The organism is Flavivirga algicola (assembly GCF_012910715.1).
Taxonomy (GTDB): domain Bacteria; phylum Bacteroidota; class Bacteroidia; order Flavobacteriales; family Flavobacteriaceae; genus Flavivirga; species Flavivirga algicola.
In genome coordinates this window covers 1-461,373 of sequence record NZ_JABBHF010000004.1, presented here as the reverse complement: position 1 = coordinate 461,373, position 461,373 = coordinate 1, and the positions used below count along the sequence as shown (strand labels likewise).

Sequence of the window (461,373 nt, the reverse complement as noted above, 5' to 3'; positions counted from 1 at the left end):
GGTTTTGGAAAACGGGCAATGGCAAGTTAAGCGAATTGTGAGCTATGAACATAAACCACCTGCAAAAGACTATGGCCCAAAATTCAATGCAGATTACGCATACAGACTGTTTGATAATGATAAAGACATAGAGAAATTACTAAAAAAACACAAAATCCCATCCATTTCAATAGGATTGATTAAAAATGGTAGCATTCAACAAATACGAACATTTGGAAATAAAAAGTCAGGTCAACCAATTTCTAATAACAGTATCTATAAAGTTGCTTCATTAACCAAACCAATTACTGCATTTGTTGTGCTAAAACTTATTGACGAAGGCAATTGGAGTTTGGATGAACCAGTTTCAAAATATTACATAGATGAAGATATAAAACATAGTAAATATTTAGACAAACTAACTACAAGACATCTTCTATCTCATCAATCAGGTTTTCCAAACTGGAGGTATTTAACAGACGACAAGAAGTTATCTTTTCAATTTGAACCAGGTACAAGATGGCAATATTCTGGAGAAGGCTTTGAATACTTGCGTAAAGCGATTGAAAAGAAATTTAAACGTCCATTTGAAGACATTGCAAAAGAAAAATTATTTAATCCACTTGGAATGAATAACACCTATTATTATTGGACGGATAAGATTGACGAAAAACAATATGCAGTTGAACACGATGAAAACGGAGAACCAATAAACTATACAAAATATACTGATGCAAATGCTTCAGCCAATTTACTTACGACAGCAGAAGATTACTCTAAATTTTTGGTATATATTTTAAATGGAGCTGGTTTATCAGAAAAAATATATAGCGAATTTTTAAAAGCTCAAGCACACGAGAAAAACGGAATTGATTGGAGTTTGGGAATGCAAATGCTATCTAACTTGCCGAATAATGAGACGGCATTTATGCATACTGGTGGAGATTATGGAACAAAAACTATTGTACTGATTTTAAACAATTCTAAACAAGGTTTAGTGCTTTTTTCAAATTCAGAAAACGGAATGGTTTTATGGCAAAAAATCATATCTGAATATTTCGGAGCGGTTGGAGAAGAAATCGTAAGAAGAAATTTGGAATAGATATAAAAGTACGGCACACAACAACGTATATAAAAAATAGCAGTTAAGAGCTAAACCTAAAGTTTGGTTCTTTTCAGCTATCTTTGTTTTTAACTGAAAAATAGTGGGTAAAAATCTGCTACTTTTCATATACAAAACCGTTAGGCACAAGCTGAAAAAAGCCAAGGATATTGAATAACGAATTGATAAGCATTCCTAAAGCCCTTTTGGCTACTCTACTCTATCTCATTGGAATTGAACTTATCGGTTCTTGGTCTCTGATAGCAGAAACAATTGGATTTGAGAGCTATTACAAATATTATCTCTTAATTCAAGGAACTTTACAATTAATCGGAGTCTTGATTTTTATTTATTTTATAAGAAAACAGACTTTCAAAAATCTGATTAAAAAAACTCATCGGAAATGGTATTTATTTGCTCTTATATTGGGAATTTCATTTGTATTTATACAAACACCTTTAAAATGGATTTACAACTTATTATTCGGAACTGAATACCATATTGCTTACAGATTCGATGGCTTGCCAAAACTCAAGAATATAAATATGATTTCTGCTATCCTAATGATTCCTATGGGAGAAGAATTGTTTTTTAGAGAATATGTCCAGAATAATTTACAGAAAAAAACGAATACGATAGTTTCGATTTTATTGTCTTCTCTATTGTTCGCTTCAATTCATTCACCTTATATGAATTTGATATTGGAATCATCAAAACAAGATTGGCATTTATTTTATTTGACAATATTTGGAGGAATAATCTCTGGAATTCTTTATTTTAAATCTAAATCCATTGGGCCATCAATTATCTTCCATATATTTTGGAATTTAATGGTAATAATAGTTTAACTTGAATAAAATTCTGTGACTAATAGCATTTAGGCTCTGACTGAAAAAACACATCTTCAATTTTTAAAAAAAGTCTTACATTTACGCTATGGACATAAAACTTACAGAAGAGAAAAAAATTAAAATCTTGAATTCCGATGACATATACGAAATTATGCATAAAGTCCTACTTCAAGAAAACAAAATTGACCAAAACAGAGAACATTTTTGGGTTATTGGATTGGCAAACAACAATCTACAAGGTTAGAAACTAATTTAGTGTAAACACATAAGCTTTAACTTGTGTAAACTATGTATCTTAACGAACAACACAACAATGGAAAATCTAATTAATTACATACAATCAAAAATTATTTTAACGCAAAGCGAAATTGAATTAATCAAAAGTCATTTCGTTTCAGAACAAGTTCCAGCTCAAACTAATCTTTTAGAAGCAGGAAAAGTTGAGCGATATATTTATTTTTTAGATACTGGAATTGTAAAAGGATATCAAAATGTTGACGGAAAGATTGTGGTACAGCATCTTATAGCTGAACAAGATTTTTTCACATCTTTAGATAGCTTTATGACAGAAACCCCATCCATAGATTATTATGAAACTATCACAGATTGTGATCTCATAAAAATATCAAAACCTGATTTTGATATTTTACAAAAAGAAACGAAGTTCTGGGCAATATTTGTCAAAGAAGTAACTAATGAACATTTGAATTGCAAACTAGAACGTGTTAAAGATTTTCAAATTTTAACAGCAAAAGAGCGTTATATAAAATTCGTAAATCAATATCCAAAATTAGCTTTGAATGTATCTATTGACAATATCGCCTCATTTTTAGGAATGGAACCACAATCTTTGAGTCGTATTCGAAAACAAATTGCTTTCTAACAAATGTTATTTCTAACCTTCTAAAAGGAATAGAAATTTGCTCAAACAAAATTTTAAAATTATGAGCAACGAAATTTCATTAGTAACAGGTGGCAACGGACATTTAGGAAACAACTTAATTAGATTATTACTTTCTGAAAATCAAAAAGTAAGAACAACTGTTAGAAATATAAACAACACAAAGCCATTTGAGGAATTAAACTGTGAAGTAGTACAAGCAGATATTACCGATAGAAAATCACTAAAAAAAGCATTTCAAGGAGTTAAAAACGTATATGCCGTAGCTGCAAATTTTAGTATGTGGGCTAAGAATCCTAAAACTGAAATTTATGATAACAATATGCAAGGAACTCAAAACGTTTTTGATATCGCAAAAGAATGTGGAGTTAAGAATATAGTTTATGTAAGTTCTGTAGCAAGTTTAGATTTTACAAAATTACCAGCTAATGTAGACAACGGATACAATAAAGACAGAAGGAATTGGTATTACAATTCTAAAAATGATTCTGACAAACTAGCACTTGAATTGGGGAAAAAATATGGCATTAGAACTGTCTTAGTTTTACCTTCAGCTATGATTGGCTCTAAAGCCTTTAAGTTAAGTTATTCTAATAATCTTGTTTTACAGGTTTTAAATGGAGAAATACCAGTAGATACCAATGTTACTTTAAACTGGGTAGACGTCAAAGATGTAGCTTTAGGAACTTATAACGCAATGTTAAAAGGAAGAAATGGAGAACGGTATATTCTCTCTACCGAAAAACATACAACCTTACAAGAAACTGTAAAAATAGCATCCGATTTATATCCTGAATTAAAACTAAAAATGCCTAAAAAAGTACCTAAATGCTTATTATACTCTGTTGCAGGTTTAATGGAATTTAGTAGTAAACTAACAGGAAAAGAACCTCTATTACAGAGACATTACCTGGATATGTTCTATGGATTAAAACAGAATTATGACATAAGTAAATCACAAGAAGAATTAGACTACAATCCTAAACATTCGAAAAAAGCTTTACAAGAAGCTTTGAAATATTTAAAAACTGATTGGAAAGAAAACGGTATGTAACAATTTATAAAAAACATAGGGCGGTTAGGTTTAATTTGAAATTCCGTGTTTCTTTACAAATTCGCCAAATATAAAATTTAGCGTTTACGAAAAATAATAAAAGCAAAATATTTATATTTGGCTTAGTACCAATCCGAAATGTATCACTTATTAGCTGCCCTACGTTTCTTATATTGACCGTCGTGTGTAATTAGGAAAGTTCGTGAACAGAAATTCAAGAGAGAAAACTTTAAATTTCTTTCCATTACAATTGAACTCTGAAACTAATGCCAGTAAAAAATGAAAATTAAGTAAATTCAAAACAATATAAACAACTAAATATTTAAATAATGAGAAACTTAAAAACAATTATCGGCCTGTGTATAATAGGACTACCTCTATTTTGTTTCAGTCAAAAAACAAAAAAAACTGATATTGACAAACTCAATATATCAGTAGAATTGGACGAAAATTGGAATATTAAAAATTCGAATACAAGTAAATATGTTTTTATTGAAAATAAAAATTTAAAAACAAGTTTGAAAATTCAAAGTTCTGACTTTAAAAAAGCTCATGATAAAATTTTTAAGAATAAAGACTCCAAATGTGCAGAAAATAATCTCAACAGTTTGTATAATTTTAAAGAAAATGAAAATTACGACATTCATGTAAGCTTTAGTATTAGCAATTCTGAAGTAAAAAAGGATGTAGAAATTATAACTTTAGACAAGATTCTTAATAAGAATGCATATTTAATTAAAGCTAATATTCCTAAAGGTTGTGAAAAATGTAAAGATGAATTTGAAATAATAGTTTCATCTATCAGAGAGATTTAAGAATATTAAACTATACATAACATTGCTATAAGTAATTGCTTGTTTTTACCTACTTCTGAAAAATCCGCGAGGATTTTCAGCTTGGTGTGTACTTGCAAAGTTAAGTGCTAATCCACACAACTACTCATAGCCGAGACCGTAAGGTAATATTAGAGAAATGACAAAAATCGAATTTCTTTTTCATTTACAAGGAGCAAGCTTTCAAGCCTTAAAGTTTGCGGAAAACTATGTGAAAACGGAATTGAAAACCAATTTTAAATATAATGTAATATTCGCGGAATCTACAAATGACACAAATTATGAAGAATTTGATATCTATGAAGAAGATTGCGGAAAAATGAAACTTGATTTAATTGATTCCGAAGTTGTAGATTTACTATATAGAAAAGGGAAAATTCCAATTTGGATTGATATAAATGTTCTAAAATCAAGCCGTGAAAGCACGACATTTAATTTACTTTGTGCTGGAAGATATTCTGATAATAAAGAAAAATTTTATTATAATCACAACGGTTCAAGGCCTTTTGGAGTTAAAAGCCCAAAATTACCAATGGGGTATGAAGAAGGAACAAAGTTTAAATTATAATAACATTGGATAACTTAGATATTAAAATACTTAATAGACTTTTCAAAGAGCTCTGGCTTCAATCTAACGATTGTAAAGAGCCAATTGAAAATATGTGGTTTTTAATATCTGAGATTTCGAAATCAACCGAAAAATCAAGAAATGAAGTTAGAAAATATCTTGAATTTCTGATTAAAAATAATATCCTAAAAATAGTATCAGACAATCCAATGCTATACTCTTTTACTGAAATCGGAAAAGAAATCAAAACGGAATCTGATATAGAAAAAATCAACATTACCTAACCTGATGTATAAAACATAGCTAATAAGTAATAAACAAAAGGTAAATGCTTATTTTCGAAGACCGTCAAATTTTTAATTTGGCTTTTAAAGTGAAAAAAATTAAAAACAAAATATAAAAATTCGGCTCTGTGTTAATCCGAAATGTTAGTGTCTTTTTGAGCGCTACGTTCCATACACAAGTCATTAACAATAAAATAAAAAATGAAGAACAGAGAAACAATTATTTATTTCTTATTAGGTATTGGATTATTTCTATTGATCATAGGAATTTTTTACAGAAAATGGAACCTATTCAAGATATTAAAACCAAGAAAAGCAATAGGGAGATTTATACGTGACATGTTAGGTGAACGAGGAAGTCAAATTTGGGTACTATTTGTAGCTTTTACTTTCTTTTTATTCCCTGGTTTATATTTATCGTATTTACATTACATAAAACCCCAATTACCACCTGAATATTCGCAAAAAACAGATAAAATAGCTTTAAGATATGTAATAGAACCTAAGAAAATAGATGACGGATGGACAACTTCAGCACCGATTGAATGGACAACTGTTGATATTATTAAAGGAAAGCTAAGTTATACTAACCTTGATTCCTATGACAGTATTAGCTTTAGAGATAATTACCTGAACAAATTGCCCGATTTTGTATGGAATATGAAAAACCTGAAATCTCTGAATTTAGAAAATAATAAAATATCCGTATTACCTATAAAAAAGGTTAAAAAATCTAATATTAATAAAATTTATATTATAGGTAATCCTATCACAAATGAGAACGTTAATCAAATTAAAGACTTAGGAATTACTATAATCAATGAAAAATAATTCTAGTGCTAACAATGGCTATAATATCACAGAAACAAATGAACAAAGTATTTTTACTGTCAGTACTCATATCAATTAATACAACTTTTTCTCAAACGAATTCGCATTCAAATAAATCATTTGTCACAGATTCTATTTTTCAATCATACTGTAATCCTAACGAGCCTGGAATGGCTATCGGGATTGTTCAAGATGGAAAAGTTATCTATAAAAACTCAAAAGGAATGGCAGACCTTTCAAATCGCCTTCCAATAACCAGTTCAACAGTATTTAATATTGCTTCTGTTTCCAAACAATTCACAGCACTTTTGGCTCTTATTGCAGAACAAGAAGGAAAATTTAAGCTAAACGACGACATTAGAGAGTATCTACCAGAATTAAAAAATATACCAAATAAAATCACAGTTAAGCAACTTGCCAATCATACTCATGGATTGCCAAATTATTCCGACTTGACTGCAATGATGGGGTTTGACTTGGCTACCCCAATTCGCAATGAGCAAGCAGTAGAAACAATCTTGGGTGCAAAACAAGTAAATTTTAAAGCAGGCACACAATATCAATATGGTAATTCGGGATTTATGCTTCTTGCCGAAATATTAAAGCGTGTTTACGAAAAACCATTTCCGATACTTTTAAAGGAAAAGATTTTTGAACCACTCAATATGACTCAAACCTCAGTAATTGATGCCCCTAATATTATTATAAATGACAAGGCAATTGCATATAGAAAGAATGGTGATTTCTATTCTGAACATATGAATAGGCAAATGGAGTGTGGTTCATCTAACATCCATACAACATTAGATGACTTCATAAAATGGAGTGTCAATTTTCAAATTCCAAAAGTAGGGAGTTCAAATCAAATTAATCATTTAACAACAAAGACAGTTTCTATATCTAAAGATGGTGATTTGGGGTATGGGTTAGGTTATTTTATCGAGACATACAAAGGACTTAAAACTGTTTTTCACGGTGGTGGAACTGCAGGATATCGTGCATACATTTTACACGTCCCAGACCATAACTTATCCATTGTCAGTTTGGGGAACAAAGAAGGTTTTGATGGATTACTTATAATTAAGGACTTATTAGAACTATATTTAAAAGATTTCTTAGCAAAACCAAACCCTGTAGAAGTATCATACTCCCCAAAAGAACTAAAGGAATTTGAAGGTGTTTATAAAACTCAACCTGGTCAATATTGGACTATTAAAGCGGATGATAAGAATATTTACTTTGGAGATGATAATACCCCATTACCTTTGATTAGCAATGACAAATTTGGATTTTATCTTCCAACTTCTTATCTAACTTTTCATCCAAATTCTATCGAATTTAGGATAGCCGACTTTAACTATCACTATGAAAAAGTAGAATTTAATCCACCTGTTTTAAGTAAAAAAGAGTTAGAAAAGTATGTTGGCATCTTTAAAAATGAGGAATTTAATACATTTTATGAACTTTTAGTAATCGAAGACAACCTGATAGCCAAACATCTAACAAATGGAGAGATTACTTTGAATCCATTATCAAAAAATAGTTTTTATGCTGAGTATCCCTTAGGAGAATTAAACTTCCAGTTAAATTCAAAAGGAAAAGTAAATGGATTTATTTTGTCTGGCACAAATCTTAACAACATAAAATTCATAAAGGTAAATTAATATTATTAACACGGTGTATAAGTAATAGCGGTTTAAATGATAAAGCTAAAGTATAAACATAAAACAAAGGTCAGTGCAAGACTGAAAAGTTAATGAGTAGAAATCCGCTACTAGTCATACACGATACCATTAGCCACAATTAAAATCTACTAATAACAAAAAGTCTAAAAGAACTTAAAACTGAGCCTGAAAAAACAACGTAATAGTTATAAGTAATTGCTTGTTCTCGCCTACTTCCGAAAATCATCTCTTTTTATTCTTTCTGGCTAATATCTTTAAATTTTAACATCTTTGATTAATAGCCGAACTTAAGCTATACGTACTAGCAACCGACCAAACGAACCAATAAGATTTAAAATCATTAATTACGATACTTGGAGATATCCAGTTTCTCTAAATCTCCATTATTAATTCTATACTTGACAGATAATTCATGAGCGAATTTATAGTTACTATAGGTAGGCCGAGTTTGAAACCAAGTGATGCTTGGTACAGGGCGAAACATCCAATATAGTGTGGTGAGCTCATGCATTTGAGAATTGTAAATATCAATATGTACTTTTTCGCCAGATAAAATAATAAGTAGAAAAGACATATATTCGACCAAATAAGGCAACTTCTCTTCTCGATAAAATCTTGTACTATCAATAGTCATTGTATTCATCTTAATATTAGATAACGCTATACAGGCTTCACTCCACCAGCCATTTGGATGTAATTTTGCTTCCTCTTTAAACCCCTGTGCTAATTGTTGCCTATAAATATGATGGGTAGCAACCAGACTCTTCATGGACTCATTTATGTGATCATGTGCCGAAAAAACACCTTCTATACTCTTTATAAATTGAGAGACATTAATATTTTGGTCAACATTTGCTCCTATAAAATCTATGATTTGTTTTGTTTCTTCTTCATTTTTCATTCCAAAATGAATGGATTCATCATGTAATATTGCAAATCTACCCGAACAAATGTTCTGGATATTCTTATCAAACATTTCGGGTCGGATATCAAATAATGTTGCGCCTTTGTTTAAAGATTGCGCTTTGATGTAATTTAAGTAACGCGCCTCTATTCTATTTTTAGATGTTTCTAGTTGACATGCTGCTTCTACAGCTGCCAGCATTTTTTCTTCATTACCAGACTCAATAAATTCACAGATCTTATGTAAATTATCCGCAGCTACGTTATAGTTATTTGTTCGTAACAACTCAATATTATATGCTGGAAACGAGATATTTGATGCAATAGATAACTTGCCATTTTTTATTGTCAACCGAAGTTGATCAACCTTTTGCTCCAGGGAGCTGTATAATATGGTTAAATCCTCCTTAGGAAATCTTTCGAGTTCTTTTTTCTCTCCATTCAATGTTAATTCACCATTAAAAATTAAGTTAACAGGTTTGTAGCTCCCTTCTCTATAGCTAACGTTACAATCTATTTCATATTTTTCCCCATAGTAAAAATTGTAATCGACCAAAATATCATTGATTATAGTTTTAATATCAACACATATTATTTCTATGGGCTTATCTTTTCTAAGGATAACTTTTACTTTGCTTTCAGATCCAATTTTGGGCACTACACACTGCAAAACAGCCAAAAACATAAGGTTTGATCGAACTAACATGTCCAAACCAGCATGCCTCACTTCCAATCGTTTACCTTTTTGATAAGCACCAAACGGATTAATATTAAAATTAGATAATCTATCTAGATAAAATGTAGCAATATAGTCGATACCTGCATCAAGGTACATATTAGCTTGTTGTTCTAAGAAAGCTTCTGGGTCATTAAATTCTTCTATCATCCCATAGTTGTCTCTAGAACTAGGGTAATTACCAAAAGCTTCAATATTTTCTCCAGAAACCTTAAATTGTAATACTTTAAGACCATGATGTCTTGCAAACAATTCTCGATACGCATTATGATTTATGGCTTTTAGAACCTTGCTTTTTTCGCCGTTTACAATCAAATACTTATTCGCTTTGATCTTTGTTCGACCTTTATTATTATCCGTACTACATCTCACTATAATTTCGACTTCGTCATAATCTTCGGAAGCCAATTCTGTTAAAATACTTTTTTTTGTGGCCTCAAAATATTTCGATACATCCGTCATATCATGTCGGTTTTCAAATAGAAAGTTTTACACGGGCAAATTACAAAAAAGAATAAGTCAATTTGGACAAAATACTTCATTCAGCAAAAAACCGTATTCTAATAATTAAATAAAGTCCAGAAAGAACATCAAACGGTTCAAGATTATATGGATAGCGACTGGATTTATATTCAAATCGTATTGCTTTATTTTTTGTAGATTACCTGCCAACAATGTAACTTACAAAAACACGTTATACCCATGCACAAACACATTAAAACACATATGGACAAAATACTACTTATAATATTAGTTTTAAGTTTCAATATTAGTTTTTCCCAAACTAAGGTTGAACAAATCGACTTATCTGCGTGTGCTTTGGATTTAACGAAGCAAAAAGTAACTTATGATCCAGGTTATTTTTCGATTGACTACCCTAATGGAGATGTTCCAAGCGACAAAGGCGTTTGTACAGATGTTATAATTCGTGCCTATCGTAAAATAGGAACTGACCTACAAAAAGAAGTGCACGAAGATATGAAAGCTAACTTTAGTGCTTATCCAAAAATCTGGGGACTTAAAACAACCGATAAAAATATTGACCATCGTAGAGTTCCGAATTTAATGACATTTTTTAAGCGTAAAGGTGCAGAGAAACCAATATCAAATAAAGCCAAAGATTATTTACCTGGAGATGTTGTTTGTTGGAATTTAGGCGGAGCCATAACCCATATAGGAATTGTAGTTGATAAAAAATCTAAAGATGGAAAACGGAATTTAATAGTTCACAACATTGGTAGCGGACAAGTCTTAGAAGATTGCCTTTTTGATTTTAAAATCATAGGACATTACAGATATAAAATATAAATAACAATCTTTACTCAACAGAAAAAGACACAAAAGCTTAAATGAAGAAAATCAATATAACTCAAAACTTAAAGAGGCTAAACCTTAAACTTCCTAACGTATCTACCCCAGGAGGAAACTATGTTTCGGTGAACATCCGAGGAAATATTGCCTACATCGCCATTCAGTTTCCAATCCTTAATGAAGAATTCCTATATCAAGGGAGATTAGGAAATGAAATGAGTACAGAACAAGGTTATAAAGCCATGGAATTATGTGCCCTGAATGTTTTGGCTCAGGTAGATAAAAAAGTTGGATTTGATAATATTATTGGACTTAATCATATTGATGCATATTTTCAATCTGGAAAGAATTGGGACGATTCGCCAATTGTTGCAAATGGAGCATCGGACTTATTTGTGAAAGTTTTAGGAGATAAGGGGCAACATTCAAGAGCTATATTTGGTGTTGAAAAATTACCAAGAAATTTTAGCGTAGGACTTACAGCTTCCTTTACAATCACGCCTAAATAAAACAATACACAAATGCAAAATATAAAAGTTAATAACCAAAACCAACTATACATATTAGTTTTAAAAATTCCTACTTTAATTTTCCAGATCCTTATATACTAAATGCTACACGATTAACTTACTTGGTCACCCTTCTTTATTATGAATAATATCCTATTTCACTGAATACAGTGTAATATATACAAATAGACACATCTATCTTTGCTAATGCTTATACATGTTGAATTTTAGCGACGAAAATTGAATGCTAAATTTAGAATGCTAACATTTATGGTATTTGCCTTTTCTGTTGTTCATATTACAACTGAAAAAACAAAGTTCATGATTAAATTTATTTAGGATTAAAAAAAACGTTCTTAAATGATTGAAAATCATTGACTATAATACTGTTGACAAGCATTAAAGAGCATTTGTAAAATAGATTAAAAAATGAAAAAAATAATTGGAGTCTTAATAAGTTTCATCTTTTTAACGTGTTGTAAAAATAGTGGTGACAATAAAAACGAAGCTCCTAATATTGAAAAGGATAGTAATAGGTCGGAAATCGATTCTGTTCTTAATCTCCCATTGAAAAACCGCCCAGATTCTATAAAAATTGAAAAAGCAATTAACATTGAAGAGGATACCAATTACGTAAAAACCGATTCTATAATTGAAATTAATTTAAAAAAATATCCTGACTCTGTAAAGATTAGAGAAAAATCGCTAAAAAAAATTCACCTTAATAAAGATATTATTGAGATTATTGATCGGCAAACCTACATTGCCCCATCATATGATTCAAATTATTCCTCTTTAAGCATCTTAATCAAAAAAAATGGTAAATATGTGAATGAGATTTGTCAAGACAAATCATGGACTTCGCTTGAAACCGTTGACATTCATAATATTGGATTTGAAGAATGGAGAGAAATAGAAAACGTAGAATGCATCCATCATGCCCAAAACAATAAAATGGTAGTAATAAAATTAGGCTATTACCCCTCTGCTCCTGGCGGTGAAACTTTTGCATTAATAAGTTTAAATAATGATGAGATTAAACCCTCAAAAACATATCACATAGATGGCTATCTTCAATGTCATAAAGACGACTCGTATTTTAATCATCAGACAGGCTATTTTACGTTTGATGTACCTTTAAAAATAAAACAGACTTCCAAATCTTTAAAAATTGAATTAAATCATTCTAAAATTGAAAAAAAGGGGAGGTATGCATTCTTAAAGATTAGCAAAAATGATCGTCTTAAATTTGCAAAAGAAAATAAAACAATTGAGCTGATTGAAGATATAAACTCGGAAACACCAACTTTTATTAAACTAGATATCAAAGAGGGTATGTCTATAGTATTGGATAAGGTTGCATTTCTTGATGCTACCCTGAAAAACCAAAAGCACCATAACAGTATATTTATTGATTATGAAAATTCATTATTTCAAGACGTTTGGAAAAATGGTATGTATTTGCTAAAAGTGAAAATAGGAGAAAAAGAAGGCTGGACAAGAAGCCAAAAACATTATAGGTTGATTGGTTGTGAACCAGTGGGATAAAGCCTTTACTAGCCAAACCACGTATCGAAATATAGCTTCTCAGATAAAAAAATTATGAATGGTTTAATAAATGGTTATGAACCAATATACAGAAAATATTGAAAGACATGAGATTTTTAAAAACTATATCTATTTTAACTATTTTCTTGATGGCTTCCTGTTTATTAGATAATAAAACAGCAAACATTTACAGCTATGAAATTAATTCTAGGGCTGAAAAAATAGAAACACTAAAAAAATATTTAATCAAGACCTCGGGTTTGGTCGATGCTGAATATCATATTTGGTTTCAGGATAATGGAACAGGAAGAATTCCTGGGCCTTCAGACTACAATATTAAACTTGCATTAAAAATAGATAAGGATTCCATCGATTCATGGATAAATCACCTTGAACCATCATCAAAAAAAATATCAATTGAAAACTGGAAGGGTTTAAAACTTAACAATGAGGTTTGGTTACTTAATTCAAAACCCGAATTGTATCACTCTAGCTCGAAAACAGAAATAAAATTGGTATTCCGAAAAGAGCATGTTATTCTAGGAATATATTCGACCACACCGTTAACTCTTGATGACATAGATGCATGAACAAGTATAAGTCGTGTAAATTACATAGCTAGTTAGCACATAAAAAAATCACACACAAAACCACTAATGAGAGTTTGTAAGACCATGCAGAAATAATCAGCCTTTTTTCAACTCCAGCTTTTCAGCAAAATAGTCGCAGAAATCTTTCATGGTAGCACTCATCTTATCATCTTGAGTTGCCCTGCGAAACGTATCGCTCATTGCCATTAAAGTTTGATGAAAAAACACTTTCATTTCGTCAACTGGCATATCTTTGGTCCATAAATCGATACGAAGTGTTTCCTGTTTTTTAGAATCCCAAACGGCAAGCATCATTGCTTTTGCCTCCTCATTCGTGATACCACCATCTTCCGCTGTCCAATGTAATTTCTCTGGTACTCTATTCGCATCAAGTTCAACATTTAATTCTATTTTAGAAGTTATTTTATCAGACATTATTTTCGTGGTTTAAACTTTGAATTATTAAAAATATCTTCGGCACTTGTTATTAACATATCTTTTAAGCCCACTTCATTTTGTGCCATGTAAGCTCTTACAATTTGCCAACCTATATACTGGCCTAAACGTCCTGGAGAATTCGTATCGATGCCTTCTAGATAAAACTTAGAAAACGGTGCAGGATTTATAAATCTAACCAGCAATTTAGAATCTGTACTAAACAACAATTCGTGCTCTACAAAATGACGCCAAATATAGCTTTCGTTTGCAATAGCCCAGTCCAATTGTTCTTGCGAATACCCAATACGTTCGGCATCCGTTTTAAAAGGAACCACAGCATCTTTAAAATAAAGCTGCTTTCCAAAATATATCATTTCGTCCAACAAGGTTTTGTTTTGACTTTGATATATGTATCTTTTAGCATATTCCTCTGCTAGATCGACCACTATGCGTTCTTTCATTAAATGCGCACTTATATACTTTGGAATGTTGACATAAAATTCATGCTCGCCCCCTAAATAGGCATCTAATGCCAGTATAGCAATAGTATCTGTAACAATAACTCTATTTCTATAATCTACATCGCTTGTGGTCGTTATAATTCTTGGTGGGTTAAATTCAGGAAAATAGTATTTTAAATGATTAAATAGCGATTCTATTTCCAACTCCGTTTCATCAAAATGATCAAATTTACTTTCTACAGCCTTGAACAATTGCACCTGTAAAGTATCTTTAATTTTGGCAATCCAAAATGAATCTTTGTATTTTTCTGAAAGCATAAAAGGGTATGCTTTCTTTAATTCCGGTAATTTTTTTGGAGTGATTTTGGAAAATAGCAAATCAAAACGATCCACCTTAATATCGGTATCTATTTTAGCTATTTCGGCTTCTAACCCATTCTCATCTTTACAAGAAATAGTAATCAACAATATAATTACGCACAATAATAAATACTTCATATAAAACTTAAACGACATAAATTTTTATTAATTGAGGTGATTCGTTTATTTTTGTTTGCAAAGGTACTATTCTTAGATTTAAATTCATTTAATATGCAAACAGAAAAAGTTGTAGACTATATTGTTAACTGGTTAAAAGATTATGCTACAAATGCTGGTGTTAATGGTTTTGTAGTTGGTATTTCTGGAGGTATTGACTCTGCAGTAACCTCAACTTTATGTGCAAAAACGGGTTTAAATGTACTCTGTATAGAAATGCCTATTCACCAAGCTGAAAGTCATGTAACAAGGGCACAAGAGCATATCACTCAACTAAGAAATCAATTTGATAATGTAAGTGATACACGTACCGATTTAACACCTGTTTTTGAAGAATTTAAAACCGAAGTGTTTTTTGATGGCGATCAAGCCACAATAGATATGGCCTTAGCAAATACACGAGCACGATTACGCATGACCACACTCTACTACTATGCTGGACTTTATAAACTTTTAGTTGCTGGAACAGGTAATAAAGTAGAGGATTTTGGTGTTGGTTTTTATACTAAATATGGCGATGGTGGTGTCGATTTGAGTCCAATTGCCGATTTGGTAAAATCGCAAGTCTACAAATTAGGTGCCTATCTACAAGTTCCAGAATCTATTATGCAAGCCGAACCAAGTGATGGGCTATTTGGTGATACCAGAAGTGACGAAGATCAAATAGGGGCTTCGTATCCCGAGCTTGAATGGGCTATGAAAATGGACGATGAAGGCAAAAACACCAGCGATTTTTCTGGTAGAGAATTGGAAATTTTTAAAATCTACAAACGCTTTAATACGGCTAACAAACATAAGATGATTCCTATACCTATCTGCAACATTCCCAACAATTTAATGTAGGATTTTGTAGGTTATTCAAAAAATCACTACATTTACCGCAAGCTTACTCTCTCAATTATAATACCAATCTCTAACTAAATATTATAAAAAGCTTAAATTATGATTAAATTATTGATAGCAGACAACCACCCGATTACGAGGAAGGGTCTAGAAGTTTTATTCTCAGCTTCACCCAACATTAAAATTGTAGGAAGTGTAGATGATGGCGAAGCCATTTTAGAATTTATTAAAAAAAACCCTGTAGACATTATTTTAACTGAAGCTGATTTCCCCAAACTAAATGGGTTGACAGTACTACGTTATTTAAAAAATGATTACCCAGACATTAAAACCATTATTTTTAGTGGCCAACCTGAGGAAGTTTATGCCATAAACGCCATTAAAGCTGGTGCAGCGGGGTACTTAAACAAATCTGTAAATGTTATTACTATTAACGAGGCCATATTAAAGGTACACGATGGAGGGATTCATTTAAGTAACGAATTAACTCAGCAATTAGCATTTGGAAATAGAGTTAATAAAAGTGGTACTTTTTACAAAAAACTCTCAACCAGAGAAGCCGAAGTTTTAAAACTGTTAACCGTTGGTAGAAAAAACAAAGAAATCTCTAAAGAACTCGATATTAACGAGAAAACAGTTAGCACTTACAAGGCAAGATTAATGAGAAAACTAAAAGTAACCAACTTAGTTGACTTAGTTAATCAAGCTAAACTTAGTGAACAATTATTATAGCACACGACTTAATTTTCTAGAGAGTAGCATTTTTAAGCCAGAATAGTCTTTGACTTCTTCAAGAACATTTCTATTGACATTATTTTTATTTTGTAATGTTTCTTGTTGAAATTCTTTCACTTTTTGGTCTATTAAAAAACATCGTAGGCTTAAAATCGTTTCACTAACCAACTGTGCGACACTATGTATTTTTTCTTTTGGAAAAATATTCATACGTTTCCAGTCATCTAGTGTATAGCGTTCATCTTCCATTAAAATAGAGGTGATTTCGCTGGACATTTGATTATCTATTGTGTTTATAAATGATTTTAGTTCAAAATCAGGATTCTGATTTAGTGCGTCTATAATACTATAATACAAAGTTTTAAACTGGGTATTAGAAAATTCCATTTCATCATCTTGAAGGTCTAGAAATATTTTTTCGAAGACCTTCGCTTGATGGATGACTGGCTCTAAAACCAGTTCACCTTTATCATTTTCCTTTAAAACCAAATCTTCAAAGTCTTCTACTTTGTTGCCATAAAGCAACAGAACCTCAATAATTTTGCGTTCTAAAACATACTGCACATCAACTTTTTTTACAGGTTGCTGATGCTTGATCACTTCAAAGGCTTTTTGATCTTTTTTGAATTGTTTATTTTCTTCTTGAAATTCTTTTTTATTTATTTGAGCCAATGTACTAAACAAAACTTCTTCACTTATGTCCATGATTCTGGCACATTCCTGAATATAAATTTCCTTTTTAATACGATCTGGGATTTTAGAAATGCTATTCACAATATCTCTAACCGTATCTGCTTTTTTTATAGGATCGTCCTTCGATTCTTCATATAAAACGGCTGCCTTAAATTGAATAAAATCCTTTGCATTTTTATTTAAATACGTTGTAAGTTCCTCAAGCGTATTTTGTTTAGCAAAACTATCTGGATCTTCGCCTTCCGGAAAAGTACAAACTTTCACATTCATACCTTGCTCCAATATGAGGTCAATACCTCTTAAAGAAGCACGCATACCTGCGGCATCTCCATCAAAAAGTACCGTGATGTTTTTTGTTAGCCTATTTATAAGTCGAATTTGCTCAGATGTTAAAGCAGTACCAGATGAAGACACAACATTTTTCACTCCTGTTTGATGAAATTGAATAACATCTGTATAGCCTTCAACTAAATAGCAATTATCTTCTTTAGCAATACCCTGTTTTGCATGATAAATGCCATACAACACATTACTTTTATGGTAAATATCACTTTCTGGTGAGTTTACATATTTAGCAGCCTTTTTATCATTGGTCAATATTCTGCCTCCAAATCCTAAAACACGACCACTCATACTTTTAATAGGAAACATGACACGTCCTTTAAATCGGTCAAAACGTTTATCTTCCTTTACAATAGTAAGTCCTGTTTTTTGTAAATAATCGATGTTGTAGCCTTGTTTTAAAGCTTCGTCTGTAAAGGCTTGCCACGCATCAAGCGAATACCCTAAATCAAATTTTTCAATGGTTTCCTGGGTAAATCCGCGCTCTTTAAAATAACTCAATCCAATCGATTTTCCCTGATCTGTTTTATGGAGTATTTTTTGAAAATAGCTATTGGCAAACTCACTAACCAAATATAAACTTTCCCGCTCGTTTGCCCGTTCTTTCTGCTCATTAGACTGTTCAGTTTCCTCTACTTCTATATTATACTTCTTAGCCAGGTACTTAATGGCTTCAGGATACGTAAAATGCTCATGCTCCATTAAAAACGATACAGCCGTCCCTCCTTTACCTGTTGAAAAATCTTTCCAAATCTGTTTTACAGGAGATACCATAAAACTCGGTGAACGCTCATCACTAAAAGGACTTAAACCCTTAAAATTGCTTCCTGCCTTTTTAAGATTTACAAAATCGCCAATAACCTCCTCTACACGAGTAGCTTCAAAGACCTGATCTATAGTTGCTGGTGATATCAAAGTGTCTAATTATCCGTATTTCATCTTCTCTTAAGACAAAGCACAATGGTGTTTTTTTAAATAATATATAATGAACTCCTGCTTATGCAGAAACGATGATGTAAAAATAATACAAACTATTGATATTAGAACCCTAAGGTTTTTTGAATTTAATTTTGTTTCAAGAAATATTAAATAATTCCCTTGAAGGCAACAAATATGTTATAACAATAAAATAAACGGTAAAGAACTCTTTTTGACACATCAGGTTTCCTTGTTAAAAACCTTCACAAACCAAACCGTATCAATCTTATTTCCACCGTTATAAGGGGTATGTCTTTCACTGTAATCAGGGATTTAAAAACACATAGCTGTCTCTATATTTGAAAAATAAAAACAGCTTACAACACAAAAATGAAAAAGTATCAAAAACTGATCCTTATTTGAGTTGTCAGTAATAAATTGAACAATCCCAATGCAAAGATTCATTATTATAATTTTACATTTAATCTCTTTAAATATTTACGGACAGAAATCTGAAATTGAGAACTTGATTAATCAAATAGCAATGAAAGAAGTCCCAGAAAATTTCGAAAATTATTTTTTAGTCCCCAAAAGTTTAGAACAGCCTAAAGTTTATGACTCGCTTCGAAATTATCAAATAAGAAAATTGAAAATGTCTTATAACGACTTGCCACTTGATCTAATTTATAAACAAAACAAAAAGAATACCGATTGGAAAAAATACAACTTAAAAAACGCAAAATACGTTCGTAATGAATACATTCACGATCAGTACATTTACCTAACATCTCCACCAACAGATAAAAATGTTCAATTTGTAAAATACAATATTGACCATAGCGAATACAACCGTTTAATTAAAAATAAAAAGCCCCATACATTAATTGTAAAGAAAAAATGGATTTGGAATAAAAAGAAGATTTGGGACAACAAGAAATTTTATAACGAACTTATTAAGGCTTGGAAGGTTGATGAAGAACAAAATCTAGAAGAAAAAGTTTATTTTCAATTTTCACGACCTGTTTTTTCTAAAGACGGAAAATATGCGAAAGTTTCAATTTTTAAGAACAGCCGTTGTAAAGGAACTGGGTTTACAGCTCTATATAAAAATGAAAACGGAATTTGGAATAAATTAATTGAATATAATAAAGTTGTTTCAGAAGTTTCCATGTCTCACACAAAATGTGGGGATATTTCGATTTCATATAACGACTATAAGGATAATGGATTAAACGATTAGTGACATTAGAAGAAACAAGATCACTTCTATTATGATTAATGTGCAAATAAAACTGTATCTCTAATACAATAAAATCATGTGTTTTTTGTAGCAACCTGATTCAAAACGATTACATTAGAAAGTAAAATAAATATTTTTATATAATGAAAAATGAAATTAGCCTAGACCTATCATCCAATCAAGACATCTTAAATACCATAAACCACTTAATGCATAACTTTAATGAGATAGCTAAGGATTCATGGGACAATTCGGGAATAGAATTCCATAATAGTCTAAATGATACTTTAATAACATTGGAGGCGTCTATACATCCCAATATACCTGGATACAGTGAACTTGCTTTTTATTTGAAAGCTACTGAGAATAAAGATAATTTCAATAAAATAGCTGAATACATTCAACTAGTCATTGAAAAAAATAGTGTTAAACCAATTTGGATGAACGAAGAAATACCCATGGGTTTAAGTGCTGGGTTTTCTTTGGCGAATGCAGACAAGCGTTATATCATAAATTTTATTGATCTTTTAAGAACTCTTGATCTAAACCATGAGGTTTACGAAACCTTTTTTATAGAAATTTTGCTTGGTAAATGGAAGATTTGCGATGAAACCTTACTTTTATTAGCAGCACGATCTGGAAGTCTTTCTGGCCAATGGGGCATAGAAAATTATGAAATTCCTCCTTTAAATCCAGAACAAAAAAACACATACATAAAATATCTACTAGAAGACACTCTTAAATCTAAGGTAATTGATACCGGTCTCTTGATCGATGCATTAGAATTCCTGGATATTTCTATTGATAATGAGAAATTTAAAAGTCTTTTTAAAAATTACAAACCCATATTTAACGAAAGTAACATACCTATTCTAAACCATTTATAATAAGACAATTGCATGTAAGTTTAAAATAGTTTTAACCTGTAGGTTTACATCTTAAAATAACGTATAGACTGTACTTTTGGGTTTTTCTAAAAATAAAACCCAAAAGTCCCTGTAATACCAAATTTTCTGGCATCTGGATTTAAAGTTTCATCTAAATAATTCCCTCTAAAGTTGAAATCTATCCTAAAGACTTTAAAAATATTACCAACCCCTAAACTGTATTCATAATACATTTTATCAGATGGAGCCACTAAAGGAATTTCATTAGGGTTCCCTGTTGTATTCAATAGGATATTCTCATCGGAAATCTCACCCCATACACCACGGATACTAACAATCTCACGAAGGTTGAATTTCCTTAAAAACGGAATCCTTGAAAACAAGCGTCCGTTAAAATTATGTTCTAAATGCAGTGAGGTATATGTATCGGATACAAATTCATAAAAATCCAATTGAGAAAAGGTATTGTAGATCGAGAAATAAGATTGATTCCCTGGTATCACGCTTAGCAACCCAAGCGGCACTTCCCCAAAGGTTTTCCCTGCCTCAATGGTGGTAGTCAATCTACCAAAACCACCAACTTGCCATGGTTGTATATAAGATAATTGTAATTTAGTGTAATCAAAATCACTATCAAGTATGCTCTTATCTCCCCGACTTATTTGGGCAAAAATACGAGCAAAACCATCATTAGCTTCTCGACGCTCCACGCCAAAACCAGTCATTTTTCGTTTTGGAAAAACAGATACAGATAAGGAAGTTTCAAACTGATTAATTATGGATTCCACCCCAGTAGACGTATTATAATCTAAGCTAAAAGTGGGCGATGCCGACTCTAAAGTCCTATAATTGGCTCCTAATCTAAAAATAATATTACGCCAGGGCTCTGCTTCAATCGCCAAACTGGTTAAGTTTATAGACGTTAATTTGTCATTCGTACTGGTTCCAACCACAGAAGAAGATGCCAAACTACGCCCTAAAACGTCTGTAGATGTTGTTAAACTAGCTCCTATTTGCTCGACATCACGCCGATTTCCTCCAGATATAATAAGCCTGTTCTTTTTATCCAACAACCATTTTCCGGAAATACCGTATTTAAATTTATCGTCCCTAAAACCATAAGCCATAAACCCTTCTAATCGCCAAAGGTCATTTCTTCCAAAATAGGTACGCCCCCCTGCCCGTAAACGCAAACCTTCTACATCGTTAAATCCAAAGGTTGAAAATATAGGACCATAATCTAATGGTAGTCTATTAAATTCGATATAACCCGATGCCAGAATACTTCCTAGATTATAAAGTTGTTTAAACTTTTTAACTGTTTTTAAAGTATCTAGCATTTTATAAATTCCCTTTTCATCTTTATTTAAGGACTCTAAGCGATTTTCTGCCCAAAAAGCATCATCTCTATCGTAAACATCTTTGTCGTAGTTATAAACTTCTTGGTCATAGAATTTTTTATCCAATTCTTTATCAAACTCGTAGTTATCGTATAATGTGGTACGCTTGCCATATACGCCACGTGATTTTTCCTTTTTGTTCAAAGCAAAATCAGACATCATATAATCACGTTTTACTAGGAATAAAGAATCGTTTAATACTTCAAACTCCTGTTCTATATAAATTTCTTTTACCCAGTTTATGTTAGCACTCTTCGATGCTTGCAGATTAATTTCCTTGATGGCATATGTGCTATCGGCGACCCAGAAATCGCCTTTAAAAGTCAGCTCGTTTTTACGCCTTGGGTAATATATAATGTTATAGCACCATTTATTATCTATAAAAGCACTATCCGATAATACATAATTGTAGGTATTAATTCCCGTTTTAGATAGTGGACTTACAAAACTTTTGTCAAAAAACTTTAAGTAATTATCATATACATTATAATCGGAATACAAATCATCAACAAAATCAATGATCACCTGGTTATCACTAAACCCAGAGTTTTTATTCCCTTCTAATACTTCCTTTTGCTTATTAAGGATATTATCACCATAAACTCTGGAAACGGCCTCGTTAATAAACATAGGCAAATAGGTTTTACCTGTTACTCGCGATGTATCTACTTCATTAAAAACAAACTCCATACCCCTAAAAAGCTTACTTTTTATAAGGGCACTGTCTATGGTATTAATATCGAATTCTACTTTCTCATACTTATCATATTCGTACTGCTTGTGTAGGTTCAAACCATTTTTACGTTTATGCTCCCAAATTTTCCTAAGAAGGTCAATTGCTGGGTTATTCTTTTTTGATTGTTTTCCTGTCGTTATAACAACTTGGTCTAATTCTGCATTTTCTTCTTTTAAAACAAACTTCAAATTATAATTTACCTTTTTATCTAAAGGCACATTTAAAAGTTCATAACCAATAAAAGAAATTGTTAATGCATCCCAATTTTCGTCAGATTCTAAATAAAATCTCCCATTTTCATTTGTTATGGTTCCTATGGTAGACCCTTTAAAAATAACGTTTGCAAACGCTACAGGTTCGTTAAACTCATCAAATACATAACCGCTGGCTTTGGTTTGCGCTATTGCAAAAAATACATTTAGTAGGTAAAGAGCAAAAAGTAATTTTATTTTCATCAAAAAAATTTAATTATTTTCTATAAAGACAAATATAATTTGTCCTTGGTTGCATGAAATTGAAAAAATATGGTTTGAATCTATTTCATAATACAAAAAAACTTCATCAACAATCGTGCTAATGAAGTTTATATAACGTAAAAAATATTAATTTATTTGTACAATACTTTTTTTACTGCTTTAATAACATCGTTACTGTTTGGTAACCATTCTGCTAATAAAACAGGGGAATACGGAGCAGGCGTATCTGCTGTATTAATTTTTACAATAGGAGCATCTAAATAATCAAATGCTTCACTTTGTACTAAATAAGTAATTTCGGTAGCCACATTTCCAAAAGGCCATGCTTCTTCTAAAACGACTAATCTGTTGGTTTTTTTAACCGATTCTACAATCGCTTTTCTATCCATAGGACGAACGGTACGCAAATCAATAATTTCGCAAGAAATATTTTCTTTAGCTAATTCGTCTGCTGCTTTATAAGCTTCTTTAATAATTTTCCCAAAAGAAACAATCGTTACATCGGTTCCTTCTCGTTTGATATCTGCAACACCTAAAGGCAATATATACTCCCCTTCTGGCACTTCGCCTTTATCTCCGTACATTTGTTCGCTTTCCATAAAAATAACTGGATCATCATCGCGAATTGCTGCTTTTAATAGACCTTTAGCATCATAAGGGTTAGATGGCACCACAACTTTTAAACCTGGTGTGTTAGCAAACCAATTTTCAAATGCCTGAGAGTGGGTGGCTCCTAATTGTCCAGCAGAAGCAGTAGGACCACGGAAAACAATTGGACATTTAAATTGCCCACCAGACATCTGTCTGATTTTCGCAGCATTATTTATAATTTGATCAATTCCAACTAAAGAGAAGTTAAACGTCATATACTCAACAATCGGTCTATTACCTGTCATTGTAGAACCAATAGCAATCCCAGCAAAACCAAGTTCTGCAATAGGTGTATCAATAACACGTTTATCACCAAATTCATCCAGCATGCCTTTCGATGCTTTATAAGCACCATTATATTCTGCTACTTCTTCACCCATTAAATAAATGCTTTCATCTCTACGCATTTCTTCACTCATGGCTTCGCAAATAGCTTCTCTAAATTGAATTGTCTTCATTAACTTATTTTTTATTCGAATTGCAAAAATAGGAATTATTGATTATAATTTGATATAAAAAACAACAGTAAAATTATCCGCAAAAAAAAATTATTAATTTTACAGAAATCGTATACGAATAATGAAGATTTGTTACTTTAAATTCGCTCTAATTCTTTTTATTTATTCCTCAGTTAACCAATCAAAGGTTTATAAATTCTTAAAGAAATATTAATAATTATGCATTTTTTGATAATTATTCCGAATATTTACTATGCATGCATAGTAAATATTCGGAATAAAATAATTAACTTCGTAGCCTCAAAAAACTAAACTCAATTAATATAATAATATTATGAAAATATTAGTGTGCATTAGTCATGTTCCTGATACGACATCTAAAATTAATTTTAGTGAAGGTGACACAAAATTCGACACCAATGGTGTACAATTTGTAATTAATCCAAATGACGAATTTGGTTTAACCCGTGCTATGTGGTTTAAAGAAAAACAAGGTGCTCATGTTACTGTTATAAATGTTGGTGGTGCAGAAACAGAACCAACACTTCGTAAAGCTTTGGCTATTGGTGCCGATGCAGCTATTAGGGTTAACGCTATGGCATCAGATGGTTTTTCGGTAGCCAAACAATTAGCCAACGTTATTAAAGACGATACTTACGATTTAGTTATAGCTGGCCGTGAATCTATAGATTATAATGGTGGTATGGTTCCTGGCATGATTGCTGGGTTAACCAATGCTAACTTTGTAAATAATTGCATTGGTTTAGAAGTAGATGGTACTTCTGCTAAAGTAATAAGAGAAATCGATGGTGGAAAAGAAACTGTTTCTACAACACTTCCATTGGTTATTGGTGGTCAAAAAGGATTGGTTGAAGAAAGTGATCTTAAAATACCAAATATGAGGGGTATCATGATGGCACGCCAGAAACCTTTAACAGTTGTTGAGCCTATTGAGGCTGGCGCAGAGACAACCTCGATTAAATTTGAAAAACCTGCTCCTAAAGGAGCCGTAAAATTAGTTTCGGCAGACAATTTGGATGAATTAGTAAGCTTACTTCATAACGAGGCTAAAGTTATTTAATGCGGTATTCCTGCGAAAGCTGGAATCTTTTAAATTGAAACTAAATTATTATAAAATAACAACTCCTGTTACAGTTAATTATAAAAATGAATACCCAAGACAGGAAATTAGGAAAATAAAATATTAATCATACCCTGAAACGAGTCCAGGGTGACGAAAAATAAAATTTTATGTCAGTTTTAGTATATACAGAATCAGAGCAAGGCACGTTTAAAAAAGCCGCTTTAGAAGTTGCTTCTTATGCCAAAGCAGTAGCAAATCAATTAGGTACAACAGTTACAGCCATTACTATAAATGTTGATGATGCATCTGAATTAGGAAATTATGGTGTCGATAAAGTTTTAAATGTAACAAATACACAATTACAATCTTTTAATGCCAATGGTTATGCTGAAGCCATCAAACAAGCAGCAGAAAAAGAAGCCTCAAAGGTTATTGTGGTAAGCTCTAGTGCAGATAGTAAATACTTAGCCCCGCTTTTGGCTGTTGGTTTAAATGCGGGATATGCTTCTAATGTTATTGAAACTCCAGCTAGTACATCGCCATTTACAGTTAAGCGTACGGCATTTACCAATAAAGCTTTCGAAATATCTCAAATTAATACCGAAATAAAAATCATAGGGGTTTCTAATAATTCATTTGGGTTGGTAGAAAATAGTGGAAACCTTTCCACGGAAGACTTCTCGCCTTCAATTTCGGATTCAGGAATTAAAGTAGAATCTGTTGATAAAGCAACAGATAAAGTTACCATTGCAGATGCCGAGATTGTTGTATCTGCTGGTCGTGGATTAAAAGGACCTGAAAATTGGGGTATGGTAGAAGAACTAGCAGATGTATTAGGGGCAGCAACAGCATGCTCTAAGCCTGTTTCGGATTTAGGATGGAGACCTCACAGTGAACATGTTGGGCAAACTGGTAAACCTGTAGCATCAAACTTATATATAGCTATTGGTATTTCTGGAGCTATTCAACATTTAGCTGGAATTAATGCTTCTAAAGTAAAAGTGGTCATCAATACGGATGCTGAAGCGCCTTTCTTTAAAGCTGCAGACTATGGTGTTGTTGGAGATGCTTTTGAAGTTGTACCACAACTTACAGAAAAATTAAAGACTTTTAAAGCGCAACAATAAATAATTTTTTATAAATTGTATAGTCGTATAGAACTGCTTAAATTAGCACTAAATACTTAATTCTGTCTTAGTCAGTTGGTAAAGTCCTAATTTAAACAGTTCTTTGCGTTTTTATAAATTATGAGTTTAGTAAGATTAAATATAAAAGGCATATCCTATAGCCAAACCCAAAACGGCGCTTACGCATTGATTTTAAATGAATTAGATGGCGATCGTAAACTTCCAATCGTTATTGGTGCTTTTGAAGCACAATCTATTGCCATAGCTTTGGAGAAAGAAATTAGACCTCCCAGACCATTAACGCACGATTTATTTAAAAATTTCGCTGATCGTTTCGATGTGGTTGTAAAACAAGTAATCATCCATAAATTAGTCGATGGCGTTTTTTATTCTAGTTTAATATGCGAACGTGATAAGATTGAAGAAATTATTGATGCTAGAACCAGTGATGCTATTGCTTTAGCACTTCGTTTTGATGCACCTATTTTTACTTACAAAAACATTCTTGACAAAGCTGGAATATATTTAAAAGTGAATCCGAAGGAAGAAGGTGAAAATGAGGACAGTATTTTGGTAGACGACATGATTTCTAGTGAATTAGAACCTGAAACACCTCGCGAAAATCTTAAAGGAAAAACACTTGAAGAATTAAATAGCTTATTAGAAGAAGCTGTTTCTAATGAAGATTATGAAAGAGCAGCGCATATTCGCGATGAAATCTCAAAACGAGAATAATATTTACTTCTAAATATGAAACAGTTTTCTTTGCTTATTGCCGTTGTTTTTTTCTTATTGACGTCATCCATTATAGCGCAAGAGGCAAATGAAACTATAAAGTTGGATTCCGTTCAAAATGAAACGACCATTCAACAAACAGCAACTGCAAATAATTTTGCCGATACTCTAAACATCAATAGCACTAACCTTAAAACTGAAAATGTATCGACCGAAAATAGTACGAATATTTCAGTAAGTACCATTATTCCAAGTCAGGGATTTTCATTTAATAGTCTATGGAGAGGAGCTTTAGGCATGCTTTCTTTAATCTTTCTAGCCTTTCTTTTCAGTAGTAATAGAAAAGCTATTAATTGGAAAATTGTAGGGATTGGTCTAGCTTTTCAATTACTAATTGCTATTGGGGTTTTGAAAGTTGAATTCATTAAAGGCATTTTCGAATTTATTGGAGGCCTTTTTGTTGAAGTGTTAGAATTTACAAGAGCAGGCAGTAAATTCTTGTTTGAAGGTTTAGTTGTAGACATGGATACCTTTGGCTTTATATTTGCTTTTCAAGTATTGCCAACCATCATATTTTTTTCTGCATTGACCTCTGTCTTATTTTATTTAGGCATCATTCAAAAAGTAGTAAAAGCCATGGCTTGGTTGCTTTCTAAAGCCTTAAAAATTTCTGGGGCGGAAAGCTTGAGCGTTGCAGGCAACATCTTTTTAGGCCAAACAGAAGCACCTCTTTTAATAAAGGCTTATTTGGAAAAGATGAATAAATCTGAAATGCTTTTAGTCATGATTGGAGGTATGGCAACCGTAGCTGGTGCCGTATTGGCAGCGTATATAGGTTTTTTAGGAGGCAATGATCCAGAACTCAGATTGTTTTATGCAAAGCACCTTTTAGCTGCATCTGTTATGGCTGCTCCTGGAGCTATAGTTATTTCCAAAATCCTGTATCCACAAACAGAAGATATTAATACAGACGTAAAAGTTTCTCAAGAAAAAATTGGAGCTAATTTTTTAGATGCTATCGCCAATGGTACTACCGAAGGCTTAAAACTTGCTGTTAATGTTGGCGCTATGCTCCTTGTGTTTGTTGCTTTTATTGCCATGTTTAATGGCATTCTGGGATGGATTGGTGATGTGTCTTCAATAAATACATGGGTGGTTAACAATACGCCATATGAAAGCTTATCTCTTGAACTAATTTTAGGCTATGTGTTTGCACCTCTTATGTGGCTTATCGGCGTCGCTAAAGAAGATATGGCTTTAATGGGACAACTATTGGGCATTAAATTAGCAGCTAGTGAATTTATAGGCTATATACAACTAAGAGACTTAAAAGAAGCTACAAATATAGTTCATCTTAACTACCAAAAGTCTATAATTATGGCAACTTATATGCTTTGTGGTTTTGCCAATTTTGCTTCTATAGGTATTCAAATTGGGGGTATAGGCTCTCTGGCTCCTGGTCAGCGTAAAACCTTATCTAAGTTTGGTATGAAGGCCTTAATTGGAGGCACTATCGCTTCTTTAATTTCTGCTACTATTGCGGGCATGATTATTGGGTAAGCTACATATTGTTTGCATAAATAAGGGACGATCGTAATTATCTTTTTGTAAATTAACTTACTCTAGTATTTTGTAAAAAAGCAAAACTCGCAATAGCGTAGAATGGTTAATAACTTTATAATATCATTAAGATATGAAATAAATAAGCTAAGTAGTTTTTTTTATTTTTAAACCTAGAAAATTTAAGTTCAATTTAAAGAGATTCCCACCTCCGTGGGGAATGTTATGCAACAATATCACGACCTAGTAAAACACGTTTTAGAAAACGGAAATGAAAAAGGAGATCGTACCGGAACTGGTACCAAAAGTGTTTTCGGATACCAAATGCGATTTGATTTAAGTGAAGGGTTTCCAATGGTTACCACTAAGAAACTACACCTAAAATCTATTATTTACGAATTACTTTGGTTTTTAAAAGGGGATACCAATATAAAATATCTCACAGAAAATGGTGTACGTATTTGGAATGAATGGGCTGATGCCAATGGTGATCTTGGACCTGTTTATGGACACCAGTGGCGCAACTGGAATAGCGATGAGATTGATCAAATTAAAGAAGTTATTCATACTTTAAAAAACAATCCTAATAGCCGACGTATGCTTGTTTCTGCATGGAACCCATCTGTACTACCAGACACTTCAAAATCGTTTGATGAAAATGTAGCTAATGGTAAAGCAGCATTGCCTCCTTGCCATGCTTTTTTTCAATTTTATGTAGCCAATGGAAAACTTTCGTGTCAACTATACCAACGAAGTGCAGATATTTTTCTAGGAGTTCCTTTTAATATTGCCTCCTATGCTTTATTCACCATGATGATGGCACAAGTTTGCGGTTATGAAGCTGGTGAGTTTATCCATACATTTGGAGATGCTCATATTTACAGTAATCATTATGATCAATTGGAGCTACAATTATCCAGAGCGCCAAAACCGCTCCCAAAAATGATTCTAAATCCAGAAATAAAAGATATTTTTGACTTTACTTTTAATGATTTCACGTTGGTAGATTACGATCCGCATCCGCACATAAAAGGTGCCGTAGCCATATAAAAAGGCTAAAAACATCCAGAAGCTTATTCGAGAACAGTCGAGATTATAAAGTTCTTGACTGCACTCGATATAACATTTTATTTTTAAAAGCTTTTTTTTAAGACGGTATTTAACTAAACGTTTAATACACCGTTTTCGGCATCTGCATAAGCATTCCAAGTATACGCATCTGCTTGTTCGTCATTAACATAAGTACCATCAACAACATATCTAAACTCATACGAGTTATTCTTTTCTAAATCTACAGTCCCTTTAAAAGTACCATTTTTAAGTTTTTTAAGTGTTGTTGATTTGGTATCCCATTCGTTGAAAGTCCCAACTACAGTTACCTCATTCGCTTCTTTAGCAGGTACCGAAAAAGTAACCTTACAAACTGGTTTACTTTTTAAATATTGTTTTGTAATCGCCATAATACTAGTTTTTTTGTGTTGTTTATACAGTAAATTTATAAAACAATTTCTCATTTATTTATATAAAATCTGACATACTAAAAAGAATTATCAATTTGATAAGTATTACTTTACAATAATTTAAACTATATAAAATACCTATACCATATTTATCAGATTGCCAAATGCCTGTTTTTCTTTTATCCCTGGTTTTCAGTGGTTTTAAAACAAAAACGAATTCACCTTAAACCATAAAAAATTCAACAAAATATTATAACTTTACATCTCTTATTAGATACTTATGTTTGGAAAAAAGAAAGAAAGTCCTCAAATAGATAAAGAACAATTAGAGCTGATTCAAAATGCTCAAAAGCGTATAAAACAAAAAAAACGTTTATATGCGCACTTTGTTCTTTTCCTAATTGGTTCTGTATTTATAATTCTTGCCAACACGGTTCTGGATATAGGTAAGGATTTCACGCTGTTTGGAAAAGAATGGTTTTTATTTGCCATTTTTATTTGGCTTTTCTTTTTAATTTACCACATATTTAATGTGTTCGTTACTCATAAGTTTATGGGAAAAGCTTGGGAGAAAAACCAATTGGACAAACTTGTAACTTTGCAGAAAATAAGAATAGAGAAGCTTAAAAATGAGCTTAAAAAAGAAGCACCAATTATTGCAGAAAGCGAACATTATAACGAAACTTTAAACAAAAAAGAAAAAACATCTGAACTTACTATCATAGTCGCTGCAGCCGAAAACAATGCGATTGGCAAAGACAATAAACTTATCTGGCATTTAAGTGACGATTTAAAACGCTTTAAAAGTCTTACCAATGGTCATTATATTATCATGGGGCGAAAAACATTTGAAAGTTTTCCGAAGCCATTACCAAACAGAACGCATGTTGTAATTACAAGACAAAGCGATTATCAAGTGCCTGAAGGCGTTATTGTTGTTAATAGTTTAGAAGACGCTATTAATGTCTCCAAAAATGACCCACAACCTTTTATTATTGGTGGTGGCGAAATATATAAACAGGCTTTACTTATAGCCGACAAAATTGAATTAACGCGTGTACACGAGAGTTTTGAAGGAGATGCTTTCTTCCCTGAGATAGACTCTTCTACTTGGAAAGAAACCGCCAATACCTTTCATACAAAAGATGAAAACCATAATTATGAATTTTCGTTTTTGACTTATGAGAGGAAATAAACCACATATCTAAGATGTATAAAACAATGCTAGATTATATGTTCAATTGAGAGTCCATCCTCTTTTGGCTACCCTCATTTTCCTGCAAAAAGCCATAGGACTCCACGCTTTAACATGAACGCTGTACGCAAGTAAAAAAGATGACCCAAATTGACATTTTTTTGAACCCATTATAAAAGTCAAATAAACCTCTAACGAATATTTTCGTTTAAATAAGTAAATGATCCTCGACTATAAATCCATAGAATTATTTGGCAAAATGCTTTTTGAGACAATCACTCTCAAACCGCCTTTCAAAAAGCCACACCCCATGCCAAATGCAGCTTGCTTCTTATACATCATAAAAGGTGAGTATGAATCCATATCAGAAACTGAAAAATTAAGAATAGAAGCTGAAGAATCTTTATTAATGAAGTGCGGTAACTACACTAGCAAAATGTTAAGGTCTAAATCTTCAGATACATATCAGGCTTTAGCGGTTCATTTTTATCCAGAAATTTTATTAAAAATCTATGAAAATAAACTCCCAGGCTTCCTAAAAGAAAAAGTTGATTCGAAAATCGGAATGTCAAAATTACACAGTGATATTTTAATACGAAAATATATCGAAGGCATCTTATTCTATTTTGAGAATCCCAGCTTGGTTAACGAAGAAATATTGATTTTGAAGTTAAAAGAAATCATACTGCTTTTAAATCAAACAAATAATGCGCCTGCAATTCGAACTATTCTGTCCAACCTATTCAATCCAAGTTCTTATACTTTTCGCGAAATTATTGAAGCTCATTATTATTCCAATATTACGCTTGAAGAACTGGCTACGCTAAACAACCAAAGTCTATCAACCTTTAAAAGAGAATTCAAGAGGGTATACAAAAAGTCCCCTGCTACCTTTTTAAGAGAGAAAAAATTAGAAAAATCTATAGAACTGCTAAGCTCAACAAACCTAAGAGCCACAGATATTGCTTATGATTGCGGTTTTACAGATGTCTCTCACTTTTCTAAGACTTTTAAGCTTAAATATGGCGTTTCCCCTACTAAATACAAGATGACCCATCTTGGCAAATCATTGAACCAATCGTAAAACACCTTCCTTTTGCTTCTTTTAACCTTTGTATTATCAATTAATACAAACGTTTATAAAGATGAAAAAAGCAATTATTACAGGTTCAAGCAGTGGTTTTGGGTATTTGTCCACACTTACCTTGGCTCGAAACGGATATAAGGTTTGGGCCACAATGAGAGATTCCAATGGAAAAAACAGTAATAAGAAAAAGGAATTTGAGGAGCTCGCAATAAAAGAAAACCTGAGCATTACTGTTGCAGAATTGGATATTACGAACGATGTTTCTGTTAAGGAGCTATCTGAAAGAATTATTAAAGAAGAAGGAAATCTTGATATTCTTATTAACAATGCAGGTATTATGTATGTCGGTATCACAGAAGCATACAGCCTGGAACAGGTACAAGAACAATTCGATACCAATTTCTTTGGTGTGATCCGAACTTCCAAGACATTTCTTCCCTTGCTAAAAAAGTCAAAAGATGCTACTATTATCAACATATCCTCATTAGCTGGACGATTGGTATTCCCTTATTTTGGAGTTTATTGTGCCAGCAAGTTCGCTTTAGAAGCCTACTCTGAAGCATTAAGCTACGAATTAAAACCCCTTGGAGTAGACGTAAGTATCATTGAACCAGGCCCTTTTCCAACAAGGTTGTTACACAGCGGCCCAAAGGAAGAGGATACATTGACATTAGATACTTATGGAGATATGAAAACGGTTCCGTCTGCAATGCTTCAAAACTTTGGAGAATTTTTTAAAAGCGAAGATGCACCAAACCCTCAAGATATTGCAGATTCGATTTTAGAAATTCTCCATATGGAAAAGGGACAAAGACCAATTCGAAAAGTAACGGGAATAGATTATGGAACAAACGAATTAAACAAAAACATAAGCCCAATTCAGGAAAATCACATTAAGAATAACCTTCAAATGGGCCATTTAATTTAAGCCACAAAAATGAAATATTTAAAAACACTTACGAAGGTCGTCTTGGGAGCATCTCTATTATTCTCCTGCAATTCAAAGGCACAAAAATCAAACATTAACACAAAAAATACTGACAAAATGGAAACGAAAAATGAGGAAATAGTAAATGTAGCTTTAATGTACATAAACGATGGTGAAGAAGAACGCTTTGAAGAATATAAAAGGAAGGGCGGAGCTATACTTAAACAATACGGAGGGAAAATAGAACGAATAATTAAACCTAATATGCTGGCAGAAGGTGAAATGGAATTGCCAGACGAAATCCATTTTGCCACTTACCCAAACATAGAAGTCTTTAATAAATTTAATGAGGACGAAGCGTTTATAAAAATTAGAAATGAATATGCGCTCCCAGCTCTAAAAGACATATCCATTTTTACAAGTCGAAATACAGATTTCGAATTCAAAAAAGAAACAGGGGACACTACTAAAACCTATGGCGTAGCTTTAATTTATTTTAATGAAGGTGAAAAATATGTGCAGCAATTTACAGAATATCATGATGAAGTTTGTGAAATTATGCCTGAATTCGGCACACACTTCGAACGTTTTATCGCGCCTTTTCAATCAAAAGGAAGTGTAGAAAAGCCTGATGAGATACATCGTTTTTATTTTGACTCTATGGAAGGGCTACAACAAATGGGGACAGATAAAAGAATGAAAGCTTTATTTCCAAAAAGAGATGCTTCGTTAAAAAAATTATATTTCTTTATTGGAGAAGCCAAATTATAAATAATTTATTGATCGCAAGCACTAACTTCTAAAGTTGGTGCTTTTTAATTTCCCTATGATGAAATACTTTAATCAAGAGACACTGGATTTTATTCAAGAGCCTAAGCATCTACAAGCACCATCGTTTTTTTAAAACGTTTAACAAATTCTCTGGCCTCTGTTTCATTATAACATGAAAACCCCATTCTTATAGCATTATGCTTTATATTCGCTACATCATAACGCTGCCATTCTGAAATAATTAGCTTTTGCTGTTTTGCTATTTCTGTAACCGTATCCCACGAATAATTTTTATTTAAGGTTACCCAAAGCGCCATACCTCCCATGGGGATTTCAAAAGATAAATACTCACTTAATTCTTCCTTGAGAAGCTTGCAAAACAAATCTCGACGCGCTTTATATATTCTAACTACTTTATTAATATGCCTGTCCAAGCTTCCATCTTTGATAAAATTAGAAAAAGTCAATTCTAAAATAGCATCACCTTGCCTATCGATAAAGCGTCTCAACTTTGCACATTCATCTACAAAAGCCTTCGAAGCGATTAAGTAACCCACTCTAAAAACAGGTGCAACCGTTTTGCAAATGGAGCCTATATAAATAACGTTCCCACAGGTATCATGACTTGCCAGAGGCAAAATGGGGGCATGATTATAATGGAAATCATAATCGTAATCATCTTCAAGAATGGCAAAATGGTACGTTTTGGCCAAATTTAAAAGATGGATTCTCCTTTTAGCACAAAGCGTCACTGTTGTGGGATGGTGGTGATGTGGCGTCGTATAAACAGCTTTAACAGCATACTTTTTGCATAATTTTTCTATGTCGTTCGTATTCAATCCGTTTTCATCTACCCTAACTCTTAGCAATTTACCTTTAGCAAATTCAAAGGTGGTGTCTACAGAGCTATAATTGGTCTCCCCTACTATTATATAATCTTGATTATCAACTAATAATTGAGCTGTTAAGAACATTCCCATCTGGCTCCCTCTAGTTATAAGAATATTATCTTTGGTAATATTTAACCCTCTGGTTTCATTCAAATAACATACTAAGGTTTCTCTTAATTCCGTATTGCCATAAGTTGTTCCATACTTCATATATTTAAGCATATGTTTCTTATTCGCTATTTTTCTGTAAATGATAGATAATTCTTTAATTGGCGCCAATCGTTCATCAGAAACACCATCATTCACATACATGTAATCCTCTGTATAATCTTGTGGAAATTTTCGATTCAAAATAGGATTTTTATTAAATGAGAAGCCTGTCTTATCATCAGTCCTATCAATCACTTTTTCAGTCCATTCCTGCTGCTGTAACAAAGGAATATCCTTATGAACAAAAGTTCCTTTTTTAGGAATGCTCTCTATCCACCCTTGTAAAATAAGCTCTTCATAACAAGCTATCACTGTTTTTCTGTGTAACCCTATTAAATCTGACAATGTTCTGGTTCCAGGTAATTTTGCCTGTGGCGGCAGGGTACGCTCCTTAATTAAATTGATAAACTGATTGGTAAGCTGAATATAAATGGGCTGCTTACTAGCCCTATCTATTTTGAGAATGGTTTTATAAGGAATCATAACTGGACTATTTAAAAAATGATTTCTGGACGAATGAAACAATCCATAAATCTACTAATTTTGTTTTAAACAACAAGCATCAATCAAATCGAACAGTTATGTCAACTTATACAATTTCAGAATTAAACCAAGTAAAACGAGGTCCTAAAAGAGCTACTTATAACGTAGAACAAATAAACGATATACTAGACGCAGGATTTGTTGGGTATGTAAGCTACAATTATAATGGAAAAGCTATTTGCTTGCCTATGGCATATGGAAGAATAGATAATAAGCTATATTTACACGGTTCTTTAAAAAACAGGATGTTATTAGCGCTTATCGAGGCCAAAGAAGCCTCCATGACTATTATGCATTTAGACGCCCTTGTACTAGCACGTTCTGGATTTCATCATTCTGTAAATTACAGATCGGCCACACTATTCACCAGCATAACTGTAGTTGAAAACAAAGAAAAAAAAGAAGCTGCCTTAAAATGCGTGGTAGACCATATGATTCCTGGCAGGTGGGATACACTTAGACCTATGAATCTTAAAGAATTTAATAGCACACTCGTTATAGAAATGGAAATACAGACCGCATCTGCCAAAGTTAGAGATGAAGGTGTTCTTGATGAAAAAAATGATTTAGAACTCCCTATTTGGGCAGGTATTATACCATTAAAACAAGTAGCAAAACTTCCTGTTAGAGACTCCTTACTGCCAAAACAACTAAGGACTCCGAAACATGTCGTTCAATATTATAAAAAGAATAAAACCTAAAATAATGAAAAAATCCGATTTAAAATTTATTCCAAACTTTTATGACAGATATATAAAACTCGTTGATGATATAGAGTTAATAGATGGTTTAAAGAAGAGTGAAACTATTTTTGAAGGTTTTACAGAAAAGTTAACTACCTATCAAGAATACAGATACGAATCAGGCAAATGGACGCCTAAAGAATTGCTTCAGCATGTTATAGATACCGAAAGAATACTTGCCTACAGAGCTTTATGCATCTCCAGATTAGAACCAAAGGCTCTTTTGGGCTTTGATGAAAACACGTATGCCAAAAACGCTTATGCAAACAATAGAAGCATCAAAGATTTACTAAACGAATTTAAAATAGTAAGGCAATCTACTATGGTATTGTTCAAGAGTTTTAATGAAGACATGCTTCATCGAGTTGGTATTTCTTTTGAAACAAAGATTAGCACACTGGCTCTTGGTTTTACTATTATTGGACACGCCAAACACCATTTGAATATTTTAGAGGAACGTTATTTTGTATCCTGATTTTGATCAACAAATATTTTTTAATCAGCAATTATAAATAGCTTAACTAAATGGCTCTTTTAATCATAAAGCTCATTTTAAAAATCTTCTCTTATTTTTAAGTAGTTTTGCGTTATGGTAAAAGAGATTCAACTTCGTGTTTCACTTAAAGACGAAGCACGCAGTGATATTTTAATAATAAAATCGGCACATGTTTTAGACATTGACAAAGAAGACATCACAGGTATCAAAATACTTCGTAAGTCTATTGATGCTCGAAAACCAAAAATTTTTTTCAACTATAAAGTTGCTGTTTATATTAGAGAAGCGCTACCTAAAACTTCTGAATATACTTTTGATTATCAAGATGTTTCGAAAGCAAAACCTGTCCATATTATCGGTTTTGGCCCCGCTGGAATGTATGCAGCTTTGCGTTGTATCGAGTTAGGCTATAAACCTGTCGTATTAGAACGTGGCAAAAACGTTCAGGACAGACGACGCGACCTTAAAGCCATCAATCAGGATCATGATGTTAATGAAGATTCCAACTATTGCTTTGGAGAAGGCGGCGCAGGTACTTATAGCGATGGAAAATTATATACACGAAGCTTAAAACGGGGGGATGTGCGTCGGATTTTTGAAAATCTGGTGTTCCACGGGGCTACAGATCAAATTCTAGTGGATGCCCACCCGCATATTGGGACTAATAAATTGCCTAAAGTGGTTCAAAATATACGGGAAACTATTTTAAATTATGGTGGAGAAATTCATTTTGAAACCAAAGTGACCGACTTTATTATAAAAACCAACAAAATACAAGCCCTACAAGTTCACAATGGAGACGAAATAACTGTGAACAGAGTTATTTTAGCCACTGGACATTCGGCTCGGGATATTTTTTATTTATTGCATAAAAAGAAAATTGCCTTAGAAGCTAAATCGTTTGCCATGGGAGTACGCGTAGAACATCCGCAGCATATTATAGATGCTATACAATACCATTGTAATGGTGAACGGCATGAACTGCTTCCAGCTGCATCTTATAGTTTGGTGAACCAGGTAAATAACCGTGGGGTCTACTCTTTCTGTATGTGCCCTGGTGGATTTATAGTACCAGCAGCTACAGCAAATGGCGAAGTTGTGGTAAATGGCATGTCACCTTCTAAAAGAAACAACCTGTATGCTAATTCGGGGATCGTTGTTGAAATAAATGCCGATATCGATTTACACAAATATGAGAAATTTGGCGTTTTAAAGGGTCTGGAATATCAGAAAAACTTAGAGAAGCTAGCCTTTACGGCTGGTGGCAGAAGTCAGACAGCACCAGCTCAAAAACTTACCGATTTTGTAGAAGGCAAACTGTCGGATAATTTGAATCCGACCTCGTATCAACCAGGATTAAAATCGGCACCTTTACATTCCCTATTACCCAAATTAATAGGAAGCAGACTTAGAAAAGGATTTCAAGCTTTCGGGCAAAAAATGAAAGGTTATTATACTTCCGAAGCCAATATTGTTGGTGTAGAATCCAGAACCTCATCACCAGTATGTATTCCGAGAAATGAACAATTAGCACATCCAGAAGTTTCTAATTTATTTCCTTGTGGCGAAGGTGGTGGCTATGCTGGAGGTATTGTATCTGCTGCTATGGATGGTGAACGTTGCGCCGAAGCGGCAGCCATTGGTTTGTAATTTTAAGAAAAAAGGCCGCTTCGCTTCGCTTTCAGAAATGAGAATATAAAAGCCTTATTCATGAGATCTAATATTTCTAATCGTTCTAAAATTAAGTCTTGCTTCTGTTTTCTAACAGTTCTAAGTCTTCAAAACGATCTTATCCCTTCTTAAAGATTTTATTTATACTTTTGCAGCACTAAAAACAAACCAACAGAAAAAATAAACATATGTCACACTAGTAATAGACTGTGACCTCTTAAAAACTTATAATTACTTTACACATGAAAGCATATATATTTCCAGGTCAAGGCGCTCAATTTTCAGGAATGGGCTTAGACTTATATGAAAAATCTCCTTCGGCTCAAGAATTATTTGAACAAGCAAATGATATTCTTGGCTTCAATATTACGGACATCATGTTTGAAGGTTCTGCCAATGACCTTAAAGAAACTAAGGTAACACAACCCGCCATATTTTTGCATTCGGTTATTTTGGCAAAAACCTTAGGAGATGCTTTTAAACCAGAAATGGTTGCTGGACATTCTCTAGGTGAATTTTCTGCACTAGTGGCTAATGGTGCTTTAAATTTTGAAGATGGATTAAAGTTGGTATCCCAACGTGCTTTAGCCATGCAAAAAGCTTGTGAATTACAGCCAAGCACCATGGCTGCCGTTTTAGGCTTAGATGATAATATTGTTGAAAAAGTATGTGCTGTTACAGATGGCATTGTTGTTGCTGCAAATTATAACTGTCCTGGGCAATTAGTCATTTCAGGAGAGGTTGAGGCCATTAATAAAGCATGTGATTCTTTAAAAGACGCTGGGGCACGCCGTGCACTATTATTACCTGTTGGCGGGGCTTTTCATTCTCCATTAATGGAACCAGCTCGTGAAGAATTGGCTGCCGCCATAGAAAATACTACTTTTAGCAAACCCGACTGTCCTATTTATCAAAACGTAACAGCCAATGCCGTTACTGATGAAGCTGCTATAAAAACTAATTTAATTTCTCAATTAACAGCTCCAGTACGTTGGACACAATCGGTACAACAAATGATTGCAGATGGCGCTACTTTATTTACCGAAGTTGGTCCTGGTAAAGTTTTACAAGGCTTAGTAAAGAAAATTAATAGAGAAGCCCAAACAGCTTCAGCCACTTTTGAAACTAACTAAATGAAATTATCAAAGCGCTCCATTTATATTATTCTGGTTATTGTTTTAACGATTGCTGTCGATCAAATTTCCAAAGCCCTTGTTAGAACGAATGTAGATGCTCGGACAGAGATTCATCCTGGAGAACGTATTTCTTTAATAGGCGATGCTTTTTTAATGATGAATGTCGAAAATGCCGGTGCTTTTTTAGGTATGGGCAGCGATTTAAATCCCACCCTTAGAATTATCCTATTACTTATTTTACCTATTGTAGTACTTGGCTTTGTGGTGCGTTATATTTTTAGAGACAAAAGCTTAGATAACTTATCGCTTTTTGCTTTTGCAAGTATTATTGGTGGTGGCTTTGCGAATGTTTATGATCGTGTAGTATATGGGTCTGTTACCGATTTCTTATTTATCGACTTAGGCGGAGTTTTTAAGACAGGCATATTTAATATGGCCGACTTATCGGTAACTACAGGTATTATAATTTTAGCTATTTCTAGTTTTAAGAAGAAGAAAACTTCTGAGTCATAATTAGCTTATAAAATTAAAAGTGCTTGCGTCGTGTCAATAATAATTGACATAACAATCGCAGCAAGAAGTGAATAGTTGAATAATTTAAACCGGGAAACTAAATTCCCGGTCCAAATTAATAGTTAAGTTAGTTTAGTTAATTATTTATTTGAAATGTTATTTCTTCTCCAAAACCATGATCGCCATCTCCAGTAACCAGTACATTACCGTTGTTGGAAATGGTATACGGACCGCCTCCATCTCCAAAGACATCACCCATTAAAATTTTATATGTCCCATTTTCTAAACAAAATGTTCTGCTAAATTCTGTTTGGTCTGGATATGGGCCGCCTTCAAACAACAAGACATCATTAGAATCGTACAGCTCCCAAAATTGCTCATCAGCAAAGTCATCAAATATAATGTCCAATTGGGTTTCAGGATAAGGACAAATTTGTTTAATATTAAGTGTTATAGGGTCGCCAATAAGCAAACCTGCCTCATTGGCAAAGGAAAGCACTAATGTTTCACCATCTGGCCCTATATTTAAGTCTGATATATTTACTGTAAAAGTCCCCTCATTAGTATTCGCTGGCACAGCAACAGATGCAGGAACCGTATAAGATGCAGGATCTGCTGTAGACATGTCTGTTTCAATATTAATATTAAATACTCTTTCTACATTCGAAATTAGAGTTGTGTAAACTTTAATATCGTTAGAATTACTACTTTGCAGATCGACTCCAAAATTATAAGATGTTGCTTCGAAAGCTATATAATTAATTGTGATTTGATCATTATCATCACTATCGTCACAGTTATAAAAAACCAATAGTGATATTGCTAATAATAAACAGATTGTTTTTTTCATAATTATGCTTATTTATTATTGATTTAAACTTTCATCCATATTAGGGTTAGCATCTATTTCCGATTGTGGAATATTTAAATAAAATAATTCACTATCGGCAGGCACATTAACAACCACTCTGTGTATAGCATCTCTATTAATAGGCATTCTTAATCTTTTGGCATCAAACCATTCTACACCTATTTCACCGTAAAGTTCTTTTCGTCTCTCTAACAAAATTTCATTCATAAGTGCATTTCCAGAATTCGTAGATAATGTAGCATTGGGATCTCTATCTTTCTGCAAAGCAAAAAGTAAGTTTCTGGCTTCTGGCTCGTTGCCTAAATTATATTGTGCTTCGGCATCGATGAGCACCATTTCAGACTTTCGCATTAAAGGCACATCGGATGAAAATGTAAATGCAAACTTTGTAGTTACAAATTCCCTGTAAGGGGTTGAAGAACTATAAATATCCTGAAATAGCTTTCTAACATCGGTATCTGAAAATGCATCCCTAAAATTTGTATTTATATAGGTAGCTTGGAATGACAATGATAAATGATCTGCAAAAACATGAGGTGCCATCCAGAAGAAATTAGTTTCGTTTGTACCATTTTGAAAATGTCCCCAAAGCCAGTCTTGATCGGTTAAATCACTAAAACCATTGCCCCAATTTGTAGAAACCACAGCCGAGGTAGCGGTACCTCCATAGGCTGCTCTTGCTGCCGAAGAAGCCAAGCCCCAATCATCTTGAGTCACTAATAAAACACGTGCTAAAATTCCGTTGGCTACCGATTTGTTAATGTAACTTTTACCAAGCCTTTCTTCTGGTAAATCCAGGATAGCTTCTTTTAAGTCCGATAATATTAAATCGTATATAGCTGTTAACGAACTTGGAGCATTTCCTTCTGAGGCTCCTGTAGCTGGCTCTAAATAAATAGGAATTCTAGTGCTACTGGGATCACTATTGTAATTAGGTGCAAATTCCAGAGCTATTTGAAAATAATGAAAGGCTCTTATAGCCTTCCCTACTGCTATAAACTCTTTTTTAGTCGTTTCGTCCAAATCTGGGCTTTCCGTAACACCTTTAATTAATACGTTTGCATAGTTGATTATTTCAAAATTGAAAGACCATGTAAAACTTGTTCGTCTAAAAGACGGTCCTCTATTTTCATGGGCATAATCGAACAAAAACCATGATGGTGCTTGAATTAAATCATTTCCTTTAATCGTTCTTGCAAAATACATGGCATATAATCCGCCTGTATCTGGATCGGAATCATTTACACCGTCTGCTAAATCATCATCCCATTGTCCTTTATATCTATCATATATTCCCGTAATAAAGGATTGTACAATCTCTTTATCTGAAAAAACTACAGGTTCTGGAAGACCCGCTGTATTTTGTGGCTCGTCTAAAAACTCTTTTGAGCAACCAGACAAAAAAGCAACGACTAAGACTAGTAGAAACTTTATGCTTAATTTATTATGTAATTTCATGTGTCTATATTTTATTTATTTTTAATTGTCAGATGTAACCTTTGACGATTAAAACAATTATTTTATTGAATGCTTAACAATGATTTTAACCCTGTTGGTTTCATTTTCTTCAATTTTTTGGTTTTAAAATTCTAAAAGAACCCCTGAGGTAATAGTTTTTGATAATGGCGATCTATTTGTAGTAATACCATTAAATGCCTGCTCTGGATCAATTCCTTTATGGGATTGCCAGGTAAAAATATTATCTGCTTGTAAAAACAGCCTTAACTTGCTCAGCCCTATTCTTTCAATTAATGACTCTGGAAGATTATAACCAAGCGTTAAACTTTTCAATCTTATGTAATCATTTTTAAATAAGAAGCGGGTTGAACGCGATGCATGATCGTTATTACTAGCTAACAATAATGGAAAATTGGTAAGGTCTCCAGGGTTTTGCCAAGCTTTAAAATTATCGGGATGCGCACTTCCTCCAGGGTTTTCGAAAGGATTTATAAGTGTCGAATAATCTGAATCTAACAAATAAGCTCCAAAGCTAAAATTGAACAACACATTTAAATCAAACTGTTTATATCTAATAAAAGAAGTAAATCCACCTTCTATATCTGGTAGCGATGATTTTCCTTGTTCGTATCTCGTTGCATCATCATAGCTTTTCGTTGTCACTTTATCAATAACATCACCATTGCCATCCAATACGTCCATAAACCACATTCCGCGTCCATCAGCAGGATCTACGCCTGCCCACTCTCGAATAAAGAAATCAAAAATGGAACCACCAACCCTATAACGTTTGGAACCACTTAAAATCTCATCTTGTGGTAACTTAGTCCATTCGTTCTTATTTAATGCAAAATTAATTCCTGTTGTCCATGTAAAATCATCTGTACTAAAATTAACCGATCTTAGAGAAGCTTCCCATCCAAAGTTCTTAATGGAACCTATATTTGTAACAATTTTATTAACGCCTAAAGACCGTGGCAATGGCTTATCTAAAATTAGGTCTACAGACTCTTTATTATAATATTCTAAAGTACCCGATATCTTTCCATTAAATAATTCAAAATCTGCCCCAATATTTAAGGACTCTACTTTTTCCCATCTTAAATTGATATCAGATACACCTTCTAATAATATTCCCGAATTACCTTCATTAACAAAACCCGTTTGAAATACAGATTGAAAAGGGAAACGACTTGTGGTTCTATTATTACCTAATTCGCCATAAGACCCTCTAAGTTTTAAAAATGTAAGCGTATTATTATCTCTTAAAAAATTCTCTTTAGAGACAATCCAACTCATACCTCCTGCCAAGAAATTACCCCATCTGGTATCTTCATTAAAACGTGTCGAACCATCTCTTCTTATTGAAAACTCGCCATAATATTTTTCATTAAAATTATAATTTACCCTGCCTAGGTAGCTATTAATCCTAGATGTAATTATGTTGCCTCCAACTGTTTCTGGTGTTGTACTCCCGTTTAAGTTTTCTATCCCTGGTAAGAAACCAGTTCCTTGAGACAGTAAATCGTCTTGGGTATTTGTATAAGCTTCTGTTATCGCATCAATAGAGATATTATGAGCGCCAAAACTATTTTTATAATTTAAAGACTGAATGGCATTAAGAGTCGTTGTTAGATCTCTATCTTGCGATACACGCCCTTGCACATTAGATGCCGCACCAATCTTATCATCATCAAAACTAAAAGAATCAAATAAATAATTTTCGTAGCTCAACCGTGTTCTAAATGTTAAACCTTTAGTAAGGTTGATCTCTGCAAAAGCATTTGCTAAATAATTGGTTCGTACTCGCCTTTCTTTTCCTAAGGTTAAACTAGCTAAAAGGTTTTCACCATTAAAGACTGGTCTCGTACTATTTACCGCTTGGCCAGTAACAAGCCCGTTTCCTAAATCGAAAATACGGTCTCCTGCTGCGTCTCTAATTAAAGCACCATTAGCATCTCGGGCGTATATAGGATAAATACTGGACAATCCATAGATCCAAGAAATTGCCTGAGTTGTGCTTCCACTCGTTTGATCCGGATTATTAGAAGTGGAACGGGAGAAACTGGTATTAAGTCCTACTTTAAACCAATCGTTTATTTGAGTTTCTAAATTTAATCTAGTCGCAACTCTTTCAAAATCGGAAGGAACAACTGGTCCTTCTTCATCTAAATAATCAAAAGACATAAAATATCTTGTTTTATCGCCACCACCAGAGATACTCAGGTTATGATTTACTCTAAGATAATCTTCTCTAATGACTTCTTCTTCCCAATTGGAGTTCCACAATAAGTTAGCACCAGCCACCAAATTACCATTGGTATCTATTGGATTTGCAACGCTATATGGGTTATATCCTAAATAATCTACTAATCCGTTGGTTGCATTTTGGGCAGCTAATGTTGCTGTTTCACCGTTTTCGTATTGATTAGTATTCCTTAAAGCTTGCCAAGTTAATTTTAAATAATCTTCTGGTGCAGCTAAATTGTGAATCCCAATAGTTGGATTAGAGATTCCTATTTGAGACCTTAAGGTTACTTTTGGTGCTGCACCTATATGGCCTCTTTTGGTCGTAATTAATATAACACCTCCAGATGCTCTTGATCCGTACAAAGCTGACGAAGACGCATCTTTTAATACAGAAACAGATTCGATCTGGTCTTGACTTATTGTACTAAGGTTACCATTAAACGGTGCACCATCCACAACAATTAGAGGTCCTCTTGCTAAACTTTCACTAGATATCCCTCTAATCCTTATAATAGGATTATTTCCTGGTTGACCACCAGCAGTCAATAAACTCAACCCTGGAACGGCTCCTTGTAATGCTCTTAACGGAGATGTTACTTGTTGTGTCTCAATTGTAGCACTCGACACAACACCAACAGCTCCTACAATGGACTCTCTTGTTTGCGATCCATACGCTACAACAATAACCTCTTCAAGAGTTGTGGTATCTTCCTGTAAGGTAACATTAATGGTATTTAATGTACCAACAGTAACTTCTTGATTTTCATAACCAACAAAGCTGAATACTAAAGTTTCTCCTTGATTTACTTTAATAGAATAAACTCCATCAAAATCTGTAGAAGTCCCCTGTGTAGAATTCTTAACCCGAATTGTAGCTCCAGGCAATGGTAAATTGTCTTGGTCAACAGCTTTACCAGTAATAGTTCTTTCTTGTGCAAATGTTGATATAATACCAAACACAAAACACACTAGTACTAGATAGTAGTTTTTTACTCTCATAAATATGTTTATTTGAATTAGTCAGTGCAGATTGAAAATAAGGAAGGCAGTAAAGATTTTTTTTAAGTGACTAATTCAAAAAAATTATACTCTACATAATGAATTTAAAGCTTAGAAGAATCTAATATATTTTAAGTAAAGCTCTGTTACCACCTTACCTTATTACAATTGCAACAATAAAAGAAGGAATAAAGCTTAGATTTGAAGGTAATTCTTATAATACCTTACCTTACCGAAGATAGTTTACCTTATTTTTACTCGTATATATTCTTTTTAAGCTGCGAGTCTATAAACTCTGAAGGGGTTAAGGAGGTTTCCTTTTTAAAGGCTTTGTTAAATGTTACTTTATTATTGTAACCAACCTCGTAAGCTATATCAATAATATTAAGACTTCCGTGAACATCTTCTTTAAGAATGTTAATAGCTTCTTTAATCCTAAATTTATTTATAAGCTCAAAAAAGTTTATATTAAAATGTTCATTTATTATTTGGGACGTATTATGTCGTGTCGTGTTTAACCTTTGAGATAGTATTTCAAGATTTATATTGTTTTCTTTATAAATTTTATCTTCAACAAACAGCTTAATCAAGTTTTCTTTAAGCTCTTGAGACAAGGCATTCGTGAGTCCTGACTTTTGATATTTCTCCAAAAGTCCTTCATGATTTTGCAAAGTATTTTCATGCTCAAATATACCAGGCCTTACATATGCCATAAATGCAATATAAATGATCATAATCGCCATTGCTCCAATTTGAATATGATAAATAAAACTGGAAAGATTACCAAATGCTCCAAATGCCGATATTCCATAGATTATATATGAAATAATATACGCTATGTGAATTCTATAAATAGTTCTTTTCCATTTATCTTTTTTCTGGGTATTAACAACTTTAGCTTTATCACTATTTTGTTTACTAAACCTGAGAAGCCTACCAATGAGAAATGCATAAACAACTAACGATATTATTTTAGAAATAAAAATTATTGTACCATGACTTTTATAAGGTGTATATATAGATAATATCATCTTAACCTTTTCCTGCGAAGACAAAGAATAAACAGGAATTATGAAAGCAAGCAGAAATAAAGTTGGCACGAAATGAAGTAGATCAATCTTTTTAAATTTATAATGCTGTGTAATGCTTTTGAAATAAAAATACAACAACGGCCCATATAATAATGAAAAGGCAGATGACATTCTATAGGTATGCGGAAATTCATATTGTATGTTGGACATGTACAAAACAAATTCAAGAATAAATAAAGAATGTATTCCGACGAAACTACCTATAAATATTTTAGCATTCCTATTAGCTCCCTTAGTGAAGTTTATTAGCACCATAAAGAAAAAGCCTATTAAAGCCGCATAAAAATATACAAACACCAAGGGCGTTACCTTAAATAAATACCTCTTATTAAGATATCCATATTCTTTTGTATCACTAATTACTTCATAAGCACGATCATTTAAAATTGAAAAATCTAATGAATTCTCAATATATTTTTCGGTAAAAAGCAATGCATCTTCTGGTTGACCAAGGTCTGCATTTAATATGGCCAAGTTCTTGAATATTTTAATCGAATCGGGGTGTTTTTCGGCAATAGCATCGTGATAAAGTATCAATAGTTCTAACTGGGTCATATCATTACTGATATTTTTCTGCTTTATTAGACTATCAATTTGCGTTAAGGGTAAAGTACGAGCTATATTTAATTTTGGAGCAGCAACCAATTTGTTGGATATAACAAATAAGTATAAAACAAAAAACAATATTTTTGAGTTATAAGGCATAAAATGGATTGATTGGAATAGCTAACGCAATGCTTATTAAGCAACATACTATGAAATATATAAATAAAGGGGTTTAAACTTCTTAAAAAAACCTTAAAAAAGTAACTCCCGATAATAATATACCTCTAAAAAAGCTAATTTGTAGCCTATTATTTACAAATAAATCATAAAACCGTAGCACAGGCTATTTATATTTTTTTGGTTCGTCCTGAAATAAGTTGACGAAAAATCGACTTATTATAAAAAACAAAGAAACACAGCATATAAAACAAATTCAAAAAGTCAATGCTCTCCAAAACAGAAACACTGCTTTGGTATGACCAAGAAAACATGTTACCTTAGATTGGAGCAAACCCAAGATGCACATAAATCAAAACATTTGAATATTAATTTTACACAACAAAAAACCAGAACAAATAAATGTTCTGGCTTAATTTATTAAGACTGTCAACCTGTTTTAGGGTAACTCCTTTAATGAAAAATAATTATTAGGCTTCCTCTTTTCTAACCTTTTGTTCCCATTGCCAAGCAGAACGCATGGCATCATCTAAACTCAATTCGGTTTTCCAACCTAATTCATCATTTGCTTTATTGGTATCTGCATAAGCCGAGATAATATCGCCTTCTCTTCTATCTACAATTTTATAATTTAGTTTTACTCCAGAAACGCGTTCAAAAGACTGAACAACCTCAAGTACCGAACTTCCTTTTCCTGTTCCTAAATTAAAAGTTTCATAATTAGATTTGTTCTTGTCTTGAAGTAAACGATCTAAAGCAACAACATGCGCTTTTGCCAAATCTACTACATGAATATAATCTCGAACACAGGTGCCATCTGGTGTTGGATAATCATCACCAAAAACCGATAATTCTTTACGAATGCCAATAGCTGTTTGTGTAATAAAAGGCACTAGGTTTTGCGGCACTCCAATTGGCAACTCTCCGATCATGGTTGATTCATGTGCTCCAACTGGATTAAAATAACGTAAAGCAATGGCTTTTAAATGATCTGTTACTTTACAGGTATCCCTAATTATTTCTTCTCCAATTTGCTTTGTGTTTCCGTAAGGAGATTCTGCTTGTTTTACTGGAGCGTTTTCTGTTATTGGCAACTCATCTGCTTGACCATATACAGTACAAGAAGAACTAAAGATAAAACTTGCTGATGGTAATTTTTGTAATTCCTTTAAAATATAAACTAAGGTTCCTAAATTGTTTTCGTAATACAATAAAGGTTCTTTTACACTTTCGCCTACCGCCTTACTAGCTGCAAAATGTATAACACCTTTTACATCATTATGTTTTTTAAAAAAAGCTTCTACACCAGCTTTATCTTTTAAATCCAGTTTTTCAAATAGTGGAGCTTTACCTGTTATTCCTTTAATTCCATCTAAAACTTTGATGCTAGAATTCGATAAATCATCAATTATTACAACTTCGTAACCCTTATTTTGTAATTCAACTACGGTGTGTGATCCTATAAATCCTAATCCCCCTGTAACTAATATTTTATCCATTTATAAATTTAATAATTGTTGATGTTATATATTCTATTTGTTCGTTATCTAACTCTGTATGCATGGGTAAAGAAATGACTTCTTTAACTAATTGATTTGTCACACTAAAATCTGCCTCATTATACCTTGCATCCTTATAAGCTTTTTGATTATGAAGCGGAATCGGGTAATATACACCACAAGGTATATTGTTGGCATTTAAATGTTTTACCAGTGCATCCCTGTCAATGCCTTTTATTCTAAGTGTGTATTGATGAAACACATGACAATCGCACGTATCGTCCTTATCTAAACACTCATTTAACACTTTTGGTGTTATGACATTCCCACACCCTTCAAATGCTTTATTGTATTTTTTTGCTGCGTTTTGACGTGCTTTGCTGTACGTATCCAAATGTGGTAATTTAGCATCCAAAACTGCTGCCTGAATACTATCCAAACGCGAATTTACCCCAACAACGTCATGATGATAGCGTTTATACATTCCATGATTAACTATTCCTCTAATGGTATGCGCCAGATCATCATCGTTAGTAAAGATGGCTCCACCATCTCCATAACAACCTAAATTTTTAGATGGGAAAAAGGAAGTAGAGGCAACATGCCCAATAGTTCCTGCTTTAGCCTTACTACCATCGTTATATGTATAAGAAGCTCCAATTGCCTGCGCATTATCCTCTATTACAAATAAATCATGTTCTTTAGCAATGTTCATAATTGCCTCCATATTAGCACACTGACCAAATAAATGCACGGGTACTATAGCTTTGGTTTTAGGCGTTATCGCTTTTTTAATGGCTTCGATATTTATATTGAAATCATCCTCATTAACATCTACTAGAACTGGTGTTAGTTGCAATAATGCTATGACCTCCACAGTTGCAGCGAAAGTAAAATCGGCAGTAATCACCTCATCGCCTGGTTTTAAACCTAGCCCCATCATAGCAATTTGCAAGGCATCTGTGCCATTGGCACAAGGAATAACATGTTTAACTCCTAAATATTGCTCTAAATTCTTTTGAAATTCATGAACCTTAGGTCCATTTATAAATGCGGTATTTTCTAAAACTTCTTGGATAGAAGGGTTAACAACATCTTTAATGTCGTTATACTGACCTTTAAGGTCAACCATTTGAATTTTCTTCATCTAAAAAAAATTGCAGTCTTTTTTATTATTTCAAACAAAACAGCAAAGACTTATTTTTATGAACACCCATATAGGGATTAGCTGCCTACAAAATTACAAAATTCATTTACGCTAACCAATGAATTTGTTTCAAAGAAATGTATTTTAGCAGCAAAGAAAAGCATTGAGTTTTATTTATAACATAGGTATTCATATAGCACGTTTTGGATTAAAATGTGCTTCCCTGTTTAATGAGAAGATTAAAAAGGGCGTCATTGGTCGTCAAAATACGTTTAAAGTTCTTGAAAACCGCTTGAATGCTAACGATAAAACTTTATGGTTTCATTGTGCTTCCTTAGGTGAATATGAACAAGGACTTCCAGTTTTTAAAGAACTGAGAAAACAATATAAGGCACATAAAATAGTACTTAGCTTCTTTTCGCCTTCTGGCTACGAAATTCGTAAAAATTCGCCTATTGCAGACGTTATTGTTTACTTACCCTTGGACAGCAATAGCCATGCAAAACGATTTGTTAATACTGTTAACCCAGAACTTACCATTTTTGTTAAATACGATATTTGGCCTAATTTTTTAAATGAATTAAAAAGAAGAAATTTACGTGCTATCCTAATTTCTGCTGCTTTTAGGGAAAATCAATCTTATTTTAAGTTTTATGGTGCAGAATTAAGACGGGCCTTATGCTCTTTTGAACACATTTTTACTCAAAATGAAGTTTCAAAAACGTTACTTCAATCCATAAACTACAATGAAGTGACTGTTAGTGGAGATACGCGCTTTGATCGTGTTTTTAGTCAACTGGAACTGGATAATAGCCTAAGTTTTATAGAAAATTTCAAAGGAAATAAATTATGTCTCGTCGCTGGCAGTACATGGCCTGAAGATGAAAACCTATTAATTAATTATATTAACTCCTGCGACCATAACAATGTAAAGTTTATTATAGCACCCCATAATATAAAAACATTACAAATAAATAACATTCAAGAAAAATTAAATACCAAATCTGTATTGTATTCTAAAAAAGATGAGACGCAGTTAAACAATGCCTCCGTTTTTATAATAGATACTATTGGAATTCTCTCAAAGGTTTATAGTTATGCAGACATTGCCTATGTAGGCGGCGCTATGGGATATACTGGCCTACACAACACTTTAGAACCTGCTGTTTTTGCTATACCTATCATTATTGGTCCTAATCATGAAAAATTCCCCGAAGCTAAAGCTATGATAGATATAAACGGTATGTTTTCTGTTTCCAATCAAAAAGATTTTAATACCATTTTAAACGAATTGATTCAAAATAAGGAAAAACGAATGTCTTCTGGAAAAAATAACGGCGATTATATTAGAAAAAATAAAGGAGCCGTCATCCAAATACTAGATTATCTGCGTATATAAGGTATTTTACCGATTAAATGTTAAAAAAATTAACATAAAACTCTTAGAATATACTAAAAGTTATTAAATTCGTCATACGTATTTTAATACTTGATTAGTAATCAGTATTTTAACACTTAAATAATTAACACTAAAAACAAAGAACAATGAAAAAATTATTATTAAGTACCGCTTTATTACTAGTACTAGGTTTATCTTTTACTTCTTGTAGAGATACTAAAAAAGCTGAGGAAGCTGCTGACGCTGCTGTAGAAGCTGCTGCTGATGCTACTGAAAATGCTGCCGATGCTGCTGGTGAAGCTGTTGATGCCGCTGCTGATGCTGTAGAAGAAGCTGCTGGTGAAGCTGTTGACGCTGCTGGCGAAGCCGTAGAAGGCGCTGCCGATGCTGCTGGTGAAGCCGTAGAAGGCGCTGCCGATGCTGCTGGTGAGGCTGTTGACAAAGCTGCTGATGCCGTAAAAAGCAAAGTTGACGAAGTAAAGAAAGAAGCTGGTCACTAATACCACGATATCTTTAAATAAAAAAGACTGTCTATAATTTGACAGTCTTTTTTTGTTGATACCCAATACTTAACCTTTGTTTCGTTTACATTTAAATAACACGCAACCTATTCTCTTCTTAATAACCTCATTTTTAGTCAAAATTAGTATTTTAACAATTTTAAATAACTATTATTTACACCTATCAATACAGCATTGTTTTCATTAACTGCATTACCTAGTTTAATAGGTTTTAATGCTTTTACATTTTCAGGCAAAAATATACCGCTATAATTCACTTGCCTTGGCTTAAATTCAAAATTATCTTGACCTTCCATAAACAAACCTAAAGATGCATCTGCTCGAGTGGTTTCTATTTCAACATTAAGTTTATTTCCCGCAAGCAGAATATCGTTCACACCATCTTTATTAAAATCATTTATTACGACACTCTGAACTGTGGAGTATTGTGCTTGACTTGGAAGTTTTTTAATTTTCAAAGTACCTTCATCATTAATTAAAAATATTGATTGAAACATATAGACTTCATGTTTTTGGGATGCAAGGGCTTTATCGTCTAAAATGGTTCCTATGTCTGCAGTTGCAAACGCATTATAGGTAGAGAATTTTTTAGATAGGCCAGGTAATTGCTCTGTTGAACATTCTTTGCCTCGCACTGGGACAATTTTATCCTTATAATCTTTAGCAAGAAAGACATCATTTGTTCCATTTTTATCGTAGTCTGAAGCAAAAACATAAAACGGTTTATCCTCATTAGCCTTAAATTTATAATTCTCACCAAGGTTTCCCAATACAAAGTCTACATCGCCATCAAGATCAATATCTTTTGCTTCAATAGTATTCCACCAACCATTTGTTTTATTAAATGCTGGTAGATTCGTCTTTTTAAAGACACCTTCTTTTATTTGAAACAAACTTATAGGCATCCATTCCCCAACCACTAATAATTCATTTTTAGAATCACCATCTATATCCTGCCAGGCCGCATCTGTTACCATACCCATAAACTCTAAATCTTTAGCAAATTGGGATGTAACATCTACAAAGACTCCCGAATTATTCTGTAACAAGTAGCTTTTAGGAGAAGCTGGATAACGATTTGGCACCAATCGTCCACCAACAAACAAATCAATGTCACCATCATTATCATAATCTAAAGGCAATACACAACCGCCACTGGATGCTATTCTTGGAATCGTATTCGACTTAGTAAAATGTCCTTTTCCATCATTTAAATATAATCTGTCCTGGTATTCGGAAGCATTTTCAGGAAACTCATTACCGCCACTAACCACATACAAATCTGTAAACCCATCGCCATTAGCATCAAAAAACACTGAAGCGACATCTTCTAATTTTTTATCTTTCAAAAAACTTGCCTGTTTGATTTCTTCGAAGGTTTCGTTCTTTTTTTGAAGAAACAATTTGCCGCTTTGATTCACCGCACCCCCAACATAAAAATCTTCAAATCCGTCATTATTAACATCTGAAACTGAAATACAAGGCCCTTCTGTTGACAGTTTATGAGGCAACAATATTTGGGCTTTAAAATCGTCATAATCATTTTCTTTATGAACAACAGGTTTTCTTAAAAAAACATGTCTGGTAACGTCTTTAAAAATAGGATTGTATTTAACTTCTTCTAACTTTGCAGTTGCGGCTTTCTTGTAATTTATTGTTACCATTCTATTAGCCTTTAAATTGGCCAGCAAATTCACCTTCTTATCTGGCCAGACAACTCTTATCGAATCAATAGTGGTTATTTTTCCTAAACCAAAATGCGCAATGGGATCTACCGATGACAAATAACCACGTACATTTTTCAATTCATGGTATTGAATGCTATCCTTATTATACACTGTAATTTTCGCACCCAACCCTAATGTATTATTTTTTGGGCCTTTTAACTTTACTTTCAAAAAGCTATTGCCCGATTTCTCCGATTTGTTCTCATAAACAAAAGCATGGTCATTAATATTATTTACAATTAAATCTAAATCACCATCATTATCCAAATCGCCTACAGCTGCTCCGTTAGAAAAGCTAATAGCCTCTAGCCCCCAATCCTTTACTTTATCAGAAAACTTTAGGTCGCCATCATTTTTATAAACATAATTATGGATTTTATTTTCGTTAAAAAGGTTTACTATATAATCTACGTTTTCGCTTTTAGACCGTTGTTTCTTTTCTTTGGATGCTATATATCTTGAAAATTTGTTAGTAGCGTCCTTATCAAAAATATCCCGTCTAAACCCATTCGAAACAAACAAATCCCGCAATCCATCATTATCAAAATCACTTCCTATACAAGACCAACTCCAATCGGTTTTATCGATACCTGCAAACTGACTTATTTCGCTAAAAAAGCCATTTCCGTTATTAATTTGGAGCATATTATGCATGTATTGGTGATGATTGCCTGCTTCTAAAATGCGATTATAACCATCTACATTCATTGTAGCCATAGTTGTTTTGGCGCGAACATGATCGGATGATGTCATATCCAGTTCTACAAGATCCTCATAACCATCATTATTAAAATCTACCACATCGACCCCCATACCATAAAAGGCCACATGATTGGTTATGGATTGAATGTTTTGCGAAAAAGTTTTATTGCCTTTATTTTCAAAAAAATAGTCACTCTCAAAATAATCGTTAGCGACATATACATCACTAAATCCATCATTATTTAAATCAGAAGTCGACAAACCCAACCCATAAGCATAGGTTTGATTTATTCCTGCTTTTTGACCAATTTCATTATAGACACCATTTACGTTTTCATAAAGTTTATCTCTATACAAAGGGCTTTGCGCTTCTTTACCTTTTTGAATATCATTATGGGAAAGAAAAAAACGCTTTGGACGGTTAATTAAATACATGTCTAAATCATTATCGTTGTCCATGTCAAAAAATGAAGCCATCATAGAAAACCCTGAGTCTGCAATATGATATTGTTTTGCTTGTTCTGAAAATGTATTGTCACCGTTATTAACGTAAAGAAGATTGGCCCGCTCTTCATCTGTACCTCGCCATCCCCCTTTACAAATGTATATATCTAAAAAGCTGTCGCCATTTATATCTACCATAACGACCCCGTTACTCCATCCTTTTCCTCCGCTAACACCTGCCGATTCCGTAATATCCTCAAATTGAAAATCTCCTTTGTTTAAGTACAATTTATTCTCTACTTGATTTCCTGTAAAGTAAATATCTGAAAGTCCATCGTTATTTATATCTCCAATAGCAACGCCACCTCCATTGTAAGCATAATTATAAACGATAAAGAAATTACCAGGATTTTCTTGTATGGTATTATTAAAATCTATTCCTGTCTTTTTTGAAGACAAGTTTTTAAACAATGTTTCCTTTTCGATAACAACAATCTCCTTAGCTTGTTCGTTTTTACATGTAAAGAGTAGACATAAACCAAGTATACAGAACCAATATTTTTTATAAAAAGTAGTAACAAACACCATTGTTTATAAGATTTTAATGAGATTTAACTTCGATGAATTTGAGGATATCGTTATTATTTGAAACGATTATCATCTGTTTCTCTCCCACCCTTATTAAGGCCAGATCTTTAACATCTTTGGGTGCATAAAACCCACTTTCCTGAATTGAATAAGGCGTAAATGCGCCCTGACCATTCCCTGTTAAAAATACACCTGTCCCTGCATCATTCCTAGGTGTTTCAATCTCAGACCCATACAAATTTCCTACTGTTACAAAATCTAGATTTCCGTCATTATTAAAGTCTTTTACCAATATCTGATTGCTACTAGATAATTGTACTTCGTTTGGTAATTTATGTAAAACGAATGTACCTCCTTTATTTTCAATATATAATGTCGCAAATGTATTCACCTGGTAGTGTAATGAAGCTTCTAATTCTTCTTCACCATACACGTCAACCAGTGTTGCCTCGGCAAACTCATTATAAGTTTTAAATTTTTCTTTAATTGCTTTAACCTGAGACGACGAACAAGAACGCCCTCTAACTGGGTATTTCTCTCCTTCGTTATAATAACTTAAAACAATATCTTTTTTATTATTGCCGTCAAAATCATTGAAATAAATATCGAAAGTTTCATCTTCAAAGGATTTATATTTATAATTAAGCCCCAGATTGCCAGCTACAAAATCAATATCACCATCATTATCAAAATCACCACTGGCAATACTAAACCACCATCCTGTGGTATCTGTCAACCCTAAATTCCCTGAAATTTCAGTAAAGTTCTTTCCTTTGTTATTTTTAAAGACACGTATCGGCATCCATTCACCTACTATGACAATATCATCCCAGCCATCTTTATCTATATCGTCAATGCTTGCAGACGTAGCTAGTCCTAATTTATCAAATTCTGGGACTAAAGTATCTGTAACATCTAAAAATTTAATGCCTTGGGACGTACTAACATTTTTAAGAATATATGTTTTGGCAGGTGACGGATAATTACCAGGCACCAATCGCCCACAAACAAGCAAATCCTGATCCCCATCTTTATCGTAGTCAAAATTATAAACGCGAGATCCACTGTCAACTATCTCTGGAAGCGCGTTTTTAGATATTGATAAATTCCCAGAGCCATCATTTATATAAAGCCTGTCCTGAAGCATTTGGGAATGAGACTCAAACTCATTTCCTCCACTAACAACATACAAATCTAAATCGTCATCATTATCGGCATCAAACATTAAAGATCCCATATCCTCATGAATCACATCATTATTAAAAGCAAATTCCTTTTTATCAAAAAGCCCCTGTTTATTTTGGTAAAACAATCCACCCATCTGGCCTGAAGCACCACTAACATAAAAGTCGTCTAACCCGTCCTTATTTAAATCTCCAACAGATATGTAAGGCCCAAAAGTAGATGTTTTATGAGGTAACAATATTTCTTTTGCGTAATCGTCATATTCATTTTCTATATGCACGAACAAAGAGTCTAATGCCTTATTTTCTGAATCAAAAAACGATTCTTTTTTCAACACGTCTTCTTCTTTACCCAAGGTGGCATTGGCATAATTCAACACCAATTTTTTATTAACCAAAACCTGCGTCAAGGTTTGCGTTTTGCCATCTTGCCATTCAACATTTAAAGTATCTATGAGCGTTTCTTTTCCAAGACCAAAATGAAGTAATGGAGCCATGGAAGAAATATAGCCATGCTCTAAACTTAGTTCTTGAAATTGTTTCTTGCCATCAGCTATAATTGTACATTTTGTTCCAATACCCTTAGAGTTCAAAGCTTTTCCCTTAAATTGGATTGTGATATAATTATTGTTTTCTCTATTATTATTCTCAAATATCACTGCTTTATCATCAATATTATTCAGAATAATTTCAAGATCTCCATCATTGTCTAAATCTGCATAAGCAACACCATTAGAAAAGCCTTTGAATTCCAATCCCCACGCCTTATTTATTTTCTCAAATGTTAAATCTTTGGAGTTTCTAAAAACAAAATTATCTGTTTTCTCCGATGGCATTTTTAATGAGTTTTCAAGACCATCAATCTTTTGTTTTTCTCCAAAAGCGCTTTTAGCTTTTTTAATGGCATTAAAAAAATCGGTATTATTAATTTCTCTTCTGGTTCCATTAGACACATACAAGTCTTTCCAACCATCATTATCTAAGTCCGCAAAAAGCGGTCCCCAACTCCAATCGGTACTTGAGATGTTCGAAATTCTTGAAATATTATTAAACCGAGGTGCTTTATCACTATCTAAAACACCTGCATTTAGCTGCAAACAATTATGCATATATTGATAATAAAGTCCAGATTTATAAGTATCCCAAAACACCTGTGGGTTCATGCTTGCCATATTGGCTTTAGATCGTTTATTGGTAGAGGCATCCATATCGGCTTGAAAAATATCCAAAAACCCATCATTATTGAAATCGGCTATATCTGCCCCCATACCATACAAAGCTGTATGTTTCACAGATTGTTCAATAGTATTTCTAAATGTACCGTTTCCATTATTTATATAGCAAAAATCTGCACTGGCAAAATCGTTGCTAACATAGATATCTTTATAGCCATCGTTATTTAAATCACTTACACTTGCACTTAAAGTTAAACTATACGACAAAACCCCTGCCTCTTTTGTAACATCTGTAAATACTCCGTTTCCATTATTCTTATATAAATGATTCGAATGTTTTGAAGAGGCATGTCTTATAAGTTGCCTAAAAGTATCTGGAGCTGTTTTAAAGGGTGTAATAGGATAATTGGCAACATACAAATCCAGGTCGCCATCATTATCGTAATCAAAAAAAGTACTTTGTGTACTATGTCCTTTATCTGCTATCCCATATTTTTCAGCCTCTTCTTTAAATGTTATATAGCCCTTATCATTTAACCCTTGATTTACCAATAATTTATTTGGACAATCCTCACTCTTGCCAGATACACTTAAATAAATATCTAACCAGCCATCGTTATTAATATCTACTGTTGTTGCCCCTAAAAACCAATCATTACTGGACAAACCTGCATTTGCTTTTTCAGTAATATCCTCAAAAGTCAAAGCATTTTTATTAAGATAAAGTCTGTTACTAACCATATTACCTGTAAAGTACAAGTCCTGTAAATTATCATTATTAAAATCGCCAACAGCAATACCACCTCCCATATATATATACGGGTAGTTGAAATAATTTAAAGTATCTGATTCTGTTAAAGAATTTTCAAAATCAATTCCCGACGCTTTAGAGCTTAATAATGTAAACTGTTTTTTGTCAATATCTTTTGAGCAGGAGATTATAATAATGGAAAGGAAAAGGCACTTAAGAAATCTCATAATGAAACTAATTTTGGAGGGATAAACAAATATAGAAAATCCTGCATAGCAAGTATACAGGATTTTCCGATAAATCAAATTAATAAAAAACTAAACTAATTAATCTTCTTATAAATTAGTGTTACCCTGTAATTCTATATTTGGTATTGGCAACAAGTATGTATCGTTATCAAACCGCTGCAAATCCAACCATCTGGATTGTTCACCTGCCAATTCTACCCATCGCTCATGTTTAATAGCATCTAAGATTGCGGCTGTTCCAGATACTGAAACATCTGGCAAAGAGACCGATGTTCTCGACCGAACTTCATTTAAAAAACCTAAAGCTACAGCTTCAGAACCACCAGAACGTATTTCCGCTTCTGCTTTCATTAGCAACACGTCTGCATAACGAAGCACTCTGGCATTGATACCACTATCTGCAGTCTCTGAACTTCTATCATCTAAATTTTGATATTTTCTCCATGCTGGATTATCGTCTGGTCCAATCGTACCTGCAGTAAATGTACTCTTACCATCATTATATATGTTGGTCATCGTTCCGTTATCATCTGCATCAATGGAGTAAAAATTATCCGCATAACGCGTATCACCATCTTCATATTCATCTAAAAGCGCCTGACTCGGCTTCACATTATACCATCCAGAGTATTCCATAGCCCTGAATGATGTCTCTGAATTTCCGAGACCATTCTGCTTCCAAGAATCACCACCTCCTGTAGACTCATCATAAATTACTTCAAATATAGATTCGTCATTATGTTCTCCTGCCACAGTAAAGTTATCTCTATAATTGTCTATTAAACTATATCCCGTTACATTTGCTAAGGCTGATTTTGCTCCAGATGCGTCTCCATTTTGCAATAATACTTTTCCTAAAAGTGCCCAAGCTGCTCCAGAAGTTGGCCTTCCTACTTCTTGCGTTCCTTTTGCAGGCAAATTAGCTGTCGCAAACTGTAAATCTGCAACAATAGCACTGTATATATCTGCTACTGATGATTTAGGCCGACCACCCCTAACAATTTCCAAATCCAGCACTAAGGGTATTTCACCATATTTATTTACCAAATTGAAGTAAAAAAGTGCTCTTAAAAATCTTGCTTCTCCTAATCTTGCTGCTATTTCGGCAGTAGGTATATTTTCAAAATTTTCTTCATTTACAATAACAAAATTGCAGCGCCCGATACCTTGGTAATTATGTTGCCAATATTGATTGTTTCCATTATTAGCTTCATCAACATCCCGATTGATCATTTGCACTTTATCTGCTTCTAAATTTCCCGCTGCATAATTTTCTCCTGCAACATTGTCGTTAATGTAAAATTGATATCTCGCATAATTACCCGTCTCTTGAAGATAAGTATACGCTGCTGTTACCGCCGCTTCTAGTTGTACACTTGATTTAAAAAATGTCTCTGGTGACGATTGATTTGGATTCGTTAGGTCTATATCCGATTCATTACAGGAAATTAGAATTCCAGTAATTACTACGATACCAGTAAAAAAGATCTTAATTTTTTTCATGTTTTTTTATATTATATTAAAATGCTAATTGAACCCCGAAAATAAATGATCTAGGTTGCGGGTACACCCCTCTATCAATACCAACCCCTGCAGCTGCAGATTGTTGTCTTGGAGTTACCGTAGAACTTCCTCCAATTTCTGGGTCGTAACCAGAATAGTTTGTTATTGTAAATAGGTTTTGTCCTGTAGCATACACTCTAAACTTAGAAAAAGCACCATTGGCCATAGTAGATAGTACTGACCCTGGCAAACTATATCCGATCGTTAAATTTCTAAGTTTAGCATAAGAACCATCCTCTATAAAACGGTCTGAACGATTCACATTATCAGAATGACTAGACACGAACCTTGGCACCGTTGTATTTGTATTGGTTGGCGTCCATCTGTGCAACACAGCGGTACCAGCATTAAACAAACGCGTCATCCCCTCAAGATCATATATAGTTGTATTATATATATCATTGCCACTTACACCGCTAAAAAATAAAGTGGCATCAAAGTTTTTATAATTAGCTGTTAGGTTTAAGCCATAGGTAAGTTCTGGAAATGGATTTCCTATTTTCACATTATCATCACCATCAATAGTTCCATCCCCATTTTGATCTACAAAACGAATATCTCCTGCTGCTGCATTTGGCTGGGCACTCGTATCGTCTCCTTCTTGAAACAGACCATCTGTTTGAAGTCCATAAAAGTAGAATAATGATTCTCCTTTTGTTATTCTGGATAAATTCTCACCTTCAAAAGCAGAGCTTTCAATAAATAACAGATCGTCACTAAGTTGAACAGCCTTGTTTTTAGATGTACCAAGATTCAAATTTGCCGACCAACTAAAATCTCCGCCTTTATTATGATTATAACCAATATTGAACTCTAGCCCTTTAGTATTCGTCGATGCACCATTACGCTGTGTAAAAAGAGCTCCCAAACCATCTGACGTTACATTGGGAATTGGTACAATAACATCTTCTATGTCATTATTATAATATTCCAAGGATAGTGTAAGCGCGTTACTAAAAAGCCCTAAATCCAAACCTATATTGGTCATAGTCGCTTCTTCCCATTTTAAATCTGGGTTTGGGCTACCAAAATTAGAGACTCCCACGTTTCTACTAAGACCTACATAATTATACGTATTTATTAAACCTGATTCAAAAACATAATCTACAGAACCATCATTACCCGTAACTCCCCAAGACCCTCTTAGCTTTAAGTTACTTATTGTATTGGAATCTTTCAAAAACTCTTCTTCACTTAACACCCAACCTAAAGACACGGCTGGAAAATTTGCCCATTTATTCCCTTTACCAAAACGAGAAGTTCCATCACGACGAACAGATGCCGATAACAGATATTTATTATCAAAATTATAATTCACCCTTCCGATATAGGAAATTAAAGCATATTCAAAAAGTTGGTTGGTAATCTGTCCATTTCCTTGAATTACAGGCACTGTATTTGTTATTGGGTTTGAAGCTTGAGATTGATTATTACGGGCTGTCGTTTCAAATTTTTCAGCAACTACCAACAAATCCAAATTATGAACCTCATTAAAAGCGGTAGAATAGGTCAACGAATTTGTATAAGTATTCGAGTTAAACGTATTGGCGTTTTGAATGAGTTGTGCTGCAGTACGCTCATTAATCCCTTCGTCAAAAGAAGGACGATGAATATTATTAGACACCGATGTTCTCTCAAAACCATATTGAAACTTATATTCCAAACCATCAATAAATTCGTAAGATGCATAGAGCGATCCTAGTATTTTAGTAATATCGGTTACATTACTGCTTATGGTTTGAAGTCTTACTGGGTTTTCTGCATCCGAACCGTTATCTAAAGTCGTATCGGTTCCACCAAAGCCTCCAGGATTATTTGGATTAAAAACCGGCGTATAAGGCAATGATTTAATCATGTGCTCTATTAATGTCCTATCTCCATTCTCCTCTTCGTTTTTCATTTCGGAATCTGCAATAGCCAAAGTTTCTCCTATTTTAAACTTATTACCTATTTTAAATTCACTGTTAGCCCTTAGAGACGATCTGTTAAAACCAGTATTGATAATAATTCCTTCTTGATCGATATAACCTGCAGAGATGTTAAATACAGCCGTATCATTTCCTCCCGACACACCCAAGTTGGTATTATGCACAAAGGCCGTTTGGAATACCTCATCCTGCCAGTCTGTATTAAGTCTTGTGGACGCCTCGTCTGTGGTATACCTATTAGGCAATCCATAAGTTTCACTTGCAAATTGTCTAAATTGATTGGTATCCAATAAATCTAATGTCTTTGGAACACTTTGAGAAGACAAATAAGAGTCCAAGGTCACTTTTGTTTTTCCAGATCGGCCCTTCTTTGTGGTAATAATTACAACACCATTAGAAGCTCTAGACCCATAAATAGCAGCCGTTGACGCATCTTTTAACACATCCATAGTTTCTATATCATTAGGATTAATCTCATTAATCCCCCCAGACACAATACCATCTATAACATATAATGGCTGACTATTGCCAAAGGTTCCTAAACCACGTATTTGAACTTGCGGCGATGTTCCTGGAGATCCTCCATTAATTACTGTTACACCAGGTGCTTGACCTTGTAAGGCTTGATCTGCAGACGTAACGGGTGTCCTATTAATATCCTCCGATTTTACCGAAGAAATAGCTCCCGTTACCAAACGTCTAGACGTTTTTCCGTAACCTACTACAACGACCTCATTTAAGGCGCTAGTATCTTCAACAAGAACTGCATTAACAACTGATTTCCCATCTACAGCTATTTCTAGTGTCTCATATCCGACATAGCTAAAAACTAATATAGCATTGGCATCTACATTAGAGAGACTATACTTTCCATCAAAATCTGCTCCAGCTCCATTGGAAGTTCCTTTTACTATGACATTAGCACCAGGCAAAGGACCACTAGAGTCAGAAATAGTACCAGTGATGTTCTGAGAATACATAGAAAAACTCAAAACAAAAACTGCTAAAAAAAGTAGTTTTTTAAATAATTTTTTTTTCATAAATCATTGTGAATTAGTTTATTAAAAAATAATTTTTAATAATTTCATTAAATAGAGTAGATTTGTAATGAACAAAAATTATAACCTATTATTATTTAATGAATAGTTAACATTTAGTTTGTGATACAAATTTAACATCAAAATATACATTCATATAATATGATTTTATCAAATAATAATATATATTTTTCACAATATCACAAAAAACACACCCAATGTTAGATAACATACACAGAGAAATAACCCAGCTAACACCTGAAGACAGTTTTTTAGTGTTTGATCGGGTAAAAGACGATTTCGATTTCCCTATTCACTTTCATCCTGAATATGAATTAAACTTTATACAGAACGGAAAAGGCGTTAGAAGAATAGCCGGAGACAGCATTGAAGAAATAGACGACATCGAACTTGTTTTTGTGGGCTCGAATTTAGTCCACGGCTGGGAACTACATAAATGCCAGAGCAAAAAGATTCACGAAATCACTATACACATCAATTACGATTTACTTGATGAAAAACTATTGGCAAGAAATATATTTAAACCCATAAAGGATATGTTTGAAAAAGCCGCTCATGGTATTTTATTTTCAAAAAAGGTTTCTTTGGATATGGCACCACGACTTATAAAACTGAGCAAAACAGACGGTATAGACTACTATTTAGAGTTTATATCTATACTGTATGATTTAGCAAACTCAAGAAATCAACGTATGCTGTCTAATTCTGCGACACAAAAAAAAGACTTTGAGAACAGTTCAAAAATAAAAAAGGTTTACGACTACATCCAAAATAATTTTGATAAAAAAATATCATTAGATGAAATATCATCTTTAGTAAACATGACACCTGTTTCTTTTAATCGATTTATAAAAAAACGGACGGGAAAAACCTTTGTTGTTTATGTAAATAGCACCCGCATAAGCCACGCTAGCAAATTGCTTCTAGAAACAGATTTAAGCATTGCAGAAATAAGCTTCAAGTGTGGATTTAACAACATCGCAAACTTCAATCGCATTTTCAAAAAAGAAAAAAATGCGACTCCCAGTGAATTTAGAGAAGACTTCAACGCATGTATTAAACGTGTTTTGTAAAACCACCACCCCACCATTTACTTATTTAAAAACCACTCAAGTGGTTTTCTTTTTTTTGAATAAAAAATAGTATCATTAATTGATCATAAAAGACAATTTAATACGTGTTAATACTTATATTTTTGTAATATATTTTCATAAAAAGAATTATTTCAGCTTTTATTAAAGAAGCAAAAAGACTTTAAATACAGTATATCAGGAACAAACACCAAATTCCATACGTTGTATCACAGAACACAGGAATTAAAATATATTATATTTAGATGTGATAAAATTTGTTTAGTATAAAGAAAAAATAGTACCATACAAATTTAAAATTAAGACATGTCTATTAATTTTCATAACACTTCTAAAAATATAAAAATCTGATTTTCAAAAATTTAAACAAAATAACATCTTTATTATGAATATAAAATTTAAACTTATTCAATATATAATAGTAACAATAATGTTTATGGCTTGCACCGATAATCACAATAACAACACTATAACTTATTCTAAGACAGATCCAATCAATAAAAAAGTAGACTCCCTTATTAAAATAATGACACTAAAAGAAAAAATTGGTCAGATGAACCAGTATAATGGCTTTTGGGATGTCACAGGCCCTGCCCCTGATAATGGTGATGCCGAAATAAAATATGAACATTTAAAAAACGGTCTTGTCGGCTCTATGCTTTCCGTAAGAGGAACTAAAGCCGTTAGAGCAGTACAAAAAATTGCCGTTGAAGAGTCCAGACTAGGAATTCCATTAATAATTGGCTTTGATGTTATCCACGGCTATAAAACACTAAGTCCCATACCATTAGCAGAAGCAGCAAGCTGGGATCTGGAAGCCATAGAAAAATCTGCTCAAGTAGCAGCGGCCGAGGCATCTGCAGCTGGCATAAATTGGACATTTGCCCCAATGGTGGATATATCTAGAGACCCGAGATGGGGACGTGTTATGGAAGGCGCGGGAGAGGATCCCTTTTTAGGAAGCAAAATTGCAGTAGCAAGGGTTAAGGGGTTTCAAGGAGATGATTTATCTGCCGTTAATACCATAGCCGCCTGTGCTAAACATTTTGCTGCTTATGGGTTTTCTGAAGCAGGAAAAGAGTACAACACAGTAGACATCGGAAACTCAACACTTCATAATACTGTACTGCCTCCATTTAAAGCTGCCGTAGAAGCTAATGTTAAAACTTTAATGAATGCATTTAACGAATACGATGGTGTTCCTGCTACAGGAAATGAATACTTACTGAGAAATATTCTAAAAGATAAATGGGGCTTTAAAGGTTTTGTAATTACCGATTGGGCATCAATAAAAGAAATGGTTATTTGGGGATATGCGAAAGACAAAAGGGATGCTGCTAAAATAGCAGCCTTAGCAGGCTCTGATATGGATATGGAATCGCATATCTACGTATCCGAATTAGAACAATTAGTAAAAGACGGTGTTATTGATGAAAAAATTATTGACGAGGCTGCTCGGAGAATTTTGACTGTAAAATTTGAATTGGGTTTATTCGACGACCCCTATAGATATTGCGATGAAACTAGAGAAAAAGAGGTTGTAAATAGTCCAAAACATTTAGACGTAGTTCTGGACATGGCAAAAAAATCTATTGTTTTACTTAAAAATGAAAATGATTTACTCCCGCTAAAAAAACAAGGACAAAACATTGCTCTAATTGGAGCCTTAGCAAATGAAAAAAATAGCCCACTTGGAAGCTGGAGAATTGCATCAAAAGATAATACAGGAGTCTCTGTACTGGAAGGTATGCAAAACTACAAAGACAATAACTTGATTTACAAAAAAGGCGCTGATATAACCGTTGGAGACACGCAATTTGTCAATGAACTCACAATAAACACTACGGACAAAAGTGAATTTAACGAGGCTATAGATGTTGCAAAAAAAGCAGATGTTGTTGTTATGGTTTTGGGAGAACATGGCTTTCAAAGTGGTGAGGCCAGAAGCAGGACAGATATTAACCTACCTGGCGTTCAACAAGAACTATTAGAAGCAATCTATAAAGTAAATAAAAACATTGTTTTAGTATTAAATAATGGCAGACCCTTGTCTATTACCTGGGCCGACAAACATATTCCAGCTATTCTTGAGACTTGGCAACTTGGCACACAGGCGGGACATGCTGTAGCACAAGTATTATACGGTGACTATAACCCTAGCGGCAAGCTACCTATGACTTTCCCTAGAAATGTTGGTCAAATCCCTATATATTATAACCATAAAAATACCGGGAGACCTGTTAGAGATGCCTTCAATCCCGAGTTGGTCTTTTGGTCTCATTATAGCGATGTAGAAAATACCCCACTTTACCATTTCGGACACGGCTTAAGCTATACCACTTTTAAATATGAGAATTTAGCTCTCGAAAAAACAGTATTTGGTATGGATGAAACTATCAATATTTCTGTCGGCATAACTAATACAGGAAAAGTGACTGGTAAAGAAGTTGCACAACTTTACATTAGAGATCTGGTTGCAAGCACAACAAGACCTGTAAAAGAACTAAAAGGTTTTGAATTAATTGAGTTACAAGCTGGTGAAACCAAGACCGTAAACTTTGTTTTAAATAAGGCCAGTTTGGGTTTTTACAACAATCAAGGGGATTTTATTATTGAACCAGGAACGTTTGAAATATTTATTGGAGGAAGTTCTCAAACAACTTTAAATACTCGTTTTGAATTAGAGTAGTCTTACCTTTATACAATTGCAAAAGAAAAGAGCTGCTTATACCAAAGTAGCTCTTTTCTTTTATAATGAACTATATATTATTCTACCTATTTGGACTATACCACGCATGTGACTTAGAATTATTATCATTTGAAATACAATAGTTCAAAACCATTTTTACAATCCCTATCGCGGTTTGTTTAAATCATAAAAAGCCATTTAAAACGATTAATAATTATTCCGATGCTCTTCTGGTATTTAGCTCTAAAGTTATTTCGTTTAATTTCTTTTGATTTAGCGGATAGAAAAACATAAAAACCGCTGCAATTAAAGATATTATTGCAGGAATCCAGCTCATCAACATCACTATACCAGGAATAGCACCACTAATAGCAACGGCATCTTGACCATCATAATTAAAGTTTGACAAAACAAAACCAATAATAGCACCTGCTATACCCCCTCCAAATTTTGTAGCAAATGACCCCGCTGAATATATAAGACCTGTGGCTCGTCGGCCATTTTTAAATTCAGAATAATCGGCTGCATCCCCTAACATGACAAAAAACAATGTTGGAAAAATTGCAGCTAAGAATTCTGAAACGATACCAATGGCAAAAATTGCCTCGACATCGTTAGGACCACAAAAAACAAGCAATGCGTTTACCAAACCTGACAAAATCAATGCATAAATGAATAGATTCCGTTTACCCAGTTTCTTTCCTAAAGGTGCCGTTATGATAGCACCTGCAATCGATGCCAACATGAGTCCTACTAAAAAGCTTGCTGCCAATAATTGGTTATTTAAATAATGCGTAAAATAGATAACAACGATACCTTGTTTTATTGAGTTATAGACATTAAACAACAAACCCACCATCAATAAAACCAACCATGGCCTATTGGATATCAAATCTCTTAAATCTTTCCCTAAATTACTTTTTTGATCTTTAGGCGGTGACACCCTTTCTTTCGTTGTATAAAATGTTATAAACATAAAAACAGCCAAGAACACCGAAAGCAAATAGATCGAGTTGCTATAGCCTTGTTTCTGGTCTATAATAGAGATTTTATCTGCATCAATATCAGCTTCTCCGCTCACAATAAATGTATAGGGTTTACCAGCTTCTACAGAAAAACTTTTTGCATGCGTAGGCATATTTTTTTCTGCACCAATAGCCTCATCATCCCAAGTAAACAAAGCGATACCTGCTTCTGTTTTTATATTAACATTAGACACATCAGATGGCGCAGACACCTCAACCCTAAATTTATCTTCATCCAGTTTATCTACTTTAACAGTAGGGTTAATATTTCCAAAATAGGCTACTAAAAAAAGTAAGACGCCTTGCACAAGCATACCTCCTCCAAAAGCTCCAACCATTCTAAAAGACCCGATACTTGTTCGCACTTTATCATCCCCAGTCATAACTGCCATTAAAGCCCCATAGGGTATATTATTAGCAGTATAAATAAGCGTAAATAAAATATATGTAATATAGGCGTATAAAACTTTTCCTGAATCACTTAAATCTGGACTTGTAAAAAGCAACGAAAGAATAGTCGCTAACGGAATAGCTGTCCACAAAATCCAAGGGCGGAATTTCCCATATTTAGATTTTGTTCTATCCCCTACTATCCCCATCAGCACATCACTAATACCATCACTAAATCGAGCTACCAAAAACAAGACTCCAACTGTTGCCGGGCTTAACCCAAAAACATCTGTATAAAAAATGAACAAAAATGTAGCAACCCCTCTCCAAGCTATATTTGCAGCACCATCCCCTAAAGCATATCCTATTTTTTCGGTTATCGAGACTCTATCCTTTATCATAAATATTGATTATATTTTTACATTATTAAAACTTAAAGAAGACTGATCAGCCCTTATTTTCAATCGATTAATTTCAGGTTAAATTAGCTATTCTATGGCTTGAATTTAAATACTTTTTCTATCAAATCCGATATTATTCTTTCATTTAGTTTACAACTGAATGTTTTACCATTCAGGGTTAGATGCAAACACCCTCTAATTCTAATATATTAAACTACACTTCATGATTTTTTTATAGATTAAATAATTATGTTAAATTCAGCACTTTAATTTAAATCCAGGTAACAAGAATGCCCCATTTATTATTAGAAATACTAAAGCATTACCATATTTTCGGACTGCTTAATTTATTTCTTTTATACATTCTACTCCTCTCTTATTCTGATAAAAAGCTAACACTCTGGTATAGTACATTTGTACTATCTATTGTTTTAGATTTATTTAACTATGTTGGCTTGTTTAATCTGTTTTTTTATTCTCCAAATTTTACGTTAGCCTATCTACCCTGGTCTGCATTCACCCCAATTGCCCTTTATAAACTAACTTTGATCTCTTACAATATAAAGGAGCCATTTCACAAGAGGGTATTTCAATTACTATTCCTGTCCTTTTGTGTTATGTTTTGCTATTTTTTCATAAAGTCGTATTACATTTTATTAGGAGATTTAACTTTAAGAAACCGCTATTTTATTACCGAAAACACCTTTGCGCTCATAGAATATTGGATTATAAAAATATTCATCGCTACCACTCAGTTTATAGGATTAGCATTAAGCTATTCCATTATAAAAAAGTCACCCATAAAGCTTAACAAAGATGTCTACTACCTATTTATCATACTGAGCATTATTACATTTTTGTCCGTAATCCAAATCGTTCAGGACCTATATGGACATCCTAATAATATATTATCTAGTCCAAACAATCTATACCTAACTATAATTACAACTGGGGGGTTAATAATTGCATATCGAAAAATTATTGGTATCGATGCTTCAAAAAGAAAAAACAGTCAAACAACTACGAACAACAAATCATATGAATTAGATTTTGAACGTCTTAAAAATATTGAGGAGAAAATACGTTCAGCAATGGAGGAAAAGCAATTATACAAAAACAGAAAATTACAGTTAAAAGACCTGAGCAAGGAAGTTTCAACTCCAGAAAATTACGTGTCAGAAGTTTTATCAAAACAGCTCCAAACAAACTATTATGATTTTATAAACAGCTATCGAGTTCATGAAGTAAAAAGGTTAATGCATTCTGAAAAATACAAAGATTACAAGTTAATGGCACTAGCTACAGAGGCTGGTTTTAACTCCAAAACTACTTTTAATGCTGCTTTTAAGAAAAGTACAGGCCAGACACCTTCTGAATATAAAAAAGGAATTTTCCCCAAAAAAAATATGTACGGCTAAGCCAAAACGAACGTTTAAATTACTAAACCATACCACTACCAACTATTTGATTCTCTAATTACACACCTCCCTTTATACTTTTGAGGCCAACCTAATTAGTAAATCATGTTTTTATCAAATCTAGATCTTATCGTATTATTTGTTTATTTATTTGGAGTCATAGGTTACGGGCTATGGATGTCTCGGGCTAAATACAAAAATGCTTCAGATTATTTTTTAGCCAGTAAATCTTTACCGTGGTGGATTGTTGGTGGCTCTTTAATTGCTTCTAATATTTCTGCCGAGCAAATTTTAGGAACAAACGGATCTGGCTATGCTATTGGTTTAGCCATTGGTGGTTATGAGCTCATGTCTGCTTTGACTTTAATTTTAGTCGCAAAATACCTTCTACCTGTTTTTCTTGAGAAAAAAATTTACTCGATACCTCAATTTCTAAAAAACAGATTTGATAATCGTGTACGCATATGTTTTAGTTTTATCTTAATCGTTCTCTATGTTTTTGTTAATATTTCTTCCATTTTTTATCTAGGCGGTTTAGCCATTGAAAATTTAACAGGTCTCCCTATTCTTATTGGTGTTCTTGGCTTAGTTATATATTCGGCCTCCTTTTCCATTTTTGGAGGTCTAAAAGCTGTTGTATGGACAGATGTCATACAAGCAGTTGTCTTATTAGTTGGCGGGCTGGTTGCTGCTGGAATGGCTCTTTATGCTCTTGGAGATGGCAATGTTTTTAATGGTGTTTCTAATTTATACAAATTTGCTCCTGAAAGGTTCGACATGATTTTAGATAAAGGACATAAATATTTTAATAGTGTTCCTGGTATTAGTGTTCTAGTTGGCGGTATGTGGATTACCAATTTATACTATTGGGGCGGCAACCAATTCATTATTCAAAGGGCACTGGCATCAAAAAATATAAAAGAAGCTCAAAAAGGTGTTGCTTCTGCCGCTCTATTAAAGATTTTAATGCCAGTAATAGCTGTCGTACCTGGAATGGCCGCTTATGCATTACAAGCCGATATAGGCAAGCCAGATGAAGCGTTCCCTTGGGTACTCAGCCAACTCGTCCCAATAGGGATAAAAGGGTTAGTTTTTGCTGCTTTAGTAGCTGCTATTGGTAGTTCTATTAGCTCGTTGGTTAATAGTGTATCGACCATAGCCACCCTCGATTTATACAAACCTATTTTTAAGAAAAATGCTTCCGAAAAACATCTGGTTAAAGTTGGAAAAATAACTGCCGCCGCTGCCCTATTAATTGGCATGTTGGTTGCCCCCCTTTTAAGCATGCTCGAACTGGATCAAGCATTTCAGTTCATTCAGGAATTCACAGGTTTTATAAGTCCTGGCGCCTTTGTTGCTATTATATTTGGGATGTTTTGGAAACGAACAAGTGCAAAAGCAGCGCTATGGGTTGCTTTATTATGTGTACCATTATCTATTGGGTTATTTATAATGACAGATATACCGTTTTTCTATCGCATGACTATTTCGTTCGTAGTATTATCCTCACTAATAGTGTGCTTATCTTATCTTGATAAACCTTATAGTGTAGATAAAAAGACAGATTCGAAATCTGCATTTGTAATCTTTGGAGCTATGCTACTTACATCCATACCATTTGTACTTAGAATCTTTGCAAGTGACATTTCCCTTCCTACTTGGCTTGGCGCCTTGTTCTTATTTATGAATGTTATTTGTTTATATTTCATTTTCACGAACAAAACCAATAATCAAAAGGCTATATCTCTTGGCTCTCAAATTTTTAAAACTGATAAATCCTTTAATAGGATAGCATTCATAATTATAATTATTCTCTCTTCTATCTACGGGTTTTTGTGGTAGAAAAAGACCTGAAAAACTTTATAATTTAATCTGCTAGGTTGAGTACTTTGACTTCAGTGTTAACTTTGTTAAAACCAATATTGAATATCGATTAGCCAAAACATTTGGACAGGCATGTCTTAAATAGGACCTAATAGGCTCTATAGAGCATTAAAATTACTTTTAAAACCGTTCCTTTATTCTCAATAAACAACGCTATTCTACCCATCATCTCATTGGGTATATTTTTCATATAAAATTATTTATAGGCATTTAAATCATACTTCCTAAACAACCGTTTCTTATGCCTGGAACATAAAGTTAAGCACAAGAACGAATTCTTCACAACCCAGCAAGCAACTTGGGATAGCCCAACCTCATTCAAAAAAATATATTATCCCTATTTATTTAACATTTAAGTTAAAATTTACACAACAAAATCCGCATTAGCGTATGAATTTATAAGCATTTGATACGCTATTATAAATTATATCTCTAGACAGAAAGTATTTTTACTGGGTATAAAAACATCCAAATTATCTCAGATAAAAAACTAGAATCAAATTAATTAACAATAACTAAATCTCGAACAAAACATGGAAAAATAAATTACCCTATTAGGAAGTATTATAAATTTTGTCCGTTGCTTTCTTAAGCAGAATTTAAAAACAGAACATAACCAAAAAGGCTGTATTTAGATTGACAAATTTAGCTAACATTAACTTAAAAATATTTAAATGAAAAAAACAAATTACCAAACTAAACATAGTTGTAGCATCATCCTGCTATTACTACTGTCTGTATTTTCCTTTCTGGGAAATGCTCAGACTATCACAGTAACAGGGACAATAACAGATGAGTCTGGCGTTCCTCTTCCAGGTGCTAATATTATTGAAAAAGGATCCTCTAATGGCGTTCAAGCAGATTTTGATGCTAGTTTTTCGATAACCGTATCCAGTAGCAATTCAATTTTAGAAATTTCCTATGTTGGATTTAAAACCACAGAAATACCTATCAATGGCCAATCAAACTTAAGTATTTCACTTAAAGAAGACACAACTGGTCTTGACGCTGTAGTTGTAGTTGGATATGGTACCCAAAGAAGAAAAGACTTAACAGGAGCTATTACCAGTATTAATGCTGAGGACATAGCACAAAGAGGCGTTACCAATGTTAGTGAAGCCTTAAGAGGGCGTATTGCTGGGCTTTCGACAACGGTTAGCAATTCACCTTCTGGAGGCACTAATTTTCTTGTCCGTGGGGATACCTCTTTATCTGGAGGCACCGCCCCTTTAATTGTTTTAGATGGTGTCATTTATTACGGGAGTCTTTCAGATATCAATGCCAATGATGTACAAAGTATAGATGTTCTTAAAGATGCCAGTTCGGCTGCTATTTTTGGGGCACGTTCATCTAACGGAGTTATTATCATAACTACCAAAAAAGGACGAGGCAAATCTGTTATCAATTTTAGCTCTTCGGTTGGTATTTCCAAGTTGGTGAATCATCCTAAATTTAGAGGCCCTCAAGAATTCCTGGATTTTAAAGTTGCTGCCTATGAAACCAACAACCCTGGCACTTCTGGACCAAATCCTCAATTTTACAGAAACCCAGTAGAATTAGACGGTATAGATATTAATACTTGGAGAAATTATGGCGCTGCAAATCCTGTTGACCCTAATATCCCCAATAACGAAATATGGTTCAACAGACTAGGTATGAGCGAAATAGAACTTGAGAATTACGAAGCTGGCAGAACTACTGATTGGTTTGATGAAGTAACCAGAATAGGTATTCGCAGAGAAAATTCGATAAGTATCTCAGGCGGTAACGAAAAAACTTCTCACTACTTTTCTTTAGGTAATGTAGAGAATGAGGGGTTTATTTTAAACGACGAATTCAAAAGTATCCGAGCCAGGGTTAACTTAGAAACTAAAGTCAGATCTTTTTTCAAAATTGGAGTTAATGCACAATTTTCAAGAGATAATGGTAGAGGGTCCGACAATACAACCACGGCCAACGGTGAGCTATCTCCCAGTTTTTCACGTGCTGTAGTACAAAGTCCTTATGGTGCCAAATTTAATGAAGATGGTTCCATACGATTAGAACCCTTTAATGATGCTGCTGCAATCAATCCTTTTTTCACCTCTAGCAATAGCACAAGAGATATAGAAGATGATAATTTAATCGCCAATCTTTTTGCAGAACTCGAATTACCTTACGGGATAAAATACCGTATCAATTGGGTAAATAGTTTTGGCTGGATACAAGACTCTTTCTTTAATAGAACAAGCCCTGATGCTCAAGGATCTGGTGGATCGAGAAGAACTGACAGACGATATACTTGGAATGTAGATAATATTTTTAGCTGGGAAAAGCAATTTGGGGAGAACCATAAATTAGATGCTACTGTTGTTCTTAATGCTGAAAAGCGCCAAAGTTCAGGGCACACCTCTCGTAATTCACAATTTGTACCTAGCGAGATTTTAGGTTATAGCAACCTAGGAATAGGTACTAACCCTTTGGTTAGCAGTTATGATACCGCATATAGTGCAGATGGGCTATTAGGAAGGTTAAATTACGGATATAAAGGCAAATATCTTTTAACAGGATCTGTTCGTCGAGATGGATATTCTGTTTTAGGAGCCAATAATAGAAGAGCTACTTTTTTAGCTGGTGCATTTGCATGGAATATTTCTGAAGAAACTTTTTTAGATAACGCATCATGGATAGACAACTTAAAACTAAGGGTCTCTTATGGTCAAAACGGAAATAGGAGTGATCTTGCATTGTATAGCTCATTAGCACTGCTTAGTCCAGTAAATTACATCTATAGTGATAATGGAGCAGATACCCCTGTAACTGGTCTTTCATCCACTAGATTGGGTGATGCTAATTTAAAATGGGAAAGTACGGAGTCTTTAAACATAGGGACAGATTTCTCTATATTTAATGGTAAAGTTTTTGGCTCTTTAGAATTTTACAAGGCCAAGACTACAGATCTTATAGTACGCAGAGCGTTACCCAGAATAACAGGATATAGCTCAATTTCTACCAATCTTGGGCGATTAGACAATACAGGGTTTGAAGCTTCCCTGAATGCCATTGTTGTAGATAAACCCGATTTTGCTTGGCATTCTTCATTAAATTATTCTACAAATAGAAATGAAATTGTAGAGTTATATGGAGATGTTGAAGACGTGTTAGACGATCAAGGAAATGTTATAGGACAGCGATTGGCCGATGACCGTGCTAACAACTGGTTTATTGGTGAGTCTAAAGATATAAATTACGGCTTCGAAATTAATGGTGTATATACCACAGATGAAGTCGATGAAGCTGCTATTTATGGTAGACAACCTGGTGATTTTAGAGTCGTAGACCAAAATGGAGATGGTGTTATAGAATCTATCGTAGATCAAAAGGTGTTAGGACAAAAGAAACCAAGACATCGTATTAATTGGACTAACGATTTTACACTATTTAAAAATTTCAACCTCTCAATCTCCCTAGACAGCCAATTAGGTCACGAAGACGCATACAATGGTCGTTTTGGAGGTGGTTTAGGCCCTAGCATTTCATGGCAATCACAACGTCTAAATGGTTATAGTTTCCCTTATTGGACTCCAGAAAACCAATTAAACGACTGGGCAAGATTAGGCTCCAGAGCGAATGGCGAACAATATTATGAAAGTAAATCTTTTGTAAGAATTCAAAATATAACACTAGGGTACACCTTCCCAAATAGTGTTACTGACTTACTTCACATAGATGCCTTAAAGCTTTCTGTTGATTTAAACAACGTGGCTATTTTTACCAACTGGGAATTTTACGATCCAGAAACATATCGTTCTGGAGGATATGGTCAACCATCTGCCAGACCTGTGCCTTTTATCGGAACAGCAAGATTACTAATAACATTATAAAAAAATGATTATGAAAAAATATAATAGTTTAATATGCTGCATCTTAATTCTCCTAATTGCTGCATCATGTTCGGAAGAATTTTTAGACGACACTGCGAATCCGCTTTCTGAGTTTTCGCCAAATAATGCTTATAGCACACCAGAAGGTTTAGATGCTGGATTAGTATCTGCGCGAAAATGGTTAAGAGATGGTGATTACAGTGCGATTCCTAAAATACGTACAGAGTATTTTTGGACCGATATTTCTTATTCCAGCTTACAAAATACGGGAACAGCCCGTGATGCTATCCTCACCTTAACTCCCTTTCGTAGTCCATCGCAAGGAGATACACGTTCTTATTTTCGCGGACCCTATGCTATTTTTAAGGATATAAATACCGTTATAAATCGTATTGATGACCCTGTATATGAAAGCGAAGCACAGAGAAATGAAATTTTAGGCCAAGCATATTTTCATAGAGCTTATTGGTACTATAGATTAGTACATCTTTTTGGAAATGTACCATGGACGGGGCAAGAACTTACCAAACCTAGGTTAGACTATGAAACTTTCACTGTTGATGCCATTTTAACCAAAATTAAGTCTGACATGGAGTTTGCCGTGCAGTGGCTTCCAGAAACGACTTTAAACGGGAAAGTAAATAAAGCAGCAGGAAACCATCTTTTAACTAAAATTTATCTGTCTTTAGGTGAATTTGATAACGCAATCACTTCTGCTAGTGCCATTATTAATGATGGAAAGTATGCATTAATGACAAATCGCTTTGGCAATGGTCCTTTTGCTAATGATCCCGATTATGATGTCTTATGGGATTTACACCAAAGAGAGAATATGGATATAAATGCGAATACCGAAGCCATATTGCTAGCCATCGATGAAGTTGATGTTCAAGGTTCATCATCGGTTGGTAGTGGATCAGACCGTTACTGGCAACCTTTATGGTGGTTAATTCCTGGCTGTGAATACAACCTAAGTAATGGTGAAGATGAATTTGAAGAAAAACTTGGTAGAGGGGTTAGTTGGGCAAGACCTAATAATCATTTTAATTACACTATGAAAAGTGAGGATCCGAATGATCGCAGATACAGTGACACCAACTGGTGGGGACTTGAGGATTTTTTCTACAACAAACCTACAGATGCTAGATTTGGACAACAAATTCAAATTGAAGATGTTGCTATAGACTCTATTAGTAGAATGTTTGAGTTTCCACGCTATAAAACACATACTCCAAGATCGCGCCCTGGAAACAATAGTGGTGGATTTAGACACTTTTATGTATACAGACTAGCCGAAACTTACTTATTAAGAGCCGAGGCGCATTGGTGGAAAGGTGACATGCAAAGTGCTGCCAACGATGTTAATGTAGTGCGCGCTAGAGCTGGAGCTAGCCAAAAAACGGCAGCAGATATGAGTATCGATTATATTATGGACGAGCGCGCTAGAGAGTTATACACCGAAGAGCCCAGAAAAACCGAATTAGCTCGTATCTCCTATATTTTTGCCAGTCAAAACAGAGATGGATATTCTTTGGAAACCATTAGCGAAAAAAATTACTATTATGACAAAATGCAAAGAACGGCACCAGAGTTGTTTAGTAATTTACAATATAAAGACCAGGTGTACCAAGTTGCTCCCTACCACATTTATTGGCCAATTCCTCAAGATGCCATTGATGCTAATTCTTTAGCCCGTATCAACCAAAATATAGGTTATGTTGGTGCTGATAAAAATGTGCCGCCAAGAACCGAAGTGACCGATGAGGATTAAAGCATTTTAAGTTTTTATAATATAGTTTAGTTTAGTCACTGTAAATTCCGTCACCTCTACCTTGTTCTGAGTACAAGGAACGAGGTGGCGGTTTTTTATTTTTCACAATAGACAGATTGTTATGGTTGTTCTTTACCTTATAACGAACAGGATACCTATTAGTTTTACAATTTAATTTACCTGTCATTCAAGGAAACGCCAGAGCACATGACTGCTTGTACTGAACGCAATCAAAATGTGAGAATATGTTTGTTTTGATAGGCTTTAAAATCAATCTACTTCCAATCCTCAAAACCTTTTAAAAAAAGTATTTATAACATCTCAAGTACAGATTATTAGTTTAGCTTTTATAAAATACAGTTATTTTTTTTATTGATGCGTATTTTTATATGCTTTAGGGCTACATCCAAAAGTCTCTTTAAAGCATCTAGAGAAATAGCTAGCCTCAGCAAATCCAGAAAGAAAAGCTACTTCTGTAATTTGGAATTTTTTATCATCTAAAAGCTGCGCAGCGTATTTTAAGCGTATTGATTTTATGAAGTTATTAGGGGTAAGACCTGTTAAAGCTTTTACTTTTCTAAATAACTGTGCTCTACTAATCCCAACTTCTGTTGCCAACATATCCAAAGTGAGTTCGGTATTTTGAATATGTTCTTCCACAAGCTCTTTTAGTTTAATAACAAGTTTTTCATCTATAGAGGTCACTGTAACCTTTGAAGGTTCTAATGTTTTCGAGTTCTGAAAGATTAAACGAAGTTTTTCCCTGTTTTTAATAAGATTATTTATTTTAGCTATTAAAATCTCTTTATTAAAAGGCTTGGTAATATAAGCATCTGCACCTAAATTAATACCTTCTATAATTTGGTTATCGAAAGCCTTGGCGGTTAATAAAATGACAGGAATATGACTTGTTTCAAAATTTTCTTTAATTCTTTTACACATTTCCGAGCCATCAATTTCAGGCATTACAATATCACTTATTATGAGATCTGGAGATTCTTCGACTATTAAATCCAAACCCTCTAAACCATTATTTGCTGTATATACATTATAATGATCTCCCAGAATCTTTTTTAGATACATTCGTAACTCATCATTGTCCTCAACAACAACTACAGTATAATTTTTTTCTGTTACTGGCAACAAGACTTCTTCTTCAACAAATACATTATTGTCCTCTTTTTTATTAACCACTTTTGAAACTACACTTTTATTTCTTAGGGTATTGCTATAGAGGTCATCATTTTTGGGCAAAACAATAACAAAGGAAGCCCCTTTACCTATTTTGCTTTTTATAAATATAGAACCAAAATGCATCTCTGTAAATTGTTTAACCATGTACAGACCTATTCCCGTTCCAGAATCAACACTATCACTTTGATAAAAGCGGGTAAAAATACGTTCTAAGTTTTTACTAGAAATGCCCACACCATTGTCTTTAACTTTGATGTAAATATGGTTTTCAAAACTTATATGGTTTTTTTCTCCAGAAATCTGCTTATAATTTCTTCGTTTGAAAGCTTTTTCTCCATTTTTAAATTCATTGACCAAAATAGATACACTACCACCACTGGCAACCGATTTAAATGCGTTAGACAACAAATTATATAATATTTTTTCAATGCTATCCGTATCAAAAAACATTTGTATGGATTGATCTGGCAAAACTATGTTATAATCAACATTTTTCAACTTGGAATGATGGATAAATGAGTTGCTTATTGTTGAAATGGTAGACACGATATCACCTTGAGCAATCTTCAACGAAAGTTTTCCATATTCGAACTTTCTAAAATCCATAATTTGATCAATAAGTTTCCTTAAACGGTTAACATTATTCTTAATAATATCGAATAAATCTTTATTCTTATTATAAAAATCTTTTTGAAGCATTAAGCTTTGAAACGGATCTAAAATAAGTGATAGCGGCGTTCTAAATTCATGAGATAAGTTTGTAAAAAAGACTAGTTTAGACTCATAAATCTCTTGAATTTTATCGCTTTCTAATTCTTTAATCTTTAAAGAGTTAACATTATCTCTATTTTTTAATAAAATCCAAACAAATGCTGTTATCACAAAAAAAGTGATAAAACACCATATTGATATCATCCACCAGGTCTTATACCATACAGGTAAAACCTCAAGCTCAAAATTTAATTCCTGAGGGGTCCAAGTCCTATCATTATTCGTCCCCATCAACTTAAAAACATATGTTCCTTCAGGAAGATTAGCATAATTAATAGATCTTTTATGCCCCAGAGAAATCCAGTCATCATCTATTCCCGTTAGTTTGCATTTATAAAGATTATTTGATGCATATGGCCAATGTAACGATGAAAATTCAAATCCAATATTGTTTTCTTCGGCAGTTAGTTTTATTTTTTTTGCATAAGCGATATTGACATCCAAACCTTTTGATGTATTGTCTATATTAGCTTCTTCTCCATTTATAATTAGTTTTGTTAATACTAATTGGGGGTTGAATTTATTTCTCTCTACTGGTTGTGTGGTTTTTAAAACATTTATCCCATTGGCGCCTCCAAAGAAAAATGTTTCATCAATATTTTTATGAATACTATTTCCATTAAATTCTAAAGACTGCAACCCATCCTCTAAGATATATTGTTTTTCTTGTTTCGTATTAAAATTATAAGAGAGCAATCCCCTATTGGAACTCATCCACAACATACTATTTATGTCATCGTAAAGTAATCCATATATATAATTAGATTCAAGGTTTAAACTACTAGATGATGGTGTCGAGTTAAAATATGGCATTAAGAGCCGTTGTTCAATATCAATTTTACACAGCCCGAAATTTGTTCCAACCATGATACCGTAATCATCTACTTCTTCCATTGAATACGTATAGTAGTTTGTATAAAACCTCTGTGATTTTGGAATAATATTAATTGGGTGAAAACGAATTGAATTTAAATTATTGAGAAGAGATAAATCTTTATTTTTATAATCTTCTGGGTTTACATATACAATTAATTCGTTTGAAGTCCCTAACCAAACCCGATTGAAACTATCCAGCATCATAGTGTATACTATTTTATTTTTTAGAAGAAAACCATTCGATAAATCACTTAATTTACTTAGGTGCTTATTCGCAGAGTACAAATACAAACCGCTAGCTGTGCTAATCCATTTATTGGAATCATTATCTTCTAAAATTTCATATACATACTCATTGGGCAAAAGGTCTGGGACACTATTTTCAAAGTGCTTTGCTACATGCTTTAAGCTTCCATTAAAATCTTTAATAATAAAAACACCCTTTTGTGTTCCAACCCAAATCTGTTTTTGTTTATCTTGAATGATGGCTTGAACATGATCTAATGCATTGTTCTTTGCATTGGTAATATGTATCTGCTCTTTTTTATTTTTAGAAATAATAAATATGCCTTTCCCCCGAGTGCCAATCCATAAATTTTTATTTTGGTCTTCTAAAATAGCATGCACATTTAAAATCTCCTCTTCTTCAACATTTGTCTTCACACTATTTATAAGTTCAAATCTCTTTTTTTGAGTGTTCAAAATATTAACACCCGCATAGGTTCCTATTACTATTACACCAGATTTATCCAGATAAAGTGACCTTATAAAATCATTTTTCAATGTGTTTTCATAATTTCTCTCATGCCTATAATTCTGCCAGTTTTCAATTTTTCTATTATATATAAAAAGCCCCTCTCCTTGGGTTCCAATAATTATATTTCCATTTCTGTCCTCCAAAAAATTATTTATTTTTTTTATAGAAGGCCAATTCGTATACAATTGAGTAAGCGGAAAAGCGACTTGTTTTAAATTTGTTTTTATCGGATTTTGCCCTAAATTCAGATAAAAAACGTGTTCATCTGAAGCTATGAGGAGGTATTTTGATTTAGTTACATAAACTGTATTAAAGCCACTAAGCTTATTATCATTATCTGTTGTTAGGACTATCCTTCTGGCTTTACTATCTTTTGTTCCTAAAAAAAACAAGCCTAAGGAAGTCCTTACAAGACACCCATCGTCTATTTGAAGTATTTGAAGTATTTCAATGGTTTCTGTTCTTTTATTGAAATTTTCAAAATCCACACTTCTAACATTAGAAACAATAGAATCTTTAACAGAAAAATTTAGAAGCCCATTTTTAGTTCCAACAAGGATATTATTATTGGAGTTTACATCAATACAAGTAATATTATCATTATAACTGGAATCATAATCCGAAGGAAAAAAATAAGCAAGCTTTTGGGTTTTAAGACTCAAAATATTTAACCCGTTTTTTGTTCCAACAATTAAATATTTTTTCAGCTTTTTCAAGTCTGTAACCCAAGGGTTACTTAATCCCGTTTCTTTATTAAACGTTGTTGTAAAGGTTTCAAAATCGTACCCGTTATATTTATAAAGCCCGTCCATTTTACCAAACCACAAAAATCCCATATCATCCGTTAAGATTGATGAAACAGTATTCTGTGTGATATCCGATTCGTTAGAAAGCGCGCTTATGTTGTAATCAGAACTTTGGGAAAGCGTAAACTTGAAAGCAAAAATTGCTATAAATAAGATAACAAAAGAACTCATTTTTCCATTTCCTTTTTCAAGAAATGAATTTTCGGAGTTTTCTCTAAATTTAAATGTCCTCATTAAATGTATATCACTTAAATATGAATATAGTTCTTTTGTTAAAAATATGCTTATAAAGTTAACATTAATAATACCTCTCTATCATTTTTTTAAACGCTCCTGCTTCAAATCTTTATCCAAATAAAAAAGGTAAGATTTTAGAAGTGCATTAAAAAAGCCAAATAACTAACTTAAAAAAACTATCGTTTTATACACCTAATGGGATACATGAAAATCGAGTATTTTGCCAACTATCACAAATCTATTGCCTATCAAAGATTATCTATGATGCTAGCGTATCAAATACTAGTAAAATAATATCAAAACCTCAGTTTTGAAGTCCACAAATCCTATTTGTTTAATTACGCGATATTGAAAGCCATATTAAAGAGAACAGTCATTGAATCGTTTTATCATTTAAAACAAGCTTTTCTCAATGTTGGTAACATCTTCCATTGGTGTTTTTTGTTTTACGCTTACAACGCGAACCAGATTTTGTTTTTCCAGTACATTGTGTTGCTTTCGATTCTTCTCTAACTGTGTTACGTTTTTTGTCGCTTATTAAAGAACGTTCACCTACCTTGTCTTTTTTTATAGTATTCTTTGTAGGCTTACAAACCAAGCAGGCCATGTAACCTAACGATTTTGCTTTTTCCAAGGTCATTCCTTTTTTGGAATATTTGAGATATCTACAATTTTTTTTATGATATTTAGCACCCGTTTTTGTAGTATAGACAGTTTGAGACGAAGCATTTAGAGTAAATACCAGAATGAATGAAAACAATAATGTTTTTAAAGCTTTCAATGTTTTATTTTCTTCTTTTTACTACTTCTCCATATCCAAGGTGCCACAGCATTCCTATCTGCCCATAAACCAACTCTATTTAATTTAGCCTTATCCTCTAGGCTTTGTAAAATACTATCTTTTGAATACTTTACATAATGCCAAGCCAAACCATGTCTTACCAATTCACAACTTAAGTTTAGGGAATCATCATAGATCACATTAGCAATATAACGCTGGTATCTATCTTTCTTTAAAACATAAATCGTAACCGTTTTACTAAATATAGCATCTACGACAAATTGTTTTGCTTTTTTAGAAAAGGGCTGCTTTTTCTCAGGACAATCAATATTGGCTAAACGCACTTTTATAAGTGTGGAATCTTTAGTTAGTAGCTTAAAGGTATCTCCATCGGTAATAGCCACTGCTTTACCTATAATTGAATCCTTTTTTGCATTACTATTGTTTGGATGAAACGATAGGGATATTAAAAATAGTAGGACCAAACAAAATTTATACATGAACCAAGTATTCTGCTTAAAGGTCTAAGTTAATAAAAAGTTTTACACTTAGTTCATATAAAAAGTAACTGTATTTAAAAGCTGTTCTTCAAACTTATAAATATCATCAATAGACTGGATCACTTCTCTTTGCTCGTTTTTATCTTTATCAATTAATCCAATATACTTTGTACCAGTATTTAAATGCAGCCTACATAAAGGTTTGCGGTTATTATCATCTAATAAGATTCCAAAATAAGATTGGGTGTCCCGATGAACGATTCTATGAGTTGGAAGTTTTCTTCTTAAAATCGCCACTACAATTCTAAATCCTTCCAGTTCTTCTTCTGTAGTGATTACTTTACTTTGTTCTGCTTCTACTTCAACAACATCTTCTTGCTGCTTTTCTGCTTCTTTATTAAGTGCAGCATTTAGGCGATTGTTAACTTTATCGCTAATGGTTTGATTAAACGCCTTATGGACCAAACCTGTAAATTCATCCATCATTTTTTCCGTAAGTCTTCCAGAATATACCTTATTGGCAAACAGCTTTACAAACTGTCTTGACGGTTCTGTTAATTCTTCTGAAATACTCTTCTTGATTTCTTTAGTATATTTTAATGAACTTGCGTTATTTACAATCTTAGCAACGTCAAAATTAGATTTATGAAATTTTGAAATCTCATGAATTTCGTTGTCTTTAATATTTGTAATATCAAACTCCAAAAAGGGTTTCTCGTCCATTTTATTGACCTGCTCCAAATCTGTATAAAAACGATAGTTAATACCGTTAGTGAGTAATGCAAAGCGCGTTTTGGTAGCGTGAAAATATCTGAAAAGTTGTGAATTATGATTATCTAAGTTTTCTATCCAATTCTTACATTCTACAATCAAGATAGGTGTATTATCTTGAAAGATGGCATAATCTACTTTCTCCCCTTTTTTCAATCCTAAATCTGCTGTAAACTCGGGAACAACTTCTGTTGGATTAAAAGTGTCGAATCCTAAAATATTAATGAACGGTAGTACAAAAGCATGCTTTGTAGATTCTTCGGTTTCTATTTTATCTTTTAACTTATTTATTTTTTCAGCTAAAGCTTTGAGTTGGTTTTGGAGTTCCATATTGTATCGTTATTTCTTTTTGTAAGCATATTTATTAGCAATCACACTCCGCCCTATCTACATAAGTTTTATTGTCATTGCTATTGTAGTAATAACAACCTCCTTTGGGACCTGTATATAATTTGTTTCCATTATGAGTGCCACATTCCCGCTCTTTTAATGGGTTTTCTGTAGAACTGCAAGAGATTAAGCTTAAAATGACTATTAATAATTTAAAAATTGTAGTGTTTTTTTTCATCTTTTTATTATTCAAAATGTATGACAATCCTTCGAGCAGTAGTAACATCCATTTACTAATGAGTAATGTTTTTTTGCTTCTTTTACTGCATCATGACAATTACCAAACTCCCCTAAATGTTTTCTGTTTTTATCATGAGGCAAAAAAAGACACTCTCCAGTATGCACTTCATGATCTCCGTTTAATTGTGCTCTTTTGTTGGCATAATAATTTGTCATGATTTTATTTTACGATTTAACACTTCAAACTTAAATCCATTGAAAAAGAAAACCTTACGGTATCCCGTAAGGCCTTAAATTAAATATCGTGAATAAATTATTTCAACATATATAAATCTGTATCGTTTTTCGTTTGTATAGTCCAGTAAGTATATTCTCTTTCCCCTGTATACCAACGATATCTAGCTTGACTAAATCGAAACATTTTTAATGCCTCTTTAACTTCGTTATGAAAATTCTTCTTATTCTTATTTCCTGCAAATATTCCCGCCGTGAAATTTATATTTATATTTCCTTTTCCACTAACTGTAACCTCTATATCATTTTCCCATAATAAGTTTGCTGCTGCTTTGACATATTCCTTACGAAGTCTAGGAAACTCCCTAGCTTGTATCTTTTTTACTTTTGATTTTAATTGAGATGTAAGTTTCTTAATTTCATTATCTGTGGATTCTTCATTTTCACTAATAATAGTAGCCCAACTTCCAAAAAGTATAAGCTCAATCTGAAGTGATTCGATCTTCCCTGAATAAGAAGAGAAATCTATACCTTTATGGATTGAATTTAATTCTCTTTTGAGCTGTTCAATAATTGCAGTCTTATTTTTTTCAAATTCTCTCTTAGCTTCCAGTTCTTTGGAAATCCTTTCTGTTTCTTTCTGAATATGATTTAAACTGTCCGCCAATAAAAGCATACGTTTAGCTTCAACATATTGAACGTCATCCTCACTAATTACTTCTAATTCTTTAACTGCTTTATCATATTCTTTATTTTTAATATAACTATCAGCAGAATACAAAACAGATTTAATGTTACCCTCATCATTAAATGCTAAAGAGTTTAAAATTCCAAAAAAAACAATTGTTATAACCCAGAAACCAAAAACTTTGAATCTAGTTGGTTTTTTATCCCAACGAATAACCAGCTCAGGTTTTATTAAACCCACGATTAATACTACAAATAGACAAAGTATAATAATATTCATAGCTTAAGGGTTTATTTTTTCTTTTTTGGAGCAGCTTGGGATAATGCACTCCCAGCTGCTTTTTTACTATCTTTTCCTGTTCTTTTATCTTTTAAAACTCTAGACGCTGCCGAAGCTGCTTTTTTACCGGTTTTTCTTTGTTTTGCCATTTTAAAAATTTTTAAGATTAATATTCGCACAAACCTAAAACACTTAAAAAGCTAAACCTTACGGTAAACCACAAACGCCTACAAAAACAAAAAGCACGTTTAAAAAACGTGCCAATTGTATACATTCCCCCTAATAATTATTAATAGCATTCCAAAACTAGCATTATTAGATCATTGTTTTATACGGAAACCCGTAACTATAAAAAACATGATAAATTATTTAGATCAAGCCCCTATCTATTGCAATGGCGACCAACTGTTCGGAGGTATTGGCATCAAAAAGTACTTTGAGCTTATTAATACGTTTTTCAATACTACTTAAGCTCCTTGCTGGAAAATCCTTTTCTTCAAAGTATAAGGCTATTTGATCTCTTTTTAATCCTTTTGCCAGTAATTGCAATAGTAATTCATCATATTTATCTGTTTGAGAAATATCATCTGTACTACGAAGTAATTGGGCCAGATAATGTGAATAATAGACTTCTCCATTTAACACGGCATGGATCGCTTTAATAATTTCTTTAGATTCCTCTCTTCCTTTCTCAACATAAGCGTTTACTTTAGATTCTTCTAGTAAACTTTTTATTTTGCCTATACGGTGTTCTACCGAGAATACGATAATATTTAATTCTGGTTGGATGGGTTTAATCGCTTTGATTAAGGCTTCTCCCGATGTTAATCTTCTATCTCGGTGGTCTTCCTTAAACGACAAATCCGTAATTAAGAGATCAAATGGGCTTCCCATATTTAAAGAGGCCTTTATTTTCAAAAGGGCATCGTCACAATATTGTACCGTAACTATTTCACTAACATTTAGTTCTTTAAGCGTATTTTCCAGCCCTTTATGAATTGAATTCTGATCTTCGGCAATTAAAACTTTTTGAAACATGTCGACATATTAACTATTAAACTTTAATATGGCCTTAAAGCCACTTCCTTTTGATGTCATGAAGTTAAAACTTCCTCCAATGCTATTAATACGGGATTCCACATTTTGCAATCCATTTAGTTTAATACCTACTATTGAAAAACCAATACCATCATCTGAATAGAGAATCTCTTTTTTACGGCGATCTTCCTTAAACACCACACTAACCACTTTGGCCTGACTGTGTTTTTTCATATTAACCAACAGTTCCTGAATGCTTCTAAAGACAGCCATTTTTTTATGATCTGGGACTTTAAGCCAATTTATAGTATCTATATTATTAGTAATAATCTTTGTGCCTTTACGATGGTGTTGCATTAAAAGATGCTTAAGGCTTATTGAAAAATGGACTAAATCGATACTTGCAGTTTCAGTCGATATATCCCGCGTACGGATGTAAAGGTCTTCTAAATTGTTCAATAATACTGTTTTCTTTTTTGCTGGCATTTCTAAATTATTTTCAACAAAATTCATAACATCAGACATGTCGTTCGCCAGTTCGTCATGTACTTTTTTAGACATCTGTGTTTCGGCCGTATAAACTTTCTTGATATTGTCTTTCCTATGTTTGGACTTTAGGATAAAGTACAAGAATATGGATAGTAGTGAAATAAAACTTGCTATTGATAAATAGAGAATCTTTAACCCTTTTTCTTTTTCTTTTGCCAGTTCTTGTTCTTTAGCAACTTTTTCTTTTTCAGTATAATCGTACTTCATTTTGGCATATTTATTCTCTTGCGTTTGTTTTGCCAATGAAATACTATCAACAATATTCACATACTCAACAATATCCTTATCTTTATTTAAATCTATAAGACGAAACAGAGCATCTTTTATAAACGAGGAACTATTTATCACCTTAGCTACCTCATAGCCTTTATGAGCATAATCTCTAGCATATTTCAAGTCATTTTCATCTTTATAAACCTCAACTAAATGTTTGTAGCTTGCATAGAGTCCAGGATTATCATTTATTGCCATTCTTAGCTCTAATGCTTCCTTTAATTTATTTAGCCCTTCGGGTTTATTTAGTTTCGATTGAACAAAGCCTAAATTGTCCAAAGCTCTTGCCTGTTGTTTTTTATCGTCCTGTAAAAGGCTATTCTCATAAACTTTTAAAAGGTTACTTTCGGCCAATTCATATTGTTGCATTTGAATATACACCAATGCTTTATTATTCTGAATAATATTGACATGACTTTTAAGTTTGGCAATTTTTAACCCCTCATCATAATACCTTATAGCACCTTCATAATCTAACAATTCCATATAAATTCGCCCTAGCTGATTGTACAAACCTATTTTATCCCCTACATTATTATAATCTTTTACAGATCCCAACAATTTTAATGCCTCTACAACAGATATCTCACTTCCAAAATAATCCCCTAACTCGTTCTGTATAATAGCTATTTGTCTTAAATAATAGATAGTAGATAACGCATTATTAGATTTAATACTTTCATTCTTTTTTTGTTTAAAATAAGCGTATGCTTTTATAAGACTTGAATCTGTTGTTGGGTTATTGGCTATTTTGTAATAATAGCTTAGACTATCAATCTGCTGACTATGGGTAATAGCTGAACTAAATTCATTTAGTCCAAAACAAAAAAAGAGGAATGATACCGTAAGATATTTCATTCCTCTAATGTAGTAACTAATTTTTATTTAACAATTAGTTGCCATCTGGCGGCGGCGGCGGTATATTTCCACCGTCTCCACAGCAGTCGGGTTCTTCTTCTGTTTGATAGGTACCTGTTTCAGATACATCTTGAGGTGTACACGATGTTAAATTCGCTCCAATAAAAAGATATATAAATACATATAAAATGGTTTTCATTATTTAAAAATTTTGTAAAGGGGTCCCTGTCCGAGTTTTTACTCAGATAATTTTGTTTACAGCAACCCCTTAGGGTTAGTAAATTTTCTTATTTTGGGAAGTGGAAAGTGTATCGTGACAACCCATGGCTACTTCCCAAGGCAACCATTTGTTTATCACTTTACGGTTTTCCGCACGAATCAGTTTTGTACATTTGTTATGTTAGCAAGGCATAACTGGAACTGATTCTGGAGCGAATTACGTGAGGTTTTGAAAAAATATTATTGACAGATCCATGTCAACTTTTTGTCAACTTTTTGACACGTGTGCCAAACTTCAACAAACCACTGACCTACAACACATTAAACTCTTTAAAACAAGACAGCTGTGGAAATAGGTAAAGAAGAATTAATTCGAGAATTATTAGAATTAGTATTTGTAAAAGCCATAAAGGCATCTAAAAAAACGAGTGCATATGGTATTTCAAAGTATCTTGAAGAAGTATTAGACTCAAAAATTGATAAAAGAACATTTAATAGATATTACAAAGGCTATTATTTAAATGAGAAAGAAGAGCAAAGAAATATCAGTGAATATCAGCTGAATATCTTGAGTGAATATTTGGGGTATGAGAATTACAAAAAATTCGAATTGAATAGAGAAGGTGAAATTGAGAAAAAAATACTAAGGGAAGAAATCATTGACATTAATAAGAAACTGAATAAAATAAAAAGAACAGGGCTATTATCCAGCCTGATTTTATTAATAATAGCGTTGTTATTTATTTCAAAATACTATAAGAAGAATTGTATGATATGGGTTGAAGACCATTATGAGAAGATAAGATGCTCTGGACTAGATAACGAGAAGAAATTAGACGAGGTTATATTAGTAGAGTTTAAGAAAGTATGTGTTTGTAAAGATTCCACTTTCTTTGAAGACGGGAAACCACTAATACACTATACAAGGCATGATAATAAAACTGAATTTTTTACAAGCGATGGAGAGCATCCCATTTTTGAAGATGTATATACAAACCCTATTACCAGAACGATCATAGAATCCAGAGTCAAGCCATGCGATTCTATGAAAATGAGCGCTAAAGAAGCATTGCAAAGTATTAAAAACTAAAAATCACCTCATATAGTCCATCTAAAGCTTTTAAAATATTGATCTTTAAGATATCTCAGTTAGGTTCAATGAGACAAAAATGTGCTTTTTGGGAACGCCCTTATTTATTTAAAGGTATAACCGCACTTACTAAACTAAATGCTACCAATATGATAGAAGCAGCAGCAGCGTCATATAAACCTGGAACTAATTTCATTCCCGTGGTTACGTAGGCCCAAATAACAAAGGCCAGGCTAGAAACTAATAGATGGTTTATTTTAGGCTTTCCTTTTTCGGCATGCCTATTCAAATATATGGGGGTTAAAACAAGACACATAAAAAATATAATCCAGATAATATACCCGCGAACCTTTGTATTTTCTATTAATGGTACAAATCCAAACATCGCCAAATAACCTGCAATAATTTCACTGGGAATTAGTCGGGAAATTTTTTCGAGGTAGCTATTTACTCTATTATCATCTTGTGAACCTTCAGTAGGATCTGACTCATCTGCAACTGTCTTTCGATCATCCTCTCCAAACACCTCTTCTTCTAACTCATCAATAGCTTTATCAGGCTTCTTGGAATAAGCATCTTGATCGGTCTTTTTTTGTTTTTCGTAAAATAATCTACTCATAATGATTTCTTTTTAAAAGTTATATACTAGGTTAGTTATATAAATAGTTGTCAGGGTTTAACTGAGCTATTTTTATAAATTCATCATCTGTAAGATTTCCTTGGGTTTGTACAAGCAGGTTCTTTTCAGCTTTATGATTCCTCACTACGTAAAAATCTGTTCCAAACAATACTTTTCGTCCCAGAACTGGATGGTTTATTGTCTGTCTAAGCAAATCGAAAATACCATCGTCATGTAGTATATAACTAATATCTGCGTAAACATTTTCATGTTGCAGCATCATACTACATATAATAGAATACCAGTCTACTTTTTTCCAACAATCTTCAAGTTTGGTCCAACTTATATCTTTTGTATTTTCATCTGTGTACAAAAATTCAATACCATGGTTTGGATTTTTAATAAGGGCATTACTATAATGATAACGATCTTTTTCCAAGTATTTTTCCCACTGATCTTCGCCTCCAAAATGCGCTAAACAAACCTTAAGGCGCGACAGGTCACGATCCATAGGAGTCTCTAAATCTTTATAACCGAATAGGTCCTGTATATCTTTACTACATGTACTGACTTTAATCCTGAGTAACTCTTCTTTTAAAAGTACCAAATAATTTAGTGGGTGTGTAAAATTAATTGAGAAGTCTTTATTTTTAGATTCTGGCAACAGTAATGTATCGTACTTGGGTTCTGTATTTCTGGCATATTCCTTAAATATAGGATGCTTATCCCAATCTGCTTTTTTACGTCCTCTATAAAAAATAGTTCCTTTAATACAATGTGTCATAATAGGAATTTTTCTATCTGCCGCATATTTCCATAGAGGCAATAGGGCTTCATCAAATGGATAATACCCCAATGCTGGATAAATTTTAAAGCCATTAAACTTATAATCTTCTATATAAGTTTTTATAAAGCAATCTTCAAGTTCGACTTGCCCTGTCTTGAATTTTGTTTTATCATAAACCAAATAATCATGTTCGTTGGGAATTCTTCTTGGCTCAACAAATACAAAAGGTAAAATAAGGTCTTTATTCACCCCATTGGCCTTGATATCTGCCAGCTCTTGCATCTGATGACGATAGGTACTTTTAGGCTTTAAATTTCCTGCATCCATATACTCCATATCCATGGGCAGTACAATAAACTTAGTATTAGGCGGATATTGGTCTCTTAATGCTCCAAATATTCTGCTCTGATTTTTATACAAAGCAAACCTCCCTAATAACAAATAACGGTCTATAAGGTCTTTAGTCATCTTGCCTGGTAAAATACCAGCCAACTTAAAAGCTTTTTTTGCAATAAAAATTATAAAATTACGACCACTTTTAATAAATAAACCGACTATTGCTACTAATAAAACTTTAATATAAGGGTTGGTTATAGTTAATAACAAATAGCTTTCTTTCATCCAGCCTTCCAGTTTCAATATATATTTTAGAACAAAGTATTGCGATGGATTTTCAACAAAAGAAGCTAGCCAATTAAATACAATAAACAAGGCATGTACCGTAATTACAATTTTAATAAGCTTAATACATAGCGATAATATTTTTCTATGCTGCAACCAAATATTTAATAATGTCCAGTAACGTTTTTTTTCACGTGCTTCTCCTGTATATTCTTCTTGCTTATTTTTAACACATATTTTATACAATTTAAGGATAAGCGGTGTGTATATTAAAAAGCTTAACCACCTGGGAACGAAAGTTTTTGCTAAGTAAGGGGGTACATGTTCCCCTTTAAAAATGTGAGTATGACAATTTACTACTGGTTTTTCACTTATTAATGGCATAAGGCTTTGTATATTAATTTTGTCAATTACAATTCTATTTCGATCCCATCTTTACCAGCTTCTGGATAAACGGCCTCATAATTATGAGTGCTTTTGAGGCTATTCACCCCCCATACTTCATTAATGGAAGACTTATAATTAAATATTAAGCGGGTACCTGCTCTCGAAGTTTTTATAATTCGCGAAATGGTATCGGCTTTAGGGTGCTTAAAGGTCGATCCATTAGTAGATATTATATAATTACTACAATTTATTTTTTCTAAAAGTTCTGGGCTGGTATTGTGAGAGCTTGCATGATGGGAAACCTTCATAAGGTCAATATCAATTTTATGATTGGGATCAATAATATTAAGTGCTTTAACAAGTTGAGATGGAAAAGCATCGCCGCAAAAAAGGATTGATTTAGATTTAAAAGTTGCTAAAAAAGCAATACTACTACCATTAGCTTCAGAATGATCTTCGTGGAAAGGTGTTTGTGCCAAGGCATCCACATCTGGGATTTCCTGGCCAAAAACCTCATCTTCGTCTTCCTCCTCCTCTTCTTCAACAGGCGATACACCTCCAGGAACCATATTAGCCTTAGTAACTTCTTTTACCCATTTAGGTTTTAGTTCTTCCAAAAGCTCTGGAGTTGGGGACAAGAGCGTTAATTCCATCCCTCCAGGAAGTGTTACTTTTGGGAGCACATCGGAGTCTACAACAACTGCTTTATGATTAAAATCACCATTCCATGAAATTCCATGTTTTAGAATAGCCTGAGTGAGATGCTCCCCTTGTTTCGCTCCAAAGTCTTCATCATCCTCATCAATAACCTCCTCTACTTTTGTTAAATGTTTAAATCCGTTATACCAAAAATCACGGACTTTAAAGCCCAGGTCATTTTCTTCTAAAAGTTTAAGAATACCAGCAATATGATCTTTATCAATATGGGTTACAACCATGAGTTCAAAATGCCTATCGTTTTCAGGCAAACCTTCAATCACAGCTCTAATATCGTGTCTGGTTCCAGCAGTTCCGCCATCAATCAATATTCGATTAACATCTTGTCCATCACCATACTCCATCCAAATACAGTCTCCAAATCTTGCAGGTAAAAATTTTAGTTTTATCATACACCTTAGTATTTATCTCCTTTTCTAAATTTTCTTATTTCGGCTCCTATATCTATATTAGAGGATTTAATATCTAGGTTTTCCAAATTTGTTTTAAACCGCCTTAATTGGTCGGTTGCTTTATAAAGAGTTTTATATTTTTCCCCCTCTTCAGATTCAAACAATCCTTCTTCTGCAACTTTAAACCTTAGTGATTCATTGGTATCTGTAGTCACTTCAATAATATCATTTTGGGTTAAGCCAGTCATATTCATCATGGCTTTTACTGGAACATCGTATATGTAAGCTAGATTATCTGTGTCTCGTGGCGCACCTTTCCGAGATTTTTTGCTTGGCCTTTTTGGGTGTTCTCCATTAAACATGGTTAATGTAGAATTCCAATTTGCTGCTTCTGTATAGGTACTTATCTTCAATAATGCATTTTTCACTTCCTCGTCTTCCCTATTGGTATAATTTAATAATTTAAGGCCTTCCAAAAGCAATTTTAAACCTTCGGTATAAATGGGAATCCCTCTATCTACTGCTTGTAAAAGCCTGGATCGAACTTCATTTAAGTTTACACTTCCAGATTTTCTACCTTCTTTTATTAATTGCCATGCCCAGATAACGGATCCGTCAGGCATCCACTCTTTCCAATTAGCAAGATTTCTTGCCCAATCATGAAGTCTGTCAAACTTCTCCAACCTTAGCAGGTAATAACCACCAATAGCAGCTGCACTTGGGTTTCTCATCTTACCATACAACATATCCTCGGCCGAAATTTCTTTTAAAGGTGTTTGTTCGTAGAGATCTTCTGCTTTCTCATTGGCATTATTTCCTAACAATGTAAGAATGGTTTCAGCTTCCCAGTTTTCTGTAGTTACTGTAACCTCAAGCGGATGTACAATTTTAGTAGGACCATCGTTTGGTTTTATTAAGCATTTCAGCTTTTCAGCTGGTGGTAAAGCAATAAAACGCCATGGGATTTTAGGTCCTCCTACTTGCAAAAATTGTAACTCTTGATTAACACGAAACGTATAACTTACCCCATCTTCATCCCATGAGGTAGAATCCATAATATCTAGTTTTTTTACCGTCCATTGATTATTACTCAAATGCCAAAGGCGAATCCAAGACCCTAGATACTTTGTATCATTTAAATTGACCTTGGATGGAGCTGTGACTCGTTTTGACATGTGTGCCCATTCATGATTTTCGTGAGGGCTTATTTTGGAAAGATCAAACTCGATATCATACTCGCCATGAGAATCAACTTTAACAACCTGTTCTATTTCTTTCCCTGAAGGCAGTACAAGTGCAATGACATACATGCCAGAATCTAATTCTATAGATTCTGAATCTCTATTTCTAAGCCAAAAAGAGGTAACTTCCTTAAAGTCTGAATCAAATACTTTTACTTTTTTAGGGATTTGCTTTGCCTCAAAACTATTAACGATGGTATGTATATTTAAACTGCTACTCATATTGGAAGGCATTTTAGTTCTTTATAATTATCTAGTGGTGTAATAACTTCATGTTTCCTACAGGACTGAAATTCTGAGTTTTGAAAATCAGCAGTCAATTCATGTATCCCAGATACGACATCTATTTTCCATGGCTCTACGCCATTAGGACTTCTGGTTTGCGTATTTTGGTTGCTAAGGTCTGTACAGCTTAAATCCGCCAAGGGAGTTGCATCATCTGGGTTACAGGTAATAGATAATTCTACTGGGGGGGGTGCGTCAAAACGAATTAAATCGACTGGCGTTTTAATAAAACTAGGACAACGGCCTACATGATCTTGTCCAGGCTTCACAATTCCCATAACTGTTTGAAAATGTATTGCTAAATCTCCCGTTGTTACCGACCAACCATTCCTTCCTTTATTGTCTGCTACCAAACCTTCCAGGCTTTTTAAAAGTGCCTGGGTAAAGTACGATGGTTTACGTTTTGGCCCATGGGCCACCTTGGTTTTTGCCGCTGCCTCGGTAGTTAGATCGTTTAAGCAAGGGGTTGTAAGCAAGTTGGGCGTATCTAAAGAATTCCCTACTATCACATTAGAGAGCATCTCACCAGTAATCTGTCGGCAAGCATCTACAAAGAAACATTGTGTATCTGCTTTACAGCTGTGAAAACCACTTCGGGTCATATCAAAGTTAATACTCTTTTGCCAAGGGTTATTCGGGTTATCTCCAAAATCTTCGGCTAAAAGAAAGTGATCCATTTTCTCGACACCATGCCCGCAAAAAAAGAATATAGCAACATTCTCCTTATGAGAATCACAACGGTTCTTCCAGGCATTATAAGCGTTAGAAATGTTATTAAAAGTAGCGGCTTCAAATTGCTCTCCAGGATTTCCTGGTTGCGGGTCATCTGGCGATGGTGATATCAACAGCTCAATACTCCCCAGGGATTTAGAGTGATGTATACTGGTATGATTTTCTATAGCTAAAAGTCCATCCCTAAAGGCTAACGCCGATTTGGGAGGTGATGTTAACTGTTTAAGGAGTCCTATATGCTCAATAGCCTGTTGTTGCTCATTGACACCTCCCAGTAAAAATGGATAACCTCCTACTCCAATTATAAATGCATGTGTTTGAGGCTCATCACTTATTTGATCGAATACTAATGCCATACTTGCAGTGATACTAAAAGTTCAAAAATATATCTATACAACCTAATACTTAAATCCCTTAAGCATACGAGCTGTAATTATTCAAAATGTCATTGCTATTATAATTCTAGGTGAGAGACTATACAGATATGTATCTGTAAGTTATAAATTTATAAAAATAATTTGGTTCTAGAAAATAACTTAAAGGAATTGAAGTTTGTAGTATCTATAATTTTCAAGGCAGGTTTACGAGTGTTTATCGCAAACAAGACCTGTTTAATGTTTACTTAATAAAGCGACCTATACTTTAGAAAAACGACCGTTGGAAACAATCCCTCATAGACCTCAAAAAACTTCAGTACGTCGGCTAACGTAAATTTTGTAATTTTCTGCTTATTAACTTTAGCTCTTTGCAAGGCCGTTTTTCAAAGTGTTGCTGTTCTATGCAAGCACGAGCGCAATCCTGGTTAGAATGTTTGCCATCAGTACATTGGCGACCACACTTTAGCGTGGATCCCGTTCAGAATAATTTCTTTGCCTAAAGCACATTCTCTTAGAGCTTTTTAAATCTAATGATATGGAAGAACAAATTAGTTTAGAGGTAGTCAATAAAAATGCTGCTGGTATTGATATTGGCAGTAGAAGTCACTGGGTAGCTGTAGGCCAGAGTGATGATTTGATTCGAGAATTTGGTGTCTACAATGAAGACCTTTATGAATTGGCCGATTGGCTTGCACAGCATAATATTGCCACTGTCTCCATGGAAAGCACAGGTAATTATTGGCAAAACTTGCACGCTGTTCTGATCTCTAAAGGTTTTGATGTCACCCTTTGTAATGGAAAGTTCACCAAGAACATTAAAGGAAAGAAAACAGATGTGAAAGACTGCCAATGGATACAAAAACTGCATAGTCTAGGATTGCTGTCTGGAAGCTTTTTACCCGATGGGGACACCGAGATTCTAAGAACATTTACACGACACAGGCACAATCTCATTAAGCAAGCCGCCTCTGCCACCAAAAAGATGCAAAAGTATCTTAGACTGATGAACATTCGCCTTGATGTTGTGGTCAAAGATGTGGTAGGGCTTACGGGACTTAAAATCATAAGGCCCATTGCCCTGGGAGAAATAGACCCTCAAAAATTAGCAAGCCTCAGACATTACAATTGCAAAAAAAGTGAAGAAGAAATTGCCAAGGCACTACATAGCAACGGACGTAAAGACTTCCTATATGCCCTCAAAGACGAGCTGGACACATACGAGTTCATACAAAAGAAAATCAGGGAATGTGACGACCAAATTGCTGAGAAACTAGACGATATCATTGGTAAAGACCCTGAAAAGCAAAAACACCATATCGATAAAAAAACCTATAAGCGCATCAATAAAAACACACCAAAAGACATCGATATCAATTTAAAGTCATATCAAATGTTAAAGGGCACAGACCTGCTTGCCATAGAAGGTATGAGTTACAATACAGTGCTTGCCATTATGAGTGAAGTCGGCTATGACGGTATCAAAAAATTTAAGACCGCAAAGCACTTTACATCATGGTTAAGACTTGCGCCAAACAATAAAGTCAGCGGTGGCAAAGTACTATCCAGTAAAATAGGAAAAGGAAGCAGTAGGCTCAAAATAGCCTTAAGGAATGCAGCCAATGCCATAGGTAATTTAAAAGATAGCACACCCCTCAGAGATTTTTTCCACAGGATCAATTTTAGAAAAGGACGGGTATCAGCAATAACAGCTACAGCTAGAAAACTAGCTGTTATCATTTGGAATATGGTTACAAAAGGAACAGTATACCAAAACCCTGAAGGCTATCTTTACCTTGACCAAAAAAGAAAACTAGGAATCGTAAAAAGAATTAGAAAACAAATTGATAAATTTGGACTGACTGATGATGATTTGCAAATAACTGTAAATCAGTGATATAATTTTACGTTAGTCAGAATTTATAAACATACAATGGCCTTCATAGTCCTACACAATAACCTGTTTTAGCAAAACTTAACTTAAAAGCTTATTTTTAAATCAATCTTTTCAATACAGTCCTTAAGGTGTTAAAGAACATTTTCTATTTTTGGACCGTCCAAATAACGCCGTCTTTCAATGCCTTGCCTTTTGAAAAAACGGCAATAATATTTTTCCCTTCAGATAATTCGACATTTTCAAACTTCATGATATTTACATCAGATTTCTGATTTTGGACAGCTACTTGTTTACCGTTAACATGTAACTCAATAGCTTCATTCAGATTTGTATAAACCTTTATTGTAGTCTGCAATTTTCTGTTTGCGTTTCTTCTTTCGGCTATGTACAGGACTGGTTCTTCAGACCAGTTTGCTTTGTAAAAATAAAAAGCATCTTTTTTAGTCTCTCTATCGAAAGTTACCAATCCCTTATGGTTTAGGGACGAGATCCCACCTCGATTCCATCCTGCTACCGAAAAATCAAACATATTCCAAATAAAAGAACCCCATACGTAAGGACGATCTTTTAAAATTTTCCATGTTAGCTCATGATAGTACGACTGCTCTTGTTCTGGAAAAAAATTACCATTAGGTTTTTCTAATTTTGATCTATCCTGATGGTAAATATTCCCCCCAATACCGTACTCGCTTATACCAATTTTTCTATCTGGATATTTTGTATGAAACTTGTCAAGCCACGTCGCCATATCTTCATACTTTCCATAGTACCATCCGAAATATTTATTCCAGGCCTGTAAATCTGAAATATTACCCATATTCGATGTCATACCCCTATCGCTAGCCGAAGTCGTTATTCGCGTTTTATCCAACTCATGCGCCAATGCATTTAATTCTTTGGTAAGAATAACACATGGTTCGTCTGGGCTATTGTATGCTCTTACTTCATTCCATAAACCCCAGACAAAAATGCTTGGATGGTTATAGTTTTGTGTAATTAACTCCGTAAGTTGTTGTTTGGCATTTTTACCTTCTCGTCCACTATAATCATGTACAAAAGGGATTTCTGCCCAGGTAAGAATCCCTTTTTTATCCGACAAATCGTATGTTGTATTAGAATGTTGATAATGTGAAAGACGTAAAGCCGTGGCCCCAATTTCATCAATCAATTCCATGTCTTTAATAAGGTTTTCATCAGAAACTGCTGGACCGAACTGTTTCCATTCCTGATGCTTACAAACACCATATAGACGGTAGGGTTCGTTATTTAAAATAAAACCTTTATTGGCATCTACGGAATAGGTCCTAATACCAAAGGTTTGAACTACTTTATCAACAAAATCTCCGTTAACAAGTTCGGCTTCTACTGTATAGAGATGGGGGTTTTTACGTCCGTTCCAAAGCACTGGTTTTTTAATTTCAAAAGTAGAGCTAACCATGTGATTCGGCTCAGATTGGTCTAGTGATTCTACAAATGACAATACCTTTTTACCTTTCGCGTCTTTGATGGTATATTTGAGCTGGGCCTTCTTTTGGTCTGAAGTATTTGAAACATGTGTGCGGATTTCAAGCTTGGCCGTTTTTTTATCAAGCCCTTTTAACTCCACAAACACTCCTGAGGAAGCTTGGTGTTGCGGAGATATATTATATTTTGGCGTACTAAAAATAGTCACGGGACGATAAATGCCTCCATAATGGTTGAATAAATTATCATCTACAGGTATTCTCTTAAAATTTGGAGAATTGTTAACCTTAACAGCAATTAGATTTTTCTGACCATGCTTAACAAGATCGGTAATCTCGAAACAAAATGCCGAATATCCTCCAACATGTTTCCCGATTCTTTTTTCATTTACAAATACCTGCGCTTCTTGTCCAACGCCTTCAAACCTAATGAAGATTCGTTCTTGAGCCATTGAAGCAGGTACTTCTACTAAAGTTCGATACCAAGCATCCCCTTTGTAATAACCAATATCTTCTATGGCATCCATAGAATATGTATGCGGAACTTTAACTTTTTCCCAATCATTTTCCATCACAGAAAATTTCTCTGCATAATTAAGTCTTCCTTTACGGAAAGACCATTCTGTAAGATTGATGTTTTCTCTATTTTGCAAAAAAGAAACCTGTGCGACACATAGGTTTTGAACGGACATGATAACAATAAAAAAAAGAACCTTTCTAAACATATAAATTATTTTTTCAACATTGGTTTTTATTATCACACTATATTTTCAGTGCTTTAATTTTAAGCCAAATGTATCATTTTTTTTTATATCAAATTATAAGAATTACAATACATAAAAATAATACCGTTTTTGGCATTATTTTTATATGTATAGGGCTTTCAACTTGAATGAAAATAAGCTTGGAACATCTCAAAAGAATGAGGTTCCCTGACTGCCATTAGGCAGGCGCCTCGTTTTTTATTCAGAACAGCATAGCTTCTTTACCAAAGCATACATGTATCTAATTGTCAATAAATCGTATAAAACTTCCTGTTAAAATAGAAAAGCCTGTTTTGAAGATATAATATTGTATTTGATGTCGAAATTAAATCTATCTAAATATTTTCAATTTCCATCTTTTTTTAGGGCTATTATCATTGTACCCATAGTTATAGCCATAATTATAATTATAACCGTATAACCTGCTAGGTATTAGCCCATTTATTAAATAGCTTACATTGACCAATTTATTAGTCTCTATAAGCTCATTAGAATAAGACAATAATTTTTTATCTGTAAAGCGGGATCGTACCACATATAAAGTTGTATTGGCATAAGGAGCAATTAGCATGGTGTCTGTAACTAAAATGGTTGGAGCTGTATCTACAACAATATAGTCGTATTCTCTTTTCAACTTATCCAATAACTTTTCGAAACGGCTATTTGATAATAACGCCGCTGGACTTGGTGGAACATTCCCAGATAATAAGATATCTAAACGAGTGTCCTTTACCTTTAAATTAATAACTAAATCTTCATAATTAAGTGTTTCCTCATTTAAATAATTGGACAAACCTGCATCGGTCCTTGATAAATTAAAACAATGATGGATTTGTGGGTTTCTAAAATCTGCACCTATTAGCAATACTTTTTTGTTCAGTCCTAAATAAGACAATGCCAAATTAGCGGCTGTAAACGTTTTTCCTTCTCCTTTTATTGTAGAAGTAATATAAACGACTTTTCCTAAACCGTCTTGCTCAACCAAACCATGGCCTTTTAACAGGTGGTCTATATTGGTTCTCAATACTCTATAGGCTTCAGATAATATAGATCTATCATAAGTTCCTTTTATAAGCTTAATTTCTTTTGAAAAAGGGATTTCTCCTGTAATTGGTATACTGCCATTTTTAGCCAGGATATCTTCTTTTGTGTGAACTTTTGAGTCTATAAAAAATATGATATAGAAAAAAATGAAGGGTATTATTAAACCTAAACTCAATGCAACAAAATAAGTATTACTTTTTTTGGGAGAAACGGGTTTGGGTTTTGTTATGGCATAATCTACTACTTTAATAGAAGGAGATGTAATCGCCAAATTAATGGCTGCTTCTTCTCTTTTTTCTAAAAGCAATATGTATAGTGTTTCTTTAATGGTTTGTTGACGTTCTATAGATCGGAGTATTTTTTCTTTTTGAGGAATCCCAGAAAACAGACCTTTTGTCTTATTATTCACTCTACGGGCTCTCTTGAGCGCTGTTCCTGTTTGTTTTTCATAGGCTATTACCGACTTTAAAATATTGGCTTTCAGCCTAGTCAATTTAGTTTCTAAACTTTGAATAATGGGATTGTTTATCCCTGCATTATGAATGACTTTATTGCGATAATTTGCCTCAACATTATAATCGTTAATCAATCCATTTATTCCAGCATTTTCGAGTCCTATGTTTGCTGGCAACAAACCAAATGTTTCTTGATCATTTAAGGTTTCTTTTAAAAGGGTGGCAATTTCCAACTGGGTTTCCAAGCGCAATACTTCATTAAAAGTATTGGTTTTATTCACGATAGTATATTCTGTGTCTAATCTTATATCGCTTAAACTGTTTTTTTGTTTAAAGCCTCTTTTACCGTTTTCAATAGAGTCTAATTCTTTGGTTAGGTAAGCAAAACGATCATCTACAAAATCAATTGTTCTTTGAGAAACCAGTTGCCTATCTAGAATGCCATCTAAATTAAATTGATTGATGACCTCATTTATAATCATTTCAGATTTTAAATTGGAATCTCCAATAATAGATAAGGATAAAATATCGCTGTTTTTACCTATTTGTGATACCTTAAGACTGGAAGACAGCCATATAGTCGCTTTCCTTATTGAACTAAATTTCACAGTATAAGTTTTGCCTAAATGCCTTTTAATTAATGACGGCGAAACACTTTTTATCAAAAAAGGCAAATCCCGATATGCACTATCAATATCATGTTCATTAAGCTGCCATGCTTTCGTTTCAGACTCTAAAATATTGTATCCATCTGAAACTATTTGTATGGTGTAATTTTTATTTTCTGGTAACTTATTTATAGAATCTATCGCAAATACCTTAAATGGTGTATTCCAGAGTTCTTTACTTTTAATGTTACCTTCTTCAAAATAGGTGACATTTAAATTCAAGCTTTTAGTCACTCTTTCTAGCAAGAGATGTGATTTAATAACTTCTATCTCGTTCTCCAGATTAACTTTAGAACTCTCGAACAAGGAGGAGATATCTCCAGGTAATTCTATCGCTTTAGAAGAATCGTCTAAAATTTTAACCTTGCCAACGGTTTCATAGTTAACCGTAGCATATTTTAGGTAGAAAAAAGCAATCAAAAGAAACAGGAAAATCGTAACAACAAACCATAACCAATTACGGGCATATTTCTTAAACTCTTCTTTAATATTGAAGGTATCTTTGTCGTTAGATAAGTAATAAGGTGTCTTTGCCATGCTTATAAATCATCTTGTTAATATCACTACGGTACTTAACAAAATTGAAGCTATTGTTAGAACTGTCCCTATATTTCCAATATACCCCGAGCTTTTAATTTTTGTGTTATTGGGGTTTACCACTATAACATCGTTTTGCTTAACAAAATAAAAGGGACTATCAAACCAATCGGTTTTAGTTAAATCAATATGCTTAATAAATTGAGTTCCATCAATATCCCTAATAACCAGAATATCTTTTCTATCGCCATTAATTTTTAAATCTCCGGCATAGCCTATGGCCTGCAATAAAGTCACATTTTGTTCTGTAATAGTATACGTTCCTGGGGTTATGACTTCACCTAAAATGGTTATTTTCGAATTTAAAATCCGCACACTAACAATAGCGCCTTTCAAATAATTACCAGATTCCAAAATGGATTTTATATGAGATTCCAGTTCAGTCGTCGATTTTCCTATAGCCTTTACAGAACCTATAATTGGCAAAACAATAAACCCTTCTTTGGACACTAGACTTCCTTGTAATTTTAACGTTTCAATAAAACTGGAGTTTGTCGATAAACTATTATCAAAATTATAAGGAATAGCCGTTTCTGGATAAAGCGAACTTATCTTAATTGTTAGGATGTCATTAACCTGTATCTTATTGTGAGCATAATTTATTTTTCTCCCTTCCTTTGTATCTATATCTTGAAGATAGAGTATATTTTTTTTAGAAGCACAGGAAGTGAATAGCAGACAAATAAAAGCAAGTAATATCGCTGATAAATTTGTCACTTTCAGTTTTAACATATTTGGTTGGATCAATTAATTAGTTATAAAGATATTAAAATAGTGTGTATTTTACTACGTGCTGAAATAAATTATTATTGAAATAAAAATGTTTAATACTGAATTGTATATTTTTTGAAACTGAAAAGCATACCTAGGCCTTTTATTTATAGATTGTGACTTATTACCTTTTTTACCCTTATTAGTTTGACGTATTTTTAAAAATAAATACGGTAAGACAGAAAAAAAACCACTAACTACTATTAGTGAGAAAATAGATCCATGTAAACCTATACCATCAAACCCATAGGTTATTCTTGCCATTATAAAAATAAAAGTCGAGGCAATTAATGAAATCTCCCAATGTTTAAAACCCAATGCTAAAAGATTATGGTGAATATGACTTTTATCTGCAGAAAAAGGACTTTTTCCATTTATTAATCTAATAATAAAAACCCTTAGTGTATCCATTAATGGAAAACTAAATATGGCTATTACCAATGCCGGGGGATTAGAAATTGCCGAAAACAATTCAACATTATGAGTTACCCGTAAAAAACTAACACCTTGATAAGCCAATAAAAAACCTATAATCATCGAGCCCGTATCACCCATAAATAATTTTTTAGCTTTAGAAAAATTAAACATTAAGAATGTTATCAAGGCCCCTATCAAACTAAGAGAAATAAAAAGCATAGAATCGTTTCCGTTATAGTAGAAAAAGATTCCGAAAAGCATACTAATTGTAATCCCAACGCATCCAGCCAATCCATCGACGCCATCAATCAAGTTATATGCATTGATTAACAAAATAAATACAAACAATGTAAAAATGACAGAGATAAAATACGGTAGCACATCGATTCCAAAAACTCCAAAAAAAGTGTGTATTCTTATATCTGAAATTAAAATAATACAAAGCGAAGCAATTATTTGACCAATTAATTTTTTTATTGGTGAAATTTCAATCAAGTCATCTTTTAACCCTGTAAAGAAAAGCAAGGTCACAGCTCCTATAAGGCACAGTAAATTATTATAGGACAGTATGCTTCCTACAAAAGTAAGCGCACTGATAACTCCCATAAAGATTCCTACTCCTCCTAAGTTTGGAGTTTTAATAGCATGAGAACTTCTGCTTTTAGGTTCTTGCATAAGCCCCTTTAATTTCGAAACTTTAATGATGACAGGATATGTACTATATGATACAAACGCCGATAAGCATAAAGCAATAAGCATCCATAATATGTGATTCTCTGAGGCTAATAAATCATCTATATAAACTTGCATAAATAAGTAGGTTTTAATTATTGTTAGTTTAAGTTTAATTTGGCTTTGCTTAAGCTAAAAAGGAATAGAGGTGTAGAAATAAAATTTCGCCTCCATAATCGTTTGGGTTCTTTAATCAATCTGGGAAGCCATTCTAATCCTAAATTAATCCAAAATGGGCTAGATCGTTTTACTGTACCTGCATAAAAATCAAAAACGGCTCCTATAGAAACTACAACTGTAGGATTTAATTCTTTTTTATTTGTTTCTACCCATTTTTCTTGTTTTGGAGCAGTCATCCCTACAAATAATATATCTGGGTTAAATTCATTAACCCTGTCAATCATGCGTTTAGTATCTTCCCCAGAAAACTCGGGTTTGTAAGGAGGCGAGTAACTAGACACCTGAATATTGGGGTATTCATTTTTTAATTTTTTGGTTATTAACCCTAACGTTTTTTCCGAAGCTCCTAAATAGAAGACTTTCTTGTTGTTTATATCAGCATGCTTCAATAAATGCGCATGAATATCGGCACCAGCGATTTTTTTTATCTTTTTTTTAAATAAAATTTTGGATGCCAAAACAATCCCTGAACCATCAGGCAATAAAACATCACTATTCATTAATGCTTTCTGGAACAGTGGGTCTTTTTTTGAAACACAATATGAATGTGGATTAATAGTGCTTATAATGCATCTTTTATTAAAATCTATTTCTGATAGATTTGAAGAAAAAATATGATTCCTAATAATATTTTTTAAGTCTAAGCCTTTTATATAAGTTATACTCCATGAGTTAATATTTTTATGGTTCTTATCTACTTGTTTTCGGTATAGTTGATGACCAATAACAAACAATAAGATATCTATTACAACTGTAAGAATAAAGAAGGCTATTATAACAAATACAGCGTCACTATAAGAATAAGAATAAACTTCATAATGTAGGTGCATAATGATTAGAATTTGGGATTCAAGTCGCTAAAATACAAAAATATCCGACAAAATACACATTTTCTAAAAAAAAACTTACTTTTATGATAAGTTAATACACTTAATTAAATAATAATAAAGCTACTATATGTGTAGTAAATACATATATATAATAACAAAAAAGATTACATATAATATAAGCTAAAGTCTACTATATTTATAGGTTATTATTTTTAATTAATAGAAAAAGGCAAAATTGACACCCTCCCTTATCCAAAGAAGAGGACATCCTTTTAAAAGATTTTTTGGACAAGGAATTGGTACTAATAGTCTTTTAGTATACTAAACCTCCATATCAATGCTATAGTAACGTATTATAGAATTGATTTATAAGCTAATTCTAATGACTTATAATAAGCATCTGCACTATACTTTTTCTTCATTTTTTTAAATCCGTTATTACCTAAAAACCTAAGTTTTTTTTCATCTTCCCAAACACTTAAAATCACCTTGGCAAGATCATCAGCACTTTTGGGTTCGAATAAAAGACCATTAAAACCTGCTTCTGCTATTTCTGGATAGCCTGCCATTTTTGGAGCAATTATAGGTAGCCTAAAAGCCATCGCTTCAGGAAATACCATAGGAAAGCCTTCATAACATATGCTGGTATGCAAATACAATCTTGCTTTAGAATAGAATACTTTCATTTCATCGGCATTTAGCATACCCCGTAGGGTGACATTGTCGGGGATCCTTAACATTTTTTCATAGCCTTCCCTCATGTGACCCGCTATTTGAAAATTAATATGGGGTAAGTTTTTAGCCGTTTCTAATAAAATTGGGATTCCCTTTTCTGGACTTATTCGACCAGCAAACGCAACGTAATTACGTTCATTAAAATTATATCTTATATCGGCTACAGAATTGTTATACATATTAGGAATAACAAAACATTTTTTCTCGTCGAACCGATTAGCAATAAGCTTATTTTTCTGAAAATCGGTTAGGCACAAATAGGCATCAACATGATCTATATAGTACTTTTTAGTTCTAGCCCACATATTTCTAAAGGCATATCCTGTACTTTTAAAAACCGAGCCTTCACAATTATTGATAATACAATTAAGTTCTTTACCAAAACCTGTGCATTTTTCGCATATATTTTCATTTGTAAAGAACAGTCCATTGGGACAAAGCAATCTATAATTATGAATGGTCATCGCTATAGGAATCCCCATCTTTTTAATTTCGGGCAGAATTGCTGGCGATATAATTGGGTATAGGTTATGAATGTGAACCAAGTCTGGTTTCTCAACGTTAATTAAATTTTTAATTTCTTTTATTACTTTAGAATTGTAAAACGCTGAAAAAAAAGCGTTTATTTTACCATTTGGCATACCTTCCAATTCCTCACTACTTCTAAAATAAGTAAAAACTTGATGTCCCTTAGATTCTAAAAGATTGATTTGAGCATCAACAACAGCTTCCTCTCCACTATATTTCCCATATTTGTTATGAATAATCAATACTTTCATCTAAGCAGATTTAAATAAATGGTATTTAATTTTTCGATATTCTCCTTCCATAAAAAATCTTTAGCCCTTCTTAAAGCTCCAATGGCCAGTTTCTTTCTTAAATTTTCATCGTTATAGAGCAGTTCTATAGCCTCTTTAAAATCATTTTGAATGTGCTTTAATCCACCCATTTTAATTTTTATGCCACAACTTTCGTTAACAACATAGGCAAAACCACAATGGTCTAAACAAATTATTGGTAAGCCTAATGAAATACCTTCAAGCGTAATTGTCGACGTTAAATCTTTTAAGCTGGTAATACACAATACATGACCGCTTTCCATAATATTTAAGGCATTATCTTTGGGGATCCATCCATGCCACTTACAATTTGAAGATATATTTAATTTATTAGCTAAGGACTTCCATGAATTGGTTTCCTTACCTACACCTAGAATATCTAATTGCCAGTTAATATGACTATCAAGAAGCGCTAAGCTTTTTAATAGAATATTTAAAGCTTTCCCTGAAGTGTGTTGCCCTGACCAAATTATTTTTAAAGGGGCTTCTTTTTCTCTATCATTCACTTGGATATTTAAACTGTCGTCTGTTCCTATTTCGGTTATAATTTCCGATGGTGCATTCCATAATCTTAATATATCTTTTTGAATATCTGGAGTTGCAGCGATTAATGCCGATGGTTGTTTTTTTGCCGCTAGACGGGGGCGACTTAAAAAATGTTTTTGAATGGTATTTACTATATTTCGTCCGCCATAAAACAATTTCCCATAAAAATTAAACACAGAAAACAAATGCCACGGCACATCTTGTGTCCCTCCTATTGGTCCCCAAACAAATGGCTTATTTATTTTCCAGAGGTAGCCTGGCTCTCTATAGCCAACCATATTTAACTGATGGATAAGATCAAAATCCTCTTTTTCGTCCAATTGTTGCACTAGGCGATATGCTTGTTTTTGCCAACCCTTATAAAACCAATAATAGGATGGCGGCCATATTTTGCGTAGTGTTCGATTTCTTTTTTTCTTAATAAAATAAAAATGGATGTTGGTTATTCTTTCTGCTTCAATAAACTGCTTGATCTCTTTTTCCCATTTTTCCTTTTCTGTAATAACATGTATATCGTGATGTTTGCTTAGTCCTAAAACAAAACGCCAACCCATACCAGGTTCAGAGCCCCTATACGGACTACAGGCATAGCATGACACTAATATTTTAAATCGTTTATTCACAAATATGGTTTAACACGTTCTCTTGAAATTGATAGGGTTCTTCTGCTTTCATTAACCTAATTATCTCTTTTACAAGAAACAAAGACACTATATATGAAACCTCTGGAATTTTCAACTTATTAAAAATATAACCTGAAAGCTCTTCAGGTTTTTTCTTTTTAAGTAGCCGCCCTACCTGGAAGTGGTATTTTATTAAATCGAAATATTCTATGCCGTTTTCGACAAAAAATTCAAAATCAAATGGTACTAAACCTTCATCTGTTTTTACGATATTCCAAGGTGCAAAATCACCATGCTCAAAAACTTCATAATAATATACCGTAGAACCTCTTACAATACTATCCATCTTTAACTTATATGATTTTAACCCTAATGCCTTAAGCTCTTTATACAGCTCCTTTACCCTTGGATGCTCTATAAGTTTAAACTTCTTCTCTTTTTTAAATCGTGATACTAAACTTACTACAGCCTCATCTGTTAAACTTTCAATCTGCCCCTTTAATTCTGACATAATAAAATAAGGTATATTATTATACTGATCTACTACAACACAGGGTTTGACTATTTTTTTTTCTGAAAGCAATCGAATCGCATTTTTTTCAATCTCGATGTTAGCTTGACCAATTGTATTTAATGGGAATTTTAAATAACCACATATCTGATTACCCGATTGTAATTGTAAAACGACTTTGTCCTTAACCGTAGCATGGTATATAGATACTGTGAGTCTGGTTTGTAATTTATTTTCCAGATAATTGATAAAATCGGATTTTTCAAGTGGTTTAACCTTTATTAAATTAAGCATCAAACCATTGAAGCTTACAAATAGAAAACGACTTATTTTTTTTAAAACTTTGGCTTTAAAGGAAAAGGGATTGTATAATTTGTGTGCATTTCGAGCTATTTCAGCATTACTAACAGCTAAAATCACTTTTGGATTTTTTGTACTCGGCAAGTACACATATCTATCTTCTGAAAAAAAACTAATATCTCTCATACATTTTTTTCATTAGAATCTTATACACTTTATTTACAATTTCATGAGGCGGTTTATTTGCATTTATATGATGGTATTGTTTCCCATCGACCAATGCCTTGTAATTTTCAATTTGGATTTGAAGTTCTTCACGTTCTACTTCTTGTTTTCTACCATAAATAGTATCGGCATCTGCTGTAAGAATAAAATAGAGTTTTGGTTTAGGAATGAAAATCCGTATAAGTTTTGCAATACTTTTATAGCCTCCATATCTATAACGCTTATGGTCTACAATTAAATCATCGTAGTATCTGTCAAATATCACCAAAGTTGACTTGACCTTTGCAGGCCATATGTTTTTCACCCAGCCTAAATTATATTGAAATATAAAGAACAACAGCTTAACATAAGATTTTAATTTAGAATATGGTGCATATTTGTGAGGGTCAGCAGTTGCCAAACTTGCACTATTACGATCGGTAATTATAGGTTTCAAATGAAAATAAGCTGTCTTCCTAAAAGGTAATGTCTTATTTTTTAAACCATTGATTATTGTTGATTTTCCAGAGCCGTCTGGTCCTAAAAAAGAAATGGCAACCCCTGTTGGTTTTACGATTCGTTTAAGAATTCTAATTTGGTTTCTAATTTTATCATCATAAGATAATTTAGTATTAACCTTGATATTTTTTTTAAGGGTTTCTATACTTTCCAATAATAGGTCTTTATTATTTGTTTCAAACGCTTCAACAACTACAGATGACCAATTTTTAAAGCATGTCTTAACAACTCTTTCACAAGGTATTGTTTCTTTTAAAAAAAGGGCCCTCAAATAATTAAAAGACACTTCTGTGATTTCATTTTTGTCTATTTTTTTCAACAAATAATGAAGAAATTCTTGGTGTGTTACCAGTGTACTGACGTTTTTATAGGACAAACAGTTTTTGAAAATTTCAGTTTCTGTAAAATATACTGTTTGTTTCCTATGAAGTTTTCCGTAGGTGTCTAAATTTAATAACTCGGTGGTTTTTGGATTAAAAATAAAAATGTTTTTTGCATACACTTCTTGATGATATATCTGAACTATTTTAAAACCTTCTAACTCACAAAAATCCTTTAAGACAGTTTCTATTTTAAGGAAATCTTGTTTTTTAAATAGAATATCAATATCCCCAATATCCGATGTTTCTTCAAATAATGCCTTATAACCGCTGATAATGGCATAATCTAAAGATTTATAATGTAAATATTTTAAGAGTTCATGAATCATTATGCGTTCCTCATCTTAATCACTTTGGCAGGCACCCCACCTATTATACAAAAATCTGGAAACGATTTTGTTACTACAGCACCAGACGCAATAATACAATGGTTTCCAATTTCTACACCTGGCATGATAATGGCCCTTGTGCCAATCCAAACATCATTTCCTATTTTTACTGGTTCTTCTTTTGCTGCCCCTTGTTGGTTTATAGGGATGTCAATTCTATCAAAGGCATGTGCCGTGGCCATAATTACAATGTCGGGCCCCATTAATATGTCATCACCTAAAATGATTTCACCTCCTAACTTCGCATTTTGCCCTAACTGTGTTCTATTTCCAATGGTTAAGCGTTCCCCATTTCCAAAATAGCAATGATCTTTTACAAAAACACTTTCGCCACATTTTTTTACAATTCGTTTTACTAAAAAACGCCTAATGCCATAAAACAGCTTATAACCAGGAAAAGGCTGCATGGGCAAATGCTGGGCTATCGCGTAATACAAAAACAAGTAAATCTTTCTCATTTTAATCAATATTAGTTAGGATATTATAAAATGTTTCTGCTTTATTTTCTATGGTGTATTTTGATACCGAATTCATAGCATGAAATGACATCTCTTTTAGATGCTTTATGGTATCTTTTATAGCATCAGTGAAATTTTCTTGAGGATGTACTACAAAACCATTATTCCCATTTTTTATAAATGAAGATACTCCGGCGTTAGCCGAACATATAACAGGTAGTCCAGAAGATAGAGCCTCAACTACAACATAGCCGAATGTGTCTCTATTAGATGGAAACACAAAAATATCGGAAGCTTTATAATATTTTTTTAACTGGCTACCCACTTGGCGGTTAATCAACTTTATTCTATGTGATGCATTATAATTTTCAATTTTTGCCTCAAACTCTGCTTTTAGTTCTCCTTCTCCAATTAGGAACAATTCACAATTAGGCATTAATACAACTTCATCAATAAGTTTTTCTAAATTTTTTAGCGGAATATAATTACTAACACTAAGTAATGTAACCTTACTTTCTGAAATGCCTAATTCATTTTTAAGTTCAAATTTATTTGGTAAACTATTTATGTCTTTTTTCCATTCAATAATATCGATGGTTTGTAACGATTTTTCAATAGTACTTTTTGGGAACCGTTCTTTTAAGTAAGCTACCGTTAAATCGGATCCAGCAATAAAAGCATTTGCTTTCTTGGATATTATTTTTCGAAATGCGTTTCTAGTAGCAGAATTGCTTTTTTCGGTTTGTTTAATAGCATCTGTTAAAATTACTAGCCTACATCTAATAATCTTTTTAAAAAACGCCATATATAAACTAGGAAACCAGAAAGCAACACTAATAACGATATCCGGTTTTTCTTTTTTTACTTTAAATAAAAAACTTGGATTCAATTGTGTACGATAAGAAACTGCGAAACGCTTTAAATTGGTTTTACCACTAATTACTTCTAATTTATAATTATTGCTTGCATCAATATAATTATCGACTTTCCATTGACTATGCAGGCCTGGTTGATTCCCAAAACTAAAAACTGTTAGATCTACATGTTTCCCTAGTTCATTAAAGAATTTATGATTGACCGGGTACAATGGCGGGTGTAAAACAACAACTTTCATAGATTAGTTTTGTAAATGTTTATAAAGTTTATTGTAATTTTCAACAAACCGTTTTACCGAAAATTCTACCTCGGCATACTGTTTTGCCTTTACAGCAAAGTCTTTAGCATAATTAGGATCTTCAATATATTTTATAATCGCATTTGCCCACTCTTGTGCTTTAAATGGATGTACCAAAAGCCCCGTTTTTTTATTGATAATGAGCTCGGGCAAGGCTCCTGCATTAGCTCCTACAATTGGTTTTTCTTCCAACATAGCTTCTGCAACAGCAATTCCAAAACCTTCAATATAACAAGGGTGAGCGAAAATATCTGTCTTTTTATATAAGTCGCCAATATTTTTTTGATAGCCTAAAAGTTTAAAATTTTTGCCTAATCCCTTATCTATAATTTGCCTTTCTATATCTAATCTCTCAGGTCCATCGCCTGCTATTAAAAATTGTACATGATTATATTTTCGTTCTAAAAGAACCTCCATACAGTCTATTAAAATCTGAACGTTTTTAATTTTTGATAATCCAGAAACACATAAAACAGTGATGTTTTTTTCTGTTTTTTCAACAACTTTACTCGTAGAAACGGGCTTAACTGTGCCATTATAAATAACAATTCCCTTAGCTTTTTTAAGTTTAGGATAAACCTTCGTTTTCTCTTTCTTGACATATTCTGAGATATAAACAAACATATCTACTTTACTGTATAGCAGGTTTAAAACCTGCTTTTTATACCCTTTGGGAGACATAGATCCTACAAAAGCAATAATTAGCCTTATTTTTGGTCTTAATATTTTTAAAATACCCGCAAGTAATTCTCCAAAAAAGAATTGGGATTGAACAATTTTTATATCGTGTTTATCAATAATCTTTAGTATACTACGAATATGCTTAACGATGTTTCTATTGTTACTTGAACCTTCTAAAATATGGGCTCCAGCTTCTACAAAATCGTGCTTAAACTCTTCAGCATAAGCATTGGTCCAAACGTACAAATAACATGTATTTGAGGAGTACTTTATTAAATCCATTGTTTTTTTGGGAGTCCCCCCAAACTTATTAAACGACGGTAATATGTAAAGAATTTTTGCTGACATTAAACCTTGTTTTCTAATTCTTCTTCATTACTTGTCAATAAAAAATGAAATGCTATAATACCTGGAACTATACCATGAGCAAATGTAAAAACCGACCATGTGTAATTTATAAACACATATTGCATCAAATAAATAGACATAGCTAAGGACAAAGGGTTTTTAAACGCCTTAAAAAAACCTTGACCGTAGTATCTAAAAAATATAATAATAATTATGGTTGTTCCTATATATCCAAATTTAATAAGCAAATCTACATATCCAGAATCTATCACAGTAAATCGTTCCATAAACCTATTGGCTCCTAAAATTTTGATATCTTTCATAAAGCTAGAAGACTGGTGTATAAAGCCATACCCTAATTCTTTCTTTTTATTAATGGCCTCCCATCTAAATTCGTTATAGATATCTCTAGAACTTAAAGCATTATCTTCTCCGCTAACAATAGCTTCAACATTAGTAGCTATTCTTTCGTATAAGCCGCTAACGGCAATTAAAGTTATTGAACCCCCTAAAAAGGCAACAAAAACGAAACGACTAACGATATATTTATTGATTTGTAATTTTTTGTCATATACATATTTATAAAGAATAAATCCAACAATGGTCATTATTGTCAAACTAAGATGCGACGCTAAAATAAGTCCTAAAAACAGAATTAAAATTATTATCCTATCCCTCATACTCCTAACACCATCGAACTTTATTCTAATAGCATAAATAAATATGGCTAAGCTTATATAAGTAGGGAAAAATGTGCGAACAAATGTTTCGTTATGATATAACGGAGGCACTAACTGTAATGAAATTTTTCCAACAATGTATATACAGCTCAAGTATATTCCCAAAAGCTTAATAATTTTCAAGAGTTGTTTATTATCGATCTCATACCTATATACCACAATATATAAAAAAAGAAAGTAGAACCATGTTTCCTTGCTTGCCATAAAAGAAAGAAACAAGGACGAATTATTATCTAAAAATGGTTTAACAATTCCATATATCAACATAAGTAGTATAAAATAAACAAACCATTGGTCTTTTCGAGGCATGATATACCATTTTTTGTGAAAAAACACACTAAAAATAGCAATCAGGTTAAGGCCAAAATAACCAACTTCAACACCACCTATAACGAAGGAAGCGGGATCGATAAACCCTAAAAATTTGGTAGTGGCCAAAATATAAAACAGTAAAAAATAATTCGGGTTCTTAACTGCCAAAATTAAAGAGATGGCATAAAAAAGTATTAAAGCTATAAGCATATTATAACAGTTTTTTTACGCTTATTAGCAATCATAAAACTTAATGCTATGGCTATGGCACTTATCACTAAACTTGTTCCGTAGGCATAAATAAATCTGTAAATTAGCTCTACATGGTTAAAAACAAAAAATAGTATAATGCCCATGATCGGGACAATCAATTTTAACAAAAAGGCGTTAATCAATTGATTGTTTCCCAGAAAATACCTATAAAAGATCTCGACCAAGGCCACGCTCCCCAACGAAATTATAAGCAAAAATGTAATATTATATAAAAGATCAAGATTATCAGGGTCAAGACTTAAGAATGTTAAAAAGTAATTACCCAAAAAGTAATATGCCACATTTATTATGATGTACATTGCCAATGATAAATAGAATATTTTATACGCCACATGTATCATTTTCTTTGAATTCACTTGAATTTCCTTAGAGAAAACAGCAAACATTGGTGTTGATAACGCCAGTATAAAGCTATTGGTTAGCATAGCTATTTTAAAAGACAGATCGAATATGGCATAAAGTCCAACATCTGCAGCAAGAAGCACAAAAACATAACGCATAGTTGGCATTACCAGACTATTAATGAGCCCAATATTTAAAAAAGCAAATGACTTTTTTAAAACATATTTAATATCACTTTTAGCAACTTTTACAATACGTATCGTTGTATTGTATTTTAAATACGTAATATTAAAAATAAACATTAAAAGCGTTAGAACTAAAGGTGTCAAAACATAAACAACAATTTGCTTTGTAAAAAAGCTAAGTACAAAAATGATAACGTAAAGTAATGGTGTATAGATCGCCAAACTTAAATTAACAATGTGAATTTTATATTTGGCTTCTAAAATCGTTCTGCACAAATTATTCAACAACATCAATATTAAGAGCAAAAATCCTGTATTAATGACTATAAACCTGTTGGTCTTATCTATGTTTATATCACTTCCGAGTAAATCGACAGAGAAGATTTGCAATAAAATAAAAACAACCGACAAAACCCCAATAATAAAAAGATTAATATATAACGCAGAAGAAACTATTCTGTTTTCTGAAGTTTTATTTTCTCCACTCAGGAGTATAACAGCCTTAGACAATCCTAAATCTATTAAGGAGGAAACACCACTGAATAGTAAAGTAAGACTAATGATACCATATAATTCTAACCCTAATCTTTTTATTATTAATGGCAGTAGCAATAAAGTAACTAACGATACTGTAAGCGTCTTACTTGTGGAAACTAAAAAGTTTTTTGTTAAATACTTAGTAATATTTTTCAATAAAAATTATTTTATAGAAACTTCTTTAATATTTTCAATATTATCACAATACCAATTATAAGTATCTTGTATTCCTTCCTTTAAATCTATTTGTGTCTGCCACCCTAATTTATTTATTCCAGATACATTTAGAAGTTTTCGAGGTGTTCCATCCGGTTTCGATGTATCCCATATTATACCTCCTTGATGTCCAGCCGTTTTTTGAATTAAATTCACTAGCTCTCTAATTAGAAGATCTTTACCCGAACCAATATTGTACAAATGATCGGGCAGCTTATTTTCAACAGCAAAAATGACTGCTTTCGCCATATCGTCTGCGTGCAATATAAAATTCCTGTGTTCAATATGAGGGTCTTGGTATAAGTGATCTATCCTATCGGTATTAAATTGTGAGGATCGTCTTTTGGTACCATGAACTATGTAGTTTTCCTTTAACAGAAACTCTCTCAAATATGCACCATCTTGCCCCGTTACACCTGCTATTAAGGCTACTTTTATTTTGTCCATTATAAATATTTAATATTTCCTACTATTGTAATACCAATCTGCATGTCTTCTTTCCTTACCTAAATAAAATTGAAGTCCAACCGTAAAATTCACAAACCCACCTTGAACTTTTCTTCTATTTATGTACAATAATTCTCCACTATACGAATATTGTTGTTGTGTATTAACAACATAAGCCATATCAAAAGTCAGTGCCATATCGTCCGATAACCTAATCTGTGGCGTTAATCCAAAAATGAGATTTCCAATTCTCTCATACCGTTTCGTATTATAAGGGGTTAACCCAAATGTGAACTCCCCTCCATTTTTAAATCGCTTGATTGCTCCAGGAAAAGCATAGGTTACACCAATTCCAGCATGAAAAAGGATATTAAAATTATTATTAAACAAATCTAACCTACTGCTTAAATTATATACGGCCTCAATTCCTAACCTGTGGTATCCATTGCCTATGTTTTTATCTTTTTTATCTCTAAATCTATCATTAGCATAACGCATTTTTAAACCAAAATATTCATCAAACATATATCTTACCCCTAGGTCTACGTGATTGGGGAGCAGGTAATCAGATGTTGAAATATCATCTTTAGGGCTAATCGGTATATTAAAACCATATCCTGCTTCTATTGATAACTTATTATATTTTCTTTGGGAAAACAGTGATTTGACCAAAAAAAACAAGAAAACTAAAAGGTATATTTTTTTCAAGTAAAAATATTATTAGTTAATTTTTTACAATTTAAATATTTTTGACTTAAAATTCTCTTATTTTAAAAATAAAAAACCTACAATTTTATTTACACAAAGTCAATTAGTTATGATTTCTTATTTGATTCAGCACAATGGGCATCATGATTATGGTACTAAAAAAGTCATGGTTCATAAAACCTTAGAGGACTTTCTTCTCTTCAAAGACACAAAAATGAGTTTCTTTATGTAAGTCATACTAAATCGTGAAGTTTGACTTAAGAGATTCAAGATGAGAAATTTAGATTACTGAATTTCAACTTTAAAAGGCACGAACGATTTCCCCTTCTTTTTTCATCAATTCCTCCCCTTAAATAAACAGAATTGTAAAGTAATTTTATTCTTTAATTAAAAACTAAACTTATTAAAAATGAAAAAAAAGACTACTCTAGCAATGGTATTTATGACCATTATTTTATTTTCGATGAAGAGCTTTGGTCAGGAAGCTCAAGTATGGAAAAAATACATTGGAACAATCTCTGATCCCAGTATACCAGTGCTCCCAAATTATAGCTATGCAGGCTATAAACAAGGACAAGAAGCAATTCCTGAAACGCACAGTCTTACAACTTTTGATATCACAAATTATGGAGCAGTTGCTAACGACAGCAACTCAGACCAAGCAGCCATTCAAGCAGCCATAGATGCAGCTGAAGCCAATGGTGGTGGAATCGTATTCTTCCCCCCTGGTGAATTTCTTATAAACACAAACGCCAACAGCACCAATAGCATTATAATTACCGAATCAAATATTATCCTCAAAGGGAGTGGCTCAACGCCTGGGGGTACGGTAATTAATATGGTAAACCATATGTTACTTCCACCTGGAGAAAATCCCTGGGGCACACCTCAAATGATACAGTTTATAGGAGGGTCAAGCAACACTGGTAGCACCAACATAACCCAAGATCAAAATCGCGGTGATTTCACAGTTAAGGTACAAAATGCGACTATCTTCCAAAACAAAAAGTATCTCAAACTGGAAATGAACAGCAATACCGCCGCAAACAACTACTTCCTTGATGGCAAGACACCACGGAGTATCTGGACTAAGGTTATCGATGATGGCGTTAAAGTATCGGAGTTTCATGAAATCGAGTCTGTTAATACTTCAAACAATACTATAACACTAAAAGATCCTATTCTTGACGATATGGACGCCTCTTTAGGATGGAAAGCTCACACGGTTGATCTAATTGAAAATTGTGGGTTTGAAGACATTCACTTCAAGGGTAATTTTAATGATCCTTTCCAACATCATAAGGATTACATCCACGACTATGCCTGGCATGCTATACTTATAAGACATGCAGCAAATTCATGGGTTCGACGTTCCAAATTCTCTAACGTTTCTCTGGCTACAAAGCTTCATGCTTCTTACGCATCAACTGTCATGAATATATTAGTTGATGGGAACGCAGGTCATGCCATATCTACTGCAGACGGTGGATCGACTGGCATACTTCAAGGTTTGATTTGGGACAATACAAATAATGGTCAATGGCATGGAACAGACATGTCTGGGCGCACTAGTGGATCGGTGGTTTGGAGAATAGACACAGCAGGAAGAGGTTGGGATCTCCATGCTGCCCAACCCCGTACTAATCTGATAGATTTGTACTTAAGTAGTGGTATATCTGGATCTGGAGGACACTATTCCAACAACCCAAATCATTTATCTGGCTTAACCATTTGGAATCAAGAGCGTACTGGAGGGAATGAAACGAATTATAATTTCTGGAATACTGGTTGTGGCGGCAACTATTGCGGTACAACAGTTGTCAATCCTATTATAGTTGGTTACCATGGGAGCGCCACTACAACTTTCGATCAATCCAATCTTAAATACGAAGAAAGTAATGGAACAAAGGTGAGTCCAGAATCTTTATACGAAGCACAGGTAGAGCATAGACTTGGAGCAAAACCTGCCTGGATTGATGCTGCTATTTCTAAATACGAATCGTTAAAAATCGCATGGTATGACGGACAAAGTGGAGGAAATGGTAGCGAAACATTTACCAATATGACATTGTCGGGTTGGGGCAGTGAAACGTATACAGGAGACAATGGAATCAGTTGGACTGTTAATGCAAAAGGCGTTACTGGATATATCAATGCATCTAAAGGTGTATATTTTCAGAAGAATACTACTGGTATTCAGTCAGGAACAATTTCTGGGGGAATAGGTTCATTTTCTGTGAGTTGTAAAGATTTATGGGAGGATGGTATAGAACGCACCCTACAATTACTTATCAACGGTAATGTTGTGGACACATTTAAGCATACTGGTACTTCTATATATACATATTCAGTGGACAATATTAATATTTCTGGAGATATAACTATAGCCATTAGAAATGCTTCCTTTGATGGAGGAGATCGAACTGTAGCATTCGATGATATTACTTGGACTGGATATACCGCAAACATCGATGTAACTGGCGTAAGTGTAAGTCCCGATACTGTAACTTTAACTTATGTAGGTGACACTTCTAACTTATCTGCTACTATATACCCATCTATAGCCACAAATCAAACAGTGACATGGGAATCGGATAACACATCAGTAGCAACAGTTGATCAAAATACCGGAGTAGTAACCGCCGTCTCTAATGGTAATGCAACAATTACTGCAACTACAGAAGACGGAGGTTTTACTGACACAAGCAGCATTACTGTAGATATATCTGGAGGAAATGGAGGCGGTAGTGAAACATTCTCCAATATGACATTGTCTGGTTGGGGTAGCGAAACGTATACTGGAGATAATGGAATTAGCTGGACTGTTGATGCAAAGGGGGTTGATGGCTATATCAATGCATCTAAATGCGTCTATTTTCAAAAGAATAAAATCGGTATACAATCAGGAACAATTTCTGGGGGAATAGGTTCATTTTCGGTTAGCTGTAAGGATTTGTGGGAAGGAGGTATAGAGCGCACCCTACAACTGTTGATCAATGGTAATATTGTCAATACATTTACTCATACAGGAGCTGATATATACACTTATACCGTGGACAACATTAACATTTCTGGAGATATAACCATCGCTATTAAGAATGCCTCCATTGATGGCGGAAACCGAACTATTGCATTTGATGACATCTCCTGGACTGGCTATGACAACTCATTGGGAGTAGACACATCAAACGACATTTTGAAAGAAGAAGTAATCTTATATCCAAACCCTGTTTCGTATGGGTATTTTAATATAAACCTCCAAGGATATGAACACAATACTTCAATTAAAATCTTTGATACCATGGGAAGGTTGGTGTATAAAACACTTGCTAATGAAAATATCCTGAGCATTAATTCGAATATATTCACAAGCAAAGGGCTCTATTTTTTAAATATCCGAAATAAAAACAAAGATCAGAAATTGAAACTAGTGGTTAACTAGGTTAAGATTGGTCAAATAAAAAACAAAAACACGTCTTCCTTTCAATGTTAAATTTAAAACAGAACTCGAAATATAAATCAGACTTATTCCTCCCTTTTGAAAAGGGAGGAATCAAAACACCAATATTAACCCGATAGTTTAAAAAAACACTAGTGTTAGTATTACAGTATAATAAAAAAAGTCTTTTTCTAAGATACTTTGTCACCAGATATTTTTGATACTACCAATCTTTAACCACTCATTTTTTTCTTTTTTAAATATATAAAAACTGGTAAATGTCTTAGCTGATATATGTTGCACTATTGCATATTTATGATTTAAACTATAATATGGTTTGTGAATTATATTTCCAAAAGACAGACTATTATCGTTAGAAAGATTGATACTATCATTTAATTTATCAGTATTCCATACCCATACTTCATTTTGTTGTAAAAAGTACTCTATATCCTTTTTGGTAAATATGCTATCTAATATTGCATATTTTAAAGACCAAAGATGTTCTCTCTTTTTTTGATTTACGCCGTCATCATAAATTAATGAATCTTTTTGCTCATCATAATCAATTACCTCTCTATATAAAGGCTTATTAAAATAATTAAAATTATAATATTTTTCTAATTTATCTTTATTTGAACTGACAGACTTTAATAATTTATAAATGCTATCAGATTCAGTTCTTGTTAATTCAATAACTTTATTTATTAACAAGTAATTATCTTCAATAGTTTGACTATTAATACTACCTGAAAACAAAATAAATAAATAAATTTTAATTACAAGTTTTACTGCTTTTTGCATCTGAATGGTTGAAATTTTCTTTAGCTAATAGAGTTTGAGCCTCATTTTGTTCAGTAGAAGTTAAACTATCTGTAAATACATCATTCCCTTTTAGCCCACCCCAAACTAATTTCTTTGCATAATTCATATCTATTCCAGATATATTATAAGCTGTAGCATATTCTACCAAACTTTCAGCTAATACATCTATAAAATCAACGTAAATATTATGCATTTCTTGCTCATATGCTTCTCCAAATATTAAATTTGTATCATCTGAATAGTAATTGTTCATAGCTGTATTAAGAGATGTATATACAGGGTAGACCGTTAATAATTGATCTTTATGATATAAATTTAAAATATGTGCATGGAGCAATTCATGATATAAAGTATTAACAAAACCTAAATCTGTTGCTTGGTCTAAATAATCGTTATTAAATTCAATAATTACTGTAGGTTCGCCTGTAGAGGCATCTGTTCCTAAATGAGGTTGAGTTCTAGCTCCTTCACCACTAAGTAGAGGAGGATCTCCTTCTCCTACAGCGATGTCTACAAAACTAATGTTAGGCTTATTTGTAGCTAAATAAGAATCCTTAATAAGATTTGTAAAGGTTGAATTAACTTTGAGAATAGACTTAAATAATATCAAAGCTTGACAATCTTTATCCATTCCATTAATTAATCTCACTAACACTTCAAATTCTAAATCTTCATCTTCCATTAGAGCATCTATAGCTTCATTAACAAACTCAACAGCCTCATCAGAAGTGTCATTTTCAAGAAAATCATAAATTTGCATAGCTAGTCTATGATTGCGTAATTCATATAGCCAAGCATACTCCCAATTTCTCAGATCTAATAGCCTATCCAAGGCTTCGTATTTCGCCATATCTATCGCATCATAAGGAGAAAGGGCGGGACTAGTTGAGCCAGGTCTGCCTCCCCCTCCATGACTTGGGTCGCCTCCTGTATCATCGGGAGAGGTATAGTTACCTGAGACAAGAAGTTCGTCCGATAGTCCAAAGCACTCTACATAAATTGTTACAGCTAAGGAGTTTGAAGTACAGCCAGGTTCATCTAAACTACTATGATGTCCTGCTTTTCCACAATCCGATTCCACATATAACCTACAACTATCTCTAGCTGTTAAACTTGGGTCTATAAAATTCAGTCCAAAGGAAGTTTCGGTTAATGGGTAATGCTCTATTTTACCAGAAAGACCATAGTATTCATAATCCACTTCCTTATATTCGCCACCATAGGTATATCTTAAAATATATGATTCATAACCGCCTTCATCTCCTAATAGCTTAATTACCAAATTATCAAAGTAATACCCTGAATCTACACTTGTTCGAGCCGACGGTTTTATCATTCTGAATGTGTAAGTTACTTGGCCTAATGTATCGGTCAGCTTTTTAATTTCAGAAAAATCCACAGTACCAAATGCTGTTTCATCTGTTTTAGAACTAGCTCCTTTATTGCTAGTAGGCTTTGCTACTATAGGTTTTTCATTGAGAAAGCTTTTAATTTGAGGTATTTCGTTAATGGATACATCTTCTATCTTAATAAGTTTATCCTGTACTTCTTCTACAATTTGTTCTTTTTCTGCAACGACTTCCTTTTCGCAACTTGTTAAAAATAAAGTTAGGCCAGATACTACTGCAAACTTAAGTGCATGGTTAAAATAGGTTTTCTTGTGCATATATTTAAGATTAGTAAATTAAATAATTTTATATGCTATTAAAATATTGAGGAAAAATTACCAAGCCACAAATGTAAATTATTTTTATTTAAAATCTTACTCTAATTATAAGAAAAATAATAACCAAAATAGGTGTAAATCTCATCAATTTCAAAAAGGGAGGAAAAGAGAAAAACAAAACAGTTGGTCTTAATATTTGATCTGTTTTGTTATACCTATGTTGTACCTGAATAAAAAAAGCCTTTACAAGAAATCTTGTAAAGGCTTTGTACTGAAGGCGGGACTTGAACCCGCACGGCCCAAGGGCCATTGGATTTTAAGTCCAACGTGTCTACCAATTCCACCACTTCAGCATACATGGTTACACTCTGTAACCAAAATTGGTATATTTTAAGAAAGTATCAGAGCGAAAGACGGGATTTGAACCCGCGACCCTCACCTTGGCAAGGTGATGCTCTACCCCTGAGCTACTTTCGCAGTCTTTTATAATGAACGTGCAATATCGCTATTGCGGATGCAAATTTAAAATATTTCTATTAAAAGCAAAGCCTTTTATTAAAATAAATAAAATTTATTTTATGCGCGCTTTTTCTTAACCAACATACGCTTAATTTCATTAAGTTTCATTAGCGCTTCCACAGGCGTAAGTGTATCAATATTAGTATGTAATATTTCATCCTTGATATTTTCCAACAAAGGGTCGTCTAAATTAAAAAAACTGAGCTGCATCTCATTTTCTATCGATTTAACCTTATCTGTTAGCTCCTCACTGGAATGTGACTTCTCTAATTTCTTCAAAATCTTATTAGCACGATGTAATACTTGTTGTGGCATGCCTGCCATTTTTGCAACATGAATACCAAAACTATGTTCACTCCCACCTTCAACCAGCTTTCTTAAAAAAAGCACATTATCTTTTAATTCTTTAACCGATACATTGAAGTTTTTAATACGTTCAAACGTTTCGGTCATTTCATTCAACTCATGATAATGTGTTGCAAACAACGTTTTAGGTTTGGCGGGATGCTCATGCAAATACTCACTAATGGCCCAGGCAATTGAAATACCATCATAGGTACTCGTACCACGACCTATTTCATCAAGTAAAACCAAACTTCTATCTGATATATTATTCAAAATAGAAGCTGTTTCATTCATTTCTACCATAAAGGTCGATTCGCCCATAGAGATATTATCGCTGGCACCAACTCGCGTAAAAATCTTATCTACCAAACCAATACGTGCTTCTTTTGCTGGTACAAAACTCCCAATTTGAGCTAACAACACAATTAATGCCGTTTGCCTTAAAATAGCCGATTTACCAGACATATTAGGTCCCGTAATCATGATGATTTGTTGGGTTGCTCTATCTAAAAACACATCATTAGCTATATACGCTTCCCCAATAGGCAATTGCTTTTCTATAACAGGATGTCGACCATCTTTAATATCTAAATCAAAAGAATCATCAATAGTAGGGTAAACATATTTATTACTATTCGCTAGTTGAGCAAACCCACATAAACAATCTAATTGCCCTATAAAATGTGCGTTTTGTTGTACTTCTTTTATAAATTGGTTCATCCAACTAACTAATTCTGCAAACAACTGCTGTTCTATTGTTTGAATGCGATCTTCGGCTCCTAAAATTTTAGCTTCGTATTCTTTAAGTTCTTCTGTAATGTATCTTTCGGCACTTACCAAAGTTTGTTTTCTAATCCAATCCTCAGGGACTTTATCTTTATGGGTATTGCGCACTTCAATATAGTAGCCAAAAACGTTATTTGAAGCTATTTTTAAAGATGCGATACCAGTACGCTCACTTTCACGCGCCAGCATATTATCTAAATAATCTTTTCCAGATTTTGATAAACCTCTCAATTCATCCAGTTCTTTAGAAAAACCCGAAGCAATACTGTTTCCCTTTAGCACATTTACTGGCGCATCTTCATTGAGTGTCTCCTTAATTTTTTCGCGTAATACATCACAACTCTGAAGTGAATCTCCAATCTTTTTAAGTGATGCGTTATCACAATTTGATGCTAATGATTTTATGGGCACAATCGCTTCTAAAGAATTTTTAAGCTGAATGACTTCACGAGGGTTCACCTTACCCGTCGCTATTTTAGAAATAAGTCGCTCTAAATCACCAATATGTTTTATCTGGCTCTGAATGTCTTGAAGTACAACACCTTCCTTTGTTAAAAAGCGAACCACCTCATGACGCTGCTTAATCTTATCTATATTTTTTAATGGTAAAGCCAACCAACGCTTGAGCAGCCTTCCTCCCATAGGCGAAATAGTCTTATCTATCACATTTAATAATGTGACCGCATTATTATTGGTTGAGTTATAAAGTTCTAAATTCCTAATGGTAAATTTATCCATCCACACATATGCATCTTCTGCAATTCTGGAAATAGAAGTAATATGCTGTAACTTGTTATGCTGTGTTTCCGATAAATAATGAAGAATAGAACCAGATGCAATAATCCCTTCGTACAAATCCTCAATACCAAAACCTTTTAGCGTTTTTGTATCAAAATGTTTCGTTAATGTTTCATAGGCATAGTCGGTTTGATATACCCAGTCTTCCATATAGAACGTATGAAAATCGCTTCCAAAAGTTTCATCAAATGTTGTACGCTTTTGTTTGGAAACCAGAATCTCACTAGGCCTGAAGTTTTGTAATAACTTGTCGATATACTCGGCATTCCCTTGAGAAGTTAAAAACTCTCCTGTAGAGATATCTAAAAACGAAATCCCTATATATTTTTTATCAAAATAAACCGAACATAAAAAGTTATTGGCTTTTGACACCAATACCTCATCGTTTAACGCTACACCAGGTGTTACTAGCTCGGTCACACCACGTTTCACGATCGTTTTAGTTTGTTTTGGATCTTCTAACTGATCGCAAATAGCAACGCGTTCGCCAGCCTTCACCAATTTAGGCAAATACGTATTTAATGAATGATGCGGAAAGCCTGCTAATTCGGTTTCACTTTCGCTACCGGCACCACGTTTGGTTAAAATAATACCTAATATCCCCGCTGTTTTAACCGCATCTTCTCCAAAAGTCTCATAAAAATCGCCGACACGAAACAATAATAAGGCATCAGGATATTTAGCCTTAATAGCATTATACTGTTTCATTAAAGGCGTTTCTTTTTTTGATTTAGTGGCCAATGGTAAAGTAGTTTTTAAGTGTTATTTTTGTAGACGTTGATAAGATTGCTAATGTAGTACTATTTTGATTTTTTCTAAAATTCGGATGTTAGAAGTTATCTACAATTAACCTAAGATTTCAACAATAATTGTCATTAAGAACGAAGTGAATCCACCTACCATAGGCTGGGAGTCTTTTAATTTCACAGATTACCACACCCTTCGTCCTCGCTATGACAAAATAATGAAATTTCCGCGCAGGCGGAAATGAAAGAAAATGATTTTCAATGCGCAAACTAAAAAACAGCGAATTAGACCGATTGAGTGTCGATGATTTTAAATTAGTTAAAAAAACTCCAATCATTATTGTTTTAGACAATATTAGGAGCCTTAATAATATTGGCTCTGTGTTTAGAACAAGTGATGCTTTTTTGATTGAAAAAATTTACCTCTGTGGGATAACGGCTAAACCGCCTCACAAAGACATCCATAAAACAGCTTTAGGCAGTACCGATACAGTAGACTGGGAATATGTTGAAAATACGATGCATTTGGTTGAAAGGCTGCAAGCAGAAAATGTAAAAGTATGCGCTGTTGAACAAGCAGAAAATGCTACTATGCTAAATGATTTTAAGCCCGAAGCCAATACAATTTACGCTTTGGTTTTTGGTAATGAGGTAAAAGGAGTCGATCAAAACGTCGTAACTGCAAGCGATATGGTCATTGAAATTCCACAATATGGTACCAAACATTCCCTAAATATTTCGGTAAGCTGTGGTGTTGTGATTTGGGATGTTTTTTCTAAAATAAAAACATTTATTTCTTAAAAGCTAAAAATATTATCATATAAATTCAATCATTTGGACACCACTATATACCAAAAACCATAATAGTTTAACAAACACAACTTCACATAGTTGATATTAACTGGTTTAAACTTTTTTGATTACAATGAAACATAGAGTTTTTTGTTCAATTGATGGCTTTTTTAAACTGCATAAAGTCGCAACCAAGTAATAAAAAGACAATACTTGAGTAGAAAACAATAATCTATAGCCAATAAAAAAAGTTTAAACTGTTCATTAAAAATCAATAACTTTGAAACATTCTTAACAGGTATTTTAACAAACTTACCTTTCATTAATAATTTATCTAAACTAAAGAACAAAAACAATGAGGCTTTTAACACTTTCTTTAATAGCACTATTATTCTTTTCTTGCCATTCTAAAACTGAGGAGCAAGAAAACGCAACGCCAAAAAACCCTGAAAAAGCATTTCCCTTGTTTATTAAAAACCTAGATCCGAATAGAAAATTAAGTGCTGCCATGGAACGTAGTTTTAAGCATTACGAAGCACCTCGTCAATTAGACAATGAGCTTTATTCCAACTTTCGATACACCGAACTAGATGGCTTTAATTATAATGATGGAGATGGTACCATTACACGTCGAGACCCTTCGAAAATTATTTTTGAAAATGGCAAATATTATGTCTGGTACACCTACCGAAATACACCAACAAGACCTATGGGCTATGCTAAATGTAATGACACGATCCCTTCTGCAGATTGGGATTTATGTGACATTTGGTATGCCACCAGTACCGATGGTTTTACCTGGGAAGAACAGGGTGTTGCTATTCCAAGGCCTGCAAAACCTAATCCTGGGTGGCGTTCGGTTTCAACCACCGATGTTTTAAAATGGAAAGACAAATACTATCTTTATTATCAAGCATTTAGTGCACCAAGTGGTAAACCTTCAAATGGAGGTGGAAGTGATGTCTGCCCTGTTGCTATGTCTTACGCCGATTCTCCTGATGGCCCTTGGAAACCATTAAACAAAGTTGTTATAGATTTTGGAGCAGAAGATGAATGGGACCATCGTGTTATCCATGATCCATATCCTTTAATACATGACGGAAAAATATATGTATACTATAAATCTGGAATGGACAGTAGGGATGCCAATAGAAAACACTGGGATGGCTGGGGCGTTGCTATAGCAGAATCTCCAAACGGCCCATATATTAAGCATCCTCTAAATCCAGTTATGAACTCTGGTCATGAAACAATATTATTCCCTTACAAAGAAGGTGTAGCCGCTATTGTAACCACAGATGGTATAGAACATTACACCATACAATACGCGAAAGATTGGGTGAATTTTGAAATTGCTTCGGTAGGTAAGATGCTACCTGTTGCTGCTGGTCCTTTTTCTCCTGATGCATTTACCGATTCTAAGAATGCCGATGGCATTACCTGGGGCTTGTCACATTTCATTAATGCTGGTAATAACTGGAATAAAATGTACACAAAACTGGCCCGTTTTGATTGCGATTTAAGTCAAAAAATAAACGACCCCAGTATGAAAAAATCTAATTTACTTTATCCTAACGAACTTTATTTTAAGTATGGCTTATCGAAGGAGCAACGTGAACGGATTGCCAAAGAAAATAAAGCTGTTTTAGAAAAAAAATAATCTTTTTGCCTGTGCTGAATCATTTATTTAGCACAGGTTTAAAATATTTATCTACAAAACAATGAGCTAGAATTTTTTTGAATTCAAAATGAATGAAAAACATAGAGATAAAAACAAACCCTGAAGTTGAATTAGTTTTCGGCAAATATCCCGACTCTGCTAAAAAGCGAATGATACGCTTACGGGAATTGATTATCGAAACCGCTAGTGAAACAGAAGGCATAACCCATCTGGAAGAAACTCTAAAATGGGGAGAACCAAGCTACTTAACCAAAAAAGGAAGCACCATTAGAATAGATTGGAAACCCAAAAAACCAACTCAATATGCCATGTATTTTCAATGCACGAGCAGATTGATACCTACATTTAGAACCATTTATAAAAGCACACTTGATTTTGAAGGCAAAAGAGCCATCATTCTTCAGCTCAAAGACGAACTTCCCAAAGAGGCATTAAAGCAGTGCATCATAGCTGCGTTAACGTACCACAAGGTAAAACACTTGCCTTTATTGGGCATGTAAGGCTGAATAATAAGTATAAGTGAATAAGGTACACAAATTAAATTCACTGAATTCGGGGTAGTCCTGCTAACAAGATATCCTGTAAATTTGTAATAATCAATTTACACACACAAAATGAAGGATACTTTTCATTTAAATTAATATAGTAATTAAATTAAAATTACTAATATTTTGAATTATGAAACTATTAAAAGAACTTCAACCATTTTTAAGAAAAATACAGCTTCAAATAGATAAAAAATTATTGTTCTTATTCGTAATAAGCCTCCATTTCATAGCATTTGCTAATGATGGTGCCTATTATGCTTCTGGCAATCAACTCATACCAATCACAGAAACTCAAATTAGCATATCTAAAGAAGTTTTGGATGTTGTTAGATCTGGTAATTATGTTTATGTGACTGTAGACTATACATTTTACAATCCTGGGCCAGGAAAAAAGATCTTAGTTGGATTTGAAGCGCCTTCTCCATCTGGAGACGTAGATGGTTTTCCAAAAAATGGTGCTCACCCTTACATCTCCAACTTTAATGTAAAAATGAATGGAAAATTATTAAAATTTGAAACCTCAATAGTAAACACAGAAAATTATTACGTCAACAATAAAATTGACGCTAAAACCGAAGAAGAAGTTATAGACAACGATTTTAACACTAATGAGCCTGACTTCTATTATGTCTATCATTTTGATGCAAATTTTAAATCTGGGAAAAATAAAATCATACATACATATCGATTTGAAATATCGAATTCTATATTGAGCGATTATAGCTTTGATTATATTTTAACTGCCGCAAACAGGTGGAAAAATAATCAAATTGATGATTTCACCTTAAACATTAACATGGGATCTGATGAAGGCTTTAATTTAAAAAATACTTTTTTCAAGAATAAAAATGAATGGTATATCCAAAATGGGAGAAGTCTTTTTTCGGGTGGTGATTTTACAAAATTTATTACACATACTGGAAGTATCAGCTTTAAAAGAAAAAATTTTAGACCAAATGGCGAACTATATTTATATTCAACAAGCGGTTTAATGAAGGATTCTTATAAGTCTTTTGATTATTCTACACATAATTTGCCAAACCTTATTAGTATTGAGAAAAAAACCTCCACAAATTCTGTAGATGAAAATTCTTTTAAAGTTTTGAGAAATTTACCATTCGCTATTAGAGGATACGTTTTTAAAACCAAGTTCATACAAGATTATTATTTATCACAAAGTTGGTATAAACCAAACCCAAAATACATAGCTAATCTGGAAACATTGTCTATTGATGAGAAAAAATGGCTAAAAATTGTAAAATCAACAAAGTGGAGTAAGTAGCAAAAATAAAACGCTATATAGGTAAATTAAAAATCACACTATCTTAACATAAACTTGTCATAAAGCAAAACATTTATCTTTGTTAAATTAGAATAAATATTACAAACACAAAACCGAATAAGCACTTAAATAAATCTTGAACCAATTAATACATTAACCTATGAAAAAAATTCTTGCCATTTTACTTTTAACTGCAATTGTTGCATGTAATTCTGGAAACAAAACAAAGAATGAAACTCAAGAAGATACTGTTTCAAGTACAAAAACTGAAACAAAGAACGAACCCAAAAAAGACGAAACACCAACTGTTAAAACTAAAACAAGCACTAATTCCGACTCAGATATAATCTCTAAATTTTTAACTGATATAAGTACATTAGAGAAAGTTGAGAACAAAAACCCTATTAGTTTATTTCAAGAATTAGCAGAAGACAAAGCGAGTAAAGTAATGGCAGTTTCTAAAGACAACATTAAAGATATTTTATCTTCAGCAAAAGAACATAGCAATTGCGTTATTACAACTGGCGATCATACTATTGTTAAAATAATCGACATAAACAATTGCAAACAATCTGGAACTTGGGGAGCATGCATGCCTTTTGCAAAGGGATATATTAAAAAAGGAGAACTTATAGTACAAGAAGATTATATCAATAATATTATTGGTATTCCAGACACACAAGTAAGAAAAGCATATTTTTTTAATTAAAGATTAAGCTAAATGTCTTTCCAATAACAGATTTCATTATATGAACCAATACCGCTTTCTTTATAGAAAATAGCTGATGAATAAAATAGAAGACAAAAGTTTAACGATAAAAGTAGCCAATGTCAACATAAATACTGAAGCCCTAAACATTGTTGATGGAAACTTTATACTTAAATCAATCTTACCAAATAAAACGGAAGGCTCATCAATAGAAAAAAATTCCAAATACGTTAAACTAGACAAGGAAATAATTAACACGAATCATTTCCTTCTTATGCTCCAATTTGCTTTCAATCAACATAAACCTATTTCTATATCTCCAGATAATATCTGGTTGTTAATCTGCCAAGGACTCTCTGAACACATAAAACTTAATTCTGAAGGCTTTAAAGATATCTTTGAATTTGATGAAAAACACACAATTCAAGTTAGAAGAGATGACTTTATAATTGGGAATGACAATCCTTGGGAAGAAATATTTCCTGAATTCTCAAAAAAAATTGCTCAAACCATTAATGAAGATCTACACTCAAAAATTGTATTAGAGTTTTCCACATCAACAAAAAAAGAAATAAATGCCTTCGAAATTGTATTTATGGACTCAATGTCGAGCTACTTTGATTATGAATTTATGACTTTATGTGGCATTCCTGAAATAGAAATTAGAGGAACGATTGAAGATTATCAAAAAATCATAGACGCTTTAGAAAAACTCAAAAAATACAATTTGGACTGGTGGATTAATAATATGATTCCTAATATTAATAAGATTATTCAAACTTTAAAAGGCGAAAACAATCTTGAATTTTGGAATTCCATATACAAAGAAAACAATGAGTCTGGAGGACCTTTCGTTACTGGTTGGATTGTTGATTTCTTCCCATACCTAAAAACAAGTATCACAGAAGAAAATGGTGTTATTGATTACAATCAGAAACCTATTTCTAAAGACCAGATTCTAAAAACCATTCATACTAAAGACTTCAATTTAGACAATGACAATTATAAAATTCATGAGGTACAAATTAAAAATCCAAGATTAATGAACTCTAATGATTTTAAGTTGAAATTGGATAATTTCCCGTCAGGTCTATCTGTTGTACCGTTTAAATGGAAGTATCTTGATAAAGTATTAGAAATGAATTTTGTTTCTGGCTTCATTGGCATAAAGGAATCTGAATTAAGTAATACTTTAAAAACCGATATTAACTGGATTGTAAATAGAAAATAAAAACTCTTATTAATTTGCATAATACACAACGAAACATTTCAATGAGATTTTATTTTATAATATTTTTCCTGTTATCAACAGTGTGTTTTTCGCAAAAACAATATAGTTTTGATTATATAATTGAATATGAATTGACTTTATATAAAGATTCTGTAAAAATCAAAAACCGCTTTTTTAGAGAACGAGATAAAAAAGTAAAAAAGTATTACTTAACAAACTCAAAGAAAAATAATTATACTGCAGTTCTAACAGAATTAGACGGTTTAAACTATAAAATGGAGTTTAAAGATCAGAATGGGATTCATTCAAATGTTGTTATCTTGAAATCCGACTTAAAAAAGGCGGAATTCCTAAATATAGAATGTAAATCTATAACTAGGTATCGGAATCCATTTAAATATCAGACAAAAAATTACGACTTTTTTAAACTTAATGATACTATAATTAATGGAAAATCATACAGCTTGCATAAACTAGCTTCAATAAAACCAAAAAGAAGTAAAAGAAAAAAACTTGGAACTGAATTTTATATCATCGATAAAGAAACATCTTTTCATTCACCTATTCTCAATTTCTCAACAGCATATGAAGAATGGAAAACCAAAGGGAATCCATTTATGGGAATTTTTTTTGAAAAATATTTTATAGACTATTTTGGGAATTTAGATTCAAAAGAGAAATTAATAAATTATTGGAAAATTGACAAGAAAATTATCATCAATAATGATTGTGACTATACTAAATAGGACATAAATTATTGAATCGTCAATAGCCTTCATTATACTTTCTCTTAACTGTCGTTTACAAAAAAACCGATAAGTACAACTCCAAAATCACTCCCCACTAATCTCTCCTAAGAGCCACAAATAATCCAACCTATTTTCAATGAAATCCTTATCCGAAATATCAATGATTTTTACATTAAAATCAGATTGAGATTTTAAAAACTCCAAATACCCCGTATTGATTTTTTCTAAGTAGTCATTATCTATATTTTGCTCATAATCGCGGCCTCGCTTTTTTATATTTTCTTGTAGTTTCTCTGTATTTTGATACAAATAGACATACAAATCGGGTTTAGCAATCTCTTTATACATTAAATAAAACAATTTTCTGTACAACTTAAATTCATCCTCTTGCAATGTGATTTTTGAAAATATTAGCGATTTAAATACATCGTAGTCGCTCACAATAAAATCTTTAAACAAATCGAGCTGTGATAAATCATCGGATATTTGTTGATACCGTTCTGCCAAAAAAGACATTTCTAAAGGAAAGGCATAACGAGAGGCATCCTTATAAAATTTAGGCAAAAATGGATTGTCTGCAAAACGCTCTAAAATAAGTTTTGCATTATAATCGTGAGCTATTTTATTCGCTAAACTTGTTTTCCCAGCACCTATATTGCCCTCAATAGCAATGTAATTATACTTTGAAAAGTTAAAAGCTTTTCTTGGGTTTTTTAACCAAATATTAATGGACTCTAAAACACTTTCATCCTCACATTCGGCCAATAAAACAGATACTTCTTTATTTAATTTGGGATGTTTCATTTTAGAAGCGACATCGTTTAACGGCAATAGCACAAACATACGCTTCTCCATTTCTGGATGTGGCACCTGAAGTGTTTCTGTTTCAAAAATAGCATCTTCAGCTAGAACAATGTCTAAATCTATAATACGTGCTTCATAACCCTCAGATTTTTCCCTAACACGTCCTAGATCGGTTTCAATGACCAATAAAGTTTCGAGCAGTTTTTGAGGTTCTAAATAACTTTCTAAAACCAAACAAGCGTTAAAAAAATCGTCGCTTTCAAATCCAAATGCAGGCGATTTATATACTTTGGAGATCAGTTTTATGTTACCAGCTCTAACATGTATTAAATCGACAGCATTCTGGAGATTTTTAAATTTATCCCCTTTATTACTTCCTAAAGCGATATGAAATGTCCTCGGTTTTATCATAAAAGTATTGGCAAAATAACTAAAACAATTTTTATTCGGTTATATTTACTCTAGCGATTTATTCACAAATTACCTCGAAACACTTCAAAAGTTTCAAAATACTCTAGCCGATATGAACTAAGTTAACATGTCACTTCGAGTGATTTTTCGAAACTAAATGAATAAAAATAGTATCGAGAAGCTTTATCTCTATAAATATGAAAATTTATTATGCTTATATTTTAAAATGTTCCGACAGAAGTTATTATACAAGTATAATATCTAATTTAGCAAAACATATTACTGAACATAAATTAGGAACACACATAGATAGTCACACTCATAAACGCCGACCAATAAACTTAGAATTTTATGCTGAATTCACAAACGTTGATTTAGCAATACAAACGGAAAAACAAATTAAAAAGTGGTCTCGAATTAAAAAGCTTCCTAACTTAGCCAAAAAGACATTTAATAAGATTTAGTTTTCGATACAATGCTCCTGCGTCGTATCGCTCGAACCGACAAAGTAATATTTATTCAAAAATTGTATGACATTAAAAGACAAACTTGCTGCCCAACGTATTTATATACTTCTTGGGGCTTTATTTATAACATCTTTAGTGGTATCTAATCTTATTTTTCAGAAGTTTTTTTATTGGTACCCGTTTGATATAGAAATTTTTGGAAGTAAACTTTTTGAAATCTCTGTTGGCATATTACCTTACCCCATCACTTTTTTAATCACCGATTTAATTAGTGAGATTTATGGTAAAAAGCGGGCTAACGATGTTGTTGTTACTGGTATTTTTGCTTCGCTTTTTTCCCTTTTAATAGTTCTGGTTGCAGATCTCGTACCTGCTACGCCTTGGTCTTATGTTAAAGATGATATGTTTAAAACCGTATTTGGCAATTCTATGATTGCTGTATTTGCAAGCATGCTTACCTATTTATTTGCTCAGTTTGTAGATATTCAAATTTATCATTTTTGGAAACGACTCACTAAAGGCAAACATCTTTGGTTACGTAACAATTTCTCTACATGGTTCTCGCAATTTGTTGACACTTTTACAATTGTAACTCTATTATGCGCATTTGGCATTATCGATTGGTCAAATTTTAAAGGTTTATTAATTAGCGGGTTTTTATTTAAGGTGTTTGTCGCTGCTTGTGATACCCCATTCTTATATTTAGGCGTTTATTTGTTTAGAAGACGTTTTAACTTAAAAGTAAACGAAGAGATTAATTTACTTTAAAGGATATAAAATTATTCAAAAACACACAAGAAACACAAAATCAATAGATTGACACAAAACACATGCTTCTAGCATTCTTAATAAAACAACCATTAAAAATTAACGTTAAATAAAACAAGCATCATCTTTTTAATAGCATTTTTACGTATATTCATTGCGCTATTTTATAAAGTTGATATAATACCTCAAAACTTAATTTTTTAATTAACAATTAAAACAAAAAAAACCTACAAAATGAAAAAAGCTCTAAAGATATCGGGCATTGTTTTACTCATTGTTCTTGCGCTTTTAATAGCGCTTCCTTATGCCTTTAAAGGACAAATTAAAGATATGGTAAAGCAATTTATAAACGAAAACTTGAACGCTCAAGTAGAATTTAGCGATGTCAGCTTAAGTTTTATAAAAAGCTTTCCTAAAGCGCATGTCTCCGTAAGTGATTTGGTTATAACTAATTTCGAACCTTTTAAAGACGAAACATTTGTAACCTCGAAAAATATCGCTCTTACTATGTCAATTAAAGAATTATTTAAGACATCTGGTGAAGAACCCATTGTTGTAAACTCTATTACTGTTGATGAAACCTTATTAACACTTAAAACGGACAAATTTGGCAATACTAATTTTGATATTGCTAAAAAGGATAAAGAAACCATGCCAAGTGAAACAGCGTCAAGTTCTGGTGGTTTCTCCTTTGATATTGAAAAATATAGTATCAATAATAGTGCCTTAGCATATATTGATGAGGGATCAAAAACCACGATTCATATATCAGAGCTCAACCACGAAGGGAAAGGTATTTTTTCTGCAGAAACATCCGAATTAGACACCAAAAGTGAAGCTCATATTACTTTCACTATAGATAGTAGTACGTATTTAAGTAACAACTACATTAAACTGGATGCTTTAATAGGATTAGACTTAAAAAACAGCAAATATACCTTTAAAGAAAACAAAGGCTTTATAAATAAACTTCCTTTAGAATTTCATGGTTATGTCCAACAGTTAGAAAATGGTCAAGAGATTGATATTACTTTTGAAAATCCTGAAACATCTTTTAAAAACTTCTTGGCATTAGTTCCTGAAGACTACTCAAAAAATATTGAAGGCGTTCAAACTACAGGCGATTTTAATGTAAAAGGGGTTATTAAAGGTGTAAGTTCCGAAAAAACAATTCCTACTTTGAACATTAGCATTACCTCAAATAACGCTTCTTTTAAATACCCCGATTTACCAAAACGTGTTGAAAACATTACCATAAATACGGCTGTAAAAAACACAACAGGAAATGTCGATGATACATATATTGATATAAAAGCTCTTAATTTTAAAATTGATAGTGATGTATTTAAGTCGTCTGCTACCTTAAAGAACATCACTAAAAACATGTTGGTAAATGCTCATATTGATGGTATCCTAAATTTAACAAACCTCACAAAAGTATATCCTGTAGAATTAGAAAACACTTTAACAGGTACTTTAAAGGGAAATATCAATACTGCTTTCGATATGAAAGCCATAGAAACGAATGCCTACGAACGCATAAAAAACAGTGGTTCTGCAAGTATTAATGACTTTGTATTTTCTTCAGAGGATATTGTTAACCCCATCCATATCTCTGAGGCGCACATGGCTTTTAATCCGAATACAGTAGCACTTAGCAACTTTAAAGCCAGGACTGGCAATAGTGACTTAAATGCAACTGGCACCATTAAAAATTTACTAGGTTTTTTATTAAGTGACAATACCCTTCAAGGTTACTTTAATGTAAATTCTACTTCTTTTAAAGTAAGCGATTTTATGTCTGAAGAAGACACAGCAACAACAGATAGTGATATTACTCAAGATACAGAGTCCTTGAAAATTCCACAATTTTTAGATTGCACTATTAATGCCAATGCTAAAACGGTACTTTATGATAACCTCAATTTAAAAGATGTAAAAGGAACACTTATTATTAAAGACCAGAAGGCAACGCTTAAAAATATGACCTCCAATTTATTTGATGGTACCTTGGCTATTTCTGGAGATGTTTCTACTAAAAGTGAAACACCAACTTTTAATTTAAGTTTAGGTGCCGATGGTTTTGACATTGCACAATCTTTTAAAAGTTTAGAACTACTAAGAAATCTGGCCCCTATTGCCAAATTAATACAAGGAAAACTAAATACTAGTATAAATTTAGCAGGCAGCTTAGATAATGAATTTACTCCTGAGCTAAGTAGTGTTTCTGGTAATGCACTTACCGAATTGCTGGCTACAAAAATTGACGCAAATCAAGGTGAGTTATTCAACAAATTAGAAGGTTCTTTAGGTTTTATTGATTTTAACAAACTAGACTTGAAAGATCTGAAAACAAAATTAGAATTCGCAAACGGAAAGGTTAGTGTAAAACCATTTCAGTTAAAATACGAAGATATTACCATTGATGTATCTGGTTCTCATGGTTTTGATAAAAACCTGGATTATAGTGCCATTTTTAATGTACCAGCCAAGTATTTAGGAAGTGATGTTAATCAATTAATTGGTAAAATTAATGATGATGAAGCAAAAAAGATAAGCATTCCTGTTACCGCTAACATTGGCGGATCATATCTAACACCTAAGGTTAAAACCGATTTGACTAGCGGGGTTAAAAACCTAACAAATCAGCTAATTGAAATTGAAAAACAAAAATTACTTAACCAAGGAAAAGGCAAAGTCAAGGATTTAATTAGCGGTGTTATTGGTGGCAATAAAACAAAAACCGACTCTATTAAAAAAGAACAAAACAGCTCTGTTAAAGATGTTTTAGGAGGTCTTATTGGCAGTAATAAAACCCAAGCAGATTCTACTAAAGCAGACACAACAAAAGATGCCGTTAAAAATGTTCTCGGTGGCTTATTAAGCGGTAAAAAGAAAAAAGATTAAGCTGTATTTTTTAAATTTTATTAAATAAACCTATTTTTATTAGGATACTAATTTAAAAAAGTTATTATTGTCATTAAGCAATTAACTTGCTCCTTTTGAATTTATCAAAATTACGAATAGTGCGGTTAAGAGATAATTCAAAAAAAGTAACGTATTTAGGATAATCCTAAAACGAACAAATTTAAAAATTGTATATGCTAAAAATTATTATCAAAGAAGGCGAAAACATTGAGCGCGCCTTAAAACGCTACAAAAGAAAACACAGAAACATTAAAGTTATGCAAAACTTAAGAGATGGGCAATTTTTCACAAAACCATCGGTTAAGAGGCGTCGAGAAATTCAAAAGGCTGCTTATATTCAAAATTTAAGAGACCAGGAAGATATATAGCATTACTATAATCTAAAACTAAGCTGCATTGATCTTTTACGACAATGCAGCTTTTTTATTTCACACAAACGGGTTTTTAATAACATCTTCAAAAAAATCATGTAAGCTTTTAAAACAAATTACTACAAAGGCTTTATGATTTTAGTTTATTTATTAATTGGCATATTTGCTGCAATTATAGGCGCATTGCCATTAGGAGCTTCTAATATTGCCGTTATTAATACAACTGTAAAACAAAATGCAAAAAAAGCTTTTAAAATTGCAATCGCAGCTGGAATTGCAGAAGTGTTATTATCCTATTATGCATTGCATAGCAATGTGATCGTAAAAGATTTTTTTAGCAACAATTTATGGATACAAATAATTGCCGCTCTACTTTTATGTGCCGCTGGCATCTATTTATTTTTTAAAAAACAATCTGAAAAGGCTACTAAAAAAAGAAAAATAACAACATCTAAATATGCAACTGGTTTTTTTCTTGGTATATTAAACCCTCCTGTTTTAATCTATTGGGTTTTAGCTTTTGGTATCATAAACAACAGCGACATTATGCTGTCATTACAATCATCATTCTCTGTATTATTTTTATTCTTTTGCGGCGTATATTTAGGCAAATTATTGACACTATATTTTTACAGCAGATTTAGCCTATTCATTAAAGATAAGATCCATAATATATCACTAATCATAAATAAAGTGACTGGTATTTTATTAATTGTTATTGCTTTTGTTCAGGCAATAAAACTATATGTCATCTAATTAATTGAGATATCAACTACCAATCCTTCGTTAGCTCGAATATTAAAAACAGTTTCATCTTCAAAAATAAGGTATTGTCCTTTCACACCAACCAATTTACCCGAATACTGCTGTTGTTTAATTATATTCAGACTTTTAGGTTTTTCTGGATACTTATATACTGGGAATTCTAAATTGGTTTCTGTGTTGGTTTCAATGAAATAGTCTTTAGCTTCATCGGGAATATACTGTTTTAAACGTTCTCGCCATACCACTAGATTTTCATCTTCAATATCATTTTTAAGCATTTTCCTCCAATTGGTCTTATCTGCTACATAATCTTTTAGAGCAACTTCGGTAATACCAGCCAGATAACGATTGGGAACCTCAACAATTTCAATAGCCTCATGGGCTCCTTGGTCTATCCAACGCGTAGGCACCTGACTTTTTCTTGTAACACCAACTTTTACATTACTGGAATTTGCTAAATATACAATGTGAGGTTGTAATTGAGCACGTTTCTCATATTCCAAATCCCTATCTTCCTTTCCCAAATGAGCAGTACTCAACTCAGGACGCATAATCCAATCGGCCGCCTGAGGCACTTCATAAAAGCACTGTTTATCGAAGCCTTGTCTATAAATAGGCTTATCCAATCCACAGTTTAGACATTGATATTTAACAAATTGAATCGTTATACTTTTATTCAATAACTGATTCATGTTTAAGAAATCGTTTTCAAATACTAAATAATATTGAATTGGGCTCGCATACTCCGTTTCCATTTTTGTTAAAACGCCTTGGTAAGTCATAAAAAAAAGTCTTATTTTTAAAATCTTAAAGATAGAATAAATATGCCAATACCTATAGTAAATTCGATTGCTTCTTGGTTCTTAAAAAAACGATTCCATCAAATAGAACTTTTTTTAAAATACCCCAATGAAGTACAGAATGAATTACTATTAAGTCTTGTAGATATTGCAAAAGACACAGAAATTGGAAGGAAATATGATTTTGCTTCTATAAAAAATTACAGAACATTTTCAGAACGTGTTCCTATTAAAAACTACGAAGGCTGGCAAGATATCATTGAACGTTCCAGAAAAGGCGAAACCAATATTTTTTGGCCCAACCCTATCAAATGGTTTGCTAAATCTAGTGGTACCACCAGAGCAAAAAGTAAGTTTATCCCTGTAAGCACAGAATCGCTTGAAGATTGTCATTACGCAGCCAGTAAAGACTTATTGTGCATGTACCTTAATAACAATGAAGATTCTCAATTATTTACAGGTAAGAGCCTACGTCTAGGTGGAAGTAAAGAACTTTATAAAGAAAATGGGACAGTGTTTGGAGATTTATCGGCCATTTTAATCGACAATATGCCTTTTTGGGCCGAGTTTAGTAGTACTCCAAGCAATAAAGTCTCCTTAATGAGCGATTGGGAGCATAAGATGCAAGCAATAGTAGATGAAACTATACACGAAAATGTGACAAGTCTTGCGGGTGTCCCCTCATGGATGCTTGTGCTACTTAATAATGTTTTAGAAACTACAGGCAAACGAAGTCTTCATGACGTATGGCCCAATTTAGAGGTCTATTTTCATGGAGGGGTTAGTTTTACACCTTATAAAGATCAGTACAAAAAAATTCTTCCTAGAAAAGATTTTAAATTTTATGAGATTTATAATGCATCTGAAGGTTTTTTTGCCATTCAAGACCAAAATGATTCCGATGAATTATTATTGATGCTTGATTATGGAATTTTCTATGAGTTTATTCCTATGAACATTTATGCTACCACAGAAGAAAAGGCCATTCCTTTAAGCGAAGTCCAACTTGGCCAAAACTACGCTGTAATAATTACGACCAATGCAGGATTATGGCGTTATAAAATTGGAGATACCATTCGGTTTACCTCACTAAGCCCTTACAGGATAAAAGTATCAGGCAGAACCAGGCATCATATTAATGCTTTTGGAGAAGAACTTATTATTGAAAATGCCGAAAAGGCATTAAAAAAGGTATGCAAGCGTACCAAAGCCGAAATTGTAGATTTTACTGCAGCTCCAATATTCATGAAAGGTAAAGAAAAAGGGGCACATGAATGGCTTATTGAATTTAAAACACCTCCAAAAGACATACATTATTTTAACGAACTATTTGATAACGCCTTAAAAGCATTAAACTCTGATTACGAGGCTAAACGTTACAATAACATAACACTTAATAAGCCTAAAATTAATATCGCCAGAGAACACTTGTTTTACGATTGGTTAAAACAAAACAATAAATTGGGTGGGCAACATAAAATACCTCGCCTTTCCAACACTAGAGTTTATATAGACGAGCTTCTAAGTTTGAATAAATGATTTGTAGGTTTTTTCAATCAAAAACGCCAATTAATCGATTAATATTGTGTTTTATTTTTAAAAAACCTATTTTAGGAGGTTTAAAACAAGTTTAGTAGTGAAATAAATTTATACATCCCCTAAGATGAAAATATATTTTTCAATTATTATATGCCTTCAATCTATCTTTTTATTTAGCCAATCTACTATTGGTACAAATGGTTTTCAATTTGAAATTTCTGACACAGATGTTAACACCCAATTTTCAGAGATTGGGACTGGTTTTTTTAAAGGGAAACTCATTATGGTATCTTCTAAAAAAATTGGTGTGCTAGCCAAAATAGATCCTAATACGAATGAAGCATACAAAGAGTTATATTGTTTAGACACTTTGGGCAACGGAGTTCTGGCTAACCCTTTACTATTTTCAAGAATTTTAAACACAAACGATAGCGAGGATCAATTATCATTCTCTCCAGATCAAAAAACCGTATATTATTCTAGAAGTAGTAGAGCAAATTCTTTAGAATTTAAACTTTACAGGGCTATTTTAGAAGATGATTCACATGGTAACTGGATTAATGAGGAGTTGCTAGACTTTAACAGTGAAAATGTGTCCATAGAAAACCCTTCCGTTAGTCCTAAAGGAGATAAGCTTTATTTTTCTGCTAATATGCCTGATGCTATTGGTGGTTACGACATTTATGTTTCTGACATCAATCCTGATGGGACATTAGGTACCCCAAAAAACTTAGGAGAAAAAATAAATACAACCCTGGATGACAAACACCCCTATATTTCTTTGGACAATGAATACCTATTCTTTGCTTCAAAAGGTCATGAAGGTTTAGGAGGGTTTGATTTTTTTGCTAGTAAAATATCCAATAACAAATACTACACTCCTAAAAACCTGGGAAATAGCATTAATACGGAATATGACGAAATAGCTTATTTCAATGCTGATAAAAGTACAGGGTATTTTTCATCAAATAGAAAAGAAGAAAACGGCTTTGATATTTATTACTTTACCTTTAAACATATAAAGCAAACTATTGAGGGTAAAATTTCAGACATTAACACTAAAGCAACACTGCCTGGCACTATTGTTATTCTAAAAGATAAAAATCAAAAAGATATAGACCAAATAATAACTGGTCAAGATGGCACCTATTTATTTGATGTTACTCCATTAGAATCTTACACAATTACAACCCAAAAAAGCGGTTTTAAAAATGCTTCGTTTCCTTTTACATCAGACAAAAATGAAGATACAACTTATAAAAAAGATTTAGAAATAACTGCCGCAGATCCTGTAATTGCAGAAGTAAATAATGAACTTAGGATCATTGTTGAAAATATACACTTTGATTTTGCTAAGCACAACATAAAAGAAGATTCATATACGACCTTAAATAATTTAGTAGAAGTACTAAAAAAACATCCCAAAATAAAATTGGCAATCAATGCGCATACCGATAATATAGGTACAGATGCTTTTAATTTATACTTATCTAAGAAGCGAGCTAAGTCCACTTTAGATTATTTAGTTAAAAATGGCATTACAAGAAAAAGATTATTCTCTTTAGGTTATGGAGAAAGAAAACCATTAATTGATTGTAAAAATCGTTGTTCTAAAAAGGATTTGCAAACCAATAGGCGCGTTGAATTTGTTATTTTAAATGCTTCTCCAGAAAACACCTTGAATGCGATTAATGAAACAGGAAACTATCATATTATAGCTGGTTCATTTAGCATTGAAAAAAACGGCACTAAAATGGTTGAGCGCCTAAGAGAGGAAGGGTTCATTAGCGCACGAAACATTGGAAAAAATAAAAATGGTTTGTTTTTGGTAGCATATGCAAGTTACGAAAGTAAACCTGAAGCAATAAAAGCCTTAGAAACTATTAGAATAATAAGTAATGAAGACGCTTGGTTAAAATTTAAAAGACTAGATTAAATTCCACATTATCTTTAAAATAAATAAGCTTCAAAAAAATTTAAGTTTTAGGTGCCAAATACTATATTTTACCCAATAATAAACTCAATTATAAGACATTAAAATCCGAAACACTTAAACCTTCTTAGATAATCTGTCAGATTTAAACGACAAAAGATCTTTTTTACATCAGCACTTTCCATAAAGTAATTAGTTAACGAATTAAATAGCTATTGGTCTAAGAAATTTTTTCAAAACTCAGATTCCGGACTATATTTAACATCCGATTAATTATAACCATTCAAAACCCTCAAGAGATGAGAACTAAATTAAGTTTTTTCATTTTCCTTATTTCTAATATTCTTCTTAGCCAAGGAACATCAAATTTAATAGCATCAAATAATTTTTCATTTAACAATTCGCGTTTATCATCGAATACTATTGATGCTAACGGATTTCAGTTTGAACTTTTGGATGCAGGTGTGAATACTAAATACTCTGAAATTGGATCAGGTTTTTTTAGGAATAAACTTATCATGGTTTCCTCAAAAAAACTTGGCGGTCTAGCAAAATTAGACCCTAATACCAATGAGGCATATAAAGATTTATTTTGCTTGGACATTGATAAGAATGGTTCATTAAGCCTCCCTTTATTATTTTCCAGAATATTAAATACTCAGGATAGTGAAGATCAATTAACATTCTCTCCAGACCAAAAAACAGTATACTACACAAGAAGTAGCAAAGAAAACTCTATGGAGTATAAATTATACAAAGCTGTTTTAGAGGAAGATTCGCATGGTAATTGGATTAATGAAGAACTATTAAGTATCAATAAAGCTAATGTTTCGATAGAGAATCCTTTTATGAGTCCTAAAGGAGACAAACTTTATTTCTCATCGAATATGCCAGGGTCTATTGGCGGTTACGACATTTACGTTTCAAATATAAATACAGACGGCTCATTAAGTACTCCTGAGAATTTAGGAAACATCATTAATACGGCTTCAGATGAGAAATATCCATCGCTTTCTATAGATTCTAAATACCTTTATTTCTCATCAAAAGGACATAATAGTATAGGTGGTTTTGATCTTTTTACCAGCAAAATTTTAAGCAATAGATACAAAACTCCCAGAAATATGGGTAATACCATTAACACTAAATATGATGAAGTTGCTTATTTTTTAGCTGCTAAAAACAAAGGATATGTCTCTTCAAACAGACCAAATGGCAAAGGTGGCTTCGATATTTACACAGCAACTAACGATGAAATTATTCAAACAGTAAAAGGCAAAGTACTGGATTTGGAAACTAAAATAAAACTTCCCAACACCTTAGTTGTTTTAAAGGACGAAGAAGGCAATGAGATATCAAGACAATTAACCAAAGAAGATGCTACTTATAGCTTCAATGTTATTCCTTTTGAATCATATAGCATTACAACACAAAAGGAAGGCTTTAAAGAGGGTGATTTTAAATTTACAACAACAAGAGGTTATGAAACTTCTTATATCAAAGATTTAGAATTGCTTACTACCGAACCTGTTATTGCAAAAGTTGAAGATGAATTAAGAATTGTTTTAGAAAACATTTACTTTGATTTTAACAAGTGGAATGTCAAAGAAGAATCTTTTATTTCTTTAAACAAAATTATTAAAGTATTAAAGGAGCATCCAGAAATGAAGCTGGCCATAAATGCGCATACCGATAATAAGGGTAGAGATTCTTACAATTTAAACTTATCTAATAAGCGTGCAGCATCCGCCGTTACCTATTTAATAAATAATGGTATAGATAAAAACAGATTACAATCTAAAGGTTACGGTGAAACCAAACCAAAAATTGATTGTAAAAATGCTTGTACTGAAGAAAACTTACAAGCTAATAGACGTGTTGAATTTGTTATCATAGAATAAGTTAAAATACGCAACACCGTTTTTAATTTCGACAAAATGCAATAGTAAAAGTTTTTAAACGAGTATTTTGCCTAATCATCTAAAAGGCAAAAAAAGCCTTTGCGAGCTCTCTAATTAAGTATACTTTTATCAAAGTTTTTAAAAAACACTGTGAAAATTTATTTATCCATAATGTCTTTTATTAATTAACATCCATTCATAAAATAAAAAACCACGCCATTAGCGTGGTTTTTTTATACTATAGTTTAACTTTTTATGAAACGGCTTTCAGTTTCTTCAAAGTTGTTTTTGTTAATTTATCCTCTGCATATACTTTCGTTACATTTAGCTTTTTCTCATTACTACTAGGCAGCTCAAACATAGCATCTGTTAATATTTCTTCACAAAGCGAACGTAAACCTCTTGCGCCTAACTTATATTCGATAGCTTTGTTTACAACAAAATCTAAAGCACCATCTGTTATAGTGAAATCAATTTCATCCATAGCAAATAATTTCTTGTACTGTTTGATAATGGCATTTTTAGGCTCTGTTAAAATAGACCTTAACGTATCTGCATCTAAAGGATCCATATAGGTAAGCACTGGTAAACGCCCTATAATTTCTGGAATCAACCCAAAATCTTTTAAATCTTTCGGAATAATATATTGTAATAAATGTTCTTGATCTACCACCTCATCAGACATTGAAGCACTATATCCTACAGCTTGCATATTTAAGCGTTTAGAGATAACGCGCTCAATACCATCAAAAGCACCACCAGCAATGAACAAAATGTTTTCTGTATTGACTTCAATAAATTTTTGATCTGGGTGTTTACGACCACCTTTTGGCGGCACATTAACAACAGTACCTTCTAAAAGTTTTAATAAGGCCTGCTGCACACCCTCTCCTGAAACATCGCGAGTAATGGATGGGTTATCACTTTTACGAGCTATTTTATCAATCTCGTCAATAAAAACAATGCCTTTTTCCGCTTTTTCCAAATTATAATCTGCAGCCTGTAACAAACGTGTTAAAATACTCTCCACATCTTCACCAACATAACCCGCTTCTGTTAAAACAGTAGCATCTACAATAGCCAAAGGTACATTTAGCATTCTGGCAACTGTTTTCGCCATTAAGGTTTTTCCAGTACCAGTTTGTCCCACCATAATGATATTACTCTTCTGAATATCAATATCATCTTTAGATGGTGGTTGAAGCAAACGTTTATAATGGTTATAAACAGCCACAGACATGACTTTTTTAGTCATACCCTGCCCAATGATATATTCATCAAGAAATTTCTTAATTTGTTGGGGTTTACGAAGTTTTAACTCAGCAGATAAATCACTGCTATCACTTTGTTTGGATTCTTCAATTACAATACCATGAGCCTGCTCTATACATCGATCACATATATGAGCATCTAAGCCAGCTATTAATAAATTCGTTTCAGGTTTTTTCCGACCACAAAACGAACATTCCAATTCTTCTTTTGCCATTAATCTAAATTTATTTTTGAGTGTAAATTATTATAAATCCCTCAATAACAATTAACTAAATTTACGAATTTTTTATTTAATTACGAGATAAAATTTCGTCAATCATACCATATTCCTTGGCTTTATCAGCTTTCATCCAATAATCCCGATCACTATCCTCGTATACTTTGTCGTAATCTTGACCTGAATGTTTACTAATAATTTTATAAAGTTCTTCTTTTAAAGTCAATATTTCTCTAGCAGTAATTTCAATATCACTAGCCTGACCTTGTGCTCCTCCTAATGGTTGGTGTATCATAACACGTGAATGCGTTAAACCACTACGTTTTCCCTTTTCACCAGCACATAATAAAACAGCTCCCATTGAGGCTGCCATCCCTGTACAAATAGTGGCTACATCTGGTTTTATAAACTGCATGGTATCATATATCCCTAAACCAGCATAAACACTTCCTCCTGGAGAATTAATATAAATTTGAATATCTTTTGAAGCATCAACGCTTTCTAAAAACAGCAATTGTGCTTGTATAATATTAGCGACCTGATCGTTAATAGCCGTTCCTAAAAAAATAATACGATCCATCATCAAGCGCGAAAAAACATCAAAAATAGCGATGTTCATTTGACGTTCTTCAATAATATTTGGTGTTAAGCCTGTTGGATACATACTACTTATAATTTTATTATAGTATGCACTGCTAATGCCTTGATCTTTTATCGCGAATTTTTCAAATTCTTTTGCGTAATCCATAGTTTTTTTAATATTTTATTTGATTAATTGCCTGATACACATTCAAATGGCATAAAAATCTATTTTAAAAAATTCCTTTTTTGAATAAAAAACGCTTAAATCAGAAGATTTAAGCGTCTAAATATAAGGAATTATTCTTTACTTATTTGTCACCGTAAACTTCTTTTACGAACTTTTCGTAACTCAATTCTTTAACCTTAATGTTTGCTTTTTCTTTGTAAACTGCTAATAATTTTTGGCTAATTAATTGCTCTGAAATTCTACGAGCCTCATCTTGGTTTGACAACACACGTGCAACGATATCGTCTAACTCTTTATCTGAAGGATTCATCTGACCAAATTGAGCCATTTGTCCTTTGATCATTTCTCTTGCATGATTTTTAATATCATCCAGAGTAACCTGAACATCATGATCTGTAATAAGCTTTCCTTCAATTAATTGATAACGTAAACTTTTTTCAGATTTTTCATATTCTTCTCTTGCCTGCACTTCATCCATTTCTTTTTCTCCAGCAGTTTGCATCCACTTTGTTAAAAATTCGGCAGGTAGATCAAACTTCGTATTTTCAACTAAATATTCGGTAATATCATTTAAAAGCTTTTGATCTGCTTGCTGCTCAAATTGCTTTTCAGCATCTTCTTTTATCTTCGCTTTTAATTCGGTAACTGTTTTAACAGTATCTTTACCAAAAAGCTTGTCAAACAACTCCTGATCTAAATCCGCCAACTCACGTTCATTAATTTCAGTAATTGTAAAGTTTACTTCGATATCTAAACCATGTACTTCGTCATGGCCTAACTTTAAAGCATGCATTAATTCGTGCTCATCATCATAAAGCCCTTTAGTTTTCAAGGTAATGACATCTCCTTCTTTAGCCCCTATGAATTTCTTCTCAGTTGCTTTTCCTTTAAATTTATCTAAAGTTAAAGTTACTGTATTCTCTATTTCTTTTTCTTCGTTTTTATAAACACCTGTAATTTCACTGTCTTTTACAACAACATCCTGAGACACTAACTTTCCGTATTGTTTTTGAATACGTTCAATTTGCTCATCAATCATTTTATCATCAGCAATGATATTGTACTGTGTAATGGCTTTTTTACCTTTTAATTTTACTTCAAATTCTGGTGCTAAACCTAATTCAAATTCAAAAGAAAACCCATCGGCATCCCAGTTTATATCATCTTGTGGTCTTGGTAAAGGTTGTCCTAAAACATCTAGTTTTTCTTCTGTAAGGTATTTGTTTAAAGCATCTTGCAATAGCTTGTTAACCTCATCTACCAAAACAGCCTTTCCGTATTGTTTTTTTACCATACCCATTGGCACATGTCCCTTCCTAAAACCAGGAATATTTGCTGTCTTACGATAGTCTGCTAAGATTTTTTCAACTTTTTCGCTATAGTCCTCTTTAGCGATATCTACTTTTACAACAGCATTTAATGCATCAACGTTTTCTCTTGTAATATTCATTTTAAATCATATAAAGCCCTGTGTCAGGCATTTAACAATAAAGTTTTCTTTTAAAAAACTAAAATTTGTGTAACCAAAATTGGGATGCAAAAATATAATATTTTTACATCCTAGCAAAGTTTTTAACCACTTGATTTTTCACAGCCTTATTTATTGATTTTCAAAGGCCATATGTGTTATTCTGCTATTAAAATTTTTAGTTTTAAAGTCCATAAAGCAAGGACTCATTTTAAGCTATTTTTTATCGTCTTTTAAAAGCGAATGAAGTATGGATTGTAAAACAGAAAGTAGAATACTAAACAGTACTGCAATCCAAATGCTATTTACAGAAAAGCCATCAATTAACTTATCGGCTAATAAAATAATCAATGCATTAATTATTAATAGAAACAAACCTAAAGTAACTATGGTAATTGGTAAAGTAAAAATAATTAAAACAGGTTTCACAAATAGATTTAATACCGACAATACCACAGCGACAATAAAGGCCGTTATATAACTATCGACATCTACTCCATTTAAAAAATGTGCTATTACAAATACAGCAATGGCATTTAATAAAAGTTTGATTAGGAGTTTCATCTGTATTTGTTTTATCTATTGGGTGTCATTAACACAACTAAAAGTACAAAAAATCACTCAACGAACTGTAATACAGCCTCAAAAAAGTCTTTTGGATTTTCGGCATGCAGCCAATGCCCAGCATTAGCAATGGTTACAATTTCCGATTCTGGAAAATGATTAGGAATAATGACTTCGTCACCAACACCTATATATTCTGATCGGTCACCTCTTACAAACAACGTATTTTTTTCAAAACGAGCATGAGAGGGCAAAGATTCACCTACCTCGGCAACTTCTTCTTTTAAAACTTCTAAGTTAATACGCAAGCCTAATTTCCCTTTTTCAACCCAATACAGGTTTTTTAATAAAAACTGACGTGTTCCAAAATCAGACACATAATTACTTAACAACTTATCGGCTTCCCCTCTACTTTTAATAATATCAAAATCTAAAGCATCTAAGCCTTCCAAAATAGTATCATGATGAACTGGATAAAAGCGCGGAGAAATATCTGCCACGACTAATTTTGAGATTATTTCTGGGTATTGGGTTGCAAAAAACATTGCCGTTTTTCCTCCCATAGAATGCCCTAGCAATATAATATCATTTAAATCATGTGCTTTGCAGTAGTTTTTTAAATCTTCTGCAAGTACTTCATAACTAAAATCATCGCCCCAAAAGCTTCTACCGTGATTTCGTTGATCTACTAAATGCACTTGAAAACCTTGTTCGCTAAACTGTCTGCCAAGAGTTTTCCAATTATCACTCATCCCTAAAAAACCATGAAGAATTACAAATGGCTTCCCTTTACCTATAATATTTGAATGTATTATCATACTATTTTAGTTTTCGTAAATACATTTGAATAACATTCTCCACTCCCAAATACAAACTCTCGGCAATTAAAGCATGACCTATTGAAACCTCTAACAAACCAGGAATATTCTTTTTAAAGAATTCAATATTCTCCAGAGACAGATCATGTCCAGCGTTAATGCCCAAGCCTAGGGTATTTGCTAACATAGCACTATCTACATAAGGCTTAATACCCTTTGTATCCCCTAAGTTATATTGATGTGCAAAAGCTTCGGTATACAACTCAATTCTATCTGTTCCTGCCGCTTTAGCGCCTTCAATATGTTCTAGTACCGGATCTACAAAAATAGATGTCCTTATTCCATTTTGTTGAAACTCCTTAATAACATCGGTTAAAAAACCTTTATGCTTTATGGTATTCCAACCTGCATTACTAGTAATAGCATCAACAGCATCAGGCACCAATGTAACCTGAGTTGGTTTAACACTTAAAACCAATTCTACAAAAGAATCTATAGGATTACCTTCAATATTATATTCGGTATAAACCTCCGACTTTAAATCGCGGGCATCCTGATAGCGTATATGGCGTTCATCTGGCCTCGGATGAATTGTTACACCCTCTGCACCAAACCGTTGCACATCTTTTGCAAATTTAACCACATTTGGCACATCGCCTCCTCTAGAGTTTCTTAACGTAGCAATCTTATTAATATTTACACTTAACTTTGTCATACTTCAGTTTTAAAAATGAGGTCTAAAAAGTGTTATTCAGAACATAGTAAACCTAACTGCAGCAGACAATCTCTAAAAAAATGAAATACTTGTTTATTATAGAATATTGAGATTTTTCAACTGCGTTCAAAATGACAATTTATAAACTTTTTAAACAGCCTCGCAAAAATACAAAGTAGAACAGGCTTATATACTATTTTTTTAATTAATTTGCATACTCATAAAGCTGGCCAATGAAACTTTCAGAATATATTATAAATGATATCAAACCTTTAAGCAGTCATAACAAAATAAGCGAACTACAATTACTGTTTAATCAGTTAACCTATTCTCACATTCCTATTAAAGATGATAACGGTATTTTTTTAGGTACTTTTTTTGAAACAGACGCACATTGTTTCGAAAGTGACAAGCTTATTAGTGATTACCTGTATTCAATTGAAGATTTTTTTGTTAGGGACAATACGCTCTGGTTAGATGTATTGGAAGCTTTTGCACAGAACTCAGCTAATATCATGCCCGTTTTGGATGGAAAGAACAATTATTTAGGATATTATGAACTTAATGATATCATTAGCCTTTTTAACGAGTCACCTTTCTTTTTTGAAGCTGGCGGTGTTTTGGTCGTTGAAAAAGGAATTAATGATTATTCGTTTAGTGAGATAAGTCAAATCGTCGAATCTAACAATGGGAAACTTTTAGGAGCTTTTGTTTCAAAAATAAAAAACGATGTAGTACAGGTGACTGTTAAGATAGGTAATACAGGACTTAACGAGATTATTCAAACCTTCCGCAGGTATAGCTACAACATTGTATCTGGACATGAAGAAGACAGCTATATTGAAAGTCTTAAAGATCGATCGGATTATTTGAATAAATACTTAAATATGTAAATAATGGATCATCCAAAACTAAAAATTAGTTTCATAAGAAAAATAATGTTATCGCTGCCACAGTTTACACTAAACCTTTCGCCTTTAGCTCATACCGAGTGTAGTCGAAGTGTGACCCATAAAAACCAATAAAGAGACACATGAAAGTTGCTATTTTTGGACGATTCTACAATGAAACGACAACAGCCTCGGTAGAAACGTTATTTAATTACTTATTAAAAAAAGATATTGATGCCTATATTGAAACTGAGTTCTTTAATATTATTCATCAAGAATCTCCTAATATAAAAGACTTTGCCTCATTTAAAACATTTGATGCATTAGATACTTCTTTTGATTTCCTTGTAAGTGTTGGAGGTGATGGTACTATTTTAAGAGCCATTACCTTTGTAAAAGATATTGATATTCCTATAATTGGAATCAATACTGGACGTTTAGGTTTTTTAGCAACCATACAGGTGGATGCTATTGAGCATGCTATTCAAAACATTATCGACGGGCATTATAGAATATCGGAACGAAGCTTACTTTCAATAGAAACAACTCCTGAAAACAAAAATATTACATCGCTTAATTTTGCCTTAAATGAAGTCGCAGTAAGTAGAAAAAATACAACATCTATGATTACCGTAGAAACGTATTTAGATGGCGAATACCTTACATCTTATTGGAGTGACGGTTTAATAATTTCCACGCCTACAGGATCTACAGGTTATTCTCTAAGCTGTGGGGGGCCTGTAATTACACCAAGTACGAATAGTTTTGTTATAACACCTATAGCGCCACATAATTTAAGTGCACGACCATTAATAATACCAGATTCAACCGAAATACAGTTAAAGGTTGATGGACGCGAGGAAAGTCATTTGGTTTCATTAGACTCAAGAATTGCAACGCTCGATAACGGTACTATAATCAAAATTAAGAAAGCAGACTTCAAAATTAAAATGATTGATCTTTTAGACGAAAGTTTTTTAGATACCCTTAGAAAAAAGCTTCTTTGGGGAGAAGACAAGCGTAATTAGGCAATAATTTATAAGAAAAACTGTTTTACACTAATACAATTTAGCTCAAATTATTTATACCAATTAAATTTCAAAACAATGCATAAATAATTTGAATTATTTTTTACTTAGATAATGAATAAAATATAAGCATAGCATTGACTACGTTTATATTTTTTGAAGAGATATAAGTGAAAAAGAAACGAATTATATGTGGTGTTTTACAGTTTAATTGGTATTGAGCTAATCTTATTTATTATATTTGCAAACTTTTGAATATTTATGAGGCATTTAACCATATTGATATTAAGCATATTAAGCATTCATTTTAGCTACTCCCAAATTAACGAAATAGGTGTTTTTATGGGGGGAAGTAACTTTATTGGAGATGTAGGTGCAACAGATTATATCTCCCCAAATCAATTAGCTTTTGGTGGGATTTATAAATGGAATCGAAGTAAAAGGCATTCTTATCGAGCTTCAGTAATTTTTAGTGAATTAAAGGGTGTCGACACCAAATCTGACGACCCAAGACGTATTCAAAGAGGGTACGAGTTTTCGAGTAGTATTATGGAGATTTCATTGGGATTGGAATTTACATTTTTAGATTTTGATTTACATTCGGGACAAAAAATAGCGACACCTTACTTATATACTGGTATAAGTACAACCAAACACGATAATCATTATTTCTTAAATGGTGTACAAACGCCCGAAAACATGTCAAGTTGGGCTTATGGTATTCCTATGGTATTAGGTTTTAAAGCATCTTTTTTAGATAATATAATTTTGGGGATAGAAGTTGGCGCCCGTTATACATTTTCTGATCGACTTGACGGAAGCCTTCCCAAAGCTCAGAACAGACAACAATACAGATTTGGCAATATAAACAATAACGATTGGTATATGTTTTCAGGACTAACCTTAACATATACATTTGGAGAAAATCCTTGTTATTGCCCTGGTAATTAAAATGAACTTAAAAGAAAGCATACAAAACGGAACACTACCAAAGCACATTGCTATTATAATGGATGGCAACGGACGTTGGGCAAAACAAAAAGGGATGATACGTGCCTTTGGACATGAAAATGGCACAAAATCTGTACGACGAACCGTCGAAGCATGTGCAGAACTAGGCATTAAAAACTTGACTCTTTATGCCTTTTCTACCGAAAACTGGAACCGACCTAAATTAGAAGTACAAACTTTAATGAAACTTCTGGTGTCTTCTTTAAAAAAAGAAATAAAAACACTTCAAGATAACAATATAAAGCTTGCCGCTATAGGAAATCTAAATTCGCTTCCTAAAAAAGTCCACAAAGAGCTTATTGATGTTATTGACAACACAAAACATAATAATAGAATGACTCTAACCCTTGCATTAAGCTATGGTTCTAGAGAAGAAATACAAAACACTGTTAAAGAAATTAGTATTAAAGTTAAAAATAATATAATTTCGCCCGATAATATTGATGAATCAATTATAAATGAGCATCTTTACACGCAAAATTTGCCAGATGTAGATTTGCTAATTAGAACAAGTGGGGAGCAACGCATAAGCAACTTTTTGCTTTGGCAAATAGCGTACGCAGAATTATATTTCACAAATGTACTGTGGCCAGATTTTACAAAAGAACATTTGTATGAAGCTATTATTGAATATCAAAAAAGAGAACGACGATTTGGGAAAACAAGTGAACAACTTAGCTAATATTTCATTTTCAGCTATATATATAAAGCACATTTTAGTGCTATTACTTTTTGTAGGCAGTTTTAGTATTCAAGGACAGGAAGTAACCTACAACAGTAATAACAAATATACTTTAGGAGGCATTACTGTTTCTGGGAATAGCTCTTTTAGCGAACAAACCATAGTAACTTATTCTGGTTTAAGAAAGGGGAAAGAAATAACCATTCCTGGTGAGGATATTAGTACAGCTATTAAAAAGCTTTGGAAATCCAAATTGTTTAGCGATATAGAAGTTTATGTTACCAAAATAGAAGGTGATGTCGCTTTTTTAGAAATAAGACTGTCTGATTTACCTCAACTTAATGAGCTAAAGATCAATGGTATAAAAAAATCTAAAAAAGAAAAGATCATTGAAGAAAACAAATTAAAAAAGGGCACTAAAGTAACCGAAAACCTTATTACGACAACTAAAAACTATTTAGTTAACAAATACAAAAAAGAAGGGTATTTAAACTCTAAAATACATATTAACACGATAGAGGTAAAAGATTCTGTTAAAGTAGCCCGTGTTAATATGGTACTTAATATTGATAAAGGCGAAAAAGTTAAAATTAAAGACATTGTTTTTAATGGCAACAATGTTCTAAGTGATAAAAAGCTTAGAAAGAGTATGAAAAGCACTAAAAAAATAAATCGCTTAAGAATCTTTAAACGTTCTAAATTTATTGATTCTGCCTACCAAGCCGATTTATCTAGTGTTATAGAAAAGTACAAAGAAAATGGTTATAGAGATGCCCGAATCTTATCAGATAGTTTAATAATTAATGACGATAAGACCATTTCTCTCAATATAGATGTAAATGAAGGTGAGTTATACACCTTTGGAGACATCACATTTATTGGTAATACCGTTTATAGTAATGAATATTTATCTCGAATACTTCGTATTAAAAAAGGAGACACTTACAATGGTGTTTTATTACAAGAACGTATAGCAGACAACTCTAAACCTGATGCTTTCGATATCACTAACGAGTATCAAAACCATGGTTACCTATTCTCTACTATAAATCCTGTCGAGGTAAGTGCAGATAACAATGTTATAGACATGGAGATTAGAATAATTGAAGGTAAGCCAGCTTATTTCAATAGTGTGACTGTTGTTGGAAATGATAAAACAAACGATCATGTAATTTACCGAGAAATTAGAACACGCCCCGGGCAACTGTACAGAAAAGCAAATGTTGTACGTACCGTTAGAGAACTTGGCCAGCTAGGATTTTTCGATGCTCAGGAAATTTCACCAAACTTTAATAACCCAAACCCAAACGAAGGAACTATAGACATGGAATATTCTGTTAAAGAAACAGGATCCAGTCAAATCGAATTACAAGGAGGTTATGGAGGCGGTGGCTTTATAGGAACACTTGGACTGTCTTTTAACAACTTTTCAATAAAAGACATCTTTAAAAAAGACGCTTACAAACCAATCCCTATGGGAGACGGGCAAAAACTAGCTTTACGTTTACAGGCCAGTCGTTTTTACCAAACCTATAGCTTTTCTTTTTCTGAACCTTGGTTGGGAGGTAAAAGACCCGTTCAATTTTCATCGTCATTATCACATACTAAACAGTTTTTGTTTAATCCGCAAACTAGAAATGCCGATAAAAGCAGAAGTTTTAATATAACTGGTATTACATTTGGTTTAGCAAAACGCTTAACTGTTCCAGATGACTTTTTCACCTTATCTCAGGCTGTTAGTTACCAACGTTACGATTTAAATAATTATAATACAGGCTTATTTACTTTTGGAGACGGGTATTCAAACAACTTATCGTATACTATCGGACTAAGTAGAAATAACACTAGCGTAGATCCTATTTTCCCAACTGCGGGATCGAATTTTAGCGTATCAGCGAAATTATCAGTTCCCTACTCTTTATTTAATGGTGTAGATTATGATGCACTTAAAGACGAGCGCGATACTAACGATGCCATCATTAGAGACGTAAACAGTAGCCAATTGGACAGAACTAATGCTGGAAATAGAATTGCAGAAATAGATCAAGAACGCTATAAATGGCTAGAGTTTTATAAAGTAAAGTTTAAAGGTGATTGGTACACTCAAATTGTAAAAGATCTGGTACTAAGACCAAGTGTAGAGTTTGGTTTCTTAGGTGCTTACAATAATGCTAGAGGTACTATTCCTTTTGAGCGCTTTTTTGTTGGTGGTGATGGTTTAGGAAACTATAGTTTAGATGGTAGAGAAGCCATACAATTACGCGGATATCCAAATCAGTCATTATCAGATCAAGATGGGGGAACAATCTATAACAAATTTTCTTTAGAGCTTCGATACCCTATAACACTAAAAGCTTCAGCAAAAATCTATGCCTTAAGCTTTCTGGAAGGCGGTGCATCTTATAATAATTTTAGAGACTATAATCCATTTAATATTAATCGATCTGCAGGTGTAGGTGTTCGTATTTTCATGCCAGCATTCGGGTTATTAGGGATTGATTTTGGTCATCGTTTCGATGACATTCCTGGAGACCCAGGATCCAGTCGAAATTGGGAAACACACTTCATTATTGGACAGCAATTTTAAGTATAATATTTATTTTGGCACGATATTTTCTAATAACACTATAATGATTTGCATGAGAATTAAAATTTTTAAGGTTAAAATTCGTTAATTTTGAAAATACAATTCGAAAAAGGCAGAAATAGAAATTCATTTGTCATTTTTAGAATTTATAAGTCAATAAATTAAAATATATACAGATGAAAAACAAAGTTCTTTTTTTACTGACATTAGTTTTTATGGTAAGCCTAACAATACACGCGCAGCGTGGTGTAAGAATTGCTTATATAGACACTGAATATATTTTAGAGAACGTTCCAGAATATCAAGAGGCTACAGCACAATTAAATCAAAAAGCAGACAAATGGAAAAACGAAATCAGTGCTAAATTAGGAGTCATTGAACAAAAGCGAAAAGATTTAAGTAACGAAAAAGCTCTTTTAACAAAAGAGCTTATCGAGGAAAGGGAAGAAGATATTGCTTTTGAAGAAAAAGAAATTCTTGATTATCAGCAAAAGCGTTTTGGTCCTAATGGTGATTTGTTTATTCAAAAAAAGCAATTGATGCAGCCTATTCAGGATCAGATTTTTGCAGCGGTTCAAGATATGGCAGCGAGCAGAAAATATGATTTTATTTTTGATAAATCATCTGATGCCGTGATGTTGTTTTCGGCTAAGCGATTCGATTTAAGCGAACAAATATTAAGAAGCATAACAAGAACCTCTAAACGCAAACAGGCACAATCTAAAGCCGAGCGCAGAGCTGCCAAAGAAGAAGAATTAGTTCCCGAAATTAATTACGAATTGGAAGCGCGCCAAAAAGCATTAGATGAGAAAAAAGCAGAGAGGGAAAGTGCTATAGAAAAAAGAAGACAAGAAATTTTAGCCGCTCGTGAAGCAAAGAAAAAAGAAGCAGAGGCTAGACGTCAAAAAATATTAGAAGAACGCGAAAAAGCAAGACAAGCAAAAATCGATGCCAGAAATAAAACATCGAAAACTAATACGGAAGAAGAAACACCAAAAACTGATAATACTAAAACAGGAGAAGGAGAAGGAGAAGGAGAAACAAAAACGAAAGCACAGCTTATTGAAGAAAATAGACAAAAAAAATTAGCGGAAAGAGCAGCCAGAAAAAAGGCTCTGGAAGAAAGGAAGAAAAAAATATTAGAAGAACGTCAGAAAGCAAAAGACAGCATTTAAACAAAAAAACAATTTATAACACATTAATTAATACTATTTAAAAATGAAACAATTTAAAACTCTTTTATTAGCAATTGCATTATGTCTTGGAACCATAAGTTTTACCCAAGCCCAAAGTAAAGTTGCACATATAAATACTCAAGAATTAATAGCAGCCATGCCAGAAGCCAAAACGGCACAAGCAGAGCTTGAAACTTTAGGCAAAACCTATCAAACAGACATGCAGGCTATGGCTACTGAGTACCAAAATACAGTAAAGCAATTTGATGCTGAGGCTAGCACAAAAACAGATGAAGAAAATCAAAAGAGATATGCCGAACTTGCAGAGAAACAACAACGTATTCAACAATTTCAAGCTGATGCACGTCAAGATCTAGCAAAAAAAGAAGCTGAATTATTTAAACCTATTCAAGAAAAAGCATTTGCAGCCATAAATAAAGTGTCTAAAGCTCTGGGATATGAGTATGTTTTGGAAGAAACAAGGTTAATCGTAGCTGGCGGAAAAGATATTTTAGCCGAAGTTAAAAAAGAATTAGGGATCTAAAATTACTACACCTTTAAACTAATTTACATAAAGCTGCCTAGATGAGGCAGCTTTTTTTATTAGTGAAAATTTTTTAAAATATTTTTGATATATAGCTAAATCATAATTATTCGACATAACCTGTGCTTGTGTTTTGCGGAAATATTAAGAGACCTGACAGGTTTTAGAAACCTGTCAGGTCTGTACAACATCTTATGACGTTTTATATTGATTTTACTATACTTATTGAACTGCCCCCCTAAAAAGCAGAATCTAATAAAATAATTCAATTGAATTATTTACTTTTATGTGAATTATAATTATATGAACAAACAACCTATTGGTATTTTTGACTCTGGTGTTGGAGGCACATCCATCTGGAAGGAAATCCATACGCTTTTACCAAATGAGGACACCATCTACCTTGCCGATAGTGCTAATGCTCCTTATGGTCCTAAAGGTAAAGAAGCTATTATTAAACTAAGCGTTAAAAACACGGAATACCTAATCGATAAAGGTTGTAAACTTATTGTTGTAGCTTGTAATACGGCCACCACAAATGCTATAGACTACCTGCGAGACACTTATAATATTCCGTTTATTGGTATTGAACCAGCTATAAAACCAGCAGCACTACAAACCAAAAACAATACTATTGGTATTTTAGCAACTAAAGGCACTTTAAGTAGCGCATTGTTTTCTAAAACTTCTGGGCTCTTTGCCAGTAATAAAAATGTTATAGAACAAATTGGAGAAGGCATTGTAGAACTTATAGAAGCGGGCGAGTTACAATCTGAAGAAATGGAATCGCTTTTAAAGGTTTATCTAAAGCCTATGATTGACGCCAATATAGACTATCTCGTATTGGGCTGCACACATTACCCTTATTTAATCCCCTTGTTAGTTGAGTTACTCCCTAGTCATGTTAAAATTATAGATTCTGGAGAGGCCGTAGCCAGACAAACAAAAGCTATTCTGGAGAAAAATAATTTATTGAATACCAAAACTGCAAAAAGTAACAATTATTTCTACACCAATGGAGATCCAAGTATTATGAAATCTCTTTTAGGGAATGTTTATAATATTGAATACTTAGATTTTTATTTTTTTTAGGTAAAACTAATACATTAATCTTTTTGGTTTTCAATAATAGTTTTTAAGTACACCTCCTTTATATCTTTTGAATGTAGTGGATTACCTAATACTAAAATAGTGTTATACTTGTCGGTTAAAACTGTTTCAAAGTGCGCTGACTCATTCATAAAGCTATTTATTTTTATGTATTTATTTTTTTTATCTAAAAAAAATGGATACGAAAAACTTTTAATTTGACTCGATTCACATAAATATTTGATTAATTCAAATTTATCATCTGATCCACAAATTAAAATTACTGGAACTTTATACATATTAAATTCTGGAACTAAACTATCCCATAATTTTATATTAGGAATGCATGTAGAGCAAGACGCATTAATATGCGAATAAATTTTAAGTTCTGAATTTAACATTTCAGCACTGTCAGATATGTAATTAGAAAAAGGTTTGTATAAATTTAAACTATCTGGTAGTATTAACGTTTTCCCGATACTATTCTCAACTATAACTTTTAGTGAAGCTTCTTTATCCTTATTTTGCTTCCTTTTACATGATGTTGCTATAATAAACATGCAAACTATGAAAGTTATCTGTTTTGTGACACGATTAATTTTAAACTCCATCTATTCTAAATTAATATTAGATTCTACAATAAATCCTGTACTTACATCGTAAGCATACATTGTTTTATTGTTTTTCGAAACTGTCAAACTTAATATTTCTCGATCTAAAAGGAATTTTTTTATAGGATTTCCATTCCAATCATATACATAAACGGTATTAGACAAATAAGAATTTATAGTATTAAATCGGGACCCTGAATATGCCAAATAAATATATTTGTCGGTAACAGTTCCATTCACAAATGAACGTCTAGTTTCTTCTGTTACACCCATAATAAAATTATTACCTCCTGCATCTATAGAAGTAAATTGTGTATTATAGACTTCAGGCCCTTGTATTACTTTACTTTCTCTTGTTTTTAAATCAAAAATTTCAATGGCATCTGTAAACCTATAAGCTAAAACTATTTTGTCTCTAGAAATACTTTTAATAAAAATAAAACTTTCATGGGCTGATTTATATGCGCTAAAAGGAATTTTTTTTGGATAACTCTCAAAAAAACCAAAAGAATCCACCTCTTTATTTGTCGTTAATTCTATCTCTTGTATTTTTGGTTTAGTATTAAAAGAACCTACTCCATAAAAATTAAGACTGTCTTTGAGAGATATCATATAAAAACGTTCCTTAATAGGATATTCTCTAAATAATAAATAATCATCATTTATTAACTCATTTATATTACTAATTGTAATTATTTTCTTTAAGGTAATATCATATAGCCATAATGTATTATTAACTAAACCAGAAGTCATCCCCCCTAAAGCTTCATTAGGTCCTTTTCCCTTATTTATATAACCTTTTGAAATTTTATTATTATTTATAGAATAATTATAAAAAAATGGATTATCATTTTTACTTCCATTATTAAAAAGGATTAGATTGGAATCCAGGGCATGAATCGCACCAACAGCACCTTCTTTAAATTCATAAGTTTTTTTAAAAAACAAGCTATCTTTTGATATAAATTTTGTAAAAGTTATAGTATTTTTATTAAGCCTCCCATTATCTTTATTGAAACAATTAAATAAGCAAAAGCACGACACAACTAAAAATATAATTCTGTTTGTTTTAAACATTTTTAAATTCTAAAAATTAATAAAATCAAAAAGTGCTTAAGGAATTTTTTTAAGCACTTTTCACACCTCTATTTGCAGTAACAGCTATATCCTAATAGCCTCATTTTACAATTAGTAGTAACAGCTATATCCTATAGCCTCATTTTTACAATATTGTATATTTACCCAATTAGGGTAAAATACCTGACAGGTATCTGATGAAGATCCTGTATATGAGCACCCAATAACTTGGCTTTCAGCATTTGCAACATTTGTTGCAATTAAACTTGCTAAATCTAGATCTTTATAACTATTTGTCATATTAGTACCAAAAAATAAGGTCATTGCCGTTATAGCAATTCCTATAAATCCAATTATTTTTTTCATTTTTTATATATTCACAATTAATAATCACTTACATACTCAAAAGTTTTTTTAGTAAGATATGCTACTTTTAAAACATATAAATTTTTAAAACCATTAAAAATCATAAACCCAAAAAAAGTTTACTTACTAATCTTTGCTGAATTACCTATGCCATAGTTAACTTATTTTCAATTAATAAACACAAACAAAGTTATCATGTCAAAGGGACAGAATATGTCCCTTTAAAAATTTATATTCATTCTAAATAACTTTTCCTGATAAGTCGAAAAATATAATAAAGAACTCATTTAAAGCACTAAAAAATGGTATTATAATTTAAAATAGATAAAAAAGAAGATAATATATCTACTACTATGGCGAAGGCAGAGCTCCCTAAAAATCAAACTAATGAAAAGTTTAACTAAGACACCTATTTATTTGAAACTTTTCTTAATTAAACTAACAACAATCGAAACTACTATATTTCACTCTATGTTTAATAAGGGAAAAAGAGATATTTGAAATAGATTCTTGACGGTAAAAACTATTCTTTAAACCAACTCGAATATTCTATATAATTATTGGCTATTCTATTTATTTCTCCAGAAATAAGTTCTTTACTAACATCTTTTACTTTTTTCGCAGGAACACCTGCATAAATGCTCCCAGCCTCTACCCGTGTGTTTTTGGTAACTACAGCTCCTGCTGCAATAATACTATTACTTTCTATCACACAGTCGTCCATGATAATACTCCCCATCCCTATTAAAACATTATCCTGAATAGTACAGCCATGTACGAGGGCATTATGTCCAATAGAAACGTTATTGCCTATATTGGTTGGAGATGTTTTATAGGTTCCGTGTATAACAGCACCGTCTTGGACATTTACTTTGTTACCCATTTTAATGTAGTTAACATCACCTCTAACTACAGCACTGAACCAAACACTACATGCATTGCCCATAGTGACTTCACCGACTATAGTTGCATTTTCGGCAATAAAACAATCATTTGGTATTTGTGGTGATTTTCCTTTTACTGATTTTATAACTGGCATAAATATGTTTATTTTTTATTTCATGGGATTCCCGCCTCCGCGGGAATGACAAAAAAGCTATTTAAAATACGATAACAAATCTGATTTTTTTGAAGCAGATACCATAATTTCCTTTCCGTTACTAAGAACCACGCTCCCCCCTTTTCCTTTTACATATTTTACAACTTCGTTTACGTTAACTAGATATGATTTATGTACACGTGCAAAACTAGCATTGTTTAAAGCTTCTTCAAAATATTTGAGCGTCTTACTAACCAACTTCTTTTTATTTGTATTGAGATATATCTCCGTATAATTATCGTCTGCTTTACAGTATAAAATATCAGACATATTTATAACCTCGAAACCATCTAATTGAGGAATGGTTATTTTTCCATCCACACCTTTCGTTTTTGGAATAAGCACCTGGTTTTGCAGCACATCTTCTTTCGTTTTTATTTCGGTAACATAATCGACAGCCTTAATAAGCTCATCAATAGAAATAGGTTTCATAAGATAATATGAGGCATGTGCATTCAAAGCATCCATAGCATAATGGTTATAGGCCGTTACAAAAACAGTTTCAAAATTAATATCGCCTACCTTATCTAATAGATCAAATGCATTGCCATAAGGCATTTCTACATCTAAAAACACCACGTCTAAATCATTATTTCTAATTAAAATCAGAGCTTCATCTACATTGGCTGCTTCTCCTAAAACGGATACATTTGGACAGTACTTTTTAAGATAGTTCTTTAAAATCTCTCGACTAGTTTCTTCGTCTTCTACTATGATAGCGTTTAATTTCATTTAACTGTTTAAATTTTTAATGATACTATTGAATAAATTTAATTTGTCCAAAATCAACAAAATCAAATAGACCAAGCCTACTATAAAAAACAGGATTATCATTAATTGCATATAAGTTGAAACGGTCCAATCTAAAGCAACTTTTATACGGTGCATCAAACCTATTTTATTTTCTATGCCTTCTATCAATGAAAATTTAATAGTGCAAAATTCATTTTCTTCATCATAATTTCCTAATTGCACACCTAAACCTTGCAGTTCTTCTTCAATACTTAATATCCTATTTTCCAATTCAATATATTCCTGAATTTTACCACCTTTGGACTTTAATTCAATAAGAGAACTTCTAATTTTTAAAAGCGATTCTTTTTTTGCATTAAGTTGTTTGTACTCGTTTGTTTTATCTTTTTTTGTGATTTCTTTTGATTGGACTTTCCCTATTTTAGATAAAGAAACATACAAGCTATCAAATTTTTCGGGCTGTACCCCAATTAACAATTGTAATTTTCTATTTCCTTTATTTCCACTATTTTGTTCGAATTGAATAATAGCTTCATGATTCTTAATTTCTTTATTTAATGACTTCTTTTCCTTTTCAAATTCGGAAGACTTGGTATTAACAGTAGCAATTTTCTCATATTTCTGATCTACATTGATAACGTTCTGTGAGTTATTAATACTCGATTTCATTTTATACTTTTTTGAAGCATAATTAACACGACTACTTGCTATTTCTTCAAAAAAAGTATTGCTGCTAACTACGGCATTAGGATATTCTGTATATCCGTAAAAGATTCTAAAAACAAATAGAATTACAAATAATAGTATTAAATAGAATACGCCTTTTTTTAGTCTCTTTTTAAGTGTTTTTTTCATTATTAATCTTTTTTAAGTGTTACTACAACTTTAGTACCCACATCTTCTCCCTTTTGAAAATCATCAACAAGCACGTCCACTTTATCTTTATACATTTCGTTTAAAATAGCAACACGTTTTTTAATATTCCCCATCCCTTTTGAGTTTTGCTTTTGCTGATTCTCGGTTTTTAGGGCTTTCGATTTTTCTCGCCCAATGCCATCATCTGCAATCATGATTTTTATTTCGGCTGATGTTATTTGAGCAATCCCAATCTGTAAATGCCCTTTTAGTTTTTTATAACGTAACCCATGCCATACTGCATTTTCAATATAAGGTTGTAACAACATAGGAGGTATTACAAAATCCTGAACATTGATATTTTCATCAATATTGATGCTATAATCGAACTTGTCTTGAAACCTAAAATGTTCTAATTTGGTGTACAATTCCAACAGTTTGATTTCTTTTTCAAGTGGTATAAAATCCTCTTCACTATTCTCTAAAACGGCACGCATCAACAACGAAAAATCCGTGAGATATTTATTGGCTGTGCGCTCATCGTTTGATGCAATAAAGCTATTTACAGAATTTAAGGCATTAAATATAAAATGAGGATTCATCTGGCTGCGCAAACTTTTTAGAGCCAATAAGTTATTCGCCAATCGCTGTTGCCTAATGTATTTAAACATAAAAAGCGCAGTAACTAATAGTAATAAAACACCACCTATAAGCGAATAAATGATTAATTTTTGACGTTTGGCCTGTTCGGCAGTCAATTTAAATTGACTCTCTGTCAATGTCCTATCACTTTCCAAGCTTAATATTCTATTTTGTTTACTAACAATATCTTTACTAAACCTTGTGGCTTGCGATATTTCTTGTTCTTTTTTAGTATACAATTTTTCCACTAAATCAACATAACTTTGATATGCAACAAGTGCTTTATCAAATTGTCCGGCATCTCTATAGATTTCAGATAACTTTCTGGTAGCATCTTTCTGTACAATAAGGTCTTCCTTACTATCTGCTACCTCAATACTCTCTTCAAGATATGAAATAGCATTCTCGTAGTCTTTTTGCAATGCATAGGCATTTCCTATTTTATAATTTTGCTTTTGAGGAGTTAAAGCACTTTCATTATCCAGCACAGAATCGTTTTCAAAATCGTTTATATCTTCTAAAGCTTCTTTTCTTAATGCTATCTCACTAGTATAATTGTTATTAGTGCTTTGAAAATCGGCAGCCTTGACTTTTTCTTCAGCAGCTCGTTTTCTGTTTTCTGTATTGGCAAGCTTCATAGATTTACTAAAATACCCTTCTGCTTTTTGCAATTCTCCTTTGGCATTGTATGCCTGGGCTATTTTTGAGTTTAAATCTGTTATTTTGGGTGTTATTAAATGCTTTTGGGCAATAGCTAATCCTTTTTCGTAATTATCAATAGAGAGCGGGTAGTTTTTAGTTAAAAGATAGACATCTCCAAGACCTTCGTGTAGCTGAACCTGTTGCCAATTAGATAATCCTTTTTTATTAACTCCTTGATACGTTTGAATACTTTCCTGATAGTTTTTATTCAGTTTATATGCATTAGCTAATTTTAATTTAACAATATTAGTTTTCATGTTCTGATTACTAATTCTATAATTAGAAACCGCTAAATCATACTGTTTCCAAAACATATAAATATCCCCCAGAACCTCATATGTTTCAGCATTTTCTTTTACAGAATTACTTTCTATAAGTGCTTTTTCGATAAATTTAATACTACGTTTAGCATCTTTTTTTAAATAGGTTTCTGCCGAATCTATTAATGATTCAAATTGATTGGGGTTCGACCTAGAAAACTTTTTAAGTTTTTTATACTCGGTTTCTTCTTTATTAGACTCCACCTCAACGGTAATACGCTCATTGCTTTGAATGGTATAATAGACCGTTTCAAAATCTTTGTGTCTTATAATAAGTTCATCTCCTTTTTTCGCTTCAATTCTAAAATCGCCTGCATAATCTGTGGTTGTATAAGCACCTCCATTAACTTCTACATTAACATTTGGAATAGGGTTACGTGTATCACTTTCAATTACAGAGCCCCTAATGGTAAATCTCGGTGCTTGGGCCACATCCTCATCATACACTTGAGCTAACATATTTGCCGTGCTAAGCATGATGCATAAAAACCATAGGTATTTAATAACTATTCGCATAGGTCATTTTATAATAGATAAACTTACGTACTTTCGTTGGTATAATAAAATGATGGTTTTATAAATCTGTGGTTTTATAATACTAAAAAAAGGGCTTTACATACTAAAAAGACCTTTTTACTCAACCAAATGTGTGCTTCACTCATTCTGCTTTTTTTAAGAACTAAGTTGCTCATAGATTTACTGTGTTAATCAGAAAACAATAATCTTATGAAAACACACTTAAAAACAGGTCTATTCTTTATTGCGTTAACAGGATTTATTGCTTGCCATGCAAACAATAAAAAACAAGATTTGGCATATACCCCAACAGAAAAAGCCTATCATGACCCTAGTAAACAATTTATTAAAGTAGCACTTTTATTAGATACCAGTAATAGTATGGACGGGCTTATAGATCAAGCCAAAGCCCAACTTTGGGATATTGTAAACGAATTGTCCTATGCAAAATGTGGTACCAACAAACCCAATTTACAAATTGCTCTATATGAATATGGTAACGATAGACTAAGCGGACATGAAGGTTACATTAGGCAAGTATTAGCTTTTAGTAACGATTTAGATGAAATCTCCGAAGAACTATTTTCGCTAACGACCAATGGCGGTGAAGAATATTGCGGACAGGTGATACAAACCTCGTTAAATCAATTAGATTGGGGCAAAAACCCAGATGATCTGAAACTTATTTTTATTGCTGGTAATGAACCATTCACTCAAGGAAAAATAAATTATAAAGATGCATCAACCAATGCAAAAGAAAAAGATATTACTATAAATACGATTTTTTGTGGTGATTACAACCAAGGCGTTTCTTCTTCTTGGAAAGATGGCGCTCAATTAACAAATGGTGATTATATAGCTATCAATCAAAATAAAACAACCGTACACATAGCATCTCCTTATGATGATGCCATTTTAATATTAAATAAGAAACTAAATAAAACTTATGTGGTTTATGGGCAAATGGGGACGCGAAAAAAGGAACTTCAAAGACGACAAGATTCTAATGCCGGGCAGTACAGTAAAGCAAATGCCGTAAGTAGAACAGTAAGCAAAAGCTCTCATTTATACAAAAATAAAACATGGGATTTAGTAGATGCCGTAGAGGAAGAAGAAATTGTTATCGAAGATATTAAAGATGATGCTTTACCTCAAGAACTAAAAGGAAAAACCAAAGACGAAATTAAAACCTATGTAGCCAAGAAAAGTAAAGAGCGTGAGGCTATTCAAAAACAAATTCAAGAACTTAATACAAAGCGTAAGTCGTATATCGCCAAGCAGAAAAAAGATACTGATAACGGCTTAGAAAATGCCATGACCAAAGCTATAAAAGAACAGGCCAAAAGGAAGAAGTATCGTTGGAAATAAAAATAAATGGCTATCTAAAAAAATTAGAGTTGTCTCATCGGGCGTAGTCGAAATGTTTTAAAATTTTAAGATATCTAGACTGCGCTTAAACAAAGAACTAAACTATTTCTTCAAATTAATGATTTAAGAAAACAATAAGCAGATTGCCACACGTTCATTTTAGTTTGTCTTGAGTACTTTTAGCTAAACTCAGATACTTAGGTAAACTAAAGTCAAAAGGCTCAGAACAGGCTGACTCCCCGCAATGACAAGTTTTAATTAACCGCTGGACATTTACACTCAAAACGTTTCCGCTTACAATTAAAGTTATACCCTAATGTAAATTGGTGAAAACCGCCATTGGTAAATACCACCGAGTTTGTTTGATAGGTATACGTATATGCAAACATAAAATCATTATAGTTAACACCCAAAATAGGTGTTATTTGTTGTAGCCTCTGACTACCTATAGTGTTAGAACTTGTTAAGAATTCGGCTCCATCTAAGCTTGTTCTATATGACAAGCCGCCCCAAATTTTACCAAAATCCATTTCCTTATAAGCCTTTCCATTAATATCAATCGACGACTCTTGGGTCCCATCTTTATATTGAAACATCAACGAAGGCTCAAAACTCCACTTGCTTCCAAACTTATTATAAACATATCCAGCAGAAAGCAAATAACGTCTTAAGTTACTGGTTATCTCAATATCATTATTAACACCAGCATTCTTCAGTATATTTTTTACTGTTCCATGCGCATAAAAATCCAGAAAATGATAAGAAAACCCAAAATCCATATTAAAATAGCCCTGACTTTGTACTATTCCATCAATTATAGGGTCTGGACCGTCAAACAAAAAAGATGTCTCATCTAGCTTATATTGAATAATCCCAGCGCTTAAACCAAAGGACAACATGTTTAAATCAATTTCACTTCTAGAAAACATTAAATGGTGTGCATAAGTAACATAAGCCCCTGTTTGCGAGTGATATCCATTTTTATCAGTATATAAAATCCCTCCAACTGCAGATTGAGACTCACCTATTCTGCCATTTACACTTAAAGTTAAAAGTTTAGGCGCATTATCTTGTCCAAACCATTGTTGTCTGGCTGTAAGCCTAATTTTAGAACAATTAGCAACACCAGCCATAGATGGGTGAATCAAATAATAGTTATCAGTGAGGTAATCGGTATATATAGGCAACCCCTCTTGCGAAGTTGCTATATGAGTGAATAATACCCATATGGCTACCATTAGAATACTTTTCAATTTCATCCCAAGTAGGTTTCGTTAAATATTTAATATTTTGATTCTTAAAAATTTAAGGATAAAAAAAGATAAAGCTAAAAAACCTTACCTTTTATTTTAAACTATAAATCATACAACTCAAATATATGGATAACTACGTTTTCTTTTAGTATTTTTGTAAAAAATTAGCTAAAATGAACACTTTCAAGGTTTCCGTGCAAGAAACATCAAACAATACCATCATTAAATTTGAATTAAATCAATTTATAACAAAGCATCAAAGCTTTGAATTCAATAATATCGACGAGGCTAAACCCTCTCCTTTAGCCCAACAGTTATTTTACTTACCATTTGTGAAAAAGGTTTATATTTCTGGTAATTTTGTTGCAGTAGAGCGCTATGACATCGTGGAGTGGAACGACGTTCAAGACGAGGTTGCCGAACAAATTGAAGCGTATTTAAATGATGGTGGCATCGTTATAGAAGAATCTGCCGCTGTTGCAAAAAAAATCCCGGTAACAGTCTACGCCGAAAGTACACCGAACCCCTCGGCCATGAAGTTTGTTACCAATAAAAAAATAGTAACGACACTTTTTGAATTCACATCTATTGACGAAGCTAAATTATCGCCATTAGCCACTGAGTTATTTCATTTTCCTTTTGTAAAAAGTGTCTTTATAGATGAAAACTACGTGTCGATTACCAAATACGATATTGCAGAATGGCAAGATATTACGATACAAATTCGTGAGTTTATAAAAAACTATATTGAAAACGGAAAAGACGTTGTATTGGCAGATGCTGCTGAGACCTTACAAAAAACGACCAAGCAATTAGATAATCATTTTGAAACATTAGATGATACCTCCAAAGACATAATAAATATTCTGGAAGAATATGTAAAACCAGCCGTTGCGAGCGATGGTGGTAATATCCAATTTATATCCTACGATGAAAACACCAAAAATGTAAGTGTGATGCTTCAAGGAGCATGCAGTGGTTGTCCATCATCTACTTATACTCTTAAAAGTGGTATAGAAAACATGCTAAAGGAAATGCTTCCTGGTAAAGTTAACATGGTAGAAGCCATAAACGGTTAAATTTGGAGTGACTTTTCTATTCTGTTTGTGTCAAAATATAATAACTTAAAAATTAAAAACATGGCAGTATTAAAAGTAATCGAAATCTTATCAAACTCAGATAAAAGCTGGGAAGATGCAACTAAAAAAGCAGTGAAACATGCATCAAAAAGTTTAAAAAACATTCGTTCTGTATATGTACAAGATCAAAGTGCCAGTGTAAAAGATGGTGAGGTCACAGAATTTAGGGTGAATCTTAAAATCACATTTGAAGTAGAGTAAAACTGACATATCAGATTCTCGTTTTCACGATAATAACAACCTGCCTGCCAGCAGGCGGGTTTAATAGAAATCCAGACGCATAGCGTCGAAGAATTCCTTTTGATTAACAAGTTGAGCGTTCAAAAAATGAACGCTTTTTTTGTATCTCGTTTATACTTAAAAAGAAACAATTTATATGGGATATTTCATGGTTAAATTGGTATTTATTTTGCTAACTTTGGTAAATGAAGCACATACAACTACTTTTATTTACTATTTTAATTATAAGCTGTAAAGGTCAGAACACAAAACCCATGGAACATAAATATACCAACGACCTTGTACACGAAACAAGTCCGTACTTATTACAACACGCCCATAATCCTGTAAATTGGAATGCATGGAATGAAAATACCCTAGCAAAAGCAAAAGCCGAAAATAAATTAATATTAATAAGTGTGGGCTATGCTGCTTGTCATTGGTGCCATGTTATGGAACATGAAAGCTTTGAAGATAGTTTGGTGGCTCAAATAATGAATAAAAACTTTATAAATATAAAAGTTGATAGAGAAGAACGGCCAGATGTAGATCAAGTGTACATGAATGCTGTACAACTTATGACTGGCCGCGGTGGTTGGCCCTTAAATGCGATTGCCTTACCAGATGGAAGACCCGTTTGGGGAGAAACCTATGTACCTAAAAAGCAATGGATAAGTGCTTTGGAGCAAATCTCGGAGTTATATGCTGAGAAACCTGAAAAGCTTTATGAATATGCCGATAAGCTCGAACAAGGATTAAAGACTTTAGACATTGTAAATCTAAATACAGATGCGCCTGTTTTTGAAAGTGCATATATAAATAATGCTGTTAAAATCTGGTCTGATCAGTTTGACAACGATCAAGGTGGCATGAACAGGGCACCTAAATTTATGATGCCCAGCAACTACCATTTTTTATTAAGGTATGCTTATCAAACAAATGATGAAAAACTACAGGACTATGTGAATTTAACACTTAAAAAAATGGCTTATGGTGGTGTTTTTGATCAAATTGGTGGTGGTTTTTCCAGGTATTCGGTCGATGAAAAATGGCATGTACCCCACTTTGAGAAAATGCTTTATGACAATGGACAGTTAGTGAGTTTGTATTCGGATGCTTATCTCATTACTAAAAATGACTTGTATAAAGATATTGTCACAGAAACTTTAGCATATATAAAACGTGAAATGACTACCGAAAATGGGGCGTTTTACTCATCACTTGATGCCGATAGCAATACACCTGAGGGGGAATTAGAAGAAGGAGCTTTTTATGTTTGGCAAAAAGATAGCTTAAAGACCATTTTACAAAATGATTATGAGTTGTTTTCTGATTATTACAATATTAATAGTTACGGGCTTTGGGAGCATGGAAATTATGTTTTAATTAGAAAAGATGATGATGAAAAAATTATCAAAAAATATGATCTAACAAAAGATCTTCTAACTGAAAAGAAAAAACATTGGAAACAAATCTTAACAGCCATTCGCAATAAGCGCTCTAAACCTCGTTTAGATGATAAAACACTCACCTCCTGGAATGCTTTAATGCTTAAAGGTTATATTGATGCCTATAGAGTTTTAGGTGAGCCTTCTTATCTGGCTTCTGCAGAAAAAAATGCCAATTTCATCATTAAGAATCAATTGCGAGAAGATGGTGGCTTGTTTCATAATTACAAAAACGGTAAAAGCAATATTAATGGCTATTTAGAAGATTATGCTGCTACCATTGATGCTTTTTTAGCACTCTATGAAAATACATTAAACGAAACATGGCTTACTACCGCTAGAGATTTAGCTAATTATACGTTCGATCATTTTTTTAATGAGGAAAGTAAAATGTTTTATTTCACCTCGGATGAAGATGAATCGCTAGTCTCCAGAAGTATTGAATATCGAGATAATGTGATTCCTGCCAGTAATTCCATTATGGCAAAGAATCTCTTCAAGCTATCTCATTATTTTGATAATGTACATTATAGAGAAACTGCTATAAGCATGTTAAATAATGTAAAACCAGAAATGCAAGAGTATCCGTCGGCTTATTCCAACTGGTTAGATTTAATGTTAAATTATACAAATCCATACTACGAAGTTGCTATTGTTGGAGAAGACGCGAAGCAAAAAATCACCGAATTAAATAAAACGTATATTCCTAATAAACTTATTGCAGGCAGCACTACAGATAATAATTTACCTTTATTAGAAAGCAGATACAAACCTAACAATACATTTATTTATGTATGTGTAAACAAAGCATGTAAACTTCCTGTATCTGAAGTCGATAAGGCCATAAAACTATTAAAAGAATGACTTTTTTAACCATTTTATTAATTGCTATAGTTGCTTTAGAACATGTTTATTTTCTGGTTTTAGAAATGTTCTTATGGACCAAGCCAAAAGGCATGAAAACCTTCGGTTTAAAATCTAAAGAATTTGCAGAAGAGACTAAAGTGTTGGCCGCCAACCAAGGGTTGTATAATGGTTTTTTAGCCGCAGGCTTAATTTTTTCAATTGTACAAAAAGACATAATACTTGCTATTTTCTTCCTTATTTGTGTGACCATAGCAGGTATCTATGGGTCTTACTCAACAAAGAAAATAAAACTATTTTACGTTCAAGCTGTTCCAGCAATTATAGCTTTAATAGTGAGTTTAATTTAACATTAAAAATATTTATTAAAAAATTATGAATTTAGAAAAATGGATTGATAAAGGGTATGCTCTTATTATAGATTTTGGCCCGCGTGTATTAGCAGCTATTGCTATTTGGATTATTGGTTCTTGGGTTATTAAAAAGCTCCTAAAAGGCACCAAAAAAGTAATGACAAAAGCTAATTATGATGAAAGCTTGCAAAAGTTTTTACTAAACCTTTTAGGGTGGGTTTTAAAGATTTTGTTAATCCTTACCATTTTAGCTAAGTTAGGTGTTGAGACCACATCATTTGCAGCTATTTTAGCAGCAGCTGGTTTAGCCATTGGTTTAGCATTACAAGGTTCTTTAGCTAATTTTGCCGGAGGTGTTTTAATTATGATTTTCAAACCTTTTAAAATTGGTGATTTAATAGAAGCGCAAGGTGAACTTGGTGTTGTAAAAGAAATTGAAATTTTTACAACCAAATTAACAGGACTTTCAAACAGAGAAATTATTATTCCTAATGGGTCTTTATCAAATGGAAATATTATTAATTATACCACTGAGGGTACAAGACGTGTTGATTTAGTTTTTGGTGTTGGTTACGATTCTGATATTAAGAAAACCAAAGAGGTTTTAACGCATGTTTTAACATCGCACCCTAAAGTATTAAAAGAACCAGCCCCAACAGTAGATGTTATGGAATTGGCTGATAGTTCGATAAATTTTGCTGTAAGACCTTGGAGTACTGCGGATGATTATTGGGATGTTTACTTCGGAATTACCGAAAATGTAAAAGAAGCTTTAGATGCTGCTGGTATAGAAATTCCGTACCCACATAAAGTTGAAATTCAGAAAAAGGCTTAAAGAGATTTGGCTTTTGGCTTCAAAGCTACAAAGTCTTTTAAATAATATGGACCAAAATAAGCGACATCTTCTGTGTCGCTTATTTTATATTTGTTATAAGCCAAATGGCCCATTTCATTTGCTGATGGTAATTTATCATCAATAAAAATGGCATTTGGATGCTTAATTAATGTTTTCGCTTTTTCAACGCCATTGCCAATAAAGTAAACATTTCCAGCTTCTAAATAATCTTCAAAGGCATGTTCGTCTAAAATCTGTGCTTCTGTAGCTCTTATTTGATTATAACCAGCATCAAAAACAGCAGCATATACTTCCATTCTCCTCGCATCTAGCATAGGAATAATAACCCCTTCATTGCAAGTAACCTGATGTGCTAAAGCTTCCAAAGTAGAAATAGATATTAAAGGCTTATCAATAGCGAAACAAAGCCCTTTTGCTGCCGAAACTCCAATTCGCAAACCCGTATAAGAACCAGGGCCTTTACTTACCGCAACAGCCTCTATATCATCTAAAGATATATTGGCTTCCTTTAAAACATCGACAATATAAACATGTAGTCTTTCGGCATGTGAATAATTTTTATCGTAATCTTCTTTTAAAACGATGGTTTCCCCATCTTTTGAAACCGAAACCGAACAGTTCGTCGTTGCCGTTTCTATATTTAAAATGTATGTACTCATTTTTTTATGTCAAAATATTTGGTTCTTTTGAAATGCTCTCTTGAGTGTCATTGCTAAGGAAGAACGACAGTGCAATCTGTTTACTTACTAGTTTAAAAATTAAGCCTTTCAAAAAACCTCAGCCATTCTTATAAATTAATTAGTTAAAGATTTTCCCATGTAAAAGTCTAAAACTTTTGTCTTAAAAACAAAATCATACTTCGCATTTATTAAAGATGATTGTGCATTTATTAATTGCACTCTAGCTTGTTCCAGATCAAAAGCCGTCATACTTCCTATATCATAACGTTCTTTTGAATTCCCAAAGGCTAGTTCCTGAGATTCTAAAGATGTTTTTGCTGCTAAGTATGCTTTCAATGCTGCTTGCGCATCTGTATAAGCTCTTTGTATATTCGACTCTAAATCTAATTTTGCTTGATTTAAACTAAGTTTACTATTCGCTTCTCTAATTTTTGATTTAGAAACTGCTGTTTTATTCTGGAATCTTGAAAAAATAGGAATATTAATATTCAAATTAAAGTTATGTCCTTTATTCAAATCCAATTCTCTAAAATAAGCCTGTTTGATGAAATCGTTTTTAGATTCACTCCATACAGAACCAAAGCCATAGCTAAAGTTTACAGATGGCAAATAACCCGATTTAGAAATCTCTGTATTTAATTCGGCATTTTCAATGTTCTTTTTAGCTATTTTAATTTCATTCCTGTTCTCTATAGCATAATTTAAAATAGGAGAAACATCGTTATACAACAAGGCTTCTGATGGTGTTGTTACATCAATAATTTCAACATTAAACCCATTAAACGGCACCTGTAATAGCTGAGATAGAGTAAGCAGGGATAGATTAAAATTGTTCTCGGCAATTGTTACTTGCTGCGAATCCCTACTTAAAGTAGCTTCGGCATCAAATATATTTGCTCTTGGCTGTACACCAGCATCAACTAAATCTTTGACTTGCTGCAATTGTTTTTCTGAAAAATCATTTTGTGCCTGAGCTGTTTCTAAATTTTCTTTATTAAATAAAACATTTAAATAAGCGTTAACCACGTTTAGAGAAATATCGTCTTTAATTCTGGCTAATTCCAAATTCGTTATCTCTTGATTTAAACGTGATTGTTTGTATAAATTCAACGTTCTAAAACCATTAAACACCGTTTGGTTCACACTTAAATTATAATTAAAAGAGTGTGTTGTTTGATTATTTATTCTTTCGTTAGAAACGGGGTCGAAACCAGATCCAATACTCATACGTTGTCCTAGACCACCACTAACCGATGGTAAAAAATTACCTTTGGCAGCGAGAATATCCTGTTCGTTAATTAATATAGAATTTTCTGTTTGCTGTACCGTAATATTATTTTCTAAGGCATGACTAACACATTCCTGGAGCGTCCATTTTTTCTCTTGTGCAGATAATGTTAAACCTATTAACAGAAATACTGATGCAAAAAAATATTGTTTCATTTTTTGTGGTTTAAACTTAATCATTAATCTTCGTCGTTATTATCTTCGTCTTCATTATCTTTCGATGCCTTGTTCCATACTTTAACCTGATCGCCTTCTTTTACACCTTCTGTGATTTCAACATTAATACCATCTGAAAGCCCTAGCTTCACATTTTCTTTTTTAAACTTATTATCACCATTCAATATCTCTACAAAAGGTTTTTCTGTAATTTTATTGTATTGAAGCAAAGCTTCTCTAATAGCTAAAACACTATCCTTGCTCTCAATTTCTATTTCTGCATTAGCACTATAACCAGCTCTTATATTGGTAGTCGAATCTACGGCAACATTTGCTTTAATTGTAAATTGAACAGCACCATTTTCTTCCTTTCCTTTTGGGGCTACAAAAGTTAACTTAGCTGGAAATTCTTTATCATTTATAGCACCAAGCACTACCTTTATTTCTTTGCCTTCTTCTAGCTTCCCAACTTCTGCTTCATCAACCTTACCTTCAAAAATCATGAGACTCATATCGGCAATGGTTGCAATGGTTGTTCCCGCATTAAAATTATTACTTTGTATCACCTGATCACCTTCTCGAACAGGAATTTCTAAAATGGTTCCCGATATTTGTGCTATAATATTTGTATTTGCCGCGTTACCACCAGAAATAGATCCTCTTTTAATAATTTGGTAATCGTTTTGTGCTTGTGCTAATGTTTCTTTCGCCTGATTGTATGATAGCTCACTGTTTTCAAAATCCTGAACAGAAATAACACCTTTATCAAACAGTGTCTTATTTCTGTTATATAACACTTTGCTATTATCGAAAGACAATCTAGCAGATGCAATTCTACTCTTTGCACTTACTAAGCTCTGTTCGTTGGGAACAACTCTAATCTTAGCAATTAGATCGCCTTTTTTTACAATGTCTCCCTCTTCAACAAGTATTTTATCGACTATACCCGAAATTTGTGGCTTTAGTTCAATCTCTTCTTCTGGATTTAATTTACCTGTTGCCACTGCTTTGGTGTTTATTGAAGTATAAAATGGCGCTTCAACTTTATAGTCTACAACATCTTTTGAATTGGCATCTTTAAAATATTTTAATACCCATGCTAATAGTATGATAGCTACTATTATTAAAATAATTCTTACTGTTTTATTCATTTTTTTGATTGTTTATTCTTCTCTTAATGCTTCTATTGGTTTTACACTTGTTGCTTTAAATGCGGGGATTAATCCGATTAAAGTTCCTAAAATCACTAATATTATTAATGCTATAAATACAACGGCTATAGATACGGATGCATTCACTATAGCTGCATCATCTCCTTGACCATAAGCAGCATCCAGGCCTATTAAAATCCATCCTCCTGATATGATTCCTAAAATACCAGCAACTAATGTTAAGAAAACCGCTTCAACAACTATTTGTCTTTTAATCTCAAACGGAGTAGCTCCCAAAGCACGACGTACACCTATTTCTTTGGTTCGTTCTTTTACAGTAATAAGCAAAATATTACCTATGGCAAATACACCTGCAATTAATGTGGCTATACCAACAAACCATGTTAAAAATTGCATTCCCGTTAAAAACCCTGTCACTTTTCCAATCTCTTTTCCAGCATTAGCACTACCCAAAGCTCTATTATCTTTTGGGTGTATATCATTTAAGTTTTTTAATAGTAACTTGGCATCCTTTTCTATTTGTACAATATCATATTCCAGTTCCCCAGTAATCATCATCCAACCAATTTTATCTCCTGTGTTATAAATTCCTTGAAATGTAGTAAATGGAATATGCATATCTATTGGTGGCCCCATATTGATATTAGAAGTTTTAAACATCCCAATAACTTTAAAGTTTATATTGTTTATTTGGACATACGCTCCTATAGCGTTTTCATTTTTTTCAAAGAGCTGTTTATAGACGTCTTCTGATAAAACAACTACTTTTTTGTCAAAATCAATATCATTTTGATTGATAAAACGTCCATGAATTAGCTTCTTCTTTTCAACTTTATCTAACAATGGATAATCGCCAGCAATTCTAAAACTCCCAGAAAGGAAATTTCTAACAACTGTTGCTTGATTCTGACTTCTTGGAACAACAAACTCAATGCCTTCAACATTCTCCTTAATCAATTTTGTATCGCGCAACGATAATTGTACACGTCTTCCTTCTTGAAATCCTTTAAATGGCTTGCCTGTGTTTTGCCCCCAAATAAAAACACTATTGGTTGCAAAATCACCAAATAAACGATTAAATGAGTTCTCTAATCCTCTGGCAGAACCTAATAATCCAATTAATAATAGAATGCCCCACCAAACACCTACCATCGTCAAAACAGACCTTAATTTATTTTTACTAAAGCTATCGTAAACTTCTTGCCAGGTATCTCTATCAAATAAAAACTTAAACATATTAGTCGTTTCTTAGTGCTACTATAGGTTTTATTCTTGATGCTTTTTTTGCTGGCAAATAACCTGCAATGGCTCCTGCAAGTATTAAAGTAATAGTAGCTCCAATAACCAAACTAGTACTAACACCAGGGTCTTTTATAAAGTATGTTTTTAAGCTAGGTCCTACCAATTCTAGCACTCCCATCCCTATTAATAAACCAAAATATCCTGCAATCGCAGTTATAATAATGCTTTCAATTAAAATAATTGAAACAATTGATCTAGGGGAAGCACCTAATGCTTTACGGATTCCTATTTCTTTTGTGCGTTCTTTTACAATAAAAATCATAATGTTACTAATCCCTACAACACCAGCTATAAGTGTCCCAAAACCGATAACCAAAATAATAACATTGAGCCCAAAAGTCATTTGTCCAACAGCTTTGGTTCCTTCTGCCATATTTTGAACTCTTATAGCACGTTGGTCACTTCTGGCTACAGAAAAACGGTCTTTCATTTTTTTAGTAATATTATTCCCAAAAGAAATCGCTTGGTTATAATTTAATTTCGGATTAAAGGTTAGATGCATTAAATCTATGTAATCATTATTCCCATAAAGTTTTTGCGCAGTTGTTAATGGGGTATAAATTACATTTTCCTCATTATAACCTTCATCATCTGTGAAAACCCCTACAATCTTATATTGAATTCCATTCAGATTAATATATTTTCCGATTGGATTCGTTTTTAAAAACAAATCATCTTCAACGACTTTACCAATAACAGCTACCTTAACATTATTATTTAAATCGTTTTGGTTAATATAACGTCCATCTTTTATTTGAGTATTTTCAATAAACATGTATTCTGGATGGACTGCCCTTACTTGATAATTATTTTTTTTGTTTTTATACGAAGCATTTACGTTCCTATGTACTTTAGATGTTATATATTGTACTTTATCACCAAATTCGTCCAATAGATAATCATAATCTTCATTTTTAAATTGAATGCGCCGTCCAGCTTGAAGCCCTTTATGCGCTTTACTTGTTCTCCCAGGAAATATAACTATAGAATTTGTTGCATCTGTTCCAAAAGCTTCAGCAAAAGTATTGTTTAGACCATTAGCAATTCCAAAAAGGATGGTGAACAATAGAATGGCAAATGCTACTGTAAAACCAGACAATAAACTTCTGGTTCTATTTTTATTAATACTCTGAAATATTTCCCGCCAAAGGTCTAAATCAAACATACTGTTCTGCCCTTACTTGTTCTACTTTCTTGTCTTCCATAATAACACCATCACGTAAGCGAACAACACGCTTACACATACTAGCTATGTCTTCTTCATGCGTTACCATTAAAATGGTTTTACCTTCATCATTTAATTGTTGGATAAATGCCATGATCTCGTGCGATGTTTTTGTATCCAAGGCTCCTGTAGGCTCATCTGCCAACAACAGTTTAGGATTTGCTGCTAGGGCTCTAGCTATCGCAACACGCTGATTCTGTCCTCCAGAAAGTTCTTTTGGTAAATGCTGCGCCCAATCTGCCAAGCCTACCTTTTCTAAATGAAACAAGGCTTTTTCCTGACGTTCCTTTCGTTTCATACCTTGGTAGTACAAAGGTAATGCTACATTTTCCAGAGCATTTTTATAATTAATAAGGTTAAATGACTGAAAAATAAATCCTAAAAACTTGTTTCTATATACAGCGGCTTTCTTTTCGGTAAGATCTTTTATTGGTAATCCATCCAATATGTAATCCCCAGAGTCGGCTTCATCCAACATCCCTATTATATTTAGCAATGTAGATTTACCTGAGCCTGAAGATCCCATGATTGCTACCATTTCACCTTCTTCAACTTTAAGGTCTATACCTTTTAAAACATGTAAACTAGAATCTCCTATTGGGTAGGATTTGTGCAACTGATTTATTTTTAACATTTCTTCGATTGATTAGTGCAAAACTATAGAGCTTTACAGTTAGACTTAAAAGACAAAGAAATGTTACAAAAATTGTTCCGAAAAGTTTTTATTATTTATTTAACTTATTGTATTTCTTATAAATAAAATATGCCAAGCCTCCAACAAGAATATATGGAATAGCCATTAAATATACAATGCCATCGTTAATCCCTTCTGCTGCCGTTTGCCCTTCTTCGCTTTCTAAAACAGCGCGACACATAGCACACTGCGCATTAGTCTCTAAAAAAAAGAGAAAGGTAAAGACCAAAAAGAGTATTTTGTTTTTCATTTTACAGATTCTTATGCTTCACTCAGAATGACGCCAAATATTAAAGTTTACAGATCCCGCCCTATGGCGGGATTAATTCAACGAACTACTTCAAGTTCAAAGTGCCTGCTCCTTGAAGCAGAGTTTCATTAATAATACGGTGAGATCATAATATAAACGATAACACCAGTTATAGCAACATACAACCATAAAGGAAATGTTATTTTTGCTATTTTTTTATGCTTTTCTATATTGTTTGTAATCCCCCTAACATAAGTAATTAATACAAATGGAATAATGATGATCGATAATAAAATATGCGTCAATAATATGAAATAGTAGGCATATTTTATAGTGCCTTCACCTCCAAATTTAGTGGAATCGCTAGTCATATGGTAGGCCACATACATCACTAAAAACGACACAGAAAGTATGATAGCCAGCTTCATAAGTTTTTCATGCATGGCTCTGTTTCCCTTTTTAATTTGAAACACTGCTATTATTAAAACGATGGCGGTTATTCCATTAACCGTGGCATAAATAGGGGGTAAAAATGCTAATGGTTTAACATTTGGAATTTTTATTCCAAATAAAGCAGCTACAACTATTGGTATTAATACTGATAATACAACTATTAATTTATTGTATTTTTTAGTGTCTAGAATTTCTTTTGAGCTACTCATTAAGCAATTTTTTAATATCTTCTTTTAATATACTAATTTCTTCTTCTACACCATCGTCATCAACTTGCTCGACTTCCGAGATGATGCCTCTATAATAAATAATCGGATTACCAAAATTATCTTTTCTCGATCGAATGTATCCGTTTTTATCAATTAAAGCAAAATTACCAGAATGCTCAAATCCACCCGCTGCGTCTGCTTCTTCAGCAGTATATAAATTAAACCCTTCATTTGACAACTTGTAAATGGTTTCCTTGTTTCCTGTCATTAAATGCCAATTGGGGTTTGTGACCCCATATTTATTGGCATAAGCCTTAAGAATTTCTGGTGTGTCATAATCTGGGTTTATGGTAAATGACGCTACGCCAAAATCATTAAAATCTTTAAAGGTATTTTGAATTTGAATCAGGTTTGCATTCATTCTTGGACAAATAGTCGGGCATGTTGTAAAAAAGAACTCTATAACATAAACCTTGCCTTCATAATCCTTATTGGTTATTGTTTTCCCTTCCTGATTTGTAAAAGAAAAAGCAGGTACTTTTTTGGGTTCTCCATTTATTTCAATAAAAGCTAAATCTGACACTGTAGACTTCTTATCATCAGCAAAATCACTTCTACTTTCGTTTCTTATAATGTCTTTATTAGAAATTCTATCTACAATTTTCGGTATAAAAATAATGCCAAAAACCAGAATGATAAATGCTATTCCTATATATGAATAATTCGTTTTTTTACTCATTTTTTTTGTTTTTATAATCCCTGCAATTTGTGTTGATTTCCTTTCTGCAAGGCAGGAATCCTAATAATTCTTAGTTTGAAAGTTCATTAAGTAGATTCTTGGCTTTATTTCGACTACCTGTTCAATATAAACTGTAGAACAACAACTCAATTTAATTCAGCCTTTAAATCACTAGCTCTTCTTGTATCAGAATTAAATTCTCCCTTTCTTTTCTGCCTATATTCTGTAAATAAAATACGCATATCCTCGCTCATTTTATTTTTTATTTCTGCTACTTCGATACAATCATAAGAATCTAGACCATATATAGATTTGTTTTTTTCAATTTCGTTATCAGTTCGATCGTCAAGACGCCCACGTTGGTTCAAATCTTTATCTATAATAAATACTTGATCTGTGTCTAAATACTCTGAAAGGTTTGCGTTACTTTTTAAGCTAAAGAACACCTTTTGAATATTTTTGTATCCTCCAAAGACAAAATGCCAAAACCTCAAATCTTCATACGAGCTAATTTCTGCTTTGAGTTCATCAACAGCCGCCTGTGTACCCTGAGGCATGAGTATAACTATTTGAAATTTTTTAAAACCCTTAAATTTATCGTATACCAGTTCTTTTAAATTAGATGCCGTTGTTGCTTTATCTAAAGGACGACTCCCAAAAAACCCCAACACTGTAATATGATCTTTTAAAAGGATTTGTTCTTCTGAATCTGAAGAAAATTGTTCTAAATCTAAAACCGACTCATTAACAATATCAAGTGGTGTGTAATTATGGGTTGCTGGATATAGAAACAACAAAAACATTACAGGAAGAAAAAACAAAACTCCTAAAACCACGTACCGACTTATTTTTTTGTAATCCATCAAATAACATTATTTCTATAAAAATATACGTTTGCAAAAATAAAAAAAGACGGTTTAAAAACCGTCTTTATATCTCTTATTTAACACTTCAAATTCGACTAAACTTAATACGAAAGCAGTGTCGAAAGTAAAATCTTTTAAAAATCTCTTTTTATGAATCCATCTTTATATACATTGAATACATAACCGCCTTCTTGTAATAAAATGAATATTAAATATAGAATTAAGAATATGGTAGTCCAAACAACCATACGTCTTAAAGATTTTAGCTCGTCACGCATATGCATGAAATCCCAAGTAATATAATATGCTTTTACAATGGTTAGGATAATGAATATCCAGTTTAAGGCTTTCATCCCTAAAACTTGCCCCATTAAGGCTTCTGGTTTTAAAATACCTAATATAACCTCGATTGCCGTTACAATAGTCAAGAAAATTAAAACACCCCAAATTTTTTGAGTATTTGATTTAAACTTAACTAAACCTCTAAATATTGCTAATTTATGTTCGTGTGCCATTTTAAATGTTTTTCTAGATTTCCTTTTTCAAGGAAATAAAAATATATTTTAATTCAATTAAACCAGGTAGAAGAATGTAAATACAAATACCCAAACTAAATCTACAAAGTGCCAGTATAACCCCACTTTTTCAACCATTTCATAGTTTTTACGTCTCTCGTAAGTTCCTAAAATTACATTAAAGAAAATAATGATGTTTATAACCACTCCAGAAAATACATGGAAACCATGAAACCCAGTTATAAAGAAAAAGAAGTCTGCAAATAAAGGAGAACCATATTCATTAACATGTAAATTTGCTCCTTCTACAACAACTTTTCCGTTTTCTTTTATTTGTCTTAATGATTCAGCTCTTGACAATACCATTTTTTCACCTGCTTCATTAATTATTTGCGTTCTAACCAGAACATTATCGTGAGATTCTAAACCATGTACAACTTCTTCAACCGTATAGGTTGGCAATGTTCCTTCAGATACAAACCACAAGCCACCTTTACGCTCATGCTGCGTTCTTTCGTTATGTGAATCTGCCACAACAAAATCTCTTAATGCTACTCTATGTCCTTCAGTATCTACAAACTGTAAAATATTACCTCCTTTTGTTTGTACAGCACCATAATCACCTTTGATAAAGGTTCCCCATTCCCAAGCTTGTGAGCCAACAAAAATTAAACCACCAATAATGGTTAAGAACATATATAGGGTCACTTTTGCTTTATTTAAATGATGGCCTGCATCTACTGCCAATACCATAGTTACTGACGACATGATAAGCACAAACGTCATAAAAGCTACATAATACATGGGGGCATTTACACCATGTAAAAATGGAAAGTGAGTAAACACTTCATCGGCTATTGGCCATGAATCAATAAATTTAAATCTTGAAAATCCGTAGGCTGCTAAAAACCCTGAGAAAGTTAAAGCATCCGAAACGATGAAAAACCACATCATCATTTTACCATAACTTGCATTTAGAGGTTTATTGCCTCCCCCCCAAGTCTTACCTTCTGTTCCAGTATTTACAACTGTAGTACTCATATATAATGGTTATTTTTTAAAAGTTGCACAAAAATAATCAATTTATTCATCTAATAAAACATCCAACACTAAATTATACATACTTCAAAAAAAAGCTACATTAGATGTTCCACGAGACCATTAAAAATCAATAAAAATCATCGAATGAAATATAAAAACAAAAAGAGATAAACCCATAGTATATCTATGAAATGCCAAAAGGTTGCAGCTAATTCAAAACCAAGCATTTTTGTTTCATCGTACTTTTGTTTAAAATGATTATAAATTACTACCAACAAACAAATTAACCCAACAACCACGTGCAAAATATGTACTATGGCTATTAAATAAATGTAAGACATGGTGACATTACTGGTAGGTCCTGTAAAATTGTAACCCAAATCTATAATTTGCTGAAAACCTAAAAACTGATTAAAAATAAAAACGCCTCCTAAAATAAGTGTTACTAATAGCCAAAGTGTCGTTGCACTTCTATTGCCATTTTTTAAAGCTTTCTTAGCTAAAATAAAAGACAGGCTACTAATAATTATTACTATCGTACTGATTAAAAAAGCATTGGGTAATTCAAAATCTTTTAACCAATCTGGTCTGGAGCTACTTACAATAAATGCACTTGTCCACCCCATAAAAGACATAATGAGCGAAATGATACCAAACCAGAGCATCATTTTTTTTGCTCTGCTATTTTTCTCTTCTTGGGTTCCCTGAGTTAAATCCATTATCTTATAAATTTATCTATGACATACACTATTTGCACAAGTGTTATATAGGAAACACTTGCCAGCATAAGTTGTTTTGCCGCTTTCTCGGTCATTTCTTTAAACAATCGAATGGCATAGTATAACATGCCCAATCCTAAAATAAAAACTAATATGGCAGCAATAATTGACAATTGTAATTTTCCTGTAAATCCAAACACTGGTATAATAGACACCAGTAAGGTCCAAATGGTATACATGATAGTTTGTACCGCGGTTCCTTTATCCTGTTTTCCTGTTGGCAACATAAAGAATCCTCCTTTTTTATAATCATCAAATAAAAACCAGCCAATAGCCCAGAAATGAGGAAATTGCCAAAAAAACTGTAACGCAAATAATGTGCCTGGTTCTATACCAAAGTCATCTGTAGCTGCTACCCATCCCAACATAAATGGAATTGCTCCAGGAATAGCCCCAACAAAAACAGCCAGCGGTGTTTTAGTTTTTAAAGGCGTATATACGCAAGTATATAGAAATATTGAAATCGCGCCAAACATAGCGGTTTGCTTATTGATGATATATAAAATAATAACACCCAACAAAGTAAAGGCTGACGCAATAATAAATGCAGTCGTTACAGACATACGTCCTGCTGGAATAGGCCTGTTTTTAGTACGCTTCATTAAGGCATCTAAATCCTTTTCAATAATTTGATTGAAAGCATTCGATGCGCCTACCATAAAATAGCCTCCCAAAGCCAATAATACTAATGTTTTAAAATCAACTGTATCGACACCTAATAAATAACCTGCCAATGACGAAAAAACCACACTTAATGCTAATCGCATTTTAGTGATTTCTTTAAAATCTGAAATAACAGAAGGTGTTGCTAATGAAGATTTTGAGTTACTCAATATTATATTTGCCTATGGCTTTTTAATTGCGAGTGCAAATATACTCCATAAAAGCGTTTTGAGCAATGGTATGCACATTTTTAATATGTTTATAAAAAATGAGAGACAGAAACAAGTTCAGTATGTTGATATCAGAAATCAAAATACCAGTTAAACAGATCGGTTCTAACTCCAAAATTAAACCAGACCGTATTATTTTTAAAGGTTGCTGTAGTTTCTGCTTCTGGATCAAAGTTCCTAAAACTAATATCTGTAAAGATTTTTAAGTTGGACGCTGGATTAATTAAGTAACCAGTTTGTAAATTACCGTTAAAGGTTTTGGTTTTTATACCCTGACCTACTTTAACCCCAGTATCAAAAGGTCGGTCGTTATAATCTCTATAAACATCGCCCCCATAGCTAAAATTGTCTGTGCCATCGTTAAAATCGAATCCTCGTATACCAAAAATAAGCTTAGCATCTGCAAACCAACGTTTATACTTATAACGCCCTATTAAAATGGCTTCACTAAAGTTTGCGCCCCACAAATGTGCCATCGGTTGGTTATTGTGCGCATAATTTAGTACAACAGTATTATGCGAATACGTATATGGTCTTATTCTGTTATATTCAAATTGTAACAATAGGTTATCTACTTTAAAAGCATTAAAATATTTAAGCCCCAATTGATAGCCAAACTTATTTTTCCAACTTTTCTCACCCCCCTTAACATCACTAAGGGAAAATTCATCTAAAATAAATTGACTATAAATATTTATATTATCATTCCATTTGTACTTAGCAGAGGCTCCAAGAAGTGCATTACCTGCGCCTTGCCCCGTCTCAAACTCAATAGCTCTAAAAAATATAATAGGGTTTAGGTAATTAATATCGAAACCCCTGTCGTTGGAGTTCGTCCAAAGTACCGATTCGAATAATCCAATATTCAATCGCTTAGATACGTTCCAACTCAGATAATGATTTGCCATGTATTTGGTTAAAAAAGCTTTGTCGGCAACCACTTCTGGCCTGACATCTTTTAACCACATCCATGTATTTGTATATTTTATTTTCCAGAACTTTGTATTTACCTTTAAAAAGGTATGCGGACTTGTTACATCACTAAGCAATAATGACCGATAACCATCTCCAATAAAGTTTTTACCATGCCCAAATTGAATATTTAAAAACTTAGCTGGAGAGTAGGATAAATAGGCTTCTGCCACAGGGTAATCATAAGAATCTGTTTTAAACCGTTTTGCTATACCGCGTCCAGGAATGATTGCTGGATCGGGGCCAAAGGCCTTTAAGCTTTCTGCATATTGGTTTACATATTGCGCAAACCTCCCTTGGCTCTCAAAAACGGTTGTATAAAAATTAAACTTCTTTCCTAAACCTCCCTGCACTAAAATGCCTCTTGTATTATTGTACGTTGTACCAAAACTGGCATCAGTATCTTTTCCTACTTGTAAATCCAATATAGGATCGACCGTAAACCAATAATCTTTGCCTTGTAATTGTACTAAATGTTCATTCCAAAGTTTTTTACCCGCCCAAGTGTCTGTTTCCTTTGTTAATTTTTTCTTTTCCGCTTTAAAATCATAATATGCTGAAACTTCATCATACATAAATGGTTTTGATGCAGTATGACTATTGGTTCCAACAAGATTCATACGGCTATCAAACCTCGCATAATCACTATGTGTAAACGGAATGTTTAATTGACTGTTAAAAGCTTTATTTTCAAAAGTTTTTATATCAGCATTCACATTATCAAACTCCGTTTTTGCTAGTTGCTCCAGTTTCGTTATTTTATTCTCTTTTCTTACCTCTTGTGGTTTTATGGCTGGATCAACTAAAGGGATTTTTACTGATATTGAATACTGTTTATATGTTTTTCGAGTATTATAAGTGGCTGGCTTTACGTTTGGGAAGGTTGCAAACACACGTTTAGTTTCTTCCTTTAACTCATTATAAATAGCATCAATATAAATAACCTTAAACTGCCCAAGGGTATCTACTTCAAAAAGAACAGCTACTTCTCCTTTATATTTTTCGTCATGGATTTTTTGAGGGACTTTAAAATTTTTATAAATATGCTCGAACACATTTCTGTCAAAGCATTTTTGTAAAGAATCAATAACAACATTGTCACAATTTGGAAAAACCGGTGGCTTTTCAGACCAGTAAACATCTTGTGAATAACTGTTATAGTGAACCAAAAGTAGGAATAGTACAATGAATCTCTTCATGAACATGGGTTAATAATTAGTTTAGCGCTGAAAGATACTATATTTTTTTAGATTGCTAATTCATAAAAAAGCTCGAATTTACTTCCAAATATCTATATTATTCATGTTTGAACAAGACATAAAACCGCTTTGCCGTAAGAACCAAGAACAAAGACTTGATTGTAACTGACTGACAAATAGGTGTTATTTTCTATAAACTTAATGGCTCAGGTGGTTTTTGAAACTCGACACAATTGACTATATCTAACGCATAAGTTCCAATCAATAAAAAACCGTTATCATTAGAAAAGGATAACGGTTTAAAGGTTTAAAAATTATTTATGATCAAGTTAATTATTAACCTCAAAGACAATGGGTAATGTATACATGACTCCCACGTTTTTATCTTGCTGCTTTGCTGGTGTCATTTCTGGTATAATATTAATAACACGTTCTGCTTCTTTTTCTAAAACTGGATGTGGCGCTCTAATTCTAATATCGGTGACCTTGCCTGCTTTATCTATTTTAAATACGGTGTGTATAACTTGTCTTCCCGAAAGGCCATATTCGCTCCCTAAATCTGTATCAAATTTTCTTTGAATGAGCTTATTTATTTTTTCGGACATACATTTACGCTTTCCTTCATTCGATTTCTTCTTTTCACAGCCAGGGTATACAGGGACTATCTGAACAAGGTCAACTGGTATAAACACATCTTCAGGTTTATCTACTATAACAATGTCATCTGCATCCACTGGCGGATTGTTATTCACAACAGGATCCTTGGGAGTGTCATCTATTATAGGATTTTCAGGTGTATCATCTGGTACTTCTACATATTTCTCTGATGGTTTTTTCTGTTTTTGTTTAACAGGTTCTTTGATTGATGGAGGCTCTGGCTTTATTCTTGGAATATCAATACTATAGGGCTCATCTAATGGAGGATTTCCTCCATAAGTCGGAATAGTGGTTTGAAATGTCATTTCTAGCAAGCCAAAGGCTGCTAGTAAAGCTACAATTAACCCTATTTGGAAGTAAAGGGTTGTGTTTTTTTGTAAATTTGCATCATGCTTTTGTGATTTTTTCACGATTTGCTCATTTTGCCGAATGAGTTCGTGAGTTTTTTTTTGATTACTCATAATAATTATAGTATAAATGTTAATATTATGATAAAAGCACAATAAGCATACCAAAAAAAGAAATCCCGTTACAGAATGTGTAACGGGATTTTATATTTGGTTAAATATACTTTTTCACTTCGACTACACTTAGCACTAGTCGCTTAGTGAAAATAGTAAATCTAGTCTTGTACTTGGAAAATTATTGGTAACGAGTATGGAACGTTCACTGGTTTCCCACGTTGTTTTCCTGGCTTCATTTTTGGCAATAAACCAATAACACGTGCCGCTTCTTTTTCTAAACCTGGGTGAGGTGCTCTAGCACGGATACCCGTAATGTTACCTGTTTTGTCAATCTTGAATATTACGTTAATACGCTGTCTTCCTGATAAACCTAAATCACCTGCCAATTCTGTATTGAATTTTCTATTCACAAATTGCGATATCTTTTTGGACATACAATCTCTTTTCTTGGTATTGCTTTTCTGCTTTTCACATCCTGGGAAAACAGGCACATTTTCAATTACAGAGAATGGTACATCTATATCTTCTTCCACTTCCTCTACTTCTACTTCTTCCACCTCAACAATTTCAGTTTCTTGATCTACCTCAGTAGACTCTATAACTGTTTCTTCTATTTCCACCTCATCTTCAACAATCTCAATAACCTCAGGCGCTGCTGGCGGTGGCGGTGGTGGTGGTGGTGTTTGGATTTGTTCAGTAATTGGGATTTCTTCTTCCAATTCTTCATCCATATTTACCATTCCTATATCTGTATCGGCCTTATCATAGGTTTTATAATTGATAGCATAGTTTGTTAAAAATAACATTAAAGCTAAACCAATAGCGAAGTAAAGTGAACTGTTACGTCCAACATTTGCTTTGGGATTTTTTTTAGGTTCCATAATTTATATCATTTATCAAGATTGCTAAAATAACTATTTATTTATAAAAAAAACAAGTGTTTATTCGTTTTTAACGTGTAAACTGCTTTTAAACCATAATACCGTTGATGCTAATAACGCTCCTAGGCTATTTGCTACAGCATCATAAATATCCAAACTTCTTGAAGCTGTTACACTACCTTGCAATACCTCAATAATCGTACCAAATAAAACAGAAAGAATAACGGCTAAAAGCATGGCTTTTCTACTTTTATATTTAAAAGAAAATAAAAATGTGTAAAACCATAAAAGTGTTAAAACAAAATAGGCACAAAAATGAAATATCTTATCTCCAAAGGAAACACCTATATCTGGGACATTATTAAGTTTAATCAAGCTAACCGTGGCTAATGCCAACGAATATATTATGGTTATTATAGGCGTTAATTTTTTAAGCACCTATTACTGCTTTATAATCGTCTGCAGACATAAGACCTTCTACTTGGTTAAGATCTGAACATTTTACTTTTATCATCCATCCATCACCATAAGGATCACTATTTACTTTTTCTGGTTCATCTTCTAGTGCTTCATTAAATTCTATAATTTCTCCAGACAATGGCAAAAACAAGTCTGACACCGTTTTTACTGCTTCAACCGTTCCAAAGATTTCTTCAGCATCCAACGTTTCATCAACAGTCTCTACTTCAACATATACAATATCACCTAATTCACTTTGCGCAAAATCTGTGATACCAATAGTAGCAATATCTCCTTCGATTTTAATCCATTCGTGATCTTTGGTGTATTTTAATTCTGATGGAATATTCATAATGTTAATTTAAATTCATTTATTCAACAAATGTATTTATTCAAATTTTAAATTCAAATACTTATTTGTTAATTCCCAAAATTATATCTGATAGTAAAACCAGATCGAATCGTAGTTTGTGGAAATGCTGTAGAGATGGCATATTCTGAAAACGAATAATCAAAATAAAAAAGTGCTGTTAAGTTTTTACTAAACGCATAATCTGCCGAATATTTTATTCCCCAAATGGTTTGTCCGGATGTGACTTGGTTATTTTCTAAATCTAAATATCTAATAATGGTTTTATTATCTCTAACAGATACATCTGCTTTCATGTTTAAATCGCTTACTACTCGCTTTCTTGGTCCTGCTAATTTTGAACGTATTTTCAAATCTTTAATTCTGTAACCTAAGCCTATAACATATTCATTACCCTGAACTTCAGTCATTAAATTGTTATCAAAGCTAAGCGATAGTAGTCTATCCTTTTTAACTTCAGCTAAGATTTTGATAGAATTCTTCATTTCAAAATCGAGCCTAACCAAAGGACTAAACATCTCGGTTAAGTTAATATTACTCAGCAAACGCTCGTTTTTATAATTACCAGATTGGTCCTTAGTATTATTTGACTGACTATCATAGTCTAAAGCTGGATCGATAGCCTGATAATCTAAATTCGATTGAAACTGATTTATGGTGTATGTTGAACGGTACCCATGTGTTAATGAAAAACGTTTAAAATGTTTCTTAAACCATTTAAACTTCATGAAACCTGTATACTTTAAATCCCAATTAGGAATAGGCACATCTCTAAAGGCGCCTAATTTTACACTATTAGCATCTGTTCCTGTGTAAGCTGCTAAAAAGGCTGGCAATAGCACCGCTTGATTACTTTTTCCGTAGCCTTTTGGGAAACCATCTGCGTCCAGATCGTTTAAGTCTGCTCCATTTCTTGCTGCTAACCTTCTCGCTATAATAAGTCTGTTTGCTCTAAAATCATTAAAAGCTTCTGAAGTATTTTCATCACTTTTACTAAAGGCTGTCTTCAATAAAATGGTTGATATATTAAAATTACCAAACGTATTGGGTGTTAACGATTCATACTCGTAAGTCCCAGGGCTTCCATTAACCCTAAAGTTCTCCGTATAATTTTCGTAATAAGCACGATTTCCTTGAAGGTCAATTTTTAAACTTTTTACAGGCTCTAAACTTGCAGATATATCAATTTGTTTAGTATGGGTTGTTGTATACTGTTGGTTAAATTCGGGAAAAACAGTTAACCAACCTCTTCTCGCAGCAAGATCCCTAACATCGCTTTGGCTTCCAAATGTAAACCCTGCTGTTGGTTTTAAGGTGCCAATAAAGCCAGGTGTTTGCAAATATCCTGGTAAAAATGTTCCGTTATTTTCAGAGTAATTAAATTGAATTCTCTTTATGCTTGTTAAAATATCTACACCCGCATTTAATAATTTTGTAACAGATTGATTTTTCGCTTTTGGTGGAGCTTTTTTCTTCCCATCTGGACCTGGTGGCGTACCTCCATTTGAGGTCGATCTGGATCGCACTCTTTTAATAGGTTTTTTTACCAATCCGATATATTTATAAAACCTATTCATATCTAAAGTCGAATTGATATTATGAACATTTGAATTCTGAATGGTATTACCTAAATCGTAAGTATTAGGATCTCCAGGTAACGAAACATCTCCATACAAATCGGATCCTTTTTGCCATTGGAAATTACCTGTATATTGATACGTGGCATCTAAAAAGCTAAATGTTGGAATTTTATTGATTGGTAACTGATAGGTCATTCCTAAATTCTGACTCTGCCTATTAGGGTCTCCAAAATCTAAGAAGCCATCCCAAACATCTAGTGTTGGGTCTTGTTCGCCATTAATAATATTATCTTTAAAATAATTGCGGACTATATTATTATTAGCTGCCGTAAAGTTTAACTGCAATGATTTTGTTAGATTATAATTAATAGTATATTGAAAATCGAACGTATAATTTCTTCTAAACAGCTCTTCTATACCAATGTTTCCGCCTCCAAGATCAATATCTCTAAACTTTTGTTTATTGAACTGCCTATTAATATCTGTATTAAATGTAAAACTTGTTGGTAATAAATTGACATTGAAGTCTTTTAAAATCTTCCAATACTTCCCAGTAAACAATGAATCATTTTTCTTAAAAGGTTCTACGGTAACTGGATTAAAATTAAATGCATAATTCGCACCTACCCGAACCGTTTTATTAACCGAGTTTTCAATCTCAAAATCTCTATGCTCTACTTTATTGTACGAGTAATTTAAAGTTAAATTCTCCACATCGTAAAAGCGCGGCGTAGCATCTGTTGTTCTTGTTTTTCTAACACCTATAAAATTAATGCTTTGTCTTCTGGTATAATCTTCAGACTGCTCTTTAATCTGATCTCTGTCTGCTTTTGTATCTGCAGCATCCAATCGGGAATCTAAAGTTAAATCTTTATAAAACTGATCATATTTAGGGGTGATAAGTTCTTCACTTTGGGCATAATTAAAAGGCAATTGAATACCCCATTTTTTTGGTAATAACTGTCCAACATTAACATTCGTAACAACATCGTATTGCTGTACATCTTCTAAACTACGCTGACTAGGTCCCTGCTCAAGACCGCCAAAACCAGATGTGCTTTTTCTTCCTGTTGCACTTATATTCGCAAAATCTGCAATATTGGTATCTACACTTAACACAGCAGCCCAACCACCTTCGTTATCCATATCAGACAAACGCAATTCATTAAACCAGACCTTGGTACAGATATTAGAAGTATGTGTATTTTTAACCCCTACCATAAGCGTTCTAATATCTCCAAAATTAGGGTTTCCTTTTATAGCGACACGGTGCTGACCCGTTACATATCCTGCAAATTGATTACTAACCTCGGCAATATCGTTATTAATTACATCATAAAATCTTGGATCATTATTTGGTAAAGGACCATCTGAGATAGCTTGCGCTTTTATTCTTCCTAAAATATCCAATGGTAAATTAATTTCATTCTCAGTAGGCCAAACCTCATTTTCATTAGTGGAATTTTTAGGAGATTTTATTAATGGAATTTCAATTTGATAATAGTTTTCTGTAAGATCATTACCCATTCTAACAAAACCGATCAACCTTTCACTATCCGGAAATCCTACGCCATCTTCTTCGGCATGTATAAACATTCTTAAACGTTTATACTGGCGCATATCTATGCTAATATTTTTAAAAGCACCACGTGAATCCTCTGGTTCTAGGTCACAAACATTGGCTACTAACGATTGTTCGTTTTGACGAACTACGGCATTATTATTGAATAGCTCTTCTGGCTCAACACCTGGGGGGCTTACATAGGTGCCATCATCGCCATTTTCAATAGTTCCTATAATACCCAGTGAAAATTCTGTATCATCATCATCGTTATTAACTTCTTCATCTAAAGTTTGTTTGTAACGTCTCCAATCACTTCTAACCAAATCTAAAGTACCAAAACGAAATACAGTAGGCTCAACAAAATCTTTTAAATACATACGCGCAAAGCGAATGGATCTAAAATCTGCTATATCTCCAACCGATTTGGCGATCTCACTTTCCACAGGAATTCTAAATAAATACCATTTAGGATCGGCTGTTTCACCATTCGGTAATAATCTTCTATTTCTACCTGTTACTTCTTCAACATTTTTTGTGTCAACAATAAATTCGTTATTAACATTTAAAGTCGCTGGAGTAATTTCAAGCTCATATTCAAAATAGCTATCAATCGTGTTCATGGTATTATCACGATTAATATCTTCCACATCGGGCTGGGTATTGGCTGCCCTATCTGTAGTTGTAAACGTTTCTGGTGTGTTTCCTTCTACACCATTGAACTTTTTATAACGTTCGAATATATTCCCTTCTGTATTTAAGAAATAGGTGTAGTTATCGTTGGCTGGATCGTCTCCAAAATCTGAGCCAAATATATTCGCTTCTTCGATATCATCATAACCATCGTAACCAACATCTTGATTGGTTCGCTCTTCGCCTGTAGTATCAAATGCATAAATTAATGATTGATTTTGTGGAACTACTGTTCCCCATGCTGTAGGTTGTAATAAGCCTATATTACCATCTTTAGGCAAACCATTTTCGTATAATTTCCTCCCATCTTTAATAATATCTTCTGAGATATTACCAAGATTGAATACAAGTTTCCCACCAGTACTACCCGGGTTTTCTTCAAAAGGATCCTGTAACCAGAATTCAATATATTCTACATTTTGTTGCTCAAAATCTGTAGATGTTAACTGACGTGTGATCCCTGCCCAACTATTTTGAGGGTTATCGATAATACCATCGGCAGCTGAATCTTGAAAATTATAGGGACCTCTTTCTTCTGGATAATACGCTAAATCGAGTGTAAAAAGCACGGTGTTTTGACCCTGCACAATGTCTCTGTCTGGGAAAAGCTCATTAATAAAGACACGACTTGTATACAGACTAGAGATATCGTCGTCTGATATATCTCCAGGTCGCTGACCACTATAAAATATCGGGTCAATACTATACCAGTTTAAAAGTGCACGATCATATCCGTTTTGAATACCATTTTCATCTTCTGGTCCTTCAGTATAACTTCTACCTAAGTCTAAAGGTCTACTCGATAAAAACCAGGATTGTTGAGATTTTAAGTCGATGGCGTTTTGAGAGCCTTCAAAATCATCCACATACGATGTGGCTTCTCCATTAAAATTGGTTCTTTTGGGAGCACCAGGTGCTAAATAAGCAAACTCCCCTCTTATGGATAAATTTGATTCTACATCGGTGTCAATATTAGGTAGTTTATTCGCTAATCGTGTTAAAAAGGGTACTTTGGTTGCGTAATTACCATTAAGCCCAAAGATGGTATTGTTTATAGGTTCTGACCCGAAATTTGCTTTTTGGGTAATTGGACGTTCGTTTAAATTTAAAAGTGTGGCTCCCAGTACAAAATCCTCATTAAATTTATGCTCGATATTTATCCCTGTGAAACGTCTTGTTTGTTGACCAAAAACGGCATTATTTTCGGTAGATACTTGAATAGGCGTATTGGATGCTTTTAATGCTTCATCTAAAATTTGAACACGTCCCAATTGATAGTTTACAGTATAATCGATCCCTTCAACCAAAACACGTCCGCCTGCCGTCACTCTAACAGATCCTCTCGGCACATTAAAAGCCCCTATTGGAATGCCATCGCCTCCAGTAGATTTATAACGGCCTCGCAATCTGAATTTATTTTTCTCAACTTCCTCTAAAGCAGCTGTTTTGGTACTTTTATAGAGTTCATCGTATACATACTTACTTTGGCTCTCATTATATGAGACATCATTATCATAATCACCACCTCCTAATACATTAAAAAGATATTCCCCAAAAGGTTCTGCACTGGTGAAAACTATTTTTCCATTTTGAGGAATCACAGTAATACCAGGATAAAAATCAAAAAAACCATCACCTCTCGCCTGAGGATCATTATTAAAATTAAGCTTATCTAAATTAAACACTCTTAGTAATGGGACATTTTGTATGAGGTCTTCTTCTCGTGTTGATCCTGTAACTGGATTCCCATTTATATCCAACGCAAAACTAGCGCCCACTGGGGTTATAAAGTTTAGTGGGGATGCTTCGTTATAAAAGATATTAAGCTTAAAATCTTCTGGACTTAAATTGAAAGCACCTGTATCGTAGATGTTCTTCATCATTAAATCCCAAACAGGTTGCTCTACATTGGTAATGCTACTTTTTAATAATTTTAAAACTAAATTAGAATTGACCACTTGTGTTACTTGTCCTGATGAGTTTGTTGTCACATCGGTAGCATCTACACCATCATTTGCAAATTCCCCTACTTGGTATACTTCCCCGCCTAAAGTGTATTGGAATGCTACTGCCAGTACCTCATCATTATTTAAACGTTGATTTAATGAGATATATCCTAATTCTGAATTTAAAGTATATTCTTGGCCATTTATTAATTTCCTGGCATTTTCTAGTTTTGCATAATCAAATCCTTCTGTAACATTTGGTACTGTTATTCCTGACTGCACCGTAGCCACATCCCTAATAGCATCTGTAAGTTGGGATCCAGCGCCTCCAATGTTGGTAGGGTCTAATGCATTATTTGGGTTATTTGGTATGGCACCTGGATTAAGAATATTAACTGCAGATCCTATCTGAGTAGGGTCTGACTCTCCCAAATCTTGAAGCGCCACAATGTTTCTAACATTTTCGGTCCTGTTACTTCTATTGGTAACCCAAAGTTCCAGCCTTGTTATTTGTAGTCCTCTATTGTTAATAAACGGATAATTCTTTAAAGCTGTATCGTAAGTATCTCTAAAATACTGAGCTATAAAGAAGTGCCTGTTTTCATCATAATCTCTAATAAACAAATCAAATTCTTCAACGGTGCCACCTCCTTGGGCTATAACCGTATTGGCTTGTGATTTTTGCTCAGAAAACACTCCCGTCACCGTTGTTTTTCCAAATTGTAACTGAGCTTTTACACCAAATAAACTTTGCGCGCCTGTAATTAATGAGCTATTTAAGGGCATACTTACATTACCGACTTCTATCTTTTGAATAATGTCATCTTCTGTAGGCGCATATTCTAATTTAATAAGGTTTTGAAAGTCGAAAGTAGATTGGGTATCATAATTTGCCGTTACTTGTAAGCGTGTCCCCACTTTCCCTAATAAGCTTAAACTAATCCGCTGGTCAAAATCAAACGTAAAATTACTTCTGTTTCTTGGGGAAAATGACGGATTATCTTGCTTTGAAAATAAGACACCTAAATCCATCTCTACAGATCCTTGAGGAATCACTTCAATAGTATTTCCTCCAAAAATGGTTTCAAAAAAATCTGATTTCACATAAAACTCTGGCAGTAAATTTTTTTGGCCGTCTTTTGCATCGCCTTTTTTACCATCAAATGCATCAATCTTTTCCTTATAATAGGACTTTACATTTTCTTTAGCTACTAAATCGTAGTACTCTTTAGGTGTTAAAATAATTGGAAAATTAATATCAAAATCCCCTATTTTTTCGGTGTAAATATATCTGTTAGTGATTGGGTCGTATGTATACTTAGATTCTACGCTACTAGGATTTGGTGTTTTTAGGCGACCTAAATTAAAACCTGTTTTAACCGAATCCTGTTGAACAGGCTGCTGAGACCACCCTAATAATGAAAAAAGTAGAGCAAAAATAAAAACGGTACTTCGACTTATCCCGACCAAGTCTTTACTGAGCGAAGCCAAAGTAATCAACACAGTTTTTTCAGTATGATAATTTTTAGTTGATTTATAAAATTTGAGATTCGTTTTATTCAAAGTCTATTATAAATTTTTTAAAGCCTGTTTGATAATGCTTTCCACACTGGCATCTGGTTCTGCAATTATAATTTTATCCACAACCCTTTCTGCCTGTTTTTTCACAAAACCAAGCACTTCTAAAGCAGATAACGCTTCATCTTTATTGGTATTGCCTTGAGAAACGGAAACTTCGTCAATATCATAAATCTTTAAGATTTTGTCTTTTAAATCTAGTATGACACGCTGTGCTGTTTTTGCTCCAATACCCTTAATAGATTGAATTAAGGCAACATCGCTTGATGCAATTCCTTCCCTTACCTGTTTTGGTGTTAATGACGACAACATGGTACGTGCAATACTTGCTCCAATGCCGCTTACAGATATTAGCAGTCTAAAAATCTCTCTTTCTGCCAAGGATGAAAACCCATAAAGCGTATGCGAATCTTCTTTAACTTGAAGATGCGTAAAAAGCTTTAAATTCTCATTATTTGGAATTTGAGAAAATGTATGCAGTGAAATATTTAGCATGTACCCAACACCATTACATTCAATAACAACATGTGTTGGATTTTTTTCAGTGAGTTTTCCTTGAATATGGGTTATCATGTATCTTGTTAGTTAACCGATCAAATGTAATAAAATTATTCGCACTAAGTTACTTCCGTCCAGCATTTTCTAACTCCCACTTTTCTTTATACTGGGCATCAATAACAGCAATCGCTGTCATATTTACAATTTCATCAACACTGGCTCCCAACTGTAGAATATGTACTGGTTTTTTCATACCCATCATAATTGGGCCAATGGAATCTGCTTCATGCAATTCTTTTAATAATTTAAAAGTAATATTTGCTGAATCCAGATTTGGAAACACCAAGGCATTTACTTTCTTCCCAACCAATTTTGAAAATGGGAACTTCTCCCGAAGCATATCATCGTTTAATGCAAAATCTGTTTGCAATTCACCATCTACATTCATTTCTGGAAAATGGCGATGCAGGTAAGATACTGCTTCTCGAATCTTGGAAGCTTTCTCATTGTCTGAAGATCCAAAATTAGAATAGGACACCATAGCTAGCACAGGGTCTAAACCAAACATTTTGATAACTTTAGCGGTCATCTGAGTAATTTTAGCTAAATCTTTGGCACTGGGATCAATATTTATTGAGGTATCACTTAAAAATAAAGGCCCTCTTTTTGTCATCATCAAATTGGTTGTTGCCACACGGGTAACGCCATGTACCATACCTATAAGCTCCAACATGGGTTTTACTACGGTGGGGTAATTGCGAGAATATCCCGAAATAAGGGCATCGGCATCGCCTTCATTCACCATCATGGCAGCAAAATAGTTACGTTCTCTCATTAAACGTTGTGCAGAATAATAAGTAACGCCTCTTCGTTTACGTTGCTCCCAATATACTTTGGCATATTTATTTTTTCGTGGATTCTCTTCTTCTGTTTTTGGATCGATTATAGGAATATCTGCATCAAATTCAATTTCAGCCTTAAGAGCTTCTATTGTTTCTTTTCTACCTAGCAGAATAGGGTGTGCTATCCCTTCTTCATATGCTATTTGAGCCGCTTTTAAAACATCTAGTTGATCTGCCTCGGCAAACACGACGCGTTTCGGATTCAGTTTTGCCCTGTTTAACAACAGTCTTACCAACTTATTATCAGAACCTAAACGCTCTAATAATACATCTTTATACTTCTCCCAATCGGTAATAGGGTGTTTGGCAACACCGCTTTCCATAGCTGCTTTGGCAACAGCTGGAGGAATCTCGGCGATGAGTCGAGGGTCAAAAGGTTTTGGTATGATATAATTCTTTCCAAACGTGAGCCTGGTTTCTCCATAGGCTACATTTACTTGTTCTGGAACGGGTTCTTTAGCCAATTTAGCTAAAGCTTTAACCGCAGCCATTTTCATAGCTTCGTTAATTTTTGTCGCGCGAACATCTAATGCGCCTCTAAATATAAATGGAAATCCTAACACATTATTTACCTGGTTAGGGTGGTCGCTACGCCCTGTTGCCATAATAATATCCTTACGAGTCGCTACGGCAATGTCGTATTTTATCTCTGGATCTGGATTGGCCATCGCGAAAACAATGGGGTTCTTAGCCATAGCCAACAACATCTCTGGCGATACAATATTAGCCATTGAAAGACCAATAAAAACATCGGCATCTTTCATGGCTTGGTCTAGTGTATCTATTTTTCTGTGTGTAGCAAACTCTGCTTTTTCTTTAGAAAGATTTTCTCTATCATTTCTTATTACGCCTTTACTATCCAACATCACCATGTTTCCTAGTTTAGCACCACAGGCTTGATATAGGCGAGAACAAGAAATAGCAGCTGCTCCAGCACCGCTTATTACAATTTTAACCTCTTCAATCTTTTTTCCTGCTAACTCTACAGCATTTATCAAGGCAGCAGCTGAAATAATTGCTGTTCCGTGCTGGTCGTCGTGCATCACAGGAATATCGAGCTCTTCCTTAAGACGCCGTTCTATTTCGAAGGCTTCAGGAGCTTTAATATCTTCCAGATTGATTCCTCCAAAAGTAGGCGCAATCATTTTTACTGTCTGGATAAACTCATCAATATTTTCAGTTCCTACTTCAATATCAAAAACATCAATATCTGCAAAAATCTTGAATAGAAGTCCTTTTCCCTCCATAACTGGCTTTGATGCTTCTGGACCAATATTTCCTAGACCCAAAACGGCCGTACCATTAGAAATTACAGCTACCAGATTTCCTTTTGCTGTATATCTATAGGCATTGTCTATGTTTTTTTCAATCTCCAAACAAGGTGCTGCTACTCCTGGAGAATAAGCTAAAGACAAATCTCTTTGACTCGCATACTTTTTGGTTGGAACTACCTGTATTTTTCCTGGAGTTGGTTTTGCGTGATATATAAGGGCCTCTCTTCGTTTGCTTTCTTCACTCATAATGGACTAATTTTTTGAAACCTCAAATATAACAATCCTATCTAACCTTTTAAGCCTTTAATAGAATAAAAGAATTTTTTGAAATGAGCTATCTCAAGGCAAAACCTTAGAAATATACTTAAATAAAACTTAGCGCAGGTTTTATTCTTTGAAGCAAAAAGCCAAAATTTCTGCATCTATCTGGTAAAGAAAGCCGAAAAACTTTTGCGATTAAAAATTGATATTGAAAAGAGACTTATTTGGTTATTTTCGTGAGTTCTCGCGTCCAACGTAATTTTCCTTTTTTACTATAACTTTCAGTTTTAACAATCCCAATACCTTTTACATACCATTCTATACCAGAACCTCTTACTTTAATAAAGCCCAAAGTAAAAATGTAATCGAAAGTCATTTTATAAGCATCAAAGGTTCCTGCCTTGTTTTGGAATGATGCATTTTGGATTACTTTTCGATTATAGACCTTCATATCTGCAAAAGAAGCAGATGAAGCACTATCATCACTTCCTATTTTTAATTCTATAGTCGCATCTTTTAACTCTAACCCTTCTGATAAATTATCTGGAAACTCAACAAAATCACCTTCTGCCCTAACCTGTAAATTACTTTTTTGATCATCATTTTGATGTGCCAAATAACCCGCCATGTCCACATAAAAATTGCCATCTACACATTTTAGTATATCTTTCCTTGCAACGCTTTCTTTATTTTTATTGTTCTTTTGAGTAGATTCAATCTCTATAATTAGTTCGCCATTTATTGTCGTAACCGATTTTACAACATAATTATCTACTGATTTTACTTTTCCTTTTTTGTTGTAATTGGTATACTCTAAACGCATCCCCTCTGTGTAAGGCGAAATTGCTTCACAATTCTGGGAAACAACAACTTGTGAGAGACAAATAAAAATAACTATTAAAAATTTCGTTTTCATCATATGGATTCTTTTTTAAGCAGCAGTAAATATACTAATCCAGTATTAAATAAAGGTTAAAGAAATTAAAAAGCCTTATTATGTTTTTATATAAATGTCCATTTAACTTTTTAAAAACTCGATATTTCTTTTTAATCCCGAATATTTAGTGCGCTTAACTGCAGATTTTTTAAATACCTTACTAAATGTTTCCTGTGTAATCTCCTCCCAATCTTTTCTGGACATAGACAATAGTTCTGGGTGCGGGTTAAACAATGGCTCATTATGCGATTTTGAAAAACGGTTCCATGGACACACATCCTGACACACATCACATCCAAACATCCAGTCATTAAATTGCCCTTTAAATTCTGTCGGGATGCTTTCCTTCAGTTCAATAGTAAAATAGGAAATACATTTACTTCCATCTACGACATAAGGCTCTGTTATTGCTTGTGTTGGACAAGCGTCGATACATGCAGTACATGTACCACAATGATCGGTTGTTGGTAAATCGTATTCCAGATCTAAATCGATAATAAGTTCTGCAATAAAATAAAAAGAGCCTACTTGCTGGGTTAATAAATTGCTATGCTTTCCAATCCAGCCCAATCCACTTTTTGCAGCCCAGGCTTTATCTAAAACGGGTGCAGAGTCTACAAAAGCACGTCCGTGTACCTCTCCAATCTCTTCTTGAATAAAATTTAGAAGTAACTTAAGTTTATCTTTTATCACAAAATGGTAATCTGTTCCATACGCATATTTGCTAATTTTTGGAGCTGTTTTATCTTGCTGATATTCTGATGGATAGTAATTCAATAATAATGAAATAACACTTTTAGAACCTTCTACCAACTTTGTTGGATCTAAGCGTTTATCAAAATGGTTTTCCATGTATTGCATCTCACCATGCATGTTTTTATTAAGCCATCGTTCTAATCTGGGAGCTTCTTCTTCTAAAAACTGTGCCTTACTGATACCGCATGATAAAAATCCGAGTCGCTTTGCTTCGGTTTTTATGAGATTGGTATGTTTTGGTTTTGAATTCATTTTTTGTTGGGCTTCGACAAGCTCAGCCTGACATTATAGTTCCTTAGGTTTTTAAACCAAACTTTATCTTAATATCAACAGGTTTTAGAGTAATTAAAGGATTTACTTTTATGGTATCATTATCTGTAGATATGTCGAATTTTTTCAATATCCTGTTTACTACCAAAATCATTTCGTACATAGCAAAATTATTCCCTATACACAGTCTTGGACCAGCTCCAAAGGGCATATAATAGGACATGATGTCTTTTCTGTTTTCTTCAAAAAAGCGTGATGGCTTGAACAATTCTGGGTTATTCCAGTAATTTTCGTTTCTGTGCAATTCATAAATAGATGCACCTATAATGGTTCCTTCTTTTAGTACATAATTGTCTATTTTATCATCTTCTACATTTACACGATCTGTTATCCAGGCGGGCGGATATAAACGAAGACTTTCTTCAATACAGCACTTGGTATGATTAAGTTGAGAAATTTCTTGTAAAGATGTTAAATCTTTAGCACTAATCTCTTTGATTTCAGTCTCAACTTTTGCTAATTCTTCTATATTTTGAGCCAGCAATTTTAATGTAAATGTTAAAGCATTGGCTGTCGTTTCATGGCCTGCTACAAACAAAATTAATATTTCATCAATCAATTGCTCATTAGTCATGGCTGTTCCGTCTTCATACTTCGCCGAGAGCAGCATATCCAGAAGGTCATCATGTTGATCATTCGACTCACGTCTTTGATCAATAATGGTATTAATAATATTTCGGCTTTCCTTTACCAATTTCATATGATATCTAATCTCACCTGATAGGGTATACCATAATTTCTTATATGGCATCCTTAACTCCTTAACAATAAACAGTTGCAATTTTTCAATGATAAACTGCAATCTTGCTAAAGTTTCTTTTTCTGCCGAAAAATCAAATAAGGATTTAGCAACTACTTCGAAAGCCAACTCATTCATTATTGGGTATAAATCGACAAAACCATCTGGAGTAATTTTATCCACTTGTTCGTTAATGGCCTTATCTATAATTTCAACAAGGCTTTGAATTTTCTCTTTATGAAATGCTGGTTGAATTAATCGACGTTGTTTTAACCAGTAATCACCACTTGAGGTTAATAATCCGTAACCAACGTATTTTGACAAATAGAAAGTTTGAATTTTAGATTTATGGTAGACTTTATGCTTTTTTTGAAGCATGTGCTTAGTAATAACGGCATCTCGTGTTAATATGATATGCCCATAAAAAGGGGACTTGATAGCAAAGGTATCACCAACTTCATTAAACCATTTATTATGGAATGGAATGGGATTTTTTGCTATAGTAGATGATTGTCTTAAGAATTTATAAAAAGGAACCTTATTTGGATACTTGTATTTTGGCATAAATAAATGATTAATAAGATTCTTAAAGAGCCTTTAGATCAAAATAACCCACCTTGGATGTTTCCTTTTATTCTTCCTAGATGTTTATATGCTTGATCTGTAACTTCTCGACCGCGTGGTGTACGCATAATAAATCCTTGCTGAATTAAAAAGGGTTCATAAACTTCTTCTATGGTTTCGGGACTTTCACTAACTGCCGTGGCAATCGTGGTTATACCAACAGGACCGCCTTTAAATTTATCTATGATGGTTGATAGAATTTTATTGTCCATTTCGTCCAAACCATGGGCATCAACATTTAATGCTTCTAATGCAAACTTTGCAATTTTAATATCAATAGTCCCGTTACCTTTTATTTGGGCAAAATCCCGAACACGGCGCAATAACGCATTCGCTATTCTGGGAGTTCCCCTGCTTCGTCCAGCAATTTCTATGGCCGCTTCCATAGATATTGGTACGTCTAAAATACTGGCGCTTCGCTGAATGATCGTTGTTAGCAGATCTGTTTTATAATACTGTAATCTGCTTTGAATCCCAAAACGGGCGCGCATTGGGGAGGTTAATAACCCTGAACGGGTTGTCGCACCAACCAGTGTAAACGGATTTAAATTGATCTGTACCGTACGTGCATTGGGGCCCGTCTCAATCATGATATCGATTTTATAATCTTCCATGGCCGAGTACAAATACTCTTCTACGATAGGACTTAACCGATGAATTTCATCAATAAATAAAACGTCACGTTCATCTAAATTAGTTAGCAGCCCCGCTAAATCTCCTGGTTTATCTAAAACTGGACCAGAGGTTACTTTGATACCAACATTGAGTTCGTTTGCCAATATATGTGCTAAGGTTGTTTTACCTAAACCTGGAGGACCATGAAACAACGTATGATCCAGAGCTTCTGTTCTTAAATTTGCTGCCTGAACAAAAATTTGAAGATTCTCCAAGACTTGATCCTGACCTGTAAAATCATCAAATGATAGTGGTCTTAATTTTTTTTCTACATCTAATTCTTCTGGAGAAAAATTTTCGTTGGACGGATCGAGGTTTTCGTTCATATTTAATGCCTTTTGACTGTACTCTAGGTCTTCTTTCCATCTTTATAATAACAAAAAAGTGGGTTTTCATCTTCACAGGAATAACCAAAAGTCCAGTACAAGCAAATATAAAGAAAAAGCCTTTCCAAAAAGGAAAGGCTCAAGCAAATAATTGGTTAAAATTATGGCTAGTTATAAAGGATTGGTTGGTTAATTTGTAATTGTAAATTCGCAGCGTCTGTTTATATCATATTCTTTGTCACTACAGATACCTTCTTTAATACATTCATTAAGCGGTTGCATTTCTCCATAACCAATACTTTTTAATCGGTTTCTACCTATGCCTTTACTTACTAAATATTCTAAAGTGGATGCTGCCCTGCTTTTAGATAAGCTTAAGTTGTATTGATCTGGACCTCGTGCATCTGTGTGTGCTGAAACTTCGACTTCCATTTCTGGGTACTTTTTCATTAAATCCACAAGCACGTTCAACGTTGTTGCAGCATCTTCGCGAATGTTAGACTTATCGAAATCGAAATAGATTTTATCTAATTGAATTTGAACATCGCCTTTGTTATTTTCTTTTACACGCTCTTCAGCATCTGTATAAGCTTCTAGTGTTAAATAAATATTGTGGCTTATTTTCCCTTTGCTATCTGTTGAGAATTCAACATCCTGTGGGATGTATGCTTTTCGTGTTCCTCGAACTTTATACTTTTTGTTAGGTTCTATTTTAAATAGATAATCTGCTTTTTCCCCTACGATAGTATCTTGAATTACCGTACCTGTTTCATCAAATAATGTTACTAAAGAGCCTGCTAATAGTTCTTTACTGCTTTTATCCTGTACAATACCTTCTACCAAATACTTGGTCAAAATATTTTCTTCTCTTACAAAGCCATACAACCTGTCGTAACCATTTCTATTTGAAGACACGTAGCCTTTATTATTTTTTTCTCTTATAGTGTATGCAAAATCGTCTAAGCTACTGTTTATGGTGCCTCCTAAGTTTACAGGTTTATCAAAACTGTTATTTACCACATTGCTTCTAAATACATCTAAACCACCATAACCTTGATGACCATCTGACGAAAAATATAACACCCCAAGATCGCTTATATAAGGAAATTGCTCACGGTGTTTTGTATTAACTTTATCTCCCAAGTTTTCTGGCTCTCCATAAGTACCATCGTCGTTTATAGACACTTTATAGATATCGAATCCACCCATAGTTCCAGGCATATCACTAGCAAAATAAAGCGTTTTTCCATCCTTACTTAAGGCTGGATGTTCTGTACTGTATGTATTTGAATTGAATGGCAATTCTGTAACGTTTGTCCAGATACCATCTACCAGCTCTGCCCTAAAAATTTTAATATGTGCAATTCTTTCGGCATCTGTTTTGGTTCGGGTTTTATTGGTTCTATTAAAATACATCGTCTTAGCATCGCTACTAAAGGTGGCGCTACTTTCATGGGACTCTGTATTTATTTCATCTGAAAAGGGTGTAATATTTTCTAAAACTCCATTATCGGTTATTGTTGCTTTATATAAATCTAAATATGGCAATTTATTCCATGAATAGGAGGGGTTTTTACTATTTCTTGCTGAAGCAAAAGCCACTTTATTATCGCTATAGAACGACAAACCAAAATCGCTGGTTGAATTAGCACTTTCAATTTGTTTTAGTTTGAATGTATGTGGCGTTGTTTTATCTAAAGCCTCTATAAAAGCAGACGTATTTATTCTTTTATTGTAATATCTACTTAAATGGAAATCGGCATCTTTATAGTTTTTGGTTCCTTTTAAGGCCTGTGCATATCTAAAATGCAATTCAATATCTATAGAATCCCCATAAGTAACGAATAACTCACGATATGTTTTTATAGCTTTCTGCAAATTCGCATTGTAATAATAGCTATCTGCTAAATTTTGAAGCACTTCTTGGGTACGTTCTTTCTTTTCATAAATTTCTGCCGCTTCAACATAAGCTCTCATTTCGAAAAGCTTATTGGCTCTTTTCAAATTGCCTTTTTGCGCTAATGCTATTCCACTAACTAATAAAAGGCTTGTAAATATGTATATATGTTTTTTCATTTTTATAGTCTTTTTATATTTAGAAGAATCTAGGAGAACGGTCGTACCCGCCTTTAAGTCCGAATAAGTCAACATCAAACAAAATAAATATTTCATGGGACCCCGAATTAAAATCACCTAATGTTGTCGTTGTAAAATCGTAAGCATAGCCAATTTTTAATTCTGGGGTTATTCTAAAACTAGCCAATCCGCTTATGGCATCATCTAATCGGTATCCTACCCCTACTTCAAATCTGTCATTAAATAACACATTAGCTGTTATATCTAGAGCAAAAGGGGCACCTCTAACTGATTTAGCCATAAAGGCCGGTTTAAATTTTAAGTCCCTGTTAATATCAAAAACATAACCTCCAGTTAAAAAATAATGAATGTCCTGAATACCTGTAGATTTTACACCGTTTTCTGTTTCTATATGCTTTGTTGTTAACAAATTCGGAGCCGATAAACCAATGTAATAATTTTCGGTAAAGTAAAATGCTCCAATACCAAGGTTAGGAAATGTTTTATTGATGTTTTCATTGAATGCCACATCGGTGGTTACGTTACCTGATTGTAAATTGAAGCCATCGAAGTTAACATCAAATAACGTAAATCCTGCCTTAATACCAAGGGATAATTTTGCTTCGAACCCTACGGGTAATACATAAGCAAAATCTGCATAAATATTATTTTCACTTACAACATCACCTATATTATCATTTGTAAATGAAATACCGATTTCTATTTTCTCATTAATGGGTGTATGAGCAAAAAAAGTTCCTGTTTTAGGGGCACCTTCAACACCAACCCATTGTGTTCTGTACATACCTCCCAAATTTAGAATCGCTTCATCTGCTGTTGCATAAGCTGGATTAATAACGCTCATATTATACATATACTGTGTAAATTGAGGGTCTTGTTGTGCTAAACTTTGAAATGACAAGAGCGTCAGACTTAACAAAGCAGCTATTTTATGATATATATTTAAATTTTTCATTGTTTCTTAAATTTTGCTTTATCTATAAATTATCTGCTTAAGTATAAGCGTCCTTGTTCTGGTTTGTTTTCTCCATCATTGAAATAGAAAATATAATAATAGACTCCTACCGGTAAATCGCCGTTTCCAACTGTTCTAGATTGATTGGATGTACCATCAAATCTTGGTGTATTGGAATTTCCTTTATAAACAATGTTTCCGTAGCGATTAAAGATTTCTATGACAAAGTCTGGGTATAGTATATGTAGATTATCAAAATCGTACGTATCATTAGTGCCATCTCCATTGGGTGAGAACCCATCTGGAAGTATTAATTTGCCACAAGCTGTTAAATCTGTAGTAACTGCTAAACGAACACTGCTTTCACAACCTGTTGTAGCATCTACTAAAGCGGCATAATAAGTATTATCGTGATCTAAAATGGCATTGCCTGAAACAACTGTACCGTTTGTTGCGGCATCATACCAAACTATATTATCTGTTGAGGCGTTATATTCTGTAATGTTTAATGACAGATCAATAATTGTCGGACCATCATTAATACAATATTCTATCGCAGTGTTTATTAATGTTGGTGTCGGCGTATCATTAACAATTACATCAACCTGTGCACTTATTGAAGATTCGCAACCAGAAGCATTTGTTTGCGTCGCATAATAATCTTCCCCATCTACCAATATATCTGTAACATTAAGCGGCATTGTTAAAGCTACATCTTCATACCAAATAACTGTTCCCGTAACAGTTATGGCCGAATCTAAGTCTGCAACTGTTGGGTTATCTACCAAACAAAATTCCATTGTTGCATTATTTATAACTGGAGGCGAAATATCGCTAACTGTTACCGTTATTTCCGCAAAAGCATCTGTTGTACAAGGCGAGTTTGCTGTCACTGTATACCTGTAAACACCATCTGAATCTACTAAAGGATCGAAAACACCTGTACCACTTGTCAATGCAGGCGACCATGTTCCTCCCGTATCTGCCCCTCCTAAATAGGTAAATAAATCTGTTGGACCATCAATGACACAAATTAGAGTGGTATTACTCGTTCCTGCGTTTGGTGCCTGTGTTACTGTTACTACAACCTGACTACTCGAAGTACCGCAGGCATTAGTATGCGTATACAGATAAGTATCACCCGAATCAACAGCTGGATCAAAAACACCTGTTCCACTTGTTAATGCCGGCGACCATGTCCCTCCTGGATCTGCAGTTCCTAACAGTGTGAACAAATCTGTAGTTCCATCGGTACTACAAGCGTCTAAAATATTATCCGTTCCTGCATTTAAAGGCTCTTCAATAGAAACTGTTATGGTTGTACTGTCATCTATACATGGCGAAGCGGCTACCACATAATACGTAAATTGATAATTATTAGTACTAAATCCTGTAACGTTATATGTTGTTGGATTTACAACTACTGTTCCCGTATTGTCTGGGCCTTCATACCAAGTTCCTCCACTATCCTGAGAACCATCTAAACCATCAAAAAGGTTTATTGTAGTGTTATTACACTCGGAAACCCCAGGGCTATTAGCTACTCCAGCATTTGGAGATTGATAAATTGTGGCGATAACTTCTGTCCTTATTGAGGATTCGCAACCCGTGGTTGCATTTGTTTGAGTTGCATAATAGGTTTCCCCATCTATTAAAGCCGTTGTTCCATCTAAAGGAGAGCCTCCCGTTGCATCATCGTACCATTGTATAGTTGTTCCTGTTGCGACCAAATCTGTAATACTTGCTGCATCACAAAATGCCTGCGATGCTGTTGCTGTTGGTACTGACGTATCATTTATTATAATTGATACAGTTACATCTGGATCATCACAGATTCCAATGGCATCGACATCAAATGTAAAATTGTATGTTCCTATAGCGAGCCCATCTATGGTGACCTCATTTCCCGATAAAGCTCCCGAGGTATCATCATCATTCCATGTCCCTGTCTGGTCTTCTCCTGTTAGTAGATCAAACAAATCTACTGTTTGAGCTGCAGTAATATCTACAATACAAAATTCTGGGAAAGATGACACTGGTGTTCCAGATTCGGGAGCATCGTTAATCGTAACAATTACAGTCGAACTATTCGTACATCCGTTAGTATCTGTTATACTATATGTAAAGTTATAGGATCCAATAGCCAAAGCTGTTAAATCTACATCGCTACCGCTTAATGCACCTGAAGCATTATCGTCTGTCCAGGTACCTCCGCTATCTTCCCCAGTAAGCTGACCGAATAGATCTAAGGGGGAGTTCGCAACTAAATCATTTTCACAATATATGGCTGGTGCTGGTGTCCCTGTATTGGGTAACGGGTTTATTACTATGGAAACGGTTACATTTGGGTCATCACAGCCACCAATGGCATCCACATCGAAAGTGAAATCGTAAGTTCCTGAAGCAAGACCATCGATTGTCACTTCGTTTCCTGATAACGCGCCTGAAGCATCATCATCATTCCATGTTCCTGTCTGGTCCTCACCCGTTAATAAATCGAACAGATTTACCATTTGTACGGTTCCCTGACAAAACTCTGGAAAAGATGCTACTGGTGTTCCAGATTCGGGTGCATCGTTAATCGTGACTATTACAGTCGAACTGTTCGTACATCCGTTAGTATCTGTTATGCTATATGTAAAGTTATAGGATCCAATAGCCAAAGCTGTTAAATCTACATCGCTACCGCTTAATGCACCTGAAGCATTATCGTCTGTCCAGGTACCTCCTGTAGCTTCTCCTGTAAGCTGACCGAATAGATCTAATGGAGAATTTGCAGCTAGCTCATTTTCACAATATATGGCTGGTGCTGGTGTCCCTGTATTGGGTAACGGATTTATTATTATAGAAACGGTCACGTTTGGGTCATCACAGGTTCCAACAACATCCACATCAAAGGTAAAATCATAGGTTCCAGCTATAAGGCCGCTAATAGTAACTTCGTTTCCTGACAGTGCTCCTGAAGCATCATCGTCATTCCATGTCCCTGTCTGGTCTTCGCCTGTTAGTAAATCAAACAAATCTACTGTTTGTACATCCCCTTCACAAAACTCTGGGAAGGTTGCTATTGGTGTTCCAGATTCGGGTGCAGGCTGAACTGTTATGGTTATGGGCTCTGTGTCAGAACACGTTCCATTATCAATCGTGTAGTTAAAAGTATAGGGGCTTCCTGTTACTGTTAGCGTTGTAATGTCTATAGGGTTGGTTACGGGAGCATTTGTTGCATCTGTCCAGACCCCTCCATTATTATCTTGAGATCCATCTAAAGCATTAAATAGATCATAAGGAGAATTTATTATCAACTCATTCTCACAAAATGTAGCATTTATAGCAGTTCCAGCATTGGGATCTGCCAGTACAACAACCTGAACGGTTGTAGATTCTTCGGTACAAGGTGTTAGGCGGTTTTGCGTATATGTAAAATTGTAAGTTCCTGGTGTAAAAGCCCCAGTTGTTAAATCTATAGGTGAGGTGACTGCAGGATCTGTACTTAAAGTTCCTTGGGTCCATTGACCATTGGGGTCATGATTTTCTAATAACGTTGTCAAGTCAAAGTTCGAAGGTAGACCAGATTCACAAAATGTTGCTGGGTTTGCTCCCGATGGATTCCCAGAAGACAATGGTTCGTAAATTGTAATCGCTACGGTTGAAATACCTGGCGGGCAAACACCTGCTGTCGAAATGGTATATGTAAACACATGTGTACCTGCTATTAGCGTTGAAATATTTACAGTTCCTAAGTGTCCGTTTGTTGTTGATAAAGGCCCTGTCCAATTTCCTGTTGTTTGCGGAAAGCCTCCCAGTTCATCAAACAAATTAAAATCTGTAGCAGGTATATTATCTTCACAATATTGCAAAGTTCCTGATGAACCCGCATCTACTGGAGTATCAATATTTACAGTTACTGGTATGGGGTTACTGTCACAGAATATATCGTCTATTTGAACATAATATGTATTCCCATCAACTAATGGTGTTGATAATGATAATGATGGTAATACAGGATTCCCAAAACCATCAAGACCTGAATACCAATTAATATTGGTTGCTAAAGTACCCGTATCTAAATCAGCTAATGTAGGGTTTGTACTTGCACAAAATTCTTGTGGGCTGGTTGGTGTCGGATCTTGTGGCGCATTAATCACAAATATTTGACCTGGTTCAAATTGGCTTCTACATCCTGAGTTATCAATAAATACAACGAGTACGTTTGTTCCAAGCAGTGGTAACACATCGGTAGGGTTTGCCAAAACGGGAGGGTTTGGTGGTATGGATGAATAATATACTTCAACACTCCCACCCGAAGGGATACTAGGTGTCAATACATCATCAATATAATCTTGAATGATAGGGCTTGTATTACTACAATAAATACGGTCTAAAAACCGTCCAGTCGGGTCTATTGTAAAATCTATAGTTATTGATGCCCTAGAACCACAAGAACCAGAATTATCGTCGGCATAATAGACCCCTTCAATGACGAGTCCAGTTGAATCAAAAGGAACACCTCCAGTGGCCACATCATACCATACAATACCATTACCTCCATCTGTTGCATAAGTACTTAAATCGTTAAAAGTAAATCCTGATGCATTACAAATAGCAGGTGGTGCAGGATCTGTTATTGTAGGACACTGTGCATAAACTGACAATGAAGTGCACAAGAACAGTAACATATAGAATGTACTCTTTAATACATTTCTAAATAGTAATGTTGTTTTCATAATCGAAAATTTAGATTCATATCATAAAAGCTTATGGTAAAACGCCTTAAATATTGTCAAGAATTTTAACATAAAGTTTTTAACAAAATCATTCGATGTGCAATTTAACGGATTTTTTTGTGTTTTATCGATTAATTAATGAAATATTTACCATTCATCGATAAAATGAGTATTTAAAAGAGATTTGAAGCTTTTTTAGATTGCTTTTAAAGCTTAAATTATAATTTATAGAATTATTTTGTAAGTATAATCCTACTTAAAAAGAAGAGAAAATGGATAAACAACTAAAAGCCAAAGCCTTTCTAAATTAGAAAGGCTTTGGCTTTATATTAAAAATTATGTTTTTGTATGCTAGTGTTGCAACTCTTCTTCCCCTTCTTTAAGAGGAACATTTTGAGGAACAAAATCTACATCATGACCTGGTTTACTATAATCATAAGCCCAACGATGTACATGAGGAATTTCACCTGGCCAATTTCCATGCATATGTTCTACTGGCGCTGTCCATTCTAATGTTGTTGATTTCCATGGGTTCTGCGGCGCTTTCTTTCCGAAGAAAATACTAACAAAGAAATTGTATAAATAAACGATTTGAACCACACCACCTATTAAAGCAAATATGGTGATAATAACGTTTACATTAGCTAAATCATCAAACAAAGGGAAGTTACTGTTTGTATAGTAACGACGTGGTAATCCAGCCATTCCAATAAAATGCATAGGGAAGAACACACCGTAAGCACATATTGCAGTAATCCAAAAGTGGATGTATCCCAAGTTTTTATTGAGCATTTTACCAAACATTTTTGGATACCAATGGTAAATTCCTGCAAACATACCATATAAAGCGGATATACCCATTACTAAATGGAAGTGAGCAACCACAAAATAGGTATCATGTACATTGATATCTAAAGCACTATCTCCAAGAATAATCCCTGTTAAACCTCCAGTAATAAATGTTGATACAAAACCAATGGAGAATAACATCGCAGGATTCATTTGCAAGTTTCCTTTCCAGAGTGTGGTTATCCAGTTAAATGCTTTAACCGCAGATGGTATAGCAATTAACAAGGTTGTGAATGTAAATACAGATCCTAAAAATGGATTCATTCCTGAAACGAACATATGGTGTCCCCATACAATTGTAGATAGGAATGCAATTGCTAATATAGAAGCAATCATCGCACGGTAACCAAAAATAGGCTTACGTGAATTGGATGCCATAATTTCAGACACTAGCCCCATTGCCGGTAATATCACAATATATACTTCTGGATGCCCTAAGAACCAAAATAAATGTTCAAATAAAACAGGAGACCCTCCTTGATAGTGTAATACTTCGCCTTGAATAAATATATCTGATAGGAAGAATGATGTTCCAAAACTTCTATCCATTATTAATAATAAGGCTGCAGATAATAAAACAGGAAATGAAACCACCCCAATAATTGCTGTCACAAAAAATGCCCAGATCGTTAATGGTAGTCTAGTCATAGACATCCCTTTAGTACGTAAGTTAATAACTGTAACGATATAGTTAAGTGATCCTAATAATGAGGAAGCAATGAATATTGCCATAGATACTAACCATAAAGTCATACCCATACCAGAACCTCCTTGAGCCATAGGTAAAGCACTTAATGGTGGATAAATAGTCCACCCAGCTGCAGCAGGGCCTGCTTCTACAAATAAAGATATGACCATGATTATACTTGATAAGAAGAATAACCAATAAGATACCATATTTAAAAAGCCTGATGCCATATCTCTTGCACCAATTTGTAACGGAATTAATAAGTTACTAAATGTACCACTTAAACCAGCTGTTAATACAAAGAATACCATAATGGTACCATGTATGGTTACCAATGCTAGATAAATATCTGCATCCATAACACCATCTGGAGCCCATTTACCTAATAATGCTTCAAACAATACATTAGGTTCTTCAGGCCATGCGATTTGCATACGAAACATCATAGACATTAATACCCCTATAACGCCCATAATGGTACCTGTAATCAGGTACTGCTTTGCAATCATTTTATGGTCTTGACTAAATATATATTTAGTTACAAACGTTTCTTTATGATGATGTCCGTGGTCGTCGTCGTGTGCGTGAGTATCTGCGTGTGCTGACATAATCTTATATCGTTTTTATCTTTTAATTAGTTAATTTATTAGAGAGTTTTTAAATGCTTTTTGTTCTTTTATCCAAGCATCATATTCTTCTTGAGTTTCTACTACGATCTTCATTTGCATGTTGTAGTGAGACTTCCCACAAATTTTATTACATATTAACAAGTAATCAAACGTGTACGGCTCTAAAGGCTCTTCTCCTTTAGCTAATAAAGGTTTACTATTCTCTACTCTAATATCATTAATTTTTTTAACTTTCTCTTTCATTTGAGGTGTTTCACGCATATCTGCCGTCGTAACTGTTGGTGTAAAACCAAATTGGGTAATCATACCTGGTACACAATTCATTTGTGCTCTAAAGTGTGGCATGTAAGCGGAGTGTAATACATCTTGAGAACGCATTTTGAATAATACAGGTTTTCCAACTGGCAAATGTAATTCTGTGGTAATGACGTCATCTTGCGCATTAGGATCTGCTTCATCTAAACCTAAGATATTGGCGCGATCGATATCAATTAAACGCACATTGGCTTTTCCCAAAGTGTTATCTGCACCACCATATCTGGCTTTCCAGTTAAACTGTTGTGCATATAACTCTACTACCAAAGGGTCATCACTTTCATCAACACCCATTATATTAATCCAAGTGCTTAATCCGTATATAATCAAACCAGCTAGAACGATTACAGGAATGATTGTCCAAATGGCTTCTAGTTTATTATTATCTGCAAAGAATAAGGCTTTCTTTCCTTTTTCACCTTTATATTTAAAGGCAAAATAATGTAATAGAAACTGTGTGATGGTCTGTACTATAAAGATAATTACCATAGAGATAACCATTAAATTATCAATAGTTGGACCGTGTGCAGAAGCAGAATTTGACATTAATGGTAAATCACCCCATTTTACAAAGCATACAATAGTTATTACATAAATGAAAGCTAAAAAGCCCATCATTAAATACCCATTCATTGTATTATCCTTATCGGTAGCAACTCCTGTATTTTCGTTTTTAGCTTGTGCTAAATCAAAAATCTTTACCATCTGCCAAATGGCTACTAAAATAAATACTAAAACTATAATTGTTAATAAAGCAGTCATTGTTATCGTTCGTCTTTATTTATATCTTAATTAATAATGAAAATCTTCACTTTCTTTTCTAAAAGGATATCCTTTTACTAGTAATGGTGCTTTGGTTAAAGCAGTAAATACTATAAATATGAATAGCCCTGCGAATAGTAATACCGAGCTTATTTCTGGAATTCCTATAAACCATCTATCACCAACAGTAGCTGGCATGATCATATTGAAAATATCAATATAATGACCTGCTAATATTACCAATCCAGCCATAACAACAAACCAAGGAATACGTTTGTAATCGGCGTTCATTAACATAAGTATCGGGAATACAAAGTTCATAACAACCATACCCAAGAATGGTAATTTATAATCTTGGAAACGCGTTACAAAATAAGTCACCTCTTCTGGTATGTTAGAGTACCAAATAAGCATGAATTGTGAGAACCATAAGTAAGTCCAAAATATACTGAATGCAAACATAAACTTAGCCACATCGTGCAAGTGATTCTCATTTACAAATTCTAACTGTCCCTTAGACTTTAAATATAAGGTAATTAATGCCAGCACTGTTATACCACTTACAAACATACTTGCAAATACATACCATCCAAATAATGTAGAGAACCAGTGAGGATCTACACTCATAATCCAGTCCCAAGACATCATAGATTCCGTGTAAATAAAGAATACTAAAAACCCTGCTGCAATACGGAATGATTTTTTAAAGTTACTCTTATCTTCAGCTGTATCTTGAGCAATTGAAAATTTTCGTGAAAAATGACGGTATAAACTCCATCCTGCAATAAAGATTAAGCCACGAATAATAAAACCTGTTTTATTTAGCCAACCAGACTTACCTGCTACCAACTTATCAAAATGCTCACTTTCTGGGTTTACCATATCTGGATTCATCCATACGAATAGATGATCACCTGCAAAAACAGCAATTGCTAATACAATAAGAGCTCCAGGTAATAAATATGCTGTCATACCTTCCATAACCCTAAACAGTACTGGAGACCATCCTGCTTGTGATGCAATTTGTATTGCGTAAAATGCTAATATTCCTAGAGCGATCATCATAAAGAAAAAAGCAGCTACGTATAAAGCAGACCATGGTCTGTTGTGAATTTGATGCTGAACGTGCTCTACATGTTTCTTATGTCCATCAACTTCAGCATGATCATTATTTCCATGACTATCTGCTACGTGTGTATCATGAGCTGGAGCTGCATGCGCAGCTTCTTCTCCGTGCCCACCTCCATGATGTGCTTCTTCTGCAAGCAAGTGCTCAACTTCTTCAAAAGATTTATGAGATGTTATAAAACCATATCCAACACCTAACGCTCCTAAAATCATTAGTATGAAAGAAAATGTCTTTAATTTATTTGAAAATGTATACATATCTATAATAATCTTATCAATCTTACTTTTCTAAATCTGATTTTAACTTCAACACGTATGCTACTACTTGCCAACGTTCTTCTTCCTTCAATTGGTTTGCATAAGAACCCATTGCATTTTTACCATAATAAATAGTATGGTAAATACTTCCAGCAGTTATGGCTCTTCCTGCGTCATCATAACTTGGGATACCAAGAATTTTTTCACGCTTTACAAGCTTTCCTTGGCCATTCCCTTTGTTTCCATGACAAATACCGCAGTATATATCGTATAGTGCTTTTCCTCTATCTAAATCAACTTGAGTAGAATCTAAAGCACTTACCAATGTAGTTTTAGCCAATTCGTACCCTTCTGTTGAATTTTCAATATCAAAAGGTATAAATCCTCTTGGAACAGATCCTTCTGCAGGCAATTGTGCTTCTACACCATTAGGAAACGCTGCTTCTCCATAAGTTTCATATCCTGCAGATTCATACATATTAGGCATGAATTGATAGTTTGGAGCGGTATCTTTTTTACATGATACTGCTACTAAAACCACTGCTACTACTAATATTTTAATTAAGCTTTTCATATGACTAAATTAATGAGCTTCTTTATCAACTAAATTCACTTCAACTGCTCCAGTTTCTTTAAGCAAGTCTTCTAATTCATTTTCGTTACCATGAACGGCGATTTCCATTAAGAAATGGTCGTCTGTTGTTCTTGGATCTGGATTTTCGGCTTTTTTAAATGGCCACATTCTACTGCGTAAGTAAAAAGTAATTACCATTAAATGTGCCGCAAAAAACACCGTTAACTCAAACATAATTGGTACAAATGCTGGCATGTTTTCTAAATAACTAAAACTTGGCTTTCCTCCAATGTTTTGAGGCCAGTCTTCAATCATGATAAAATTCATCATGGTAATAGCCACTGTTAAGCCTACTAACCCATACATAAATGCCGTAATAGCAATACGTGTAGGCGCTAACCCCATAGCTTTGTCTAACCCGTGAACTGGAAATGGTGTATATATTTCTTCTATATGATGCTTTTCTGACTTTACCTTTTTAACAGCAGACATTAATACATCATCATCCGTATAAATAGCGTGAATTACTTTTGAAGCTTCCATATGCTACTCTTAGTTGTTTTTTGTTTCTTTATTATTATCTCCAGAGGTTCTAGGATCTGCACCAGTTCCTACTAAACTCTCTCCTGCTTCTCTTAAGTTCTTATATTTTTCTCCAGAAGATTTTAAAATCGTCTTAACCTCTGCCTGTGCAATTACAGGGAATGTTCTGGAGTATAATAAGAATAGTACAAAGAAGAAACCTATCGTTCCTATAAAAATTCCAATATCCACAAATGTAGGTGAGAACATCGTCCAAGAAGATGGTAAATAATCTCTATGTAATGATGTTACAATAATTACAAAACGTTCAAACCACATCCCTATATTTACCACAATAGAGATAAAGAAAGAGAACATAATACTTGTTCTTAGCTTCTTAAACCACATAAACTGTGGAGAGAATACATTACAAGTCATCATAGCCCAATATGCCCACCAGTAAGGTCCTGTAGCTCTATTTAAGAATGCATATTGTTCATATTCTACACCAGAATACCATGCAATGAATAACTCGGTTATATAAGCGACACCTACAATAGAACCAGTAATCATGATGATAATGTTCATTAATTCTATATGCTGTACTGTAATATAATCTTCAAGGTTACACACTTTTCTCATAATAATAAGAAGTGTATTTACCATTGCAAATCCAGAAAACACCGCTCCTGCAACAAAGTAAGGTGGAAATATAGTGGTATGCCAACCTGGAATTACCGATGTTGCGAAGTCAAACGATACAATAGTATGTACCGAAAGTACTAATGGTGTTGCTAAACCTGCAAGTACCAAAGATACTTCTTCGAAACGTTGCCAATCTTTAGCACGACCAGACCATCCAAAACTTAATAGGGCATATATTTTCTTTTGAAAAGGTTTAATAGCTCTATCACGTAGCATAGCAAAATCTGGTAATAAGCCTGTCCACCAGAATACTAATGATACAGACAAATAAGTCGATATTGCAAATACATCCCAAAGTAATGGCGAGTTAAAGTTTACCCAAAGTGATCCGAACTGATTTGGGATTGGCAATACCCAGTATCCTAACCATGGACGACCCATATGAATGATTGGGAATAATCCTGCCTGAACAACAGAAAATATTGTCATTGCTTCTGCAGAACGGTTAATCGCCATTCTCCATTTCTGACGGAATAATAATAGTACCGCAGAAATAAGTGTTCCTGCATGACCAATACCAACCCACCAAACGAAGTTAGTAATATCCCAAGCCCAACCTACGGTCTTGTTTAAACCCCAGGTTCCAATTCCTGTTGATATCGTATAAATGATACATCCAATTCCCCAAAGAAAAGCGACAAGTGAAATACCAAAAACTATCCACCACTGTTTATTTGCTTTTCCTTCAACAGGTTTTGCCACATCTACAGTAACATCGTGATATGATTTTTCGCCTGTAACTAAAGGTCTTCTAATAGGTGCTTCGTAATGAGACGCCATAATTATATAATTGATTCTTTAATTAGATTTATGCTTCTGTTGTATTTCTCACTTTTGTTTGATACTGTACATTAGGTTTTGTTCCTACATGCTCTAACAAGTGATACATACGGTTATCTTCTTTAAGTTTTGCAACTTTACTCTCTTTATCATTGATGTCACCAAATGTCATAGCGCCGCTGCTACAAGCCGCTGAGCATGCTGTTTGGAATTCACCATCTTTAATTTCACGCCCGTCACGCTTAGCATCAAGGATTGTTTTTTGTGTCATCTGAATACACATAGAACATTTTTCCATTACACCACGAGAACGTACAACAACATCTGGATTTAATACCATACGTCCAAGATCATCATTCATATGATAATCGAACTCATCATTTCCATTGTATAAGAACCAGTTGAAACGACGTACTTTATAAGGACAGTTATTAGCACAATATCTAGTACCTACACAACGGTTATAAGCCATATGATTCTGACCTTGACGACCATGTGAAGTTGCAGCCACAGGACATACAGTTTCACAAGGTGCATGATTACAATGTTGGCACATGACTGGCTGGAATGCTACTTGAGGGTTCTCTGAAGCATTTTCCATTTCACCAAATTCACTTAAAGAACTTCCTAATCCAGATATGCTATCTTTTTTAGTATTATCTCCTTCAAATGATTCTTCAGATGAATAATATCTATCGATACGTAACCAATGCATATCACGGCTACGGCGAACTTCAGTTTTACCAACTACAGGCACATTATTTTCGGCATGACATGCGATCACACAAGCACCACATCCTGTACAGGCGTTTAAATCGATCGACAGGTTGAAATGATGTCCGATTGAACGATCAAATTCATCCCATAAATCAACATCTGGCGATGTTACTGGAGTTTCTTCATGATTTAAAGATACTACAGGAATGGCATTCCAATGTTTTTTATCTTTAGTATTGAAGATCTCTAAAGTCGTTTCTTTAACAATATCTCCACGTCCCATTAAAGTGTTGTGCAATTGCACACAAGCAAACTCATGCTCACCTCCAACGGCTTCAACAGTAACATTTTGTACATTATTGAACCCTTGATATAACGGATAAGCATTAACACCTGTTTGCATTTCTGTCTTTAAGCCTAACTTTTTACCATACCCAAATGACAAACCAACAGATCCTTTTGCTTGTCCAGGCTGTATAATAACAGGAGCCGTAACCGATACACCATTAACGGTAACTTTGGCATAATTACTATTTAATGCACCATTAGCTACATTTTCATTGGTAAGACCTAAAGCATCAGCATCGGCTTTTGATACTGTTAAATAGTTATCCCAAGACGTTCTTGTAATTGGGTCTGGAAACTCTTGTAACCATGGGTTGTTGGCTTGTTGTCCATCACCCATACCTACTTTCGTATATAATGTTAATTCTAATCCTTTACTTTTTGCAGATGCAACAAGTGCTTGAGCTGCATTTCCTGAAAGCGCTGTTTCTGTAGTATCTTCAGCATTATCTGAGCTTGAACTTTCTTCAACAGTATCTTCTGTTTCTGTTGCAATGCTTCCAACGAAAACACCATCGTGCAATGCTTTGTTAAAAGAACTACCTCCTAAAATATCGGTTCCCCAAGCCTCTTTAATATAATTATGGTAAGAAAGATCATTCCCTGTCCATTTTAATAAAGCGTCTTGAAATTGTCTGGTATCAAATAAAGGACGAATGGTTGGTTGCGTTAATGCATAATGTCCTTTTTTAAGTTCTACATCGCCCCAAGATTCTAAATAGTGAGGTGCAGCAGCAAGATATTCAACTTTAGAAGCTGTTTCATCAGCCTTCATTGAAAACGCAATTGACAATTGTGTTTTCTTTAAACCTTCTTCAAATTCCAAAGCATTAGGCAAGGTATATATTGGATTCACACCACTCATGATGATCGCTCCAACCTTACCTGCTTTCATATCAGTAATTAAACCAGCAACAGCTTTATCATTCCCTTGTCGGGTTTTAACCGGTGTTTTAGGGTCGAATGCTTTACTAGTTAAGTATTCGTTTATTTCTAAAGCGACAGTTTGTGCATTGACATCTTGAATTCCTGTCACTACAACACCATTACCTCTTGCTTTTTTAAGTTGCGAAGCTGCACTTTTAACAGCGGCTTCTACTTGTTCAGAAAGACCACTTACCGATACATTATTACCAGTAATAAGGCTATATAATTTAGCTAAAGCTAATTTTTGTTCTGTTGGTTTTAATGGTACACGCTTATCGGCATTCGCACCAGTTAAAGACATATTAGACTCAAACTGCACGTGACGTGACATTTTACCATGATCTGGCACTCTATTTTTAGCATATCCCGAATCGAAACCGCCACCTTGCCAATCACCTAAGAAATCAGCTCCAACAGAGACAATGGTCATCGCTTTTGAGAAGTCGTAATTTGCCAATCCACGCTCGCCATATTTAGCTTGGTAAGCGTCTAATGCTGCCGATTCTGAAACAGCATCATAAATGACATGACGAACATTACCATATTTTTCTTTAAACTCAGAAATCAACTTACTTGTAGATGGACTTGCAAATGTTTGTGTTAATAACACAATATCTTTATTTGCAGCAGCAATATTTGTTAACTTCTCAGAGGTTTCAGCATCAAACACATTCCAAGAAATAGAATTACCTGCTTTCTTTGGGCCTTGAACTCTTAAACTGTCGTACAAACCTAAAACTGAAGCATTCACTCTAGCGTTAGCACTACCGTTAGTAGCTGCCATAGTGTTGTTTTCAATTTTAATTGGACGACCTTCTCTGGTTTTAACTAAAACACTCGCAAAATCAAATCCATTCGCAATGGTAGTTGCATAATGGTTGGCAACACCTGGAATAATTTCCGTTGGTTGCACAACATAAGGAATAGATTTTTTAACAGGACCTTCGCAAGCTGCTAATGATGCAGCTGCTGTACTAAAACCTATATATTTTAAGAAATCGCGACGCGTTGTAGAGGTTTCTTCTAATGTCTCTTTATCACCTAAAAATTCATCAGTAGGAATTTCTTCTACAAACTCGTTTTGTTTTAGCGTCTCAACAATAGAGCTATTCTCGTTTAGCTCTTCAACACTTTTCCAGTATTTCTTGTTTGATGACATATTATATAATTGAATTACTTCTTATTATTTATTCTTAAGTTTCCCGTATTCATGAAAAGGAAAACTACTCTGTTTAGTAATGACATTTTCCACATTCCAGTCCACCCATTTGAGCGGCTGTTAAATTATCTACACCATACTTTTTAGACAACTCTTCATGTATTTTGGTGTAGTAGGCATTATCTTTTACATTCACGTTTGTTGTTCTGTGACACTCAACACACCATCCCATGGTTAATGGTGCATGTTGATACATTACTTCCATTTCCTCAACAGGACCATGACATGTTTGACACTCAACTCCTGCAACCGATACGTGCTGTGAGTGATTAAAATAAACAAAATCTGGCAAGTTATGAATACGTACCCATTTTACTGGCTGAGAATCTCCTGTATATTTTTGCTCGGCATCATCCCATCCAGCAGCGGCATATAACTTCTTAATTTCTTCGTTATAATCAACACCTATCGCTTTTCCTTCAGCCAAAGTTTCAGGAGCGACTTCATAAATAGACTTATGGCAATTCATACACACATTTAAAGAAGGAATCCCAGATGTTTTACTTACCCTTGCAGAAGAATGACAGTATTTACAATCGATACCGTTATCCCCCGCGTGAATTCTGTGCGAATAATGTATTGGCTGCACAGGCTCATACCCTTGATCTACACCAATTTGCATTAAATATCCAAATACAAAATACGCACTGGCTAATAAAAAAAATATGGCTGTAACTAACATTAAGAATTGGTTCTTAACAAAAGCCTTCCATAAAGGTGTTCTTTGAGTCGCTTCTGGCAACTCTATATTTTGCGCTATAGCAAAACGACGTAATGTTTTGTTTACGATATACAATCCAGCAGCCAACAATATAAACAGGATCGCCAAAGCCCCTAAAATAAGTTCGTTTGAAATACCTCCTGAATCAGACGTCGTTGTAGCAGAATCGGTAGCAACCGCCGCAACTGCAGGCGTTGCTTTTTCTTCAGCAGTATATGCAAGAATATTATTTAAATCATCATCAGACAATTGTGGAAATGCCGTCATAGCTGCACCACCGTACTCATTATAAATCTTGTTTGCATAAGCGTCACCTGATTTAATAACACCTGCACTATTACGTATCCAGGCATAAATCCAATCTCTATCTAAACCTTGCTCATCAGACAAACGTTGTTCTACTTTACGCAATGCAGGGCCCGTCATTTTTTTATCTAATTGATGACAAGCAGCACAATTGGCATTAAATAAAGCTTTTCCTTTTGCTGGATCGCCTTCCTGGGCAGAAAGAGAGGTTGTAAACGCTAATAAAATAATTAAGCCTAAACTAAGAATGTTTTTCCCTAATTTACGGTGAATCACCTTTTCCATATTGTTAGTTAAATTAACTTCTAAACTTTGGTATGATTTTTTCTTATAATATATAGAAAAAAGCACAGCTGTAAAATCTCAGGCAAAAGTAATACTTAAAGTCGATTTTAGAAATGTTACAGAACTGTTATTAGTAATTTAGAGACATTCTAAATAATAAAAAGACCCACAATTAAGTTTATATCGTATACATTTGTATAAATATATTTTGAACATGAAATTATTGAATATAAAAATTAGTTTTTTAAGCATTATTTGTTTTGTAATGACCTCAACTTATTGTTTAGCGCAACAGGGCAGTGTTACTGTAAATCAAGACAAAAACATAACAGCATTATTGGATATTAAAAAGAAAACCAATAAAAATGAGGATAATTCCAGAAGATACAAAATACAAATCTATTCTGGGAATCGTTCTGGTGCTTATTCGGCTCAAGAAGAATTTCGTAATTCATTTACAGTTTGGAACCCTATCGTAAGATATGAACCTCCAAATTTTAAAACCTGGCTGGGTAATTTTAGAACGCGCCTAGAAGCAGATAGGGCATTAAAAAAAGTAAAAAAGAAATTCCCTTATGCTTTTATATTTAAGCCTAAAAAATAGTATTGGTCCTAACTTTTGACATTTCAAACACTATAAATTCCTTTTAGTCTTCTTTTTCTTTGCACAAAGTTTTAAATTCAGAAAGCTCTTCTATTCTTTTTAGTTTCTTCATTTAAATTTATTTAATGTTTTTTATAAAATGTTAAATATATAACATTTTATGTTTTTTTGTTAAACCAAAGTGACAAAATTTGTCCCTCCAAGCTTTTAATTTTACAAAAAACAATTAGTCTCTCAAGAAATTTTAAAATTCAAATAGTAATAGATTCCTAATCATAAAAAATATGAAAAGATACTAAATTAAAAAACAAGAGGAAGACTTTATTCTTTATTATTAATTTAAAGATTAGCCTTACAATCCTATATGCGCATATAGCGATTGTCATTTTCCAAAAGTAGAATGCCTAACATAGACTTAACTTAAATCAAAATTAAAATGAAGGATGTTAAATCCAAACAAATATCTTAAAAATGAAAAAAATCTTATTTCTTTTTGGCTTAGCTTCAATTTTAGCAATAAATCTCAAATTCTCAGGTGATTCAGTAATGAACGACAAACTCACTTTAAGTTCCTTAGTAACTTTACAGTCTGCTAACGCAGAATCTGGTGGCATTATGTGCTATGAATCGGCTAGTTATCAACCTGGCTCAGGAAGTTGGCTTTGTCATCCAGATGGCTGTTTTTGGGATGACGATTTCAGAGGAACAACAGCATATAGTTGTAACTAAAATCATTGTCATCTTAAAAATAAAATTCTATAAAACCATTGATTCCTTCAATGGTTTTTAAATTTAAAATCAAAAATATGAAAGAAATCATTTGTCTATTTATAATGAGCATTTTAATTGCAAGTTGTAATAATAATAGAATAAAACCTGATTATATAATAGAAAAATTCCCAAAAGAGGTTGATCTGGTATCAAAAAAAATTCAATTAGCATCTAACACTTTAAATGTAAATAGGGTATTAGTCATTGATTCCTTTTTTGTTATTAGCCAAAAAAGAAAAGACTCAATGTTTTCAATATTTAAATTACCAAGCTTTAATCATTTATATAGTTTTGGAAATAAAGGTAATGGCCCTTTAGAGTTTAATTCGGCTTCAATTCAAACTTTTAAACCTGTTCATAATGAAACTGCTACTTTTGCGATGGGTAATAAAATGACTAATATACAATATTATAAAATACAGGATTTACTTAATAAGAATATTACGCCATACAAAATTTCAAAATTACCCCCAAAGTTGAATTCATTTAGAGATATTATATATGCAAAGGATTCATTAATATTTGGTGCACCTTACGGCAACAATATAGATCTTTTTAAATATGACAATAGTGAATCATTATTAGAAAATTTTGCAGAATACCTAAATGATTATCCTCGTATGGATAGTCACACAAAAAGAGAAGTTTACTCTTGCTATATGACTATCAAACCAGATAATAAAAAATTTGTAAGAACGTACTCCACTATGGGAAGAATAGAAATATTTAACATCTCACAAAACAGAAAAAGACCTATAACATTGGAATATAAATATTTTCCAACCTTAGAAAAAAATCTAAAGATAAATAAATTATCTAAAACTGATCAACCCTTGGATAAAACTAAAGTCTTTTCATGGGGTATTAAAGCCAATAATGATTATATTTTTGTTCAAATATATAATGCAGATTACAATACTTTTATTAAAAACAACTTCCCTTTGGAATCTTTTATCCCGGAAATCCATATTTTTGATTGGCATGGAAAACCAATAGCAAGATGTAAGTTAGATAGTCATTTTGATTTTTTTGATGTTGATAAAGAAAATAGTTATTTATACACAACTAGTTTGTTTGAAAATAATATTATTAGAAGATACGATTTAACTAAACTAAATTCCAATTAATTAAAATGAAGAAAAAACATCTATACTTGTCTATTATCATATTAGTTTTTATTTGTTTTTATTTGGGCTATGGACAAGTCTATTTGAATCAAGAATTAAAAGAAGTCAAAATTCTTAACCATGAATCTCTAGAAAACAAAAAGCATTATATAAACAGTTTAGAAAAACTAATAACCTATGGATACAAGAATACCAAACTTAGTGAGGAAGGTTCAAAAAAATTAAGTTCAATAAACGAAGATAAAATTGTTTTATATGTTACTGATGGCAACTGTAATAGCTGTATCCTAGAAGCTCTTAACTATTTCGATATTCTTAGCAGCAATATAAATAAAGATAAATTTCTGTTTATAGGAAACTTCAAAACTGAAAGTGATTTTAAAAAATATGTTGATGAGAATATATCTAAACTTATAACCAACACTGTTTATTGTAATGATAATGAATTTGGATTTTCAAAAGGCATAAACCATCAACCTCTTATTTTCATTTTAAAAAAAGATTTGAGCATAAACTCACTGTTTATTCCTGATTTTTATCCATATTTTACTGAAAAATACTATACAGAAATACTTCCTTCTTATTTTAAAAAAAAGCAAGTGTTGCACTAGGCATGGTCAGAATTTCTTTCGACCATTTTTTTAAGTTTTAAATTTGTCCTATTTCACTTGACATAGAGCATCAATCATTGTTATGACAGAACCTAAAAGCCCCATTGCAAACCTTCTTTTATTGATTTTAATATACTTATATATTAAGATTAGTACAAGGTATCTTTTCCATTTTTATTTAACGAAACAAGGTGGCTCATTTTAAGTTCATATTTTACAAAAAAAAGAGAACCACAGTATCCTTTTTTCCAGCAACTTCTTTTGGGTAGATCACAAGAACTAAAAAGCATTTGACGTCTTGAATTTAGGTTTTATCCATGGTCAAATGAAAAGAAACCATAGCTAATTCTTCTCTACAGTAACTTTTCCTCTTTTATTGTTAATGAATACTAGCGTAATGATTTATTACAATGTCTTTTTGAATGGCAACTCTCCAAAATAAAATCTGAGTCCTAATAATTATCAAATTAAGATTGTAGTTATATGCCTTTGTTTTTGCCATAATAATAAAAGCAACACCATTCTTTATGACTCTTTTGACACTCTTATTACCTAAACCCTTCTTCCTTTCAATTAATTATTCTTTCACAATAAAGAGAGCGAGCCCAAAAATAATATCCAAATCTGTACGTGAATTTTTAAATGCCTCAACCTTAGCTTTTGTAACTTTAGTATTCCACACGTACAATCGTTTTAAGTTTTTTAATGTAGACAATAGTTCCAGACTTTTATTTTCTATCTGAGTACCATAAAGGTTTAACGATTCTAAATTTTGTAATTCAGACAAAAACGAAATACCTGAATCTGTTATGGGATTAGAATGTAAATTCAACCTTATTAAATGATTCAATTGCCCTATAACCTTGAGGTTATTATCTTTTAATCCTAGGCTGCTTAATTTTAAATGTACTATTTGATCTTTTAGCAAAAGGAGCTCTTCAATACTTTCCAATCCTTTTATATTATTAGGAGACAAGCTTACATCCAACAAATTACTTTCATTACTTAGGCTTTCTATTTTAAATCCTTTAGAACGAAGCGACCTAATAACCAAAGAATCTCCTGCTTCCGCATCTGCTAATAGCGGGTTATTTTGGCTGTCTTTCAAACCCAGAAAATTTTCGAAAAGTTTCGTATTATCTTCATCAAGCTCTATATCTGCCAGTAAGCCTGTTGGACGTGCTCCATTTAAAATCCAAAATTCAATAAGTTTTATATCATCTTCAGAAAAAGGTTTTTTTCCTTCGGGAGGCATAAAATCTTCATGATGTTCTGGTAGTGTTATTCTTTTAAACAGCTCACTCTTTTGTAAATCCTCTGCAACAATCGCGGGCCCGTTTTCTCCTCCTTCTAACATGGAAGCATGCGATGTAAGCAACAAACCACCTTTAGTTTTTTCTAAATTATGACAACTGATACATTTATTAGAAACCATAGGATTAATGACATCTAAAAATATATCTGCAGAATCTAAAACCATAATTGGAGGACGTTTTTTAGGTTTTGGAGCCAATCCTATTATTTTTCTAATTGGTTCTGGTGCATATTGTGTGAGATAGGCAGATCCATGAGTTAAGTTGCCTCCTAAATGTCCTGTTAACCCCAAACCAATAAAAAGGATACCCATCGCAATTGAATTTAAGACAAACGACTTTCGAGTCTTTTTCCAGACCCTTGTACTATAGGCTAACAATGAAAAACAGCCCACCGCTATCCCCAACCATTGGTGGTTAAAAAGAGCATCGGCATCATACCCCCCTTGAAACGATAATAAATACCCTAGAAAACAGGAAAGAATAGCACTAATAGATCCTATAGCCAATGTAAACGAAACCGCTTTATCTAAATATTGAAACCGCTTCTTTTTTGCAAGAAAATGCATGAGTATTCCTATTAATAAAATACCGATCGGAAGATGTACGATTAACGGATGAAATCTGCCTATGAAAATAACAAATTCAGATACCTGGTTTGAAGCTTCCATAAATTATACTCTATGTAATTTATAAGGATATACACCTCCGGCATTCCATTGACATACATACAAATTTTTATCATCGTCTACACATACATCATGACACTGTTTAAAGACAGGTTCCTTTTGTAAAATCAAATCTAATTTTCCGTTTTTATATTTTGGTTTGCTTCCTCCTGGGTTGGATACTACTATATTTTCTTTATTCATAATGGTCACAAAACCTTTATTCATCATCATGTTATAATTGTCCTTTTCCATACCGAAACAAACGGCCGAATAAATGTCATCACCATCAATAACAGGTCTACTTATAAAAGCACCTGGTATATAGTATGATTCAATATAGTTCCCATCTAAGGAAAACCGTTTATAGGAATTTTTAATTCTTGCAGAACAAATTAGTGTGGGATTGTTTGGGTCTCTGGTGTCTAAAGCAACACCATGTGCTTGTTTAAATTTATCGGGTTGCAAAAAACTATCGCCTCCAAACTTTCTAATAAATTCACCTTTACCATTATACTGAAGAATGAATTGAGATCCATAGCCATCGGCGACATAAATGTCGCCATTAGGCCCTATGGCTGTTTCGGTTGGTTTATAGGGTTTGTATTTACTATATACGCCTGCTTCTTGTGGGTTTTTAATTTCTAAAACAATATGACCATTCAATGTGGTTTTTAAAACACGTCCATTACTCGGATCTGTAATATAAAGAAATTCACTTCCATTTTCATCATGAATTGTTAAACCATGAGCACCTTTTAAATGAAGTGTCCAACTATTTATTAGTTTTCCTGATTTATCATAAACAAGCACATTGTTTTTTGGATGATCGGTTAACAGGAAAAGACGTTTCTTCCTATCCATAACCATTTCATGACAATTCTTTACAGGGTGATTTTTCGGATTAAGATCACTCCAGTTTTTCTCTACACGATAACGATAATCCCCATGTCCTATAATATCTTTTGATAGCTCAGGTTTTGATGGTAAAATATTAAAAGAAGACATTGTAGTTGGAGCCAGGACTGTCCCAACGGTTATTATTGATGAAGATTTTATGAAGTTACGTCTACCTATAGATGTTTTCTGCATGTTTTAATATTATTCAAAAAAATGATTCGTAATACTTTTAAATTAATTTAAGCCAAAATATCTTTGACAACCCTGCCATGGACATCTGTTAACCTATAACGCCTGCCTTGATGCTTAAATGTTAGCTTTTCATGATTTATGCCTAAAAGATGTAGTAACGTTGCCTGAAAATCATGGATATGAACACCATCTCGCAATACATTATAACTAAACTCATCGGTTTCGCCATATACCATGCCTGGTTTAACACCTGCTCCAGCCATCCACATGGTAAAACACCCTGGATGATGATCTCTCCCATAACTTGTTGCCGTAAGACGTCCTTGAGAAAAACTCGTTCGTCCAAATTCTCCACCCCATATTACCAAGGTATCTTCCAGAAGTCCACGCTGCTTTAAATCCTGCAACAGGCCTGCTGTCGCCTGGTCAGTATCCTTTGCTTGTCTTTTAATCCCCCCTGGTAGATTACCATGTTGGTCCCAACCTGTATGGTAAAGTTGAATAAACTTCACATCACGCTCTGCCAAACGTCTCGCCTGCAAACAATTTGCCGCATAAGTTCCAGGAATTCTCGCGTCTTCACCATAAAGTTTATAAATGTGCTCAGGTTCTTCTTTAGTATTTACGGCCTCTGGTATGGAACTTTGCATTCTATAAGCCATTTCATATTGCGCAATTTTTGATTGTATTTCGGGGTCTTTCCAAATATCGTATTGATGTTGGTTCAGGTCACTTATATAATTCAAGGCCCTTCTTCTATCCTCATCATGAACACCTTCGGGGTTATTTAAATACAATACAGGATCTTTGCCAGACCTAAATTGAATTCCCTGGTGGTGAGAAGGTAAAAAACCATTTCCCCAAGCTGCCGAGCTTAAAGGTTGTGCGCCCGAGCCTTTAGATAATAACACCACAAAGTTTGGCAAGTTTTTATTATCGCTTCCCAATCCGTAACTTAGCCATGAGCCTATGGATGGTCTGCTCCCTAATTGAGACCCAGTTTGCATAAACATAACAGCTGGTTCATGATTTATAGCTTCTGTATACATGGATTTTATTATACAAAGGTCGTCAACCATCTTAGCTGTATATGGAAAAATTTCACTGACCCAAGCACCAGATTGTCCATGCTGCTTAAAATCGAAAATAGATTTAACCAAAGGAAATGATGATTGATTCGTAACCATTCCAGAGTTACGTTGCATTCCTTTAACAGATGCTGGAATTTCCTTCCCGTGCCATTTGGCCAAAGCAGGTTTATAGTCGAAAGTCTCTAATTGAGATGGCGCACCACTTTGAAAAAGATAAATAACCCTTTTGGCCTTTGCAGGGAAATGTGTTCCATTTAATATACCACCTCCAAGATTCTTATCATTCCCTATCAATGTATTTGCAAAAGCATTTGTTGGCCCCAACATTGATGAAAGGGCTATAGAACCAAACCCCAAGGATGCTTTTTTTAAAAACCCTCTTCGGGTATCCGCAAATTTTAAATGTCTTGTCAATTCGTCCATAATAAATTATCTAAGCGTATAACCTTCTGTTGTATTCATTATCCCATTAATAACTGTTGCCAAGGCAGCAATTTCTATCGAATTATTAGTTTTTGATTTGTAATTTCCAATATTTAAATATGCTTGTGCTTCATCTTTTTTATTAGAAAATCGTCGTACCTCATCAGTATAAAACCTTTCCAGAATATCAAGTTCCTTATTATTTGGGAGTCTGCCTGTACTAATTTTAAAGGCTTGTTTTAATTGTTTAATAGTATCCTTTTCGTAGACATCAATCACATTTTCAGCCAGCACTCTAGCGGCTTCCAAAAATTGAGGGTCATTTAAAAGTACTAAAGCTTGCAAAGGGGTACTGGTTTGTCTACGTTTTACGGTACACACGCTTCTATCTCCGACATCAAAAATAGTCATCGAAGGTGGTGGCGAGGTACGTTTCCATATGGTATACATACTTCTCCTATATAAATTTTCGTCTGTCTCCAATTTATATTTATAGCGCCACACTTTAGTAGTTAGCTCCTCCCATAATCCTTCTGGTTGATATGGATAAACGCTGCGTCCCCCTATTTTTTTAGACAACAATCCGCTTATAGCCAAGGCATTATCGCGAACCATTTCTGCTGGCAACCTAAAACTTGGCCCCCTAGCCAGTAATACATTTTCTGGATCTACTTCCAACAATTTTTCATTTACTTTAGATGTTTGTTGATAGGTAGCAGACATCACTATTAATTTATGAAGCTTTTTAATGTCCCAGCCAGACTCCATAAATGTTACCGCTAACCAATCCAACAGTTCTGGATGTGATGGTAAGCTGCCTTGGTTTCCAAAATCTTCAGATGAGGCCACTATACCTCTTCCGAAATGCATTTGCCAGATACGATTTACAAACACACGTGCAGTTAACGGGTTATCTTTGTCAAATAACCATTTTGAAAAACCTAACCTATTCTTTGGCAAAGTATCATAAAACGGCAAAACGGCTTCGGGAACACCTGGTTGTACTTCTTCACCTAAAGCATCATATGCCCCACGATCTAAAACGTAGGTTGGTCGTGGTTCTGATAAGTCCCCCAAAACCATAATTTCTGGAATACTATCTACATGCATCGTAAGCTCTTTCTTAAGAGCCCGTAAACCTTCTTTAACCTGTTTTGATGATGAATTATGATAATTATTATAGTACTTGGTCAATAATTTTTTATTTTTCTCAGCATTAATATTTTCAAGAACCGTTTTTAAACTATTAGGGGATTGATGGTACAGTACTTCGAGTTCCGTTAATTGCTTATTATAAATCTTCAGCTCATCTATACCTCCATTCACAAAAGTTTTCATTTTATTTCTATTGCCCAATCCAAATCCAGGAAAGTTAAAGGTGTGGACACTTTTTTTATGAAGAATAGATTTATATAAATTGTCTAATTTTATATCTAATGGAACTTCCTTTCCATTACTGAAAATTTTGATGCCATCTGCCTTACCAGAACCATCATAGGATATTGTAATGTTGCTCCATTCTTTTTTAGGAATTGGGTCTTTTGTTATGACTTCTATAGCATTGTTAGGCCATGAGTAAGCCATAATAAATTTCAATCGATTCTCATTTAGATATAGTGAATAGCCTTTTAAACCATACCTAAGATCTTCACAATGATAAAAAAGTGTTGCCTCTTCATAAATAGTATCTGGAAAAACAGATATTGCTACAGAAAAAGGATCTGTATGATCGAACCAACCTGTTCTTTTAGGAAGTTTAATCGTTGTAAATTCATTGAGAAAAACTCCTTTGTTTTTTGCGCCCTTTTTTATTATAGGTTCTTTTATTTTTGCAATTTTATTCTTTGCCAATTTATTGGCGCTGGTATAAACCCCATTCCCTTTATCTAAAAAATTGTCGAAAGGATAATAATCCACCAATCCCCTTCGGGCTTCCTTTGCGATAGATTGATAGACTTTTTTTGACCTTAAAGCCCACGTGTTATAAGCATCAGTATCTATATTTTCAATTCTGATTAACTTTTTTTCTGTCCCTTCTATTTTGGTGTTAATAAAATCTATGACGTCTTTTTGTTCATCATTGGTTAACAATAATGACGGACCTGGTGTCTGACCAGGTCCATAAATAGCAGTTCCTATTTCGTTCGTACTGTTAAAAAACCCAGACAACTTATAGTGATCCTTTTGACTAATTGGATCGTATTTATGGTCATGACATCTGGCACATTCTACACTTAGTCCTAAGAACGCCTTTGATACTGTAGCGGTTCTATCAGCTACATATTCTGTTCTAAATTCTTCAAAAACAATACCTGCCTCAGAGTTTTTTCTATGCAATCTATTAAATGCTGTAGCTAATATACTTTCTGTAGTTGCATCAGGAATTAAATCTCCTGCTAATTGTTTGGTTACAAACTCATCATACGGCATATTATTGTTGAAAGCATGAATAACCCAATCGCGCCATGGACTAAAATCCCTATGTTTATCATCCAAATACCCATCACTATCAGCATAACGAGCCACATCTAACCAATTGGCCGTCATACGCTCACCATATTCTGGAGAAGCCAGTAACCTCTCTACTAAATTTTTGTAGGCATCTTTAGAAGTATCGTTTGCAAAATTTTCTATTTGTTCAAGTGTAGGCGGCAACCCTGTTAAACCAAAACTAACTCGCCTAATTAATGTTTCTTTCGATGCTCTTTCTGAGGGAGACAACTTACTCTTATTTAATTTATCTGCAACAAAAAAATCAATAGGGCTTTGTTCCGCATCCTTTACTTTAGGGGTTTTTATTTTTTTTGGTTTTATAAAAGACCAATGTGGCTTATACTCGGCTCCTTGTTCAATCCACTTAACAAGTGTGGCTATTTCCTTTTGAGTTAATGTAACATTAAATTCGGGTGGAGGCATCATGATCTCAGGATCCTTAGAAAAAATTCTAGTTGCCATCTCGCTTTTAGATAAACTTCCTGGAACTATGGCATGATTACCACTTTTTAATGCCCGATAGGCATCTGCTTCAATATCGAGCCTAAGACCAGCTTTTTGGTTATTTTTATCTGGGCCATGGCAAGCAAAACATTTATCTGACAGTATAGGTTTTACATGATAATTAAAATCTATCTTATCTGGAAGTTTTGCATATTCAACTTCTACTTCTTTTGGTAAATTCCAGTTGCAACCGAGAAACAAAAGCGCACAAAAAAAGACCGTAAAATAAAATTTCAGTTTTGCCATACCTAATACTAAGAATCCCAAATATATAGATTCAATACGGTACTTATGGTAGCTTGAAACAGTTTCATTAACTGTTAATAATTATAATTACTATCTTTATATTTTTATATTTCCCAGTGGAAAAAGAGCATTATTCAAGCATAGTCGAAACTATTATTGCCAGCAAATCGTTTGGTCGCTCGGACACCTATGCTAATCTATTTCGTTATCTGGTTGAATGTACTATAGAATCTCAAATTCCTAAAGAGACAACCATTGCAAATGATATCTTTGGAAAGGAACAATTTGACCCTTCCCAAAGTACTTTAATTAGGGTTTATGTTTATAACTTAAGAAAAAAGCTTGCTGGTTATTATGAAAATGAAGGCATAAATGACACTACCGTCCTAAAAATACCCAAGGGAAGTTATAAGGTTCAATTTATAAAAAAAGACGATCAGCTTGCCAAAAAGAAATCATATAACAAGGTATGGGTCACTTTAATTATTTTATCTGTTATTGCTATTCCATTTTTGTTTGATATTGCTAGAAACAGAACCAATGAGGTCCGCCAAACCGAACTTTGGAGCGATCTTTTTGCCAGTAAAAATAATACTATGATGGTCTTAGGCGATCTTTTTATATATGAAGAAACAGATTCAATTACTGGTCAGGTTAAAACTGTTAGGGATCCTTCAATAAATTCACCGGAAGAATTTGACACCATTAAGTCTGTTTATACTCGCAAGGGTATTGCTTTTGAGTCTTTAAGCTACAGTTTCTTAATTAGAAATAGTGCACTATGGGTTAAAGATCTAAGCGAAGTATTTTATGAGGCAGAAAAAGATTTTGTCATTAGAACCATGTCACGTTTCAATCCAAAAGAATTACCTGATAATGATTTGGTCGTAGTTGGTATGATAAAAACACTCGGACTTTTTAAAGATTACATCAACAAAGAAGGTTATTCAATTAATGACAGTAAACTGAACTATTGGAATGGGAACTTAAAAAAGCACGAAACATATATTGCTAACGGTGATGCTGATAAATATCATACAGATTATGCCATTCTATTAAAGGTTCCGGGAGCTAATAGTAATAATACTATTTACCTTTTTGGAGGCATCTGGGACACTGGCGCTTCTCAAAGCTTCAAGCATTTTACCGATTATGAATTGGCTATTGAATTGGAAAAAGCCATGAAAAATAAGTTTGGAGAAATCCCCAAGTACTATAAAGTTTTATTTGAAGTAAGCGGTATTGACAGAATGGAATTGAGTTCTAAAATAATTCATTTAGAGAAAATTGATTCTAATCTAAATTTGTAGTTTTTTTATCTTTTGTTCTTATTTATTATTAAAAAAAAAGACCGTTTAAAGCAATTTCTTTAAACGGTCTTCTATATTAAAAATACTTTGAAAATTATTTCAATTTCTTCTTAACCTCAACCTCATGGAAGGCCTCGATAATATCACCTTCTTTAATGTCGTTATAGTTTTTAACCTGCATACCACAATCGTAACCTTTAGTCACTTCTTTAGCATCATCTTTAAATCGTTTTAATGAAGCCAATTCTCCAGTATAAACTACAACACCATCTCTTATTAAACGAACACTAGACGATCTAAGTATCTTTCCGTTTGTTACCATACAACCAGCAATACTACCAACTTTCGATACTTTGAATATTTCTCTAATTTCGGCAGTACCTGTAATTTCTTCCTTAAGCTCTGGAGATAACATACCTTCCATCGCATCTTTAAGGTCGTTTATAGCATCATAAATAATAGAGTATGTTCTAATATCAATTTCCTCTTTATCGGCAATCATTCTGGCATTCCCAACTGGACGTACATTAAACCCAACAATAATGGCATCGGACGCAGATGCTAACAACACATCACTTTCGGTAATAGCACCAACACCTTTATGTAGGATATTAACTTGAATCTCTTCAGTAGATAGTTTTTGGAATGAGTCTGTTAAGGCTTCAACCGAACCATCCACATCACCTTTAAGGATAATATTTAATTCCTGGAAATCACCAAGTGCGATACGACGGCCAATCTCATCAAGCGTAATATGACGCTGTGTTCTAACGGATTGCTCACGCTGTAGCTGCGCTCTTTTTGAGGCTATTTGTTTGGCCTCACGCTCGTCTGCAAATACGTTAAATTTATCACCTGCCTGAGGCGCACCATCTAGACCAAGTATAGAAACCGGTGTGGAAGGTCCTGCTGCTTCAACGTCTTTTCCGCGCTCATCATGCATCGCTTTTACCTTACCACTGTGCTGACCAGCCAATACATAATCTCCCACCTTTAATGTTCCTGCTTGTACTAAAATGGTCGATACATAACCACGGCCTTTATCTAAAAAGGCTTCCACTACAGTACCAACGGCTGGTTTATCTGGGTTGGCTTTAAGCTCCAATAACTCGGCTTCAAGCAACACTTTTTCTAGTAATTCCTTTACACCAGTACCCATCTTAGCCGAAATATCGTGAGATTGAATTTTTCCACCCCAATCTTCAACCAATAAGTTCATATTAGCCAATCCTTCTTTAATCTTATCTGGATTCGCATCTGGCTTATCAATTTTATTGATAGCAAAAACAATAGGAACGCCTGCTGCCTGAGCATGCGATATGGCCTCCTTTGTTTGTGGCATGATATCATCATCTGCTGCTGCTACAATAATAGCAATGTCAGTTACTTGAGCACCACGAGCACGCATCGCTGTAAAGGCTTCGTGACCAGGTGTGTCTAAAAACGCAATTTTTTGTCCGCCTTCCAATTCAACACCATAAGCGCCGATATGCTGTGTGATTCCACCAGACTCTCCTGCTATGACATTTTCTTTACGGATATAATCTAGAAGGGATGTTTTACCATGATCTACGTGTCCCATAACTGTTACAATAGGAGCACGTAATTTCAAATCTTCTGGCTTATCTTCAACTTCTTCAATAGATTCCTCTATATCTGCCGTTATAAACTCTACTTGATAACCAAACTCTTCTGCTACAATAGAAAGTGTTTCAGCATCTAAACGCTGATTCATTGTAACCATCATACCAAGTGACATACATGCAGAAATGATCTCAGTAACTCCAACATCCATCATAGTAGCAACTTCACTTGCCGTTACAAACTCTGTAACTTTAAGAATTTTACTTTCCGCTGCTTCTATTTGTTGATCAATCTCTGTTTGTTCTCTATGTTGATCTCTCTTATCTCTTCTGTATTTTGCGCCTTTACCTTTTGAGGATTTTCCTTGAAGTTTTTCAAGTGTTTCGCGTACTTGCTTTTTTACATCTTCTTCACTAGGCTCTTCCTTAACAATATTACGTCGTCCTTGACCAGGCTTTCCTTTAAATCTATCGTTTCCTCCAGATCTTCCGCCTCCTTGCCTATTACCTTGACCATTTCCAGATTGAGGGCCACCTACTTTGCTAATTCTTCTGCGTTTCTTCTTATTGGTAGCTCCTGCTTCTCCAGCCTTAGCTTCTGGTTTCTTCTCTTCTTTCTTCTTTTTAGGCTTATTAAACTTAGATAAATCAATTTTATCTCCTGCTATTTTTGGCCCTGTAAGTTTTTTGTACTGCGTTGCTACCCGTTCGTCTGGAAGAATTTCTCCTTCTTCACTTATAATCTGCTTCTTAGGCTTTTCTTCTTTCTTTTCTTCAACTTTCTTCTCAACAACAGGCTCAGATTTAACCGCTTCTTTAACAGGTTCTGGAGTTTCTTCCTTTACAGGCTCTTTAACAACTTCCTTTTTGACTTCTTTTTTTACAGGCTCTGCAACTTTTTCTACTTTTTCGGCTTTCTTAGAAACAGGTTCTGCTATTTTCTTTTTTGGTTCTAAGTCAATTTTCCCAACTTGCTTTGGCCCAGAAAGCGCTGCAGCAGCTTTAACTATTTCTTCTTTTTTGGCTGTCGCTTTTTGTTTCTGTTCAAGTTCACGCTCGCGTTGCTCACGCAACACCTCTTTCTCTTTTATCTTGGCTTCACCAACTTCTTTAGATGCCACTTTTTTATTAGCATCTGTTTGAAATTCATTAGAAAGCACGGTATATGTTTCTTCAGAAATCTTTGTAGTGGGTCGTTTCTCTATCTCAATACCCTTAGAATCTAAAAATTCCACAGCACGATCCAGAGAGATATTAAGCTCGCGTAATACTTTATTTAATCTAATTGTTTCAGCCATAAATCGCCTTTAAAATACTCAAATATATGTTATTCTTCGAATTCTTCTTTCAAAATTCTAATAACTTCATTAATTGTTTCTTCTTCTAAGTCTGTTCTTTTTACTAAATCATTTACTTCTTGCTCTAAAATACTTTTAGCAGTATCTAGTCCAGCTTTACTAAATTCTTCAATAATCCAGCTTTCTATTTCATCGGAAAACTCTCTTAATTCCACATCTTCTTCCGCACCTTCTCTAAACACATCAATCTCATAACCAGTTAATTGACCTGCCAATCGGATATTATGCCCTCCTCTACCAATCGCTTTACTTACTTCTTCTGGTTTTAAAATAACTTCTGCTCTTTTAGCTTCTTCATTCAATTTTATTGAAGTAACTCTTGCCGGGCTTAATGCTCTTGTAATATATAATTGTAAATTATTAGTATAATTAATTACATCAATATTTTCGTTACCCAATTCACGAACAATACCATGAATTCTAGAGCCCTTCATACCAACACAGGCACCAACAGGATCTATTCTATCATCATAAGAGTCTACTGCTACTTTAGCTTTCTCTCCAGGGATTCTTACTACATTTTTGATAGTAATTAAACCATCAAAAACTTCTGGGATCTCTTGTTCAAATAACTTCTCTAAAAACACAGGAGAACTTCTCGACATGATAATCGTCGGTTTTGCACCTTTGAGCTCAACAGCATCAATAACTCCTCTTACGTTATCTCCTTTTCTAAAGAAATCTGAAGGTATTTGTCTATCTTTTGGCAGCACTATTTCATTGCCTTCATCGTCTAACAAAATAACTGCTCTATGACGAATATGGTGTACTTCTGCTGTATAAATTTCTCCTATTAAATCTTTAAATTGCTTATAAATTATGGTATTGTCATGCTCATGGATTTTAGAAATCAAATTTTGACGTAATGCCAAAATAGCTCTTCTCCCTAAATCGATAAGCTTTACTTCTTCAGACACATCTTCTCCTACTTCAAAATCTGGCTCAATTTTACGGGCTTCTGATAAAGAAATTTCTTGATTGGGTTCTTCAACCTCTCCATCTGCTACCACAACCCTATTTCTCCATATTTCTAAATCTCCTTTATCAGGATTTACAATAATATCAAAGTTGTCATCATCGCCATACTTCTTTTTTAAAGTGCTTCTAAATACATCTTCTAAAATTGCCATTAACGTAACTCTGTCAATTAGCTTATCGTCTTTGAATTCTGAAAAAGATTCAATTAACGCGACATTTTCCATAACTCTTTTTGAATTAAAATTTAATCATAACTTTTGCTTCTACAATATTTTCGTAAGCGATGTTCGCTTGTTTTTTTACAGTTACTTTACCCTTACCTATTGGTTTTGGCTCCCTAACTTTCCACTCTAATTTAATATCACTATCTGTTGCTTCTGTAAGAGTTCCTTCCATTTTATCGGAAGCCGTCTTCACATGAAGTACTCTATTTAAATTCTTTTTATACTGCCTTTTGTGAATTAAAGGCGATGTTGCTCCCGCAGACATAACTTCTAAAGAAAAGTCTTGTTCTTCCCTATCGAGGTTATGTTCAATAGCCCTGCTAACAAACATACAATCTTCAACTAAAACACCATTATCTCCATCTATAGTTACCTTAATTTGGTTATCTCCCTGAATAGAAAAATCGATAAGGAACAAATCCGGCCTTTCAATTAATGCAGCTTCTAATAAATCTGTAACAGTTGTTTTAAACATTTTTTAGTATAAAAAGAGGGGACTTTCCGTCCCCTCATTTCTTAAATTTCGCCTTTCAACGGTGCAAATATATAATATTTTATTGACTTTTAAAGGAATATTTCATAAATTTAGATATGCCTTACCCCTGATATTATGAAAAAAATACTTGTCCCCACCGACTTTTCGATACAAGCTGAAAATGCTTTAAAAGTAGCAGCTCAATTAGCAAAAAAATACGATTGCGAAATTTATTTATTACACATACTTGAAATTCCGTTACAGGAAGTGGACCCTTTAAGCTCTTCCAGTAGCTTACCTGAAGCTATCTATTTTATGAAACTAGCACATAAGCAGTTTGAAACCTTAAAGGGAAAAGACTATTTAGAAAACTTGATCATACACGAAACTGTTGAAATTCAAGAAATTTTCAAAGGTGTTTTCCATGTTTGTAAAAAACATGATATCGATTTAATCATCATGGGCTCCAATGGGGTTAGTGGTTTAAAAGAAATGCTTATTGGTAGTAATACCGAAAAAGTAGTTCGTACATCTGAAACACCTGTTTTAGTTATAAAAAATGAACATCAAACCTTTAAAGTTAAAGATTTTGTATTTGCATCAGATTTCAAAGACGAAAGCAAAGCGACCTATGAAAAAGCAATTGGTTTTGCCAAAATATTAAAGGCCAAAATACACTTGCTCATGGTAAATACGCCTAATAAATTTATTACCTCGGCAAAATCGAAAAACAGAATGAAAAAGTTTGTTGAAGCTTTTGATTTCCCTAATCACAGCATGAATATTTATAATGATATTAGTATTGAAAAAGGCATTATGAATTTTTCTCAATCTATAAAAGCAGATTTAATTGGTATGAGCACACATGGAAGACAAGGCATATCCCATTTCTTTAATGGTAGTATTAGTGAAGACTTGGTAAACCATGCGAAACGCCCTGTAATTACTTTTAAGATTTAGTACTTTTGAAGGCCTAGTTCAAATATAAACAAAAGCAAAAAAATATTTTTTTGCCCGTTCAAGCACAATCGAAAACCTTTTGGTTTTCGATTATACTCAACCAGACATTTTATTTTTTATTTATAATTTAACAAAGCGCTTTACGCCATGTACTTTGGTTTTTATAATGTAAATACCCGACGTTAGTTCGGGCACTTTTAAAGATGTTTTTTCTTCAAATCTTTTTACCTCTTGTCCGTTAACGTTATAAATAATTCCAGACAGGGCTTTATTAAACTTTAAATCTGCATGAATCAAAGGGTTAGGATACATTTTAAAGTCGTTTTTCGCTACCAGATCACTAACGCTTAAAACAGAATTATCTATTTGAATAATGCCTAAAGTACCACTTACCTCGTAACCAACTAAAAGCAGGTTTTTAGAATTGGGGCTATCAGCAGCAGAAACAAATTTGATAATTTCTGGTGCGACATCTCCAGAGGTTCTATTCCCTTTGTAATAGGTAATAAATTCTACATCTTTAGGATTTGTGATATCGTACATTAATATGGCACTTTGCCTTTCTAAACCAATAAAAGCGTATGTTTTGCCATTAATAGTTCCTATAGCCACGGCTTCTGGTTCTCCGCCTTTATCGTCGGATCGGTCGTCTATATCACCTTCATCCTCGTTAAATAAAGTAGGTTCTTCTGAAGCTATTTTTTGTCCAAATTGGTCTGCACTATCAAATACCAGGTTGCCGTACGCATCAAAAATTGAAAATGATCTGGCTCCATACGAATAGATTTGCTCGATAGCACCATCGTTATTATAATCGCCCGTAGCTGTAGTTGTTTTTAACCTACCTAAATTTTCATTGGTTTGAAGCGTAGCTGCATTTGAATAGTATGCCGGGTTTAATGTTAAATCCTTTACACGTACTTCTTCAGAATATCCATCATAATCTCTGGCATCCCCTTCATTAGCTGTTACTATATAATTTACGCCATCTACCGTATAAGATGCAATAGCATCTGGCATGAACATTCCCAACGTTGGATGTTGTGCAATATTGATGGCATCATCTTTATTAGAAGCATCAAAACCATAATCATTTGCAAAAGAAACAATACCCAAAACACTATTATCTGTAATACCTGCCCCTGCCAGGCCAAAATCATTATCATTTATAATGGCAATTTCGTTATTTGGCAGCAGGGCAATGCCTTCGGCTTTATCAGACCCCTGGTACCCAATAGACGGCAAGTTAAAAACCTTCGTTTTATGAACCGGATAAATACCTTCTGCAGCAATTTCATCTGCTGTCATTTCTTCCAATTCTTTCCCTATAGATGCCCCACAACTTGTATTTAAAATATTTGTTGCATAGTTAATGTCGATCTCGAAAACATATTTTTTACCTGTAGATACTGTTGGCCCTTCAGAGTCTCTTTCTATCACCAAAAATTTACCATTTCCCGTATAAACGGCATCTCCTATTTTATCGACTCTAGATGATGCATAACCCGCATCTTTATTTCTTTCTAACAAATACACATACTCCTCAACGGGAGCTCCTGTATCTGCATTGATCCCTAAAATCCTGATAACATCCGAATTATTTTTAGTAGCACTGGAAGGGTTATATAATGGCGATTGAATGAACCCGTATATAATATGCTCCGCATCGTCGTAAGCAATGGCTTCAAACCCTCTGTTTGCTCTTCTTTTAGAGTAAACCTCTGGTAAGGTTTCGGCACCGTAAGTCCCGGCTGGCTGCGGTGTTGTTCCCAACATAGATGTTTTAGATGGCACATAACGTTCTATTAATTTCCCCGTAGGATTGAATTTATATAGTGCCGGTCTATACTCGTCACACATCCAAAAATTACCATCTTTATCAATAAGAACGCCCTCAAAATCCCCACCATATGCATCATAAGGCAATTCATGGTATTCCTTAGAAGTCCCATCTATATAATCTACATTTGTATAAGCTGTGGAAGCATCTGTATAGGTTACAGGAACCTCATCAAACCCAGGAATATTGCCTCTACCGGTTATAGGTGTTGTTCCGTCCTTTCTGGTTAATAAGATTTGATCGTTTATAGCAATTTCCCCTGTTGTTTTGTTTAAAGTAAATTTTGCAATTCTACCTTGGTAATCTGGTAATTTAAAAGGCCTTAAATTTTGAGAAGACGCAGGCGTTACATTTGCTTTTTTAACCGCTCCATCATTTGGGCCTCTGTCTGGCACTGCATAAAAAACATAATCGTTATCAGTAGAATTTGCCGCATCGTAATACAAACCCGAAAATCCGCCTAAAGAAACAGGTGCTTGGCCTCCATTATAAACAGGTACCCCCAGAACAGGCCAATTAGTTACTAAATCGTTCACTATATAACTTGTAACCGTTGGTGTTCCCAACAGGTGGTTTTTATAGCCAAGAGGCAAAATATCTAAAATGCTGTTATTGGTTAAATCTAAAACAACCAATGCATTGTTTTCCTGACAATTCACGTAAGCTTTTGTGCCATCTTCTATAACTGTTATGAATTCTGGCTCTAAATCTTGAGATACACTTGCCGCCCCATTGTTTCCAAAGATTCGAATACCTTTATTTTGAAGCGATGCCTTTTTATTGTTGTAGTCATTAAAATTAATGGAGGTTTTTGTAGCAGACATCACACCGCTGCTTAAATCTATAACATCGATGGTGCCTTCTGGATCGTTAGTGTAATCGTCTGACGGTTCTCCTTCATTAGCGACCAAAAGCTTTGTACCATCTGGCGTAAAGGTTATCATATCTGGTAACGCTCCTGCTGTAACTTGATTTAAATAGTTCCCAGCTAAATCAAAAAACACCACTTTACCAAGGTCTTGTTTGGTATCTGCCTCAATAGCTACTGCAACAAGATTATCATGCACCGCTATAGAATTTGGCCCACCTCCATAGGCAACCAGCCCTACTTTTTTAAATAACGTAGGATTTTCGGGATCACCAATATTGACAATAGTAAAGCTGTTATCTGATGAATTGGTAAAATACGCCCTTTTGTTTGCCGCATCGTATGCTACAGTTTCGGCCGAGCCTTCAATATTAGTTTCGTAACTGGTTAAATGCCGAAGAGATGTTTGTGCGTTAACCATAGAAAATGTTAATGCTAGAAAACTAGCAATGAGAGTAATTTTTTTCATGTTATTTATAAGGATTAATTAATCCCGTAAATAAAAGAATTACACGCTTTTTCAATATTACCCTATAATTATCTTGATGTAAACTATAAACCCGCAGTTTTAAATTAATGCAACCATAAGTTTAACAATATTAATTAAGTATTAAAACAAGAACAACTAAAGATAAATTTCGCTTGGCCTTTAATTTAAAAAACTTGATCCCTGAAAGACTCCTTAACAAAAAGTTAAACTTCTGTTTAAAAAAATAAAGAAGCATTTATAAATATTATTTTTACTAAAAAAGACAATACTTTTAGGTGCCGAAAAACATATTAATCTTAGATTTTAAAAACTTATCTCAAGCTAAAAAGGATAATTATCTTAGTCATTCTATTCCCATAGAAATCACACACCTCCTTTCTCAGTACAAAAACCTAAGAATCATATCAACCAAATCCAAGACATTGATAAAAAGTGAATTTGGCAAAGACATCACTATAGATTTCTTTTTAGAAGGCTCTTTTTTAAGAACGAAAAACCTTATTAGATTTAATTTTCAGCTTGTTAATGGACATGATGCAACATGTGTGCTATCCATAAAACTAGAAGAGCATACCGATAACATTTTCCAACTTATTGACTCGGTGGCTTCAAAAGTTGTGCATTATTTAGAATTGGAATTCACCACGAACAAGCACACACCAGAAATAAGCCCGAAAGCCTATACGTATTACCTTAAAGGAATTCAGCATTGGGATTCATGGAATGAAACCAGTGTGAAAAGTGCTATTGCTCATTTTAAAAAAGTTATAGAATTAGAACCCGAATTCCCTTTAGCCTATGTACGGTTATCCCATTGTTTTTCTTTTTTGGCAGCAATTGTAACCAAAAATAGCTTAAAAAACTATAAGGCTGCAAAGGCTGCAGCAATAAAAGCCATAGCTTTAGACAATACTTCAATTGAAGCACACCTATCTCTAGCCTTAATTAAATTGGTGAACGACATAGATATTTTAGGAGCCTATTATTCTTTTGAAAGTGCATTTGCTATCGATAACTCTTATACAAAAGCACATCATTATTATGCATATTATCTTATAACTATTGGAAAGTACCAAAAAGCTATAGAGGCTTTAGATTTTGTTTTAAAAGCAGACCCCGTCAACCTACAAGCTAATAGCACCTATGGATTTGCACTTCTATTACACAATAAGCATCAAAAAGCCGAAAGCCATTTAAAAAAAACGCTTGCCACACATCCAAACTCCGAAGCTACTTATGATGCGCTTATCTGGACTTATATTTTGAGTAAGCAATACCACAAAGCAAAAGCATTAGTAGAAAACAGTAAAATGGACTTAGTCCTATCTCCTGTTATAGAAATTATTGTTTATAATGCGCTTGGTGAATGGGATAAATTTGAGTTCTGGAAAAACAAGTTAGAGATACTCATTGAAAATGACACTGATGGAAAATATAGCAAAGAAGCTTCGGCTGTTTATTTTGCACTCGACGATACAAAAAATGGTACAGCGCAATTTGAGCTATTTTACAAAAACAAAATGGGTTTTATAAGAGCCCTATCGCACCCCGCATGGAAAGCGTTTAGAGAAAGTAATAAATTCTACATTTATAAAAAGCGATTAAAATTATTAAAGCCGCCCATATTACCGCCTAAGCTTACCGAAAACACTGACGATGTTATTGTTGTCCACTCAACTACTTCTGAAATATTTGCCATGGCCTCAAGCCAATTACTTTTTATTGAATCACAAGGGGTTTACTGCAAAGTGGTTTATCTAAACGATGCTAAAAAAGTTCAAGAAAAAATATTACGTACATCCCTTACCAAAATTATGAATAATACTTTTTACCTACATTTTTATAGATGTCACAACTCATTCATAATCAACACCAATATACTTTATACCATTACTGGAAATAAAAAAAACACCAAGTTGTATTTGAAAGATTATGCTATTGAAATCCCTGTTTCTAGGCATAAAGTTTCCAATGTTCTTGAGCTTTTCCCGTCGGCTTAAAAATTACACTTCGTTCCTGTACACAACTTTTTTTTCCTGATTAGAACACAAATTTCATCTTGTTTTATAGGTGCAATACTTTTGATGCAATAACTAAAAAAAAGAAAAATGCATCAATTAAAATTAATCGTATTATCAATATCTATGCTATGTGTCGCAAACTTGAAAGCACAAAATGCTATGGTAAAAAGTCATCAAATGAATAACATGGAAAAAGCAACGTCAGCAAAACAACATCAAATAACCCTTAAAAAGGACGAATTATTATTAATTATCTCCTCTATTACAAAACCAGGAGCCCAAGAAGCCATGAATGGTTATTTTCAAAAAGTCTTTCCTATAGCTTCAAAAAACGGTTTTAAGCCCTTAGCAAATTTTCCAATAGACAAAGTAGTTGCCGGCAGTTATAGGCCAAACAACTTTTTTGGACTTTACACATGGACAAACCAAAAGGCTGTAGACGCATTTTTAAAAGAATTGCCAAATTCTGAACTCAGACCTATGCGCTTAAAAGTATGGGAAGAATTAAAACAGCCAGTGGTTATAGTAGACAAAGAAACCACACTGACTTTTAACGAAGGAAAGGTTTATGAGATAACGATGCTTTGGAACAAAAAAAGACTTAAAGAGAAAAAAATAAAGAAACATGGCGGTCGTATTTTATTCAATGCTCCCGTAAGTGGCTATGAAGATTTAACTTCTGGAAATGCACCTCAACAAATTGCCATTGTTGAATGGAACTCTGAAGAGGAAGCCAAAGCTTATAAATATCATGTGCACGGTTCTTTAGATAACGAGGAAGCTTTTTACACGCATATTCAAATACCAGAAAAAAAATAATGATTCTAAAAATACCGCATTAGCTTATGCAAATTTAATTTGAGACTACAAAACGCAGGTCGTAATGACTTGCGCTTTTTGTTTTTAATACTTATATAAAACTTTAAAAGCTATATGTTAGGACAATTTGCAAATAACCAATAAAAGAGATTTAATAAAAGTCGCATCCTCATAATAACATACTAATTTTAAAAACAAAAAATCCCGACCTCTTTCAAAATCAGGATTTACCATTAACGTTGGCCTACTAGGGCTTACTTCGGCTACGCTCTGCACAAGCTTCTCGCCCCAGAGAAATTCTCATTCCATAAAAAAATCCCGACCTCTTTCAAGATCAGGATTTACTATTAACGTTGGCCTACTAGGGCTTACTTCGGCTACGCTCTGCACAAGCTTCTCGCCCCAGAGAAATTCTCATTTCATAAAAAAATCCCGACCTCTTTCAAGATCAGGATTTACTATTAACGTTGGCCTACTAGGGCTCGAACCTAGACTCTTCTGGACCAAAACCAGACGTGTTGCCAGTTACACCATAGGCCATTGTGCAATTTAACGGCTACCGCTCGCTAAAGCAGGTGCAAATTTAGTACAAAGTTTTATTTGTACAAGCATTTTTTTAAAATAATTTTGAATACTTAACGTTCTTTAAAAAACATTTGAGACCTTATCAAGCTGCTATTTATTATTTTTCGTACTTAATTCAAGCCCTTTGTTTTATATGTTAAGACTAACTAAATAGTTATGTCTCATTTCATATTTATTATTAAATTCGCCAAAGCAAACAAACATCTATATATATGGCACAATTCAACTTTAAAAAATGGAATACTCTTTTAGGCTGGTTCTCTTTTTTAATAGCGCTCATTACTTATACCTTAACTGTCGAACCTACTGTAAGCTTTTGGGATGCCGGCGAATACATATTAACATCATCTAAATTACAAGTTGGACACCCGCCTGGAGCGCCTTTATTCCAGATGTTTGGTGCCTTTTTCTCAATTTTTGCTTTAGAGCCTTCTCAAATTGGTTGGGTAATGAACATGATGAGCGCTGTTTCCAGTGCTTTCACTATTTTGTTTATGTTTTGGACCATTACCTTGTTACTAAAAAAACTTATTGGTAGCAACCATGAAGATCTAAGCAAAAATCAATACATGGCTATTTTAGGAAGCGGCCTTGTTGGTAGCCTTGCTTTTACATTTACAGATTCTTTTTGGTTCAATGCTGTTGAAACAGAAGTGTATGCCATGGCAACTTTAATCATGTCTGTCTTATTTTGGTTGGGTTTACGTTGGGAACAGGATATGGACAAACCCCGTGGTAACCGTTGGCTCATTTTAATTGCTTTTGTTATTGGGCTATCTTTCGGTGTTCACTTCATGGGACTACTAACCATTCCCGCTATTGGCCTCATATATTATTTTAAAAACTACAAAACGATTACGATTAAAAATTTCATTATTGCCAATGTTGTTTCTGTGGCCGTTTTATTATTTATTTTTAAACTTTTAGCACCAAATATTCTTAAAATATTTAGTGTCTTCGAAATCTTTTTTGTGAACACTATCGGATTGCCTTTTAATTCCGGATCTATCATCGCTGGTTTATTATTAATAGCTGCTATATATTATGCCTTGCGCTATACCAAACAAAAAAACTTTGTACATTTAAATACGGGTATTCTCTGCTTAACATTTGTTATTATTGGGTTTTCTACGTGGCTCATGCTACCTATTCGCGCCAATGCCAATGTGGTTATTAATGAAAATAATCCTTCGAGTGCCAGAGAATTACTGGCTTATTATAATTTAGAGCAGTATCCAGAAACGCATTTGTTTTATGGGCCTCAGTTTACAGATCAATATGCCTATCTTGATAAAAATAATCCTTATGTAGACGATAAACCTAAATATGAAAAAGACGAAACAAAAGGAGAATATGTTATCGTAAACGATTATAAAAATGCAAAACAAAATTATAACTCAGAACATGCCTCTATCTTACCTCGCATGTGGAGTCCCGAACATACCGAGAATTACATGATGTTTTCTGGTTTTTTAAACTTTAAGCTAAAATCAGATTACCAAATGGAAAACCAATTGCGAAAGACGGTTTCAGATTTTAAAAACAGTGTTGCGCAAGGCCAGGTTGATTACGAAGATTATAATAATTTCCTTAAGCGCTTTAAAAGTTATATTGATATTGAAAAACCTTCATTGGCAAGCAATATAGCCTACATGTTTGAGTATCAATTAGGATACATGTACTGGCGCTATTTTATGTGGAATTTTTCTGGAAGACAGGACGATATCCAAGGGCGTTACGATAATCATGGAAACTGGATTACTGGTATAAAATTTATAGATGAAATGCTATTAGGGTTCTCTCAAGACAATTTACCAAGTGATGTTAAAAACAATAAAGCCCGAAATACTTATTTTCTTTTGCCATTCCTCTTAGGAATTTTTGGATTTTTCTTTTTATTTAACAAAGACAAAAAATTGTTTTGGACCATGCTTGTTTTTTTCCTTTTTACAGGAATCGCGATTCAAGTATATACGAATGTACGTCCATTTGAGCCTCGTGAACGCGACTACTCGGTGGTGGGATCTTTTTATGTTTTTGCCCTATGGATTGGTTTTGGAGTATATGCCATTTTTGATGTGTTAAAAAAATATATCCCGCAAAAATTATCGGCACCAATAATTACTTTAGCATGCTTGATATTAGTTCCTGGTATTTTAGCGGCCAACAACTGGGACGACCATGACAGATCTGGTAAATACACTGCTAAAGCCATGGCAAAAAAGTACCTGGATTCTTGTGCCGAAAACGGTATTCTGTTTACCATTGGCGATAACGATACTTTTGCACTTTGGTATGCCCAGGAAATTGAAGGCTACAGAACCGATGTACGTGTTGTTAATACCAGTTTATTTCAAACCGATTGGTATATAGATCAAATGAAACGAAAAGCGTACGAAAGCGACCCGGTGCCATCTCAATTAACGCATGATTTATACAAACATGGCACAAACGATTATATCGTTATACAACCTGTTATAAAAGATACTTTAGAAGTCAAGCAGTTTTTAGATTTTGTAGCTAGCGATAATCCTAAAACAAAATATCGCTATGTATTGCAGCAGCAAGATGTAGACCTCTCTAAAGTTAGAAATCAAGATTTAAATGCTACCTATTTACCTACAGAATTTTTAAGAATCCCTGTAAACAAGGAAAATGCTTTGAAATCTGGCATTGTAAAACCAGAAGATGCCGATAAAATAGTACCACATATTGATATAAATATTAAAGGTGGTGCGCTTTATAAAAACAGGTTACTTATGCTAGATATCGTAGCCAATAACGAATGGAAACGTCCTATATATTTTACGGGAGGTAGTTTTGGCGATGACGACTATATCTGGATGAAAGACTATTTACAACTTGATGGTATGTGCTATAAACTAGTTCCTATAAGAACCCCTGTAGATAGAGCAAATCCTTTTGACATGGGACGTGTAGATACCGATCTTATGTATGAGAAGGTTAAAAAATGGGATTGGGGTAACAGTGGTAGTCCAGAAATTTATCATGATGTTGAAACCCGTAAAAACTCCATAACCTATAGAGGTAATTTAGCCAGACTTATTGAAGCCTTAATTAATGAAGAAAAACTGGACAAGGCTGAAGAAATCGCAGATATAGCGATGACCAATATGCCTGTTGAACATTTTGGGTACTATACGCTTTTAGAGCCTTATATTAGCGCCTATTACGAAGTTGGCAACAAAGAAAAAGCCCAGCGTTTATTTAAAGATGTTGCTAAAAAGTATCAAGAAAATTTAAGCTATTACAGTAGTTTAAAAACAGATAACCAAGAACGCTTGTTTGAAGATATTTATACAGATATTCAACGCTATAAAGGGTTGATCAATGTTTTAGTAGAATACGACATTGCATTGGCCGAAATTGAAGGTGAGACATTTAATAACTACCTGAGATCTTTTAAACATTTTTATGGAGAGGAACCAGAGGAAGCAGCTCCAATACCTGCTGACAGAGACTTTCCTGCAACAGACAGTAGTGGTGGTTTGCAAGCAGATAGTGTTAATTAAATCTGGTATAAGGCTATGACCTTAACACCCATAAAAACACCCTTAGCCGTAAAAAAAGTATTCCCGAATTATATTTGGGACCTTCCTTCTACGGATAAAATTATATATCTCACATTTGATGATGGGCCAACGCCCAAAATCACCAACTGGGTACTAGACACGTTAAAAGAATACAATGCCAAGGCGACCTTTTTCTGTATTGGGAACAATATTAAAAAATATCCAGAAATCTTTCAAAACATTTTAGATAATGGCCACAGTATAGGGAACCATACACAAAACCACGTTAAGGGGTGGAAAACAAAAACGAAAGATTATTTAAAGAATATTGAAGAAGCTCAAAGAACTATTAATGATGAAATTTCAAATAAGATTTCCGAAACAGGTAATCGGCAATCGACAATCGTTAATCTATTTAGACCGCCTTACGGACAAATAACCCCTAAACAAGGAAAAAAACTAACTGCATTAAACTATAAAATAATTATGTGGGATATTTTATCTTTCGATTGGGGAAAAAATGTTAGTCAGGAAACATGTTTAGACAACGTTATTGAGAAAACAACCAGTGGTAGTATTATTGTATTCCATGATAGTGTGAAAGCTTCTAGAAATATGCAATACGCCTTGCCAAAAGTATTAGAATTCTTTAGTAAAAAAGGCTATACTTTTAAAGCTATACAATAATTCTTAGGCATATTGTTGAATAATACCTATAAGCGTATTGGCATCCTGTTCACCACTTTGACGCCATTTCATCTCACCATCTTTATAGATAATAAGTGTTGGCAGGGTTTTTACCCTTAAAGCTTCAGCAAGTTCTTCGTTTTTTTCAACATCGATCTTTATAACTTTAGCTTTATCTCCCAGTGCCGCGGCAACATCCCTCAAAACAAGGTGCATGGCCGTCGATTGGTCATTCCATTCTGTATAAAAATCTAACAAAACAGGAATTTCGACATCTATAAGTTCCCCAAATTTTGACATATCTTATTGTTTATTAGTCAAATTATGATTATACAAACCTACAATTTTTTAATTGTTTTTCATCAACGATGTAAAAGGGCTCATTATGTTCAATGTATAAAAATATAAAATTTCATAGTAAATATAGCATTTCTTAGCAACTATGCATTTTTTAAGCCTTTTTTAAGTTCTATAACCGTAATTTCCGGCCATATTCCAACACGCCCTGGAAATGCTAAATACCCAAAACCTCTGTTCACATTTATATATTGTCCCAATTCCTCATAAATACCTGCCCAATATTTATAACGCCATTTCACCGGACTCCATTTAAACCATCCTGGTATTTCAATACCAAACTGCATGCCATGGGTATGCCCACTTAGTGTTAAATGATAGTGGTAATCATCATGAATCACTTTTTTTTCCCAATGCGAAGGGTCATGGCTCATCAAAATCTTAAAATCATCTTTATCAATAGCGTTTGAAGCCTTTTTTAAATCGCCAGCTGTTTTAAAGCCACCAGCCCCCCAATTTTCAACACCAATCAAAGCTATACGCTCACCATTTTTTTCTAGATACCGACTTTCGTTCAACAAAACATCAAATCCAATTTCTTTTTGCAAGGCCTTTAAGTCTTCTAAGTTTTGTTTTTTTGCTGCTTCAGATTCCCATTGAACGTAATCCCCATAATCATGATTCCCCAGCACAGAGAACAGACCTTCTTTAGCCTTTAACTTACCAAAAACATTTTTATAGGGCACTAATTCTTCTGCTTTATTGTTTACCATATCCCCAGTAAACAAGATAACATCACTTTCCTGCTCATTTATCAAGTCGACCGCATAATTGACTTTATCCATATTGTCAAAACTCCCAGAATGGATATCACTAATCTGGGTGAGCTTAAAACCATCGAAAGCCTGAGGCAAATCTTCAAAATGAAGGGTATATTTTAGTACTTTATAATTGTATTTTCCTTTATAAATGCCATAAATAATTGAAGCCAATGGAATGGCCGCTACGCCTAAAGCAAGCTTGCTTATAAATTGGCGTCTCGAGGCAAAGTAATTTCCTTTGGCTGTATCACCCTCGGTAAAGTATCTAAAAACAGCCTGGGGCACTCTAAAAATATCTTCACCAAACATAAAGACCAGTAGCACCATTTTTGGAACCAATAAGGCTATAAAAAGTCCAAAAGCGTATGCATGTCCATGCGAAAAGCCATCACTTCTATTAAAACCGAAATAATGAAACATAAAATTACCTATTATCAATACGGTGATAAGCCAATATAGTATTTGAAGCCAGCTATTTTTTGAAACCGTCTTAAATGCCTGAAAAGCATAAACATCTGCAATTCCAAAAATAACAAGGAAAATAATCCAACGAATCATATCTCTTTTTTATCAAATATAATGGTATTCTAAATTAATGATTGTAAAGTGAATCTTATTTAACTAATTGTTAAGAGTTTTATTAATCTAAATTACAAACGTGCCTTAACTTTTATTATAGCTATAAAACCATTATTTTATTCCATATGAAATCCTTTAAAAAGCTATTTTACAATTTACTTTTTGTAGCTTTGGTTTTCTTTCAAAATATAAAATATGTCAGATCAAAAACGTCTTTTCCTAGTAGACGCCTACGCGTTAATATTTCGTGGCTACTATGCCTTTATTAAAAACCCAAGAATTAATTCAAAAGGCACAGATACTTCTGCTATTATGGGCTTTATGAACTCACTTTTAGATGTTATTAAAAGGGAACGTCCAGATCATCTAGCTGTTTGTTTTGATAAAGGAGGAAGTACAGACCGTGTTGAGATGTACCAGGAATATAAGGCCAATAGAGATGAAACACCCGAGGCTATCAAAATTGCCGTTCCGTATATTTATGATATACTCAAGGCTATGCACATCCCTATTATGGTTAAAGAAGGTTATGAAGCCGATGATGTTATTGGAACCCTTTCTAAACAAGCCGAAAAAGAAGGTTATAAAACCTTTATGGTTACTCCCGATAAAGATTTTGCACAATTGGTTTCTGAAAATATTTTTATGTATCGCCCTGTTTTTGGTGGTGGTTACGAAACCTGGGGGATTCCCGAAGTCCAGAAAAAATTTGAGGTTACCGACCCGCTTCAAGTCATTGACTTTTTAGGTATGATGGGAGATTCCAGTGACAACATCCCAGGGCTTCCCGGTGTTGGCGAAAAAACAGCCAAAAAGTTTTTAGCACAATACGGTAGTATGGAAAATCTTTTAGCCAATACACATGAGTTGAAAGGTAAAATGAAAGAAAAGATAGAAGCCAATGGCGAATTGGGAATCCTATCAAAAAAATTGGCGACCATTATGCTAGACGTTCCTGTTGAGTTTAATGAAAAAGATTTTGAGATGTCCCAGCCCGACATTCCCAAGGTTACCGAGATTTTTCAAGAATTAGAATTTAGGCGTTTAATTGATAATTTCAACAAAACGTTTGCTACCGATAGTGAAACCCCACAAACCAACACAACACCATCAACAACCAAAGCAACACTCAAAGAACAAACTTCTGCAGGGGCTGGACAATTTTCGTTATTTGGTGGAGATCCTTCGGGTGCAACAAATACTGAACCTACTTCAGAATACAGTCGAAAAACAGCCGAAACGACCTCTCATTTTTATCAAAGTATAGATTCTGGCATAGCCACCAAGCTCTTCATTAAAAACCTGATGAATCAAACTTCGGTATGTTTTGACACAGAAACCACAGGATTAAACCCCATAACAGCCGAACTGGTTGGTATCGCATTTTCCTGGGAAGTAGGCAAAGGGTTTTATTTACCGTTTCCAGAAGAAAAGACAGAAGCGCAAGAACTCATAGAACAATTACGTCCGTTTTTTGAAAGTGAAGCCATTCAAAAGATTGGTCAGAATTTAAAGTACGATATTAAAGTTTTGGCTAAATACAATATTGAAGTAAAAGGTAAATTGTTTGACACCATGTTGGCGCATTATCTTATCAATCCAGATATGCGGCACAATATGGACGTGTTAGCAGAAACGTATTTAAACTACACACCAATTTCTATAGAAACACTGGTTGGTAAGAAAGGTAAAAATCAATTATCGATGCGGGAAGTGCCCTTGGAAAAACAAACCGAGTATGCTGTTGAAGACTCTGATATTACGCTTCAATTAAAAGAACATTTTGAAAAAGAATTAGGCGAAGCCAATACACAAAAACTTTTTGATGATATTGAAGTACCGCTACTTCGTGTACTAGCAGCTATGGAATTAGAAGGTATTAATTTAGATAAAAAATTCCTAGAAACACTATCGGGCGAACTAAATAAAGACATTGCTTCTTTAGAAACCAAGATTTATGAAACTGCTGGCGAAACATTCAACATAGCATCGCCTAAGCAATTAGGTATCATTCTTTTCGAAAAATTAAAGCTTGTAGATAAACCAAAGAAAACAAAAACAGGGCAATATGCAACTTCAGAAGACATTCTATCTTATTTAGCCAAAGACCATGATATCATTCAAAACATTTTGGATTACCGTGGTTTAACAAAGTTGAAAAGCACCTATGTTGATGCATTACCAGACCAAGTCGAGGAGTCAACTGGCCATGTGCACACCGATTACATGCAAACCGTAGCTGCAACCGGTAGATTGAGTAGCAATAACCCGAACCTTCAAAATATTCCTATTCGTACCGAACGCGGCAGACAGGTAAGAAAGGCCTTTATTCCGCGAAACGAAGATTACACACTTTTAGCTGCCGATTATTCTCAAATAGAGCTTCGTATTATTGCGGCCCTAAGTGAAGAGGAAACCATGATCTCTGCATTTAAAAATGGAGAAGATATTCACGCATCTACAGCTTCCAAGGTATTTAACGTTCACTTAAACGAAGTAACACGAGAACAGCGTAGCAATGCAAAAACGATTAATTTTGGGATTATTTATGGGGTTTCTGCCTTTGGATTAAGCAATCAGACCAATTTATCGCGAAGTGAATCCAAAGAACTCATAGACACTTATTACGCGACCTACCCAAAACTTAGAAACTTTGTTAGCGACCAAGTAGCTTTTGCCAGAGACCATGGTTATGTACAAACTGTATTGGGACGCCGTCGCTACTTAAAAGATATCAATTCCAGAAATGCCGTGGTAAGAGGCGCAGCAGAACGCAATGCGGTAAATGCGCCTATTCAAGGTAGTGCTGCCGATATTATTAAAATTGCGATGATTAATATTCACCAGAAACTAAACGAAGGTAATTTTAAAACTAAAATGCTGCTTCAAGTTCATGATGAATTGGTATTTGATGTTTATAAACCAGAACTAGAAAGCATTAAAAATCTGGTAAAAACCGAAATGGAAGGAGCCTATAAACTGGAAGTGCCTCTTGATGTTGATTTAGATATTGGTGATAATTGGCTGGAAGCACACTAATCAAATAGCTATGAAAAAGTTAACTTTAATTCTCTTCATATTAGTGATTAACTTCACCATGACTTCGCAAGAAGAATTAATTCCGCTAAAGGTTAATAACAAGTGGGCTTATATAAAAACTGATTGGATTAATGGTAAAATTGTAAAAAAAGACACATCCTATAGTTTTATAAAAACTTCAAAAATTATTGATGGTAAAACTTGGTATGTTACTAATGAAGATGGTTATGATTATACGATAAGAGATGTAAACGGAGAACAATTTGAGCTTGATGAAGAACAAAACAAAACATTTTTAGTTTTTGGTTTACCAAAAAGAGAAAACGAACGTAGTTATATGGTAAATCAGGAAAAAGTTACCGTAACTAAAAAGCTTCATAAAATTAAAACCAGAACTAGCAATTTTAAATGTTTTAAATACGAATTTAGAGATCCTAGCGATTCTGCTAGTTTTATAGATACTTATATTTGCCCTGGTGTTGGAATTGTTAAAGTACAAATGGGGACTGAAAACGAAAAAACGGAGCTTACCTTGATTGATTACAACATAAATTAATTCTTTTCTCCTACAAAAAAGACCTAAACGTCAAACTGAGTAGGATTTTAATTATTTCGCGACACTATAACAACACTTTTACCAAAGTTCGATTCTACATTAGAAACTAAAATGTTGTTTCAAGTTTGTTATCGAGATATTGTTTTAGATATTGGAGATAATTGGCTGGAAACGCATTAACCTTTCTATTGAAATGTAAAATTATATGTTAATGACAGGATCGGGTTATCAAGTATTGAAAGTTGAAAAGCTCCTAGTGGGCTATCCCTAAAGAGGTGGGCATTTGCTAAATAATCTTCACGGGATTTATAAAAAATATTAATAGGATTATTTCTATCGTAAATATTGTATATCGTAACAATCCAATTATTAGACCAGCGTTTATTCTTTTTACTTTTACTAAAATGAACTTTCCATGAAAAATCTAAACGATGATATACTGGGAGGCGACTATTATTTCGTTCTAAATAGATGGGTGTTTCTATTTCTCCAACTGAAACAATTCCATTAGGTATTGTAAATGGTCTACCTGTTTGTCCCGTAAAATTAAAACTAAAAGTATTGTACTTACTTTCAAAGTTAATAGTGCCATTAACAACATGAGGTCTGTCAAAGTCAGATGGAAACCATTGGTTGTTATTTATTCTGTCTCCTAATTTTTCATTTATTGAACGCAAAAAACTTCTTGACCATGTATAATTTAACCAACCATTTATAGGGCCTTTGTTCTTCTTAATGCTAAACTCTACTCCGTACGCTTTTCCCTGCCCCTGTACAATATCCTTTTGTATAAATTCTTCGAGAAAAAAATCTGCCCCAGGTTTATATGTTAACACATTCTTAGTATCCCTATAATAGCCTTCTATCCCAACCTCAATAGTATTATCATTGAAATTTTGAAAAACCCCAACACCATATGTGTTTCCAATTTGAGGTTTTATATTAAAATCTACATTCTTCCATCTAGAAGTTGGCAAAGGCGTGGTCGTATTATATATATTTTGTAAATATTGATTGGTTTTTGCATAATTAGTTTTAATAGAAGTATGGTTTCCAAGTTTAAATGTAGCACCAAGTCTAGGTTCTAAAGCGTCATATCCTTTTACTTTTTTTCCTTTCGAAAAAAAACTAGTTTCATTTATTGTTCCTAAATTCTCATTAAAACTAGCTGATGTATAGGGCCCTACCAGAAAAGAATTCGTATAGCGTAACCCACCAGACAGAAATAGTTTTTTTATTGGCTTCCAATTAATGTTAGCATAAATAGATAATTCATAATTCTTTTCTGAGGGCAGAGATACAGGCCTTATACTTTGGGCTGTACCTGGGTTTAAATCTCCTGGAGCTATTTTATATTGGTTTAATTGTGTCCCTGCATAATAATCAACCTTTTTATTAACTTTTTTTGAAAATTCTGAGATTAGGCTTAGATACTTAATATTGGACGAAAATTCAATTTTATTGTTAACTTCTCGTTCAGGAAAAAGAATTTTAGGGGTATAATGACTTCCTATTAAAACCGTTTTAAGATTAGTATTATCATTAAAAGAATGTATCCATTTTAAAGTTCCGTTTAATGTAGCAAAATCATATTGATTTTTATCAGAATTAATATTTTCTATTCTTGAGACAAAGTCCAATTGATAAAAATCCTTACTATAAAAACCCGTAAAGGATAATTGATCTTTTTCTGTTGGCAAGTATAATAATTTAATAGTTCCATCTGTATAATTAGCTTTGGTATCTTTTAGGCGCTTAGAGAATGCTGGGAATAAAAAATCTGTATAACCTTTTCTTATCCCTGTAATTAACAATAATTTATCCTTTATTATTGGTGTTTCTACCGATAGTCTTGTAGACAGTACTCCAATACCACCTGCAAGCTTAAACTTATCGACGTATGGGTTTTTAACTTTAACATCTACTACCGATGTAACTCTTCCTCCATAACGTGAAGGAATGTTTGATCTATATAAATCTACAGAAGATAGTGCTTCTGGTGTAAATACAGAAATAAGTCCAAATAAATGTGTAGGATTAAAAACAGGAGCATAATCGTAAAGCAATAAATTTTGATCTAACGACCCGCCTCTAACAGAAAGTCCATTACTTACATCCCCTGCATTGTTAACACCTGCCACAAATGTTAGCCCTCTAAGAACATCCATTTCTCCCAATGCCATTGGCATTTTTTTAATCTCTAAAGCTTTTAATTTAATAATACCCATTTGGGTAGATTCTACATTATCATTAGTTTTTTTAGCTTTAACAATGACCTCAGAAAGTTTTTCTTCTTTTTTATGAAGTTTTATCCTTAACAGCTGATTCTTATCTAAGCTAATCATTTGAGAATACGTTTCATAACCTATATAAGATATATTTATAGTATAGGTGTTTTTTACAAGTTTTACATTAAAAGAGCCTGTATAATCGGTTACACCTCCACAATCACAAGGAGTTATTAGGATTTGAGCATTATCAACGTTAAGACCTGTTTCTTGATCTATAATTTTAAAAGAAAGTTTATATTCTTTATTCTGAGAATAAGACGCATTAAAGATAGATGCTATAAAAAGAATAGTTATTAGCCTCATTAATTTATTGATTTTTTCATTATTCAATCCAAGCTTCAGGTTCTATAGCAGTTCTATATTGAGATTCTGTACAATCTGATGTGAGCACCAAAGACTCTTCACACAAAGCATCATAACATTCTCTAGACGTACAAAACAACTCACAATACTCATTAATATAATCAATCCTTGTTGTGGTTATTGGAACCTCCTTTATATCTCGTCTATCTATAAATATGCTTTTTTTTGAAGCTGCTGCTGCCGTAAATCTGCCTAAAACAAATTCTTTGTCATCATTTGGGTTAAACATGTTGCCTATTAATGCCGCTGGAGGTGGTGCATTTAAACCACCATTATTCTCAACGAGATCTTTCAACACTTTAAAGTAGTCGTAGGCTTTTCTTGTCAAGGACAATTGCTGTATCTCTACGGCAATATTTTTCCTACTATACAAAAATATGTCTGCAATAGGTAGATCTTTTATAATTCCTCCGTTTGAAAATTCGTCTGCAAAAATTTTAACATTTTCATTATATCGTACCCGCCAACAATCGCTTTCACATCTGTAACCAATAGTAATTACTGGGTCTTCATTTGCTAAACTCATAGGAGGATCTATACATTCTCCATTTCTTAAAATACCATTGAAACAATAATCGCAAAGCTCTATCTTTTCAAACGAACGAAACTTCCATAAATAATAATTCTCGCTGTCTACAGGGTCTTCTATATCTACAAAAACTGAATGTCCTGGTAAAAACCCATCAGAATCTTCGCTAAAAATCAATTCCGGATTATACTCATAATTAATTTTGGATATCTCTACAGGTTCAGTAATCAATTCAGGTAACGACTCATAATTCCTACCATCTGGAAAAGTTACCATGAGCTTCCATTCTTCTCCTACAGAGGCTTCGAAATCACTTGGAGGGATGTAGGCATTATCATGTTCATTTAAACTTACAAGTATACCCGTGTCTATATTTATAAAAGACACACTTGCGCCTGACACAAACTTATACCGCAAGTTGCTTCCTATAAAACGAGATTCAAAAATATTTACCAGTGATGTTCCTTTTCCTGTAGATAAAAATGCATCAATATAAACTAAGCCTTCTTTAAAATTAAAATCAGGCTCAATAGGTTCTACACAAGCAACAAGAAGGAATAATAGAAGAAAATATCTGTATTTTCTTAAAAGTAATACCACTTTTTTAGTCATTAATCAATTCATTACATTTATATCTCTACAAAAAAGACATAAACAATATTAAAAATAGACAAACCTCATTCTAATCTTTATTTAAAGAAATGGTTTCTCTTAATTTTATAAAACTAAACTCTATCTAGAATAAAGATGTGTCTTTTGGTGTAAAAAATGTCTTTCACAGTAAATAAATTGACTACTTACAATATCATACAAAACTTGTTTTCATTTAAATGATTTCTGTCTAATAATGTATTTTATATAATTGAAGATGATTTAAATATTAAACCTTAGAGCAAAAACAGGAACCTAGAAAAATTCACGAATCACTTGGTACTTTAAAAACATAAAATGAAGGGGAGACTAAATATTTCCTTGCAGGGATCATAGGATTATCTGAACATAGATTTTTTTAAAATAAAAAACTCTGTGCAAAAACTACCGTTGTTTCTTCTTAGATCGAAACTTAGCTTTGTTCTTCCTTTGGTTAAAAGGAACTGCATCATTAAAAGTATGCTTAGGTTTACCTGGTTTATTTTTTCGCCACTTGTCGTTTTCTGGCAGCAATACTTTTAACAAATCCTGACGCCCTAATTTATTTAAGGTGCTTTTAATCCAGGCTTTATTTTCCTTTTTATACCAAAAGAAAAAGCGGTGTTGTTCATCTTTTTCTTTACGTGTTTTTGGGGTCTTTATTTTTTTAAGGGTATAAGGGTGATATCCGCTATAATATATTACCGTGGCAACCGTCATAGGTGTTGGCGTAAAACCCTGCACTTGCTCAAGCTGAAAGCCCATATCCTTAGTTTCGGCCGCAAGGTTAGCCATATCTTCGGCTTCGCAAGCGGGGTGATTCGATATGAAATAAGGGATTAACTGTAGTTTTAGATTTTTTTTAATATTAATTTTGTCAAAACGCTCTTTAAACTTATGAAAATAAGTAAATGATGGTTTCCGCATTAATTTTAAAACAGGGTCACTGGTATGTTCTGGTGCTACCTTAAGCCTACCAGACACATGCTTCGTCATCACCTCTTCTGTATAATCATCTAATTCTTTGGCATTGGCATTTTTATTAAACTCGGGCACAAGCATATCGTGACGAATACCACTCCCTATAAAGGACTTCTTTACTTTTGGGTGGCTATCAACTGCCTGATATAATTTAGTTAACGGTTTATGGGACGTATCTAAATTGCTACAAATAACTGGTGAAATACAAGAAGGCGCTACACACTTATCACAGATAGATTGTATTTTTCCCTTCATTTTATACATATTTGCGCTTGGGCCACCAATATCAGACAAATACCCCTTAAAATCTGGCATATTTGCTACGGTATCGACTTCACGCAACACGGATTCCTGACTACGAGACGCTATAAACTTCCCCTGATGTGCTGAAATAGTACAAAAACTACATCCACCAAAACAACCGCGATGTATGTTTATAGAAAACTTAATCATTTCAAATGCAGGAATAGGTCCGCGTTTGTTATATTTAGGATGCGGCAATCGGGTATAGGGCAAATCGAAAGAGGCATCTATTTCCTTTTCCGTCATAGTAGGGTATGGCGGATTAATCATCAAGGTTTTCTCGCCTACTTTCTGAAAAATGCGGCGTGCAGCTAATTTATTAGATTCCTGTTCTATAATCTTAAAGTTAGCAGCGTAAGCTTTTTTATCTTTTAAACACTTTTGGTGTGATACAATTTCGACATCCTCCCAGTTACTGTTCTTTGGTATCTTAGCATCTTTATCCAAGAGTACTGCCGTTTGTTTTATTGTAGTGATGCTATTAAAAGGCACTCCTTTTTGTAGCAAACGCACGACCTCTCGCAAAGGTTGTTCTCCCATACCATAAACCAGCATATCTGCTTTCGAGCTTTCTAAAATAGTAGGCATTAATTTATCACTCCAATAATCATAATGCGTTACACGACGCAACGAAGCTTCAATACCTCCAATTAAAACTGGTACATCGGGCCATTTTTCTTTTAGTATTTTAGAATATACTGTTGTGGCGTAATCTGGTCGAAAACCTATATCTCCATTTGGTGTATACGCATCTTTATCACGGCGCTTTTTATTGGCATTGTAATTGCTAATCATGGGATCCATGCACCCTCCTGTAACACCAAAAAACAACTTAGGAGCTCCCAGTTTCACAAAGTCCTGGAGGTTATCGTTTACATTAGGCTGTGGTACCACAGCAACCCGCAGTCCATAACTTTCTAAAATGCGACCAATTACTGCAGGACCAAACGATGGGTGGTCTACATAGGCGTCACCACTAAATAAAATAACGTCTAGCGCGTCCCAACCACGTATTTTAACCTCTTTGTTTGTGGTAGGCAACCAATCTGAAAGTTTTAACTCCTGCATAACGCAGCAAAAATAGGCAAAAATTGATTCTTATCCGGAATCGCCCTGCGAATCGTAAATACAAGCCATTATTAATGTTAAAATTAGTAAGGCAATGCATCTTTTAACGACACCATAGATACTGTTAACAAACTTGCTATGAATTTTAAAGGTTTTTTGTGTGCCTTATGCCTTTGTGCCTTTTCTCAAATTAATGCCCAAACTTGTTGTTCTGGTGGTATTCCATTATCAAATAACATAGGGTTATCTCAAGAAGACAAAGGCACCATTCAAATAGGTTTAAATTATGACTACAACAATTTAAACACTTTAAATTCTGGTAGCAAAACTTTAAATGACAATTCCAGATTACGAATTACACATTCTATTTTGTTAAATACCAATTATTCTATCACCAATAGGTTTTCAATTGAAGGTCTATTTACTTGGGTAAACCAGAGACGTAAAATTTCTCAATTTGGAAACGAAAACCTAGATCAAACTTCGGGTATTGGAGATGCTGTCCTATTGTTAAAGTATAATTTTCCTGAGCTTTTAGGAAAACAAAGCAACATTGCTTTTGGGCTAGGGACAAAAATTCCTTTAGGCTCGTCTACAGAAACAAACGATCAAGGTATTAGACTAAATGCCGATTTACAACCAGGAAGCAACGCCTGGGACATTATCTATTGGACTTCATTCTCTAAAAATTTTAGTTTTAGACCTTCCCTAACATTTTCCTCGAGAGCTATTTACAGAAATACCGGGACCAACGATACCTACTTTGACAATAGTTCTTATAAATTTGGTAACGAATTTCAAGGCTTTATAAGCTTTTCAGATCAATTCGTTTTACTAAAAGCCCTAACCACTCCTAGTATTTCCTTTAAATATAGAAATGCCAGAAAGGATAAAATTGACAATTTCGATCTGGATAATACAGGAGGTAACTGGGTGTCTGTTATTCCCAACTTTTCAATTAATTTGAAGTCTAATCTAATCTTTTCCACAAAAGCCGAAATTCCTATCCATAATAATGTTGATGGAACACAGTTAACACCAACCTATAGAATTACTACGGGGCTTTTATTAAAAATAAGCTCAAAGAAAAATGTTTTACAATTAAATTAAATACTATGAAAAAAAGTGTTTTTTACCTATTAATGTGCTGCTCCCTATTAATGTCTTGCAGCACTAGCGATGTTAACGACGGAACAACAGTTCCTGGTGGCAACAACAATAATACAGGACAATGGTTAATACCAATTGCAGATGTTAAGGATGGTGGCCCTGGTAAAGATGGGATTCCATCAATTGATAATCCGAATTTTACGACTACCAATAATGCCAGTTTCCTAAATGATAATGATCTTGTTGTTGGGGTTGTAAAAGGCAATCAGGCCAAAGCTTACCCACATGTTATTTTAGATTGGCATGAAGTCGTTAATGACGAAATTGACAATACTTTTATCACTTTAAATTATTGTCCTTTAACTGGAACTGCTTTTGCCTGGGAAAGTATGGTTAACGGAACAAAAACCACTTTTGGAGTTTCTGGTTTGCTATATAATGCCAACCTCATATTATATGACAGGAATACTAATAGTAATTGGTCTCAACTGAGACTTGAATGTGTAAACGGCCCACTAATTAATAATAAACCCGAGTTAATAGATGTTGTAGAAACCGATTGGAAGACATGGAAAGCCCTGTACCCAGACACAGAAGTTTTAACGACTCAAACAGGCTTTTCGAGAACTTATGGTACATCTCCTTATGGTGATTACTCCACTAATAATAACAGGTTTATATTTACGCCAACAATTATCAACACTGCCCTACCTAATAAAGATCGTATTTATGCCATTATAGACGATGACGAGTCTAAGGTTTATCAATTTTCAGATTTTAATGGAGGCAGTGTTATTAAAGACACTTTTAGAGGAAAAAACTATTTAATCGTAGGTAATGAAGACTTAATTTATGGATTTGAACTCTCTGGTGACCATGAAAATCTGACTTTTGAATACGATTTTAATGGTTCAGAAACTTTTTTTAAGGATAATGAAGGTAATAAATGGTCTGTTTTTGGAAAAGTTATTGAAGGTCCAAGGCAAGGAGAAACACTTTTGGGAGCTAGATCTGTTATGAGTTATTGGTTTGCCATAGCGGCATTTTACCCAAACCCTGAGGTTTTTTCTAAAGAATAAGAAGCCTTGTTTTGGGGAAACAAAATTTCAGTTATAATTCTTACAGTCTCCTTACCAGTTACAGAACCAGAACCTATGGTGGGTTTTTCATTAAATACTCTCTTAAATACAGAATCCTTCCAGGGAACCTCTATTTTTTCGTTGTTAAAATACATGAATAGCTCCATGGGTATAAATAGTATAATGAGTAATAATTGAGTCACTCAATTATTTAAAGAAATAATCTCTCTTCTCTATTTGGTAATCAAATATATAATCGTAAATTTGCAAACTCTTTTTGAGAGAGGAATGTTTAATAAATAAAAAATAATTAGTGTGGATACATTAAGCTACAAAACGATTTCAGCCAACAAAGCGACTGTTAATAAACAGTGGGTTTTAGTTGATGCTGAAGGTCAGGCACTTGGTCGTCTCGCTTCTAAAGTTGCAAAACTTTTAAGAGGTAAGCACAAGCCAAACTTCACACCTCACGTTGATTGCGGTGATAACGTTATTGTTATCAATGCAGAAAAAATCAGCTTATCTGGAAACAAATGGACCGAAAAGACGTACATCCGTCACACAGGCTATCCAGGAGGACAAAGAAGTTTAACTGCTACAGAATTGTATGGGAAAGACCCAGCAAGAGTGGTAGAAAAATCAATAAAAGGAATGTTACCTAAAAACAAATTAGGTGCCGATTTATTCCGTAATTTAAATGTTGTTGTTGGTTCAGCTCATACTCATGAAGCTCAAAAACCTAAAACAATTAACTTAAACGAATTCAAATAATGGAAGTAATTCACAAAATTGGTCGTAGAAAAACGGCTGTTGCTCGTGTGTATGTTGCCCCAGGAAAAGGGAACATCACGATTAATAAAAAAGACATAACGTCTTACTTTACTACTGCTACTTTACAGTACAAAGTAAAACAACCTTTAGTTATGACTAACAATGATAGCAACTTTGATATTACAGTAAATGTATTTGGAGGCGGTATTACAGGTCAAGCAGAAGCTGTTCGTTTAGCAATATCTCGTGCTATGTGCGAAGTTGATGCTGAGAACAGATTAACATTAAAACCAGAAGGTTTATTAACTAGAGATCCTAGAATGGTAGAGCGTAAAAAATTCGGACAGAAAAAAGCGCGTAAGAAATTCCAATTCTCGAAACGTTAATATCAAACTTGTTTCAGTATCTGTTTATTGGTTACTCGAAACATTTTCAAAAAAATTAAAAATAAAACTAGTTATTGTTGTCCTAGTTCTAAAAGACAGGATTTAGTTTAGCATCTAAATGATTGAGGCGATTTAAAAATGACCACTTAATCATTGCTAATTCAACAGAACGTAAACTATTACAAAATGGCAGTAGAAGTAAAAGAATTACTTGAAGCAGGTGTACACTTTGGTCACCTTACACGTAAATGGGATCCAAATATGGCTCCTTACGTATACATGGAGCGTAACGGCATCCATATTATTAACCTTTATAAAACAGCGGCAAAAATTGATGAAGCAGGTGCAGCATTAAGCAAAATTGCTAATTCGGGCCGTAAAATCTTATTCGTTGCAACAAAAAAGCAAGCTAAAGATATCGTAGCAGAAAAAGCTGGTTCTATCAATATGCCTTACATCACAGAAAGATGGCCAGGTGGTATGTTAACAAACTTTGTTACTATTAGAAAAGCTGTTAAAAAAATGGCTTCTATTGATAGAATGAAAAAAGACGGTACGTTTAACACTCTTTCTAAAAAAGAACGTTTGCAAGTAGATCGTTTAAGAGCTAAGTTGGAGAAAAACTTAGGTTCTATTAGTGATATGACTCGCTTACCAGGCGCTTTATTTGTTGTAGATATTAAGCGTGAGCACATCGCGATTAAAGAAGCACAAAAATTAAACATTCCTATTTTTGCAATGGTAGACACCAACTCAGACCCACGTCAAGTTGACTATGTAATCCCTGCAAATGATGATGCTTCTAAATCAATTGATAAAATTTTAACTCACGTTACAGCCTCTATTGCTGGTGGTTTAGCAGAGCGTAAAGCAGAAAAAGACGCAGCAGCATCTGCTCCTGAAGCTCCAAAAGCTAAGGCTAAAGCGGAAGCAGCTCCTGCTAAAACAGTTGCAGCCGAAGAAGAAGAATAAATTAACAATTACACAATACAAATAAGTCGTTTAATTCTTTTCTTAGCCGAAATTATTTGAACGACTTTTTTAAATTAATTAAGATATGGAATCTACAGTAAAAATTACGGCAGCAGAAGTAAACAAGTTAAGAAAAGCGACTGGTGCTGGTATGATGGATTGCAAAAAAGCTTTAGTTGAAGCTCAAGGCGATTTTGACAAAGCCATTGAAGTATTACGTAAAAAAGGACAAAAAGTAGCTGAAAAAAGAGCAGACAGAGACTCTTCTGAAGGTGCTGCTGTTGCAAAAATAAATGCAGATCAAACCCAAGGCGTAGCGATCGTATTAGGTTGTGAAACTGATTTCGTTGGTAAAAACGAAAACTTTTTAGCTTTAGCTAATGACTTAGCTGAAATCGCTTTGAACCACAATACTAAAGAAGAATTTTTAGCTGCTGATTTTGGTGGTATGTCTGTTGCAGATAAATTAACAGAGCAAACTGGTGTTATTGGTGAAAAACTAGATATCACTGCTTTTGAAAAATTAGAAGCATCTTTTGTTGGTTCTTATGTACACATCAATAAAATTGCTGCATTAGTAGGTTTATCTTCTAAAGTAGACAATGCTGAAACATTGGTTAAAGATGTAGCTATGCAAGTAGCCTCTATGGGAGCGACAACATTATCTTATAAAGATTTCGATCCTGCTTTTGTTGCTTCAGAAACAGAAGCTAGAATCGCTGTTATTGAAAAAGACAATATCGAATTGGGTCGTTTAGGTAAAACACTTAAAAATGTACCTCAGTTCATTTCTATGGCACAATTAACGCCTGAAGTATTAGCTAAAGCCGAAGAAGATGCTAAAGCTGAGTTAAAAGCTGAAGGTAAGCCAGAGCAAATCTGGGATAGAATTTTACCAGGAAAAATGGAGCGTTTTATTTCTGATAACACAACGTTAGATCAGGAACAATGTTTATTAGATCAAAACTTCATTAAAGACGAAAAAATAAATGTTGCTAAATATGTAGCATCTTACGGCGATGTTGAAATTACAGGTTTCAAACGTGCTTCTGTAGGCTAATTAATTTCTACAAAGGCAAAAGCCTTAATAATACAAACCACCAATTTAATAAATTGGTGGTTTTTTTATAAAAGTGATTTAAAAAATCCGTTTCAGCAAATTAAGATATTGTTTATATTTGCTAAACTTTCAAAAGTAAAATGAAATGAGTTATAACACATAATCGATATGATTCGAAAATGTTATATAACGAGTTACATCTGACCTGTAAAAAAGCAATAGAAATTAACAGATGAAATACAAACGTATACTCCTCAAACTATCAGGAGAAGCATTAATGGGAGATCGCCAGTACGGTATTGACCCAGAACGATTAGCAGAATATGCAAAAGATATAAAAACCATTACAGATAAAGGTGTAGAAGTTGCCATAGTTATTGGAGGCGGAAATATTTTTAGAGGCGTTGCTGGAGCCAGCAAAGGCATGGATCGTGTACAAGGAGACCATATGGGTATGTTAGCAACCGTTATAAATGGTTTAGCTCTGCAAGGCGCATTAGAAGATGCTGACATACCTACACGTTTACAAACAGCTATAAAAATTAACGAAGTAGCAGAGCCTTTTATTAGAAGAAAAGCCATGCGCCATTTAGAAAAAGGCCGTGTTGTTATTTTTGGTGGTGGCACAGGAAATCCTTATTTTACTACAGATTCTGCTGCAGTTTTAAGAGCCATAGAAATTGAAGCCGATGTTATTCTAAAAGGTACCCGCGTTGACGGTATTTATAATACAGACCCTGAAAAAGATGATAATGCCATTAAATTTAATTTCATATCTTTTGATGATGTTTTAAGTAAGGGACTAAAAGTTATGGACACCACAGCGTTTACGCTAAGTCAAGAGAACGAATTGCCTATTATTGTTTTCGATATGAATAAAAAAGGGAACTTATTAAAGGTGGTTTCTGGCGAAAAAATTGGTACAGAAGTTAATTTATAATTGCGGCTATCGTTCCCTTATGCTCGCTAAGTGTCTTGTTGTGCTGAACCTTTCGGATTTGCTCAAGACAAACTAAAGTTAAAGTAAGCCGAAATGAAAAAGGGTAATCTAACTAACAGGACATTATAAAAGAACAAGATTGTTAGTTTGGCGTAATATTTGAAATAAGTATATTCGTATTTGGTATTTGAACCAATACATTAAAATGCAAATGACATCTGCACAAGTTATTTTTATGATATTTGTAGGTGACTATTTATATTGACCTAAAAGTTTGACATAATGAACGAAGACATACAATTTATACTAGATTCATCAAAAGAAGCTATGGATAATGCCATAAAGCATCTAGAGAAACAATTTATTAATATTAGAGCAGGGAAAGCAAGTCCAGCGATGCTTGGTAGTGTTATGGTAGATTATTACGGATCACAAACACCCTTAAGTCAAGTTGCTAATGTGAACACACCCGACGGAAGAACCATTACCGTACAACCATGGGAAAAAAGTATGCTACAAGAAATAGAACGTGGTATCGCATACGCCAACCTTGGTTTTAACCCAATGAACAACGGTGAGACCATCATTATTAATGTACCTCCACTAACGGAAGAGCGCAGGCGTAATTTAGCAAAACAGGCCAAAGCTGAAGCCGAAGATGCTAAAGTTAGTATAAGAACAGCGCGTAAGGATGCTAACAACGACATTAAAAAATTAGACGACTTATCGGAGGATTTAATTAAAAACGCCGAAATTGATATACAACAAATGACTGATGACTACGTTAAAAAGGTCGATGGTCTTTTCGATATAAAAGAAAAGGAAATCATGACCGTATAATCTAAAAGCGACATATGGTTACTGAGCGTAACCTAAGTAGTCGCTTTTTTAGTAAATCTAGTCTCTCATAACCTTAAATGACAAAACGCTCTTCCCTCTTACTTTGTTTTATTTGTGCGACATTTGCGTATGCTCAAAAGTCATCGGAAACAATTCTAGAACCTACTCAAGATTCTATCAAAAAAAGGGCGTTTATAAAACATCTGGGTAACGGATATTTACCCACTAAATATTTTAATTTCGATTTAAGGTATTTAATTAAATACAACCAGTATGAAGCTGTAAGAACGGGGTTAGGAGGTGTTACTAACCAAAATTTTTCAGAAAAATATCGTATTACTGGTTATGGTGTATATGGTTTTAGAGATCATACTTTTAAGTACAGCATTGGTGGTGGTTTTAGATTAGCCGAAAAAACAAACACCTGGGTAAACTTATCATATACAGATGATCTACGAGAAACGGGAAGCACTAAATTTTTAACAGACGGCCGTTTCTTTCAGTTTTTTGAACCCCGGCTTTTAAACATCGATTTATTTCACAAACTCATAACTAAATCTATAAATTTAGAACACCAGTTAAACCCTAAGCTATTTACCGAAGCAGAATTCGCTGTTAGCAATATAAACCCTACCTACAACTACGGGTACGTTTTAGACAACACGATTGTTAACTCATTTCATATAAGTACAGCCAAGCTATCTCTACAATGGAACCCTTTTAGTAAGTTTGAAGTCTCTGAGAATACATTAAAGCAAACCAAAAAAGGCTATCCACAGTTTACACTTCAATATACTAAAAGTTTTAAAGATGTTTTTAAAAGTGATTTTAACTTCTCAAAATTAGATTTTAGAACTGTTTATAAAATTGGGAGCGAAGATCATGGCCTTTCTGAAATAACATTAGTCTCTGGAATAACAAACGGGAATACTCCACTAACACATTTATACCACGCCTACCCTAACAATATAAACAAGTCAACCATCATGCAGCGTTTTTCAGTGGCTGGGCTAAATAGTTTTGAAACGATGTATTTTAATGAGTTCTTTTCAGATAAATTCACTACAGTACAGTTTAAACATTATTTAAAACCTTTTAATATCTCAGAACATTATAAACCTCAAATTGTTTTAATAACCCGATATGCCCTGGGCGATATAAAACAACCCGAATTGCATCAAAATGTCACTTTTGGGTCTTTAAAAAAAGGGTACACAGAATCTGGATTTGAACTTAATAAACTGCTCTTTGGCTTTGGCTTGAGCTTTACATATCGCTATGGCGCCTATCACTTGCCAGAATTTAGCAATAATATTGCTTTAAAGTTTACATTTAACGTCACTTTATAATGTATTACACTCCTTTTTTCTACCTTTGCGCTTCGTTTTACATGAAGTATGTTTAAATTATTTAGCAAAGATTTTTGGGACATTATTGCGAGATTGATTTTACGCAATAAAATCTCTATACTCATAGGTATTATATTGGTCACTTTATTCTTTAGTTCAAAGTGGGACAATATGCGTTTTACTTATACCGAAGCTAATTTATTGCCCGATGAACATGAGGTAAACATAACTTATAATAACTTTTTAAAAACCTTTGGCGAAGAAGGTAATCTTATCGTACTAGGGGTCAAAGACAGCACATTTTTTACGGTTGAAAAGTTAAATGCCTGGAATAGGCTTTCTGAGGACTTTAAAAAATATAATGAAGTCGAAACTGTTGTTTCTATTAAAGACCTTCAAAAGCTTATAAAAGATACTGAAAATGAAAAATTTAATTTAGAACCTTTTATTAAAGACTCTATTTCTTCTATCTCACAAGTTGAAAAACTTCAAGAGGAACTTTTTAAAAAATACCCTTTTTACGATAACTTTTTATTCAATAATGAAACCAAAACAGTTCGAACAGCTCTTTATTTAAAAAAGGATATAGTAAATACTTCTGCCAGAAAAGATTTTGTAGTCGACATTTTAATACCCCTTATAGACAGCTTCGAGGCATCGAATAATTTAGATGTAAGAATATCGGGGATGCCCTATATTAGAACTTTAAATTCGCAGAATATTGTTGATGAAATTAGTCTCTTTATAGGTGCTGCATTATTAGTAACATCGCTTATTTTCTTTTTCTTTTTCAGATCGTTCAGAGCTACTATAATTTCACTTATTGTGGTATGTGTAGGAGTTATGTGGACTTTGGGTATTCTCGGCTTATTAAACTATGAGATAACTGTTTTAACGGCACTTATCCCGCCATTAATTATTGTTATTGGAATTCCTAACTGTATCTTTTTAATTAATAAATACCAACACGAAGTAAAACTACATGGTAATAAAGTAAAATCGCTGCAAAGAGTCATTACAAAAATTGGTAATGCTACTTTAATGACCAATGTTACTACCGCTTCTGGATTTGCCACCTTTATTTTAACAGAAAGCAAACTACTAAAAGAATTTGGTATTGTAGCCTCATTAAGTATTCTGGCAATTTTTATTCTGTGCCTGCTTATCATTCCAATTATTTATACATTTTTGCCTTACCCGAAAGAAAGACACTTAGAACACCTGAACAAACGATGGATAGGTGGTTTTGTAAATTGGATGGAACACATGGTACGACAAAAACGTATCACTATTTATGCGTCTTCTGTTGTTCTGCTTATTATAAGTATGATTGGTATTAATCAAATAAAAATTTCTGGTAGTTTAATAGAGGACATGCCTAAAAAAACAGAGTTTTTTAGCGACATTCGTTTTTTTGAAGAAGAATTTAATGGCATTATGCCTTTAGAGATTATGATTGATACCAGGCGTAAAAAAGGTGTTATGAAACTCGCTACTTTAAAACGCATGGATCAATTAGAGGACCTAATTATTGAAACCCCGGAGTTGTCCAAACCAATTTCTGTAGTTGGCTTAGTTAAATACTCTAAACAAGCTTATTATAATGGTAATACGAAGTTTTACCAGTTGCCAACATCACAGGAAAACAGCTTTATTTTATCGTATGCTAAAAATTCGACTTCTGATGTCGATTTACTTAAAAATTTTGTTGATTCTACAGGGCAATATGCTCGTATAACCACATTTATGAAAGATGTTGGAACCGACAAGATGGAGCGTATAGAAGAAAATCTTCAAACCAAAATAGATAAAGTTTTCCCAAAGGAAAAATACGATGTTACCATGACGGGCAAAGCCTTAGTCTTTCAAAAAGGCACCAAATACCTTGTTAAAAATTTAGCCATATCGTTGTCGCTTGCTATCTTTTTAATCTCGTTATTCATGGCCTATATGTTTAGGTCTGGGAGAATGATTATCGTATCTCTAATTCCAAACTTATTACCGTTATTAGTAACGGCTGGTTTAATGGGGTATTTAGGAGTTCCCATAAAACCTTCTACCATATTGGTTTTTAGCATTGCTTTTGGTATTTCTGTAGATGATACCATCCATTTTTTAGCAAAGTATCGACAAGAGCTCCAGGCTAACCATTGGAAAATCAAGACTTCTGTATATGGTGCTTTACGTGAAACAGGTGTGAGTATGTTTTATACGTCTATCGTGTTGTTCTTTGGGTTTTCAGTATTTACCATTTCAAGTTTTGGCGGTACCGTAGCATTGGGAGCTTTAGTATCTGCTACTTTATTGTTTGCTATGCTTTCAAACTTACTTTTACTCCCCTCTTTATTGTTATCATTAGAACGTAGCATTGCAAATAAAGAGGTGCTTAGAGAGCCTGCTATCAATATTATTCCAGAAGAAGACGAAGAGGAATAAATTCCAATAAAACCCGTTTCGTTTTTTAAAATTTGATACCTAAAAGCCAATTGGCTTTTTTATCTTTACATTTTAAATTTTAGCACATATGAAATCACGAACTGTTTCAGAATTATTATCTCAAGATATTACTTTCCCAGAAGTAGACATTAAAGGTTGGGTTAGGACTTTTAGAGCAAACCGATTTATTGCTTTAAATGATGGCTCTACATTGAGTAATATTCAATGCGTTGTAGATTTTGAAAAATTTGATGAAGCACTTTTAAAGCGTATTACTACTGGAGCAGCTGTACATATTAAAGGGGAACTAGTTGAAAGCCAAGGAAAAGGACAAAAAGTAGAAATACAGGTAAATCAATTAGAGGTTTTAGGGGATTCAGACCCCGAAAACTACCCTATTCAACCCAAAAAACATTCGTTCGAGTTTTTAAGAGAAAATGCCCATTTACGTACGCGTACAAACACCTTTAGTGCTGTTATGCGCTTACGATCGGCATTATCGTTTGCCATACATAAATATTTTAACGAAAATGGTTTTTACTATATGCATGCGCCTATTATAACGGGAAGCGATGCCGAAGGTGCAGGAGAAATGTTTAAAGTTTCGAATCTAGATACTAAAAATCCACCATTAGATGATGAAGGAAATGTGGATTACTCGAAAGATTTCTTTGGAAAAGAAACCAATTTAACCGTTTCTGGTCAGCTTGAAGCAGAGACCTATGCCATGTCTTTAGGTAAAGTATATACATTTGGACCTACTTTTAGAGCAGAAAATTCGAACACCTCTCGCCATCTAGCAGAGTTCTGGATGATTGAACCCGAGGTCGCTTTTATGGATCTGGCTGGTAATATGGACTTGGCTGAAGATTTCATGAAATCTGTTATAAAATACATTTTAGATAATAACCGTGAGGATTTAGAGTTTCTAGATAAACGCCTGCAAGATGAGGATAAAACAAAGCCTCAAGCCGAAAGAAACGAAATGACTTTAATTGAAAAACTGAACTTTGTAACAGATAATCATTTTAAACGTGTTAGCTATACAGAAGCCATTGACATTTTACGCAATAGTAAACCCAATAAGAAAAAGAAATTTAAATATTTAATTAACGAATGGGGAACGGATTTACAGAGTGAACATGAGCGTTTTCTTGTAGAAAAACACTTTAAATGCCCTGTGATATTATTTGATTACCCAGCCAATATCAAAGCGTTTTATATGCGTTTAAACGACGACGGAAAAACGGTACGCGCTATGGATATTTTATTTCCAGGTATAGGCGAAATTGTTGGTGGTGCGCAACGTGAAGAACGATTAGATATATTAAAACAAAGAATGGCAGCAATAAACATTCCAGAAGAAGACCTTTGGTGGTATCTGGATTTAAGAAAATATGGTACGGCAATTCACTCTGGTTTCGGACTAGGTTTTGAGCGTTTAGTCATGTTTGCTACAGGGATGAGCAACATTAGAGATGTTATTCCTTTTCCAAGAACACCACAAAATGCAGAATTTTAAAAACAATAGTTCTTTGGCTATTTACAGGTAAAAGTTTTTTTTTACTTTTATCTTAAACCAAATCAGAATATGCTTAAGCAGTATTTACAATTTAAATTATCCCAAAAATTATCCCCGCAGCAAATTCAATTAATGAAATTGATACAACTGCCTACACAAGCTTTCGAACAACGCTTAAAACAAGAATTGGAGGAAAACCCTGCTCTTGAAGGCGGGAAAGCCGATAATGATAATGAATACGATTCTGAGTTTGATAATGCTGAAGATTTCAATGATAGTGAGTCTATAAATGCCGATGACATTAATGTTGATGAATATTTGAGTGATGATGAAATTCCAGATTACCGTACACAAGCAAATAATTATAGTAGCGATGATGATGAAAAAACGATGCCATATGCTGCTGGAACTTCTTTCACACAACATTTAATCAATCAATTAAACACCTATCGTCTTGATGATGAAGAGCGTGAAATTGCAGAATTCTTAGTAGGTAGCGTCGACGAAAGTGGCTATATACGAAGAGAATTAAGTGATATTATGGACGATTTGGCTTTTACACAAAACGTTTATACTACCGAAGAAAAGATTAAGGATGTTCTAAAAATTGTACATCAATTAGATCCTGCAGGAGTTGGAGCCAGAAGTTTGCAAGAATGTTTAAGCATTCAGCTACATAGAAAAGAGAAAACACAATCTTGTGCACTAGCAATTGATATTATTGATAATGCTTTCGATCAGTTTACAAAAAAGCATTATAAAAAATTAATTCAAAAATTTGATATCTCCGAAACACAATTAAAGGAAGCCATTTCAGAAATTGAACATTTAAATCCAAAGCCTGGAGGCTCTTATGCTGGGAATAATAGAATTGTTGAACATGTCGTTCCAGATTTTGCTATTAAAATTGTAGATGGAGAATTAGAGCTAACACTTAATGGAAGAAATGCACCAGAGCTGCATGTATCTAGAGAGTATAATAATATGCTTAAAGGTTATAAAGACACTAAAGACAAATCTAAGTCACAAAAAGATGCTGTTATCTTCATCAAGCAAAAGCTAGATGCTGCAAAATGGTTTATTGAGGCCATAAAACAACGTCAGCAAACCTTATTTGTTACCATGAGTGCTATTATGCATTATCAAAAGGATTATTTCTTAACAGGCGACGAACGTAACTTAAAGCCTATGATTCTTAAAGATATCGCCGACGAAATTTCTATGGATGTTTCAACAGTATCCAGGGTAGCAAATAGCAAGTATGTAGACACGCCTTACGGAACAAAACTAATTAAGGAGTTCTTCTCTGAATCTATGAAAAACGATCAGGGAGAAGATGTCTCTACCAGAGAAATAAAGAAAATATTAGAAACAGTCATAGAAGAAGAAAATAAAAAGAAACCTCTCACCGATGAAACTTTAGCAACTATTTTAAAAGAAAAAGGCTATCCAATTGCCCGTCGTACCGTTGCAAAATATAGAGAGCAACTAGATATTCCTGTTGCCCGATTACGTAAAAAAATATAATGGATAAAATACTTAGAAGTATCTCATATATTTTTCATCCATTATTTATGCCTTTATTGGGTGTCCTTTTCTATTTTGATAACTCACCCCGGTTTATTCCCGAGGAAATAGTAAAAGCAAAGTTAGTTTCTCTTTTTATACTAACCGTAATTTTACCCATCCTTCTTTATTTTTTATTAAAAACATTAGGCAAGGTAAAATCAATTTATCTGAAAACCACAAAAGAACGTATTATTCCGTTAATACTAAATTGCTTTGTGGTTATAATAGTGTTACAACGCATTATAACACCATCTCAAATTATAGAACTTTATTTCTTCTTTGTTGGTATATTAATCTCTACCATGGCTTGTTTAATGTTAGCCATTCTTAAATTTAAAGCAAGCATACATATGATTGCTATTTCTGGGTTATTTATGTTTTTTGTTACCCTAAGCATCCATTTTAGTATAAATATTAATAATACACTGGCTTTAGTAGTCATTATAATGGGTGCCATCGCTACATCCAGACTACACTTAAATGCGCATACTTATAAAGAACTTATTATGGGGGTTTTTATTGGAATGCTTCCGCAGTTGATTTTAGTACCTTACTGGTTATAATAGATCCCATCTTCATGGAATGTTCGTTAAGAGACATAGTTTACACAAGTTAAAGATTAGGGTTTACACTAAACTTTGCAAATACACACCAAACTGAAAATCCGTGAGGATTTTCAGAAGTAGTAGGCGAGAACGAGTAATTACTTATAACCATTGTTACTATGCGTTTTTATAATTTTTCAATCAGTTTCAATACTTTATCAAGTCGTTTTACCTGTGACTCTTTTTCACATTCTGCCTTTCGTTCATTTATTATTTTTTGATAAATTTCTTTATTCTTCTCATTTATCAATATAGTTGATTTTTCCATGTATTTAGGTAATTGTTTAATTGGACATTTCCACAGTTGGTCAATCAACAAGTTCTCAACTTTGCCTTGAAACTCCGAATATTTATTGAGGTTTGTATATATTTCAACTCCTGCATCAACCGTTATTACAGAACCTTTATTTACAGTATTAGAAATCAGCTCTATTGATTCAAATAACTCCTTACTTTTTAAATCCGAAATTGTTGCTAGAGCTATCATTCCTCCCCAAACCAACCTATTGTTTTTACTCGATAGTAATTCCAGAAATTCTACATAATAATTAGCAATCAAGTCAGGTTTTATATAGGCAGTTTCGTAAAGAGTTTTTATGCAATCAGCTTGAATTTTTTTATCCTTGTTTTTCAAATTCTTAATAAGTTCCTGAATTGCATTATTATTTTCGGCTTCTGCAATTCCTTTAGCTAAAGCAATATTTGCGCCATTTCCTTTTTGTCCTAAGGATGATGAAAGTTGGCTTAATACAGTCATAAGTTTCTTCGATTATCTCAATTCCAGAATACCTTTTCTTTAATGCATGGTAACTATAATATATAAAACATCAAGCCAATTTTTATAGCATTCATATCCATTTGATCTCCATTTAAACGGGCATCACCAGAAAAAACAGGATTTAAAGCGTAATACAAAAATAAATTCCATGTATTATAACCTGCACTAAGTGTTAAACCATATTGAAAGTCATTAAAATCTTTAATATTGGTATGTCTTAGCTTTCCTAAATCGCCTCTGTACTTGGCTGTATGAGCTAACACATAACCTAGCTTAAAACCAGCATAAATACGCCAAAAATTATAATCTGCTGCTGTAGATGTGCGCCATCTAAACTCAATGGGAAGCTCAATTAAATGACTAGAAAACTTATTTTTAGCATAAGTACTACTATTATCCAAAATAGTATAAGTTGTATTACCTATGGCGTCTTTATTTATAAGTAGGTTTTGATTATATGAATTGGCAGAATACCCAAGCCCTACACCAATGGCTATATTTCTATTTTTATTAATAGGCATATCTTTTATAAATCCCAGATGAAATCCTAGAGAAAAACCACTTTGAGAAACATCTGTGGGCCTTTTACCTAGTAAATTATAAGTTATACCTGCATAAAATTGATCCTCCTTATAAAGCGAGTCTATCACTTGTTCATTAAGCTCTTGGGTAAAACAGCATATAAAACTACTCGTTAAAAAAAATAGGGCTATAAATAGATATTTCATTAATAATGTTGTTATTCTATTTAGGTACAATGATAACCAAAATTGTCTAGGTTTTAAAAAATTAAAAGGCGTTTTGATAAATCAAAACGCCTTAACATATAAAATTTTAAGAGTATAAAAACTATTCTCTTCCTAGTACAGAACCTTTTTTAGTCGTGTAGTTAATTTTAAGCGCATTTACTTTTCTTAACTCTTGCTTAATATCACCAATTAGGCCCATATTAGCATCACTATCTACTTTTAAAGCCGTCGTTAAAAATGGTATTAACTCTTCACGCTTTGAGGCTCTCTCTGCAGCTATAAAAGCAGCTACATCTTTTACACTAGCAAAATCGTCATTAAGTTGTATTCTAGCCTCTTTACCATACTGCGTATAATTAGCACTTGGTTTACCAGCATAAATATACATAACTAAATCTTTTTTATCTAGTTTCTCCACTTGATCTGCAAACGGTAAATTATTCTCAATTTTCAAGGTGTTTTGCCTCATTACTGTAGCCACCATAAAGAAGAATAATAACATAAATACAATATCTGGTAAAGATGCTGTATTAACCGCTGGCATATCACCGCTTTTTTTCTTTTTAAATTTAGACATATTTATAGAATGTTAAATTATTGTACTTCTGAAAGCTTTTGCGGATAATCAACTTTTATTTGATCTATCTTAGCTTTTAAGTTTTCCTTATTCCCTGGCCAATTTACATCTTTGTAATCTGCTTGCATTTCTGCAAAAGACTTTCCATATAATGCTTGAGCTCTGGTATCCCTTAATTCATTATAAGCCGCTACCAATTCATTTTGGACAGCTATATAAGTTTTATAGGTTGTTTCACGCTCATTCTTTAAAGATATAATTGCTTTATCTGGATTATCAGAAGATGACTTATCTTTCTTTCCTTGACAGTAATCACAAGACCCATCGCCTCCGTTATCTAAAAATTCAACTGCCGCTGCTCTTAAATCCTTAAGCTCCATTAACTCATCTTCTACAAGTAATTGATCTCTACCATTTAATAATACGGTAAAAATATTTCTTTGTTTGATAACAACGTCTTCATCAGATTCTTCCATAGGCGGAAGCTTTCTATTAATTCCCGAATCGGTCTCAATAGTAGTCGTTACTAAGAAAAATATTAATAGTAAGAATGCGATATCGGCCATGGAGCCTGCATTTACTTCTGGTGCTGCTCTTTTTGCCATAATTTATTTTATTTATTAAATAATTTTTTTACTCCAGAGTATGCCATTGATGCAATAGCTAAAAAAGCCAATACATAAAATGCATATAATCCAGCACCTACTTTTTTAGATGTCGATTCAGTAACATCTAACCCTTTATCTGTAAAAGGTTTTAGGTCTAAATCTGTACCTGAAGATATAGAATAAGATATAAGAATAATGGCTAAAAAAGCACCAACGGTCATTAAAGTCTTTTTAATATTTCCTGCAAATAGTCCTTTTAAAACAAATAATAAAACCATTACTAATATGATCCCAAGTACAATATATGCGATGTATAGCATATTACCACTCATACTCAGAGCTCTTTCTTCATCTCCTGCTATAATCATTAGCGCAAAAATCGCGCCAATAATAGCAAGTGCGAAAGCTATTATTTTTAAAATTTTATGTGATTTCATAATTTTTTATATTTAATTATTACTTTTTATTTCTAATTAATAGATCCATTAACGTAATAGAAGCATCTTCCATATCGTTAACAATACTATCAATTTTAGCAATAATATAATTGTAAAAAATTTGAAGTATAATAGCCACTATCAAACCAAATACAGTTGTTAAAAGTGCCACTTTAATACCACCAGCAACAAGAGATGGTTGCATATCTCCAGCAGCTTCAATTTTATCGAATGCTTGAATCATACCTATTACCGTTCCCATGAAACCAAGCATTGGTGCCAAAGCGATAAATAATGAAATCCAAGATACATTTTTCTCTAATTGACCCATTTGAACACCTCCATAGGCCACAACAGCTTTTTCTGCAGCTTCGATACCTTCATCTGTTCTATCTAATCCTTGATAGTAAATAGATGCGATAGGTCCTTTTGTATTTCTACATACTTCTTTTGCAGCTTCAACACCTCCAGAAGATAAAGCATCCTCCACATTTTGTGTTAATTTTTTTGTGTTTGTAGTTGAAAGGTTTAAAAAGATAATTCTTTCTATAGCAATTGCTAATCCAAGAATTAAACATAATAATACAATCCCCATAAAGCCAGCTCCACCTTCAATAAAACGTTTTTTCAATTCTTGATGAAATCCAAGAGGTTCGTCAGCTGTCGCCGCAGCCTCAGTTTCTTCTTGAATAGTACTAACAGTAGTTGTCGTTACAGCTGTATTTGTGTTTGCAATTGTTGTTGCGTTAGTAGTTCCAAATGCCACCATTCCTGTTATGGCAAGGATAGAAAATAATCTTTTCATGTTCTAGATCTTAAAAATATTAGTTAAAGTGTTAAAGATATTAAAAAAAAAGCAATTAAGAATAAAATAACAGCAGAGAGGAAGGGATTCGAACCCTCGATACGCTTTTGACGTATACACACTTTCCAGGCGTGCGCCTTCGACCACTCGGCCACCTCTCTGTAATTTTGTTACATTCTAATTACAGGGGCTCAAATAACAAAAAAATCTTCGAACGTTAAAATTTTGAGAGTTAATTTTAAGACATTTCCCCTCTTAGGGGGGATTCATAGATGGTTTTGAGGTTGTTACCTGTAATATTTTGTCCTAATAAATACATTAATTTACTTATTGCAGCCTCTGTTGTGATATCTTTTCCAGAAATAACGCCTATCTTTTTTAGTTCATTACTCGTTTCATAACGCCCCATCATGACGCTTCCGCCTGAGCATTGAGTAACATTTATTATATACATTCCTCTTAAAATACTTTCTTTTAATATATTAAGAAACCACTTCTCGGTTGTACAATTTCCAGCGCCGTAGGTTTCAATGATAATAGCTTTCAAACCCGAAGTATCGAAAATACTTTGTAATACATTTTCTGTAATGCCTGGAAAGAGTTTTATTAATGCTATATTACTGTCTAATTGTTTGTGAACCTTTAAAGCTTTATTTAAATCGGGTTTAAATAAATATTCTTCATTAACTTTTAAATGAACACCAGACTCTGCCAAATCGGGATAGTTTAAAGATGCAAAAGCCTCAAAATGTTCGGCATTTATTTTTGTAGTTCTATTTGCCCTATATAGCTTATATTCAAAATACAAACATACTTCCCTAATTAATGGCTTTCGCTTGCTTTGCAATGAAGCAACATGTATAGATGTAATTAGGTTTTCCTTGGCATCGGTTCTTAAATAACCTATTGGTAATTGGGCTCCAGTAAATATAACTGGCTTGGCTAAATTTTCTAACATAAAACTCAAAGCCGAGGCAGTATAGCTCATGGTATCGCTACCGTGTAAAACCACAAAACCATCAAAATCATTATAATTAGTTTCTATTAACTCTGCAATTTGAACCCAATATTTTGGATTCATATTACTTGAGTCTATAGGTTCTTTAAATGATGTTGTATCTATATTACAATCTAAAAGCTGTAATTCAGGAATTTTTTCTAAAAGCGTTTTAAAATCGAATGCACGTAGTGCCCCTGTTTTAAAATCTTTAACCATACCAATGGTACCACCCGTATATATTAGTAATATTTTTGGTTTTATATTGCCCATATGTTATACCTTAAAAACATCTTTAGAATTCTGGGTCGTTATTGCCGCTATCTCTTCTAAAGATACATCATATATATCTGCTAGTTTTTCCAATACCTTTATAACATAAGTACTTTCATTTCGCTTTCCCCTATATGGTACAGGTGCCAGATAAGGAGCATCTGTCTCTAAAACAAGATGTTTTATGTCTATTTGGCTTAAAAAGGTATCGATCTTTCCGTTCTTAAAAGTCACGACACCTCCTATACCTAATTTCATATTATAAGAAATAGCTTGATGTGCCTGCTCTAGTGTTCCTGTAAAACAGTGAAAAATACCGAATAAGTCATCACTTTTTTCTGCTTCCAAAACTTCAAATATTTCATCAAATGCTTCCCTACAATGTATAACTATTGGTAGTTTATATTGTTTCGCAAGCTTAATTTGATGTTTGAATGCTTCTTGTTGAATTCCTAATGTTGATGTATCCCAATATAAATCAATACCTATTTCGCCCACCGCATAAAAATGTCGTTTTGCGAGCATGTCTTCGACATGTTTTAACTCTTCTTTATAATTGTCTTTTACATGTGTAGGGTGCAACCCCATCATTAAAAACATATTATTAGGATAGTCTTCTTCAAGCTGAAGCATCGCTTCTGTGTACCCAGAATCTATGGCTGGGATAAAAAACCTGGAAACTCCTTGCGTTATAGCACGATCTATCATCTCGTTTCTATCTTCATCAAATGCTTCGCTATATAAATGGGTGTGCGTATCTGTGATAATCATTTGACAAAAATAATGAAGTATTTAAAGTTTGGTACCAATTTCACAAACTTTCACCAATGAAAAAACTGATAGACTTGAAACATCTTTATTTTAAAATAAAACCAACAAGATTTCTGAGACCATGCAAACCTTAATCCAATTCATTAATAAGCTGTTGTGCTTGTAAATAATCATCTGCATCTTCAGGTACGGTTTTCAATATTTCTAAACAGGCATCATAATCTTTCTGCTTCAATTTACTTAAAGCCAAATACCAGGTGGCTTTGTTTTTATAAACCGATGGGCTATTAGAAAGTTTACCGAATAGATTATCGGCTTCAGCAAATTTATCTAACTCTAATAATGTAATCCCTTTATATAATTGTAATTCTTTATTTGAATCGTCTTTGGCTAATAACTGACTAAAAGCAGTTTCTGCCTCAGCAAAATTTCTATTATTAAAAGCGTTCTCGGCGGTTTTTAAAAGTGTTTCTTGTTTACCTCTTACGGTCAAACTAATGGTTTCATAATTATTATAATCACTAAAAGTCGGACTAGAGAAATTGTTGAACGTAAAGATTCCTATTAATAAAACAACACTTGCGGCTATGGCAAGTTGCCAGAGTTTAAAGCGCTCTGTTTTTTTAGACGTTTTTTGCTTTTCAAAATACCTATTAGAAATGTTTTTTAAATTATTCTGAAATGCATTTGAGGCAGCTTCTTCTTCAAATTTATGTTCTAAAAAAGAAGACAGTTCTTTATATGTATTAAATGCTTGATTAAAATCCGATTCATTTTTTAATCGTGACTCAAAAGCTGTTATGTCATCTTGAGATAATTCTTTAGATAAGTAGGGTTCAAATAATATGTAATTCTGATCTTCTTCCATGGCTATTAATTATTAAGTTGGTTAAATTTTGGTGACTCTCGAACCAGCTCTGTTAATTTACCAATACATAAAGATTTCTTTTTTCTAGCATAGGCATATGTTACACCTAAACTTTTTGCTACCTCCTCCATTGATTTTATTTTAAAAGTAGCCGTTAATAAATCTTTACAAGCAGTTCCAAGTTTTTGAAACATTTCTGTAAATAAAGCTTGTTTCTCACCAAATACAGATGTTTCAAAAGCAAGTTCTTGAGCGTCGTCACCTTTAGATAAAACGTCTTCATTAATTGTTACCTCTTTATTAGAAGATTTTTTTAATTCATTCAACCACTTCCTTTTGCATAACAAAAAGAAATAGGCATCAAACGGACAAGTGAGTTGTAATTTCTTTTGGCTTGCTTGATTATAAATTGTTATTAAAGTATCCTGTATAACATCTTGGGCCTTATCATTATCTCCACTATTCTGCCTTATATAGTTAATTACTTTAGGAACAAACTTATCATAGATAGCCTGTATAATAAACGAGTTATTTTTAAGTAATCCGTCTATATATTTTTGGTCTTCGTGTATTTTTTTTTCACTCATTAACCCTTGTATTTGCTACTAAAGTAAAAAACTTTGAAATAAAAGGGTAACAATTTTTAAATGGATTTGATATAAGGGTGTCACAGTAAAATACTGAAACATTTTAATTAATCCATAAAAATTAGAAATCATGAAAATTTCAAAACAATTTCACGAATACTTAAGCAATCTTAATAACGTGAGCAAAAAATCCTTTTTAATTATAGGTACTGTAGTTTTATCAATACTAAACGTTCATGCCACAACTTCAACATCTCACCTTAGCACAACAGCTCATAGTACAAACATTACAAATGAAAACTTAGTTAAAGTTTATGATTGGAAAGTAGAAACCGATAAAGGTGTTTATTCTGGAACTTCATTTTCTATAGAAGATGCAAAGCGAATGATTTTTTTAACAAGCTCTGGAGAAATTATAAGAGCCTCAAAAATTGAAAGCTTCTTTGTTTTGAAGATAGAAGCAAAAAACAACTCTAAAAGAAATTATTTCTGGGAAGTTGAAACTGCAACAGGGTTTGCTAAAGGATATTCTTCAACAGAAGCATACGCATATAAAATGATGCAACTAGTATCTTCTGGCGATGTTATTGTGTCCAAAAAAATAATCAGTCAACCTCAACAATAAAAAATAATTGTCGAAACAGGGTAACAAAACAGTTGCCCTGTTTATTTAAACTTGAATAATAAATTTTAAACCCAATTAATCATGAAAATTTCAAAACAATTTCGCGAACACTTAAACAATATTAATATTGTGAGTAAACATTTTAAAAACATTTTTGGAATCGTTTTAATATCAGCTTTGTTATTGACAAGCTGTACAAAAAACGACGACAATGACGGTGATATTCTAATCCGTCCAACTGCTGAAGATTTTAACAAAATAAAAGAAGCCGCTTTAGAAAACTTAACACAAACATTTCAGTTTAATACTGACGACGGAAACATCATGCTTACATCTGAAAAGGGTGTACAAATTTTTATTAGCAGCTCTTGTTTGACCTTAAACGGAGAGGCTGTTACAGGAACAGTAGACGTAGAATTCGTTGAGCTCTTTGACAAAGGTAGTATGCTTACAACAAACAAACCTACTATGGGAATGCTGCCAAATGGAGACAAAGGACTGCTTATTTCTGGAGGCGAATTTTTTGTAGATGCGACTCAAAATGGTGTTTCTTTAGAAACGACTTGTGGGTTTCAAATGCAAATTCCAGCAGATTTAACTGGAGGTGTAGATAATGATATGACACTTTGGGAAGGCGTTATAGACCAAGACGGCAACCTCGCCTGGGATGAAGTAGAACGCGACGGAGCTCAAGGTGAAGGTGGCGTATTTGGTGAAGGCAATCAATATTATGGTTTTTTCCAATCGTTTGGGTGGTCTAACGTAGACCGTTTTTATAATGACCCACGTCCAAAAACAACCATCTTAGTAGCTGTACCTGAAGGATATGACAATACAAATAGCGCTGTTTATATCTCATATGATGGGGAAGATGCTGGCTTAGCAAATTTAGACACTTACGATTCTGAAACAGGTTTATTTAGCGAGCATTATGGTCTTATCCCAATTGGATTAGAGTGTCACATTATTTTTGCAACTGAAGATGGTGAGAACTGGAAATATGCTATAAAAGCGGTAACGATTACTGAAAATGGTGTTGTAACGTTTACAGAGGGCGACACATCAATAGCTACAGAAGCACAATTAACAACCATTATTAATGGTTTACCATAAACATCTGCTTTTTTTTTGATTTCCTACTTATAAAGGGTTAACTTTAATTGTTAATCTTGGGTATTAAACCAGAAACTTATTTATAGTTTCTGGTTTTTTATATCTTATTTTTTGTGTTTCAAAATTATATTTCAGGATCTCCCTTTCTTATATAATATCTTAAAAAATCATCCAAAGAGCTAGACTCCCTTCTAAATTCACCATCTTCAATATCTCCATAATAAACAGGGCACTTATCATCACTAACATCAATGGCAAAAAAATCTATGAGATCTTGTATTCCAGCAATTGGCATATATTTTTTATTATCTTTTTTTGATTCACTAATAATCATATCCTCATGAGCATTTATTAGATATTTCACTTCTTTGACTGAAAAATCTATCCATGCCTGCTCATCTTCAGAAAAAAAACGCGGAGGTTCTTCTAGTATATATTCATCATAATTATTTACCTCAGAAAGGTGGAAATTTTCTATTCTTTCTGGTAACGATTCGATTTCATATAATTTCATTGATTGCAAATGCTTCAACATGCTCATAGCCTTATTTTTAAGTTCTTCAAAGTAGGTTTTTAGTATTTTTCACCCTCTTTTTAGTTGTAAACAGTTTTATCTTTTAATTAGAATAGTTTTCCATTAAAGGTGTTCCCCCAACTCAATTCCATCTTCAATTATTTGGTTCAGACAGTGTGGATTTGAGGTGAAATTACTAATGTAAACGCAAAAAATACAGTTATATATTTCATTAATAGAAATAGTTTTAATTGGGTATAATACACCGCTTAAAACATATTAGATTGAGTTCTGGTTATGTTATTTTTTAAATGATACAATGTTTAAAAACAAAGAATCATTCTTATTAATATGTACTCAAATATAACAAAACAGATTACAGACGTATATTATAATTATCAAAAAAACATATAACAAGGCAAACAATTATTCTATTTTTTTAATTAAAAGAGGTAACAAAATGTAGAGGCTCTGTATATCATTATAAATAGCATCATGAAAAAAACAAATGCAATATCTACTATAATCGCTATTATTATATCGGTATTACTCGCCAATATTTTAATGATTATATCTCATCTTTGTTTTTCATCATGAGTTATAATGATACGAAACGGCTTTAAAATGACACTTTTTGTATATTTAAAATCTATTAACCTTATTTCCATGGATAAACGATTCCTTTTTATTTGCTTTTCTTTTTTATGTGCATATAGTTACTCCCAAAGATTGCTTGTAAACGATACCCTTACAAGAACGGCAACTATTAAGAGCGTGACAAATGGTAACGAAACATTTTTCATTCCAGAAACACCAGCCCTAAATCAAATTGCTGGTGCGCCAAAAACATTTTACACGCATTACTGGGAATTTGGTGACGGGCATTATAGTACCGAGGAAAAACCAAAACATGTTTATAAAAACAAAGGTGAATATGAAGTAAAGTTATGGGCCACTAATAATTACGATACAGGTAAACCGCCTAAATCAAGACCTAAAAAAATAGTTGTTAATACTATTACAACCGACTATCAAGATCTGGCAATCATGGATGTGGACTTTGCATTAAAACGCAACCGTGAACCCATTCCTGAAGAAGAAATAGTCGCCATAATGAGCTATAAAAACAATAAGGACTATGTAACTAACGGAAAAATATACCTCTTCTATAATGAGCTTAAGTACAAAGCCAATAATTTTGAATTGTTAGAAACCAGAACCCATCATAATGAGAGAAGCATTTTAGATGATGGCTTTGCATATACTAATAATATTGATGATGACTCTTACTTAGCTTCCTTAAATAAGGATATTATTAAATCAAGTATGACATTACAAGATTCGACAGAAAAGACCAATTTGCCACTAACTATTTCAGAATCTAAAGCATATTACAAAGATTGGAGTCTGTTGGAATTCGATAATATGCAACCTGATGAAGAGCGTCATATCTTTTTCAGTTTAAAAACGACACCTGAGATGGTTAAAGATACCAGTGCCATTATATCGGTTCGTGGTATTTATATTCCTGATGACAATTACGACAATCACAAAGTGAAAGACATGGAAATGGAAATTGTCACTTCACACGATCCTAACAAAATGTCATCAAATGGCACCTTTATGAATTATAGATTGGTGCGTTTTAAAACCTTAAAATATAAAATCAAATTTCAGAATAATGGAGAAGGACCAGCAAGAACTATACGATTGGAAACCGATATTCCTGAAATGCTGGACAAATCGACTTTAAAAGTTGTAGATATGTATCCTAAATGTGATATATGCCCCAAACAGGAAGTCCTTTATAGTTGCTTGGATACCACATTTACAGATACTCAAGCTATTTTTACTTTTAAAAATATTTATCTCCCTGGAAGCGAACAAAAAAATGTAAAAGAATACGATTCTACAAAAGGATTTGTAAAATACAAGATTAAGTTTGCCAAAGATTTTCATAAGAAGAAGACCAAAAGTAGAACTGCTATTATTTTTGATAAAAACGACCCAATTATCACTAACTACGCAACCACTCGTTTTCTACCTGGTATATCCATTGGTGCCAAGGTTGGTTTTAATTCTTTTAGCGACTTAAAAAATTCTGAAAGTTACTTTTTTGGCGCCACCTTATCTCCTTATAAGTCCTATAGGTGGTATTGGCAAATAGAGCTTATGAATAATTTGCATAACTATGATGCCGAAACCAATGTTGTTGAAGAATTTATTCAAGATGGTCCTCAGGGTTTTCGTTTTTTTCAACGGACAACGACCAATGCATCGTATGAGAATATCGACTGGGATATCCCTGTTTTAATCAGATATAATATCAATAATTATTTTGGTTTGGGTGCCGGTTTACAAAATACCATCTCTTTAAATGAAAAAAAAGAGCGCCATATTTTAATAGAACAGTTTGAAGGTGATTCTCCAGACTTTCCAATTATGGATGCCGAGGAAGACATGTTTAGCACTACGAATTCTTTTAGCAATTTAAGAACAGGCTTGTTATTTGAGGCTACAGCTGGTTTCGCTAGAATTGGTCCAAGTTTAGGTGCCCGTTATGTTATGAATTTTGAAGACAGTTTTAATTATTGGCAGTTTTATGCCATTTGGAAATTCTAAACTAGGGTGATTAGCAGCTCACTATTATGAAAAAACTAAGTTTCATTTTCTTTTTGATTTATGGCACTGCACTTTCTCAGAATTTAGAAGAGCGTATTTATGTTGCTGCCGAAACATTTATTGAGAATCCAAATAATACGTCACTAAACCTTTTAAGCCAACAAGAATCTGCATTTAAAAAACAGGTTAAAAGTAAAGGTGAGCAATTAGCCCTAGTTTTTTTACAAAGCCATAAAGGGTTTTATTTAGAGCAAAATACACAATTAAAAGAAGCCATCATCACTTTTGAGGACGCTTTAAACCGTTTTAAAACAAACGAACTTTCAGAATTTTCTGATTTCGATATTTTAGAAAGCTGTCTAATCCCATTAGGAAACTTATACACTAAAACAGGGGATTATACGAATGCCGAAAATATAATAAAGCAATACATCTTCTTAGCCAAAAAAAGCAATCGTCTCAAGCATCAAGTGAGTGGTGCTATCAATCTATCCATCTTATATCAAACCATCGGAAAACACGAAACAGCATTAAAATTAACTTCTAGTTACCTTAATAAACAAAATCTAAACAAGTATCAAAAGCAAAAAATCATCCAATTACATATTGATAGTCAAATTGCATTAAACCTAATAAGCAGCGTTGCAGATATTCCTAAAACAATTCATAAAAACACTTATAATCAGCATCGAAACAACTATCAAATTCAATTACAAAAAGGCAACTATGTAGAAGCATTAAAGGCTTTCAACAAGGTAAAAACACAGCTTTCTAAAGACAGCTTATCCAGAAGAAAACTCGCTAAGTTTTATTTAGAAGAAGCTCAACTTTGCAAACTATTAAACAAATTAAGTGAAGGTAAGAAATGTTTGAATTTAGCATTACAAACTTTGCTGCCTAATATAAAATATATTGAACAGCTTAATAAGAACAGCTTATATGCCGAAAATACATTTATAGATATTTTTGATTTATACGCTACGCTTCAAGAAGACCATAAACTAACACTTAGTTATTACGACTTAAGTTTTTATGTGTCCCAGTTATTAGAAGACAATTGGACTTCTCAGGAAAACAAAATATCGAATCAAGCAGCAAATAGAATTCGTAGTGAAAAATGCATCGACATTATTTTCAACGAATATCAAAACACAAAAAATAATGCGCTTTTATTTTCTGCTTTTCAATATGCAGAATTAAATAAATCGGGAATACTAAAGGAACGCTCCCTAAAAAAAATGCTTTTACAGCAGCATCCTAATGATAGTTTACTGCTTCAAGAAGCTCATTTATTTAAGGAACAAGAAGAAATCACGCATCTCCTAATCAATGAGCAATTAGGCAAATCTCAAGCATCTGTAATAACGACTTTAAGCTCTAATCTAAATACTATAAGCACCAAATTAAAAACACTTAAAGAAGCTATAAATAAGAAATACTCTAATTTAAAAGATCCTAATTTTCTGATTGATGATATCCAGATCCAGTTACTAAAAGATAAAGCTGTTCTGGTTGAATATTTTTATGGCAAAAAAAATATCTATCAATTTATAATTTCTAGTGATGGTATTGAGCTTAATAAAATTAGCTTGGATGAAGCTACCAAAAAGTCTATCGCAGATTTTATTCATTTATTTGATAATGCTTCTACAATAAATAATGATATCAGCAAATTTACTAACTCTGCCTTCAAGCTTTATAATGCCTTAAACCTTTCAAAAATATCACGTTTCGAAAATGTTATCATTATCCCAGACGGCCTATTAAATTTTATTCCATTTGAAGCATTACTAACATCTAAAACAAATACTACAAACTTTTCAAAAATGCCTTTTGTCATGCAAAAACAAAGTATCGCTTATAATACAAGCACGGTGTTTTATTTAAAAAAGGAGAAAAAAAATAATGCAAATAACCTTCTCGGTATCTTTCCTGTATTTGAAAAAACAAAAAATAGCTTAATCTATTCTATTGATGAAGCAAAGGTTATAAAGGAAGAAATGGATGCTACTCTTTTTTTAAAGGACCAGGCAACAAAAAAGACCTTTATTAAAAACAGTTCGAATTACAACATCATACATTTATCTACGCATGCTAGTAGTGGTGATTTTTCTATTACGGCAAATATTGAGTTTGCCGAAGAAACTATGTTTCTAAATGAGTTATACAGTCTCCATTTAAACACAGATCTTGTCGTTTTAAGTGCTTGCGAAACAGGTATTGGGAAATTGTACAAAGGTGAAGGCCCTATGAGTATAGCTCGGGGATTTCAATACGCTGGGGCGCAAAACCTATTGTTTTCTTTATGGCAGATAAATGATTTGTCCACTTCTAAAATCATGAAATCCTTTTATAAAAATTATAGCAACAATAAATCTGCTAATATTTCCAACCATCAATCAAAATTAGATTACCTGAAAGATGACACCATTAGTAATATAAAAAAATCGCCTTATTATTGGGGCGCCTTTGTTTACTATGGTGAACTAACAGAACCAGTCAATGATAATAAATTAATTTATGTCTTCATTAGTCTGTTTATCCTATTGATTATATTACTTTTACTGTCGAGAATTAAAAAACCTAATGGAAAAGACACTACAGGAATTTCTCCATGAAAGAGAGTATGTTAAAGTAAAGTTACACCTTACTAAAACGAATCATTTTGAAATAAAAGCAACCATAAATGGCCGTAAAGGCTTATTTATTTTAGATACTGGCGCCTCAAATTCTTGCGTAGGATTTGAAGCCATTGAAACCTTTAATCTAAAAACTCAAGATTCTGTTATTAAAGCTGCTGGTGCTGGTGCTATAGATATGGACACCAAAATGTCCAAAAAAAATAAATTAAAAATTGGTAAATGGAAACATAACAAAGTCGTTTTGGTTTTATTTAACCTCACCCATGTAAATACTGCTTTAATAAATCATAATTCTAAGCCTGTCGACGGGATTATAGGAGCAGATATTTTAAAAAAAGCCAAAGCTATTATAGATTATGAAAAGAAATATCTATATTTAAAATTATAAACACATATTTAGGGATATATATAAACATAATCTTACATTTTTAATTAATAGCATTTAACTCTCCTCAAGTAATGAACACCTCAATAGTGATTGCTGACGATCATCCATTGATGTTAAGAGGTCTATCCGATTTTTTAACTTCAAAAGGATTTAACATTATAGGAAGTGCTCAAGATGGAAATACCGCCTATAACCTTATTGTAAAACTAAAACCGGAATTGGCCATTCTGGATATAAGAATGCCACATAAAACAGGTTTGGAAATAGCCGAAGCTTGCAAAAAAAACCATTTGAATACTAAAGTTATTCTTATCACTTTTGATAAAGAGGAAGAGCTTTATGACAAGGCCAAAGAGTTTAACGTTTTTGGATATATCTTAAAAGAATTTGCCATCGAAGAAATTGAAACTTGTATCAAACATGTTGTAAATGGCACACCATATTTTAGTGAAGAAATTGCATCCTATTTAAACGCAAGTAGTTTAGAACAAAAACCAGACACATTAAATCTGTTAACGAAATCTGAGCTAAAAATAGTAAAGCTTATTTCCGAAAATAAAACAAGTCAAGATATAGCCCAAGAGTTATCTATCTCTGTCCGTACTGTAGACAAACATAGAAGTAATATAGTTGCCAAACTAGGCTTAGACAATAGGCCTACTTCGCTTTCAATTTGGGCTAACTTAAATAAAGTTCATTTTTAGAAAAAATACGTAGAACTGCGTATTTTTTTTCTCGTTTTCAGGACATACCTTTACAGGGCTATTAATTAGTTCTTAGGGAGAATTATAGAAGGCTCTAAATTGTTATGATTTAGAGCTTTCGCTTTTTAATAAACTCATCTTTTAAATACACTTTCTTTTTGAAACAAACTTATTTCGGGACACAACCTTGAGGAGGTATGCTTCAACAAATTTAATACAAGTCACGCAGAAAATTTAAGATAAAACCCAGATACAGAGCGTCAAGGATTTTTTTTCAATTAAAAATACGTAGAACTGCGTATTTTTTTTTTCATACATGCAACATACCTTTACGCTGCTATTAATTAATTCTTTAGAGAGAGAGAATTTTCACAAAACTCTGTGTTGCATAAGCGCAGAGTTTTTAATACAAACTTTGAGGGTAAACAATAAATTTAAAGTAAAATAAGAATGGAAAAAGATAACAATGTTATTGATAAATACTGTATGATAGGATTAGCTGTTTTAGTAATTATTGTTATTTCGATAAACCTTATAATGTGTTTTAGTTAGTTATTATATTCAGTTAAAGAAAAAGGAGCTACCAAGTATAATTGATAGCTCCTTTTTTATTTTGATGGGATTCTAGTTAAAGCTCTAAAGCCTTCTTGATATCATTGTTCATTAATAATTCTACTGGATTTTCTAAAGCCTCTTTTACAGCAACTAAAAACCCAACACTTTCCTTACCATCAATAATTCTATGGTCATAAGAAAGGGCAACATACATAATTGGACGTATCTCTACTTTTCCATTAATTGCTACTGGACGCTCTACAATATTGTGCATTCCTAAAATACCGCTTTGCGGTGGATTAATAATTGGTGTAGACAACATACTACCAAACACGCCACCATTAGATATTGTAAAAGTTCCCCCTGTCATTTCGTCAACTGTAATTTGTCCGTCGCGGGCACGAATTGCTAGACGTTTTACTTCGGCTTCAACACCTCTAAAACTTAAATTCTCAACGTTTCTCATTACAGGAACCATTAGCCCTTTTGGTCCAGAAACTGCTATACTAATATCACAAAAGTCGTAGCTTATCATTTCTTTTCCATCTATCATTGAATTAACTGCAGGATACATTTTTAAGGCTCTAACAACCGCTAATGTAAAGAAACTCATAAAGCCTAAGCCAACACCATGTTTTGTTTTAAACGTTTCTTTATACTCCGAACGTAATGCAAAAATTGGAGACATATCAACCTCATTAAAGGTTGTCAACATGGCTGTTGTATTTTTGGCCTCAACCAAACGTTCTGCCACCTTACGACGTAACATGGACATTTTGCTTCGGGACGTTCCTCGGTTACCTCCTGTTGGTGTACCCATAGAAGGCACTGCTTTTATAGCATCTTCTTTAGTAACTCTTCCATCTTTTCCTGTACCAGAAATAGAAGCTGCATCCATACCTTTTTCTGCTAAAATCTTTTTAGCTGCAGGGCTAGCAGATCCTGTTGCATATGTTTTTGCTTCAGGAGTTGCTACTTTTGGCGTTTCAGCTTTTGGTGTTTCTTCTTTTTTCTCTGTTTGAGGAGCATCATCACCTTCGGGCTTTGCTGCACTTGTATCAATTAAGCAGACAACTGCTCCAACGGCAACGGCATCACCTTCTTCCGCTTTAAGCGTAATGGTTCCACTAACTTCTGCTGGCAGTTCTAATGTTGCTTTATCACTATCTACCTCAGCTATAGCCTGATCTTTCTCAACATAATCTCCATCTTCCACTAACCAAGTTGCTATTTCCACTTCTGTAATGGATTCCCCTGGCGAAGGTACTTTCATTTCTAAAATCATTCTTTATAATTTTAATTGTATATGAATTATTTCTTTTTAATATAAACTTAGTTATTGAACACAGCATCAATGACAACACGTTGCCTTCTTTTGTCTCGCGTACTGGATCCTGGTGCTGGTACCGAGCTATATGGCCTTGAAGCTACCTCTAACTTAACCAAATCCATACGTTGTGCCATAAAACTCCATGCTCCCATATTTTTAGGTTCTTCCTGAGCCCAAACATATTTTTCCACATTCGAATATTTATTTATAATGGCTTGTATACTTTCTAGGTGTAATGGGAACAACTGCTCTATTCTCACCAGTGCAACATCATCTCTTTCTAATACTTCTCTTTCTGCTAATAATTCGTAGTAGAATTTACCCGTACAAAAAACCAATTTTTTCACCTGCTCAGGCACTATTGTATCATCGATAACCTCTTCAAATTTACCATGTGCCAATTCGTTTATTGACGATACAGCTTTTGGATGACGCAATAAACTTTTAGGTGTAAATACGATTAATGGCTTTCTAAAATCACGTTTCATTTGACGACGCAATAAGTGAAAAAAGTTTGCTGGTGTAGTACAATCTGCAACAATCATATTGTCTTGCCCACACAATTGTAAATACCGTTCAATTCTCGCTGATGAATGCTCAGACCCTTGTCCTTCATACCCATGAGGCAATAAAACCACAATACCATTTTGGGCTTTCCATTTATCTTCAGCTGCCGATAAATATTGATCAAATATAATCTGCGCTCCATTACTAAAATCTCCAAACTGTGCTTCCCAGATAGTTAGCGTATTTGGATTGGCCATGGCATAACCATAATCAAAACCCAGCACACCATACTCGGATAAAAAGGAATTATAAATATCCATATTCCCTTTATTCTCTGGGTTTGTATTTAGTAAGTTAATACGTTCTTCAGATATTTCATCGCGCAAAATGGCATGGCGGTGACTAAACGTTCCGCGTTCTACATCTTGACCTGAAATACGCACATTGAAACCTTCTTCCATCAAACTACCATAGGCTAAAGTTTCTGCCATTCCCCAATCAAGCAAATCGGTTTCGAAAACCATTTTTTTACGTCCATCAAGAATTCGTTCTGCTTTTCGTAAAAATTTAACCCCTTCCGGAACGGTCGAAACTATTTTCGAAATACCTTCCAGTTTATTTTTAGGATACGTTGTTTCTATAGTTTCAAACATGGCATCGATACCTTTACGTTCAAATGCTGTCCAACGCTCTTGCATAAACTCCCTAACTTTTGAAGAATCTGCCTCTTTAGATTTCGCATATTCCTTTTCTAGGGTCTCTTTAAAATCTGCAACAATCTTATCTACATAAGCTTTATCTATTGTTTTTTCAGCTATAAGCCTATCTGAATAGATTTTAAACGGATTGGAATGTTTTGCTATATTTTTATAAAGCTTAGGCTGTGTAAAACGAGGTTCATCTCCTTCGTTATGACCATATTTACGGTATCCTAATAAATCTATATAGACATCTTTTTTATAGCGCATTCTATACTCTAAAGCCATTTCAACAGCATGTACCACAGCTTCTGCATCATCTGCATTAACATGTAAAACTGGCGATAAGGTCACTTTAGCGACATCTGTACAATAAGTACTAGATCGTGCATCTAGATAATTTGTGGTAAAACCAATTTGATTATTCACTACAATATGAATAGTCCCTCCAGTCTTATAACCATTTAACTGACTCATCTGACTTACTTCATAAGCCACTCCTTGACCAGCAATAGCGGCATCTCCATGTACTATAATTGGAACTATCTTCGAATTATCACCATTATAATCGGCATCTATCTTGGCACGTGTAATCCCCTCGGCAACTGGTGCAACAGTCTCTAAATGTGATGGATTTGGAACCAAATTCATCTTAATATTTTTCCCATTTTGGTAGGTCTTATCTAAAGTTAAACCTAAATGGTATTTTACATCTCCATCTATATTTTCATCTTCAAAATCTTTGCCATCAAACTCGCTAAAAAGTTCATTCAGCGGTTTTCTAAAAATATTAACCAAAGTACTTAAACGACCTCGATGTGCCATTCCTAAAACACATTCTTTTACACCATATTTTTCAACAGAATAAAAAAGTACATTACTGATAGCTGGTATTAAAGATTCCCCTCCTTCTAAAGAAAAACGTTTTTGCCCTACGTATTTGGTTTGCAAAAAGTTTTCGAATGTAACGGCCTGGTTTAATTTAGAAAGAATATATTTTTTAGTTTCAGCTGAATAATCAGGATGGTTATTATTTTTATTAAGCTGTTCCTGCCACCATTTAATAACCTCTGGATTTCGCAAATACATGTACTCAACACCTATAGAGCTGCAATAAATCTTCTCTAAGTGAATAATTATTTCACGTAATGTTTTAGCGCCAATACCTAAGATTTCACCTGCATTAAAAACAGTATCTAAATCGCTTTCTAAAAGGTCAAAATTTTCTATATCTAAGGTAGGTGAATAACTTCTACGCTCTCTTACAGGATTTGTTTTGGTAAACAAATGGCCTCGCATTCTATAACCATCAATAAGCCTAACTACGTTGAATTCTTTCTGAACATGTTCTGGTATTTGAGTAGAAACACCTTCTATAATCTCACCACTTAACCCATAGTTCTCGCTACCAAAATCGTAACCTTGAAAAAAGGCTCTCCAGCTAGGCTCTACTGAGTCTGGATTTTGTAAATATTGATCGTATAAATCAGCAAAATATGCTGTGTGTGCTGCGTTTAAAAATGAAAATTTATCCATTGTTATTTTTAATCCCGTGTAGGTTAGTCAAAATATTCACCAAAAATACAACTTTTGCCAAAATTAGATGTTTCTTTGACTACATTTATAAGTGCACAGCATGCTTTTAATGAATATATTATTATAACCTGTTAATTTTTTAATGATTTCTAATTTTAATGAAGACATTTCTCAGCATTAATAAAAAAATAACTTTAATGATCCTTATTGTTTTTGGTTTAAATTATTTATTGGTGTAAGCAAGAGCTAACTATTTTTTTGGAGTTATGTCAGTTTTAGAGGTAGATTACTCATCGTTATTAATGAATTACAATTGTCGGCCGAATTTCGAACAACTTAATGTTGATAGGCTCTATAATACTAACCTGAATGTTCCTGACGACAATTATTGGTCTCCATCTCCAGCTTTATTTCTTAAATCCAATTACAGAAATGGAAACATTACTTTTGAGATAAGCAAAAGTATTTATATAGTCCCTTGGGATCCCTTTTGTGATAGATTATGCTGTAACTTCAAAGTGGAAGAAAAGCATTTCCTAATTTAACTTCCTTAATTACATCTTTAATGGTTTTAGACTTTAAATTATTTAATATGTTACTCCTTGATGGGCTTAATATGTTATGTAATGGACAAGGTTTTTCTTCATTACATTTTTTCAAACTCATCATACAAGAATTTAATTTTTTTTCACCGTCTATAACATTTACAATATTCATTATAGAATGGTTTAAATTTATTTCATCCAAATAAAAACCTCCCTTTGGTCCTCTAGTAGAGGATATTATTTTTTCCTTAACCAGTGCTTGCAACAATTTGGCAATATAAGCTTGGGGTACATTTATAGGTTGAGAAATATCCTTAACCATAACCTTATTTTTTTCGTTGCTATTTAAAGCTAAAAATAATACCGCCTTAATGGCATATTTTGATGAGTTCGATAACATTTTTAAAATATAGTAAATCTAGAACAAATATAAAAAGGATGTTTTTGTCTTGAATATGATTTTTATCATATTTTATTGATGTGCAGGGTATTAAATTTGTGATGTTAAACCAAAATCAATTATGAAAAAAGCACTAAACATAGCCATAGTATTACTTGTACCTCTTCTAATAAGTTGTGGAGGCAAGGAAGAAAAAAAGAAAGCAGGTTTCTCTTATGAAAAAAAGGCACCTACAGAACAAAAAGCAAAAAAAGTTGAATCGACTGTACCGGCTTCAAAAAAAGTAGATTTAGAGAATAAAGGCATTGGTCCTATCTCGTCTATCAGCCTGCCTTCCGAAGTCGATCAAACTATGGCAACTCAAGGAGCCGATGTATTCAAGAAAATGTGTACGGCTTGTCACAGAACAGATAAAAAATTCATTGGACCATCACCAAAAAATATTTTGACTAGACGTTCCCCTGAATGGGTCATGAATATGATCTTGAATCCAGATGAAATGGTACAAAAAGATCCATTAGCAAAAGCATTGCTTATTGAATTTAATGGTTCTCCTATGGCAAATCAAAATTTATCTGAAGAAGATGCCAGAGCAGTATTAGAATATTTTAGAACATTAAAATAAATTGTAATGAAATAAGCATCATTGAAAATTTCGGCATATCCTGAAATATTTTGTATACGAATTATACCTGCCAACCAGCAGGTTGATTTGGTTACTAACTAACACTAAATACAAACCGATGAAAACATTAAAGCAGATTATTCTCATGTTGCTGTGCGTTGTAACATTCACAGCTTGTAAAAACGAAAACAAAGAAGTTCCAACAAGTACAAAACCTGAAGAGGTAACATCTCCAGAAAAAAAATCTGGGCAAGCGTTTATTAAGGATGATGAAGGAAAACCTACAGTTTTGCACATAGCCATTGGCTCTAAAGACCATACAACTTTAGTCGCAGCTGTTCAGGCAGCAGAATTGGAAAATGCTTTAGTAAACGCTGGGCCATTAATGGTATTTGCTCCAACAAACGAGGCGTTCGACGCCTTACCTGAAGGCACAGTAGAAAATTTGTTGAAGCCAGAAAACAAAGACGCTTTAGCCAATATTTTAAAATACCACGTAACACCAGGAAACTATTCAAAAGATTTTCTCAAAAAATTCAAGAAATTAGGACAAGCTAACAACGGTTATGTTAAAGTAGAAGTTGTAGATGGAGAACCACTAATAGGTGGCGCAAAAATTATCGCAAGTGTACCAGCAGGTAATGGTATTGTACATGTTATTGATAAAGTATTATTACCTCCTGCGGAATAAATAAAAGGATTTCCAGAACCCTTTTCAATTAAAAAACGCTAACTAAATTTATAAGACAATGAAGAATATTTTAAAATCAACTCTTGTATTATTAAGTGTTCTTGTAGCATTTACAAGCTGTGATAATGCATCATCAAAATCTAATTCTGGAGCACTTTCGAGTAGTGCAGCAGAAAAAGTTTATGTTGCTCCTGGAGAACATGACGAATTCTACGCCTTTATATCTGGTGGTTTTAGTGGACAACTTTCTGTTTATGGTTTGCCTTCTGGGCGTTTATTTAAAGTCATTCCCGTATTCTCTCAAGATGCCGAGAAGGCCTATGGATACAATGAAGAAACTAAGCCTATGCTAAATACATCACATGGTTTTGTACCATGGGATGATGCTCACCACCCAGATATTTCCCAAACAAATGGTGTTGTAGACGGGCGTTGGGTGTTTATTAATGGAAATAACACCCCTCGTATTGCAAAAATAGACTTGTCTACTTTTGAAACTACAGAAATTATTGAGGTCCCCAACAGCGCTGGTAACCATAGTTCTTCTTTTGTAACTGAAAATTCAGAATATGTTGTTGCTGGAACACGATTCTCTGTACCAATCCCTCAAAAAGACATGCCTATAAAAGACTATAAAGGTAACTTTAAAGGATCACTCTCTTTTATATCTATAGACCCCGAACATGGGCATATGGATATTAAATTTCAATTAATAATGCCTGGTTTTGACTATGATTTATCTCACCCTGGCCGTGGAAAATCTCATGGTTGGTTCTTCTTTACTACCTATAACACAGAAGAAGCAAGTACGCTTATGGAAGTAAATGCGTCTCAAAATGACAAAGATTTTATCGCCGCTGTTAACTGGAAAAAAATTGAAGAATATGTAAATAATGGTGGCGGTACCATGATGCCAGCAAATTATGCACATAATGTGTATGATGAAGCAACACATTCTGCTACTTCAACTATGAAAAAAGAAGTACGTATTGTAAACCCTTTAGATGTCCCTGGAGCCGTTTATTTTTTACCAACACCAAAATCACCACATGGCTGTGATGTAGATCCAACAGGAGAATACATAGTAGGGAACGGAAAATTATCTGCCAATTTAACCGTACATTCTTTTACCAAAATGTTGAATGCTATCGAAAATAATAAAGTGGCTGGTGATGCTTATGGTATTCCTATTTTAAATTTTGAAGATGTATTAGCTGGGGTTGTAGAGCAACCAGGTTTAGGACCTTTACATACCGAATTTGATGGCAAAGGGAATGCCTATACAACTTTCTTTATTTCTTCTGAAGTTGTAAAATGGAAATTAGGGACCTGGGAAGTTGTAGACAGACAACCTTGCTACTACTCCGTTGGTCACTTAATGATTCCTGGAGGAAATTCTCAAAAGCCGTTTGGTAAATATGTAGTGGCTATGAATAAAATTACCAAAGACCGTTATTTACCCACTGGACCAGAAGTGACACAATCGGCTCAACTCTACGATATCTCTGGAGAGAAAATGGAACTGTTATTAGATTTTCCAACTGTTGGCGAACCTCATTATGCTGCTGGTTGTCCTGCTGATCTAGTAAAACCACGTTCTAAAAAACTCTTCAAATTAGAAGATAACAAACATCCTTATGCTACTTTAAACGAAGCAGATGCGAAAGTTGTAAGAGATGGCAAAACGGTTCATGTTTACATGACCACGATACGTAGTCACTTTGCACCAGACAATATTGAAGGTATCAAAGTAGGTGACAAAGTATATTTCCATATAACAAATTTAGAACAAGATTACGATGTTCCTCATGGAGTAAGTATGATTGGAGCCAATACCTCAGAATTACTAATCATGCCAGGACAGACCGAGACTTTCTTATGGGAACCTAAACAAATAGGCGTATGGCCTTTTTATTGTACAGACTTCTGTTCGGCATTACACCAAGAAATGCAAGGATACGTTCGCGTATCTCCAGCAAATTCCAATACCCCATTAAAATGGTCACTTGGAGAGGATATAGAATAATTGGAATTAGGGGAATTTTGTTTTAGTGTTTATTTCCCTATTTAAGGCGAGGGTTAATCATTTCGCTCTCGCCTTTCTTTTTAAACACTACGATATCAATTGCTAAATGTTCTACAGATGAAAAGATCAAATGTCATTATGCTTATTGCTTCATTATTGCCATTGGGACTATTCTTTTTCCCGCTTTGGAAAATAACGCTGGAAGCACCACAATACCCTATTCCACTGGGCATGTATATTCATATTAATGATTTTTCTGATGTACACCCGCACGATATTAAAAACATCAATTTAATGAACCATTATGTAGGCATGAAATACATTCCAGAAGCTATTCCTGAGTTTAAAATATTTCCTATAGGAATTATTATTACAACGCTTATAGGTTTAATTATTGCCTTTAAAGGGAACCACAAATGGTTCTTATTTTGGTTTGTTTTAATGATTGTTTTAAGTAGTGCTGGGCTTTATGATTTCTATCTATGGGAACACGACTATGGTCATGATTTAGACCCCAAGGCCATTATGAAATTTACTAATCCGGATGGTAGTGTTATGGGTTTCCAACCTCCTTTATTTGGGAGTAAAGACATTTTAAATTTTAGAGCACATTCTTACCCAAGATTAGGAGCACTTTTCTTAGGGCTTGGAATCATTGCTTCTTTTACAGCCTACTTAACTGGAAAGAAAAACAATAAAAAACCAGTGACTATGTAAGACATACTCAAAAACTAAAAACACTAAAACATGAAAACACTAAAATACTATTCAACAATAATATTATTGCTGCTGTTTTGCTTTAGCTGTAATGTAAAACCACAGGCCATCGATTATGGAAGTGATGGTTGCCATTTTTGCAAAATGACAATTGTAGACAAAGTTCACGCTGCCGAAATTGTTACAAAAAAAGGCAAGGTGTATAAATTCGATGCTACAGAATGCATGATCAATTTTATGAAAGAGTTTGACTCATCTAAGATACAACTCTATTTATCAAATGATTATAAAACACCAGAAGCTTTAATAGATGCTACACAAGCCACATTCTTAATAAGCGAAAATATCCCTAGTCCGATGGGTGCATTCTTATCTGCTTTTAAAACAGAAGAAGACGCCAAAAAAATCCAGGAAGAAAAAGGTGGAACACTATACAATTGGAACGAATTATTAGCACACTTTAAAGGCTAATATTATGAAAAACTTATGGCTTTTTTTTATTGCCATTTTAATGGCCTACCCTACATATGCTCAAAATATTGAGATTTGTAACACATGCGCTATTTCCACCTTAAAAAAAGCCATTTCTACAGCAAAAGATTTTGACACCATTTTGATTAAGAAAGGCACTTATAAAGAGTACAATATTGTGGTTGACAAACCATTAACCATTATTGGTAAAAACTATCCTGTAATCGATGGTGAATTAAAAGGTGAAATTATAACTGTTACTGCAGATAATGTGACTATTGATGGTTTATTCATTATAAATGTGGGAACTAGTTATACTGAGGATTATGCTGCTATTCGAGTAAAAAGAAGCAAAAACTTTGTGATTCAAAATTTAGTTTTGGAAAAACTCTTTTTTGGAATTTATCTGGAAAAATCGCGTGACGGAAAAGTGCTTCACAACAAGATTATAGGAGATGCCATTGAAGAATATAATTCTGGAAACGGCATTCAACTATGGTACAGTCATAATATCGAAATTGAACATAATTTTGTACAACACGTTCGTGATGGTATTTATTTAGAATTCTCCGATGATTGTTTGATTAAAAATAATGTGAGCACAGAAAACCTACGATACGGTTTACATTTTATGTTTTCTAATAACGACATATACCAAGATAATACCTTTGAAAAAAATGGTGCAGGCGTCGCAGTGATGTTTTCAAAAAAAATAAAAATGTTAGATAATATTTTTAAAGAAAACTGGGGAACAGCATCCTATGGTATGCTTTTAAAAGAAATAAATGATGCAGAAATTACGGGAAATACTTTTGAAGAAAACACTATCGGTATTAACATTGAAGGCTCAAACCGTATTGTTTACAAAAACAATAATTTTATTAATAACGGATGGGCAATTAAAGTTCGTGGTGCTTGTTATACAAACAGTTTCATAGAAAACAACTTCCTATACAATTCTTTCGATATCTCATATAATAGCAAGGTAAATGACAATGTATTTGATAAAAATTATTGGACCAGTTATACAGGTTACGATTTAGATAAAGATGGTATTGGTGATGTGCCATATAGACCTGTAAAACTATTCTCCTACATTGTAAATAGAACTCCAGAAACAATTATCCTACTACGCAGCCTATTTATTGATATTATTGACTTTTCTGAAAAAGTCTCGCCAGTTTTTACGCCCGACAATTTATTAGACAACAACCCATTAATAAAAAAGGCAACATGGTAAGCATTGAAAATTTACATAAAAAATTCAATAAGAATAGTGTCTTAAGTGGTGTTAACTTAAACATAACAGAAGGCGGGATTGTTACCATCCTTGGGCCAAATGGCTCTGGAAAAACTACGCTTGTTAAGTCTATTTTAGGCATGGTTATTCCAAATAAAGGAAGCATTAGTGTACTTGGAGAAAACATTAAAAACAACTCTGGTTACAGACATAAAATAGACTATTTACCACAAATTGCCAATTTCCCTAACAACTTAAAAGTTAAAGAGCTTATTAAAATGATAAAAGACTTACGTGGAGACACCAATGAGGACCGGCATTTAATCGAACTTTTTACATTGGAGCCTTTTTTAGACAAAAAATTAGGAACCCTTTCTGGCGGCACCAAACAAAAAGTAAATCTAGTTTTAACCTTTATGTTTGATAGCCCTTTAATCATTATGGATGAGCCAACTACAGGTTTAGACCCTATTTCGCTCATCCGATTAAAGGATTTAATTCAGAAAGAAAAAGCAAAAGGAAAAACCATCTTAATTACCTCACATATTATGAGTTTTGTTGAAGAGGTTTCAGATGAAATCGTATTTCTTTTAGAAGGACAGATCCACTTTAGAGGATCTATTTCAAAATTAAAGAACAAAACAAAGCAGCCAGATTTTGAACATGCCATCGCATCCATTTTAACAGAGAATTATGCTTAAAATACTAAAATACAGTTTTTTCGATTTGATGCGCAGCCGTTGGAGTTATGTATATTTTGCTTTTTATCTGTTACTTAGCATTGTTTTATTATTTCTTAATAATGATTTATCGAAAGCTGTCATTACTCTAATGAATGTTATTATCGTACTAGTCCCACTAATAGGCACTATTTTTGGTGTCATGTACTATTATAATTCCAAAGAATTTACAGAGCTATTGTTAGCACAACCTTTAAAGCGTTCATCTATTTTTTTGGGACAATATTTAGGTGTCGCTATTTCACTATCTATGAGCTTAATTTTAGGTTTAGGTATACCATTTATTTTCTATGGATTATTCAAATCGAATGCTATTTGGGATTTCTCCTTACTGCTTATTACAGGGACATTTTTAACACTAATTTTTACGGCATTAGCTTTTAATATTGCACTAATAAATGAAAACAAGATTAAAGGTTTTGGATACGCCATTTTACTTTGGCTCTTTCTTGCCATTATTTACGATGGTTTATTTTTAATGTCCCTCATACTATTTGAAGATTACCCACTAGACAAACTATCTTTAGTAGGTACCATGTTAAACCCTATAGATTTATCCCGAACACTTATTTTATTAAAACTGGATATTTCGGCATTATTAGGATATACAGGTGCGGTATTTAAAAAGTTTTTTGGAACTGGTTTTGGGCTCACTATATCTTTTATAATGCTAACTATTTGGGTTATTTTACCTGTATTGCTAATTGTAATAAAGTCAAAAAAGAAAGACTTTTAACTGTTAAGACCTATGAAAAACTTGATATTAATACTATTAATTATTGCCACCACTTATAGTTGTAAAAATAATAAGCCTAATATCGAAACAGACCCTGCTCTTGAAGAATTAATATTTAATGAAGGAAAACCATGGTTTGTCAACAACGAAACACACATAGGCGTTACCAAGATGGACGTTTTGATTAAGAATTTTAATAAATCGAAGGATAAGAACTACTCAAACTTAGGCGAATTACTATCAAAACAAACCAGCTATATCATTAAAAATTGCTCTATGACAGGGAAGTCCCATGATCAACTACATATTGTTTTAGTCCCTATACTGAATGAAATCTCTGTTCTTAAAGAAGGCAAGGACAATACTATAAAAAAAATGGCTCTTTTAAAGTTACAAATTTATATAGATACGTATTTTAAACACTTCGCAATTGAATGATATGAATCATATTTTTACACATAATAATATTTTAAATTTGCGGCATGATTAAAGTTTTAATATATAAAATCATAGCATTCGTTTTGGTAATTATGTTATTTGCACATAACATTAATACCTTGACCATTATTGGTGATTTTATTATTAATCAAGACTTTATTGCCAAAACATTATGTATTCAAAAAGAAAATCAACAAGGTTGTAACGGTAAATGTCATTTAAAAAAGCAGCTGGCAAAAAACAACCCCGATTCCAATAACAAAATTCCAGCTCAAGAAAACAAAAGAGTCGCACTGGATGCTTACTGTATTTTTACTTCAGATATATTAGACAATTATCCTAATAAATTCATATTACCTCGAGTTAACTTATCATATAACGTATCCAAAATCGTAAAAACACTTCTAGAGGTAGAAACACCTCCTCCAATACTTAGTTAAGTTTTTTTACAAAAACCTTACGGTTTTTATCTATGCTTCTGGTTCGTATAAATGAGCCAGACAGAGTATCTACATATTTTTCAAAAAAAATTAAAACATTAAAAATGAAACTAAAGTATATATTACCAATCTTATTTATAACTCTTTTCACAACAGCGTGTTCTAACAATGACGATGAGACTCCAGTAATAAATGAAGTTGAAGGTCTTGTTAAAATTCAAGAGATTACAAACAACGATCACTCTATTGAATTATATAACAAAGCTGGAAAGTTTAATACAGGTTATAACAATGTTACCATAAGAATTAAAGACCATACCGACAATTCTTATTTGGAAAATGCAAACATCTCATGGACTCCAATGATGCAAATGCCATCCATGCAACACTCTTGCCCAAAATCAACCATTACAAAAATAGCAGATAAGAAAACGCTCTATCAGGGGATCGTAATATACCAAATGACTAATACCGATGGTTCTGGGTGGTCATTAACATTTAATTACAACATAAATGGTGAAGATTATACGGCCACCGATACTATTTCTGTAACACAATCTGAAAAGCAAAATGTAACAAATTTTATAGGAAGTGATGGTAAAAGTTATATCGTAGCACTTATCGACCCTAAAGACCCTATTATCGGTATTAACGATCTTATGGTTGGATTATATAAAATGGAAAGTATGGTGTCTTTCCCTGTTGTGCAAGATTATACGATCATGTTAGACCCTAGAATGCCAGGGATGGGGAATCACAGTTCGCCTAACAATACCGATTTAAGTTATAACTCAACAGACAATATGTATCATGGCAATTTATCGTTAACAATGACCGGTTACTGGGTGTTAAACTTAAAACTGAAGAACGGTGAGGGTACTGTTTTAAAGGGTGAAGATATTACAGAATCTAACGAAAAAAGCTCACTTTACTTAGAGTTAGAATTTTAATGACTTAGTCAAAAAAGTGTCATTCAGAAAGAAGAACAGCTAAAGAATCTATATTATTTTTTCAGTTCTATTTGACAATTCGATAAATGTGATAGCAATATGAAATCTCCATTTTCACTTAACTTGAAGAAAATGAAATACTTTGCTTACTTAAGCTACACTTAGTACAAGTCAATCTGAATGACATTTTTGGACATTTTTAACTTGATAATTCCTTTCATCATGAAAAGATTCTTCATAATAAGTATGTGCACACTTTGCTGCAACCTCGTTTTTTCGCAGGAAACCCAATCTGAAACGAAAAAAGATACCACATTATTGCAAGAAACTATTGTTATTGCACAACGTAAATTAAGTAACTACCGTCAGGAAAAAACCTTGTCAAGTATAGATGCTTATTTAGAAAAAGCAAACAAGGTAACCATGATAAAACGAGGTAATTATGCCTGGGAGCCTTCTATAAATAACATGATGAGCGATAGATTAAATGTAACCATAGACGGGATGCAAATTTTTGGTGCCTGTACCGATAAAATGGATCCTATTACATCTTATGTAGACGTATCTAATCTAGAACAGGTAAGTATCAATTCTGGACAAGAAGGTGCCGAAAACGGTCATTGTGTTGGTGGTGGCATAGACCTACAAATTGCGCCTTCTAAATTTTATAATTCTGGTTTAAAAACTAATATTGATTTAGGTTACGAAACCAATGGTGATTATAAAACTACTGGTTTAGACTTAGAATATTCCAGTAATAAATTTTACTTAAACACAGATGCTATATTTCGTAAATCGGATAATTATAAAGCTGGAGATAAAGAAGAAATATTATATTCTCAATTTCAGAAGTACAACATATCACTTCTAAGTGGCTATAAACTAGCTAATAATCACACATTAGAATCAAACATTATATACGATAAAGCCACAGATGTTGGTTACCCAGCCTTACCAATGGATGTTTCTTTAGCTGAAGCTTTAATAACATCTGTAACCCATAGGTATAAAAACGATGTTACTAGGGTAAAATCATTAGAATCTAAACTGTACTTTAACACCATAACGCATATTATGGACGATAGTAATCGTCCAGAAGTACCTATACGAATGGATATGCCTGGATGGAGTGATACCTATGGGTTTTATAGTAAAGTGACTCTAAAAGAAAAAAAACACAATCTGCTTGTCAACCTTAATGGATTTTACAACAAGTCGTTGGCAGAAATGACCATGTATCCAAACGATCCTAACCAACCAGATATGTTTATGTATACCTGGCCAGATATTAGAACGCTTTATACTGGTTTATTTATCAATGACAACATTGCTTTAAACGCCAAAGAATCAATTTCTACATCATTAAGGCTTGGTTTTCATCAAAATAAAATCGCAAAAAAAGTTGGTGTAGAAAGTCTACAAATATTTCATCCAGATATTAGCGATTCTAAAAACCGTTTTCTACTAAGCCTTTCTGGAGAATATACTATTAAAAAGGACAAATTTGATGCCACCTTGGGTATTGGCTATGGAGAAAGAGCTCCTTCCGTTAGTGAAGGTTATGGTTTTTTCTTATTTAATAGTTTTGATAATTATGATTATATAGGCAACCCAAATTTAAAAAATGAAAAGGCTTTAGAATTTAATTCCAAGATCAACTTTAAATTCAAAGCCTTAAAATTAGGTATCGTGTCCTCTTTCTTTCATGTATCAAATTATATTATTGGAGAAATCGATGATACCGTAAATCCAATGACCATTGGTGCTAACGGGGTAAGAATATATGAAGCTTTAAAGCATGCTTCCATTTTTAATACTTACCTTAATACAAGTTATGACATTTCGAAAAAAATATCATTTAATAGTTCTATAGGGTACAATTATGGTGTAGGAAGCAATAACACAAACTTGTCTTTAATCAGACCGCTTTCATATCTGGCTGAAATAAATTATAGCACTCAAAAATTTAATGCCGCTTTACAATTAGAAGGCAATGGCAATCAAAGTGAGTACAGTAGCTTTTATGGTGAAGATGAAACACCTGCCTATGCTATTTTAAACCTCAATATGGGTAACATATTCCATTTAAGAAATAACAGGTTAGTCTTTAAATACGGTATTGAAAATATTTTAGATGCCAATTATTCAACCTATGCAGATTGGAATAACATTTCTAGACAAGGACGAAATTTTTATTTAAATATGTCTTATATAATTTTTTAAATAATGCCTAATCAATAACAACCCGTTTTGTTCTTATAACATTAACAATAATAAAAATAATTCCAAGAGGTATTAATAAACTTGCCAGAAATAATAATTGATAATAATTTGGTAATATCTCACTTCCAAAGTAAAACATGCACCCTTGAATACCCAATATTAATTCGGTAAAAATAAAGCCCAAAATAAAAGTGGCAATTCCAATATTTAAGGTTTTCTTAAATGTGACCAATGGGCTTTGCAAAATGAATGCCACTAAAAACCCAGAAATAATGCCTAGCATAACTAAATGGATAAATCCGATAATAAAATTACGATGCTCATAAACCACAATCGAAAATTCAGGAATTAATGTTACTAAGTTTAAAACCGTTTTTAAGGTTAAACAACACATCGCAAAAACAAATACTAACTTTATAAGTTTTGATTGCTTCTTAAAAAGGATTTTTAATTTCGGAACTACTAGTTTTAAAAAGAAAAATAACATTACTAATTGAAGACTAACTCCAATCATATTAATGCATAGTAAAGCAGTATTATAATCAACAAACCATTGTACTGGCAAGGCTAAAGTTAAAACAGTTGATAACGTTAAAAGCCTAAAAAAGCGTTTAAATTCCTTAGAGTGTTTAATCTTTAATACATGAAAAAATATAGCAAAAACAGCAATTAAAAACCAGCCATTAAATTGAAAATGCAAAAAGAATTGGATTGCGATTTGATAAAACGCAGAAGCCTGTCCCAACATGGATACTGCTGGTCCTAGACACCAAACACCTATTGTAGATAAGAGCATGAAAAACAACGAGGCTTTTAACAAATAGCGAGTTACTAAGGACTCTGTTTTTTGATGTTTCCAGATAAGATAAACAAAGTAATAACTACATAATATGTGCAAAGTAGAAAACGATATGGAAACTGAAGCATATCCTTGCACAGGAAAACTAAGCATCATACCAACAACTGCAAATTCTGTAAGCCAAAATAAACGATTATATATAGATTTTTTTTCGGGAACAAAATAATGCACGATGAGTGTGAACAGCATTAAATAGACCCATCCCAACATGGCCACATGCGAGTGTGCATGTATTAAAAATCTATAATTTAAATGTATTGAATTAATAGGTGTATATCGCAATATTAAACCCATTAAAGCTGCTATTAGAAAATTAATTAAACATACAATGACACTTTTTTTTAACATAGCAATCTAATTTCTCTGTTTAAAGGTAAAAGTTATTTGTCTTTCAGAGAGAGGTAGAGCCTAAGAATTTGAATAGCTTTCATTAACCTATAACCAAACAATAGGAAAGGTTATTAAATACGCTCTGAATGGACATAACATGCCCTAAAATTAAAATTCCAGAAAGAAATAAAATGTCTTTCTGGAATTTTCGGGTTATTAATACAACCTTGCTATCAATCAAATTGTTGTTCTAATTTAATGGCCTCAGGAAATAAAATATTATTCTCCAAATGAATATGTAAATGCAAATCTTTTTCAAATTCTTCTAACATGGCATAAGTCACTCTAAAAGTGTTGCATGCATCTTCAGGAGGCGTATAATTGTTTGTTAATTTTGCAATTTCTCTAAAACGGACACCCTCATTATCATGTTCATCCTTCATCATAGCTATTGGGTTTTCAACAGTCCCAAAATGTGGTGTTTGTATTCCTGATTGAGCTATTGTTGCATGAATCATTTTTTTAACAAATGGAAATAGAATGAGTTCTTCCTTTTTCATATGAGCTGCTAGCTCACCCGCAGACGCCTTAAAATGCTCATTGATTTTTAATAACTCGGGATGTCTTTCACCATGCACTCTACAAAGCTTGTTTAAAAATTGAAGTAATACAGGTACTTTTTCTTCTACATAACGATGATGCTTTTTTTCAATATAATCTACCAGTAAATCTAACGGCCATGATTTATAATCTATATTCTCACCTCCAGTAGCACTTAAAACACTGTGAAGTTTATCCAACAGCTCGGTTGTCTCTATGCCATTCTTACTACATACCTCCTCTACTGTTCTGTTACCACGACAACAAAAATCTATGCCGTAGTTACTAAAAACAGCTGCGGTTCTAAAATCTTCGGCAACAAATTGTCCGATCTGTTTTTGCGAGTCTTTAAGTATTGTTTCCATAATAATTATTTTAATTCGGATAATTTTATCCTATTTTAATTTAAATTTTTTTACACTTTTAAAAATGAGGCTCCAGACTTAATATTAAGGGCTAATTCTTCAAGGTTTGTATTTTCTAACATAAATCTCAACTCTTCTCTAACTGATTTAAATTTATGGTGAACAGGACATGGATGATCTTCATCACAGGTATCCAACCCTAAGCCACAACCACTATAAATAGCATCTCCATCTATAGCATTGACTATATCCGATAGTTTTATAGAGGAAATTAAACTTTTATCAATTTCGAAACCGCCATAGGCTCCTTTCATCGAATTTATAACGTCATGTCTTACTAAATCCTGAAGGATTTTAGCAGTGAATGCCTCGGGGGAATTGATCTCTTTGGCAATAGCTTTTAAGCTAACGCGAACACCTTTATACGAACTAAGCGCGATAAAAATTGACGCTTTGATACCATATTCGCAAGCTTTGGAAAACATATAGATTACAATTTGATACAAAAATAAGTTATATTTTTAAATAGGACAAATTTATCCTATTTAAAATATTTAATTATTTCCTAAGGCAAACAATCAATACTTACTTCATCCAACTCATAAACACCATCAAAAGTATCTTGCCCACTTCCTGTATACTTGAAAGCAACATGTATAATCCCAGATGCACAGGATAAATCGACATTTCCAGAATTAAACCAGGGCACAAAAGAATCGGTATCTTTTACCACATATGCCACAGATAATACTCCCCAGGTAGTAGAAGTTATAGTGGCTTCGGACCCATCCCAATCTAAGGAATACAATACTTCTAAATAACTACTATCTGCTAAACTATTAGAGGTTTTAAAACGTAAAGTCTCCCCTTCTTGAGCATCCAAATTAATGGCTGGCGTTATTAACCATCCTATATTACTAATATCGCCAGAACTTGCAGATTTAAATCTTGCAGACCTACCTAAAGAAGCGTTGGTCGATGTTGAGGAATAAGCTTCCCAACCTTCATTGCCTGCCTCTATGTAGTTTGTCCAACCATTTCCTGCTATTAATTTATTATTCTTTTGCGATTCAAAATTTTCATAAAACAAATTTGCTGTACCAAATGAGGCTGCTAATCCGCAATCTAATTCCATAGGGTCACAACGTTCATTAGTGTCAAAAACAATATCGGATGTATTATTGACAATTAACACATTAAAATGGTCTTTAAAATCTCTACTAAGTATTCCTTGAATACTTCCTTTATACTGAGGTACAGGTATTGATTTAAAATCTGAAAATGTGCTTGTCTGTAATAAAATAGAGGCTCCTGACTCACAATTTTCTAAAACTCTTAAGCCATCAAATTGATCAATAGACTCTCCAGCATAGGTTAAGGCCAGATCAAACCTATTAACTTGCATATTATCTAATTGAATTAAAGTGTTTTCATCAGCTTCTGTTAAATCGGTTAATGAGCTGGTTTTTGCGATGACCTCAGCAACTTCAGGAGTTCTTAAAACAATGTTTCGATATTCAAACTCTTGAATTTGCTCTATTTTAGAATCTTCCCCTTTGCCTATTGCTAATACGCCGTTAGATTCTCCAATAGTCAATCCTTTAAGCTTTACATATATTTTTCTTCCAAACTCATAAGTATCAGATAAGCTTCCGACGTTAATTTCCAATTTAATGCCAAGCCTCGGATCGTTATCTGGATTACTGGCATCTGTCTTATTTTGAATAATGAGCTCTTCAAAGAAATTTCCAGCCTGATCGCTAGAAATAACATAGCCTTCTATGTATAAATCTTCTTCAATAACTGTTATAAGGTTGCCATTATTTACTGCTTGTTTATATCTTTCATAAAGCGCTTTAAACGTTGTTAATTGATTCGCTGGAACCTCTATATTTTCTGCATCATTAGGGTTTGGAACCCCATAATCTTCATCTATACAAGAAAAAAATAGTATTGTCATGCTAAAAAGTAATAGTCTGTTCATGTAATTCATTATACCTCTTTAAAAATTTACATATAGATTTAAAAAATACGTGGCACCTCTACCGTACCAATATTTAGATCCAAAAACGGGTTTGTTTAATGCTTGATCATCTCTTAACTGCCTATAATTAGCATGTCGCCCTTGTTCAAAACCTCCAGTTTTATAAACTTCGTCCAAAACGTTATTAACACTTGCAAAAAAACCGATATAGTACCCTTTAACGCGCCATGATTTCCCTCCTACAAGATTTACAAGCATATAATCATTAAAGGTTTCTTGTTTCAACATTTTTTTAGCAAGGTCTTCATCATAATCAATAAATGGTAAGCCATCAACATCAGTAAAAAAATTATTGGTTCTGGTTAATGGATTAATATCCACATAAGTTTCATCGAAAAAATTGGCGGTGGCACCAAACCACCAATAATCAGGATCTCGATATTCAAACCCTATAGAATAGGCACGATGTGGACCAACAGCTAATTTATAACCTTTGAGTTTTGAAGTGCCTAAATAAATATTTTCGAACCTATCTGAAGACAGATACAAATCTGGATTATTGGTATAGCTATATTGCCCTAAAGCAGTTGCTCCTTTTAATTTAATGGTCGGGGTCACTTGGGCTTCAAAGCCTAGTTCTACACCTAAATAGTTTTTATTTATGCCTTGTAAAATCTCTTGAACAAACTCGTTGTCATCGCTTCCAGATTGTTGTGTTCCAGAATCGGCGATCACATTTCCTATACCATCCGCAAAAAAGAATGATATCTCATTAGCATTTTCAAGTTTGGTATAAAACCCTGTAAGTTTCGCTTTAACTATTGGCGATCTGAAAATATAACTAGCATCTAAAGACATGATTTTCTCTTCAGAAATATTCGGAACGATATTGTGATTTACTCTAGAATTAGAATAACTATTGCGAATAGAAGGCGCCTTTGCAATATATCCTGCATTTATACCTACAATATGCTTACCCATTATTTTATATGTACTGCCTGCTTTAACACCCAATCCCATAAAAGACAAAATCTCTCCTTTACCAAAGGAATTACCTTCAAAGGCCTCATGTTGAAATAAACCTTCCCTTTGGTACTTCGTACTCGTTATACCTCCAGATATAAAAAAATCCCATTTATCATATTTAAATTGGGCTTGGGCGTACCCAGATATCACATTGGCAAACATATTATAGTTGTAGCCATAAGTATCTCCAACACCAACAATTGTATTCGGATTTTTTAAATCGAACTGTACACCATCAAAACTATCTACATTTAAAAAGCCAGAACCGCCTAGAAGATCTAAAACCTCAGCATAATTTTTAGATTTCAGACTTTTATAGTTAATGGATGCTTGAACCAAAAGATGCTCGTTTAACTCACTGTTTAAAATAGTATTTACAGTTAATTGGGTATCATCTACCCTGTCTTCATATAGCATGTATGCTGCATTCCGCCCTTGAGTAGCACTAATTAAGTTGGTGTCATATAGCTGTTCCCAATTAATTTGTCCATAATTTAAAAATGCCTGTTGAGCACCATAAGCAAACTCTAAATCATTTGGAAAGTTTCTTTCAAAATAGCTTGGAAGTTTTTGATAATATGTTGGACTTGGGTTTCGCCCACCGTTCTCAAAAATGATAGTTCCGTCTGAACTTACATTACTATTAGCTCCCCCATATGCCAGACGACTATTTCCTAGTTTGCCAAACTGATACCCTATATTAGTATTTAATTTTGTTTTGTTATTTATATCCCAATAATGGCTTAATATAATAATTGGTTCATTTACTTCTTTAATACGTGAATTACGTTTTTTACCTGCTTGCCAGCCCCAATATTCGTTATATTTTATTCCTTTTAAATCATAAATTTCCTGGGTATTTGGAGCCACCTTACCTCTTTTGTTCGGCGAGTAAATTCCTGTAAAATTAAAGCTATGCTTATCATTAATTATTTTTTCTACAGATATGAAGATTGAATTAGAACTATATAAAGTCGCATCTTGGTACCCTTCGTTGCCCCAACGCCTGCCCAAAGACAATGTATAGCCCCAACCATCCTTTAATAATCCTGAAGTATAGGTAGCCATTAATCTATTGGTATAACTTCTATTAGAGGATGAATAGGTTACTCGCTTCCCAGACCGCATTTGAGATGCTCTGGTATTCATATTAATAGTTCCTAAAAGCCCACCAAAATTGTAATTCGAGGGTGCTAGACCAATACTAAACTCCTGATTACGCATAACGTCGTTTAAACCACCCCAATTACTCCATTGTGGTCTCCCATTGTAAATTTTATTCATCTCAATGCCGTTAATCATAACTGATCCCTGATCTGAATCTAAACCTCTTAGTTTAAAAAACGAGGCACTAAATTCAAAGGCTACTGTACGTTGAAAAATATCTGGAGACGATTGTAACAATCCTGAAATATTCCCAAGACCTTGAGTATCGTCATCAAGCTCATCATCAGAAAGGGTGATTGTAAATAAGTCTTGAGATGACGAACTCTCTAACTCTAAAGTCATATCGGTAATGTCTACTATTTGGTGTTCATAAACAATTACAGGATATCTTTTGCTTACATATCCTACTTTTGAAATGTTTAAAACCTGTTCACCTAAAGGTACATTTATAGAGAATACAAATTCGCCATGAGCATCTGTTTGGGTTTGTTGTTTAGTCTCTTCTATGGTAATAACGACGCCTTCTAAAGGTTGATATGACATCGCGTCTTTTACACTACCTTTTATTAGAGTTTGTTGAGAAAATATAGATCCCGTTGAAAAAAATATAATTAACATAATACCAACTCCTTTTAGTACAGCGACGTGTTTTCCTTCTAAAAATATTTTCACTCTAATGTTGTTAGTTTGATGTAATTAGTTTGCGAATATAAAATATTTGTAGGAATAAACTCTTTTTATTTGATGTATTTATTTACTTTTATTTCAAAATCACAACTAGATAAATGAAGTATTTAAACATATATTTAATAGTATTATGCACTTTGTGGGCTAAAACCATTCACACACAGGAAAAAAAACTTTATAAAATCCACACCATAGCTTTTTATAATTTGGAAAACTTATTCGATACTATTAATGACCCCTATAAATTAGATGAATTTAGTCCTATAATGGACTTAAAAACCAATAGAAGCAAGGTATACAAAAAGAAGTTAAAAAATATGGCCCAAGTAATCGCAGATATTGGATCTGATGTTACACATAACGCACCTGCTATTATTGGAGTGTGTGAAATTGAAAACAGAAACGTACTGGAAGACCTTGTTAACGATTCTGTACTAAGGGATAAGGATTATGACATCGTACATTTTGATTCTCCAGATGCTCGAGGTATTGATGTGGGTATGTTATATCAGAAAAAATTATTCACTCCAATATATACTAGCAAACATGAGCTTAAAATTTATGATGATGCTAACAGAAAACGCATTTACACCAGAGATCAGTTATTAGTAAGTGGTTATTTAGAAGAAGAAATGATTCATATCATTATCAATCACTGGCCATCGCGTCGTGGGGGTGAAGCAAGGAGCAGACCAAAACGTATTGCTGCCGCTAAATTAAATAAACACTTAATCGATTCACTTCAAGTAATAAACCCATATGCAAAAATTTTTATTATGGGAGACTTGAACGACAATCCTATAAATAAAAGCATCAAAGCTATTTTAAAGGCTAAAAAAGATAAAGAAAATGTAGGCTTGAAGGGGCTTTATAATCCTTATGAAAGTTATTTCAAAAACGGATTGGGTACTACAGCTTATCGCGATAACTGGAGTTTGTTTGATCAAATTATAATAACAAAACCCTTACTTGAAAAAGCGTATACTTCCTTTAGATTTTATAAACCAGGAATCTTTAATAAACGTTACTTATTTCATAAAAATGGTCGCTATAAAAGCTATCCTTTTAGAAGTTTTTCTAATGGACGTTTTATGAATGGTTTTAGCGACCACCTACCTGTTTATGTGTATGTTATAAAAGAAGTGAAGTAACTATTATTATTTGATTTCTACTAATTTTTTCATATGAAAAATATGTAAAAATCAAAAGAACAACTTTATCTAATGTAATGATACAAATCAGCTTAAGTATAAAAAATAGTAATATTTTGAATTGTTTATCTTCAAAAGTATCTTATTTTGCTGCTAAATTTATTTTCATAAAATGAGTGAATCAAAAAAGCGAATTACCCTCATTCCCAAACGAAAACAATTTAATAATTGGTCAATACTGAGTAAATTGTCATATATAGGTTTTTGGTTAACGGTTTTTAGCGTTATATATAACTTTTTCCCAGCCAGAAGTTCAAAAGTTGAAGACGTATTACTAAACAGATATGAGCAATTATTAGATTCTGTATCTAGTTTAAAAATGCAAAACGCAAAATTAAAAGAAGGTTTAGAAAGACACGAGAACTCTATTGATGACAATGTCAAAGAAGCTATAATAGTAGTAATGGAGAATTCAGATGACTTTTTTGATAAAGGAAATGCTCATTATATCTTAGGGGATTATTACAAGGCTAAAGAAAACTACAAAAAAGCAGCAGAACAAGGTAATAAAGCTGCACAATATAATTTAGGCGTGATGTACATCAGCGATATAGGAATCAAACAGAATTTAGATCTTGCTTTCAAATGGTTTCAAAAATCTGCGGAACAAGGGTATGCTCCCGCTCAATATAACCTTGGTGTAATGTATAATGATGGAGAAAGAGTTAAACAAAATTTCAACCTCGCTTCCTTATGGTATAAAAGGGCAGCTGAACAAGGGTATGCAGCCGCTCAGTGCAATTTAGGTGTTTTATATTATGAAGGAAAAGGTGTAAAACAAAATTTTGATCTTGCTTTCAAATGGTATAAAAAGGCAGCGGAACAAAAGTATGCAATCGCACAATTTAATTTAGGGATGATGTATTACGAAGGAAAAGGGGTGAATCAGAATTTTGATTATGCTGTAAAATTATTAGAAAAGGCCTCTGAACAAGGATATGCAGATGCGCAATATAACTTAGGACTGATGTACGATGAAGGATTGGGAGTAGCACGCAACTTAAACCTCGCCTTAAAGTGGTACAGAAAAGCTGCAGAACAAGGACATCATGATTCACAATCTAATTTAGGTTTGATTTACTATAAGGGAGAAGTTATTGAAGAGAATCTTGACCTTGCTATCAAATGGTTTCAAAAAGCAGCAGAACAGGGTAATCCATTCGCAGAGTATAATTTAGGGCTGATTTACTATAACGGAGAAGGTGTTGACCAAGATTTTGATATTGCATTGAAATGGTTCCGAAAAGCTGCGGAACAGGGCAATGAAGAAGCTCAAAAAACATTAAAAATCATCAATTTAATTAACTAAATTATGAATAATCAAAATATGATTAGGATAACTATTAACCGAAACTTTAACAAATAACTTATATATACCTTACCTTTAACCTATCCAAGAACTCCAAGGAATTCGCAATAAAAATAGAACCAAAGCTATGGTATAAAAAATAGCTATTGTTTTTAATTTAGATTTAGACGTCAGCTTCTTTTTATGCTTAGAATAACCTACTGTTATTAAGGCAACTGCCAGTATATTTACAAAGGGGTGCTCAACAAGATACAATCTTGCTAAAGCATTACTCATTACACCGCCACCTAATTCGCTCCATAACTCAAACCTGGGTGATACAAAATATAATATGAACCCTATTAGCAATTGAATATGTGAAACGATCAAAGTAAATAGTGATTTTCTAAAATCTTTAGCTTCGTATTCTTTCTCTCCAAATGTTTTTATTAATGCGTTTACCGTTGCTATAATCAATACCAAAAGCACTAAATATGCCCAATATGAATGCAGCATCTTTACAATATCGTACATGTATTAAATATTTAAATTTATTATAACAAATGTACTAATTAAAAGTATAAAAAAGAGGTTATCTAAAAAGTCTTAATAATTTGATTTGTCAGGTTGAGCCTGTCGAAACTAATATTGATTTTCTGTAATTTAAAAATATTTCGACAAGCTCAATATGACAGTACTATTACTTTTTAGCCCCTTGAAATTGTATAATTAGAATACATATTAAAACTTATAACGCATACTAAAGTTCCATGTTCTTCCTAAACCAAAGTAACCTCTATTATCCACGTTAATCCCTTTAAATGTTTCGTCACCTGGAGCCGCTTCAATATTGGTTGATAATTCTGAAAGATAAACTTCGTAGAAAAGATTGTTAACATTGGCCCTAAAACTCAAAGATTTATCTTTATTTTTCCCTAATAACATTTTATAAGAGAACCCCATATCTACAATATCGTACGAAGGTAGTTTTAAATTATCTTTTGTACCTCCAACATTAGCATATAAATTATCATACATTCTCCAATCTGCATCAACAGAAAATCTTTCAAAAATTTGATAGTCGATACCAAAACCAACTGTAAACTGTGCCGCATCACCTACTTTACCTCCATCTATATCTTCTGTTTCTGTACTAAGTATATTTTGATCTTCATCTGTTACTCTAGTTAACACTTCGCCATCGTAAACCCAATCACCAAATGATACAAATCCGTTCAGTTTTAACTGTGGCATTAACTTAGCAATAAAATCTACTTCCACACCAGTATGAATTTGGTCTAATCCTTCCTGTTGCTCATATTGCACAACATCATTAACGATATCAGATGATGTTCCTACCCTATCTGTCCATGTTGTTCTATAGGCATTAACATTGGCTGAAAAATTTGAGCTCTTGAAACTATATCCAGCTTCTAAGCCAAAAATAGTTTCATTTTGCGTTAACGGGTTTACTTGGTTTGTAAAGTTTAGGTAAATAGTATCGTGAAATGGCTGACGAGAATAATAACCTGTATTGAAAAACACATTGTGTTGATCGTTAATAATATAGTTTACTCCAGCTTTTACATTAAATCCAAAATTATCTATTTTTTCAGAGTCTACACCATCTGTTATTCCTGCTGGCAAGGCTGTCCCCGTCCATTGAGGAGATGTTCCGTTTATAAGAGATTGGTCTGCATATTGGTAATGATCAAATCTCTGATGGTATTGGTTTGATGCAGCCCCTTGAAAAAACGCAGAAAATTTATCTCCTGCATACTCAATTTGTCCAAAAACACCGCCATAAGTGATACGTTCATCGTTACTATATGCGATTTTGTCTTCTTCTTTAAAATCATGGAATAATACTGCCCATGGGTTAGCAGATAAATCTTCAGAAGTAATAACATTTTTATAAGTTCCAAAAGACCCATAAGTTTGATGACTATTATTCTGATCTCTTAAACGTATATTTTCTTGCCATGAGGTTAGATCATGAAAATTTTCTACAATTCTAAAATGTTCACCATAATAAGTTCTTAAGTCGACTCCAAGATTTAATGATATGTTATCTCCTAATTGCATTTCTAAATTAGAAACCATACCATACCAACTATGTAAATTCATTGAAGACCTTGTTACATAACCCCCGCCAGCTGTAAAATAGCCTCCAGCTCCATTTAACACACTCCTGTTAAATGCATAAATAGCATCATAATCTATCCGTCCTTCAGCTGTTCTTATACGATTTCCTCTGTTTCCAGTTCCACCGCCACGTCCCCATGAAGCATATAATACTGTAGATAAATTGGTACGATCACTAATATTGAAATCCCAGTTTAAATTAGCTACTGGTTTATGATAGAAATTTCTTCTTTCTGTTAAATATTGCCCTCCTAGTGTACCCCAGTTATTATTATACTTTCTTCCATATTCTAAATAATCTGAAATACTTTTAGTAAAGTTTTGGTCATGGTACTGTGGAGCACCAGTTATTAAGAAGTTAAAATTATGTCTATCATTTGGCGTATATCCTACAGATAAAAAGTAGGTTTCGCCAGCGCCAAAGTTTCCTTCGTTATAGCCATCACCTTGCCAGTGAGACAGCATAAAACTAGCACCCCATCCTTTTTCAGACCTACCAGTGCTATATTGAAGCGTATTTTTAATATAATTGTTATTTGCAATCCCAGTATACAAATACCCTCCTTCTCTTTTGTCGGTCGTTTTAGTCACAAAGTTTACCGTACCACCTACAGATGAAATAGCCAATTTCGAAGCTCCTAAACCTCTTTGTATCTGAACGACACTTGCTATATCATTAACTCCAGACCAGTTAGACCAATACATCTTACCATCTTCCATACCATTAATTGGTTGTCCATTTAATAAATATCCAACGTTAGTTTGATCAAACCCACGAACATTTATTCTTGAATCCCCAAAACCTCCAGATTGTCCTGCTACATATATTGAAGGCGTGTTAACAAGTGTCATGGTAATATCCTGTGTCCCTATTTTGTTTTGAATCTGAGACGCTTTAATAGTTGATACTGCTACTGGTGTTTTTCTATCTTCTGCTAAATCGATGACTCCAGTTCCTACGATCACGATTTCCTCAAGTGAATTATCTGGAAATAATTGGATAACACCTAAGTTAGTAGTACCATTAAACGATAAGGTTATGGAACTATATCCCACAAATGAGATAACAACTTCTCCCGATGAAACTTGGGTTTCTAATGAAAATTCACCATTGAAATTTGAAGAAACTCCATGGGTCGTTCCTTTTTCAACCACGTTTGCGCCTGGCAAAGGTGTTTTAAGTTCGGCATCTAATATTGTACCTGTTATGGTACTTTGAGCTATTGCTTTTGTGGCAAATAAAAAGACCACGGTTATTAATAAAAGTTTAGTAATTTTCTTCATAATTTTATACGATAGATTAATTGAATTAGTCATACAAATTAATTGAAGATATTCATGCTTTTTATTAATTAACCTTTAACAAATATTTATGAAATTAGTAGTTCCTAAAATTCTTGAAACACAAACAAGAACTCCCTAAACACTTTATATTACAGCAAATTACAAGAAGTAAAAACAGACAGATCATATTTATTTTATTACGCCATTGTTAAACTATAATGAAATTAATATCACGTTCTATTTATCTTGTGTACATTCAAAAGCTTGAGTATAGAAAATAAAAAAGCCGCTCTAAAAGAAGCGGCTTTTTAACTATATTTTTAACGACCTTAGAAATTGTAGCGCACACTAAAATTCCATGTTCTACCATAACCAAATCGACCTCTATTAGACGTATTAACACCCTTATAATTTTCGGAAGGGTCATTTGAAGCGACTGTATTACCACTTACAGATTCTAAATAAACCTCATCAAAAACATTATTGATATTTACTCTAAATTGTAAGGATTTCTCATCTCTTTTTCCTACATACCATTTATACGATAACCCAGCATCTACGGTATCATAACTCGGTAGTTCAATTGGAGGACTACTAGCTGTTGTTTGTCCTTGAGAATATAAATCGTTATAGAGATTCCAGGTACCATCAACATTTAATCTTGGTAAAATCTCATAAGAAGCAAAAACACCCGCAGTAAACTGTGCTGCTCCACCTACTTTAACACCATCAAGATCAACAACAGTGTCTGGATCGGTAACTGTACCCGTTTCATCGAATGTTCTTTGCATACCATTTCCATCAAATTTCCAATCACCTATAGCAAGAAACCCATTGACTCTAAGGTTATCTGCTGGGCGTGTAAACACTTCTAACTCGACACCTGTATGGACTTGTTTTACTCCTTGTGTTTGAAATAACCTAAAAGCCGGATCTCCTTGATCTTCGCCATTGTCACCTAACAATGTTCTGTTATCCCAAATGGTGTAATATAAATTCAAGTTTGCAGAAATTTTTTCGCCACCAAATTGATAACCAGCTTCTAAGCCTGTTATATTTTGGTTCTCTACCTCTGGCATAATCAATTCGTTTCCATTTCTATCACTTATAAATAAGTCACTATGAAATGGTTGACGCGAATAATAGCCTACATTTAAAAACACTTTATTGTTATTATTTATAGTGTAAGCCCCACCTGCTTTAACATTAAAGCCGGGATTATTTACTTTTTCCGATTCTTCTGGCTGACCTTCATTTGCTGCATTTAAATACTCGGTTCTAACATGAGATTGTGTTGATGCAGAACCTTGGAAAAATGCTGTAAAATTATCTTTTGCGTATTCTAACTGACCAAAAACACCTACATAGTTGATTTGCTCTTCGTAATCGTAACCAAAACGCTGATCGTGTTCATCATTTGTGTTAAAAGTTACATTCCACGGGTTAATCCCTCCAAAGGTTTTAGTTAAATTATAGCTCCCACCATTGAAATCGCTAAATGCGCTTACCCTACTTACAGTTAAAAACTCGTTAACACTTCTAAAGTGTATTCCGTTATACAAACGTACGTCGGCACCAAAATTTAAGTTTAAATTCTCATTTAGTTGGTTGTTGTAGTTAGTAACCAACCCGTACCAATTGTGGTTATTATTAGATCCTCTTGCATAAGTTGGAGTACCGTCTCCCGACGTTCTTGTAGCTGCGAACGTCCCTCGACCTAAAGAACCATATAAAATAGTTGACAATGATGAATTTTCATTAATCGTTAAATCCCAACTCAGGTTAGCAACTGGTTTATGGTAAACATTTCTACCTCCAGGATATTTTCCACTTTGTAATAGATTAGGACTGCTTACACCTGAAAAGTTCCAAGAATTAAATTTTCTACCGTTTTCTAAAAACTCACTTATTCTCCCACTACCAGCAGCGGCATGCCATTGAGGTGCTCCTGTAATTAAAAAGTTAAACAAATTATTGTCATTGGGTTTGTAACCGAACGACAGGAAATAGGTTTGCCCCTGGCCATCAGTATCATCAACATAGCCTTCACCTTGCCAGTGGCCTAACATACCCGAAAAAGCCCAGCCATTTTCCATCAAACCTGTAGAATAATAGGCAGTCGTTTTTGTATAATTATCGTTGGCAACCATTTGTTGGAAAAAACCGCCCTCACGTCTATCGACTGTTTTTGTTACAATATTTACCGTACCCCCAACTGATGAAATCGCTAATTTTGACGACCCTAAACCTCGCTGAACCTGAACCGCATTAGCAACATCTAATACTCCCGACCAGTTAGACCAGAACATTCTTCCGTCTTCAGGACTATTAATCGGTTGTCCGTTTAACATAAACGCTGTATTCGTTTGATCAAAACCACGTAAAAACATTTGGCCATCACCAAATCCACCGCCTTTAATATTTTGAACCGAAGGCGTTGATTTTAATACTTCTGGTAAATCCCAGTTTCCTGCTCTTTCTCTAATCTCATTAGCTTTAATGGTAGATACTGCAATTGGTGTTTTTCTATTCTCTGCCAAATCGATAACCCCAGAACCCGTAATAACAATTTCCTCAAGCGAATTATCTGGTGTTAACTTAAGCTCTCCTAAATTAGCACTTCCATTAAATGCTACTGTAATAGAATTGTAGCCTACATAAGAAATTACGATCTCACCCGAAGAAGCTTCTGTAGTTAAGGTAAAGTCACCGTTAAAATCTGAAGAAACACCATTTGTTGTTCCTTTTTCAACAATATTCGCACCAGGAAGTGGGGAATTAAGTTCAGCATCGATTACAGTACCCTTAATAGTACTTTGTGCCATAATAACCGTAGTAAATAGAAACGCCACAGCCATCAATAAAAAATGAATAGTTTTTTTCATGATTTAAAAAAGAATTAATTATTTGAAAATTAGTCACTGCAAAAATACTCATTATTAAGAGCCTATTAATATATCTGTATGAATTTTATTAACATTTATAATACATAAAAGGCGTTGATATTTTGAATATCAACGCCTTTTATTTACTACGTAGAGAATCTTTGTTTTCTTTATTTTAAATTTTTATAATAATTCAGCAAATTATTAGTAGAGGAATCATGGTCACTAGCAGCACTATCATTAAACTCTTTCAAAATTTTTGTTGCTAATTGTTTCCCCAATTCGACTCCAAATTGGTCGTAACTAAAAATATTCCAAATAATGCCTTGGACAAATATTTTATGCTCGTACATGGCAATAAGTTTTCCTAAACTCTCTGGTGTCAATTTGTTTATAAAAATAGTATTGGTTGGCTTATTCCCTTTAAAAACTTTAAAAGGAATAATATCAGAACGTGTACCTTCATCTATAACCTCTTGCTCTGTTTTTCCATTTAAAAGCGCCTCCGTTTGTGCTAAGAAATTAGAAATAAGTTTATCTTGATGGTCTTGATTACTATGTAAGGACTTGGTAAAACCAATAAAATCTGCTGGGATTAATTTAGTCCCTTGGTGTATTAACTGAAAAAAGGCATGCTGTGAATTCGTTCCTGGCTCCCCCCATATTAAAGTACCTGTTTCATAATCAATAGGATTTCCATTTCTATCTACGCTTTTTCCATTACTTTCCATAATGCCTTGCTGTAAATACGTGGCAAATTGATTTAAATACTGTGAATAAGCTATCACTGCTTCACTTTCTGCTTTAAAAAAGTTGTTATACCAAATGCTTATTAGAGCTAATACAACGGGAATATTTGTTTTAAAATCTTCGCTTTTAAAATGCTCATCCATTTTGTTAGCACCATTAAGCAAACTTTCAAAATTGTTAAACCCAATAGCTAAACTTATGGTCAAGCCAACAGCACTCCATAATGAGAAACGGCCACCAACCCAATCCCACATAGGGAAAATATTATTTTCATCTATCCCAAATGACTTAACACTTTGAATATTTGTTGATACTGCCACAAAATGTTTGGCGATAGCTTCTTCGCTAGCTGATTTTAAAAACCACTCTTTAATGGTATTGGCATTAGATAGAGTTTCTTGGGTGGTAAATGTTTTTGAAACGACAACAAAGAGTGTTGTTTCTGGATTTAGTTTTTTAATAACTTCATTAACATGATCTCCATCTACATTGCTTACAAAATGTGTGGTTAAATGGTTTTTATAGTATTGTAAAGCATCTACAACCATAGCTGGCCCTAAATCGGATCCTCCAATACCTATGTTTACGATATCTGTAAATACTTTTTCTGTAAAACCTTTTCTCTCACCATTTACGACTTCATTTGTAAATTGTTCTATTTTTTGTTTTACCTGAGAGACTTCAGGTATGACATTAGTGCCATCAACATAGCATTCTGAAGTTTTTGGGGCACGCAATGCCGTATGCAAAACAGCCCTTCCTTCTGTTTGATTAATCGTTTCTCCAGAAAACTGGCTTTTAATAGCATCTTTTAATTTAAGCTCGTTAGCTAATTCTAACAAATAGTTAAAAGTTTCTTCTGTTATTCTATTCTTTGAAAAATCTACGTAAAAATCGTCCCATTTAATAGTGAACTTATCTGCTCGCTCTTTGTCTTGAGCAAATAGATCTTTCATATGGACATTTTTTACGGTTTTAAAATGTTCTCCTAATCGTTTCCACGAGTCTGTAGCTGTAGGGTTTATATTTGGTAAGGCCATTAATTTTTAAATGAAATGAGATTATTTTTATTTTCTAATGTTTCTTCTAAAATCTCTTCTCTAAAAGAGATACTATCCAATTGTGCTTTTATTGGAGCTATAAAGTCTAAATATTTAACTTTTAACGAGTCCGAGATTGGTTTTGCTTCTGGTAATTTTTGCTTAAATGGATCTACCTGTCTACCATTTTTCCAAAAACGGTAACACACATGAGGGCCTCCAGTATTTCCTGTCATACCAACCCAACCTATTACATCACCCTGCTTAACAAATTGCCCAACTTTTGCATTTCGCCTACTCATATGGAGGTATTGTGTTTCGTAAGTGGCATTATGTCGAATTTTAACATAATTCCCATTGCCTCCCCGACGCTTAGATTCAGTAACCGTTCCGTTTGCTGTTGCCATGATGGGCGTTCCTATTGGCGCTGCAAAATCAGTTCCTTTGTGTGGTCGTATTCTATAACCATATACTGCAATGCGTCGTTTTAAGTTATAGCGCGAAGACACTCTGCTAAACTTAACTGGTGCTTTTAAAAAAGCACGTCTTAAATTTTTAGCTTCTTCGCTAAAGTAATCGATGATCCCTTTTACAGAATCTGTTTCAAACTCAAAAGCGTAGAAAGGCTCTTTATTATGTTCAAAAAGTGCCGCTTTTATATTGTGAACTCCTGTGTAAATAGTATCATCTATATATTTATCTGTATAAATTACTTTAAACCGGTCCCCTTTTTGAAGGCGTCTAAAATCTATAGTCCAGGCATAAATCTCATCTGCCATTTTATATGCTAACCTAGGGCTTAAACCTTGTTCTTCTAAAGTCTCAGAGATATTATTGGTAATAACCCCGGTAGCTACTTTCTCAACATATTTAATAGGCTTTCTACTATTATATGCATAGATGGAATCATGAAAATTTATGACAACATACTCTTCCTGATTTGGTTGATAAATAAAACATTTTGGCAACTCCAATGAATCTTTAGAGCATAATAACGTATATGGTTTTCCTACCTGAAGGCGTCTTATATCGAATGAATCCTTTGCTTTTTCTGCAATATGGAATATTTTAGGATATCCTATTTGATTACGTTCTAAAATGACACCAAAGGTATCTCCTTTTTTAATAGTATCTCTCTTAACAACATAATTGTCTAAATTAAAACCAAATTCATAAGTTTCTTCAGGAACTTCTTCTATTATTGCTAATTCTTCTTCTAAAAACTCCGTCTTAGGATCATCTTTACAGGCAATAAAAAAGACTGCTAATATTAATAGTACTAAATACTTGTTCCCCAATCTTGTATTTCTTTTTCTGACCATAACTCTGGAAAAAATATTCTTTTTTGATATTTCGGATGCATATACTTTACCCACTCACTTCCTCCTGTGGCTTCTGCGGTTTTACCTCCTATGTTTAAATAATGATTTGCTGTATTATAATGTGCCATTACCCATTTTATATTTACTGTATAATCATAATGGCGCATAGCTTTTATTAATGCTTTATCTTCTCTGGCTTCTTTAGGCAATGCCTTAAACTTCGACCATAAATTATTACCATAATAAAACTTGGTAAACCTAATAAATTCGTCTTTGTATTTCTCTTCGAATACTTTTAAAAGATAACTTTTTTCGCCTGTTTTATAATCTTTCCCTGCTGCTTGCCAATACAAATGCTCGAAAGCATTCTCGTAAGACGAGTTTCTATCTATGGTATCTCTAAATCTTTTATCTATAAGGTTTATAAGTTCTGTGGAAGCAAATTCAATTTTTCTATACTGCGCACTTTGAAAACCGCTAGCTGGTGTTAAAGTCGTTCTGAATTTATTATATTGATCGACATCCATACCATCTTTCATAATGCTAAAAGATGAAGTAAGCATATCAAAATAACGACTAATGCGCATTAGTTTTGAAGTAAACATAATCGTATCTACTTCGTTACTTTTCGCTACTTGGTCTATCTCACCAAGTATCATTTTAAATAAAAGCTCGTTTATTTGATGGTACATGATGAATACCATCTCATCTGGAAAAACAGTACGTTGCGTTTGAAGATTCAATAAAGCATCTGTCTGAATATAATCCCAATAATTAATAGGTTTACTATGTAGCAACCCTTCTAAATAAGTCTCATAATCCTGATCTATTGCCTCGTATTTCTCTTTTAGTTGGTCGGTTATTTTTGAATTCAAAATCTATTAATTATCTAACAACTATTTTAAAAGGATGTTTCAGCCCTTTAAAAGCTTCAAGGTCAGCTCTAAGAGATCCTACTGCCAAATCAGCTTTAATTCGCAAAGGTACTTTATTTTTGTCTTTTGACACCCATAGCGTTAAACTTTCTTCTTCTTTAAAAACACGCCCAGCCATAACATACGGCCTAAATTTTAAAGATTCTACTTCGCCAAAATCGGTATCTAGAATTTCTTCTCCAAGAAATTGCAGTTTGAATCCGTAGTTTTCTTCATCAAAAAACATATCGACTCTCACCTCATCACCTGGTTTTAACTTTCTAGTATCCAAATTATTACGCAAATAGTAAAACGTTGATACCATATCCTGAATATTAGGCTTCGTATCAATAACTGTTTTCTTATTGTGCTTTTTATTGTTTACGTAAGCCTTATGGTTTGTTTGATCAAAATCTATTTCAATATCTTTTGTATGACCGCCTTCATCTATATTTCTAACAAATTTATAAGGCATAATGGTGTATTTATCAAAGTAACTTTCATACCTGTCTTTTACTTTAAAAAACCATTTTATCATGCCTGTAGTCCAGCCTTTACCTACAACATGATAAACATCTTTATTATTTAATTTGGTATCTTTAACGGTAAGCGTGGCATTCCCAGCTTTTAAAAAGCCACTATAGCTCATTTTAAATTTAAACCATTCGCCATTTCCAAATGCAGGTTCTTGCTGAGCAAAAGACATTTGTACGGCTAATATTGCAGTTAATATAAGTAGTGTATTCTTCATTTGTTATGGGTCTTGATAATGTAACTTCTTAATGCACATTTTATTGCTATATCTTTGAAATTACAATTACTGTTCCAAAAATATAAAAATTCTTTAAACCGCCTCTTGTTATTAGAAGAGCTTAACACTAATTTGTTACAACAAACCCACTTTTTAGCCTAGCTATAACGTACCTCTATTGGCTTGCTCTCTTTCAATAGACTCGAAAAGTGCTTTAAAGTTTCCTGCCCCAAAACCACGAGCTCCCATACGCTGAATAATTTCGAAAAATAATGTTGGCCTATCTTCAACTGGTTTAGTGAAAATTTGCAGTAAATACCCTTCTTCATCAGCGTCAATCATGATGCCTAAGCTTTTTAATGTCTCAATATCTTCTCTTAGTTCATGGTCATGTGCTTCTAACCGTTCTGGTACTGCCTTATAATATGCCTCTGGCGGTGTTGATAAAAACTCAATACCTCTGGCTCTTAAACTAGAAACTGTGGTAATAATATCATCCGTTGCAACAGCTATATGCTGGACTCCTGGACCTTCGTAAAAATCTAGATATTCTTCTATTTGCGATTTTTTCTTGCCTTCTGCTGGCTCATTTATCGGAAATTTTATACGTCCATTTCCATTACTCATTACCTTACTCATTAAAGCTGAATATTCGGTATGAATTTGTTTATCGTCAAAGGATAAGAAATTTTCAAAACCCATAACATCTTCATACCATTTTACCCAGGTATTCATCTCACCCCAACCTACATTTCCTACCATATGATCAATATACTTAAGCCCAACTGGCTCTGGGTTATAATCTGATTTCCACTCATCAAAACCTGGCAAAAATGAGCCATTATAATTTTTGCGTTCAACAAACATATGTACCGTTTCTCCATATGTGTAAATCCCAGCCCTAACAACTTCGCCGTATTCATCTTTTTCTACAACTGGTTCCATATACGATTTTGCACCACGGCTGGTGGTTTCCTGATACGCTTTTCTGGCATCTTCTACCCATAGTGCTATGACTTTAACACCGTCACCATGCTTTACAATGTGATTGTTTATAGGTGATTTACTATTTAGCGGCGTGGTTAGCACAAGACGTATTTTATCCTGCTTAAGCACATAACTTACAGCATCTTTAGATCCCGTTTCTAAACCTTTATAGGCATAGGACTGAAATCCAAATGCTGTTTTATAAAAATGGGCTGATTGCTTGGCATTACCTACATAAAACTCGATATAATCTGTTCCTAAAAGCGGCAAAAAATCTTGCGCGCCTTCAAATATTTTTTCTAGACCATAGTCTACTGATTTTATTTCTTTACTCATGATGTATATTTTTATCATTCCCGCTTTCGCGGGAATCTTATTGTTTGAAATTGAATTTTGATAAAATGGGGCTCCACTTTCGCAGGAATGACAAATTACTCCAACCAAGATTTGTAGTAACTTTCATCTGCTATTTTCATAGCTTCTTCGGTTACCATTAAAGGTTTAAATGTATCTACCATAACAGCCAACTCGTCGGTTTTCACCTTACCAATACTTCTTTCTGCCGCTCCAGGGTGTGGACCATGTGGAATTCCTGCTGGGTGTAATGATATATGGCCCGCTTCAATGTCATTTCTACTCATAAAATCACCATCAACATAATACAGTACCTCATCACTATCTATGTTACTGTGATTATAGGGTGCTGGAATAGCTTGAGGATGGTAATCGTATAATCGAGGCACAAAACTACACACGACAAAGGCATCGGTCTCAAAAGTCTGGTGCACCGGAGGTGGCTGATGAATACGACCTGTTATAGGTTCAAAATCATGAATTGAAAAGGCATAGGGGTAATTATATCCATCATATCCAACGACATCAAAAGGGTGTGATGCATACACCATTTCTATAATATCTCCTTGTTTTTTTACTTTTATTAGAAAATCTCCAGATTCATTGTGTGTTTCTAACTCTTCAGGCCTGCGGATATCACGTTCACAAAACGGCGCATGTTCTAATAATTGCCCAAACCAATTTCTATAACGTTTTGGTGTGTAAATAGGCCTGTGAGATTCGACTATAAACAACCTGTTATCTTCTGTATCGAAATCTATTTTATAAATAATCCCTCTTGGTATCAATAGATAATCCCCGTACTTAAAATTGAGGTTACCTAACATGGTTCTTAATTTACCTGTTCCTTTATGAATAAAAATAAGTTCATCCGCATCGGTGTTTTTATAAAAATAATGGTTTGTAGATTCTTTTGGTGCTGCCAATACAATAGCACAATCACTATTTACAAGTACTGTTTTTCTGCTTTCTAAATAATCCGTTTCTGGTTTTATTTGAAAACCCTTTAAACGATATGATTTTATATTATTCTCTAAAGCAATTTTTGGAGCGACACTGTACTGTTTTTTTATTTCTTTTACCTGGGTGGGACGCTGTTCATGATAGCTATTGGTAGACATACCATCGAACCCTATGGTACCAAATAGTTGCTCATAATACAAACTGCCATCTGGTTTTTTAAATTGAATATGACGCTTATGAGGAATACGTCCTAATTTATGATAAAAAGGCATTGCTTCTAAAATTTAAAGATTAAAAACTATAAAGTTTCAGGTATAAATACCTAAACCTGAATATGGTATATTAAAGATACAATAAAACCTGCTTACTCAGGGTTTCTCTTGATAAGATAGTGTAAGAATAATAAAAGTCCTTGCCAAAAAGTTTGCATAACTATACAAATATCGTGATTTTTTTGGAGTTTTAATTAAAATCGCTTATTGTTTTAAAACCAAAAACCTATATTGAAAAACCAGATACCCTCTTTTTGTTCGGGAGAATAACTAAATTTTCCTTGAATAGGCCCAACAAAAGTATCTATAGCATAACCTAATGCATAGCCGTTATAATCTGAAAATGAAAACCACTCACCCGAATCAAATATGTTGTCACCTACATTTGCCCAATTCCCTTCTAAGGTAATATGATGGTTTTTAAAAATCTCATAATCAGCATTAATAGACCCCTTTACATAACTATCTCCTGTAAGTGAAAAAAAGTCATACCCCAAAAAGGGGACAAAATTATTGATTAAATTATTGCCATAGCCCCCAAGTGCAAAATCTAAAGTCTGAGTAGATTTATCTCCTAATTTAAACCCGCCATGCGATTGTAAATTGAATGCCAGTTTATCTGAAACACTAAAAGCATAACCCATATCTGCTCTAACTATCGAAAACCTATCAAAAGTCTTATTATATTTTGATGCATAAAGATATAGGTGCGCATCTCCATTAAAATAAAACCCTCTTTTTGGAAAATACTTATTGTCGTAGGTATCTAACTTTAAATTTCCAAAAACGCTAAAATAATCGGTATTTTCAAATATGAACTCTTCCTCTGGATCGTTTGACGCAAGCGTTGGTGATTTTATTTCTAAACGCTTATGTTCTGCACCTAAACTTAAGGCAAAATCCTTCCTAAATAGTGTTTGTACATAAAATTGATTCGTTTGATCCTGTAGTTCTGCATCTATCTTATTGACTGCCGGCACTATATTTTCATCATTTTCAAATAATAATCGTGCACTTATATTTTTATGAAATTGTTGAAATCTGGATTTTAGCCCAATACTCCAATAGAAACCCTTATCAATTAAATATTCGAAGTTATACCTAACATTATCTCCTAAAATGATATCTAATGATGCCACATCATTATCAAATAAAAAATGGTTTTTTGTTAGATTTACTAATAATGCACTCTTATATAAATCGTCGTAGTGCACTCCTGCTTTTAAAAAAGTAGTATTTTTAGTTTCCTTTAAATTTGCATATAAATTGTATCCTTCTTCCCCTTCTGTTTTTTTAAGTTCATACTGAAACGAATCGAAATTATTTGTGGCCACCAAACTGTTCACACCATTATTAAAATCTTCATAACTCACTTTTTTGTTTAGTTTTAATTTCAGCTTACCCAAAACATAAGCTCTTGAATAATGTCCTTTATCCGAGAGAGAAAGTGTATTAATGACGATACTATCCTGTGCCTGTATTTTTATTTTTGGGGTAATTTCCGCTTTTTGTCTATTTTTTATTAAAGCTTTCAAATCTGCTGCTTTACTTATAGCAGCTTGCTTTCCTGTTTCAATAATTTTAACGCCTTCACTAAAAGACACCACATTAAAATCCTTGATATCAGGTTTTATATAAATATCTGTTTTAGGCGCCTTTAATTTCATGTCCTTAATCGTCCTAAAATTATTAATTTGGAGCAAAACTTCTGGTGCCGAGACCAATTTTTCGCGACCTGCCAATCCATCTTGAACATCAACCCCTATAATGACATCCATACCCTTTGCTCTCAATTCATCAATTGGGTAGTTATTTACCACACCACCATCGGTTAATATCTGATCGTTAATAACCACTGGTTGAAATATAGAAGGTAAGGCACCGCTAGCCATAACAGATTGGGCCAAATTTCCTTTATCCAACATAACAGCTTGTCCTGTTTCAATATTTGTTGCAATGCAAAAAAACGGAATGGGCAACTCACTAAAATGGTCTATTTCATTAACATGTAACGTTAATTTTGAAAGTAGGTTGTATGTATTTTGACCTCGGGAAAGAGCAGATGGTAATGCAATTTTAAAATTATTAAAAGGAAGTTTTATAGCATATTTTTCATCATTACTACGTTCAAAAAATGCTTTAGAGGCTCTAGGTAAATTATCGGTTATAATATTATCAAAATCGATTTCTTTAAAAATAGAATCTAGCTGATTTCCAGAATACCCTGATGCATATAACGACCCAATAATAGCCCCCATACTAGTTCCCGCAACATAGTCAACTTTCACGCCTAAACTATCAATAACTTTAAGAGCCCCTATATGTGCCAACCCTTTTGCACCACCCCCACTTAGCACCAAACCAACTTTAACATCATTATTATTTTCCATATCTTGAGCATAGCTCCCAAAACAAAAAAACATTAATATAGACACTAATATGTACTTCATTTATTGTGGTAATAATTATAAACTTTTTCTGCTCTTGAAACACCTACAACAGCTTCCAACTCGTCCAACTTGGCATTTGCTACACGTTTAGCAGATTTAAAATGTTTCAACAATTCTACAACTGTTTTATCTCCTATTCCAGTGATTGTTTCCAGCTCTGTATTTAACGCACTTTTACTACGTTTATTTCTATGATGTTCAATTCCGAAACGATGCGCTTCATTACGCAATTGTTGTATAATTTTTAAGGTTTCACTTTTCTTATCTAAGTATAACGGAATGGGGTCGTTTGGATAAAATAGCTCTTCCAGGCGTTTTGCAATTCCTATAATTGCTATTTTGCCTCTTAAATTTAAAGCATCTAAACTTTTTAATGCTGATGACAATTGCCCTTTACCTCCATCAATAATAATTAATTGTGGCAATGGTTTTTGTTCTTCAACCAATCGTTTATATCGTCTGTACACCACTTCTTCCATAGATGCAAAATCATCTGGCCCTTCTACTGTTTTAATATTAAAATGACGATAATCTTTTTTGCTGGGTTTCCCATTTTTAAAAACCACACATGCGGCTACCGGATTTGTTCCTTGTATATTAGAATTATCAAAACATTCAATATGTCTTGGCTCACTAGAGAGTCTTAAATCTGCCTTCATCTGAGCCATAATTCTATTGGCATGCCTATCTGGATCCACAATTTTATCTTGCTTAAAACGCTCCATTCTATAATATTTTGCGTTCCTGAGTGATAAATCCAAAATATGTTTTTTATCTCCTAATTTTGGCACAGTTACTTTAACATCATTACCCAGATCTACTTTAAAAGGCACATAAATTTCTTTTGAATTAGAATTAAAACGCTGCCTAATCTCAATAATAGCTAACTCTAAAAGTTGTAAATCTGTTTCGTCCAACTTCTTTTTCACCTCTAAAGTATGTGATCTGATAATAGATCCGTATGAAAGTTGCAAAAAATTAACATAACCGTAACTTTCGTCACTCATGATAGAGAACACATCCACATTACTAATTTTTGGATTTACTATGGTAGATTTTGCTTGATAATTTTCTAATACTTCTATTTTCTCTTTTATTTTTTGGGCTTCTTCAAACAGCATGTTTTCTGCAAGCTGTTTCATTTGCATTTTAAATCGCGTCAACGAATCCTTAAAGTTTCCTTTTAAAATTTCTTTAATAGCCTTTACATTATTATGGTATTCTTGTTCGGTCTCCAATCCTTCGCAAGCGCCTTTACAGTTTCCTAAATGATATTCTAAACATACTTTGTATTTACCATTCTCGATTTTTTCTTGAGATAAATGGTAATTACATGTTCTTAGGGGGTACAGCCCTTTTATTAGATCTAACAGCGTTGAAACCGTTTTCATACTGGTGTAAGGTCCAAAATACGTGCTCCCATCTTTAAAGATTCGACGTGTAGAAAATACTCTTGGAAAACGTTCTTTTTTTATACAAATCCAAGGGTAGGATTTATCATCTTTAAGCATCACGTTATAACGAGGCATATGCTTTTTAATCAAATTGTTTTCCAACAACAAAGCATCCGTCTCTGTTTCTACAACAATATGTTTTATGCTCGCAATTTTTTTTACAAGTACCCTGGTTTTTCCATTATCATGTGTCTTTGTAAAATAGGAACTAACCCGCTTCTTTAGGTTTTTAGCTTTCCCTACATACAGAATGGTCCCTTCTTTATCGTAATATTGATAAACTCCAGGCTGACTGGGTAGGGTCTTCAGTTGTATTTCTAAATCGGGGGTATCCATCTAATTCAAAGGTATATTAAATTCTAGATAATGTAAAAATTCGTTTGCCTTTTTTAGTATATTGCAATACTATACTGGGTTAAACCATATTTAATGAATATCGTTATTCTATCTCGAAATCCTAATTTGTATTCTACTGACCGTCTTGCTACAGAAGGTGAAAAACGAGGACATATTATGGAGATAATAGATCCTTTAAAATGCGATCTTATTATTGAAAAAGAAAAGCCGACCATTTATTACAAAGATCGTTATTTGGATTATGTAGACGCTATTATTCCTCGAATTGGCGCATCTGCAACTTTTTACGGCTGTGCTGTTGTTAGGCAGTTTGAAATGATGAATGTTTTTACCTCGGCTACATCGGATGCTATTATTAGATCAAGAGACAAATTAAGAAGTTTCCAAAGGCTTTCTAAAGCTGGAATTGGTATGCCCAAGACCGTTTTTACTAATTACTCCAGAGATGTTGAAAAAGTTATAGACCATGTAGGAGGCACTCCAGTAATTATTAAACTTCTTGAAGGAACCCAAGGACTAGGTGTCGTATTGGCTGAGACCAAAAATGCTGCCGAATCTGTTTTAGAAGCTTTTAACGGTTTACAGGCAAGAGCCCTGGTACAAGAGTATATATCTGAAGCCAAAGGTGCCGATTTAAGAGCTTTAGTTGTAGACGGACAAGTCATTGGCGCTATAAAAAGACAAGGGAAAGAAGGCGAATTTCGCTCCAACTTACATAGAGGTGGTACCGCTGAAGTTATAAAACTTAATGAAGCAGAATTAAAAGTTGCCATGAAAGCATCAAGAGCCCTAAAGCTTCCCGTTTGTGGTGTAGATATGCTACAATCTATAAGAGGTCCTTTACTTTTAGAAGTGAATTCTACTCCTGGCTTAGAAGGAATAGAAACAGGTACAGGCAAAAATATAGCCAAAAGTATCATTACTTACATAGAAAGAAATAGACATAGTTAAACTAAATTAATGGCTGATACTAAAAAAGACACATTAAACATTCTTGGTGTAACTATAAAACCTGGAGAAAGTATTGAGGCGAATTTCGATGTTGCCAATTTACACACATCTACGCCAGTAAATGTTCCAGTAATCATTGAACGCTCAAAAAAATCTGGTCCAGTCGTGCTGTTTACTGCAGGTATTCATGGAGATGAAGTTAATGGTGTCGAGATTGTTAGACAACTTATCGCTAAAGGTATAAATAAGCCAAAACTTGGTACTATTATATGCATGCCTGTCATCAATATTTTTGGTTTTATAAATTTAAAAAGGGAATTTCCTGACGGTCGTGACTTAAATCGGGTGTTCCCTGGAAGCCCAAACGGTTCTTTAGCCAGCAGAGTCGCACACAAACTTATACATGATATTGTACCGCACGTAGATTATATTATGGATTTTCATACAGGAGGTTCTGGCAGATTTAATGCACCACAAATCCGCATTGTTGAAAATGAAGGACACCTTAATAAACTAGCTAAGATCTTTGGAGCCCCTTTTGTATTATATTCTAAAAATTTAACGAAGTCCTTTAGACATACCTGTACTAAGTTAAAAAAGCCCATGCTTCTTTTTGAAGGCGGGAAGTCCTTGCATATAGACGACTTAATAACCAATACCGGAGTTAATGGTGCCAAACGTGTTTTAAATCATTTAGGGATGTTAAGCTCTAAATTTAAAGTTTCAACGCCTAAAAAAGATTGTATTCTAATAAATCAAAGCAAGTGGAAGCGCGCTAAGTATTCTGGCATGTTTAAGGCATCTGTAAAAATAAGCTCTAAAGTACAAAAAGGTGATATTTTAGGTAATATTACAGACCCATATGGTAAGTTTAATTACTTTGTAAAAGCAGACAATTCAGGATATATAATCAATGTAAATGAAGCACCAATTGTTTATCAAGGGGATGCCCTTTTTCATATTTCGACAAAACTTTAAAGCTGATATGATATCCTGCTTTTTAATCCAGTAATAAAGAATTTCTTGAAATGCACTATTCTCAAGGCAGAGCCATAGAGATATTTCACTCGTTTCATTTTGACCTTTTTGGTCAAAAATCAAAATTCTGTTATTTAGATTCCCGTTTTCACGGGAACGACAATTTCAATGGAAACCCCGTGGCAGAGCCTCTGAGAATTATTTTCGATTAAAACCTATTTATTTGTTAAAAAAACTGAATTCAAAACTATTTTTAGAAAGAAAAAGCTTACTAATAAATAATTTTTATAGATTAAAGGCATTTTTTATCGTTTATTTGTTAAATTAATGTTATGTTTACGTCACAAAAGAATTAACATTCATCTCTCTAACACCATGGTTCAAGTCAAAGTCCCCCCGAAGCCAATTGATAGTAATATTGGATATTTGGAATTGAAGAACGACGATATTTATTGCTCTAAAGCTTTTTTATCTCACGTTGGGAAACTTACCAAAGATAAAAAAATCAGTTTAGATTTCTTTATCAATAATCTTGTCCACAAAGACGATAGTAATCAGTTTAGAAACAACTACTTTAGTTACATCAAGAATAACTTACCCTTTAGACAAAGCATGTTAATCCTTTGTAAAAAAGGCAAATACGAAGAATTTGTTTGCACGACCAACCAAAATAATATCCACCTCAATAATGCGACAACAAAGTTTCTCTTTTTTAATAAACGTAAGTTCAAGACCAATAAAAGGGTAAAAAAACATAAATTTTATTATAAAGAGGCAGCTGAAATGACATCAACAGGTAGTTGGTACGTAGATTTTATTAAACGTAAAAGTTATTGGGATCAACAAACCAGAAGAATTTTAGAATACCCTGAAGATTACAAACCCTCTTTACGCAAAGCAAGTTCGTATTATCCAAAAAAAGATTACGAATTGGCTAAAAAACTGTTTTATAGATGCTCCACTAATGGTGAATCATTTAACACAGAAATAAAAATGTTAACTAAAAATAATCGTGAATTTTGGGTTAGGGCCAAAGGAAAACCTGTATTTAATGACCAAAAAAAAATTATTGGAATACGTGGTATTTTTCAAGATATTGACGCGACTAAAGCAAAAGAATTGAACTTGCAAAGGACATCAGATATTATTGCCTCACAAAACAAAAGGCTATTTAATTTCGCTTATATAGTTTCTCATAATTTAAGATCCCATACTAGCAATTTATCGCTAGTTATGGAATTGATAAATGCGACAAAATCTAAAGAAGAAAAATTAGAGCTAATCGACAGCATAAAAGATATTACCTCAAGCTTAAATGACACCATAGAACATTTAAATGAAGTCGTTACCATTCAAACTATTACAAATAAAAGCAAATCTCCTGTACAATTTAGTGAGTCATTACGGCATGTAAAAACATCTATAGGCCAGATAATTGCAAAAAGCAGAGCAACTATAATCTCAGATTTCACAAAGGTTGATACAATCAATTACATTCCTGCCTATCTTGAAAGTATTCTATTAAACTTAATAACGAATTCCATTAAATATAAACATCCAGAACGTGACCCCATAATAAAGATTGTGTCTTATTTGGAAGACAACAAAACTGTTCTAGAGGTCACCGATAATGGTATTGGAATTGATTTGGAAAAATTTGGAGATAAACTTTTTGGAATGTATAAAACGTTTCATTACAATAAAGATGCTGTTGGGATTGGCTTATTTATAACAAAAAATCAAATTGAAGCATTAAATGGTCAAATAAATGCTTTTAGTGAGGTAGAAAAATTCACTACTTTTAAAATCACTTTTTGAACATGAAAAATAAATTAATAGAACTGGCTTGTATTATAGATGACGATGACATCTACATAAATTTAATAAGACGTATTATTGAAACCAAAAAACTTTGTGAGAACCTTATAGTTTTTAAAAACGGAAAACAAAGTTTAGATTATTTTGAATCACTGCTTCAAAATTCGAATGAAGACAAAGTTCCAGATATTATTCTCATCGACCTAAATATGCCAATTATGGATGGTTGGGAGTTTATTGAACAGTTTACAAAAATTAAAAACAGATTTAATAAATTAATTACACTTTATATTGTAAGTTCTTCTATAAATCCAGTAGATATTGATCGTGCAAAATCTTTAAACACTATTAAGGACTATCTTGTAAAACCTATTGTTATTAATCAATTAGAGACTATTTTCGATATAAGTGCTTAACAACAAATAAATATTTAACCAACCTTTATAATTCTTTTACATATCAAAACATTTTAACCGTCTTTTGCTTTTCTTTGTTCTTAAATAGAACCAAAAAGCCTGAAGATTAGCCATGATAAAATCTGAATTACGAAATAAGTACAAAACACTTCGAAATGACCTATCACCTTCTCAAGTTAACGATTTAAGTGTTTCTATAGCTAATCAAGTATTAAAACTACCTATCTGGGGATATACTTTTTACCATCTGTTTCTTTCGATTGAAGAACAAAAAGAAGTCAACACAGATTATATTCTCAATATTTTATCTGGAAAAGATAAAAATGTTGTCATTTCTAAAAGCGATTTTAAAACAGGACTTATGGCACATTTTCTTTTAACCGATAGTATAAAAATTAAAAAAAGCAGCTATAATATTCCTGAGCCTATAGATGGTATTGAAATCACGAATAATAAAATCGATGTTGTTTTTGTACCTCTTTTAGGGTTTGACAAAACAGGGAACAGGGTTGGTTATGGCAAAGGGTTTTATGATCGCTTCTTATCAGATTGCAAGCCAGAAACTATTAAAATTGGCCTGTCTTTTTTTGAAGCTGAGGATAGCATTACTGATGTTTATGAAAATGATGTGAAACTAGACTTTTGTGCAACACCAAAAACAATTTACACCTTTTAATTATTGGTATCTTCTTTCTTCGTTGGAAATGCTTTTTTATAAAAAACAATAAGCATGATAAAACCAGCACTTATTGCTACATCTGCAACATTAAAAACGGGTTCAAAAAACGTAAAAAATTCACCCCCATAAAAAGGAACCCAATCAGGTAAATAATCATTATACAAAGGTAAATACAGCATATCTACAACCTTACCGTGTAATAAGGCATCGTAACCTCCTGCCTCTGGTAAAAATGTGGCCACTTGATTGCGGCTACTATCAAACAAGACACCATAAAAAACAGAATCTATAATATTACCTAAAGCACCAGCAAATATTAAAGCGATAGCTATTATTAATACTCTAGGGTTTTTGTTTTTTATAGCATTATACAACCAGTAGCCAATAGCAAAAATAGCAGTAACCCTAAACAGGGTTAATATTACTTTAGCTGTTCTATCTGATATAAATGAGGTAAAATCGCTAATTTTTGTACCCCAAGCCATCCCATCATTTTCAATAAAAAATATTTTAAACCAACCAAACACCTCAACACTATCCTGAAGCTTAAAATGGGTTTTTATATATATTTTACTTATTTGGTCAACAAGTAAAATTAGGATAATGAGGATGATAGATTTTTTCAGGGACATAATTTTTTTAAACAAAAAACGTCTCACTTTTTAGTCAAGACGTTTCGAAATATATTATTTTTTGTTATTGCATGTTTTTAGCTTCAATACTCAAGGTCGCATGAGGCACTAATTTTAAACGCTCTTTATTAATTAGCTTTTTTGTAACACGACAAATACCGTATGTCTTATTTTCTATTCTAATCAACGCATTTTTTAGATCTCGAATAAACTTTTCTTGCCGTATTGCCAATTGAGAATTAGATTCTTTACTCATCACAGCACTGCCTTCATCAAATGCTTTAAATGTAGGTGATGTGTCTTCGGTCCCATTGTTATGATCATTCATATAGGCACTTTTTATAAGCTCTAAATCATGTTGTGCTTTTTCTATTTTCTCTGTAATTAACTCTTTAAACTCAGCTAAATCCTTATCAGAATATCTTACGTTTGCGTCTGTACTCATAATTTTAATGTTTTTGTATAAACAATTTGGTATTTACATCATCAAAAGCAATCTCTATACCATTATCTAATCTATCAATAATTTCAAGTTCGTTGGTTAAAGTTTCTGTTTTTATGTAAGCCATGTTCGCATTAACAGCATTAACAACATGTTCATCTTTTTGAAGCGTCACATCAATTCTATCTGTTACTTCAAATCCTGAATCTTTACGGAGATTTTGTATTCTATTAATAAGTTCTCTAGCGATACCTTCCTTTCGTAAATCATCAGATATTGTAACATCTAAAGCCACTGTCAACGATCCTTCGTTTGCAACCAACCAACCTTCAATATCTTGAGATGTAATCTCTACATCTTCAAGCCCTAAAGTAATATTTTTTCCATTAATTTCAACATCTAAAACACCATTTTGTTCAATTTTTTTGATATCATCAGAATTAAACGCTTTAATAGCATTGGCAATTAGTTTCATTTCTTTACCAAAACGGGGACCAAGTGCCTTAAAATTGGGCTTTATTTGCTTAACCAATATATCTGAAGCCTCTTCTAAAAGCTCAACAGTCTTAACATTAACTTCATGTTTTATTAACTCTGAAACAGCTAATATCTCTTCTTTTTGCAGCTCATTATCAACAGGAATCATTATTTTTTGCAGCGGCTGACGTACTTTTATTTTTTCCTTAGCCCTTAACGATAAAACTAACGATGATATTGTTTGGGCGCTTTCCATTTTTCGCTCCAAACTTTTATCCACAAGTGCTTCATTATATTCTGGAAAGTTAGCTAAATGGACACTCTCAAATGCTTCTTTCTGGGTAACCGAATTTAAATCCAAATACAGTTTATCCATAAAAAAGGGTGCGATTGGCGCTCCTAATTTAGCAATAGTGACCATACATGTATAAAGCGTTTGATATGCAGAAATTTTATCCTGCTCGTAATTACCTTTCCAAAAACGCCTTCTACTTAAACGAACAAACCAGTTACTTAAATAATCTTGTGTAAAATCTGAAATAACTCTTGCCGCTTTGGTAGGTTCATAATCTGCATAAAAAGCATCTACTTTCTTTATTAATGTATGCAATTCAGACAAAATCCAACGATCTATTTCTGGTCGCTCTTCTATGGTTATGTCTGCTTCCGAATAGCTAAATTTATCTAGATTGGCATACAAAGAAAAGAACGAATATGTATTATAAAGCGTTCCAAAAAACTTACGCTTTACTTCTTCAACACCTTCTATATCGAACTTTAAGTTATCCCAAGGGTTTGCATTGCTAATCATGTACCAACGTGTTGCATCGGCGCCATAATTACCCAAAGTTTCAAACGGATCGACTGCGTTTCCTAAACGCTTAGACATTTTCTGCCCGTTTTTATCTAATACCAATCCATTAGACACCACATTTTTATAAGCCACAGAATCGAAAACCATGGTTCCAATAGCGTGTAACGTATAGAACCAACCACGTGTTTGGTCAACTCCTTCTGCAATAAAATCGGCTGGATATGTTGTTCCTTTATCAATTAAATCGGCATTTTCAAATGGATAATGCCATTGCGCGTAAGGCATCGATCCAGAATCGAACCACACATCTATTAAATCGCTTTCGCGGAACATTTTTTGACCAGATGGCGACACCAACACAATCTCATCTACAATATTTTTATGAAGATCTATCTTCGCATAATTTTCCTCTGAGTTGTTTCCAACCTCAAAATCTTCAAAAATATCTTTTGCTAAAACGCCTGCCGAAACAGCTTTTTCCATTTCAGATTTTAATTCTTCAACAGATCCAATACAAATTTCTTCTTTACCATCTTCGGTTCTCCAAATAGGTAGTGGAATTCCCCAATACCTTGAACGAGATAGGTTCCAATCGTTAGCATTGGCTAGCCAATTTCCAAATCGCCCGTCTCCAGTACTTTTTGGTTTCCAGTTAATCGTATTGTTAAGTTCATGCATACGATCTTTAATGTTAGTCACCTTAATAAACCAGGAATCCAGTGGATAATATAGAATTGGCTTATCGGTTCTCCAACAATTTGGATAGCTATGCTTATATTTTTCAACCTTAAAGGCCTTATTTTCTTCTTTTAATTTGATGGCAATCTCAACATCTACAGAACGCTCAGGCGCTTCTCCATCATTGTAATATTCATTCTTTACGTATTTCCCAGCATGCTCTCCCATTTCTGGTCTAAATCGCCCTTGTAAATCTACAAGCGGTACCAAATTACCGTTTTCATCTTTTACCAACATAGGAGGCACTTCTGGTTTTGCTTGTTTTGCAACCAAAGCATCATCTGCTCCAAAAGTAGGTGCTGTATGCACAATTCCTGTACCGTCTTCGGTCGTTACGAAATCTCCAGAAATAACTCTAAATGCATTTTCTGGATTGTTATTTGGCAATGCATACGGTAATAATTGCTCATAAGTAATTCCGACTAAATCTTTACCAATAAACTCTTTAACAATATAAAAAGGAATCTTTCCTGCCTTGCCAGCAGGCGGATTGCCTCCCGATTTATAGTTTAATAATTCCGATTTATCTTCTACTTGATTGAATTTACCAGAAAACTGATAGTTTACTAATTTCTTAGCTAAGACAACATTAATAGGCTCAAATGTATATTGATTATAAGTTTTAACTAAAACATAATCAATTTTCGGTCCAACGGTCAATGCCGTATTACTCGGCAAGGTCCATGGTGTGGTCGTCCAGGCCATTAAATAAATATCGCCTTCTTTTTGTAAAAAGTCTGGTAACGACTCTGTTTTAGCTTTAAACTGGGCAACTATAGTTGTATCGGTAACATCTTGGTAAGTTCCTGGTTGGTTTAACTCATGCGAGCTTAAACCTGTTCCTGCTTTTGGCGAATATGGTTGGATGGTATAACCTTTGTAAAGCAAGGATTTGTTATAAATCTGCTTTAACAGCCACCAAACACTTTCCATATATTTAGGGTCGTAAGTAATATATGGGTCGTCCATATCTACCCAGTACCCCATCTTTTGTGTCAGGTCATTCCATACATCTGTGTAACGCATCACGGCCTTGCGACATGCTGCATTATAATCTTCTACCGAAATGGTTTTACCTATATCTTCTTTAGTAATGCCCAATTCTTTTTCTACGCCCAATTCAATAGGCAATCCATGAGTATCCCAACCTGCTTTACGTTTTACTTGGTAACCTTTCATGGTTTTATAACGCGGAAAAATATCTTTAATAGCACGTGCTAAAACATGGTGTACTCCAGGAAGCCCATTTGCCGATGGCGGACCTTCATAAAACACATATGATTCTTTACCTTCTCTGGTAGAAATGCTTTTTTCAAAAATGTTGTTTTCTTGCCAATATTGCAGGATCTCATTCGCTACATTTGGCAAGTCAAGTCCTTTATATTCAGGAAATTTAGTACTCATTTACGCTCTATTCTTATAAGGATGCGAATTTAAGGAATTTTAGGAAAAATAGAAGATTAAATTACAGAGAAATCGTTAATTATATCAAAGTATTAACCTTTAATTAAAAGAAGCTATCTCAAAAGTATTAGAAACTAAAAGTTATCGACTTTAACTTATACTAAGCACAGCCATAGTGTTCGAACAGACACCTTAGTACTTTTGAAATAGCTCCTCGATAATTATTATAAAAACTAAATTAATTAAAAACAATTTTTTTGGTAAGCACCTCGTTCGCCTCTGTTCTTAGACAGACCACGTAGGCACCTGTTGATATATTACTAAACTTAAAGCCATTCTCCAGGATTTCTGTCGATATGTTGTCAACCTCTAAAACGGTTTCTCCTCTCATACTAATTAAAGCCATTTTTTTAACGCCACTATTTAGCTTCTTGGCAAACAACGTATTGGTTTTATTCTGATAATAAATATAATTTTCTGTAAATGCAGCTTCTTCCAAACTCAAGGTTTTTGATTCATTTTGGAACACGATTTCAAACCTATTATTGAACTTACCCTGTTCTGAGCTAAAGCTATATACCTCATTGGTTGTAAGCTCGAAGTAACCTCCTGTTAGATGATCTCTTAGATAGACTTTTTGATTCTCATCCAGATTTTCTGTCTCGGTAATCCTTATTTCAAATGAATTATTCCCTGATGATTTAAAATTTAGGGGCACTACCTTATTGACAGTAATAGGACCGTATGCCTGTATGTTCATATTCTTGCTTTCCAAATTCAGGTTCAGGTCGTTGTTGTTAGACTCGTTACATTCTGCATCGTATCCGTAATCAAACCCGTCAGTAGTCGTTTCGCTAAAGCCCATGAGCAGTTCCCTTCTCGTTTCTGGCCCTGAGGTCGCATTGAACTCCAAACGGATTTTCTGCATAGCTCCAGTCTGATTACCTGATTTCGCAGTGCTGCTACCTTTTTTATATTTTGTATCACTCGATTTAAAGAATGTAGATCCAGTGCTGTAAGTGCCATCCGCATCGGATTCTTTTATGAATACCCTCTGACTATTATTAAACTCTACCGTTCCATCTGCTATAATCTCCGTAATAAACCCTTGCCCTACTGGAAGGTATCTTGATGGTGTCTTCGTTCCATCCTGAGAACCGTTATGAGCACCATAAAAACCTACAAATTGATAAGCTCTTACCGAGCCTAGTTTATTAACCTGCGCATACCCAGCTTGATATTCATCAAGGTAATGAGAATCGCCTGCCCATTGTTGCCACAACTGCAAAGTGCCATCTATAACACCTACATTGTCATCAATAAACTTATGAATGTCCAAAGCCGACGGGTATGGATTCCCCAACAGATATTCTGTTTTTGATACTGAGGCCACCGATCCTGCCCCGCCTACATCAGTAACATTCACTAATATGGTTCCATTATTTGGTTTTCCTTCAAAAATATATTGCTGTTCTACACCAGCATTACCTGTTCCTTTTTGCGTGTAACCAACACCTACTTCTAATGGTGTACTTGGCGAAAGTGCTGCCCAGTCCCAATAAGTGAGCCCATTCTTAAAGGTATATAACCAATAGGTACTAATTTTTCCCGCTTCGTCATATGCCGAAGTAAACGACATCGCGATTCCCGATTCATCTTTTATCGTATTCAAGCTAAATGGGGTATTATTAGCATTATTGATAGCGGCATTGTTATCTGTTAAACTTGTAGCACCCACTGCACCTACTGGCGACGACCAATAATTATAACGATAGACATTGGATGCACCTTCCTGACGTCTTAAAATTTTTCCCGTTGCAGAGGTTACCAGGTCACTGTTTTCCGTCTGTATTAACTGACAATCATCTTCTAAGTTCAATATACCGTTCAACTCTAAGTACCAGGAGTTAAATACTCCACTATCATTACTTACTTCTAATGTACTTGCGCTATCAATGATTAAACCAACTGTTGATATATCGGTGTTTAGTTGGATATTTCCTTGTATCTGTATAATAGCGCTTTCAGAAGGTATTGCACTTACATCCCATACATCCCCATGGACCCAATTGTTGGAATCAGTCCAGTTTCCACTACAAAACGAGGTAGTAACATAAGGTAAAGGAGCTGTATATTCTTGATAGGTTCTCATATTATTTAAATGCCCATCAACATTTGAGTTAGAAGAATCTGGGGTATAACCTGTTTCAATTACTCCCATTTTATAGTAAAGCTCCAAATCACTCCACAATAACCCTTCAATATCTTTTGGTATAATAGTCCCTCTTACGTTACCCAAATTGTTTTCAATCTCTTGATTTACCTGCCTCTGTAATTGACTAACTGTCAAAGATTTATTATATACCCTACACTCATAAATTGAACCTTCAAAATAATTATTGTTCAGCTCAGTGTTTCTTCCAATTTCAAAATCATGATCCGAATTCCATTCAGCTTCATTGTTAAGAGTTGTTCCTATAATGGATACATCGGAATAATTCCAAATAGATTCTCCATTTAAATCTAGGGTTATATCTCCTGTGTTCCCATTATATTTTAAAGAAACATGGTACCATAAATTATCCGATAATGTTGCTAGAGAGAGATCTGGTGTGCTTATACTTAATCCAGAGTCAGTTCTAACAAACCCTTTCAAGTTTTTATTTGAATCTACATAAAGTCTAAAATTACGTTGCCCTATGATTTCACCTCCATCAGAACCAGCATCTAGTTTTATCCATGACATCATTGTTACTTCTGATTTACCTCCTAAAAATGCAGCTCTGTCTATATAATCGTTTACACCATCAAAATCTAGAGTTTGGGGGATACAAAAACTAAAATTACCGAGCCCAGAGCCATGCATAACATTAGGGGAGCATGAAGAACAATTTTGCCATAAAAAAGTAACGCTTTCAATATAATCTTCATCTAAGAAATTAACCCCAACAATAGCATTTGTTCCACTGGTGGATGAAGCATTCGCATCTACCACTCCTGTTGAATTATTTATAGTATACGATGGAGTTGGCGAACTGGTAAATGTCGGAAAAAGGGTGTCTCCATTAGTAGTAGTCGCAGTAATCGTGTACATATCTCCATTGGTTCCATTAGAATTTACATGAGATAAATCAAAAGATAAAGCATATATAGGAGTACTAAACGTTATTGTACAGGTTATACCTGTTGAAGAAAAGCCATTAGTAACAAGGTCTAGATTCTCTAAACTAGAACCCGAAGCCGATGTCCCTACTTTTGGTGTTTGTGTTCCTCCCCAAACGCCCAGAGTGCCAGTTTCTCCTGTAAAAGTTACTGTGAAATCTATTCCAGAATTATCTACATTAATAAATGTATTAGATAAGACCCCAGCAGCCAACCAATTAAATTCGTTAGTCGCCGAAGGCGCTGAAGACCAGTCTAAAGTAAAATTTTCGCCGCATGCAGGAGAGGAATGGAGCTGCGCATAAGTAATGCCTTTTATTGCTAAAAAAAACAATACAAATAAATAAACTTGTCCTAGGTTAATAGTATATGTCTTCATAATTAATAGATTTGGGTAGATCTAAATTATTTTATATTCAAATAGTTACATATTTTTATCGTTAAAAAATCAAATTTTTCTTTCAACTACCATAAAATCGACGAAATGCATACCGTTTACGCACCTTCATTAGCACTATTGTTTGATTTTTTGTATTAAAATTATAATTTATTCTGAGGGAAGAATACTTCATTTGACCAAATCATTGATCAAAAACATTAATCTGACGACTTGGATCAAATACATCACAAAATTAATTCAAAAAATCGATAAAAACTAATAAAAATCAGACAAAATGCAAACATATATACGATAAAGCGTACATTTTGAGTTTTAGAAGGGGTGAAAAATTGCTAAAAATTAGATAAGCATATCAACCAAATCTTCAATTTTAGAAATGAGTTGGATTTTAATTACAGTACTTTTTAATGAAATCTTATTGTATTTAGACACAAAAATAGTAGAGAACCCAAGTTTTTCAGCTTCCAAAATACGTTGTTCTACACGCTGGACTGGACGAATTTCCCCAGACAGACCAACTTCGGCTGCAAAACAAAAATCCTTTGGCAATGCCATATCTTCATTTGATGATAAAATTGAAGCGACAACCGCCAAATCTATAGCAGGGTCGTCTACCGTTATACCCCCAGTAATATTTAAAAATACATCCTTAGCCCCTAATCGGAAACCAGCACGTTTTTCCAATACTGCCAATAGCATATTGAGTCGTTTGGCATTAAAACCAGTGGCACTACGCTGCGGCGTTCCATAAACTGCTGTGCTAACCAACGCTTGCACTTCTATCATCAATGGACGCATGCCCTCTAAAGTTGCTGCAATAGCATTTCCAGATAATTCCTCATCTTTCTTAGAGATTAAAATCTCTGATGGATTCGTAACTTCTCTGAGTCCAGACCCCTGCATTTCGTAAATACCCAACTCGTTAGTAGAGCCAAAGCGGTTTTTATTCGCTCTTAAAATTCTGAATATGTGATTACGATCTCCCTCAAATTGCAATACGGTGTCTACCATATGCTCCAAAATTTTGGGGCCAGCAATATGGCCATCTTTAGTGATATGACCAATCAATAAAACGGGCGTTGCCGTTTCTTTGGCAAACTTTATAAGTTCAGTGGTACACTCTTTTATCTGGGAAATACTCCCTGAAGAAGATTCAATGTAATCGCTATGAAGGGTTTGAATAGAATCGATTACAACAATATCTGGTTCTAAAGTTTCAATTTGTTTGAATATATTTTGTGTTTTGGTTTCCGTTAATATATAACAATTGTTATTATCAGGGTTAATGCGTTCTGCACGCATTTTTATTTGTTTCTGGCTTTCTTCCCCTGAAACATATAAGGTTTTATAGGGTAATTTTAATGAAATTTGAAGTAATAAAGTACTCTTACCGATGCCTGGCTCCCCTCCCAGCAATGTTAAAGACCCTGGCACTATGCCTCCTCCTAGCACACGATTAAACTCGCTATCGAATGTATTGAGCCTCGGTTCTTTGGAAACATCTATCTCTTGGATTCGTAAAGGAACCGATACTTTTTTTATAGTAGAAGTCGAAGACTTCCAATCGCTCTTCTCTGGTTTCTGGATAACTTCCTCAACAATCGTATTCCAAGCTTTACAGGCATTGCATTGTCCTTGCCATTTTGCATATTGGGTTCCACAGCTTTGACAAAAAAAAGTCGTTTTTACTTTTGCCATTAATATCCAAAATCTTCTTTAATTAAATCTATTTTCTCAATTAACAAATCCTTAGTTATCCCGGCGACTTCTTCGAGAGTATAAGCTGTTTCATAAGTACGCATAGCCTTTTTGGGTTCACCCATTTCTTCATAAAATCGCGCTAAATAGTAACCTCCTAAAAGTGTTTTTGGGTATTGGTCTCTTGCAATTTTACCTAATTCTTCATAGTATTCAAACTGCTCGGTTTTTTCAATAGCTGCTGAAATCGCTTTGAAATCATTAATTAGAATTCGCCTTTCAAGACCAAACAAACCGTTAATCGTTTTATATTTTTCAACCAAATAATCTACTGGAGATGTCTCCAATTCTAGTATAGTTTCTTTATATTCCCTTTTACTAATGGGTTGGAATACTTTAAAAATGTTTTCAATACCGTTTGGCAACGCATGCAAAGGCACCGAATAATGGGATGGGGTTTCAAAACTATTAAAGTTATAAACCAAGTTCTCATTTTCTATAGCAGAAATATCTTTGTTTAAAGTTTCTGTCATCTTCTTTATGGAACCTGGATCGTTTTTAGTATTTGCTAAATAATAGAATAATTTAGATTCCAACTTACTTAAACGTTCTGGTAGGTAATCCAACATTTTTGGAGCTAAATCCGGGCTAACAGCTATATAACCTTGAAATAAAGGCTGTGGTTTTAATAAAAAATAATTAATAAAATTGGCTGTTTCCCCATGACCTACAACCACTCTAAAATTAGTTGTTCTATAGGTCTTTTCTATATAAGGGATAAGCTCCATACCTATGAATTCGAAAAAATTGGCACCTGTATCTATAGGCAAAGAGTTTTGCTCAGAATACATGCAATCATCGAATCGTTTATCAACTTGATTAAGACCTACAACTATTGATTCTGGCATATCTTCCCAATAAGAATAATAATCAACATTTCCAACTACAGCTTCAAATAAATAGTCTCCGTCAAGAACAATAAACAGTGGGTAATTTTTGTCTTCGTTATTATTATAACCTCTTGGCAATTGTATTTTAATTTCTCTGGGTTCTCCTAATTTTGAGGACTCGATCGTTTCGTATTTAACCTGTGCTCCAGTAAAATAGATTGAGAACACAAACAGCAAAATGTAAAGTATTGGCTTCATTTTGAATAAATGATTTTGAAATTTGATATTGGCAAGGTAACAAATAATGTGAGAGTTTAAAAGCAAAGTTTTTGTAACCTTTACAAAAAATTTAAACTTTTGGTTTCGATTTTTTCCTATTGTAAATAGGCAAATAAATCAAGGAAATTCCGCCAAATATTATAATCATAAGTGTTTGAGATGCCCACATAATCCAACCAAAAGCACGACTTGGGTCTTCTGGAATATTAAATAACAAAAATGCCAGTACAATCGCCTCGGGGTAAGAGCCTATACCTCCGTTTGTTGCGGCTATACTAAAACTGGCTGCAATAAAACCGATCAAAATGGCTGCAAAAGGAATATCTTGTGTTTGTTCAAGAGCAAATGACGTTACGTAAAACATAAGCACATACATCCCCCAAATAAATAGCGTATGAAAAATAAATGCCCATTTCTTTTTCATTTTAAAAATACTAAGTGCTCCCTCTATTAATCCATTAATAAATGTTCTTATTTTTAGTGCTAATTTAGATTCACTTCTCTTTACAAATCTTAAAAAGAATATAATTAATACAATCCCTAAAACAAGGGCTATTATAATTTTAATAGGATCGAATTTTTCAATTAAAAATCCATATATAAAATCAAATTGAAGGCATAGTGTTACGGCAATTATGCTAAGCATGACAAGCATATCTGCAATACGCTCGGCGACAATCGTTCCAAAGCCCTTCTCAAAAGGCACACCTTCATAATTTGTAAGTATGGAGGCTCTGGCGACTTCACCTGCTCTTGGTATGGTATAATTTATTAAATAAGTAGCAAATACTGCCATGATGCTATTACCCAACCTAATATTATACCCCATAGGCTCCAATTGAAAACGCCAACGGTAAGCTCTGGACAAATGACTTAGAAGCCCTAAAAACATACCTAGTACAATCCATGTATAATCTGCTTTTTTAAAATATTTAACCAATTCTTCAATAGAAATTTGAGATAGCGAATACCAGACCAAAAAAACTCCCAATAATAATGGGAGCATAATCTTTAGCATTCTTTTTATCTTTTGGTTCAAAACCTCTATTTTAATAAGTTAGTTGCTTCATCTGGAAAAACCAATGACGGCTTAAAGGTTTTGGCTTCTTCAATATCCATAAAGGCATAGGTGATTAAAATTAAGGTATCACCAACCGAAACTTTTCTGGCTGCAGCTCCATTTAGTGTAATCTCACCACTTTTACGTGGCCCTGGAATACAATATGTTTCTAAACGTTCGCCATTATCGTTATTTACAATTTGAACTTTTTCACCTTGTATAATATTGGCAGCTTCCATTAAGTCTTCATCAATAGTGATACTCCCTATGTAATTGAGTTCTGCACCTGTGCATTTTACTCTATGAATTTTAGATTTTACTACTTGAATTTGCATATGGCAAAGATAATTAATTTAGTGCGATATTATCAATAAGTCTAATATCATCTGCATATACTGCGATAAACGCTCGATATAATTTTTTGTTCGATTTTCGCGTAACTGGTTTTAACGTTTCGGCATCGGCAATGATAAAATATTCTAATGCCAACAAATCATGTTCTGCAAACTGATTTTCAACCCATTCCAATACTTTACCAGCACTATTTGTGCCAAAGCGTTCTTTGGCAGTTGTTAAAGTTTTGTAAATAAAAGGCGCTGCTTTTTTATACGCTGGCTTTAATCGTGTATTGCGAGAACTCATTGCTAGCCCATTAGTTTCCCGATATATTTCACATCCAACTATATTAACTGGAATACGATATTTTTCCACTAGTTTTTTTATAATCTGTAGTTGTTGAAAATCTTTCTCCCCAAAATACGCGTTATGCGGCCTCACTATCTCAAAAAAACGTTTTACAATAGTACCAACCCCGTCAAAATGTCCATTTCGAAATTTACCTTCCATTTCAAACTCCAAACCATCAAAATCAAAACTTTGAGACACTGTTTTACCCTCATAAATATCATCAACAGTAGGCGCATAAACTATAATATGATCTTCACTAACCGTTTTTAACAAGCTTATATCACTATTAAGTGTTCTAGGATATTTTTCTAAATCCTCTTTATTATCAAATTGTGTAGGATTAACAAAAATACTAACAACAACTTTATCATTATCCTCTAATGCTTTTTTAACCAATTGCAAATGTCCTTCGTGCAAAGCACCCATTGTAGGAACTAACCCTATTGTTAGTTGTTTTGCTTTAAAAGCATCAACATTTGCTGTAATTTGCTGTTTTTCTGAATAAAATTCCACTTTTTAATAAAAAATTAACGCGTGCAAACTTAAGATTTTACAACCAATCTGCATAAAATTTTGTACTTTTGCGTGTTTTTTATTTTGAATTTTCAAAAAGCGAGACCCTCAAAAAAACAAGCTTTATAAAATTTCTCTTTAAAAAAAGACCATTAATTGCTGATATAAGACTTATAGAAGTCAACAAAAACAAACATATGAAAGATAAGAGGATATTGTACGTATCATCTGAAGTAGTTCCTTATTTACCAGAAACCGAAATTTCATCCATGTCCTTTGAAGCACCTAGATTGGTGAATCAACAAGGTGGGCAAATAAGGATATTTATGCCTCGCTATGGGAATATAAATGAACGTAGACACCAACTGCACGAAGTTATAAGGCTATCTGGTATAAACTTAGTGATAAATGATTTAGATATGCCTCTTATTATCAAAGTAGCATCTATTCCTAAGGAGCGCATACAGGTTTACTTTATTGATAATGATGAATACTTTAAAAGAAAAGCAACATTGACTGATGAAGATGGCAAATTATTTTCAGATAATGACGAGCGCGCTATTTTCTTTGCAAAAGGTGTTATTGAAACTGTTAAGAAATTAAATTGGTCTCCAGACGTTATTCATGTACATGGCTGGTTAGCATCATTATTGCCTCTATACTTAAAAGAATATTATAAAGATGAACCTTTATTTAACGAAAGCAAAATTGTTACTTCGATTTATGATCAAAGTTTTAACAATACTTTAAATAAAGATATGCTGAATAAAATTAAATTTGACAACATTAATGACGATGCTGTTAGTGTGCTTGAAGAACCAACATATAACAACTTGATGAAAGTTGCCGTTGATTACTCCGATGCCTTGATTGTGGGATCTGAAACTATCCCTGAAGATTTAAAATCCTATCTGGAAGCATCCAAGAAACCTGTTTTAGAATACAAAAATAAAGATGAATTTGGTGAAGCTTATACAACATTTTTTAATACAAGCGTTTTAAGTTAACCTATACTCATTCAATCTTATATGAAAAATACGATTAAAGCCCTTAAATTTTCTATTATTTTTCTAATAATTGCTTCGTCTTTCATCGCATGCGACAAAGAGTTTAGTGTTATTGAAAGTGATGTTTTAGGAAAAGGAAACGCAAACTTTGGTACAAATCAAATAGATATTCCTATAGCTGCGTATAACAAAAAACTTAATGCGCTTCAGGTTAATAATTTAAGTCATAATTTCCTTGGCTTTTTTGACGATCCTGAATTTGGACAAACCACTGCCAGTATGGTGACTCAAATAACTCCAACGGCATTTAGTCCTAATTTTGGTGAGAATCCAGTTATTGATTCGGTAATCTTAAGCATACCATATTTTAGCAAACCTATTGGTTTTGATGATGATGGTAATACTACATATTCTATTCTCGATTCTTTATATGGCGATGCCTCGAAAGAAATTAAGGTAACTATTTATCGTAACAATTATTTCTTAAGAAGTTTGAATCCAAACGAAACGAATAGTCCTCAAAACTATTTTTCAAATGCTGATAATAATACAACAGATAACTTAGCGCTTATCGAAAGTGGTTCCATAAACTTTGATGACCACAAAGGTGACATAGTAAAAGAGATTACATTTACCCCAAGTGCAGAGGCTATCAAAACAACCGTTGGGGAAGGCGAAGATGCTATAACCTCAAGATCTGCTCCTGCTTTTAGAGTGGAACTCGATATTGATTTTTGGAAATCTGCCATTATAGATCATGAAGGGGGGACTGAACTAAGCAATGCCAGTAACTTTAATAATTATTTCAGAGGACTTTACTTTAAAGCAGAAGCTGTAGGGGGAGAAGGCAATATGATTGCTTTAAATACACTTTCTCAAGAGGCCAATATAACTATATACTATACCAAAGGAGCAGATGATTCCAGATCACAATCGACATACGCTTTTAATTTTAGAGGCATTAGGCTTAACACCTTTATTAATGATTATCATGTAGCATTAGCAGATGGAGATGCTGATTTAGGAGATGAAACTCTTTATTTGAAAGGAGCAGAAGGCTCTATGACTATTGTTGATCTATTTGGTAACGAAGATGCAGACAACAATAATATTCCTGATGCTATGGAAAGTTTTATCGATGATTTTAGAATATCCGATCCAGATGACCCAAGTGGGTATCTAAAAGACAACACTACAGGAAATTTTGTACTTAAAAGACTTATTAATGAAGCCCAGTTAGTTGTTCACGAAAGTGATTTAGCTATCTCTACGGACGATTACCATAAATATGATAGGATATATGCTTATGATGTTAATAATAATATCCCTATTGTTGACTACCTTGATTTATTTGACCCAACTGGAAATGCAAATGACCCTTTCAATTCAAAAGTAGTTCATTTAAGCCAACGTAACCCTGATCAAAAGAAATATAAAATACGCCTCACCGAGCATTTAAATAATATTTTGCTAAGAGATTCCACCAACACAAAAATAGGTTTGGTATTATCGACCAATGTTAACTATACTGCTAGTGCTCAAATATTAAATAGTAATGATGATGTTATCGCTATTCCAGCTGCAGCTATTTTAACACCTAGAGGCACTATTCTATATGGAAGTAATGATAACGTTTCTAATGAAAAAAGAATGAAATTACAAGTGTTTTTTACAGATCCCCAAGATGACTAATACGCTCTAGTCAGTAGAAAGCACCTACTAAAATGAATTTCATCGTATAAACTATTGTCTTTGTGTAATAAATAACTAGTAATTAAAATTTATTTTACATATTTGCCCTAACTAAAACAAAACCAAATAAAAATTTTTACTTATGTGTGGAATTGTCGGATATATAGGCCCTAGAGAAGCTTATCCAATTATCATAGAAGGTCTTAAACGTTTAGAATATAGAGGTTATGATAGTGCAGGGATCGCATTATTTGATGGCAACGATCTTAAAGTATCTAAAACTAAGGGGAAAGTTGCCGATTTAGAAGAACGTTCTGATAAAGAAATCACGAAAAACGGAAGTGTTGGCATCGGACATACACGATGGGCAACGCACGGAGTTCCTAATGATGTGAATTCTCATCCTCATATTTCAAATTCTGGAGATTTAGTTATTATTCATAATGGTATTATTGAAAATTATGAATCCCTTAAAAAGGAATTAATATCAAGAGGTTATACCTTCAAATCAGATACAGATACCGAAGTCTTAATTAATTTAATTGAAGACGTAAAAAAACAAGAAAAAGTAAAGCTGGGTAAAGCCGTACAGATTGCATTAAATCAAGTGATAGGCGCTTATGCCATTGCTGTTTTCGATAAAAACAAGCCAGAAGAGGTTGTTATTGCCCGTTTAGGAAGCCCATTGGCCGTTGGTATTGGGGAAGATGAATTTTTTATAGCAAGTGACGCCTCTCCTTTTTTAGAATATACAAAAGATGCCATTTATTTAGAAGATGAGGAAATGGCTATTATTAGGTTTCATAAAGGCATAAAAATTAGAAAAATTAAAGATGATTCTTTAGTTGATCCCTATATTCAGAAGCTTCAAATAAATTTAGAGCAAATAGAAAAAGGTGGTTTCGATCATTTTATGCTAAAAGAAATTCACGAACAGCCTAAAGCGATTACTGATACTTATAGAGGTAGGTTACTTAGAAAAGAGGCTATTATTAAAATGGCAGGTGTTGAAGACAATATGAAAAAGTTCCTAAATGCCGATCGTATTATAATTGTAGCTTGTGGTACCTCATGGCATGCTGGTCTGGTAGCAGAATATATCTTTGAAGATTTGGCTAGAGTTCCTGTAGAAGTGGAGTATGCTTCCGAGTTTAGATACCGTAACCCGGTTATCACAGAAAAAGATGTACTTATAGCAATTTCACAATCTGGAGAAACAGCAGATACTTTAGCTGCTATTAAATTAGCAAAATCTAAAGGAGCATTTGTTTTTGGTGTTTGTAATGTTGTTGGTTCATCTATTGCTAGAGAAACAGATGCGGGTGCTTATACACATGCTGGTCCCGAAATTGGTGTTGCTTCAACAAAGGCATTTACGACTCAGATTACCGTTTTAACGCTTATGGCATTGCGATTGGCTAGAGCAAAAGGCACTATTAGCAGTTCAGATTTCCGTCATCATTTACTAGAGTTAGAAATGATTCCTAAAAAAGTTGAAGAATCTTTAAAATCTGATGCACATATTCAGGCAATTTCAGACATCTACAAAGATGCTAGTAACTTCTTGTACTTAGGAAGAGGTTATAATTTCCCTGTGGCACTTGAAGGTGCTTTAAAATTAAAAGAGATTTCTTATATCCATGCCGAAGGGTATCCTGCTGCGGAAATGAAACATGGCCCTATTGCTCTAATTGATGAAAATATGCCTATTGTAGTGATTGCTACGAAAAAGGGGCATTACGAAAAAGTAGTAAGCAATATTCAAGAAATAAAATCTCGTAAAGGTAAAATTATAGGAATTGTTACTGAAGGCGACGTTCAGGTTAAAGAACTGGCAGATCATGTTATTGAAGTGCCAGAAACTTTAGAATCTCTTACCCCTTTATTAACAACTATTCCGCTTCAATTATTATCCTACCATATTGCTGTAATGTTAGGCAAAAATGTGGATCAGCCACGCAACCTGGCTAAATCCGTTACTGTAGAATAATTATTTCACATCATACTTTTAAAATATTATCATTATGCATTTCTTCTAATGCATAATGATAATATTCAAAAAAAATCCTTATTTTTTTACACATAAATCAATTTTTTACGTCTTTTTTTATTGAAAAAATACTATGCGTGCATAATTTTTTCTATTTTTATGCTTAAGTAATATTTAATATATTTATATTCTTAGCTAATACATAAACTAATTCTTACTAAATGAAGACAATTTTCTCAATTTTACTGTTGTTGTTTTGTGGGTTATCCTATTCCCAAACAACTATTTCTGGCTCTGTTGTTGATGACAATAATCAGCCCATTCCTGGTGCTAATATTATTATTATTGGTACTTCAACAGGAGTTGTAACAGATTTTGATGGTAATTTCTCTCTTACTATTAATCAAAGCCCGCCGTTTAGCGTTCAAGCAAGTAGTGTAGGCTTTGAAACTGCTTCACAAGAAGTAACCTCTAATAACCAAACCTTAAATTTCATTCTTAAAGAAGGAACATCATTAGATGAAGTGGTGATTTCAGCATCGAGAACGCCAGAACGAATATTTGAATCGCCAGTAACTGTTGAACGGTTTGGGCTAAAAGCAATTAAAAATACGGCTTCGTCAGATTTTTACGACGGATTAGAAAACCTGAAAGGAGTTGATATCAACACAAATAGTTTAACTTTTAAATCTGTTAACACAAGAGGGTTTGCAACATTTGCCAATACGCGTTTTATGCAATTAGTAGACGGTATGGACAATGCCGCCCCAGCACTCAATTTTCCTTTGGGTAATTTATTAGGAATGATTGAAACAGATGTACAAAGTGTAGAACTCTTACCTGGAGCTGCCTCTGCTCTCTATGGAGCTAATGCATTTAATGGTATCCTGTTTATGAGAAGTAAAAGTCCTTTTGATCATGCTGGAATTAGTGCTTACTATAAACAAGGCATTACCTCTCAGCAAGCTGCAGGAGATAATGACTATAAAGATTATGGTATTCGCGTTGCCCATAAATTTAATGAGAAGTTTGCTGCAAAAGCTAACTTTAGTTATTTACAAGGAACCGATTGGGTAGCCAACGATACTAGAGGTAAGGATAGAAATACCACTTTTGTAGAAAGTAATAGTACTAGAGAAAATGATATAGATTATGATGGTGTGAACGTTTATGGTGATATTGCTACAATTAACATTAAAACAGTAGCAGACAGATTAGCTGCATTAGGGCGGTTACCTAATCCTGACTTAGCTAATTTAGTTCCATCTGTTAATGTAAGTAGAACAGGTTACGATGAGGCTGATTTAACAGATTATGACGCTAAAAGTATAAAAGCAGACTGGGGATTATATTTTAGACCATGGGAAAACGATTTTGAAATTCAATATATAGGAAAAATAGGCTCTGGATCTACTGTATATCAAGGCTCTAACAGATACTCCATAAAGAATTTCTTTTTACAACAGCACAAACTAGAAATAAAAAATGACAATTTTTTTCTTAGAGGTTATGTAACTGCCGACAATGCAGGCGACTCTTACGATATGGTTTTTACTGGTGTGAATATAAACAGACAATGGAAATCAGATGAAGTTTGGTTTGGCGAATACACCGGGGCTTTTATTCAAGGCACATTAGCTGGTTTAAACGCGAACCAAGCACATGCTAATGCAAGACAAGTTGCAGACACCGGAAGATACGAGCCTGGTTCTCCTCAGTTTCAAAATGCTTTCAATACGGTAATAAACGATCCTGATGTATTAACTGGTAGTAAATTTAGAGATGAATCTAAAATCTACCATTCTGATGCAAACTATAATTTTAGTCATTTAACCGATTTTGCCGACATTCAGGTTGGTGGTTCCTATAGAAAATATGTGTTAAACTCATTTGGCTCCATCTATACCGATAAATTAAGCGAGATTCCATATTCTGAAGTGGGTCTGTACACTCAAATTCAAAAGAAGTTTTTAGAAGATGACCGCTTAAAACTAACCGCATCTATACGTTACGACAAATCGGAACTCTTTGATGCCTTTTTCTCTCCAAGATTGTCCCTAGGTTATAATTTAGGAGAAGACAATAATCACAATTTAAGAGCCTCTTTTCAAACAGGCTTTAGAAATCCAGATACCCAAGCCTTATATATTGGTTTTAATGTAGGAAGTATTATTTTGTTAGGTAGTGCGCCAGATAATCCGCAAAGAGATTTAAGAACGGTTAGCGGGGACGATATTTCAACCATAGGTCAGAGTATTATTGGCAATAGTTTTGATTATGATGGCACAGGAGCTTATAATAATTCTTTTACAAGGTCTTCGGCAGCAGCATTTGCTGCTTCTCAAAACCCAGCAGATTTAAAAATAGCCAATCCTGGTATCGTAAAACCAGAACAGGTTAGTTCTTTTGAAGTTGGCTATCGTGGAAAACTAGATAAGGTAATTATTGATTTTAGTGCCTATTTAAATCAATATCAAGATTTCATTACTACTGTAGACGTTGTTAATCCATTTTACGGTGATGTTCAATTATCTCAAACAGCGCCTGTAAATGGCACACCAACACCTTTGGCTATTATTGCTTTGGCTAATAGTGATTTTCAAGCGTATAGAGCCTATACGAATACGACAGCAGACGTTAATTCTTATGGAGCTGCCTTAGGCGTAACATCTAAAATATTTGGCAACTATGATTTAGGTATGAATTACACCTATGCCAAATTAGATTTTGATCGTGATGCCAATCCAGACTTTCAAACAAACTTTAATACACCAGAACATAAATTTAAAGCCTCCTTTGGAAATACTAATTTATTTGAAAACTTTGGCTTTAATGTAGCCTGGAGGTGGAGTGACAATTATGTATGGGAAGCTTCTTTTGCTACAGCAGAAGTACCAGCTTACCATGTTTTGGATGCTCAGATAAATTTACGAGTACCTTCTTTAAAATCCACATTTAAAGCCGGTGCCTCTAATCTTTTAGGTGATGAGTATTTTACAGCTGTGGGTACGGGCTTGATAGGCTCCCAGTTTTACCTTTCATGGACAATTAATAACTTATAAAAAGACCATTATGAATATTAGACATATATCCCTTTTTGTCCTTGCTTTAGGATTTTTTGCTTGCGACGAAGACGACAAAATACTACCAGAAGAAGTCATTTTACCAGAATTAACAGCAGGCTCAGCAGACTTTTCAAACTATATAGCCGTGGGCGCTTCATTTACGTCTGGCTTTACAGACGGTGGCTTATTTAAAGCCGCTCAAGAAAACTCATTCCCCAACACTTTGTCAAAAGAATTTGCAAAAGCTGGTGGAGGCACTTTCACACAACCCTTAATGAATGACAATACCGGAGGTATTTTGGTTGGAGGAACTGTAGTAAGAGGATATCGGTTCATATTTAATAGCGCTATCCCTGGACCTCAACCCCTAGACGCTTTTTTAACAGGGTTGGGAGCTCCAGTACCTCCCATCACAACAGAAGCAGGTGTAAGCATTGGTAGCGATTTTAATAACTTTGGAATCCCTGGGGCGAAAAGCTGGCATTTAGTAACACCAGGCTATGCGGGTCTAAATCCATTTTATGCACGTGTTGCATCAGCACCTACAGCTACTGTTTTAGAAGATGCCATGGCACAAAATCCAACATTTTTTACCTTATCCGAAATTGGAGGTAACGATGTACTGGGATATGCGCTTTCTGGCGGAGATGGATCCAATTTAATAACACCTTCTGCTGGTCCTGTTGGAGTTGGTTTTGATGAAACATTTAATAATTTAGTGACAACCTTAACCTCTGGAGGCGCTAAAGGGGTTGTTACAAATGTGCCTTACGTTACAGATCTACCCCATTTTACAACGGTTCCTAATAATGCTCTAGTTCTAGATGCATCTACTGCTGCACAATTAACTGGTTTTTTTCAGGCAGTAGCGGGAATCTTTACTCAAGTTTTAATAGGACAAATGGTTCCACCTGCCCAAGCTCAAGCTTTAGCTGCTCAATATGCAATACCATTTAGTGCAGGAGCAAATAGATGGATTATAGATGTTCCTGTAACACCAACTAACCCATTAGGTTTTAGACAAATGACCGAAGACGAGCTATTAGTATTAACTATAGACCAAGGGGCTTTAGCTCAAGGCTATGGTTCGGTAGCCTTAACACCAGAAGTTTTACAGGTTCTAGGAATTCTTCAAACTGGAGGTACACCAACACCTCAACAAGGAGCTTTGGTTATTGGTGCAGTTAACGGTATTGATGATGGAGATGCTTTAGACAGCGATGAGCTTCTCGAAATAAAAACAGCAACCGATGCCTATAATGCGACCATTGCTGATGTGGTAAATTCGAATGATAATATTGCCTTGGTTGATTTAAACGGCATACTTAGTGAGTTAGCGAGTACAGGGATAGGTTTTGATGGTTTTAACCTCAACGCAGATTTAGTTACTGGTGGAGCTATAGGACTAGATGGTATTCATTTAACAGGAAGAGGTTATGCGCTTATGGCTAATAAATTTTTAGAAGCCATTGATGCTACTTTTGGTTCAAACTTTATTGAATCTGGAAATGTTGCAAAAGCAAATGATTATCCAACAAACTACTCGCCTACGTTACAATAATTTAAAATAAAAATAGCATTATAAAACACCTTCTAACTGGGGGTGTTTTTTTATTATAAAAAAGCTCTAAAAACAACTTTTATTTTAAATTAAAAAATATATCTTTGCACGCGAAAACTAAAAGTGTTTTTATTCAATTAAATCGCATAATATTAAATACATAAGTAATGTCTAAAGTTACAGGTAAAGTTGCACAAATAGTAGGTCCAGTAATCGATGTTGAATTTGGTGCAGGTTCAGAACTTCCAAAAATTTACGATTCATTAGAAATTAAAAGACCTGACGGTTCTATATTAGTACTAGAGGTACAGTCACATATTGGTGAAGATACCGTTCGTACAATTGCTATGGATTCATCTGATGGTTTGAGTAGAGGTACTGAAGTTACAGCGACTGGTGCTCCTATACAAATGCCAATTGGAGATGATGTTTATGGGCGCTTATTTAATGTAATTGGAGATGCTATTGATGGTCTTGGGGATTTACCTAAAGCAAATGATGCTGGGTTACCAATTCACCGTGAAGCTCCAAAATTTGAGGATCTATCAACTTCTACCGAGGTTTTATTTACAGGTATTAAAGTAATCGATTTAATTGAGCCTTATGCAAAAGGTGGTAAAATTGGTTTATTTGGAGGTGCTGGTGTAGGTAAAACAGTATTAATTCAAGAGTTAATTAACAACATTGCGAAAGGACACGGTGGGCTTTCAGTATTTGCTGGTGTTGGAGAAAGAACACGTGAAGGGAATGACCTTTTAAGAGAGATGTTAGAATCAGGAATTATTCGCTATGGTGATGATTTTATGCATTCTATGGAAGAAGGTGGATGGGATTTATCTAAAGTAGATAAGTCTAAAATGAAAGAATCTAAAGCAACTTTCGTATTCGGACAAATGAATGAGCCTCCGGGGGCGCGTGCACGTGTAGCATTATCTGGGTTAACTATTGCTGAATATTTCCGTGATGGTGCTGGTGACGGACAAGGAAAAGATGTCTTGTTTTTCGTAGATAACATTTTCCGTTTCACGCAAGCTGGTTCTGAGGTATCTGCACTACTTGGTCGTATGCCTTCTGCGGTAGGTTATCAACCAACATTAGCTACAGAGATGGGTGCAATGCAAGAACGTATTACATCAACTAAAAAAGGTTCTATTACGTCTGTACAAGCGGTTTACGTACCCGCAGATGATTTAACGGATCCTGCTCCTGCGACAACGTTTGCTCACTTAGATGCAACAACCGTATTATCACGTAAAATTGCCGAGCTAGGTATCTACCCTGCCGTAGATCCATTAGATTCTACATCTAGAATTTTAACAGCAGATATCTTAGGAAACGAACACTATGATTGTGCACAACGTGTAAAAGAGTTATTACAACGTTATAAAGAATTACAAGATATTATTGCCATTCTTGGTATGGAAGAATTATCTGAAGAAGATAAATTAGCTGTAGGTAGAGCAAGACGTGTACAACGTTTCTTATCTCAACCTTTCCACGTGGCAGAGCAGTTTACGGGTATTCCAGGTGTATTAGTTGATATTAAAGAAACTATTAAAGGGTTTAACATGATTATGGATGGTGAATTAGATCACTTACCAGAAGCTGCGTTTAACCTTAAAGGAACTATTGAAGAAGCTATAGAAGCTGGAGATAAAATGCTTGCAGAGGCGTAGCCTAAGCAAGTGCTGAATTTATTTCAGCATCTTTTAAAATTAATTCCTAATAAAATTAAAGACCCTGAAACAAGTTCAGGGTACTAAAACAAGTTTTAGTATGTATTTAGAAATTGTATCACCTGAAGCGACCTTATTTAGCGGAGAAGTAACTAGTGTTGCTGTTCCTGGAGTTAATGGAGATTTCGAAATGTTAAATAATCACGCGCCTATTGTATCTATATTAAAAGAAGGTGTTGTGAAAATTTCGGGAAATATCGAATTAAACGAAGAAGTTCAAGACAAATTTACTAAAGGAGAAAAAGATACAACTTTATTAAAAATAAGCTCTGGAACCATAGAAATGAAAGACAATAAAATTATTGTTTTAGCAGATTAATTTAATTTCTTTTTATAGAGAATATATAAAAAACGCGAAGCGAATGCTTCGCGTTTTTTATTAGGCCCATTTCCAGATCATCAATTCCCAATCTTCACCTTCTTCAGTATGTACATCTAAAATATTAAAGCCTACAGCCTGATGTGCTTTAGAAGAGCGTGCATTTTTTGAGTTAACTTCTGTAACTACAGCATCGAAGTCTGACTTTAATTCATCCTTAAAATACTGATACATTTTTTTGAAAATACCCTGCTTTCGGTATGCTTTGTCTATACAAATTTGCCCCATAATTAAATAATGCAGTTTCGATAATTTTTTAGATTCAATAATGCCATCCATATATTCAAACATAGGTATAAGTGTAGGTACATCATTTCGAAACGCGTTGAGCATACACAGGGCATAACCTACAACTTTTTCTTTATGCGTAGCAATAATGTGCGGACAAGCATCATTCATGCGCTTTAAAACATCAAAAGTATGTTTTACTGAAACAAAGCCTTCCGTTTTAATGACCTCATCGGATAACAATAACTTAACATTGGCACGCTGTATTTCTAAAATTTGCAGTAACTCTCTTTCTGTTTCTACACGTTTATAAATAATATTTGACATTATAAACTATACTTTTTTAATCACATTAGTGACAATCCCCCAAATAACAAAATCATTATCGCTAGTAATTTTTATTATGGGATAATTTGGGTTTTCTGGCTGCAACCAAACCCCTTCTTTATTCACCTTTAAACGCTTTACCGTAAATTCACCATCTAAAAAGCAAACGGCTATTTTGTTATTCACAGGCTCTAAGCTTCTGTCTATAACCAATAAATCATTATCGTCTAATCCAGCACCAATCATAGACTGCCCACTTACCCGAGCAAAAAAGGTAGCTTCTTTATTTTTAATAAGCTCTTTATCTAAAGACAAACGCTGTTCCTTAAAATCTTCCGCAGGCGAAGGAAATCCTGCCGAAATTCCAGTATCAAAAAAAGGTGCTCCCGAACCGCTTATTGCTTTTGGAGTAAAAAACGTTAAGTGTTGTGATTTGTGTCTTATCATTTTACTTTAATAATATCATTAATATTCGTTGTATACCTTGGAGACAAGCGTTCTTGTCGCATTTTCCAAGTCCGTTTCAAATCTTGATTCCCTAGCTTTATTTTATAATTTTCGTATTTAGCGTTCAATGCATCTATTGTATCCATCAATGGTTTATGCTTTGGATCTTCAGTTTCAAACATATCTAATTGATGGTTGTTTGTGGGCACCAAACCCGTAACAATAACACCTGCCCGCTTATATTTTATACCTTTTTTAAAAATTGAAACTACACTATCTACAGCACAATTACTAATAATTAAAGAAGAATTTGTTGGGTATGGTAAACTTATAGCTTTACTTGCCCTGTGCTGTGCTGTTCCCTTTTTATGTCTATCGCTTCTTAAAATAACATATATAATATGACAACTAGAGCCTTGCTTTCGTAGTTTTTCAGCACAGCTCGTTGCAAAGGTTGAAATGCGTTCTTTAATATTTTCAATATCAGAGAAAGTATATTCAAAACTCCTGGTTGTTGCAATAGCTCTTTTTGTTTGAAATTCATCCAGCTCTAATTTAGAAATGCCTTCCAAATCCTTTTTTAGCTTCCACTCTGTTATTGAAAAGTTTTTGCGCACCCACTCATCTGGCAATTGCACAAAATCTAATGCTGTTTTACAACCTTTAGCTTTTAATCGTTTTTGCAACCCATAGCCAATCCCCCAAACAGCTTCTAATTTTATCCATTTTAAGGCTTTTGTTCTTTTTTCATCAGAATCAATCACATAAACGCCTTTAGTTTCATTTGGAAACTTACGGGCTATTTTATTAGCAACTTTGCTCAAAGCCTTAGTTGGTGCGATCCCCACACAAGTAGGAAGACCAGTCCATTTTAAAAGGCGCTGTCTTATTTGGTTTCCATAATCTTCAAAATCGCACCCCTCAAAGCCTTTAAATTGCATAAATGCTTCATCTATACTGTATTCCTCTACATTGGGGGTAAACTGTTTTAATATACTCATAACGCGACTACTCATATCTCCATATAATGGATAATTAGAAGAATAAATGAGAATATTATTCGCTTTACAGAATGCCTCCCATTTAAAAATGGGCGCCCCCATGGGAAGGTTTAATGCTTTAGCCTCATCACTACGCGAAATAACACAGCCATCATTATTACTTAAAATAGCCATGGGCTTGTTGCGTAAATTAGGGTTAAAAGCACGTTCGCAAGACGCATAAAAGTTGTTACAATCTACTAAAGCATACATAGTAGTAAATATACAGGATTTCTCTGTTCTTTTTAATACTATATATGGTAATAGCACCCATATTTTTTAAGTAAATGTCTTTTCCTATATTTGATTTGTGAATAAACATACAATCGTATCTGAAAAACAACGCCCTTTATGGCAACGTGTAATTGCAGCCTTATTTTTTACAGCTGCCGTCGGCTTATTAGCTTATATCTTATACGTGGCTAATTGGAACGATGATAATGTAAGAGGTATAGGTCGTAGTATAGAATTGGTTATTTATCTTATCGGCATTGGCATCGCATTTTCCTTTCATCAAAGTGTATATATAGATATAAAAAAATCGAAATTTAGACAAACCTATGAAATAGGCCCTATTAAATTGGGGCAATGGAAAACGATCTCTAATTATGAATATGTTTCTATATTCCATCAACCTCTTGAAGATGGGAATAAAATATTCGAAGTTAATTTATGGTATGATAGGAATAAACATTGGGAACTCTACGAGAAATATGATTATAAAGAAGCGTTTTTAGTTGGCTATGAAATTTCGGAACTTTTGCAAATTGATATATTAGATGCAACTGTTCCAAATAATTACAAATGGATTGACAAAAAAGCTTCAAAAGAAACAGGTAAAATGGTATACTTAGATTGATTTAAAAAAACGTATCCTTTTTCACTATGGAATTACCAATACGCTTGTAAGTTGTTTTAGTACCCTTAATACAAAAATGATAAACGGCTTTTTCCTTTTGTTCTGAAACCGCTATAAGCAAAATATCTGTTGCTTCGCAATTATAATCTTTAGCTACTTTTTTCTTTACATGTGCCATCGTTGCTCTTCCTCTTTTTAGCTGCGCTTGAATTTTCCTATTTAGCTTGGGCTCTACAAAATCTTCTGCCAAATTACATTCCTTATCCTTCTTTGGTTTTGTACTATTCTCTAAATCATTATTTACAACAGGATTAGGCTTTTTTGCATCAATATACTCCCAGGTAAAATCGGCTTTAAGCAAAACACGCCTACCATCTTCTGTTTTTATAATATGATTATTTTGTGCAAAACCAGTAAAAGACACAACAAACAATAAAAGAAAGAAAAACGTTTTCATAATAAATTAATAGTAGAATTTATATTTCAAAAATACATTTTTAATACTAGATTAACCTTTAACATACTCCAAAATATCACTTGGCTGGCAATCTAAAGCTTTACAAATAGCTTCTAATGTAGAAAACCGGATGGCTTTAGCTTTACCTGATTTTAAAATGGACATATTTGCTGTGGTTATACCAATTATTTCAGCCAACTCTTTGCTTTTCATTTTACGTTTGGCCAGCATGACGTCAAGATTTACGATTATTGGCATACCTATATAGTTAAGTTGTTTTCTTGTTGAGCTTTTCTTGCTTTAATAAATACTTCGCTCAAAAACATAAAGAATAAGCCTATAATTATGGATATAATGAGGAAGTTATCAATTCCAAGTTTAATATCACTTAAAAAAACTAATCTTAAAATAAATTTAAAAACTGCAGCTCCTATACCACAAATCAAAAAAGACTTCCCTATTTCATTAAAATTACTTATTACTAATTCCGAGAAATAGTTTCCATTGCACAAATCATTCAAAGATTTTTTAAGTAAGTATATGGCCTTTAAAAAGTAATAATATAAAATGGCTCCAACTAAAATCATCATCATAAACCGTCCAAAGCTTAAATTTGAAATGTCATGATCATCTAAAAAATCTAGGGTGTTAAATTTCCCAGTTTTAAACATTATTGGGATTACGATAATCCATATTATAAACCCTAGAGCTAGGAAATAGAAATAAAAATCAATTAACTTTTTTAGTGTTGATATTGTTTTCATAGTTATATAGTTAAATCATTTTCCTCTTTTGTTTTCTTAGCTTGTTTGAATATCTCTGCAAGAATATAAAAAGCCAATCCTGCTGGAATTAAAAAGGTAAATTCCTCTTTTAGTTCATTAAAAAAATTGAAAGTAGATTTTCTTGTGGACGCCAGAAGAAACCTTAAAACAAAAACATTAATAGTATACCAAATAAAGATATTCCCTATCTTTTTAAAAGATCTTATATTATTGTTACTAAAGTAATTTCCCTTTTCTATTTCTTTTAGAATTGATAAAAAATAAGAAAAGCCATAAATGAGATAGCCTCTAAAGAAAAACAAAGCAGCACTAATCACATAATAGCTCCATTTTATAGCATTTTTTGAGGTAAACCAAGATTCGTTTTTATCTGCAGATTCTGCCCAATTTTGAAATTCTTTAAATTGGTTAAAATCAAATTGTCTAATATCATCAAGTAAAATTGAAGCTAAAGACAGCAAAATAACCCAAGTGATAATAGTTAAAATATTTGTGTTTTCTTTCATTATCATAATATTAAAATTATTGTTTAACGATAACAAATATATTAAAATTATTGATAAACAATGATTTTTTACAAAAAAAAGCTATTTCTTTAACCTAGTTGGTCTTTGTATCTTTGCCTCATGTTTCCTAAAAATCTTCAGCAAAAACTGGAAAAACGTAAAGCTAATAACGCCTTACGGCATTTGGCCAAACAAAATAATTTAGTAGACTTTTCATCTAACGATTATTTAGGTTTTTCAAAATCTGAAACCATTTTTAATAATTCCCATGAGTTTTTAATAGAACATAATATGACTCATAACGGAACAACAGGTTCGCGTTTACTTTCAGGAAACCATCCGTTTTTTAATAGCGTTGAATCATTATTATCTGATTTTCACAATAGTGAATCTGCTCTAATTTTCAATTCTGGTTACGATGCCAATATTGGAATCTTCTCATCTATCCCACAACGTGGTGATATTATTTTATATGATGAATATATCCATGCATCCATTCGAGATGGTATAAAACTTTCTAATGCGAAGGCTTATAAGTTTAAGCATAACAATTTAAAAAACTTAAAAGATCTCCTTGAACGCAGTCGAGAGGCCTCTCAAGAAACTAATATTTATGTTGTTACAGAGTCTGTTTTTTCAATGGATGGTGATTCACCAGATTTAAAAGGTATGGTAGGACTATGTAAAAAAGAAAATACTTTTTTAATTATAGACGAAGCACATGCCATTGGTGTTTTTGGAGAACGTGGCATGGGAATGGTTCAAGATTCAAACTTAGAAAATGATGTGTTTGCTCGAATCGTGACTTTCGGGAAAGCCATTGGCGCACACGGAGCAGTTATTTTAGGAAGCAAACTGCTTAAGCAATTTTTAGTAAATTTTTCACGCAGTTTTATTTATACTACGGCTTTACCTCCTCATGCTTTAGCAACTGTATATTCAGCCTATCATGAATTGACTTTAACAAAGCACAGAGAACAACTTCATGAAAATATAACGCATTTTAAAAGTGAGGTTATTAAAAATAACCTTCAAGACTATTTTACAGAAAGTTATTCTGCCATACATTGCTGTATTATTTCTGGAAATGAAACTGTGAAGCGAATTGCTAAGAAATTTCAAGAACACGGTTTTAACATAAAACCCATTTTATCACCAACAGTTCCAAAAGATCAAGAACGGTTGCGTTTTTGTTTGCATTCCTATAATTCGAAAGCAGAAATCTCTCAAGTTTTAAACTTACTCACTACCTTTGTTTAAAATGATTTCATTTTATGATAGACAATTACACCATTTTAGCAACATTCCCTTATTCTACAGAGGCTCAAGTGACCAAATCTAAACTAGAAGCAGAAGGTATTCGGGTTATGTTGTTAGATGAAAAAACTATAGATTCAGATCCTTTAATTAGTCAAGCCATTGGAGGTGTTAAATTATTAGTTCACAATGACGATGTAACAGAAGCCTTAAAAATTTATAATAAAATAAGAGCTTATGAAAAAGACAAAAACGGAAACGCTATTGTTTGTATTAATTGTGAATCAACCAAAATACTAATAGCTGAACCTTCACGAAAAAATATATTTTATATGTTATTCCCGTTTTTTGAAAAAACAAAGTACCGTTGTAATGTTTGTAATACCGTTTTTTAAATGAATACTTATTTTATAACAGGAATTTCAACTGATGTTGGAAAAACCATAGCATCGGCCATTATAACAGAAGCTTTAAAAGCAGATTATTGGAAACCCGTTCAAGCAGGAGAATTAGAAAACTGCGACACTAAAAAGGTTGAAAGGTTAATTTCCAATGCAAAATCGAAATTCCATCCTAATGCCTATGCCCTAAAAACACCGATGAGTCCTCATGGAGCAGCAGAAATTGATGGAATTTCAATTGACATAAGCCAAATTAATGCTCCTAAAACAAAAAATCATTTGGTTATTGAAGGCGCTGGTGGTTTGCTTGTTCCATTAAATGATACCCAAACAATTTTAGATCTTATCAAACCCAATTACAAAGTCATTATTGTTTCCAGGCATTATTTAGGAAGTATCAATCACACCTTACTAACCATAAACACTTTAAAAGAAAAAGGTTTTGATGTTTCTCTTGTTTTTAGTGGAAACGAACATAAAACCACCGAAGATATTATTGAAAAAATGACAAAGGTTTCGGTTATTGGGCGTATTAATGAAGAACCCTATTTTGATAAAAACGTTGTGAGAGAATATGCTGAATTGTTTAAGGATAGGTTGTAACTGTCGTTCCTTTGAAAGCAGAAATCCACAATCTACCTATAATAAAAAAACAGATTCCCGTTTTCACGGGAATGACAAAATATTATGACACTAAAAGAACGCGACAAAAAACACCTCTGGCACCCTTTAACACAACATAAAACACACCCAGAAACAATAGCCATAACCAAAGCAAAAGGATGTCTTTTATATGATGAAAATGGCCATGAATATATTGATGCCATAGCATCTTGGTATACCTGCATGTACGGGCATTGTAATGAGTACATTACCGACCGTGTTGCTTCTCAAATGCAACAGTTGGATCAAGTTGTATTTAGTGGGTTTACACACGAACCTGCTATAAAACTATCGGAAGCACTTATTGAAATTTTACCCGATAATCAGAATAAAATTTTCTTTAGTGACAATGGCTCCAGTGCTGTTGAAATTGGTATAAAAATGGCTTTGCAGTTTCATTTTAACAAGGGTGAAAAACGTCATACACTCATTGCTTTTGAAGATGGATTTCATGGAGACACTTTTGGAGCTATGAGTGTCTCTGGATTATCAGTTTATAATGGCCCTTTTGAAGATTTTTTTTTAGAGGTAAAGCGTATTCCAACACCAGATGGAAAAAATAATGAAACAATCTTAGACACCTTAACGTCTATAGTAAAAACCAATAAAGTAGCTGGTTTTATATATGAACCCTTAGTTCAAGGTGCAGCAGCTATGAAAATGCATGATTCTGAAGGCCTAAATGCGATTTTAAAGTTTTGTAAAGATCATAAAATTATTACAGTTGCAGATGAAGTTATGACAGGCTTTGGGAAAACAGGAAAACACTTTGCATCCCTCCACATGAATACAAACCCAGATATTATATGTTTAAGCAAAGCCTTAACGGGTGGCTTATTGCCTATGGCGCTTACCTCTTGTTCACAAGAAATTTACGAGGCATTCTATAGTGACGACATTAGTAAAGGGCTATTTCATGGGCATACCTATTCGGCAAATCCATTAGCTTGTACGGCTGCTTTAGCAGGTATCGATTTATTACGATCGGAAAACATTCAACAAAATATTAAAACTATTATCACTTCCCATAATGTATTTAACGAGCATATTAGAACACACCCAAAAGTTAAGTCTACAAGGCAAGCAGGCGTTATTTTTGCTCTGGATTTAAACGTAGAAATGAAACGTTATGGTAATTTACGAGATAAGTTATACCAATTCTTTTTAGAACATGGTGTATTTCTTCGTCCTTTAGGAAATACTATTTACATTCAAGCGCCTTATACTATTACTAAAGAACAATTACAGAAGGTTTATCTCGTTATTGAAGATGTCTTAGAAATCGTTTAGTGCATTGTATACTAGGGGTAAAGCTTTCAAAATATCATTCAAGACTTAAGCGGGCTTTTATTATCTAAGGTAGATCCGAGTAATAAACCATTTCCAAAAACATTTTAGCATTAGAATTTTCTTCCATACCAGCTTTTAATTCTTTAAAAACACCAGCTACCTTTATTTTTTTATTAGGCAATTTTTCTTTGCTTTTAGCATGCGCTATTATAAAGGTTTCCGAATGCAGATCATCTTTTAACTCATAGATATCATACGCATCAATTAACGGCACCATAATAAATGTTGTGGTCTTCCCAGTCATTACAGGCACCATAATAAACCCATTAAAATCTGTTTTGGAAGTTATCATTTCTGGTATTCCAGTGAGTATCGCACTTGATGATAAAACCCCTTTACCAATTGCCTCAGAAGGTATCATTTTTTGAGGTGTAAATTTGTGATAACCTTTTTTTAGTTTATCCTCCATTTTAGAAAGCAACACCATCTTATTGCTTTCAGCCAATTCAGAAGTAGCTAATTCAAAAAACAAAATCATTTTCTGGATATCATTAAAAACCCCTCCAACCTTACCCAATTCGGCTTGAGATATCACACCATCATTTGCTTTCGTCAAAATATTATAAAATCGTCCGCCATTATCTAAAGAGGCAATGGCCTCATCGACGTATTGATAAACATTTACTTTTTTCATTTTCTTCTACTTTAATAAATAATAAGTATCAAAAAACAAGATTTCGTTACATTTAAAATTAAACATGATGTTTCTTAAAATAGAGATGTATATCTATTATTTTTGTCAAAAATAAAATCCATTGCAAAAACCAATCTCAATAACCGCCATTTCATCTATTTCTCCGTTGGGAAAATCCTCGGACGACGCATGGAAAAATTATCAAAACAACAAGCATTGTCTTTCGGAAGAATCATTTAACAATGAAACTGCTTTAGTAGCCAAAATTCCTAAAGATACCAGAAAAGAGATTGAATTGTTACGCGAATCGGATTCTAAATACAAATCACTCGATGACACTGTTCTATTTGCCATCTATGCATCACGACAAGCTATAAAACTAGCCCATTGGAATGCTTCTGATAATTTCGGTATCAATATTGGGTCGTCTCGAGGAGCTACACAGCTTTTTGAAACTTATCATAAAGATTTTCTCAAAAAGGACAAAGCCAAAACATTAAGTTCCCCTACAACAACATTAGGCAACATATCGTCTTGGGTGGCTCATGATTTACAAACGCAAGGGCCAGAAATTAGCCATTCAATAACTTGCTCGACTGCATTACATGCCATGCTTAATGGTATTGCATGGATTAACTCTGGGATGTGCAACAAATTTTTAGTTGGAGGTAGTGAAGCTCCTTTAACTCCATTCACAATTGCACAGATGCGAGCGCTAAAAATATACGCTCAAATAAAATCAAATAAAGAATCTTACCCATGCCAGGCGTTACATCTCAACAAAAAACAAAACACTATGATTTTGGGTGAAGGTGCATCCATTGCTTGTTTAGAAGCAGGTGACAAAGAAAATGCCCTAGCACTTATAAAAGGATTTGGTTATGCCACCGAAATTTTAGAGCATAATATTTCAATTTCTAGTGATGCCCAGTGTTTTCAAAAATCGATGAAAATGGCTTTAGGGAACCTAAGCCCTGATGAAATTGATATTATTGTAATGCATGCTCCTGGTACTATAAAAGGTGATTTAAGTGAACAAAAGGCCATTGAAAAAATATTTTGCAACAAAACACCTGCTTTAACAACTAATAAGTGGAAGATAGGCCACACCTTTGGAGCATCTGGATCGCTTAGTATTGAATTCGCTGTCTTAATGTTACAAAACCAAAAATTTATCGATATTCCCTATTTAGAAAACCAAGAAACACCAAAAAGAATAAAAAATATTCTTGTAAATGCTGTTGGTTTTGGTGGGAATGCAGTGTCGATTTTACTTTCAAAATAGTATGGTGAAATGATTTAAATCAAATGATTTTATTTTTTAAATCACTTACCAATTTTTTCATATGCTGATTTCTTAACAAACCTCCATAGGCATAGTCACTTAAAAAAATATGGGGAGCCCAATTTGCTTCAATGATAAGCGGTCCGTTTTGAGTAATGGCAACATCCCAACCTATAAATCTGTCTGGTATAATTTTAACAGCATTTACAACTTCTTCACAAGCTTCTTTAAAATAAGGAATTTTAAATCCTTCAAACTTAAAACCGCTATCGGGGTGTTCATAAATATCACCTCCTCCATACTCTAGCATATAAAGACCAGATAGTTTTAAAGTACCATCATTTAAATTAACTCCAACAAAGAAACCGCCAGAAGAGGCATTATCTACAGAACTATCTCCAACGCCAAATCTCATAAACGAACAAACTAATTCGATATCGCCTTCTGAAGTAATCAGCGAAATAATTCGTATTGTATTCACACATTTACTATGTATTTTATTAATCTCTTTATGCTGATGTATAATTTCAGTGTGGACAAAACGTCCATTAATTATCGTTTCATATTTGTCATCAACTTCAGAAGCTAATCCTTTTTGACTGATTTTAAAACAGCCTTTACCTCCATATTCTGAGGGTGGCCTAAAAAAAATGGCATTGGTATCTAATGAAGCAAATACTCTTTCAAAAAAAAGAACAAGTTCTTCTTTCGTATTAATTTTTTCATTTTTATTATTAAAACAAAAACAACTTCCAAAATTATGACTTATTAATCTTGGAGAATTAATTGAGGCCTTTTCACAAAACAAAGCAAAAACCAACTTGTTATTAAATAATGATTTGTATTCAGGCTTGTGCAACTCAGAGTTGCTTCCAATTGCAACAACTTCCTTGGTGCTTAAATAATCCAAATAATTTTTAACATCCTTTCTATATAAAAATTTAAAATAGTAAAACGGAATCTCCTTTTTTGTAATTAAAAGAATAAAAATTTCCTTAATTACTTTTAGAAAGCCTTTCTTGTTTTTATCTTTAATAAAAACCTTTATCCTACCAATGTCTGTAAAATTTCTCATGATTTAAAAACAGCCATTCAATATTCAAAATACGGATTAAATTATGACTGCTTTTTTAATGCTTCAACAATGTTTTTTACGTGTTTGTTTTTTAATAATCCGCCAGAAGTTATATTACTAATAGGAATATGGGGCTCTGCATTAGTCTCTATAATCACAGGGCCATTCGATGTTATTGCAACATCCCAACCAATTAATCCATCAGGGATAATTTTGGCTGTATCTAACACAAGGTCGCATGCTTCTTTGTAATACGGTATTTTAAATCCTTCAAATTTATACCCACTATCTGGATGTTCTGTTATTTCTTCTCCTCCATGTTGTGACAAATAATGCCCTATAGGTTGTAAAGTGCCATCTTCTAGATTAATTCCAACAAAAAAACCTCCAGACGTAGCATTATCAACAACACTATCTCCAACACCAAACCTTATAAAGGCACTAATTATTTCAATATGCCCTTCAAGAGTCAATAACGAAATTATCCGCAAAGTATTTACCGATTTACTATGTATTTTGTTAATATCATCATGCTGCTTAACCACTTTGGTATGAACAAAATTACCATTGACTAAATTTTGATATAAACCATCCAAATTATTTTCAATATCTTCTTTCGTAATTTTAAAACAACCTTTCCCCCCATAATCAGATGGCGGTCTAAAAAACAAGGCATCTATCTTATTTTTATCAAATAGCACTTCAAAAAAATCTACAAGCTTTTCTTTATCTGTAATTTTTACGACTTCATTATTAAAGAAAAAATTAGAACCCAAATTATAACTTATTAATTTTGGAGTTTTTATGGATATCCTTTCACAAAATAGAGCAAAATAGAGCTTGTTATTTATCAAAGCAACATAATCTGGATTATGTAAAGACCTGTGACCTACCAATAGTAACTGTTCTTTAAAGCTCACGTAATCCAAATAGTTAGTCACGTTTTTTCTATATAAATATTTAAAATAATAAAAAGGTATTTCTCTCTTTTTAATCATAAGAATTATAACCTCCTTTATCATTTTAGGAAAGCTCTTTTTATTAGGATGTTTCAAGAAAACTTTTAATCTATTCATATTTAAAATTTACGATTTAAAGATACATATAAAGTAAATAAAACAGTATATTATCTTCATTTACTTAAGCACTAGTAAATATACAGCTCCATTAACTTTATAAAAATAGTCCCTTAGATTTAGAGCTTATTAATTAGAAAAATATTGAAAGTATGTCCTATTTAATTAGTATTTTTGATATTGCTAATTAACTTGATTTATGAGCGAGATAAGACACAACTGGACCAAAGAAGACATATTAAATATTTACAACAAACCTTTAATGGAATTGCTTTATGAAGCAGCCACAGTTCATCGTTTACATCACGATCCTAATGTCGTACAAGTATCCACTTTATTATCTATAAAAACGGGGGGGTGCTCTGAAGATTGTGGCTATTGTCCACAGGCAGCACGTTATCACACTGATATTGAAGGGAACAATTTAATGTCTGTACAGCAGGTAAAAGCGCAAGCTTTACGCGCAAAAGCTACAGGCAGTTCTCGTGTTTGTATGGGTGCAGCCTGGAGAAATGTGAAAGACGGGGAAGAGTTTGACGAGGTTTTAGAAATGGTACGCACCATCAACAAACTAGACATGGAAGTATGTTGTACTTTAGGAATGATTACTGAAAACCAGGCAAAACGCTTAGCCGAAGCCGGTTTATATGCCTACAATCATAATTTAGACTCCTCGGAAGAATATTATAAAGAAATCATTTCAACTCGTGGTTATCAAGATCGATTAGACACCATTGACAATGTGCGCAAAACCAACGTTACTGTTTGTAGTGGTGGTATTATTGGTATGGGTGAAAACCTAGAAGACCGTGCTGGCATGTTGGTTGCACTATCGACTCTTAATCCGCAGCCAGAATCGACACCTATCAATGCCTTAGTAGCCGTTGAAGGTACTCCTTTAGAAGATGAAAAACCTGTTGAAATCTGGGACATGATTCGTATGGTTGCCACGACCCGTATTGTCATGCCAGAAACTCAAGTACGCTTAAGCGCTGGGAGAACGCAAATGTCTAAAGAAGGACAGGCCATGTGCTTTTTTGCTGGTGCTAATTCTATTTTTGCTGGAGATAAATTATTAACAACGCCTAACCCTGATGTTAACGAAGACATGAAAATGTTTGGATTGCTAGGTTTAAATCCACAAAAGCCATTTACTAAAAAAGTACAACCACAAACAGTAGAAGCTGGCGATTCTAAATTTGAAGCTTTAGGTGAAAAACCTAAATGGACACGCCCAGAACATACTATTGAGCGTAATGAGGCTGCTAAAGAAAAAGCAAAAACTTTAAAATAATAATATTTTTAAATAAGCTGGAAGTATTCCCATCTTTTGGTCTAACCTAATATAGGTTTTAATTTTCTATATTTTTATAGATCGACTAAACAGAAAATCTATCATGGTTTAATTAAATAAGGCAACTCTCAAAATACTATTTCTGTTTTCGTAACGTTTTCTTAACTTTGAAAAACTAAACTATTTAAGTATTGGCACTTAATCTGCAAGATATCCCTCGTGTAAAAACCATTACTAGAGAGGATTTTTTAAAATCCTATTTTAATCCGCAAAAGCCTGTAGTTATTGAGCGCTTTATAGAGGATTGGCCCGCTTACACTAAGTGGAATTTAGATTATATGAAAGCCATTGCTGGCAATATCACCATTCCACTTTACGACGACAGGCCCGTAGACTATAAAGATGGGTTTAATGAACCACATGCAAAAATGAAGATGAGCGACTATGTGGATTTACTAAAAAAGGAACCTACAAAATATCGTATTTTTCTTTGGAATGCTTTAAAAGAAATACCCGAATTACAGAAAGATTTTAGTTTCCCAGACTTTGGTTTACGACTCATGAAAGGCGTTCCTATGTTATTTTTTGGAGGACGCGATTCCCATACTTTTATGCATTATGATATTGATTTAGCCAATATTTTTCATTTTCATTTTGAAGGTATCAAACAAATTATTCTGTTTGACCAAAAGCAAAGCAAATACCTATATAAAATTCCGCATTCTTTAATTACTAGAGAGGATATCGATTTTAACAACCCTGATTTTGAAAAATGGCCCATGCTTAAAAAAGCTAAAGGGTACGAAACAGAGTTAAGACATGGTGAAATTTTATATATGCCAGAAGGGTATTGGCATTATATGCGTTATGTAACACCTGGGTTTTCCATGAGCTTACGAGCTATAGCTAGAAATCCGAAAAACTTTAGCAAAGCGATATACAATCTGTTAATTATGCGTAATTACGATAATGTGATGAGGCGCTTAAAAGGTCAAAAATGGATTGACTGGAAAAACGAGCAGGCCATTATAAGAACCCATAAAAATACGCATGCTACGGTATGAGTTCATTGGCTTTTTCGTACACCAAATGGGATTCCCACCCTTTATAGAGTAAATAGTCGATTAATTTCTTCCGTTTCTTAAACTTGTCGGCTTCATTGATTGAATTTACCTTTTTTTCGGCTAAATTATTGAAAATTCCGACATACTCCTCATTTTCTATTTCGCCAAGTGCTTGATTTATATTAACTTTGAGCACGTCTTTTTTCTTAAGTTCATAAGTTAAACGCCGTCGGCCCCAATATTTGATTTTAAGCTTACCGCTTACAAATGTTTTGGCAAAACGTTCTTCATTAAGAAAGTTATGTTCCAAAAGGTGAACGATTATAAGGTCTATCGCCTCTGGAATCATATGCATACTTATTAGTTTTTGCCTAACTTCTTGATGACAACGTTCTTGATACACACAATAATGCTCTAATTTTCTAGTGGCTTCTTGTACCGTGTATGTTTTTTTTGATACCTTCATGGCTTCAAAAATATAAATAGTATAGATTAACTAAGAATAAAAAATATAAAAAACCAAATCTTATATTTAAAACTTAACATAATATAAAAAATTGCTAAATATGAAATCTCTCACCTTTTTAATTATATGCTTATGCGTGGTTTCTTTTGGGTTCGGACAAGAAATAATATCTTATAGTTCAAATGCTAATGCTGCATGCAGTGGGGTCATCTCATTTGATTCCAACATTGATTTAGCTTCCTCCTCTGGAGTTTGTAGAGGTTCTGGAATTACTGCAAATGCAGGAGGTACATATAATTCTAGAGGCTGGACAACATCTTCATCTATAGATGCTAATGACTATTTAGAATGGACTGTAACTCCAGATTTGGGCTATGAAATCGATTTAACAACAATGGATTTGACATACGACAGAAGTGGATCTGGCCCAACGATGGTTGATATTCAAGTTGATACAGGCTCTGGATTCTCGTCTGTTTTTACTGATGCCTCGGTTTCACCTGGAACTGAAGATAATAATGGGATCGATTTATCAGCATATACCAATATTACTGGAACAATCACATTCAGGCTTTATGCTTTTAATGCTACGTTAGCAGCAGGGACTTTTGATATAGATGAAAACACTGCTACAGATAAAGGTATTATAATAAATGGGTCTGTTAATGCTTTACCTGCTTGTTCTGGTTTAACAACCACATGGAATGGTGTCACTTGGGATAATGGCGTACCAAATTTAACAATGCCTGCGGTTATAAACAGCTCATATAATACAAGTACAGCAAGCTTAAGTGTCTGTAGTTTAACTGTTAATAACAATTCAACTTTAACAGTAAATGACAATACATTTATAGAAATTCAAAACGACATTACGGTTGATGCCGGGAGTACTATTAATGTTAGACCCTATGGCTCTGTAGTGCAAAATGATGATGCTGGTGTTATCACAAACAATGGAACTATGGTGGTTACAAAAACAACCTCCCCTTTAAGCAACTGGTATGAGTATACTTATTGGAGTTCTCCTGTATTTGGAGAAACTATAGGTAGCGGATTGAGCGATTCGGATGTAAACAGACGTTTTTCGTTTAATGCAGCTAATTTTGAAGATGCTACTATGGAAACTGCAAATGACAACACAGCGGTTGCTGGTCAAGATGATATTGATGATAATGGCGATGATTGGTCTTTTGTTAGTGGAGCTACTACAATGACGCCAGGAATCGGTTATGCAGCAATGCATAAAGAAAGTGTATTTGTTGGTCCTGGCTCGCCTCCTTACCAATTTGACTATACTTTTACTGGAGATTTTAATAATGGGATTATTACAGTACCTGTTGTTAGAAATGATGGATCTTCGCTTGATAATAATTGGAATCTTATTGGAAACCCTTACCCATCTGCTATTAGTATCTCAGATTTCTTTACACAAAACACATACAATGCTGCTACAAATACAGCAGGAACATTGGAAGGAGCCATATACCTTTGGTCTCAAAATACACCTCCTTCTTCGACAGCAAACGGTAATCAACGATTAAACTTTGCTACATCAGATTATGCAACCCACAATGGCACTGGAGGTGCAGCTGGAGGAGATGGTGTGACACCTAATGGTTATATTCCTTCTGGTCAAGGTTTTTTTGTTTCCTACTCTCAAACTAGGCCTTCTAGTTCTGGAAATGTTATTTTCAACAATGCTATGCGTGGTACCACTAATGACAACAGTCAATTCTTTAAAAATTCCAACTCAAAAAAGAAATCCAGTAATTCTGATGTCAACAAAATATGGGTTAACTTAACATCTGATAATGGTGTATATAACCAAATTTTGGTAGGATATGTTAATGGAGCCACTAATGACGATGATGGCACTTTTTATGATGCTCATAAAATTGTTGCGCCAACTACTTATGCGGCCTTATACTCAAACATAGAAAATTCGAACAAAAAATTTGCAATACAAGGCAAAGATCCAAATAGCATTAACAATGACGAGGTCATTAAACTTGGTTTTAAAACGATCATTGATGTTGCGACCTTATACAAATTATCGATTGCCAAATTACAAGGTGCTTTCTTAACAAATAACACGATTTACCTAAAAGATAATTTACTTAATAAGCTACATGATTTATCTGCTTCCAATTACACTTTTACATCCGAAGTTGGTGAATTTAATGATCGTTTTGAAATTGTTTTTAATGCCAGTGCTGCCTTATCTACAGATGATATTTCTTCAAATAAAAACGACTTGAGCATTGTTGAATTAGATAATGATCGCGTACAATTTAAATCGTCAAATAGTACCAGCATTAAAACAGTAGCCATTTTTGATCTTTTAGGCAGACAACTATACCTATTTGAAGGTCAGAAAAACGCTGAAACGTATACCCTTTCTAATTTAAACAGTTCAATTTATATAGCTGAAGTAGCATTATCAAACGGCGCTGTGATTTCTAAAAAAGCAGTAAAAAAATAGTTTTACAAACTATATTTTAAAGATAAAATAAGATTTCTTCCTGCTGCTGCTATTCCAGAAGAATATGTTTTGTAACGTTGGTCTGTAATATTTTCTAAACTGGCTGTAACCGTAGTAGAATTGCTTACTTGACATTGAACCCTAAAATTCAATGTATACCATGAAGGGCTATATGGATTTCCATTAGCATCAAGTGCATAGATATAATCTTTTCCTATTTCAGAAGGCGCCAATTCGTTAAATGAAAGTTCGTTGTTATAATTTGCGAATACATCTAATTTTAATCCGTTAGATGTCCAAACGAGATGTGTATTTCCAAAATTTGGTGCTACATGACGAATAGGGACCTCCATAGCGTCATCTTCTTCTGTTCCACCTATAATACTATATTGAGACGTTAAATCAATATGGCTTGTAATCGCTGCTTTTAAACCAACCTCAAAACCATAAATCCAGGCTTTTGAGGCATTTTGTATGGCTTGTACTTTGCTTAATTCGCCATCATAAAAGATCTCTATATTGCCGTTTAAATTATAATCTCTACGCACTAAAGCATTATCTAAGTAGGTATAATATGTACTCATATCTAGCACTAACTTTTTATTGAAATCCAGTTTCACTCCTAATTCTCCCCCATAAGCATATTCTGGCCTTAAGGTTTCGTTAGGCACAACAACAGAACCTGGTTCCGAGTCAAACACCTTACCAATATCATCAATATTAGGTGCTCTAAAAGCTGAAGATGCATTAAGCTTCCATTGTATTGTTCTATTTGGCGACCATCTAATGCCTGCTGTTCCTGTTAGTGCTCCTGCTTTGTTTTTAGATGATTCGAAGGGTAAATTTAAAAAGACATTATTTTCTTTAAAGTTGGCCTTGGAAACAATATGATTAAAACGTAAACCCGATTGAAAAACAAACTTCGTATTTGGTTTATACTTTATACTAGAATATATAGCTGCAGATTGCCAACTAGCTCCGTTTGGGTATCTTGAAACCGATGGTGAACTCATATTGGTTGCTATATTTTCTTCCTTTCCGTGAGACATAACTTTGTTATACACATATTCCAATCCATAAAAAAATTGTGTTTTTGGACTCAATGTTTTTTCCAAATCCAAGTTAAAGGAATAGGCATCTACTACTTCTTCCCTAATATTCTTTATAGTAGATTGAAAATCTCTATCTAATCTACTTTCTTGAAAATTTTGATACGCTAGAGTTACTTTAATTTTATCATGCAAATTAGAATTACTGCTCAACTTAGTAACCTGAAGATTAGACATAAACCACTTCTGTGGTCCGTACTGCCATTCAGCAGAACGTAAAGTATTATTTCTATATCTTATTAAACGATCGTATCTTGGAATATGAGATGTTTTGGTGTAATACAGCCCCAAATCAAAACTCAAGTTTTCATAGGGCACGTAACGAACTTTTTGCATCATATTTAATTGATCGTACCCAGAAAACTTTTGAACCAATGGGTCTTTATTTTCAGTAATAATATCCCCTGCGTTAGTTGCCAAAACAAACTCAGGTCTTAAATACTCATCAGGGCCATTGGTACCCATTTTTAGATCCCCAAAATCGGTATAACTTCCGTTGGTCACAAAGCCCCATTTTTTATATCCCAAATTAAAATCAAAATGACCTGTTCTTTCGTTACTGGCCGTAGCATGTCTTGCAATAATATTGGTTTTAAATAACAAGGAATCTGAATGTGATAACTTCGGTTGTTGGGTATAAAAACTCATAACACCACCAATAGCATCACTTCCATAAATTACAGAACCTGAACCTAAGGTAACTTCTGTACTTTGAACCGAAAACGGATCAATAGCGATCACATTTTGTAAATTCCCCCCTCTAAAAATAGCATTGTTCATTCTTACACCATCAACAGTAATTAATAATCTATTGGTAGCAAAGCCTCTGATCATAGGACTTCCTCCTCCTAATTGACTTTTTTGAATAAAAACTTTTCCTGTATTTTCTAATAAATCGGCACTTGTTTGTGGATTTGAAAATTGAATGCTTGCCGTATTGACACTAATTATTTTTTGGGGAATGTCTCTTTTACTTTGCTCAAACTTTGATGCAGAAATGACAATCTCTTCTAAATCTTGGGTATTGGAGCTTAAATACACTCTATTTGAGTTTCCTAATTGAAGTTTTGTTATTTTTTTTAAAATATGTGATAAATGTTTAAAATAAATGATTTCTGTGTCTGAAAACTTGCTTAAGTCTGCTTCTCCTCTAAAGTTAGTTACAACACTTTGCGACTTGTCCACATTATATATAGCCACTCCAAAAACAGGTTCTTTTGTCTGTTCACTAAAAACCTTTATATTTTGTGCCTGAAAAGATATAGAAGCAAGTAAAAAGAAGAAAATGGTATAAAAAAACTTCATGTTTTCAATTAAAAACTTGATTAAATATCTGCAATGACTTAGGTGTTTTAAAACTCCCCAAATGTAATTCAAAATATAGCAAAATCATACTTAAAAAGGATTGTCTTTTCTTAGCACTAATCTCTATACTAGACAATGCATCAAATGTTGTGCCTAATAGTTGTTTTAAAAGCGTTAAATTCTCCCCAGATATTGTGTATCTATGCTGGGATTTAGCCTCAAATTTACCCTCGATTAAATTAAAAAAAGGGTAATCTATATTTTTTATATCGGGGTAAAACCCTAAATACTTAGTCAAATTAAGTAAAAATAATAAATGGAAATTTGAATATTCTGAATGTGTATCAAGCCACAATAATGTGGTCTCAATATAACTATAAAGTGTTTCGTTTTTTTCTTCTTCTTTTAGTGTATTCGATAAAACTTCAGATAAAAACATAACTATTGAACTCTTTAAGACGTTAGAGTGCACACTTGTATAAATATGGTTCAACTTAGTCTCTTTTATAGCTTGTAATGACCTATTGCTCTTATGCACAACTACTAATTGCAACTGTGAGAGTAACTGAAAATAAGCTACTTTAGAATGCCCTTTTTTACTTTTTAAAACACCCTTTAATAAAAAACTAACAATCCCTAATTGTTGTGTATAGCACTTAACTATTAAGTCGTTATCTCTATATTTTAATTTAGACAAAACAATGGCATCTGTAGTAATCAACATTATCTAACAACCATTAATTTTAAAACTTTAGTTTCAAAAGAGTCCAAATCTGAGAGCATGATTAAATAGACTCCTGAAGCAACAATATTATTTGCCATATTTTTTCCATTCCAATAAGCGGTTCCTCCATCTATTTCGAGATTGAACCCCCTATATCTTTGGTTCGTTCTGGATTGGGCTTCGGCAACTAAATTACCTTCAATATCTGTTATCTTAATATTTACATTTTCTGATATATCCTTAATCTTTACTTTTTCGTCTACAATATTAAATGTTGGCCTAACTGGATTGGGATAAACAAAAGTACTTTCTAAATCTTCTAATGGACCAGACCCTCCAGAAAGAAATGACACCAACCCTCTGCTAGTTGCTATATAAACAACACCGTTGACTTCATCCAATAAAACATCATTGATACTATTTGAAGGCAATGGCGAATTATCTTTAGTAAAATGAAATATTGTTTTCTGTCCATCAGAAGAAAAATAAAACAATCCAGAATCTGCAGTTCCTATCCATTTATTATTAGAGCCATCTACTTCTATATCTACAATAGATTGTTGGAACAACAGTTCTTTTGCTACACCATCTTCTTCAATAATAATTTCTTCAACTCGAATATTATCATCATCAAAAAAATTTGATATGTTATACAAAACTCTTAACCCTAAATTTGTTCCAATCCATAGCTGATTTCTTTTATCCAGAGTTACTACATTTACAATATCTGACGGCATATTTTTCTCTTCTCCACTGATATTCTTTAATAGAGGAGTGCCATTATTTTCGTTAAAACCTATCAAGCCATAATTGAAACTTCCAAAAAATAAATTATCAAAATCGTCAAAGATTATATTTGAAAACCCTAAATTAGATTGAGGATCTGCTATTAAACCCGAAAAATCAAAAGATGTCCAACTTCCATTTAAAAATTTATTGAGTGGCCTGTCTGTTCTACCATTTAAAACCCACAATACATCATTATTATAATTTGAAGCTGATGTTAAATAAAAATTATTAATAAAAGGATTTATGGTACTATTGTCTTGATTATATATATTTATTATATTTTTATTATTTATATCAATTAAACCAGAAAAATAAGAACTTATATATACTTGTCCTGAATCAAAAGGATTTACAGATATATGTGATAAAAAATATGGGGTTTCGACTTTAGATTGTATTGTATCATATACAATATTGTTCCACTCCTCATCCAAAAAATGACTAATTCCCGACCTCCTTAATCCCCCACTCCAAGCATATCTTGAAGAATATCCTCCATGAACTCCCCAAATTTCTTTTCCTGAAATTTTAATTTCAAAAAAACTATTTAAAAGTGGGCTTTCTGGATGAATTTCTTCGAAAATCAATACATTGTTTAATGTTGTTTTTAAAATTCCATGCCCTGGTTTACCATTAGATTTAGACCCAGTAGTTCCAATATATAATTCATCATTCTCAAAAATTGTAGATTTAGTAAAGTCCACATCAAAATCAATACTTCTAGAAATTTGGGCAAGTGTATTAAACGCTTCAGAATACACAAAAACATCATTTCTTGTATTAGTAACTAGCCTATCTCTAAAACTTCTAAAACCTAAAATCTCACTCGAATAATTAGTTAATTCAGCAGAGGTATTATTGTTAATTTCATATACACGATTATCAATTGAAGCTCCAAATAAACTATTACCTACTACTTGTACTCCTATCCAGTTATTTAACGAAATATTTTCCCATTCCTCAAAACTAATTAAGTTAGAGTTGTCTAAATCACCTCTATATAACCCTGTATCTGTAGCAGCATATAAATAACCTTCAAAAACACATGTTTGATTTACTTTAGATTGTGCCCCATTCAATCCTAAAAAGTATGTGTCTCCGAATTCAAATGCTGCTATATCATACAATAATACTCCGAAACCCGTAGAAATATATACATAATCATCATAAACATTAAAATGAGTAATTCTTTTTTTATCAGCGGGAATTGTGAGTTTATTAATTATATCAATTACAAAAACAAAATCATTATTCAATTCATCATAAATTTGTATCAAACCTTCTTCAAACCCAATAAGCAATAAACCCTTCTCTTCAACATAGTTTATAGTCGAGATAATTTCCCCTGATAGCCCATGAATTGTAGACAGTTCTTTTATATTCTTTGTTTGAGTATCATAGATAAAAATAGCATTCTCTGAAGCTCCATAAATTTTATTAGTTCCTTGAGAAATGTCTTTTATATCAAGATATGAAAAGTAACCAGTCCAAGATTCTGAAAAATCTTGAGAATACTGCATTAAAGGAGCTAGACAAATAATAAATACTAATATTTTTTTTAACATAAATGTTCTTTAACACTTTTAAATATATAGATATATAGATATATAACGTATTTTGTTTTTATATAATATACTTTATTTTTGAAAGTACAAATTGTATTGTGATTATTTATTAATTAGAACCTTTACTTAACTTTTCAATAGTAATTTTTTTTGCCTCAATCTTCTATTTCTAGGCAAAAACCGTAATTCTAATAGATACCAAGATAAAACCGCTAAAACAAATACAATTAATAAGATTACTAAGCTTATAATAATAGGATTATATTTATTAAATAGTTTATAATGAACAAATATTTGTATTGTCGGGAAATGATAGATGTAAATACCATATGTAAAATCGCCATATTTCCCGAAATTGTTAAGACTTTTAAAACTATAAGCAATATAAAAAACCATAAATCCAAATACCACTGGTTTCAAAATATTTATTTTAAACAGATATTGTTCCATAAAAAATAAAATCAAACAGGGTAAAATAATATAATGCTTCCATTTGATAAAAAAATTAAAGTTTTTATAGAACACAATTCCGGAAATGAAAAAAGCTAAAGCTCCAGGCAATTGTTTTGCTATTCTATACATATCTATGGAAACAAAATAATTATAATAGCTTATTGAGATTAAATAAATTATAATGCTGAAAACATAAATGTTATTTTTTTTAAACTTAATAAGAAAATAAAAAAAAGGAATCAATAAATAAAAAGCTTCTTCAACTTTAATGGTCCAAAGAGCTCCATTTACAGCACATATCATATTACCTTCAAACACCCCTGGCAAACAAGGTTCTATATAGTTTTGAAATGTTAAATTTGCAGCTAAATATTCCCAAAATTGACTACTTAAAAAATAATTAGCAGCAGAGTTTTTTGATATCAAAAAAAAAGATACAGCACAAAAGATTATTAAAAAAAAATATGCAGGTACTATTCTTCGTATCCTTTTAAAAACATATTCTTTGATAGTTTTGCTACTCTCATAACTTTTTGCGATTAAAAAACCGCTAATAATAAAAAAACCATTTATAGCTAAACGAGTATTGAAGAGCACTTCATAAGGTTGAAATATTTCAACCTCACTTAATTCGATCAAATGTGCGACGGCTACAGTTATAGCAAAAACAACCCTTAAAAAGTCAAAATTGTTAATATTTATATTATTCAATAATTTATAATTAAATTTCAAAATTATATGTATGATTTTGATAATCAAAATATAATCCGTCTTTTCTTTTTTCGAAACAAATATGCATAACTTAAAGTTATTTATTTTATGGGTATTACTTCTAAAAAGCTGTGATAAGTAGAAATTTTAGACAAAAAAAGCTTCTCATTTTTACGAGAAGCTTTTTGCTTATTTATCCACTTATGATTAAATTATACAATACCCTGTGCCAACATAGCGTCTGCTACCTTTACAAATCCAGCAATATTAGCCCCTTTAACATAATCTATATAGCCATCTTCTTCTTTTCCATACTCTATGCAAGCATCATGAATATTGGACATGATGTCTTTTAGCTTTAAATCGACTTCTTCTCGAGTCCAATTAAACCTCAAAGAGTTTTGGGTCATTTCAAGACCTGAGGTGGCTACACCTCCTGCATTTGACGCCTTACCAGGCGCAAATAATATTTTTGCTTTATGAAATGCCGTAATAGCTTCCTTAGTCGATGGCATGTTTGCTCCCTCACTTACACAAATACAACCATTGCTTAAAAGTGTATTCGCATTATCTTCATTAAGTTCGTTTTGGGTTGCACATGGTAATGCTATATCGCATTTAACCTCCCAAGGTGTTTTCCCTTTTACAAATTTAGCGTTAGGATACGCTTCTATATACTCGCTAATTCTTCCTCGCTTTTCATTCTTTAACATCATAACAAAAGCTAACTTTTCAGTGTCTATGCCTTCGGCGTCATAAATATAACCTGACGAATCTGAAAGCGTTAAAACTCTACCTCCTAACTGTATTGCTTTCTCCGCAGCATATTGTGCTACATTCCCAGAACCAGACACTACAACATCTTTCCCTTCAAAGCTATCCGCCTTGGTTTCAAGCATTTTTTGTGCAAAATAAACCGTACCATAACCTGTTGCTTCTGGTCTAATTAACGACCCTCCCCAGGACATACCCTTACCTGTTAAAACACCAGTAAAACTATTCTTTATTTTTTTATACATTCCAAAAAGAAAACCAATTTCTCTTGCCCCAACACCTATATCTCCAGCAGGCACATCTGTATTATGACCAATATGCCTGAATAATTCACTCATAAATGCATGGCAAAAGCGCATAATCTCGTTATCGCTCTTCCCTTTAGGGTCAAAATCACTCCCTCCTTTTCCACCTCCCATAGGCAGTGTAGTAAGACTATTTTTAAACACCTGCTCAAATGCTAAAAATTTTAAAATACTCATATTAACCGTTGGGTGAAAACGTAGACCTCCTTTATATGGACCTATTGCAGAATTCATCTGAATTCTATACCCCCTATTAACTTGTATTTCTCCTTGATCATCAACCCAGCAAACTCTAAATGTTATAACCCGTTCTGGTTCAACCATCCTTAAAAGAATGTTTTTACCATAATATATGTCATTATCTATTATATATGGAATAACAGTTTCTGCAACTTCCTCTACAGCTTGTAAAAATTCTGGCTCATGGCCATTTCTTTGTTTTACTAAGTCTAAAAATGATTCTACATTACTTTTCATATACACAAAATTGTATTATTATTTATTGATTAGGCAATTTAAGGATGCAAATATACGGTATCTTTAAAAAATACGTCGATTTTTTTTGAAATTCGCAATAAATAATTCCAATATCTCTTTAATAGAAATCTATTGTTATTTGATTATTTTTTTAATAGAAAATTACAAAGATTAAAAATGTTTAATTATATTTATATTAAAGATTGATTTTTTGAAATTCACAATAAATAATTTCTATATATTTGGAAAAATCTATGAACACTTTGTTAGTTTATCGATAAAATTTGTTAGTTCACCGAGTTTTTCTATATTTGTTGTCAATTATGCCTCAAAAAAAAACAAAACTTACTATGCTTAACATGAAACATGTAGCTTCTGCTTTTTGCTTATTTGTTATTTTTCAAACAGCCAATGCTCAACTAGGTTTTTCTCATGAAATTGGGGTAATAGCAGGTCCTTTACAATTTAGATCAGATTTTGGTAGTCGTGAAGACTCAAAGACAAACTTTGGAAATACGGGATTTGGAATAGGAGTCGTGCACTATTTAAACTTCGCTTACAGAGCAGATTGCAATTGTTATACTACGGATACTTATTTCAATGACCATTTTAAATTAAGAAATGAAATATCCTGGAACAAAACCAAACTTGATCATTTTGGTAAGCATGTGGATCCTAGTAAAACTACTGCAGATGCAGATAGGTTAAGAGGCCATAAAGGTGTTGCTAAAAATTTAGATATAGGCACACAACTAGAATTCTATCCACTTAGTATACGCTCTTTTCAATCTTTTAGCTACAGGGTAGCGCCCTTTGTGAGTTTAGGAGTCCATTATACATCTTTTTCACCTGAAGTTAGTACCACTTACGAAAACCCAAACCCGCTTTTAACTGGAAATGTTCTGGAGCCTAGTAATTTTTATTCATCCTGGGATCCAGGATCGGTAGATGCATCTGCAGGTAGTACATGGTCGGTAGTTTCAAGTGTTGGTATACGCTACAAGCTTAATAAACTGTCAGATTTAATGCTCGATGTAAGATGGCAATACTATTTTAGTGATTGGGTAGACGGTCTTAATCATCAATTAAAATTCAATAAAAAGAACGATTGGTTATTATGGGTTAATGTTGGTTATATTTTCTATTTAAATTAACTAAAACTCATTCTAAAGCCTGCTTTAAATCGGCAATTAAATCATCAATATCTTCTATTCCAACGCTTAGCCTTATTAGAGAATCTACAACACCTGTTTTTTCTCTTTCTTCTTTTGGAATACTTGCATGTGTCATACTTGCTGGATGACCAGAAAGAGATTCAACACCTCCTAATGATTCAGCCAGAGTGAAGATTTTTAAATTCTCTACAATTTTGATAGACTCCTTCATATTATTTCCTTTAGTAGTGAAAGAAATCATCCCTCCAAAATCTTTCATTTGCGATTTCGCAATTTCATGATTGGGGTGGTTTTCGAAACCAGGCCAATACACATTTTCAATCTTAGGGTGCTCGGCCAAAAACTCAGCAACAGCTTTCCCATTTTCACAATGACGCTGCATTCTAATATGCAATGTTTTTATGCCTCTTAAAACCAAGAAGCTATCCTGCGGACCACAAATTGCACCACTGGCATTTTGTATAAAGTAAAGCTTATCCGCTAACGCTTTATCCTTAACCACTAAGGCTCCCATTACAACATCACTGTGTCCTCCCAAATATTTGGTTGCTGAATGCATCACTATATCTGCGCCTAAATCTAAAGGCTGTTGTAAATAAGGTGTAGCAAATGTGTTATCTACGGCTAACAGGATTTTATGCTTTTTTGCAATAAAAGAAACTGCTTTGATATCAATAATATTCATCATAGGATTGGTTGGTGTTTCAGCCCAAATGAGTTTCGTATTTGTATTAATATAAGCTTCAATATTTGATGCTTCTTGCATGCCTATAAAATGAAACTTAATTCCGAAATCTTGAAAAACCTTAGTAAACAATCGAAAAGAGCCTCCATATAAATCGTTGGTAGAAACAACTTCATCACCTGGTTTTAAAAGTTTAATAACAGCATCTATAGCAGCCAAGCCAGATCCAAAGGCCAATCCGTATTTTCCATTTTCAATACTTGCGAAAGCATTTTCTAAAGCATTTCTGGTAGGATTATGAGTTCTAGAATATTCATATCCCTTATGTCCGCCTGGAGTTGTTTGAGCGTAAGTAGATGTTTGATAAATTGGAGGCATCACAGCACTATAAGCCGCATCGTGCTTTTGACCTCCATGTATTACTTTTGTATTAAACTTCATATGCTTATTTTTATCCATTTTCAATTGCTACATGTAACCTTTGATGATTTAAATAATTATTACACTGTTTAACTAACAAATATTTCAACCATGTTGGCTGCATTTTAAAAGCCTCTATACAAAGGTAAGTTTAAATTCAATGCAGTAAAAGATATTTATAAATACAACTACATAAATTATTTATTCATAATTATTTTAAACTCTCAATATAAAATATTGAGAAATCATCAATCAATTCAAAAGCAATAATTATCTTTAATGTTCATTAATAGTTTATTGTATGCCTCTTAAAAAACCCTTTATATTTATATGCACATTTTTCATTTTTATGGCCTGTAAAAATGAAATAAAGTTAACATTTTCTGAAGTTAATATTTCAGCCAGCAACAATAAACTTGTTGAAGTAAACATTCCGAATGCTATTGGAAACGAAGATGTTGTTAATCGAATAAATGCGACAATTTCTAAAAATGTCATAGCATCATTACAAATTGGAGATCTCGATAATATGACATCAAAAACCATTGAAGAAAGCATTACTACTTTCAATAAAGAATTTCAAATGTTTAAGACCGACTTTCCAGAAAGCATGCAACCATGGGAAGCACAAATAGATGGTGAAATTATATTTCAATCCTTAGAAATTATAAGCATCGCTTTAACATCATATGTTAACACAGGTGGTGTACATGGAACATTAAATATTTCTTTTTTGAATTTTGAAACCCAAACTGGGCACTTAATTCCTAATGACAAATTATTTAAAGACATTGAAAGCTTTAAAAAAACAGCTAAAATTTATTTTGATAAAACCATTGAGGACAAAGACATTGTTTTAGAAAACACCAATATTTTCAAATTAGCATCAAATATAGCTTATAGCGATACAGGTATTGTATTACTTTACAATACTAATGAAATAATACCATACCCCACAGATATTATTGAGTTTACAATACCTTTCAATGAGGTGGGCCCTCTTTTAAATTTTGATAGCTTTTGAAAGTGCTAAAATATACCCAATATGCAGTCCTTCATGAAATAGCACAAATTGCAAAGCTTCGTCTACATTTGTTAATGTATTGCCCGTAGTAGAAACCGTATATGTATTATAAGTCTTAAAGATTTCGTTTTTATAGTCTGCCTCTGTTTTTTCTATAGTGGAAAATAGTAAGTCTTTTACCTCATTAACTTCTTCCTGTGTAATAAAACCTTCTGGCTTACTATCTTTTCTATATTTATCAATCATTTCATCAGATAATATTGTTGGCAACCCCGATAGTTTATAAACTAAAAGTTGCTCACTTACTACGATGTGGCCAATATTCCAAATAATATTATTATTAAATGTTTCTGGGATTTTATTTAAATCTTCTAGGCTTGTTCTTTCTAAAATATTTTTAAGAGATTTTCTTGTATTGGCTAATACTTCGAATGTGAATTTCATATTATTTATTTTTTGGATAAATATACTCCTAAATGGTATAATTACTTTTATTTTGTTGGAAATAGTTTTCACAAATAAAAGATATCTTTAATCAAGGGACTTATCGGATAAGTAACCTTAAAAAGGTAGACATGAACAAGTAAAAAATAAACACATGAAAAAAGTATATTATTTAAAAACCTGTAGTACCTGTATTAGAATATTAAAAGAGTTAAACCTGCCTTCTGAATTTGTTTTACAAGACATTAAAACTGAGGAAATAACAGTAAAGCAATTAGAGGAAATGAAAGCGCTTTCGGGGAGTTATGAGGCTCTTTTTAGTAAACGCTCCAAGCTTTACAAAGAAATGGATTTAAAAAACCAACAATTGGAGGAACGTGACTATAAGCACTATATACTTGAGCATTATACTTTTTTAAGCAGACCCGTTATAGTTAATGAAGGCCAAATTTTTATCGGAAATTCCAAAAAAACAGTTGAATCAGCTAAAATGGCTATACATTCTAAATAAAAAGTTATTTCTTATCGTTTTATTTCTTTATTATTTTAACTAATGTAATATTTCGTATCTTAGTTTTAAAGCATTTTATTATTGAATCTTGATATTACTAAATACCCCAATTTATTAGATAAAATAGATCTTTCTAGTAGCGATATTACAAATCAAATATTAAATTATAAACTTGAATTTTATAATTACAGGGATTCCAAGGTTGAATGGCAAATGAATCTGCCTATGTTTCTTGATACGTTTTATGATTTAATTATTAAAAACAATATAATACCGACTCAATCGGAACTTTGGCATGCCTACGAAAAAGTACTCCCAACAGATATAAATGATTCATTAAAAGGTATTAAAGCGCGATTATATAGAGCTTACCCTTCCTTAGTAAGAGACATCCATTTTAGTAAATATTTAGAAGAACATGTTATAAATGGTGCTAAAATTATTTATAATAAGGTATTAGATGTAGAACACGGTATTGATATCATTATTGATTTTAAAAACCAGTTATATGCACTAAATTTATTCACAAAAACTAAAAGAGCTTTTCTAGGTAGAGAAAAAAAATCTCATAGACATATTCACATAGACAATATAGTACCTATCGATTTGCCTCTAAAGCTTCAGGAAGAAAACAAAGTTGGCGACTTTTATTTGTTCAAAGAAAAACAACTTCATGAACTAAAATCTATTTTAAAAAAAATAATACGAAAGTCTTAGTATGATTATATAGAGAATACGAAAGATGATATATTATTTAGGAGTAACGAACTTTTTGCTTCACTAAAAACTTATCCAACCCTAATAGAAACAACGTTTTTTTTGTCAAATCTTGAATTCCCCATAATTCTATATGATTCATAGCAAAACTTACTTGTGGATTAGGCGCTTCCAATAAAAACAATTCAGAAGGATTTTTTTCTGTGTTATTGGCATGGGAGCATGCCTTATTTAAAGCAAGCTCAATATTTTTAGAAAACTGAATAAGTTCTTTTTGACTCAAGAATAATCCTGTGTTTTTAAAAACCAATTGTATTTTATTAAAGTCCTTAGCTGCACACCTTTTCCATTGAAAAGCGATTCCGAAATCATTGTAGCAAATGGTATTGATATCATCCATGATGATTAGTTTAAAATTAAGGTGTAATCAATGTCTTTCGTTTTTAATAACGTTAAAAAAATATCTTTTGATATATGTGTTAAAAGTGCTTGTAATTCCAGAATTTCTTGTCGCTTAAACATCAAAATAAGGTTTTGCTGCATGGAAGGGACTGGTATTTTTCTTTTAACCTTGGCAAAAGCATGTTTATGCTCCCAATAGTCCATTTCTATACCTAAAATATAGGCTTTGAATTGCTCGAACTCTTTTCGATTAAATTCAAGATAAATATTATTGAATTCGAGATGATATCTATAACATTGACAGCATATAGATAACTCGCCACTTTTTACTATTGATATGGTTTTTATATCACTGCACATATACTTTATATTTAGTAGCAATCAGATTTTATTTGATTTCTATTTAAAGGGGTGTTCAATTTGGAAATTGAAATATTCTCTAATGTGTCTAAAACATCATTTTGCATGGCTACCGAGCCACAGATCATAATAGTGCCGTTATTTTTTAAAACCCGACTTATTAAATCTGCTTTTTCCATAATTGAATTCTGGACATATTTTTTTTGGCTTTCCCCATTAGAAAAGCTCAAATAAATACCAGATAGTTTTTTGTTATAAAAAGCTTCGTCAATGTGTTTTGAATACATTTTATAAGATTCTTTTGTACGCCCTCCCCAAAACAAGTATGTTTTTGCCTCCTTATTCTTTTCATTATTAATCATTCCTAAAAAAGGAGCCATTCCTGTTCCGTTGGCTATCATAATAACTTCTTTTACTGAAGTTGGAAAATAAAAATCTTTATTTTGTTTTACCTCTGCTAATACCATATCGTTTTCTTTAAGTTTATTAAGATAATTTGAGCATAATCCAAACGTATGTTTCTTAACGCTTAACATAATGCTTTTGTTTATTCTACCAATCGAATATAAGCGCTCAACTGGATCATTATTTGGGTGTATACTGAGCAAATCTCCTGAAGTGAATTTGGTTTTTTGTGCAGGTTCCAACTCAAGCAAAAATGAATGATCGGAATTAATATTAGACCGACTAATAACCCTGAATAATTTTGTGTTTTTAGATTTTGTTTTTTCTTTGGGTTGTTCTATTTCCAAGGTTAAACCTTTACTCTCGCTCCAAGACTTGACCCAATCTTTAAAGGCACCAAAAGATTGATTATTTATTTTATGAAGTAATAAATTAGAAACAAATTTTTGGTGTGATTGCAATATAGAATCTACTATAATGGCATATTTGCAAAATCCTTTATAAGCTAAAGAACCAAAGCCAACAACAGAATATTGAAGTGTATTGTGTTGATCAATATGGTTAACTAGCTTTTCAAAATTCTTAGCATTTGTTGGCGGTTCACCATCTCCATAGGTAGATGTAAAAATGACTAAATGCTCGGCCCTTTTATAATATGAATAGTTATTCAGTTCTGAAATAAAAGCCTTTTTACCTCGAACAACTAATGCTTCATATAAAAGTGTCGCAAACCTAAAGGTGCTTCCCGTTTCAGAACCTACGAGAATAATAAATTCGGCGGCATCTTTGCTGTACTTATTTTTTATTTTGATACTGTTCTTTTTACGATTTAGGATCATCGCAAAACCCGAATACATAAAAAATAAGATAGCCATGCAGGTTAATATCAAGATAAAAGACCATAATATGCTACCTTCACCGGTATGCAACAACAAACTCCAACTTGAAGCCAAGGCTATAAAATTAGATTTTTGTTCACTTACTATACGACCCGTATATTGATTAACCAACAATTCTCTATCTTTAAGCTTTATAAAAAAATAATCTTCTACGGCTTCTGAAAATGGAAACTCAACACGTTCAATATCTTTTAAACTAAGCCTACTAAAGGGACTAAAATCTTTGCTTGCTGTGCTTGGTGTTTTTGTAACAGGAAGATCTTTTATGGCATGCTGTATTTTGTTGGAAGGCAAGATCGAAAACTTTTCTAATGATAGGTAAACACCAGATAGGGCAATAATGATAATAGGAATCAAAGTATATCTCCCAATAGTAATGTGATAATACTGCTTAAAATCTTCCTTAATTATCTTTGAAAAGAAATGTTTAATGCCTCCTTGTCTTTTTATAATTAAAAGAACACCGGTAACTGCGATTAAAAACAGTAAAAATGACACAAATCCTATAACGACGCGTCCTGTAGACTTTAAAAATAAAGAACGATGTAGATTGGTTGTAAATTTAAAGATTGGAGCTTTTTCAATAATATTGCCTATTTTTTTGGCTGTAAATGGATTGATGTAAAAAGTCTCATTTTCACCTGCTTTGGTAAGGACCGACGCTGCTACAAAATCATTTTTATCAATTTCTATACTTATTACTTCATCATATTCAGCTTTTAGATGCTCTATGGTTTCTGAAAGAGAAAGCGTTTCTGCATTTTTAACCGCATAAGGTTTTAGCTGATTTGAAATCGGTTCAAACGCTAAGATAGTACCTGTTAAAGCAGCTAAAAATATGAAAACAGAAGACAATATAGCCAGTGCTAAATGACTATATCTCCATATAGAAATGGTCATGGGTTCTTTGTTTTATTTATTGGGGCATCATACGTATGTAACGTATAAAACCATGCCCTTCAACTTTACTTTTTACCGAAGTTGAAGTGAGTTCAAACTCAACATCATCTTTGTAATATTCTTGATCTTCGACTGCCGATTCAAAACGTATTTTGTAACCCGTATCTATTTTGTCGTCATCAATTTGGATAACATTTATAGCACGTCCTCCACCACTAATAGTAGCGCCTGTAATAGCATCGATATTGGTACGTGCCTTTCCTTGAAATTTCCACCATTCTGTAATATCAAAATACCACTCATCATCATCGCCCTGAACATATAATGTTTTTTCATATGCGCCTTTTGGATTCAACAATGAAATGGCTATATAAGCCCCTTCTCCTGTATAATTTGTCATTTGTATCATACATTTATAGGAAGATGTGTTTAGAGGCTTGCTTTCAAATCCGAACAAAATAAATGCGGATAAAATAAGCACAGGCATCATTTTAAAAACCAGTGTATTTCTCATGATATTTATTATTTTAAAAAATTAATATTTTTTCCCTTTAGTAATTCATTTTCTTTAGCCAGATCATATACAGATTCATCAAAATCCGTTTTAATATTCTTGTCGGCATTAATAGACAATAAGTATTTAAGAATTTTGGTGTCTTTGGCCTTCATAGCAGCTAAATGTAAAGGTGTTATTCCATCTCTATTTTTGGTATTTAGATCTACTCCCAAAGCGTTTACATACTTTAATAAATCTAAATTGTTACTATAAACAGCTAGATGAAACAACGTGCTTCCATCTTTTTGAATCGCTTTAATTTTTAAACCCTTACTTGATAATATTTTCAATTTTTGATTAAAGGCTTTCTGTTTATTAACATCAAATGTTTTAAATAAATAATAAACAAGATTGTTGCCTTTAGTATCAATAACATGGACATCGGCTTCTTTCTTAACTAAAAAATCGACAACTTCGGGGGTGTTACCAATCGCTTTTGTTAAAGCAGATTGTCCATTGTTATTGATATGATTAATCTTTTGGGTTTTTGTAATAAGTTCCTTTATTATTTCTAAAGAATTCCATCTGGAAGCATTGATAAGTGCTGTATTACCTTCTTTGTCTATTTGATTAACATCCACCCCATTTTTAAAAAAATAGTTTAGAGTTTCAAGGTCTTTATTCCCATAAGCCAAATTATGAAGCGGCGTCATGCCATCATTATTGGTAATATTTGGAGCTATGCCCAGACTTTCTAAATATTTAAAAAAATCTAGGGAATTGTATCCTCTTCTAGATCCTCGCGTAGCTAACAACATAGCATTACCTCCATTGTTATTCAATTCGTTATAAGGAATGCCTTTTTTAATTAATTTTTCAAGCATTACTTTATTTCCAGCTTGAGCCGTATAATTAAATACACCATTGCCCGCATGGTCTTCGCTAGTAATACTGAGTCCTTTTTTGATAAAATAGTCAACGATTTCAAAATTCTTAAGGTGGGGTATTAATAATAATAAGGCATTAGCACCATGCTCATCAACATCGTCTTTAATAGCTATGCCGCTTTCAATACACAAATTATAAATATCAAGGTTAGTCACGCCAGTTGCCGCCGCAAATGTTAACACAGAAAAATGATGTGCATCTTTTAGGTCCATTCTAGCATGCTTAGATATTAAATATTTCATTAACTCTAAATTATCTTTATAAGCAGCCCAAAACACATAGGTACGCTTATCATGTGTTAATTTATTAACATCATTTCCAGCTTTAGAAAGTAAATATTTAATAATACGATTAGGTGTTTTTGATAAAATAGCATACACTACGGCATCAAACCCATTAGGGTTTAAATCTGAAGCACTGTGTCCTTCAGCTATTTTTTGATCTATAACTTCTATAGTTGGATTTGTTTTCCAAAAATCTCCCTTCCAAAAAATATTTTTTTCCTGGGCTTGCAAAAGATTCGCAAACCATAGATATACTAAAAGAAATTTAAAAATCTTCATTTTATACACTTAAAATTTATATCGCAATGTGGTTCCAAAAGTTGCTGGAGAAATCCTGTTTATATATACCGTTCTGTAAGCATTATATCCTAATTCATTAAAAACATTATTTGCAAAAACATCTAAACTTAACTTTGAATTAAATTGATAAGATGATTGGATATTTACTGTAGTATAAGCCTTTAAATCGAATGGTTTAACACCAGGAACAACACCTGTATGGGTATAGTTTCTAGACCATACATTATGAGGTCGTTTGCCTAAATAGTAAACACCTGCTCCTAGTGACAAGCCCTCTAAAGTGTTTTTGAAGCCATACCTTGTCCAAAAATTCGCGGTATTTTTGGGTGTGTTCAAGGGGCTGGAATTATAATAATATGATACGTGGTCTTTATATCTAGCATCCAAATATGAATACCCCGCAATAATTTCTAAATTAGGTAAAACACGACCTATCAATTCAATTTCCACACCGCTTCTAGTATCTTCACCCCCTTTTAAATAATACCCAAGGAAGGTCCCATCGGTATCTAAAGCCTCTAAATTCAGGTTTTTGCTTGAAGTTGAAAAGTATGTAACATTAAAGCGTAATGCATTATCCAACCAGGTTGATTTAACACCAGTTTCAAACTGGTCCCAACGTTCTGTACCCAACTCATTTCCATTAACATCTCTGTAAAAAGAAGTCATAGGGTTAGAACTACTAGCATAAGACCCAAAAATAATCACATTTTTTATAGGTTTAATATTGAAACCTAATAATGGGTTAATCGCATCATCCCTTTTAGAACCTGTTAAACTTCTGCCAATAAAATTACCTTTCGTTCTTTCTAATGATGTGTAACGAAGTCCTAAGAATACATCGGCCCAACCAGTTAATGTTATTTTATCTTGAATCGTAAATCCGTAAGATTTTGTTTTAGAACCAGTTGCCCTATCTGGATTTGGCGCTACACTTACAGCACCAGGCAAAACATTGCTTATAGGTTGGGTAACATCAATGATATCTATATAAGGATTGGTATCAGGATAGGAAGTTGTATAGGCCGTATTATCAAACTCGGTGTTTCTATAATCAACTCCCACTTGAAATGTATGTTTTAAAGATCCTGTTTGAATATCTTTTCCTAACAAATCAATTTGTAATACACTATTTTTATCTAATCGGCCATCGGCATAATAATCCCTGTACCTTTGACCACCAGGGAGTACATCCAAACCAGATCGACCACCACCTTGAAAAACATAAGAAGTTTCTGCATAGGTTTCTAAATGAGATGAAAACAAACCAGCCTTTAAACTTAAGTTATCGCTAATTTCTCTTTCAAATCGAATAGCGTATGTCTTATTTATGGAATTGTTTCTATCTGAATCGAAACCTAGAAAATTAGTATTCGGAAGTCTATAAATATCATTAGTGGCATAATCTCCCAAATTAACAGTACCCTGATCTGGCGTTATACTATCGTCTGTATAATCCATTTCTAAAACGATATTTGTTTTATCGTTTGGTTTCCATGCCAAAGAAGGGTTCATATAAAAACGTTCTGAATTTACTTTACTTCTATAACTATCTGCCCTATCGTAAGCGCCTGCCACTCTAAAAGCTATGGTTTCTTTTTTATCTAAGGGTCCATAAAAATCGAATGTAGGTCTAACCATTCCAAAACTACCCGTTCTAAAAGTCACTTCACCTCCTTCATAGAACTTCGGTGTTTTTGTAACAATATTTATAACACCACCTGCAGAACCAAGATCACCTCCTAATCCTTGACTAATAGCCGATACTCCTTTTAGTACTTGGATATTGTCAACACCAGCCATATCGGTAATAACGCCTATGCCTCTAAAATCGGAATTGATTCTAACACCATTTTTTAATATCGGTATCCCTCGATATCCTCTTAAAGACATACTCTCTCTTATGTTTCCATAAGTTGCGAACGTATAAACACCAGCAACATTTTTTGTAACATCTCTAAGTGTCAAGGCATTTTGTTTATCGATTAGCGCATGTGACAATATAGAAATACTTTGTAGTTGCTCGTTTGGAGCCAATGGCAACCTAGTTAATGTCTCTAATTTTTCAGCTCTTTTATTTCTTGTCCCAAAAAGTTCGACTTCTTCTAATTTTGTGTTTGTTCTAAGTTTAAAGACTATATTATTTACATCCCCGTTAACAACAATGCTTTGAGAACTTTGGTTATACCCCACAGCACTGGCTATGATATTATATGTTGAGAAAGGAATATTTTCAATGACAAAGGTTCCATCTTCTTTTGAAGACGCTCCTAACTTAGTGCCTTCCAAATATACACTTGCATACGGGATGATTTCATTAGATTCATTTTTTACAATTCCTTTTAATGTTGCTTGACTGTACGTTGTATAAATACAACTGATTACTAGTAATAATGCTAGTGTTTTCTTCATTATATATTAAGTTGATTAGTATTTTGGGTTTATTTAATTACAAATGATTCGATGACTTTATTGATAGGCTCAGCTTTGGTGTAATCATTAGAAAACAAGTATTTAAAAAGTACTTTATTATCAACTTTAGATGCTAGAGCCAGGTTTTTATTTCTGCTATATACCTCAGACCATTTATTACGAACCAATGCCCATTTCCCTTGATTTTTCTTCCACCAATCGGCGGCGGCCTTACATCGGTTATCATCAACTTTTACGTAGGTATTGTAGCCCTTTTCCTTTGCCAACATCACATCTGCTTTTCCTTTTTCACGAATTACTTTAGCATTATCCTGATCATGAACCCAACCATAATTAGTGATTTCATGTCTGTTTCCTCTAACAGTTATATTGTAATCGCTTCGCTTGGTATATTCTCTTCTAGGAAGTGGTGCATCGGTTGTGTTTTCCCAATAACTTTTACCATCTACATGCACCCAGGTCGCTGAGCCTTCATATCTCGGGCTGTCATCAACCTGATATACTTTCTGGGTCCATTGCCCTTTAACCTCAGATTTTGGCTTAGCCATATAATTCCAGGTATTATCACCGTTAAACATGTAAAAATTAGTATTCTCGTAAAGCCAATCTTGTCGCCAATGCTTTACGATATGTGGTTTGGAAGGGTCTCCTACTTGAAGTAAATGCTGAATAGAGATTTTATTTTTATCATCTTCAACCAATTGTGCCCATTCTAAACCTTTATCTGTTTTCGTTTTCGATGGTTGGTAAAGGGAATCTTTACTGTAATTAAACGTTTCTGCAAAATTAAAAGTCACTTCGTAGCAACCACACATCTTTTTAATGGCTTCTGCATCTTGCTTTTTCTTGTTTTGGGTATTTCCATGTATTGAAAATGTTAAAATTATTAGTAAAAAAATAGATAACTGTTTCATTTTTAGATACTTGTTTTTTTGTTAATTAAAAAATTCGAAAATTTAATTATTCTTATTTAGACTGAATTAAAATAACATATATATTTGCAGCAAATTTAATTAAGAATGATTCTAAATAAAAAACATTTCTTCATTTATTTTTCAATTTTTTTTTCAGGCCTGATATTCTCTCAAGGTGAAGAGCAAGATATTGTGAAGGTTAACAACTTAGAAGAGGTCATTGTTACTGGACAGTATAGCCCACAATCCATCAAAAAATCGGCTCATAATGTTATAGTTATAAAAAGAGAACAGATTGAAAATCAAGCAGCCAATAATTTAGCAGACTTGTTAAATTTCAATTTAAACTTAACCATCATTCCAAATTCGCAAACAGGAAAATCTACTATTTCTTTTTTTGGATTGGACTCCCAATACTTCAATATTCTTATAGATAATATTCCACTAGTAAGCGATAACGGACTTGGAAACAACATAGATTTAACGCAGATAAACCTTGATGATGTTGAACGTATCGAGATTGTTGAAGGTGCTATGGGTGTTGAATATGGAGCCAATGCCGTTTCTGGAGTTATTAATATTATCACCAAAAAAGGTATTGATAGTACATGGAAAATTCAAACATCTTTGCAAGAAGAATCTGTTAGTAATGAGTATAAATGGTTTGATGAAGGCAGGCACATTCAAGCCCTTAATATTGGTCATAATTTTAACCAAAATTGGTTTGTCAGAGCTGGCATAAATCGAAATCAATTTGCTGGTTTTTACAATGATAAACAAGGAAAAAACCATTATCTGAATGATGGTTTAAGGGGATACGATTGGCTTCCAAAAACACAAATTAATACCAATGCTTTATTAAATTATAAAAAGAAAAACTTTAAACTCTTCTATAAATTTGAATATTTCAACGAAGTCATTAATTACCATGACGCAGCGGTTAGAGCTAATATAGATACGCAATCGCAAACAAGCAATCCTTCTGCTACAGACAGGATTTTTACAACCAATCGGTTTGTAAATAATTTAAATGTAAACGGGCAATTAAATTCTGGAGCACATTATAATGCTTCGGTATCCTATCAGCAACAAAAACGTCGTTTAAATGAGTTCAATTATTTTATTCTTAGTAAAGAAAAAAGCAATGAGACTGATGAGCTTTATCAATCGAGCAGCGTATTTTTTTCAAAAGGAAGTATTAATAATCTTGTTAAAAATAGTTCTTACAACTTCCTATTGGGCTATGAAACACGTTTAATTACAGGGTTTGACACACAAGCTTCTGGAAACGTAACGCAACGGGACAAAAAACAATCGCAAAACAATTATGCTTTGTTTGGTTCTTCAGAAATAAATCTTTCTAATAACATGTTATTACGCCCTGGTATACGCTACGAATACAATTCGCAATTCCAATCCAAACTTTTAGGATCTATAAGTGCACGCTACCTCATGAAAAATGGATTCGAATTACGTGGAAATATTGGTACATCCTACAGAACTCCAAATTTTGAAGAGCTATACTACTATTTTGTCGATAGCAATCACGATGTAAGAGGTAATGAGAACTTAAATCCTGAAAATGGTTTTACTGCTTTTATAAACTTAAAAAAGCGTAGTTGGTTCGACACCGTTTCACTTTTAAATACCTTTAAAATAAGCTACATCGATATAAAGGATAGAATAGACCTCGCTGTTATTAATACCACACCTTTACAATTTCAGTACATTAATATTGATGCCTATAAACTATGGGGAATGACTTTAGAAAATCGTTTAAAAACCAATCATTGGACACTCAATTTAGGAGCCACATTACAAGGTATTTCACAAATTGCCAATGCCGAAGCGAACTCTAAAAACGACTTTCTTTATAGTTTACAAGTTAATGCCAGTGGCACGTATCGAATTAAAAAATGGCAAACGGCACTAACAGTCCTTTTAAAACATAATGGGAAGCAACAAAACTACACGGCTACAGGCACCGATAGTAACGGGAATGCTTTGTTCTCCAAAACAACAACCGATGCCTATAGTTGGTTAGATGCTTCCATAAAAAAATCATTTTTAAATAAAACCGTCCAAGTTACAATTGGTGGTCGAAATTTATTGGATGTCACTAATGTCAATATTAGTAGCTCCGCAAATGAAGCCATCCATGCTTCCAATAACAATAGTCTCTTATTGGGCTATGGCCGTTCATATTACCTAAAATTATTATACAATCTTAAATTTTAAAACTACATACCATGATTAACAAATTTTTTACTTTTATTTTATATACTACGGTCATTATTTTTTCGAGCTGTAGTACTGATGACAGTCCTAAGGAACCTATTAAAATTGTGATTGAAGGCGCATCAGTCTCTCCAGAAGTGGGTGGGCCTAACCAACAAAATCAAGTTTATATTGATTTAAGCACCAATACAACTTCAAGTGTACAAAGAGATTCCTGGGATCTAGGTTTTTACTCTGGATCAAATTTTAGGGTTGTTCTTAACGGAACTATCTATATGGCAGCTGCCAAACTCACAGAAACAGATATAGATGCTGTGAATTCAACCTCAACTGAAGTACAAGATTTACAGCCACAAGTTGCTGTTGGAACTTTTGATGCTGCAAATACCGCTTATGTTGATGCGCCAGATGGTACCATGAGCAATACGGCTATTGCTGAAATTTCAGATGTTGATGCCAATAATAATGTGTATTTGGTAAATCTGGGTTATAAAGTTGGAACTGAAACACCCGCTACAGGAAGTGTTGCTATTTCTGGTGATGCAAGAGGGTGGAAAAAAATCAGAATTCTAAAAAATGGCAATGATTACAAATTACAATATGCAGACCTAGATGCCACAACTCACAAAGAGGTTTCTATTTCTAAAAATACCGATTATAATTTTACCTTTTTTAGTTTTGATTCTGAAGATATTGTTAACATAGCCCCTAAAAAAGAAGACTGGGATATAAGCTTTACTGTTTTTACTAATGAAATTACAGGATTTGGTTCTTATGGTTTTTCCGATTTTGTAGTCAATAACACAAAAGCCAATGCCAAAGCTTATATGATAGATACAGAAATTGATAACTCATTAGCATATAATGATTTTACATTAGCCAATGTTGTTGATACTAATTTTACCAACGATCAACGTAGTATTGGTAGTAGCTGGCGAAACGGTGGTGGTCCAGGAACTTTACCTTCTTTAAAAACCAATGTCTTTTATGTGATTAGTGATACAGACGGAAACCTTTACAAACTGCAATTTTTAGCTTTAACCAACGAAGCTGGAGAAAGAGGGTATCCTAAGTTTGTTTACAGCTTGCTGTAGTAACATCTATTAAAACATTTTGTTTTAAGTAAAGAGATCGTTTAGAAAGTAATTTCTAGACGATTTTCTTTTTTGAAAAATAGACAATCCAAATTTTATAGACGCTTTAGTACAAAGTACAAAAGAACTAAAAACGAATAGTCCCAATAGAATTTTTACTTCTACTTCTAAATACATATCTTCCCTATTCAATTAAGTGTATCCAGACAGTCTATACCTAAGATTCATTAAATACGGTTATTATATAACGTAAATCCATCATTTTATTGCCTCAATTTTAAGATGCGAAGACCTATACCTAAATCTAAATGACTTCATTTTTACAAATAAATTGGCTGTTTTTAACAATTTACAATGAATAATTCTCATTATATATCAAATTTCATTGTTGTATTGACAAACCAGAATTAGATAATAGGAGTTTATTTTTCACAAAAATTGATATGCTGAACAAAAACTGAACAAGCCATTAGCTTTAATAGACGAGCCGACCTCCTTCAAACTTTGATTATTCCCCCGAAATTCCCCGATGATGAATAGAAGCCATGCCTATTATGGCGGTGATGATGCCGAAAAACTACAGAGACGTTATCATAAACACTATTCAGCCATTACAGGTACAGAGATTGTAGAAGATACACAAATGGGAAGTGTAAAAATCATCACTTATGTAAGTGGCGATGCTTATTCGGCACCAATTGCGCATATCAAAAGAACGGTAGATGTCCCTATAGATGAATATCATTATTTGCACAGGGATTATCTAGGCAGTATCTTAGCCATTACCGATGGTGATGTGATTGAAGAGCGCCAGTTTGGAGCTTGGGGGTCGGTAGATAAGTTCTTAGACATTAGTACTGGTGGTACCGTTTTTAACCACCAAAGTTTGTTAGGTCGAGGCTATACAGGACATGAACACTTTTTTGAGGTGTCCCTGATCCACATGAACGGTCGTATGTATGACCCTCAATTAGGTAGGTTCTTATCTCCCGATAATTATATACAAGAACCATTTAATACCCAAAACTACAACCGTTATGGCTATGTGTTAAATAATCCGTTGATGTACACAGACCCCACAGGAGAATTGTTTGGTGGTGAAGGCGATGGCATATTGGGTGGTTTTGTAAATCTGCTTTGGTCTAGTTTAAAATCCCTGTTTGGAGGGTATGATCCACCTAGTGGTGGTAATCAGAATGCGGTTATACCATCTCATTATTATATGGTAGATGGCTCCAGAAATGCTTCTATACAACCTCCTGGGAAACCAAATCCTGAACATACTTTTGACCCACCTGTTTCGCAAGATAATACAAGCTTTTTAGAAGGTTGGAATAGAACGGTTAGTAGATTCAATAATAATTTCTGGGGAAGCTTTCAGGACTTTATGAACAAGCCTATACAAGGCGCAGCCAATTACATTAACCAAACGATGCTTGGTGTAGCCCAATTGACACATGATGTTGTTCCTGGTTTATCAGGTGTAACTGGCATAGAAAATAAAACGGGTAATGCTATAGTTGCTGCGGGTGAAACCATATCGAATATTCCTAATATGACTAATGAGCAATTAGGAAGTTTGAGTGGAGGAACTTCGATTTTTGCCATGCAGTTTTTGGTTACACGAAAGATGTCTGTGAGTAATGGGTTTTCTAGTCTGAATAGAGCTAACCTATTGACACAAGGTATTAGAAGATTTTCTGGTGATGCAGCAGTTACTCATTTCACTAAACATGCTAATAGTGTGATGAGTGCTTTGGGCAAGAAATCGTACAATTTGACTAATTATTTAGACGATGCCAATCATGTAATAAAAAATGGAACTTTTGTTCCCGAACTTAATGGGTATGTGAGGTTGATAGGAGGACAAGGAAGTGCTAAATTTGGATTTGTAGGTGATTAACCAAGCTACTGGAAATATTACCACCTTTCATATAAAAACAGCTAAAGAACTTGCTAAGAAAGCACCTAGTATGTTTGGCTATTAAAATAAAACAAAATGATAAAAATTTATAAAGTAAAATGGTTATCTAAGGAAGCAGGAGAAGCTGAAGTTTATTTGTCAGATGGATACTTTAACTTGATGTGTTTTTGTCACCCATTTAATCAAGCTATAGGGGATTCTGTGCCACAACCTTTATATACTTTAAATGTGAAAGATATTTTTATATTGGACGATGAAGAAATATTTTCAGTAACGAAAGAAGAAGACTCATTTGATTACAAATTAACAGGGCAAGTAATAAATAAAGACGAAAATCAAATTAAAATTGGAGAGTTTATTCTTGAGTTGGATAATCCATTGCCAAATGATGTTCAGGTAAGAGATTTCATTTATTTGTGAACGAATAGATATATATTGATTATTAGTGAATCTAAAAAATATAATCGATAATAGCGGAGATTCAGTTCTTGAAGAATATTTTTATTCTAAAGGAATCTTGACTATAGCTTTAGATGTGACTGAGCTTGAAAAGAAAATAAAGATTGAAATTAAGACAGGAGATATATCATTCAGCAACTACTACTTAGAAAAGAAAGAAGAATTATATAGAACTTGTAGAATTGAAATTCAAGAATTGTCAAGTGTCCTTTTGGTTGAAAACAGTTTTTATGTCCCTTCAAAGACATTTGGAAAGTTAATGACAGAATCGAGGTTAGATTATAATCTCGCATATGGAAAAAAGAATTCAGATATAAAATATATTTTTTCCTTGGTTGGTTATGATAGACTTGTATCTTGTTTGTTACCTGATTTGAATTGTATTACAATTGAAATAGAAACATAAGGTAGATTATAGATTTTGAAAAAGGCTAATACTGTTTAGTATCACATAATATAATAGGAAATAGCTGTTTTTAGGTCTGAATGAAGTTTCTAATTCTCATTTCAATATTTATCAAGCCAAAGGTTTCTATAGACCTTGGGAATAAAAATATTATGAAAACAAAAAAAATGTTAGTGCCAATTGATTTAGAGAACCCTAAAAAGGATGAAAACGATTTTCTTTATCCTATCTTAATAGAAAATGAGTTTGTCTTTAAAGGAATCAAATATGGCAAAATATGGAAGCATGGAATAGTAAGCTTCATTGGGAAAGAGATATCTAAAAATGATGTTCTTGCTAGAATAGTAGATTCAGGCAATAAAATAGATAATGTTGAAGAGCTTATTTCATGTTTAGATGATTATGAGTTTTACCGTTAGGAAGTATAATAAGTATTAATACTACAGGTAAAGAATTTAATTTAGAAAATCATGGAAGAAGAAAAAGAACAAGAAGATTTGGTCAATAATTAATAGTTCTTAATTCAATGCTAATCCTTGAATTAAATTCTTCAGAAGGAGAAAATTTTATCAAATTTGATGATAGTATCTCCCTCGCTCGTCCTAGTATGTCCACAAAAAAGTGATCGCTTCCGCTAGTTTTTAACTAGTGGCCGTTAGAGTAAGTATAAATTATGATAATAAGAAAAAGCTTTTACAATAATGTAAAGACTTTTTTGAAAAATAGACAATCCAAATTTTATAGACGCTTTAGTACAAAGTACAAAAGAACTAAAAACGAATAGTCCCAATAGAATTTTTACTTCTACTTCTAAATACATATCTTCCCTATTCAATTAAGTGTATCCAGACAGTCTATACCTAAGATTCATTAAATACGGTTATTATATAACGTAAATCCATCATTTTATTGCCTCAATTTTAAGATGCGAAGACCTATACCTAAATCTAAATGACTTCATTTTTACAAATAAATTGGCTGTTTTTAACAATTTACAATGAATAATTCTCATTATATATCAAATTTCATTGTTGTATTGACAAACCAGAATTAGATAATAGGAGTTTATTTTTCACAAAAATTGATATGCTGAACAAAAACTGAACAAGCCATTAGCTTTAATAGACGAGCCGACCTTCTTCAAACTTTGATTATTCCCCCGAAATTCTCTAAAAGACTGTAATATATGGAGAATCTTAGCAATTTTCATAACAAATAAAAACCTGACAAGGTAAATATTTTTCAATACAAAAAAATAAGCCATAAAACACGCAAACGAACATTCATGTGCTATTGAGAAACACTCAATGAACGAAAAAAAAATATTTGTGTCCAGTTTTTATTGAGGGTGCATTTCACCTGTCTGATTGGTAATTTGATAATTTTATCCATGTATTATTAACAAAAACTAAATATTCAACCAGTTTTGATATCATATTCTCATTGATATTAAAATACTAACTACCTAATTCATCATTATGAAAGGACAAAAATTAAAATTGATCAAAGTAAATGCCTTGCTGCTATTCCTAACTTTAGGAATGGGCTGGGTGCATGCACAAGAAACGATTTCAGGTGTGGTCACAGACGAGCAGAAAATGCCTTTGGGAGGGGTTTCTATTATTGTTGAAGGCACCAAAAATGGAGCAGTGACAGATTTTGACGGCAAGTATTCAATTTCTGCTAATGTTGGTGAAACCTTATTATTCTCATACCTAGGTTTCAAAGTTATAAGGCGCGTTGTTACTACAAACAACAAAACTATAAACGTGCAACTACAGGAAGACTCACAGGTTTTGAACGAAATTGTAGTCGTGGGTTATGGAACTCAAAAGAAAAAAGAAGTAACTGGTGCAGTTGCCAGAATTAGTACTGAAGAAATTTTGGAGGCTCCAGTACCAGATGTTCTTGCGTCACTACAAGGGAAGGTCGCAGGTGTAAGTATTCAAGCTGTCGATGGTCGTCCTGGATCTGCTGCTAATGTTCAAATTCGAGGACTCGTATCTCTTAATGGTGGTGAGCCATTATATGTTGTAGACAATATTCCTCAAGAAGGCAATCCAAATATTGCGCCCGAGCAGATAGAGTCTATCGATATTTTAAAGGATGGTGCTTCGGCTTCAGTATATGGTGTACGAGCAGCTGGTGGTGTCATTTTAATTACTACCAAAAGAGGTAAGGCCGGTAAAATGCAAGTAGATATTTCTACGTATACTGGTATTCAAAACATTACTTCTGGACCAGCTTTGGCAAATACAGCCGATCACCTTTATATTAGAGAAACAACGGCTGAAGCAGCTGGGGGTGAACCAATCACATTTTTCTTAGATGCTAATGCATTAGATTGGGATACGAATTTTGTGGAAGAAGTAACAAATAATAATGCTATTATTCAAAATGTTACTGCTAATATTTCTGGTGGTGTTGAAAATTTGACATTTAACTTTAACACCAATTATTTTAAACAAGACGGTGTTATTCAAGGTTCAGACTTTGATAGATTAACCAATAGAATAACGGGGCAATTTACTAAAGGTAAATTCAAAGCTTTTGGGTCTATAAGCATGACCCAAGAAAATAGAAACCAAGAACCTTTCAATTTTTATCAGCTTGGAGTTGGCCAATTACCTCATACTAGACCGTTTGGAGAAATAGAGTCTCAAGGAAATGCAGTCGTGTTGGATGTTGAAAACGAGGTGTTTTTTAGTTTCCTATCTAGGCAATTGGATAACATAGATGAAAGAGAAAACAATAATTACAGTTTAGCTCTTAACCTGGAATATGAGTTAATTGATGGCTTAAAGTACAAGTTAAATTTAGGTCGTAACCAATTTAACTTTTTTAGAAAGTTCTTTCAGCCGCAATATTTAGCTATAGATAGATCTGGAGAGCTTAATGAATCTGCCTCTAGACTCAATGCGACTTTACAGGAATTTTACAATTTCGCCAAAAGAGAGACTATTGAGCACATTCTTAATTATCAGAAATCATTTGGCAAACATAACTTAGACCTTTTAGCGGTTGCTTCTTACGAAAGGTTTGAAAATAGAAACATTTCTGTAGGAGTATTATTTGACGATATAGCTTCCAATGACGTTCAAGTATTATCAAATGGAGCAGAAGGAATTAAACCTACAGGTGTTAATTTTAAAAATACTATTGCAGGTAAACTAGCAAGGGTTCAGTATAATTATGATGGCAAATACCTGTTATCAGCAAGTTACAGAAGAGATGGATCTTCAAGATTTCCTAGAAATAACAGGTATGCCGATTTCTTTGGTGTATCTGCAGGTTGGAATGTAAGCGATGAAAATTGGTTTAATGTTGAAGGTATTAACTCTTTAAAACTCAGAGGAAGTATTGCTGAGACAGGGTTTAATGGCATTGGAGACTATAGATTCCAACAGCTTATTGAAACAGGGGTAAATTATCCTTTTGGGCCTAATGAAGATATTGTATTTGGTCAAACTCAAAGACAATACAGCAATCCAGATGTGGCTTGGGAAACTACTATTTCCAAAAATATTGGTATTGAAATAGGCCTTTTTAATAACCAATTGAATATTACGGCAGACGTCTATGAAAATGATAAGGAAGATATGTTGATTAATCAACGTTTGGCACCATCTACTGGTACATGGCAACCATTTGCTGAAGGTGCCTACAATACAATCCCAGTTAATGCAGGAAACATGACTAATAGAGGGATTGAATTAGGAATAAACTATAAAGATCAAATAGGTGAAGATTTTAAATACAGTATATCTGGTGTGTTCTCCAAGAATGAAAATGAAGTTACAGAACTAAATGGTGTTAGAAGAGGTTTTGCAAATGGGTTTATAAACGTAAATACTCCAACTGGAGAAGCAACCACCTTCCTTGAGGTAGGTCGTGAGGCTTATGCTTTTTTCCTATTTCAACACGATGGGGTAATTAAAACTGCAGAAGAACTCGCAGAGTATCAGTTATTAGATTTTTCAAGTGGCGTTGTAAGTGCACCGCAAATTGGTGATATGCGCTATAAAGACGCCAATGGTGACGGTGCTTTAACTGAAGATGATAGAGTGTATTCGGGATCAGGTATCCCAGAATTTAATGTGGGATTAAACCTTAACCTGAATTACAAAAACTGGGATTTAGCATGTCAAATGTTTTATTCTCATGGAGCAGAAATTTATAACGGTGGTAAGAATATTGCTTACACTTTTGGACGTCATCAAGATCAGGTATTTCATTGGACGCCTCAAAATCCGAATTCCGATATTCCAACATTTAGAGAAACATCTAACCATTCTAATAATAAGCCATCATCAGACTTTTGGTTAGAAGATGGTACATATCTTAGAGTTAGAACACTTTCTGTTGGTTATACGGTTCCAGGAACAGAAAAGCTTGGAATTGAGAAGTTTAGAGTATATGTAAACTCATTAAACCCGTTTACTTTTACTGAATACAATGGATATGATCCTGAGGTAGGAGGTAATGGTTTAAGTAATAGAGGGATAGATTTCGGTAATTACCCTGTATCACGTCAGTTTATGATGGGATTCCAATTAAGTTTCTAAAAAAAATGAATATTATGAAAAAAATACAAAACAATTTAATTAAGCTTACACTGCTTTTTATGCTTGTTATAACGAGTTGCAATGAAAGTGTATTCTTAGATGAACAAAATCCAAATTTCATTACGCCTGAAACATTTTGGGAGACGGAAGGACAATTTCAGGCAGCACTTGCCGCAGTGTATGGTGCTTTACAATATCGCTCTATAAGTGGCGCAGAATTAGTACAAGAATTCGTGTTAGGCGATATAGGTGGTACAGAATCGTGGTATAGACCTTTTGCTTTTAGAAATTTGGCATTTAATGATGGTATTCTTCACGTAGTAGATAAATGGGAAGAGTGTTACGTTGGTATTTTTAGAGCAAATCAGGTTATCGTTAACCTTGAAACTGTAGATGAAGATGTAATTGATGATGAGTCAAAAGCTATTATAGATGGACAAGCTCGTTTTTTAAGAGCATTCTTTTATTGGCAATTAGTTCATTCTTACGGAGGGGCAATGATACATACTGATATTGCACGTGCTACTGAGGATTTCAATCAGCCTCTTTCGAGTATGGAAGAAGTAACAAATACGATCATCATTCCAGATTTACAAATTGCTATAGACAATCTTCCGGAAACATGGGATGGAGAAGACATAGGAAGAATTACTTGGGGTGCTGCAACAACTATGATGGCTAAAGTTCATCTTTTTGATGAAAACTGGCCAGAAGCAGCTAGACTATTTAAAGAAGTAATCGATTCTGACATATATGCGCTCACAAGAGATATCACAGATAACTTTTGGCATGAAAATGAGTTTAATGAAGAGTCTATTCTTGAGGTAAATTACTCTTTTGATATCAATCCTGGAAACTCAGGTTTCCCAGTAGATGATACGCCTTTTAATACAGGCTCTGAATCTACAACCTTGTCTACCGAAATTGGCCGTTTAGGTGCAGGTGGATTCAATACGGTACTCCCAACATACAACCTACATGAAATGTTAGTGAATGATGAAGTAGATCCAGACAATTCGATAAATGACGATAACCTTGAATCTAGAAGAATGAATGGAACCATTGCTCCAGAAAATGGAGAAGGCTTATGGTATCAAGAGCCTTATGGTACTATTGGTGGATGGGGAGGCGGACAGTCTGCTTATGTTAAAAAGCACTCTAACTGGTATCACCTTCCTGCAGAACCTGCAGAGGGCCGTAGTGGTATTAATTTTAGACATATAAGATATGCTGACGTACTATTGATGTATGCTGAAGCTGTTATTGAAGCTAATGGTGACTTTATGACTGCTATGCAATATGTTGATATGGTGAGAAGTCGTGCAGGTGTATACACATTGCAGCAATATATGGACATGAATGGAGGCATGTTTCCGCAATTACATGTAAGTAAGCAAGTTCATGGGGATTGGCCTATGGTTGCGCCAAGTTCTGAAACTGTAATGACGCATATTCGTCGTGTAGAAAGAGCAGTGGAACTTTGTTATGAAGGTCATAGATGGAAAGATTTAGTAAGATGGGGTATTGTACAAGAAGTTTTTGATGAGCTTAGAGCTGACGAAATTTGGCGTCAAGAGAATCTGGCTTCAATTCAAGATCCTACAGAACAACCATTTGTTATAAATGGCCACGTTAGACCTGATTTTTCTGTTGCTCAAAGAATTTATGACCCTGAGCAACACAACTACTTCCCTATACCAAGTACGGAAATACAGTCAAATGAACTTTTTAATCAATAAAAATTGCTTATTATGAAAAACTATAAATTTTTAACTATTTTATTTTCTGTAATAGGCTTACTATTAGTAAGTTGCGGAGAAGACATGTCGCTTCCTTTAACCGACACAAATCATAGAATAATTGTGACCTCTGAAATGGATTTTGAAAATAGAGTTTCTGTTAATGGACATATAGACTTTGGTGATATTTCCAGAGGAGTTGTTTCTAGACTATGGACTTTACCTGGAGGCACTGATGTATCAGTTATTGCTGAAAACGGAGAAAGCACCTCATCAAAAAAAGTTATTAAAGGTATTTTTTATAAACCTGGAGTTTATAATGTTACATTAAACCAAACATTTGGTGGTGATGTTTTTTCAAATGATGATAGTACAGAGCCCATTAATGGTAGAGTATTAGATACCACCATTGTTGTGACTGTACTAGATTCTCTTAGAGCCGATTTAAAACTGTATTATGTAAATGATGATGGGTCTACAGGAGCTGAGTTAACCCTGGCAGATGATGCAGAAAACGAACTTACAGCAAGTAAATCTGTTAGACTTACTTATACTACAATAGGAGAAGAAGATAATGTTATTTGGTCATCAAACGGAGGTAAACCAGATATGATTAATACCACTTTGAATGAAGTTGATATGAGATTTAATAAGTTAGGATCTTGGGACTTAGACTTTTTAGCTTCAAGGTTTCGTCCCCGTGATGCTGATACGATCTCTTTTGAAAAAATCATAAAGGTTATACCTTCTACAGAGCCTGTAGTTTTGGAACGCATCTTAGAAAGAGATGGTTTTGTTGCACTCGAGTTTAGTAGAGACATGGATCTAACGAGTTTAAATCCTTCTAACTTTTCAGTAAGATTGGAAAATGGCGGAACTACGCTTAACCCTACGGTTACAGAAGCTATCTTAGATGCTAATGAAGAAAATGTTGTTTTACTTGGATTTGATACTGAACGAATGTATGATAATGATATAGCCTATGTGTCCTACTCACCAGGAAGTATGACAACAGCAGATCAAGTTGAGGCTGATGCATTTACCGATGTTCCTTCAACATCTGCTGGTGCGAATGCAAATTTTTATGAAACTACAGGTATTGACTTTGGTTTTGAATCAACAACAGCTCAAAACAGAGATGGTGGTGATTGGCCTTACCAAAACTGGGGAGGTCTTTGGGGCGAATATGATATTGAAATTAATTCTGCACAACCACGTTCAGGTAATCAAAGTATGTATATAGAATATAGACCATTTGGCGGAATGATTATGCAAGCAAATGCAAATTTCCAATTAACAGTAGGTCAAGAATACGAAATTGGGTATTGGATTTACATAGTTGATGGCATTGCAAATGCACCAACAGGTACAGCTGCTTCAGATATTAGATTCTATGCTAATAACTGGGCTATGGGAGATTGGGCAACCACTGTTTTTAGTTCTGACATGCCTACGGGAGAATGGATTTATCAAAATTTCTATTTTAAATCTTCCACTGATGCAGAAATTAGTTGGTTAATAAGAGGCTTTAATGAGAATAACGCTGACACTATTAGATTCTATATGGACGATATGTCTCTTAGTGAAGTTGAGTTAAGACCTTAAAAGTATTATTTAATATTATTTTTAGTTTAGTTAAAAAAAGACCTGTCTTAATTAAGAGGCAGGTCTTTTTTCTTGAAATTTTTAAAGCTATTACGCATACACTCTTAGCGTAAATAAGTTTGATTTATAAGAGAATAGTCCCTTAAAAGAAAGATTGTTATAATACATTAATTGAGGCTGAGACAACTGGAAGAAGTTTCCCTATTTTAGAATATTACATTCCTGTTCATTACGTATAACTTGTCATTCCTGCGAAGACAGGAATCTATTTTTCGACTCAATATATCCAGAATATTCCTGAAAGGCAAATACCTTAAAAATGATAAAAAGCATCTTCTAGATGTTCAATATTAAAGCCCTTCCCTTGTTTTACAATAGCGATGATATCAAAACGGACTTCAACATCTAAGTCGTTAGTATTAACATATTCATCTACCGCTTTTACCAAACGCTGAATTTGTTTAGGTTTTACAAAATCTTGAGGGTTCCCAAAATCGGTTGTTGAGCGTGTTTTAACTTCAATAATGGCCAAGGTGTCTTTTTGTCTGGCAATAATATCAACTTCGGCTTTATCAAAACGATAATTGCGTTCCATGATATCGTAACCATTTTTCAAAAGAAAATTGACCGCTAATTGTTCGCCTTTTTTTCCTAGTTCGTTGTGTTTTGCCATAACGCTAAGGTAAAATATATTTTGTCATTCAGAAGGAGGAACGACTAAAGAATCTCATTGTAAATAGTACTCATTTAATAAAAAAGTGCAAGAAGTGTTAAAATTATTGATTAAGCCCTTTCTTTTTTCTGCAATTTCCTTTTTCTTTTTTATGGAAGATAAAGATATGGGATTCTTCACTTCATTCTGAATGACACGATCCTATAAACATAAAGACGTTATCTTTCATATGTTCAATTAATAGATTTATATAGATGAAACATCAACTTATTCAATACTGCTCTCTGTACTAAAAAAAGATTCTAATTCTTTTTCAAAAGGAAGTTTTTCAGGATTATAGCCATAAAATTCTGAAACAATTTTTCCTTCCTGATTTATTAAAAAACTGTTAGGAATTCCTTTAATGCCATAGGTCATAGGTGTTTTTGCATTATTCCCTTTTAAGTCAGATATATTTACCCAAGTTATATTATCTTTTTTTGATGCCGATTCCCAATTTTTACGGTTTTTATCTAAAGAAAAGCTCACTATTTCTAGCCCTTGAGAGTGATACTTTTTATATAATTCGGCATACTGTTTGCTTTGCTTTCTACAAGGACCGCAACCAGCTGCCCAAAAATCTAAAATGGTATATTTATTTTGTTTTACAATAGAAGCAAGTGTTTTGCTTTGGTTTTGTAAATCGCTGCCCACTATGTCTTTAATATAATCACCTTGTTCCAGTATTTTATTAATAGATAAATATGTTCCTATAGACTTGCCGTCGTCACTCTGTTTTAGTGTTTCATCTAAGGAATTGTAAATATTGCTCAATTCTTCTTTAGAAAAGGTGTCCTTTAAGAATGTTAGACTTTTTAGCGCAACTCGGTTATTTGGTTGTGTTCTAATAAAATTTAAATCAATTTTATCAGTTATACTGTCTATATCTCTTAGCTGCTTTAAAAGAGTTTCACTTCGCTTTCCAGAACCAAGTATATTAACTAAACTGTCTCTTTTCTCATAGAAGGCTCTTTTTTTAGTTGTTTGTTCATAAAGTATGTCATTAAGTTTAGAACCATTGATTTTAGCATATCTAAAATTATCAAGATCTCCTTCTAAATTCAGTTTTGTGTTTTCTAACCAGAAAAAAATGTACTTAAAATAGTTTTTGTTTTTTGGATCAAGCTTTGTTGATAGCATAAATTCTTCGGGTTGTTCAATAGTGCCACTTAAATTAAATTCACCATTAATAACGTATACACTATCTATTGCTTTATTGAGTTTTATACTGTATAGCAGTAACACTGTACTGTCTTTAATGTTTGTTACTTTACCTTCAACAGTATACCCTTGATTGTTTTCATTTTTTACTTTGGGTTTACATGCGAATATGAAGCAAATAAATAATATTAAAATATGTTTCATTTTTTGATTGTTTTTGTGTTAACTATTTAAGATAAAAAGCATGGCATTCATATAAAAACCCTGCACTAAATCTGTTTAAATAAATTAAATATTTTTCTGTACTTTTTTTAGAAAGCTTTCTTCCATTAAGAAGTAATACATCTTCTTTCTGAAGCTGAAATACAACTTGTGCTAGTTCAAAATCAGCGTTCACTAAACCATCTTTTTGAAGTTCTTGTATCATCTTTTCAACAAATATTATTGTTTCTGCTTTCTTTTCTAATGGATAATCATGATAATATTCAAATGCTTCCGAAGGGTATTTTTTTAGATACTTCTCTTTTAATTCTGTATTTACTTTTTTGTCGTTAAAATACATGTCGCCAAAAGGCGTTATGTGAAACTTTCGTATCAATTTATTTATATTATAGTCCTTGTCTTTTAATCCATGATCTTTATAGAGTTCTTCTATAAAAGGTTTTGAGTCAAATATTTCTTTTGGTTTCTTAGCCCCTTTATGTTCCTTTTTAAGTAGTTTATCTATGAAAAGTATTTCTATAAAATCACCTTTGTCAATTTCTTTGTACTCGAAATTTGCGTCTAGCTCTTCATTTTTTAACACTCCATCTTTATAAAAGTCTTGCTCACCATTTTTATGAATATGCCATGACCGATGTTCGTCGGGGTGGAATATAATCGTGCCTGTTTTTTCTTTGAAAGTAAGCTTGGGGTAGACATTGGTGTCTTTTGTTATAATGGTAGTATTAGAAAGGTTGCTCTTTATTGAAACGCCAAAGCCAAGAGTTGTAAGCATAATACATAAAGCGGCCCCTCCCATAAGAAGTTGAGATAGACTTTTGTTCTTTCTTTGATTTAATGGAATAGGCGTTAAACGTTTTATTCTTGAAAAAACATTTTTTTGACCAAAATTTAGAGCTAATTTATAGTGAAGTTCATATGAGTTTTTAAGTGCTCTGGCATAAAGTATTTTTGAATAACCATGGTCAATTACAATAGCATCGCACGAGGTTTCACGCTCTTTCCTGATTATTGAAGACATAAATAAGACAAAAGGATTGAAGAAGAATATGATTTCTAGTAAAAGCTGGGCTATATTAACAACATAATCGTTTCTCTTAATATGCACTAATTCATGAATTAATATTATTTCCAATGACTCTATAGAAAACCCCGTTAATGCTTGTGCAGGAAAAAATATAATTGGTTTAAAAATTCCTGTTGTAAATGCATAACTCGTATTGCTGGTTTCCTTTAGTCTTATTTCTTTGTTAATCCCTAGTTGTTTAGCCAGTTTGCCTTTTATTTGGTTAAGTGAACTATGGGTTAATGTAGTTTCTTGTATTCTTGAAAAGTTACCAAATTGTATTAAAAATTTAGTTATAAAAATCGACAGTCCTAAAAACCAAAACCAAAATATATTGAGACTATTATTGACAACGAATAATTGAATGTGCTCTATAAGGTTGAATTCAAAAGATGTTTTTGATATGTAATCAGAAAACATTAATATTTTTGGTTTTAACCATAAATTATAAATAGATTTTTGAGCTATGGCTAAAATTATTAAGATAATAAAAAAGCCAAAGAAAACGATTAATGACACCGTATAGCGAAGTGTGGCATGCTTTATACTAATTACCCGTAATAATATAAATAGAAGCAACCAAGAAAACCCAGCTAGCCAAAGGGAATCTATAAATAAATTTAGGACTATGGCGTACAATAAATCAGACATCCTTTTCCATCTTTTTAATCATGTCTTTTATTTGTTGTAGCTCTTCTGCATTAGGTTTTGAGTTACCTAAAAAACTTTGAGCAAAACCTATAGTTGATCCGCCAAAAAGACTTTTTAAAATATTTTTCATGCTATAATTTTGAGCATCTTCTTTTTCCAGTTTAGGAATATAGATATGTTTTTTTCCTTCTTTTCTTCTGTCTAAAAGTTTCTTGTCAAACATAATTTGCATTAATTTTAAAGTGGTTGTATAACCGCTTTTCGAATTAAGCCTATCGTGAATTTGTTGAACAGAGCCCTCTTTTAATTGCCATAAAATAGTTAAAATTTCCAGTTCTTTATCTGTGTATGGTTTCATATACGAATTGTTTCGTATCAAACATACGAAAAATTTCGTAATAAAAAATATTTTATTTAGAATAAATATTTTTGTAAAAGGAAGAGGAGAAGGTTTTTGGTGTGAAATTAGCCTCTAAACAAAAAGAAATCGTCTTTCATATGTTCAATCTTAGAATCTTCATTGGTGATGATATAATCGATAGCTTGAGAGGTGAAATCTTTTCCTTTTTTTGTTAAGGACACAATATTATTTTCAATAACGATCATATTGTTTTTAAGTGCTAATTCTAATACAGTTTTGCTGCGTACTTTTTGCCAATTAATATGTTCGTTAAGATGATTTACATGGCGTTCTTCTTCTTCGTTATGATTTCTTAAATGCAGCAAAAAGGTAAGTAGTGATACTTCTGTACGTTGCTGTTTCTCTCTATATAAAACGGCTATAATCCCTTTGTTGGGAGCAAATAAATAAACCATTAAAAAGATAAGGCCTAACATGGTTGTAATGGATCCAGCAATTGAAGCATCTAATCCATGTGCTAACCAATAGCCAGAAATGGCACTAAATACACCAAAGCAAATAGCATAAACCAGCATACGTTTTAAGTTGGTGGTAAGTAAATAGGCCGTAGCAGCAGGAGCAATCATTAAAGCAACTACTAAAATGGCACCAACAGCATCAAAAGCGCCTACAGTGGTTACCGAAGAAACCGTCATAAGTCCATAATGAATAACAGCAGGAGAAAACCCTAGTGATGCCGCTAAACCAGCATCAAATGTGCTTATTTTGAGTTCCTTAAAAAATGCAAATAATAACCCGATGGTAATCAATAAAATACTACCTATAACCCATAATGATTTTGGACCTACATCCATTCCAGCAATTAATAATCGATCAAAAGGTGCAAAAGCTAATTCTCCCAATAAAACAGCATCTACATCTAAATGAACATCATTGGCATTTTTAGCAATTAAAATAACACCAATACTAAACAATATAGGAAACACTAATCCGATAGCGGTGTCTTCTTTTACCAAGCCCGTTTTTTGAATATATTCTACTAGAACAACCGTAATAATTCCCGTTATGGCTGCCAGTAATATAAGTAACGGTGAGTTTAAATCTTGTGTAATAAAAAAACCTATAACAATACCTGGTAAAATAGAGTGACTTATAGCATCGCTTATCATTGCCATTTTTCTCAGTACAAGAAAAGTCCCTGGAATGGCACAAGCAATGGCAACCAAACTGGCGATAAGCTGTATTTCTATTTGGGCATTACTCATTATTTTCAGTTTGTTGGTTGTATAAGTTAGAAGCCGTATTAAAACCCTCTTCGGTTAAACTCCACATACTCCCATGAAGTTTTACATAATTTTTCCGAACTAATTTTTGAAGTGTTCCTTTTGTATATCCCTGAAAATTATTCAGAATTTTAATAGCATGGGGATGCGAAATATTTTCATGTGTTTCAGCAATATGATACATAAAAGATAATGTTTTATGAAGCTGTAAATCACGACGATTTTTAATGAATCGTATTTGTTTAAACAGCAATCCCCGACTCGGTGAAAAGATAAAGGAAATAAATACAAATACCCCAGCAACAATAACAATAACTGGGCCTGTTGACAGGTTGTTTTGACTGGCACTTATGGCGGTTCCAAAAACACCTGAAAACGCTCCGAAAACAGCTGCTAGAAATACCATAACTCCTAAACTGTTGGTCCATTGGCGAGCAGCAGCGGCAGGTGCCAATAGCATAGCGCTCATAAGTACAACACCAACTGTTTGTAAACCTAATACAATGGCAAGTACAATAAATGAGGTGATTAAAATATCTATGAATTTGGTATTAAACCCTAATGTTTTTGTATAGTCGGCATCAAAAAGAAGGATTTTAAATTCTTTCCAGAATAGTAACAATACGACAAGACAAATACTAGTTATAAGAGCCATAAGCCAAACATCACTTTCTACTAAAGTAGCAGCTTGTCCGAATAAATATTTATCTAAACCAGCTTGATTGGCGTTAGGCTGTTTTTGAATAAAGGTTAAGAGAAGCATCCCAAAACCAAAAAAAAGTGAGAGTATAAGACCTAAGGCAGTATCTGATTTTAAATGTGTTTTACTAATGATACCTCGAATCCAAAAAGTACCGATAAGACCGCTTACCAGGGCGCCTAACAATAATACGTTGCTGTCTTTTGCTCCTGTAATTAAAAAAGCGATAGCAATGCCAGGCAAAGCAGCATGTGAGATAGCATCCCCCAAAAGACTTTGTTTTCGTAATACAGCAAAGCTACCTAACATACCTGTAACTGAACCTAGAACAGCGGTGCCCAAGGTAATGGTCCTTAAGGTATAGTCTGTAAAGACAAGTTTTATGTATTCCGTTATATCCATTGTGTCATTCCTACCTTTTATGATGGCCCATCTTAAGCTTAGTCTTAATCGTGGTAAAAACCTTTTTCCGTTTCACATTATTGTTGTTCATTTTGTTTTGATACAAAACAAACCAAAAAATCATGTCAAAATTAGGAAGTTGCTAAAGTGCTATTCGCTTTCTCAATACGCCATCTGGCCCATTCGCTAAAAATGTATTCAATACATTTTCTTCACGCTTCTGTCCTGTGCTTGAAACTTCTTTTGCATCTTCATTCCTTCATTTCATTATTTCTGAATTTTGACTTTTCCGACTATATCGGAATTTCAAGTTTTATTTATCTCTTTCGTTTCTACTTCTAATTATTCAACTTTGTTAACAGCTATTGAACACTGTTTACTGATACAGAAAACGGCATGCTTTTCTATTCCTGTATACTCACTTTATAGTTAATGCCGTAGGTCTTTGTTAAATTATCATCATTAAAGATGTCTTTTACAGGACCTGTGGCAATTTTCTTGACGTTTAAAAAGGTTACCCAATCAAAATATTCGGGAACTGTTTGCAAGTCGTGATGCACAACAATAACCGTTTTATTGGCCTTTCTTAGTTCTTTTAAAATATTGATGATAGCAATTTCGGTAGTAGCATCAACGCCTTGAAATGGTTCGTCCATAAAATAGATAGAGGCATCTTGTACCAATGCTCTTGCTAGAAAGATACGCTGCTGCTGCCCTCCAGAAAGCTGACTTATTTGCCTGTTTTTAAAAGGAAGCATGCCTACTTTTTCCAAAGCTTCAAGCGCCATCTTTTTTTCCTTTTGTCCAGGACGTTTTATCCAACCTAGGCTGCCGTATGTACCCATCATAACAACGTCTAGTGCCGTTGTTGGAAAATCCCAATCGACACTTCCTTTTTGTGGTACGTAGGCAACTAATTCACGTTGTTTTTCATAGGGTTTTCCATAAATACTCACACTCCCCGCAATGGGGTTTAGAATACCAAGAATTGATTTTATAAGCGTTGATTTTCCAGCACCGTTTGGTCCAACAATAGCCATAAGAACACCTTCCGGTATTTCTAAATCGATATCCCAAAGCACAGGTTTGTAGTTGTATGCTACAGTTAGATCGTCTACTTGTACGGCTATGTTTTGTTTCATCTTTTTATTTCCGTTTTAGGCTTTTTCTAAACTTTCCTAAAATAGGAAAGAAGATATCAGCATTTCACGCTTGAGTAAATATTGTAAACTGTAACTGAATACTGTTAACTTATTTAAGTGCATTCACAATCGTGTTTACATTATGTTCAAACATACCAATGTAGGTGCCTTCTATAGTTCCTGCATTACCTAGTGCATCCGAATATAAAGAGCCTCCAATAGTAACATCATGCCCTTTAGAATTTACGGCTGCTTGTAATGCTTCGATAGTACGTTTGGGGACAGAGCTTTCTACAAAAATAGCTTTTACATTTTTTTCTATAATAAAAGCCGATAATTTTTGAACATCTTGCACACCTGCTTCTGTAGCAGTCGATAAACCTTGTAAGCCTACAACCTCGAACCCAAAAGACCTACCAAAGTAATTAAAAGCATCGTGTGCTGTTACTAAAATACGTTTTTCTTTCGGTAAACTTTCTTCTATAATGCTATGTATTGCGGCTTTTAGAGCTCCTAGTTTTTTTATATAATTTGCATGATTTGATTCGAAAATAGCTTTCTTGTCTGGAATGGCTTCAATAAGTATTTCTGTTACATATTCGGTAACTTTTATCCAATAATCAACATTAAACCAAATATGGGGATCGTAATTCGATGCAAAATATTCCGAACCAATAAGTGTATTTTTATCCAAGGCATTAGAAATAGCAATCGTTTTTTTGTTTTTCATTTTTTCGAAAACTTCAACAAGCTTGCCTTCAAGGTGAAGCCCGTTGTAAAAAATAATATCTGCATTGGCCAGTTTAGTAACATCGCCTTCACTGGCTTTATATAAATGGGGGTCAACACCACTTCCCATCAATCCTTCTAGGTTAATGTACTCACCACCAATGTTCTTTACTAAATCGGTAATCATGGTGGTTGTGGTCACCACATTTAATTTTTCATTTGTTTTCTTTTCGTTTTTGCAACTAAAAAAGATTAAACTAATGATCGCTATATAGAGATATCTATGCATGTGTTAAATTTTGTTGTAATGTACTAAAAAAGCTTATAATTATTTAAATGAATAGCGTAATCCAAAAAATAAACGGATACCTTGATTTGGTGCATAAACATAGGATGGGTCAAATGTTAGACCATAAGGATTATCTGCTGTTACAAGCGCGTTGCCATCATTATCGAAAGCAACATCTTTATCAAACGGATCGTTTGCCCTGGCTATAATAAAAGGATTTCCTTTGTTTGGTGTCCAATCCAATAGGTTTTTAACACCTCCATAGATTTCAAAATTTAATAAACCATCATAAGTTAATTGGATGTTCTGAATACTCCAGGTTGGTGAATTTTCACTTCTGGGGTCTAATTCGCCTAATAGTGGTAATCGCATAGGTCCATAAATATTACCTGTGTAATCTAGTGTTAGATTGGTTTTATAATTTTTATATGAGAGCCCCCAGGTACCTGTGAACCGTTCTGTTAAAATTTGACGTTGTTTCACACCATTTTCGGTTTGAGATACATCTTGAAGCGTTGCACCTACTAAAACTTTGATACCACTAGCAATTATAGCATCTAAATTTAAACTTACGCCTTTTGTAACAGCTTTACCATCTAGGTTATCGTATATAATCTGATTAGGGTTTGTGTCATAATCAGGTAAAATTAAATTGGTAAAGTATGTATACCATGCAGAGGCATCTAAGCCAATTATGGCACCAGATTTTGTGTAAAATTTCTTCAAGTAATTAGCATTGATATTATATGAGCGTTCTGGTTTTAAAGCTTCAGAGATTATAACATCTCTGGCACCAGTGAGTGCTGCATGTTCTTCAGTAAAAATATTAACAACTCTAAACCCTGTTCCTGCATTTATACGAAAAATATCGTCGCTGGTAGGTTTAAATTTATAAGCAATTCTTGGAGTAAAGATATTACCATGTCTTTTATCATAATCATAACGAGCTCCCAGTAGTAAGGTGTGTTTGTCGTTAAGTTCAATTTCATCTTGAGCAAATAGAGATGGGATAACAACTTCATCTGCGTCTACTGTTGCTGGTGTACTATCATCGTAAAAATTGTATCTGGCTGCGGCTCCAAATAGTAAATCATGATTTTTAAGAGGCTTGTCCCATGTAAATTGTCCAAATCCAATACGTTGTTGTGCTAAGTAAGGCACATTTCCATATACTGAATTTTGATCGTGATCTGTATAGGAAAATTGAAATAACACCTTTTCTTCAACAGGTAATTGGTATTTGCCTAAAAGTTCAAAACGAGAGGTGTAAATACTTTCACCATAAACATCATCTCCCCCTCTAAAGGATGGATTCCATTGCATTTCTCCGCCCCACCTGTCTTCATAAAAATAACGTCCAGCTAAAGAAAACTGTCTATTTTGTTTGCGTTTAAAATCCCATTTCTGAAAAACCGAAATTCTATTTTGAAGAGTTAAATCGGTAAAGTTATCTCCATTATTATCTATCGGGTTGTTATAGTTGAAATAATTAGTACCAAAAAGTAAATTGGCTTTATTGCCTACTTTGGTTTTGAACCCCAAGTCGAGATTTACTTCTCCCCAACCTGTTATATAGCTATCTGCAAAAAAACGAGGTGCATTTTCTGGAAGTTTTGTAATAATATTAATTAAACCTCCTACAGCTTCACTTCCATAAAGAGAAGACGCTGGGCCTTTTACAATTTCGATTTGTTCTATTAAGGAATTAGGAATCCCAGAGAGACCATATACAGTAGATAATCCACTTACAATAGGCATACCATCTATAAGAACAAGGGTATAAGGCCCTTCCAGACCATTAATATGTATGTCGCCTGTGTTACAGACATTACAATTGATTTGTGGACGGACACCGTTTACATTCTGTAAGGCTTCAAAAATATTGGGTGTTGGGTTTTTCTTTAAAAAGGCGGGTGAGTAAACTTCAACAGGCACAGGGCTTTCTAAACGGGATACTGCTTTTAAAGTTCCTGTGACCACAACTTCATCAAGTAATTCTGATTCTGATAAGTTGAAGTCCACAATTACATCATTTGAAGATACATTAATTGTTTTCTTCTGAGTTTGATATCCAGTGAATGAAGCAATGACTGTATAAGTTCCAGCTTCTACATCTTTTATTTTAAATGAGCCAGCATCATTAGACACCGTTCCTTTTTTAGTGCCTTTTAAATAAATGTTTACATAAGGTAAAGCATTGCCCTCCGATATGGTTTTACCGATTATATTTTGTGCGTTTACTGTAAAAGATAATACACTTAGGAAGAGTATTATTAGATGTCTCATGTTATATTTTTTATGCAAATATAAAATAATTTTTAGACTAATCTAAAAATTATTTTAATGTTATTAATTGTTTTATATTTGTTTTGTCTAAAAAATAGTTATGGTAACCCTTACAGAAGAAAACTATATTAAAGCAATTTACCATTTAGGAAAATATGGTGCCAATAATGTGAGTACGAATGCTATTGCCAAAGAAATGGAAACAAAAGCATCGTCTGTGACCGATATGGTTAAGAAACTTTCTGAAAAGAGCTATGTTGATTACAAAAAATACCAAGGGGTTACTTTAACCAACAAGGGAAAAGAAGTTGCTGTAAACATTGTTAGAAAACATAGGCTTTGGGAAGTGTTTTTGGTTGAAAAATTAAATTTTTCCTGGGACGAGGTTCATGAAGTGGCAGAACATTTAGAACATATTAAGTCTAAAAAATTAATTAGCCAGTTAGATGCCTTTTTAGGATTTCCAACTCATGATCCGCATGGTGATCCTATTCCAGATAAAACGGGTAAAATCAAAAAAATTGATAAAATCCTGCTTTCAGAAGCTGAAATAGGAGATAACTGCATCTGTGTTGGGGTTCAGGATTCTTCATCAGATTTTTTAAAATATTTAGATAAGAATGATATTGCTTTAGGAACCGCATTGAAGGTCTGTCACCGTGAACCTTTTGATAATTCCATCACTATAAAAATAAAAACAAAGGAGCTAATCATATCTAATATGATTGCTAATAACTTGTTTGTAAAGCTTTCTTAATTTTTTATGGAACTCTCTCAACATTCGTGCTTCGCTCTGTCTAAATAACAAGTGTTTTTTTATTATTTAAATCGAACCTGTTTCTTTATAAACTTAGGAAACTTTTTAATACCTGTTAAGGTAAGCTCTTTGTAGTAACACTCTGCAGCTTCAGATTGAATTTGTATTTGCCCCTTGGTTAGAGGCTTTCCACTTTCAGGATTTATAGCATTTTCAACAACCATAACAATTTCATTGTTTACTAGGTGAACGGCGTCGTTACCAACCACATAAATTTCTAAATGATTCCACTCACCATGGGGAGCATCGGGTTCTTTATAAGCATTTATATATCCTATTTTGTCTAAATACGTATCAGAGTTTGGATTATACATGCCTCTCTTTTCTCCTTGTTTTCCTCGAATCTCAACTTGAGGTCCAGACACTTTAGGTGTTGTTGTATTACCAGAAATGGTAATAAAATCTCCCATATCGGTTTCTTGTACCTGATATTCCATACTGGTTTTCCAAGTCTTCCAAAAACGACCATGTTCGCCATAGCAATGATATAAAATCCCACTATCTCTTTTAGATTCTAACCTTGGAGCCCATTTCTTATCTCCCCATTTAAACATCACGCTTAAGTGATAATTTTCATAGGATGATTTTGTGGTTAAACCCCCATAAATCTCTCCCGTTATTTTTAATATAGGCGTTTCATTTTCTGCAATTATGGAGAATACATTCTTTATATCATTGTTAAGCCCTAAGGGTATTCCGTTATGTACATTGTCAGATTGATAGGTTCCTGCTGGCAAGCCTTCAACAGTTGCATGTGGCACCCCATTCCATTTTTCAAAATGGCTTAAGTTGGCATCAAACAACTTGATGGTCTTGCCCTTTTCCTGAGCCGATATGAAACCTGTAAATAATAACGATAAGGTTAAGGTGTATAAATATGTTTTTCTCATTTTAATAAATTAATGCAGGTCGTTTAAATTATAAAGTCCTAAAGTAATTATAAAAACTAGGATAGTTTCATGGAACTACTATTTTTTTCAGATAGGTACTTAAATTTTAAGTAAATAATAACCTATGTAACTATTTTAATGGCAACCACAACTATCATCGCCTCCGCAAGCTTTGGTTTTTTTCTTTTTAGGAGACCAGACATATGTTTTCACAATAAACGCAACAGCTAAAGCGAGAGCAGTATAAACCAGTATGTTTTGTATAATCGTATTCATAATTACTAAGGTCGTTAAAACTTTTGAATTATTTCAAAAATTGAAATGCAATTAATGCAACTATATAAGCAAAAGTAGTCATAATAACTAATTGTAATACAGGCCATTTCCAACTATTAGTTTCTTTTTTTACAATGGCTAAGGTGCTCATGCATTGCATAGCAAAAGCATAAAATAATAGCAACGAAATACCAGAAGCAAATGTAAATAAAGGTCCTCCTAAAATGGGGTTAACTTCACTAGCCATTCTATTTTTTATAGTTTCTTCTTCATCACTTCCTACACTATAAATAGTTGCTAATGTGCCAACAAATACTTCGCGGGCAGCAAAAGAGCTTACTATGGCAATGCCAATTTTCCAATCGTAACCCAGTGGTCTAATAACAGGTTCAATAGCGCGTCCCGTAATACCAATAAATGAATGCTCTAATTTATGTGAAGCTATCTTTTGTTGTAAGTCTTCTTTAGTAAGGTGTTGAGATGCATATTCCGATTTAACGATGTTTTCGGCGTTGTTAAATGCATCTCCTGGACCATAGGATGCTAAAAACCAAAGAACAATAGATATGGCAAGAATAATTTTACCAGCACCAAAAACAAAGGATTTTGTTTTTTCAATGACGGTTAAAGCTACGTTTTTAAACATAGGGAGCTTATAATTGGGCATTTCTACAACAAAAAATGTTTTGCTTCTTATTTTTAGAATTTTGTTTAGAATATACGCTGAAAACACTGCCGTTACAAAACCAATTAAGTAGAGTAGCATTAAAGTTAAAGCCTGATAACTTAAACCAAGAATACGTCCTTCAGGAATAACTAATGCGATAATAATTAAATAAACAGGAAGTCTTGCCGAGCATGTTGTGAACGGTGTTACTAAGATAGTAATTAAACGTTCTTTCCAACTTTCTATGTTTCTTGTGGCCATTATGGCTGGAATAGCACAAGCAGTACCAGAGATTAACGGAACAACGCTTTTACCACTTAAACCAAAACGTCTCATAACCCTATCCATTAAAAATACAACACGGCTCATGTAGCCACTTTCTTCAAGTACAGCTATAAACAAGAACAAGAAAGCAATTTGCGGAATAAAAATAACAATGCCTCCAAGACCAGGAATAATACCTTCTGCCAATAGGTTAGTGAAAGCACCATCTGGCAACATATTTTTAACCCATTCGCTTAATGACGCAAAAATACTATCAATAAAATCCATTGGGACGCTGGACCAGTCATAAATCGCTTGAAAAATAGTAAGTAGAATGAAAAAGAAAATAACATATCCCCAAACTTTATGAGTTAAAATACGATCAAACTTTGTTCGTAAATCTTTGGCTTGCGATATGTCGATGGTTTGCCCTTTTTTAAGGACGTTATTTATAAATTGATAGCGTTTAATAGTTTCCTTTTGCTGCAAACGTTTTAAATCACCTTTGCTTTTAGTTTTAAAATTAGCAACAGCATCAATTTCGTTTCTATCCGTTTTTCCAAAGTTAACGTCTTGCGTAATGACTAACCAAAGTTTATATAAAAGTTGATTGGGAAATGCTTTACGTAAACTGTCAAAATAATCTCGATCTATCTCGGATGCGTTTAAACAAGGTGTAATGGAGAGATCTTTATAGTTAGCAATGAGGTTTTTTAAATTGTCAATGCCTTGACCCTTTCTTGTACTTATTAAAGCTATTTTGGTTTGAAGATGTTCTTCTAAATAATCGATATCTAATGAAATCCCTTTGTAGCTCATCCTGTCTGCCATATTAATAACAAGAAGTGTTGGGATTTCTAAATCTTTAATTTGTGTAAAGAGTAAAAGGTTTCGTTTTAAATTTTCGACGTCACTTACAACAACTGCGATGTCTGGAAAATCTTTGTCCTTTTTGTTTAAAAGGAGTTCTATAACAACATTCTCATCAAGAGAAGAAGCGTTCAGACTATAGGTTCCTGGTAAATCAATAATATGTGCTTTAACACCTCGGGGTAGTTTACAAACACCTTCTTTCTTTTCTACAGTGATGCCTGGATAATTACCAACTTTTTGGTTTAATCCTGTTAATGCATTAAAAACAGATGTTTTTCCTGTATTGGGATTACCAATTAAAGCGACATTTATTTGCTTACTCATGCCCTATTTTTTCAATTAAAATATGGGAAGCCGTTTCCTTTCTAATAGCTAAGTGCGTTCCATTAATATTTAAATACATTGGGTCTTGAAAAGGAGCGAGTTGTACCAATTGTACAGAATTGCCTGGCAAACAACCCATTTCTAAAAGTTTTAATGGAATATGAATAGATGAAACATCGGTTATAATACCTTTCTCACCACGTTTAAGATGTGCTAAAGTGTCTTGCAAGCTTATTTAGATTGATTTTAAAGAAGCAAAAGTAGTATAAAAAAACAGTCTAAAAAAATGGATGGTAAAAAACTATTTTTGATATTCTTCTTTTAGGATTTTAATATCATCAAGTAAGCGATCTATATCTTTGGAATCTGTGCCATCATAAAAGCCTCTTATTTGCCGCTTTTTATCAATAAGCATGAAGTTTTCGGTATGTACCATATCAAAAGGGCCGCCATCTCCATGATCTTTAACTGCCAAATAACTTCTTCTGGCCAATTGGTATATTTGTTTTTTGTCACCAGTAACCAAGTTCCATTTATTGTCGTTAACGCCTTTTTTCTTTGCATAGCGTTTTAGTTGAGCAACCGTATCTATTTCGGGCGTTACCGAATGGGAAAGTAACATGATGTCATCGTCGTCAATAATTTCTTTTTGTATTTGCTCCATATGATCCGTCATAATCGGGCAAATGGTTCTACAGGTGGTGAAAAAAAAATCAGCTACATATATTTTATCTTTATAATCGTTTTGAGTAATGGTCTTTCCATTTTGGTTGATAAGGGAGAAATCGGCTATTTTATGATATTTTTTTTTATATTGAATGGTACTGTCCACCAATTCGGTACTTACCATGGTAGGCTGATAAATAGGAAGCGGTTGGTAAACATTTAAGGTATTATAGATTATTGAAACGATAATAATCGAAATGATGCCAAATACAATTGCAAATCCCTTATAATCCTTGAAAAATGATAACATTGAAGCTGGTAAAAATAACTTATACAAAAATACAATGAAACATTGGAGACTAAAAATTTAATCGAAAAGAAATGACTTTATTAATCTTAATCTGGCCTAGTAATAGATAATGAATAAAGACAGGTAAAGTTAAGGCCTTTGGATTTTTAAAATTAAATTCTTGTTAAAAAAGGCAAGCATCATCTTAATTGTCTTTTTAAAGTTGGTTTAAAAGTGTACTTTTGTTCGATTAAAAAAATCGGATTGAAGTTATATGGAGTTTGTTATTAAAATATCTCAATTTTTATTAAGTCTTTCGCTGCTTATCATTTTGCATGAATTAGGGCATTTTATCCCCGCAAAGGCTTTTAAAACAAGAGTAGAGAAGTTTTATTTATTTTTTGATGTGAAGTTTTCATTATTTAAAAAGAAAATAGGCGAAACAGTTTATGGTATAGGTTGGTTGCCATTGGGCGGTTATGTAAAGATTGCAGGAATGATAGATGAAAGTATGGATACCGAACAAATGGAAAAAGAACCACAACCTTGGGAATTTCGATCCAAACCTGCATGGCAGCGTTTAGTTATTATGTTAGGTGGTGTTACTGTGAATTTTTTGTTGGCCATTCTTATCTACATAGGAATGAGTTATTTTTATGGAGATAGATTTTTGCCAAATGAAAATATTAAAGATGGTCTTTTAATAGAAAGTACTGTAGCAAACAAAGCAGGCTTGCTTACAGGTGATAGAATTATTGCAGTAGATGGTGATAAAATTGAAAATTTTTCTGAAATTTCTGAAAAAGTATTGTTTGGTAAAGAGATCGTTATTGAAAGGAATGGACAGCAATCGACAATTCATATGCCTGAGGATTTTTTATCTCAATTAATTGACTCTAAGGAAAAAGGCTTTATCAATTTAAGAGAGCCCTTTGTTGTGGTTCAAGTACCAGACACATCTTATAATAAGAGTAGTGGTATTAAAAAAGGAGACATTATTTTAGGTTTGAACGATTATGAAACTAGGTATATCGATCAGGTGAAATCTGGATTAGAGAAGTTTAAAGGACAGGAAGTTGTTGCGAAAGTTTTAAGGGATAATGCTGAAGTTACGCTACCATTGAAAATAGATGAAGATGGAAAATTAGGATTGGCCTATGCTTCAGGGTCTACACCTGAAACTTTAGAGGCTTTAGGGTATTACCAATTTGAAACCAAGAAATATGGCTTTTTTGAATCCTTCCCTATAGGAATAAAGAAAACGGGAGATAAAATATCATCCTATATAACGCAATTTAAAGCTATTTTTACACCAAGTACTGGTGCTTATAAAGGTGTAGGAGGATTTAAGGCTATTTACGATATATTTCCAAGCTTTTGGAGCTGGCAAGTATTTTGGAGTATCACGGCCTTTTTATCTATTATGTTGGGCGTTTTAAATCTTTTGCCAATCCCAGCTTTAGATGGGGGGCATGTAATGTTTTTGCTATATGAAATGGTGTCTGGAAGGAAACCTGGAGACAAGTTTATGGAATATGCACAAATGGTTGGTTTCTTCATTTTAATCGCTTTAGTTTTGTTTGCAAACGGGAATGATATTTATAAAGCGATTTTTGGATAAAATTTTTAAAATTTTTATTTGCAGTAACTAAAAATATATATATATTTGCGCTCGCTAAGACAGAATAGCACACTCCTTCTTAGCTCAGTTGGTTAGAGCATCTGACTGTTAATCAGAGGGTCCTTGGTTCGAGCCCAAGAGAAGGAGCAAAAAACCCGATACTTCCGTATCGGGTTTTTTTATTTTTTGTCCCGTCTAGGAATAGCGTTACACTAAATCTAAGTATAATAAAAACAATGATGGAAAAGATCAAAAGGGGTCTTTTTGATATCAAAGCATTTATGAGGATGTGGTGTCCCCCTATAAAATCAAATAAAGGCTAAAGCTAAATACAAAAGCTAAACATGAATGGAGATTGTTCCTCCTTTTATATAAAGGGAGGATAATTTCGATGTATCGAAATTTAGGAGGATTGCTATATAAAAAGAGCCTGTTCCCGAATAGACCTTCCATTTTTTTTATGAATTACTTTTCTTTGTCCGTTCAAAGAAAAACAACAAATCTGCTTGCCAGCATAGCAGGCAGGAGAAAAGCCGTCCACCATAAGAATTTTTTTCCCGCTATGCTTGAGACAAATCAGTCACAAAACATCGCGTTACGCCTTCGCGAACCCTAGTTCTTGCTCCTGGTTTTCGATGTTTTGTGCTCTATTCTTACAAACAAGTCTGGGCTTGCCAAATGATCTATTCTAACGACTAGTTTTGAGAATTCGGATTTTATATAAAAGGCAGAATTGTAAAGTATCTCCAATTCTTACTATAGACGAGTATAGTATTCAACAAAATCTACTATTAGGAATTGGTTAAGATTACTATGATAGGCATAACTTTTATTAACAAACTGTGCCATTTCGATTATAAATCTAATAATCAGAAATAAAACAACGTAATTCCGCGTAACGATTATAACTATTGTCCATTAATGCGCTTTAGTTTATTTAAGTGTACTGAGTTCTTAAGAGATGTAAAAGGGGCACCTTGGGATTAATTTTATATATATTGATGAACCATATATTATTTCTTGCACATAGCAAGTTTATGCAATACTTTGATTGCATTTTTTGAATCTTAGTGGGTAGGTTAGATGGGGCAAGTTCTCTTCTGGCCATGGCTGGTCGGTTACGACGACCAGCAAATGACATCATCAGAAGGGAGGTGAGATCCGTTCTATATTATTCCCATGCGGAAAGACCGATAATCTCCCCATTGGGTCCTACAAAAAATGTGTATTTGTCGCGAACATAATGCTCGTTTTCCAACTCGTATCCCTCTTCTTTCAACTTATCGCCAATCGGGCCAATATCATTAACTTTAAGCATGAAATGATTGTGGTTGGTATTTCCTATAGGTCCTACTGTGTGCAGAAATTCTGGAGCGGTAACCGATAGGCCAATTGTCAAATCATCCGCTTTTAACTTCATAACTAGCATACCTTCAAGTCCTGGGCCATGAAGAACCTCAGCGTCAGATAATTTGAAACCAAGAATCTCACGGTAAAGTTTTAGGGTTTTCTCAAGCTTGAGCACATGTACAGTGATGTATTTCAAACCAGTGACTCTTGCCTCAGTTTTACTCTCTTTATCTGCAATTGACGAATCCGCCGTTTGAGCAGAACTATAACTCGTACTTGCGAGGATGAATATTGCGAGGAGGCAACATCTCCAAATAGGGTTTGCCCCAGTGTTGTTTTCTTTTTTACTCATACTAATTTTACTAATATCAATTTTCATAATTAAAAACTCGTTTTTGTAAAGCTATGGTAATTTATGATAAGTGTAAACCCAATATTCCTAGAAAAAAACTGAACACATGAAATATTGAAAATAATAAGCTTGAACGTTAGTTACTTACACCTGAATAAAAACTGGACAATTCATTTAAACTGGTTAAATCTAAACTAGGGAAGTGTATTATTTTGTAATATTATAACGCTTAAATTTTATAAGAAGCTCTTTACAATTGAGCTTTTTTACTTCATTAAATGCCTCAGGCACTAGACAAATTTCTGCTTGAAATATTAATTATGGAGTAATGACATATAATCAAAACAAATAGTATGAAATTTCACAATCCCCTTTTTCCTATCCTTCTTTTGCTTATAATTTCTTGTTCTCAAATAAAGAATAATGAGACACCAAATGCAAATCAAACATACCAATGGGAAGAATTAATAGATGCGGATTTGACCAATTGGGACAATTACCTAAGTTACAAGCATCAGCCTGGCTATAATGGTTCGGTGCCAAAAAATGAGCAGGGAGAAGAAATTGCCCCCATAGGTTTAAACAACCCTTCATACCATGTTTTTACCACCTTTCAAGAAGGTGATGATATTTTAATTAGGAATACGGGTGAATATTATGGTTGTTTAATTACCAAAAAAGAATATGAAAATTACCATTTTCAGTTAAAATATAAGTGGGGCGACAAAAAATGGGCTTACAGAAAAAATTTACTCAAAGATTCAGGAATTCTATACCACTCCATAGGTCCTATGGCAGTTGAGTATTGGAGATCGTGGATGCTTTCTCAAGAATTTCAGATTATGGAAGGGCATACGGGCGATTTTTGGAGCCAGGCAAATTCGGCAATAGATATTCGTGCCTATAAACCAGAATCTGTTTTAGACCCTATGGCGCACGAATCTCAAGATTTCATTACTCTAAGTATGAACAGCCCATACAGAAATTACTGCCTACGAAGCGGTAATTATGAAAAGCCAGATGATGAATGGAACACACTTGACCTATATTGTTTTGAGGATAAAAGTCTGCATGTAGTAAATGGTGAAGTGGTTATGATCTTAAAGAACTCTAGGTATATAGACGAGAACGGAAAAGACATACCGCTTACTAAAGGAAAAATCCAACTACAGAGCGAAGCGGCAGAAATATTCTTTAAGGATATTAGAATACGAAAAATAGATTCACTAAGACAAAAGCAAAAAGAGCTTTTTATAAATTAATAAAATTAAAACATAATATATTATGAAAATTTACTCATTTCTTATCTGTAGTATTACGATCCTATTCGTTTCATGTTCATCTAGTTCAGAAGATACTGGTGGGCCAATTGCTAATGATGATTTTTTAGTTATAGATGAAAATAGCAGTTCTGGGGAAGCCAACAGGGTGGATGTATCGGCTAATGACAATATAGGTAATAAAGGCGGAGATACAAACAACTACAGTTTAGTAAATGGTCCATCTAATGGAAACGCTACAGAGGTAAGTGATGGTGTATTCGAATATATACCAAATACGGGATTCTTTGGAGATGATAGCTTTACTTATAAAATTGCAGATAAAGATGGCAATGAAGATACAGCTTCAGTTTTTCTAACAATAAACGAGGTTCCAGGACCTACTGCAGAGGATTTTGCTAATATGGATCCTAATTTTCCTTCTTTTACTTCTATTGATGATACAACACCTCTAGACAAGCAATGGGTAAAAGTAGATGCGCTGTCAGATGAATTTGATGGTCCATTTGATACTACAAAGTGGTATAATTCATTTTGGAATTATGGAAATACACCAGTTTTTATGAGAGAAGAAAACTCTTTTACGGAAGATGGTAAACTTTGTATTAAAGCCACACTAAGAAGTGAGCCAAATTGGTTTCAAACCGCAAGGGTACATTCAATTGCAAAAATTAGCTATCCAATGTATACTGAGTGCAGTATGAAAACAGCACACATCTCTGCTTTTAATACGTTTTGGATGAATAATGGAGATATTGACAATAGAGATGAGATAGATATCGTTGAAAATAATTCTAAACCAACACAGGAATGTATAGACACGTCAATGAATACACCTAATTTTCCATGGACAACTCACTTGTTTCCGACACAAATGAATTCTCAATATTTTATCGCAAAAAATAGTGTTACAGAAAGGCATGAAGATAATTATGATACTAGATGGTTATTGCCAGAGAATCCGAAGAAAGATAAAACATGGGAAGAAGATTATCACATTGTTGGTTGTTGGTGGATAGATGAGCGCACGGTTCAATTCTACTTGGATGGAGAACCTGCAGGAAAAGTTACTACAAATCAAGACTTTACAAGAGAGTTAGAACTTATTTGGGATTTATGGACTGCTGATGAATGTTTTTTAGGAGGATTGGCTGATAAAGATGACTTAAATGATGACTCGATAAATACTATGCGTGTAGATTGGGTTCGCACATGGAAATTGGAATCAAAATAATTTCTTAGAAAGAAGAAACCTCAATAGGCTGGATAAATAACGATTTAATAAGCATTAATTAGCCCTTAAATTGGAACGAGATAGGGTGCTCATGGCTTCTCGGAAAAGAACAGACAATAAAAACAATTCCCTTTTTGATTAAGGGCCATAATTAGTCGAAATTAGACAGGTTTTGGATTTCAAAACGTTGTCAGGAATTCAAAGTTATGGAAAAGTGTTGGCATACAGATTTACATAAAGGCAACGGTATTGTGTCATGGAGGTTTGAGGGTAGCCGAAACAATAAGATTAAACCAAATTATTTAGACTTATTAAAGAAACAGTTAGTTATTTAAGTTTAGTTTCAGTTGGGGCATGGGTTGGTAACCATGCCTCTTCTTATTTAATGTAATAGTTGTTTAATAGGTTGTCTCCCATAGGGAATCTCCTAATTTTTAAATGTAGTATATGGAGGTTTTACCACTTAAGTGGTACACGCAGTGATTTTTTCATGTATTTCATAATTTTTACCGCAAGTAAATTATTTGTTGTAGTAGTCTCTTTTTTTGATTATGGTTAAACCTCCCTATAATGGTTGTAGGCTAGAAGAAATTCAATAGATCACTTGTTGCCAAGGTCTTTTAGGCCATTATGAAACTCTTTTTGGTTTTGACTAGGACGAATTCATTTACAAATTATATTCTATTGTTGTTTTTTACTATAGAGCTAGTAGTGGGTTTATTTATGTGCCTATAATCTCCTATTTAAAATGTTTAACTCCATAATGTATAATAAATGTGCTTTTACATACTGCTTTTTAAGAATCATAAATTTCTTGGCTTTAACTAGATGTGTCCGTTATTTCGCATATAAGTTTTTAATACAAAAAAATAGCCCTATATTAGTATATTGGCAGTTTTTGTGTTAATATTTTAGTAAATATGAATTTTAACATGTAAAAATTTTCTGTTTTATTAATCAATATAAACTGAACAATCATAAAAAACCCCCTAATTTTAATAGTCTGTAACTAATCAAGTGTTATATTTAAATTGATTTGAATGCCCTATAGCCTGTTCAGTAATAAATGATATGGTGTCTAGTTAAAAAATTAATATAAGATAAGATTTTAGGAAATGCAGAAGAGTTTGAGTTTACAAAAAATACTTACAGCTATTATTTTTATGGTATGCTTATGTGTTAATGCGCAAGAGCCTTACAGTACCAATAAATACATTGATAAGGCGGATTTGTTAACTGCTAAAAATTTAGATAGTGCCATTTATTACCTAAAGAAAGGTATTGATTATTATTCTACCGAAAAGGATACAATAAATCTTATTAATAGTTTATGCCAGCTTTCGGCATTGTATGACAATGTGTTGGATTATGGGAAATCATATGATGGCTACTGGGATGCCCTAATTCTAGCCGACTTGTCTAATGATAATATTTCCAAAGCTAGAATTTACCAAGAATTGGGGTGGTTGTATAATTCTTATAGAAGGGAAGAAGAATCGTTACATTATTTCAATAGGTCTCTTAAACTTAAGAAAAAACTAGTTGAGCAAAAGAAAATAAGTAGAGATTATTTAGTTAGCAATTACTTTGCTATAGTTAATTGTTATCGAGTAAATAACGATCTAATAATGACTCGGGTTTATTTGGATAGCTGTCAGCTAGCCCTAAACAAAATAGACCCTGATAAGAAATCGTACTACTTGGAGTCTGAGAAGGCTTATTATAATGCTGTAGTAGGTAGAGATTACGATGGAGCCCTTAACAAACTAAACGAAGCTAAAGCATTTTTCCAAACGAAAAACCCTTCATATTTAACCGTAATTTATTTTTTAATAGGTAAGGTGAATGAGCTAAAAGGTAACTTTGACAAGAGTGTGAATCACTATAAAGAATCGCTTAAATTTTCGGAAATGTATAACAAGCATTTGGGTTATAAGCAATTTAATTACGAAGCATTATCTGAGTTACATTATAATGAAGGCAATTATAAAGAAGCCTTTCATTTTAAAAATAAAGCACAAGAATTGAATGAAAAAATATTTGGAAGGAGAAGTAAGAACAACAAACATTTATTTGAAATAAAAGACCGATATAGACTTCAGAAAGAAAAAGAGAAAGCACTGCTTAAAGAGGCACGAATCGAAAAGCTTGAAAACCAAAAAAGGATAGGTTTTTTACAAAATATTTTAATGGGGGTTGTTGTTGTTTTTTTACTAATGTATGGCATTCTCTTTTTTAGAAACTTAAGAAGAAAACATAAGTTGGAAAAAGAAAAGACCAATGAAGTTATGAAGCTGAAAAACAGAGAACTTACTGCATCTGCCTTGCAATTAATTGAAAAAGAAAAGTTTATAGTTAAACTAAAGGAGAGTATTTCTAAAAGTGAAACGATAGATGAGAGGGCAATTCATAACATGATTACTGGTTTTCAAAATTCTCCTGGTGGTAATTGGAAAGAATTTGAGGCTAGATTTACTTCTGTAAATCAAAGTTTTTATGATAAAATTCGAAATAAATACCCTAATTTGGGTCAAACGGATTTAAAACTTTGTGCTTTGGTTAAGCTGGGTTTTTCTAGTAAGGAGATGGCCTCTTTGTTAGGTATCACAATAGAGAGTGCACATACATCTAGGTACAGATTAAGAAAAAAGTTAAAATTGAAAAAGGGAATGAACCTTGTTGACTTTATGGCAACTATTTAATATTAGTTGTTAGAAAAAGATAAAGCTAAGTTTAAATAATGCCCGTCACAAAAACAAAACTTACACTATAAATAACAGTAATTTACGGTGCCTTAATAGTTTTTTAGACCTGATTGAATTATTTTTTAGGTACTGCAAAAAAAGAGTTTGACCTAAAAACTATTCCTTTTCGTTTTCAAAAAAAACTTTTAAAGCTTCAAAATCTTCTGGTTTAGCAATAATTTCTTTGTTTTTGTTTAAAACAAAATAAGTTGGTGTTGCGGTAACCCCATAATCATTACCTATCTCATTATCCCATTTTCCAGAACCATAAACATGTATAAATTCTGGATAATCGGTTATTAAACGCTTCCAATTGGCAGTATCTTCTTCTAAGGCAACAGCAACAACTTTTACTTGATTTTTTCCTTTAGGTTTAAGATATGCTTGTAATTGCGGTACTTCATTTAAACAATGCGAACAGGTGCTACTCCAAAATAAAATAATGTAGCGATCTGCTACTTTTAAAGTACTCATTTTCTTGGTAGATTCCTTTTTAACTTCACCCTTTTCTAAATAAAAATCGGGAGCCACATTGCCAATAGAAAGGTTTTTATATAAAATTAACCCATGTAAAAGTTCTTGGTCGTTTAGTGACACCGCAATATCCATTAAATAGTTTTCTGCAATGTAGTTGGCAACATCTTCATGGCTTAAATCGGCCATTTGCTGCCACAAACTAGCCAATAAAATTCTCTTAACTTTTATCGGCGTACTTTTCATGGCCTTACAAAACACATCTACGTTCTTCATATAACCAGCTATCTCGTCTACCGATTTAAACGACATACCAAATACATAATTTAACATACGTTCTTCTAAAAAACTAGAACTTTGAAGTATTTCATTATTAAAATCTACAAAATCAAAATAATGAGCTCTTACATTATTAACATAAGTCTCCATATTTTTAAATTCTTTGGGGATATATGGCTTATTGGCTTTTATGAAATGAAGTGCAATTGTATTTTTTGCAGCGGTTTCAAAACTCGATTGCGTTTCTGCCTGAGTTTTAAAAATAGCTTTTAATGCTAGCGTGTCCTTACTTTGTTGTCTGAAATAATTCCCAAGACTTTGAGTAACCATAGACATACTATCGGTATAAGAGGCCAATAATTTATTTTCTATAGAATTTAAGAAAGTCACTCCTGTTTCAGAATTAAAAGTAAGCTCTATATCTTCTTTACCATTAAAAATAATATCAAAGTTGTAATCTTCTTGCGGTACAGCATATACTATTCTGTACATCCCTTTCGCTGCATTAGCATCTAACTTAAACTGAAAACTGCCATCTGCTCCTACTTCAGCATTTGTAATATAATCTGAGACCGTCGGGGTTACTTTATACAATAAAGCCACATTATAATCTTTTGCAGGTGAAAATTTGCCACGAATTGTATGCTGGGCAAAAAGAATGCTCGGTAATAAAACTGATAAAAAGAATAAGCGCTTCAAAATGATACTTTATTTTTTAATTCCCACTTCTGCGAGAATGACATTTTTTAAATTAAAACAATAATTAAGCCACGATAGGCTTTAATATTTCTAGTGCTTGTTTCACCGATTTTACATCATCGAATGAAAGCATTAAACGTAACCCATTTCGGGTTTGTTTTTCCTTCATTTTACAATCGTTTGAATGTGTCTGTACATACTGTAATACTTTTGTAAAGTTGCTACTTTGGTAAAAACTGCTTTGTTGGTCGTTAATAAAATAACCTATAAACTTTCCTTGTTTCATAATGACTTTTTCGAAACCTATTTTAGTAGCTAGCCATTTAATTTGGACACTATTTAATAAATCGGTCACCTGCTCTGGTAATTCTCCAAAACGGTCTAATAACTCTGTTTCAAAAACATTTAATTCTTCTTCTGTTTTTAAATTATTAAGCTGTGTGTACAAGTTTAGTCGTTCTGTAATATTATTAACGTAATTATCTGGAAAAAGTAATTCAAAATCGGTATCAATCGTAACTTCTTTTACATAAACTTTGTCTTCTTCGGGCTCGTTATACAGATCTTTAAACTCATTTTCTTTCAGTTCTTCAATTGCTTCATTGAGTATTTTTTGATAGGTATCGAAACCTATCTCATTTATAAAACCACTTTGTTCACCTCCTAATAAATCGCCTGCCCCACGAATTTCTAAGTCTTTCATCGCAATGTTGAAACCGCTGCCCAGTTCGGTAAACTGTTCCAAGGCCGAAATACGCTTTCGTGCATCGTCTGTCATAGCCGAGTATTCTGGCGTGATAAAATAACAGAACGCTTTTTTATTGCTTCTCCCCACTCGACCCCGCATCTGGTGTAAATCACTTAGCCCAAAATTATTGGCATTATTGATAAAAATAGTATTGGCATTAGGTACATCGAGCCCACTTTCAACAATAGTGGTACTTACCAAAACATCGAAAGCGCCATCCATAAAAGCTAGCATAAGTTGTTCCAGTTTTTTACCATCCATTTGTCCGTGCCCGATACCAATTTTAGCATCTGGTACCAAACGTTGAATCATGCCTGCCACTTCCTTAATATTTTCTATACGGTTATGAATGAAAAATATTTGTCCGCCACGTTCAATTTCATAGCTCACGGCATCACGAATGGTATCTTCACTAAAACGAATCACATGACTTTCTATAGGATAACGATTGGGTGGAGGTGTTGTTATAACCGATAAATCGCGTGCCGCCATTAAACTAAACTGAAGGGTTCTTGGTATAGGGGTTGCCGTTAATGTTAATACATCAACATTATCTTTTAACGTTTTTAATTTTTCTTTTACTGCAACACCAAACTTTTGCTCTTCATCGACAATTAGTAAGCCTAAATCCTTGAACTTTACATTTTTATTTACAAGTTGGTGCGTGCCAATAATAATATCGACTTCACCTTTTTCCAGACCTTCTATGGTTAGGCGTTTTTCTTTGACTGTTCTAAATCGGTTTACATAATCGACCGTAACAGGAAAATCTTTTAAGCGCTCTTTAAACGTTCGGGAATGTTGATAGGCCAAAATGGTGGTAGGGACTAAAACGGCTACTTGTTTTCCATTATCGACCGCTTTAAACGCCGCACGAATAGCAACTTCGGTTTTCCCAAAACCCACATCACCACAAACCAGTCTGTCCATGGGGCGCTCACTTTCCATATCAGCTTTAATATCTGCAGTTGCCGTACTTTGATCTGGAGTATCTTCATAAATAAAAGAAGCTTCCAGCTCATGCTGCATATAACTATCTGGATTGTACTGGTAACCTTTCTTCGTCTTACGCTTTGCGTAAAGCTTTATTAAATTAAATGCGACATGTTTTACTCGCGCTTTGGTCTTTTGTTTTAAAGTCTTCCATGCGGTACTGCCGAGTTTGTAAATTTTAGGCGGTTTTCCATCTTTGCCATTAAACTTGGTTATTTTGTGTAAGGAGTGGATACTCAAATACAAAACATCTCGCTCACCGTAGACCAGTTTTATAGCTTCTTGTTTTTTGCCTTCTACATCTATTTTCTGTAACCCACCAAAACGACCAATTCCATGATCGATATGTGTGACATAATCACCAATATCTAAATTAGTAAGCTCTTTTAGTGTAATGGCCTGCTTTTTGGCATAACCATTTTTAAGATGAAATTTATGGTAGCGTTCAAAAATTTGATGGTCGGTATAACATGCAATTTTGTTGTCATGGTCGATAAACCCTTGATATAGGGACAGTACAATTGTTTGATAAGAAACGGTTTCTTCTATACTTCGGCTACGCTCAGCACTAACATCATCAAAAATATCATGAAAACGTTTTGCTTGCTGCTCGCTTACACAGGCAATGTAATTAGTAAAACCTTTGTTATGGTTGGTATTTAAATCCTCTATTAAAAGATTGAATTGTTTATTAAAAGATGGCTGTGGAGTAGTGTTATACTGAATAGTTTGAGATTCTTCACTATGTTCGGAATGACAAAAGACTGGTTGTGTACCAAACTCAATAATTGAAAAATCCAATAATTGTTTTTTCAACAAGGTTGAATTACAAAACAGCTCACTGGGTTCGGCATGTTTAATGTCTGTAGAAAGGGTCTTAAAAGCCTCTTCCGCCTTGCTATAAAAATCGTCAATTCTTGAAAAGAACAAGTCTGCATTTTTTAAGCAAATCACTGTTTTTTGGGCAATATATTTTAAAAAGCTTTGTCTTTTTTCTTCTAAAAATTTATTGGCAACGTTCGGGATGATATTAATTTTCTTGATCTGTTCTACCGAAAGTTGCGTTTCTACATCGAAGGTTCTTATACTATCTACTTCATCACCAAAAAACTCAATTCTATAGGGTTCATCGTGTGAAAATGAAAACACATCTACAATACCGCCTCGCACTGAAAATTCTCCAGGTTCGGTCACAAAATCAACGCGTTTAAACTGGTACTCAAATAAGACTTCGTTTACAAAATCTATAGATACATTTTCTCCAACAGATACTTTTAATGTATTACGCTCCAGTTCTTTTCTGGTGACTACCTTTTCAAAAAGCGCATCAGGATATGTCACTATAATGGCTGGTTTTTTTCGTGAGTTAATACGGTTTAATACCTCAGCACGCAATAGTACATTTGCATTATCGGTTTCTTCTATTTGGTATGGCCTGCGGTAACTTCCTGGATAGAACAGCACATCTTTATCACCACAAAGCTGCTCCAAATCGTTTAAATAAAATGCCGCTTCTTCTTTATCGTTAAAAACAATTAAAAACGGTTTTTCTGCCTGTTTGAAAATACTGGAAATAACGAATGAAAAAACAGATCCTACAAGTCCCTTTAAATGCATCTTTGGCTTGGCTTGAACAGCATCTTGAGGTTGAGATTGGGACATAGTCGTTTGCAAATTTTGCATTTGCAAAGTTTGTGTGTAGGTTTGTTCAAGCATGATTTTACTCACCTCATTTCGTGTTTTAAGACTACAAATATAGGATTTACAGTTTTTTTAGAAGTTAAATATAAATGAAATTTGATAGTTTTTAAAAATCACGATTAGGTATTGGGTTTACAGATAGGCAAGGGTTAAGTCAGTCTCGTTTTTTCAATATAAAAAAGGACTTCTTCTATTTATATTTTCTCTGCATATTTTTTATTTGTTAATATTTAACAAAACAGGGACTACTTTATCTTATTTTCATTTCATTTTATATAAAAAATATGTAGGTTTGCACGACTTTAAAACAAAAGATTATGTCGTTTTCAAATTTATTTGATAGTGGATTTAAAAAGCGTAATGAGAGCCATTTCGCGGCCATAGTGCGTATTGCTATGGATGATGGTATCATTACCGATGAGGAACAAGCCTTTTTAGATAGGTTAGCACAGAGATTAGAGATCTCTGAAGGTAATTATAAAACTATTTTAAAAAATTATCAATCGCACCCAATTAACCCTCCGGTATCTTACGATACACGTTTGGAACGCTTGTACGATTTAGTAAGAATGGTACACGTAGATACCATTAAAGGGGATCCTGAATTTACTTTATTGAAAAAAATTGGTGTAGGGCTTGGGTTCCATTCTGAAAATGTAAAATATATTGTTGATAAGGCATTGGTTTTGGTAAGCAATGATGTAGATTTAGATACTTTTATTCATGAAATTAAACATATGAATGAATAGATAAACTATTCTAATTTAATCATCTTTATATAATATTAATATTGTAAGCGTTCAGTTTTGAGCGCTTTTTTTATTGTTTTATGGGGTTTGTGAAACGGCTACCAGTGTTAGCAAACGTTATTTTATATTTCCTAATCTAGCCACCTTGTCCATTTTCGAGGTTTATGGATAAATAATACTCAATTATTAGATATATAATTAAGAGGCTTATATATAAAATAAAAATCTGTTTAGATTTTTTCTTTAAAAAAGCAGATAAAATAAATCCTAATAAAAATATAGTATTTAAACTTAAAAAATAAGGATATAGTTTTTCCTTGCAAAACCTATCATATTCTGTAAAATGGCTATCAGGAAATCCTATCATAGATTGTTTAGAATAGTACAGTAACCCTATTGTCACAGTGATAATGATCCCTAATAGTGCATATTTCTTTTCAAATGTTAACTGTCTTTTCTTTCCTATAGTACTCATTAGTTTAATCTAAAAATTTCATTAAAGAGTGTAACAGAAAAATGTAAAGAGGAATTGAAATCAAAGCTGTTACTAACCTTTTCTCTTTTAAATACTAAAGGAACAATTAAAGAACTTGAAAATAACCACACAAATATGCAAGTAATTAATATTCCTAAAAGGCTTATTCCAATACCTATTTTCAAGTCTATGTCTTTTGCGTATTTCATTCTAATGTTTGCTAACGTCTTAAATAAAAAGTCATTTTAATGCCTTTATTTTGTGTTATGAGGTTTCCTCTTTATCTCCCAATTAGTTTTATCTTTTCTATACAGATTTTTTTTGAATTTTATTACACGTTCTAACTAAAACCCAATACGCATATTTGCAATAACAAGTACCATAAAAAGACCAAAATATATGATCATAAAACCAATTAAAAACACCAGAAATGATGGCAGATGTTTCATCTCGAAACCACTAAATAAAAAAACTAAAAGGCTAAGAATTCCCAAAAAAAACAGTTGGTATGGTTGATCAAATATAATGCTTTCCGCTAAAGAGAAGCCCATATAAAAAGAAACCCAAAGTAATAATATAGGAACAGCAAGACAGATACTAGCTTTAATAATTGACCATCCTATTTGTTGCTTAGAAAGAATAACAACTACAAAAATAATTAGAGCCCCTAATATAATACAAGTATAACCAATTAGTTTTTCCATTATTCTTCTTTGTAGTTTCGATTGTCTTTCTATGCATGGTATTCATACGAAGTCAGATTAGAACTCCCAGATTTCAAAAATAGATATTATCTTTTCTTCCCATCACCCCTGTTTTCAGTGAAATTTTAGTCATTCCTCATAACAATTAAATAAGGGCAATAAATTGCGTTTATTTCTTATTATGCGAAAACCAAATATAAGAAAGATCAACTCTTAAAAATCGATAACTTCGAAGAGCTTGAAAGCTTAAAACTTTGCAGAACTGCCACCAGTTAAAAACTGACGGTAGCGGAGGCGGTAGTATTTACTTTTTAAATCCACCTTCTTACTTTGGATTTATACAATTTATATTCGTACCCAAATTCTTTTTCCATACTCCTTTCCTCGTAAGGAATATACCAAAAATTAGAAATCAGGAAAAAAATCAAGATTCCAATTAGTCCGATTAAATTGCCTGTTAAAACCCAAACACCAATTAAAGAAATTGTAAATCCGAGATATATTGGGTTTCGGCTAAACTTAAACAATCCTTTTTTGACTAATTGTCTTGGTTTTTTAAAAGTATGAATTTCAGTATTTACCTTATCAAACAATTTTTTTATTTGGCTCATAATTGCTAAACCCGCAATTATTAAAATTATTCCCACATAAGAAAACGGAGGTTTTAAAATTGTTTGTTCAGGTAATAAAAAATTTAATCCAACTATTAGTAGGACGCACAGGATGAATAAAACAGGTGGAATTACTTTTTTCATGTTATCTCTATTTTGATTAAAAAAGCAAAGTTCCTGACCTGTCATCTGAAAATCATTAACATAGGTTTATATGCTTCATTTTTCTCCTTATTCTACTTAATGCAATTGGTGTAATTCCTAAATAAGAAGCAATCATATGTTGTCTAACTCTATTTTCGAGATTTGGATATTCTTCCAAAAATGCTTTATATCTATTTTCACTATCCAGTAATAAAAATTCTCTTTCCCTTTTTTCTTTAATACCATATCCTTTTTCAAGAAACGCAATTAGCAGTTTATCCCATTTAGAATCTATTCTTCTAAGCTTATTCCATTGATGAAGACTTATTTGTATTATTTCAGATTTTTCAATTGCTTCAATTGTATAGTAAGACTTTTCTCTAGAAATCATTGAGGTATATGATGAAATAATATCTCCCTCTTTCATAAATACTTTGGTAAACTCTTTTCCTTCATTTGTCAAATAGTAGTATCTAAAAAGTCCTTTTTTGATGAAACCGATTTTATTAGGTATTTCCCCTTCTCTCACAAATACTTGTTTTTGGTCATAGACTTTCCTTTTTCCTTGACCTTCCAATTCTTCTATTAATTTGAGGATGTTTTTCATTTTTTCTTAATGTTCGCTAAGATACATAGTTTACACAAGTTAAAGATTATGTGTTTATCTTCAATATTGAACACCAAATTTTATATTTGGCGACATTGCGGATTAGCCTAAACCTTTCGAACAAACTTAAACCACCCTATGTTTTTTATACAGTGTTGTGTTTTCGTTTTTTATTTCCACAATCTATTTGAGAAATATTACGCCTGTCACTTTACTTATATCAAATCCTAAACTAATTTTGTCGCCTTTATCGTTAACCATTGTATTATAGGAATTATAATAGTCAAAATCAGCTCCTATTTCTAATTCTAATGCATTATTATCAATGTCATTAGTGTTATCAAAAATTAAAATATTTCCAAAATCGTATAATAAACGAACTTTCTTATCATTAAAATACTTTTTACTAAGAGCATTGTGTAACCCTTTCTGTTTAATGTTTTTAAGAGATATTTTTTTTGTTTTTTCGAAATTAAGAATTGATAGTATTTTATCAATCTTAAAGGGAGCTACATTAATTAAGTGAAAATCATATTCATTTTTAAGAATGTCTTTTTTTATTTCATTTAATTGTTTTTGATTCGTTTTGGATTTGAATACCTCATCCCAATAGTTTTTTTGCTCATAATAGGATGGATCAGGTGTTGCCTCAATAACTTTTGTTTTAAATTCAATTATTGTACCATTCGAAATGATACAAAATCCATACTCTATTTTCATTTCACTATATGCTCCCATTTCATTTTTAGTGAAACGTGTTTTACAAAGTATCTCTCCTTTTTCATTAATGGAGATTGGTTGAATTATCGATTCGATTATAGATGGGCCTGTTGTATATTTTATTGAGCTAAATGATACTAAAGTTATTAATAGGAAATAAAACAATACTTTTTTTAAATTCATTGTTCCTCGGTATTTATGATGAAATACTACGGTTTCGTATATGAGCCGTAGCAGATTAAATGCACTTGTTCTCATGGAAACAATATACTTAATTTAAAACAAAAACGATTCGAATTTTCACACAAACAGCTATTGCTTTTATACCTTGTGCCTGTTGCACAAGCACTTGATAAATATACAGAAATTTCGTATTTTGTTATATGCAAGGCAAGAAAGATTATCAAGAAAAATTGTTTGCTCAGTTTCAACTGAGTGAACGTATTCCCAAAGAGAATTTTTACCGTAGACTAAAGGAAGTTTTGGATTTGGATTTCCTTTATGAGCTAACCAGGAGTTATTATGGTTCAAGCGGACAAAAGAGCATAGATCCCGTTGTATTCTTTAAACTGTGTTTGGTTGGTTATTTAGAGAATATCATTAGCGATAGGCGATTGATACAGCATTGTAGTATGCGCTTGGATATTCTATATTTTCTGGGCTATGATATCGATGAAGAATTACCATGGCATTCAACCATCAGCCGTACCCGCCAGTTATATCCAGAGTCTGTATTTGAACAGGTATTTACCAGGGTATTGTGTATGTGTGTAGATAAAGGGATGGTATCAGGACATACCCAGGCCATGGATTCGGCACCCGTCAAGGCGAATGCCTCGATGGACAGTTTGGAGCTTAAAGTCCCCAAAGCAGATTTAGGTGCTCATTTGGAAAAGATCCGCCATATCAGTTCGATGGATAAAAAAAAAGCCCGTTAAGGAAATCTAAGGTCAATAAAGCTACAGTTTCTCAGCAAGAAATTACAGCAACAACTAAAGAATTACAAGCCATTAAGAGCCGCAATAAACGTTGGCAACTGGACCAGGACCAGCGCCCGGGAGCTGGCAACAAGGGCAGTAAATACACTTCCAACAAGACTCATTACGGTCCTACCGACCCCGATGCCAGGATCAGTGTCAAACCTGGTAAGGCGAGAAAACTAAATTACCTGAGCCAGCTTAGTGTGGATACAGCTCACCATGTAATCACGGATATTCAGGCCTATCATGCCGAGGGAAAGGACAATCAATATTTAGAAGATATTAGTAACCGATTAAAAAAACGATTGCATGGCCAAGGGCTGATATGGCGAAATTGTTTAGCAGATACAGGTTATAGCAGTGGCGAGAACTATGCTTTTTTAGAGTCAGAGGGTTTACGAAGTTTTATACCTCCCCATGGGACTTACAAGGGTGGTCCAGATGGATTTACATATGATAAGTCACAAGATTATTACACCTGTCCACAAGGCAAAATCATTCCCTTTAAAAAAGAGTTTATAGAGAAAAAGAACAATACTAGGAAAAAGGAATATAGGGCATCAAAGCGGGTTTGTATAGGTTGTCCCATTCGCTCCGAATGTTTAGGTAAATCGGCACAGGAAAAGAAATTTACAGTGACGTTTTATCGAGCGGAGTATGAGCGTAACAATGTTCGTGTAAACAGCTCGGAGGGGCGTTATATGAAAAGTAAACGTCAAAGTACGGTAGAACCGGTATTTGGTACCCTTACCCAATTTATGGGGCTTAGAAAGATAAATACCATTGGTATTGCACAGGCCAATAAGGTGATGCATCTATCGGCTATGGCATATAACCTTAAAAAATATTTGAAATTTATTGGTAAAACCGTGAAAAGTGATGCCCAAGGGATGCATCATTTTGTTTTAGAGTTAAAAGCCTCAATATCACTTCAGATAAGACCTTTAACAGCTTTGAATATTTAGTGGAAAAAAATGCCTTTAAAAACAAAAGCCCTTTAGAAAGGAGCTTTTG

363 protein-coding genes, 5 tRNA genes and 2 pseudogenes (1 of these 370 only partly in view) are annotated in these 461,373 nt (G+C 33.4%); 159 read left to right on the top strand and 211 right to left on the bottom strand.

Annotated elements, in window-relative coordinates:
- The 10 genes from HHX25_RS09405 to HHX25_RS09360 all read left to right on the top strand — a co-directional run.
- A protein-coding gene (locus HHX25_RS09405) for a serine hydrolase (protein WP_169672476.1) crosses the window boundary here: on the top strand, nt 1-1,081 show its 3' portion. The gene continues 431 nt to the left of window position 1, outside the view; the window shows 1,081 of its 1,512 coding nt (coding positions 432-1,512); the start codon falls outside the window, past its left edge; its stop codon occupies nt 1,079-1,081.
- Nucleotides 1,082-1,251: 170 nt separating this feature from the next.
- Entirely contained in the window at nt 1,252-1,929 is a 678-nt protein-coding gene (locus HHX25_RS09400) for a CPBP family intramembrane glutamic endopeptidase (protein WP_169672474.1), read from the top strand.
- An 88-nt stretch (nt 1,930-2,017) separates the two neighbouring features.
- Nucleotides 2,018-2,176 carry a hypothetical protein gene (locus HHX25_RS09395; protein WP_205958024.1) on the top strand — a complete coding sequence of 53 codons (159 nt, stop codon included), beginning with the start codon at nt 2,018-2,020 and terminating at the stop codon, nt 2,174-2,176.
- A 69-nt stretch (nt 2,177-2,245) separates the two neighbouring features.
- Nucleotides 2,246-2,815, top strand: coding sequence for a Crp/Fnr family transcriptional regulator (locus tag HHX25_RS09390; protein WP_169672472.1), 570 nt, complete (start codon nt 2,246-2,248; stop codon nt 2,813-2,815).
- Nucleotides 2,816-2,876: 61 nt separating this feature from the next.
- Nucleotides 2,877-3,887 carry an NAD-dependent epimerase/dehydratase family protein gene (locus HHX25_RS09385; protein WP_205958023.1) on the top strand — a complete coding sequence of 337 codons (1,011 nt, stop codon included), beginning with the start codon at nt 2,877-2,879 and terminating at the stop codon, nt 3,885-3,887.
- Between the two features lie 329 nt (nt 3,888-4,216).
- Nucleotides 4,217-4,702 carry a hypothetical protein gene (locus HHX25_RS09380; protein WP_169672471.1) on the top strand — a complete coding sequence of 162 codons (486 nt, stop codon included), beginning with the start codon at nt 4,217-4,219 and terminating at the stop codon, nt 4,700-4,702.
- 157 nt (nt 4,703-4,859) lie between these two features.
- Nucleotides 4,860-5,288, top strand: a complete 429-nt coding sequence (locus HHX25_RS09375) for a hypothetical protein (RefSeq protein WP_169672469.1) — start codon at nt 4,860-4,862, stop codon at nt 5,286-5,288.
- 5 nt (nt 5,289-5,293) lie between these two features.
- On the top strand, nt 5,294-5,572 hold the full coding sequence (locus tag HHX25_RS09370; protein ID WP_169672467.1) for a PX domain-containing protein: 279 nt from the start codon (nt 5,294-5,296) through the stop codon (nt 5,570-5,572).
- A gap of 201 nt (nt 5,573-5,773) precedes the next feature.
- Entirely contained in the window at nt 5,774-6,403 is a 630-nt protein-coding gene (locus tag HHX25_RS09365; protein WP_169672465.1) for a hypothetical protein, read from the top strand.
- A gap of 14 nt (nt 6,404-6,417) precedes the next feature.
- Nucleotides 6,418-8,067 (top strand): serine hydrolase domain-containing protein, encoded by a 1,650-nt coding sequence (locus HHX25_RS09360; RefSeq protein ID WP_169672463.1) that lies wholly within the window; start codon nt 6,418-6,420, stop codon nt 8,065-8,067.
- A gap of 361 nt (nt 8,068-8,428) precedes the next feature.
- On the opposite strand, the gene HHX25_RS09355 is transcribed toward HHX25_RS09360, so the two are convergent.
- Nucleotides 8,429-10,189, bottom strand: a complete 1,761-nt coding sequence (locus tag HHX25_RS09355) for a hypothetical protein (protein WP_169672461.1) — start codon at nt 10,187-10,189, stop codon at nt 8,429-8,431.
- Nucleotides 10,190-10,453: 264 nt separating this feature from the next.
- On the opposite strand from HHX25_RS09355, the gene HHX25_RS09350 reads away from it, so the two are divergent.
- From HHX25_RS09350 to HHX25_RS09335, 4 genes are all read left to right on the top strand, one after another.
- Complete coding sequence (locus HHX25_RS09350; protein ID WP_169672511.1) at nt 10,454-11,035, top strand: DUF1287 domain-containing protein; 582 nt, start codon at nt 10,454-10,456, stop codon at nt 11,033-11,035.
- A 41-nt stretch (nt 11,036-11,076) separates the two neighbouring features.
- Nucleotides 11,077-11,547, top strand: coding sequence for a RidA family protein (locus tag HHX25_RS09345; RefSeq protein ID WP_205958022.1), 471 nt, complete (start codon nt 11,077-11,079; stop codon nt 11,545-11,547).
- 429 nt (nt 11,548-11,976) lie between these two features.
- Nucleotides 11,977-13,095, top strand: coding sequence for a hypothetical protein (locus HHX25_RS09340; protein ID WP_169672459.1), 1,119 nt, complete (start codon nt 11,977-11,979; stop codon nt 13,093-13,095).
- A 107-nt stretch (nt 13,096-13,202) separates the two neighbouring features.
- Nucleotides 13,203-13,685 (top strand): hypothetical protein, encoded by a 483-nt coding sequence (locus HHX25_RS09335; protein ID WP_169672457.1) that lies wholly within the window; start codon nt 13,203-13,205, stop codon nt 13,683-13,685.
- A 96-nt stretch (nt 13,686-13,781) separates the two neighbouring features.
- Here HHX25_RS09335 and gldC read toward each other — a convergent pair whose 3' ends face one another.
- Together gldC and gldB are read right to left on the bottom strand one after the other, a co-directional pair.
- Entirely contained in the window at nt 13,782-14,120 is a 339-nt protein-coding gene (gene gldC, locus HHX25_RS09330; protein WP_169672455.1) for a gliding motility protein GldC, read from the bottom strand.
- Nucleotides 14,120-15,082 (bottom strand): gliding motility lipoprotein GldB, encoded by a 963-nt coding sequence (gene gldB / locus HHX25_RS09325; protein WP_169672453.1) that lies wholly within the window; start codon nt 15,080-15,082, stop codon nt 14,120-14,122. The genes gldC and gldB overlap by 1 nt, the downstream gene beginning before the upstream one ends.
- 93 nt (nt 15,083-15,175) lie before the next feature.
- Here gldB and nadE point away from each other — a divergent pair, with 93 nt between their 5' ends.
- The gene (nadE, locus tag HHX25_RS09320) at nt 15,176-15,964 is read left to right on the top strand and encodes an NAD(+) synthase (protein WP_169672451.1); all 789 of its coding nucleotides are present in this window, start codon (nt 15,176-15,178) and stop codon (nt 15,962-15,964) included.
- A gap of 99 nt (nt 15,965-16,063) precedes the next feature.
- Nucleotides 16,064-16,696: a response regulator gene (locus HHX25_RS09315; protein WP_169672449.1), complete on the top strand. Its 633-nt coding sequence runs from the start codon at nt 16,064-16,066 to the stop codon at nt 16,694-16,696.
- On the opposite strand, the gene dnaG is transcribed toward HHX25_RS09315, so the two are convergent.
- Nucleotides 16,691-18,649, bottom strand: a complete 1,959-nt coding sequence (gene dnaG / locus HHX25_RS09310) for a DNA primase (RefSeq protein ID WP_169672447.1) — start codon at nt 18,647-18,649, stop codon at nt 16,691-16,693. The genes HHX25_RS09315 and dnaG overlap by 6 nt on opposite strands.
- 454 nt (nt 18,650-19,103) lie before the next feature.
- Here dnaG and HHX25_RS09305 point away from each other — a divergent pair, with 454 nt between their 5' ends.
- Both HHX25_RS09305 and HHX25_RS09300 read left to right on the top strand, forming a co-directional pair.
- Nucleotides 19,104-19,892: a hypothetical protein gene (locus tag HHX25_RS09305; protein WP_169672445.1), complete on the top strand. Its 789-nt coding sequence runs from the start codon at nt 19,104-19,106 to the stop codon at nt 19,890-19,892.
- 143 nt (nt 19,893-20,035) lie between these two features.
- Nucleotides 20,036-20,779 (top strand): hypothetical protein, encoded by a 744-nt coding sequence (locus HHX25_RS09300; RefSeq protein WP_169672444.1) that lies wholly within the window; start codon nt 20,036-20,038, stop codon nt 20,777-20,779.
- 86 nt (nt 20,780-20,865) lie between these two features.
- Here HHX25_RS09300 and HHX25_RS09295 read toward each other — a convergent pair whose 3' ends face one another.
- Complete coding sequence (locus tag HHX25_RS09295) at nt 20,866-23,370, bottom strand: DUF5686 family protein (RefSeq protein WP_169672442.1); 2,505 nt, start codon at nt 23,368-23,370, stop codon at nt 20,866-20,868.
- Between the two features lie 152 nt (nt 23,371-23,522).
- Nucleotides 23,523-24,500: a pyruvate dehydrogenase complex E1 component subunit beta gene (locus HHX25_RS09290; protein ID WP_169672440.1), complete on the bottom strand. Its 978-nt coding sequence runs from the start codon at nt 24,498-24,500 to the stop codon at nt 23,523-23,525.
- 334 nt (nt 24,501-24,834) lie between these two features.
- On the opposite strand from HHX25_RS09290, the gene HHX25_RS09285 reads away from it, so the two are divergent.
- The 5 genes from HHX25_RS09285 (at nt 24,835) to HHX25_RS09265 (ending at nt 30,056) form a co-directional block, all read left to right on the top strand.
- Nucleotides 24,835-25,581 carry an electron transfer flavoprotein subunit beta/FixA family protein gene (locus HHX25_RS09285; protein WP_169672438.1) on the top strand — a complete coding sequence of 249 codons (747 nt, stop codon included), beginning with the start codon at nt 24,835-24,837 and terminating at the stop codon, nt 25,579-25,581.
- A gap of 170 nt (nt 25,582-25,751) precedes the next feature.
- Nucleotides 25,752-26,711, top strand: coding sequence for an electron transfer flavoprotein subunit alpha/FixB family protein (locus HHX25_RS09280; RefSeq protein ID WP_169672437.1), 960 nt, complete (start codon nt 25,752-25,754; stop codon nt 26,709-26,711).
- A gap of 120 nt (nt 26,712-26,831) precedes the next feature.
- Nucleotides 26,832-27,446 carry a bifunctional nuclease family protein gene (locus tag HHX25_RS09275; RefSeq protein WP_169672435.1) on the top strand — a complete coding sequence of 205 codons (615 nt, stop codon included), beginning with the start codon at nt 26,832-26,834 and terminating at the stop codon, nt 27,444-27,446.
- A gap of 15 nt (nt 27,447-27,461) precedes the next feature.
- Nucleotides 27,462-29,006, top strand: coding sequence for a NupC/NupG family nucleoside CNT transporter (locus HHX25_RS09270; protein ID WP_240964432.1), 1,545 nt, complete (start codon nt 27,462-27,464; stop codon nt 29,004-29,006).
- Between the two features lie 225 nt (nt 29,007-29,231).
- Entirely contained in the window at nt 29,232-30,056 is an 825-nt protein-coding gene (locus HHX25_RS09265; protein ID WP_169672433.1) for a thymidylate synthase, read from the top strand.
- A gap of 113 nt (nt 30,057-30,169) precedes the next feature.
- Here HHX25_RS09265 and HHX25_RS09260 read toward each other — a convergent pair whose 3' ends face one another.
- Nucleotides 30,170-30,466 (bottom strand): isoamylase early set domain-containing protein, encoded by a 297-nt coding sequence (locus HHX25_RS09260; RefSeq protein ID WP_169672432.1) that lies wholly within the window; start codon nt 30,464-30,466, stop codon nt 30,170-30,172.
- Nucleotides 30,467-30,746: 280 nt separating this feature from the next.
- Here HHX25_RS09260 and HHX25_RS09255 point away from each other — a divergent pair, with 280 nt between their 5' ends.
- From HHX25_RS09255 to HHX25_RS09240, 4 genes are all read left to right on the top strand, one after another.
- Nucleotides 30,747-31,661 (top strand): dihydrofolate reductase, encoded by a 915-nt coding sequence (locus HHX25_RS09255; RefSeq protein ID WP_169672431.1) that lies wholly within the window; start codon nt 30,747-30,749, stop codon nt 31,659-31,661.
- A 259-nt stretch (nt 31,662-31,920) separates the two neighbouring features.
- Entirely contained in the window at nt 31,921-32,745 is an 825-nt protein-coding gene (locus HHX25_RS09250) for a helix-turn-helix domain-containing protein (RefSeq protein ID WP_169672430.1), read from the top strand.
- 61 nt (nt 32,746-32,806) lie between these two features.
- Nucleotides 32,807-33,676 (top strand): SDR family oxidoreductase, encoded by an 870-nt coding sequence (locus HHX25_RS09245; protein ID WP_169672429.1) that lies wholly within the window; start codon nt 32,807-32,809, stop codon nt 33,674-33,676.
- Nucleotides 33,677-33,793: 117 nt separating this feature from the next.
- Complete coding sequence (locus HHX25_RS09240; RefSeq protein WP_169672428.1) at nt 33,794-34,447, top strand: hypothetical protein; 654 nt, start codon at nt 33,794-33,796, stop codon at nt 34,445-34,447.
- Between the two features lie 101 nt (nt 34,448-34,548).
- Here the strand turns inward: HHX25_RS09240 and HHX25_RS09235 are convergent, their stop codons facing one another.
- The gene (locus tag HHX25_RS09235; RefSeq protein WP_169672427.1) at nt 34,549-36,030 is read right to left on the bottom strand and encodes an aminotransferase-like domain-containing protein; all 1,482 of its coding nucleotides are present in this window, start codon (nt 36,028-36,030) and stop codon (nt 34,549-34,551) included.
- 98 nt (nt 36,031-36,128) lie between these two features.
- Here HHX25_RS09235 and HHX25_RS09230 point away from each other — a divergent pair, with 98 nt between their 5' ends.
- The 5 genes from HHX25_RS09230 (at nt 36,129) to lspA (ending at nt 40,649) form a co-directional block, all read left to right on the top strand.
- A complete protein-coding gene (locus HHX25_RS09230) occupies nt 36,129-36,791 on the top strand; it encodes a pyridoxamine 5'-phosphate oxidase family protein (RefSeq protein WP_169672425.1) in 663 nt (220 codons plus the stop codon).
- Between the two features lie 4 nt (nt 36,792-36,795).
- Entirely contained in the window at nt 36,796-37,308 is a 513-nt protein-coding gene (locus HHX25_RS09225) for a DinB family protein (RefSeq protein WP_169672424.1), read from the top strand.
- 114 nt (nt 37,309-37,422) lie between these two features.
- Nucleotides 37,423-38,979 (top strand): NAD(P)/FAD-dependent oxidoreductase, encoded by a 1,557-nt coding sequence (locus HHX25_RS09220; protein ID WP_169672422.1) that lies wholly within the window; start codon nt 37,423-37,425, stop codon nt 38,977-38,979.
- Nucleotides 38,980-39,242: 263 nt separating this feature from the next.
- On the top strand, nt 39,243-40,133 hold the full coding sequence (gene fabD, locus HHX25_RS09215; protein WP_169672420.1) for an ACP S-malonyltransferase: 891 nt from the start codon (nt 39,243-39,245) through the stop codon (nt 40,131-40,133).
- Entirely contained in the window at nt 40,134-40,649 is a 516-nt protein-coding gene (gene lspA / locus HHX25_RS09210; RefSeq protein ID WP_169672406.1) for a signal peptidase II, read from the top strand. It begins immediately after the preceding gene.
- A gap of 136 nt (nt 40,650-40,785) precedes the next feature.
- Here the strand turns inward: lspA and HHX25_RS09205 are convergent, their stop codons facing one another.
- From HHX25_RS09205 to HHX25_RS09180, 6 genes are all read right to left on the bottom strand, one after another.
- A complete protein-coding gene (locus HHX25_RS09205) occupies nt 40,786-41,499 on the bottom strand; it encodes a hypothetical protein (RefSeq protein ID WP_169672404.1) in 714 nt (237 codons plus the stop codon).
- A 15-nt stretch (nt 41,500-41,514) separates the two neighbouring features.
- On the bottom strand, nt 41,515-42,978 hold the full coding sequence (locus HHX25_RS09200) for a RagB/SusD family nutrient uptake outer membrane protein (protein ID WP_169672402.1): 1,464 nt from the start codon (nt 42,976-42,978) through the stop codon (nt 41,515-41,517).
- 123 nt (nt 42,979-43,101) lie between these two features.
- Nucleotides 43,102-46,227, bottom strand: a complete 3,126-nt coding sequence (locus HHX25_RS09195; protein WP_169672400.1) for a SusC/RagA family TonB-linked outer membrane protein — start codon at nt 46,225-46,227, stop codon at nt 43,102-43,104.
- Nucleotides 46,228-46,481: 254 nt separating this feature from the next.
- On the bottom strand, nt 46,482-48,023 hold the full coding sequence (locus HHX25_RS09190; RefSeq protein WP_169672398.1) for a helix-turn-helix domain-containing protein: 1,542 nt from the start codon (nt 48,021-48,023) through the stop codon (nt 46,482-46,484).
- Nucleotides 48,024-48,511: 488 nt separating this feature from the next.
- Nucleotides 48,512-49,540: a UDP-glucose 4-epimerase GalE gene (gene galE, locus HHX25_RS09185; protein ID WP_169672396.1), complete on the bottom strand. Its 1,029-nt coding sequence runs from the start codon at nt 49,538-49,540 to the stop codon at nt 48,512-48,514.
- Nucleotides 49,533-50,687, bottom strand: a complete 1,155-nt coding sequence (locus HHX25_RS09180) for a DegT/DnrJ/EryC1/StrS family aminotransferase (protein WP_169672394.1) — start codon at nt 50,685-50,687, stop codon at nt 49,533-49,535. The genes galE and HHX25_RS09180 overlap by 8 nt, the downstream gene beginning before the upstream one ends.
- A gap of 163 nt (nt 50,688-50,850) precedes the next feature.
- On the opposite strand from HHX25_RS09180, the gene HHX25_RS09175 reads away from it, so the two are divergent.
- Both HHX25_RS09175 and HHX25_RS09170 read left to right on the top strand, forming a co-directional pair.
- Complete coding sequence (locus HHX25_RS09175; RefSeq protein ID WP_169672393.1) at nt 50,851-52,086, top strand: 3-deoxy-D-manno-octulosonic acid transferase; 1,236 nt, start codon at nt 50,851-50,853, stop codon at nt 52,084-52,086.
- 146 nt (nt 52,087-52,232) lie between these two features.
- On the top strand, nt 52,233-52,586 hold the full coding sequence (locus tag HHX25_RS09170) for a hypothetical protein (RefSeq protein WP_169672391.1): 354 nt from the start codon (nt 52,233-52,235) through the stop codon (nt 52,584-52,586).
- 143 nt (nt 52,587-52,729) lie between these two features.
- On the opposite strand, the gene HHX25_RS09165 is transcribed toward HHX25_RS09170, so the two are convergent.
- From HHX25_RS09165 to HHX25_RS09150, 4 genes are all read right to left on the bottom strand, one after another.
- On the bottom strand, nt 52,730-56,068 hold the full coding sequence (locus HHX25_RS09165; RefSeq protein WP_169672389.1) for a VCBS repeat-containing protein: 3,339 nt from the start codon (nt 56,066-56,068) through the stop codon (nt 52,730-52,732).
- Nucleotides 56,069-56,081: 13 nt separating this feature from the next.
- Nucleotides 56,082-59,405, bottom strand: coding sequence for a VCBS repeat-containing protein (locus HHX25_RS09160; RefSeq protein ID WP_169672387.1), 3,324 nt, complete (start codon nt 59,403-59,405; stop codon nt 56,082-56,084).
- 108 nt (nt 59,406-59,513) lie between these two features.
- A complete protein-coding gene (locus HHX25_RS09155; RefSeq protein ID WP_169672385.1) occupies nt 59,514-60,929 on the bottom strand; it encodes a RagB/SusD family nutrient uptake outer membrane protein in 1,416 nt (471 codons plus the stop codon).
- 16 nt (nt 60,930-60,945) lie between these two features.
- Nucleotides 60,946-63,957 (bottom strand): SusC/RagA family TonB-linked outer membrane protein, encoded by a 3,012-nt coding sequence (locus HHX25_RS09150; protein ID WP_169672384.1) that lies wholly within the window; start codon nt 63,955-63,957, stop codon nt 60,946-60,948.
- A gap of 215 nt (nt 63,958-64,172) precedes the next feature.
- On the opposite strand from HHX25_RS09150, the gene HHX25_RS09145 reads away from it, so the two are divergent.
- Nucleotides 64,173-65,048: an AraC family transcriptional regulator gene (locus HHX25_RS09145; protein ID WP_169672382.1), complete on the top strand. Its 876-nt coding sequence runs from the start codon at nt 64,173-64,175 to the stop codon at nt 65,046-65,048.
- Between the two features lie 454 nt (nt 65,049-65,502).
- A complete protein-coding gene (gene bglX / locus HHX25_RS09140; protein WP_240964431.1) occupies nt 65,503-67,755 on the top strand; it encodes a beta-glucosidase BglX in 2,253 nt (750 codons plus the stop codon).
- A gap of 214 nt (nt 67,756-67,969) precedes the next feature.
- On the opposite strand, the gene HHX25_RS09135 is transcribed toward bglX, so the two are convergent.
- Nucleotides 67,970-69,571 (bottom strand): MFS transporter, encoded by a 1,602-nt coding sequence (locus HHX25_RS09135; RefSeq protein ID WP_169672378.1) that lies wholly within the window; start codon nt 69,569-69,571, stop codon nt 67,970-67,972.
- A 290-nt stretch (nt 69,572-69,861) separates the two neighbouring features.
- On the opposite strand from HHX25_RS09135, the gene HHX25_RS09130 reads away from it, so the two are divergent.
- The 4 genes from HHX25_RS09130 (at nt 69,862) to HHX25_RS09115 (ending at nt 78,507) form a co-directional block, all read left to right on the top strand.
- On the top strand, nt 69,862-70,989 hold the full coding sequence (locus tag HHX25_RS09130) for a helix-turn-helix domain-containing protein (protein WP_169672376.1): 1,128 nt from the start codon (nt 69,862-69,864) through the stop codon (nt 70,987-70,989).
- 105 nt (nt 70,990-71,094) lie between these two features.
- Nucleotides 71,095-72,831, top strand: coding sequence for a sodium:solute symporter family transporter (locus HHX25_RS09125; RefSeq protein ID WP_169672374.1), 1,737 nt, complete (start codon nt 71,095-71,097; stop codon nt 72,829-72,831).
- A 716-nt stretch (nt 72,832-73,547) separates the two neighbouring features.
- Nucleotides 73,548-76,736, top strand: a complete 3,189-nt coding sequence (locus HHX25_RS09120) for a SusC/RagA family TonB-linked outer membrane protein (protein WP_169672372.1) — start codon at nt 73,548-73,550, stop codon at nt 76,734-76,736.
- 10 nt (nt 76,737-76,746) lie between these two features.
- Nucleotides 76,747-78,507 (top strand): RagB/SusD family nutrient uptake outer membrane protein, encoded by a 1,761-nt coding sequence (locus HHX25_RS09115; RefSeq protein WP_169672370.1) that lies wholly within the window; start codon nt 76,747-76,749, stop codon nt 78,505-78,507.
- Between the two features lie 369 nt (nt 78,508-78,876).
- On the opposite strand, the gene HHX25_RS09110 is transcribed toward HHX25_RS09115, so the two are convergent.
- The 11 genes from HHX25_RS09110 to HHX25_RS09060 all read right to left on the bottom strand — a co-directional run bounded on the left by HHX25_RS09110 (nt 78,877) and on the right by HHX25_RS09060 (nt 89,888).
- Nucleotides 78,877-83,145 (bottom strand): hybrid sensor histidine kinase/response regulator transcription factor, encoded by a 4,269-nt coding sequence (locus tag HHX25_RS09110; RefSeq protein ID WP_169672368.1) that lies wholly within the window; start codon nt 83,143-83,145, stop codon nt 78,877-78,879.
- A gap of 412 nt (nt 83,146-83,557) precedes the next feature.
- On the bottom strand, nt 83,558-83,929 hold the full coding sequence (locus HHX25_RS09105) for a hypothetical protein (protein WP_169672366.1): 372 nt from the start codon (nt 83,927-83,929) through the stop codon (nt 83,558-83,560).
- On the bottom strand, nt 83,926-84,429 hold the full coding sequence (locus tag HHX25_RS09100) for a thermonuclease family protein (protein ID WP_169672364.1): 504 nt from the start codon (nt 84,427-84,429) through the stop codon (nt 83,926-83,928). Before HHX25_RS09100 ends, HHX25_RS09105 begins: the two co-directional genes overlap by 4 nt.
- Before the next feature lie 48 nt (nt 84,430-84,477).
- Nucleotides 84,478-85,530: a type I restriction endonuclease gene (locus HHX25_RS09095; protein ID WP_169672362.1), complete on the bottom strand. Its 1,053-nt coding sequence runs from the start codon at nt 85,528-85,530 to the stop codon at nt 84,478-84,480.
- A 34-nt stretch (nt 85,531-85,564) separates the two neighbouring features.
- The gene (locus HHX25_RS09090) at nt 85,565-85,768 is read right to left on the bottom strand and encodes a hypothetical protein (RefSeq protein WP_169672360.1); all 204 of its coding nucleotides are present in this window, start codon (nt 85,766-85,768) and stop codon (nt 85,565-85,567) included.
- An 11-nt stretch (nt 85,769-85,779) separates the two neighbouring features.
- Nucleotides 85,780-85,986: a hypothetical protein gene (locus HHX25_RS09085; protein ID WP_169672358.1), complete on the bottom strand. Its 207-nt coding sequence runs from the start codon at nt 85,984-85,986 to the stop codon at nt 85,780-85,782.
- A 97-nt stretch (nt 85,987-86,083) separates the two neighbouring features.
- Nucleotides 86,084-86,971 (bottom strand): hypothetical protein, encoded by an 888-nt coding sequence (locus HHX25_RS09080; RefSeq protein WP_169672356.1) that lies wholly within the window; start codon nt 86,969-86,971, stop codon nt 86,084-86,086.
- 11 nt (nt 86,972-86,982) lie between these two features.
- Complete coding sequence (locus tag HHX25_RS09075) at nt 86,983-87,120, bottom strand: hypothetical protein (RefSeq protein ID WP_169672355.1); 138 nt, start codon at nt 87,118-87,120, stop codon at nt 86,983-86,985.
- A 220-nt stretch (nt 87,121-87,340) separates the two neighbouring features.
- The gene (locus HHX25_RS09070) at nt 87,341-88,009 is read right to left on the bottom strand and encodes a response regulator (protein ID WP_169672353.1); all 669 of its coding nucleotides are present in this window, start codon (nt 88,007-88,009) and stop codon (nt 87,341-87,343) included.
- 9 nt (nt 88,010-88,018) lie between these two features.
- Entirely contained in the window at nt 88,019-89,689 is a 1,671-nt protein-coding gene (locus HHX25_RS09065) for a tetratricopeptide repeat-containing sensor histidine kinase (protein ID WP_169672351.1), read from the bottom strand.
- Between the two features lie 34 nt (nt 89,690-89,723).
- Nucleotides 89,724-89,888: a hypothetical protein gene (locus HHX25_RS09060; protein WP_169672349.1), complete on the bottom strand. Its 165-nt coding sequence runs from the start codon at nt 89,886-89,888 to the stop codon at nt 89,724-89,726.
- Nucleotides 89,889-90,254: 366 nt separating this feature from the next.
- Between HHX25_RS09060 and HHX25_RS09055 the strand changes: the two genes are divergently transcribed.
- A complete protein-coding gene (locus HHX25_RS09055; protein WP_169672347.1) occupies nt 90,255-90,998 on the top strand; it encodes a hypothetical protein in 744 nt (247 codons plus the stop codon).
- A 100-nt stretch (nt 90,999-91,098) separates the two neighbouring features.
- On the opposite strand, the gene HHX25_RS09050 is transcribed toward HHX25_RS09055, so the two are convergent.
- The 5 genes from HHX25_RS09050 to HHX25_RS09030 are packed head-to-tail and all read right to left on the bottom strand — an operon-like array spanning nt 91,099 to nt 97,135.
- Nucleotides 91,099-91,617, bottom strand: a complete 519-nt coding sequence (locus tag HHX25_RS09050) for a hypothetical protein (protein WP_169672345.1) — start codon at nt 91,615-91,617, stop codon at nt 91,099-91,101.
- Nucleotides 91,618-91,648: 31 nt separating this feature from the next.
- Entirely contained in the window at nt 91,649-93,409 is a 1,761-nt protein-coding gene (locus HHX25_RS09045; RefSeq protein ID WP_169672343.1) for an amidohydrolase family protein, read from the bottom strand.
- 26 nt (nt 93,410-93,435) lie between these two features.
- Complete coding sequence (locus tag HHX25_RS09040) at nt 93,436-94,521, bottom strand: ComEC/Rec2 family competence protein (RefSeq protein WP_169672341.1); 1,086 nt, start codon at nt 94,519-94,521, stop codon at nt 93,436-93,438.
- A gap of 5 nt (nt 94,522-94,526) precedes the next feature.
- The gene (locus HHX25_RS09035; RefSeq protein WP_169672339.1) at nt 94,527-95,984 is read right to left on the bottom strand and encodes a hypothetical protein; all 1,458 of its coding nucleotides are present in this window, start codon (nt 95,982-95,984) and stop codon (nt 94,527-94,529) included.
- Entirely contained in the window at nt 95,981-97,135 is a 1,155-nt protein-coding gene (locus tag HHX25_RS09030; protein ID WP_169672338.1) for a caspase family protein, read from the bottom strand. The genes HHX25_RS09035 and HHX25_RS09030 overlap by 4 nt, the downstream gene beginning before the upstream one ends.
- A 556-nt stretch (nt 97,136-97,691) precedes the next feature.
- Between HHX25_RS09030 and HHX25_RS09025 the strand changes: the two genes are divergently transcribed.
- The gene (locus HHX25_RS09025; protein ID WP_169672336.1) at nt 97,692-99,050 is read left to right on the top strand and encodes an IS110 family RNA-guided transposase; all 1,359 of its coding nucleotides are present in this window, start codon (nt 97,692-97,694) and stop codon (nt 99,048-99,050) included.
- A gap of 145 nt (nt 99,051-99,195) precedes the next feature.
- On the opposite strand, the gene HHX25_RS09020 is transcribed toward HHX25_RS09025, so the two are convergent.
- The 16 genes and pseudogenes from HHX25_RS09020 to HHX25_RS08945 all read right to left on the bottom strand — a co-directional run bounded on the left by HHX25_RS09020 (nt 99,196) and on the right by HHX25_RS08945 (nt 118,438).
- Nucleotides 99,196-101,238 (bottom strand): glycoside hydrolase family 2 protein, encoded by a 2,043-nt coding sequence (locus HHX25_RS09020; RefSeq protein ID WP_169672334.1) that lies wholly within the window; start codon nt 101,236-101,238, stop codon nt 99,196-99,198.
- 370 nt (nt 101,239-101,608) lie between these two features.
- Nucleotides 101,609-103,981 carry a polysaccharide biosynthesis tyrosine autokinase gene (locus HHX25_RS09015; RefSeq protein WP_169672332.1) on the bottom strand — a complete coding sequence of 791 codons (2,373 nt, stop codon included), beginning with the start codon at nt 103,979-103,981 and terminating at the stop codon, nt 101,609-101,611.
- A gap of 9 nt (nt 103,982-103,990) precedes the next feature.
- Complete coding sequence (locus HHX25_RS09010) at nt 103,991-104,758, bottom strand: polysaccharide biosynthesis/export family protein (protein WP_169672330.1); 768 nt, start codon at nt 104,756-104,758, stop codon at nt 103,991-103,993.
- A 69-nt stretch (nt 104,759-104,827) separates the two neighbouring features.
- Nucleotides 104,828-106,039, bottom strand: a complete 1,212-nt coding sequence (locus HHX25_RS09005; RefSeq protein WP_169672328.1) for an MraY family glycosyltransferase — start codon at nt 106,037-106,039, stop codon at nt 104,828-104,830.
- Nucleotides 106,040-106,062: 23 nt separating this feature from the next.
- Complete coding sequence (locus HHX25_RS09000; RefSeq protein WP_169672327.1) at nt 106,063-106,971, bottom strand: WecB/TagA/CpsF family glycosyltransferase; 909 nt, start codon at nt 106,969-106,971, stop codon at nt 106,063-106,065.
- 353 nt (nt 106,972-107,324) lie between these two features.
- A complete protein-coding gene (locus tag HHX25_RS08995; RefSeq protein WP_169672325.1) occupies nt 107,325-108,485 on the bottom strand; it encodes a glycosyltransferase family 4 protein in 1,161 nt (386 codons plus the stop codon).
- Entirely contained in the window at nt 108,482-109,714 is a 1,233-nt protein-coding gene (locus tag HHX25_RS08990) for a glycosyltransferase family 4 protein (RefSeq protein ID WP_169672323.1), read from the bottom strand. Before HHX25_RS08990 ends, HHX25_RS08995 begins: the two co-directional genes overlap by 4 nt.
- Nucleotides 109,707-110,711, bottom strand: coding sequence for a hypothetical protein (locus HHX25_RS08985; RefSeq protein ID WP_169672321.1), 1,005 nt, complete (start codon nt 110,709-110,711; stop codon nt 109,707-109,709). Before HHX25_RS08985 ends, HHX25_RS08990 begins: the two co-directional genes overlap by 8 nt.
- Nucleotides 110,698-111,957 carry a nucleoside/nucleotide kinase family protein gene (locus HHX25_RS08980; RefSeq protein WP_169672319.1) on the bottom strand — a complete coding sequence of 420 codons (1,260 nt, stop codon included), beginning with the start codon at nt 111,955-111,957 and terminating at the stop codon, nt 110,698-110,700. The genes HHX25_RS08985 and HHX25_RS08980 overlap by 14 nt, the downstream gene beginning before the upstream one ends.
- Complete coding sequence (locus HHX25_RS21415; protein WP_169672317.1) at nt 111,957-112,475, bottom strand: acyltransferase; 519 nt, start codon at nt 112,473-112,475, stop codon at nt 111,957-111,959. The genes HHX25_RS08980 and HHX25_RS21415 overlap by 1 nt, the downstream gene beginning before the upstream one ends.
- A gap of 1 nt (nt 112,476) precedes the next feature.
- Complete coding sequence (locus HHX25_RS08970; protein WP_169672315.1) at nt 112,477-113,589, bottom strand: glycosyltransferase family 4 protein; 1,113 nt, start codon at nt 113,587-113,589, stop codon at nt 112,477-112,479.
- 3 nt (nt 113,590-113,592) lie between these two features.
- Entirely contained in the window at nt 113,593-114,678 is a 1,086-nt protein-coding gene (locus tag HHX25_RS08965; protein ID WP_169672313.1) for a glycosyltransferase family 4 protein, read from the bottom strand.
- Nucleotides 114,678-115,940, bottom strand: coding sequence for a hypothetical protein (locus HHX25_RS08960; protein WP_169672311.1), 1,263 nt, complete (start codon nt 115,938-115,940; stop codon nt 114,678-114,680). The genes HHX25_RS08965 and HHX25_RS08960 overlap by 1 nt, the downstream gene beginning before the upstream one ends.
- On the bottom strand, nt 115,931-117,223 hold the full coding sequence (locus tag HHX25_RS08955) for an MATE family efflux transporter (RefSeq protein WP_169672309.1): 1,293 nt from the start codon (nt 117,221-117,223) through the stop codon (nt 115,931-115,933). The genes HHX25_RS08960 and HHX25_RS08955 overlap by 10 nt, the downstream gene beginning before the upstream one ends.
- Nucleotides 117,224-117,466: 243 nt before the next feature.
- A pseudogene (locus HHX25_RS21410) lies at nt 117,467-117,730 on the bottom strand (GDP-mannose 4,6-dehydratase); the annotation flags it as partial.
- 9 nt (nt 117,731-117,739) lie between these two features.
- Nucleotides 117,740-118,438 carry a hypothetical protein gene (locus HHX25_RS08945; RefSeq protein WP_169672305.1) on the bottom strand — a complete coding sequence of 233 codons (699 nt, stop codon included), beginning with the start codon at nt 118,436-118,438 and terminating at the stop codon, nt 117,740-117,742.
- 409 nt (nt 118,439-118,847) lie between these two features.
- Between HHX25_RS08945 and HHX25_RS08940 the strand changes: the two genes are divergently transcribed.
- Entirely contained in the window at nt 118,848-121,880 is a 3,033-nt protein-coding gene (locus HHX25_RS08940) for a DUF4955 domain-containing protein (RefSeq protein ID WP_169672303.1), read from the top strand.
- Between the two features lie 201 nt (nt 121,881-122,081).
- Here the strand turns inward: HHX25_RS08940 and HHX25_RS08935 are convergent, their stop codons facing one another.
- From HHX25_RS08935 to mutS, 5 genes are all read right to left on the bottom strand, one after another.
- Complete coding sequence (locus tag HHX25_RS08935; RefSeq protein ID WP_169672301.1) at nt 122,082-122,681, bottom strand: hypothetical protein; 600 nt, start codon at nt 122,679-122,681, stop codon at nt 122,082-122,084.
- Nucleotides 122,653-124,368 (bottom strand): hypothetical protein, encoded by a 1,716-nt coding sequence (locus HHX25_RS08930; RefSeq protein ID WP_169672299.1) that lies wholly within the window; start codon nt 124,366-124,368, stop codon nt 122,653-122,655. Before HHX25_RS08930 ends, HHX25_RS08935 begins: the two co-directional genes overlap by 29 nt.
- A gap of 269 nt (nt 124,369-124,637) precedes the next feature.
- Nucleotides 124,638-124,721, bottom strand: a tRNA-Leu gene (locus HHX25_RS08925).
- A 52-nt stretch (nt 124,722-124,773) separates the two neighbouring features.
- Nucleotides 124,774-124,845, bottom strand: a tRNA-Gly gene (locus HHX25_RS08920).
- 99 nt (nt 124,846-124,944) lie between these two features.
- Complete coding sequence (mutS, locus tag HHX25_RS08915; protein WP_169672297.1) at nt 124,945-127,557, bottom strand: DNA mismatch repair protein MutS; 2,613 nt, start codon at nt 127,555-127,557, stop codon at nt 124,945-124,947.
- A gap of 266 nt (nt 127,558-127,823) precedes the next feature.
- Here mutS and HHX25_RS08910 point away from each other — a divergent pair, with 266 nt between their 5' ends.
- From HHX25_RS08910 to HHX25_RS08880, 7 genes are all read left to right on the top strand, one after another.
- Nucleotides 127,824-128,363, top strand: a complete 540-nt coding sequence (locus HHX25_RS08910) for an RNA methyltransferase (protein ID WP_169672295.1) — start codon at nt 127,824-127,826, stop codon at nt 128,361-128,363.
- 346 nt (nt 128,364-128,709) lie between these two features.
- Complete coding sequence (locus tag HHX25_RS08905; RefSeq protein WP_169672293.1) at nt 128,710-130,014, top strand: glycoside hydrolase family 117 protein; 1,305 nt, start codon at nt 128,710-128,712, stop codon at nt 130,012-130,014.
- A 92-nt stretch (nt 130,015-130,106) separates the two neighbouring features.
- A complete protein-coding gene (locus HHX25_RS08900; protein ID WP_169672291.1) occupies nt 130,107-130,535 on the top strand; it encodes a DUF1801 domain-containing protein in 429 nt (142 codons plus the stop codon).
- A gap of 178 nt (nt 130,536-130,713) precedes the next feature.
- Nucleotides 130,714-131,865: a YARHG domain-containing protein gene (locus HHX25_RS08895; protein WP_169672290.1), complete on the top strand. Its 1,152-nt coding sequence runs from the start codon at nt 130,714-130,716 to the stop codon at nt 131,863-131,865.
- Nucleotides 131,866-132,025: 160 nt separating this feature from the next.
- The gene (locus HHX25_RS08890; RefSeq protein WP_169672288.1) at nt 132,026-132,574 is read left to right on the top strand and encodes a hypothetical protein; all 549 of its coding nucleotides are present in this window, start codon (nt 132,026-132,028) and stop codon (nt 132,572-132,574) included.
- Between the two features lie 76 nt (nt 132,575-132,650).
- Nucleotides 132,651-133,805: a DUF4419 domain-containing protein gene (locus HHX25_RS08885; protein WP_169672285.1), complete on the top strand. Its 1,155-nt coding sequence runs from the start codon at nt 132,651-132,653 to the stop codon at nt 133,803-133,805.
- A gap of 41 nt (nt 133,806-133,846) precedes the next feature.
- Nucleotides 133,847-134,551: a hypothetical protein gene (locus tag HHX25_RS08880; protein ID WP_169672283.1), complete on the top strand. Its 705-nt coding sequence runs from the start codon at nt 133,847-133,849 to the stop codon at nt 134,549-134,551.
- An 87-nt stretch (nt 134,552-134,638) separates the two neighbouring features.
- Here the strand turns inward: HHX25_RS08880 and folK are convergent, their stop codons facing one another.
- Nucleotides 134,639-135,769 carry a 2-amino-4-hydroxy-6-hydroxymethyldihydropteridine diphosphokinase gene (gene folK, locus HHX25_RS08875; RefSeq protein WP_169672281.1) on the bottom strand — a complete coding sequence of 377 codons (1,131 nt, stop codon included), beginning with the start codon at nt 135,767-135,769 and terminating at the stop codon, nt 134,639-134,641.
- Between the two features lie 197 nt (nt 135,770-135,966).
- Between folK and HHX25_RS08870 the strand changes: the two genes are divergently transcribed.
- From HHX25_RS08870 to HHX25_RS08850, 5 genes are all read left to right on the top strand, one after another.
- Complete coding sequence (locus tag HHX25_RS08870) at nt 135,967-136,233, top strand: GIY-YIG nuclease family protein (protein WP_169672279.1); 267 nt, start codon at nt 135,967-135,969, stop codon at nt 136,231-136,233.
- A 66-nt stretch (nt 136,234-136,299) separates the two neighbouring features.
- Entirely contained in the window at nt 136,300-137,004 is a 705-nt protein-coding gene (locus tag HHX25_RS08865) for a queuosine precursor transporter (RefSeq protein ID WP_169672277.1), read from the top strand.
- Nucleotides 137,005-137,238: 234 nt separating this feature from the next.
- Complete coding sequence (locus HHX25_RS08860) at nt 137,239-139,911, top strand: AsmA-like C-terminal region-containing protein (RefSeq protein ID WP_169672275.1); 2,673 nt, start codon at nt 137,239-137,241, stop codon at nt 139,909-139,911.
- 194 nt (nt 139,912-140,105) lie between these two features.
- Nucleotides 140,106-140,300 (top strand): 30S ribosomal protein S21, encoded by a 195-nt coding sequence (gene rpsU / locus HHX25_RS08855; RefSeq protein ID WP_169672274.1) that lies wholly within the window; start codon nt 140,106-140,108, stop codon nt 140,298-140,300.
- A 135-nt stretch (nt 140,301-140,435) separates the two neighbouring features.
- The gene (locus HHX25_RS08850; RefSeq protein WP_169672272.1) at nt 140,436-141,059 is read left to right on the top strand and encodes a LysE family transporter; all 624 of its coding nucleotides are present in this window, start codon (nt 140,436-140,438) and stop codon (nt 141,057-141,059) included.
- On the opposite strand, the gene HHX25_RS08845 is transcribed toward HHX25_RS08850, so the two are convergent.
- Complete coding sequence (locus HHX25_RS08845) at nt 141,056-141,850, bottom strand: DUF2797 domain-containing protein (RefSeq protein WP_169672270.1); 795 nt, start codon at nt 141,848-141,850, stop codon at nt 141,056-141,058. The two genes, HHX25_RS08850 and HHX25_RS08845, sit on opposite strands and share 4 nt — an antisense overlap.
- 42 nt (nt 141,851-141,892) lie before the next feature.
- On the opposite strand from HHX25_RS08845, the gene HHX25_RS08840 reads away from it, so the two are divergent.
- From HHX25_RS08840 to HHX25_RS08830, 3 genes are all read left to right on the top strand, one after another.
- Nucleotides 141,893-143,407 (top strand): GH3 auxin-responsive promoter family protein, encoded by a 1,515-nt coding sequence (locus HHX25_RS08840; RefSeq protein ID WP_169672268.1) that lies wholly within the window; start codon nt 141,893-141,895, stop codon nt 143,405-143,407.
- A gap of 124 nt (nt 143,408-143,531) precedes the next feature.
- Nucleotides 143,532-145,343, top strand: a complete 1,812-nt coding sequence (locus tag HHX25_RS08835; protein ID WP_169672266.1) for an OmpA family protein — start codon at nt 143,532-143,534, stop codon at nt 145,341-145,343.
- Between the two features lie 296 nt (nt 145,344-145,639).
- Entirely contained in the window at nt 145,640-147,241 is a 1,602-nt protein-coding gene (locus HHX25_RS08830) for an OmpA family protein (protein WP_169672264.1), read from the top strand.
- 253 nt (nt 147,242-147,494) lie between these two features.
- Here HHX25_RS08830 and clpX read toward each other — a convergent pair whose 3' ends face one another.
- The 6 genes from clpX to HHX25_RS08800 all read right to left on the bottom strand — a co-directional run bounded on the left by clpX (nt 147,495) and on the right by HHX25_RS08800 (nt 153,064).
- Nucleotides 147,495-148,727: an ATP-dependent Clp protease ATP-binding subunit ClpX gene (gene clpX, locus HHX25_RS08825; protein ID WP_169672262.1), complete on the bottom strand. Its 1,233-nt coding sequence runs from the start codon at nt 148,725-148,727 to the stop codon at nt 147,495-147,497.
- 76 nt (nt 148,728-148,803) lie between these two features.
- On the bottom strand, nt 148,804-149,478 hold the full coding sequence (gene clpP / locus HHX25_RS08820) for an ATP-dependent Clp endopeptidase proteolytic subunit ClpP (protein ID WP_169672260.1): 675 nt from the start codon (nt 149,476-149,478) through the stop codon (nt 148,804-148,806).
- A gap of 142 nt (nt 149,479-149,620) precedes the next feature.
- Entirely contained in the window at nt 149,621-150,949 is a 1,329-nt protein-coding gene (gene tig / locus HHX25_RS08815; RefSeq protein WP_169672258.1) for a trigger factor, read from the bottom strand.
- 234 nt (nt 150,950-151,183) lie between these two features.
- Nucleotides 151,184-151,531 (bottom strand): phage holin family protein, encoded by a 348-nt coding sequence (locus HHX25_RS08810; protein ID WP_169672256.1) that lies wholly within the window; start codon nt 151,529-151,531, stop codon nt 151,184-151,186.
- Nucleotides 151,532-151,584: 53 nt separating this feature from the next.
- The gene (locus HHX25_RS08805; RefSeq protein ID WP_169672254.1) at nt 151,585-152,349 is read right to left on the bottom strand and encodes an alpha/beta fold hydrolase; all 765 of its coding nucleotides are present in this window, start codon (nt 152,347-152,349) and stop codon (nt 151,585-151,587) included.
- Between the two features lies 1 nt (nt 152,350).
- On the bottom strand, nt 152,351-153,064 hold the full coding sequence (locus HHX25_RS08800; RefSeq protein ID WP_169672252.1) for a pyridoxine 5'-phosphate synthase: 714 nt from the start codon (nt 153,062-153,064) through the stop codon (nt 152,351-152,353).
- 233 nt (nt 153,065-153,297) lie between these two features.
- Here HHX25_RS08800 and HHX25_RS08795 point away from each other — a divergent pair, with 233 nt between their 5' ends.
- The 8 genes from HHX25_RS08795 (at nt 153,298) to murI (ending at nt 162,073) form a co-directional block, all read left to right on the top strand.
- Nucleotides 153,298-153,957: a CBS domain-containing protein gene (locus HHX25_RS08795; protein ID WP_169672250.1), complete on the top strand. Its 660-nt coding sequence runs from the start codon at nt 153,298-153,300 to the stop codon at nt 153,955-153,957.
- Nucleotides 153,958-154,097: 140 nt separating this feature from the next.
- On the top strand, nt 154,098-154,982 hold the full coding sequence (locus tag HHX25_RS08790; protein ID WP_169672248.1) for an NAD kinase: 885 nt from the start codon (nt 154,098-154,100) through the stop codon (nt 154,980-154,982).
- A gap of 261 nt (nt 154,983-155,243) precedes the next feature.
- Entirely contained in the window at nt 155,244-155,933 is a 690-nt protein-coding gene (gene porG / locus HHX25_RS08785; protein WP_169672246.1) for a type IX secretion system protein PorG, read from the top strand.
- A 1-nt stretch (nt 155,934) separates the two neighbouring features.
- Nucleotides 155,935-156,675 carry an isoprenyl transferase gene (locus HHX25_RS08780; protein WP_169672244.1) on the top strand — a complete coding sequence of 247 codons (741 nt, stop codon included), beginning with the start codon at nt 155,935-155,937 and terminating at the stop codon, nt 156,673-156,675.
- Complete coding sequence (locus HHX25_RS08775; protein ID WP_169672242.1) at nt 156,608-159,262, top strand: BamA/OMP85 family outer membrane protein; 2,655 nt, start codon at nt 156,608-156,610, stop codon at nt 159,260-159,262. Before HHX25_RS08780 ends, HHX25_RS08775 begins: the two co-directional genes overlap by 68 nt.
- A gap of 176 nt (nt 159,263-159,438) precedes the next feature.
- Complete coding sequence (locus HHX25_RS08770; RefSeq protein ID WP_169672240.1) at nt 159,439-160,437, top strand: OmpH family outer membrane protein; 999 nt, start codon at nt 159,439-159,441, stop codon at nt 160,435-160,437.
- Between the two features lie 43 nt (nt 160,438-160,480).
- Nucleotides 160,481-160,981 (top strand): OmpH family outer membrane protein, encoded by a 501-nt coding sequence (locus HHX25_RS08765; protein ID WP_169672238.1) that lies wholly within the window; start codon nt 160,481-160,483, stop codon nt 160,979-160,981.
- Between the two features lie 303 nt (nt 160,982-161,284).
- Complete coding sequence (gene murI / locus HHX25_RS08760) at nt 161,285-162,073, top strand: glutamate racemase (protein ID WP_169672236.1); 789 nt, start codon at nt 161,285-161,287, stop codon at nt 162,071-162,073.
- A gap of 14 nt (nt 162,074-162,087) precedes the next feature.
- Here murI and HHX25_RS08755 read toward each other — a convergent pair whose 3' ends face one another.
- From HHX25_RS08755 to HHX25_RS08725, 7 genes are all read right to left on the bottom strand, one after another.
- Entirely contained in the window at nt 162,088-162,681 is a 594-nt protein-coding gene (locus tag HHX25_RS08755; protein WP_169672234.1) for a hypothetical protein, read from the bottom strand.
- Nucleotides 162,682-163,758 (bottom strand): TolB-like 6-bladed beta-propeller domain-containing protein, encoded by a 1,077-nt coding sequence (locus tag HHX25_RS08750; protein WP_262888886.1) that lies wholly within the window; start codon nt 163,756-163,758, stop codon nt 162,682-162,684.
- Nucleotides 163,759-163,869: 111 nt separating this feature from the next.
- A complete protein-coding gene (locus HHX25_RS08745; protein WP_169672231.1) occupies nt 163,870-164,124 on the bottom strand; it encodes a hypothetical protein in 255 nt (84 codons plus the stop codon).
- A gap of 523 nt (nt 164,125-164,647) precedes the next feature.
- Complete coding sequence (locus HHX25_RS08740; RefSeq protein WP_169672229.1) at nt 164,648-165,163, bottom strand: gamma carbonic anhydrase family protein; 516 nt, start codon at nt 165,161-165,163, stop codon at nt 164,648-164,650.
- Between the two features lie 57 nt (nt 165,164-165,220).
- Nucleotides 165,221-165,955, bottom strand: coding sequence for a LytR/AlgR family response regulator transcription factor (locus tag HHX25_RS08735; RefSeq protein WP_169672227.1), 735 nt, complete (start codon nt 165,953-165,955; stop codon nt 165,221-165,223).
- Nucleotides 165,956-166,831, bottom strand: coding sequence for a DUF4349 domain-containing protein (locus HHX25_RS08730; RefSeq protein ID WP_169672225.1), 876 nt, complete (start codon nt 166,829-166,831; stop codon nt 165,956-165,958). It abuts the gene before it with no gap.
- A 2-nt stretch (nt 166,832-166,833) separates the two neighbouring features.
- Nucleotides 166,834-169,011: a histidine kinase gene (locus tag HHX25_RS08725; RefSeq protein WP_169672223.1), complete on the bottom strand. Its 2,178-nt coding sequence runs from the start codon at nt 169,009-169,011 to the stop codon at nt 166,834-166,836.
- A 210-nt stretch (nt 169,012-169,221) separates the two neighbouring features.
- Between HHX25_RS08725 and HHX25_RS08720 the strand changes: the two genes are divergently transcribed.
- Nucleotides 169,222-170,379: a vWA domain-containing protein gene (locus HHX25_RS08720; RefSeq protein WP_169672221.1), complete on the top strand. Its 1,158-nt coding sequence runs from the start codon at nt 169,222-169,224 to the stop codon at nt 170,377-170,379.
- A gap of 254 nt (nt 170,380-170,633) precedes the next feature.
- On the opposite strand, the gene HHX25_RS08715 is transcribed toward HHX25_RS08720, so the two are convergent.
- Nucleotides 170,634-171,638 (bottom strand): PorP/SprF family type IX secretion system membrane protein, encoded by a 1,005-nt coding sequence (locus HHX25_RS08715; protein WP_169672219.1) that lies wholly within the window; start codon nt 171,636-171,638, stop codon nt 170,634-170,636.
- Nucleotides 171,639-171,805: 167 nt separating this feature from the next.
- Between HHX25_RS08715 and HHX25_RS08710 the strand changes: the two genes are divergently transcribed.
- The 5 genes from HHX25_RS08710 (at nt 171,806) to HHX25_RS08690 (ending at nt 176,490) form a co-directional block, all read left to right on the top strand.
- Nucleotides 171,806-172,711 (top strand): NifU family protein, encoded by a 906-nt coding sequence (locus tag HHX25_RS08710; protein ID WP_169672217.1) that lies wholly within the window; start codon nt 171,806-171,808, stop codon nt 172,709-172,711.
- A gap of 60 nt (nt 172,712-172,771) precedes the next feature.
- The gene (locus HHX25_RS08705) at nt 172,772-172,972 is read left to right on the top strand and encodes a dodecin family protein (protein WP_169672214.1); all 201 of its coding nucleotides are present in this window, start codon (nt 172,772-172,774) and stop codon (nt 172,970-172,972) included.
- A 224-nt stretch (nt 172,973-173,196) separates the two neighbouring features.
- A complete protein-coding gene (locus HHX25_RS08700; protein WP_394352859.1) occupies nt 173,197-175,302 on the top strand; it encodes a thioredoxin domain-containing protein in 2,106 nt (701 codons plus the stop codon).
- A complete protein-coding gene (locus HHX25_RS08695) occupies nt 175,299-175,652 on the top strand; it encodes a DUF1304 domain-containing protein (RefSeq protein WP_169672212.1) in 354 nt (117 codons plus the stop codon). The genes HHX25_RS08700 and HHX25_RS08695 overlap by 4 nt, the downstream gene beginning before the upstream one ends.
- A 25-nt stretch (nt 175,653-175,677) precedes the next feature.
- Nucleotides 175,678-176,490, top strand: a complete 813-nt coding sequence (locus tag HHX25_RS08690) for a mechanosensitive ion channel family protein (RefSeq protein ID WP_169672211.1) — start codon at nt 175,678-175,680, stop codon at nt 176,488-176,490.
- Here the strand turns inward: HHX25_RS08690 and tsaB are convergent.
- The 37 genes from tsaB to HHX25_RS08505 form a co-directional block, all read right to left on the bottom strand.
- Nucleotides 176,487-177,170, bottom strand: a complete 684-nt coding sequence (gene tsaB, locus HHX25_RS08685; RefSeq protein WP_169672208.1) for a tRNA (adenosine(37)-N6)-threonylcarbamoyltransferase complex dimerization subunit type 1 TsaB — start codon at nt 177,168-177,170, stop codon at nt 176,487-176,489. The genes HHX25_RS08690 and tsaB overlap by 4 nt on opposite strands.
- Before the next feature lie 135 nt (nt 177,171-177,305).
- Nucleotides 177,306-178,634 carry a TolC family protein gene (locus tag HHX25_RS08680; protein WP_169672207.1) on the bottom strand — a complete coding sequence of 443 codons (1,329 nt, stop codon included), beginning with the start codon at nt 178,632-178,634 and terminating at the stop codon, nt 177,306-177,308.
- Between the two features lie 23 nt (nt 178,635-178,657).
- Nucleotides 178,658-179,785, bottom strand: a complete 1,128-nt coding sequence (locus HHX25_RS08675; protein ID WP_169672205.1) for an efflux RND transporter periplasmic adaptor subunit — start codon at nt 179,783-179,785, stop codon at nt 178,658-178,660.
- A 12-nt stretch (nt 179,786-179,797) separates the two neighbouring features.
- On the bottom strand, nt 179,798-181,042 hold the full coding sequence (locus HHX25_RS08670) for an ABC transporter permease (RefSeq protein WP_169672203.1): 1,245 nt from the start codon (nt 181,040-181,042) through the stop codon (nt 179,798-179,800).
- A 1-nt stretch (nt 181,043) separates the two neighbouring features.
- On the bottom strand, nt 181,044-182,273 hold the full coding sequence (locus tag HHX25_RS08665; RefSeq protein ID WP_169672201.1) for an ABC transporter permease: 1,230 nt from the start codon (nt 182,271-182,273) through the stop codon (nt 181,044-181,046).
- The gene (locus tag HHX25_RS08660) at nt 182,266-182,967 is read right to left on the bottom strand and encodes an ABC transporter ATP-binding protein (protein WP_169672199.1); all 702 of its coding nucleotides are present in this window, start codon (nt 182,965-182,967) and stop codon (nt 182,266-182,268) included. The genes HHX25_RS08665 and HHX25_RS08660 overlap by 8 nt, the downstream gene beginning before the upstream one ends.
- Nucleotides 182,968-183,058: 91 nt before the next feature.
- A complete protein-coding gene (locus HHX25_RS08655; protein ID WP_169672197.1) occupies nt 183,059-183,277 on the bottom strand; it encodes a hypothetical protein in 219 nt (72 codons plus the stop codon).
- A 128-nt stretch (nt 183,278-183,405) separates the two neighbouring features.
- Entirely contained in the window at nt 183,406-183,939 is a 534-nt protein-coding gene (locus HHX25_RS08650) for a DUF420 domain-containing protein (RefSeq protein WP_169672196.1), read from the bottom strand.
- Nucleotides 183,932-184,678 carry an SCO family protein gene (locus tag HHX25_RS08645; protein ID WP_169672194.1) on the bottom strand — a complete coding sequence of 249 codons (747 nt, stop codon included), beginning with the start codon at nt 184,676-184,678 and terminating at the stop codon, nt 183,932-183,934. The genes HHX25_RS08650 and HHX25_RS08645 overlap by 8 nt, the downstream gene beginning before the upstream one ends.
- A 146-nt stretch (nt 184,679-184,824) precedes the next feature.
- Nucleotides 184,825-185,541 carry a hypothetical protein gene (locus HHX25_RS08640; protein ID WP_169672192.1) on the bottom strand — a complete coding sequence of 239 codons (717 nt, stop codon included), beginning with the start codon at nt 185,539-185,541 and terminating at the stop codon, nt 184,825-184,827.
- Nucleotides 185,542-185,678: 137 nt separating this feature from the next.
- Entirely contained in the window at nt 185,679-186,059 is a 381-nt protein-coding gene (locus HHX25_RS08635) for a cytochrome C oxidase subunit IV family protein (protein ID WP_169672190.1), read from the bottom strand.
- A 57-nt stretch (nt 186,060-186,116) separates the two neighbouring features.
- Nucleotides 186,117-187,100, bottom strand: a complete 984-nt coding sequence (locus HHX25_RS08630; RefSeq protein ID WP_169672188.1) for a cytochrome c oxidase subunit 3 — start codon at nt 187,098-187,100, stop codon at nt 186,117-186,119.
- A gap of 137 nt (nt 187,101-187,237) precedes the next feature.
- Nucleotides 187,238-187,819 carry a cytochrome c oxidase subunit 3 gene (locus HHX25_RS08625; protein ID WP_169672186.1) on the bottom strand — a complete coding sequence of 194 codons (582 nt, stop codon included), beginning with the start codon at nt 187,817-187,819 and terminating at the stop codon, nt 187,238-187,240.
- Nucleotides 187,819-188,712, bottom strand: a complete 894-nt coding sequence (cyoE, locus tag HHX25_RS08620; protein WP_169672184.1) for a heme o synthase — start codon at nt 188,710-188,712, stop codon at nt 187,819-187,821. Before cyoE ends, HHX25_RS08625 begins: the two co-directional genes overlap by 1 nt.
- Before the next feature lie 131 nt (nt 188,713-188,843).
- Nucleotides 188,844-190,943, bottom strand: coding sequence for a gliding motility protein RemB (locus HHX25_RS08615; RefSeq protein WP_169672182.1), 2,100 nt, complete (start codon nt 190,941-190,943; stop codon nt 188,844-188,846).
- A 329-nt stretch (nt 190,944-191,272) separates the two neighbouring features.
- Entirely contained in the window at nt 191,273-192,061 is a 789-nt protein-coding gene (locus HHX25_RS08610) for an energy transducer TonB (RefSeq protein ID WP_169672180.1), read from the bottom strand.
- Between the two features lie 161 nt (nt 192,062-192,222).
- Nucleotides 192,223-192,945 carry an energy transducer TonB gene (locus HHX25_RS08605; RefSeq protein WP_169672178.1) on the bottom strand — a complete coding sequence of 241 codons (723 nt, stop codon included), beginning with the start codon at nt 192,943-192,945 and terminating at the stop codon, nt 192,223-192,225.
- 60 nt (nt 192,946-193,005) lie between these two features.
- The gene (locus HHX25_RS08600) at nt 193,006-193,383 is read right to left on the bottom strand and encodes a VanZ family protein (RefSeq protein WP_169672176.1); all 378 of its coding nucleotides are present in this window, start codon (nt 193,381-193,383) and stop codon (nt 193,006-193,008) included.
- Nucleotides 193,376-193,756: a glycine cleavage system protein GcvH gene (gene gcvH, locus HHX25_RS08595; protein ID WP_169672174.1), complete on the bottom strand. Its 381-nt coding sequence runs from the start codon at nt 193,754-193,756 to the stop codon at nt 193,376-193,378. Before gcvH ends, HHX25_RS08600 begins: the two co-directional genes overlap by 8 nt.
- A gap of 68 nt (nt 193,757-193,824) precedes the next feature.
- Nucleotides 193,825-201,045, bottom strand: coding sequence for a T9SS outer membrane translocon Sov/SprA (gene sov, locus HHX25_RS08590; RefSeq protein ID WP_169672172.1), 7,221 nt, complete (start codon nt 201,043-201,045; stop codon nt 193,825-193,827).
- Nucleotides 201,046-201,123: 78 nt separating this feature from the next.
- Nucleotides 201,124-201,705 (bottom strand): Holliday junction branch migration protein RuvA, encoded by a 582-nt coding sequence (ruvA, locus tag HHX25_RS08585; RefSeq protein WP_169672170.1) that lies wholly within the window; start codon nt 201,703-201,705, stop codon nt 201,124-201,126.
- A gap of 49 nt (nt 201,706-201,754) precedes the next feature.
- Nucleotides 201,755-204,052, bottom strand: a complete 2,298-nt coding sequence (locus tag HHX25_RS08580; RefSeq protein ID WP_169672168.1) for an NADP-dependent malic enzyme — start codon at nt 204,050-204,052, stop codon at nt 201,755-201,757.
- A gap of 235 nt (nt 204,053-204,287) precedes the next feature.
- The gene (locus tag HHX25_RS08575; RefSeq protein ID WP_169672166.1) at nt 204,288-204,986 is read right to left on the bottom strand and encodes a TapB family protein; all 699 of its coding nucleotides are present in this window, start codon (nt 204,984-204,986) and stop codon (nt 204,288-204,290) included.
- A gap of 99 nt (nt 204,987-205,085) precedes the next feature.
- Nucleotides 205,086-206,012 (bottom strand): tRNA epoxyqueuosine(34) reductase QueG, encoded by a 927-nt coding sequence (queG, locus tag HHX25_RS08570; RefSeq protein ID WP_169672164.1) that lies wholly within the window; start codon nt 206,010-206,012, stop codon nt 205,086-205,088.
- 43 nt (nt 206,013-206,055) lie between these two features.
- A complete protein-coding gene (locus HHX25_RS08565) occupies nt 206,056-207,393 on the bottom strand; it encodes a cytochrome P450 (RefSeq protein ID WP_169672162.1) in 1,338 nt (445 codons plus the stop codon).
- Between the two features lie 38 nt (nt 207,394-207,431).
- On the bottom strand, nt 207,432-208,454 hold the full coding sequence (ruvB, locus tag HHX25_RS08560) for a Holliday junction branch migration DNA helicase RuvB (protein WP_169672160.1): 1,023 nt from the start codon (nt 208,452-208,454) through the stop codon (nt 207,432-207,434).
- Nucleotides 208,455-208,643: 189 nt separating this feature from the next.
- Nucleotides 208,644-210,530, bottom strand: coding sequence for an OmpA family protein (locus HHX25_RS08555; protein ID WP_169672158.1), 1,887 nt, complete (start codon nt 210,528-210,530; stop codon nt 208,644-208,646).
- Nucleotides 210,531-210,549: 19 nt separating this feature from the next.
- Nucleotides 210,550-211,506 carry a PorP/SprF family type IX secretion system membrane protein gene (locus HHX25_RS08550; RefSeq protein WP_169672157.1) on the bottom strand — a complete coding sequence of 319 codons (957 nt, stop codon included), beginning with the start codon at nt 211,504-211,506 and terminating at the stop codon, nt 210,550-210,552.
- 29 nt (nt 211,507-211,535) lie between these two features.
- Nucleotides 211,536-216,230 carry a gliding motility-associated C-terminal domain-containing protein gene (locus HHX25_RS08545; protein WP_169672155.1) on the bottom strand — a complete coding sequence of 1,565 codons (4,695 nt, stop codon included), beginning with the start codon at nt 216,228-216,230 and terminating at the stop codon, nt 211,536-211,538.
- A gap of 351 nt (nt 216,231-216,581) precedes the next feature.
- Nucleotides 216,582-218,375, bottom strand: coding sequence for a cytochrome c oxidase subunit I (locus tag HHX25_RS08540; RefSeq protein ID WP_169672153.1), 1,794 nt, complete (start codon nt 218,373-218,375; stop codon nt 216,582-216,584).
- 30 nt (nt 218,376-218,405) lie between these two features.
- Entirely contained in the window at nt 218,406-219,473 is a 1,068-nt protein-coding gene (locus HHX25_RS08535) for a cytochrome c oxidase subunit II (RefSeq protein WP_169672152.1), read from the bottom strand.
- Nucleotides 219,474-219,503: 30 nt separating this feature from the next.
- Nucleotides 219,504-220,859, bottom strand: coding sequence for a quinol:cytochrome C oxidoreductase (locus HHX25_RS08530; RefSeq protein WP_169672150.1), 1,356 nt, complete (start codon nt 220,857-220,859; stop codon nt 219,504-219,506).
- Between the two features lie 22 nt (nt 220,860-220,881).
- Entirely contained in the window at nt 220,882-221,433 is a 552-nt protein-coding gene (locus tag HHX25_RS08525) for a c-type cytochrome (protein WP_169672148.1), read from the bottom strand.
- A 9-nt stretch (nt 221,434-221,442) separates the two neighbouring features.
- Nucleotides 221,443-221,976 carry a DUF3341 domain-containing protein gene (locus tag HHX25_RS08520; protein ID WP_169672147.1) on the bottom strand — a complete coding sequence of 178 codons (534 nt, stop codon included), beginning with the start codon at nt 221,974-221,976 and terminating at the stop codon, nt 221,443-221,445.
- Nucleotides 221,977-221,985: 9 nt separating this feature from the next.
- Nucleotides 221,986-223,440, bottom strand: coding sequence for an NrfD/PsrC family molybdoenzyme membrane anchor subunit (gene nrfD / locus HHX25_RS08515; RefSeq protein WP_169672145.1), 1,455 nt, complete (start codon nt 223,438-223,440; stop codon nt 221,986-221,988).
- A 28-nt stretch (nt 223,441-223,468) separates the two neighbouring features.
- Nucleotides 223,469-226,588: a TAT-variant-translocated molybdopterin oxidoreductase gene (locus HHX25_RS08510; RefSeq protein ID WP_169672143.1), complete on the bottom strand. Its 3,120-nt coding sequence runs from the start codon at nt 226,586-226,588 to the stop codon at nt 223,469-223,471.
- A gap of 73 nt (nt 226,589-226,661) precedes the next feature.
- The gene (locus tag HHX25_RS08505) at nt 226,662-227,960 is read right to left on the bottom strand and encodes a c-type cytochrome (protein WP_169672141.1); all 1,299 of its coding nucleotides are present in this window, start codon (nt 227,958-227,960) and stop codon (nt 226,662-226,664) included.
- Between the two features lie 214 nt (nt 227,961-228,174).
- Between HHX25_RS08505 and HHX25_RS08500 the strand changes: the two genes are divergently transcribed.
- The 4 genes from HHX25_RS08500 to HHX25_RS08485 all read left to right on the top strand — a co-directional run bounded on the left by HHX25_RS08500 (nt 228,175) and on the right by HHX25_RS08485 (nt 231,073).
- Nucleotides 228,175-228,564 (top strand): SPOR domain-containing protein, encoded by a 390-nt coding sequence (locus HHX25_RS08500; RefSeq protein ID WP_169672140.1) that lies wholly within the window; start codon nt 228,175-228,177, stop codon nt 228,562-228,564.
- 471 nt (nt 228,565-229,035) lie between these two features.
- Nucleotides 229,036-229,293, top strand: coding sequence for a hypothetical protein (locus HHX25_RS08495; RefSeq protein WP_169672138.1), 258 nt, complete (start codon nt 229,036-229,038; stop codon nt 229,291-229,293).
- A gap of 77 nt (nt 229,294-229,370) precedes the next feature.
- Nucleotides 229,371-230,462, top strand: coding sequence for a BF3164 family lipoprotein (locus HHX25_RS08490; protein WP_169672137.1), 1,092 nt, complete (start codon nt 229,371-229,373; stop codon nt 230,460-230,462).
- A gap of 5 nt (nt 230,463-230,467) precedes the next feature.
- A complete protein-coding gene (locus HHX25_RS08485; RefSeq protein WP_169672135.1) occupies nt 230,468-231,073 on the top strand; it encodes a hypothetical protein in 606 nt (201 codons plus the stop codon).
- 577 nt (nt 231,074-231,650) lie between these two features.
- Here the strand turns inward: HHX25_RS08485 and HHX25_RS08480 are convergent.
- The 4 genes from HHX25_RS08480 to HHX25_RS08465 are packed head-to-tail and all read right to left on the bottom strand — an operon-like array spanning nt 231,651 to nt 238,903.
- Complete coding sequence (locus tag HHX25_RS08480) at nt 231,651-233,057, bottom strand: c-type cytochrome domain-containing protein (RefSeq protein ID WP_169672133.1); 1,407 nt, start codon at nt 233,055-233,057, stop codon at nt 231,651-231,653.
- A gap of 3 nt (nt 233,058-233,060) precedes the next feature.
- Entirely contained in the window at nt 233,061-234,146 is a 1,086-nt protein-coding gene (locus HHX25_RS08475; RefSeq protein WP_169672131.1) for an NHL repeat-containing protein, read from the bottom strand.
- Nucleotides 234,147-234,193: 47 nt separating this feature from the next.
- Nucleotides 234,194-235,660 (bottom strand): DUF1501 domain-containing protein, encoded by a 1,467-nt coding sequence (locus HHX25_RS08470; protein WP_169672129.1) that lies wholly within the window; start codon nt 235,658-235,660, stop codon nt 234,194-234,196.
- 6 nt (nt 235,661-235,666) lie between these two features.
- Complete coding sequence (locus HHX25_RS08465; protein WP_169672128.1) at nt 235,667-238,903, bottom strand: DUF1553 domain-containing protein; 3,237 nt, start codon at nt 238,901-238,903, stop codon at nt 235,667-235,669.
- A 116-nt stretch (nt 238,904-239,019) separates the two neighbouring features.
- Between HHX25_RS08465 and HHX25_RS08460 the strand changes: the two genes are divergently transcribed.
- Entirely contained in the window at nt 239,020-240,213 is a 1,194-nt protein-coding gene (locus tag HHX25_RS08460; protein ID WP_169672126.1) for a hypothetical protein, read from the top strand.
- Nucleotides 240,214-240,307: 94 nt separating this feature from the next.
- On the opposite strand, the gene infB is transcribed toward HHX25_RS08460, so the two are convergent.
- From infB to rimP, 3 genes are read right to left on the bottom strand one after another with little or no spacing between them, the layout of a single operon-like run.
- Entirely contained in the window at nt 240,308-243,094 is a 2,787-nt protein-coding gene (gene infB / locus HHX25_RS08455; RefSeq protein ID WP_169672124.1) for a translation initiation factor IF-2, read from the bottom strand.
- A 29-nt stretch (nt 243,095-243,123) separates the two neighbouring features.
- Nucleotides 243,124-244,356 carry a transcription termination factor NusA gene (gene nusA / locus HHX25_RS08450; RefSeq protein ID WP_169672122.1) on the bottom strand — a complete coding sequence of 411 codons (1,233 nt, stop codon included), beginning with the start codon at nt 244,354-244,356 and terminating at the stop codon, nt 243,124-243,126.
- A 13-nt stretch (nt 244,357-244,369) separates the two neighbouring features.
- Nucleotides 244,370-244,831 (bottom strand): ribosome assembly cofactor RimP, encoded by a 462-nt coding sequence (rimP, locus tag HHX25_RS08445; RefSeq protein ID WP_169672120.1) that lies wholly within the window; start codon nt 244,829-244,831, stop codon nt 244,370-244,372.
- Between the two features lie 135 nt (nt 244,832-244,966).
- On the opposite strand from rimP, the gene HHX25_RS08440 reads away from it, so the two are divergent.
- On the top strand, nt 244,967-245,791 hold the full coding sequence (locus HHX25_RS08440) for a universal stress protein (protein ID WP_169672118.1): 825 nt from the start codon (nt 244,967-244,969) through the stop codon (nt 245,789-245,791).
- A gap of 120 nt (nt 245,792-245,911) precedes the next feature.
- On the opposite strand, the gene HHX25_RS08435 is transcribed toward HHX25_RS08440, so the two are convergent.
- Nucleotides 245,912-248,968, bottom strand: a complete 3,057-nt coding sequence (locus tag HHX25_RS08435) for a choice-of-anchor I domain-containing protein (RefSeq protein WP_169672117.1) — start codon at nt 248,966-248,968, stop codon at nt 245,912-245,914.
- A gap of 296 nt (nt 248,969-249,264) precedes the next feature.
- Between HHX25_RS08435 and HHX25_RS21405 the strand changes: the two genes are divergently transcribed.
- Together HHX25_RS21405 and HHX25_RS08425 are read left to right on the top strand one after the other, a co-directional pair.
- Nucleotides 249,265-250,989: a LytTR family transcriptional regulator DNA-binding domain-containing protein gene (locus tag HHX25_RS21405; RefSeq protein WP_169672115.1), complete on the top strand. Its 1,725-nt coding sequence runs from the start codon at nt 249,265-249,267 to the stop codon at nt 250,987-250,989.
- A 108-nt stretch (nt 250,990-251,097) separates the two neighbouring features.
- Nucleotides 251,098-251,829, top strand: a complete 732-nt coding sequence (locus tag HHX25_RS08425) for a hypothetical protein (RefSeq protein WP_169672113.1) — start codon at nt 251,098-251,100, stop codon at nt 251,827-251,829.
- 467 nt (nt 251,830-252,296) lie between these two features.
- Here the strand turns inward: HHX25_RS08425 and HHX25_RS08420 are convergent.
- Nucleotides 252,297-252,369, bottom strand: a tRNA-Gln gene (locus tag HHX25_RS08420).
- A 257-nt stretch (nt 252,370-252,626) separates the two neighbouring features.
- On the opposite strand from HHX25_RS08420, the gene HHX25_RS08415 reads away from it, so the two are divergent.
- Both HHX25_RS08415 and HHX25_RS08410 read left to right on the top strand, forming a co-directional pair.
- Nucleotides 252,627-255,947 carry a DUF2723 domain-containing protein gene (locus HHX25_RS08415; protein WP_169672111.1) on the top strand — a complete coding sequence of 1,107 codons (3,321 nt, stop codon included), beginning with the start codon at nt 252,627-252,629 and terminating at the stop codon, nt 255,945-255,947.
- Between the two features lie 15 nt (nt 255,948-255,962).
- The gene (locus tag HHX25_RS08410) at nt 255,963-256,634 is read left to right on the top strand and encodes a polysaccharide deacetylase family protein (RefSeq protein WP_169672109.1); all 672 of its coding nucleotides are present in this window, start codon (nt 255,963-255,965) and stop codon (nt 256,632-256,634) included.
- Nucleotides 256,635-256,637: 3 nt separating this feature from the next.
- Here the strand turns inward: HHX25_RS08410 and HHX25_RS08405 are convergent, their stop codons facing one another.
- Nucleotides 256,638-256,934: a thioredoxin family protein gene (locus tag HHX25_RS08405; RefSeq protein WP_169672107.1), complete on the bottom strand. Its 297-nt coding sequence runs from the start codon at nt 256,932-256,934 to the stop codon at nt 256,638-256,640.
- 140 nt (nt 256,935-257,074) lie between these two features.
- Nucleotides 257,075-258,310 carry a metallophosphoesterase gene (locus HHX25_RS08400; RefSeq protein ID WP_169672105.1) on the bottom strand — a complete coding sequence of 412 codons (1,236 nt, stop codon included), beginning with the start codon at nt 258,308-258,310 and terminating at the stop codon, nt 257,075-257,077.
- Between the two features lie 216 nt (nt 258,311-258,526).
- Between HHX25_RS08400 and polA the strand changes: the two genes are divergently transcribed.
- Together polA and HHX25_RS08390 are read left to right on the top strand one after the other, a co-directional pair.
- Complete coding sequence (gene polA, locus HHX25_RS08395) at nt 258,527-261,370, top strand: DNA polymerase I (RefSeq protein WP_169672103.1); 2,844 nt, start codon at nt 258,527-258,529, stop codon at nt 261,368-261,370.
- 10 nt (nt 261,371-261,380) lie between these two features.
- A complete protein-coding gene (locus HHX25_RS08390; protein ID WP_169672101.1) occupies nt 261,381-261,926 on the top strand; it encodes a hypothetical protein in 546 nt (181 codons plus the stop codon).
- A 185-nt stretch (nt 261,927-262,111) separates the two neighbouring features.
- Here HHX25_RS08390 and HHX25_RS08385 read toward each other — a convergent pair whose 3' ends face one another.
- From HHX25_RS08385 to HHX25_RS08375, 3 genes are all read right to left on the bottom strand, one after another.
- A complete protein-coding gene (locus HHX25_RS08385) occupies nt 262,112-264,520 on the bottom strand; it encodes a TonB-dependent receptor (RefSeq protein WP_169672099.1) in 2,409 nt (802 codons plus the stop codon).
- A gap of 19 nt (nt 264,521-264,539) precedes the next feature.
- Nucleotides 264,540-265,721, bottom strand: coding sequence for a DUF4249 domain-containing protein (locus HHX25_RS08380; RefSeq protein ID WP_169672097.1), 1,182 nt, complete (start codon nt 265,719-265,721; stop codon nt 264,540-264,542).
- 423 nt (nt 265,722-266,144) lie between these two features.
- Nucleotides 266,145-268,091: a YgiQ family radical SAM protein gene (locus tag HHX25_RS08375; protein ID WP_169672095.1), complete on the bottom strand. Its 1,947-nt coding sequence runs from the start codon at nt 268,089-268,091 to the stop codon at nt 266,145-266,147.
- A 138-nt stretch (nt 268,092-268,229) separates the two neighbouring features.
- On the opposite strand from HHX25_RS08375, the gene HHX25_RS08370 reads away from it, so the two are divergent.
- Together HHX25_RS08370 and HHX25_RS08365 are read left to right on the top strand one after the other, a co-directional pair.
- Complete coding sequence (locus HHX25_RS08370) at nt 268,230-269,201, top strand: transporter (RefSeq protein WP_169672093.1); 972 nt, start codon at nt 268,230-268,232, stop codon at nt 269,199-269,201.
- Between the two features lie 5 nt (nt 269,202-269,206).
- Nucleotides 269,207-270,280 carry a DUF3179 domain-containing protein gene (locus HHX25_RS08365; protein ID WP_169672091.1) on the top strand — a complete coding sequence of 358 codons (1,074 nt, stop codon included), beginning with the start codon at nt 269,207-269,209 and terminating at the stop codon, nt 270,278-270,280.
- Here HHX25_RS08365 and HHX25_RS08360 read toward each other — a convergent pair.
- Entirely contained in the window at nt 270,247-270,483 is a 237-nt protein-coding gene (locus HHX25_RS08360; RefSeq protein WP_169672089.1) for a hypothetical protein, read from the bottom strand. The two genes, HHX25_RS08365 and HHX25_RS08360, sit on opposite strands and share 34 nt — an antisense overlap.
- Before the next feature lie 112 nt (nt 270,484-270,595).
- Between HHX25_RS08360 and rplM the strand changes: the two genes are divergently transcribed.
- The 11 genes from rplM (at nt 270,596) to HHX25_RS08305 (ending at nt 282,688) form a co-directional block, all read left to right on the top strand.
- Entirely contained in the window at nt 270,596-271,051 is a 456-nt protein-coding gene (gene rplM / locus HHX25_RS08355; protein ID WP_169672087.1) for a 50S ribosomal protein L13, read from the top strand.
- The gene (gene rpsI, locus HHX25_RS08350; RefSeq protein WP_135877360.1) at nt 271,051-271,437 is read left to right on the top strand and encodes a 30S ribosomal protein S9; all 387 of its coding nucleotides are present in this window, start codon (nt 271,051-271,053) and stop codon (nt 271,435-271,437) included. Before rplM ends, rpsI begins: the two co-directional genes overlap by 1 nt.
- A gap of 186 nt (nt 271,438-271,623) precedes the next feature.
- Nucleotides 271,624-272,409 carry a 30S ribosomal protein S2 gene (gene rpsB / locus HHX25_RS08345; protein WP_169672086.1) on the top strand — a complete coding sequence of 262 codons (786 nt, stop codon included), beginning with the start codon at nt 271,624-271,626 and terminating at the stop codon, nt 272,407-272,409.
- 85 nt (nt 272,410-272,494) lie between these two features.
- Nucleotides 272,495-273,469 (top strand): translation elongation factor Ts, encoded by a 975-nt coding sequence (gene tsf / locus HHX25_RS08340; protein WP_169672084.1) that lies wholly within the window; start codon nt 272,495-272,497, stop codon nt 273,467-273,469.
- A gap of 232 nt (nt 273,470-273,701) precedes the next feature.
- Complete coding sequence (pyrH, locus tag HHX25_RS08335; RefSeq protein WP_169672082.1) at nt 273,702-274,409, top strand: UMP kinase; 708 nt, start codon at nt 273,702-273,704, stop codon at nt 274,407-274,409.
- A gap of 282 nt (nt 274,410-274,691) precedes the next feature.
- Entirely contained in the window at nt 274,692-275,249 is a 558-nt protein-coding gene (gene frr, locus HHX25_RS08330; protein ID WP_169672081.1) for a ribosome recycling factor, read from the top strand.
- A gap of 77 nt (nt 275,250-275,326) precedes the next feature.
- Nucleotides 275,327-276,598: a hypothetical protein gene (locus HHX25_RS08325; protein ID WP_205958021.1), complete on the top strand. Its 1,272-nt coding sequence runs from the start codon at nt 275,327-275,329 to the stop codon at nt 276,596-276,598.
- Between the two features lie 48 nt (nt 276,599-276,646).
- Nucleotides 276,647-279,034: an efflux RND transporter permease subunit gene (locus HHX25_RS08320; protein ID WP_169672080.1), complete on the top strand. Its 2,388-nt coding sequence runs from the start codon at nt 276,647-276,649 to the stop codon at nt 279,032-279,034.
- Nucleotides 279,035-279,122: 88 nt separating this feature from the next.
- The gene (gene asnS / locus HHX25_RS08315) at nt 279,123-280,556 is read left to right on the top strand and encodes an asparagine--tRNA ligase (RefSeq protein WP_169672079.1); all 1,434 of its coding nucleotides are present in this window, start codon (nt 279,123-279,125) and stop codon (nt 280,554-280,556) included.
- Between the two features lie 69 nt (nt 280,557-280,625).
- Nucleotides 280,626-282,083 carry an RNA polymerase factor sigma-54 gene (gene rpoN / locus HHX25_RS08310; protein ID WP_169672078.1) on the top strand — a complete coding sequence of 486 codons (1,458 nt, stop codon included), beginning with the start codon at nt 280,626-280,628 and terminating at the stop codon, nt 282,081-282,083.
- Nucleotides 282,083-282,688, top strand: a complete 606-nt coding sequence (locus tag HHX25_RS08305; RefSeq protein WP_169672077.1) for a hypothetical protein — start codon at nt 282,083-282,085, stop codon at nt 282,686-282,688. The genes rpoN and HHX25_RS08305 overlap by 1 nt, the downstream gene beginning before the upstream one ends.
- A 169-nt stretch (nt 282,689-282,857) precedes the next feature.
- Here the strand turns inward: HHX25_RS08305 and HHX25_RS08300 are convergent, their stop codons facing one another.
- The 11 genes from HHX25_RS08300 to HHX25_RS08250 all read right to left on the bottom strand — a co-directional run bounded on the left by HHX25_RS08300 (nt 282,858) and on the right by HHX25_RS08250 (nt 290,180).
- Nucleotides 282,858-283,487: a restriction endonuclease subunit S domain-containing protein gene (locus HHX25_RS08300; RefSeq protein WP_169672076.1), complete on the bottom strand. Its 630-nt coding sequence runs from the start codon at nt 283,485-283,487 to the stop codon at nt 282,858-282,860.
- A gap of 53 nt (nt 283,488-283,540) precedes the next feature.
- Nucleotides 283,541-284,236: a porin family protein gene (locus HHX25_RS08295; protein WP_169672075.1), complete on the bottom strand. Its 696-nt coding sequence runs from the start codon at nt 284,234-284,236 to the stop codon at nt 283,541-283,543.
- 121 nt (nt 284,237-284,357) lie between these two features.
- Entirely contained in the window at nt 284,358-284,834 is a 477-nt protein-coding gene (locus HHX25_RS08290; RefSeq protein ID WP_169672073.1) for an ExbD/TolR family protein, read from the bottom strand.
- Nucleotides 284,835-284,851: 17 nt separating this feature from the next.
- Nucleotides 284,852-285,439 carry an ExbD/TolR family protein gene (locus HHX25_RS08285; RefSeq protein WP_169672071.1) on the bottom strand — a complete coding sequence of 196 codons (588 nt, stop codon included), beginning with the start codon at nt 285,437-285,439 and terminating at the stop codon, nt 284,852-284,854.
- 8 nt (nt 285,440-285,447) lie between these two features.
- Nucleotides 285,448-285,879 (bottom strand): hypothetical protein, encoded by a 432-nt coding sequence (locus HHX25_RS08280; RefSeq protein WP_169672069.1) that lies wholly within the window; start codon nt 285,877-285,879, stop codon nt 285,448-285,450.
- A 19-nt stretch (nt 285,880-285,898) separates the two neighbouring features.
- Nucleotides 285,899-286,684 (bottom strand): MotA/TolQ/ExbB proton channel family protein, encoded by a 786-nt coding sequence (locus tag HHX25_RS08275; protein WP_169672066.1) that lies wholly within the window; start codon nt 286,682-286,684, stop codon nt 285,899-285,901.
- Between the two features lie 73 nt (nt 286,685-286,757).
- Nucleotides 286,758-286,845, bottom strand: a tRNA-Ser gene (locus tag HHX25_RS08270).
- Nucleotides 286,846-286,922: 77 nt separating this feature from the next.
- Nucleotides 286,923-287,954, bottom strand: a complete 1,032-nt coding sequence (locus HHX25_RS08265) for an asparaginase (protein ID WP_169672064.1) — start codon at nt 287,952-287,954, stop codon at nt 286,923-286,925.
- Between the two features lie 3 nt (nt 287,955-287,957).
- On the bottom strand, nt 287,958-288,725 hold the full coding sequence (locus HHX25_RS08260) for a TatD family hydrolase (RefSeq protein WP_169672062.1): 768 nt from the start codon (nt 288,723-288,725) through the stop codon (nt 287,958-287,960).
- A 130-nt stretch (nt 288,726-288,855) separates the two neighbouring features.
- Entirely contained in the window at nt 288,856-289,593 is a 738-nt protein-coding gene (locus HHX25_RS08255; RefSeq protein WP_169672060.1) for a tetratricopeptide repeat protein, read from the bottom strand.
- Between the two features lie 5 nt (nt 289,594-289,598).
- On the bottom strand, nt 289,599-290,180 hold the full coding sequence (locus HHX25_RS08250) for an RNA polymerase sigma factor (RefSeq protein ID WP_169672058.1): 582 nt from the start codon (nt 290,178-290,180) through the stop codon (nt 289,599-289,601).
- A 130-nt stretch (nt 290,181-290,310) separates the two neighbouring features.
- Between HHX25_RS08250 and HHX25_RS08245 the strand changes: the two genes are divergently transcribed.
- Together HHX25_RS08245 and HHX25_RS08240 are read left to right on the top strand one after the other, a co-directional pair.
- Nucleotides 290,311-290,805, top strand: a complete 495-nt coding sequence (locus tag HHX25_RS08245; RefSeq protein ID WP_169672056.1) for a hypothetical protein — start codon at nt 290,311-290,313, stop codon at nt 290,803-290,805.
- Nucleotides 290,806-290,886: 81 nt separating this feature from the next.
- Complete coding sequence (locus tag HHX25_RS08240; protein WP_205958020.1) at nt 290,887-291,918, top strand: hypothetical protein; 1,032 nt, start codon at nt 290,887-290,889, stop codon at nt 291,916-291,918.
- 124 nt (nt 291,919-292,042) lie between these two features.
- On the opposite strand, the gene HHX25_RS08235 is transcribed toward HHX25_RS08240, so the two are convergent.
- Entirely contained in the window at nt 292,043-292,453 is a 411-nt protein-coding gene (locus HHX25_RS08235; RefSeq protein ID WP_169672054.1) for a hypothetical protein, read from the bottom strand.
- A 645-nt stretch (nt 292,454-293,098) separates the two neighbouring features.
- On the opposite strand from HHX25_RS08235, the gene HHX25_RS08230 reads away from it, so the two are divergent.
- The 4 genes from HHX25_RS08230 (at nt 293,099) to HHX25_RS08215 (ending at nt 298,788) form a co-directional block, all read left to right on the top strand.
- The gene (locus HHX25_RS08230) at nt 293,099-295,054 is read left to right on the top strand and encodes a DUF7849 domain-containing protein (RefSeq protein ID WP_169672500.1); all 1,956 of its coding nucleotides are present in this window, start codon (nt 293,099-293,101) and stop codon (nt 295,052-295,054) included.
- A gap of 26 nt (nt 295,055-295,080) precedes the next feature.
- Nucleotides 295,081-297,672 (top strand): CHAT domain-containing protein, encoded by a 2,592-nt coding sequence (locus HHX25_RS08225; RefSeq protein WP_169672053.1) that lies wholly within the window; start codon nt 295,081-295,083, stop codon nt 297,670-297,672.
- Nucleotides 297,641-298,084 (top strand): retropepsin-like aspartic protease family protein, encoded by a 444-nt coding sequence (locus tag HHX25_RS08220; protein ID WP_169672051.1) that lies wholly within the window; start codon nt 297,641-297,643, stop codon nt 298,082-298,084. Before HHX25_RS08225 ends, HHX25_RS08220 begins: the two co-directional genes overlap by 32 nt.
- A 71-nt stretch (nt 298,085-298,155) precedes the next feature.
- The gene (locus HHX25_RS08215; protein WP_169672049.1) at nt 298,156-298,788 is read left to right on the top strand and encodes a response regulator; all 633 of its coding nucleotides are present in this window, start codon (nt 298,156-298,158) and stop codon (nt 298,786-298,788) included.
- Nucleotides 298,789-299,416: 628 nt separating this feature from the next.
- Here HHX25_RS08215 and odhB read toward each other — a convergent pair.
- The 3 genes from odhB to HHX25_RS08200 form a co-directional block, all read right to left on the bottom strand.
- On the bottom strand, nt 299,417-300,628 hold the full coding sequence (gene odhB, locus HHX25_RS08210) for a 2-oxoglutarate dehydrogenase complex dihydrolipoyllysine-residue succinyltransferase (RefSeq protein ID WP_169672047.1): 1,212 nt from the start codon (nt 300,626-300,628) through the stop codon (nt 299,417-299,419).
- Nucleotides 300,629-300,675: 47 nt separating this feature from the next.
- A complete protein-coding gene (locus tag HHX25_RS08205; RefSeq protein ID WP_169672045.1) occupies nt 300,676-303,414 on the bottom strand; it encodes a 2-oxoglutarate dehydrogenase E1 component in 2,739 nt (912 codons plus the stop codon).
- 513 nt (nt 303,415-303,927) lie between these two features.
- Nucleotides 303,928-304,359 carry an RrF2 family transcriptional regulator gene (locus HHX25_RS08200; protein WP_169672043.1) on the bottom strand — a complete coding sequence of 144 codons (432 nt, stop codon included), beginning with the start codon at nt 304,357-304,359 and terminating at the stop codon, nt 303,928-303,930.
- A 121-nt stretch (nt 304,360-304,480) separates the two neighbouring features.
- On the opposite strand from HHX25_RS08200, the gene HHX25_RS08195 reads away from it, so the two are divergent.
- The 12 genes from HHX25_RS08195 (at nt 304,481) to HHX25_RS08140 (ending at nt 315,656) form a co-directional block, all read left to right on the top strand.
- A complete protein-coding gene (locus HHX25_RS08195) occupies nt 304,481-304,984 on the top strand; it encodes a c-type cytochrome (protein ID WP_169672040.1) in 504 nt (167 codons plus the stop codon).
- Between the two features lie 118 nt (nt 304,985-305,102).
- Nucleotides 305,103-305,675 carry a fasciclin domain-containing protein gene (locus HHX25_RS08190; protein WP_169672038.1) on the top strand — a complete coding sequence of 191 codons (573 nt, stop codon included), beginning with the start codon at nt 305,103-305,105 and terminating at the stop codon, nt 305,673-305,675.
- Nucleotides 305,676-305,733: 58 nt separating this feature from the next.
- A complete protein-coding gene (gene nosZ, locus HHX25_RS08185; protein ID WP_169672036.1) occupies nt 305,734-307,701 on the top strand; it encodes a Sec-dependent nitrous-oxide reductase in 1,968 nt (655 codons plus the stop codon).
- A 117-nt stretch (nt 307,702-307,818) separates the two neighbouring features.
- On the top strand, nt 307,819-308,418 hold the full coding sequence (locus tag HHX25_RS08180; protein WP_169672034.1) for a hypothetical protein: 600 nt from the start codon (nt 307,819-307,821) through the stop codon (nt 308,416-308,418).
- A gap of 30 nt (nt 308,419-308,448) precedes the next feature.
- The gene (locus HHX25_RS08175) at nt 308,449-308,889 is read left to right on the top strand and encodes a nitrous oxide reductase accessory protein NosL (protein WP_169672032.1); all 441 of its coding nucleotides are present in this window, start codon (nt 308,449-308,451) and stop codon (nt 308,887-308,889) included.
- Nucleotides 308,890-308,893: 4 nt separating this feature from the next.
- Nucleotides 308,894-310,129, top strand: a complete 1,236-nt coding sequence (locus tag HHX25_RS08170) for a nitrous oxide reductase family maturation protein NosD (protein WP_240964399.1) — start codon at nt 308,894-308,896, stop codon at nt 310,127-310,129.
- The gene (locus HHX25_RS08165) at nt 310,123-310,830 is read left to right on the top strand and encodes an ABC transporter ATP-binding protein (protein WP_169672030.1); all 708 of its coding nucleotides are present in this window, start codon (nt 310,123-310,125) and stop codon (nt 310,828-310,830) included. Before HHX25_RS08170 ends, HHX25_RS08165 begins: the two co-directional genes overlap by 7 nt.
- Nucleotides 310,823-311,605 (top strand): ABC transporter permease, encoded by a 783-nt coding sequence (locus HHX25_RS08160; protein ID WP_169672028.1) that lies wholly within the window; start codon nt 310,823-310,825, stop codon nt 311,603-311,605. The genes HHX25_RS08165 and HHX25_RS08160 overlap by 8 nt, the downstream gene beginning before the upstream one ends.
- A gap of 12 nt (nt 311,606-311,617) precedes the next feature.
- On the top strand, nt 311,618-312,043 hold the full coding sequence (locus HHX25_RS08155; protein ID WP_169672026.1) for a hypothetical protein: 426 nt from the start codon (nt 311,618-311,620) through the stop codon (nt 312,041-312,043).
- A gap of 44 nt (nt 312,044-312,087) precedes the next feature.
- Nucleotides 312,088-312,483, top strand: a complete 396-nt coding sequence (locus tag HHX25_RS08150; protein ID WP_169672024.1) for a hypothetical protein — start codon at nt 312,088-312,090, stop codon at nt 312,481-312,483.
- 104 nt (nt 312,484-312,587) lie between these two features.
- Entirely contained in the window at nt 312,588-313,433 is an 846-nt protein-coding gene (locus HHX25_RS08145) for a hypothetical protein (RefSeq protein ID WP_169672022.1), read from the top strand.
- Between the two features lie 222 nt (nt 313,434-313,655).
- Nucleotides 313,656-315,656, top strand: a complete 2,001-nt coding sequence (locus HHX25_RS08140; RefSeq protein WP_169672019.1) for a TonB-dependent receptor plug domain-containing protein — start codon at nt 313,656-313,658, stop codon at nt 315,654-315,656.
- A gap of 7 nt (nt 315,657-315,663) precedes the next feature.
- Here HHX25_RS08140 and HHX25_RS08135 read toward each other — a convergent pair whose 3' ends face one another.
- The 5 genes from HHX25_RS08135 to HHX25_RS08115 form a co-directional block, all read right to left on the bottom strand.
- Entirely contained in the window at nt 315,664-316,809 is a 1,146-nt protein-coding gene (locus HHX25_RS08135; RefSeq protein ID WP_240964394.1) for a hypothetical protein, read from the bottom strand.
- Nucleotides 316,810-317,078: 269 nt separating this feature from the next.
- Nucleotides 317,079-317,810 carry an iron-sulfur cluster repair di-iron protein gene (gene ric / locus HHX25_RS08130; RefSeq protein WP_169672016.1) on the bottom strand — a complete coding sequence of 244 codons (732 nt, stop codon included), beginning with the start codon at nt 317,808-317,810 and terminating at the stop codon, nt 317,079-317,081.
- Nucleotides 317,811-317,860: 50 nt separating this feature from the next.
- A complete protein-coding gene (locus tag HHX25_RS08125; protein WP_169672014.1) occupies nt 317,861-318,295 on the bottom strand; it encodes an RrF2 family transcriptional regulator in 435 nt (144 codons plus the stop codon).
- Between the two features lie 80 nt (nt 318,296-318,375).
- Nucleotides 318,376-319,770, bottom strand: a complete 1,395-nt coding sequence (locus HHX25_RS08120; RefSeq protein WP_169672012.1) for a DUF5689 domain-containing protein — start codon at nt 319,768-319,770, stop codon at nt 318,376-318,378.
- A 42-nt stretch (nt 319,771-319,812) separates the two neighbouring features.
- Nucleotides 319,813-322,659 carry a carboxypeptidase-like regulatory domain-containing protein gene (locus HHX25_RS08115; protein WP_317169078.1) on the bottom strand — a complete coding sequence of 949 codons (2,847 nt, stop codon included), beginning with the start codon at nt 322,657-322,659 and terminating at the stop codon, nt 319,813-319,815.
- 113 nt (nt 322,660-322,772) lie between these two features.
- Between HHX25_RS08115 and HHX25_RS08110 the strand changes: the two genes are divergently transcribed.
- Nucleotides 322,773-323,825, top strand: a complete 1,053-nt coding sequence (locus HHX25_RS08110; RefSeq protein ID WP_169672010.1) for an endonuclease/exonuclease/phosphatase family protein — start codon at nt 322,773-322,775, stop codon at nt 323,823-323,825.
- Nucleotides 323,826-323,997: 172 nt separating this feature from the next.
- Complete coding sequence (locus HHX25_RS08105) at nt 323,998-325,194, top strand: SEL1-like repeat protein (RefSeq protein WP_169672008.1); 1,197 nt, start codon at nt 323,998-324,000, stop codon at nt 325,192-325,194.
- A gap of 75 nt (nt 325,195-325,269) precedes the next feature.
- Here the strand turns inward: HHX25_RS08105 and HHX25_RS08100 are convergent, their stop codons facing one another.
- The 11 genes from HHX25_RS08100 to uvrC form a co-directional block, all read right to left on the bottom strand.
- On the bottom strand, nt 325,270-325,707 hold the full coding sequence (locus HHX25_RS08100; protein WP_169672006.1) for a hypothetical protein: 438 nt from the start codon (nt 325,705-325,707) through the stop codon (nt 325,270-325,272).
- A gap of 207 nt (nt 325,708-325,914) precedes the next feature.
- Entirely contained in the window at nt 325,915-328,602 is a 2,688-nt protein-coding gene (locus HHX25_RS08095; RefSeq protein ID WP_169672004.1) for a TonB-dependent receptor, read from the bottom strand.
- A gap of 329 nt (nt 328,603-328,931) precedes the next feature.
- Nucleotides 328,932-331,487: a TonB-dependent receptor gene (locus HHX25_RS08090; RefSeq protein WP_169672002.1), complete on the bottom strand. Its 2,556-nt coding sequence runs from the start codon at nt 331,485-331,487 to the stop codon at nt 328,932-328,934.
- 170 nt (nt 331,488-331,657) lie between these two features.
- Entirely contained in the window at nt 331,658-333,277 is a 1,620-nt protein-coding gene (pgi, locus tag HHX25_RS08085) for a glucose-6-phosphate isomerase (protein WP_169672000.1), read from the bottom strand.
- On the bottom strand, nt 333,277-334,599 hold the full coding sequence (locus HHX25_RS08080; RefSeq protein WP_169671998.1) for a M23 family metallopeptidase: 1,323 nt from the start codon (nt 334,597-334,599) through the stop codon (nt 333,277-333,279). Before HHX25_RS08080 ends, pgi begins: the two co-directional genes overlap by 1 nt.
- On the bottom strand, nt 334,557-335,474 hold the full coding sequence (locus tag HHX25_RS08075; protein ID WP_169671997.1) for a tryptophan 2,3-dioxygenase family protein: 918 nt from the start codon (nt 335,472-335,474) through the stop codon (nt 334,557-334,559). Before HHX25_RS08075 ends, HHX25_RS08080 begins: the two co-directional genes overlap by 43 nt.
- A 10-nt stretch (nt 335,475-335,484) precedes the next feature.
- Entirely contained in the window at nt 335,485-336,264 is a 780-nt protein-coding gene (locus tag HHX25_RS08070; protein WP_169671995.1) for a DUF3108 domain-containing protein, read from the bottom strand.
- A 162-nt stretch (nt 336,265-336,426) separates the two neighbouring features.
- Nucleotides 336,427-337,587 carry a 4-hydroxyphenylpyruvate dioxygenase gene (gene hppD / locus HHX25_RS08065; RefSeq protein WP_169671989.1) on the bottom strand — a complete coding sequence of 387 codons (1,161 nt, stop codon included), beginning with the start codon at nt 337,585-337,587 and terminating at the stop codon, nt 336,427-336,429.
- 95 nt (nt 337,588-337,682) lie between these two features.
- A complete protein-coding gene (locus HHX25_RS08060; RefSeq protein WP_169671987.1) occupies nt 337,683-338,840 on the bottom strand; it encodes a homogentisate 1,2-dioxygenase in 1,158 nt (385 codons plus the stop codon).
- Nucleotides 338,841-339,052: 212 nt separating this feature from the next.
- The gene (locus tag HHX25_RS08055; protein WP_169671985.1) at nt 339,053-341,290 is read right to left on the bottom strand and encodes a patatin-like phospholipase family protein; all 2,238 of its coding nucleotides are present in this window, start codon (nt 341,288-341,290) and stop codon (nt 339,053-339,055) included.
- Nucleotides 341,287-343,080, bottom strand: coding sequence for an excinuclease ABC subunit UvrC (gene uvrC, locus HHX25_RS08050; RefSeq protein WP_169671984.1), 1,794 nt, complete (start codon nt 343,078-343,080; stop codon nt 341,287-341,289). The genes HHX25_RS08055 and uvrC overlap by 4 nt, the downstream gene beginning before the upstream one ends.
- A gap of 93 nt (nt 343,081-343,173) precedes the next feature.
- On the opposite strand from uvrC, the gene rimK reads away from it, so the two are divergent.
- From rimK to HHX25_RS08025, 5 genes are all read left to right on the top strand, one after another.
- A complete protein-coding gene (gene rimK, locus HHX25_RS08045) occupies nt 343,174-344,052 on the top strand; it encodes a 30S ribosomal protein S6--L-glutamate ligase (RefSeq protein WP_169671983.1) in 879 nt (292 codons plus the stop codon).
- 9 nt (nt 344,053-344,061) lie between these two features.
- Nucleotides 344,062-345,030 (top strand): succinylglutamate desuccinylase/aspartoacylase family protein, encoded by a 969-nt coding sequence (locus HHX25_RS08040; protein WP_169671981.1) that lies wholly within the window; start codon nt 344,062-344,064, stop codon nt 345,028-345,030.
- 375 nt (nt 345,031-345,405) lie between these two features.
- Nucleotides 345,406-346,848, top strand: coding sequence for a PAS domain-containing sensor histidine kinase (locus HHX25_RS08035; RefSeq protein WP_169671979.1), 1,443 nt, complete (start codon nt 345,406-345,408; stop codon nt 346,846-346,848).
- Nucleotides 346,849-346,850: 2 nt separating this feature from the next.
- On the top strand, nt 346,851-347,264 hold the full coding sequence (locus HHX25_RS08030) for a response regulator (protein WP_169671977.1): 414 nt from the start codon (nt 346,851-346,853) through the stop codon (nt 347,262-347,264).
- Between the two features lie 112 nt (nt 347,265-347,376).
- Nucleotides 347,377-347,940, top strand: a complete 564-nt coding sequence (locus tag HHX25_RS08025; RefSeq protein WP_169671975.1) for a 5-formyltetrahydrofolate cyclo-ligase — start codon at nt 347,377-347,379, stop codon at nt 347,938-347,940.
- On the opposite strand, the gene HHX25_RS08020 is transcribed toward HHX25_RS08025, so the two are convergent.
- The 9 genes from HHX25_RS08020 to panC all read right to left on the bottom strand — a co-directional run bounded on the left by HHX25_RS08020 (nt 347,937) and on the right by panC (nt 361,139).
- The gene (locus tag HHX25_RS08020; RefSeq protein WP_169671974.1) at nt 347,937-348,575 is read right to left on the bottom strand and encodes a lipoprotein signal peptidase; all 639 of its coding nucleotides are present in this window, start codon (nt 348,573-348,575) and stop codon (nt 347,937-347,939) included. The genes HHX25_RS08025 and HHX25_RS08020 overlap by 4 nt on opposite strands.
- A gap of 64 nt (nt 348,576-348,639) precedes the next feature.
- On the bottom strand, nt 348,640-349,020 hold the full coding sequence (locus HHX25_RS08015; RefSeq protein ID WP_169671972.1) for a TraR/DksA family transcriptional regulator: 381 nt from the start codon (nt 349,018-349,020) through the stop codon (nt 348,640-348,642).
- A gap of 4 nt (nt 349,021-349,024) precedes the next feature.
- Nucleotides 349,025-352,450: an isoleucine--tRNA ligase gene (gene ileS / locus HHX25_RS08010; RefSeq protein ID WP_169671970.1), complete on the bottom strand. Its 3,426-nt coding sequence runs from the start codon at nt 352,448-352,450 to the stop codon at nt 349,025-349,027.
- A 238-nt stretch (nt 352,451-352,688) separates the two neighbouring features.
- Nucleotides 352,689-355,991: a LamG domain-containing protein gene (locus HHX25_RS08005; protein ID WP_169671968.1), complete on the bottom strand. Its 3,303-nt coding sequence runs from the start codon at nt 355,989-355,991 to the stop codon at nt 352,689-352,691.
- Between the two features lie 360 nt (nt 355,992-356,351).
- The gene (gene radA / locus HHX25_RS08000) at nt 356,352-357,710 is read right to left on the bottom strand and encodes a DNA repair protein RadA (protein WP_169671966.1); all 1,359 of its coding nucleotides are present in this window, start codon (nt 357,708-357,710) and stop codon (nt 356,352-356,354) included.
- Nucleotides 357,710-358,858, bottom strand: coding sequence for an alpha/beta hydrolase (locus HHX25_RS07995; protein ID WP_169671964.1), 1,149 nt, complete (start codon nt 358,856-358,858; stop codon nt 357,710-357,712). The genes radA and HHX25_RS07995 overlap by 1 nt, the downstream gene beginning before the upstream one ends.
- Before the next feature lie 91 nt (nt 358,859-358,949).
- Entirely contained in the window at nt 358,950-359,885 is a 936-nt protein-coding gene (locus HHX25_RS07990) for a lysylphosphatidylglycerol synthase transmembrane domain-containing protein (RefSeq protein WP_240964391.1), read from the bottom strand.
- 38 nt (nt 359,886-359,923) lie between these two features.
- Entirely contained in the window at nt 359,924-360,274 is a 351-nt protein-coding gene (panD, locus tag HHX25_RS07985) for an aspartate 1-decarboxylase (protein ID WP_169671960.1), read from the bottom strand.
- Nucleotides 360,275-360,287: 13 nt separating this feature from the next.
- A complete protein-coding gene (gene panC, locus HHX25_RS07980) occupies nt 360,288-361,139 on the bottom strand; it encodes a pantoate--beta-alanine ligase (protein WP_169671958.1) in 852 nt (283 codons plus the stop codon).
- 197 nt (nt 361,140-361,336) lie between these two features.
- On the opposite strand from panC, the gene HHX25_RS07975 reads away from it, so the two are divergent.
- The 7 genes from HHX25_RS07975 (at nt 361,337) to HHX25_RS07945 (ending at nt 372,509) form a co-directional block, all read left to right on the top strand.
- Nucleotides 361,337-362,146, top strand: a complete 810-nt coding sequence (locus HHX25_RS07975) for a glycogen/starch synthase (RefSeq protein WP_169671956.1) — start codon at nt 361,337-361,339, stop codon at nt 362,144-362,146.
- 21 nt (nt 362,147-362,167) lie between these two features.
- Complete coding sequence (locus HHX25_RS07970) at nt 362,168-363,838, top strand: DUF4270 domain-containing protein (RefSeq protein WP_169671955.1); 1,671 nt, start codon at nt 362,168-362,170, stop codon at nt 363,836-363,838.
- Between the two features lie 142 nt (nt 363,839-363,980).
- A complete protein-coding gene (glmS, locus tag HHX25_RS07965; RefSeq protein WP_169671953.1) occupies nt 363,981-365,828 on the top strand; it encodes a glutamine--fructose-6-phosphate transaminase (isomerizing) in 1,848 nt (615 codons plus the stop codon).
- Nucleotides 365,829-366,049: 221 nt separating this feature from the next.
- The gene (locus HHX25_RS07960; protein ID WP_169671951.1) at nt 366,050-368,890 is read left to right on the top strand and encodes a TonB-dependent receptor; all 2,841 of its coding nucleotides are present in this window, start codon (nt 366,050-366,052) and stop codon (nt 368,888-368,890) included.
- Between the two features lie 10 nt (nt 368,891-368,900).
- Nucleotides 368,901-370,454 (top strand): SGNH/GDSL hydrolase family protein, encoded by a 1,554-nt coding sequence (locus tag HHX25_RS07955; protein ID WP_169671949.1) that lies wholly within the window; start codon nt 368,901-368,903, stop codon nt 370,452-370,454.
- A 167-nt stretch (nt 370,455-370,621) separates the two neighbouring features.
- Nucleotides 370,622-372,130 (top strand): F0F1 ATP synthase subunit beta, encoded by a 1,509-nt coding sequence (gene atpD, locus HHX25_RS07950; RefSeq protein ID WP_169671948.1) that lies wholly within the window; start codon nt 370,622-370,624, stop codon nt 372,128-372,130.
- Between the two features lie 100 nt (nt 372,131-372,230).
- Complete coding sequence (locus HHX25_RS07945; RefSeq protein WP_169671945.1) at nt 372,231-372,509, top strand: F0F1 ATP synthase subunit epsilon; 279 nt, start codon at nt 372,231-372,233, stop codon at nt 372,507-372,509.
- 60 nt (nt 372,510-372,569) lie between these two features.
- Here the strand turns inward: HHX25_RS07945 and HHX25_RS07940 are convergent, their stop codons facing one another.
- From HHX25_RS07940 to HHX25_RS07930, 3 genes are read right to left on the bottom strand one after another with little or no spacing between them, the layout of a single operon-like run.
- Nucleotides 372,570-373,124: a GNAT family N-acetyltransferase gene (locus HHX25_RS07940; protein WP_169671943.1), complete on the bottom strand. Its 555-nt coding sequence runs from the start codon at nt 373,122-373,124 to the stop codon at nt 372,570-372,572.
- A gap of 6 nt (nt 373,125-373,130) precedes the next feature.
- Nucleotides 373,131-373,571, bottom strand: a complete 441-nt coding sequence (locus HHX25_RS07935) for a LexA family protein (RefSeq protein WP_169671941.1) — start codon at nt 373,569-373,571, stop codon at nt 373,131-373,133.
- Nucleotides 373,568-374,824 carry a Y-family DNA polymerase gene (locus tag HHX25_RS07930; protein WP_169671939.1) on the bottom strand — a complete coding sequence of 419 codons (1,257 nt, stop codon included), beginning with the start codon at nt 374,822-374,824 and terminating at the stop codon, nt 373,568-373,570. The genes HHX25_RS07935 and HHX25_RS07930 overlap by 4 nt, the downstream gene beginning before the upstream one ends.
- 97 nt (nt 374,825-374,921) lie before the next feature.
- Here HHX25_RS07930 and HHX25_RS07925 point away from each other — a divergent pair, with 97 nt between their 5' ends.
- Nucleotides 374,922-375,470: a hypothetical protein gene (locus tag HHX25_RS07925; protein WP_169671937.1), complete on the top strand. Its 549-nt coding sequence runs from the start codon at nt 374,922-374,924 to the stop codon at nt 375,468-375,470.
- Nucleotide 375,471: 1 nt separating this feature from the next.
- On the opposite strand, the gene HHX25_RS07920 is transcribed toward HHX25_RS07925, so the two are convergent.
- Genes HHX25_RS07920 through HHX25_RS07905 form a run of 4 tightly spaced genes read right to left on the bottom strand, consistent with a single transcriptional unit; the run spans nt 375,472 to nt 377,218 of the window.
- Nucleotides 375,472-375,927, bottom strand: coding sequence for a DUF3157 family protein (locus HHX25_RS07920; protein ID WP_169671935.1), 456 nt, complete (start codon nt 375,925-375,927; stop codon nt 375,472-375,474).
- Nucleotides 375,928-375,978: 51 nt separating this feature from the next.
- Nucleotides 375,979-376,185 carry a helix-turn-helix domain-containing protein gene (locus HHX25_RS07915; protein ID WP_169671933.1) on the bottom strand — a complete coding sequence of 69 codons (207 nt, stop codon included), beginning with the start codon at nt 376,183-376,185 and terminating at the stop codon, nt 375,979-375,981.
- 2 nt (nt 376,186-376,187) lie between these two features.
- Nucleotides 376,188-376,691, bottom strand: coding sequence for a DUF2975 domain-containing protein (locus HHX25_RS07910; protein ID WP_169671931.1), 504 nt, complete (start codon nt 376,689-376,691; stop codon nt 376,188-376,190).
- A 2-nt stretch (nt 376,692-376,693) separates the two neighbouring features.
- Nucleotides 376,694-377,218, bottom strand: coding sequence for a DUF2975 domain-containing protein (locus tag HHX25_RS07905; protein WP_169671929.1), 525 nt, complete (start codon nt 377,216-377,218; stop codon nt 376,694-376,696).
- A 120-nt stretch (nt 377,219-377,338) separates the two neighbouring features.
- Here HHX25_RS07905 and HHX25_RS07900 point away from each other — a divergent pair, with 120 nt between their 5' ends.
- The 4 genes from HHX25_RS07900 (at nt 377,339) to bioA (ending at nt 380,829) form a co-directional block, all read left to right on the top strand.
- Nucleotides 377,339-378,478: an aminotransferase class I/II-fold pyridoxal phosphate-dependent enzyme gene (locus tag HHX25_RS07900; protein ID WP_169671927.1), complete on the top strand. Its 1,140-nt coding sequence runs from the start codon at nt 377,339-377,341 to the stop codon at nt 378,476-378,478.
- Nucleotides 378,479-378,492: 14 nt separating this feature from the next.
- Nucleotides 378,493-378,870 (top strand): putative signal transducing protein, encoded by a 378-nt coding sequence (locus HHX25_RS07895; RefSeq protein ID WP_169671925.1) that lies wholly within the window; start codon nt 378,493-378,495, stop codon nt 378,868-378,870.
- Entirely contained in the window at nt 378,871-379,479 is a 609-nt protein-coding gene (bioD, locus tag HHX25_RS07890; protein WP_169671923.1) for a dethiobiotin synthase, read from the top strand.
- 84 nt (nt 379,480-379,563) lie between these two features.
- Nucleotides 379,564-380,829: an adenosylmethionine--8-amino-7-oxononanoate transaminase gene (gene bioA / locus HHX25_RS07885; RefSeq protein ID WP_169671921.1), complete on the top strand. Its 1,266-nt coding sequence runs from the start codon at nt 379,564-379,566 to the stop codon at nt 380,827-380,829.
- Between the two features lie 64 nt (nt 380,830-380,893).
- On the opposite strand, the gene HHX25_RS07880 is transcribed toward bioA, so the two are convergent.
- Nucleotides 380,894-381,523, bottom strand: coding sequence for a hypothetical protein (locus tag HHX25_RS07880; RefSeq protein ID WP_169671920.1), 630 nt, complete (start codon nt 381,521-381,523; stop codon nt 380,894-380,896).
- A gap of 121 nt (nt 381,524-381,644) precedes the next feature.
- Here HHX25_RS07880 and HHX25_RS07875 point away from each other — a divergent pair, with 121 nt between their 5' ends.
- Nucleotides 381,645-382,808: a beta-ketoacyl synthase N-terminal-like domain-containing protein gene (locus tag HHX25_RS07875; RefSeq protein ID WP_169671918.1), complete on the top strand. Its 1,164-nt coding sequence runs from the start codon at nt 381,645-381,647 to the stop codon at nt 382,806-382,808.
- A 19-nt stretch (nt 382,809-382,827) separates the two neighbouring features.
- Here the strand turns inward: HHX25_RS07875 and HHX25_RS07870 are convergent, their stop codons facing one another.
- Nucleotides 382,828-383,883, bottom strand: coding sequence for a sugar-transfer associated ATP-grasp domain-containing protein (locus HHX25_RS07870; protein WP_169671916.1), 1,056 nt, complete (start codon nt 383,881-383,883; stop codon nt 382,828-382,830).
- 41 nt (nt 383,884-383,924) lie between these two features.
- Nucleotides 383,925-384,959: a sugar-transfer associated ATP-grasp domain-containing protein gene (locus tag HHX25_RS07865; RefSeq protein WP_169671914.1), complete on the bottom strand. Its 1,035-nt coding sequence runs from the start codon at nt 384,957-384,959 to the stop codon at nt 383,925-383,927.
- A 199-nt stretch (nt 384,960-385,158) separates the two neighbouring features.
- Between HHX25_RS07865 and bioB the strand changes: the two genes are divergently transcribed.
- Both bioB and HHX25_RS07855 read left to right on the top strand, forming a co-directional pair.
- A complete protein-coding gene (bioB, locus tag HHX25_RS07860; protein ID WP_169671912.1) occupies nt 385,159-386,253 on the top strand; it encodes a biotin synthase BioB in 1,095 nt (364 codons plus the stop codon).
- A gap of 191 nt (nt 386,254-386,444) precedes the next feature.
- Nucleotides 386,445-387,317 (top strand): cupin-like domain-containing protein, encoded by an 873-nt coding sequence (locus HHX25_RS07855; RefSeq protein WP_169671910.1) that lies wholly within the window; start codon nt 386,445-386,447, stop codon nt 387,315-387,317.
- Here HHX25_RS07855 and HHX25_RS07850 read toward each other — a convergent pair.
- On the bottom strand, nt 387,307-387,783 hold the full coding sequence (locus tag HHX25_RS07850; RefSeq protein WP_169671908.1) for a regulatory protein RecX: 477 nt from the start codon (nt 387,781-387,783) through the stop codon (nt 387,307-387,309). The two genes, HHX25_RS07855 and HHX25_RS07850, sit on opposite strands and share 11 nt — an antisense overlap.
- Nucleotides 387,784-387,883: 100 nt before the next feature.
- Here HHX25_RS07850 and HHX25_RS07845 point away from each other — a divergent pair, with 100 nt between their 5' ends.
- Nucleotides 387,884-390,265: a T9SS type A sorting domain-containing protein gene (locus HHX25_RS07845; protein ID WP_169671906.1), complete on the top strand. Its 2,382-nt coding sequence runs from the start codon at nt 387,884-387,886 to the stop codon at nt 390,263-390,265.
- Between the two features lie 2 nt (nt 390,266-390,267).
- Here the strand turns inward: HHX25_RS07845 and HHX25_RS07840 are convergent, their stop codons facing one another.
- The 5 genes from HHX25_RS07840 to gdhA form a co-directional block, all read right to left on the bottom strand.
- Nucleotides 390,268-392,679, bottom strand: a complete 2,412-nt coding sequence (locus tag HHX25_RS07840) for a TonB-dependent receptor plug domain-containing protein (protein ID WP_169671904.1) — start codon at nt 392,677-392,679, stop codon at nt 390,268-390,270.
- 4 nt (nt 392,680-392,683) lie between these two features.
- Nucleotides 392,684-393,403: a DNA repair protein RecO gene (recO, locus tag HHX25_RS07835; protein WP_169671902.1), complete on the bottom strand. Its 720-nt coding sequence runs from the start codon at nt 393,401-393,403 to the stop codon at nt 392,684-392,686.
- Complete coding sequence (gene porZ / locus HHX25_RS07830; RefSeq protein WP_169671900.1) at nt 393,403-395,757, bottom strand: type IX secretion system anionic LPS delivery protein PorZ; 2,355 nt, start codon at nt 395,755-395,757, stop codon at nt 393,403-393,405. Before porZ ends, recO begins: the two co-directional genes overlap by 1 nt.
- Nucleotides 395,758-395,883: 126 nt before the next feature.
- Nucleotides 395,884-396,921: an acyltransferase family protein gene (locus HHX25_RS21540; protein WP_394352861.1), complete on the bottom strand. Its 1,038-nt coding sequence runs from the start codon at nt 396,919-396,921 to the stop codon at nt 395,884-395,886.
- Between the two features lie 212 nt (nt 396,922-397,133).
- Nucleotides 397,134-398,477: an NADP-specific glutamate dehydrogenase gene (gene gdhA / locus HHX25_RS07820; protein WP_169671896.1), complete on the bottom strand. Its 1,344-nt coding sequence runs from the start codon at nt 398,475-398,477 to the stop codon at nt 397,134-397,136.
- A gap of 359 nt (nt 398,478-398,836) precedes the next feature.
- Between gdhA and HHX25_RS07815 the strand changes: the two genes are divergently transcribed.
- On the top strand, nt 398,837-399,631 hold the full coding sequence (locus HHX25_RS07815) for a THC0290_0291 family protein (RefSeq protein WP_240964439.1): 795 nt from the start codon (nt 398,837-398,839) through the stop codon (nt 399,629-399,631).
- A 7-nt stretch (nt 399,632-399,638) separates the two neighbouring features.
- Here HHX25_RS07815 and HHX25_RS07810 read toward each other — a convergent pair whose 3' ends face one another.
- A complete protein-coding gene (locus HHX25_RS07810; RefSeq protein WP_262888885.1) occupies nt 399,639-400,796 on the bottom strand; it encodes a cystathionine gamma-synthase in 1,158 nt (385 codons plus the stop codon).
- A 262-nt stretch (nt 400,797-401,058) separates the two neighbouring features.
- On the opposite strand from HHX25_RS07810, the gene HHX25_RS07805 reads away from it, so the two are divergent.
- Entirely contained in the window at nt 401,059-401,781 is a 723-nt protein-coding gene (locus HHX25_RS07805) for a PdaC/SigV domain-containing protein (protein WP_169671890.1), read from the top strand.
- Here the strand turns inward: HHX25_RS07805 and HHX25_RS07800 are convergent.
- Entirely contained in the window at nt 401,761-402,225 is a 465-nt protein-coding gene (locus tag HHX25_RS07800; RefSeq protein ID WP_169671888.1) for a DinB family protein, read from the bottom strand. The two genes, HHX25_RS07805 and HHX25_RS07800, sit on opposite strands and share 21 nt — an antisense overlap.
- A 154-nt stretch (nt 402,226-402,379) precedes the next feature.
- Here HHX25_RS07800 and HHX25_RS07795 point away from each other — a divergent pair, with 154 nt between their 5' ends.
- Nucleotides 402,380-402,736: an arsenate reductase family protein gene (locus HHX25_RS07795; RefSeq protein ID WP_169671886.1), complete on the top strand. Its 357-nt coding sequence runs from the start codon at nt 402,380-402,382 to the stop codon at nt 402,734-402,736.
- Nucleotides 402,737-402,817: 81 nt separating this feature from the next.
- The gene (locus HHX25_RS07790) at nt 402,818-403,453 is read left to right on the top strand and encodes a TaqI family restriction endonuclease (RefSeq protein ID WP_169671884.1); all 636 of its coding nucleotides are present in this window, start codon (nt 402,818-402,820) and stop codon (nt 403,451-403,453) included.
- A 37-nt stretch (nt 403,454-403,490) separates the two neighbouring features.
- Here HHX25_RS07790 and HHX25_RS07785 read toward each other — a convergent pair whose 3' ends face one another.
- The 7 genes from HHX25_RS07785 to HHX25_RS07755 are packed head-to-tail and all read right to left on the bottom strand — an operon-like array spanning nt 403,491 to nt 411,794.
- The gene (locus tag HHX25_RS07785; RefSeq protein WP_205958019.1) at nt 403,491-403,853 is read right to left on the bottom strand and encodes a hypothetical protein; all 363 of its coding nucleotides are present in this window, start codon (nt 403,851-403,853) and stop codon (nt 403,491-403,493) included.
- A 5-nt stretch (nt 403,854-403,858) separates the two neighbouring features.
- On the bottom strand, nt 403,859-404,215 hold the full coding sequence (locus tag HHX25_RS07780; RefSeq protein WP_169671883.1) for a DUF6686 family protein: 357 nt from the start codon (nt 404,213-404,215) through the stop codon (nt 403,859-403,861).
- 11 nt (nt 404,216-404,226) lie between these two features.
- A complete protein-coding gene (locus tag HHX25_RS07775; protein ID WP_169671881.1) occupies nt 404,227-406,419 on the bottom strand; it encodes a PepSY domain-containing protein in 2,193 nt (730 codons plus the stop codon).
- 16 nt (nt 406,420-406,435) lie between these two features.
- On the bottom strand, nt 406,436-406,906 hold the full coding sequence (locus HHX25_RS07770) for a DUF2271 domain-containing protein (protein ID WP_394352860.1): 471 nt from the start codon (nt 406,904-406,906) through the stop codon (nt 406,436-406,438).
- Between the two features lie 35 nt (nt 406,907-406,941).
- Nucleotides 406,942-408,426, bottom strand: coding sequence for an ankyrin repeat domain-containing protein (locus tag HHX25_RS07765; protein ID WP_169671877.1), 1,485 nt, complete (start codon nt 408,424-408,426; stop codon nt 406,942-406,944).
- Nucleotides 408,427-408,435: 9 nt separating this feature from the next.
- Complete coding sequence (locus HHX25_RS07760) at nt 408,436-410,859, bottom strand: TonB-dependent receptor (protein WP_169671875.1); 2,424 nt, start codon at nt 410,857-410,859, stop codon at nt 408,436-408,438.
- Nucleotides 410,860-410,888: 29 nt separating this feature from the next.
- On the bottom strand, nt 410,889-411,794 hold the full coding sequence (locus HHX25_RS07755; RefSeq protein WP_169671873.1) for a DUF6607 family protein: 906 nt from the start codon (nt 411,792-411,794) through the stop codon (nt 410,889-410,891).
- Between the two features lie 105 nt (nt 411,795-411,899).
- Here HHX25_RS07755 and HHX25_RS07750 point away from each other — a divergent pair, with 105 nt between their 5' ends.
- From HHX25_RS07750 to HHX25_RS07710, 9 genes are all read left to right on the top strand, one after another.
- Entirely contained in the window at nt 411,900-414,032 is a 2,133-nt protein-coding gene (locus HHX25_RS07750; RefSeq protein ID WP_169671871.1) for a TonB-dependent receptor plug domain-containing protein, read from the top strand.
- Between the two features lie 11 nt (nt 414,033-414,043).
- Nucleotides 414,044-415,126 carry an HmuY family protein gene (locus HHX25_RS07745; protein WP_169671869.1) on the top strand — a complete coding sequence of 361 codons (1,083 nt, stop codon included), beginning with the start codon at nt 414,044-414,046 and terminating at the stop codon, nt 415,124-415,126.
- Between the two features lie 529 nt (nt 415,127-415,655).
- A complete protein-coding gene (locus tag HHX25_RS07740) occupies nt 415,656-417,029 on the top strand; it encodes an RHS repeat domain-containing protein (protein ID WP_169671867.1) in 1,374 nt (457 codons plus the stop codon).
- A 96-nt stretch (nt 417,030-417,125) separates the two neighbouring features.
- On the top strand, nt 417,126-417,470 hold the full coding sequence (locus HHX25_RS07735; RefSeq protein ID WP_169671864.1) for a hypothetical protein: 345 nt from the start codon (nt 417,126-417,128) through the stop codon (nt 417,468-417,470).
- A 25-nt stretch (nt 417,471-417,495) separates the two neighbouring features.
- Nucleotides 417,496-417,915 carry a hypothetical protein gene (locus HHX25_RS07730; protein ID WP_169671863.1) on the top strand — a complete coding sequence of 140 codons (420 nt, stop codon included), beginning with the start codon at nt 417,496-417,498 and terminating at the stop codon, nt 417,913-417,915.
- Nucleotides 417,916-418,067: 152 nt separating this feature from the next.
- Complete coding sequence (locus HHX25_RS07725; RefSeq protein ID WP_169671861.1) at nt 418,068-418,334, top strand: hypothetical protein; 267 nt, start codon at nt 418,068-418,070, stop codon at nt 418,332-418,334.
- A 1,059-nt stretch (nt 418,335-419,393) separates the two neighbouring features.
- A complete protein-coding gene (locus tag HHX25_RS07720) occupies nt 419,394-422,480 on the top strand; it encodes a SusC/RagA family TonB-linked outer membrane protein (RefSeq protein ID WP_205958018.1) in 3,087 nt (1,028 codons plus the stop codon).
- Between the two features lie 14 nt (nt 422,481-422,494).
- Nucleotides 422,495-424,219 (top strand): RagB/SusD family nutrient uptake outer membrane protein, encoded by a 1,725-nt coding sequence (locus tag HHX25_RS07715; RefSeq protein ID WP_169671858.1) that lies wholly within the window; start codon nt 422,495-422,497, stop codon nt 424,217-424,219.
- 12 nt (nt 424,220-424,231) lie between these two features.
- The gene (locus HHX25_RS07710) at nt 424,232-425,824 is read left to right on the top strand and encodes a hypothetical protein (protein ID WP_169671856.1); all 1,593 of its coding nucleotides are present in this window, start codon (nt 424,232-424,234) and stop codon (nt 425,822-425,824) included.
- A 313-nt stretch (nt 425,825-426,137) separates the two neighbouring features.
- On the opposite strand, the gene HHX25_RS07705 is transcribed toward HHX25_RS07710, so the two are convergent.
- The 9 genes from HHX25_RS07705 to HHX25_RS07665 form a co-directional block, all read right to left on the bottom strand.
- Nucleotides 426,138-426,497, bottom strand: coding sequence for a YraN family protein (locus HHX25_RS07705; protein ID WP_169671853.1), 360 nt, complete (start codon nt 426,495-426,497; stop codon nt 426,138-426,140).
- 267 nt (nt 426,498-426,764) lie between these two features.
- Nucleotides 426,765-427,901, bottom strand: a complete 1,137-nt coding sequence (locus HHX25_RS07700) for a TlpA disulfide reductase family protein (RefSeq protein WP_169671852.1) — start codon at nt 427,899-427,901, stop codon at nt 426,765-426,767.
- 22 nt (nt 427,902-427,923) lie between these two features.
- Complete coding sequence (locus HHX25_RS07695) at nt 427,924-429,636, bottom strand: M56 family metallopeptidase (protein ID WP_169671850.1); 1,713 nt, start codon at nt 429,634-429,636, stop codon at nt 427,924-427,926.
- Nucleotides 429,629-429,994, bottom strand: coding sequence for a BlaI/MecI/CopY family transcriptional regulator (locus HHX25_RS07690; RefSeq protein WP_169671848.1), 366 nt, complete (start codon nt 429,992-429,994; stop codon nt 429,629-429,631). Before HHX25_RS07690 ends, HHX25_RS07695 begins: the two co-directional genes overlap by 8 nt.
- Before the next feature lie 107 nt (nt 429,995-430,101).
- Nucleotides 430,102-431,262 (bottom strand): metal ABC transporter permease, encoded by a 1,161-nt coding sequence (locus tag HHX25_RS07685; protein ID WP_169671846.1) that lies wholly within the window; start codon nt 431,260-431,262, stop codon nt 430,102-430,104.
- A complete protein-coding gene (locus HHX25_RS07680; protein WP_169671844.1) occupies nt 431,255-432,382 on the bottom strand; it encodes a metal ABC transporter permease in 1,128 nt (375 codons plus the stop codon). The genes HHX25_RS07685 and HHX25_RS07680 overlap by 8 nt, the downstream gene beginning before the upstream one ends.
- A gap of 404 nt (nt 432,383-432,786) precedes the next feature.
- On the bottom strand, nt 432,787-433,524 hold the full coding sequence (locus HHX25_RS07675; protein WP_169671842.1) for a metal ABC transporter ATP-binding protein: 738 nt from the start codon (nt 433,522-433,524) through the stop codon (nt 432,787-432,789).
- Between the two features lie 109 nt (nt 433,525-433,633).
- The gene (locus tag HHX25_RS07670; RefSeq protein WP_169671840.1) at nt 433,634-434,542 is read right to left on the bottom strand and encodes a metal ABC transporter solute-binding protein, Zn/Mn family; all 909 of its coding nucleotides are present in this window, start codon (nt 434,540-434,542) and stop codon (nt 433,634-433,636) included.
- A gap of 39 nt (nt 434,543-434,581) precedes the next feature.
- The gene (locus HHX25_RS07665; protein ID WP_169671838.1) at nt 434,582-436,828 is read right to left on the bottom strand and encodes a TonB-dependent receptor; all 2,247 of its coding nucleotides are present in this window, start codon (nt 436,826-436,828) and stop codon (nt 434,582-434,584) included.
- A 100-nt stretch (nt 436,829-436,928) separates the two neighbouring features.
- On the opposite strand from HHX25_RS07665, the gene HHX25_RS07660 reads away from it, so the two are divergent.
- Entirely contained in the window at nt 436,929-437,585 is a 657-nt protein-coding gene (locus tag HHX25_RS07660) for a metal-dependent transcriptional regulator (RefSeq protein WP_169671836.1), read from the top strand.
- 62 nt (nt 437,586-437,647) lie between these two features.
- On the opposite strand, the gene HHX25_RS07655 is transcribed toward HHX25_RS07660, so the two are convergent.
- From HHX25_RS07655 to HHX25_RS07635, 5 genes are all read right to left on the bottom strand, one after another.
- Nucleotides 437,648-438,535 carry a 3-keto-disaccharide hydrolase gene (locus tag HHX25_RS07655; RefSeq protein WP_169671835.1) on the bottom strand — a complete coding sequence of 296 codons (888 nt, stop codon included), beginning with the start codon at nt 438,533-438,535 and terminating at the stop codon, nt 437,648-437,650.
- A 135-nt stretch (nt 438,536-438,670) separates the two neighbouring features.
- The gene (locus tag HHX25_RS07650; RefSeq protein WP_169671833.1) at nt 438,671-438,811 is read right to left on the bottom strand and encodes a FeoB-associated Cys-rich membrane protein; all 141 of its coding nucleotides are present in this window, start codon (nt 438,809-438,811) and stop codon (nt 438,671-438,673) included.
- Between the two features lie 28 nt (nt 438,812-438,839).
- Nucleotides 438,840-440,939: a ferrous iron transport protein B gene (gene feoB, locus HHX25_RS07645; protein ID WP_169671831.1), complete on the bottom strand. Its 2,100-nt coding sequence runs from the start codon at nt 440,937-440,939 to the stop codon at nt 438,840-438,842.
- Nucleotides 440,932-441,168: a FeoA family protein gene (locus HHX25_RS07640; RefSeq protein WP_169671829.1), complete on the bottom strand. Its 237-nt coding sequence runs from the start codon at nt 441,166-441,168 to the stop codon at nt 440,932-440,934. The genes feoB and HHX25_RS07640 overlap by 8 nt, the downstream gene beginning before the upstream one ends.
- Nucleotides 441,169-441,240: 72 nt before the next feature.
- Nucleotides 441,241-441,915 (bottom strand): SCO family protein, encoded by a 675-nt coding sequence (locus HHX25_RS07635; protein ID WP_169671827.1) that lies wholly within the window; start codon nt 441,913-441,915, stop codon nt 441,241-441,243.
- Nucleotides 441,916-442,168: 253 nt separating this feature from the next.
- Between HHX25_RS07635 and rseP the strand changes: the two genes are divergently transcribed.
- The gene (gene rseP / locus HHX25_RS07630) at nt 442,169-443,515 is read left to right on the top strand and encodes an RIP metalloprotease RseP (RefSeq protein ID WP_169671825.1); all 1,347 of its coding nucleotides are present in this window, start codon (nt 442,169-442,171) and stop codon (nt 443,513-443,515) included.
- Nucleotides 443,516-443,588: 73 nt separating this feature from the next.
- A tRNA-Asn gene (locus HHX25_RS07625) sits at nt 443,589-443,662 on the top strand.
- A gap of 1,024 nt (nt 443,663-444,686) precedes the next feature.
- Here the strand turns inward: HHX25_RS07625 and HHX25_RS07620 are convergent.
- Nucleotides 444,687-445,244: a VOC family protein gene (locus HHX25_RS07620; RefSeq protein WP_169671823.1), complete on the bottom strand. Its 558-nt coding sequence runs from the start codon at nt 445,242-445,244 to the stop codon at nt 444,687-444,689.
- A 326-nt stretch (nt 445,245-445,570) separates the two neighbouring features.
- Here HHX25_RS07620 and HHX25_RS07615 point away from each other — a divergent pair, with 326 nt between their 5' ends.
- The 3 genes from HHX25_RS07615 to HHX25_RS07605 all read left to right on the top strand — a co-directional run bounded on the left by HHX25_RS07615 (nt 445,571) and on the right by HHX25_RS07605 (nt 450,433).
- The gene (locus tag HHX25_RS07615) at nt 445,571-446,479 is read left to right on the top strand and encodes a 3-keto-disaccharide hydrolase (RefSeq protein WP_169671822.1); all 909 of its coding nucleotides are present in this window, start codon (nt 445,571-445,573) and stop codon (nt 446,477-446,479) included.
- 22 nt (nt 446,480-446,501) lie between these two features.
- Entirely contained in the window at nt 446,502-447,731 is a 1,230-nt protein-coding gene (locus HHX25_RS07610) for an Ig-like domain-containing protein (protein WP_169671819.1), read from the top strand.
- 1,115 nt (nt 447,732-448,846) lie between these two features.
- Complete coding sequence (locus tag HHX25_RS07605; protein WP_169671818.1) at nt 448,847-450,433, top strand: hypothetical protein; 1,587 nt, start codon at nt 448,847-448,849, stop codon at nt 450,431-450,433.
- 159 nt (nt 450,434-450,592) lie between these two features.
- Here HHX25_RS07605 and HHX25_RS07600 read toward each other — a convergent pair whose 3' ends face one another.
- Both HHX25_RS07600 and mfd read right to left on the bottom strand, forming a co-directional pair.
- Nucleotides 450,593-451,927: a TlpA family protein disulfide reductase gene (locus HHX25_RS07600; protein WP_169671816.1), complete on the bottom strand. Its 1,335-nt coding sequence runs from the start codon at nt 451,925-451,927 to the stop codon at nt 450,593-450,595.
- Nucleotides 451,928-451,991: 64 nt separating this feature from the next.
- On the bottom strand, nt 451,992-455,384 hold the full coding sequence (gene mfd, locus HHX25_RS07595; protein ID WP_205958017.1) for a transcription-repair coupling factor: 3,393 nt from the start codon (nt 455,382-455,384) through the stop codon (nt 451,992-451,994).
- Between the two features lie 302 nt (nt 455,385-455,686).
- Between mfd and HHX25_RS07590 the strand changes: the two genes are divergently transcribed.
- On the top strand, nt 455,687-456,118 hold the full coding sequence (locus HHX25_RS07590) for a tellurite resistance TerB family protein (RefSeq protein WP_169671812.1): 432 nt from the start codon (nt 455,687-455,689) through the stop codon (nt 456,116-456,118).
- A 136-nt stretch (nt 456,119-456,254) separates the two neighbouring features.
- On the opposite strand, the gene HHX25_RS07585 is transcribed toward HHX25_RS07590, so the two are convergent.
- The 5 genes from HHX25_RS07585 to HHX25_RS07565 all read right to left on the bottom strand — a co-directional run bounded on the left by HHX25_RS07585 (nt 456,255) and on the right by HHX25_RS07565 (nt 459,637).
- Complete coding sequence (locus tag HHX25_RS07585; RefSeq protein ID WP_169671810.1) at nt 456,255-456,593, bottom strand: hypothetical protein; 339 nt, start codon at nt 456,591-456,593, stop codon at nt 456,255-456,257.
- Between the two features lie 344 nt (nt 456,594-456,937).
- Nucleotides 456,938-457,297: a hypothetical protein gene (locus HHX25_RS07580; RefSeq protein ID WP_169671808.1), complete on the bottom strand. Its 360-nt coding sequence runs from the start codon at nt 457,295-457,297 to the stop codon at nt 456,938-456,940.
- 311 nt (nt 457,298-457,608) lie between these two features.
- Nucleotides 457,609-458,052 carry a methyltransferase family protein gene (locus tag HHX25_RS07575; protein ID WP_169671806.1) on the bottom strand — a complete coding sequence of 148 codons (444 nt, stop codon included), beginning with the start codon at nt 458,050-458,052 and terminating at the stop codon, nt 457,609-457,611.
- 55 nt (nt 458,053-458,107) lie between these two features.
- Nucleotides 458,108-458,659 (bottom strand): Crp/Fnr family transcriptional regulator, encoded by a 552-nt coding sequence (locus HHX25_RS07570; RefSeq protein ID WP_169671804.1) that lies wholly within the window; start codon nt 458,657-458,659, stop codon nt 458,108-458,110.
- 183 nt (nt 458,660-458,842) lie between these two features.
- Entirely contained in the window at nt 458,843-459,637 is a 795-nt protein-coding gene (locus tag HHX25_RS07565) for a hypothetical protein (RefSeq protein WP_169671801.1), read from the bottom strand.
- A 125-nt stretch (nt 459,638-459,762) separates the two neighbouring features.
- On the opposite strand from HHX25_RS07565, the pseudogene HHX25_RS21570 reads away from it, so the two are divergent.
- Nucleotides 459,763-461,324, top strand: a pseudogene (locus HHX25_RS21570) (IS1182 family transposase).
- Nucleotides 461,325-461,373: the final 49 nt, after the last annotated feature.

Excerpts from the sequence above, each read along its gene's own strand:
- HHX25_RS08700 (WP_394352859.1), top strand. The coding sequence starts at position 173,197 with ATGAAGCACATACAACTACTTTTATTTACTATTTTAATTATAAGCTGT.
- HHX25_RS08870 (WP_169672279.1), top strand. The coding sequence starts at position 135,967 with ATGAAAATTTATTATGCTTATATTTTAAAATGTTCCGACAGAAGTTAT.
- HHX25_RS07990 (WP_240964391.1), bottom strand. The coding sequence starts at position 359,885 with ATGCTCCCATTATTATTGGGAGTTTTTTTGGTCTGGTATTCGCTATCT.
- HHX25_RS08550 (WP_169672157.1), bottom strand. The coding sequence starts at position 211,506 with ATGAAAAATTTAAATATATATCATAAAATAGCTGCTTTGTTAAGTCTG.
- HHX25_RS09060 (WP_169672349.1), bottom strand. The coding sequence starts at position 89,888 with ATGAAAACCATTTTATATGTATTTATATATCTTTTTATTGGAGCGAAT.
- HHX25_RS09295 (WP_169672442.1), bottom strand. The coding sequence starts at position 23,370 with ATGAAAATAAAATTACTTTTTGCTCTTTACCTACTAAATGTATTTTTT.
- HHX25_RS08385 (WP_169672099.1), bottom strand. The coding sequence starts at position 264,520 with ATGAGGCTAATAACTATTCTTTTTATAGCATCTATCTTTAATGCGTCT.
- HHX25_RS08260 (WP_169672062.1), bottom strand. The coding sequence starts at position 288,725 with ATGATTATCACAGATACGCACACCCATTTATATAGCGAAGCATTTGAT.
- HHX25_RS08740 (WP_169672229.1), bottom strand. The coding sequence starts at position 165,163 with ATGCCAGTTATAAAATCAGTAAAAGGAAAATCACCACAAATACCAAAT.
- HHX25_RS08305 (WP_169672077.1), top strand. The coding sequence starts at position 282,083 with ATGGATAAAATACTTAGAAGTATCTCATATATTTTTCATCCATTATTT.
- HHX25_RS08280 (WP_169672069.1), bottom strand. The coding sequence starts at position 285,879 with ATGAAATCACATAAAATTTTAAAAATAATAGCTTTCGCACTTGCTATT.
- HHX25_RS08860 (WP_169672275.1), top strand. The coding sequence starts at position 137,239 with ATGAAAAAAGCTCTAAAGATATCGGGCATTGTTTTACTCATTGTTCTT.
- HHX25_RS08930 (WP_169672299.1), bottom strand. The coding sequence starts at position 124,368 with ATGCACAAGAAAACCTATTTTAACCATGCACTTAAGTTTGCAGTAGTA.
- HHX25_RS08265 (WP_169672064.1), bottom strand. The coding sequence starts at position 287,954 with ATGGGCAATATAAAACCAAAAATATTACTAATATATACGGGTGGTACC.
- HHX25_RS09145 (WP_169672382.1), top strand. The coding sequence starts at position 64,173 with ATGTTAGATAACATACACAGAGAAATAACCCAGCTAACACCTGAAGAC.
- HHX25_RS08660 (WP_169672199.1), bottom strand. The coding sequence starts at position 182,967 with ATGTTAAAAATAAATCAGTTGCACAAATCCTACCCAATAGGAGATTCT.
- HHX25_RS09180 (WP_169672394.1), bottom strand. The coding sequence starts at position 50,687 with ATGAAGAAAATTCAAATGGTTGACCTTAAAGGTCAGTATAACGACATT.
- HHX25_RS07570 (WP_169671804.1), bottom strand. The coding sequence starts at position 458,659 with ATGAAAAACATCCTCAAATTAATAGAAGAATTGGAAGGTCAAGGAAAA.
- HHX25_RS08405 (WP_169672107.1), bottom strand. The coding sequence starts at position 256,934 with ATGTCAAAATTTGGGGAACTTATAGATGTCGAAATTCCTGTTTTGTTA.
- HHX25_RS08250 (WP_169672058.1), bottom strand. The coding sequence starts at position 290,180 with ATGAGTGAAAAAAAAATACACGAAGACCAAAAATATATAGACGGATTA.
- HHX25_RS08145 (WP_169672022.1), top strand. The coding sequence starts at position 312,588 with ATGAAACTAAAGTATATATTACCAATCTTATTTATAACTCTTTTCACA.
- HHX25_RS07905 (WP_169671929.1), bottom strand. The coding sequence starts at position 377,218 with ATGAAAGAAAACACAAATATTTTAACTATTATCACTTGGGTTATTTTG.
- HHX25_RS07930 (WP_169671939.1), bottom strand. The coding sequence starts at position 374,824 with ATGTATGCTTTAGTAGATTGTAACAACTTTTATGCGTCTTGCGAACGT.
- HHX25_RS07850 (WP_169671908.1), bottom strand. The coding sequence starts at position 387,783 with ATGAAGGTATCAAAAAAAACATACACGGTACAAGAAGCCACTAGAAAA.
- HHX25_RS08300 (WP_169672076.1), bottom strand. The coding sequence starts at position 283,487 with ATGACTGTATTAAGCCAACTTTCATCATCCTTAGGACAAAAAGGAAAT.
- galE (WP_169672396.1), bottom strand. The coding sequence starts at position 49,540 with ATGGATAAAATATTAGTTACAGGGGGATTAGGATTTATAGGATCACAC.
- HHX25_RS07750 (WP_169671871.1), top strand. The coding sequence starts at position 411,900 with ATGATTCTAAATAAAAAACATTTCTTCATTTATTTTTCAATTTTTTTT.
- HHX25_RS09000 (WP_169672327.1), bottom strand. The coding sequence starts at position 106,971 with ATGCACCTACATTATGAAGTTTATTCTTATTCTTATAGTGACGCTGTA.
- HHX25_RS08630 (WP_169672188.1), bottom strand. The coding sequence starts at position 187,100 with ATGAGTACTACAGTTGTAAATACTGGAACAGAAGGTAAGACTTGGGGG.
- bioB (WP_169671912.1), top strand. The coding sequence starts at position 385,159 with ATGAGCGAGATAAGACACAACTGGACCAAAGAAGACATATTAAATATT.
- HHX25_RS08635 (WP_169672190.1), bottom strand. The coding sequence starts at position 186,059 with ATGGCACACGAACATAAATTAGCAATATTTAGAGGTTTAGTTAAGTTT.
- HHX25_RS09020 (WP_169672334.1), bottom strand. The coding sequence starts at position 101,238 with ATGTTTAGAAAGGTTCTTTTTTTTATTGTTATCATGTCCGTTCAAAAC.
- HHX25_RS08325 (WP_205958021.1), top strand. The coding sequence starts at position 275,327 with ATGACAAAACGCTCTTCCCTCTTACTTTGTTTTATTTGTGCGACATTT.
- HHX25_RS09035 (WP_169672339.1), bottom strand. The coding sequence starts at position 95,984 with ATGAGTAGCAGTTTAAATATACATACCATCGTTAATAGTTTTGAGGCA.
- HHX25_RS08725 (WP_169672223.1), bottom strand. The coding sequence starts at position 169,011 with ATGCGAATAGTTATTAAATACCTATGGTTTTTATGCATCATGCTTAGC.
- frr (WP_169672081.1), top strand. The coding sequence starts at position 274,692 with ATGAACGAAGACATACAATTTATACTAGATTCATCAAAAGAAGCTATG.
- HHX25_RS08695 (WP_169672212.1), top strand. The coding sequence starts at position 175,299 with ATGACTTTTTTAACCATTTTATTAATTGCTATAGTTGCTTTAGAACAT.
- HHX25_RS07605 (WP_169671818.1), top strand. The coding sequence starts at position 448,847 with ATGCAGAAGAGTTTGAGTTTACAAAAAATACTTACAGCTATTATTTTT.
- HHX25_RS09365 (WP_169672465.1), top strand. The coding sequence starts at position 5,774 with ATGAAGAACAGAGAAACAATTATTTATTTCTTATTAGGTATTGGATTA.
- HHX25_RS07755 (WP_169671873.1), bottom strand. The coding sequence starts at position 411,794 with ATGAAACAGTTATCTATTTTTTTACTAATAATTTTAACATTTTCAATA.
- HHX25_RS09345 (WP_205958022.1), top strand. The coding sequence starts at position 11,077 with ATGAAGAAAATCAATATAACTCAAAACTTAAAGAGGCTAAACCTTAAA.
- HHX25_RS07685 (WP_169671846.1), bottom strand. The coding sequence starts at position 431,262 with ATGAGTAATGCCCAAATAGAAATACAGCTTATCGCCAGTTTGGTTGCC.
- HHX25_RS07620 (WP_169671823.1), bottom strand. The coding sequence starts at position 445,244 with ATGAAAATTGATATTAGTAAAATTAGTATGAGTAAAAAAGAAAACAAC.
- HHX25_RS07865 (WP_169671914.1), bottom strand. The coding sequence starts at position 384,959 with ATGAATAGATTAAAAGTTTTCTTGAAACATCCTAATAAAAAGAGCTTT.
- nusA (WP_169672122.1), bottom strand. The coding sequence starts at position 244,356 with ATGGAAAATGTCGCGTTAATTGAATCTTTTTCAGAATTCAAAGACGAT.
- HHX25_RS08705 (WP_169672214.1), top strand. The coding sequence starts at position 172,772 with ATGGCAGTATTAAAAGTAATCGAAATCTTATCAAACTCAGATAAAAGC.
- HHX25_RS09190 (WP_169672398.1), bottom strand. The coding sequence starts at position 48,023 with ATGCCTTATAACTCAAAAATATTGTTTTTTGTTTTATACTTATTTGTT.
- HHX25_RS08020 (WP_169671974.1), bottom strand. The coding sequence starts at position 348,575 with ATGTCCCTGAAAAAATCTATCATCCTCATTATCCTAATTTTACTTGTT.
- gldC (WP_169672455.1), bottom strand. The coding sequence starts at position 14,120 with ATGTCTGATAAAATAACTTCTAAAATAGAATTAAATGTTGAACTTGAT.
- rimK (WP_169671983.1), top strand. The coding sequence starts at position 343,174 with ATGAATATCGTTATTCTATCTCGAAATCCTAATTTGTATTCTACTGAC.
- HHX25_RS08865 (WP_169672277.1), top strand. The coding sequence starts at position 136,300 with ATGACATTAAAAGACAAACTTGCTGCCCAACGTATTTATATACTTCTT.
- HHX25_RS08485 (WP_169672135.1), top strand. The coding sequence starts at position 230,468 with ATGAAGAAAAAACATCTATACTTGTCTATTATCATATTAGTTTTTATT.
- HHX25_RS08035 (WP_169671979.1), top strand. The coding sequence starts at position 345,406 with ATGGTTCAAGTCAAAGTCCCCCCGAAGCCAATTGATAGTAATATTGGA.
- rseP (WP_169671825.1), top strand. The coding sequence starts at position 442,169 with ATGGAGTTTGTTATTAAAATATCTCAATTTTTATTAAGTCTTTCGCTG.
- HHX25_RS07715 (WP_169671858.1), top strand. The coding sequence starts at position 422,495 with ATGAAAAAAATACAAAACAATTTAATTAAGCTTACACTGCTTTTTATG.
- bglX (WP_240964431.1), top strand. The coding sequence starts at position 65,503 with ATGGCTTGCACCGATAATCACAATAACAACACTATAACTTATTCTAAG.
- HHX25_RS09275 (WP_169672435.1), top strand. The coding sequence starts at position 26,832 with ATGAGTTTAGTAAGATTAAATATAAAAGGCATATCCTATAGCCAAACC.
- HHX25_RS09340 (WP_169672459.1), top strand. The coding sequence starts at position 11,977 with ATGAAAAAAATAATTGGAGTCTTAATAAGTTTCATCTTTTTAACGTGT.
- tig (WP_169672258.1), bottom strand. The coding sequence starts at position 150,949 with ATGAATATTACAAGAGAAAACGTTGATGCATTAAATGCTGTTGTAAAA.
- HHX25_RS09110 (WP_169672368.1), bottom strand. The coding sequence starts at position 83,145 with ATGAGGACATTTAAATTTAGAGAAAACTCCGAAAATTCATTTCTTGAA.
- HHX25_RS07785 (WP_205958019.1), bottom strand. The coding sequence starts at position 403,853 with ATGGATGATATCAATACCATTTGCTACAATGATTTCGGAATCGCTTTT.
- HHX25_RS07650 (WP_169671833.1), bottom strand. The coding sequence starts at position 438,811 with ATGAATACGATTATACAAAACATACTGGTTTATACTGCTCTCGCTTTA.
- HHX25_RS08525 (WP_169672148.1), bottom strand. The coding sequence starts at position 221,433 with ATGAAAAGCTTAATTAAAATATTAGTAGTAGCAGTGGTTTTAGTAGCA.
- HHX25_RS09080 (WP_169672356.1), bottom strand. The coding sequence starts at position 86,971 with ATGAATATTATTATACTTTGTCTATTTGTAGTATTAATCGTGGGTTTA.
- HHX25_RS08470 (WP_169672129.1), bottom strand. The coding sequence starts at position 235,660 with ATGGACGAATTGACAAGACATTTAAAATTTGCGGATACCCGAAGAGGG.
- ric (WP_169672016.1), bottom strand. The coding sequence starts at position 317,810 with ATGGAAACAATACTTAAAGACTCGCAAAAACAGATCGGACAATTTGTT.
- HHX25_RS08910 (WP_169672295.1), top strand. The coding sequence starts at position 127,824 with ATGCGCAAACTAAAAAACAGCGAATTAGACCGATTGAGTGTCGATGAT.
- HHX25_RS08100 (WP_169672006.1), bottom strand. The coding sequence starts at position 325,707 with ATGTACGATATTGTAAAGATGCTGCATTCATATTGGGCATATTTAGTG.
- HHX25_RS08770 (WP_169672240.1), top strand. The coding sequence starts at position 159,439 with ATGAAAAACAAAGTTCTTTTTTTACTGACATTAGTTTTTATGGTAAGC.
- HHX25_RS07615 (WP_169671822.1), top strand. The coding sequence starts at position 445,571 with ATGAAATTTCACAATCCCCTTTTTCCTATCCTTCTTTTGCTTATAATT.
- feoB (WP_169671831.1), bottom strand. The coding sequence starts at position 440,939 with ATGAGTAAGCAAATAAATGTCGCTTTAATTGGTAATCCCAATACAGGA.
- HHX25_RS09395 (WP_205958024.1), top strand. The coding sequence starts at position 2,018 with ATGGACATAAAACTTACAGAAGAGAAAAAAATTAAAATCTTGAATTCC.
- HHX25_RS07655 (WP_169671835.1), bottom strand. The coding sequence starts at position 438,535 with ATGAGAAAAACATATTTATACACCTTAACCTTATCGTTATTATTTACA.
- HHX25_RS21415 (WP_169672317.1), bottom strand. The coding sequence starts at position 112,475 with ATGAGAAAGATTTACTTGTTTTTGTATTACGCGATAGCCCAGCATTTG.
- HHX25_RS07565 (WP_169671801.1), bottom strand. The coding sequence starts at position 459,637 with ATGAGAACAAGTGCATTTAATCTGCTACGGCTCATATACGAAACCGTA.
- HHX25_RS08880 (WP_169672283.1), top strand. The coding sequence starts at position 133,847 with ATGAGATTTTATTTTATAATATTTTTCCTGTTATCAACAGTGTGTTTT.
- HHX25_RS08680 (WP_169672207.1), bottom strand. The coding sequence starts at position 178,634 with ATGAAACAATATTTTTTTGCATCAGTATTTCTGTTAATAGGTTTAACA.
- HHX25_RS08960 (WP_169672311.1), bottom strand. The coding sequence starts at position 115,940 with ATGCTTATAGCTTTAATACTTTTTTATGCCATCTCTTTAATTTTGGCA.
- HHX25_RS08440 (WP_169672118.1), top strand. The coding sequence starts at position 244,967 with ATGAAAAAAATACTTGTCCCCACCGACTTTTCGATACAAGCTGAAAAT.
- HHX25_RS07675 (WP_169671842.1), bottom strand. The coding sequence starts at position 433,524 with ATGAAACAAAACATAGCCGTACAAGTAGACGATCTAACTGTAGCATAC.
- bioA (WP_169671921.1), top strand. The coding sequence starts at position 379,564 with ATGACACTAAAAGAACGCGACAAAAAACACCTCTGGCACCCTTTAACA.
- HHX25_RS08285 (WP_169672071.1), bottom strand. The coding sequence starts at position 285,439 with ATGGCAAAAAGAGCAGCACCAGAAGTAAATGCAGGCTCCATGGCCGAT.
- HHX25_RS07765 (WP_169671877.1), bottom strand. The coding sequence starts at position 408,426 with ATGAAGATTTTTAAATTTCTTTTAGTATATCTATGGTTTGCGAATCTT.
- HHX25_RS09155 (WP_169672385.1), bottom strand. The coding sequence starts at position 60,929 with ATGAAAAAAATTAAGATCTTTTTTACTGGTATCGTAGTAATTACTGGA.
- HHX25_RS07710 (WP_169671856.1), top strand. The coding sequence starts at position 424,232 with ATGAAAAACTATAAATTTTTAACTATTTTATTTTCTGTAATAGGCTTA.
- HHX25_RS09385 (WP_205958023.1), top strand. The coding sequence starts at position 2,877 with ATGAGCAACGAAATTTCATTAGTAACAGGTGGCAACGGACATTTAGGA.
- HHX25_RS09005 (WP_169672328.1), bottom strand. The coding sequence starts at position 106,039 with ATGCAAGTTTATATAGATGATTTATTAGCCTCAGAGAATCACATATTA.
- clpX (WP_169672262.1), bottom strand. The coding sequence starts at position 148,727 with ATGGCAAAAGAAGAATTGGAATGTTCGTTTTGTGGTCGGAAAAAACCT.
- HHX25_RS08690 (WP_169672211.1), top strand. The coding sequence starts at position 175,678 with ATGAATTTAGAAAAATGGATTGATAAAGGGTATGCTCTTATTATAGAT.
- HHX25_RS08830 (WP_169672264.1), top strand. The coding sequence starts at position 145,640 with ATGAGAACTAAATTAAGTTTTTTCATTTTCCTTATTTCTAATATTCTT.
- HHX25_RS09195 (WP_169672400.1), bottom strand. The coding sequence starts at position 46,227 with ATGAGAGTAAAAAACTACTATCTAGTACTAGTGTGTTTTGTGTTTGGT.
- HHX25_RS08220 (WP_169672051.1), top strand. The coding sequence starts at position 297,641 with ATGGAAAAGACACTACAGGAATTTCTCCATGAAAGAGAGTATGTTAAA.
- HHX25_RS08640 (WP_169672192.1), bottom strand. The coding sequence starts at position 185,541 with ATGGATTACAAAAAAATAAGTCGGTACGTGGTTTTAGGAGTTTTGTTT.
- HHX25_RS08840 (WP_169672268.1), top strand. The coding sequence starts at position 141,893 with ATGCCAATACCTATAGTAAATTCGATTGCTTCTTGGTTCTTAAAAAAA.
- HHX25_RS08980 (WP_169672319.1), bottom strand. The coding sequence starts at position 111,957 with ATGATTCATGAACTCTTAAAATATTTACATTATAAATCTTTAGATTAT.
- HHX25_RS09260 (WP_169672432.1), bottom strand. The coding sequence starts at position 30,466 with ATGGCGATTACAAAACAATATTTAAAAAGTAAACCAGTTTGTAAGGTT.
- HHX25_RS08170 (WP_240964399.1), top strand. The coding sequence starts at position 308,894 with ATGAAAAACTTATGGCTTTTTTTTATTGCCATTTTAATGGCCTACCCT.
- HHX25_RS08545 (WP_169672155.1), bottom strand. The coding sequence starts at position 216,230 with ATGAAAACAACATTACTATTTAGAAATGTATTAAAGAGTACATTCTAT.
- rpsB (WP_169672086.1), top strand. The coding sequence starts at position 271,624 with ATGGCAGTAGAAGTAAAAGAATTACTTGAAGCAGGTGTACACTTTGGT.
- HHX25_RS08365 (WP_169672091.1), top strand. The coding sequence starts at position 269,207 with ATGAAAAAAAGTGTTTTTTACCTATTAATGTGCTGCTCCCTATTAATG.
- HHX25_RS08245 (WP_169672056.1), top strand. The coding sequence starts at position 290,311 with ATGAAAATTTCAAAACAATTTCACGAATACTTAAGCAATCTTAATAAC.
- HHX25_RS07915 (WP_169671933.1), bottom strand. The coding sequence starts at position 376,185 with ATGCCAATAATCGTAAATCTTGACGTCATGCTGGCCAAACGTAAAATG.
- HHX25_RS09070 (WP_169672353.1), bottom strand. The coding sequence starts at position 88,009 with ATGTTTCAAAAAGTTTTAATTGCCGAAGATCAGAATTCAATTCATAAA.
- HHX25_RS08160 (WP_169672028.1), top strand. The coding sequence starts at position 310,823 with ATGCTTAAAATACTAAAATACAGTTTTTTCGATTTGATGCGCAGCCGT.
- HHX25_RS09280 (WP_169672437.1), top strand. The coding sequence starts at position 25,752 with ATGTCAGTTTTAGTATATACAGAATCAGAGCAAGGCACGTTTAAAAAA.
- HHX25_RS08505 (WP_169672141.1), bottom strand. The coding sequence starts at position 227,960 with ATGGAAAAGGTGATTCACCGTAAATTAGGGAAAAACATTCTTAGTTTA.
- HHX25_RS09305 (WP_169672445.1), top strand. The coding sequence starts at position 19,104 with ATGCAAAGATTCATTATTATAATTTTACATTTAATCTCTTTAAATATT.
- HHX25_RS09125 (WP_169672374.1), top strand. The coding sequence starts at position 71,095 with ATGTTTTTATCAAATCTAGATCTTATCGTATTATTTGTTTATTTATTT.
- HHX25_RS08230 (WP_169672500.1), top strand. The coding sequence starts at position 293,099 with ATGGATAAACGATTCCTTTTTATTTGCTTTTCTTTTTTATGTGCATAT.
- HHX25_RS08800 (WP_169672252.1), bottom strand. The coding sequence starts at position 153,064 with ATGACAAAGTTAAGTGTAAATATTAATAAGATTGCTACGTTAAGAAAC.
- HHX25_RS08205 (WP_169672045.1), bottom strand. The coding sequence starts at position 303,414 with ATGGATAAATTTTCATTTTTAAACGCAGCACACACAGCATATTTTGCT.
- panD (WP_169671960.1), bottom strand. The coding sequence starts at position 360,274 with ATGCAAATTCAAGTAGTAAAATCTAAAATTCATAGAGTAAAATGCACA.
- HHX25_RS09200 (WP_169672402.1), bottom strand. The coding sequence starts at position 42,978 with ATGAAATTACATAATAAATTAAGCATAAAGTTTCTACTAGTCTTAGTC.
- HHX25_RS08495 (WP_169672138.1), top strand. The coding sequence starts at position 229,036 with ATGAAAAAAATCTTATTTCTTTTTGGCTTAGCTTCAATTTTAGCAATA.
- HHX25_RS09030 (WP_169672338.1), bottom strand. The coding sequence starts at position 97,135 with ATGGCATTAGTATTCGATCAAATAAGTGATGAGCCTCAAACACATGCA.
- folK (WP_169672281.1), bottom strand. The coding sequence starts at position 135,769 with ATGATAAAACCGAGGACATTTCATATCGCTTTAGGAAGTAATAAAGGG.
- HHX25_RS08425 (WP_169672113.1), top strand. The coding sequence starts at position 251,098 with ATGCATCAATTAAAATTAATCGTATTATCAATATCTATGCTATGTGTC.
- HHX25_RS07970 (WP_169671955.1), top strand. The coding sequence starts at position 362,168 with ATGAAAAATACGATTAAAGCCCTTAAATTTTCTATTATTTTTCTAATA.
- HHX25_RS09255 (WP_169672431.1), top strand. The coding sequence starts at position 30,747 with ATGTTTGGAAAAAAGAAAGAAAGTCCTCAAATAGATAAAGAACAATTA.
- nadE (WP_169672451.1), top strand. The coding sequence starts at position 15,176 with ATGCAAACAGAAAAAGTTGTAGACTATATTGTTAACTGGTTAAAAGAT.
- HHX25_RS08090 (WP_169672002.1), bottom strand. The coding sequence starts at position 331,487 with ATGAAAAAAACTATTCATTTTTTATTGATGGCTGTGGCGTTTCTATTT.
- HHX25_RS07960 (WP_169671951.1), top strand. The coding sequence starts at position 366,050 with ATGAAGACAATTTTCTCAATTTTACTGTTGTTGTTTTGTGGGTTATCC.
- HHX25_RS09015 (WP_169672332.1), bottom strand. The coding sequence starts at position 103,981 with ATGGCAAAGACACCTTATTACTTATCTAACGACAAAGATACCTTCAAT.
- HHX25_RS08370 (WP_169672093.1), top strand. The coding sequence starts at position 268,230 with ATGAATTTTAAAGGTTTTTTGTGTGCCTTATGCCTTTGTGCCTTTTCT.
- HHX25_RS09390 (WP_169672472.1), top strand. The coding sequence starts at position 2,246 with ATGGAAAATCTAATTAATTACATACAATCAAAAATTATTTTAACGCAA.
- HHX25_RS09075 (WP_169672355.1), bottom strand. The coding sequence starts at position 87,120 with ATGGCAAAACAAAGAAAAACCGGTAAAAAAGCAGCTTCGGCAGCGTCT.
- HHX25_RS07880 (WP_169671920.1), bottom strand. The coding sequence starts at position 381,523 with ATGAAAAAAGTAAATGTTTATCAATACGTCGATGAGGCCATTGCCTCT.
- HHX25_RS08890 (WP_169672288.1), top strand. The coding sequence starts at position 132,026 with ATGAAAAAAATTCTTGCCATTTTACTTTTAACTGCAATTGTTGCATGT.
- rpoN (WP_169672078.1), top strand. The coding sequence starts at position 280,626 with ATGCTTAAGCAGTATTTACAATTTAAATTATCCCAAAAATTATCCCCG.
- HHX25_RS09230 (WP_169672425.1), top strand. The coding sequence starts at position 36,129 with ATGTCAACTTATACAATTTCAGAATTAAACCAAGTAAAACGAGGTCCT.
- HHX25_RS08215 (WP_169672049.1), top strand. The coding sequence starts at position 298,156 with ATGAACACCTCAATAGTGATTGCTGACGATCATCCATTGATGTTAAGA.
- HHX25_RS08985 (WP_169672321.1), bottom strand. The coding sequence starts at position 110,711 with ATGAGAGATATTAGTTTTTTTTCAGAAGATAGATATGTGTACTTGCCG.
- asnS (WP_169672079.1), top strand. The coding sequence starts at position 279,123 with ATGAAATCACGAACTGTTTCAGAATTATTATCTCAAGATATTACTTTC.
- HHX25_RS08235 (WP_169672054.1), bottom strand. The coding sequence starts at position 292,453 with ATGTTGAAGCATTTGCAATCAATGAAATTATATGAAATCGAATCGTTA.
- HHX25_RS08530 (WP_169672150.1), bottom strand. The coding sequence starts at position 220,859 with ATGTATACATTTTCAAATAAATTAAAGACATTTTCTTTCATACTAATG.
- HHX25_RS09360 (WP_169672463.1), top strand. The coding sequence starts at position 6,418 with ATGGCTATAATATCACAGAAACAAATGAACAAAGTATTTTTACTGTCA.
- ileS (WP_169671970.1), bottom strand. The coding sequence starts at position 352,450 with ATGAGTACTAAATTTCCTGAATATAAAGGACTTGACTTGCCAAATGTA.
- HHX25_RS09235 (WP_169672427.1), bottom strand. The coding sequence starts at position 36,030 with ATGATTCCTTATAAAACCATTCTCAAAATAGATAGGGCTAGTAAGCAG.
- HHX25_RS07975 (WP_169671956.1), top strand. The coding sequence starts at position 361,337 with ATGAAAGATAAGAGGATATTGTACGTATCATCTGAAGTAGTTCCTTAT.
- HHX25_RS08190 (WP_169672038.1), top strand. The coding sequence starts at position 305,103 with ATGAAAACATTAAAGCAGATTATTCTCATGTTGCTGTGCGTTGTAACA.
- HHX25_RS08105 (WP_169672008.1), top strand. The coding sequence starts at position 323,998 with ATGAGTGAATCAAAAAAGCGAATTACCCTCATTCCCAAACGAAAACAA.
- tsf (WP_169672084.1), top strand. The coding sequence starts at position 272,495 with ATGGAATCTACAGTAAAAATTACGGCAGCAGAAGTAAACAAGTTAAGA.
- HHX25_RS08970 (WP_169672315.1), bottom strand. The coding sequence starts at position 113,589 with ATGAAAGTTGTTGTTTTACACCCGCCATTGTACCCGGTCAATCATAAA.
- rimP (WP_169672120.1), bottom strand. The coding sequence starts at position 244,831 with ATGTTTAAAACAACTGTTACAGATTTATTAGAAGCTGCATTAATTGAA.
- HHX25_RS09100 (WP_169672364.1), bottom strand. The coding sequence starts at position 84,429 with ATGTATAAATTTTGTTTGGTCCTACTATTTTTAATATCCCTATCGTTT.
- HHX25_RS08615 (WP_169672182.1), bottom strand. The coding sequence starts at position 190,943 with ATGAAGAGATTCATTGTACTATTCCTACTTTTGGTTCACTATAACAGT.
- HHX25_RS07660 (WP_169671836.1), top strand. The coding sequence starts at position 436,929 with ATGGTAACCCTTACAGAAGAAAACTATATTAAAGCAATTTACCATTTA.
- HHX25_RS07800 (WP_169671888.1), bottom strand. The coding sequence starts at position 402,225 with ATGAAATTCACATTCGAAGTATTAGCCAATACAAGAAAATCTCTTAAA.
- HHX25_RS08375 (WP_169672095.1), bottom strand. The coding sequence starts at position 268,091 with ATGCAGGAGTTAAAACTTTCAGATTGGTTGCCTACCACAAACAAAGAG.
- HHX25_RS09130 (WP_169672376.1), top strand. The coding sequence starts at position 69,862 with ATGCCCCATTTATTATTAGAAATACTAAAGCATTACCATATTTTCGGA.
- HHX25_RS09350 (WP_169672511.1), top strand. The coding sequence starts at position 10,454 with ATGGACAAAATACTACTTATAATATTAGTTTTAAGTTTCAATATTAGT.
- HHX25_RS08565 (WP_169672162.1), bottom strand. The coding sequence starts at position 207,393 with ATGCCAAAATACAAGTATCCAAATAAGGTTCCTTTTTATAAATTCTTA.
- HHX25_RS08070 (WP_169671995.1), bottom strand. The coding sequence starts at position 336,264 with ATGAAGAATACACTACTTATATTAACTGCAATATTAGCCGTACAAATG.
- HHX25_RS09120 (WP_169672372.1), top strand. The coding sequence starts at position 73,548 with ATGAAAAAAACAAATTACCAAACTAAACATAGTTGTAGCATCATCCTG.
- HHX25_RS08720 (WP_169672221.1), top strand. The coding sequence starts at position 169,222 with ATGAAAACACACTTAAAAACAGGTCTATTCTTTATTGCGTTAACAGGA.
- HHX25_RS08610 (WP_169672180.1), bottom strand. The coding sequence starts at position 192,061 with ATGAGTAATCAAAAAAAAACTCACGAACTCATTCGGCAAAATGAGCAA.
- HHX25_RS09225 (WP_169672424.1), top strand. The coding sequence starts at position 36,796 with ATGAAAAAATCCGATTTAAAATTTATTCCAAACTTTTATGACAGATAT.
- HHX25_RS08380 (WP_169672097.1), bottom strand. The coding sequence starts at position 265,721 with ATGACTAAAAAAGTGGTATTACTTTTAAGAAAATACAGATATTTTCTT.
- HHX25_RS09220 (WP_169672422.1), top strand. The coding sequence starts at position 37,423 with ATGGTAAAAGAGATTCAACTTCGTGTTTCACTTAAAGACGAAGCACGC.
- HHX25_RS07870 (WP_169671916.1), bottom strand. The coding sequence starts at position 383,883 with ATGAGAAATTTTACAGACATTGGTAGGATAAAGGTTTTTATTAAAGAT.
- fabD (WP_169672420.1), top strand. The coding sequence starts at position 39,243 with ATGAAAGCATATATATTTCCAGGTCAAGGCGCTCAATTTTCAGGAATG.
- nrfD (WP_169672145.1), bottom strand. The coding sequence starts at position 223,440 with ATGGCGTCTCATTACGAAGCACCTATTAGAAGACCTTTAGTTACAGGC.
- radA (WP_169671966.1), bottom strand. The coding sequence starts at position 357,710 with ATGGCAAAAGTAAAAACGACTTTTTTTTGTCAAAGCTGTGGAACCCAA.
- HHX25_RS07585 (WP_169671810.1), bottom strand. The coding sequence starts at position 456,593 with ATGAGTACTATAGGAAAGAAAAGACAGTTAACATTTGAAAAGAAATAT.
- HHX25_RS08195 (WP_169672040.1), top strand. The coding sequence starts at position 304,481 with ATGAAAAAAGCACTAAACATAGCCATAGTATTACTTGTACCTCTTCTA.
- HHX25_RS08005 (WP_169671968.1), bottom strand. The coding sequence starts at position 355,991 with ATGAAGACATATACTATTAACCTAGGACAAGTTTATTTATTTGTATTG.
- porG (WP_169672246.1), top strand. The coding sequence starts at position 155,244 with ATGAGGCATTTAACCATATTGATATTAAGCATATTAAGCATTCATTTT.
- hppD (WP_169671989.1), bottom strand. The coding sequence starts at position 337,587 with ATGAGTAAAGAAATAAAATCAGTAGACTATGGTCTAGAAAAAATATTT.
- HHX25_RS07610 (WP_169671819.1), top strand. The coding sequence starts at position 446,502 with ATGAAAATTTACTCATTTCTTATCTGTAGTATTACGATCCTATTCGTT.
- HHX25_RS08520 (WP_169672147.1), bottom strand. The coding sequence starts at position 221,976 with ATGGAAGCTTCAAAAGTAATTCACGCTATTTATACGGATGATGATGTA.
- HHX25_RS09040 (WP_169672341.1), bottom strand. The coding sequence starts at position 94,521 with ATGATAAAACTAAAATTTTTACCTGCAAGATTTGGAGACTGTATTTGG.
- HHX25_RS07695 (WP_169671850.1), bottom strand. The coding sequence starts at position 429,636 with ATGTCTGATTTATTGTACGCCATAGTCCTAAATTTATTTATAGATTCC.
- HHX25_RS08995 (WP_169672325.1), bottom strand. The coding sequence starts at position 108,485 with ATGAAAGTATTGATTATTCATAACAAATATGGGAAATATAGTGGAGAG.
- HHX25_RS08490 (WP_169672137.1), top strand. The coding sequence starts at position 229,371 with ATGAAAGAAATCATTTGTCTATTTATAATGAGCATTTTAATTGCAAGT.
- HHX25_RS08745 (WP_169672231.1), bottom strand. The coding sequence starts at position 164,124 with ATGAAAAAAATAATTGGATTTATAGGAATTGCTATAACGGCAATGACC.
- ruvA (WP_169672170.1), bottom strand. The coding sequence starts at position 201,705 with ATGATAACCCATATTCAAGGAAAACTCACTGAAAAAAATCCAACACAT.
- HHX25_RS09245 (WP_169672429.1), top strand. The coding sequence starts at position 32,807 with ATGAAAAAAGCAATTATTACAGGTTCAAGCAGTGGTTTTGGGTATTTG.
- lspA (WP_169672406.1), top strand. The coding sequence starts at position 40,134 with ATGAAATTATCAAAGCGCTCCATTTATATTATTCTGGTTATTGTTTTA.
- HHX25_RS08275 (WP_169672066.1), bottom strand. The coding sequence starts at position 286,684 with ATGAAAAGATTATTTTCTATCCTTGCCATAACAGGAATGGTGGCATTT.
- HHX25_RS08120 (WP_169672012.1), bottom strand. The coding sequence starts at position 319,770 with ATGACAATACTATTTTTTTCTTGTATAGATGAAGATTATGGGGTTCCA.
- HHX25_RS08475 (WP_169672131.1), bottom strand. The coding sequence starts at position 234,146 with ATGCAGAAAACATCTATAGGTAGACGTAACTTCATAAAATCTTCATCA.
- HHX25_RS08730 (WP_169672225.1), bottom strand. The coding sequence starts at position 166,831 with ATGAAAAAAACACTTAAAAAGAGACTAAAAAAAGGCGTATTCTATTTA.
- HHX25_RS09065 (WP_169672351.1), bottom strand. The coding sequence starts at position 89,689 with ATGAAATATCTTACGGTATCATTCCTCTTTTTTTGTTTTGGACTAAAT.
- HHX25_RS07575 (WP_169671806.1), bottom strand. The coding sequence starts at position 458,052 with ATGAAAAAAGTAATTCCACCTGTTTTATTCATCCTGTGCGTCCTACTA.
- HHX25_RS09300 (WP_169672444.1), top strand. The coding sequence starts at position 20,036 with ATGAAAAATGAAATTAGCCTAGACCTATCATCCAATCAAGACATCTTA.
- HHX25_RS08240 (WP_205958020.1), top strand. The coding sequence starts at position 290,887 with ATGAAAATTTCAAAACAATTTCGCGAACACTTAAACAATATTAATATT.
- HHX25_RS08015 (WP_169671972.1), bottom strand. The coding sequence starts at position 349,020 with ATGAGTACAGACGCAAACGTAAGATATTCTGATAAGGATTTAGCTGAG.
- HHX25_RS08795 (WP_169672250.1), top strand. The coding sequence starts at position 153,298 with ATGAAACTTTCAGAATATATTATAAATGATATCAAACCTTTAAGCAGT.
- pgi (WP_169672000.1), bottom strand. The coding sequence starts at position 333,277 with ATGGCCTTACCAAATATAAACCCTACAGCTACAGACTCGTGGAAACGA.
- HHX25_RS08675 (WP_169672205.1), bottom strand. The coding sequence starts at position 179,785 with ATGAATAAAACAGTAAGAATTATTTTAATAATAGTAGCTATCATACTA.
- HHX25_RS08055 (WP_169671985.1), bottom strand. The coding sequence starts at position 341,290 with ATGAAGTACATATTAGTGTCTATATTAATGTTTTTTTGTTTTGGGAGC.
- glmS (WP_169671953.1), top strand. The coding sequence starts at position 363,981 with ATGTGTGGAATTGTCGGATATATAGGCCCTAGAGAAGCTTATCCAATT.
- HHX25_RS07940 (WP_169671943.1), bottom strand. The coding sequence starts at position 373,124 with ATGTCAAATATTATTTATAAACGTGTAGAAACAGAAAGAGAGTTACTG.
- HHX25_RS09165 (WP_169672389.1), bottom strand. The coding sequence starts at position 56,068 with ATGGTGTTTGTTACTACTTTTTATAAAAAATATTGGTTCTGTATACTT.
- HHX25_RS08735 (WP_169672227.1), bottom strand. The coding sequence starts at position 165,955 with ATGAAATTAAACGCTATCATAGTAGAAGACGAAGAAACTAGTCGAGAG.
- HHX25_RS08605 (WP_169672178.1), bottom strand. The coding sequence starts at position 192,945 with ATGGAACCTAAAAAAAATCCCAAAGCAAATGTTGGACGTAACAGTTCA.
- HHX25_RS09380 (WP_169672471.1), top strand. The coding sequence starts at position 4,217 with ATGAGAAACTTAAAAACAATTATCGGCCTGTGTATAATAGGACTACCT.
- HHX25_RS08715 (WP_169672219.1), bottom strand. The coding sequence starts at position 171,638 with ATGAAATTGAAAAGTATTCTAATGGTAGCCATATGGGTATTATTCACT.
- HHX25_RS09375 (WP_169672469.1), top strand. The coding sequence starts at position 4,860 with ATGACAAAAATCGAATTTCTTTTTCATTTACAAGGAGCAAGCTTTCAA.
- HHX25_RS09025 (WP_169672336.1), top strand. The coding sequence starts at position 97,692 with ATGGAAGAACAAATTAGTTTAGAGGTAGTCAATAAAAATGCTGCTGGT.
- HHX25_RS08200 (WP_169672043.1), bottom strand. The coding sequence starts at position 304,359 with ATGTTATCGAACTCATCAAAATATGCCATTAAGGCGGTATTATTTTTA.
- HHX25_RS08155 (WP_169672026.1), top strand. The coding sequence starts at position 311,618 with ATGAAAAACTTGATATTAATACTATTAATTATTGCCACCACTTATAGT.
- HHX25_RS07770 (WP_394352860.1), bottom strand. The coding sequence starts at position 406,906 with ATGCCTGTGCTTATTTTATCCGCATTTATTTTGTTCGGATTTGAAAGC.
- HHX25_RS08790 (WP_169672248.1), top strand. The coding sequence starts at position 154,098 with ATGAAAGTTGCTATTTTTGGACGATTCTACAATGAAACGACAACAGCC.
- HHX25_RS07810 (WP_262888885.1), bottom strand. The coding sequence starts at position 400,796 with ATGGATAAAAATAAGCATATGAAGTTTAATACAAAAGTAATACATGGA.
- HHX25_RS08555 (WP_169672158.1), bottom strand. The coding sequence starts at position 210,530 with ATGAAAAAACATATATACATATTTACAAGCCTTTTATTAGTTAGTGGA.
- HHX25_RS08125 (WP_169672014.1), bottom strand. The coding sequence starts at position 318,295 with ATGTTTTCCAAAGCTTGCGAATATGGTATCAAAGCGTCAATTTTTATC.
- HHX25_RS08135 (WP_240964394.1), bottom strand. The coding sequence starts at position 316,809 with ATGGGTTTAATATTGCGATATACACCTATTAATTCAATACATTTAAAT.
- HHX25_RS08905 (WP_169672293.1), top strand. The coding sequence starts at position 128,710 with ATGAGGCTTTTAACACTTTCTTTAATAGCACTATTATTCTTTTCTTGC.
- HHX25_RS07680 (WP_169671844.1), bottom strand. The coding sequence starts at position 432,382 with ATGGATATAACGGAATACATAAAACTTGTCTTTACAGACTATACCTTA.
- HHX25_RS08225 (WP_169672053.1), top strand. The coding sequence starts at position 295,081 with ATGAAAAAACTAAGTTTCATTTTCTTTTTGATTTATGGCACTGCACTT.
- HHX25_RS07725 (WP_169671861.1), top strand. The coding sequence starts at position 418,068 with ATGAAAACAAAAAAAATGTTAGTGCCAATTGATTTAGAGAACCCTAAA.
- HHX25_RS08140 (WP_169672019.1), top strand. The coding sequence starts at position 313,656 with ATGAAAAGATTCTTCATAATAAGTATGTGCACACTTTGCTGCAACCTC.
- HHX25_RS08465 (WP_169672128.1), bottom strand. The coding sequence starts at position 238,903 with ATGGCAAAACTGAAATTTTATTTTACGGTCTTTTTTTGTGCGCTTTTG.
- HHX25_RS07670 (WP_169671840.1), bottom strand. The coding sequence starts at position 434,542 with ATGCATAGATATCTCTATATAGCGATCATTAGTTTAATCTTTTTTAGT.
- HHX25_RS08030 (WP_169671977.1), top strand. The coding sequence starts at position 346,851 with ATGAAAAATAAATTAATAGAACTGGCTTGTATTATAGATGACGATGAC.
- HHX25_RS08775 (WP_169672242.1), top strand. The coding sequence starts at position 156,608 with ATGAAGCTATTATTGAATATCAAAAAAGAGAACGACGATTTGGGAAAA.
- HHX25_RS09335 (WP_169672457.1), top strand. The coding sequence starts at position 13,203 with ATGAGATTTTTAAAAACTATATCTATTTTAACTATTTTCTTGATGGCT.
- HHX25_RS08750 (WP_262888886.1), bottom strand. The coding sequence starts at position 163,758 with ATGTTTAAAACAAACAGAATTATATTTTTAGTTGTGTCGTGCTTTTGC.
- HHX25_RS07815 (WP_240964439.1), top strand. The coding sequence starts at position 398,837 with ATGAAACATGTAGCTTCTGCTTTTTGCTTATTTGTTATTTTTCAAACA.
- HHX25_RS08150 (WP_169672024.1), top strand. The coding sequence starts at position 312,088 with ATGATTAAAGTTTTAATATATAAAATCATAGCATTCGTTTTGGTAATT.
- HHX25_RS08255 (WP_169672060.1), bottom strand. The coding sequence starts at position 289,593 with ATGGAAGAAGATCAGAATTACATATTATTTGAACCCTACTTATCTAAA.
- HHX25_RS07665 (WP_169671838.1), bottom strand. The coding sequence starts at position 436,828 with ATGAGACATCTAATAATACTCTTCCTAAGTGTATTATCTTTTACAGTA.
- HHX25_RS08400 (WP_169672105.1), bottom strand. The coding sequence starts at position 258,310 with ATGATTCGTTGGATTATTTTCCTTGTTATTTTTGGAATTGCAGATGTT.
- HHX25_RS07700 (WP_169671852.1), bottom strand. The coding sequence starts at position 427,901 with ATGAAACATATTTTAATATTATTTATTTGCTTCATATTCGCATGTAAA.
- rpsI (WP_135877360.1), top strand. The coding sequence starts at position 271,051 with ATGGAAGTAATTCACAAAATTGGTCGTAGAAAAACGGCTGTTGCTCGT.
- HHX25_RS08900 (WP_169672291.1), top strand. The coding sequence starts at position 130,107 with ATGAAAAACATAGAGATAAAAACAAACCCTGAAGTTGAATTAGTTTTC.
- HHX25_RS07740 (WP_169671867.1), top strand. The coding sequence starts at position 415,656 with ATGATGAATAGAAGCCATGCCTATTATGGCGGTGATGATGCCGAAAAA.
- HHX25_RS08535 (WP_169672152.1), bottom strand. The coding sequence starts at position 219,473 with ATGACTGCTTTATTAACAATTATAGTTTTAGTATTTATTTTAGTAGCC.
- mfd (WP_205958017.1), bottom strand. The coding sequence starts at position 455,384 with ATGCTTGAACAAACCTACACACAAACTTTGCAAATGCAAAATTTGCAA.
- HHX25_RS08410 (WP_169672109.1), top strand. The coding sequence starts at position 255,963 with ATGACCTTAACACCCATAAAAACACCCTTAGCCGTAAAAAAAGTATTC.
- HHX25_RS08025 (WP_169671975.1), top strand. The coding sequence starts at position 347,377 with ATGATAAAATCTGAATTACGAAATAAGTACAAAACACTTCGAAATGAC.
- HHX25_RS07735 (WP_169671864.1), top strand. The coding sequence starts at position 417,126 with ATGATAAAAATTTATAAAGTAAAATGGTTATCTAAGGAAGCAGGAGAA.
- HHX25_RS07845 (WP_169671906.1), top strand. The coding sequence starts at position 387,884 with ATGAAATCTCTCACCTTTTTAATTATATGCTTATGCGTGGTTTCTTTT.
- HHX25_RS08580 (WP_169672168.1), bottom strand. The coding sequence starts at position 204,052 with ATGAGTGAAGAAAGCAAACGAAGAGAGGCCCTTATATATCACGCAAAA.
- HHX25_RS08780 (WP_169672244.1), top strand. The coding sequence starts at position 155,935 with ATGAACTTAAAAGAAAGCATACAAAACGGAACACTACCAAAGCACATT.
- HHX25_RS07590 (WP_169671812.1), top strand. The coding sequence starts at position 455,687 with ATGTCGTTTTCAAATTTATTTGATAGTGGATTTAAAAAGCGTAATGAG.
- HHX25_RS07805 (WP_169671890.1), top strand. The coding sequence starts at position 401,059 with ATGCCTCTTAAAAAACCCTTTATATTTATATGCACATTTTTCATTTTT.
- HHX25_RS09115 (WP_169672370.1), top strand. The coding sequence starts at position 76,747 with ATGAAAAAATATAATAGTTTAATATGCTGCATCTTAATTCTCCTAATT.
- HHX25_RS09285 (WP_169672438.1), top strand. The coding sequence starts at position 24,835 with ATGAAAATATTAGTGTGCATTAGTCATGTTCCTGATACGACATCTAAA.
- HHX25_RS08080 (WP_169671998.1), bottom strand. The coding sequence starts at position 334,599 with ATGGTCAGAAAAAGAAATACAAGATTGGGGAACAAGTATTTAGTACTA.
- HHX25_RS08710 (WP_169672217.1), top strand. The coding sequence starts at position 171,806 with ATGAACACTTTCAAGGTTTCCGTGCAAGAAACATCAAACAATACCATC.
- HHX25_RS07690 (WP_169671848.1), bottom strand. The coding sequence starts at position 429,994 with ATGAAACCATACACAGATAAAGAACTGGAAATTTTAACTATTTTATGG.
- nosZ (WP_169672036.1), top strand. The coding sequence starts at position 305,734 with ATGAAGAATATTTTAAAATCAACTCTTGTATTATTAAGTGTTCTTGTA.
- atpD (WP_169671948.1), top strand. The coding sequence starts at position 370,622 with ATGTCTAAAGTTACAGGTAAAGTTGCACAAATAGTAGGTCCAGTAATC.
- gcvH (WP_169672174.1), bottom strand. The coding sequence starts at position 193,756 with ATGAATATTCCATCAGAATTAAAATACACCAAAGATCACGAATGGATT.
- HHX25_RS08765 (WP_169672238.1), top strand. The coding sequence starts at position 160,481 with ATGAAACAATTTAAAACTCTTTTATTAGCAATTGCATTATGTCTTGGA.
- HHX25_RS09085 (WP_169672358.1), bottom strand. The coding sequence starts at position 85,986 with ATGACAAATTATTATGCCAACAAAAGAGCACAATTAAACGGAGATCAT.
- HHX25_RS09150 (WP_169672384.1), bottom strand. The coding sequence starts at position 63,957 with ATGAAAAAAAAATTATTTAAAAAACTACTTTTTTTAGCAGTTTTTGTT.
- HHX25_RS07900 (WP_169671927.1), top strand. The coding sequence starts at position 377,339 with ATGTTTCCTAAAAATCTTCAGCAAAAACTGGAAAAACGTAAAGCTAAT.
- HHX25_RS07745 (WP_169671869.1), top strand. The coding sequence starts at position 414,044 with ATGATTAACAAATTTTTTACTTTTATTTTATATACTACGGTCATTATT.
- HHX25_RS09045 (WP_169672343.1), bottom strand. The coding sequence starts at position 93,409 with ATGCCATTAATAAGTGAAAAACCAGTAGTAAATTGTCATACTCACATT.
- HHX25_RS09270 (WP_240964432.1), top strand. The coding sequence starts at position 27,462 with ATGAAACAGTTTTCTTTGCTTATTGCCGTTGTTTTTTTCTTATTGACG.
- HHX25_RS07945 (WP_169671945.1), top strand. The coding sequence starts at position 372,231 with ATGTATTTAGAAATTGTATCACCTGAAGCGACCTTATTTAGCGGAGAA.
- HHX25_RS07580 (WP_169671808.1), bottom strand. The coding sequence starts at position 457,297 with ATGGAAAAACTAATTGGTTATACTTGTATTATATTAGGGGCTCTAATT.
- murI (WP_169672236.1), top strand. The coding sequence starts at position 161,285 with ATGAACAAACAACCTATTGGTATTTTTGACTCTGGTGTTGGAGGCACA.
- polA (WP_169672103.1), top strand. The coding sequence starts at position 258,527 with ATGTCAGATCAAAAACGTCTTTTCCTAGTAGACGCCTACGCGTTAATA.
- infB (WP_169672124.1), bottom strand. The coding sequence starts at position 243,094 with ATGGCTGAAACAATTAGATTAAATAAAGTATTACGCGAGCTTAATATC.
- HHX25_RS08095 (WP_169672004.1), bottom strand. The coding sequence starts at position 328,602 with ATGAAGAAAATTACTAAACTTTTATTAATAACCGTGGTCTTTTTATTT.
- HHX25_RS08510 (WP_169672143.1), bottom strand. The coding sequence starts at position 226,588 with ATGTCATCAAACAAGAAATACTGGAAAAGTGTTGAAGAGCTAAACGAG.
- HHX25_RS07760 (WP_169671875.1), bottom strand. The coding sequence starts at position 410,859 with ATGAAGAAAACACTAGCATTATTACTAGTAATCAGTTGTATTTATACA.
- HHX25_RS08575 (WP_169672166.1), bottom strand. The coding sequence starts at position 204,986 with ATGATGAAAACGAAATTTTTAATAGTTATTTTTATTTGTCTCTCACAA.
- HHX25_RS08390 (WP_169672101.1), top strand. The coding sequence starts at position 261,381 with ATGAAAAAGTTAACTTTAATTCTCTTCATATTAGTGATTAACTTCACC.
- gldB (WP_169672453.1), bottom strand. The coding sequence starts at position 15,082 with ATGAAGTATTTATTATTGTGCGTAATTATATTGTTGATTACTATTTCT.
- HHX25_RS09050 (WP_169672345.1), bottom strand. The coding sequence starts at position 91,617 with ATGAGTAGATTATTTTACGAAAAACAAAAAAAGACCGATCAAGATGCT.
- HHX25_RS08940 (WP_169672303.1), top strand. The coding sequence starts at position 118,848 with ATGAAAAAAAAGACTACTCTAGCAATGGTATTTATGACCATTATTTTA.
- HHX25_RS07935 (WP_169671941.1), bottom strand. The coding sequence starts at position 373,571 with ATGATAAGACACAAATCACAACACTTAACGTTTTTTACTCCAAAAGCA.
- bioD (WP_169671923.1), top strand. The coding sequence starts at position 378,871 with ATGAATACTTATTTTATAACAGGAATTTCAACTGATGTTGGAAAAACC.
- HHX25_RS07775 (WP_169671881.1), bottom strand. The coding sequence starts at position 406,419 with ATGACCATTTCTATATGGAGATATAGTCATTTAGCACTGGCTATATTG.
- HHX25_RS08885 (WP_169672285.1), top strand. The coding sequence starts at position 132,651 with ATGAATAAAATAGAAGACAAAAGTTTAACGATAAAAGTAGCCAATGTC.
- HHX25_RS09205 (WP_169672404.1), bottom strand. The coding sequence starts at position 41,499 with ATGAAAAAAACAATCTGTTTATTATTAGCAATATCACTATTGGTTTTT.
- HHX25_RS08665 (WP_169672201.1), bottom strand. The coding sequence starts at position 182,273 with ATGTTTGATTTAGACCTTTGGCGGGAAATATTTCAGAGTATTAATAAA.
- HHX25_RS09250 (WP_169672430.1), top strand. The coding sequence starts at position 31,921 with ATGCTTTTTGAGACAATCACTCTCAAACCGCCTTTCAAAAAGCCACAC.
- HHX25_RS09290 (WP_169672440.1), bottom strand. The coding sequence starts at position 24,500 with ATGAAGACAATTCAATTTAGAGAAGCTATTTGCGAAGCCATGAGTGAA.
- HHX25_RS08655 (WP_169672197.1), bottom strand. The coding sequence starts at position 183,277 with ATGAAAAACAAAATACTCTTTTTGGTCTTTACCTTTCTCTTTTTTTTA.
- HHX25_RS08295 (WP_169672075.1), bottom strand. The coding sequence starts at position 284,236 with ATGAAATATCTATTTATAGCCCTATTTTTTTTAACGAGTAGTTTTATA.
- HHX25_RS08110 (WP_169672010.1), top strand. The coding sequence starts at position 322,773 with ATGAAGTATTTAAACATATATTTAATAGTATTATGCACTTTGTGGGCT.
- HHX25_RS08415 (WP_169672111.1), top strand. The coding sequence starts at position 252,627 with ATGGCACAATTCAACTTTAAAAAATGGAATACTCTTTTAGGCTGGTTC.
- HHX25_RS08540 (WP_169672153.1), bottom strand. The coding sequence starts at position 218,375 with ATGTCAGCACACGCAGATACTCACGCACACGACGACGACCACGGACAT.
- HHX25_RS07720 (WP_205958018.1), top strand. The coding sequence starts at position 419,394 with ATGAAAGGACAAAAATTAAAATTGATCAAAGTAAATGCCTTGCTGCTA.
- HHX25_RS07955 (WP_169671949.1), top strand. The coding sequence starts at position 368,901 with ATGAATATTAGACATATATCCCTTTTTGTCCTTGCTTTAGGATTTTTT.
- HHX25_RS08060 (WP_169671987.1), bottom strand. The coding sequence starts at position 338,840 with ATGCCTTTTTATCATAAATTAGGACGTATTCCTCATAAGCGTCATATT.
- clpP (WP_169672260.1), bottom strand. The coding sequence starts at position 149,478 with ATGGATTACGCAAAAGAATTTGAAAAATTCGCGATAAAAGATCAAGGC.
- HHX25_RS08810 (WP_169672256.1), bottom strand. The coding sequence starts at position 151,531 with ATGAAACTCCTAATCAAACTTTTATTAAATGCCATTGCTGTATTTGTA.
- HHX25_RS07705 (WP_169671853.1), bottom strand. The coding sequence starts at position 426,497 with ATGGCAAAACACAACGAACTAGGAAAAAAAGGCGAACAATTAGCGGTC.
- gdhA (WP_169671896.1), bottom strand. The coding sequence starts at position 398,477 with ATGAAAAGTAATGTAGAATCATTTTTAGACTTAGTAAAACAAAGAAAT.
- uvrC (WP_169671984.1), bottom strand. The coding sequence starts at position 343,080 with ATGGATACCCCCGATTTAGAAATACAACTGAAGACCCTACCCAGTCAG.
- ruvB (WP_169672160.1), bottom strand. The coding sequence starts at position 208,454 with ATGAACGAAAACCTCGATCCGTCCAACGAAAATTTTTCTCCAGAAGAA.
- queG (WP_169672164.1), bottom strand. The coding sequence starts at position 206,012 with ATGAATTCAAAACCAAAACATACCAATCTCATAAAAACCGAAGCAAAG.
- HHX25_RS08755 (WP_169672234.1), bottom strand. The coding sequence starts at position 162,681 with ATGGAGTTTAAAATTAATCGTGTCACAAAACAGATAACTTTCATAGTT.
- HHX25_RS07895 (WP_169671925.1), top strand. The coding sequence starts at position 378,493 with ATGATAGACAATTACACCATTTTAGCAACATTCCCTTATTCTACAGAG.
- HHX25_RS07795 (WP_169671886.1), top strand. The coding sequence starts at position 402,380 with ATGAAAAAAGTATATTATTTAAAAACCTGTAGTACCTGTATTAGAATA.
- HHX25_RS07840 (WP_169671904.1), bottom strand. The coding sequence starts at position 392,679 with ATGAAGTTTTTTTATACCATTTTCTTCTTTTTACTTGCTTCTATATCT.
- HHX25_RS08650 (WP_169672196.1), bottom strand. The coding sequence starts at position 183,939 with ATGAGTAGCTCAAAAGAAATTCTAGACACTAAAAAATACAATAAATTA.
- HHX25_RS08290 (WP_169672073.1), bottom strand. The coding sequence starts at position 284,834 with ATGTCTAAATTTAAAAAGAAAAAAAGCGGTGATATGCCAGCGGTTAAT.
- HHX25_RS09160 (WP_169672387.1), bottom strand. The coding sequence starts at position 59,405 with ATGAGATTTCTTAAGTGCCTTTTCCTTTCCATTATTATAATCTCCTGC.
- HHX25_RS08320 (WP_169672080.1), top strand. The coding sequence starts at position 276,647 with ATGTTTAAATTATTTAGCAAAGATTTTTGGGACATTATTGCGAGATTG.
- odhB (WP_169672047.1), bottom strand. The coding sequence starts at position 300,628 with ATGATTTTAGAAATGAAAGTACCTTCGCCAGGGGAATCCATTACAGAA.
- recO (WP_169671902.1), bottom strand. The coding sequence starts at position 393,403 with ATGTTGATTACTACAGATGCCATTGTTTTGTCTAAATTAAAATATAGA.
- HHX25_RS08895 (WP_169672290.1), top strand. The coding sequence starts at position 130,714 with ATGAAACTATTAAAAGAACTTCAACCATTTTTAAGAAAAATACAGCTT.
- HHX25_RS08935 (WP_169672301.1), bottom strand. The coding sequence starts at position 122,681 with ATGCAAAAAGCAGTAAAACTTGTAATTAAAATTTATTTATTTATTTTG.
- HHX25_RS08645 (WP_169672194.1), bottom strand. The coding sequence starts at position 184,678 with ATGAGTAAAAAAACGAATTATTCATATATAGGAATAGCATTTATCATT.
- HHX25_RS08480 (WP_169672133.1), bottom strand. The coding sequence starts at position 233,057 with ATGGAAGCTTCAAACCAGGTATCTGAATTTGTTATTTTCATAGGCAGA.
- HHX25_RS08165 (WP_169672030.1), top strand. The coding sequence starts at position 310,123 with ATGGTAAGCATTGAAAATTTACATAAAAAATTCAATAAGAATAGTGTC.
- HHX25_RS07995 (WP_169671964.1), bottom strand. The coding sequence starts at position 358,858 with ATGAAGCCAATACTTTACATTTTGCTGTTTGTGTTCTCAATCTATTTT.
- porZ (WP_169671900.1), bottom strand. The coding sequence starts at position 395,757 with ATGTTAAAAAAAATATTAGTATTTATTATTTGTCTAGCTCCTTTAATG.
- HHX25_RS08670 (WP_169672203.1), bottom strand. The coding sequence starts at position 181,042 with ATGTTTAAGTTTTTATTTGATAGAGATACCTGGCAAGAAGTTTACGAT.
- HHX25_RS08835 (WP_169672266.1), top strand. The coding sequence starts at position 143,532 with ATGAAAATATATTTTTCAATTATTATATGCCTTCAATCTATCTTTTTA.
- HHX25_RS07910 (WP_169671931.1), bottom strand. The coding sequence starts at position 376,691 with ATGAAAACAATATCAACACTAAAAAAGTTAATTGATTTTTATTTCTAT.
- HHX25_RS09315 (WP_169672449.1), top strand. The coding sequence starts at position 16,064 with ATGATTAAATTATTGATAGCAGACAACCACCCGATTACGAGGAAGGGT.
- HHX25_RS09265 (WP_169672433.1), top strand. The coding sequence starts at position 29,232 with ATGCAACAATATCACGACCTAGTAAAACACGTTTTAGAAAACGGAAAT.
- HHX25_RS09170 (WP_169672391.1), top strand. The coding sequence starts at position 52,233 with ATGAAAAAATTATTATTAAGTACCGCTTTATTACTAGTACTAGGTTTA.
- HHX25_RS07635 (WP_169671827.1), bottom strand. The coding sequence starts at position 441,915 with ATGTTATCATTTTTCAAGGATTATAAGGGATTTGCAATTGTATTTGGC.
- HHX25_RS09355 (WP_169672461.1), bottom strand. The coding sequence starts at position 10,189 with ATGACGGATGTATCGAAATATTTTGAGGCCACAAAAAAAAGTATTTTA.
- HHX25_RS08500 (WP_169672140.1), top strand. The coding sequence starts at position 228,175 with ATGAAATTATTGAATATAAAAATTAGTTTTTTAAGCATTATTTGTTTT.
- HHX25_RS08845 (WP_169672270.1), bottom strand. The coding sequence starts at position 141,850 with ATGACTTACCAAGGCGTTTTAACAAAAATGGAAACGGAGTATGCGAGC.
- HHX25_RS08625 (WP_169672186.1), bottom strand. The coding sequence starts at position 187,819 with ATGGATTTAACTCAGGGAACCCAAGAAGAGAAAAATAGCAGAGCAAAA.
- HHX25_RS08175 (WP_169672032.1), top strand. The coding sequence starts at position 308,449 with ATGAAAACACTAAAATACTATTCAACAATAATATTATTGCTGCTGTTT.
- HHX25_RS08435 (WP_169672117.1), bottom strand. The coding sequence starts at position 248,968 with ATGAAAAAAATTACTCTCATTGCTAGTTTTCTAGCATTAACATTTTCT.
- HHX25_RS07780 (WP_169671883.1), bottom strand. The coding sequence starts at position 404,215 with ATGTGCAGTGATATAAAAACCATATCAATAGTAAAAAGTGGCGAGTTA.
- HHX25_RS08965 (WP_169672313.1), bottom strand. The coding sequence starts at position 114,678 with ATGTCAGCAAAAATTCTTTACATATTACCGTCGTTTAATAAGTTTGGG.
- HHX25_RS08180 (WP_169672034.1), top strand. The coding sequence starts at position 307,819 with ATGAAAAGATCAAATGTCATTATGCTTATTGCTTCATTATTGCCATTG.
- HHX25_RS09240 (WP_169672428.1), top strand. The coding sequence starts at position 33,794 with ATGGAAACGAAAAATGAGGAAATAGTAAATGTAGCTTTAATGTACATA.
- HHX25_RS09135 (WP_169672378.1), bottom strand. The coding sequence starts at position 69,571 with ATGATAAAGGATAGAGTCTCGATAACCGAAAAAATAGGATATGCTTTA.
- HHX25_RS09090 (WP_169672360.1), bottom strand. The coding sequence starts at position 85,768 with ATGAAAAAAAACACTACAATTTTTAAATTATTAATAGTCATTTTAAGC.
- pyrH (WP_169672082.1), top strand. The coding sequence starts at position 273,702 with ATGAAATACAAACGTATACTCCTCAAACTATCAGGAGAAGCATTAATG.
- HHX25_RS08850 (WP_169672272.1), top strand. The coding sequence starts at position 140,436 with ATGATTTTAGTTTATTTATTAATTGGCATATTTGCTGCAATTATAGGC.
- HHX25_RS09095 (WP_169672362.1), bottom strand. The coding sequence starts at position 85,530 with ATGGAACTCCAAAACCAACTCAAAGCTTTAGCTGAAAAAATAAATAAG.
- HHX25_RS08805 (WP_169672254.1), bottom strand. The coding sequence starts at position 152,349 with ATGATAATACATTCAAATATTATAGGTAAAGGGAAGCCATTTGTAATT.
- tsaB (WP_169672208.1), bottom strand. The coding sequence starts at position 177,170 with ATGAGTACATACATTTTAAATATAGAAACGGCAACGACGAACTGTTCG.
- HHX25_RS08040 (WP_169671981.1), top strand. The coding sequence starts at position 344,062 with ATGGCTGATACTAAAAAAGACACATTAAACATTCTTGGTGTAACTATA.
- rpsU (WP_169672274.1), top strand. The coding sequence starts at position 140,106 with ATGCTAAAAATTATTATCAAAGAAGGCGAAAACATTGAGCGCGCCTTA.
- HHX25_RS07920 (WP_169671935.1), bottom strand. The coding sequence starts at position 375,927 with ATGAAAACGTTTTTCTTTCTTTTATTGTTTGTTGTGTCTTTTACTGGT.